The sequence below is a fragment of the Citrobacter sp. LUTT5 genome (genome assembly GCF_009905315.1).
Lineage (GTDB): Bacteria > Pseudomonadota > Gammaproteobacteria > Enterobacterales > Enterobacteriaceae > Citrobacter > Citrobacter freundii.
This window is the reverse complement of sequence record NZ_CP047606.1, coordinates 3,958,392-4,419,764: the sequence shown is the minus strand read 5'-3', so window position 1 is coordinate 4,419,764 and position 461,373 is coordinate 3,958,392. Positions and strand designations below refer to the sequence as shown.

The 461,373-nt window shown below is 51.8% G+C and carries 391 protein-coding genes, 7 tRNA genes, 3 rRNA genes, 7 pseudogenes, 1 riboswitch and 1 other annotated feature (2 of these 410 running past the window's edge); of the genes and pseudogenes, 239 read left to right on the top strand and 169 right to left on the bottom strand.

All coding sequences use genetic code 11. The features are described 5' to 3' along the window. Both treB and treR read right to left on the bottom strand, forming a co-directional pair. A protein-coding gene (treB, locus tag GUC46_RS21095) for a PTS trehalose transporter subunit IIBC (RefSeq protein ID WP_049002378.1) crosses the window boundary here: on the bottom strand, window positions 1-142 show its start. 1,277 nt of this gene lie to the left of the window's left edge; the window shows 142 of its 1,419 coding nt (coding positions 1-142); it begins with the start codon at window positions 140-142; its stop codon lies off the left edge, out of view. A gap of 156 nt (window positions 143-298) precedes the next feature. Beyond that, a complete protein-coding gene (gene treR / locus GUC46_RS21090; RefSeq protein ID WP_003844911.1) occupies window positions 299-1,246 on the bottom strand; it encodes a trehalose operon repressor TreR in 948 nt (315 codons plus the stop codon). Between the two features lie 11 nt (window positions 1,247-1,257). Here treR and mgtL point away from each other — a divergent pair, with 11 nt between their 5' ends. The 5 genes from mgtL to GUC46_RS21070 all read left to right on the top strand — a co-directional run bounded on the left by mgtL (window position 1,258) and on the right by GUC46_RS21070 (window position 7,589). After that, window positions 1,258-1,491, top strand: coding sequence for a mgtA regulatory leader peptide MgtL (mgtL, locus tag GUC46_RS24330; RefSeq protein WP_099975506.1), 234 nt, complete (start codon window positions 1,258-1,260; stop codon window positions 1,489-1,491). A 144-nt stretch (window positions 1,492-1,635) separates the two neighbouring features. After that, window positions 1,636-4,344 carry a magnesium-translocating P-type ATPase gene (mgtA, locus tag GUC46_RS21085; protein WP_048219843.1) on the top strand — a complete coding sequence of 903 codons (2,709 nt, stop codon included), beginning with the start codon at window positions 1,636-1,638 and terminating at the stop codon, window positions 4,342-4,344. A 378-nt stretch (window positions 4,345-4,722) separates the two neighbouring features. Then, window positions 4,723-5,700, top strand: coding sequence for a TRAP transporter substrate-binding protein (locus GUC46_RS21080; protein ID WP_003839604.1), 978 nt, complete (start codon window positions 4,723-4,725; stop codon window positions 5,698-5,700). Window positions 5,701-5,762: 62 nt separating this feature from the next. Beyond that, window positions 5,763-6,272, top strand: a complete 510-nt coding sequence (locus tag GUC46_RS21075) for a TRAP transporter small permease (RefSeq protein ID WP_048216913.1) — start codon at window positions 5,763-5,765, stop codon at window positions 6,270-6,272. 30 nt (window positions 6,273-6,302) lie between these two features. Further along, window positions 6,303-7,589, top strand: a complete 1,287-nt coding sequence (locus GUC46_RS21070; RefSeq protein WP_003839607.1) for a TRAP transporter large permease — start codon at window positions 6,303-6,305, stop codon at window positions 7,587-7,589. Between the two features lie 91 nt (window positions 7,590-7,680). Here GUC46_RS21070 and ridA read toward each other — a convergent pair whose 3' ends face one another. The 4 genes from ridA to pyrL form a co-directional block, all read right to left on the bottom strand. Next, window positions 7,681-8,067 carry a 2-iminobutanoate/2-iminopropanoate deaminase gene (gene ridA, locus GUC46_RS21065; RefSeq protein WP_000047544.1) on the bottom strand — a complete coding sequence of 129 codons (387 nt, stop codon included), beginning with the start codon at window positions 8,065-8,067 and terminating at the stop codon, window positions 7,681-7,683. A gap of 199 nt (window positions 8,068-8,266) precedes the next feature. Beyond that, the gene (pyrI, locus tag GUC46_RS21060; protein WP_003025816.1) at window positions 8,267-8,728 is read right to left on the bottom strand and encodes an aspartate carbamoyltransferase regulatory subunit; all 462 of its coding nucleotides are present in this window, start codon (window positions 8,726-8,728) and stop codon (window positions 8,267-8,269) included. A gap of 13 nt (window positions 8,729-8,741) precedes the next feature. After that, a complete protein-coding gene (gene pyrB, locus GUC46_RS21055) occupies window positions 8,742-9,677 on the bottom strand; it encodes an aspartate carbamoyltransferase (protein WP_003025818.1) in 936 nt (311 codons plus the stop codon). A 36-nt stretch (window positions 9,678-9,713) separates the two neighbouring features. Further along, on the bottom strand, window positions 9,714-9,815 hold the full coding sequence (pyrL, locus tag GUC46_RS21045) for a pyr operon leader peptide (RefSeq protein ID WP_088902789.1): 102 nt from the start codon (window positions 9,813-9,815) through the stop codon (window positions 9,714-9,716). Here pyrL and GUC46_RS21040 point away from each other — a divergent pair. Continuing rightward, the gene (locus GUC46_RS21040) at window positions 9,795-9,917 is read left to right on the top strand and encodes a hypothetical protein (protein ID WP_088902788.1); all 123 of its coding nucleotides are present in this window, start codon (window positions 9,795-9,797) and stop codon (window positions 9,915-9,917) included. The genes pyrL and GUC46_RS21040 overlap by 21 nt on opposite strands. Here GUC46_RS21040 and GUC46_RS21035 read toward each other — a convergent pair. The 5 genes from GUC46_RS21035 to arcA (GUC46_RS21015) form a co-directional block, all read right to left on the bottom strand. Next, complete coding sequence (locus GUC46_RS21035; protein WP_003839609.1) at window positions 9,914-10,393, bottom strand: arginine repressor; 480 nt, start codon at window positions 10,391-10,393, stop codon at window positions 9,914-9,916. The genes GUC46_RS21040 and GUC46_RS21035 overlap by 4 nt on opposite strands. A 144-nt stretch (window positions 10,394-10,537) precedes the next feature. Further along, window positions 10,538-11,941: a YfcC family protein gene (locus tag GUC46_RS21030; RefSeq protein ID WP_003839611.1), complete on the bottom strand. Its 1,404-nt coding sequence runs from the start codon at window positions 11,939-11,941 to the stop codon at window positions 10,538-10,540. A 55-nt stretch (window positions 11,942-11,996) separates the two neighbouring features. After that, window positions 11,997-13,001 (bottom strand): ornithine carbamoyltransferase, encoded by a 1,005-nt coding sequence (gene argF / locus GUC46_RS21025; RefSeq protein WP_003025826.1) that lies wholly within the window; start codon window positions 12,999-13,001, stop codon window positions 11,997-11,999. A 57-nt stretch (window positions 13,002-13,058) separates the two neighbouring features. After that, a complete protein-coding gene (gene arcC, locus GUC46_RS21020; RefSeq protein WP_130715206.1) occupies window positions 13,059-13,991 on the bottom strand; it encodes a carbamate kinase in 933 nt (310 codons plus the stop codon). A gap of 9 nt (window positions 13,992-14,000) precedes the next feature. Beyond that, window positions 14,001-15,221 carry an arginine deiminase gene (arcA, locus tag GUC46_RS21015; RefSeq protein WP_003025834.1) on the bottom strand — a complete coding sequence of 407 codons (1,221 nt, stop codon included), beginning with the start codon at window positions 15,219-15,221 and terminating at the stop codon, window positions 14,001-14,003. 673 nt (window positions 15,222-15,894) lie between these two features. Here arcA (GUC46_RS21015) and GUC46_RS21010 point away from each other — a divergent pair. Then, complete coding sequence (locus GUC46_RS21010; protein WP_130715205.1) at window positions 15,895-16,347, top strand: YhcH/YjgK/YiaL family protein; 453 nt, start codon at window positions 15,895-15,897, stop codon at window positions 16,345-16,347. 106 nt (window positions 16,348-16,453) lie between these two features. Here the strand turns inward: GUC46_RS21010 and argF (GUC46_RS21005) are convergent, their stop codons facing one another. Next, a complete protein-coding gene (gene argF / locus GUC46_RS21005; RefSeq protein ID WP_003844898.1) occupies window positions 16,454-17,458 on the bottom strand; it encodes an ornithine carbamoyltransferase in 1,005 nt (334 codons plus the stop codon). Next, window positions 17,428-17,523: a hypothetical protein gene (locus tag GUC46_RS24325; protein ID WP_371303384.1), complete on the bottom strand. Its 96-nt coding sequence runs from the start codon at window positions 17,521-17,523 to the stop codon at window positions 17,428-17,430. The genes argF (GUC46_RS21005) and GUC46_RS24325 overlap by 31 nt, the downstream gene beginning before the upstream one ends. A gap of 98 nt (window positions 17,524-17,621) precedes the next feature. On the opposite strand from GUC46_RS24325, the gene rraB reads away from it, so the two are divergent. From rraB to GUC46_RS20990, 3 genes are all read left to right on the top strand, one after another. Then, window positions 17,622-18,047 carry a ribonuclease E inhibitor RraB gene (gene rraB / locus GUC46_RS21000; protein WP_003025845.1) on the top strand — a complete coding sequence of 142 codons (426 nt, stop codon included), beginning with the start codon at window positions 17,622-17,624 and terminating at the stop codon, window positions 18,045-18,047. 51 nt (window positions 18,048-18,098) lie between these two features. Further along, complete coding sequence (gene miaE / locus GUC46_RS20995; protein WP_003839623.1) at window positions 18,099-18,857, top strand: tRNA isopentenyl-2-thiomethyl-A-37 hydroxylase MiaE; 759 nt, start codon at window positions 18,099-18,101, stop codon at window positions 18,855-18,857. Between the two features lie 163 nt (window positions 18,858-19,020). Continuing rightward, the gene (locus GUC46_RS20990) at window positions 19,021-19,851 is read left to right on the top strand and encodes a hypothetical protein (RefSeq protein WP_003839625.1); all 831 of its coding nucleotides are present in this window, start codon (window positions 19,021-19,023) and stop codon (window positions 19,849-19,851) included. Between the two features lie 26 nt (window positions 19,852-19,877). Here the strand turns inward: GUC46_RS20990 and GUC46_RS20985 are convergent, their stop codons facing one another. Next, window positions 19,878-20,375 (bottom strand): GNAT family N-acetyltransferase, encoded by a 498-nt coding sequence (locus GUC46_RS20985; RefSeq protein ID WP_046670837.1) that lies wholly within the window; start codon window positions 20,373-20,375, stop codon window positions 19,878-19,880. Window positions 20,376-20,562: 187 nt separating this feature from the next. Here GUC46_RS20985 and GUC46_RS20980 point away from each other — a divergent pair, with 187 nt between their 5' ends. Then, window positions 20,563-21,762, top strand: coding sequence for a YjgN family protein (locus GUC46_RS20980; protein WP_130715204.1), 1,200 nt, complete (start codon window positions 20,563-20,565; stop codon window positions 21,760-21,762). Between the two features lie 57 nt (window positions 21,763-21,819). Here GUC46_RS20980 and GUC46_RS20975 read toward each other — a convergent pair whose 3' ends face one another. The 3 genes from GUC46_RS20975 to pepA all read right to left on the bottom strand — a co-directional run bounded on the left by GUC46_RS20975 (window position 21,820) and on the right by pepA (window position 26,748). Then, entirely contained in the window at window positions 21,820-24,675 is a 2,856-nt protein-coding gene (locus GUC46_RS20975) for a valine--tRNA ligase (protein ID WP_049003492.1), read from the bottom strand. After that, window positions 24,675-25,118 (bottom strand): DNA polymerase III subunit chi, encoded by a 444-nt coding sequence (gene holC / locus GUC46_RS20970; RefSeq protein WP_003025862.1) that lies wholly within the window; start codon window positions 25,116-25,118, stop codon window positions 24,675-24,677. The genes GUC46_RS20975 and holC overlap by 1 nt, the downstream gene beginning before the upstream one ends. A gap of 118 nt (window positions 25,119-25,236) precedes the next feature. After that, window positions 25,237-26,748 (bottom strand): leucyl aminopeptidase, encoded by a 1,512-nt coding sequence (gene pepA, locus GUC46_RS20965; protein ID WP_003025870.1) that lies wholly within the window; start codon window positions 26,746-26,748, stop codon window positions 25,237-25,239. Between the two features lie 153 nt (window positions 26,749-26,901). Here pepA and GUC46_RS24160 point away from each other — a divergent pair, with 153 nt between their 5' ends. The 3 genes from GUC46_RS24160 to lptG all read left to right on the top strand — a co-directional run bounded on the left by GUC46_RS24160 (window position 26,902) and on the right by lptG (window position 29,197). Then, window positions 26,902-26,952: a hypothetical protein gene (locus GUC46_RS24160; protein WP_212723231.1), complete on the top strand. Its 51-nt coding sequence runs from the start codon at window positions 26,902-26,904 to the stop codon at window positions 26,950-26,952. 62 nt (window positions 26,953-27,014) lie between these two features. Beyond that, complete coding sequence (gene lptF / locus GUC46_RS20960) at window positions 27,015-28,115, top strand: LPS export ABC transporter permease LptF (protein ID WP_003839630.1); 1,101 nt, start codon at window positions 27,015-27,017, stop codon at window positions 28,113-28,115. Next, a complete protein-coding gene (gene lptG / locus GUC46_RS20955; RefSeq protein WP_003025875.1) occupies window positions 28,115-29,197 on the top strand; it encodes an LPS export ABC transporter permease LptG in 1,083 nt (360 codons plus the stop codon). Before lptF ends, lptG begins: the two co-directional genes overlap by 1 nt. A gap of 101 nt (window positions 29,198-29,298) precedes the next feature. On the opposite strand, the gene GUC46_RS20950 is transcribed toward lptG, so the two are convergent. Further along, entirely contained in the window at window positions 29,299-30,801 is a 1,503-nt protein-coding gene (locus GUC46_RS20950) for a helicase HerA-like C-terminal domain-containing protein (protein WP_003025876.1), read from the bottom strand. Window positions 30,802-30,948: 147 nt separating this feature from the next. Beyond that, window positions 30,949-31,968, bottom strand: a complete 1,020-nt coding sequence (locus tag GUC46_RS20945) for an NAD(P)-dependent alcohol dehydrogenase (RefSeq protein WP_032937718.1) — start codon at window positions 31,966-31,968, stop codon at window positions 30,949-30,951. A gap of 230 nt (window positions 31,969-32,198) precedes the next feature. On the opposite strand from GUC46_RS20945, the gene GUC46_RS20940 reads away from it, so the two are divergent. The 3 genes from GUC46_RS20940 to GUC46_RS20930 all read left to right on the top strand — a co-directional run bounded on the left by GUC46_RS20940 (window position 32,199) and on the right by GUC46_RS20930 (window position 34,673). After that, window positions 32,199-32,283, top strand: a tRNA-Leu gene (locus GUC46_RS20940). 534 nt (window positions 32,284-32,817) lie between these two features. After that, window positions 32,818-34,026 carry a DNA cytosine methyltransferase gene (locus GUC46_RS20935; protein ID WP_000843538.1) on the top strand — a complete coding sequence of 403 codons (1,209 nt, stop codon included), beginning with the start codon at window positions 32,818-32,820 and terminating at the stop codon, window positions 34,024-34,026. Then, complete coding sequence (locus GUC46_RS20930; RefSeq protein WP_046275802.1) at window positions 34,023-34,673, top strand: Eco29kI family restriction endonuclease; 651 nt, start codon at window positions 34,023-34,025, stop codon at window positions 34,671-34,673. Before GUC46_RS20935 ends, GUC46_RS20930 begins: the two co-directional genes overlap by 4 nt. A 121-nt stretch (window positions 34,674-34,794) precedes the next feature. Here the strand turns inward: GUC46_RS20930 and GUC46_RS20925 are convergent, their stop codons facing one another. Next, window positions 34,795-35,370 carry a recombinase family protein gene (locus tag GUC46_RS20925; protein ID WP_049007155.1) on the bottom strand — a complete coding sequence of 192 codons (576 nt, stop codon included), beginning with the start codon at window positions 35,368-35,370 and terminating at the stop codon, window positions 34,795-34,797. Between the two features lie 280 nt (window positions 35,371-35,650). Next, a complete protein-coding gene (locus GUC46_RS20920; protein WP_160180702.1) occupies window positions 35,651-36,001 on the bottom strand; it encodes a hypothetical protein in 351 nt (116 codons plus the stop codon). Window positions 36,002-36,194: 193 nt separating this feature from the next. Here GUC46_RS20920 and GUC46_RS24155 point away from each other — a divergent pair, with 193 nt between their 5' ends. Both GUC46_RS24155 and GUC46_RS20915 read left to right on the top strand, forming a co-directional pair. Next, window positions 36,195-36,377, top strand: a complete 183-nt coding sequence (locus GUC46_RS24155; RefSeq protein ID WP_236654171.1) for a hypothetical protein — start codon at window positions 36,195-36,197, stop codon at window positions 36,375-36,377. Between the two features lie 1,384 nt (window positions 36,378-37,761). Next, window positions 37,762-38,679, top strand: coding sequence for a helix-turn-helix domain-containing protein (locus GUC46_RS20915; protein WP_160180700.1), 918 nt, complete (start codon window positions 37,762-37,764; stop codon window positions 38,677-38,679). 282 nt (window positions 38,680-38,961) lie between these two features. On the opposite strand, the gene kwaB is transcribed toward GUC46_RS20915, so the two are convergent. From kwaB to GUC46_RS20895, 4 genes are all read right to left on the bottom strand, one after another. After that, window positions 38,962-39,921, bottom strand: coding sequence for an anti-phage protein KwaB (gene kwaB, locus GUC46_RS20910; protein ID WP_001395241.1), 960 nt, complete (start codon window positions 39,919-39,921; stop codon window positions 38,962-38,964). Next, a complete protein-coding gene (kwaA, locus tag GUC46_RS24150) occupies window positions 39,908-40,507 on the bottom strand; it encodes an anti-phage protein KwaA (protein WP_003845542.1) in 600 nt (199 codons plus the stop codon). Before kwaA ends, kwaB begins: the two co-directional genes overlap by 14 nt. Before the next feature lie 282 nt (window positions 40,508-40,789). Then, complete coding sequence (locus GUC46_RS20900) at window positions 40,790-41,041, bottom strand: hypothetical protein (RefSeq protein WP_003845544.1); 252 nt, start codon at window positions 41,039-41,041, stop codon at window positions 40,790-40,792. A 231-nt stretch (window positions 41,042-41,272) separates the two neighbouring features. Beyond that, window positions 41,273-42,550 (bottom strand): site-specific integrase, encoded by a 1,278-nt coding sequence (locus GUC46_RS20895; RefSeq protein ID WP_160180697.1) that lies wholly within the window; start codon window positions 42,548-42,550, stop codon window positions 41,273-41,275. A 361-nt stretch (window positions 42,551-42,911) separates the two neighbouring features. On the opposite strand from GUC46_RS20895, the gene GUC46_RS20890 reads away from it, so the two are divergent. Beyond that, complete coding sequence (locus tag GUC46_RS20890) at window positions 42,912-44,186, top strand: integrase arm-type DNA-binding domain-containing protein (protein WP_160180695.1); 1,275 nt, start codon at window positions 42,912-42,914, stop codon at window positions 44,184-44,186. 88 nt (window positions 44,187-44,274) lie between these two features. On the opposite strand, the gene zorE is transcribed toward GUC46_RS20890, so the two are convergent. The 3 genes from zorE to zorA2 are packed head-to-tail and all read right to left on the bottom strand — an operon-like array spanning window position 44,275 to window position 47,736. Beyond that, complete coding sequence (gene zorE, locus GUC46_RS20885; protein ID WP_017694611.1) at window positions 44,275-45,366, bottom strand: type II Zorya anti-phage system protein ZorE; 1,092 nt, start codon at window positions 45,364-45,366, stop codon at window positions 44,275-44,277. A gap of 3 nt (window positions 45,367-45,369) precedes the next feature. Beyond that, complete coding sequence (zorB2, locus tag GUC46_RS20880) at window positions 45,370-46,077, bottom strand: type II Zorya anti-phage system protein ZorB2 (protein WP_023343022.1); 708 nt, start codon at window positions 46,075-46,077, stop codon at window positions 45,370-45,372. 6 nt (window positions 46,078-46,083) lie between these two features. After that, window positions 46,084-47,736 carry a type II Zorya anti-phage system protein ZorA2 gene (zorA2, locus tag GUC46_RS20875; protein ID WP_160180692.1) on the bottom strand — a complete coding sequence of 551 codons (1,653 nt, stop codon included), beginning with the start codon at window positions 47,734-47,736 and terminating at the stop codon, window positions 46,084-46,086. Window positions 47,737-47,949: 213 nt separating this feature from the next. Between zorA2 and GUC46_RS20870 the strand changes: the two genes are divergently transcribed. From GUC46_RS20870 to GUC46_RS24320, 10 genes are all read left to right on the top strand, one after another. After that, window positions 47,950-51,309 carry an STY4851/ECs_5259 family protein gene (locus tag GUC46_RS20870; RefSeq protein ID WP_129766163.1) on the top strand — a complete coding sequence of 1,120 codons (3,360 nt, stop codon included), beginning with the start codon at window positions 47,950-47,952 and terminating at the stop codon, window positions 51,307-51,309. Beyond that, entirely contained in the window at window positions 51,309-57,635 is a 6,327-nt protein-coding gene (locus tag GUC46_RS20865; protein ID WP_160180689.1) for a DEAD/DEAH box helicase, read from the top strand. The genes GUC46_RS20870 and GUC46_RS20865 overlap by 1 nt, the downstream gene beginning before the upstream one ends. A 223-nt stretch (window positions 57,636-57,858) precedes the next feature. Continuing rightward, window positions 57,859-60,717 (top strand): DEAD/DEAH box helicase, encoded by a 2,859-nt coding sequence (locus GUC46_RS20860; protein WP_133164444.1) that lies wholly within the window; start codon window positions 57,859-57,861, stop codon window positions 60,715-60,717. 2 nt (window positions 60,718-60,719) lie between these two features. Then, entirely contained in the window at window positions 60,720-65,654 is a 4,935-nt protein-coding gene (locus GUC46_RS20855) for a class I SAM-dependent DNA methyltransferase (RefSeq protein ID WP_160180687.1), read from the top strand. Further along, window positions 65,654-71,995 (top strand): DEAD/DEAH box helicase, encoded by a 6,342-nt coding sequence (locus GUC46_RS20850; protein WP_160180685.1) that lies wholly within the window; start codon window positions 65,654-65,656, stop codon window positions 71,993-71,995. The genes GUC46_RS20855 and GUC46_RS20850 overlap by 1 nt, the downstream gene beginning before the upstream one ends. Continuing rightward, window positions 71,992-74,115: an ATP-dependent helicase gene (locus GUC46_RS20845; RefSeq protein ID WP_160180683.1), complete on the top strand. Its 2,124-nt coding sequence runs from the start codon at window positions 71,992-71,994 to the stop codon at window positions 74,113-74,115. Before GUC46_RS20850 ends, GUC46_RS20845 begins: the two co-directional genes overlap by 4 nt. Window positions 74,116-74,295: 180 nt before the next feature. Next, window positions 74,296-75,678 carry a hypothetical protein gene (locus GUC46_RS20840; protein WP_049594257.1) on the top strand — a complete coding sequence of 461 codons (1,383 nt, stop codon included), beginning with the start codon at window positions 74,296-74,298 and terminating at the stop codon, window positions 75,676-75,678. Further along, the gene (locus GUC46_RS20835) at window positions 75,675-77,576 is read left to right on the top strand and encodes a hypothetical protein (protein ID WP_101968163.1); all 1,902 of its coding nucleotides are present in this window, start codon (window positions 75,675-75,677) and stop codon (window positions 77,574-77,576) included. Before GUC46_RS20840 ends, GUC46_RS20835 begins: the two co-directional genes overlap by 4 nt. Continuing rightward, on the top strand, window positions 77,566-80,220 hold the full coding sequence (locus GUC46_RS20830) for a DEAD/DEAH box helicase family protein (RefSeq protein ID WP_160180681.1): 2,655 nt from the start codon (window positions 77,566-77,568) through the stop codon (window positions 80,218-80,220). Before GUC46_RS20835 ends, GUC46_RS20830 begins: the two co-directional genes overlap by 11 nt. Before the next feature lie 598 nt (window positions 80,221-80,818). After that, on the top strand, window positions 80,819-81,046 hold the full coding sequence (locus GUC46_RS24320) for a hypothetical protein (RefSeq protein ID WP_048328395.1): 228 nt from the start codon (window positions 80,819-80,821) through the stop codon (window positions 81,044-81,046). Between the two features lie 209 nt (window positions 81,047-81,255). Here the strand turns inward: GUC46_RS24320 and GUC46_RS20820 are convergent. The 3 genes and pseudogenes from GUC46_RS20820 to GUC46_RS20810 all read right to left on the bottom strand — a co-directional run bounded on the left by GUC46_RS20820 (window position 81,256) and on the right by GUC46_RS20810 (window position 82,853). Further along, window positions 81,256-81,864: pseudogene (locus tag GUC46_RS20820) on the bottom strand (hypothetical protein). A gap of 95 nt (window positions 81,865-81,959) precedes the next feature. Next, window positions 81,960-82,166 carry an AlpA family transcriptional regulator gene (locus tag GUC46_RS20815; RefSeq protein ID WP_109232259.1) on the bottom strand — a complete coding sequence of 69 codons (207 nt, stop codon included), beginning with the start codon at window positions 82,164-82,166 and terminating at the stop codon, window positions 81,960-81,962. Window positions 82,167-82,274: 108 nt separating this feature from the next. Continuing rightward, a complete protein-coding gene (locus GUC46_RS20810) occupies window positions 82,275-82,853 on the bottom strand; it encodes an inovirus-type Gp2 protein (RefSeq protein ID WP_160180678.1) in 579 nt (192 codons plus the stop codon). Between the two features lie 416 nt (window positions 82,854-83,269). Here GUC46_RS20810 and GUC46_RS20805 point away from each other — a divergent pair, with 416 nt between their 5' ends. Both GUC46_RS20805 and GUC46_RS24140 read left to right on the top strand, forming a co-directional pair. Next, window positions 83,270-84,187, top strand: coding sequence for a hypothetical protein (locus GUC46_RS20805; protein WP_160180676.1), 918 nt, complete (start codon window positions 83,270-83,272; stop codon window positions 84,185-84,187). 443 nt (window positions 84,188-84,630) lie between these two features. Continuing rightward, complete coding sequence (locus tag GUC46_RS24140) at window positions 84,631-85,659, top strand: HNH endonuclease signature motif containing protein (RefSeq protein WP_236654159.1); 1,029 nt, start codon at window positions 84,631-84,633, stop codon at window positions 85,657-85,659. Between the two features lie 111 nt (window positions 85,660-85,770). Here GUC46_RS24140 and GUC46_RS20795 read toward each other — a convergent pair whose 3' ends face one another. Then, window positions 85,771-89,406 (bottom strand): ATP-binding protein, encoded by a 3,636-nt coding sequence (locus GUC46_RS20795; RefSeq protein ID WP_160180674.1) that lies wholly within the window; start codon window positions 89,404-89,406, stop codon window positions 85,771-85,773. 290 nt (window positions 89,407-89,696) lie between these two features. On the opposite strand from GUC46_RS20795, the gene GUC46_RS20790 reads away from it, so the two are divergent. The 10 genes from GUC46_RS20790 to GUC46_RS20745 all read left to right on the top strand — a co-directional run bounded on the left by GUC46_RS20790 (window position 89,697) and on the right by GUC46_RS20745 (window position 96,707). After that, the gene (locus GUC46_RS20790) at window positions 89,697-90,302 is read left to right on the top strand and encodes a hypothetical protein (protein WP_160180671.1); all 606 of its coding nucleotides are present in this window, start codon (window positions 89,697-89,699) and stop codon (window positions 90,300-90,302) included. 230 nt (window positions 90,303-90,532) lie between these two features. Then, a complete protein-coding gene (locus GUC46_RS20785; RefSeq protein ID WP_160180669.1) occupies window positions 90,533-91,408 on the top strand; it encodes a GTPase family protein in 876 nt (291 codons plus the stop codon). A gap of 308 nt (window positions 91,409-91,716) precedes the next feature. Continuing rightward, complete coding sequence (locus GUC46_RS20780; RefSeq protein WP_114262839.1) at window positions 91,717-92,181, top strand: hypothetical protein; 465 nt, start codon at window positions 91,717-91,719, stop codon at window positions 92,179-92,181. Window positions 92,182-92,282: 101 nt separating this feature from the next. Continuing rightward, window positions 92,283-92,756, top strand: a complete 474-nt coding sequence (locus GUC46_RS20775; RefSeq protein WP_201743313.1) for a hypothetical protein — start codon at window positions 92,283-92,285, stop codon at window positions 92,754-92,756. A gap of 120 nt (window positions 92,757-92,876) precedes the next feature. After that, window positions 92,877-93,698: a DUF932 domain-containing protein gene (locus GUC46_RS20770; RefSeq protein WP_160180667.1), complete on the top strand. Its 822-nt coding sequence runs from the start codon at window positions 92,877-92,879 to the stop codon at window positions 93,696-93,698. 30 nt (window positions 93,699-93,728) lie between these two features. Next, the gene (locus tag GUC46_RS20765) at window positions 93,729-94,172 is read left to right on the top strand and encodes an antirestriction protein (protein ID WP_047667661.1); all 444 of its coding nucleotides are present in this window, start codon (window positions 93,729-93,731) and stop codon (window positions 94,170-94,172) included. A 12-nt stretch (window positions 94,173-94,184) separates the two neighbouring features. Further along, window positions 94,185-94,727, top strand: a complete 543-nt coding sequence (gene radC / locus GUC46_RS20760; protein WP_096810296.1) for a DNA repair protein RadC — start codon at window positions 94,185-94,187, stop codon at window positions 94,725-94,727. Between the two features lie 10 nt (window positions 94,728-94,737). Then, window positions 94,738-95,079, top strand: a complete 342-nt coding sequence (locus GUC46_RS20755) for a type IV toxin-antitoxin system YeeU family antitoxin (RefSeq protein ID WP_096810298.1) — start codon at window positions 94,738-94,740, stop codon at window positions 95,077-95,079. Between the two features lie 20 nt (window positions 95,080-95,099). Further along, the gene (locus GUC46_RS20750; protein WP_032728834.1) at window positions 95,100-95,441 is read left to right on the top strand and encodes a TA system toxin CbtA family protein; all 342 of its coding nucleotides are present in this window, start codon (window positions 95,100-95,102) and stop codon (window positions 95,439-95,441) included. A gap of 258 nt (window positions 95,442-95,699) precedes the next feature. After that, window positions 95,700-96,707 (top strand): restriction endonuclease, encoded by a 1,008-nt coding sequence (locus GUC46_RS20745; RefSeq protein ID WP_049017154.1) that lies wholly within the window; start codon window positions 95,700-95,702, stop codon window positions 96,705-96,707. 180 nt (window positions 96,708-96,887) lie between these two features. Here GUC46_RS20745 and GUC46_RS20740 read toward each other — a convergent pair whose 3' ends face one another. Continuing rightward, window positions 96,888-97,760 (bottom strand): phosphorothioated DNA-binding restriction endonuclease, encoded by an 873-nt coding sequence (locus GUC46_RS20740; protein WP_121540721.1) that lies wholly within the window; start codon window positions 97,758-97,760, stop codon window positions 96,888-96,890. Between the two features lie 140 nt (window positions 97,761-97,900). Between GUC46_RS20740 and GUC46_RS20735 the strand changes: the two genes are divergently transcribed. Then, window positions 97,901-98,536 carry an HNH endonuclease gene (locus tag GUC46_RS20735; protein ID WP_121540722.1) on the top strand — a complete coding sequence of 212 codons (636 nt, stop codon included), beginning with the start codon at window positions 97,901-97,903 and terminating at the stop codon, window positions 98,534-98,536. A 52-nt stretch (window positions 98,537-98,588) separates the two neighbouring features. Here the strand turns inward: GUC46_RS20735 and symE are convergent, their stop codons facing one another. After that, on the bottom strand, window positions 98,589-98,951 hold the full coding sequence (gene symE, locus GUC46_RS20730) for an endoribonuclease SymE (RefSeq protein ID WP_044713046.1): 363 nt from the start codon (window positions 98,949-98,951) through the stop codon (window positions 98,589-98,591). Window positions 98,952-99,729: 778 nt separating this feature from the next. On the opposite strand from symE, the gene GUC46_RS20725 reads away from it, so the two are divergent. The 3 genes from GUC46_RS20725 to pdxY all read left to right on the top strand — a co-directional run bounded on the left by GUC46_RS20725 (window position 99,730) and on the right by pdxY (window position 103,425). Beyond that, window positions 99,730-101,100, top strand: a complete 1,371-nt coding sequence (locus GUC46_RS20725; RefSeq protein ID WP_003837154.1) for a tyrosine phenol-lyase — start codon at window positions 99,730-99,732, stop codon at window positions 101,098-101,100. A gap of 190 nt (window positions 101,101-101,290) precedes the next feature. After that, complete coding sequence (locus GUC46_RS20720) at window positions 101,291-102,556, top strand: aromatic amino acid transporter (RefSeq protein ID WP_003837156.1); 1,266 nt, start codon at window positions 101,291-101,293, stop codon at window positions 102,554-102,556. 11 nt (window positions 102,557-102,567) lie between these two features. Further along, a complete protein-coding gene (pdxY, locus tag GUC46_RS20715) occupies window positions 102,568-103,425 on the top strand; it encodes a pyridoxal kinase PdxY (protein ID WP_130715200.1) in 858 nt (285 codons plus the stop codon). Between the two features lie 239 nt (window positions 103,426-103,664). On the opposite strand, the gene GUC46_RS20710 is transcribed toward pdxY, so the two are convergent. Both GUC46_RS20710 and GUC46_RS20705 read right to left on the bottom strand, forming a co-directional pair. Beyond that, a complete protein-coding gene (locus GUC46_RS20710) occupies window positions 103,665-103,916 on the bottom strand; it encodes a hypothetical protein (RefSeq protein WP_130715199.1) in 252 nt (83 codons plus the stop codon). Window positions 103,917-103,920: 4 nt separating this feature from the next. Beyond that, window positions 103,921-105,474 (bottom strand): L-lactate permease, encoded by a 1,554-nt coding sequence (locus tag GUC46_RS20705; RefSeq protein ID WP_003837161.1) that lies wholly within the window; start codon window positions 105,472-105,474, stop codon window positions 103,921-103,923. A 581-nt stretch (window positions 105,475-106,055) separates the two neighbouring features. On the opposite strand from GUC46_RS20705, the gene GUC46_RS20700 reads away from it, so the two are divergent. From GUC46_RS20700 to GUC46_RS20690, 3 genes are read left to right on the top strand one after another with little or no spacing between them, the layout of a single operon-like run. Further along, window positions 106,056-106,775, top strand: a complete 720-nt coding sequence (locus tag GUC46_RS20700) for a (Fe-S)-binding protein (protein WP_003845579.1) — start codon at window positions 106,056-106,058, stop codon at window positions 106,773-106,775. 10 nt (window positions 106,776-106,785) lie between these two features. Then, window positions 106,786-108,213, top strand: a complete 1,428-nt coding sequence (locus tag GUC46_RS20695; RefSeq protein ID WP_003033254.1) for a LutB/LldF family L-lactate oxidation iron-sulfur protein — start codon at window positions 106,786-106,788, stop codon at window positions 108,211-108,213. After that, complete coding sequence (locus tag GUC46_RS20690) at window positions 108,206-108,901, top strand: lactate utilization protein C (RefSeq protein ID WP_061549692.1); 696 nt, start codon at window positions 108,206-108,208, stop codon at window positions 108,899-108,901. Before GUC46_RS20695 ends, GUC46_RS20690 begins: the two co-directional genes overlap by 8 nt. Before the next feature lie 49 nt (window positions 108,902-108,950). Here GUC46_RS20690 and gntP read toward each other — a convergent pair whose 3' ends face one another. Continuing rightward, the gene (gntP, locus tag GUC46_RS20685) at window positions 108,951-110,294 is read right to left on the bottom strand and encodes a gluconate permease GntP (RefSeq protein ID WP_003033260.1); all 1,344 of its coding nucleotides are present in this window, start codon (window positions 110,292-110,294) and stop codon (window positions 108,951-108,953) included. 259 nt (window positions 110,295-110,553) lie between these two features. Between gntP and uxuA the strand changes: the two genes are divergently transcribed. The 5 genes from uxuA (at window position 110,554) to GUC46_RS20660 (ending at window position 116,237) form a co-directional block, all read left to right on the top strand. Next, window positions 110,554-111,738: a mannonate dehydratase gene (uxuA, locus tag GUC46_RS20680; RefSeq protein ID WP_003837169.1), complete on the top strand. Its 1,185-nt coding sequence runs from the start codon at window positions 110,554-110,556 to the stop codon at window positions 111,736-111,738. 78 nt (window positions 111,739-111,816) lie between these two features. After that, a complete protein-coding gene (locus GUC46_RS20675) occupies window positions 111,817-113,292 on the top strand; it encodes a fructuronate reductase (RefSeq protein WP_086529567.1) in 1,476 nt (491 codons plus the stop codon). 221 nt (window positions 113,293-113,513) lie between these two features. Further along, window positions 113,514-114,287: a Uxu operon transcriptional regulator gene (gene uxuR, locus GUC46_RS20670; RefSeq protein ID WP_003033268.1), complete on the top strand. Its 774-nt coding sequence runs from the start codon at window positions 113,514-113,516 to the stop codon at window positions 114,285-114,287. A 648-nt stretch (window positions 114,288-114,935) separates the two neighbouring features. Next, a complete protein-coding gene (locus tag GUC46_RS20665) occupies window positions 114,936-115,139 on the top strand; it encodes a hypothetical protein (protein ID WP_008322159.1) in 204 nt (67 codons plus the stop codon). 120 nt (window positions 115,140-115,259) lie between these two features. Then, window positions 115,260-116,237, top strand: a complete 978-nt coding sequence (locus GUC46_RS20660) for a porin (protein ID WP_044713037.1) — start codon at window positions 115,260-115,262, stop codon at window positions 116,235-116,237. 47 nt (window positions 116,238-116,284) lie between these two features. Here GUC46_RS20660 and GUC46_RS20655 read toward each other — a convergent pair whose 3' ends face one another. From GUC46_RS20655 to GUC46_RS20635, 5 genes are all read right to left on the bottom strand, one after another. After that, on the bottom strand, window positions 116,285-116,503 hold the full coding sequence (locus GUC46_RS20655) for a hypothetical protein (protein ID WP_226796417.1): 219 nt from the start codon (window positions 116,501-116,503) through the stop codon (window positions 116,285-116,287). A 190-nt stretch (window positions 116,504-116,693) separates the two neighbouring features. Continuing rightward, window positions 116,694-117,881: an MFS transporter gene (locus tag GUC46_RS20650; protein ID WP_160180665.1), complete on the bottom strand. Its 1,188-nt coding sequence runs from the start codon at window positions 117,879-117,881 to the stop codon at window positions 116,694-116,696. Between the two features lie 97 nt (window positions 117,882-117,978). Beyond that, window positions 117,979-118,443 (bottom strand): GNAT family N-acetyltransferase, encoded by a 465-nt coding sequence (locus tag GUC46_RS20645; RefSeq protein ID WP_121540724.1) that lies wholly within the window; start codon window positions 118,441-118,443, stop codon window positions 117,979-117,981. A gap of 13 nt (window positions 118,444-118,456) precedes the next feature. Further along, window positions 118,457-119,737 (bottom strand): DUF445 domain-containing protein, encoded by a 1,281-nt coding sequence (locus GUC46_RS20640; protein WP_121540725.1) that lies wholly within the window; start codon window positions 119,735-119,737, stop codon window positions 118,457-118,459. A gap of 75 nt (window positions 119,738-119,812) precedes the next feature. Next, window positions 119,813-120,739, bottom strand: coding sequence for a LysR family transcriptional regulator (locus GUC46_RS20635; RefSeq protein WP_048233971.1), 927 nt, complete (start codon window positions 120,737-120,739; stop codon window positions 119,813-119,815). 219 nt (window positions 120,740-120,958) lie between these two features. On the opposite strand from GUC46_RS20635, the gene GUC46_RS20630 reads away from it, so the two are divergent. Together GUC46_RS20630 and metC are read left to right on the top strand one after the other, a co-directional pair. Further along, window positions 120,959-122,191 (top strand): dicarboxylate/amino acid:cation symporter, encoded by a 1,233-nt coding sequence (locus GUC46_RS20630; RefSeq protein ID WP_003019196.1) that lies wholly within the window; start codon window positions 120,959-120,961, stop codon window positions 122,189-122,191. Window positions 122,192-122,221: 30 nt separating this feature from the next. Further along, a complete protein-coding gene (metC, locus tag GUC46_RS20625) occupies window positions 122,222-123,412 on the top strand; it encodes a cystathionine beta-lyase (RefSeq protein WP_003019195.1) in 1,191 nt (396 codons plus the stop codon). 80 nt (window positions 123,413-123,492) lie between these two features. Here metC and mdtM read toward each other — a convergent pair whose 3' ends face one another. The 3 genes from mdtM to GUC46_RS20610 all read right to left on the bottom strand — a co-directional run bounded on the left by mdtM (window position 123,493) and on the right by GUC46_RS20610 (window position 126,573). Beyond that, complete coding sequence (gene mdtM / locus GUC46_RS20620) at window positions 123,493-124,734, bottom strand: multidrug efflux MFS transporter MdtM (RefSeq protein ID WP_121540727.1); 1,242 nt, start codon at window positions 124,732-124,734, stop codon at window positions 123,493-123,495. A gap of 324 nt (window positions 124,735-125,058) precedes the next feature. Continuing rightward, window positions 125,059-125,709, bottom strand: a complete 651-nt coding sequence (locus GUC46_RS20615) for a LysE family translocator (RefSeq protein WP_121540728.1) — start codon at window positions 125,707-125,709, stop codon at window positions 125,059-125,061. Window positions 125,710-125,757: 48 nt separating this feature from the next. After that, a complete protein-coding gene (locus GUC46_RS20610; protein WP_121540729.1) occupies window positions 125,758-126,573 on the bottom strand; it encodes an AraC family transcriptional regulator in 816 nt (271 codons plus the stop codon). Window positions 126,574-126,758: 185 nt separating this feature from the next. On the opposite strand from GUC46_RS20610, the pseudogene GUC46_RS20605 reads away from it, so the two are divergent. Then, window positions 126,759-127,160, top strand: a pseudogene (locus GUC46_RS20605) (ISNCY family transposase); the annotation flags it as partial. Between the two features lie 51 nt (window positions 127,161-127,211). On the opposite strand, the gene GUC46_RS20600 reads toward GUC46_RS20605, so the two are convergent. Continuing rightward, a complete protein-coding gene (locus GUC46_RS20600; protein WP_003019183.1) occupies window positions 127,212-128,624 on the bottom strand; it encodes a PLP-dependent aminotransferase family protein in 1,413 nt (470 codons plus the stop codon). Window positions 128,625-128,801: 177 nt separating this feature from the next. On the opposite strand from GUC46_RS20600, the gene GUC46_RS20595 reads away from it, so the two are divergent. The 4 genes from GUC46_RS20595 (at window position 128,802) to GUC46_RS20580 (ending at window position 131,705) form a co-directional block, all read left to right on the top strand. After that, the gene (locus tag GUC46_RS20595) at window positions 128,802-128,966 is read left to right on the top strand and encodes a DUF1127 domain-containing protein (protein ID WP_003019180.1); all 165 of its coding nucleotides are present in this window, start codon (window positions 128,802-128,804) and stop codon (window positions 128,964-128,966) included. A gap of 146 nt (window positions 128,967-129,112) precedes the next feature. Then, complete coding sequence (locus GUC46_RS20590; RefSeq protein ID WP_003019178.1) at window positions 129,113-129,577, top strand: MarR family winged helix-turn-helix transcriptional regulator; 465 nt, start codon at window positions 129,113-129,115, stop codon at window positions 129,575-129,577. 6 nt (window positions 129,578-129,583) lie between these two features. Next, window positions 129,584-130,651, top strand: a complete 1,068-nt coding sequence (locus GUC46_RS20585; protein WP_003837201.1) for an HlyD family secretion protein — start codon at window positions 129,584-129,586, stop codon at window positions 130,649-130,651. After that, window positions 130,641-131,705, top strand: coding sequence for a DUF2955 domain-containing protein (locus tag GUC46_RS20580; RefSeq protein WP_016149498.1), 1,065 nt, complete (start codon window positions 130,641-130,643; stop codon window positions 131,703-131,705). The genes GUC46_RS20585 and GUC46_RS20580 overlap by 11 nt, the downstream gene beginning before the upstream one ends. 50 nt (window positions 131,706-131,755) lie before the next feature. On the opposite strand, the gene yjiA is transcribed toward GUC46_RS20580, so the two are convergent. The 4 genes from yjiA to GUC46_RS20560 all read right to left on the bottom strand — a co-directional run bounded on the left by yjiA (window position 131,756) and on the right by GUC46_RS20560 (window position 135,971). Next, entirely contained in the window at window positions 131,756-132,712 is a 957-nt protein-coding gene (gene yjiA, locus GUC46_RS20575) for a GTPase (RefSeq protein WP_003837219.1), read from the bottom strand. Window positions 132,713-132,724: 12 nt separating this feature from the next. Continuing rightward, a complete protein-coding gene (locus GUC46_RS20570; protein ID WP_003830038.1) occupies window positions 132,725-132,919 on the bottom strand; it encodes a YbdD/YjiX family protein in 195 nt (64 codons plus the stop codon). Window positions 132,920-133,029: 110 nt separating this feature from the next. Beyond that, window positions 133,030-135,180, bottom strand: a complete 2,151-nt coding sequence (gene btsT, locus GUC46_RS20565) for a pyruvate/proton symporter BtsT (protein WP_003845609.1) — start codon at window positions 135,178-135,180, stop codon at window positions 133,030-133,032. 242 nt (window positions 135,181-135,422) lie between these two features. Further along, the gene (locus GUC46_RS20560; RefSeq protein ID WP_160180663.1) at window positions 135,423-135,971 is read right to left on the bottom strand and encodes a hypothetical protein; all 549 of its coding nucleotides are present in this window, start codon (window positions 135,969-135,971) and stop codon (window positions 135,423-135,425) included. A gap of 248 nt (window positions 135,972-136,219) precedes the next feature. Between GUC46_RS20560 and tsr the strand changes: the two genes are divergently transcribed. After that, entirely contained in the window at window positions 136,220-137,881 is a 1,662-nt protein-coding gene (tsr, locus tag GUC46_RS20555; RefSeq protein ID WP_003837223.1) for a methyl-accepting chemotaxis protein, read from the top strand. A gap of 180 nt (window positions 137,882-138,061) precedes the next feature. Here tsr and GUC46_RS20550 read toward each other — a convergent pair whose 3' ends face one another. From GUC46_RS20550 to GUC46_RS20540, 3 genes are all read right to left on the bottom strand, one after another. Continuing rightward, window positions 138,062-138,577, bottom strand: coding sequence for a GNAT family N-acetyltransferase (locus GUC46_RS20550; RefSeq protein WP_060855432.1), 516 nt, complete (start codon window positions 138,575-138,577; stop codon window positions 138,062-138,064). A gap of 52 nt (window positions 138,578-138,629) precedes the next feature. Then, entirely contained in the window at window positions 138,630-139,991 is a 1,362-nt protein-coding gene (locus GUC46_RS20545; protein ID WP_003019150.1) for an MFS transporter, read from the bottom strand. A gap of 213 nt (window positions 139,992-140,204) precedes the next feature. Further along, on the bottom strand, window positions 140,205-141,119 hold the full coding sequence (locus GUC46_RS20540; RefSeq protein WP_003019148.1) for a GntR family transcriptional regulator: 915 nt from the start codon (window positions 141,117-141,119) through the stop codon (window positions 140,205-140,207). Between the two features lie 136 nt (window positions 141,120-141,255). Between GUC46_RS20540 and GUC46_RS20535 the strand changes: the two genes are divergently transcribed. Together GUC46_RS20535 and GUC46_RS20530 are read left to right on the top strand one after the other, a co-directional pair. Then, window positions 141,256-142,278 (top strand): zinc-binding alcohol dehydrogenase family protein, encoded by a 1,023-nt coding sequence (locus tag GUC46_RS20535; protein ID WP_032942306.1) that lies wholly within the window; start codon window positions 141,256-141,258, stop codon window positions 142,276-142,278. Window positions 142,279-142,291: 13 nt separating this feature from the next. Continuing rightward, on the top strand, window positions 142,292-143,737 hold the full coding sequence (locus GUC46_RS20530; protein ID WP_130715193.1) for a tagaturonate reductase: 1,446 nt from the start codon (window positions 142,292-142,294) through the stop codon (window positions 143,735-143,737). A gap of 43 nt (window positions 143,738-143,780) precedes the next feature. Here GUC46_RS20530 and opgB read toward each other — a convergent pair whose 3' ends face one another. From opgB to GUC46_RS20500, 6 genes are all read right to left on the bottom strand, one after another. Further along, window positions 143,781-146,072 carry a phosphatidylglycerol--membrane-oligosaccharide glycerophosphotransferase gene (opgB, locus tag GUC46_RS20525; RefSeq protein ID WP_071684831.1) on the bottom strand — a complete coding sequence of 764 codons (2,292 nt, stop codon included), beginning with the start codon at window positions 146,070-146,072 and terminating at the stop codon, window positions 143,781-143,783. Between the two features lie 231 nt (window positions 146,073-146,303). Continuing rightward, window positions 146,304-146,795, bottom strand: coding sequence for a DUF2501 domain-containing protein (locus tag GUC46_RS20520; RefSeq protein WP_003830016.1), 492 nt, complete (start codon window positions 146,793-146,795; stop codon window positions 146,304-146,306). A 70-nt stretch (window positions 146,796-146,865) separates the two neighbouring features. Further along, a complete protein-coding gene (gene dnaC, locus GUC46_RS20515; protein WP_003019133.1) occupies window positions 146,866-147,603 on the bottom strand; it encodes a DNA replication protein DnaC in 738 nt (245 codons plus the stop codon). A 2-nt stretch (window positions 147,604-147,605) separates the two neighbouring features. Beyond that, entirely contained in the window at window positions 147,606-148,145 is a 540-nt protein-coding gene (dnaT, locus tag GUC46_RS20510) for a primosomal protein DnaT (RefSeq protein ID WP_003019130.1), read from the bottom strand. Between the two features lie 123 nt (window positions 148,146-148,268). Continuing rightward, window positions 148,269-148,742, bottom strand: coding sequence for a threonine/serine exporter (locus tag GUC46_RS20505; RefSeq protein ID WP_003019127.1), 474 nt, complete (start codon window positions 148,740-148,742; stop codon window positions 148,269-148,271). Further along, complete coding sequence (locus GUC46_RS20500; RefSeq protein WP_003019122.1) at window positions 148,733-149,509, bottom strand: threonine/serine exporter ThrE family protein; 777 nt, start codon at window positions 149,507-149,509, stop codon at window positions 148,733-148,735. The genes GUC46_RS20505 and GUC46_RS20500 overlap by 10 nt, the downstream gene beginning before the upstream one ends. Window positions 149,510-149,971: 462 nt before the next feature. Here GUC46_RS20500 and GUC46_RS20495 point away from each other — a divergent pair, with 462 nt between their 5' ends. Then, on the top strand, window positions 149,972-150,697 hold the full coding sequence (locus GUC46_RS20495; RefSeq protein WP_003837239.1) for a response regulator transcription factor: 726 nt from the start codon (window positions 149,972-149,974) through the stop codon (window positions 150,695-150,697). Beyond that, entirely contained in the window at window positions 150,658-151,335 is a 678-nt protein-coding gene (gene bglJ, locus GUC46_RS20490) for a DNA-binding transcriptional activator BglJ (protein WP_044713015.1), read from the top strand. Before GUC46_RS20495 ends, bglJ begins: the two co-directional genes overlap by 40 nt. A 57-nt stretch (window positions 151,336-151,392) precedes the next feature. On the opposite strand, the gene GUC46_RS20485 is transcribed toward bglJ, so the two are convergent. Then, the gene (locus tag GUC46_RS20485; protein ID WP_003019114.1) at window positions 151,393-151,851 is read right to left on the bottom strand and encodes a YbaK/EbsC family protein; all 459 of its coding nucleotides are present in this window, start codon (window positions 151,849-151,851) and stop codon (window positions 151,393-151,395) included. Between the two features lie 366 nt (window positions 151,852-152,217). Between GUC46_RS20485 and GUC46_RS20480 the strand changes: the two genes are divergently transcribed. After that, window positions 152,218-153,561, top strand: a complete 1,344-nt coding sequence (locus GUC46_RS20480) for a PTS sugar transporter subunit IIC (protein WP_003845615.1) — start codon at window positions 152,218-152,220, stop codon at window positions 153,559-153,561. A 29-nt stretch (window positions 153,562-153,590) separates the two neighbouring features. On the opposite strand, the gene fhuF is transcribed toward GUC46_RS20480, so the two are convergent. Both fhuF and GUC46_RS20470 read right to left on the bottom strand, forming a co-directional pair. Continuing rightward, the gene (gene fhuF / locus GUC46_RS20475; protein ID WP_003837247.1) at window positions 153,591-154,379 is read right to left on the bottom strand and encodes a siderophore-iron reductase FhuF; all 789 of its coding nucleotides are present in this window, start codon (window positions 154,377-154,379) and stop codon (window positions 153,591-153,593) included. A gap of 108 nt (window positions 154,380-154,487) precedes the next feature. Further along, window positions 154,488-155,564: a diguanylate cyclase gene (locus GUC46_RS20470; RefSeq protein WP_044713011.1), complete on the bottom strand. Its 1,077-nt coding sequence runs from the start codon at window positions 155,562-155,564 to the stop codon at window positions 154,488-154,490. Window positions 155,565-155,819: 255 nt separating this feature from the next. Between GUC46_RS20470 and GUC46_RS20465 the strand changes: the two genes are divergently transcribed. Further along, window positions 155,820-156,056 carry a DUF1435 domain-containing protein gene (locus GUC46_RS20465; RefSeq protein ID WP_003845617.1) on the top strand — a complete coding sequence of 79 codons (237 nt, stop codon included), beginning with the start codon at window positions 155,820-155,822 and terminating at the stop codon, window positions 156,054-156,056. 40 nt (window positions 156,057-156,096) lie between these two features. On the opposite strand, the gene GUC46_RS20460 is transcribed toward GUC46_RS20465, so the two are convergent. The 4 genes from GUC46_RS20460 to rsmC form a co-directional block, all read right to left on the bottom strand. After that, window positions 156,097-156,182, bottom strand: a tRNA-Leu gene (locus tag GUC46_RS20460). A 32-nt stretch (window positions 156,183-156,214) separates the two neighbouring features. Further along, a tRNA-Leu gene (locus tag GUC46_RS20455) sits at window positions 156,215-156,300 on the bottom strand. 28 nt (window positions 156,301-156,328) lie between these two features. Further along, window positions 156,329-156,415: transfer RNA gene (locus GUC46_RS20450), tRNA-Leu, on the bottom strand. Between the two features lie 223 nt (window positions 156,416-156,638). Beyond that, window positions 156,639-157,670, bottom strand: a complete 1,032-nt coding sequence (gene rsmC, locus GUC46_RS20445; RefSeq protein WP_160180661.1) for a 16S rRNA (guanine(1207)-N(2))-methyltransferase RsmC — start codon at window positions 157,668-157,670, stop codon at window positions 156,639-156,641. A 103-nt stretch (window positions 157,671-157,773) separates the two neighbouring features. Here rsmC and holD point away from each other — a divergent pair, with 103 nt between their 5' ends. The 8 genes and pseudogenes from holD to GUC46_RS20405 all read left to right on the top strand — a co-directional run bounded on the left by holD (window position 157,774) and on the right by GUC46_RS20405 (window position 164,161). Continuing rightward, window positions 157,774-158,187 (top strand): DNA polymerase III subunit psi, encoded by a 414-nt coding sequence (gene holD, locus GUC46_RS20440; protein WP_003837254.1) that lies wholly within the window; start codon window positions 157,774-157,776, stop codon window positions 158,185-158,187. Beyond that, the gene (rimI, locus tag GUC46_RS20435; RefSeq protein WP_160180659.1) at window positions 158,156-158,602 is read left to right on the top strand and encodes a ribosomal protein S18-alanine N-acetyltransferase; all 447 of its coding nucleotides are present in this window, start codon (window positions 158,156-158,158) and stop codon (window positions 158,600-158,602) included. Before holD ends, rimI begins: the two co-directional genes overlap by 32 nt. Before the next feature lie 14 nt (window positions 158,603-158,616). Further along, the gene (yjjG, locus tag GUC46_RS20430; RefSeq protein WP_003019088.1) at window positions 158,617-159,297 is read left to right on the top strand and encodes a pyrimidine 5'-nucleotidase; all 681 of its coding nucleotides are present in this window, start codon (window positions 158,617-158,619) and stop codon (window positions 159,295-159,297) included. A gap of 92 nt (window positions 159,298-159,389) precedes the next feature. After that, on the top strand, window positions 159,390-160,979 hold the full coding sequence (prfC, locus tag GUC46_RS20425; protein WP_003019086.1) for a peptide chain release factor 3: 1,590 nt from the start codon (window positions 159,390-159,392) through the stop codon (window positions 160,977-160,979). 308 nt (window positions 160,980-161,287) lie between these two features. Beyond that, complete coding sequence (gene osmY, locus GUC46_RS20420) at window positions 161,288-161,905, top strand: molecular chaperone OsmY (protein WP_003845622.1); 618 nt, start codon at window positions 161,288-161,290, stop codon at window positions 161,903-161,905. 127 nt (window positions 161,906-162,032) lie between these two features. Further along, a complete protein-coding gene (locus GUC46_RS20415) occupies window positions 162,033-162,194 on the top strand; it encodes a DUF1328 domain-containing protein (protein WP_003019081.1) in 162 nt (53 codons plus the stop codon). A 121-nt stretch (window positions 162,195-162,315) separates the two neighbouring features. Further along, a pseudogene (locus GUC46_RS20410) lies at window positions 162,316-163,388 on the top strand (patatin family protein). Further along, a complete protein-coding gene (locus GUC46_RS20405) occupies window positions 163,385-164,161 on the top strand; it encodes a metal-dependent hydrolase (protein WP_003019050.1) in 777 nt (258 codons plus the stop codon). The pseudogene GUC46_RS20410 and the gene GUC46_RS20405 overlap by 4 nt, the downstream one beginning before the upstream one ends. 36 nt (window positions 164,162-164,197) lie before the next feature. Here GUC46_RS20405 and GUC46_RS20400 read toward each other — a convergent pair whose 3' ends face one another. Next, window positions 164,198-165,061, bottom strand: a complete 864-nt coding sequence (locus GUC46_RS20400) for a YjjW family glycine radical enzyme activase (protein WP_003837280.1) — start codon at window positions 165,059-165,061, stop codon at window positions 164,198-164,200. Further along, window positions 165,033-166,583 (bottom strand): YjjI family glycine radical enzyme, encoded by a 1,551-nt coding sequence (locus GUC46_RS20395; RefSeq protein ID WP_160180656.1) that lies wholly within the window; start codon window positions 166,581-166,583, stop codon window positions 165,033-165,035. The genes GUC46_RS20400 and GUC46_RS20395 overlap by 29 nt, the downstream gene beginning before the upstream one ends. Window positions 166,584-166,844: 261 nt before the next feature. Between GUC46_RS20395 and deoC the strand changes: the two genes are divergently transcribed. The 4 genes from deoC (at window position 166,845) to deoD (ending at window position 171,156) form a co-directional block, all read left to right on the top strand. Then, complete coding sequence (gene deoC, locus GUC46_RS20390; protein WP_003019042.1) at window positions 166,845-167,624, top strand: deoxyribose-phosphate aldolase; 780 nt, start codon at window positions 166,845-166,847, stop codon at window positions 167,622-167,624. Window positions 167,625-167,736: 112 nt separating this feature from the next. Continuing rightward, window positions 167,737-169,059 (top strand): thymidine phosphorylase, encoded by a 1,323-nt coding sequence (deoA, locus tag GUC46_RS20385; RefSeq protein WP_003845626.1) that lies wholly within the window; start codon window positions 167,737-167,739, stop codon window positions 169,057-169,059. A gap of 51 nt (window positions 169,060-169,110) precedes the next feature. Beyond that, on the top strand, window positions 169,111-170,334 hold the full coding sequence (gene deoB / locus GUC46_RS20380) for a phosphopentomutase (protein ID WP_003019037.1): 1,224 nt from the start codon (window positions 169,111-169,113) through the stop codon (window positions 170,332-170,334). Between the two features lie 102 nt (window positions 170,335-170,436). Continuing rightward, window positions 170,437-171,156 (top strand): purine-nucleoside phosphorylase, encoded by a 720-nt coding sequence (deoD, locus tag GUC46_RS20375; RefSeq protein ID WP_000224864.1) that lies wholly within the window; start codon window positions 170,437-170,439, stop codon window positions 171,154-171,156. 150 nt (window positions 171,157-171,306) lie between these two features. Here the strand turns inward: deoD and lplA are convergent, their stop codons facing one another. Both lplA and GUC46_RS20365 read right to left on the bottom strand, forming a co-directional pair. Next, window positions 171,307-172,323, bottom strand: a complete 1,017-nt coding sequence (gene lplA / locus GUC46_RS20370) for a lipoate--protein ligase LplA (protein ID WP_044699053.1) — start codon at window positions 172,321-172,323, stop codon at window positions 171,307-171,309. 37 nt (window positions 172,324-172,360) lie between these two features. Further along, entirely contained in the window at window positions 172,361-173,002 is a 642-nt protein-coding gene (locus GUC46_RS20365) for a YtjB family periplasmic protein (protein ID WP_003837287.1), read from the bottom strand. Window positions 173,003-173,117: 115 nt separating this feature from the next. On the opposite strand from GUC46_RS20365, the gene serB reads away from it, so the two are divergent. From serB to nadR, 3 genes are all read left to right on the top strand, one after another. Continuing rightward, window positions 173,118-174,086, top strand: coding sequence for a phosphoserine phosphatase (serB, locus tag GUC46_RS20360; protein WP_003019027.1), 969 nt, complete (start codon window positions 173,118-173,120; stop codon window positions 174,084-174,086). A gap of 11 nt (window positions 174,087-174,097) precedes the next feature. Next, window positions 174,098-175,480 carry a DNA repair protein RadA gene (gene radA, locus GUC46_RS20355; RefSeq protein ID WP_130715191.1) on the top strand — a complete coding sequence of 461 codons (1,383 nt, stop codon included), beginning with the start codon at window positions 174,098-174,100 and terminating at the stop codon, window positions 175,478-175,480. A gap of 88 nt (window positions 175,481-175,568) precedes the next feature. Continuing rightward, window positions 175,569-176,798: a multifunctional transcriptional regulator/nicotinamide-nucleotide adenylyltransferase/ribosylnicotinamide kinase NadR gene (gene nadR / locus GUC46_RS20350; RefSeq protein ID WP_003019021.1), complete on the top strand. Its 1,230-nt coding sequence runs from the start codon at window positions 175,569-175,571 to the stop codon at window positions 176,796-176,798. A gap of 99 nt (window positions 176,799-176,897) precedes the next feature. Here nadR and ettA read toward each other — a convergent pair whose 3' ends face one another. Beyond that, window positions 176,898-178,565 (bottom strand): energy-dependent translational throttle protein EttA, encoded by a 1,668-nt coding sequence (gene ettA, locus GUC46_RS20345; RefSeq protein WP_003845630.1) that lies wholly within the window; start codon window positions 178,563-178,565, stop codon window positions 176,898-176,900. Between the two features lie 331 nt (window positions 178,566-178,896). Here ettA and sltY point away from each other — a divergent pair, with 331 nt between their 5' ends. Both sltY and trpR read left to right on the top strand, forming a co-directional pair. After that, window positions 178,897-180,834 carry a murein transglycosylase gene (gene sltY, locus GUC46_RS20340; protein ID WP_003845632.1) on the top strand — a complete coding sequence of 646 codons (1,938 nt, stop codon included), beginning with the start codon at window positions 178,897-178,899 and terminating at the stop codon, window positions 180,832-180,834. Between the two features lie 89 nt (window positions 180,835-180,923). Next, on the top strand, window positions 180,924-181,250 hold the full coding sequence (trpR, locus tag GUC46_RS20335; protein ID WP_003837292.1) for a trp operon repressor: 327 nt from the start codon (window positions 180,924-180,926) through the stop codon (window positions 181,248-181,250). A 55-nt stretch (window positions 181,251-181,305) separates the two neighbouring features. Here the strand turns inward: trpR and yjjX are convergent, their stop codons facing one another. Continuing rightward, window positions 181,306-181,821 carry an inosine/xanthosine triphosphatase gene (gene yjjX, locus GUC46_RS20330; protein ID WP_016149519.1) on the bottom strand — a complete coding sequence of 172 codons (516 nt, stop codon included), beginning with the start codon at window positions 181,819-181,821 and terminating at the stop codon, window positions 181,306-181,308. A gap of 71 nt (window positions 181,822-181,892) precedes the next feature. Between yjjX and gpmB the strand changes: the two genes are divergently transcribed. Then, the gene (gene gpmB, locus GUC46_RS20325) at window positions 181,893-182,540 is read left to right on the top strand and encodes a 2,3-diphosphoglycerate-dependent phosphoglycerate mutase GpmB (protein WP_061549252.1); all 648 of its coding nucleotides are present in this window, start codon (window positions 181,893-181,895) and stop codon (window positions 182,538-182,540) included. Here the strand turns inward: gpmB and robA are convergent. Then, complete coding sequence (robA, locus tag GUC46_RS20320) at window positions 182,537-183,406, bottom strand: MDR efflux pump AcrAB transcriptional activator RobA (RefSeq protein WP_003837295.1); 870 nt, start codon at window positions 183,404-183,406, stop codon at window positions 182,537-182,539. The two genes, gpmB and robA, sit on opposite strands and share 4 nt — an antisense overlap. Window positions 183,407-183,617: 211 nt before the next feature. Between robA and creA the strand changes: the two genes are divergently transcribed. From creA to creD, 4 genes are read left to right on the top strand one after another with little or no spacing between them, the layout of a single operon-like run. Then, window positions 183,618-184,091, top strand: a complete 474-nt coding sequence (gene creA / locus GUC46_RS20315; RefSeq protein ID WP_003018998.1) for a protein CreA — start codon at window positions 183,618-183,620, stop codon at window positions 184,089-184,091. 12 nt (window positions 184,092-184,103) lie between these two features. After that, on the top strand, window positions 184,104-184,793 hold the full coding sequence (gene creB, locus GUC46_RS20310; RefSeq protein ID WP_044713001.1) for a two-component system response regulator CreB: 690 nt from the start codon (window positions 184,104-184,106) through the stop codon (window positions 184,791-184,793). Then, the gene (creC, locus tag GUC46_RS20305; RefSeq protein WP_130715190.1) at window positions 184,793-186,217 is read left to right on the top strand and encodes a two-component system sensor histidine kinase CreC; all 1,425 of its coding nucleotides are present in this window, start codon (window positions 184,793-184,795) and stop codon (window positions 186,215-186,217) included. The genes creB and creC overlap by 1 nt, the downstream gene beginning before the upstream one ends. A 57-nt stretch (window positions 186,218-186,274) precedes the next feature. After that, a complete protein-coding gene (gene creD / locus GUC46_RS20300) occupies window positions 186,275-187,636 on the top strand; it encodes a cell envelope integrity protein CreD (protein WP_032937489.1) in 1,362 nt (453 codons plus the stop codon). 60 nt (window positions 187,637-187,696) lie between these two features. Here creD and arcA (GUC46_RS20295) read toward each other — a convergent pair whose 3' ends face one another. Next, a complete protein-coding gene (gene arcA / locus GUC46_RS20295; protein ID WP_001194359.1) occupies window positions 187,697-188,413 on the bottom strand; it encodes a two-component system response regulator ArcA in 717 nt (238 codons plus the stop codon). A gap of 95 nt (window positions 188,414-188,508) precedes the next feature. Here arcA (GUC46_RS20295) and yjjY point away from each other — a divergent pair, with 95 nt between their 5' ends. From yjjY to thrC, 6 genes are all read left to right on the top strand, one after another. Then, window positions 188,509-188,649 carry a protein YjjY gene (gene yjjY, locus GUC46_RS20290; protein ID WP_042998021.1) on the top strand — a complete coding sequence of 47 codons (141 nt, stop codon included), beginning with the start codon at window positions 188,509-188,511 and terminating at the stop codon, window positions 188,647-188,649. Window positions 188,650-189,047: 398 nt separating this feature from the next. Next, window positions 189,048-189,734 carry a tRNA/rRNA methyltransferase gene (locus GUC46_RS20285; RefSeq protein ID WP_003018988.1) on the top strand — a complete coding sequence of 229 codons (687 nt, stop codon included), beginning with the start codon at window positions 189,048-189,050 and terminating at the stop codon, window positions 189,732-189,734. Between the two features lie 206 nt (window positions 189,735-189,940). Further along, window positions 189,941-190,067: a sequence feature (Thr leader region), on the top strand. After that, on the top strand, window positions 189,946-190,011 hold the full coding sequence (gene thrL / locus GUC46_RS20280; protein WP_032337689.1) for a thr operon leader peptide: 66 nt from the start codon (window positions 189,946-189,948) through the stop codon (window positions 190,009-190,011). Its footprint overlaps the feature before it by 66 nt. A 23-nt stretch (window positions 190,068-190,090) precedes the next feature. After that, a complete protein-coding gene (gene thrA / locus GUC46_RS20275) occupies window positions 190,091-192,553 on the top strand; it encodes a bifunctional aspartate kinase/homoserine dehydrogenase I (protein ID WP_130715188.1) in 2,463 nt (820 codons plus the stop codon). A 1-nt stretch (window position 192,554) separates the two neighbouring features. Further along, window positions 192,555-193,484: a homoserine kinase gene (thrB, locus tag GUC46_RS20270; protein WP_003018982.1), complete on the top strand. Its 930-nt coding sequence runs from the start codon at window positions 192,555-192,557 to the stop codon at window positions 193,482-193,484. A gap of 3 nt (window positions 193,485-193,487) precedes the next feature. Further along, window positions 193,488-194,774 carry a threonine synthase gene (gene thrC, locus GUC46_RS20265; protein ID WP_003018980.1) on the top strand — a complete coding sequence of 429 codons (1,287 nt, stop codon included), beginning with the start codon at window positions 193,488-193,490 and terminating at the stop codon, window positions 194,772-194,774. Window positions 194,775-194,858: 84 nt separating this feature from the next. Here the strand turns inward: thrC and yaaA are convergent, their stop codons facing one another. Further along, window positions 194,859-195,632, bottom strand: a complete 774-nt coding sequence (yaaA, locus tag GUC46_RS20260) for a peroxide stress protein YaaA (protein WP_003018978.1) — start codon at window positions 195,630-195,632, stop codon at window positions 194,859-194,861. A gap of 77 nt (window positions 195,633-195,709) precedes the next feature. Continuing rightward, window positions 195,710-197,140, bottom strand: a complete 1,431-nt coding sequence (locus GUC46_RS20255) for a sodium:alanine symporter family protein (protein WP_160180654.1) — start codon at window positions 197,138-197,140, stop codon at window positions 195,710-195,712. Between the two features lie 274 nt (window positions 197,141-197,414). On the opposite strand from GUC46_RS20255, the gene tal reads away from it, so the two are divergent. From tal to GUC46_RS20240, 3 genes are all read left to right on the top strand, one after another. Continuing rightward, window positions 197,415-198,368, top strand: coding sequence for a transaldolase (gene tal, locus GUC46_RS20250; protein WP_003018974.1), 954 nt, complete (start codon window positions 197,415-197,417; stop codon window positions 198,366-198,368). 110 nt (window positions 198,369-198,478) lie between these two features. Then, window positions 198,479-199,066, top strand: a complete 588-nt coding sequence (mog, locus tag GUC46_RS20245; RefSeq protein WP_160180652.1) for a molybdopterin adenylyltransferase — start codon at window positions 198,479-198,481, stop codon at window positions 199,064-199,066. A 124-nt stretch (window positions 199,067-199,190) separates the two neighbouring features. Then, a complete protein-coding gene (locus tag GUC46_RS20240) occupies window positions 199,191-200,498 on the top strand; it encodes an MFS transporter (RefSeq protein ID WP_003018971.1) in 1,308 nt (435 codons plus the stop codon). Between the two features lie 34 nt (window positions 200,499-200,532). Here the strand turns inward: GUC46_RS20240 and satP are convergent, their stop codons facing one another. From satP to GUC46_RS20225, 3 genes are all read right to left on the bottom strand, one after another. Then, window positions 200,533-201,099, bottom strand: a complete 567-nt coding sequence (gene satP / locus GUC46_RS20235; RefSeq protein WP_003018969.1) for an acetate uptake transporter — start codon at window positions 201,097-201,099, stop codon at window positions 200,533-200,535. 148 nt (window positions 201,100-201,247) lie between these two features. Then, entirely contained in the window at window positions 201,248-201,961 is a 714-nt protein-coding gene (msyB, locus tag GUC46_RS20230; RefSeq protein WP_003837316.1) for an acidic protein MsyB, read from the bottom strand. Between the two features lie 33 nt (window positions 201,962-201,994). Continuing rightward, window positions 201,995-202,399: a DUF2541 family protein gene (locus tag GUC46_RS20225; RefSeq protein WP_003018965.1), complete on the bottom strand. Its 405-nt coding sequence runs from the start codon at window positions 202,397-202,399 to the stop codon at window positions 201,995-201,997. Between the two features lie 383 nt (window positions 202,400-202,782). On the opposite strand from GUC46_RS20225, the gene dnaK reads away from it, so the two are divergent. The 4 genes from dnaK (at window position 202,783) to nhaR (ending at window position 208,235) form a co-directional block, all read left to right on the top strand. After that, on the top strand, window positions 202,783-204,705 hold the full coding sequence (dnaK, locus tag GUC46_RS20220) for a molecular chaperone DnaK (RefSeq protein WP_003018959.1): 1,923 nt from the start codon (window positions 202,783-202,785) through the stop codon (window positions 204,703-204,705). Between the two features lie 85 nt (window positions 204,706-204,790). Beyond that, a complete protein-coding gene (gene dnaJ / locus GUC46_RS20215; RefSeq protein ID WP_003837322.1) occupies window positions 204,791-205,924 on the top strand; it encodes a molecular chaperone DnaJ in 1,134 nt (377 codons plus the stop codon). A 206-nt stretch (window positions 205,925-206,130) separates the two neighbouring features. Next, window positions 206,131-207,297 (top strand): Na+/H+ antiporter NhaA, encoded by a 1,167-nt coding sequence (gene nhaA / locus GUC46_RS20210; RefSeq protein ID WP_003018952.1) that lies wholly within the window; start codon window positions 206,131-206,133, stop codon window positions 207,295-207,297. A gap of 38 nt (window positions 207,298-207,335) precedes the next feature. Beyond that, window positions 207,336-208,235 (top strand): transcriptional activator NhaR, encoded by a 900-nt coding sequence (nhaR, locus tag GUC46_RS20205; protein ID WP_003837333.1) that lies wholly within the window; start codon window positions 207,336-207,338, stop codon window positions 208,233-208,235. A gap of 49 nt (window positions 208,236-208,284) precedes the next feature. On the opposite strand, the gene GUC46_RS20200 is transcribed toward nhaR, so the two are convergent. From GUC46_RS20200 to rpsT, 3 genes are all read right to left on the bottom strand, one after another. Beyond that, window positions 208,285-210,324, bottom strand: a complete 2,040-nt coding sequence (locus GUC46_RS20200; RefSeq protein WP_103798170.1) for a TIM-barrel domain-containing protein — start codon at window positions 210,322-210,324, stop codon at window positions 208,285-208,287. Between the two features lie 40 nt (window positions 210,325-210,364). Continuing rightward, complete coding sequence (locus GUC46_RS20195; protein ID WP_088903374.1) at window positions 210,365-211,738, bottom strand: MFS transporter; 1,374 nt, start codon at window positions 211,736-211,738, stop codon at window positions 210,365-210,367. A 463-nt stretch (window positions 211,739-212,201) separates the two neighbouring features. After that, window positions 212,202-212,465: a 30S ribosomal protein S20 gene (gene rpsT, locus GUC46_RS20190; protein ID WP_003018940.1), complete on the bottom strand. Its 264-nt coding sequence runs from the start codon at window positions 212,463-212,465 to the stop codon at window positions 212,202-212,204. Between the two features lie 117 nt (window positions 212,466-212,582). On the opposite strand from rpsT, the pseudogene GUC46_RS24135 reads away from it, so the two are divergent. The 11 genes and pseudogenes from GUC46_RS24135 (at window position 212,583) to caiF (ending at window position 226,096) form a co-directional block, all read left to right on the top strand. Continuing rightward, window positions 212,583-212,786, top strand: a pseudogene (locus tag GUC46_RS24135) (DUF2575 domain-containing protein). A gap of 7 nt (window positions 212,787-212,793) precedes the next feature. Further along, window positions 212,794-213,732 carry a bifunctional riboflavin kinase/FAD synthetase gene (gene ribF, locus GUC46_RS20180; protein ID WP_003845657.1) on the top strand — a complete coding sequence of 313 codons (939 nt, stop codon included), beginning with the start codon at window positions 212,794-212,796 and terminating at the stop codon, window positions 213,730-213,732. A gap of 37 nt (window positions 213,733-213,769) precedes the next feature. Further along, a complete protein-coding gene (gene ileS / locus GUC46_RS20175) occupies window positions 213,770-216,586 on the top strand; it encodes an isoleucine--tRNA ligase (protein WP_016149528.1) in 2,817 nt (938 codons plus the stop codon). Continuing rightward, window positions 216,586-217,083, top strand: a complete 498-nt coding sequence (lspA, locus tag GUC46_RS20170; RefSeq protein ID WP_003018932.1) for a signal peptidase II — start codon at window positions 216,586-216,588, stop codon at window positions 217,081-217,083. Before ileS ends, lspA begins: the two co-directional genes overlap by 1 nt. A gap of 117 nt (window positions 217,084-217,200) precedes the next feature. Then, window positions 217,201-217,650, top strand: a complete 450-nt coding sequence (fkpB, locus tag GUC46_RS20165) for an FKBP-type peptidyl-prolyl cis-trans isomerase (protein ID WP_003018929.1) — start codon at window positions 217,201-217,203, stop codon at window positions 217,648-217,650. 1 nt (window position 217,651) lies between these two features. Then, the gene (ispH, locus tag GUC46_RS20160) at window positions 217,652-218,602 is read left to right on the top strand and encodes a 4-hydroxy-3-methylbut-2-enyl diphosphate reductase (RefSeq protein WP_088902758.1); all 951 of its coding nucleotides are present in this window, start codon (window positions 217,652-217,654) and stop codon (window positions 218,600-218,602) included. Between the two features lie 66 nt (window positions 218,603-218,668). Then, on the top strand, window positions 218,669-219,583 hold the full coding sequence (gene rihC, locus GUC46_RS20155) for a ribonucleoside hydrolase RihC (RefSeq protein ID WP_046670915.1): 915 nt from the start codon (window positions 218,669-218,671) through the stop codon (window positions 219,581-219,583). Window positions 219,584-219,756: 173 nt separating this feature from the next. After that, window positions 219,757-220,578, top strand: coding sequence for a 4-hydroxy-tetrahydrodipicolinate reductase (gene dapB / locus GUC46_RS20150; RefSeq protein WP_003018920.1), 822 nt, complete (start codon window positions 219,757-219,759; stop codon window positions 220,576-220,578). Window positions 220,579-221,033: 455 nt separating this feature from the next. Next, entirely contained in the window at window positions 221,034-222,182 is a 1,149-nt protein-coding gene (gene carA, locus GUC46_RS20145) for a glutamine-hydrolyzing carbamoyl-phosphate synthase small subunit (protein WP_003018918.1), read from the top strand. A gap of 17 nt (window positions 222,183-222,199) precedes the next feature. Next, window positions 222,200-225,427: a carbamoyl-phosphate synthase large subunit gene (carB, locus tag GUC46_RS20140; protein ID WP_003845679.1), complete on the top strand. Its 3,228-nt coding sequence runs from the start codon at window positions 222,200-222,202 to the stop codon at window positions 225,425-225,427. A 273-nt stretch (window positions 225,428-225,700) separates the two neighbouring features. Beyond that, window positions 225,701-226,096, top strand: a complete 396-nt coding sequence (gene caiF / locus GUC46_RS20135) for a carnitine metabolism transcriptional regulator CaiF (RefSeq protein WP_003018912.1) — start codon at window positions 225,701-225,703, stop codon at window positions 226,094-226,096. A 75-nt stretch (window positions 226,097-226,171) separates the two neighbouring features. Here the strand turns inward: caiF and caiE are convergent, their stop codons facing one another. The 6 genes from caiE to caiT form a co-directional block, all read right to left on the bottom strand. Beyond that, window positions 226,172-226,768, bottom strand: coding sequence for a carnitine operon protein CaiE (gene caiE / locus GUC46_RS20130; RefSeq protein ID WP_003845681.1), 597 nt, complete (start codon window positions 226,766-226,768; stop codon window positions 226,172-226,174). Between the two features lie 6 nt (window positions 226,769-226,774). After that, window positions 226,775-227,560 (bottom strand): crotonobetainyl-CoA hydratase, encoded by a 786-nt coding sequence (gene caiD, locus GUC46_RS20125; RefSeq protein ID WP_003845683.1) that lies wholly within the window; start codon window positions 227,558-227,560, stop codon window positions 226,775-226,777. Between the two features lie 54 nt (window positions 227,561-227,614). Then, window positions 227,615-229,168, bottom strand: a complete 1,554-nt coding sequence (caiC, locus tag GUC46_RS20120; RefSeq protein ID WP_003845685.1) for a crotonobetaine/carnitine-CoA ligase — start codon at window positions 229,166-229,168, stop codon at window positions 227,615-227,617. A 61-nt stretch (window positions 229,169-229,229) separates the two neighbouring features. Then, on the bottom strand, window positions 229,230-230,447 hold the full coding sequence (caiB, locus tag GUC46_RS20115) for an L-carnitine CoA-transferase (RefSeq protein ID WP_003837364.1): 1,218 nt from the start codon (window positions 230,445-230,447) through the stop codon (window positions 229,230-229,232). A 105-nt stretch (window positions 230,448-230,552) separates the two neighbouring features. Further along, the gene (gene caiA / locus GUC46_RS20110) at window positions 230,553-231,695 is read right to left on the bottom strand and encodes a crotonobetainyl-CoA dehydrogenase (protein ID WP_003018898.1); all 1,143 of its coding nucleotides are present in this window, start codon (window positions 231,693-231,695) and stop codon (window positions 230,553-230,555) included. Between the two features lie 34 nt (window positions 231,696-231,729). Further along, window positions 231,730-233,247 carry an L-carnitine/gamma-butyrobetaine antiporter gene (gene caiT / locus GUC46_RS20105; protein ID WP_003018896.1) on the bottom strand — a complete coding sequence of 506 codons (1,518 nt, stop codon included), beginning with the start codon at window positions 233,245-233,247 and terminating at the stop codon, window positions 231,730-231,732. A 480-nt stretch (window positions 233,248-233,727) separates the two neighbouring features. Here caiT and GUC46_RS20100 point away from each other — a divergent pair, with 480 nt between their 5' ends. From GUC46_RS20100 to folA, 9 genes are all read left to right on the top strand, one after another. Then, window positions 233,728-234,498, top strand: a complete 771-nt coding sequence (locus GUC46_RS20100; RefSeq protein WP_130715184.1) for an electron transfer flavoprotein FixA — start codon at window positions 233,728-233,730, stop codon at window positions 234,496-234,498. 15 nt (window positions 234,499-234,513) lie between these two features. Continuing rightward, the gene (locus GUC46_RS20095; protein WP_044712960.1) at window positions 234,514-235,455 is read left to right on the top strand and encodes an electron transfer flavoprotein subunit alpha/FixB family protein; all 942 of its coding nucleotides are present in this window, start codon (window positions 234,514-234,516) and stop codon (window positions 235,453-235,455) included. A 48-nt stretch (window positions 235,456-235,503) separates the two neighbouring features. Further along, a complete protein-coding gene (locus GUC46_RS20090; RefSeq protein ID WP_160180650.1) occupies window positions 235,504-236,790 on the top strand; it encodes an FAD-dependent oxidoreductase in 1,287 nt (428 codons plus the stop codon). Then, window positions 236,787-237,074 (top strand): ferredoxin-like protein FixX, encoded by a 288-nt coding sequence (gene fixX, locus GUC46_RS20085; RefSeq protein WP_000203736.1) that lies wholly within the window; start codon window positions 236,787-236,789, stop codon window positions 237,072-237,074. The genes GUC46_RS20090 and fixX overlap by 4 nt, the downstream gene beginning before the upstream one ends. Before the next feature lie 147 nt (window positions 237,075-237,221). Beyond that, on the top strand, window positions 237,222-238,565 hold the full coding sequence (locus GUC46_RS20080; protein WP_003845694.1) for an MFS transporter: 1,344 nt from the start codon (window positions 237,222-237,224) through the stop codon (window positions 238,563-238,565). Window positions 238,566-238,656: 91 nt separating this feature from the next. Next, window positions 238,657-238,890 carry a YgdI/YgdR family lipoprotein gene (locus GUC46_RS20075; RefSeq protein ID WP_003837373.1) on the top strand — a complete coding sequence of 78 codons (234 nt, stop codon included), beginning with the start codon at window positions 238,657-238,659 and terminating at the stop codon, window positions 238,888-238,890. 103 nt (window positions 238,891-238,993) lie between these two features. After that, on the top strand, window positions 238,994-239,524 hold the full coding sequence (gene kefF / locus GUC46_RS20070; RefSeq protein WP_003018878.1) for a glutathione-regulated potassium-efflux system oxidoreductase KefF: 531 nt from the start codon (window positions 238,994-238,996) through the stop codon (window positions 239,522-239,524). Further along, complete coding sequence (gene kefC, locus GUC46_RS20065; protein ID WP_160180648.1) at window positions 239,517-241,379, top strand: glutathione-regulated potassium-efflux system protein KefC; 1,863 nt, start codon at window positions 239,517-239,519, stop codon at window positions 241,377-241,379. The genes kefF and kefC overlap by 8 nt, the downstream gene beginning before the upstream one ends. 198 nt (window positions 241,380-241,577) lie before the next feature. Then, window positions 241,578-242,057, top strand: coding sequence for a type 3 dihydrofolate reductase (gene folA / locus GUC46_RS20060; protein WP_003018873.1), 480 nt, complete (start codon window positions 241,578-241,580; stop codon window positions 242,055-242,057). Between the two features lie 96 nt (window positions 242,058-242,153). On the opposite strand, the gene apaH is transcribed toward folA, so the two are convergent. The 6 genes from apaH to lptD are packed head-to-tail and all read right to left on the bottom strand — an operon-like array spanning window position 242,154 to window position 248,896. Next, window positions 242,154-243,002, bottom strand: coding sequence for a bis(5'-nucleosyl)-tetraphosphatase (symmetrical) ApaH (gene apaH, locus GUC46_RS20055; protein ID WP_003845697.1), 849 nt, complete (start codon window positions 243,000-243,002; stop codon window positions 242,154-242,156). 10 nt (window positions 243,003-243,012) lie between these two features. Beyond that, window positions 243,013-243,390, bottom strand: coding sequence for a Co2+/Mg2+ efflux protein ApaG (gene apaG, locus GUC46_RS20050; protein WP_003018867.1), 378 nt, complete (start codon window positions 243,388-243,390; stop codon window positions 243,013-243,015). 2 nt (window positions 243,391-243,392) lie between these two features. Beyond that, window positions 243,393-244,214, bottom strand: a complete 822-nt coding sequence (gene rsmA / locus GUC46_RS20045; RefSeq protein ID WP_003018865.1) for a 16S rRNA (adenine(1518)-N(6)/adenine(1519)-N(6))-dimethyltransferase RsmA — start codon at window positions 244,212-244,214, stop codon at window positions 243,393-243,395. Then, window positions 244,207-245,199, bottom strand: coding sequence for a 4-hydroxythreonine-4-phosphate dehydrogenase PdxA (gene pdxA, locus GUC46_RS20040; protein ID WP_003837378.1), 993 nt, complete (start codon window positions 245,197-245,199; stop codon window positions 244,207-244,209). The genes rsmA and pdxA overlap by 8 nt, the downstream gene beginning before the upstream one ends. After that, complete coding sequence (surA, locus tag GUC46_RS20035; RefSeq protein ID WP_032948500.1) at window positions 245,199-246,485, bottom strand: peptidylprolyl isomerase SurA; 1,287 nt, start codon at window positions 246,483-246,485, stop codon at window positions 245,199-245,201. The genes pdxA and surA overlap by 1 nt, the downstream gene beginning before the upstream one ends. A gap of 53 nt (window positions 246,486-246,538) precedes the next feature. Further along, a complete protein-coding gene (gene lptD, locus GUC46_RS20030) occupies window positions 246,539-248,896 on the bottom strand; it encodes an LPS assembly protein LptD (protein WP_016149536.1) in 2,358 nt (785 codons plus the stop codon). Window positions 248,897-249,151: 255 nt separating this feature from the next. On the opposite strand from lptD, the gene djlA reads away from it, so the two are divergent. Further along, entirely contained in the window at window positions 249,152-249,967 is an 816-nt protein-coding gene (djlA, locus tag GUC46_RS20025) for a co-chaperone DjlA (RefSeq protein ID WP_003837382.1), read from the top strand. A gap of 95 nt (window positions 249,968-250,062) precedes the next feature. Here djlA and rluA read toward each other — a convergent pair whose 3' ends face one another. The 3 genes from rluA to polB all read right to left on the bottom strand — a co-directional run bounded on the left by rluA (window position 250,063) and on the right by polB (window position 256,123). After that, window positions 250,063-250,722, bottom strand: a complete 660-nt coding sequence (gene rluA / locus GUC46_RS20020; RefSeq protein WP_003018849.1) for a bifunctional tRNA pseudouridine(32) synthase/23S rRNA pseudouridine(746) synthase RluA — start codon at window positions 250,720-250,722, stop codon at window positions 250,063-250,065. An 11-nt stretch (window positions 250,723-250,733) separates the two neighbouring features. Next, a complete protein-coding gene (rapA, locus tag GUC46_RS20015) occupies window positions 250,734-253,640 on the bottom strand; it encodes an RNA polymerase-associated protein RapA (protein ID WP_003837386.1) in 2,907 nt (968 codons plus the stop codon). Between the two features lie 131 nt (window positions 253,641-253,771). After that, window positions 253,772-256,123: a DNA polymerase II gene (gene polB, locus GUC46_RS20010; protein WP_060855462.1), complete on the bottom strand. Its 2,352-nt coding sequence runs from the start codon at window positions 256,121-256,123 to the stop codon at window positions 253,772-253,774. Window positions 256,124-256,719: 596 nt separating this feature from the next. On the opposite strand from polB, the gene GUC46_RS20005 reads away from it, so the two are divergent. Further along, complete coding sequence (locus tag GUC46_RS20005; RefSeq protein WP_130715183.1) at window positions 256,720-257,103, top strand: DUF4751 family protein; 384 nt, start codon at window positions 256,720-256,722, stop codon at window positions 257,101-257,103. A 40-nt stretch (window positions 257,104-257,143) separates the two neighbouring features. Here the strand turns inward: GUC46_RS20005 and araD are convergent, their stop codons facing one another. From araD to araB, 3 genes are all read right to left on the bottom strand, one after another. Beyond that, the gene (gene araD, locus GUC46_RS20000; RefSeq protein ID WP_049002749.1) at window positions 257,144-257,839 is read right to left on the bottom strand and encodes an L-ribulose-5-phosphate 4-epimerase; all 696 of its coding nucleotides are present in this window, start codon (window positions 257,837-257,839) and stop codon (window positions 257,144-257,146) included. Between the two features lie 97 nt (window positions 257,840-257,936). After that, the gene (gene araA, locus GUC46_RS19995) at window positions 257,937-259,439 is read right to left on the bottom strand and encodes an L-arabinose isomerase (RefSeq protein WP_003837393.1); all 1,503 of its coding nucleotides are present in this window, start codon (window positions 259,437-259,439) and stop codon (window positions 257,937-257,939) included. Window positions 259,440-259,449: 10 nt separating this feature from the next. Continuing rightward, complete coding sequence (araB, locus tag GUC46_RS19990) at window positions 259,450-261,159, bottom strand: ribulokinase (RefSeq protein ID WP_003837395.1); 1,710 nt, start codon at window positions 261,157-261,159, stop codon at window positions 259,450-259,452. 339 nt (window positions 261,160-261,498) lie between these two features. On the opposite strand from araB, the gene araC reads away from it, so the two are divergent. The 4 genes from araC (at window position 261,499) to GUC46_RS19970 (ending at window position 264,720) form a co-directional block, all read left to right on the top strand. Then, window positions 261,499-262,344, top strand: a complete 846-nt coding sequence (gene araC / locus GUC46_RS19985; RefSeq protein ID WP_003018834.1) for an arabinose operon transcriptional regulator AraC — start codon at window positions 261,499-261,501, stop codon at window positions 262,342-262,344. A gap of 167 nt (window positions 262,345-262,511) precedes the next feature. Next, on the top strand, window positions 262,512-263,030 hold the full coding sequence (locus GUC46_RS24130) for a hypothetical protein (protein WP_226807874.1): 519 nt from the start codon (window positions 262,512-262,514) through the stop codon (window positions 263,028-263,030). Window positions 263,031-263,364: 334 nt separating this feature from the next. After that, window positions 263,365-263,787, top strand: a complete 423-nt coding sequence (locus GUC46_RS19975) for a hypothetical protein (RefSeq protein ID WP_075204112.1) — start codon at window positions 263,365-263,367, stop codon at window positions 263,785-263,787. Between the two features lie 165 nt (window positions 263,788-263,952). Then, window positions 263,953-264,720 (top strand): DedA family protein, encoded by a 768-nt coding sequence (locus GUC46_RS19970; RefSeq protein WP_003837398.1) that lies wholly within the window; start codon window positions 263,953-263,955, stop codon window positions 264,718-264,720. A gap of 97 nt (window positions 264,721-264,817) precedes the next feature. Here GUC46_RS19970 and thiQ read toward each other — a convergent pair whose 3' ends face one another. The 4 genes from thiQ to sgrR form a co-directional block, all read right to left on the bottom strand. Continuing rightward, window positions 264,818-265,516 carry a thiamine ABC transporter ATP-binding protein ThiQ gene (gene thiQ, locus GUC46_RS19965; protein ID WP_032937527.1) on the bottom strand — a complete coding sequence of 233 codons (699 nt, stop codon included), beginning with the start codon at window positions 265,514-265,516 and terminating at the stop codon, window positions 264,818-264,820. Further along, window positions 265,500-267,110 (bottom strand): thiamine/thiamine pyrophosphate ABC transporter permease ThiP, encoded by a 1,611-nt coding sequence (gene thiP, locus GUC46_RS19960; RefSeq protein ID WP_160180645.1) that lies wholly within the window; start codon window positions 267,108-267,110, stop codon window positions 265,500-265,502. Before thiP ends, thiQ begins: the two co-directional genes overlap by 17 nt. Further along, a complete protein-coding gene (thiB, locus tag GUC46_RS19955; RefSeq protein WP_016149544.1) occupies window positions 267,086-268,069 on the bottom strand; it encodes a thiamine ABC transporter substrate binding subunit in 984 nt (327 codons plus the stop codon). Before thiB ends, thiP begins: the two co-directional genes overlap by 25 nt. 30 nt (window positions 268,070-268,099) lie before the next feature. Continuing rightward, window positions 268,100-268,223: riboswitch (TPP riboswitch) on the bottom strand. 33 nt (window positions 268,224-268,256) lie between these two features. Further along, on the bottom strand, window positions 268,257-269,912 hold the full coding sequence (gene sgrR / locus GUC46_RS19950) for an HTH-type transcriptional regulator SgrR (protein ID WP_057101879.1): 1,656 nt from the start codon (window positions 269,910-269,912) through the stop codon (window positions 268,257-268,259). A 99-nt stretch (window positions 269,913-270,011) separates the two neighbouring features. Here sgrR and sgrT point away from each other — a divergent pair, with 99 nt between their 5' ends. From sgrT to GUC46_RS19925, 5 genes are all read left to right on the top strand, one after another. Next, the gene (sgrT, locus tag GUC46_RS19945) at window positions 270,012-270,140 is read left to right on the top strand and encodes a glucose uptake inhibitor SgrT (protein ID WP_003018817.1); all 129 of its coding nucleotides are present in this window, start codon (window positions 270,012-270,014) and stop codon (window positions 270,138-270,140) included. A 373-nt stretch (window positions 270,141-270,513) separates the two neighbouring features. Beyond that, window positions 270,514-271,692, top strand: coding sequence for a sugar efflux transporter (locus GUC46_RS19940; protein ID WP_044712937.1), 1,179 nt, complete (start codon window positions 270,514-270,516; stop codon window positions 271,690-271,692). A 278-nt stretch (window positions 271,693-271,970) separates the two neighbouring features. Beyond that, window positions 271,971-272,735: a gluconate 5-dehydrogenase gene (gene idnO / locus GUC46_RS19935; protein ID WP_130715181.1), complete on the top strand. Its 765-nt coding sequence runs from the start codon at window positions 271,971-271,973 to the stop codon at window positions 272,733-272,735. A 58-nt stretch (window positions 272,736-272,793) separates the two neighbouring features. Then, window positions 272,794-274,077, top strand: a complete 1,284-nt coding sequence (locus GUC46_RS19930; protein ID WP_160180643.1) for an MFS transporter — start codon at window positions 272,794-272,796, stop codon at window positions 274,075-274,077. Window positions 274,078-274,159: 82 nt separating this feature from the next. Next, window positions 274,160-275,152, top strand: coding sequence for a substrate-binding domain-containing protein (locus tag GUC46_RS19925; RefSeq protein ID WP_044699207.1), 993 nt, complete (start codon window positions 274,160-274,162; stop codon window positions 275,150-275,152). Window positions 275,153-275,197: 45 nt separating this feature from the next. On the opposite strand, the gene leuD is transcribed toward GUC46_RS19925, so the two are convergent. From leuD to leuL, 5 genes are all read right to left on the bottom strand, one after another. Then, on the bottom strand, window positions 275,198-275,803 hold the full coding sequence (leuD, locus tag GUC46_RS19920; protein ID WP_003837416.1) for a 3-isopropylmalate dehydratase small subunit: 606 nt from the start codon (window positions 275,801-275,803) through the stop codon (window positions 275,198-275,200). A gap of 10 nt (window positions 275,804-275,813) precedes the next feature. After that, a complete protein-coding gene (gene leuC, locus GUC46_RS19915; protein ID WP_016149551.1) occupies window positions 275,814-277,214 on the bottom strand; it encodes a 3-isopropylmalate dehydratase large subunit in 1,401 nt (466 codons plus the stop codon). Between the two features lie 2 nt (window positions 277,215-277,216). Then, the gene (gene leuB, locus GUC46_RS19910) at window positions 277,217-278,308 is read right to left on the bottom strand and encodes a 3-isopropylmalate dehydrogenase (RefSeq protein ID WP_003837420.1); all 1,092 of its coding nucleotides are present in this window, start codon (window positions 278,306-278,308) and stop codon (window positions 277,217-277,219) included. Next, complete coding sequence (gene leuA, locus GUC46_RS19905; protein ID WP_003837421.1) at window positions 278,308-279,879, bottom strand: 2-isopropylmalate synthase; 1,572 nt, start codon at window positions 279,877-279,879, stop codon at window positions 278,308-278,310. Before leuA ends, leuB begins: the two co-directional genes overlap by 1 nt. 91 nt (window positions 279,880-279,970) lie before the next feature. Further along, window positions 279,971-280,057 (bottom strand): leu operon leader peptide, encoded by an 87-nt coding sequence (leuL, locus tag GUC46_RS19900; RefSeq protein WP_048998978.1) that lies wholly within the window; start codon window positions 280,055-280,057, stop codon window positions 279,971-279,973. 653 nt (window positions 280,058-280,710) lie between these two features. On the opposite strand from leuL, the gene leuO reads away from it, so the two are divergent. The 23 genes from leuO to mutT all read left to right on the top strand — a co-directional run bounded on the left by leuO (window position 280,711) and on the right by mutT (window position 307,838). After that, complete coding sequence (gene leuO, locus GUC46_RS19895) at window positions 280,711-281,658, top strand: transcriptional regulator LeuO (protein ID WP_003837423.1); 948 nt, start codon at window positions 280,711-280,713, stop codon at window positions 281,656-281,658. 318 nt (window positions 281,659-281,976) lie between these two features. Then, entirely contained in the window at window positions 281,977-283,701 is a 1,725-nt protein-coding gene (ilvI, locus tag GUC46_RS19890) for an acetolactate synthase 3 large subunit (protein WP_003845729.1), read from the top strand. A 2-nt stretch (window positions 283,702-283,703) separates the two neighbouring features. Beyond that, window positions 283,704-284,195, top strand: coding sequence for an acetolactate synthase small subunit (gene ilvN / locus GUC46_RS19885; protein WP_003829566.1), 492 nt, complete (start codon window positions 283,704-283,706; stop codon window positions 284,193-284,195). A 180-nt stretch (window positions 284,196-284,375) separates the two neighbouring features. Further along, window positions 284,376-285,380 carry a catabolite repressor/activator gene (gene cra, locus GUC46_RS19880; RefSeq protein ID WP_003018794.1) on the top strand — a complete coding sequence of 335 codons (1,005 nt, stop codon included), beginning with the start codon at window positions 284,376-284,378 and terminating at the stop codon, window positions 285,378-285,380. A gap of 613 nt (window positions 285,381-285,993) precedes the next feature. Next, the gene (gene mraZ, locus GUC46_RS19875; protein ID WP_003018792.1) at window positions 285,994-286,452 is read left to right on the top strand and encodes a division/cell wall cluster transcriptional repressor MraZ; all 459 of its coding nucleotides are present in this window, start codon (window positions 285,994-285,996) and stop codon (window positions 286,450-286,452) included. 1 nt (window position 286,453) lies between these two features. Continuing rightward, on the top strand, window positions 286,454-287,395 hold the full coding sequence (gene rsmH, locus GUC46_RS19870; RefSeq protein ID WP_003018789.1) for a 16S rRNA (cytosine(1402)-N(4))-methyltransferase RsmH: 942 nt from the start codon (window positions 286,454-286,456) through the stop codon (window positions 287,393-287,395). After that, window positions 287,392-287,757 carry a cell division protein FtsL gene (gene ftsL, locus GUC46_RS19865; RefSeq protein ID WP_000625651.1) on the top strand — a complete coding sequence of 122 codons (366 nt, stop codon included), beginning with the start codon at window positions 287,392-287,394 and terminating at the stop codon, window positions 287,755-287,757. The genes rsmH and ftsL overlap by 4 nt, the downstream gene beginning before the upstream one ends. Window positions 287,758-287,772: 15 nt before the next feature. Further along, window positions 287,773-289,539, top strand: coding sequence for a peptidoglycan glycosyltransferase FtsI (gene ftsI, locus GUC46_RS19860; protein ID WP_160180641.1), 1,767 nt, complete (start codon window positions 287,773-287,775; stop codon window positions 289,537-289,539). Then, window positions 289,526-291,013 (top strand): UDP-N-acetylmuramoyl-L-alanyl-D-glutamate--2,6-diaminopimelate ligase, encoded by a 1,488-nt coding sequence (murE, locus tag GUC46_RS19855; protein WP_003018780.1) that lies wholly within the window; start codon window positions 289,526-289,528, stop codon window positions 291,011-291,013. Before ftsI ends, murE begins: the two co-directional genes overlap by 14 nt. Next, on the top strand, window positions 291,010-292,368 hold the full coding sequence (gene murF, locus GUC46_RS19850) for a UDP-N-acetylmuramoyl-tripeptide--D-alanyl-D-alanine ligase (RefSeq protein WP_061549274.1): 1,359 nt from the start codon (window positions 291,010-291,012) through the stop codon (window positions 292,366-292,368). The genes murE and murF overlap by 4 nt, the downstream gene beginning before the upstream one ends. Further along, window positions 292,362-293,444 carry a phospho-N-acetylmuramoyl-pentapeptide-transferase gene (mraY, locus tag GUC46_RS19845; protein ID WP_003018774.1) on the top strand — a complete coding sequence of 361 codons (1,083 nt, stop codon included), beginning with the start codon at window positions 292,362-292,364 and terminating at the stop codon, window positions 293,442-293,444. The genes murF and mraY overlap by 7 nt, the downstream gene beginning before the upstream one ends. 2 nt (window positions 293,445-293,446) lie before the next feature. After that, complete coding sequence (gene murD, locus GUC46_RS19840) at window positions 293,447-294,763, top strand: UDP-N-acetylmuramoyl-L-alanine--D-glutamate ligase (RefSeq protein WP_016149555.1); 1,317 nt, start codon at window positions 293,447-293,449, stop codon at window positions 294,761-294,763. Next, window positions 294,763-296,007 (top strand): cell division protein FtsW, encoded by a 1,245-nt coding sequence (gene ftsW, locus GUC46_RS19835; RefSeq protein WP_003018770.1) that lies wholly within the window; start codon window positions 294,763-294,765, stop codon window positions 296,005-296,007. The genes murD and ftsW overlap by 1 nt, the downstream gene beginning before the upstream one ends. Continuing rightward, on the top strand, window positions 296,004-297,071 hold the full coding sequence (gene murG, locus GUC46_RS19830; protein WP_003018767.1) for an undecaprenyldiphospho-muramoylpentapeptide beta-N-acetylglucosaminyltransferase: 1,068 nt from the start codon (window positions 296,004-296,006) through the stop codon (window positions 297,069-297,071). The genes ftsW and murG overlap by 4 nt, the downstream gene beginning before the upstream one ends. A gap of 51 nt (window positions 297,072-297,122) precedes the next feature. Continuing rightward, a complete protein-coding gene (gene murC / locus GUC46_RS19825) occupies window positions 297,123-298,598 on the top strand; it encodes a UDP-N-acetylmuramate--L-alanine ligase (RefSeq protein ID WP_003018763.1) in 1,476 nt (491 codons plus the stop codon). Continuing rightward, window positions 298,591-299,511 carry a D-alanine--D-alanine ligase gene (locus GUC46_RS19820; RefSeq protein ID WP_003837439.1) on the top strand — a complete coding sequence of 307 codons (921 nt, stop codon included), beginning with the start codon at window positions 298,591-298,593 and terminating at the stop codon, window positions 299,509-299,511. Before murC ends, GUC46_RS19820 begins: the two co-directional genes overlap by 8 nt. 1 nt (window position 299,512) lies before the next feature. Beyond that, window positions 299,513-300,346, top strand: coding sequence for a cell division protein FtsQ (ftsQ, locus tag GUC46_RS19815; protein ID WP_003018758.1), 834 nt, complete (start codon window positions 299,513-299,515; stop codon window positions 300,344-300,346). After that, the gene (gene ftsA / locus GUC46_RS19810; protein WP_003018755.1) at window positions 300,343-301,605 is read left to right on the top strand and encodes a cell division protein FtsA; all 1,263 of its coding nucleotides are present in this window, start codon (window positions 300,343-300,345) and stop codon (window positions 301,603-301,605) included. Before ftsQ ends, ftsA begins: the two co-directional genes overlap by 4 nt. Before the next feature lie 62 nt (window positions 301,606-301,667). Beyond that, window positions 301,668-302,819, top strand: coding sequence for a cell division protein FtsZ (gene ftsZ, locus GUC46_RS19805; protein WP_003018753.1), 1,152 nt, complete (start codon window positions 301,668-301,670; stop codon window positions 302,817-302,819). Between the two features lie 100 nt (window positions 302,820-302,919). After that, window positions 302,920-303,837, top strand: a complete 918-nt coding sequence (gene lpxC, locus GUC46_RS19800) for a UDP-3-O-acyl-N-acetylglucosamine deacetylase (protein ID WP_003018750.1) — start codon at window positions 302,920-302,922, stop codon at window positions 303,835-303,837. Window positions 303,838-304,119: 282 nt separating this feature from the next. Beyond that, on the top strand, window positions 304,120-304,626 hold the full coding sequence (gene secM, locus GUC46_RS19795) for a secA translation cis-regulator SecM (RefSeq protein WP_003018748.1): 507 nt from the start codon (window positions 304,120-304,122) through the stop codon (window positions 304,624-304,626). 60 nt (window positions 304,627-304,686) lie between these two features. Further along, window positions 304,687-307,392 carry a preprotein translocase subunit SecA gene (gene secA, locus GUC46_RS19790; RefSeq protein WP_003018746.1) on the top strand — a complete coding sequence of 902 codons (2,706 nt, stop codon included), beginning with the start codon at window positions 304,687-304,689 and terminating at the stop codon, window positions 307,390-307,392. Between the two features lie 56 nt (window positions 307,393-307,448). Next, on the top strand, window positions 307,449-307,838 hold the full coding sequence (gene mutT / locus GUC46_RS19785) for an 8-oxo-dGTP diphosphatase MutT (protein WP_003837443.1): 390 nt from the start codon (window positions 307,449-307,451) through the stop codon (window positions 307,836-307,838). An 88-nt stretch (window positions 307,839-307,926) separates the two neighbouring features. Here mutT and yacG read toward each other — a convergent pair whose 3' ends face one another. Genes yacG through coaE form a run of 3 tightly spaced genes read right to left on the bottom strand, consistent with a single transcriptional unit; the run spans window position 307,927 to window position 309,494 of the window. Continuing rightward, entirely contained in the window at window positions 307,927-308,121 is a 195-nt protein-coding gene (gene yacG, locus GUC46_RS19780) for a DNA gyrase inhibitor YacG (protein ID WP_003018740.1), read from the bottom strand. Window positions 308,122-308,130: 9 nt separating this feature from the next. Beyond that, complete coding sequence (gene zapD / locus GUC46_RS19775; RefSeq protein WP_003837445.1) at window positions 308,131-308,874, bottom strand: cell division protein ZapD; 744 nt, start codon at window positions 308,872-308,874, stop codon at window positions 308,131-308,133. Beyond that, window positions 308,874-309,494 (bottom strand): dephospho-CoA kinase, encoded by a 621-nt coding sequence (gene coaE, locus GUC46_RS19770; protein WP_016149556.1) that lies wholly within the window; start codon window positions 309,492-309,494, stop codon window positions 308,874-308,876. The genes zapD and coaE overlap by 1 nt, the downstream gene beginning before the upstream one ends. A 225-nt stretch (window positions 309,495-309,719) precedes the next feature. On the opposite strand from coaE, the gene GUC46_RS19765 reads away from it, so the two are divergent. Continuing rightward, on the top strand, window positions 309,720-310,763 hold the full coding sequence (locus tag GUC46_RS19765; protein ID WP_130715176.1) for a GMP reductase: 1,044 nt from the start codon (window positions 309,720-309,722) through the stop codon (window positions 310,761-310,763). A 56-nt stretch (window positions 310,764-310,819) separates the two neighbouring features. On the opposite strand, the gene hofC is transcribed toward GUC46_RS19765, so the two are convergent. From hofC to nadC, 4 genes are all read right to left on the bottom strand, one after another. Further along, a complete protein-coding gene (hofC, locus tag GUC46_RS19760; RefSeq protein ID WP_088902743.1) occupies window positions 310,820-312,022 on the bottom strand; it encodes a protein transport protein HofC in 1,203 nt (400 codons plus the stop codon). Further along, the gene (gene gspE, locus GUC46_RS19755; RefSeq protein ID WP_130715175.1) at window positions 312,012-313,394 is read right to left on the bottom strand and encodes a type II secretion system protein GspE; all 1,383 of its coding nucleotides are present in this window, start codon (window positions 313,392-313,394) and stop codon (window positions 312,012-312,014) included. The genes hofC and gspE overlap by 11 nt, the downstream gene beginning before the upstream one ends. Window positions 313,395-313,403: 9 nt before the next feature. Then, window positions 313,404-313,841, bottom strand: a complete 438-nt coding sequence (gene ppdD, locus GUC46_RS19750) for a prepilin peptidase-dependent pilin (protein WP_003018724.1) — start codon at window positions 313,839-313,841, stop codon at window positions 313,404-313,406. A 243-nt stretch (window positions 313,842-314,084) separates the two neighbouring features. Continuing rightward, complete coding sequence (nadC, locus tag GUC46_RS19745) at window positions 314,085-314,978, bottom strand: carboxylating nicotinate-nucleotide diphosphorylase (RefSeq protein ID WP_032948531.1); 894 nt, start codon at window positions 314,976-314,978, stop codon at window positions 314,085-314,087. Window positions 314,979-315,065: 87 nt separating this feature from the next. Between nadC and ampD the strand changes: the two genes are divergently transcribed. Further along, entirely contained in the window at window positions 315,066-315,623 is a 558-nt protein-coding gene (gene ampD / locus GUC46_RS19740) for a 1,6-anhydro-N-acetylmuramyl-L-alanine amidase AmpD (protein ID WP_130715174.1), read from the top strand. 1 nt (window position 315,624) lies between these two features. Then, the gene (gene ampE, locus GUC46_RS19735) at window positions 315,625-316,479 is read left to right on the top strand and encodes a beta-lactamase regulator AmpE (RefSeq protein ID WP_160180639.1); all 855 of its coding nucleotides are present in this window, start codon (window positions 315,625-315,627) and stop codon (window positions 316,477-316,479) included. 92 nt (window positions 316,480-316,571) lie between these two features. On the opposite strand, the gene GUC46_RS19730 is transcribed toward ampE, so the two are convergent. From GUC46_RS19730 to aroP, 3 genes are all read right to left on the bottom strand, one after another. Next, the gene (locus GUC46_RS19730) at window positions 316,572-317,522 is read right to left on the bottom strand and encodes a family 43 glycosylhydrolase (protein ID WP_044698973.1); all 951 of its coding nucleotides are present in this window, start codon (window positions 317,520-317,522) and stop codon (window positions 316,572-316,574) included. Next, entirely contained in the window at window positions 317,522-318,928 is a 1,407-nt protein-coding gene (locus tag GUC46_RS19725) for a glycoside-pentoside-hexuronide (GPH):cation symporter (protein WP_003845756.1), read from the bottom strand. Before GUC46_RS19725 ends, GUC46_RS19730 begins: the two co-directional genes overlap by 1 nt. A 157-nt stretch (window positions 318,929-319,085) precedes the next feature. Beyond that, complete coding sequence (aroP, locus tag GUC46_RS19720; RefSeq protein ID WP_085951556.1) at window positions 319,086-320,459, bottom strand: aromatic amino acid transporter AroP; 1,374 nt, start codon at window positions 320,457-320,459, stop codon at window positions 319,086-319,088. A 564-nt stretch (window positions 320,460-321,023) separates the two neighbouring features. On the opposite strand from aroP, the gene pdhR reads away from it, so the two are divergent. From pdhR to traT, 5 genes are all read left to right on the top strand, one after another. Beyond that, window positions 321,024-321,788 (top strand): pyruvate dehydrogenase complex transcriptional repressor PdhR, encoded by a 765-nt coding sequence (pdhR, locus tag GUC46_RS19715; protein ID WP_003018699.1) that lies wholly within the window; start codon window positions 321,024-321,026, stop codon window positions 321,786-321,788. Window positions 321,789-321,951: 163 nt separating this feature from the next. Next, entirely contained in the window at window positions 321,952-324,615 is a 2,664-nt protein-coding gene (aceE, locus tag GUC46_RS19710; protein WP_003845758.1) for a pyruvate dehydrogenase (acetyl-transferring), homodimeric type, read from the top strand. Window positions 324,616-324,629: 14 nt separating this feature from the next. Next, entirely contained in the window at window positions 324,630-326,519 is a 1,890-nt protein-coding gene (aceF, locus tag GUC46_RS19705; protein ID WP_130715171.1) for a pyruvate dehydrogenase complex dihydrolipoyllysine-residue acetyltransferase, read from the top strand. A gap of 175 nt (window positions 326,520-326,694) precedes the next feature. Continuing rightward, on the top strand, window positions 326,695-328,119 hold the full coding sequence (gene lpdA, locus GUC46_RS19700) for a dihydrolipoyl dehydrogenase (protein WP_003018686.1): 1,425 nt from the start codon (window positions 326,695-326,697) through the stop codon (window positions 328,117-328,119). Window positions 328,120-328,313: 194 nt separating this feature from the next. Next, window positions 328,314-329,045, top strand: a complete 732-nt coding sequence (gene traT, locus GUC46_RS19695) for a complement resistance protein TraT (protein WP_003837465.1) — start codon at window positions 328,314-328,316, stop codon at window positions 329,043-329,045. Window positions 329,046-329,108: 63 nt separating this feature from the next. Here traT and GUC46_RS19690 read toward each other — a convergent pair whose 3' ends face one another. Both GUC46_RS19690 and GUC46_RS19685 read right to left on the bottom strand, forming a co-directional pair. Then, on the bottom strand, window positions 329,109-329,903 hold the full coding sequence (locus GUC46_RS19690; protein WP_003018680.1) for a DUF2950 family protein: 795 nt from the start codon (window positions 329,901-329,903) through the stop codon (window positions 329,109-329,111). Between the two features lie 10 nt (window positions 329,904-329,913). After that, complete coding sequence (locus tag GUC46_RS19685) at window positions 329,914-331,506, bottom strand: DUF3300 domain-containing protein (protein ID WP_088902738.1); 1,593 nt, start codon at window positions 331,504-331,506, stop codon at window positions 329,914-329,916. A gap of 448 nt (window positions 331,507-331,954) precedes the next feature. Between GUC46_RS19685 and acnB the strand changes: the two genes are divergently transcribed. From acnB to GUC46_RS19655, 6 genes are all read left to right on the top strand, one after another. After that, on the top strand, window positions 331,955-334,552 hold the full coding sequence (acnB, locus tag GUC46_RS19680; RefSeq protein ID WP_016149564.1) for a bifunctional aconitate hydratase 2/2-methylisocitrate dehydratase: 2,598 nt from the start codon (window positions 331,955-331,957) through the stop codon (window positions 334,550-334,552). 174 nt (window positions 334,553-334,726) lie between these two features. Continuing rightward, entirely contained in the window at window positions 334,727-335,089 is a 363-nt protein-coding gene (gene yacL / locus GUC46_RS19675; protein WP_020996227.1) for a protein YacL, read from the top strand. Between the two features lie 181 nt (window positions 335,090-335,270). Further along, window positions 335,271-336,224, top strand: coding sequence for a 2-keto-3-deoxygluconate permease 1 (locus GUC46_RS19670; RefSeq protein WP_130715170.1), 954 nt, complete (start codon window positions 335,271-335,273; stop codon window positions 336,222-336,224). Next, the gene (locus GUC46_RS19665) at window positions 336,221-337,492 is read left to right on the top strand and encodes a D-threonate kinase (protein ID WP_130715169.1); all 1,272 of its coding nucleotides are present in this window, start codon (window positions 336,221-336,223) and stop codon (window positions 337,490-337,492) included. The genes GUC46_RS19670 and GUC46_RS19665 overlap by 4 nt, the downstream gene beginning before the upstream one ends. Beyond that, on the top strand, window positions 337,482-338,465 hold the full coding sequence (locus GUC46_RS19660) for a D-threonate 4-phosphate dehydrogenase (protein WP_080975632.1): 984 nt from the start codon (window positions 337,482-337,484) through the stop codon (window positions 338,463-338,465). The genes GUC46_RS19665 and GUC46_RS19660 overlap by 11 nt, the downstream gene beginning before the upstream one ends. A 9-nt stretch (window positions 338,466-338,474) precedes the next feature. Continuing rightward, window positions 338,475-339,242, top strand: coding sequence for a DeoR/GlpR family DNA-binding transcription regulator (locus GUC46_RS19655; RefSeq protein ID WP_008786221.1), 768 nt, complete (start codon window positions 338,475-338,477; stop codon window positions 339,240-339,242). A 30-nt stretch (window positions 339,243-339,272) separates the two neighbouring features. Here GUC46_RS19655 and GUC46_RS19650 read toward each other — a convergent pair whose 3' ends face one another. Continuing rightward, window positions 339,273-339,620, bottom strand: coding sequence for a YacC family pilotin-like protein (locus tag GUC46_RS19650; protein WP_003018667.1), 348 nt, complete (start codon window positions 339,618-339,620; stop codon window positions 339,273-339,275). A gap of 153 nt (window positions 339,621-339,773) precedes the next feature. On the opposite strand from GUC46_RS19650, the gene cueO reads away from it, so the two are divergent. The 3 genes from cueO to hpt all read left to right on the top strand — a co-directional run bounded on the left by cueO (window position 339,774) and on the right by hpt (window position 344,039). Beyond that, the gene (gene cueO, locus GUC46_RS19645; RefSeq protein ID WP_130715168.1) at window positions 339,774-341,411 is read left to right on the top strand and encodes a multicopper oxidase CueO; all 1,638 of its coding nucleotides are present in this window, start codon (window positions 339,774-339,776) and stop codon (window positions 341,409-341,411) included. Between the two features lie 184 nt (window positions 341,412-341,595). Then, window positions 341,596-343,251 (top strand): methyl-accepting chemotaxis protein, encoded by a 1,656-nt coding sequence (locus GUC46_RS19640; RefSeq protein WP_003837476.1) that lies wholly within the window; start codon window positions 341,596-341,598, stop codon window positions 343,249-343,251. Between the two features lie 251 nt (window positions 343,252-343,502). Continuing rightward, window positions 343,503-344,039: a hypoxanthine phosphoribosyltransferase gene (gene hpt / locus GUC46_RS19635; RefSeq protein ID WP_003018658.1), complete on the top strand. Its 537-nt coding sequence runs from the start codon at window positions 343,503-343,505 to the stop codon at window positions 344,037-344,039. Window positions 344,040-344,132: 93 nt separating this feature from the next. On the opposite strand, the gene can is transcribed toward hpt, so the two are convergent. Then, window positions 344,133-344,795 carry a carbonate dehydratase gene (gene can / locus GUC46_RS19630; RefSeq protein ID WP_003018654.1) on the bottom strand — a complete coding sequence of 221 codons (663 nt, stop codon included), beginning with the start codon at window positions 344,793-344,795 and terminating at the stop codon, window positions 344,133-344,135. A gap of 108 nt (window positions 344,796-344,903) precedes the next feature. Here can and GUC46_RS19625 point away from each other — a divergent pair, with 108 nt between their 5' ends. The 4 genes from GUC46_RS19625 to GUC46_RS19610 all read left to right on the top strand — a co-directional run bounded on the left by GUC46_RS19625 (window position 344,904) and on the right by GUC46_RS19610 (window position 348,432). After that, window positions 344,904-345,830, top strand: coding sequence for an ABC transporter ATP-binding protein (locus GUC46_RS19625; protein ID WP_003837480.1), 927 nt, complete (start codon window positions 344,904-344,906; stop codon window positions 345,828-345,830). Next, window positions 345,827-346,597: an ABC transporter permease gene (locus GUC46_RS19620; protein WP_044698968.1), complete on the top strand. Its 771-nt coding sequence runs from the start codon at window positions 345,827-345,829 to the stop codon at window positions 346,595-346,597. Before GUC46_RS19625 ends, GUC46_RS19620 begins: the two co-directional genes overlap by 4 nt. Before the next feature lie 103 nt (window positions 346,598-346,700). Further along, window positions 346,701-347,141: a PTS sugar transporter subunit IIA gene (locus GUC46_RS19615; protein WP_003837482.1), complete on the top strand. Its 441-nt coding sequence runs from the start codon at window positions 346,701-346,703 to the stop codon at window positions 347,139-347,141. Between the two features lie 61 nt (window positions 347,142-347,202). Beyond that, a complete protein-coding gene (locus tag GUC46_RS19610) occupies window positions 347,203-348,432 on the top strand; it encodes a polysaccharide deacetylase family protein (protein WP_003837485.1) in 1,230 nt (409 codons plus the stop codon). A gap of 362 nt (window positions 348,433-348,794) precedes the next feature. On the opposite strand, the gene GUC46_RS19605 is transcribed toward GUC46_RS19610, so the two are convergent. The 22 genes and pseudogenes from GUC46_RS19605 to thpR all read right to left on the bottom strand — a co-directional run bounded on the left by GUC46_RS19605 (window position 348,795) and on the right by thpR (window position 369,913). Beyond that, the gene (locus tag GUC46_RS19605; protein ID WP_160180636.1) at window positions 348,795-349,385 is read right to left on the bottom strand and encodes a fimbrial-like protein; all 591 of its coding nucleotides are present in this window, start codon (window positions 349,383-349,385) and stop codon (window positions 348,795-348,797) included. Window positions 349,386-349,398: 13 nt separating this feature from the next. Beyond that, window positions 349,399-349,962: a fimbrial protein gene (locus tag GUC46_RS19600; protein WP_044712912.1), complete on the bottom strand. Its 564-nt coding sequence runs from the start codon at window positions 349,960-349,962 to the stop codon at window positions 349,399-349,401. A 26-nt stretch (window positions 349,963-349,988) separates the two neighbouring features. Next, window positions 349,989-350,561 (bottom strand): fimbrial protein, encoded by a 573-nt coding sequence (locus GUC46_RS19595; protein WP_044712909.1) that lies wholly within the window; start codon window positions 350,559-350,561, stop codon window positions 349,989-349,991. A gap of 28 nt (window positions 350,562-350,589) precedes the next feature. After that, a complete protein-coding gene (locus GUC46_RS19590; RefSeq protein WP_048233897.1) occupies window positions 350,590-353,187 on the bottom strand; it encodes an outer membrane usher protein in 2,598 nt (865 codons plus the stop codon). Between the two features lie 76 nt (window positions 353,188-353,263). Continuing rightward, entirely contained in the window at window positions 353,264-354,007 is a 744-nt protein-coding gene (locus tag GUC46_RS19585) for a fimbrial chaperone (RefSeq protein ID WP_071698619.1), read from the bottom strand. 80 nt (window positions 354,008-354,087) lie between these two features. Next, a complete protein-coding gene (locus GUC46_RS19580) occupies window positions 354,088-354,693 on the bottom strand; it encodes a fimbrial protein (RefSeq protein ID WP_044712908.1) in 606 nt (201 codons plus the stop codon). A gap of 283 nt (window positions 354,694-354,976) precedes the next feature. Next, complete coding sequence (gene panD / locus GUC46_RS19575; protein WP_003018640.1) at window positions 354,977-355,357, bottom strand: aspartate 1-decarboxylase; 381 nt, start codon at window positions 355,355-355,357, stop codon at window positions 354,977-354,979. Window positions 355,358-355,452: 95 nt separating this feature from the next. Next, a complete protein-coding gene (panC, locus tag GUC46_RS19570; protein WP_003018638.1) occupies window positions 355,453-356,307 on the bottom strand; it encodes a pantoate--beta-alanine ligase in 855 nt (284 codons plus the stop codon). A 121-nt stretch (window positions 356,308-356,428) separates the two neighbouring features. Continuing rightward, on the bottom strand, window positions 356,429-357,220 hold the full coding sequence (gene panB, locus GUC46_RS19565; RefSeq protein ID WP_044712906.1) for a 3-methyl-2-oxobutanoate hydroxymethyltransferase: 792 nt from the start codon (window positions 357,218-357,220) through the stop codon (window positions 356,429-356,431). Between the two features lie 116 nt (window positions 357,221-357,336). After that, the gene (locus GUC46_RS19560; protein ID WP_160180634.1) at window positions 357,337-358,617 is read right to left on the bottom strand and encodes a fimbrial protein; all 1,281 of its coding nucleotides are present in this window, start codon (window positions 358,615-358,617) and stop codon (window positions 357,337-357,339) included. Window positions 358,618-358,633: 16 nt separating this feature from the next. Beyond that, window positions 358,634-359,209, bottom strand: a complete 576-nt coding sequence (locus GUC46_RS19555; RefSeq protein WP_057102225.1) for a fimbrial-like protein — start codon at window positions 359,207-359,209, stop codon at window positions 358,634-358,636. Window positions 359,210-359,215: 6 nt separating this feature from the next. Then, window positions 359,216-359,806, bottom strand: a complete 591-nt coding sequence (locus GUC46_RS19550; protein ID WP_226807876.1) for a fimbrial protein — start codon at window positions 359,804-359,806, stop codon at window positions 359,216-359,218. A 16-nt stretch (window positions 359,807-359,822) separates the two neighbouring features. Beyond that, window positions 359,823-360,395 carry a fimbrial protein gene (locus tag GUC46_RS19545; RefSeq protein ID WP_044712900.1) on the bottom strand — a complete coding sequence of 191 codons (573 nt, stop codon included), beginning with the start codon at window positions 360,393-360,395 and terminating at the stop codon, window positions 359,823-359,825. A 16-nt stretch (window positions 360,396-360,411) separates the two neighbouring features. Next, window positions 360,412-363,014, bottom strand: a pseudogene (locus tag GUC46_RS19540) (outer membrane usher protein). 29 nt (window positions 363,015-363,043) lie between these two features. Continuing rightward, window positions 363,044-363,787 (bottom strand): fimbrial chaperone, encoded by a 744-nt coding sequence (locus tag GUC46_RS19535; RefSeq protein ID WP_044712899.1) that lies wholly within the window; start codon window positions 363,785-363,787, stop codon window positions 363,044-363,046. 75 nt (window positions 363,788-363,862) lie between these two features. Next, on the bottom strand, window positions 363,863-364,441 hold the full coding sequence (locus GUC46_RS19530; RefSeq protein ID WP_160180632.1) for a fimbrial protein: 579 nt from the start codon (window positions 364,439-364,441) through the stop codon (window positions 363,863-363,865). A 676-nt stretch (window positions 364,442-365,117) separates the two neighbouring features. Beyond that, window positions 365,118-365,597: a 2-amino-4-hydroxy-6-hydroxymethyldihydropteridine diphosphokinase gene (folK, locus tag GUC46_RS19525; RefSeq protein ID WP_160180630.1), complete on the bottom strand. Its 480-nt coding sequence runs from the start codon at window positions 365,595-365,597 to the stop codon at window positions 365,118-365,120. After that, complete coding sequence (gene pcnB, locus GUC46_RS19520) at window positions 365,594-366,991, bottom strand: polynucleotide adenylyltransferase PcnB (protein WP_203237415.1); 1,398 nt, start codon at window positions 366,989-366,991, stop codon at window positions 365,594-365,596. The genes folK and pcnB overlap by 4 nt, the downstream gene beginning before the upstream one ends. Window positions 366,992-367,062: 71 nt before the next feature. Continuing rightward, a complete protein-coding gene (gene gluQRS / locus GUC46_RS19515; protein ID WP_003837490.1) occupies window positions 367,063-367,959 on the bottom strand; it encodes a tRNA glutamyl-Q(34) synthetase GluQRS in 897 nt (298 codons plus the stop codon). A 70-nt stretch (window positions 367,960-368,029) separates the two neighbouring features. Further along, entirely contained in the window at window positions 368,030-368,485 is a 456-nt protein-coding gene (gene dksA, locus GUC46_RS19510; protein ID WP_003018625.1) for an RNA polymerase-binding protein DksA, read from the bottom strand. A 177-nt stretch (window positions 368,486-368,662) separates the two neighbouring features. After that, a complete protein-coding gene (gene sfsA / locus GUC46_RS19505) occupies window positions 368,663-369,367 on the bottom strand; it encodes a DNA/RNA nuclease SfsA (RefSeq protein WP_121539734.1) in 705 nt (234 codons plus the stop codon). Window positions 369,368-369,382: 15 nt separating this feature from the next. Further along, complete coding sequence (gene thpR, locus GUC46_RS19500; RefSeq protein WP_160180628.1) at window positions 369,383-369,913, bottom strand: RNA 2',3'-cyclic phosphodiesterase; 531 nt, start codon at window positions 369,911-369,913, stop codon at window positions 369,383-369,385. Between the two features lie 73 nt (window positions 369,914-369,986). Between thpR and hrpB the strand changes: the two genes are divergently transcribed. The 10 genes from hrpB to fhuB all read left to right on the top strand — a co-directional run bounded on the left by hrpB (window position 369,987) and on the right by fhuB (window position 386,729). Continuing rightward, on the top strand, window positions 369,987-372,416 hold the full coding sequence (hrpB, locus tag GUC46_RS19495) for an ATP-dependent helicase HrpB (protein ID WP_176691757.1): 2,430 nt from the start codon (window positions 369,987-369,989) through the stop codon (window positions 372,414-372,416). Window positions 372,417-372,593: 177 nt separating this feature from the next. Next, window positions 372,594-375,131, top strand: a complete 2,538-nt coding sequence (gene mrcB / locus GUC46_RS19490) for a bifunctional glycosyl transferase/transpeptidase (protein WP_003837501.1) — start codon at window positions 372,594-372,596, stop codon at window positions 375,129-375,131. A gap of 565 nt (window positions 375,132-375,696) precedes the next feature. Beyond that, a complete protein-coding gene (locus tag GUC46_RS19485) occupies window positions 375,697-376,239 on the top strand; it encodes a fimbrial protein (protein WP_003837506.1) in 543 nt (180 codons plus the stop codon). A gap of 50 nt (window positions 376,240-376,289) precedes the next feature. Next, window positions 376,290-377,003 (top strand): molecular chaperone, encoded by a 714-nt coding sequence (locus tag GUC46_RS19480; RefSeq protein WP_175420699.1) that lies wholly within the window; start codon window positions 376,290-376,292, stop codon window positions 377,001-377,003. Window positions 377,004-377,035: 32 nt separating this feature from the next. Next, the gene (locus GUC46_RS19475; RefSeq protein WP_160180625.1) at window positions 377,036-379,519 is read left to right on the top strand and encodes a fimbria/pilus outer membrane usher protein; all 2,484 of its coding nucleotides are present in this window, start codon (window positions 377,036-377,038) and stop codon (window positions 379,517-379,519) included. 35 nt (window positions 379,520-379,554) lie between these two features. Next, complete coding sequence (locus GUC46_RS19470) at window positions 379,555-380,556, top strand: fimbrial protein (RefSeq protein WP_226796418.1); 1,002 nt, start codon at window positions 379,555-379,557, stop codon at window positions 380,554-380,556. A gap of 210 nt (window positions 380,557-380,766) precedes the next feature. Further along, a complete protein-coding gene (gene fhuA / locus GUC46_RS19465) occupies window positions 380,767-383,016 on the top strand; it encodes a ferrichrome porin FhuA (RefSeq protein WP_044714923.1) in 2,250 nt (749 codons plus the stop codon). A 46-nt stretch (window positions 383,017-383,062) separates the two neighbouring features. Further along, window positions 383,063-383,860: a Fe3+-hydroxamate ABC transporter ATP-binding protein FhuC gene (fhuC, locus tag GUC46_RS19460; protein ID WP_003845793.1), complete on the top strand. Its 798-nt coding sequence runs from the start codon at window positions 383,063-383,065 to the stop codon at window positions 383,858-383,860. Next, window positions 383,860-384,750, top strand: coding sequence for a Fe(3+)-hydroxamate ABC transporter substrate-binding protein FhuD (gene fhuD, locus GUC46_RS19455; RefSeq protein WP_130715160.1), 891 nt, complete (start codon window positions 383,860-383,862; stop codon window positions 384,748-384,750). The genes fhuC and fhuD overlap by 1 nt, the downstream gene beginning before the upstream one ends. Continuing rightward, window positions 384,747-386,729 (top strand): Fe(3+)-hydroxamate ABC transporter permease FhuB, encoded by a 1,983-nt coding sequence (gene fhuB, locus GUC46_RS19450; protein ID WP_130715159.1) that lies wholly within the window; start codon window positions 384,747-384,749, stop codon window positions 386,727-386,729. Before fhuD ends, fhuB begins: the two co-directional genes overlap by 4 nt. Window positions 386,730-386,843: 114 nt before the next feature. Here fhuB and hemL read toward each other — a convergent pair whose 3' ends face one another. Then, the gene (gene hemL / locus GUC46_RS19445; protein ID WP_003837523.1) at window positions 386,844-388,124 is read right to left on the bottom strand and encodes a glutamate-1-semialdehyde 2,1-aminomutase; all 1,281 of its coding nucleotides are present in this window, start codon (window positions 388,122-388,124) and stop codon (window positions 386,844-386,846) included. 168 nt (window positions 388,125-388,292) lie between these two features. Between hemL and clcA the strand changes: the two genes are divergently transcribed. The 3 genes and pseudogenes from clcA to erpA all read left to right on the top strand — a co-directional run bounded on the left by clcA (window position 388,293) and on the right by erpA (window position 390,140). Further along, a complete protein-coding gene (gene clcA / locus GUC46_RS19440; protein WP_088902719.1) occupies window positions 388,293-389,714 on the top strand; it encodes a H(+)/Cl(-) exchange transporter ClcA in 1,422 nt (473 codons plus the stop codon). 23 nt (window positions 389,715-389,737) lie between these two features. After that, a pseudogene (gene yadW, locus GUC46_RS23970) lies at window positions 389,738-389,803 on the top strand (small protein YadW). Further along, window positions 389,796-390,140 (top strand): iron-sulfur cluster insertion protein ErpA, encoded by a 345-nt coding sequence (erpA, locus tag GUC46_RS19435; RefSeq protein WP_003018581.1) that lies wholly within the window; start codon window positions 389,796-389,798, stop codon window positions 390,138-390,140. Before yadW ends, erpA begins: the two are co-directional and overlap by 8 nt. 119 nt (window positions 390,141-390,259) lie before the next feature. On the opposite strand, the gene GUC46_RS19430 is transcribed toward erpA, so the two are convergent. Genes GUC46_RS19430 through mtnN form a run of 3 tightly spaced genes read right to left on the bottom strand, consistent with a single transcriptional unit; the run spans window position 390,260 to window position 392,412 of the window. Next, complete coding sequence (locus GUC46_RS19430; protein ID WP_003018578.1) at window positions 390,260-390,883, bottom strand: TRIC cation channel family protein; 624 nt, start codon at window positions 390,881-390,883, stop codon at window positions 390,260-390,262. 37 nt (window positions 390,884-390,920) lie between these two features. Continuing rightward, window positions 390,921-391,721: a vitamin B12 ABC transporter substrate-binding protein BtuF gene (btuF, locus tag GUC46_RS19425; protein ID WP_032948552.1), complete on the bottom strand. Its 801-nt coding sequence runs from the start codon at window positions 391,719-391,721 to the stop codon at window positions 390,921-390,923. Beyond that, complete coding sequence (gene mtnN / locus GUC46_RS19420; protein ID WP_003018572.1) at window positions 391,714-392,412, bottom strand: 5'-methylthioadenosine/S-adenosylhomocysteine nucleosidase; 699 nt, start codon at window positions 392,410-392,412, stop codon at window positions 391,714-391,716. Before mtnN ends, btuF begins: the two co-directional genes overlap by 8 nt. Window positions 392,413-392,495: 83 nt before the next feature. Here mtnN and dgt point away from each other — a divergent pair, with 83 nt between their 5' ends. From dgt to cdaR, 3 genes are all read left to right on the top strand, one after another. Then, window positions 392,496-394,013 carry a dGTPase gene (gene dgt / locus GUC46_RS19415; protein ID WP_003845805.1) on the top strand — a complete coding sequence of 506 codons (1,518 nt, stop codon included), beginning with the start codon at window positions 392,496-392,498 and terminating at the stop codon, window positions 394,011-394,013. Window positions 394,014-394,142: 129 nt separating this feature from the next. Further along, window positions 394,143-395,576: a serine endoprotease DegP gene (gene degP, locus GUC46_RS19410; protein WP_003018567.1), complete on the top strand. Its 1,434-nt coding sequence runs from the start codon at window positions 394,143-394,145 to the stop codon at window positions 395,574-395,576. 147 nt (window positions 395,577-395,723) lie between these two features. Continuing rightward, window positions 395,724-396,881 carry a DNA-binding transcriptional regulator CdaR gene (gene cdaR, locus GUC46_RS19405; RefSeq protein WP_103849121.1) on the top strand — a complete coding sequence of 386 codons (1,158 nt, stop codon included), beginning with the start codon at window positions 395,724-395,726 and terminating at the stop codon, window positions 396,879-396,881. An 87-nt stretch (window positions 396,882-396,968) separates the two neighbouring features. Here cdaR and GUC46_RS19400 read toward each other — a convergent pair whose 3' ends face one another. The 4 genes from GUC46_RS19400 to map form a co-directional block, all read right to left on the bottom strand. Continuing rightward, a complete protein-coding gene (locus GUC46_RS19400) occupies window positions 396,969-397,355 on the bottom strand; it encodes a DUF3461 family protein (RefSeq protein WP_003018562.1) in 387 nt (128 codons plus the stop codon). Between the two features lie 109 nt (window positions 397,356-397,464). Next, window positions 397,465-398,289, bottom strand: a complete 825-nt coding sequence (gene dapD, locus GUC46_RS19395; protein WP_003837532.1) for a 2,3,4,5-tetrahydropyridine-2,6-dicarboxylate N-succinyltransferase — start codon at window positions 398,287-398,289, stop codon at window positions 397,465-397,467. A gap of 31 nt (window positions 398,290-398,320) precedes the next feature. After that, window positions 398,321-400,993, bottom strand: a complete 2,673-nt coding sequence (glnD, locus tag GUC46_RS19390; RefSeq protein ID WP_003837534.1) for a bifunctional uridylyltransferase/uridylyl-removing protein GlnD — start codon at window positions 400,991-400,993, stop codon at window positions 398,321-398,323. A gap of 113 nt (window positions 400,994-401,106) precedes the next feature. Next, the gene (gene map, locus GUC46_RS19385; protein ID WP_130715157.1) at window positions 401,107-401,901 is read right to left on the bottom strand and encodes a type I methionyl aminopeptidase; all 795 of its coding nucleotides are present in this window, start codon (window positions 401,899-401,901) and stop codon (window positions 401,107-401,109) included. Window positions 401,902-402,225: 324 nt separating this feature from the next. Here map and rpsB point away from each other — a divergent pair, with 324 nt between their 5' ends. The 20 genes from rpsB (at window position 402,226) to tilS (ending at window position 425,703) form a co-directional block, all read left to right on the top strand. Beyond that, a complete protein-coding gene (gene rpsB, locus GUC46_RS19380) occupies window positions 402,226-402,951 on the top strand; it encodes a 30S ribosomal protein S2 (protein WP_003018553.1) in 726 nt (241 codons plus the stop codon). Between the two features lie 136 nt (window positions 402,952-403,087). Continuing rightward, the gene (gene tsf, locus GUC46_RS19375) at window positions 403,088-403,939 is read left to right on the top strand and encodes a translation elongation factor Ts (RefSeq protein ID WP_003018551.1); all 852 of its coding nucleotides are present in this window, start codon (window positions 403,088-403,090) and stop codon (window positions 403,937-403,939) included. Window positions 403,940-404,084: 145 nt separating this feature from the next. Continuing rightward, on the top strand, window positions 404,085-404,810 hold the full coding sequence (gene pyrH / locus GUC46_RS19370) for a UMP kinase (protein WP_003018549.1): 726 nt from the start codon (window positions 404,085-404,087) through the stop codon (window positions 404,808-404,810). Between the two features lie 139 nt (window positions 404,811-404,949). Next, entirely contained in the window at window positions 404,950-405,507 is a 558-nt protein-coding gene (gene frr / locus GUC46_RS19365) for a ribosome recycling factor (protein WP_003018547.1), read from the top strand. Between the two features lie 110 nt (window positions 405,508-405,617). Continuing rightward, window positions 405,618-406,814 carry a 1-deoxy-D-xylulose-5-phosphate reductoisomerase gene (ispC, locus tag GUC46_RS19360; protein WP_130715155.1) on the top strand — a complete coding sequence of 399 codons (1,197 nt, stop codon included), beginning with the start codon at window positions 405,618-405,620 and terminating at the stop codon, window positions 406,812-406,814. A gap of 187 nt (window positions 406,815-407,001) precedes the next feature. Next, window positions 407,002-407,760, top strand: a complete 759-nt coding sequence (gene ispU, locus GUC46_RS19355; RefSeq protein ID WP_003018543.1) for a (2E,6E)-farnesyl-diphosphate-specific ditrans,polycis-undecaprenyl-diphosphate synthase — start codon at window positions 407,002-407,004, stop codon at window positions 407,758-407,760. Window positions 407,761-407,772: 12 nt separating this feature from the next. Continuing rightward, on the top strand, window positions 407,773-408,630 hold the full coding sequence (gene cdsA, locus GUC46_RS19350) for a phosphatidate cytidylyltransferase (protein ID WP_003018541.1): 858 nt from the start codon (window positions 407,773-407,775) through the stop codon (window positions 408,628-408,630). Between the two features lie 11 nt (window positions 408,631-408,641). Continuing rightward, window positions 408,642-409,994 (top strand): sigma E protease regulator RseP, encoded by a 1,353-nt coding sequence (gene rseP / locus GUC46_RS19345; protein ID WP_003837540.1) that lies wholly within the window; start codon window positions 408,642-408,644, stop codon window positions 409,992-409,994. A gap of 29 nt (window positions 409,995-410,023) precedes the next feature. Continuing rightward, window positions 410,024-412,447, top strand: coding sequence for an outer membrane protein assembly factor BamA (gene bamA / locus GUC46_RS19340; protein ID WP_003018536.1), 2,424 nt, complete (start codon window positions 410,024-410,026; stop codon window positions 412,445-412,447). A 122-nt stretch (window positions 412,448-412,569) separates the two neighbouring features. After that, window positions 412,570-413,055: a molecular chaperone Skp gene (gene skp / locus GUC46_RS19335; protein ID WP_003018533.1), complete on the top strand. Its 486-nt coding sequence runs from the start codon at window positions 412,570-412,572 to the stop codon at window positions 413,053-413,055. Between the two features lie 3 nt (window positions 413,056-413,058). Next, the gene (gene lpxD / locus GUC46_RS19330) at window positions 413,059-414,084 is read left to right on the top strand and encodes a UDP-3-O-(3-hydroxymyristoyl)glucosamine N-acyltransferase (protein ID WP_003018531.1); all 1,026 of its coding nucleotides are present in this window, start codon (window positions 413,059-413,061) and stop codon (window positions 414,082-414,084) included. Window positions 414,085-414,187: 103 nt separating this feature from the next. Continuing rightward, entirely contained in the window at window positions 414,188-414,643 is a 456-nt protein-coding gene (gene fabZ / locus GUC46_RS19325) for a 3-hydroxyacyl-ACP dehydratase FabZ (protein WP_003018528.1), read from the top strand. A gap of 3 nt (window positions 414,644-414,646) precedes the next feature. Further along, window positions 414,647-415,435: an acyl-ACP--UDP-N-acetylglucosamine O-acyltransferase gene (gene lpxA / locus GUC46_RS19320; RefSeq protein WP_003018525.1), complete on the top strand. Its 789-nt coding sequence runs from the start codon at window positions 414,647-414,649 to the stop codon at window positions 415,433-415,435. After that, on the top strand, window positions 415,435-416,583 hold the full coding sequence (gene lpxB / locus GUC46_RS19315; RefSeq protein WP_130715154.1) for a lipid-A-disaccharide synthase: 1,149 nt from the start codon (window positions 415,435-415,437) through the stop codon (window positions 416,581-416,583). Before lpxA ends, lpxB begins: the two co-directional genes overlap by 1 nt. Then, window positions 416,580-417,176, top strand: coding sequence for a ribonuclease HII (rnhB, locus tag GUC46_RS19310; protein ID WP_003845817.1), 597 nt, complete (start codon window positions 416,580-416,582; stop codon window positions 417,174-417,176). The genes lpxB and rnhB overlap by 4 nt, the downstream gene beginning before the upstream one ends. 24 nt (window positions 417,177-417,200) lie before the next feature. After that, window positions 417,201-420,683: a DNA polymerase III subunit alpha gene (gene dnaE, locus GUC46_RS19305; RefSeq protein ID WP_160180623.1), complete on the top strand. Its 3,483-nt coding sequence runs from the start codon at window positions 417,201-417,203 to the stop codon at window positions 420,681-420,683. A gap of 12 nt (window positions 420,684-420,695) precedes the next feature. After that, window positions 420,696-421,655, top strand: a complete 960-nt coding sequence (accA, locus tag GUC46_RS19300) for an acetyl-CoA carboxylase carboxyl transferase subunit alpha (protein ID WP_003018513.1) — start codon at window positions 420,696-420,698, stop codon at window positions 421,653-421,655. Window positions 421,656-421,754: 99 nt separating this feature from the next. Beyond that, entirely contained in the window at window positions 421,755-423,893 is a 2,139-nt protein-coding gene (gene ldcC, locus GUC46_RS19295) for a lysine decarboxylase LdcC (protein ID WP_003018509.1), read from the top strand. 66 nt (window positions 423,894-423,959) lie between these two features. Further along, complete coding sequence (locus tag GUC46_RS19290; RefSeq protein ID WP_130715153.1) at window positions 423,960-424,349, top strand: VOC family protein; 390 nt, start codon at window positions 423,960-423,962, stop codon at window positions 424,347-424,349. Between the two features lie 61 nt (window positions 424,350-424,410). Then, on the top strand, window positions 424,411-425,703 hold the full coding sequence (gene tilS, locus GUC46_RS19285) for a tRNA lysidine(34) synthetase TilS (RefSeq protein ID WP_130715152.1): 1,293 nt from the start codon (window positions 424,411-424,413) through the stop codon (window positions 425,701-425,703). Window positions 425,704-425,766: 63 nt separating this feature from the next. Here tilS and rof read toward each other — a convergent pair whose 3' ends face one another. Together rof and GUC46_RS19275 are read right to left on the bottom strand one after the other, a co-directional pair. Continuing rightward, window positions 425,767-426,027, bottom strand: a complete 261-nt coding sequence (gene rof / locus GUC46_RS19280; protein WP_003018503.1) for a Rho-binding antiterminator — start codon at window positions 426,025-426,027, stop codon at window positions 425,767-425,769. Next, window positions 426,014-426,214 carry a YaeP family protein gene (locus GUC46_RS19275; RefSeq protein ID WP_003018499.1) on the bottom strand — a complete coding sequence of 67 codons (201 nt, stop codon included), beginning with the start codon at window positions 426,212-426,214 and terminating at the stop codon, window positions 426,014-426,016. Before GUC46_RS19275 ends, rof begins: the two co-directional genes overlap by 14 nt. A 188-nt stretch (window positions 426,215-426,402) precedes the next feature. Between GUC46_RS19275 and GUC46_RS19270 the strand changes: the two genes are divergently transcribed. The 3 genes from GUC46_RS19270 to nlpE are packed head-to-tail and all read left to right on the top strand — an operon-like array spanning window position 426,403 to window position 428,096. Further along, a complete protein-coding gene (locus tag GUC46_RS19270; protein WP_003018497.1) occupies window positions 426,403-426,948 on the top strand; it encodes a YaeQ family protein in 546 nt (181 codons plus the stop codon). Then, a complete protein-coding gene (gene arfB / locus GUC46_RS19265; protein ID WP_003018489.1) occupies window positions 426,945-427,367 on the top strand; it encodes an alternative ribosome rescue aminoacyl-tRNA hydrolase ArfB in 423 nt (140 codons plus the stop codon). The genes GUC46_RS19270 and arfB overlap by 4 nt, the downstream gene beginning before the upstream one ends. 30 nt (window positions 427,368-427,397) lie before the next feature. Further along, window positions 427,398-428,096, top strand: coding sequence for an envelope stress response activation lipoprotein NlpE (gene nlpE / locus GUC46_RS19260; protein ID WP_085951559.1), 699 nt, complete (start codon window positions 427,398-427,400; stop codon window positions 428,094-428,096). A 44-nt stretch (window positions 428,097-428,140) separates the two neighbouring features. Here the strand turns inward: nlpE and proS are convergent, their stop codons facing one another. The 6 genes from proS to metN all read right to left on the bottom strand — a co-directional run bounded on the left by proS (window position 428,141) and on the right by metN (window position 433,735). Beyond that, a complete protein-coding gene (proS, locus tag GUC46_RS19255; RefSeq protein ID WP_016149584.1) occupies window positions 428,141-429,859 on the bottom strand; it encodes a proline--tRNA ligase in 1,719 nt (572 codons plus the stop codon). Between the two features lie 113 nt (window positions 429,860-429,972). Beyond that, window positions 429,973-430,680 carry a tRNA (N6-threonylcarbamoyladenosine(37)-N6)-methyltransferase TrmO gene (tsaA, locus tag GUC46_RS19250; RefSeq protein WP_139935115.1) on the bottom strand — a complete coding sequence of 236 codons (708 nt, stop codon included), beginning with the start codon at window positions 430,678-430,680 and terminating at the stop codon, window positions 429,973-429,975. Then, window positions 430,677-431,081, bottom strand: coding sequence for an Rcs stress response system protein RcsF (rcsF, locus tag GUC46_RS19245; protein WP_003018477.1), 405 nt, complete (start codon window positions 431,079-431,081; stop codon window positions 430,677-430,679). Before rcsF ends, tsaA begins: the two co-directional genes overlap by 4 nt. Before the next feature lie 116 nt (window positions 431,082-431,197). Continuing rightward, window positions 431,198-432,013, bottom strand: coding sequence for a methionine ABC transporter substrate-binding lipoprotein MetQ (gene metQ, locus GUC46_RS19240; protein ID WP_003018474.1), 816 nt, complete (start codon window positions 432,011-432,013; stop codon window positions 431,198-431,200). A gap of 44 nt (window positions 432,014-432,057) precedes the next feature. After that, window positions 432,058-432,711, bottom strand: a complete 654-nt coding sequence (locus GUC46_RS19235) for a methionine ABC transporter permease MetI (RefSeq protein ID WP_003018471.1) — start codon at window positions 432,709-432,711, stop codon at window positions 432,058-432,060. After that, window positions 432,704-433,735: a methionine ABC transporter ATP-binding protein MetN gene (gene metN, locus GUC46_RS19230; RefSeq protein WP_003018468.1), complete on the bottom strand. Its 1,032-nt coding sequence runs from the start codon at window positions 433,733-433,735 to the stop codon at window positions 432,704-432,706. The genes GUC46_RS19235 and metN overlap by 8 nt, the downstream gene beginning before the upstream one ends. Window positions 433,736-433,924: 189 nt before the next feature. Here metN and gmhB point away from each other — a divergent pair, with 189 nt between their 5' ends. The 7 genes from gmhB to dkgB all read left to right on the top strand — a co-directional run bounded on the left by gmhB (window position 433,925) and on the right by dkgB (window position 440,994). Then, on the top strand, window positions 433,925-434,491 hold the full coding sequence (gmhB, locus tag GUC46_RS19225) for a D-glycero-beta-D-manno-heptose 1,7-bisphosphate 7-phosphatase (RefSeq protein WP_003829138.1): 567 nt from the start codon (window positions 433,925-433,927) through the stop codon (window positions 434,489-434,491). A 366-nt stretch (window positions 434,492-434,857) separates the two neighbouring features. Further along, window positions 434,858-436,399, top strand: a 16S ribosomal RNA gene (locus GUC46_RS19220). Window positions 436,400-436,484: 85 nt separating this feature from the next. Then, window positions 436,485-436,560, top strand: a tRNA-Glu gene (locus GUC46_RS19215). A gap of 221 nt (window positions 436,561-436,781) precedes the next feature. Beyond that, window positions 436,782-439,688, top strand: a 23S ribosomal RNA gene (locus GUC46_RS19210). 90 nt (window positions 439,689-439,778) lie between these two features. After that, window positions 439,779-439,894: ribosomal RNA gene (gene rrf / locus GUC46_RS19205) — 5S ribosomal RNA — on the top strand. The 16S, 23S and 5S rRNA genes sit together here with 2 tRNA genes alongside, the layout of an rRNA operon. 55 nt (window positions 439,895-439,949) lie before the next feature. Continuing rightward, window positions 439,950-440,026, top strand: a tRNA-Asp gene (locus GUC46_RS19200). Between the two features lie 164 nt (window positions 440,027-440,190). Beyond that, the gene (gene dkgB / locus GUC46_RS19195) at window positions 440,191-440,994 is read left to right on the top strand and encodes a 2,5-didehydrogluconate reductase DkgB (RefSeq protein ID WP_130714972.1); all 804 of its coding nucleotides are present in this window, start codon (window positions 440,191-440,193) and stop codon (window positions 440,992-440,994) included. A gap of 21 nt (window positions 440,995-441,015) precedes the next feature. Here dkgB and yafC read toward each other — a convergent pair whose 3' ends face one another. Further along, window positions 441,016-441,930: a DNA-binding transcriptional regulator YafC gene (gene yafC, locus GUC46_RS19190; protein ID WP_003843865.1), complete on the bottom strand. Its 915-nt coding sequence runs from the start codon at window positions 441,928-441,930 to the stop codon at window positions 441,016-441,018. 104 nt (window positions 441,931-442,034) lie between these two features. Between yafC and GUC46_RS19185 the strand changes: the two genes are divergently transcribed. The 3 genes from GUC46_RS19185 (at window position 442,035) to GUC46_RS19175 (ending at window position 444,989) form a co-directional block, all read left to right on the top strand. Beyond that, window positions 442,035-443,210 (top strand): MFS transporter, encoded by a 1,176-nt coding sequence (locus tag GUC46_RS19185; protein WP_160180620.1) that lies wholly within the window; start codon window positions 442,035-442,037, stop codon window positions 443,208-443,210. Between the two features lie 131 nt (window positions 443,211-443,341). Then, window positions 443,342-444,142, top strand: a complete 801-nt coding sequence (locus GUC46_RS19180; protein WP_003031427.1) for an endonuclease/exonuclease/phosphatase family protein — start codon at window positions 443,342-443,344, stop codon at window positions 444,140-444,142. A 76-nt stretch (window positions 444,143-444,218) separates the two neighbouring features. Next, complete coding sequence (locus GUC46_RS19175; RefSeq protein ID WP_057101154.1) at window positions 444,219-444,989, top strand: class I SAM-dependent methyltransferase; 771 nt, start codon at window positions 444,219-444,221, stop codon at window positions 444,987-444,989. A gap of 49 nt (window positions 444,990-445,038) precedes the next feature. Here GUC46_RS19175 and mltD read toward each other — a convergent pair whose 3' ends face one another. Both mltD and gloB read right to left on the bottom strand, forming a co-directional pair. After that, window positions 445,039-446,397, bottom strand: a complete 1,359-nt coding sequence (gene mltD, locus GUC46_RS19170) for a murein transglycosylase D (RefSeq protein ID WP_003031421.1) — start codon at window positions 446,395-446,397, stop codon at window positions 445,039-445,041. A gap of 71 nt (window positions 446,398-446,468) precedes the next feature. Continuing rightward, complete coding sequence (gene gloB, locus GUC46_RS19165; RefSeq protein WP_130714971.1) at window positions 446,469-447,224, bottom strand: hydroxyacylglutathione hydrolase; 756 nt, start codon at window positions 447,222-447,224, stop codon at window positions 446,469-446,471. 33 nt (window positions 447,225-447,257) lie between these two features. On the opposite strand from gloB, the gene GUC46_RS19160 reads away from it, so the two are divergent. Next, entirely contained in the window at window positions 447,258-447,980 is a 723-nt protein-coding gene (locus tag GUC46_RS19160; RefSeq protein ID WP_003031413.1) for a class I SAM-dependent methyltransferase, read from the top strand. Here GUC46_RS19160 and rnhA read toward each other — a convergent pair. Next, window positions 447,977-448,555, bottom strand: a pseudogene (rnhA, locus tag GUC46_RS19155) (ribonuclease HI). The gene GUC46_RS19160 and the pseudogene rnhA sit on opposite strands and share 4 nt — an antisense overlap. Here rnhA and dnaQ point away from each other — a divergent pair. Both dnaQ and GUC46_RS19145 read left to right on the top strand, forming a co-directional pair. After that, window positions 448,509-449,237, top strand: coding sequence for a DNA polymerase III subunit epsilon (dnaQ, locus tag GUC46_RS19150; protein WP_003031410.1), 729 nt, complete (start codon window positions 448,509-448,511; stop codon window positions 449,235-449,237). The pseudogene rnhA and the gene dnaQ overlap by 47 nt on opposite strands. A gap of 134 nt (window positions 449,238-449,371) precedes the next feature. Continuing rightward, window positions 449,372-449,448, top strand: a tRNA-Asp gene (locus GUC46_RS19145). A 156-nt stretch (window positions 449,449-449,604) separates the two neighbouring features. Here GUC46_RS19145 and GUC46_RS19140 read toward each other — a convergent pair. Together GUC46_RS19140 and GUC46_RS19135 are read right to left on the bottom strand one after the other, a co-directional pair. After that, window positions 449,605-450,123, bottom strand: a complete 519-nt coding sequence (locus GUC46_RS19140; protein WP_003838893.1) for a hypothetical protein — start codon at window positions 450,121-450,123, stop codon at window positions 449,605-449,607. Window position 450,124: 1 nt separating this feature from the next. Further along, window positions 450,125-450,808: a winged helix-turn-helix domain-containing protein gene (locus tag GUC46_RS19135; protein WP_226807758.1), complete on the bottom strand. Its 684-nt coding sequence runs from the start codon at window positions 450,806-450,808 to the stop codon at window positions 450,125-450,127. 750 nt (window positions 450,809-451,558) lie between these two features. Here GUC46_RS19135 and GUC46_RS19130 point away from each other — a divergent pair. From GUC46_RS19130 to GUC46_RS19090, 9 genes are all read left to right on the top strand, one after another. Next, a complete protein-coding gene (locus GUC46_RS19130; protein WP_044714304.1) occupies window positions 451,559-452,107 on the top strand; it encodes a fimbrial protein in 549 nt (182 codons plus the stop codon). 69 nt (window positions 452,108-452,176) lie between these two features. Continuing rightward, entirely contained in the window at window positions 452,177-452,725 is a 549-nt protein-coding gene (locus tag GUC46_RS19125) for a fimbrial protein (protein ID WP_003838886.1), read from the top strand. A gap of 41 nt (window positions 452,726-452,766) precedes the next feature. Then, window positions 452,767-455,238 carry a fimbria/pilus outer membrane usher protein gene (locus tag GUC46_RS19120; RefSeq protein ID WP_088902712.1) on the top strand — a complete coding sequence of 824 codons (2,472 nt, stop codon included), beginning with the start codon at window positions 452,767-452,769 and terminating at the stop codon, window positions 455,236-455,238. A gap of 26 nt (window positions 455,239-455,264) precedes the next feature. Beyond that, window positions 455,265-456,041: a molecular chaperone gene (locus GUC46_RS19115; RefSeq protein ID WP_048216819.1), complete on the top strand. Its 777-nt coding sequence runs from the start codon at window positions 455,265-455,267 to the stop codon at window positions 456,039-456,041. A 12-nt stretch (window positions 456,042-456,053) separates the two neighbouring features. Then, complete coding sequence (locus GUC46_RS19110; RefSeq protein ID WP_032948581.1) at window positions 456,054-456,659, top strand: fimbrial protein; 606 nt, start codon at window positions 456,054-456,056, stop codon at window positions 456,657-456,659. Further along, window positions 456,656-457,720 (top strand): fimbrial protein, encoded by a 1,065-nt coding sequence (locus GUC46_RS19105; protein ID WP_160180618.1) that lies wholly within the window; start codon window positions 456,656-456,658, stop codon window positions 457,718-457,720. The genes GUC46_RS19110 and GUC46_RS19105 overlap by 4 nt, the downstream gene beginning before the upstream one ends. A gap of 9 nt (window positions 457,721-457,729) precedes the next feature. Continuing rightward, complete coding sequence (locus GUC46_RS19100) at window positions 457,730-458,272, top strand: fimbrial protein (RefSeq protein ID WP_032948583.1); 543 nt, start codon at window positions 457,730-457,732, stop codon at window positions 458,270-458,272. A 1-nt stretch (window position 458,273) separates the two neighbouring features. Further along, on the top strand, window positions 458,274-459,941 hold the full coding sequence (locus GUC46_RS19095) for an O-antigen ligase (RefSeq protein WP_032948584.1): 1,668 nt from the start codon (window positions 458,274-458,276) through the stop codon (window positions 459,939-459,941). A gap of 1 nt (window position 459,942) precedes the next feature. Beyond that, on the top strand, window positions 459,943-460,662 hold the full coding sequence (locus GUC46_RS19090; RefSeq protein WP_003838873.1) for an EAL domain-containing protein: 720 nt from the start codon (window positions 459,943-459,945) through the stop codon (window positions 460,660-460,662). Between the two features lie 15 nt (window positions 460,663-460,677). Here GUC46_RS19090 and GUC46_RS19085 read toward each other — a convergent pair whose 3' ends face one another. Together GUC46_RS19085 and GUC46_RS19080 are read right to left on the bottom strand one after the other, a co-directional pair. Further along, entirely contained in the window at window positions 460,678-461,088 is a 411-nt protein-coding gene (locus GUC46_RS19085; protein ID WP_049016135.1) for a Spy/CpxP family protein refolding chaperone, read from the bottom strand. A gap of 179 nt (window positions 461,089-461,267) precedes the next feature. Further along, window positions 461,268-461,373 carry the final stretch of an amidohydrolase gene (locus GUC46_RS19080; RefSeq protein ID WP_160180616.1) on the bottom strand. It continues 662 nt past the right edge of the window, so the window shows 106 of its 768 coding nt (coding positions 663-768); its start codon lies off the right edge, out of view; the stop codon is at window positions 461,268-461,270.

The window sequence follows — 461,373 nt, the reverse complement described above, 5'->3', positions numbered from 1 at the left end:
CGATATCTTTCGGCCTGGCGTTCGCAGGCTGATTCAGCACAAAACGCAGGCGAGTAATGCAGTGACTTACCGTGGCGATATTGTCGCGCCCGCCTACCAGCTCAATCAGCCGGTCGATGTCTGCTTGTTTTATTTTGCTCATGATGACGTGTGTTCCCCGTAGGCCGGATAAGACGCGTTAGGTCGCCATCCGGCAACTCTCGCGTTGTTGGCGCCAGAGTATATCGTCGATGAATATTAAAAAATGGGAACGTTCCCGAAACGCAGCGAAGATCACAAATTAACGCTCAGAAAGCGGTCAGGAGAGGGTGGAAGGAATAACGATTTGTCGTGGTTCGCTGCGGCCGTTGATCTGCTCGATCAGCTGCGAGGCCGCTTGTCGCCCGGCTTCGGCGTATCCTGGGTCGACGGTGATAATTTCCGGATGGAGGAATTTCATCAGCGGCGTGCTGCCCACGCTCGCCAATTGCAGGTTCTCTATTCGCTGCTCCTGTAGATATTTACTGACCCCAAGGGCGAGGGTGTCTGTCGCGCAGACTAATGCGGTGGTTTCCGGGGTGATGACACTGGCGGCCTGCTCATAGCCCTGCTTCATGGCCAGACCCGGCAGCGCGGCAACCGGATGCAGTTTGTGTTTCTTACAGAATGCCAGATAAGCTTCATGGCGGCGCTTACCGGTGGTCACGTCGCTATGAGGAACGCCAAGAAAGCTAATATGGCGATGCTCGCGTTCGTATAAACGCTGCATCAGGGTGCGAATGGCACCCTCATCGTCATAGCAGACGGAGGCAATGCCTTTGGCATCTCTTGCCAGCAGCACCAGCGAATCCTGCCAGGTGGTGAGCATGGATTCGGTAATGCCGGTAAAACCAAACAGCACCACGCCGTCAATGTTGCGGCGTCGGAGCATGCCGAGATGTTCTTCAACCAGTTCGGGTGAGAACTGACTTTCCATCATGATCGGGTCGTAACCCTGCTCATAAAAGGCGGGCAGCATGGTCTGCACGGCGAGATTTTCCGAAAGCGAGTCCAGACGCGTGACGATAATCGCCACTACCTTGTCGCTTTGCCCACGCATGGCGCGTGCGGAGCGAGAAGGGGAAAAACCGTGCTGATTCATCACCGCTTCAACGCGCTCGCGGGTGCGTTCACTCACGCCGCTTTCATTGTTGAGCACACGGGAAACGGTTGATTTTCCCACACCGCTTAAGCGGGCGATGTCTTTAATGGTCAGCCGATTTTGCATCCTGTTTTCCCATGTTGCGTGTGAAGTTATGCCAAATAGAGAATAACTTTACTCAAGCGCAGTGCAATGGGCAAAGTCTGGTATACATTTGGTTTAGTTTCCGTGCTGTATCATACCGCCATAATTGCCACAAACCTTATGGTTTTCTGCGTATAATCCGCAGCGCAAATCTTTCACTTACCGGAGGCTATATGGATCCCGATCCCACCCCTCTCCCGAGACGGAGAAACAACCCTTTCCGGTAAGCCTGTCTTTCACTGTCTTACCGGATGCGTAAGACAGTGACGTTCTGACGTCCCTGTTACGATTTTTAGATTGCCATCAGGCAAGGATTTGCCACGCCTGAAGGATTTACTGCGCCTGTTAAGACTGGCGCAGGGGGACTGCCTATGTTCAAAAATATTACTCGCCAGCTATTTGCCCGGCTAAACCGCCATCTACCGCATCGTCTGGTGCATCGCGATCCGCTACCCAATGCGCAGACCGTTGCCAGCACGCCGATCCCACCCTCGCTGAGCGAACATTGCCTGAAAATGGCGCTGATGGACGAAGCAGCGCTGTGGAAAACGTTCGGCGCGCACCCAGAAGGGTTGAACGCCGCAGAAGTCGAGAACGCTCGCGAAATCCATGGCGAAAACCAGTTGCCGGCGCAGAAGCCGTCGCCCTGGTGGGTGCATCTGTGGGTCTGCTACCGCAACCCGTTTAATATTCTGCTGACCATCCTTGGTGCGATTTCTTATGCCACTGAGGATCTGTTCGCTGCCGGCGTCATCGCGCTGATGGTCGCCATCTCGACGCTGCTGAATTTTGTGCAGGAGGCACGTTCCACCAAAGCGGCGGATGCGTTGAAAGCGATGGTCAGCAACACCGCCACGGTGCTGCGCGTTATCAACGAGAAAGGGGAGAACGGTTGGGTTGAACTGCCGATCGATCAGTTGGTTCCTGGCGATATTATCAAACTGGCGGCAGGGGATATGATCCCGGCCGATCTGCGCGTGGTACAGGCTCGTGACCTGTTCGTGGCTCAGGCTTCGCTGACCGGTGAATCGCTGCCGGTAGAAAAAGTTGCAACCAGCCGCGACCCGCAGCAAAGCAACCCGCTGGAATGCGATACCCTGTGCTTTATGGGCACCAATGTGGTGAGCGGCACGGCACAGGCCATCGTGATTGCGACCGGGGCCAATACCTGGTTCGGGCAACTGGCGGGCCGCGTCAGCGAGCAGGAAAGCGAGCAGAATGCCTTCCAGAAAGGGATCAGTCGCGTCAGCATGCTGCTGATCCGCTTTATGCTGGTGATGGCGCCGATTGTGCTGATCATCAACGGTTATACCAAAGGTGACTGGTGGGAAGCGGCGCTGTTTGCGCTGTCTGTGGCGGTGGGACTGACTCCAGAAATGCTGCCGATGATCGTCACCTCGACGCTGGCGCGTGGGGCGGTGAAGCTGTCAAAACAAAAGGTTATCGTTAAACACCTCGACGCTATCCAGAACTTTGGCGCGATGGATATTCTGTGCACCGATAAAACCGGCACTCTGACACAAGATAAAATAGTGCTGGAGAATCATACTGATATATCTGGAAAGCCCAGCGAACACGTCCTGCATTCTGCGTGGCTGAACAGCCACTACCAGACCGGGCTGAAGAATCTGCTGGATACGGCAGTGCTGGAAGGCGTGGACGAAGAATCCGCCCGCCGGCTCTCTACCCGCTGGCAAAAAATCGATGAGATCCCGTTTGATTTCGAACGTCGCCGTATGTCGGTGGTGGTGGCAGAAGAAACCGATGTGCACCAGTTGGTCTGTAAAGGGGCACTACAGGAGATCCTCAGCGTGTGTACCCAGGTGCGCCACAATGGTGAGATTGTTCCGTTAGATGACAACATGCTGCGTCGGGTGAAACGCGTCACGGACACGCTGAACCGCCAGGGGCTGCGCGTGGTGGCGGTGGCGACGAAATACCTGCCAGCGCGTGAGGGGGATTACCAGCGTATTGATGAATCCGATCTGATCCTCGAAGGCTATATCGCGTTCCTCGATCCGCCGAAAGAGACCACCGCACCGGCGCTTAAAGCGCTGAAAGCCAGCGGTATTACGGTGAAAATTCTGACGGGCGATAGCGAGCTGGTGGCGGCAAAAGTGTGCCATGAAGTGGGGCTGGATGCGGGCGATGTGGTTATCGGTAGCAGCATTGAGGGGTTAAGTGACGACGAGCTGGCCCAACTTGCCCAGCGCACCACGCTGTTTGCCCGCCTGACACCAATGCACAAGGAGCGTATTGTCACGCTGCTCAAGCGCGAAGGTCATGTGGTCGGCTTTATGGGGGATGGCATTAACGACGCCCCGGCGCTGCGCGCGGCGGACATTGGTATCTCCGTTGACGGCGCGGTTGATATTGCCCGTGAAGCGGCTGATATCATCCTGCTGGAAAAGAGCCTGATGGTGCTGGAAGAAGGGGTAATCGAAGGACGCCGTACCTTCTCTAACATGCTGAAGTACATCAAAATGACGGCCAGTTCTAACTTCGGTAATGTGTTTAGCGTGCTGGTGGCGAGCGCCTTCTTGCCGTTCCTGCCGATGTTGCCGCTGCACTTACTGATTCAGAACCTGCTGTACGATGTATCCCAGGTGGCGATTCCGTTTGATAACGTCGACGAAGAGCAGATCAAAAAGCCGCAGCGCTGGAATCCCGCCGAGTTGGGCCGCTTTATGATCTTCTTTGGACCGATCAGCTCGATCTTTGACATTCTGACTTTCTGCCTGATGTGGTTCGTCTTCCATGCCAATACACCTGAACATCAGACATTGTTCCAGTCTGGCTGGTTTGTGGTGGGTCTGCTGTCGCAAACGCTGATTGTGCATATGATCCGTACCCGTCGCGTGCCGTTTATCCAAAGCCGCGCCGCATGGCCGCTGATGCTGATGACGCTGGTGGTAATGGTGGTGGGCATTGCATTACCGTTCTCGCCGCTGGCCAGCTATCTGCAATTGCAGGCGCTGCCGCTGAGCTACTTCCCGTGGCTGATTGCAATTCTGGCGGGTTACATGACATTAACCCAGCTTGTGAAAGGTTTTTATAGCCGCCGCTACGGCTGGCAGTAATCCTCAACTTCTCTTCTGCAGGATGGTGTTAATACCATCCTGCATTTCACTTTTTCATTCGAAAGATATTCTCCCGAAATATTGGTGTTTTATTTTTATTGAAATACTAACGCGGGTTGTTAGTATCAAATCGCCTTTCTTGCGTTGTTTTTTTATCAATAAAACGATCTGCATTGCAAAAATGAAACAGCGTGCTAAAAAATTTAACTGTCTGCGATTTTTTGTGAACGTAGTCATCGAAATAAATTGTTACACCAGTTAGTCTGCGCAGGTAACGTCGTTAAGAAAGTTTCTCGCTGCCCGTTTTTAATTCCGGCAGTCATTTGCTCTGCAAGCTATTCCTGTTAATGGATATTATGAACTTCTGGAGAAGGACAAATGAAACTGACAAAAAACCTGTTAAGTCTGTGTATTGGCGCGTCTGTATTACTGGCGAGTCATGCAACGCTGGCACAAACCTTTCGCGCCGCAGATGTGCATCCGGCTGATTACCCGAACGTTGTTGCCGTGAAACATATGGGGGAAAAACTTAGCGCCGCCACCGAAGGTCGTCTGGAGATTAAAACCTTTCCCGGTGGTGTGTTAGGCGACGAAAAACAGATGATTGAGCAGGCACAATTAGGCGCTATCGATATTATTCGTGTCTCAATGACGCCAGTCGCCGCTATTCTCCCTGAAATTAACGTGTTTACCCTGCCATATATTTTCCGTGATGAAGACCATCTGCATAAGGTTCTCGACGGCATGATTGGTCAGGAGATTGGCGACCGCCTGACGGCCAACGCCAAATCGCGGCTGGTGTTCCTCGGCTGGATGGATGCCGGAACGCGCAACCTGATCACCAAAAATCCGGTGGTGAAACCGGAAGATTTACACGGTATGAAAATCCGTGTTCAAGGGAGTCCGATAGCGCTGGATACCCTGAAGGCGATGGGCGCTAACTCCGTTGTCATGGGCGTTAGTGAAGTATTTAGCGGCATGCAGACCGGCGTTATTGATGGCACGGAAAATAACCCGCCAACGTTTGTTGCGCATAACTATTTGCCGGTCGTGAAAAACTATACCTGGAGCAAACACTTTATTATTCCTGAGCTTTTTCTGTTCTCGAAAGCCAAATGGGATAAGTTAAAAAAAGAAGACCAGGACCTCATTATTAAACTCGCCAAAGAAGCACAGGTAGAGCAACGAAAACTTTGGCAGGATTATAATGCAAAATCGCTGGAGACCATGAAAGCCAACGGCGTTCAGTTCCACGATATTGATACGGACTATTTCTATAAAGCCACGCAGTCAGTGCGGGATAATTACGGTAAAGACCACCAGGATTTGATCAAACGAATTCAGGATGTGAAGTAATTCATCAGGTGGAGGATATCAACCCTCCGCCTGAATCTTTTGATTAATTCGAGGTGATGATTATGGGTGAATGCTATTCATCGGTAATGGATTTTCTTTATCGGGTGTCAATGTGGATTGCCGGTATCGCATTATTAGTCATGGTCGCCATTATCCCCATTGGTATATTCGCGCGTTATGTTCTGAATAACGCCCTGTCATGGCCTGAACCCGTCGCTATTCTGTGTATGGTGACATTCACCTTTATTGGCGCGGCGGTGAGCTATCGTGCAGGCTCGCATATCGCGGTAAGTATGGTGATTGACCGTCTGGGTGATGCTTCCCGCCGTTATTGCTCTGTAATCGCTGACGTTATGTTAGTGGCGATAAGCCTTTTTATCCTCTGGTACGGAACCAATCTCTGTCTTGAGCTGTGGGAACAGCCCGTGGCCGAATTCCCGCTTTTAAGTGCCGGGCAAAACTACCTTCCATTGCCGATTGGCTCTGCCATAACGCTGCTGTTTATCGCAGAAAAGATTTTCCGTGGTCCGCAGTACCAACGTCCCGTTGTCATGTTGGGATCGACCAGCTAGTTACCGCCCCCATTTCAGAAAGGAAAGCAGATGGATGCATTTATTCTCGTCTTTACGCTCGGCATTATGCTGGCAATTGGGGTACCGGTAGCGTATGCGGTTGGCATTAGCGCCATCATTGGCGCCTGGTACATTGATATTCCGCTGGAAGCGGTGATGATCCAACTGACCAGCGGGGTGAATAAGTTCTCCCTGCTGGCGATCCCGTTCTTTATTCTGGCCGGGGCTATTATGGCCGAAGGGGGAATTGCGCGGCGACTGGTGAACTTTGCCTATATTTTTGTTGGCTTTATTCGCGGCGGACTGTCGCTGGTAAACATTGTGGCATCAACCTTTTTTGGCGCTATTTCTGGATCGTCTGTAGCGGATACCGCATCCATTGGTTCGGTAATGATCCCGGAAATGGATAAAAAAGGTTATCCGCGCGACTTTGCCGCGGCGGTAACGGCCAGTGGTTCGGTGCAGGCGATTCTTACGCCGCCCAGCCATAACTCGGTTATTTACTCGCTGGCTACAGGCGGAACGGTGTCGATTGCCGCACTGTTCATCGCCGGGATCCTGCCGGGCCTGCTGTTAAGTTTCAGTCTGATGGTAATGTGCGTGGCTTTTGCGCACAAGCGCGGTTATCCAAAAGGGGAACGCGTACCGTTTCGCCAGGCGCTGAAGATTTTCGTCGATACGCTGTGGGGCCTGATGACGGTTGTGATCATCATGGGCGGCATCCTGTCAGGTATCTTTACCGCGACGGAATCTGCGGCGATTGCCTGCCTTTGGGCCTTCTTTGTCACCATGTTTATCTATCGTGACTATAAATGGTCTGAGCTGCCAAAGCTGATGTTCCGCACGGTGAAAACGGTCACGATCGTCATGATCCTGATAGGCTTTGCCGCCGCGTTTGGGGCCGTCATGACTTATATGCAGTTGCCGATGCGTATCACTGAAGCCTTCACCAGCATCTCGGACAACAAATACGTCATTCTGATGTGCATTAACATCATGCTGCTGCTGATCGGTACGCTGATGGATATGGCGCCGTTGATCCTGATTTTGACGCCGGTTCTGCTGCCAGTGACCAACGCGCTCGGCATTGATCCGGTCCATTTTGGCATGATCATGCTGGTGAACTTAGGGATCGGCCTTATTACGCCACCGGTAGGGTCGGTGCTGTTTGTGGCCAGTGCGGTGAGTAAGCAGAAAATAGAACAGGTGGTAAAGGCGATGCTGCCATTCTACCTCGTGCTATTCCTGGTGCTGATGCTCGTGACATACATTCCGGCGATTTCACTGTTCCTGCCGAAATTGTTTGGCGTGATGTGATAAATGCCCGGTGGCGCTCACGCTTACCGGGCCTACAAACTACGCTTGCGTAGGCCGGATAAGGCGAAGCCGCCATCCGGCACAAGGAGACTTAGCGACGAACGGCGATCGCTTCAATCTCGATTTTCACGTCTTTCGGCAGACGGGCAACTTCTACGCAAGAACGTGCCGGGAAGGTCGCGTTGTGCTCGGTGAAGAATGCTTCGTAGGTCGCGTTTACGGTGGCGAAATCGTTCAGGTCTTTAACGAAAACGGTCGTTTTTACGATGTCGCCCACTTTCAGGCCTGCTGCTTCAACGATAGCTTTTACGTTTTCCAGCGACTGACGTGCCTGAGCGGACACGTCTTCCGCTACGGCACCGGTTTTCGGATCGACCGGGATCTGACCGGAAGTGATTACCATGCTACCCAGGTCAACGCCCTGAACGTATGGGCCGATTGCTGCTGGTGCATTTTCCGTCGCGATAGTCTTGCTCATGATTTCTCCTGAATTTACAGCGGTAGTAGAATGTTCCCGCCCATTATACACGTCATCCTTCACACTGCCTCTTCGTTGGCTACGTCCTCTTACCCTGGTCACATAGTTTACTATGCTCCCATGATAATCGGACTTGCCGCCTCAATGCATTGCGAATGCTTATGTGTAACGGGAGCCGGGATCTCATAACCAACCCCAATTAGTTGGCCAGCACCACATAATGCGAAAACTCTTTTTCACAGTATTTGCATTTGAGTGCGATGTCATCGGCACGTTTTTTCACTGCAAAACTGGAAGAAACCGGCTCAGCATGACTGATGCAGTTGCTGTTCGGGCAAACCAGCACGTTATCGATACGCTCAGGCAGGCTCGGACGTGATTTACCCACCACGTCGTAATCGTCAATGCGGTTTACCGTTGCCTGCGGGGCGTACAGGGAGAGCTGGTTTACCTGCTCGTCGGTCAGGAACGTGTTTTCGATTTTAATCAGATCCTTACGGCCCATCTCGCCAGACGGCAGGTTCAGACCGATGGTGATACGTTGGTCGGTTTCCGTCAGTTTGAACAGCGTCAGCAGCTTAAAACCAACCTGTGCGGGAATGTGGTCAATCACGGTGCCACGTTTGATGGCTTCAACCTGCAGTTTGTTATCGTGTGTCATCTCTTTTTCTCCCTTACAGTGCCAGTTCGCTATTCAGTACCAATGCCAGTAACGCCTGGCGGGCGAAGATGCCGTTGCCAGCCTGCTGGAAATACCAGGCGTGCGGCGTCTTATCGACGTCGGTGGTGATTTCATCGATGCGCGGCAGCGGATGTAGCACCTTCATGTTTGCTCTGGCGCCGTTCAAATCGCTGGCGCGCAGGACAAACTGTGCTTTCACGTTGGCGTATTCGGACGGGTCCAGACGCTCTTTTTGTACGCGGGTCATGTAGAGGATATCGACCTCCGCCATCACCTCTTCGATAGTGCCGTGCAGGCTCCAGGCGATACCTTTTTCGTTCAACATATCCAGAATGTATTGCGGCATGGCCAGTGCGTCCGGGGCGATGAAGTAGAAACGGTTACCTTCGAACTTCGCCAGCGCCTGGGTCAGGGAGTGGACGGTACGGCCATATTTCAGGTCACCTACCATGGCGATGTGCAGATTGTCCAGGCGACCCTGCGTTTCCTGAATGGTAAACAGGTCCAGCAGCGTTTGGGTGGGATGTTGGTTGGAGCCGTCGCCTGCGTTCAGTACCGGAACGTTACCGGAGAACTCTGTAGCCAGACGTGCGGCGCCTTCCTGCGGATGACGCATGACGATGGCGTCGACATAGGTGCTGATGACGGAAATGGTATCGGCCAGGGTTTCGCCTTTTTTGCCCAGCGACGTGTTGCTGCTGTCAGAAAAACCCACCACGCTGGCGCCCAGACGGTGCATGGAGGTTTCAAAGGATAAACGGGTGCGGGTTGACGCTTCAAAGAAGCAGCTGGCGATAACCTTATGCTTTAACAGCTCCGGCTGTGGGTTAGCTTTTAATTTCGCCGCCGTCGCGAGGACCAGATTGAGGTCATCGCGGCTGAGGTCGTTTATGGAAATGATGTGTTTTTGATAGAGCGGGTTAGCCATGTTTATCTCCTGACGCCTGGGCAAAAAAAAAGCCCCTCAATTGAGGGGCTCGGAATGGGTGATCAACGGAAAGAAAAACGGCAGGCCAGCGTCCTTTTTCAGACGCGGTAAGACAAAATGTCGTACATACTGAACCATACATCCTCCCGGCAAATTGTCCGCGATTATACTCAGCTCCGTTATGGGATCAAGCGGAAAATGCACAATTTATTCACCGCAAACGGTTCTTATGAATTTTAATTCATTTTAAATAGATAGTTAATCTGCTTGTGCACCAGCCCTGTTCGCTGCACAACTCGCGGCGCAACCCAGACAATACTGCTGCCAGCGATGACACCCAGAATCTCTGGTAACGCGTGGTAATCGAGGATTCTGGCAACGGCACGGCCATAACCTGCCGCCGTGTGGATGAGGATAAATTCGCTATTGTGCTCAACGCTGACCACCATTTCAGCAATCGATCGGGCAGCATCAGGAGCGGGTCGCGATTGCGGATTTACAGAATAAATTTTTTGCCCTTTTGTATTTCTTATTTTTATAGCCCCGAGCAGTTTCAGCAGACGGGATACCGTTGACTGGCTAATTCCGGTAAAACCATGGTGTTGGAGATCGCGGCGAAGCGCTTCCTGAGAAAGGTAGCTTTTTTCGCTAATCAGGCGCTGACAAATCGCCAATTGTTTCTGCTCTTTGGTCGAGTAATCATCGAATTCCTTCATAAATACACCCTAAGTTTATCATTTGTATCAATGTGATGGCGAAATTCACCACATTTGCAGTATCAATAACGGCTCAAACGGGCGGTTGCGCAGAAAAACGAGAATGCGCTCAAAAAAGCCGTCGGGATCCGACGGCTAAAAGGGCTACAACATCGCGCCGATACTCAGGACGGCCATGTTCAGTAACGTCAAAATGAGCAGGAGCGGGGCGACCCATTTCAGGTAGCGCACGTAAGGAACACGGGCGATGGCTAACCCACCCATCACGACGGCAGAGGTGGGTGTAATCAGATTCACAATGCCGGAAGCGGATTGATACGCGGTGACGACCAGATCCCTCTGTACATGCGCGAAGTCGGCCAGCGGGGCCATAATGGGCATCGTGAGCACCGCCAGGCCAGACGAGGAAGGGACCAGGAAGGAGAGCAATACTTCCAGCCAGTAGGTTACATTGATGAAAATGGTGGTGGACAGACCGGAGACTAAATTTTCGGCGCTGTGCAAAATAGTGTGGGTGATCATGCCGTTGTCCATCACCACGACGATACCGCGTGCAATGCCGATAATCAGCGCCACGCCAAGCAGGTCCCGCGCACCGTCAATGAAGGTACTGGTGAAGGCTTCTTCACTCATGCGGGCAATCACGCCGACGATAATGGCAGAACCCAGAAAGACTGCGGATATTTCTGCCATCCACCATCCGAGTACCGCGACGCCATAAATCATTACCGCAAAGGCGGCGGCGAATATCAGCAGGATCCACTTACGCGTGGCTGTGAATTCAAGATTGGTATTGCCGCGATTGCCGAGAAAATGCGCACGGTTTTCCTCCATTTTATCCGCCACAATCGACAACTCCGGGTGATTGCGGACTTTGCGCGCATAACGCATGACCCACACCACACAGATAACATAGCCGACGACCAGCAGCAGAATGCGCATCAGCATTCCCTGGGTGAAGGGGATCCCGGCGGCGTTAGCCGCGATAACCGTTGCGAAAGGGTTGATTGTCGAGCCGAGTGTACCAATGCCTGCGCCGAGCAGAACGGTGGCGGCGGCAACCAACGGATCAAAGCGTGCGGCCATCATGACCGGAACCAGCAATGTGTAGAATGGGAGTGATTCCTCCGCCATCCCGTAAATCGTACCTCCGGCGGCGAAAAGCCCCATTAGAATGGGGATCATCCACTCCTCTTTACCGTTCAACCTGACCGTCACGCGCTCGATACCTGCGTCGATGGCGCCTGTTTTGTTTACTACGCCGAGAAACCCACCAATAATCAGGACAAACAACGCCACATCAATTGCGCCTGCGGTATAGGTTTCGTGGTTGTAAAGACCGTCAATCGGGGCCAGCAGTACAGCGGTAAAACCTTGCGGGTGCGCCTCTGTGGGGGCATAAGTACCGGCAACTGGCACTTCTTTGCCCAGAGTAGCATTCATCGCCATCTGGTATTTCCCTGCCGGGACTATCCAGGTCATAACCGCGACGAGTGCAATGAGAATAAACAGGATGGTATATGCGCTGGGAAATTTGAATTTGCCCATGATGTTCTCCGGATAGCTTGGGCATATGCCGTCAGGCGACATACGCCCGCTGGGGTTAGTCGCCGAGGGTCGCTACCATTACCGCTTTAATGGTATGCATCCGGTTCTCTGCTTCGTCGAAGACGATGGAATGAGCTGACTCAAAAACCTCTTCCGTGACTTCAAGCCCTTTCAGGCCGTAGGCCATTTCGATTTCACGTCCAACCTTTGTGTGCTCGTTATGGAAGGCGGGCAGACAGTGCATAAATTTCACATTGGGGTTACCGGTTGCGTTGATGACCCGCTGGTTAATTTGATAGGGCGTCATCAGGCTAACGCGTTCTGCCCAGGCTTCTTTGGGTTCGCCCATAGAGACCCAGACATCGGTGTAGAGGAAATCGACGTCGTATACGCCTTCCTCAACATCCTCTGTGAGCGTAATGCGTGCGCCAGTCACGCTGGCAATTTCACGGCATTCGGCAACCAGCGCCTCGTCAGGCCAGAAGGATTTAGGTGCGACCAGACGGATATCCATCCCCATTTTCGCTGCGCCAACCATCAGGGAATTACCCATGTTATTGCGGGCGTCACCGAGATAAGCGAAACTCAGTTCCGGCAAGGTTTTACCCGGGGCGTGTTCCAGCATGGTCATCAGATCCGCGAGGATCTGGGTGGGGTGAAATTCATTTGTCAGTCCATTCCAAACAGGAACTCCGGCAAATTGCCCCAGTTCCTCCACAATGTCCTGGCCGTATCCGCGATATTCAATGCCGTCGTACATGCGGCCTAGCACGCGGGCAGTATCTTTCATTGATTCTTTATGGCCGATCTGCGATCCACTTGGGCCGAGATAGGTCACCTGTGCGCCTTGATCGAAAGCGCCGACTTCAAAGGCACAGCGGGTACGGGTTGAGGTTTTTTCGAAGATCAGCGCGATATTTTTACCGACCAGCGTCTGTCTTTCGCGCCCGGCCTTTTTTGCCGTTTTTAACTCGATAGCCAGATCGATCAGGTACTGGATTTCCGTCGGGGTGTAGTCCAGCAGTTTGAGAAAATTGCGATTTTTCAGGTTAACAGTCATGAAAATGTCCTTATGTAGGCCGGATAAGGCGAAGCCGTCATCCGGCAAAAAAAAGTCCTACGCGTTAGCGTCGGTGGTTTCGAGACGAATTAGCGTGCCTTTGTCGCCGGCGAGAATGGCCGAGCCGTCGGCCAGTGAACCGATGCCAGCAATCCCACGACAGTGAGAGACGAATTCCGCGCAGGCGGTGACTTTGGGGCCCATTGAACCGGCGTCGAATTGCATTTCACCGAGCAGTTCCGGGGTGACCTGGGCCAGCGGGCGCTGGGTAGGTTTGCCCCAGTCGAGGTACACGGCATCAGCATCGGTGAGGATCAACAACGCATCGGCATGGAGTTGGCGGGCGAGCAGGGCGGCGGAGAGATCCTTGTCGATCACTGCTTCAATGCCGTGGAAGCCATCGGCTTTTTCCACCACCGGTACGCCGCCACCGCCGTTGCAAATCACCAGATGATCGCGGGCGATCAATGTGCGAATAGCATCACTTTCAACGATACGTTTGGGTTGTGGAGAGGGCACAACGCGACGGAACGCTTTACCATCGGCTTTGAAAATCCAGCCTTTTTCCGCGTGTAGCGTTTTAGCCTGATCGTTGTCGTAAATCGGTCCGATATATTTGGTCGGATTACTGAAGGCTGGATCGTGGGCATCGACTTCAACCTGAGTCAGCAGGACGCTGATTTCACGTTGCGGCAGCTGGTTTTTCAGAGCTTGTTGCAGCATATAGCCAATCATTCCCTGACTTTCCGCACCGAGAATGTCGAGCGGATAAGGGGTGACGCGGTCATAAGCGCTGTTCTGTAACGCCAAAAGTCCAACCTGTGGGCCATTGCCGTGCACCAGAATCACGCGCCATTGCTGTGTGAGCTGAGCGATAGTCTTTGCCGCCAGCTCAATGTTCTTGCGCTGGATGTCAGCTTCCAGCGGGTCGCCGCGTTTGAGCAGCGCATTGCCGCCCAACGCCACAACCAGAGTAGGTTTGTTTTCCATGACTTTTCCTTAAATACCGTCGCGTTCCAGTGGGCAGCTCATGCAGCGTGCGCCGCCGCGTCCACGTCCAAGTTCGTCGCCAGGAATGGGTAAAACGGTGATGCCCGCTTTGTCGTATTTCTCGTTGGTCCAGATGTTGCGCTCGTAGCCCACGACCACACCGGGGCGTAGCGTCAGGACGTTGTTGGCGTCATTCCACTGTTCGCGTTCAGCTTCGAAGGCGTCGCCCCCGGTGGTTATCAGCGTGATTTGGTCGAGGCCCAGCGCTTTTTCGAGGGCATGTACCAGAGTACTTTCCTGGGTGCGTTTCAAGCCGCCGCGCCCGTCTGGCGTCAGGGTCCAGCACTGGACATCCGGGCGTACCACTTCCGGGTAGACGGAGAAGGTATCGATATCAATGTGGGTCATGACGGTATCGAGGTGCATACAAGAGCGATGTTTCGGCAGTTCAACCGCGATGACGCGTTCAGCCTGGCGATGCTTAAACAGCGACTGGGCAAGGAATTCAATGCCCTGCGGCGTGGTGCGTTCCGACATACCGATGAGTACCGCGCCGCGACCAATGACCAGCACATCTCCACCTTCTAATGTGGCGTGGTCGTAATTAATATTTTCATCGCCGAAATATTTAATAAATTCACCATCAGCAAATTGAGGGTGCCAACGGTAGATCGCCCGCAGGTTATTGGTTTCTCTTTGCCGCGCGGTTTTTGCCATTGGGTTAATTGACACACCGTTATATATCCAGCATGAGGTGTCGCGGGTAAATAAGTGGTTTGGTAATGGCTTCATAATAAAGTCATTAATATCGTGAGTATCGACCACCATATTTTTGATTGAGGCAGGAATTTCTCCGTAGGTTAGCCCACCGCTTAAATGCCGGGCCAGTTCCCGGTGCTGCATATCTGCAAGCCAGGCACGAATATCCGTGGCGAAAGCGGGGCCAAGGCGATAATCAGAGATTTGTGTCTCCAGCAACCAGTCTTTGGCATCTTGGACATCTAAGGTTTGTGTCAATAAATCAGTGAGTAACAGAACCTCAATCCCTTGCTGACGTAACGTGTTGGCGAAAATGTCATGCTCTTCTCCTGCACGTTCTACCGAAAGAACATCATCAAAAAGCAGTTCCTGGCAATTTGATGGCGTCAGCCTTTTTAAGCTGAGATTAGGGCGATGTAGCATTACGCTACGTAATTGACCGATTTCAGACCCGACATAATGCTTTTCCATCATTATTCCTTTAATACGATTTTAAAAAATAAAGAGGATGTGCCTGCAAATAATATTTATTGCAGTCATGACTTTTCAGCTGATTTCGGAATCTATATTTAGATATTATTTGATGAGGAAACGTGATTTATTTCACAGTCAGGTCGACATTTGACTTTTGATGTTTAATTTATGATATGGCTCGGAGAATTAATAAAATAAAAATATGAATAATTGAATTACTACGCGGGAATATGTCTTGTTATTTATCGGTGTTAATTTTATGTACACTTTTAGTGTGCTGCAATATAAGTAATGCATTGATTTATTTGTTCTTTTTTCTGCGTTGTGAATTGTTATGCGAATATATGATTTTATTATTTGCGCGGTAAAGTTTATTTCAAAATAAATATGACGATGAAGAAGGATAGCGAAGGAGAGGTGAACTGTGATCGATAGCTGGTTTTTCTAATAAAACTTTTAATAACAGTATGTTACTGATCAGGTTGAAAAAGGGTAGCCGAAAGTTATGCAAAGTTTATGCATAACCTGTTGCTGAGAGTTAGCAATTATTTAACACCATCAGCGATAAACATGCGTTGACGCAAAATATCGGCAAATAGCAGTAGTATGGCAGGCCGTTTTTTCGTATAACAACTAAAATGAAACGATGTTTTAATTAAGGGGGTTTGAGATGATTGTTGGCAATATTCACAACCTGGATGTCTGGCTGCCGGAAGAGCTGCGTCAGGCAATTGAACACATTAAAGCGCATGTGACGGATGCGACGGAAAAAGGTAAGCACGACATTGACGGCGATCGCCTGTTTTATCTGATTGCCGAAGATATGACGGAGCCGTTTGCACAGCGCCGCGCCGAATATCACGCTCGCTATCTGGATATTCAGATCCTGCTCAAAGGCCAGGAAGGAATGACCTTCAGCACGCAGCCTGCGGGCGCGCCGGAAACTGACTGGCTGGCGGATAAAGATATCGCCTTCCTGCCGGAAGGGGTACAGGAGAAAACGGTGGTGCTGAACGAAGGTGATTTCGTGGTGTTCTATCCGGGTGAAGTGCATAAACCGCTGTGCGCGGTCGGTGCTCCTGCGCTGGTACGCAAAGCCGTGGTGAAAATGCAAGTGGCATAAGCGTATTTGCCGGGGGCGGCTTCGCCTTGCCCGGCCTACGAGAGCGCGGTTGTAGGCCGGATAAGATGCTTAGCATCGCCATCCGGCATTCTTTTCATCCATGCCCTCACTTCGCCAGCGTCGCCACCATCACCGCTTTGATGGTGTGCATCCGGTTTTCCGCCTGATCAAATACGATGCTGGCGGGTGATTCAAAGACCTCATCGGTCACTTCCATACCGCCGTGCAGACCATATTCCTGTGCCATTTGTTTGCCAAGCGTGGTTTGATCGTCATGAAACGCGGGCAGGCAGTGCAGGAATTTCACCTGTGGATTGCCGGTCAACGCCATCATCGTGCTATTAACCTGGTACTTACGCAGCAGCGCAATACGTTCGGCCCACTTCTCTTTTGCTTCGCCCATTGATACCCAGACGTCGGTATAGATAAAGTCCGCACCTTTCACGCCCGCGGCGACATCTTCGGTCAGCGTAATATTGCCGCCGTTTTTCTGCGCCAGCGCTTTGCACTCTGCAACCAGACTTTCCTCTGGCCAGCAGGCCTGCGGTGCGACCAGGCGCAGATCCAGCCCGGTTAACGCAGCGGCTTCCAGCATGGAATTGCCCATATTGTTGCGGGCATCACCGGTGTAGACCAGCGTCATCTCATTAAACGCTTTACCCGGCAGGTGTTCCTGCATAGTTAACAGATCCGCCAGCAGCTGGGTGGGATGAAACTCGTTGGTTAATCCGTTCCACACCGGAACTCCGGCATATTCCGCCAGCGTCTCGACAATCTCCTGGCCGTGTCCCCGATACTGAATACCGTCGTACATGCGGCCGAGCACGCGGGCGGTGTCTTTGATCGACTCTTTATGGCCAATCTGGCTGCCGCTTGGCCCGAGATACGTCACGCGAGCGCCCTGGTCGTATGCGGCAACTTCGAAAGAGCAACGGGTGCGGGTTGAGTCTTTTTCGAAGATGAGCGCGATGTTTTTACCGGTGAGCTTTGCGACTTCAGTGCCGTTTTTCTTATCTGCCTTTAGCTGCGCGGCGAGCTGGAGCAGTGACGTGAGTTCAGCAGAGGTGAAATCAAGCAGTTTCAAAAAATGTTTATGATAAAACGCAGACATGGTTCCCTCACATGGCTTAGGCCATTTATTGAATTAAAATTCAATTTATATGGGTGCTTATTCATTTGCAACCTTGTTTAACAAATCTTTCCAGGAAAGGTGGAGGCAATGACAGCGGTATGTGACAATAAGAGTATCGGCAGGACATTATGAGGAACGAGCCATGGCAAACCCGGAACTACTGGAAGAACAGCGTGAAGAAACGCGCTTGATTATTGAAGAGTTACTCGAAGATGGCAGCGATCCAGACGCGCTGTACACCATTGAGCATCACCTTTCCGCGGATGACTTCGAAACCCTGGAAAAAGCGGCAGTAGAAGCCTTCAAGCTGGGTTATGAAGTGACCGAGCCGGAAGAGCTGGAAGTGGAAGAAGGCGACACGGTTATTTGCTGTGACATTTTGAGCGAATGTGCACTGAATGCGGAGTTGATCGATGCTCAGGTTGAGCAACTGATGAACCTGGCTGAAAAATATGATGTGGAATACGACGGTTGGGGCACCTATTTTGAAGACCCGAACGGCGAAGAAGGTGAAGACGGCGACGATGAAGATCTCGTCGACGAAGATGATGACGGCGTGCGTCACTAAGTCATCTACTGACCTGCGGTAGCCCAGGCTGCCGCAGGCCAAGGACAATGTATGGATTATCTGCAAATACTCTCCCCGATTCACAATTTCCTGCACTGTAAAACGCCCCAGGCCTGGCTTGATAAAGCGCGAGACCCGGCTAATCTGCCTCTGTTATTGACCGACCACCTCGTCTGTGAGCTGAAAGCGGCGCAAACGGCGATGCTGCTGGTGCGTAAGTATGTCGCAGATAAACAGGGATCTCAGGCGCTGCTGGACTGGCTGAAACCCTATGAAGCGTTTGCTTTCAGAGAAGGGGATGAGCCGGATTTTATCGCGCTGAATAAACAGATAAGCAAAAGCGTGATGCCGCAAACCGACGACCCGTGGGGACGCAAGCTTATCGACAGCATGGTTTTGCTGATCAAAGAAGAACTGCATCATTTCTGGCAGGTGCGTGAGGCGATGATGAGTCGCAACATTCCCTATATTAAGATTACCGCCAGCCGTTACGCCAAAGGCATGCTCAAAGAGGTACGCACCCACGAGCCGCTGACGTTAATCGATAAACTGATTTGCGGGGCTTACATTGAGGCGCGTTCCTGTGAACGGTTCGCCGCGCTCGCACCGTATCTGGATGACGATTTGCAGGCGTTTTATCTGTCGCTGCTGCGATCCGAGGCGCGGCACTATCAGGATTACCTGGCGCTGGCGCAGCAGGTTTCAACCGATGATATCAGTAGCCGGGTGCAGTTTTTTGGCGAAGTAGAAGCCGCGTTGATCACCTCTCCTGACGATGAATTCCGCTTTCACAGCGGTGTGCCAGCTTAGTTCCTTTCTTTGACGCGCGTGCCCATCGCCGCGCGGTTTAATCCTTCCTGTTTCTGTTAGCAAAATCTGGTGGCTGGAAATAGCTCGCTGCTGCCGTAATAATCAAAACATCGAAGGGGAAATATATCCCTGTAACAGAGACGATTTGACATAAGGATGGTTAATGAACTGGGCACACGTTTTGTTGGCAGGTTATATCGGGGCGGTGATTGCTATCGTCGTCGGCATGTTTCGCAAAAAAGGCTGGCTGGGCAAGGTCTCCGGCGCGGTGGTCTTTGTGGTGGCGATTATCGCGTGGAATCTGTTTGATGTGCACTACCTGATCCCACGCGAAAGCCCGGATTATGGTCTGACGGATGCGCAGAAATTTGAAAACGCGATGCTGTCCATGCCCGTTTATCAGGTGCTTAAGGAGCAGGAGCCAGCGCTGTGGCAGAACATCCTCACCCAGGCAACGCAGCTGAAAGAGGCGGGGAAAAGCGAGCAACAGATTATCGACGCTATTCAGCCGCAGATCCTACAGGTACAGATGGCGCGTTTGCAGCAGGCGCCTGATGCCAACGTGATCGAGTATATGAAGATTAATCTCGAGCAGATTGCCGCGGTGGCAAAAGTGGGCAATGACGAATGTTTTCGCTTTTTGTTCCCGGCAGTGAAAGGCGGGATTAACCCGGTGCGTATTATTCCGCGCGAGCTCATGAACCGTCGTATGGCCAGCGACATGAGTATGATGCACGCGGCCTATGGCCCGAACAAACATACGGTTACGGCGGAAGAAAAACAGTTGGCGCTTCAGGATCTGCAATCCATCAGTCCGGGGCTGGTACAACGCTTTGGACCGGATATCCAAATCATGGCCGATCCGAGTAAAGGCGTGGGCAAAGAGAAAGTCGCCTGTGAAATGGTGCAAGATTTATGGTCACAGGTGCTGAAGCTGCCAACCGCTCGCGCGGCTGGCGTTATTCGACTGATGCTCTCAGCCGAGATGCAGTAACGCGGTTAAAGCCTCTCGGCGTAAGGTCAGAGGGGCTTTAACATTCGCACTTCACAATCTACGTGCCCGGTACAGCCCAGCGCTTCGCTGATATGCTCAAAGCCTAAATGCTCATACAGGCGAATTGCCTCAGTCAGAAAAGCCGTGGTCTCAAGATAGCACTGCTTAAAACCTTGCTCACGGGCATGTTCAAGCGCCATCAGCGCCAGTTTTTTCGCCAGCCCCTGACCGCGCGCGCTCGACAGGAAGTACATCTTTTGCAGCTCGCAAATGTCTGGTTCACTACATCCTAACGGTGCAACACCGCCGCCGCCCACGACTTCACCGTTTTGCTCAACCACCCAGTAGGCCGCGCCCGGCTGGCTGTAAACCTGGAACAATTCGTCCAGATTAGGGTCGGCAACGGTGTAGCCTTTATCGGCGGTCAGGCCGTATTCGGCGGAAACCTGGCGGATCACGGCAGCGATAGCTGGATTATCTTCAGCCGTCAGAGGACGTAACGTGAGTGATTCGACAACATTCATTTTACTACCCGATTAAACAATGCTAATAAATTTATCTAATAGCACTCTCTGAATTGCGATGCAAGTAACTTATAAATCGAGAGGGTGTATGTTCGCCTGACTAGTAATAAGATAATATATTTGAGCAGGTAATTGTGATGCCTGCAAATAATTATCATTGGAAAGGTTAATTAAATCAGGGAAAATTATGGATGGAAATTTTAAGGGTGAAAGCCAGTCTTCTCAGGCGTTTAAGTTTACCGGAGACGGCGGTCGCTATTTTCTTATTTGTCTTGTGAATTCATTATTGGTATTTATTACTTTGGGTATTTACCTGCCCTGGGCGCTGATGAAATGTCGCCGTTATATTTATTCTAACATGAAATTAGATGGGCAGTCTTTCACCTACGGCGTGACGGGCGGATCGGTTTTTTTAAGCTGGTTAATGCTGATGGTGATTTATATTGTTGGCATGGTGTTGATTAGTTACAATTATATTTTTGCCGGATCTCTAATCCTGCTTCTGCTGGTTTTATCAATCCCTGTGTTGATCGTTAAGAACCTGCACTATCAGGGGATGATGACCACCCTGAACGGTATCCGTTTCAGTTTCAAATGCGGGGCAATGCGGGCCTGGTGGAATATGCTGGGGCTACCCATAGCCATGCTGCTGGGGTGGAGCGCGGTGATATTTGCGCTTGTGCAGATTTGCCCGATGGAAACGGCGGGGGAGATGATTTTCTCTGTAATAGTGATTGGACTGATCGGGCTGGTGGGATTGGGGGTCGCTAGCGGTATATCTTACAGCCGACTGATGACCATTGTTGGCCAGGGCGGTCGTTTCGGCATTCATCGCTTTGACGTACAAATCAATGTTCGTCACTGTATTAAATCGGCGATTCTGGCAATGATGGCGCTGATTCCTTTCCTGGTGGTGGTCGGTTTTATTCTGAGTGCACTGCTTCTGTCTATGGCGGAACTGGATACTACTGCCATGACAGAGGATGAGCTCGAAATGATGATATTTCTCGAATATCAGCGCCAGATTATTATCAGTGAAATCATTTATTACATAGGTATTGCGGTATCCATGAGCTATTTGACCGTGGCGTTCCGCAATCATTTCCTTAATAATCTGAAATTAGCTGACGGCAATATTCGCTTTCGTTCAACGTTGACGTTTCATGGCATGGTTTACCGCTTAGGTAGCCTGTATGTGATTTCAGCCATTACCGGTGGACTGGCATATCCTTTGCTGAGAATGTGGGTCATTGCGTGGCTGGCGGAAAATACCTTTGTCGTCGGTAATCTTGATGAACTAGAGCTAACCAATAGCGATGACGTCGTTGAAAACGGCGTGGTGGCGCGCCTTTCTCGTGGCATGATGCCGACGCTGGACTTCATGTAAAAACAACAGGGCCGGAGCAAGCTCCGGCCTTTAATGCAGCGATAACCTCAACAACAATTACAGCGCGGCGATGACCGCCTGCTGTTCAATCAGCTTCGCTTTGGCTTCTGCGTAACCGTCCAGCTTCTCACGCTCTTTGGCGATGACCGCTTCAGGGGCGCGGGCAACGAAACCTTCGTTGGACAGTTTGCCTTCGATACGGGCAATCTCACCTTCGATTTTCGCCACTTCTTTCGCCAGACGCGCCAGCTCATCTTCTTTGTTGATGAGACCCGCCATCGGGATCAGCAGCTCGGCACCGTCGATGATTTTGGTCACGGAGACCGGACCTTTGTCATCGGCTGGCAGCACGGTGATGCTTTCCAGACGCGCCAGGTTCAGCAGGAAGCTCTTGTTGTCGTTGACCCGACGCATCGCATCCGCGCTGCAACCACGCAGCAGCAGCTCCAGCGGTTTGCCCGGGGCGATGTTCATTTCCGCACGAATATTACGTACGGCAACGATCGCCTGCTTCAGCCATTCGGTATCGGCCAACGCCGCTTCGTCTACCTGAGCCGCGTTATATTCCGGGAACGGCTGCAGCATGATGGTGTCGGCGGTAATGCCGCAGATAACCTTCACGCGCTGCCAGATGGTTTCGGTAATGAACGGGATGATCGGATGCGCCAGGCGCAGCAGACCTTCCAGCACGGTCACCAGCGTATTGCGGGTGCCGCGCAGTTCAGCATCAGTTCCTCCGGTCATTACCGGCTTGGTCAGCTCCAGATACCAGTCGCAGAACTGGTTCCAGGTGAACTCGTACAGAATGCCCGCGGCGATATCGAAGCGGAAGTTATCCAGCGCTTCGCGGTACGCTTTGATGGTCTGGTTGAATTCAGCGAGGATCCAGCGGTCTGCCAGAGACAGGGTCATTTCGCCGCCGTTGAAACCGCAATCCTGATCTTCGGTGTTCATCAGCACGAAGCGGCTGGCGTTCCACAGCTTGTTACAGAAGTTACGGTAACCTTCCAGACGCTTCATATCCCAGTTGATGTCGCGGCCAGTAGAGGCCAGCGCCGCCAGGGTGAAACGCAGGGCGTCGGTGCCGTGCGGCTCGATGCCGTTCGGGAACTGCTTCTCGGTACGTTTGGCGATCTTCTCGGCCAGCTGCGGCTGCATCATGTTGCCGGTACGTTTTTCCAGCAGCTCCGGCAGTGAGATACCGTCGACCATATCCAGCGGGTCAATTACGTTGCCCTTGGATTTGGACATCTTCTGGCCTTCGTCGTCGCGAATCAGACCGGTCATGTAGACGGTATGGAACGGAACCTGCGGCTTGCCGTTTTCATCTTTGATGAAGTGCATGGTCATCATGATCATGCGGGCAATCCAGAAGAAGATGATGTCGAAGCCGGAGACCATCACGCTGGTTGGGTGGAACTGACGCAGCGCGTCGGTGTTTTCCGGCCAGCCCAGGGTAGAGAAGGTCCACAGCGCGGAGGAGAACCAGGTGTCGAGAACGTCTTCGTCCTGACGCAGCGCAACGTCGGCGCCGAGGTTGTTTTCCTGACGCACTTCGTCTTCGGTACGGCCAACATATACGTTGCCGTCGTTGTCATACCATGCCGGGATACGGTGACCCCACCACAGCTGACGGGAAATACACCAGTCCTGAATATCGCGCATCCAGGAGAAGTACATGTTTTCGTACTGCTTCGGTACGAACTGAATGTCGCCGTTTTCAACCGCTTCAACCGCCGGTTTTGCCAGCACGTCGGCACGGACGTACCACTGGTCGGTCAGCATCGGTTCGATAACCACGCCGCCACGGTCGCCGTAAGGAACGGTCAGATCGTGAGGTTTGATCTCTTCCAGCAGGCCCATCGCATCAATGGCAGCGACGATCGCTTTACGCGCGGCAAAGCGTTCCAGCTTCTGGAACTCAGCCGGGATTGCGTTGGAGTAAACGTCGGACTCTTCACCTTTGGTGTCGTACACTTCCGCGGTTTCACGGATGTCACCGTCAAAGGTCAGAATGTTGATCATCGGCAGGCCGTGACGTTTCCCGACTTCGTAGTCGTTAAAGTCGTGTGCCGGGGTGATCTTCACGCAGCCGGTACCTTTTTCCATATCGGCGTGTTCATCACCGACGATCGGAATACGGCGGTCAACCAGCGGCAGAATAACGAATTTGCCGATCAGATCTTTATAGCGCGGATCTTCCGGATTCACGGCCACGCCGGTGTCGCCCAGAATGGTTTCCGGACGGGTGGTCGCCACGACCAGGTAATCTTTACCGTCTGCGGTTTTCGCGCCGTCGGCCAGCGGATAGCGGATATGCCACATGGAGCCTTTAGACTCGCGGTTTTCCACTTCCAGGTCAGAAATAGCGGTGCGCAGTTTCGGGTCCCAGTTTACCAGGCGCTTACCACGGTAAATCAGGTCTTCTTTGTACAGGCGAACAAAGACTTCTTTCACGGCATTGGAAAGACCTTCGTCCATAGTGAAACGCTCGCGCTCCCAGTCAACGGAGTTGCCGAGACGGCGCATCTGGCGGGTAATGGTGCCGCCGGATTCCGCTTTCCACTGCCAAATTTTATCGATAAACGCTTCGCGACCGTAGTCATGACGGGTTTTACCTTCTTCAGCGGCAATCTTACGCTCAACCACCATCTGGGTAGCGATACCCGCGTGGTCGGTACCAGCCTGCCACAGGGTGTTTTTACCCTGCATGCGCTGGTAGCGAATCATGGTATCCATGATGGTTTGCTGGAAAGCATGACCCATATGCAAACTGCCGGTGACGTTCGGCGGCGGGATCATGATGCAGAAGGACTCTTTGCTTTCATCGCCGTTAGGTTTGAAATAGCCCTGCTTTTCCCAGTGCTCGTAAAGCGGCTGTTCGATATCTTGTGGGTTGTATGTCTTTTCCATTATTTCCAGGTTGCCGTATTCAGGTTAAAACCAGCCACGCGGTAAGCTTTGTAGCGATCGCGTGCCGATTGTTTCAAAGAATCTTCGTAAGGAACGAAGTCTATCACTTCTGTGAAAGCGGTGGCAAAATCTGCAAAGCCAACGCGCAAACTGATGAGCAGGTCGCGCGGGCTGCTATTGCGTTTCTCCGGCCAGGCAATCTCTACCGGCGCGCCGCCTCTGGGGCCTTCGCCCGCCAGATTATGCGGAACAAAGCTTTCTGCCGGTCTTGCCCACAGGGCTTCATCCAGTCGAAGAGCCTGCTTTTCGTTTTCACAGGCGATAAGCACGCGCTTGCCAGCCCGCCAACGTTCTGCGGCAATTTCACACACCAGTTGCTCGACGGCGCTTAAACCATCTTGTTGTGTGTCGTTGTCCAGAAGATAGAACGTCGCATTCTTCATATATGGGGCTTCTTGTGGTGGATTTAAATGCAAAGCCGGGTGGCGCTACGCTTACCCGGCCTACGGTTGAGTGACGTTGTAGGCCGGGTAAGGCGAAGCCGCCACCCGGCGTTTTACATCACTCTTCGCCGTTAAAACCCGCGCGATTGAGCAGGAACTGCGACAGTAACGCGACCGGACGACCGGTTGCACCTTTGGCTTTACCGGAGCGCCATGCGGTACCAGCGATATCCAGGTGCGCCCAGTTGTACTTACGGGTAAAGCGTGACAGGAAGCAGCCCGCGGTAATGGCGCCGCCAGGGCGTCCGCCGATGTTCGCCATATCCGCAAAGTTAGACTCTAACTGCTCCTGGTATTCATCACCCAGCGGCAAACGCCACGCGCGATCGCCAGCCTGCTCGGACGCACCGATCAGCTCATGCGCCAGCGGGTTGTGGTTCGACATCAGGCCGGTGATGTGATGGCCCAGAGCAATCACGCACGCGCCGGTCAGGGTCGCAACGTCAATCACCGCCTCCGGCTCAAAGCGCTCGACGTAGGTTAACACGTCGCACAGCACCAGACGTCCTTCGGCGTCGGTATTGAGCACTTCAACGGTCTGACCAGACATGGTGGTCAGCACGTCGCCTGGGCGATACGCGCGGCCACCCGGCATATTTTCGCAGCCCGCCAGTACGCCGACGACGTTGATGGGCAGTTGAAGCTCGGCCACCATGCGCATTACGCCGTACACAGCCGCCGCGCCGCACATGTCGTACTTCATCTCATCCATGCCTTCGGCTGGTTTGATGGAGATACCGCCGGAGTCGAAGGTTAACCCTTTACCGACCAGTACAATCGGACGCGCGTCTTCGGACGGGTTGCCTTTGTACTCGATGACTGACATCAGCGACTCGTTCTGCGAACCGTGACCGACGGCGAGATAAGAGTGCATACCCAGCTCTTTCATCTGCTGCTCGCCGATCACGCGGGTCACAACATTTTTGCTGTAGCTGTCTGCCAGCTGACGCGCCTGAGAGGCCAGATAAGCTGCGTTACAGATGTTCGGCGGCATGTTGCCGAGATCTTTCGCCGCTTTAATGCCAGCGGCGATTGCCAGACCGTGTTGGATCGCACGCTCACCGCTGGTCAGCTCGCGGCGGGTCGGCACGTTGAAGACCATTTTACGCAGCGGGCGACGCGGCTCGCTTTTGTTGGTCTTCAACTGGTCAAAGCTGTACAGCGTTTCCTGTGCCGTCTCAACGGCCTGGCGCACTTTCCAGTAGTTATTACGCCCTTTGACGTGAAGCTCAGTCAGAAAGCACACGGCTTCCATTGAGCCAGTATCATTCAGCGTATTGATGGTTTTCTGAATGACCTGCTTGTACTGGCGCTCATCAAGTTCGCGCTCTTTGCCACAACCAATAAGGAGAATTCGCTCAGACAGAACGTTAGGAACATGGTGCAGCAACAGGGTTTGACCCGGTTTGCCTTCCAGTTCGCCACGACGCAGCAGTGCGCTGATGTACCCGTCGCTGATCTTGTCGAGCTGCTCTGCAATCGGAGAGAGGCGGCGTGGTTCAAAGACACCCACGACGATGCACGCACTCCGCTGTTTCTCCGGGCTACCGCTTTTTACACTGAACTCCATGCACTACGCTCCTGAATCTTAAAGACAACGGCGGTGGCTACGGATAGAATTGCAAGCTTTCGTAACTCATACCCGCTGTTGCGGTGACTTCGTGTTAATCTTAACGTTATTACGGCATTGGCACGTCAGAACAATTTCTGAGAGGTGGATCCGTTGAGTATAATGATCTTAGCGACGATTTCGACGACTCAAGAGAATAAATGACGTTTAAGCCATGAAACAAGCTAAATTCCGGCAAAAGACGGGTTTTTACGGGCGTATTTAAAGTGATAATCATAAGATATCTGGTTCGGGAAACGCTCAAAAGCCAACTTGCGATCCTATTCATCCTGCTTTTGATCTTCTTTTGTCAAAAGTTGGTCAGGATCCTTGGTGCGGCTGTTGACGGTGATATCCCGGCAAATCTGGTGCTCTCGCTGCTGGGGCTGGGCGTGCCAGAAATGGCGCAACTTATCTTGCCCTTAAGCCTGTTCCTCGGGCTGCTGATGACGCTGGGCAAACTGTATACCGAAAGTGAAATTACGGTCATGCATGCCTGCGGGCTGAGCAAGGCTGTGCTTGTTAAAGCGGCGATGGTGCTGGCGTTGTTTACCAGTATTATTGCGGCGGTCAACGTGATGTGGGCCGGACCGTGGTCCTCCAGACATCAGGACGAAGTCCTGGCGGAGGCGAAAGCGAACCCCGGTATGGCGGCGCTTGCTCAGGGGCAATTCCAGCAGGCGACCAACGGCAGTTCGGTGCTGTTTATCGAAAGCGTTGACGGCAGCAACTTCAAAGACGTGTTCCTCGCGCAAATCCGCCCGAAAGGCAACGCTCGTCCTTCGGTCGTCGTAGCCGATTCCGGACATCTTACCCAATTGCGCGATGGCTCTCAGGTTGTGACGCTAAACCAGGGGACGCGCTTTGAAGGTACCGCGCTGCTGCGCGATTTCCGCATTACCGACTTCCAGGATTATCAGGCGATTATCGGCCATCAGGCCGTGGCGCTGGATCCAAACGATACCGAACAGATGACCATGCGTACGCTGCTGGCGACCGACACCGATCGTGCCCGCGCGGAGCTGACCTGGCGTATCACGTTAGTATTCACCGTATTTATGATGGCGCTGATGGTTGTACCGCTGAGCGTGGTGAACCCGCGTCAGGGTCGCGTGCTGTCGATGCTGCCGGCAATGTTGCTCTATTTGCTGTTCTTCCTGGTTCAGACATCGCTGAAGTCGAACGGTGGCAAAGGTAAGCTGGATCCGGTGTTCTGGATGTGGGTGGTTAACCTGGCTTATCTGGCGCTGGCGATTGTGCTTAACCTCTGGGATACGGTGCCGATGCGCCGCTTGCGTGCCCGTTTTATGCGTAAAGGAGCGGTATAATGCAGCCTTTTGGTGTACTTGACCGCTATATCGGTAAAACCATTTTCACCACCATCATGATGACGCTGTTCATGCTGGTGTCGCTCTCCGGGATCATCAAGTTCGTTGACCAGCTGAAAAAAGCCGGGCAGGGGAGCTACGATGCGATGGGCGCCGGGCTGTATACCCTGCTCAGTGCGCCGAAAGATATCCAGATCTTCTTCCCGATGGCGGCGCTGCTGGGGGCATTGCTGGGGCTGGGCATGCTGGCCCAGCGTAGTGAACTGGTGGTGATGCAGGCTTCTGGCTTTACCCGTATGCAGGTGGCGTTGTCGGTGATGAAAACCGCGATTCCGCTGGTGCTGCTGACGATGGCCATTGGCGAATGGGTCGCACCGCAGGGTGAACAGATGGCGCGTAACTACCGTGCGCAGCAGATGTACGGCGGCTCGCTGCTCTCTACCCAGCAGGGTTTGTGGGCGAAAGACGGTGACAGCTTTGTCTACATCGAGCGGGTGAAAGGCGAGGCCGAGTTGGGCGGGATTAGCATCTACTCGTTTAACGACAAGCGCCGTCTGCAGTCTGTACGCTATGCTGCAAGCGCGACGTTTGACCCGGAGCAGAAGGTCTGGCGTTTGTCGCAGGTGGATGAATCCAACCTGACCGATCCGAAACAAATCACCGGTTCGCAAACGGTGAGCGGCACCTGGAAAACCAACCTGACGCCCGACAAGCTCGGCGTCGTGGCGTTGGATCCTGACGCGCTGTCGATTAGCGGTCTGCATAACTACGTGAAGTACCTGAAGTCGAGCGGCCAGGATGCCGGACGCTACCAGCTCAATATGTGGAGCAAAGTCTTCCAGCCGCTATCAGTGGCGGTCATGATGCTGATGGCGTTGTCGTTTATCTTTGGTCCGCTGCGTAGCGTCCCGATGGGTGTGCGTGTGGTGACGGGGATTAGCTTCGGTTTTGTGTTCTATGTGCTGGACCAAATCTTTGGCCCGCTGACGCTGGTGTACGGCATTCCGCCGATTATCGGTGCGCTGCTGCCAAGCGCCAGCTTCTTCCTGATAAGCCTGTGGCTGATGCTGCGTAAATCGTAATCACAGTAATCGTAGGCCTGATGGCGTTGCGCTTTTCAGGCCTACTCCGGACCCGTAGGCCGGATAAGGCGTTAAGCCGCCATCCGGCAACGTAATACGGGCTAGCGTTTTCTCCCGCCCATCAAACTCCCCAACATGCCGCGGATTATCTGATTAGTAACCTGTCGCGCCGCGCTTTTCGCCACGCTCTGTACCACGCCATCGCGCTTGCCGCCGCGCGGCCCTGTGCTGCCAAATAAAATATCCTTCAATCCACCGAGAATACCGCCGTCCACCTCGACCGCTTTACCGTTGGCGGGAGGCGTATTTTGCTGCTCGGTACTGGCCTGCACGCCCTGCTGTAAACGTTCATAGGCGGACTCTCGGTCGATATCTTCTTCATATTTGCCGTACAGCGAAGAGTGATTAATCAGCCCGTTGCGCTCGTCGTCCGTCACCGGTCCCATCCGTGAGCACGGCGCAATCACCATCGCCCGTTCAACCACCGACGGGCTGCCTTTGGCGTCCAGAAACGACACCAGCGCCTCGCCGGTTCCCAGCTCCTGAATGGCTTTTTCGGTATCAAATGCCGGGTTGGCGCGCATGGTTTGCGCCGCGGTTTTCACCGCTTTCTGATCTTTCGGCGTGAACGCGCGCAGGGCGTGCTGCACGCGGTTCCCCAACTGACCAAGCACGTTGTCCGGAATATCCGACGGGTTTTGCGAGACGAACCACACGCCGACCCCTTTCGAGCGGATCAGACGGATCACCTGTTCGATTTTATCCAGCAACACCTGCGGGGCATCGTTGAACAGCAGATGCGCTTCATCAAAGAAGAACACCAGTTTTGGTTTCTCCAGATCGCCCGCTTCCGGCAACTGTTCGTACAGTTCGGAGAGCATCCACAGCAGGCTGGCGGCGTACAGTTTGGGCATCTGGTAGAGCTTCTCGGCGCTGAGGATATTAATCATCCCTTTGCCGCTGGCGTCGGTACGCATCCAGTCTTTGATGTCCAGCATCGGTTCGCCAAAGAAGTGTGCCGCTCCCTGCTGCTCCAGCGACAGCAGTCCGCGCTGGATAGCCCCGACCGAAGCGCTGCTGATATTGCCGTACTGATTCTGGAAGGATTTAGCGTTATCGCCGATGTACTGAGTGATGGCCCGCAGGTCTTTGAAATCGAGCAGCAGCAGGCCCTGGTCATCGGCAATGCGGAAGATAATATCCAGCACGCCGGACTGAACGTCGTTGAGATTCAACAGACGAGCCAGCAGCAGCGGCCCGAGGTCAGATACCGTGGCTCGCACCGGGTGACCTTTTTCGCCGAAGATATCCCACACCGTGACCGGATTACCATGCGGTTGCCAGTCGGTAATGCCGATGTTTTTCAGGCGGGCGAGCAGCTTTTCAGAGGCTTGTCCTTCCTCGGCCACGCCGGTTAAATCACCTTTCACATCGGCCATAAATACCGGTACGCCAATCTCGGACAACGATTCGGCCAGCTTTTGTAGTGTGACGGTTTTACCGGTCCCGGTCGCGCCGGTAATCAGCCCGTGACGGTTGGCCATGCCTGGCAGTAAAAACAGTTCGGTGTCCGGCGTGCGGGCAATTAGCAGGGGTGCGCTCATTGAGATTTCCTCCATTTATCCTGCCTGGAGTATAGGCAACCGTGACGCACTCTTCACCGCTAAATTGCGGAGATTGTGAGGAGAATTTTACCTGCCTGGAATAGCGGGGAGAATAGCCGGGAAGCTTACGCCTCCCGGCAAAGACGATCAGAAGTCGGCTTTCAGCACCACGCGGTAGCGGGCCTTGCCGTCACGCACATGCTGGATTGCTTCGTTAATTTGCGACATCGGGTACAGCTCGGTGGTAGGCGACACCTTGCTGCGCCCGGCAAACTTCATCAGCTTGCGCAGCTCGAATGGCGTCCCGGTCGCCGAACCGGAGATGCTGCGATCCCCGGCAATTAAGGTAAACGCCGGAACTGGCAGCGGCTTCAGCACTGCACCGACGGTATGGAAGTTACCGCCGTAGGCCAGCGCTTCAAAATAGGGCTGCCAGTCGAGATCGACGTTAACCGTGTTAATGATGAGATCGAACTGACCCGCCAGCGCTTTTAGCGCATCTGGATCGCGGCTGTTGACCACTTTATCCGCCCCCATCGCCAGCACTTCCTGCTCTTTCGCCGGATTGGAACTGAATGCGGTCACTTCGCAGCCCATCGCGTGTAACAGCTTAATGGCGATATGTCCCAGGCCACCGATGCCGATCACCCCGACGCGGCTGGTGGCGGTGATATGGTGCATCAGCAGCGGTTTGAACACCGTAATGCCGCCGCACAATAATGGGCCAGCGGCCGCCAGATCGATACTCTCCGGCAGCGGGATCACCCACTGCCAGTCGGCCCGCAGCTTCTCGGCAAAGCCGCCGCGATTAAGAATAGTGGGAACGGAACCTTCCAGGCAGTTGATTTGATTACCGCTGATACAGGCGTCGCAGTGCCCGCAGCTGCGGGCCGTCCAGCCAATACCGACGCGCTGACCAACCTTCAGCCCCTTATCCTGCGCCGCGCTGCCGAGAGCTGCCACGCGACCAATCACCTCATGCCCGGCAACCAGCGGATACTGAGAGAACCCCCATTCGTTGTCGATCATCGACAAATCAGAATGGCAGATACCGCAGTAATCGACCTGGACTTCGACATCTTCCGGCTTGAGCTCGCCCGCATCATATTCATAGAGTTCGAGTTCGCTGCCTGCTTCTTTGGCGGCGTAGCTTTTTATCATCGACATCGTGTTTCCCTCAGTGTGGTGTTGAACTGGAAGTGTAGAGCATGGGGAAACGGGACGCTTCGCAGAAGGGGGGATTAGGGTGGTTGTTGCGGGGAATAAACTGTGATGAGGGTTACAGGTGGGAAAGGTAATGCTGAAATTTTCAACACTTAGCGAGCCAGACACACGCTGGCGCTTGCATGGTGGCGCACGACAGGTATAATCCACAACGTTTTCCGCATCCCTTCCGTGCCGGAGTGGCGAAATCGGTAGACGCAGTTGATTCAAAATCAACCGTAGAAATACGTGCCGGTTCGAGTCCGGCCTTCGGCACCATCTACATTTTTTCCTTGAAAAACAAGCGATTAAGTAAATTATTTTACCTTTTTTGCCTGTCTAATCTTCACTGATTCTTTCCCGTATAAAAGCCACTGTGATTGTTAATGGCTTTGGTATGTTAGCACGCAGTGGCAAGTAGTTACCAGGCTCAACCTTGTACTGCATACGCCAGTATGCCCCCCTTTGAAGCCGGAAGACGCGCCGCCGTCTCTAAACCTATGCCAAGCACTTTTAACCGTTCCACACTTAGTTCGGCGTTCCGTTCAAGCCTGTCGTGGTAAATCACCACGAATAAACAAGCAAATTCGCGGTATGGTATTCGTTACGAGAGCGGTTAACTGACAAGACTCCTGTGATACGCCTAAGGCGCTTAAATTGATGCGTCCAACGTGGCACAAAAGGTGGTCTATCGTTTAATTTTGCTCCATACATCAACTGGCATTGCCAGCTGTATGGGGCTTGGTCTGCTGGTTCCGATGAACGGATTAAATTGCTAAGATGCAGACCATAAGCCATAAGGCGGAGATAAGTATGAAATCTGTAGAACTATTTGCCGGTGCTGGTGGCTTGGCTATGGGTTGCGAAATTGCTGGTTTTGAGCATCTTGCAGTCGTTGAATGGGATAAATGGGCCTGTGATACCGTTAGAGAGAACAAAAAGAATGGCTTTCCGCTGTTGTCTGATTGGGATCTTTTTGAGGGCGATGTAAGAGAATTTGATTGGTCGAAAATCCCTAAAGGGATTGACCTTCTTGCGGGAGGGCCACCTTGCCAGCCATTTTCAATCGGTGGTAAGCACAAGGCTAATTCTGATTCGCGGGACATGTTTCCAGCGACAGCAGAAGCGATCAGGCAAATTCGCCCCAAGGCTTTCATCGTCGAGAATGTGAAAGGCTTAACACGGGCAACCTTTGCGAGCTATTTCCAGTACATCCAGTTACAGCTTGAGTTTCCAGAAGTAGCCCCGCGAAATGGCGAAGACTGGAGCGAGCATTTAAAACGCTTGCAGGAAGAAAAAACCAGTGGAAAGAACAAAGGGAGAGGGCTGACGTATAACGTTCTGGCTACGTTAGTCAATGCAGCAGACTACGGCATCCCACAAAAACGTGAGCGTGTCTTCATTGTTGGCTTCCGCGATGATCTTGAAATTGAGTGGTCGTTCCCTAAACCGACACACAGTTATGATGCACTCGTTTATGATCAGTGGGTTACTGGTGATTACTGGAAACGACACGGTTTAGAAATGCCAACTGTTCCAAGCCAGATGGTTAACCGTATCGCAAAATTGCGTAAAAATCCTCCCGATACACTTCCGTGGAAAACAGTTCGAGATGCAATTGCGGATTTGCCAGATCCTGAAACAAAGGCGGCAAAGATGATCCGGAATCATGCGTTCCAGGCGGGGGCACGAACTTATCCCGGTCATACCGGAAGCCCCTTAGATCTGCCAGCTAAAACGCTCAAAGCAGGTGCTCATGGCGTTCCTGGGGGCGAGAACATGCTTGTTCGTGATGATGGCTCAGTACGCTATTTTACTGTGCGAGAAAGTGCCAGAATTCAAACATTTCCCGATAGTTATCGTTTTCACGGGAGTTGGACTGAAACTATGAGGCAGTTAGGTAACGCTGTGCCGGTTCATTTGGCGTATTGCGTTGCCAGCAGTGTAGCGGAAAAGCTGCTGACCTCTGAAATTGGGAACATCCTTAAGCAGGGTGGCAATTATAAAAGGGCTTCTGCATGACAGGAAAGGTCATACCATTTAATCCACTTGATAAACAAAATTTAGGTGCCAGCGTTGCGGAAGCCTTATTGAGCAAAGATGCTCATCCTCTGGAGGAGTTAACCTCATTTCAAGGAGCAGGGATTTACGCAATTTATTACACTGGCGATCATCCTGCTTATGGGCAACTGGCAGAACTGAATCGTGACGGGCAATTTCGATTGCCTATCTACGTGGGTAAGGCCGTCCCAGCAGGGGCGAGAATGGGGCTTACCAACCCTGATAAGGTTGGTAACGTTCTGTTTAGGCGCTTGAAAGAACATGCAGAAAGTGTTCGCGCAGCGGAAAATCTTTCGATTGAAGATTTTTATTGTCGATTTTTGGTTGTTGATGACATCTGGATCCCATTGGGAGAATCGCTGGTTATCTCTCGCTTTAAACCGATTTGGAACTCGTCTATTGATGGTTTCGGTAATCATGACCCAGGTAAGCATCGCTACACTGGTTTACGTCCTCGCTGGGACTTTATGCACCCGGGGAGAGGATGGGCTCAAAATTTACGTGAGCGTGATGAAACTGTGGATGAACTCATTCGTGATTCTATACAGTATCTTCAGAATTTACCGCCTTGCTTGGCTCAGAAATTTATCGAAGCTGAAGGCGATTAATCAGCAAATGATCATCGGGGGCATCTGCCTCCGAATGTGATTAAGCCTTGGTTGACAAAGTGGTTGCTTAAAACATTAAGCGTTAATTTTCTGGCCCTCTACCTTCTGACGTGCATAATTCTCAAATATCAGGGAGTTGCAAGAACGACTTAAGTCGGTAGAAGGTTGCTTTGCTGATCTCTAACCTATCCTGGATCGCTGCTGGTGGTAATCCTCGTGCTAATAACTCACGTACTTGTTCAACGGTTGCTTTGATCGGTCTGCCGCAATGCTTACCTTCCGACTGAGCTCGTTTGATTCCTGCGGCTCTACGCTCTGCGATTAGGTCTTTTTCCAGGCTGGCAAGTCCTGCCATCATAGTTAGCATGGCTTTACCCACTGGTGTTGAAAGATCAAACCCCTCTCGCAAGCTGACAACCTTCACACCCTTCATTTGCAACATTTCAACAGTAGATAGTACATCGATAGTGTTACGTCCCAGGCGGTCTATAGCAATCACGATCAGCGTATCGCCTTCTCGCACATAATTGAGTAGTTCACCAAACCCTGGACGCTCTCCTGCCTTGATTGCACCACTCACCGCTTCATCGCTGAACCAGCGAGTAACGCTATAACCAGCATCAGTTATCTGCTGCTTCTGGTTTTCAACGTTCTGGTCGCTGGTGGAAACTCGCACGTATCCGATCACAGTAGTCATGATGTTCTCTCAGTCTCAAAAGGTGGTATCAAAATAATAACTGTATCAAAATAAAAGATCAATCTTTTGAGACAAGGCGGAACCGCATTCTGTGGTTGCGTCGATGTGGTCTTAAAAGGAGATGGTTATGAGACTGGATAATCCAGGGATAAGAATTTCAATTTAAAGCGGAGGATTGTGGAGGGCGTAAAATCTAAATGGGCGGTTGGCTCGTGTAGCCGTTGAGCTTAGATGGTTGCATCTTATAAAACGGAGTAGGCGTGATTGCTCACGCCTTCGTTTACATCTCAGAACACAGGCTCAGCGTGTAGAGTGCCGTTTGACCATCGTTGTTAGTTGGGCGCATAACGAAAACAGGATCACTACCATTGTCGATGTAAGTGACAGCTATTCCACCGTCTGGGGTGGCGTACATCTTCGCAATACTTTTCTCTCCAATGAAACCCAGTCTCCAGGTTTTACCACCCATGCTCACCTTCATGCTTTTGTCCTGCACATCAAGGCGAGTCTCGACAGAAGATTTTTGGCTACCAGAATCGATCTGCCCTTCCTGGATGGCCTTGCAGGTGAATGTGGTTGCACTTGAAGCGAAGGGGAGAATGATCAGCGCCGTGAGAATCAATCTTTTCATGATCTTCCTTTTGGTTGCGAGTTAAGAGTTCGTCGGGAGCCATTATAAAATTGTTAATTGGTAAAAACGATTATTTTCTATTGTATCGATCGATAAAATTGATCAACATTGAAACTATAATCTTTATGTGCAGTTGTTAGGAATCGATAGATTTTGATAACGAAATCAACGGGAGGACGTTGTGAGAAGAGCAATGTTGGTGATAAGTGGGCTGTTATTTTCACAGTTGGCAGCAGCAGGACAGATCACAATGACCGATCCCCAGCAGGAAAAGACGGAGAGCGGAAAGACGCTTTGCACGTACGAGAACAGCCAGTATGTTTTCACCTACGTCACGAAAGGGCAGTGCCCGTATGCAAAGACTTTCGAAACTTAGGATTCAGAGTAGAGGCTGAATAAAATAGGAAGTGTTGTTTAACTTCATGAAAAGACAGGTGTGCTTAGCAAGCCTCCAACAGATCGATTGTTAATTCTGCTGATACCGGCACGGCGCAAGGCTTTATGCAAGGTTATCGGTAGTTTCAATTGTTACTATCTTGGTAGGTTTGGTAACTTTACTCCGTATCAACGGTGCTTCTTTATAAGCCAATTAATACCGGGTTAGATGTCAGTTTAATGGGAATTATCTCAGGATTATTGCATGGGTGATTCGGAGTGAGCAGGGCGACGTTCTACCGTAGGGTCAAGAGTTTATCGGTAATCGACGCGAAGCGCCGGAACCATACTATTATGCGCTGGCCTTGGTGCCAGGCTCACGCCGCGCATGAAAGATAGCCATACAGGAGAGATCAATTTTGACAAGTTACCTTCATCAAAGGTGCTTCTCCTGTGCAGATGCTTGTTATGCTCGCTACGCTCCCAAACAGAAACCCATTAAACCCAACTAACTTAAGGTTAGTTAATTGGTTTTCTATCTCTTGGGCTACTACCGCCCAAACTTTGCTTAATGCCATCCAGCGACTACGCCGCCATTAACAACACTCCACAATGATCCTATGGCATTCCTGCTTAATGTCATCCACTGATCTTGATTAACCACCAACCAAACAACCACCCTAAATCCTTAGGCTGTCTGTTTATCTGGTGCAAGGTAGCTATGACATTACCATACGTGCAAACATCCCAATCCAATCATCACTGATTGTCTCGTGCTGATGCACTTCAGTGCAGAGGGAGAATCTCTCTACTATTATAGCGGATTTTGTAGGTATCTGTATTTAAAGGAAAAAATAGGGTGAAAATCGCCATTTTTCACTTTTTTTCTCAAGAAATGGCGAGATGGTGTTCGTGAATGGAAGGAAGGGCTGTCTTCTCTGTCGCCAAATTATACCACAGATTGTGATTGACAGCAACTATCTATTTCTGATATAAAGAGCACTAATCGCAAAGCAAGAATGCAACGCGTTGAAAGTGAACAAAAATATTTCACGAAATCACCGTTTGGGTATTGACAAACGTTAGTGAAATAGTGTACTATGGTAAGTATGAAGGGGAGAAAACCTTCTGAACTTTTCAGCCCTGGGCGGGGTAACTGCTTGGGGTTTTTTGCATCCAAAATCCGAAGGAGGCCAGTATTGAAGTATTTCAGCAGTGACCAGGTTTTTAATGATCTGGTCAGCGGCGAAGTGAAACGCCACGTTATTTACGCATCAATGCAAGCAGCAAAATCGAGAGGGTATACAGACCGAATGGAAATTTTTCAATCTGCACTTATCCGTTATGACCAATACCGAAAGGAGAACACCAACTAAGGAGGAACATTGATTCAAGCATACGAAGACGGTTATTTTTTCAGAGATACCCCGCAACACGATCACCCGCTTTCAGCATTTTCCAGACCTACCCAACAACTCGTTTCTTTAGATAATGTTCTATACGTTGTCGAAGTTGAAAGTGGTGAAATTCTTCACTACGACTCGAGGGAGTATTTGCTTGATGGTGGCATTGTTCAGGATCTGCATTTGAGCTACTCGACAGCAGACACAGCCAGATCAAAACAGGCACACCGTGAATACTCCAATACGCTGGGCGACCTCCCAGAAAAGGCAGCCTATAACGGGATCAAGGAGTTTGCAGACGTATTAAGCAAGCCCGATTTCACGAAAGTATTTGCATTATGTAACGAAGTTGACAGGCGAAACTTAGCATTTATAACACGTGCGGATCTGTGCACAATACTGAACACCACGCCGGATCATCTCAACCGTGTTTTATCGGGTCTTGAGCGTAAAAAGTACATCAAGGTTGATAAAGCTGAACACCAGAAAGGCGTATTAAAGGTATGGGTTAATCCTTCGTTTGTCTGGAAAGGTGATTTAGCTAACCGCTACTTATCTGGACATTTGCAGGGCTTCCCAATCCTGGAACGTAAACGCCCAGTAAAACGCTCTGAGGTGCTCGACACGCTCACGGCGGCAGCAATGGCTGCTTATGATGTCTGGCATGTTGAACACGGACATAAGGCCAATCAGCCTTATTCTAATGAATGGTATGCAGAGATCACGATGTACGACAGCGCCTACGGAGAAGGTGTACGCCTTGCAGCAGAAAATCAGACTTTGAGCAGGTTATTGAACCCGGCAACGTCAGAGGTTGACTTCATTTGTGAGTTATTCACTCCTGCACAATACCAAGCTTATCTGCAAATGTTTGCAAAACTAACAAGAAGAATACACTGATCCAATGTTTGATAATAAAGGTATCTGTACGATACTTCTTTGAACTAACTTGATAAATTTTCAAACATACCGCTCTTTTGGGGATTATGTATTACCGTTATCAAGAATGATAAGTATTTATACGGCATAAAATTATTTCTAAAAAAGGATGAAGCATGATTATTGCTCTTTACTGGTATTTGTTCTTTAGTTTTGCTCTGTATTTTATCTCCAAATGAACTTCTAATTGATAATTAGCCCTGTTCTTGAAATAGATCAGGGCTTGAATTTCTGAAAATAACATCAGTTTGCTTTTAGTTCATCTTTAGCTAATGAGTCATAGAGTATTTTAGTGAGAGGTGATTCTAAATAGTCATCGCTGAGCAATTTAATAAAATGTTTTTGAGATCTTTTTGTCTTAACTATCAGTTTCGTACCATCATCGCTAACTATCATGACAGTTGAGAGGAATGAGTGTTGTTTTACATACTCAATGATAACAGGAACATCAATTATACCTAATACTGGAGAGTGCTTAGAAATTTTAGCCAGCTTTCTTGAGAAAGACATTTCAGATGAGCTTTTTTCAAGATGAGAAAGGTCTTCAATAAGATTTGATTCTTTTAATGCTTTTAAAGCAATAACCGATTGAGCTTGAATGACCTCATGGAATTTCATAGTCCTTTCAAGCGTGGTTAGATTTTTTATAATGAAGTTATCATCTAAAAGTATTAAGTCATAGTTGAAATCTAATCTGAAAACTTGCTCAGGAAGTTCTTTAAGGAAACCATCCGGATCTGGTACTAAATTGAAAACTTTACGGCTTTGCTCAAAAACTGTTATTGGGGTTTTGTTTTTGTAGAGCGATAAGCACTTATTATTACCACGTATCTGAATGATTATCCCTTTGATGTTCTTGAATTTATCTTCATAATTATAGAAATCCTGTGAGTTAGGTGGGATTTCTATAGCAGATGTTATAAAATCAAATTCTAAAGGTTTCTGCTCATAGTCGAATAAAAATAAAGCATTCTTGCGATCATCAAAGTTTGAGAGTTGAGGGATAGTTAGATCTTCGTTCTCAATAATGTCTTGCGTAAGACTTAATTTAAAACCCTCAATGATTTTAGGAAATGCTTTGTTATCTATTTTTGAAAGTTTTAAGGAGTAGTCCTCTTCATTTTTTACAATGAAGATTACTCTAATTCCTGAGTAGTTTTCGAAAATACTGTTTATTTCTACCTTCAAATCATCTGGATTCATCTTTTTTCCTTGCTATGAAAACGTAGTCATCAAAAAAACTGTAGAATACTTGATCGCCAACAGTCAGCACATCCATAGAGATTGCAATGACGTTTTTTACTTCACTGCTTCCTGAATAAGAAATGTTAACTCTATACAGCTTATAACCGAAAAGGGCCAAAGTAGGGTTCGCATAATACTTATCCGTTTTAATGAAAATTAAACCAATAACAACTATTAAGAGAAAGTAAGCGAGATTTTTCTGGGGGTCATCAAAACTGAATCCCATAAAAGGTACTATGTATGTGGCTAAAAAAGTCAAACTTTCATAACTCTCACTTTGACAAGCAGTGATTGTTACACAATCGGCGTTGTTGACCTTAGTCAATCCTTTAAATCTTCTATAGAAATAAAATGCTATCCCTATAAAAATTACACAAATTATTGAGATTATGTTGCTGGAAGCTAATTGATAAAATCCTATAAAATGGCAGGAGGAGCCATAACAAAATGGGATTTTTGCGCTCAAAATGATAATAAAAACAAACAGCAACATCAAAGACAGTATGTATAGTCCCATCTTGTTGAATGTGCTTTTTCGTTTCATGTTATCCCCCAGTGATGAAATCATAATCAAAACTTGATTATGTGAACATCAAAAGTATACCTTAAAGTACTGGTTTTTTGTACAGTAACCGGCGAATTCATGCGTGCTATCGGACTCACAAGAGGACACATAGTAGATTTTCTGATCCAAGTTGCCTTCATGTACTTTTAATTCACGTAGAGCAGCCAATCAAGTATCAGCAATCACATGATTTTATTGCTATTTTTTATGGTTTTTGTAAAACACCAGAAGATTGAAAAGGGCCACTGAGGCCCCTTGGTGTTATTTACGGTTTTTGTTGGATTGAGCCAGCACGGAAGCAGCAAGCTGCTTGGTTAAAGTACTGGAACGTGGATTATCCAGCGCCGCAGATGCTTTATGTTCCATTGCACCACTTGTCTGATTTGAGGAACCTTTTTGAGAGAGAGCTGAACCAGCAAGGCTCTTCTGAATTGCAGATGCGTTGGGGTTGTTTAGGGTTTGTGCTGCGACTGATGCTACTTTACTTGATGTTTGCTTTGAATTGTTAGCCATTCTCAACACCTATTCAAGAAGTGAATTATTGAACATCTTGTATTTAAATCAAGAATGAATACAAGATGTAGTGTTAATGATAATCCTCACCGCTTCGCTGTGCAACGATGAAAAATCTCTTTACTGGATAAAACTACAGTTTTAAAAATGTGCGGTATTTCTGCTTTCAAATTGGCTTAATGTGCATACATTTAGATGATACCACTGCGTTTTCTGATCGTTATTCGTTCACTATTTATCAGTTTTCTCACATTGGGGCTCCTTCTCTATCTCTGGGTAACGTAATAGCTCGATGTATGGCTGTAGTTCAATCGGAGATGCTGCATTCTTGCTGTACGTCTTGAAACTTTCTGTAGAGCCGCGCTCATGACCCAAGAGAAGTGCGATCCGGTCTTCTGGGACTGGTTTTAACTTACCTCGTCCAACCCCCCCACGATCCAGAATCTGCGCCACTGCATGGCGTAGACTGTGAAAAACTTTCAACTCTGATCCTTCTTCCCCTAATGCCTTACGTTTAGCCCTCGTAAAACGCTGTGAATGCCACGTAGAGCGCTTTCCATCTGCACGGTCAGTCATCGACGCACGATAGAATAAAAAGCCGTTATGGGGCTTCCCACGCAGCGACAAAACCAACGGAGTGATCAGGCTATGCACCGGAATAATACGGGCTGCTGATTTGGTCTTCCCCTCCGTCACTTCGAAACATAACACCCCTTCAATCTCTCGGATGTTGGCTGCACGTAATGAACAAATTTCATTCAGGCGCATACCGCTATACATCCCGATCAGCGTTACATTTTGCATCTCTTCATCATTCGCCATCACAGCGAACACCTTCGCCAATTCTCCAGGCTCAAATATTTTATAACTCACCTTGCTACTTTTGGCCTCCAGCGCATGACCGCGCCAGATGTTTTCTTGCGGTGCATCGTGGTAGCGATTACGGGCCAGATCCCAGATTTGAGCCAGTGCGCTGACATAGTTTTGTATGGTCTGTGGTGCTTTCTCCGTCTTGAGCTGATCAAGCCAGCCTGTAACGGTGGTTCGGTTAACGTCACGAAGCTGAACATCACGCTTTTTCAGATGTTCTAAGAGCACTTCAACAGCCTTGTTTGTCTTCGATAGCGTAGTGAGTTTGCGCTTCTCGCTGAACTGCAATAGATAAAGATCACGCATTTTCAGGAGGGATGGCACTCCTTGGGATTGGGTATTGCTCATGACATGCTGGACAGGTGTTTCATGAACTCGGGCGCTAACTCTGCGTAGCTCTGCAATTGCCTGCTCAATCTTACTCCCTTCTCTTGGTTTGACCTGTTCCCGTAAACGTATCCATTCAACAGCGATAGCATCTCTGAACAATCGCGCCTGACGTATGTCACTTGTGCCAGTGCTCTTGACGAAGTAGCGCTTGTTGCCAAAAAGCGAGCGCATGTAAGCTGGAACGGTAATCCTTACCAGATAGTTTCCGCATGGATCTAAAACTAAGTAACGATCTCTCTTGAAACTCATGTTCACCCCGGCTATTTTGTAAGGGCTTTTACATGGGGAAGTTTCCTGTGTAGATTGTTGGAGTGGCGAATTCTTAGCAGTTGATTCAATAGCTTAGAACAGCTTGCTGGAGAAGCGAACACCGTAGAAATACGTGCCGGTTCGAGTCCGGCCTTCGGCACCATCGGAACATCAATAGACGTCAACGGACGTCTTTTTTTGTGCCTGAAATCCAGTATCCGCAAGGCTTTCCTCGCTTTTTCACTCAACCTAAGTCAACCTGATTCAATCTACATCAACTTACTGATGCGGGTACAACTGCGGGTATATCCCGGTTCGATAATGTTTGTACCCACACAGAACCCTTGAAAGGATACTCATCATGGCTCTGAGTGATGTGAAGGTTCGTTCGACAAAGCCTGAAGCAAAAGCTTATAAACTTGCTGATGGTGAAGGCATGGTTTTGCTTGTTCACCCGAATGGTTCCAAATACTGGCGGCTTCGTTATCGTTTTGGCGGTAAGGAGAAGATGTTGGCGCTGGGGAAATACCCTGAAGTGTCGTTGGCGGATGCCCGGGCACGCCGGGATGAAGCCCGTAAGCTGTTAGCTAATGGCGTCGATCCCAGTGAGAACAAGAAAGCCGTTAAGGTAGAGCAGGAGCAAGAGGCGATAACGTTTGAAGTGGTTGCCAGAGACTGGCATGCCAGCAATCAAAAGTGGTCGGCATCGCATAGCGCTCGTGTATTGAAAAGCCTCGAAGATAATCTCTTTGCTGCCATCGGTAAGCGGAACATTGCAGAGCTTAAGACTCGGGATCTTCTTGTACCCATTAAAGCCGTCGAGTCATCCGGGCGGCTCGAAGTTGCCGCCCGTTTACAGCAGCGTACTACCGCGATTATGCGCTTTGCTGTGCAGAGTGGTTTAATCGACTACAACCCCGCGCAAGAGATTGCTGGTGCGGTTGCTACGGCGAAAAGAAAGCACCGTGCGGCTCTGGATCTTGAACGTATTCCCGAATTACTTCACCGCATTGATCACTACTCTGGCAGACCGTTAACCCGACTTGCTGTCGAACTTACCTTGTTAGTCTTTATCCGCTCGAGCGAGCTGCGATTTGCCCGTTGGTCAGAAGTAGATTTTGAAACGGCCATGTGGACGATCCCCGGTGAGCGTGAACCGTTGGACGGTGTTAAACATTCTCAGCGTGGCTCAAAGATGAAGACGCCGCATCTTGTTCCCTTGTCGCGACAAGCTCTCGCAATTTTGGAAAAGATCAAAAGCATGAGTGGACACCGTGAGCTGATCTTCGTTGGCGATCACGATCCGCGTAAGCCGATGAGTGAAAACACGGTGAATAAGGCGCTGAGAGTGATGGGTTATGACACGAAAACGGAAGTATGCGGACATGGTTTCAGGACGATGGCGTGTAGTTCACTTATTGAATCAGGATTGTGGTCGAGGGATGCTGTGGAGCGGCAGATGAGCCATCAGGAACGCAACTCTGTTCGGGCGGCTTATATACATAAGGCGGAGCATCTGGGGGAGAGGAGGCTAATGTTGCAGTGGTGGGCTGATTTTCTGGATGCGAATCGGGAGAAGCAGACTTCACCATTTGATTATTCTAAGATTTACAAACAGTCTTTTGACGATAGATAAATATGAATTATTAAGAGAACCCAAGTCAAAATTTACAGAGATTAGTATTAATAATCAACTGCTGTTTGTTCAGACTTGGGTTGTATAATTAGAAAATAACCCCAGATTGTATTTCTTTAACGAGTTCTCCCACGGAGAATACTTTCCAACCATCGACTTTTACCGGTGTTAAATTTACTGCAATTTTTGAAACCGGCCAGGCAGCTTCTACGGTAGCAATAATTTCATGCTCCGCGTTTTGTAAGTCTAATCCCGGAACTGGTGGCGGGTATCCTTTGTGTTGCATAATGTTTATATCACCATGAATCGAAGGATCTGTCAGATCGTAAATATCCTTCCAGGATTCAGCCTTCAAAAGCCCTTGTTGGGAACGTAAGCGTTGAATGATTGCCATGTCAGCCTGAGTGACAAATATTCCTTCGTGCAAAGGTTGCTTTCGATGGCAATCTTTACACAAGACGAGTAGATTTTCAGCTGAGTTATCATATTTAATACCATTTTTGTGGTGAACATCGCATAGACTTTTCATGGACATTAAATTCACACCACAATCACTACATTTGTAGTTAGCTTGTTCTCGAGTAGTTCTGGATATATCCTTCCAATTTTCTACATAGCCGCTATTTGATTTATCATAGATTCCTTTAGGCATATGGCGAAAGCAGGTACTATAATCTGAAAAAAATTCATTCAAAGAAAATGATTTAAATATTACTCTTTTCTGTTGTTTATCTATACTTCCTTTGTAATTAAGGCGTTCTAGGCAGTTCATACAAACTTTAAGAGCGACATCTTGGCTCCGACCGAGCCCATCATCAATTTCAAATAAGCCATCAACACGATTTGTTGCATGATACCGTTCAAATCGATTTTTTTGGCGCATGTCATCTAATGTTCTACACCAGGCAATATGAAATCGCTTCCCTTTCTCTCCATCTTCAATAGCCGCATCATAACGTCCGGTATGGTCTCTAATATACAAAAGAACCTGTCTCCCTTGGTAGGAAATAAGACCACTGCCGGGATCAAGATCTTCAATTCTAACTTCTTTACCTGCAGAAAGTTCGATATCAATTGGATCAAAAACTACAGGCGTTTCGTCAAGGAAAAAATCAACGCCTTCCGGCAACATTTTTCTTCCTAACTGAATAAGTTCAGAAATGTCGATAGATAATTTCATCTCTTACTCCTGAATTATTTTTCTAATCTGCAACTCGGCATTTGTTACAACTTTAAATGTTACTCGGCGAGAGCGATTGGGATCTTCTTTACCAGATTTATCAAGAATAGGGTGTGCGGAAGAATATCCAACGGCAGCAAATTTACTTTTTACCCACTTCTGGTGTGCTGCGCTTTCTTTTAAACCATAGACATACTGCAGTACTGCTCGTGTTCGCCCTTGCGAGAGTTCCATGTTATTAAAATAGGCCATGTCAGAATTGGACGCTCCAGTCCAGTCAGTACTTGTATGTCCCTCAATACGTACTTCAGTAATATGTTCCTGGTAGTTATCAAGAACTTTAAGGTAGCGAGGGAAGAAATTATCAAGGATCTGTTTAAATTTTGGCTTAAGCTCTGTGCTACCTAAACCAAATAAGACATCGGGTGATTTAAAACGGACCTCAAGAGTTTGTTTGTCAATTTCAGCATCCCAAGCTGGCAAATCCTTTGTAAACTCAGTTTCTAGTGCATTATAGAGTTGAAGTTGAGCATTTTCATAGGCGACAGCCACTTCTTTAATTTTTTCTTTTTCAATACGCACATAGTGCATGTAGGCGATAGAAATAAACATAAATACCATCATCAGACCTGCCATTAAATCTGACATTGAAACCCAATGTTCATTATCTTGATCTTTTTTAGGGGCCTGCTTGCCAAGGATTTTATCCATTAGCAATTATCCTCGTTTTTGATTAGCAGAAATTAATGTTTGCAGTTGTCCCATGACAGCTTGATACTCTTTGAGTAGTCGCTCGTAGTTACCGACAAAACCTTTGCTGATTGAGAGCAGAGCATTCCCTAGTGATTGCATCTCACGATTCATTTCGCGCTCTGTTGCTTGCTCAAAAGCATGTAACTGCTCGTTAATTGAACTACCAAATTTCTCAATTGACTCTTTCACCTGAGATGTCAGTCCCGCGCTTGCTTTATCAAACGAAGATTGCATTGAACCAAACATGTTATCGGCATTGCTGGTTAATTGTTGATTAAATTTCTCACCTGTCTTACTGAACATATCAATAACATTAGTAGTGTTTTGTTCCATATTTCGATGCAATTCTCTTGAGTGTGTTTCCAGAGATTTCAGGAACTCATCACCACTTTGTTTCATCTCCGTAATAGTGTCTCCTAGCGTGCTGGTAAGAGTTTCAGAGGAATTGCTGACATCATGCGCCATTGATGCAAAAGCTTGCTGTGTCTGAGTCACTGACTGTCTGAAACCTTCAGTGCCTTCATCAAGGGCAACTCGCATCGAATCAGCATTGATAAGTATCTGCTGACTGGTTTGTTCAAGAGACGCGCTGACATTCGCGGCACCTAATTTTAAGAGTTCACCCACTTCAGACATTTTTGTTTGAATTTCAGGTAAAACATCAGTTGCCTTATCGCGTATGGCGACAAAGGTTTCCAGATGACGGGAGAGTTCACCAATTTGGTGCTGATTCACTTGCAGCACGTCACGAAGCTCAGCCATCGCAAGAGGAATCTCTTTGCATTCTTCCCAGATCCCTGCGACAGCTTTTCTGGTTTCGACTAAAGATTCAACACTTTGTTGGTATTGCTCACCCATCTGCTCAACTTGGTTTTTATAGTTTTCCTGCCAGTCGACAAGTTTTTTTACAGAAGTATCAAGTGCTTTGAAATTCTCACCGAATTGTTCAGTTAAATTATTGTTGAAATCAATAATAACTTGCCTAAGGGCATCGATAATTTGTTCGGTTGCTCCTTTTGCCATCAGGTCTGCAAATTGCTGTAATTGTTCCCAGAGCTTATTACTGAAATTAGAATGGTTAGATATTTGTGCCCGGGAGGCATCACTGATTTCATTACGCAGTAGTTTTATTTGGGCAACAATGGAACCCTCTTCGCTACCACTCATGCCAGAGATTAACTTCACTAAATGTTTATTTTGTTCTTTTAATTCTTGATGGATATGCTCAGGAGTAACCGACGCTGGAGTATTCGCCTCCAATAGGCGACGTTTATTGGCAAAAAAGAAAGCATCTAATCCATTAAACAAAATTGCGAAAAACATTCCAACAATACTGGTAATGAATGCTGTCTTAAGACCTCCTAATAATACAGGGATGCTGGTATCAATGCTTTCAGTATTAAAATTAAGCAATCCAATAATGATACCGATAAAAGTACCCAGTATGCCTAATGCTCCCATTAATGTTGGAGCATACTCTCGGAATTTGTTATGAATATTTTTATGATCACACCACCAAGCAGCACAAAATACAAAGATAACAGCCCAAATAAAAATGTTTGTGACGAGTGTGGAATCAATTGATTGAAACAAATGTTCAAAAAGCTGAGCTAACATTGTTATTCCTGTAATAATCACAGTTAGTAATGCTGGTGTAAAAATTGTATGTACACCTGGTAAAATATGTGGCCTTTAAACCAGTGAATCTTCGTTGATTGTATCAACTTTCGCCAAGATATACATGATTTCTATCATATTTTGTTGGTCTCAGGCGTTGAGCTTTCCTGCAATCATAGTAATCTGTTACTAATTGTATCAATCGAAGGCAGGTTGCTTGTGAAAACTCCAGTTAACCCACTTTTGCGATGGCTCAATGCGTTTTTTAGCAGTCGTTCATTACCCGGAGCTGATGGGAGGGCGCTGTATGCTTACCGTTGTCATGATGCAGAGTATGAAAGTTTGGCTGCTCTTCTTCGTGCCCATGTTCCACGTAACTACCCCAAAACCATATTCATTTCTTACAGTGATGTTTTGTTCAGCATATACGCCGCTGAGTTTATCCGCCGTAACCATACTGCAGGACATCCAAGATGGGACGTTATTTTAGAATCGATTGGCTGGAAGGTACCTTACGCACATCGGCAAAAGCTGGTAAATGATGGGATTCGTTACTGGAAAAGAAAGGTGAGAAGTCTGGGTCAAGCATCGGGTTATCTGCATACTCTGGCTTGCGAAGGCGGTTTGCCCATCCGGATGATTGAAAATGAAAGTGGCTATTTAATAACCTATTTCAAACGAGTTTATCAGGCACTACGTGGGCAATCGTCAAGGCGTCCTGCGGAAATAATCGCACAAGAACTGGGCGACACTATTCCTGCGACAATGCAAAATGAACTCGTCTATGAAATAGCTGGTGAATTTTGCGAGACACTTCATACGTTACTCAATGAGCATCCCACTCATGGTCAGGACCCCGTTTCCTCACTACGCAAACAATATCCTGACTGGCATCTTCAACTTCCGTTGGTACTCCCGGAAGAGAATGCCTCAGAGATTGTAAGACGATTACTTTCTCAATCTTCAGAGCCCCGTATATCAAGCAATGTGCTGGTTGAAAGGATATGGGTTGATGTTGATGACAGTTGGTATTGCGATGCCCGGTTTCGATTTCCGGCCACAATGCGTACTGAACAGTTAATATCCCTGTTTGAAAGCAATATTCAGCCGGAACAGACACGACTCATCATTTCTGCAAAATGGAGAAATGGTGGGGCCCGGTTGGCAATGCTAAGCCGTTATGAACAGCAAGATTGGCGAGTAGAGTTATTACCCTTCGCTATGCAAAAACTCTCTGGGGCAGATGCGATGACCGAAATATCGTTGTCGCTCCATGAAGGGCCGATTCTGCTAGGTCACGTAATTCCCAAAGGGGGTTATGAGCTTACCGAAGATTTACCATGGGTTTTTGAAGCGATGAATGAGAGCGAGTCGCAGTTAAAACTTGTCGGCATGGGCTCTGTTAGTTCCAGGCAAAACTCTCTTTTTATTTCGCTACCGACAAATAGTCATTTGGATATTAGTGGAGAAGGTGAGTTTGATATCCCGAGGTTGCTGAAAAATAGTGAACGTAGCTTAACTAAAATAAGCGGAGTATTCAGCGTTGTTTTACATGATGGCGCAGTTTGTACGATTCGCACGCAGCAACTTTATGATTCTGCGATTGAGTATTATATAAAACCGACAGAGATCGATCTGGTAAAATCTGATTATCCTGTCCATCGTGCCTGGCCAAAGATCGGCTGGAAAAAGGATATGCAGCATGGCATTGTCCCAGAGAACGAACTTTTTTGGCGATCCATTCGTTCAGGTAACAACTCCTGGTTTTCTGTCGCATCAGTAATGCCGAAAGGGCAGATAGAAGTCAGGCGAATAGTCAATGGTGAGGTTTTATTTAGCGGTAAAGTTGTGATTTTGCCAGCAGATTTCGATATTCAAATTATTCCCGAGACTGCTCAGCAAGGAGTTATTGTACTCTCTGGTATAACGGATGCAAGGGTTGATAAATATTCAAACAATGAAAAAGTAACACTTAAATCAGATTATTTGCAAAACGAGTGTGTTATTGATTGTAATTCATCACAGATGCTAGAGAGCACCATCAATTTACGAGTATCCTGGAAAGATGGTTCTAATCTTAAATTGTTATTACCTAAGCCCGTTAGCGGTGGACGGTTTGTAAGTAATGATGGTTCTGTTCATTTTGACGGTGTTGCATCTATAGCACATTTGCATGGCGTGGACGCTGAGCTGTTAACAATATCTTGTGCCGGGAAAGGATATCTTAATATCGAGTTGTTGGATGAAAACCCGATGTCTGAAAAATTTCATTATTTACATGCGGATATTCCATTGTTATCTGGCCGTAATGAAAAATTGCAACAGATTTCACTTTATGAGAATTATAATCTGCTGAACGCCATGCTTGTATGTGCATGGAAAAATGATAGTACATTACGTGTTGATTTTTACTCTGACAGATTTGGTAAGGACAAAACAACACTCAATATTAAACGCTACGATGGCCGTTTTATTGAGGGTGATGAAAGATTGCTGGTTGATATAAAAGATTCTATTGTTTTTCCTTACCATAAAATAGACGACATGGTTGTTGAAGCCATTTCTCTTAATACTCCTGACTTATGCACAGTCCTGCTGAAAAAAGATGAGTCTGGTTATGATTTCTCGACGTTGAATAATCAAGGTGGCCCATGGTTAATTGTGGGTAAAATTGATGGTGCAATTCGTATTGCACCAGTGATTAAATGGATGCTACCTACATTACAGACAGATGATTTATTTCTAAATGCTATATGCAACGCATCGCCAGAACAACGCAAGGAATATTGTAATGCGCTATTTTTGGAAATGAAAAATAATCCTTTGCAAAACTCTTGTTATTTGTTGGTTGAGTACATTAAAAAATATAAGTTGAATAATAGCTTGCCTTTGCTGGAACTGGATTTATTTAGAGAAATTTCGAGTAATTATTGCGTGGTTGTTCAGTTGTTAATATCATCATGTCTTTCTGGGGATAGTGATGCTATTTATGATATACAGGAGGAATTACCCTTCTCATGGGGATGGATTCCTGTTTCAATATGGAAAGATGTCTTTGAACAGTGTTGGTATTCTCTGGAAAAACAGATTAATGATAAGGCATTTGCATTAAATATACTACAGCCATTTATTGCATTTATAAATCATCAAGCGCATATCGATCGTCGATTAGTTCCCATCGCTAATATGTTGCTTACACATAGTGAGATATTACCTGCAGGTTGCACTGTATTGCCATCTGTAAGCCGCGAGCAGTTTAATGATGCCAAACAGATGTTATTAAGAAACCCAGATAGTTTTGGACGTGTCAGCATTTTTTCTAAAGAGCTTTGGGATAGTGCTATTACTCCAGACCTTAAATCTGTTTTTAATAAATTTTGGATCGAAAACACATATCACACTCGTTTTGAAAAACGTTTTAATTTGATGTTAGTCGCGGCGCTGCTTTCCCAAAGAAACAATAAACTTATGCATCAGCTAACTGCACTTTTTGAATTTCACTATCAGCAAGCCCCGCAGCAATTGGGGGTTATCTATCAGTATTATTTTGAACAAGCAGGAGTATGTCATTGATGAACGTTCAGCAACTGCATTATGCGCCACTTCTAAATCAGCTTCATCAGCGTGCGGTGAGGTCGGTGGTAAGTCAGCTGGCATTGCGGAGCAAGTCGTTGAGTCAATATCTGGAATCTCAATATTTCCAGCCTCCAGGTCTGGGGGGGTCACTGCTTGCAGATCCGGTATTCGAAAGTACGTTTGGCTGGATGCCTGCGGATGAAACAATGGAGGATTTGCGTGACAAACTGATCTCCAGCCCGCTGGTTGATGCTTTGAGCAATGCGCCAGTGCCGTTTCGTCATCAGCTAACTGCGTGGCGAACGATTCTTGAAGACAAGCAGTCCCTATTAGTGAGCAGTGGTACAGGGTCAGGAAAAACAGAATGTTTTATGGTGCCGGTGCTGGAAGATCTTATTCGTCAGCAAAATTTGACCCGGCAGTCACTAACAGGGACGCAGGCTATTTTCTTGTATCCGTTGAATGCGCTAATAAATAGTCAGCAAGAGCGGCTTCGCGAGTGGACTCGCGGGTTTAAAGGGAAGATACGCTTTGCGCTATATAATGGCGAAACCCGGCATACCAAATATGAAGTTCAGGAAGACCAGCTCAAAGTACCTGAACAGGCATTGAGTCGGGAAGCCATTTATGAAGCCCCACCGTCCATCATGGTGACGAATACCACGATGCTGGAATATATGCTGATTCGTCGCAAAGATGCCCCTGTCATTGAAAAGTCCCAGGGAATGCTGAAGTATATCGTCCTTGATGAGGCTCACAGTTATATTGGCTCTCAGGCAGCTGAATTAGCGCTGCTTTTACGTCGCGTCATGCAGGCCTTCAATGTTGGACCTGGTACAGATAAACCTGTGCAAATCATTGCTACCTCGGCCACTATTGGTGAAGATTCTCCTGAAGGTAATAAAGAACTTGCTAAATTTGTTGCCGATCTCGCGGGGGTCACAGAACGTGATGTAAAAGTAGTTCGCGGCTATCGACAAATACCGCCGATATCGGAGTCTCTTATTCGTCATGAATATCCCACATCTTTAGCATCTCTTAACTCACTAAGTTCTCAGGAACTTTACCAACAGCTGTGCCATTACCGTGTGGCCCAGCAATTGCGTCAGGCGTTAACTCGCCCCGGACGCCTGGCGGTACGTTTGAGTGAATTGCTCAATGTTGCCAGAAGAACCTGGCCAGACATTAATCACCGTGAGCTGCTGCAGCTTCTCGATCTGATGGCGAAATCGCGAGAGGGTGAATCTAAATTTTCACTAGCTTTTACGCCATTACGTATGCATGGGTTTATCCGAACACTCGCGGGCCTATGGGCATGTTCAAATAAACAATGCGCACATAAAGCGAGTGAATTAGGTGAGAGTGACTGGCCATTTGGTCAGGTATGGTTTGAACAACGCCAATATTGTGACTGTGGTGCGCCTGTATTTGAAATCTTACGTTGCTCCGGGTGTGGTTCAGCTTATTTGTCTGCCAAGGAGGAAGTGCGCGGTGATGGAACGAGCTGGTTGGTGGCGCAACCTGCTGCTGCCGAAGAGGATGAGTTTGCTCTTGATCTCGATGTTTATTCTGAAGATGAAGATAACAACGAATTAGAAAATAACTCCCAATTTGATCGTCTTATAGCGAGCGATGGTGAAAAATATATCATTTCACTGGAGGAAGCGACGGCGGGTAAAATCGACCGCGAGGCGCAAAAGCACTATGAGATAAATCTGCTAAGACCTGAATCTCGAGGTGAGGGACGCAATAATTCCTTTGCTTGTGTTTGTTGTGGTGACACCCAACGGAAAAATAATCCTTTGTTCCGTCCGCTTCGACTCGGTGCACCCTTTTTTTTAAATGAAATTATTCCTACTCTGCTTGAATTTTCGCCTTTACCGCAAACAAGAGAAGAGCAGTTAGGACCGTTTAATGGTCGACGTTTGCTCACCTTTACGGATTCACGTCAGGGAACCGCCCGTATCTCTGCCCGATTACAGCAGGACGCAGATAAAGCTACGTTACGAACCCTTTGTTATCAGGAACTGGCAAATATTAATGAGCCATCAGTAAAGCTCAGTCCGGCACATTGTGCATTGTTAGAGAGTTTTATTACCCAGTTTTCTATCCCTCCGTTAAAAAATTCCATCGACGCACTGAGAAAAGCGATGGTTTCGAATGAGAAGCTTAGCCCAGCAGACGTTCAGGCGCTTAGAATTATCGAGCCGATGGTTAGTTCCTTAAGTCAGGAACATGCTGAAGCAATGCAAATACTCCTCGTCAATTCAGGCAATCAGCAGAAGAAAACCATGTCGTGGCAAACTCTGTCTGAACAACTTGTTGGCAGTGTGGACCTTGCGGACAGAATGAGAGGCAGTTTTAAAGACTTGTCTGGACTTGAGCTTACTAAACAACAGTTTGCTGATTTTTGTTTATACAGTGAGTTTGGTCGCCGCCCTAAAAATGCCTGGACCCTCGAAAGTCTGGGGCTGGTGGCCATTCACTATCCATTTATTGATAAAGTCACAACCTGCCCGCAGGACTGGAAGACATTATTACCCGACCCCGATAAGCAATTACCGGAATGGCGTAATTTATTGAAGATTACCCTTGATTTCTTTATACGTGAAAACAGTGCCGTTTTTTACGAAAACGAGGAGTACCCTCGCTGGATGGGAGCACGTTTCCCGGTAAAAATGCTGCAGGGGCCAGATAAAAAATACAAAGGGCAGAAACGTGATCAACTTTGGCCACAAATACGCGATCGTCATTATAACCGGGTCATTAAGCTATTAATTGCTGTCTTTCCGGCAATACAGCCTGAGCAGGCTCACTGGAAAGCGCTGGTTAATTACTTAATGAATGAGGTCTGGGAAGCTATTCGACCATGCCTGCGTCAGTTTGAATCGGGTTATCAATTGGACATTAAACAACAAGCTGAATTTTACAGTCCAAAGCAAGTCTGGCGTTGCCCCTATACTCGCCGTGCGTTAGATGTCACTTTATTGGGTTATTCTCCGTATTTACCAGGTAGCAAAGAGATAGCACCTGAAAAAGCTGTATTGATTGAAATGCCTGAGCTTCCTGCGCGTCACTGGCGTTTATCTGGTGGTGGAGAAATGGCGCGAGAAGAGCGCCTGCACTGGCTGGAATGTAATGAACGCATTCAACATGCTCGGGAGGAGGGGGTATGGTCTACTCGCAGTGATCGATTGGCCCTGAAAGATAGCTGGTATCGTCTGGAGGAACACTCAGCGCAGCGAACACCAGAGAAGAACCAGTTTAATGAAAAACAATTTAAAGCAGGGAAAGTCAATGTGTTGAACTGTTCCACGACCATGGAAATGGGCGTGGATATTGGTGGTATGAGTTTGGTCGCGATGAATAACGTTCCTCCGGCTCCGGCGAATTATTTGCAGCGTGCTGGCCGTGCTGGCCGTCGCGGTGAAAGCGCATCTGCCGCCATTACGTTATGTAAAAACACCGCGCATGGAATGGAGGTATTCAAAGACCCTCTCTGGGCGTTCAACACCGTTGCGAGTGCCCCACGGGTTCGTTTTGGTAGCAGTAGTATTGTTCAGCGGCATGTTAACGCATTGGTTTTAGGTGCGTTTTTACGAGCTGAAGTTCCTGATGCGACAAAACTGAGTTGTAAATGGTTCTTTGAAGGTGATGAGAGCCAGTGTCTTCGTTTTCTCCATTGGTTAAATCATCAGGCCGATCAGCTGGCGGATAAACTTAAACGCCTTACCCAGGGAACTGTACTGATGTCATTGACGCCGCCACAGCTCTTGACTCGTACGCAAACGATGATGCAGCTGGTTGATACTCGTTGGAGAAGCCAACTTGCCATACTGTTGGAAAACATCGAAGCGTTGAAAACAGATAACAGCGCGTGGGAAGAAACGCCAGCAGGCAAAGCAATCACTTATCAGCTTCGTGATTATCGCGGTGCTTATCTGTTTTCTAAACTCATCAGTGAAGCGTTCCTGCCGGGTCATGGTTTCCCGGTTGGCGTGGTCAATTTCAATTATCTGACCGCGGATGAACTGGAAAGACGTCGCGCAATAAAAGCCACTCAGGCTGACCCTAATGAAGGGGGAGAAAACTTTTCTCGCCGCATTGAAAAACTGCCCAGCCGTGACCTGCCCACAGCATTACGTGAATATGCTCCTGGTGCTGATGTGGTATTGGGCGGAAAAGTATATCGTTCCTCGGGTATTATGCTTGGTAAAGTACTTGCCAGCGGGCAGGAGCTGTCTGGCGATCATCATATTCCGTGGTTCTGGCATTGCCGTAAATGCGGCGCGGGAGCGACCAGCGCCACCCGGCCTGTCGAATGTTGCCACTGCAAGGCAGATATACAGCAGCTTGATGTGAAGCGGTATTTACAGCCTGTCGGTTTCGCGACAGACATTCGTTATCAGGCACATAATGATGTATCCATGCCTGCGCAACTTCCCTGGAAAGATCCTCGTGTTCTTGTACCTTCTTCGGTATGGGTCTCCTTACCCGATGCTGGACTCGGACGTTACCGTTTTAGTCATAGCGGGGAATTGTTCCACTTTAGTGAGGGTGAATTTGGTCATGGCTACGCAATTTGTCTTTCCTGTGGCCGGGCAGAATCTCAAACCCAGCCCCAGCGTACTCCGGAGAATCTAAAGAACCCGGAGAAGGAAAATACACACTACCTGTTGAGAGGCGGTAGTAATGATCGGCAGGGGAACAATAAATTGTGCCACGGTCATGTTCATAAAGATCTGTGGTTGGGATATAGCAGCCGTACAGATATGGTTGAGCTGCAACTCAGTGATGATAGTGGCTTACTGATCAGGGATGATGTTGCCGCGCGTTCCCTTGCGGTTGCTTTGCGTGAAGGATTAGCGCATAAATTGGGTATCGAAAATACTGAGCTGGGCGTGACGACACAGCAAGCGCGCGATATCGATGGCTTCACTGGATATTCTATCTTTATTTACGATAATAATGCTGGTGGTGCGGGTTATGCAGTGCAATTGATCGATAATTGGTCGGATGTCTTTAATTACGCCAGAAAATTGCTCGATTGCAGCTGTGATAAATTCTGTCACCACTGCTTGCTCAGCTACGACAGTCAGCATTATGTCGGCAAATTAGATCGTCACCAGGCATTAACCCTGCTCACTAATCTTCGTCTACAGCGGCTTAATCTCGCGCCAGAATATCAGTACTTCGGAGAAAGTAGTCGGGTTGAAACCAACCCACTCAGTTTGCGTATTGCGCAATGCCTGAACAGCGAGGTTTATGATTCTTGCTCGTTGGTTCTTGCTGGGTCGCAGGAACAGTGGAGTTTTGCGCAATGGCCATTATTTAAAGAGTTACTCCAGTTTGCTTCCTCTGGGGGCAATGTTGAGTTGCTGATTGCCACGCAGCTGGAAAACTTAGCTGATAGCACCAGACATCAGCTTTCCGCGCTAGCGGCGATACCGGGTGAATGCTTGCAAGTGAAATCTATAGACACTGCGCAACTTGTGCAAGGGAATGGGCGCTTACTGGCACAGGTCACTCGTGAGGGGCAAACCCAACAGTGGGCCGCTGCCGACAGTGCCACCGTTTCGCCCGGTGAATTATGGGGACAAAGCTCGGCATCGCCGGTAGTGACGATTAAAGGGGCGTCCAGAAAAACATTCTCGGGTCAGACTTTGAGTGCAGAAGACTTACTGCCAGCATTGCCCGCCGGGGCGGTACGCATCAATCTCAGCCAACAACTTGACGGTCAGGTGGAAGGTTTTGGTTCGCGTTTCTGGGCACTGATAGCTCAGCAGCATGCTGGCTGGAAGAAGGTTTTTACTAATGGACGCGAAATTACTCACGTCCATTATAGTGATCGTTATCTCAATAGCCCATTTACTGTACGTTTGTTAGGTGAAATTTTGACGGAATTGGTTGAACAGGGGCTGGCAGAACGTGCCGAACTCACTGTTTCAGTTAAAAAGTTAGAGTACAGTTCTCGCCAACACGATTCACTCTATAACGCATGGCTTGATGAGCAGGATCGCCAGCAAGTTATGACCACGTTGCTGGAAGAGGGCTACCTTGGGCCAGCCTGGTCAGGGAAAATCTCATGGTTAGCAGGAGATAATCAGAACACCGATCACGGACGTGAACTGACCGTGACCTTCAGCGATGGCAGTGAACATTATGTGTTGCTCGATATGGGACTGAGTTACTGGCGTTGTACAGGTGACACATTCTTCGATTTTTCAGGACGAATACCGAATCAGGTCGAGCGCCTGGCAACATGCCGGGCATCGGTTATAGCCCCGGATAATGGATTGAAGAGTTATATCATCGCAGGCTAAACGAATTCTCCCCCACCGACTCAGTGTGGGGGAGTTGACCCAGCTCACTTTTTAACTATCGTTGTTTGAAATTTATGCGTGATTTCTGCGCATTACATTCCATTTTATCCCCCTGACGCTGCCCTTCATGTTATCTTTAAGGCCCTCTTTTTTATCGCAGTGTGCCGCACCACATCGCTCGGGATAGTGTTACCGCCACTGCCTCATACAGACAGAAAAACCGATGAATAAGCAAAATTATGCACCTGGGATGCGGGTGGTTATTCGTGATGCAGAGTGGCGCATTCGCCGGGCGGATGACAGCGGAGATGGTGGTCACCTGCTGACCTGTGATGGAATTTCGGAGCTGGTACGCGGTAAAGAAGGGCTATTTCTGACAAAGCTGGAGCAAAAAGTCGAGATTCTCGATCCAGCAAAAACAAATCTGGTGGAAGATGAGTCAGCCAATTACCAGGCGGCTCAGTTGTACATAGAGGGCCAGCTACGCCAACGCGTCCCGACTGACAGCAAAGTCCATTTTGGGCATCAGGCTGCGATGGACTCCATGCCCTTTCAGCTCGATCCCACGCGCATGGCACTGGCGCAACCGCGCCAGCGGATATTAATTGCTGATGCGGTAGGGCTGGGTAAAACGCTGGAAGCTGGTATCCTGGTTTCAGAGCTGATTCGCCGTGGACGTGGCAAACGCATTCTAGTGCTGGCGGTTAAATCCATGCTCACGCAATTCCAGAAAGAGTTCTGGAGCCGTTTTGCTATTCCGTTGACGCGACTTGACTCCGCTGGTTTACAAAAGGTGCGTAACCGCATCCCAACCAACCACAACCCGTTCCACTATTTCGATAAGACCATTATCTCCATCGATACTCTGAAACAAGACATCGAATATCGCCACCACCTGGAAAACGCCTGGTGGGATATTATTGTTATCGATGAAGCACATAACGTCGCTCAACGTGGGACCAGTTCCTTACGCAGCAAACTGGCAAAATTGCTCTCCGGGCGTAGCGATACGCTGATTATGCTCTCGGCCACGCCGCATGACGGTAAGGCTGAAAGTTTTGCTAGCCTGATGAACATGCTCGACCCGACGGCCATTGCTAATCCTAAAGAGTATGAATACGCCGATTTTGCCGACAAAAATCTGGTTGTGCGTCGCTTTAAAAAAGACGTAAAAGATCAGATGGCTGGCGAGTTTCCGGAGCGCAATATCGTCAAATTGATGCGCCCGGCAACCGGAGCTGAAGAAGAAGCCTACCGCCGATTGGTTGAGAGTCAGTTCCGTGACGATGATGATGAAGACTCGCGGTCAAATAAAGGCCGCCTGTTCAAAATTACGCTCGAAAAAGCGTTGTTCTCCAGTCCAATGGCATGTGCCAGCGTGGTGGCTAACCGCCTGAAGCGGCTGGAGAACCGCAAAGAAATAAACAGTCAGAGCCAGATTAACGAATTAGAGTCATTGCTGCTGGCACTCAATAATATTGATGCCAGTCAGTTCAGCAAGTATCAGTTATTGCTGGAGACCATCCGTAACGATCTCCGCTGGAAAACGAATAACACGGAAGATCGTTTGGTGATCTTTACCGAGAGTATCAAAACGCTTGAGTTCCTTGAGCAGCAACTGCGTTCCGATCTCAAGCTGAAAGACGATCAAATTGCCACGTTGCGAGGCGATCAGGGCGATACAGTTCTGATGGAAACCGTCGAAGCGTTTGGCAAATCCCAGTCTCCGCTGCGCCTGCTCATCTGCTCGGATGTCGCGTCTGAAGGTATCAACCTGCACCACCTCAGCCATAAAATGATTCACTTCGATATTCCGTGGTCGCTGATGGTATTCCAGCAGCGTAACGGACGTATTGACCGCTACGGGCAAAAACACCAGCCACAGATCCGTTACTTGCTGACTGAAGCCAGTGAACCGCAGATCAACGGTGATATGCGCGTGCTGGAAGTGCTGATCAATAAAGACGAACAGGCGCAGAAGAATATCGGCGACAGTTCCGAATTTACCGGCAAATTTACCCAGGAAGAGGAAGAAGAGCAGGTTGCTGAATTCATGATGCAGGACGATGGCGCCAGCCTGTTCGACGACCTGTTGAATAGCAATGTCACTGAAAATTCTGAACACGACCTGTTTGGCGAAATCTGCAGCGCAGTGTCCAGCGATGCCTCAACCGTGACCGAAAGTGACATTAGCCTGTTCGATAATGAGCAGGCATACTGCGAAAAAGCGCTGGGCTATCTGAAGGCCTGCGGCCAGACCGTGCAATACGATACCTTGCCTGATAACACCTTATCGCTGGTCGCACCGGAGGAGTTACGCCGTCGCTTTAACCAGTTACCGCCGGAAATTGCGCCGGAAAACTGGCAGCTTTATCTAAGCCAGGACAAAACTGTTATTACGGAAGCCATTTCGCGTGCGCGTGGTGAGCAACATGCCTGGCCCGATGTGCAGTATCTCTGGCAAATTAACCCGGTCGTGCAGTGGTTAGACGACAAAATTCAGTCCGCCTTTGGTCGCCACCAGGCTCCGGTGATGCGCCTGCCACACCTGTTTGAGCCTGATGAAGATCATTTCATCCTTTCCGGGCTGTTCCCGAACCGTAAGTCGCACCCGATGGTGAACCCGTGGCTGGTGGTCAGCTTTAACCGCGAAACGTTAAGCGGTAGCCTGCCTTTTGCTGAGTTCCTGAAACGACATCCGCAACTGAGTAGCAAGCTGACTAACAGTGGCGGCAAAGATCGCAACCATCAACGCCAGCAGGATCTGCTGGAGGCGGCAATCGCCCATGCGCGGGATGTGTTTGTTCACGATCGAAATGCTTTTGAAGAGCGTATCAATCAGCAGCTCAATGAGCATCTACAGAAGCTGGATGTTCTGCGTGGGCGTCAGCTGAGTCAACTGGAGCTGGATTTTGCCGATAATAAACAGCAGCTTTCAGTGAAACAGAGCCGCAAAGAACAACGTCAGCGAGAAATCGAACACAATTTTGACAGTTATATCCAATGGATTGAGGACACCATGACCACCGAAAAAGAGCCCTACATCCAGGTTATTGCTGTAATCACCGGAGCGGAGGGCTAATTATGGCGCTGGTCGGTATTAATAACGAAAACGAATTTTACTCCAACCACTATCTGGGCGAAGTCTTTACCAGCGACATCCGTGATGTTCTGGAGCCTTGGATTGAGCAGGAAAATGCCGCTCGCGAGGCTGAACGCGCTGCCCGTGAACAGGGCAAAGAGGTTGAGGCAGGCTACCGCGCGCCGTGGAACCAGCTTAACAGCCTGGCGACAGAGTTTTTCCGCAAACTCACTGATCATGAAAAACAGCGCCAGATCCCGCAGCGTCTTGCCGATCAACGCACTCGCTGGCAGCCGCTATTAAAGGCATTGGGTTATGAACTCAATCCGCATATTCAGATGCTGGATGACGATACGCCTTTGCCGGTACTGGCTCGTTACAACAGCACCGACGGCAGTCCGTGGCTGTGGATTGTCGAAGCACATGACCAGGAAGAAGGAACGCTGGATCCGCTGGCGCTGTCGCTGCTGACCGCGCAGTTCCCGGCAGATACCGATAAACATAAGCGCGACAGTCTGCGTAAAAAAGCGAACGGCGAATACCGCAGCTGGCAGGATCTGCTCTCCACGGTGGTCTTCACGCAAAATGAACCGCCGCGTTTTGTGCTGCTGCTCGGTAACCGCCAGCTGTTATTGCTGGATCGTACTAAGTGGGCGCAAAACCGCCTGCTGCGCTTTGATTTTGAAGAAATTTTAAGCCGTCGTGAAACGGATACGTTGAAAGCGACGTCGGTGTTGCTACACAAAGATTCGCTGTTGCCAGGCAGCGGTGCACCGTACCTCGATTCGCTGGATGACAATTCGCACAAACATGCGTTTGGCGTGTCGGAAGATCTGAAATATGCCCTGCGTGAGAGCATTGAGCTGTTGGGTAATGAAGCGATGCGTTATCTCATCGACAACGAGCTGGCTTATTATACCGGGAAACGTGCTATTAACCCGGATGAGTTGAGCCGCGAATGCCTGCGGTATATGTATCGTCTGTTGTTCCTGTTCTATATCGAAGCGCGCCCGGTACTGGGCTATGCGCCGATGACCGCCAAAACCTATCTGCAGGGCTACAGCCTGGAAACGCTGCGCGATCTGGAGATGATCCCGCTGACCAGCGAAGAAGATCGCAATGGGCGCTACTTCCACGATAGCCTGAATATGCTGTTCAAACTGGTGCGTGACGGCTACAGCGGCGGCGTGAAAATGCAGAGCGACCTGGAGAGCGGCGACCTGATCACTATTCACAGCCATCAGTTCAGCGTGCCGCGTCTGGAAAGCCATCTTTTTGAAGCGAATAACACCCGTATTCTTAACCGTGTGGTGTTCCGCAACGAAACCCTGCAACAAATTATTCAGGCGATGTCGTTAAGCCGCCCGGGTAAAGGACGTTTTAATCGCCGGGGGCGTATCTCCTATCGCCAGCTGGGTATCAACCAGTTAGGTGCAGTGTATGAAGCGCTGCTCTCTTACCGAGGATTCTTTGCCAGTGATGACCTCTACGAGGTGAAAAAAGCCGGAGAAGAGTTTAACGAACTGGAAACGGGCTACTTCGTCAGCAAAGACGAGATCGGCAAATACCACGACGACGAGAAGGTCTACGAAAAAGACGGCAGCCTGCGTATTCATCGTAAAGGCAGCTTTATCTATCGCATGGCCGGGCGCGACCGCGAAAAATCCGCCTCTTATTACACCCCGGAAGTGTTGACCCGCTCGTTAGTCAAATATGCCCTGAAAGAGCTGTTTAAAGAGCAGATTGATCCGATTACCGATCTGCACGCCAAAGCCGATGCAATCTTAAACCTCACCGTGTGCGAACCGGCGATGGGCAGCGCAGCGTTCCTTAACGAAGCCATCAACCAGCTGGCGGAAGCTTACCTGTTCCACAAACAGCAGGCGGAAGGTCGCCGCATTCCTCAGGATCGCTACACCCAGGAGCTGCAACGGGTGAAAATGTACATTGCCGATAACAACGTATTCGGCGTGGACTTAAACCCGGTGGCGGTGGAACTGGCGGAAGTGTCGCTGTGGCTGAACGCCATCAGCGGCGATGCATTTGTACCGTGGTTTGGCTACCAGCTGCACTGCGGCAACTCGCTGGTTGGCGCACGCCGTCAGGTGTTCAACAAGAGCGAGCTGACTTACAAAAAAGCGAAAGATCCGAGCTGGCTTAACAGCGAACCGGCCGAGCTGGCGATGAATATTCCACGCGAAGAGAAGCAGATTTTCCACTTCCTGCTGCCGGACAGCGGCATGGCCAACTACAGCGACAAAACCGTTAAGCAGCGCTATCCGGATGATTTCAAAGCGTTGGATAGCTGGCGCAAAGAGTTTACTAAAAGCTTTGCTCCACATGAGATTGTTGATGTGCAGCGCATCAGCGGCAAAGTGGAAGCACTCTGGAACACGTTCCGTCAGCAGCTGAAAGCCGAGCGTCAGAAAACCGCCGACAATTACCCGGTATGGCCTGCGGAAAATACGGCTCAAGTTCGCTCTTCTTTAAGCAGCAAAGATGAAACCTTCAGTGGCCGCCTCGAAGATAACAGTACCTATCAGAAACTGCGCTGGGTGATGGACTACTGGTGCGCGCTGTGGTTCTGGCCGATCGACAAAGCGGATGAACTGCCGGATCGCGGTATGTGGCTGATGGAGATGGAGACTCTGCTCGACGGTATTGTCGTCACGGAAAGAGTGATAGAAAGTACAGAACAGGCCACCGGCGATCTGTTTGCCGACGAGGGCATGGTGCGTGAAGAGTCTTCGCTGTTTTCCGGTGCAGGTCGCCTGAAAACCGATGTGCTGTTCCGCCATTTGCCGCGTCTGGCGATTGTTGATGCGCTGAAAAAGCAGCACCGTTTCTTCCATTGGGATCTGGAATTCTGCGATCTGTACGCCGAGCGTGGTGGTTTTGACCTGATGCTTGGAAACCCGCCGTGGCTGAAGGTGGAATGGCAGGAAGCGGGTGTGCTGGGCGACTACGAGCCGGAGTTTGTTCTAGGCCGATTAAGTGCCTCAAAGTTGGCGACATTACGTCATGAAATCTTCAATCGAATTTCGCTGCTCGAAAATGCCTGGCGCAACGAGTATGAGGGTTGCGAAGGGATGCAAAACTTCCTGAATGCGCAGCAGAACTACCCGGTGCTACGCGGTGTGCAGACTAATCTGTATAAATGCTTCCTGCCGCAGGCATGGCGCTTAGGGGCGCAGAAAGGCGTGGCAGGGTTCCTGCATCCGGAGGGGATTTATGACGATCCGAAAGGCGGGCAGTTGCGTGCGTCGGTGTATCCGAGGTTGAGGACACATTTTCAATTTCATAACGAATTGAGTCTTTTTGCTGAAGTGCATCATGCAACGATGTTCAGCATTAACGTATATGGACCGCAGAATACAACACCGTCCTTTATTAATATGTCAAATGTTTACGCAGTAAGCGCTATTGATGCCTCTTTTGAACACAACAATGCAGGCCCTGTTCCTGGTATCAAAGATGAGCAGGAAATTGAAGGCAAAATCAAAGTTTCCTGGAATACGTCGGGCCACCGTTCACGTCTAATTCATATTGGTTTGAAGGAGCTCTCTTTATTTGCTCGTCTGTATGACAGCGAAGGAACGCCAGCCTGGCAGGCACGTCTGCCAGCTTTGCACGCAGAACAACTTGTTGCTGTGCTGGAAAAGTTTGCTAATCAGCCGAAGAGATTAGGTGATTTGCAGGGGCAGTATCTGTCTCTGGAAATGTGGCACGAAACAAACCAGCAGAAAGACGGCACTATTGAACGTAAGACACAGTTCCCTGAGGAAGCATCACAATGGGTATTGTCTGGCCCGCACTTCTTTGTTGGGACGCCGTTCTACAAGACACCACGCCAAAACTGTACGTTAAACAGCGATTATGACTGCATGGACTTGCTAACATTGCCCGACGATTACCTGCCGCGCACTAACTATATTCCGGCATGTGATGCACAGGAGTATGCAAAGCGCACTCCACGGGTTTCGTGGAAAGAACAGGATGAAGACGAGCCGAGGAAGGTGACGGATTATTATCGTTTTGTGAATCGCGAAATGATTGGTTCCTCATCTGAAAGAACACTGATTACTACAATCGTGCCTCCGGGCGTAAGCCATATTCACACCTGTTTAAGTACTGTTTTTAGTAACCAAAAAGAACTCTTGGATTTCTTTTGTCAGACTATATCGCTACCGCTAGACTTTAGAGTTAAAAGTACAGGTTCCGGGCATGCTAATATTTCAATGCTTAATCAGCTGCCATTATTAACTAAAGCTGTCTACCGTAAAGCATTGCATACCCGAGCCCTATGTTTAGTATCTTTGGTAAATGATTATGCAGCTCTCTGGGAATCCTGTTATAACTCAGACTTCAACACCCAGCGCTGGAGCCGCAATCTCCCACAACTTCCCCAGGATTTCTTCGCTGATCTGACCCCAGAGTGGCAGCGTAACTGCGCCTTACGTTCCGACTACAGTCGCCGTCAGGCGCTGGTGGAAATCGACGTGCTGGTGGCACAGGCACTGGGTTTAACCCTCGAAGAACTGCTTACTATCTACCGCGTTCAGTTCCCGGTCATGCGTCAGTATGAAGCCGATACCTGGTATGATCAAAACGGCCGCATTGTCTTTACCCCAAGCAAAGGCCTGGTGGGTGTTGGTCTGCCGCGTACCGCGCGTAAAGCGGACCTGAAAAACGGTTTTGTCTTTGATGTCGACAGCCCTGAATGGACCAGCGGCGACTGCACCGATCAAGCCATCGGCTGGGATGATGTCAAGCATCTGCAAACCGGTACCGTTAGCGTCACTTTTGATGACTATACCCGAAGCGACGAAGGCGAGCGCCGTACTGTCACTTGGCAGGCTCCGTTTATCAAACCCGACCGCGAAGATGATTACAAAGTGGCCTGGGCATTTTTTGCACAAGATAAGGAGAGCGCCTGATGCTGCCTTCTGTTGTCAGTCGGCAGGTTGCCGACAGCGTTGCTTCCTTTTTACGGGCAGCCTTCCCGCTTAACAGCCCGCTGTTTAATGGTGAAGAAAACAATAACGTCTCGATGCTGGAGCAATTTCTGGCCCAGCCGGAAACGCTGCTGAAAGGTCCGTATCTTTCCGCTCAGCTGCCGTTTCGTAAAAGTGACTTATCGCTGAATTTCTTTCCCAACCTGACGCTGCCGTTCCCACCACATGCGCATCAGGCGCAGGCGTTCCAGCGCCTGGGTATCGAGGTGCCTCAGCCGACGCTGGTGGCGACCGGGACGGGTTCCGGTAAAACGGAATGTTTTATGTTCCCGCTGCTTAACCATTGTGCTGGGGCATCAGAGGCCGGTGTTAAAGCGATCATCATTTACCCGATGAACGCCCTGGCAACCGATCAGGCCAGCCGTTTCGCTAAAACCATCGCCAGCGATCCGCAACTGCATGGCAAAGTGACCGTCGGCCTGTTTGTCGGCGACAGTGAAATCGAGCCCAGCAAAAAGATGTCTGCGGATAAAGTCATCACCTGCAAACATACCCTGCGTGAGAATCCGCCGGATATCCTGCTAACCAACTATAAGATGCTGGATTACCTGCTGATGCGCCCCGGCGATCAGAAACTCTGGCGTTATAACCAGCCAGGGTCACTGCGTTATCTGGTGGTGGATGAACTGCATACGTTTGATGGTGCGCAGGGATCGGATCTGGCCTGTCTGGTGCGCCGCTTAAAGCATCATATTGGTGTCGATGACAAGCGTTTTGCCTGCGTGGGGACGTCGGCTACCGTAGGTGACGAACTGGGGCAACTACTCGATTACGCGAAAACGATCTTTGATCAGCCATTTAGTGATGACGCGGTTATTCGTGAAGATCGCTACACGGCGGCGGAATATCTGCAAGGTTATACTATCGAGTACAGTCAGTATCCGGGCCAGGATGTCAGCGCTGCGCTGGATCCGCAAACGTACGCCAGCCCGGTAGACTATCTGAACGGACAAATTCCGCTGTGGTTCCCGGATAGTTCACTGCAATTACCTGCCGATCTGAACAGCGATCGCGGACGTGAAAAGCGTATTGAGTTGGGCGCATTGTTACGTCACCACAGCATCCTGCACGTACTGCTGGAGGATTTGCAGGGCGGTATTTTGTCGGAACAGCAGTGCCTGGAAAATCTCCAGGTGATGCTGGCGGAAAGCGCCGGGCATGCGACCCGCGTGCTGCAAAGCATTCTGGCACTGATTGCCCAGGCACGCCTGGAGGTTCCAGAAAAACAGGAAGATCGGGAAAAGCGCCTACAGGCGAATAAAGCACGTCCCGTTCTGCCTTTTGTGCAACTACGTTCTCAGCTGTGGTTGCGCGAGATGCGCCGCCTGGTTGCCAGCGTGTCAAAAACACCTGAGCTTGTTTTTGCTGATGATGTCGCGGTGGAAGATCGCGAACATTATCTTCCTGTTATTCACTGTCGTGACTGCCATGCTACCGGGTGGGCGAGCCTGCGCCATGGTCAGAGCGTTCAACTCGAAACTGATCTGGACGGTATTTATCGTCAGTTCTTCGAAAAAGGCCGTTCTATTGTACTGGCCTTCCCGGATAACAACGATAAACCTGTCAGCGGTGTTCACCAGAAGCTGTGCCCTTCCTGTTTAAAGCTCAATAAGCAATCTAACGTGCAGTGCGGGCATTGTGGCCATACTGGTCTGCTACAAGTACTTATCCCGGATATGCTCAAAGAGCGTAAGGATGAACTGGAATTTGCCAACGAATGTCCGTACTGCAACAGCAAACAAGGTATTTCGATTCTAGGGTCACAGGCAGCCAGCCTGTCAGCGGTGATGATCCATCAGCTTTATGGCAGCCAGTTCAACGAACATAAAAAGCTGATTACGTTTTCTGACTCGGTACAGGATGCCGCACACCGCGCCAGCTTCTTTACCGCCCGAACCTGGCCGCTGATGGTACGTGGACAAATCGCCAGCGTGTTGGGTGAAAAAGAAACGTTACCGTTGGATGCCTTTGCGGCACGCGTCTGCCAGCAGACGCGTGAGCGTTCACCGGATGATGCTCATTTTGCTGCGAGCTTCATCGCGCCCAACATGCAGTGGATGAACGATTACCAGACACTGAAGAACGAAGGCCAGCTGGCAGAGAGTTCCGATTTACCGGAGCTGGTTTCTCTTCGTCTCGACTGGGAGGTATACAGCGAATTTACCCTACGCGCACGAATTGGCCGTACGCTGGAGGCCACCGGTTACGCAGCGGCAGGAATTGATATTACGCGTTTCAATTCAGCGATAACGGCGCTTCACCAACAGCTTGCCGAAGAGCTGGGTGATGAAATGGTTGGGGTCAGCGTTGAGCAGGTGGCACACCTGGTGATTGGCGTTCTTTGGCATCAGCGGCAGGCGGGAGCTGTTTTGCATCCGGCGTTCGAAAGTTATCGGCGTGAGGGTAAGACCTTTATGATGACGCAGAAGGAGCGAACTTCACGCTATATGCCGTCTATTGGTCCGAAAACGCGTAAACCGGCCTATGCCTCGTTTGAAAAAATAAATGGCTTCCATCGACTGATTGGTGCGAAATCCAACCCCAGCTGGTATCAGCATTGGATCAACCGAACGCTCAGCAACGGCAATAATCTGTTTATCAGCAGCCTGGCCGAGACGGTTTTACGACGTCTGTTTGCGACACTGAAAATGGCCGGGTTGGTAAAAGACTTTGACACAAAAGGCAAAGAAGCTTGGGGGCTAGTACCTTCAGCGCTGGTAGTGAGCCGAGATGTTGTTCAGCTAAACTGCTCTTGCTGTCGTGAGGTTGTTCGGGCACCGGCCGATCAGGGGTGGCACTGGCGAAACGCGCCATGTCTTTCTCTGCGCTGTGAAGGCCGCTATCAGGAAACTGAAAATACAGTGACCTGGCACTGGGATAATATGGACATCGCTCGTGTTCAGGGGGCAGAGCATACCGGATTACTGAGCCGTGAAGATCGTGAGGCTACGGAACAATCGTTCTACCGCGGTAATCAGCCATGGAATATCAACCTGCTTTCGGCAACACCGACGCTGGAGATGGGTATCGATGTGGGTGACCTTTCTACGGTATTACTCTGTTCTGTTCCACCCGCGCAGGCTAATTACTTACAGCGTATTGGTCGTGCCGGGCGTAAAGACGGCAATGCGCTTAACATTACGGTGGCTGAGGGGAACCCGCACGATCAGTTCTTCTTTGAAGAGCCTCTGGAGATGATGCAAGGGCAGGTACAGGCCCCTGGTGTGTTCCTGAACGCAACGGCTATCCTGGAGCGTCAGCTGGCCGCATTCTGCATGGACAACTGGGTGAAAACTGGCGTCCCGGCATCTGCTATCAGCAAAAATGTGAAGCAGATGCTGGACGAGCTGGAGTTTGGACACAAATCTGGGTTCCCTTATAACTTCCTGCGTTATGTTGAACAACATCATGCGGATATTGCTCAGCAGTTCTCGTCCATCTTCCCGGATCTTACGGAAGACACTCGTCTACAGTTACTGTCATATTTGCAAGGGGCATCAGGGCAGCGTTCTCTGGTTCAACGTATCGAACAAGCATTAATACTGCTGGTGGAAGATCGCAAATCGTTGCGTTCCCGGATTGATAAACTCAAGCGCAGTATCGACAAGCTGGAGAGCGATCCGCACGATCAAAACTTTGACAGCGATATGCGCGAGTTGACTTCGGAACGTCAGGCGCTGATGGCGCTGGTGAACCAGATCAACAACAAGCAAACGCTTAATTTCCTCACCGATGAAGGATTACTTCCCAACTACGCCTTCCCGGAGGCCGGTATTACGCTGCGTTCTGTGCTGTGGCGGCGTAAAGACGGTGGGGAGACGCGTGAGTATCAGAACACGACCTACGAATACGAACGTCCGGCATCAACGGCGCTGGCTGAACTGGCCCCGTTGAATAACTTCTATGCGGGCGGGCATAAAGTTGAAATCGAACAGATTGATCTTAAATTGTCTGAGCCTGAAAACTGGCGTATTTGCAGCCACTGTAACTACAGCGAGAATATCGATCAGACCGGCGATCAGCATAAATACTGCCCTAAATGCGGCACACCAGGTTGGGCTGATGCCGGACAAAAAACGACGTTACTGAAGCTTCGCCAGGTTTATGCCCGCTCAAGCGCCCGTGACAGCCAGATCAGTGATGAGAGCGATAGCCGAGAACCGGCATTCTTTCAGCGACAGCTGCTGGTCAGCTTCGAAAAAGAGGATGTATCGGCCGCTTATGCCATTGATGAAGGCGAAATTCCGTTTGGCTTTGAGTTTTTGAGCAAAGTGACTCTGCGAGATATCAACTTTGGCAAAATGGCGGATGACGCCAATGAGCTGATGATCGCAGGAGAGGCAAAGAAACGCACCGGGTTTAAAGTTTGCCTCGGCTGCGGCATGGTGCAGCGCCCTCGCGACCATGAACCACGCCATGACCTGAGCTGTAAATATCGCGCTGAACCCGAAAAAGCGAAGTTTGAAGATTATCTCTACCTTTATCGCCAACTGGAATCTGAGGCATTGCGTATCCTGCTGCCAGTGACCAGCTACAGCAACGATCGCGTGGTGGAAGCCTCCCTGGGTGCAGCCATTCAGCTTGGGCTTAAACATTACTTCAAAGGTAACGTGGATCATCTGAAAGGCGTGGTGTATCGCGAGCCGGAAAATGAGGGCGAATCCTGGCGTCAGTATCTGGTGATTTACGACACCGTACCAGGGGGGACTGGCTCACTCAAAGAATTGATGCGTACACCTGACAACCTTCTGAAATTACTTGAGCTGGCCTACAAGGCGCTAGTGGAATGCAGCTGCAACCATGATACGCATAAAGACGGCTGCTATCGCTGTGTTTACGCTTACCGTGACCGCGGGCGTATGAAGTATGTATCAAGAGATCAGGCGCGTCTCTTACTGGCGAAAATCCTGAAGGCCAGTGCTTCTATACGCGTTATTGATTCCATCAAAAACATTTCGCTTGATGCCATGATGGGGAGTGAACTGGAAAAACGGTTCATTCACTGCCTGCAGGATAACAAAAATCTTCTCGTGAGCCGGAGTTATGCCCATCAGAATGCAGGCTGGATTATTAATACCCGTACAGAACCGGCGATGAGCTGGCATCTCAAAGCACAGATTGATTTAGGGGTTAAAGAAGGGGTTGGCATCCTTAGCCGACCAGATTATGTGCTCTACCCTCTGATGCAGTCAGAAAAGATAAAACCGGTAGCAATTTTCCTGGATGGTTTTGCTTTTCATAAAGATAGCGTGTCGGATGATGTCCAAAAACGGCAGGCGATTAAAGACAGCGGTAATTTTTGGGTATGGACACTGACCTGGGCTGACCTTCAAGAACAAGGCATTAAACATGTACAGAATGTTATGGGGCTTGGCCATAATCCGGATATGAAACAGCCTAAGTTTTATAACCTGTTCCATGATACAAACTTTGCTACGCTTGAAGGTTCATTCCGGGAGAGAAACAGTTTTGCACTGCTACTCGATTATCTCTCTGATCCCGGTAATAAAACTATGCTATGGCAGAAAATGGCCGCTGCCTTTGCCTGGGTGTGGCTGGATCCTAAAAAGTCGCAGGATACTGGAGCCAAACAAAAGTACGCCTATGAAATGCAGGAGAACGCTCCCGCTTATCGGTTGAATGCACTTTTGCCTGATGAACCTTTTGTATTTGGTGGTTTACTGGATAGCTGTAGTTCATCACAACAGTTCATTGAGCTGGCAGCTGTTGTACCGCAACAAGCCATTAAATCAACGACAAGCATTGAACAAATGCGAAATTGGTTGAGGCTGCATATTTGCTTTGACGATCGTTATTCCCAGGATGATGGCTATGAAGCCGGATTTAACGGTTTCTGGTGGATGGTGAATTTACTGCAGTTCCTGCCAGATATGACATTTACCAGCCGTAAAGCGGTTCATTTACCGCAGGAGGCTGAAACGGTAAAAATGCAGACTTCGGTTGTAGTGGATATTCAGCCTGACGAGAGCTGGGCAGAAATACTTGAGTTTGGCTTATTGGGCGCAGAAGAAATCGCTTTGCTTCAGTCGTTATCACTACCGGCACCGACGGTTGGATATGAATTGCAGGATGACGATGGCGAAATTATTGCAGAAGCCGATCTCGCCTGGCCATTACAAAAGCAAGCCTTGATTATTGATAATCAGGAGTTTACTGCTTTATTCGCAAGTAAGGGTTGGCACGTTGCATTCGGGCCAATTGACGAAAATACATTGCAGCATCTGTCCGGAGGTGACAAATGACGATTCCAACGCCAAAGGTGGCACTTTCTGATGGTTTTCTGGGGGCTTTTGCGCGGATTCCTAAAGCGCAGCAAAAAAAGGTCCAGGAATTCATCTCTAAGTTCCGCCAGGATCCGACGAGTAATGGGCTGAACTACGAAAAGATCCACGATGCACGCAGCAATAATGTGCATTCCGTGCGTATAGACCAAACCTACCGGGGGATCGTCCTGAAACCTGAGCAGGGTGCTCTGTATATGCTGATGTGGGTGGATAAGCACGACGAAGCCTACGACTGGGCGCGGCGACACGAATGTGCGATTCACCCGGTAACCGGTGCGATTCAGGTGATTGATACCAGCTATATCAAACCTACCCCCGAGCCGACTGTTGTTGATAAACCCAAACTCTTTGCTGCGTATACGGCAGAGCAGATCCTCGCGCTGGGTGTTCCTCCTGTGTTTATTGAGCAGGTGATGGCTCTTGTGGATACCACAGGGCTGAATCAGCTGGAAAGCGTGATGCCTGCAGAAGCCTGGGAGCCCCTACACTGGCTGGCAGAAGGTCTGGATTACCAGGAAGTGCTGGAGGAGTTTAACGATCACCGTGATGAGCCTGTTGATACCAACGACTTTATTGAGGCAATTGAGAGAAGTAAACGTCGTTTCCATGTCGTTGAAAATGAACAGGAGCTACTGCAAATGCTCAATGCGCCACTGGAAAAATGGCGTGTATTCCTGCACCCGAGCCAGCGAAAACTGGTGGAGTCTCCGGCAAATGGTCCGGTGCGAGTGTTAGGTGGTGCAGGCACGGGTAAAACAGTTGTTGCGATGCATCGTGCACGTTGGTTATCCCAACGCCTGGCCGATAAACCCGGTAAAAAAGTTCTGTTCACAACCTTCACCCGTAACCTGGCGGCGGATATTCGCGCCAACCTCCAGCGTTTGTGTAGCCGTGAGGAGATGGCGCGTATTGAAGTTGTTAACATTGATGCCTGGATGAGCGAGCAGCTTAAACGCCATGGATATGATTTCCGCGTGGTCTATGACAGCGATGAAGGGCGACGTAAATGCTGGAACTATGCCTTGCAGCAAGTTCCTGCTGAATTGGGATTACCGGATAACTTTTATTCTGAAGAGTGGCAACGTGTTGTTCAGCCGAATGCGGTTTACAGCCGTGAAGAATATCTGAAGGTGAGTCGTATTGGTCGTGGCACGGCGTTATCCCGTATTCAACGTGCGAAAATCTGGCCTGTGTTCGAAGAGTTCCGGGCACAAATGGCGCGAGCCAAACTGCGAGAGATGGGTGATGCCATGCATGAGGCTATCATTCTGTTTAAAGAAAAACAGGTGCAATTGCCTTATAGCAGTATCGTAGTCGATGAAGCTCAGGATATAGGCGCACCGGCCTTTACCCTTATTCGTAGCCTGGTTCCAGAGTCTCCTAACGATCTCTTTATCGTGGGTGATGGACATCAGCGTATTTACCGCAATAAAGTCGTTCTGGGTCAGTGTGGGATTAACGTTCGTGGGCGCCGTAGTAAAAAACTGAAAATTAACTACCGGACTACAGAAGAGACGCGACAGTTTGCTGTCGGGTTGTTAACCGGCGTTAAGGTTGACAACCTGGATGGTGAAACTGATTCCTGCAACGATTATTTATCATTGCTTCATGGTGAAAAACCCATGATCACTTATGCTTCAGATTTTAAAGAAGAGGCTGCGACGATTATCAAGCAAATTCAGGCGCTGTTAGCCAATGATGTCCGTTCCCAGGATATCTGCATTACTTCCCGCACGAGGCATACGAATGAGCGCTATGTGTCAGCTCTGAATGAAGCGGGAATTGAAACTTTTAATTTAGGGAATGATAGTGGCGACAGTGATCAACGGGCCGGTGTTCGCATTGCAACAATGCACCGCATTAAAGGGCTAGAGTTCCAGTATGTGTTCCTTGCGGGTATCAACGATGGCGTTGTACCGGAAGTAAAAGCCATAGCATCTGACGATCCTGTTGAACAACGTGATGCATTATTTAATGAACGTGCGCTGCTCCATGTGGCTGCAACCCGCGCGGTAAAAGGACTGTTTGTTTCATCTTACGGTAAACCTAGTTTCTTACTGGAGCCTGAAAGCGAGTAATCTAGCCAGATAACCAGAAGCTACAGCTTCTGGTTATCTGCATTTTAGCACTCATCAATATCGGCCACTGATTTGCTGATTTGGTAAGTGCCAGGAAAGAAAGTGGAACATGGAAGGGCTTTCGCAGTGCACTGATTGCGTGTTGTTAGCCCTGTGGGCATAAGCGACTGACGCAACGAAATGTACATCGAGAAATTTCTGACTGAATACGATGACTCGCTAACGGGTGAGTTGAATGTGGATCCGCTTGGGCAATTAGTCATCTGGTCGTCCTGGGGGCAGGACATCTTTCATAGCCGTATTACTTCTATCGCAAATGATGTACGGCAATATACGCTGAATCTGCTGCATCACAGCGTATTGCGCCAGATACTGGTCGATGAAAAGCTGCAAACTTCAGGCGTGATGAAAGGTCTGTATCCCAAAAAGCAATTACATGAGTTTAGAGTTGCCTGTCTGATCCATTTGGAAAATATTTATATCTACTCCATGCTGGCGGCTGAAAAAAGAGGTGTCACTCTCACTGGTGTGCAGGGTATTAATAAAGCCAGATCTAAATGGAACGCTGCAAATAAAAATCCTCAGATACTTTTTGGTCATGAGAAAAGTAGTGAGTTACTGACTAATCAGATCGCTCTTGGTACCAATGGGCGCTATAAATCGCCAATGATGAAAATGCATTTTTTCTCTACTGATTATCGCTATGATCTGCCGGAAAGCAAGCCAGTGTGGCAGGCAGCAGAGGCATTTATTCGGAATGTACCAGAGCTGAAAAAATTACATGCAGCGGCATTGACTTACATGCAATTGAAAATGCAGGCCTCACATAAGCGCGACCTCAACCCATTTTTCGAAGATATTCCTGTCGGCCTAAAAAAGGCGTATGTAAAGGCATTCCGCGACCCGAAAATGGTCGGGGATTATTCGCGAATATTCTGGCTACAAAGAACGGGGTTAGATAAATATGCAGCGGGTGCTATTTATCGGGTACTCAAGCAGGAACGTTTGGACGAGTTAGAGCTTACAGATGCTGAAGTTTTCAAACGTGCCATGCATCAGGCGAAAAGTATGCCTGAAATGAATGAAAGTGACCTCAGGGCGTTACAACATATCAGTCAGGCGGAGCCATTTTTATCCCTGATCGACCTGATGTTTTCAGGCTTACGCCGACAGAGTAGTCAGACTTTGGCAGAATTTCGTCAATTCTGGCAGTCGCGCGGTCTTACGGAACTTGATCTGCCACAAAAGGCGGCTCAGCTTCTGGAAAATGATGTGCTCCTTTCCTCGCTTTCCGGTACGCCCGCCAGACGTTTTCAGCAACTATTAGCACTGGCCTGTATGCCGTCGCTGGAAGATCAGGTTCGAGGCTTGCTGGATTATCATCACGAGATAATGGAGTCAAGGGGGCAGTTCCCGTGGCTCCTGCTTGAAGGTGATGATATTTTGCTGCAGGTACCACCATGTTCGCTACGCGAAGATCGTCAGAATAGCGACTGGGTAAACCGTTATTATCTACCACAGTTCAGACATTTGCTGAACGGTTTATGGGGGCATTCTGCATGAAGCTGTTAGATGTCTTCAAAAAGCAAATTGCTGATATGGGTATGTTGAAACGTGTCTGGCTCACCACCTTTAATCTGGATATCTCTTTTGTTGAAACGTGGGTACTTCCTGCTGTGTTGGGTATGGACCCGCCCGTTAGTCGTATGGATTACGAAGGTCTGCAGCGTGCGCTGAATGAGAGTGGTATTGATTTCCGCATCTACTGCGATCCGCGCATGATTGCGAAAGAAAAGCCGAAACGTACCTCCATTGCGGTATATCCGGTGTCGGTGCGTAAGCTGGCTCAAAGCGAAGAGTCTTATCTGGATAAAGAGCGCGGGCTGTTTCACCCAAAAGTATTTTATCTCGAAGATCACTACAGAAAGATTATTGTGGGTGCGGGCAGTGCCAACCTTACGCTTAGTGGGTGGGGGCGAAATCAAGAAACTGTGGATTTTCGTTGTGTTGCAAGTAATGCCCAATACCAGCAGGTAAAACGATTTTTTACCACAATTGATAACAGTCTGAATGATGAAGAATTTTTCCCAACCCGTCGCAAGTTTCTCGGTGATGATCCTGATTGGTCATTTATTCACAGTCTGGCTGGTTGCACACTGCTAGATGCATTAAAAAACGGCGGTGAGATTCATACACTCAGTGTTTGGTCGCCTTATCTTGCTGAGGATTTAGCAGGGTTTATCGACAATATTGGGCATGAAGTGCTCGTAGAACTGGTTCCGGATTTGGTTGAGGGACGTTATATCCGCACTCGATGGAGTGACAGTATTCAGGCAATGATTACAAATAAAAAGCTTACCGTGTATCGCTCTCCAGTGCCCAAGGACGATAGGGCATTGATGACCCACGCCAAGCTCTGGCTGGCGAAAAGCAATACCGGTACGCAACTTGCCGTGGGGTCCTGGAATTTCACCAACCCGGGTTGCAGCAGCTTACCTGAGGCAAACTGGAATGTAGAAGCGGGAATTGTGCATCCGGTCTCTCGTAACATCACGATTTGCGGCAAAGAATGGGATGATGTTAATGAAGAGAATTTCGCCAGTGAAGCATTGTTGGAGGAAGAGGCGCTGGAGCCTGATGAACTTCAACCTTTCGATCTGAGCGTTATTTTTGACTGGACTCGATGTGAGTATCAGATTTCCGGGCAATGGTTCGGTGGTAAGCCTGCGTCAGGTTATCAACTGATATTGCCCGGTATCAACGGGGCAAATGAATTGGTATGGAAAGCTACCGGTATAGGTCTGAAATCGCCCCGGCAATTGACGGTATTAAAAAGCAATGCCGTATTGGATAACCCTTTTTATACCCTTCGTAGAACTGGAATAACCGACTGGCAGGGCATGATCGTTGAAAGCGGTATTGAACACCGGCGTGCGTTGAGCTTTAAGTCGCTAGATGACTTACTTAACAGCTATCTGAATTCAGTGGATCCCGCATTGAGTGATCGCCTTATGCTGCGCTGTGCTGGAGCGCAGGATGAAGAGCAAAGTGAGGGGATGGCGCAAGCCATGAATTTAGATGCCACTAGCTATTTCCGCCTCTTTCAGGCTATCCAACAACGGCGCAACTGGCTAGCAGACGCGGACGATGGCACTCAGCTGTATCGTCGTTTGTTCAGTGAACCAGGTTGCTTACAGGAATTGGCTGAAATAGCCAGGGAGCGTATAAATCAACCGACTCAGCTAGTATTTAACTGGTTTCTGGCCCAAGAAGTTAACACTCTGGCCGCTCTGGCAAGAAAGCGTGTTAAAAGCATACGTCACAAACAAGGGGCTGAAGCCATATCTGTGGCTGTGCACTTGTGGGAGTCTCTACAGGTTGCAATTCCCCCCCTAACTAGCGATGCCACTAGCCTACGTTATCTCGCAGCTATCAGGGAAGACTGTAGTTATGGCGAATAAGTTAAAACAGATCATTACCCCGGTTGAGGTTTCAGCCGTGATGAATTTCGATGCGACTGATACGCACTGGCAGTATCAATCCGGTGCTTCCAGCATGGCGGCGAAGCAGGCAGAGGGGGTGGCTGGGTTGTGGAATTTGCTGAATAAACAACGACTGGCACTCCTTGCTGATGAAGTCGGCATGGGGAAAACTTATCAGGCGATGGGAGTAATGTTGTTGTTATGGCAGGCAAAACCTGATGCACGCATTCTGGTTATGGCACCTAACAGGACGCTCTGTGATAACTGGGAGAGAGAATTTAGCATTTTCACAGAGATACACTATCGGGCTGAACATAATGCCTTTACCACTTTAGAGGGTAAGACAAAATATGCCCCACAAATTTATGGCAGACTGGCGGAGCTGGCGGCCGCTGTGGAGAAAAAATCTCACCATTTTTACCTTACTACTATCCATTCACTAAGCGGTCTGGTCCCTCCAGATGAAAAAAAAGATGCTTTAAATGCTGCCGCGTCTTATGGCGTGTTATATCGTCAGCAGATTAAGCAAGCTCTTGGAAAAGGAGGGTTTGACTTAATTATAATCGATGAGGCTCATTACTTTCGTAACCGAAGCGGATCACAGCGTGCCGCCGCCGCTCAGGCCTTCTTTGGTGATGCGCAGGACCGGCTGGGGAGCAATATACTGTTGTTGACGGCAACTCCAAATCACTCAGCATCGCGAAATGTTTATGACATATTTAGCTACTTCAGTGACATGCCAAAACGTTATGCAGAGGATGATGTCCGTGCGCTGATGAATGATTTTGCCATCCGCCGACTGCGCAAAATGCAGGGCAGAGAGAGCAGCCACAGCAAATATGAATATCGTCATGAGCGCGCTAGCATTTCCAGTTTTACTAATAAGATGGATGCTGAGTTGTTTTTTGCTCTATATCAGAAACAACTCGTGGTTCAACTGGACAAAGAGAAAAAGGCAGGTGGCGGCAGGCGCATGCTATATGGCTATCTTGAAGGGTTTGAATCAACGGGCAGTACCGCAAGTGAGCGGGATAATAGTAGTGATGAAGAGGGGCAAATCCATAATGACTTCAACCACGCGCCGGATTCTGCTCTGCTCAATAGCTTGACCCGGCAGTTTCACGATATCTATAACCGCTTTCCAGATCATCCCAAATACGACACTCTGGTAGAGGCCTGCTTTACCAGTGATCCGTTCAAGCAGTCTCAGCCGCTACATTGTAGTAAGCATTTGGTTTTTGTTCGTCGAATACCATCTGTACGCGAAATTACTCAGCGCATCAACGCACGTTATGATGAAATAATGGCTGAGCGATTGATGAATGTCTGGCAGCTACCTGCAAAGGCGCTGGCAGAATGGCGAGAGTCGGGTTGGTCCCGAGATATTTTTGTTAAGCTTTTATCGGAAAAATCCAATGAAAAGTCCGATTTTGATGAGCATATGCTGGAGGACGGGGAGACAGATGAGCCTGAAACGGATAACGAGCTAAAGCTTTCAAGTAAAATTGCCGAGCTATTTGTTATGAAGAAAACGGGCCTGCGCAGTACCGACTGCGCCAACGTTAGTTTGCGTTTCCGTCGCCCTGAAAGCCTCTTTTCATTATTTCTTGAGCCTGCATTGGATGGTACGACCGGGACCTATCATTATCATTACCGCAAAGAGTCTGGTGAACGTCAACGTGACAGCTATGGTGATGCCGCGAGAGATGCCCGGCTGCAGCAGTCGACAACAGCTCAGAAAATCAAATATATCACTGCTTTGCCCACAGCCTGGGGATTGATGTTTCATGAGCTGCCGCGGCCAGCAAAAGAGCAATTGATTAAGTGGCGTGACCAGCCTAACGGTATGGCAATTATTGAGAACTTTGCCAACTATCTTCGCACGGGTTACCTGTTTGCCAGCCCTGTGATCATTGAGCTCTATTGCTGGTTTACAGAGTTCAACCGTCGACCTCAAACAGGTGAGGTCCAGCAGCGATATCAGCATTTTGTAGAATGGGTCACCCCAAAATTGAATGGATCACTGATGCTACGTTATTTTGTGGCTGCCATTGAAACTTTCGAAACGCTATGTGTGAAAATTGTTGGCCAGAAACTAGATAATACTCAATATACTTGGCGCGAGTTCACTAGCTTGAGTAGTCCAAGTTGGTATGCCAGCGGGCAGTCAAAAAATCGCGAACGTTTAATTCGTGGATTTAATTCACCTTTCTTCCCTAATGTGCTGGTAGCAACCTCTGTGTTGCAGGAAGGCGTGAATCTTCATCTTCAATGCAATCAAGTTCATCATTATGGCATCGCCTGGACTCCTGGTGATAACGAGCAGAGGAATGGACGGGTTGATCGCCTCTTTGGTCGAATCAATACAATGCTTCAAGTCCAGGGGGCGGCTGAGATGATTATCAATTATCCCTACCTTGCAGGTACCTTCGACCAGGATCAGTTGGCATCATTTATACGCCATAAACACAGTGTTGAAGAGAAGTTAGATAGTTGCGAGCTGGAGGATTTTGACAGCGAAATTGATATTCAGGAGGATCCTCAAGGTTGGCAAAAATGGCTACGGCATCCTTGTAAGGATAAAGATAAAGAAGATCCTTACCCAGCCAAGTTTGATCAGTAGTGTTTATCATTTATGCGGTAATAATATATCAGGTGGTTACGAGCAGTTTTTTGCAGGAAACTATTTTAAATAGAAACTGGGGTCACAACACCACAGGTCAGGCAGTATTTTTTTCCATCGCAATCATTTTTACATAAAACGCAGTGCCAGAAAAAACAGTGGTGCAGACACTAGTTCTGCCAGCATAAATCTCAGTTTTCTTTGTCGGTAATCATCCTGACCCTGAGGGGGCCAGAGCGTTATCGTCGAAAGCAATCAAGGAGTTGGCAAACATAGTATTGGTTCCTGCCAGACAATTCGCAGGTCTAACCGTCCCAGCAAGACTGACAGACACCGTGCGGTTGGATGGTTTAAAGGTGTTATGAGGGTGGGAGTAGTGTGGTTCTCACACGATGAGATGCTGGCGTAAAAAATTGCCTTACTTAGAAGACATTCTTACGTGGCCGTCTGCTTGAAGGTCGTTCGGGGACCTCATTGCAAACGAACAGTAACAGCCCATATTTCTGCTGGGTTTTGGTCATATACACCAGTACAAACCGGCTTGCTGTGCCTAGGGATAGGTATTCTGAGTTTTACTACCATCCAGCCAGAACACGACATGAGCATGGTAGTGGTGGTCTTCTGTCCATTCGATAACCCAGAAGAAACCGACCACCGCTTCGAGTTGCATCATACGGTTCATCAGCTTTCGGATATCTCATTCGAGTTGCCGGTGATCCCGCAGGAAAAACTTAGCGGTATGATCCTGGTAAAACAGATCTGTTCGGAGTGCCAGCAGGCAGGAATAGCGCTCTATCAGTTTGTCGATATGGTTGTTCAGAAGTGACTGTCGAAACCAGTCTGGCTCCCATCGTTGTTTGTTTTGCATAGGATGAATTTCTTTAGTGCTGGCGAGGGCCAGTCAATGGAATGCACCTGGCCTTCAGGAAGAGCCATGGCTGGGGGAACCGCATGGATTAAGAGGATTGTTGTAAAAAGGGAGTGCCTATTAATTATATTAATTAACCTAAATTAATTTTCACTCCCCAATAACCCTCAAATCCCTTGCATGACTATGGATGAAGCCTGATTCAGTGGCTCCGCTGTCGTCCGCCATGCAAAGCAGACATACTCGTCCATCAGACTGGTCAGCGCAGGGTTTTCAGCCTGCCGGTCATTGATCCAGATATCCATCTCCTTGTCTTTTTTGAACCTGAGGTTGTCGGTCCAGTCATCAAGGCAATTACCCAGCATCAAATCGTACCAGCACAGCCAGGCCAGTTTCAGACGCAGCTCGCTGGCGGAACAGACTGATGAGCTTATTTGCCAGAGGGCGTTGTTTTAAACGTACTCAGACAGCAAAACCCCCTCCAGTATTGGATGGTGAGCCAGCAGATGCTCCTAGGTAAATAAACTGACACTCAGGTCATCATTAACAGTCAGTGGGGCTGCTGCTCTGCCATAAATAATCCGGTGCAGGCACTGGGGGACAATAGCAATAACCTCTTCCTCTCCCGGAAACTTAAGGCTGCCAACCGTCAGGGTATGATGGTAGTAGATATTCTGGTGACACATACCCGATCTGACCGTCAGCTTCGTAAAATCAGTCAACCAGACCTGATAATATTTATAAAGTTCTTCGTAACGTGGTTTGTAATCTTTCATTGTTCATATTCCTTCTGGCTTTAATGACAGACAGCAGAAAACCTCCGAACGAGTCGGATAGTTATTTTCTTGCCGGGGGTTAGGTCAGAGTGGTGTTATTTACGGGACTGGTTAATGCGTTCCTGAAGCCAGTTTTCTACTTCGCTCTTTAACCAGCGAGAACTGCGCCCCAGTTTGACTGGTTTGGGGAATTCACCATCTTTAATCAGCTTATAGAACCATTTATCCGTAAGTCCCGTTAGCTTCGTGAGGAACCGCATATCCACCAGTTGGTCATCAAGCAAAGAAATTTGTTCTGTCATAATTGCTGTCTTCCATTGTGGGATTATTCTGAGCTGGTGGTTGATTGCTCGTTACTACCAGCCCTTCCACATCAATGGATTGATACGTAAAAAAGTGCAGAACGTAAGTTACAACGTGCGAGGACGCCCCAGTCCACTGGGGGGCGGTACCTCACTGGCTCCGAAGTGATAGTGACCGTGCTTTTGCCCTTCTTTGGCGAGATAGCTGATAATGTAGCGCAGGTTATCAATGGCTTCGGTATCATCGTAGTTCACCGGTCTATCAATACTGACTTCATAAGAGGGTTTGTATTCGCAGCGGTTGTAATAGCCTTCTCGTCGCGTTATTTCCCGCCATATTGTTCCTACTCTCTCAGCTATTGGGTAGGTAGCCTGGTTAAGGTGCCTGTCGAGATAGAACACGATATGGGCATGGCAGCCGTGGTCTACAGAATTCTCTAGTACCCAGAAATACCCTGCCAGATTTGTGTGCTGCAGGGTGCGTTCAACCAGCATGCGCACCTCTCGTTCGGTTTCGTTCCATGAATAATGTCTATAGCGTTCTGTACCTTTCTGATAGAACAGGTCGAGTCTGAGTGCCTGTATTCGTGAGTATCGGTTCAGTAGCTGATTCAGGTGGTTATTGAGTAGAGACAGTAGAAACCAGTTCATCGTGTATCTGGAATTAAAAGGGTAAGGAGTGTGCATTGATTTATCCTTTGTCAGATGGAGTACAAAGGATTGGGATGAGATGTAATTTTTAAGAGAAGCAGGGGTACGGCAGATACAGGGAGCCGTGTATCCAGGGGAATACTGGCAGGGTTGCTTGTTGGGGGAAGGAGCTGTGAACAGAGTGGTATAGAAACAGGGAGTGCCCCTTAATTATACTAAAAACCCAAATGTTCATATCTGCTGTTGAGCGATTCTAATGAGGTGAACAGAGGGAATTCATAGAGTAAAAACCACAGGAATAAAGCAGTAAAATGTCAGAGTATTATCACAATAAAATCAGCAGGATATCAGTTAAAAATCAGTCATTCTTCAGGTCTGTGACCCGACTCCACCAACCAAAAAGGTGCTAATACTAATCTGTTTTTGGGAGTCAGAAGCAGAGGGAAGAGACGATGTTGCATTACGATATGATCCGCTACGAGATAATGTACATAAAAACGCTGGATAGCTTTTTCAATACAGATCACTCGTTACTGTGCAGTACTTATGATACGCCGGATGATTTTAGACGCTTGATCTCTCAGATACTTGAACGACATTTTCTTGGCGATCAGGGCAGAATCAAAGCTGCGCGGAAAACACTTAAAGAATGGGCCGACCTGCAACTGATTGATAAAGATTATTTTGATTGTTTCAAAGGTACACCAAGAGCATCGTGGTTTGCTCACCATTATATTTTTGAATACCCAGTAAAATCTGCAGGGTTGACACTTGGTGGATTGGGGAATGACGTCGGTTGTTCAGGTGGTTTTAATTCTCTTTTAATGGACGATAATATCTTCACAAATCTTGATTTCTCTAAATTTAATTTCGACCTGGATGATATTGATTGGGACCTGATAACAAATCCACTGGCTACTGCTTCGAAAAAACCGAAACGTGTTTTCTCCCGATTTTATCTGAACGCGGGAGCAAGTACCGATCTGTACAACCCCACTCCGGTAACTGAGCGTGAACTGATCAGCGGTGTGATGAGGTACATTGATGAAGCTCCATGCTCACTTGGAGATAAGATCTCTTATTTCAGAAAACTGCATGAGCGTTGGCTTGAGCAATATGATTTTTTTCTGACAGATTTTGACTGGATGTCACGAGATGATGAAACTCAGTTAGTATATCTCTGGGACTATCTCAAAGGAAAAGGACGAATAGCGGGCTATCTTCGCCCTTATAATACGTCTATGCGTTATGACATGATTATTGCGGCTATAGATGTGTGGAACGTCCAACCTGAAGAGAAGTTGGAGTTTATTGAGAAGATGAAACATGCCTGGCAAGCATCAAAATCTTATCGACGATCTGCTAAATAGCGTTGTGACCCCAATGGTTTTTTCGTCTGATTTCTCAATGTAGTGATGAATCTGAGTAGACCCTGGGTCTTCTATCTATCTCCCTCTTTGTCCCGTTACGTACAGAGCACATACTTGTGAACGATTACCATGGCGAGGTTGAACGATTGCCAGGTTATTGGCGCGTCTATCTCTGGTACCAAGCGAACAACCTGCTGGATCTGAAGGTCAGCAATGAGCGAGTAGCGGAAGCTCGCAATTGTTATTACCGCGTAGGATGCATTACTAACGTTGCTATGTGTTAACGAACGGGGAGCGGGTCAAGCTAATCGTAAATGTAGGTCGAACCGATTTCAAATGCAGGTCACTACATTTATGCTTACGGCAATTGTTGACAGAAATAAGTTGGCAAGGTCGATCTCGAAGGGGTGGACTGGAAAAAAAGCTGGTTGAGGTGGATTAAAATGGCTATGGAAGTTCACGGGTTTATTATTTCGTCTCCGTTCGTGTTCGTCTGCGATGGTAAGGTTTATCGCAGCCAATCGGGGAAAAACTGGACGGTCATATTTAGCCGTTACGGTACGCAAGCCTGGGGGAATGATACCTATGCTTCCCAGCGCGTTGACCGTGCTTGCCCGCCAAATCGTAACGAAGAAGTTCGTTTGGCTTTCCGTGGCGCAGTTATGCGCCACTTCAAGCTGAACTACACCCAAATTGAGGCATTCTTCCAGCGTCAGATCTACGAGGACAAGCAAATCCTGGTCGAAGGAAATTCGGTTAAACGCCATGTGGGTGGCCGCAGCAGCTACAGCACAGGCAGTAGCTGCACGACGTTATCTGCTCCCGCGCCCGCTCCAGTCAAAAAGGAATCCCCCCATCCAGCGCTTAAACATGGTTGTCCAGCAAGTCGTTTGGAAGAATTCCTAGCCTGGGAAAAAGCGCACCTTGGGATTTTGAATCGTGTCAAAATGCCCCAGCGCGTTGCCATGTTCCTGGGAACCTGGGAAGAACCGAATGCGGTCAAACCTGAACCCGTGGTGGCCGAAGAACCCCAGGCTGAAGAACCTCGAGCCGAACGGTCGCTGGCTGAAGAACGCGAACATAAAGAAGATGTACCCTTCTATGGCCGTCGCCGTCGTGATCAGGGGAAATTCCGTGAAGATGTGATGCTTAACTGCGGTGGCCGTTGCGTCTACACGAATGCCATTGCGGTACGCTGCGAAGCCGCACACCTTAAAGCCCACGCTCGCAAAGGTGGCGCGAGCTTTAAAAACGGTCTGCTGCTGCGCGCTGATATCCACAAGCTCTTTGACGCGGGACTATGTGCCATCGATCCGCACACGCTTAAACTCTGGTTCGCGCCAGAGCTGGTAAAAAAAGACGCAGATCTCGCGGCCATTGATGGGATAACGATGCGCAAAACGCTGCTCCCTATCAACAAAGATAACATCGAAGACCGCTGGGATGCCTTCGTTAAGATCTTGCTGGCATGATTAACTGGTCATAAATGTCCGCTCCTGGCACATAGCGGTCGGCTCGTTACAGAGCTAAATAAAAGATTAGTTGCGATGTGCCCTTAACAATGAGTGCCGCCTCGGAGATTGTCAGGCTGATTGCGCCAATTGTCGCTGCAGGACCTGTAGGCTCGTTCCCGCCCCTGCCCATGCAGCAGCCGAGCCGACCACATACAGGTTTTGCTTGGCGCGTGAGACGGCTACATTGATAATGTTTGGCGGGCTTGCCGCCCACTGACGGGCTCTTTGCTGACTCGCTTTCGGAGCACCCAGCAGCAGGATGACCGTTTCCGCCTCTCGGCCCTGGAACGTGTGGATCGTGCCTACACGATCACGGCTCCACTCATTCCACTTTACTCCCAGCGCTTGCAGCAGATCGGTCTCACTGTCGAGACGCCGACGCATGTTCTGCTCTACGATCTTGAATGGTGTGATGATAAAGACGTCCGGATTTGTAATGCCCGATGCGGCCAGCTCTTTAAGCATTCGTACAACCGCATCACCCTCCTCGGGGCACCACTTCGTCTCAGCATTGCCATTGACGTCGAACCAGCGAGATCGCCCCAAAGCCGAGCCGATAGATCCTAGTCTTTTAGGCCCGACAGCATGGACCATCTGCCCGGCATAGGCGATGGAGTTAGAAACATCGAACATTGGGTTCTGGCAACGCCTGTGAACGAGGAGTGGCAGCCCGACTTCTCGATCACCTACATCCATGACGAAGGTGGATTTGAAGCGCGATGCCTGATCAGCAAGGGTCTGCGTAGATGCTGCGGGCGCAGACCATTCGCTCTGATCAATGTCGAAGAATTTGCAGATTTCGACGTTCAGCTTTTCAGGAAGTGAAACTACAGGTGGGATTTGCAACGGGTCACCTACCACGATGGAGCGCTTTGCCCGCATGATAGCTCCAACTGCTGCCTGAGGAACGGCCTGGCCCGCTTCATCTACCAGAAGCCAGCCAATGCTCTCTGGTGGCAGATCCCCGAACATCGTCCGAACAGAGGCGAATGTCGTGGACACGGTCGGCACCACCATGAAAAGGCTTGACCAAAGGTCGGGGAGAAGTTCACGGTGAGCGGAAGACTGGAAGGCACCAGCCACCATGCCCGACATCAATAGCCCAAGGTTGTGTTGCAAGCGGCTGGCCGAAGCATCGATGAACGTTTTATGCACAGTCAGGGCAGCGGCGAATAGATCCTCCCGCAGGCGATGAACCTCATCGGGAAGCCATGGCGCAGTCAGGTGGATAGCCTCGTGCTCGCGCTCGAAGAATCTCTCATCAACGACCCTGTCTCCCATGCGGTTTCGTGCCTCTGCCTCGGTTGCTTTCAATTTCGAGACAGCCTGACACTTGCTGGAAATTTCCTGGTCGAGTTGCTGTAACTGGGACTCAGTATTGCTCCACTCAGCCCTTGCAAGCTCCAGGGCACCGTCTGTCTCCAGCGCCCGTAAGACTGATTGCTGCAAGGTCGCCGAGAGCATCTGCAGTGTCGATCTCCACGACTTCCAGGCCGCAGTCGCGAACAAACGGGAGAAGAAACCTGGACGGCCAGCAAGATGGCTGTCGAGCATGATCTTATCCTGCTCGATCTGCGATTTTGCCTTCTCATGCTCCCGTTGGCAGGATTCAGCAATCTGGTGTGCCTCTTCTACGGCTTCATCCAGACTCGGTCGACGCTCTTCAGCCCTTTGAAGTTCGGTGATCGCTCCCTTGAGCGCCTGGATATCCCGTCGCATCTCTTCGATGCTGGCGATTTCGGCGTCTACCGTTGCCTTGAGTTTAAGAAATGCGGTTCGCGCTTTCAGCCAGGCCGCAGCAGCATCCGCTTCGTTGGTGCTGGGCCGCTCATTGACAACCACGCTGGGCATTACGCGATCGATGATTTCGCCTGTTCGTTCGTCCTTGATCTCACGCATGACATTTATGCCGCGAGCTGCTTTCAGGTAGGTAAGGAAACCACCGTCTTCATTCCACCAGAAACCTTGCTGGAACGCGCCTCGGTTGCTGCTCTTGCCGAGAGCAGCGGCGATCAGCCCCCAGGTTTCGACTGGGTCGGAGGGGATGTCCCCCTCGGCCTCGGCCTCGGCTTCGAAATAGCCGACGCGTTTGGGGTTCGCAATCAGGTCGCTGATGGACCGAAAATAGGCGATTTGTTCATGACGACCATTGGCTTCCTTGAGAGGAAGCTCTTTACTAACGTTCTCGACCGCTTTGTTATTGGAGGACGCTACAACGATCTCATGGCCCTTTAAGGATGCATGTAACTTGTAGAAGTGCAGGAATGCATTGGAGCCGAATGCCAGCTTCTCGCCTGTTGTGGAAAAGGCATCCTGCGGTTTATTGAAGCCGCACATCGCCGTGGCCCGATCAAGAATGCACCCGACGACAATATCTCGCAGAAGAGTGGTCTTTCCGGTTCCCGGAGGCCCATTGACGCCGATGATACCTGGAGCATCATTCAGCTCAGCACGCGCCGCATTCACGGCAGCCTGTTGAAGCAGTACCAGTGGATGGCCGCCTTTCGAAGGCCAACGAGCCTGCGGCATGAGCGAGGGTGCGACGAATGGCTCAACTGCGGAAATGGGCGATAGCACGTCGATTTTCTGTTCAGGCCTGCCAATTCCCATGTAGCGGCGCAAACCGGCTCCGGCTTTGCCCGTCTCGAGCAATTTGGTTGCTTCACCGAGATCTTCAAGATAGAAGGAATTCAGTAACGAAGGTTCAGGCGGCGCCTTGGCCTTGAAATGATGAAACACCTTAATCGCGAATGTGGGTGGCTCAACCAAATGTTCGGGTACACCGAACTGAGACACAAGCCATCTATAAGCGTTAAGAACGACATCCAAATCGATCGGTATGGGTTCTCCATCCTCGTTGTGGCGGCGAACCATTCGATCCAGATGCTCGATAATGCGCGGCTCAACATTCGGCCAATTCCCTAAGCTCCCAAGCTTCAGGTCGAGAGCCGGCTTGAGTGCCCAGGCAAAACTGGAAACGGCAACGCCTTTGTCCTCAAGCACATAACCTTCTTTGTCGATCAGGATCGAGCCGATGGCCGCCTTCTTACCGTCCGGGCGTGAACGCTCCTCATCCTCGCCAAAAACCTTGACCAGCTCGTCCGTCGCCTTGTCGAGAGCGATGGAGCCGAGGACGACCTCGAAATAAAGCTTATGGCTGGGCTTGCTGCGGGCATTTGGTCCCCATGGTACACCTCGCTCCAATAGGGCAACCCTAGAGCGGTCGCCGGTTGCCATATCCTCTGGGCGTTTATAACCTTGAGGCGACAGTGCTTCGAGGGCTGTCCATGCTGCCAGTATTGCTCGCGCATCATTCGACTTACCTGTCGGAGAGAAAGATGGGAGTGGACCTAGGTCGATCTGGTCTTCGCCGAATTGCTGTTGCATGACAGGAACTGGATTAGCCTTGGGTTGCTGTTGCACTACCGCTGCAGGCACATCACGGGGCGGAACTTGGGAGGATTGTGTGGACGACGAGCCAGGATGACGCGCTGATGGACTGGAATCCGACATTGAGATCACGCAGTGACCACTAAGTACAGTTCGGGCTTGCTCGATTTTAGTCCTCAACGTTCGGGCCTTGGCAGTATTGCGGAAGGTCAGTTCGTTCAACAGCCGTTCAAGTTCACTAGCATTGTTCCGTGACCGCTCGAAAATTTCCTCCAGATCGAAGATTGATTTTTGCGCATACTGCCTTGTAGTCATTTTTTCTGCAACTCCAGACCCCATCAGTTGAGAGATTTTATGCTAATTAGCATGATTTCTAAAACGGTAAACTTCCGCTCCTTGCACGGAGCAGACCTAAAGCAAGTCCGTTAGGCCCGCTGTGAGCGAAGAGCGGACCCAACTCAATATAATTTGTTAAAATTTTCGAGTTGATCACTAGTATCTTTCATGAAACCCAACTTACTGATATTCTGGTAAAAAAGAATTCTTAACTTGTGTGAGTGTAGATAATAGCAGGAATTAAAGCTTAATAACTTAGGAAGCTTGATATGTCTGGTAGCCACAATGATAGTAACATTAGTGCACACTCTGGAAATGCGCAGAACAAAGCTGAAGTTGTTAAAGCATCTTTAGACATAGGTAGTGCGCTATTGGTCGCAATAATCGCAGCTTTAGGGGGAATGGCCGGCTCATATCTCACGGGTTCAAAGTTAGTTGAAAGCACAAGAGTCCCAGCACTCATCAATGCCAGAACGATTTGTACTACTGCTGTTAACGAAGATGAATACAAATTTCGTGAAAAAGCCTCTGATTTTTTGGCTGCGGTAGCTGCATTTGATGCTGATAAATCTCTTTTATATAAAGCTAATCATAATCAACTTTACCAACCAGCGAAATCAGCCATAACTAAAGCAATGTCGATAAGCTCTTATTCTTCTGAACGTCTATCAGTACTGGCAGTAAATATTGCATCATCTATAAAACAACTTGCAATTTCTGATATGGATTATGTTATTTCAGATAGTGGCGCTTATAAAAAACTATCTTCCTCAATGGAGGAATGGCCAGAGGCATATAATGAATATATGAAAACCTTCGATGTCAAACGTGCTTCTTGCAACTCCGATGCTATAAACTATAAATCAGAAAAATAAGGAATGAAATGACTTCAAGACAGTTGGCCAACTTCTAAAGAATCAGCATTACAGAATGCTGATATCATCTGCTTCAGGCATGAAGCAGACATAGTTCAATCCTATATTGCACAAGGTCCTTTACGTGTTAATCAAAATTCCAAATAATTTCAGACAGATATTATCTCAGTGAATCCCCGCCTTCCTGACTGGAACGCGGGGTTTTTAATTCTTCACGCTGAGACTACTGTATGAATAAACCTGATGGCCTTCAGGCCTTTGAACAACCGCTCGCGTCGCTTCCGTACACGCTTCGCCAGCTTATTCTTGAACGTATCCAGAACCTGACTCACTACGAGCCGGTGATTGGCATCATGGGCAAAAGTGGTACAGGTAAATCCTCTCTTTGCAACGAACTTTTCCGGGGCGAGGTGTCCCCAGTGAGTGACGTGAACGCCTGTACTCGCGACGTACTGCGCTTCCGGTTGCGCAGCGGTCGTCACAGTCTGGTGATTGTCGATTTACCGGGTGTAGGTGAAAACGGGAGACGGGATCATGAGTACCGTGCCCTGTACCGTCGAATGCTGCCGGAGCTGGATCTGGTGCTGTGGGTCATTAAGGCCGATGATCGGGCACTGACTGTGGACGAGCAGTTCTGGCACGGCGTGGTGCGACCTTACAGGCAAAAGGTACTGTTTGTGGTTAACCAGGCCGATAAAATCGAACCCTGTCATGAATGGGATAGCGCGATCGGCACGCCCTCGCCACAACAACAGGTAAATCTCAAAGCGAAGCAGGCTGCAATTATGGCAATGTTTAAACCGCATCATCCGGTCTGTGTGGTGTCCGCCAGCACTGGATGGGGCATTGAGGATATGGTGGCAAACATGATGTGTTGTCTGCCTGACTGCGCCACCAGCCCGGTGGTGACACAACTGCAAAGGAGACTCTGCACAGAGCCGGTAAAGTCGCAGGCCCGCGACAGTTTCGGTGACGCTGTGGGACGGGTTTTAGATACGGCTGAGTCATCGTCGTTCCTGCCTGCATCGCTGAAAACGGTGATTCGTACCGTGCGTGATGTGGTGGTGTCCGTCGCCCGTGCCGTCTGGGACTGGATTTTCTTCTGAAACCAGACTTTATACTCCTCCCGGTCATCCGTGGGCATAAGCCTCATTCACAGACCCACTTCTTTTAATCAGAACACCCGTTGCTCCCGCTTCGTGGCACTGGATACCTGAGTCGCTGTTCTGTCACACATTTTCCCCGAAAGGGATGACAAGTCTCGCTCTTATTAATAGAATGTAACGATCGATATCTATTTTATCGATCGTTATTATCGATCGATAAATAAATGCATCTGCTCCACCTGCTGCGCGCCAGGTACGCCGTTGCGGGCGCTGACTCCGGATTTTCTGAAATGGCTAAGGAATGAAAAATGAAAATGAGGTTTGCAGTTTTTGCGCTGGTCTTCAGCGTCAGTCTCAGCACCGCGGCCCGGGAACGGGCCGATATTCCGGCGAACACTATCTGGTCGTTTAAGGACCCTGGTGGTCGGGTTTTATGGGATGTCTGTGGCGGAAAACAAAGCTCCTGCACCATTGTGTTGGCGGCAACGAACAGGGTGGCCATCGTTAATCGTAAATCTACTAACGGCTGCGCCCTGGGGGATTTTTACGTGGTGGGCAAACCCGAAAAAGTCTGGAACCAGTACGACACGGGGACCTGCAGCAGCAATGCTTACTTCAGTCAGGGGACCATGAACAACGGGCAGTACCGGACTATCGATGTCCGTCTCAACGGGGAACTGGTAAAACGATTCCCGGTGGAATATTGGTCGCTGGTGAAATCCTTTTCGGGTAGCAACCGGCCAAAATGGAAGGACAAAACGACAGACAGATAAGAGCGTTGATGAAGTTAAATAAGGTCACCCGGGGTCCCGGAGCGCTTCAGTGCGCCCTGACGGATGCCCATCCCTCTGATGTTAATGAAAGGAAATCACTTATGCGTTTATCTCATGCCTCCCTGGCGGTCGTTATGCTGGCCTCAGCCTCCGTTGCACAGGCCATCCCCAATATGTGGAGCAGCGGCTTCGCTCAGGGTGTGACCGAATACATCATCACCAGTCCGGAGAAAGTGGTCTTTAATCTTAACTGCACTACCAGCCCCGACGAGCAGAATGTGCTGCAGCACAGCGTATACCTGACTCTGCCCGATGGTACCTTGCTGAATTCTCACGATGACGGAACCGACATCACCGTGGTGATGGATGACAGCCAGTATCCGTTACCGTCATTCCTCGGCTGGCGAAACGGTGACAATGCCTGGGTGTCATTTATTGACGCCCTGAGCCAGGCTGGGAATTTTGATGTTTACGTCAACGATAAAAAAGTAGGCACTTTCAGTCCGGGTCTGAAGAATACGCAAAAAGAGCTGTCTGACCTCAGTGAGTGTCGGACCACACACTACAGCGATTAATTATTTACATTTCAGACCTCTCCAGCCCGCTACGCACCAACACCAGATAGCAACAGGCCATGCTCCTTCGGGAACATGGCCTTTTTTGTTTTTATTTGATTATCAGATAAGGAGTTAACCATGCGATTAGCCAGCCGCTTTGGCCGTATTAACCAGATACGCCGTGACCGGCCTCTGACCCACGAAGAGCTGATGAGTCATGTCCCGAGCGTGTTCGGGAGTGACAAGCATGAATCTCGTTCAGACCGTTATACCTACATCCCGACCATCACCATCCTCGAAAGCCTGCAGCGTGAAGGCTTTGAGCCGTTCTTTGCCTGCCAGACAAAGGTTCGTGACCTGAGTAAGCGGGAGCACACCAAACACATGCTGCGCCTGCGTCGTGCCGGGCAACTGACCGGGCATCAGGTGCCGGAAATTATTCTACTTAATAGCCATGACGGGTCATCAAGCTACCAGATGCTGCCAGGGCTGTTTCGCGGCGTCTGTACCAACGGTCTGGTCTGCGGCCAGTCATTCGGAGAAGTGCGGGTACCGCATAAAGGTAATGTCGTCGAGAAGGTGATTGAAGGGGCTTACGAGGTGCTCGGGGTCTTTGACCGGGTGGAGGAGAAGCGCGATGCAATGCAGTCACTGGCACTGCCAGAACCAGCCCGTAACGCCTTGGCGAATACCGCGCTGAAGTATCGCTTTGGTGAAGACCACCAGCCGGTCACGGTATCGCAGTTGCTGACTCCGCGTCGTCGGGAGGACTACAGCGATGACCTGTGGACCGTTTACCAGCGCGTGCAGGAGAACCTGATGAAAGGTGGTCTGTCAGGGCGAACCGCTCAGGGGAAAAGCAGCCGCACCCGTGCCGTTACTGGCATCGCTGGCGATGTGAAACTCAATCGCGCCCTGTGGGTTATGGCAGAAAACATGCTCGATTTTTTCGGGCGTTAAACAACCGTTCCGGCATAAGGAGATAGTTTAATGAATACACAAAATCATCAGTTCGCGGAGCATACCGCAATTACTGCCTCAGTGGTCCCGGACGAGTTACGCATCGGCTTCTGGCCGCAGCACTTTGGCTCCATCCCACAATGGATAACCCTTGAACCTCGCATTTTCGCCTGGATGGATCGGCTGTGTGCCGATTACCACGGTGGTATCTGGAACTTTTCGACGCTCAGCAACGGCGGTGCTTTTATGGCTCCCGAGTCAGAGCACGATGAGAAGTGGACATTGTTCAACAGCATGAACGGCAATGGCGCAGAGCTTACCAGTGAAGCTGCAGGGATGGTCGCCTGCCTGATGGCTTACAGCCACCACGCCTGCCGCACCGAGTGTGACGCTATGACTGGACACTATTATCGCTTACGCGACTACGCGCTAAACCATCCGGAATGCAGCGCCATTATGCATCTTATAGACTAAGGAATGCCTGACATGAATACTGTATTATCCCCGGAGTCATCGCAGCCTGAACTCTTTCCACTGGCGATTATGGCCCAGCATGGTTGTTTGCTCTCCGCGACCTCCGGATTAACCCCCTATGCCCAACGCACCATTCGTCGTGCCATCAACCTGCTGGATAAATATCTGCGCCAGCCCGGTATATCCTTTACCTCTAGTACTGCTGCCCGTGACTGGCTTCGGTTACATCTGGCAGGACAAGAACGGGAAGTGTTTATGGTGCTCTATCTCGATAACCAGCACCGTTTACTGGAGAGTGAATCGCTATTTGCCGGTTCGATTAACCATGTCCAGGTCCATCCTCGAGAGGTAGTGAAGTCAGCGCTTCGCTTCAATGCTGCAACTGTCGTGCTGGCGCATAACCATCCATCCGGTGATCCGGAGCCCAGCCAATGCGATCGCAACATTACGGGTAGGCTTAAAGAAGCCCTGGCACTAGTTGATGTGAACATACTCGATCATCTGGTTGTCGGTTCAGATGGCATTGCGTCGTTTGCAGAGCGAGGCTGGATATGAGGGTACTTCAATGAAATCTACTGGCTCAGAGAACGATTCATTTCTCCAGTGGGGGCTGAATCGTAATGTGACGCCTTGCTTTGGCGCTCGTCTGGTACAGGAGGGAAACCAACTGCACTATCTGGCTGACCGGGTCAGCATTACCGGTGAATTCAGTAACGCAGAATCTTTGAAGTTGGATGAAGTATTCCCACGTTTTATCAGCCAGATGGAATCGATGTTGACCACTAGTGAAATGAATCCTCGCTATGCCCACTGCGTCACCCTGTACCACAACGGTTTCACCTGCGAAGCCGATACACTTGGCAGTTGCGGCTATGTATACATCGCCGTTTACCCCACTCAACGTTAACTAACTCCACAAGAGCAAATATGAAAACTCTACCTGCAACAACTCCGCAGGCGGCGACGCTATGTCTATCGCCCGTGGCAGTGTGGCAAATGCTGCTTGCACGCCTGCTGGAACAACATTATGGCCTGACACTCAACGACACACCATTCAGTGATGAAACGGTAATTCAGGAACATATCGATGCCGGTATAACTTTGGCCGATGCCGTTAACTTTTTGGTAGAAAAGTACGAACTGGTTCGTATCGATCGCAGGGGATTCAACTGGCAGGAACAGTCCCCATATCTGCGGGCAGTCGATATTCTGCGGGCGCGGCAGGCAACTGGTTTATTGAAAAGAAATCGTATTAGCGCGGCACAGTGAACATTGGGAATAACCTTTCTGATTCACACTGCAGCTTTCCTTACTTATTTACTCATTCCAGAAAGCACCTGCCGATACTGGCCGGTGCTTTTGCTTATATGGACGAAATATCATGCAAATTGAAGCTGTAATTTTAACTGGGCACATTATCGCAAGCACAATCCGGGAATGCTGGGCCGTCGTTATTGATGGTTTTGACGCATACTGCGAACAAGCTTATGATCCAGCTTAATTTCTTTTCCTCATGAAGGGACGGCTATGGGCAACAGAATGTGGATGATCCGTGGTGACGGCGGCAAGCTCTATGACGATTTTCGCGATAAGCAAATTGTAGGCATCGGTTGGTCTCAGCTGGCTCCATTAGTCAAACCCGGCCTGTCCCGAGCTCAGTTACTCGCCTTATACCAGGAGGCAGATCCATTAACAAAGCTGGGAACTGCGCGTTCTGGTGCATCGCAGGTCTGGCGTTTTGTGAACGAAATCCAAAAGGGTGATTGGGTTATTACCTATTCGCCAGCCAACCGTACTTATCTGCTAGGTAAAGTTACATCTGATTTCCAGTACCACCCTGAATGGGTGGAAGAGGGGATGGGAATCGCTCGACAGGTAAAATGGAATACTGAAGAAATCGATCGCGATCGATTGTCTGTTGCTACCAAAAACACATTGGGCTCTACGCTGACGGTTTTCCAGCTTCCAGAATATGCTCTAGAAGAGCTTTTGCAGGATAAGAAACCCACTGTAGATGTGATTACACAGAATCCAATTGCGATGGATGAAGATGAGGTCGTTTCTGATCCGCTCCGCGATATGGAAATGCTCGCGTTTGAAGGTATCAAAGATCGCATCAACTCTCTTGACTGGGACGAGATGCAAAATCTGGTTGCCGGAGTTTTACGCAGTATGGGTTATAAAACGCAGGTGTCACCTGCGGGAGCCGATCGGGGTAAAGATATCATTGCTTCACCTGATGGATTCGGTTTTGAAAATCCACGTATTATCGTTGAGGTAAAACATCGCAGGGAGCAAATGGGAAGTCAACAGATCCGCAGCTTTATCGGAGGTCGCCATAAAGACGATCGCGGGCTTTATGTCAGTACCGGTGGTTTTACAAAAGATGCTCGATATGAAGCCGACCGTTCGACGATACCACTAACGCTCTGGACGCTTGATGATCTCGTCCGTGCGCTTATTGAGAACTACGAACAAGTTGATATCGAGACTAAACTTTTGGTGCCTCTGAAGAAAACGTTCCTGCCAGCCTGAGTCTTGCTTCGACAGCCATAACAGTGTTCTACTGCTATGGCTTTATACCCACTCGAAATGTCTATTTTTTATACGGATTACAACGTGTGGGTACAAGTGCGGGTATAACTATTTAACCCTGTTTCTAAAAAACATTGATATCAGTCTATTAGGTGTGAAATTCGAGTCCGGCCTTCGCACTCACCCTCTAAACACCTCCTTCCTGTGCCACTCTACAAACCCTTCTTTTGGATAATTCTCGCGTATCATCGGTAGAGCAATCTCCTTCCCGTCGAAATCCCAGAACAGTCTGCCCACCATGCCGCTGCCATTTACTGCGGGCGACACTTGAACTCGCATACTTTCATCCAGGCCAATCGAACCTTTATCAAAGGCTTTATGGTGAATTGCACACAGCGCCAGGCCGTTTGAAATCTCGCACGGGCCGCCGTGCTGTTTCCATTTGATATGGGCGGCTTCCAGGGCGACCGAGGTGCTGTCGTGGCGCATATTGAAGCCACAAATAGCGCATTCATAGTTATAGGCACGCAGAACCTGCTGGCGGAACAATGGGTCCCGCTGTTTGCGGATTTGCAGGATATCAAATCCCAGTTCATCCGCGATCTCTTCCTGGATGCTTTCGGTGAAGTGCGCCTCGAGGATGTGCTGGGCCAGGGCGTTGATGAGGCTTTTGTTCTTTTTCAGCAGGGCAAAATGTTGTTCATCAAAACCTCCGGCGACGTTGTGCGTTACCAGTTCCCCGGCAGGGGGCTGTTTGCTGCTACCGGATGTTGAACAATGCTCGGCGTTTTGTAGCTCCCAGAACCCATCTCCCTGTAAGCGCCAGAAAGGCATATCCGGGCGGTATTGCGCGCGCTGTGGTCCAAATCGCTCCAGCAGGCTTTGCAACGGGTCGCGAACTTCCGAACCGTAGTCAAACAGGCGACCGTGACCCTGCTGATAACCCGCCAGCACATGAAGCAGCAGCAGAGGCTTATGTGGCGCACGTTGCTCGCCTTTACGCCAGATGGTGATGTCGGCAATTGCCTGTTGCAGGGTTTTACTGGAAGTCATTGATTTCATTATCAGGTAAATAATTGCGATGATGCTCGCAAAATATCACCTGATCAAGAGGAGTGAGGCCGATACACTATCGATGTCACTTTATCGCATGCCGTTATTTCAGAAAGTCTTTGGTTAAAGGAATCTGCCCCATGAATGAACTACCTGACACGCTGCCGCGCGAGTACATCATCAAGGCCATTCACGCCTATGACTCGGGCTTCTCGCATCGTTTCAAAGAGGCACGGCTTTACGAGCTGGAATTTCAGGGGCGTCGCTATCCGTCAAAAGCCATTGCCGGAATTGCGGCGACGCTTTTGACGGGCAAAGCGTTTACCCCTCAGGATTTCTCCGGCGGTATCAGTTCGAAATGCGTCAGATTATTGACTGAGCAAGGTTTTCATATTGTTCAGGATAAAAAGCGCGCTGCGGCGGTGAGCGACACGATCTTTCCTGAAGAACTCGAAGCGCAAACTAAATATATAGAAGGGGCAGCGACTCAGGTGACCGTGAATCGCTATGAGCGCGACCGCAACGCCCGACAGGCAGCGCTTCGCCATCACGGTTGTCAGTGCAAAGTCTGTGGCATCGATATGTCAAAGGTCTACGGTAAGATTGCCGAAGGGTTTATCCATGTTCATCACCTGGTACCCCTATCGGTAATAAAAGAAGACTACTGCCTTGATCCCATCAATGACCTGATCCCCGTATGTCCAAACTGTCATGCTATGCTGCACCGGCGCATACCGCCGTATACCCCAGAAGAACTGAAAAATATGCTGTGCTAAACGCTCAATAGAGGCGCCCGCAGGCGCCTCTATTACAATGACAATCACACACTCACCCCTTCAACGCTTTCCCCGCAATTACCCCGATAAACTCCAGCACCTGTTTTTGCTTACGCGCGGAGATTTTTTCCACGGCGCGCAGGGATTTCATCAGTTCTGACTCTTCGGGTTCGGCAGTGCGGGCGGTGAGTACGATGCAGCCTTCCATTACACGCACATCAACGTCGGTGCCGGTGTCGAATCCGGCGGCTTTCAGCCACAGGCCCTTCATCACAATGGACGGAAATCGGACGTACTTCACCGGAATACGGCTGTAATCAGGATAACGGCTCGCATAACCCACCTTCAGGCGACGGTTATCTGCGGCGTGGACTTCTGGATCAAATGAAACTGCAATACAATGCGTATCAGTCATGGTGACTATTCTCTATTAATAGTTACTGCGATCAGCGATGCATTGGTGCGCCAACACCTTTGCATCGCGCTAAAAAAACACCTGTAAATTACCCCAGTAATCTGGGGAAAGTCCAGATGTAAATAAGATGAAATAAGCGCGAATAGCACGCTTTCGGAATAAATAGAAAACGCCTTCACCCCAATAAATCCGGTATTATTCACCGTATAAATCCATTCTCATCCAATCCGCCAAATACCTGCCATTTCCAGAAAATAATGCTCCTCTGCATCTGGCCAAAAATGCGATCTAACTCACTGAAGCAAATAGTAAACTCTGAAACAACACCGTTTTGTACACTTTGCTTTACACTTTTGGTGATGTGAATCACAAATATCACTCCGTGAAGTGATCCGACTCTCACAAAATGAGGTGTACTCATTCACCAATACATTATGCGCCCAGCCTGGAAAGTTATGTTTTCAGTATTTCCACTCTCCGCAGACACACTACGACGAATGGCAAATCGAAACGCAAAAAAAAACTTGTTGAATATTAACGGGTAAAAAAATGACGTGTGATTTGCATCACTCACATTTACAGCTTTTTAAATTATTGCCAGTGATTAATGTTGATCGGGCTATTTCCATAATCAATCAAATCTTGCATAGTGCCTCCACATTATTTCTCCCCCTGACTCAGGAGGCGAATAGTTATATTTCATCAGGATTTGTTGATGAACCAGGTATGATTTACTTCACATTAATACGTACATGACCACTGTTACTGGAGAAACAAAATGAATTATCCGGCAGAACCCTTCCGTATTAAAAGCGTTGAAACTGTATCTATGATCCCGCGTGATGAGCGCCTCAAGAAAATGCAGGAAGCGGGTTACAATACTTTCCTGTTAAATTCGAAAGATATTTATATTGACCTGCTGACAGACAGTGGCACTAACGCAATGAGCGACAAGCAGTGGGCCGGAATGATGATGGGTGATGAAGCGTACGCGGGCAGCGAAAACTTCTATCATCTGGAAAGAACCGTGCAGGAACTGTTTGGCTTTAAACATATTGTTCCGACTCACCAGGGGCGTGGCGCAGAAAACCTGTTATCGCAGCTGGCTATTAAACCTGGGCAATATGTTGCCGGGAATATGTATTTCACTACCACCCGTTATCACCAGGAAAAAAATGGTGCGGTGTTTGTCGATATCGTTCGTGACGAAGCGCACGATGCCGGTCTGAATATTGCGTTTAAAGGTGATATCGATCTTAAAAAATTACAAAAGCTGATTGATGAAAAAGGCGCAGAGAATATTGCGTATATCTGCCTGGCGGTGACGGTTAACCTCGCGGGTGGGCAGCCGGTCTCTATGGCTAACATGCGTGCGGTGCGTGAACTGACAGAAGCGCATGGCATTAAAGTGTTCTACGACGCTACCCGCTGCGTAGAAAACGCCTACTTTATCAAAGAGCAAGAGCAGGGCTTTGAGAACAAGAGCATCGCCGAGATCGTGCATGAGATGTTCAGCTACGCCGACGGTTGTACCATGAGTGGTAAAAAAGACTGTCTGGTGAACATCGGCGGCTTCCTGTGCATGAACGATGACGAAATGTTCTCTTCTGCCAAAGAGTTAGTCGTGGTCTACGAAGGGATGCCATCTTACGGCGGCCTGGCCGGACGTGATATGGAAGCGATGGCGATTGGTCTGCGCGAAGCCATGCAGTATGAGTACATTGAGCACCGCGTGAAGCAGGTTCGCTACCTGGGCGATAAGCTGAAAGCCGCTGGCGTACCGATTGTTGAACCGGTAGGCGGTCACGCGGTATTCCTCGATGCGCGTCGCTTCTGCGAGCATCTGACGCAAGATGAGTTCCCGGCACAAAGTCTGGCCGCCAGCATCTATGTGGAAACCGGCGTGCGCAGTATGGAGCGCGGAATTATCTCTGCGGGCCGTAATAACGTGACCGGTGAACACCACAGACCGAAACTGGAAACCGTGCGTCTGACTATTCCACGTCGTGTTTATACCTACGCACATATGGATGTTGTCGCAGACGGCATCATTAAACTTTACCAGCACAAAGAAGATATTCGCGGGCTGAAGTTTATTTACGAGCCGAAGCAATTGCGTTTCTTTACTGCACGCTTTGATTACATCTAAAAAATAGTTATGGCCCCATCACGTGATGGGGCTTTTTTGTATTCCTTTTCCATGAACAGGAAGCCTTTGCGGTGCCCGTTACCGTGACATAACTAAAAAAAAGTAAACCCTGACTCCGACATTTTTATTATCCGCATGATGTACAAATGACAGCTGTAATTATAACGAATAGTCTACAGGAACATTTATCATGGATATTAATGCCATTGAGCGACAGAGTAGTACCCCCGGACTGATTAGCGGAACCATGTTGGTTATCGCGACCGTAGTGGGTGGCGGGATGTTCTCCCTGCCGATTGCGATGGCCGGCGTATGGTTCCCCGGTGCGTCTGTTATTCTTCTGTTTATCGCCATCATGATGTTATTAACCGGTCTGATGCTGGTCGAAGTTAACCTGCATTATGGCGCCGGTGCCAGTTTTAATACTTTTACTCAGGATTTATTAGGCCGGAAGTGGAATATCGTGGTTGGTATCGCTTTCGGCTTTGTGCTGTATATTCTGACCTATGCCTATATCTCCGGTTCGTCGGCGGTGATGGCGCAAACCGTGTTCAAATACAGCGGCGTGCGCTTTCCGGCGAATATCTCGGTGGTGATCGTCAGTATGCTGGTAGGGGCGATTGCCTGGTATAGTTCCTTACTGGTCGGACGCATCACTACCGTGCTGATTATCGGTAAGTTTGTGGCGTTCTTTGCCACGTTCTCCGGGCTGATTGGCCATATCGAAGTGGCAAAACTCATCGACAGCGTGGCGGTGGCGTTGCCCAATTCGCAGTATCTGCCGTACATCCTGATGACGCTGCCGTTCTGTATTATCTCGTTTGGTTTTCACGGTAACGTGCCGAGCCTGGTCAAACTGTATGGCACAAGCGGAGTCTCGAATATTACGCGTTCGATTATCATCGGTACGCTGTTTGCTCTGCTGCTGTATATTTTCTGGCTGGGCGTGACGATGGGTAACATCAGCCGTTCCTCATTCCCGCCGATTATCGCCAAAGGCGGCAATATCGATGTGTTTGTCGAGGCCATCAGCGGGCTGTTCACCAGCCGGTATATGGATCTGATCCTCACCTTTTTCGGCAACTTCGCGGTAGCCAGTTCCCTGCTGGCGGCGACGCTTGGCCTGTTCGATTACATCGCCGACCTGTTTCACTTCCCGGACGACGGCATGGGCCGCCTGAAAACCGCGCTGGTGACCTACTTCCCGCCAGCCGCCGTGTGCTTCTTCTTCCCGAACGGTTTTGTGCACGCGATTGGTTACGCCGGTCTGGCCTTTACCATCTGGAGCGTGATCCTGCCGCCGTTCCTGGTGAAAGCCGCGCGGAAACGTTTCCCAACCGCCAGCTATACCGCGCCCTGTAATAACACCGTGCTTAACCTGGTGATTGTCTGCGGAGCGGTTGTCTATCTGACGGTTGTTCTGGACGTATTTGGTCTGCTGCCAACGTTTCGTTAGACGGAGTCAAAATGAAAAACGTGTTGTCTGTTCAGTCGTCGGTTGTTTATGGCTATGCCGGAAATAAAGCCGCTGTGTTGCCGATGCAGCTCTCGGGGATCGATGTCTGGCCGTTTTACACCGTACAGTTTTCCAACCACACCCAATATGGGATGTGGCAGGGCATGGCGATTCCGCACGGCGAGCTGAGCGCGATCATCAGCGGGCTGGATGACCTGCAAAAGCTGGCGCAATGCGATGCCGTATTGTCCGGGTATCTTGGAGATAAACGCCATTGTGAAGAGGTGAAGCACGCGGTCATCACCATTCGTCAGCGTAATCCGCAGGCGCTCTATTTTTGCGATCCGGTAATGGGCGACCCGCAAAAAGGCTGCATTGTCGCGCAGGGCGTGGAGTCATTTTTTGTCGATGACGCCATTCAGCTGGCCGACATGATGGGACCGAATCTCTATGAGCTGGGCGTGCTGACGGGCAGACAACTGCGTAGTTTTGACGAGGTGGTGGAAGCGGCGCGGCAGCTGGTGTCGTGGGGCGTAAAGAAGGTGCTGGTGAAGCATCTCGGCGACTGTTCGCGGGACAAACAGGCGTTTGAAATGCTGCTGGTGACGCCGGAACAGACGTTACACATTGCCCGGCCGCTGTATACCTTTGCCAAAATGCCGGTGGGCGTTGGGGATCTGATTTGCAGCGTGATGCTGGCCTCACTGCTCAATGGTTATGAGGACAAGCTGGCGCTGGAGCGGACCACCAGTGTTGTTGACGCGGTAATGCGGCTGACGAAAGAGCATGATTCGTATGAACTGCGGCTGATAGACGCGCGCCACCAGATTATGGACCCACAGGTTCGCTATCAGGCAACGGTGATCTGAAGCCGCAAGGGGGCTCTGTGTTTCTGACATTGCTGAGGTTTCAGCATCCGCTGGTCTACCGTTTTGCATGGCTTCGTATTTGGGTTGTGATGTTAAGAGCGTGCGGACTGCGTAAGAGAAAGGGGTGAACATTTTACGCTGCTGCCGGATGCGGCTAGCGCCTTATCCGGCCTACAAATGAGCGTGAAACGCAGGCCTACAAATGAATGCGAAACGTAGGCCTGATAAGCGAAGCGCCATCAGGCATAAGTGCCCAGTATTACACGCGGAAGTAGCGTGGTGTAATCAACGCGGAAAAGGCGTCGAACTTCTTCACCATCTTTTTCCAGAACAACATAACAACAATCCTCGATTTGAAACATCGGCGCTATTTTAGTCAGCGCCGACAAATCGTAAAGTCTGTCGCCTCGTTCCGTTCCCGGGGAGGTGTAAACCTTTTTGGTCACCGCGTCGTCAAATACGGTTGCCGCAAATTTGACGGGGGTTGACAATGGCTTACGCCATAAACCAGTAATAAAAGAGGCCAACCTTTAAGCCGAGGATCACGATATAGGCGCAGCAGTATTTCATGGTGCCAGACATGATCTGGTTGGCCTGACCGTCCATTTTTGTGGCGGATACCGCGATGGCGATGCTTTGCGGCGAAATCATTTTCCCGCCCGTTGCGCCAGAGGTGTTGGCCGCCGCCAGCCAGTTGGGATCGATATGCAGTTTGCTGGCGGCAATGGTTTGCAGTTTTCCGAACAAAATGTTCGAGTTGGTATCGCTGCCGGTAACGAACGTGCCCAGCGCGCCAATCACCGGGGCGAGGAAGACGTACGAGCTGCCGGTCAGATCGACAATCGACTGCGCCAGCGTGGAGATAATCCCGCTGAGATCCATCACCGTGGCCAGCGCGACGATCGCCATAATTGCGACGATAGAGTTTTTAAGCTGGAAAATCGTTTTGATAAATACTTCCAGCATCCCGCGTGCGGACGCTCCCTGAATAAAACCACCGATAATGGTCGCAAAGATGATCAGCATCCCTGGCGTGGTCACCCATTCAACTTTCAACGCCATCGTTTTGCCGTCAGCCAACGTGAAATGTAGCACCGAGGCCAGTTGTGAGGCTGCGCCTTTTATCGTCGGGAAAAGCGGCGAACACATCAGGATAAACACAAAAATAAACAGATAAATAGAGCCAACTCGGAACAACACTTTTGCCGAGCGCGGCGTGGTTTCGCGGGTATGGCTGACTTCAATTCGCCACTCGGGATCGGTTTTCCCTTTGCGCAGACGGCTAACCATCGCCACGGCAAACAGGCTGACCAGGCTACCGGCAAAGGCGGGTAATTCAGCACCGAGATGAATAGCGACAAAATACTGCGGAACCAGCGTGGTAATACCGCAAATCAACGTGATCAGAAATACGCCGCGAATGGCTTTCAGGCCGCCGCCAATAATGCAGACAATCACAAACGGCAGCAGGATATTAAACAGCGCGAGCTGCAGAATAATGGTTCCGCCTAAGGTATAAACCGGCAGGTTAACCTGTTCCGCCAGAATAGAAACCGGGATCCCGACCGCGCCGAATGCAGTGGGAACGGTATTTGCCACCAGAGAGGCAATCGCCGCCTTCAGCGGATTGAAACCCAGTGCGATAAGAATGCCGATCGGAATGGCGACCGCTGTACCATAACCCGCCGCGGCTTCAAGAAATCCACCAAAGCACCATGAAATCAGCAGCACCTGAATACGCTTATCTTCGCTTATACTGGCGAGAATATCGCGCAGAATATCCAGCGCTTTGGTCGCCTGCATGACGTTATAACTGAAGATAGCGCCGAGGATCACGATCACAATCGGCCATAATCCCTTCAGCGCGCCATAGCCTATCGCGGCTTTCAGATTTTGTACGGGCATTTCCCAGAATATTGCCGATAGTGCAGCGGTGAATACCAAAGAGATCAGTACTGAATAATGGATGGGCATTTTCAATTTCAATATTAAAAATACCATCAGTAGTAACGGAGAGAGTGCCAGGGCAAACATAAAATATTCGTTCATTGCTATTCCCAATTGGTTCATTAAACCTGATTTATATTTATGGTGGGGAGGCTACATTGCTGTTCTAATAAAGTATGCAAACTGAATCGCTTCAGTGAATAAAGTAATTATGATTTGTAGTTTTGTAACTATTGTAATCTTTTAATTAAAATCCAATGCCGGATAAATATACTTAAGTGCCGATTGAATACCTATAAGTAGTTATTTAATAAACTTTTTAATAATGGTAGTGACAACAGTGGTAATCACCTGAAACTGTTTTCTAAGGTGTTAATAACGCTGTGGTTTCCAATATAAAAATGTGAGCGAGGCCGAAATAAATAAACCAGGGTATTGCATGTGCGAGTCGATTAGGGGATTATTTGGTTTTGTCATACAAATGAAAATACAGACATTTGCGATTGTCCTGATATAAGAAGAGGAGAGTCGTCATCAAAGGAAAACGATCAGAGCATCACCATGAACCCAGGTATTGGTAAAACCAGCAAACAGAAAAACTGGGCATGAAATACGAATGAACATTTGTTTGATATCGCGATATCAAGCGCAATAAACAGAAATGAAGCAATGGAGTAGTTATTGTGAATGTAAATTTCTTTGTTACCTGTATTGGTGACGCACTGAAATCACGGATGGCACGAGACTCCGTATTGCTGCTGGAAAAACTGGGTTGTCGCGTTAATTTCCCCGAGAAGCAAGGGTGTTGCGGTCAGCCAGCCATCAACAGCGGTTACATCAAAGAGGCGATCCCCGGGATGAAAAACCTGATCGCCGCCCTGGAAGACAACGACGATCCGATTATCTCCCCGGCAGGCTCCTGCACCTACGCGGTAAAAAGCTACCCGACGTATCTGGCGGATGAGCCTGAATGGGCGCTGCGCGCCGAGAAGGTTGCCGGACGTATGCAGGATCTCACCTCTTTTATCGTCAACAAACTGGGCGTGGTGGACGTGGGTGCCAGCCTGCAGGGCCGCGCTGTGTATCACCCTTCCTGTAGCCTGACCCGCAAACTGGGGGTGAAGGAAGAGCCGCTCACGCTGCTGAAAAACGTGCGCGGACTGGAGCTGTTGACGTTTGCCGATCAGGACACCTGCTGCGGCTTTGGCGGGACGTTCTCGGTCAAGATGGCCGAGATATCCGGTGAGATGGTGAAAGAGAAAGTCTTACATCTGATGGATGCGAAGCCGGAGTTTTTGATCGGCGCTGACGTCAGCTGCCTGTTGAACATTGGCGGCCGACTGCAACGCGAAGGCCAGCCGGTCAAAGTGATGCATATTGCTGAAGTGCTGATGAGCCGCTGAGGGGAAAGAGATGTCGATAAAAACCAGCGATGTAGAATTCAAACTGCGCATTCGTCAGCAGATCGAAGATCCGATCATGCGCAAAGCCGTGGCCAACGCGCAGGAGCGTATTGGTGCGAATCGGCAGAAAATGGTTGATGAGCTAGGCCACTGGGAAGACTGGCGCGATCGTGCCAGCCAGATCCGCGATCACGTTCTGAGCAACCTCGACGCTTACCTGTATCAACTCTCCGAGAAAGTGACGGAAAACGGCGGCCACGTCTATTTCGCCAAAACCAAAGAAGACGCCACCCGCTATATTCTGCAGGTTGCGCAGAGTAAAAATGCGAAGAAGGTGGTGAAGTCCAAGTCGATGGTGACCGAAGAGATCGGTGTCAACCATGTGCTGCAGGATGCGGGAATTCAGGTGATCGAAACCGATCTCGGAGAATATATCCTGCAGTTGGATCAGGATCCGCCTTCGCACGTCGTGGTCCCGGCTATTCATAAAGATCGCTACCAGATCCGCCGCGTGCTGAACGAACGTCTGGGCTACGACGGTCCGGAAACCCCGGAAGCCATGACCTTGTTCATTCGCCAGAAGATCCGCGAGGATTTCCTCAGTGCCGAAATCGGTATTACCGGCTGTAACTTTGCCGTGGCGGAAACCGGCTCTGTTTGCCTGGTGACCAACGAAGGCAACGCGCGCATGTGTACCACGCTGCCGAAAACGCACATTGCCGTGATGGGCATGGAGCGTATCGCGCCGACCTTTGCCGAGGTGGATGTGCTGATCACCATGCTGGCGCGCAGCGCCGTGGGCGCACGTCTGACGGGCTACAACACCTGGCTGACCGGCCCACGCGAGGCGGATAACGTCGACGGCCCGGAAGAGTTCCATCTGGTGATTGTCGATAACGGCCGCTCACAGGTGCTGGGCTCAGAGTTTCGCGATGTGCTGCGCTGCATCCGCTGCGGGGCTTGTATGAACACCTGCCCGGCGTACCGCCACATTGGCGGACACGGTTATGGTTCTATCTATCCCGGCCCTATCGGCGCGGTGATCTCTCCGCTGCTCGGCGGCTATAAAGATTTTAAAGATCTGCCATACGCCTGTTCATTATGCACGGCCTGTGACAGCGTTTGTCCGGTTAAGATTCCGCTGTCAAAACTGATCCTGCGTCATCGCCGGGTGATGGCCGAGGAGGGTATAACGCCGAAAGCCGAGCGACGGGCGATCAAAATGTTCGCCTACGCCAATAGCCATCCGGGGCTGTGGAAAGTCGGGATGATGGCGGGCGCACATGCGGCGAGCTGGTTTATCAATGGTGGCAAAACGCCGCTCAAGGTTGGCGCGATTGGTGACTGGATGGAGGCGCGCGATCTGCCTGATGCCGACGGCGAGAGCTTCCGTAGCTGGTTTAAGAAACATCAGGCGCAGGAGAAAAAGAATGGATAACCGTACCGCGTTTTTAAATACCATCGCCCAGGCGCTGGGTCGCCCGCTGCGCTTCGAACCGCAAGCGGATGTCGCGCCGGTTAACAACTATGCTAACGAGCGCCTGACCGAACTTAGCCCGCAGCAGCGCTGCGATGCGTTTGTCCAGTTTGCCAGTGAAGTGATGCTGGCTCGCTGTGAGCTGACTCGCGAAGATCAGGCCGCAGACGCGGTGCTCCGTCTGTGCGAAGAATTGGGTCAGCAGCCGGTGGTGCTGAGCGGCGACAGCCGGCTGGCGGCACTGGGCATTACCGAACGCTTGCAACAGGAATGCAACGCCGTGGTCTGGGATCCGGCGCGTGGCAGCGAAAATATTACCCAGGCTGAAAAGGCGAAAGTGGGCGTGGTGTATGCTGAGTATGGCCTGACCGAGTCCGGCGGCGTGGTGCTGTTTTCCGCGCCGGAGCGCGGGCGTTCCCTGAGCCTGTTGCCGGAATCCTCAATTTTCGTGCTGCGTAAAAGCACTATCCTGCCGCGCGTGGCGCAACTGGCAGAAAAACTGCATCAGAAGGCGCAGGCCGGTGAGCGTATGCCATCGTGCATTAACATCATTAGTGGGCCCAGCTCGACGGCGGATATTGAGCTTATCAAGGTGGTTGGGGTGCATGGCCCGGTGAAGGCGGTGTATCTGATTATTGAGGATTGTTGAGGCAGTATGGATAACCGCTCTGGCGCTGCGGGCCAGAGCGGTATCGACGTTATGCAATCATGCTGATGATCAATACGATAATCAGGCCAACCACGGAGTTCACCAGCTCCAGCAGACCCCAGGTTTTCAGCGTATCCTTCACCGACAGGTCAAAGTAGCCTTTGAACAGCCAGAACGAGGCATCGTTGATATGGGTCAGGGTGTTGGAGCCCGCCGCCGTTGCCAGTACCAGTAACGCCGGATCGACGCCTACCAGTTGACCGGTTGCCGGGTCGAGAATGGCGGCGCTAATAATCCCTGCAGCCGTCATGGCTGAGACTACGCCCTGACCCGTTGCCAGACGAATCAGCACGGTTATCAACCACGCCATGATGTACGGAGAGATATTGCCGTGTGACATCAGCATGCCGATGGTATCGCCAATGCCGGTATCAATAATGGTCTGCTTCAGTACACCGCCCGCGCCGATGATCAGGATCACCATGGCGATGCTTTTCACGGCGTTTTCAAAGGCATTCATCACCCACTGCATGTCGTGACCACGCGCGGTACCAAACAGCACGAAGGCGACAACCATAGCGATAAACATTGCAATCGGTGAAGAGCCTAAGAAGTTGACCACTTCCCACGCCTGCGTCCCTTTCACCAGCCAGATGTTGGCGATGGTGGTGGAGATCATGATGATTGCCGGGATCAGCGGCACCAGGATAGAAACACCGAAGGATGGCAGGTTATTCTGGTCAACCGGTACGTCGGCCTTCATGAATGACGGCGTTGGGCGATCGAGGTTGCCGAGGAATTTCGGCAGGATAAGCCCGGCGCAGATCACGCTCGGAATGGTCACCAGAATACCGTAGATGTAAACCATGCCCATGTCCGCACCGTAGGCGTTAACCAGCGCCACCGGACCCGGCTGCGGTGGGAACAGCGAGTGGGCGGTGGTGGCGGCGGCAACGGCAGGAATCGCCAGCTTGAGGAACGGGATCTTCGCTTCTGCAGCAATGACGATCACCAGCGGCGCTAGCATAATAAATGCCACTTCATAGAACATCGCCAGGCCGAAGATCAGACCAATAATGATCACCGACAGCTGCACATAGCGCAGGCCGAGGCGCGCCAGCAGCGTATGGGCAATCTGATGCGCCGCCCCGGAATCAACCATCAGCTTACCGATGACCGCCCCGAATACCACGATAATCGCCAGTTCACCCAGCGTGCTGCCAAAGCCGGATTTCATGGTGTGCAGCAGCTCCATTAAATCCATACCCGCCAGCATACCGACCGAGAGCGCCGCCAGCAGCAGGGCGACCATCGAGTTTATTTTGAATCTTAGATTGAGCACCAGCATCAGACCGATGCCGAATACGACCCACAGAATATTGAGAACGTGCATATAACGTCTACCTTTATTGGTTGAACTATTATGATTTTGGTTGAGATGTTACATATATTGGTTAACCATTGATGCGATGAATGTCACATTGCGTTACATGTTTACATTATTACTGAGCAACAGGGCCGTAAAATGGCGATCTCAATAGAATAAATCGTGATTTGGTTAACCAATTTTAAGCTTCAGGTTGACATGTCATACCAAAAGGAGGAATTTATGTGCCATATCGTCGAGTCCATAACGTAACGAGGAATAAAACATGGAACAGACATGGCGCTGGTATGGTCCTAACGATCCGGTCACCTTAGCGGATGTACGTCAGGCGGGTGCCACAGGCGTTGTCACCGCCTTACACCATATCCCGAACGGGGAAGTGTGGACGGTTGATGAGATCCTAAAACGCAAAGCCATTATTGAGCAGGCGGGCCTGGTCTGGTCGGTCGTCGAAAGCGTGCCGATCCACGAAGACATTAAAACCCGTTCCGGCAACTATCTGCAGTGGATCGCCAACTACCAGCAAAGCCTGCGTAACCTGGCTCAGTGCGGTATTCGTACCGTGTGCTACAACTTCATGCCGGTTCTCGACTGGACCCGTACCGACCTGGAATACGTTCTGCCGGACGGCTCCAAAGCGCTGCGTTTTGACCAGATTGAGTTTGCCGCCTTTGAGCTGCATATCCTCCAGCGCCCGGGCGCGGAAGCGGACTACACCGCCGAAGAGATTGCTCAGGCAAATGAACGCTTCGCCACCATGAGCGATGAAGACAAAGCGCGTCTGACCCGCAACATCATCGCCGGTCTGCCGGGTGCGGAAGAGGGCTACACGCTTGACCAGTTTCGCCAGCATCTTGCGCGCTATAAAGATATCGACAAAGCCGCGCTGCGTGAGAATTTCGCCGTCTTCCTGAAGGCGATTATTCCGGTGGCGGAAGAAGCTGGCGTACGCATGGCGGTACACCCGGACGATCCGCCGCGCCCGATCCTTGGCCTGCCGCGCATTGTTTCCACGGTGGAAGACATGCAGTGGATGGTCGATACGGTCAACAGCATGGCGAACGGTTTCACCATGTGCACCGGCTCCTATGGCGTGCGGGCGGACAACGATCTGGTCGACATGATCAAACAGTTTGGCCCACGCATTTACTTCACCCATCTGCGCTCCACGCTGCGTGAAGATAACCCGAAAACCTTCCATGAGGCGGCGCATCTTAATGGCGATGTCGACATGTACGAGGTGGTGAAAGCGATCGTTGAAGAAGAACAACGCCGTAAAGCCGAGGGTAAAGAGGATCTGATCCCGATGCGTCCGGACCATGGCCACCAGATGCTGGACGATCTGAAAAAGAAAACCAACCCAGGCTACTCCGCGATTGGTCGACTGAAAGGGCTGGCGGAAGTGCGCGGCGTTGAGATGGCTATCCAGCGCGCTTTCTTTAGCCGCTAAAGCGAGTTGCCGGTCACCTGTCTGGCCGGCTTTTTCTTTTCTCACCCGTTGGCCTTTCAACGGGTTCTGGAGTTCACGATGACAACGACAATTGCCAATAGCGACCTGCCGGTTGCGCGCCCTGCATGGGACAGCGCGCGCCTGCAATCCCGCATTGTTCACCTGGGATGTGGCGCTTTTCACCGCGCGCATCAGGCGCTGTACACCCATCATTTGCTGGAAACCACTGACAGCGACTGGGGGATCTGTGAAGTTAACCTGATGCCGGGTAACGACTGCGTACTGATTGAAAATCTGCGCAAGCAGCAACTGCTGTATACCGTGGCGGAAAAAGGCGCGGACAACACCGTGCTGAAAGTGATCGGATCAATGAAAGAAGCGCTGCACCCGGATCTTGACGGATGTGACGGTATTTTACAGGCGATGGCGCGCCCGCAGACGGCAATTGTTTCGCTGACGGTCACCGAAAAAGGCTATTGCACCGATGCGGCCAGCGGTCAGTTAGATCTCAATAACCCGCTGATTAAACACGATCTGGCGAATCCGACCGCGCCGAAATCGGCGATTGGTTACATCGTACAAGCGCTGTACCTGCGCCGTGAGCAGGGGCTGGCGGCTTTTACCGTGATGTCCTGCGATAACGTGCGTGAAAATGGGCATGTGGCGAAAGTCGCAGTTCTGGGGCTGGCGCAGGCGCGCGATCCGCAGCTGGCGCAGTGGATTGAAGCTAATGCGACTTTCCCGTGCACTATGGTCGACCGCATTGTTCCGGCGGCGACGCCGGAAACGTTGCAGGAGATTGCCGACCAGTTGGGCGTTTACGATCCGTGTGCTATCGCCTGTGAGCCGTTCCGTCAGTGGGTAATTGAAGACAATTTTGTCAACGGTCGTCCTGACTGGGACAAGGTTGGCGCACAGTTCGTGGCCGACGTGGTGCCGTTTGAAATGATGAAACTGCGCATGCTCAACGGCAGCCACTCTTTCCTTGCGTATCTGGGCTATCTCGGCGGCTATGAAACCATCGCCGATACCATGACCAATCCGGCGTACCGCAAAGCAGCGTTTGCGCTGATGATGCAGGAGCAGGCGCCGACGCTCTCGATGCCGGAAGGCACCGATCTCAACGCCTACGCGACACTGCTGATCGAGCGTTTCAGCAACCCGTCTCTGCGCCACCGTACCTGGCAGATTGCGATGGACGGCAGCCAGAAACTGCCGCAGCGCCTGCTGGATCCGGTGCGTCTGCACCTACAAAACGCCAGCGGCTGGCGTCACCTGGCGCTGGGCGTGGCGGGCTGGATGCGCTACACCCACGGTGTGGATGAGCAAGGGCAGGCCATTGATGTTGTCGACCCTATGCTGGCTGAATTCCAGCACATTAACCAACAGTACCAGGGCGCCGAGCGCGTGACGGCGCTGCTGGGGCTGTCTGGCATTTTTGGTCATGACCTGGCGGAAAACGCCGGCTTTGTGGAGACCATTATCGCGACGTATCAACAGCTATGTGAACACGGCGCACGTGAGTGCGTTGCGGCATTAAGCGCTGACGCATAACCTCCGAACTATGACGGGTCAATCAAAATATTGGTTTGGTTGACCCGTTTTCTGTTTTTGCCCTCCCGCTAATGCTATAGTTCAGGCGAAAAAACGTTATTTGTAGGCCTGATAAGCCGCGTCAGCGTCGCCATCAGGCAATGGCGCAGATGCCGGATGGCAGCGCTCGCGCCTTATCCGGCCTACGGATCTGAATTGACGCATCTGACGGACATAACACGATGAAATCGAACACTTCTCAGCAAAGACCCTACCAGGAAGTGGGTGCCATGATCCGCGATCTGATTGTCCAGACGCCGTACCAGCCCGGTGAACGCTTGCCGCCAGAGCGTGAAATTGCCGAGATGCTCAATGTCACTCGCACGGTGGTTCGCGAAGCGTTAATCATGCTGGAAATTAAAGGCCTGGTGGACGTGCGCCGCGGAGCCGGGATCTACGTGCTCGACAATGCGGATGCGCAGACTATCGACAGTACGGATGCAAATCATTGCAATGATGCGGGCCCGTTTGAACTGTTGCAGGCGCGACAGCTGCTGGAAAGCAACATTGCCGAATTTGCCGCGCTGCAGGCTACCCGCGAAGATATCGTCAAAATGCGCCAGGCGTTGCAACTGGAAGAGCGGGAGCTGGCTTCCAGCGAGCCGAACGGTTCTGAAAGCGGCGACATGCAGTTCCATCTCGCCATAGCTGAAGCCACGCATAACAGCATGCTGGTGGAGCTGTTTCGCCAGTCATGGCAGTGGCGTGAGAACAACCCGATGTGGATCCAGCTCCATAGCCACCTCGACGATACCCACTACCGGAAAGAGTGGATGGGCGACCATAAACAGATCCTGGCTGCATTAATCAAAAAAGATGCCCGCGCGGCCAAGCTGGCTATGTGGCAGCATCTGGAAAACGTCAAACAGCGTCTGCTGGAGTTTTCAAATGTCGATGACATTGATTTTGATGGTTATCTGTTTGATTCCTGGCCGCTGGATAAAGTTAACGCCTGATTTCCCTTTCTCTCATACGCGGGCTATTGCGGCCCGCACCGCGTTTTCCGCATCCTCATTCATTGCCCGGCAGGGGCGCTTTTCACGTTCTGAAAGTCACGTAAAAAATTGTTTCCATCGCCTCGGATGAACATTTTTTCGTCCCCTTTGTGCGGTGCAAATTGATTTAAATCAATTAAAAACAACTTATTTTCGCATGCGAAAAAATGTGTCATTTACCTTATTTTTACCTTTCCATGCTTATTTTTAGACAAAACGGGTCTGGGTCAAGTGAGAATCAACGCGATCTCTGCAGTAATCAGGATAAGGTTTACCGGCATAACTACACATAAAAACAAGCGGTTCGCGTAAATGTAGACATTAATAACGATGCGTAACTTATTGGTCATAATGATGTTTTGATTGGTGATATGGTTGATGTAAATGTTTCATGCTTTTTTAATCAAATGAATAAAAGCCAATATACGTAAAGTTAGCATTACACATTATTCCATAATCAAGTTATCTTTCATTTGAAATATCGTTCCATTCTTCATCTGTTTATTAACACTTTCATTACTATTATGACGGTATTTTACCGTTGACATGCTTTTACACTAACTGCATATTTCATCGCCATAAGCGTGTTATTACGTTCAGGAGTTGAAAATGCCATCTCGAGACTATCCCGATATTCGAAAACCCAGAGGGACCCGATCAAAAGATATGGTTCTTTTAAGTGCCCGTGTCGATACCTCTTTGTGGGAATATGTGCGAACGCTGGCATTTGAAACCCGTAAAAGTAAACAAGATATTATTGCTGAAGCATTAATGTTGCATCGCTCAGTTAATGAGAGTGAAAGTCTCGAGTAATTATCGCTGTCCGGTTTTGATTGAAAATCCAAAAATGAATTATGTCTTGCCACTTCATTATTACCTTCATTGGTATTTTTTTGGTGTGTTATTGGTATTGCCCCTTAATCCATAGCTGTAATGGCATTAGGGGTAACCTCCGTTCATGCAGCGGAAATTTATAATAAAGATGGCAACAAGCTGGATCTCTACGGCAAAGTAAAAGCAGCCCATTCCTGGACTGATGGTACTAATGCTGATGAAACCTACGCACGTCTGGGTTTTCGCGGTGAGACGCAAATCAACGATCAACTGACCGGTTACGGGCAATTTGAAAGTCAGTTTGATGCCGCTAAAGCAGAAGGTTCTCAGAATGGCGTTAATACACGTCTGGCGTTTGCTGGCCTGGATTATGGTCATGACGTCAGTTTTGACTATGGTCGCAACTATGGTATCGCTTACGATGTGGGAGCTTATACTGATACTCTCTCAGAGTTCGGCGGTGACTCCTTTGAAAATACTGACCGCTTCCTTACTACACGCACTTCTGGCGTTGCAACACTTCGCACCAAAAATCTGTTCGGTGCCGTTGATGGTCTGAACGTCGGGGCGCAATATCAGGGCCAGGATGACACCAATTCTGATCCGTCGAAACAGCATGGCAATGGCTACGGCTTCTCCCTGGGTTATGACAACATTGCGGATTCTGGCATATCTGCAATTGCGGCCTATACCAACAGTTCTGTGACTGCTCAGCAGAAACAAAAAGGTTGGAATGGCGAAAACGCAGAGTTCTGGGGCGCGGGTCTGAAATATGATGCTAATGCTATCTATGTAGCGACTATGTACGGAGAGTCCCACAACCTGATTCAGGATGCGGACAAAGCTGAGCACTTTGAAGCGATGGCTGCGTATGTGTTTGATTTTGGTCTGCGTCCGAACGTGGCTTACGTCCACGCGCGTGATAACAACAATAATGACCTGACCGAATACGTCGCGCTGGGTACAGACTACTACTTCAACAAAAACATCGTGGCTGATGTAGGTTACAAAATTAACCTGCTCGATGGTAAAGACAGCGATAACCAGGTTGCTGCGGGTCTGACCTATCAGTTCTAACTTTTTGTTCTGGTATGAAAAAGGCGTCCTGGTTCAGACGCCTTTTTTTATATCTGCCGGCGTTTAAACCGGCTGACTCTCTTCCTGCTGTACACCGCTAAACAGCCATTGCCAGATGCCCATTGCCATAAAAATGTTGTTGATAACAGGAAGATAATAAACAATCCCAGTGCGCCAAACAGGCCAAAGTCTTTATAATCCTTTAGCGTGCCAATTAAACCCGCTAAAATAATCAACCCCAGTAATATTCTTTTGAACCACGACATGTATTTTCCCGAAGATAGTGTTGATGTTGAATTAATATGTCCATTTTTACGCATTTTAAATTGAGTTTATAAATGAACGGACGGGAATTATAAATTGTCTGGTGGGTAATTACCGATTATTTGCGGTTTATTAAATGTTGACATTTAATTGCGGACTAATCCGAATATACCTTCTTTAGAAGGTTGCCGGTTATACCCTTTTTGGCGAGGCGAAACGCTGTTTGTATAATTGCGTGAGGCTGATAAGTGCCGCAATAAACAACGCGACGGCGCCGCACACCGTGGCGTTAACGATCGCCAGTGCGCCGCTTCCCAGCAGGCTGGTTAATAGCGGACCAAGTATTTGCCCAATGCCGTAAGTCAGAGTGACCAGGCCCAGCAGATTAATATTGCGCGGTATGCTAAGTTGTCGCGCAAGCGGCATCACCAGTGAAGTGGTTCCCATAAACGTTGCGCCAAAACCCATGCTGCTTATCACCAGCAGCGGCAAAGAGCCGCTGGCGAGCGTCATGAGCACGCAGGCGCTTTGAATCAACAAATTCGCCGTCAGGCATTGCAATACTCCCCAGCGTCGGGCGGCCCACAGCCAGGCGAAACACCCCGGAATTATCGATATGCCGACCAGCGACCAGAGATGGGCTGTCAACAGCGGCGAGCCGGCGCTTTTCGCCATTAGCGGCAGGTAGGTGGCGACAATGATGTAGCCAAATCCGGCCAGCCCGTACAGCAGCGCCAACAGCCACCAGGACATAGGCTGATGCTCTGTTTTTACCGGGGCCGCGGCGGGGAGCACGTGGTCGCGAGATGGCAGGAGTATAACCAGTAGCACAAAGAACAGAGCCGAGGCTGCCGCCGCGCCCAGCCAGAGCGTGTGCGAGGACAGCGCAAAATGCAGACCGCTAATGACATATTCATTGCCCAGCAAAATGCCTGCGCCAACGCCGGAGAACAACGCCGCGATCACGAAGGGATGCCGGGTATGATGCAGAACGATCATCGAGCCAAAGATCATCATACCGGCACTGGCGACGCCCGCCAGAAAGCGGATCAGCATCACCAGCGCGGGCTGTGTAAAGCTGGCCATCGCCAGAATCAGCCCTGCGGTAGCGAGCGCGGACGTTAGCAACATCGGACGTAAGCGTGAGGGGAGATGAAAGAGCCCAAAGGAGAAGAGCAGGCTTCCCGCCAGATACCCGGCGTAGTTGGCGCTGGCAATCCACGAGAGTTGGTCAAACGTAAATTGACCTTCCGACAGCAGCACCGGCAGCATTGGCGTATACAGAAAGCGTCCAATCCCCATGCCCAGCGTTAAGACCAGCATGCCAAAGAGCGCGACACTGATGGCATGGCGATTTGAATCTGGGCTTCCCTGGGACATACGGACTCTCATTTCGCGCTGTTAGCTGATGATTGTTATATTACATGCGTAAATGATAATGAAAAGTAAAAATAAAACCGCGTAACGCTGAATGCCATCAAAGGTTACGGCTGTAGACCCGCGAGACTTCCCCCCACGGATGATAGCCCGGCCCGTTAAAGTAAAACCCTGCTTTCTCGTATAAACTTTCCAGGTCAGTACACAGATGGAGCTGCGTAAAACCCAACTGTCTGGCCTGCTGTGCAATATGTTCGATCAGGCGAAACGCCAGACCGTGACCACGATAGCGAGGATCGATATAGAGCGCGCATAGCCACGGCCACAATTCGCCGCGACTAATAAAATCATTGGTGATCAATCCAGCGCAGCCAACAATGCTGTCACCATCCTGCAGCCAGTACCACTGTGGTAGCGGATTCTTTGCGCCAATACAACGGCGCAATGCATCCTCGTATACCGCCATGGAGTCTTCTGAGGCCCATTGCTGCTGAAAGTAAGCGGTGATCTCGTGCAGCTTTTCTGGCGTCTCGCGCAGGGAAAAAATGCGGATGCTCATCGTCATTGAATCTTTCTCCTTAAAAATTCGCCAGCGTCAGCAGGGACGGAATTTGCGACAACAGATATAACACCAGCCCGATTGAACCGCCAACCAACGTGCCGTTGACGCGAATAAACTGCAAATCTTTACCGATGTTTAACTCAATTTGCTGCGACATATCGCGTGCATCCCAACTTTTCACCGTGTCGCTAATATGGCGCGTCAGGAAGGTGGCGAACTCTGGCGCTACCTTATGCGCGGCCTGCTCCAGATGCCCATTTAGTGAGGCACGCAGGGCGCTGTCGGCTACCAGCGTTTCGCCGAACCACTGCCCGGCGCTGGCGATGCGCTGCTTCACGCGGGAATCATCTGCGTTAATGTCGGTTTTCACCCACTGACGCAGGTCTGCCCACAGCTCGCCAAGATAACGGTTGAAGGCTTCATCTTCCTTCAGATAGCTTTTCATGCTTTCGGCCCGCGCGGCCATTTCCGGATCGTGTTTGAGCTTATCGATGAGCTTAAATGTAGCGCGATCGAAGGCATGGCGGATCTGATGCGCGCGATCGTGGCTGATGTCATCCAGCAAGGAGTTAACGGCATCAGACACCAGCTCGGCGCTGTGCTCGCCCAGCCATTCGGTTGGCAGGATCTTCGCTTTCAGCGGATGTTCGGTTTCCAGCCAGCGCACTACTTGTCTGGCGATAAACGCTCGTGAGCTGTCGCGCTGTAGCAGGGCGATCAGTTGGGCGATCAGCGTATCGAGCAGCACCTGATGGCGATTGTTTTTGGTCATGCTTTCCAGCATCAGTGCGCTGGTTCCGGAGAGATCGACCTTGTCGATGGCCTTGTGCACCGCCCGCTTGATCAGCCGCTGAATGCGCGAGTCGTCGGTCAGTTCGAGAAAACCGCTCATGATCTGCAACAGATGCTGGCCGATGCGCTGGGCGTTTTCCGGCTGGCTGAACCAGTTGCCGATCAACAGCGCCGGTTCATGGCGGCGGATCAGGGCTATCAGCGACTGGGTATCGAGGAATTTCTCTTGTACAAACTGACCAAGATTTTCGCCGATCCGATCCTTATTGCGCGGGATAATAGCCGTGTGTTGCGAGATAAACGGGATCGGCACCCGGCGAAAAAGCGCCACCACGGCAAACCAGTCCGCCAGCGCGCCCACCATCGCCGCTTCGGCAATCGCTTTGATCCCGAGTACCCAGAAGTTAGGCGGCAAAAACAGCGTGATGACGAAGGTCGCGGCAGCGATCAGCAGCAGAGAGAGCGCCAGTCGCTTGGCACGTTTGAGTTCAGCAATTTTATTCATAGGCTTAAGGATAGAGCCAGACGGGGGGATCGCGCAAAAAATGTGGCGCGTCTCCCATTTTCAGGCGGGAAGCGTTTATCCTGGGATCCAGTTATCCCACGCCGGTAAGGGACCAAGTTCTGCGACCAGAAAATCGATAAACGATCGCACCTTCGGATTGCTGTACTTGCTGGGAAAGTACAGCGCATACAGGGCATGAGTTTCACAGGTGATGGTGCCGTCGAGCATCAGCGGCGTGATCTCCTCTTTTTGAATATGATCGCCAATCAAATAAGTGGGCAAATATGCCACCCCCTGATCTTCTAACACCGACTTCAACAGCACCAGACTGCTGTTGGCCTGGATCGGCATATGTAGTTTCAACTGATGCAGTCGATCCTGTTCATCTGCCACCTTCAGTACCGGCGTGAGGCCCGGGTAAACCAGGCAATCATGATCTACCAGATCGCTGCGACGCTGGGGCATGCCTTTTTTGGCGAGGTAGCCGGGTGAGGCACAGTACGCCCAGCGAACGGGCACCAGCTTGCGCATCGCATAGTTTTGCGGCGGCGCGGTGGAAATTCGCAGGGCAATGTCGAAATCCGTTTCGTTCAGATTGACGAAGTTATCGTTGAGATCGATATACAGATTCACATCCGGGAACTGGGAGCGGTATTTATCCACCAGGTTCACCAGCCGGGAATAACCAAACGCAATTGAGCAGGTTATACGTAATTCACCCTGCGGGTTATGGTAATAACCGGAAGTAGTGTTCAGCGTTTCATCGAATTCTTTCAACAGCTTGTTAGCGCGATTAAAGAGATATTGCCCGGCGTCGGTCAGGGTAATACTGCGGGTGGTGCGTTTAATTAATGTCGTGCCTAACGTATCTTCCATCGCTGCCAGGCTTTTGCTGACCGCAGACGGCGAGACGTTGAGCTGCGCCGCGGCTTCTGACAATCCTCCGCAGTCGACGATTTTAGTAAAAAACTCCAGATGCTTGAGTGAAATCGGCGTACTCATAGTTTCCTTTAATTCACAAGTGATTTGCAAAAACGGTACGAATAGGCCGTTACATTCGCCTTTTAAACATGCAACTATTGAATCACAGGAAACAACTTGCTGGCAAAATGAAAAAATAACAACTTAGGTGAGTTACGTCACAAAATAAAAGGAGGCGAAACGGAAACTCATCACATTGTGAATTTAATCTCATTAATTATTATTCTAAAGGTACCGATTATGTGGTCACGACTCGAACCCTACAGATCGTCGATTATTTTATTAGTTGCTCTGGTGATTGGCGGCTTATTAGGTATTTATGCCCCATCGTTTGCAAGTAAACTCCAGCCAATAGGTCAGATATTCTTAAACCTGTTATTTATGATTATTGTGCCGCTGGTGGGGATCAGCGTCATGTCTTCGATCGCCAGTATGACCGACCTGAAAAGGCTGGGGCGTATTATGGCGATTATCTTTATTGTTTCGATCGCGATGGCCTTTATTCCGGCGGCCGGGATCGTCGCGCTGGCGCTCTGGTATAACCCGGCGCAGGGCGTCACTATCGATCTCTCGCAGTCGGTGCAGGCGGGCAGCGGCAAGATGGATTTTGTCAGCATGATCACCACCAGCGACTTTATTGGGCTGTTCTCTAAGTCCAATATTCTGGCACTGATCGTGATGGCGATCATCGCCGGTGTGGCGATTGGCCAGTCGGATCAGGCCGGTAAACGTATTGCGTCGCTGCTGGAAGACGCCAATACCGTGATCATGAAGATCGTTTCGATCATTATGAAGGTCGCGCCGATTGGTCTGGGCTGCTACTTCGCCGCCACCATGGCCAGTCAGGACTCTGCACTACTGTTAACCTTTGCCCGCGCCATTGGCCTGTTTATGGTTGCCACGCTGGTCTATTTTGTTTTTGGCTCGATTCTCTATTCGTATATTGGCGGCGGTATTCCGGCGGTCAAAGCATTCTGGCGTAACGCGATTGAACCGTCTGCAACTGCGCTGGGGACCTGCTCTTCGCTGGGGACGCTCCCGGTGACGCTGCGTGCCGGTAAGGCGATGGGGATTAACCCGGAAATCGTTGATGTTTCCATTCCGCTGCTGGTTAACCTGAACAAAGGCGGTGTGGCGATGATTGCCGCGCTGAAAATCGTCTTTATCTATTCCGTGCTGGGCATGGAATTCACCACCGAAACCTTCTTCCTGACGATGCTGATTGCGGTGCTCTCCGCCATTATCGTTGGTGGCGTGCCGGGCGGGGCGTTCCTCGGTGAAATCTTTATCGTCACCACGCTGGGCCTGCCGATGGAAGCAATCCCGATGCTGGTGGTGCTGGGCACCATTACCGATGCGCCGGCCACACTGATTAACGTTATCCATGATTTGAATGCGGCGCAGATTGTTGAACGGTTCGCTGGAAAAAAGCAGACCAACACTGAAATAAACTCTACTGCTGCGGTGGTATAGGTTTCACACGGATTAAGAACAGGAGATGTTATGAAAGACGCAATGAAGCTTGAGACGCAACTGGTTGTTGCTGGTCGTGACAAACGCTACACCCAGGGAGCGGTGAATCCGGTTATCCAACGTGCCTCTTCACTGGTATTTGATACCGTGAAGGACAAGAAATTTGCCACCGCCAATCGCGCAAACGGTGAGCTGTTTTACGGTCGTCGCGGAACCTATACCCACTTTGCCTTCCAGAAGGCAATGAGCGAACTGGAAGGCGGCGTTGGCTGCGCGCTGTATCCATGTGGTGCTGCGGCGGTGACCAATGCGATTCTGGCGTTTGTTCAGGGTGGCGATCATATCCTGATGACCGGTGCGGCCTACGAGCCAACCCAGGATTTTTGCAATAAGATCCTGAGTAAATTCAATGTGGAAACAACGTATTACGATCCGCTGATTGGTGCAGGTATCGTCGATCTTCTGCGTCCGGAAACGAAGGTTGTATTCCTTGAGTCACCAAGTTCTATCACCATGGAAGTCCAGGACGTGCCGGGGATGGTGAAGGCTATCCGCGCGGTGAATCCGGAGATTGTCATTATGATCGACAACACCTGGGCGGCGGGTGTGCTGTTCAAAGCGCTGGATTATGGCGTGGATATTTCCATTCAGGCGGGAACGAAGTACACCATCGGTCATTCGGACGGCATGCTGGGCACGGCGGTGTCTAACGCTCGTTGTTGGGATCGTCTGCGCGAGAACTCCTATCTGATGGGGCAAACGCTGGATGCCGATACCGCCTACAACGGCAGCCGCGGATTGCGTACCCTGGCGGTACGCCTTAAGCAGCATCAGGAGAGCAGTATCCATATTGCTCGCTGGCTGTCGGCAAGACCGGAAGTGGCGCGGGTGAACCATCCGGCGTTACCGGAATGTCCGGGCCATGAGTATTTTCAGCGTGATTTTACCGGAAGCTCAGGCCTGTTCTCATTTGTGCTGAAAAAGAGACTGACCGACGAACAGATGGCGAATTTCCTCGATAATTTCTCGCTGTTCCATATGGCCTATTCGTGGGGTGGATTTGAGTCGCTCATTCTGGCGAACCAGCCGGAAGAGCTGAACAGCATCCGCCCGGCTGGAGAGGTGGATTTCAGCGGCACGCTGGTCAGGGTGCATATTGGCCTGGAGGATATTGGCGACCTGATTGCCGATCTCGAAGCGGGATTTGCACGCATTGCGTAAGGTGATGTGAGCGTAGCCGGATGCGGCGCAAGCGCCTTATCCGGCCTACATAGTTGTCGTAGGCCGGATAAGCGGGCAGGTTAGTTTTCAGTGGCTAACGTCGTTGCCTCATGCTGGCGTACCCGTTTGAGTAAGCCTGCCAGCGTGAACACGACAGCGATCCCCGCCGCAACCGCCAGCAGATGAAACGAAATCCTGCCACCGTTAAACCATAGCCAGCGTCCAATTTCGACAGAAACCGCCATCACCGTCAGGATCACCATATTCAGCGATGCCGAGACCGTTCCTTTAGGTAAGTTGTTGGAAAACAACGTAAAGCGGAACAGCGTCGGGAAGATCATCCCAATACCAAACGCATACAGGCTGGTTCCCAGCACCGACCACAGCCAGACGTGCGGCCACAGTAAATTGCCGACAATCAGCACTGCCAGCCCGCTCAGCTGTATAGGTGCGGCCCGCCAGATAAAGCGTGGTCGGGTCGGATCTTTCACGAAACGAACCACCACCATATTGGCGACGATCACTGCGCCAAACACCGGGGCCTGTGCCCAGGCAAACTGCGATGTAGTCATGCCGCCCGCATCAATCAGTATCACCGGTGAGACCGCCACCCAGCTCATCATCGGGATATAGCTTAGCGATAGCGTGGCTGCGCCAAACAGGAATACCCGGTTGCGGAAAACGTCGCGGAAATCACGCAGTACGCCGCGTGCACTGAACGATACCGCGCCGCGCTGGACGGTTTCCGGCATGGCTAGCATTAACCCAATCAGGGCGATAAGCCCCATGACGGCAATGATGGCAAACAGGATCTTCCAGTGTACAAAGTGCATTAGCGCCGCTCCGGAGAGCGGGCCGATAACCGGTGCAACCAACACAATGGAAGTGATTATCGCCATTAACTTAATGGCCTTCGTTTGCCCAAACGCCTCCTGCACCGTGACATAGCCAACGGTCGCGATAAAGCAAATGCTGGTGCCCTGCACAAATCGGGCGATCAGAAATTGCGTCATTGAAGTAGTAAACAGCGTGGCAGCGCAGGCGAGGGTAAAGATTAACGCCCCCGCAATCAGCACGGGTCGACGGCCAATCCGGTCGGAAAGCGGCCCCAGCAGCCATTGCAGCGCCATGCCGCCTGCCAGATAGAGGCTCACCGCAGCGGGCGCCAGGCTGACGTCGGCGTTGAAATCGCGTACGACATTAATGATGCCGGGCTGAATCAAGTCCGTCGACAGATAGGCGGCGAAATCATACAAAATCAACGCAATAGGAAAAAATAGCGTCGTAGCGCGTTGGGAGAAAAACGCGAGAATCCGTTGCATAAAACAGCTCCTTGTCGGAGAAAACCCTCAACGGGAATAGCGAAATTCAATACCGTCTTTGAGACGTCAGGCCGATGACAGAATAAAAGCAGACTGCAAATGTACTGAATTTCATGTAATCAAAAACACTGCCTGCGTGAAGCGCAAACAGGAGAAACGCTCACTAACACGGGGTCAGAAAACGTAACGATTACAGGTAACAATCAGCACATCGCACCTCAGGAAGAGTAAGTTGAACGGGTAATAACCATCCGCAGTGTAATGCGGATTGGATATTAATTAAACGAGTTTATCCTGTTTATGTGTAGAAAATCGCACCGCAAATCAGACTACGATGCTCTGCAAAAACCGCAGCGCGATAGCACAGCCGAAGATAATCAATACACCGCCAGCGATACGCTCTACCCACAAGATCCCTATGGTTAACCGCCGCTGGATCTGCGGTAAACCGATGAACATCACGATCAGCAGATCCCAGCACAGCACCACGCTGGTCATCCAGATCCCGCTCATGGTTTGTTGTAGCAGCGTCACCGACGGGCCGAGCAGGGTAGTCATTAGCGCCAGATAGAACAGTGCATTTTTTGGGTTAAGCAGTGACGAACCCAATCCCAGCAGCAGCTGTTTACCAAATCCGGGACAGGTAGACCGGGCATCTGTTCCGGTCAGAGTTTGCGGGCGACTGCGTATCAGCAGGCTGCCTATCCACAATAAATAGAGCGCGCCCAGCAGCTCAATAATGGTAAACAGCAGGGGAAGCTGGCGCAGGATCCCCCAACCGATAATTGCCAGCAGGATATACAGCCCGTTGCCGACGGCGATACCCACGCACAGCCCGGTGCTGCCGCGCATCCGGTATCGTACGGCATAACCGACCAGTAAAAAGAAGTCCGGACCGGGGCTGAGTAGTGCGACAAAATGTGCCAGCGCCAGCGCGGGAAAAGCAGACGGAAAAAGTACAGAAAGCAGCGACATAGCGACCTCAGACAATGAATCTGAGATCACCGTACGCCTGACGCAGCGCTAATTATTGTCTGTTATTGATCGCCCCAACGCGTACTGGCGCGGTGTGGCGGCGGTGTAGCGAACAAAGGTGCGATGGAAATGGCTCTGGTCGGCAAACCCGCTCTGATAGCCGACATCGGCAATTTCGTCCCCGGCCCGCAGCCGCTGGCGGGCATAGTCAATCCGTATGATGTTCAGATAACTTCCTGGCGTCAGCCCGGTGTCCTGCTTAAAAGCGCGGATCAGCGTCTCTTTACGCATGTGACACTCATGTGCCAACTCATCGAGTGAGGGCGGAGCCTGCAGGTTGGTCTGCAACCGTTCGCGCAGATACTGGCTGGTGGCGCTTAGGTTGTCTTGTGTGACCGACTGCAACGGCAGCGAACGCAGCAATGCTTGTGCGGCATCCGTTACCCGCGTCGTTTGCCGTTGCTGCATAAGTGCCACGAGGTTTACATAGTGCTGGAACAATTGCCGATCGCGGATAACGGGATCGCGCGTGCAAAGCCGCTGATTGTTGTTCTGCGCAGGCAGATGGGCAAGGCACCACCGGGCATCAAGATAAAGCATGTGATAGCTGCGAAACTGTCCGTTAACAGGATTACAGCTGTGAGGTGCCAGCGGTGGGATCACAATCAGATCGCCCACCTGCAGATGGTATTCCTTGCCATCGCACAGGCAGCACGTTTCCCCCTCGAGAATTGCTCCAATCGAGAGCTGAGAGTGGTGATGCCGCTTATAGGCCTGCTGGCTTTGCCAGGTGCTGCGCAGTTCCAGCCACGGGAGCTGTTCATCACGCCAGAACGATTGTGGAATATCCCGGGTGTGCGTCACATCGCCTCCTCCCTGAAAGTAATGATTCGTTATAGCACAGGCCGAGTGGTGAAAAAGTGGGAATGTGCATTGAGGCCGTGATTCTGCGTGACGGGTTCCAGACAAATGTAGACGTTACATAGGGACGTTTTTATCCCGGAAATCGTCTCGCAAACAGAGAAAGTTGCAGGTGAGGGTGTAGCTTCCTTATGGGGCTTGTTGAGCAAATTGTTTCCCTGCTACTTACTGGAGTGACTAATGACAGCCAGATAAAGACGCTGTTTAATTATATTTTGCAAACTGGCGATGCACCTCGCTTCAGTGAGTTTATTCGTGGGGTTGCTGAACGTTCACCGCAGCATAAGGAGCATTTAATGACGATCGCAGACAGATTGCATGAGGCTGGATTTCAAAAAGGGTGACTTGAGGGTCTGCAAGAGGGCCAGCAAAAAGGTAAGCAGGAAGGTAAACAAGAAGGTTTAATTGAGGGGCGACGTACTGAGGCGGTGCGCATTGCCCGCACCATGCTGGCCGACGGTACTGATCTCAGCACGGTGCAAAAAATTACCCGACTTTCCGTTGAAGATATTCAGGGCGTAAGCCATTAGAAATGACTTAATCCGTGCTATCGCCAGCCCGGTAGCACCGGGCGGTCTGATTTACTCTATCGCCACCTTTACCGCCTCGCCGAGCTTCTGCATCACTTCCCGATGCTTCTCGTTTGGCGGCAACGCGCAGTTGATGCGTACGCAGTTGCGATACTTTCCTGATGCGGAGAACAGCGAACCCGGTGCAACCTGGATTTTGAGGCGACAGAGCTGCTTAGCGACACAGACCATATCGACCTGGTGCGGCAGCTCAACCCACAGCATAAAGCCGCCTTTTGGTCGGGTGACGCAGATCCCGCAGGGGAAGTATTCCCGTACCCAACAGGTGTAGATCTCCATATTGCGCTGGTAGATCTGACGCATACGGCGAACATGCCGATGATAATGCCCCTCACGCACGAAAGCGGCGGCCGCCAGCTGCGTAGCAGGAACGTTAGTGCCGATGACGGCATATTTCATATGCAGAAATTTATCGTGATAACGACCGGGAATAACCCAACCGACGCGCAACCCCGGCGCCACGGATTTGGTAAATGAACTGCACAGTAGCACCCGACCATCGCTGTCCCAGGAGTGTATTGTGCGCGGACGGGGATATTCCGTGGCAAGCTCTCCGTACACATCATCTTCAAAAATAACAATATCGTGCTGCTGGGCGAGGGCGAGCACCGCCCGTTTACGCGCATCCGGCATAATAAATCCGAGGGGATTATTGCAGTTAGGAACCAGAATCACCCCTTTAATCGGCCACTGATCCAGCGCCAGTTCCAGCGCTTCAATGCTGATCCCTGTATCCGGATCGGTTGGGATCTCTATAACTTTGATCCCTAATCCGCGTAGCAGCTGCATCGTGCCGTAATAGGCGGGCGATTCTACGGCGACGATATCTCCTGGCTGGCAGACTGCCAGCAGCGCCAGTGACATCCCGCTCTGACTCCCGCTGGTGATCACAATATCATCCGCATTGATGACCGAACCTCCGTCCAGCATGAGCCGGGCAATTTGTTGACGCAATTCGCGACAGCCTGGTAATTCATCGTAGCCCAGAACCGCCTTGAGATTATGCTGCGCCACGCGACTTAGCTCGCGCCAGAGCGGCTTCAGGCTGGGTTGATTGATATCGGGCACGCCACTGCTAAAAGGGATTATCGATTTGTCTGCATGACCTGCAAGCATGTCCAGCACCTGATCCCACTGGGTTATCTCGACTGGACGTTGGACCGGGCGCGACATCAGCGGCACCGGCGGCTGTGCTTTTTGTGGTGCGACAAAATAACCGGAACGCGGCTGCGGCGTGATCAGCCGTAATTGTTCCAGCGTCTGATACGCCTGCTGGACGGTGCTGATGCTGACCCCGTGCTCCTGGCTCAGACTGCGTACCGAAGGCAGTTTTTCGCCATGGCGATACAAACCTTGCTCAATGCGTTCGGCCAGCAGATTGGCCAGATGTTGGTAACGCGTCATGCTGTATCCCTCATGGGTACCATACAGATTAACAAACCGGTACAGATTGGCGTGAAAAAAGCGATGCAGAACTCTTTTTAACCAATCTGTATGTTAAATAAAAGTACTTTGTGAGTCTGTATTGTTTTGGGCCAAATCCGTGAAGATAAAGCCTCTGGCAAGGCGGGGAGGCAAGGTATGGAATTTCACGAGAATAAAGCAAAACAGCCGTTTATTGGGTTTGTACTGATCTGGCGGGCATACAAGGCGTGGCGACTGCGAGCGCAAACGCGGCGCCTATTGCAACAGATGAGCGACGAGCGGCTGCGGGACGTCGGGCTGCGACGCGATCAGGTGGAGTGATTTTCTTTCATCGGCAGAGGCTGGGGGTTATCGCCCGGCCTCTTTTGTATTCATAGTATTTATCAATTCATGCTTCTGAATGATGTGTTTCTTGATACTTACCATGATAAGTATTATTTTCTTCTCAGCGATGAGGGGAAGGATACATGACTGAAGATGAACTGTTTGCCCGCCGTCCGATGGGGATGCGCATGGCAATGGTGGTGCGCCAGTGGCGGGCCATTATTGATGCAGCCATTACCGACACTGGCCTGACGCAGTCAAGCTGGACGGTATTGATGCAGCTGTATCAACTGGGAGACAACGTCTCGGTCAGTGAACTGGCGGAGGTGCAGGGTATTGAACTGCCGCCGCTGATGCGCACTCTCTCACAGCTGGAAAAGCACGGCTATCTGTTGCGTTCCACATCGCCTTATGACAAACGCATTCGCCTGCTCACGCTGACCGAGCAAGGCCGCGCAAGGCTGGAAGAACTAAACCGGGTGATTGAGAACTACCAACATCGCGTCACGTGTACCATCCCCGAAGCGGAGCTTGCCGCCTTCAGCTCGACCTTAAATCAACTCGCCTGCAATTTGCGGACAATCCGCGAAGAAGACAATCAACACTAAAAAACTATGATGACCCCAGAACAAAAATTTGCCCGTTGGGTAAGGGTGAGTATTGCCGCTTTCCTGGTTATATTCGCCTGGTTTATCGTTGCCGATATCTGGATCCCGCTGACGCCGGACTCCACGGTGATGCGCGTGGTAACGCCTGTTTCCTCACGCGTATCCGGCTACGTCTCGCAGGTGCATGTACATAACAATAGCCAGGTGAAAAAGGGCGACTTGCTGTACGAACTGGATCCGACGCCATTTATCAATAAGGTCGAGGCTGCGCAAATCGCCCTTGAGCAGGCAAAGCTGAGCAACCAACAGCTGGATGCGCAGATCGCCTCTGTGCGTGCCAACCTGCGCACCGCGCAATTCAACGCCCGGAACGACAAGACCACCTTTGACCGCTATCAGCGCCTGAGCGCCATGCAGAACGTGTCGCAAGCCGATCTCGACAAGGTGCGCACCGCCTGGCAAACCAGCGAGCAGTCGGTGTCGGCGCTCAATGCCAGTATTCAGAACCTGCTGATCCAACGCGGCGAGCGCGATGAAAACCGCAACGTGACGCTGCAAAAATACCGTAACGCGCTGGAAGAGGCGCAACTGAACCTCGGCTGGAGCAAAGTATATGCACAGACCGACGGCACGGTGAGCAACCTCCAGCTTAGCCCCGGACTTTACGCCACTGCCGCCACGCCGCTACTGGCGCTGGTCAGCCACCAGACCGATATCGTGGCCGACTTTCGCGAGAAAAGCCTGCGCCACACCCGGGTGGATACCGATGCCGCCGTAGTGTTCGACGCCATGCCGGGCAAGGTTTTCTCTGCCCGCGTCACCAGCAGCGATGCCGGTATTCTGGCGGGTCAGGAGCAGGTTAATGGCCAGTTGTCGCAACCGGAACAGTCTACCCGCTGGGTGCGCGACGCCCAGCGTATGCGTATTCACGTCGCGCTGAACGAACCGCTCGACACGCCGTTGCCGACCGGGGCGCGCGCCACGGTACAGCTGTATAACAGCGAAGGGATGTTCGCTCGCACTTTTGCCGGGGCGCAGATCCACCTTGTTAGCTGGCTGCATTATGTCTATTAACACCCTGGCTCACGTCTTTACGCCGCACGGAAATATTGTCTACACCGCCAATGATTTTCGCCAGACCCTGCGGATTTCCGTCGCCGGGACAATCGCGCTGAGTATCTCGACCTTCTACAACGTGCAGTACGGCGTATTTTTTGTGGTTTATCCGCTGATGCTGCTGTCGCTGGTACCGGTGTTCAACCGCCATGTGGCCAAACAGTTTGTGTTCAGCGCGGCGGTGAATTGCGTCGAAATGGTGCTGATTGTCGGCTATCTCTCACAATGGCCGCTGATTATGACGCTGGTGGTATTTGGCCTGTACGTGGTGCGTTTTCGTTTGATGAGCAAAGGACCGCTGTTTCTGTTCGGCTCAATGGGCGTGGTGTGCCAGAGCACGATGCTCAATTTTATGAGCTATCCCACCACCAACTGGCATACGCTGATGTTCTCCAATATGGAAGCCTGCGTCATGGCGGTGGCGCTGAGCGCGTTGCTGCATTATCTGATCCCGGACGTGGAACCCCGCCAGCCGCCGCCGCGCATTGAGAAAGATGACGCCCGGGTTCGCCACGAGTCGCTGCTTTCTGGTTCGGTGGCGACAATGATTTTTGTGGTCTTTCAGATTTGCGACTTGAGCGATTCGCTGTCGGCGCTGATGGCGGGCATTTTGATCCTGTTTCCGATGCATTATCGCGGCGCGGTGTTGAGCTCTCTCTGGCGCGTGGTCGGCGTGGTTCTGGCTTGTCTGTACATTCTGCTGGTGCAACTGCTGGTGTATGATTTCAGCAACCATATGCTGTTGATGATGCCGCTGATTGGCCTTGGACTGGCGTTCAGCGCCCGCCTGCACGTGATGGAAAAAGTCGGTGCGGGCGTGGGTTTTGCCAGTATCACCACCATCGGCATTATGTTCGGCCAGAACCTGCATCCGGATCAGGACCTGGTGTTCAGCGATCTCTATCGCATCACTTCCGTTACCGTCGCGCTGCTGGCCACGTTAACGATGGTATTTCTGGTGCACCGCGTTTTGAACTGCTTTGCGGCGACACGATTTGTGATCACCGAGTGAGTGGCTGCAATGCCGGATGGCGGCTGCGCCTTATCCGGCCTACGAAAAATCTACTTCTTCAACCCCGCAAACGCGGCTCTGATCTCGTCTTCCGGCAGATTAATACCGATAAACACCAGTTGGCTGTACGGTTGTTCGTCGCCCCACGGGCGGTCCCAGTCGGCGCTGTACAGGCGCTGGACGCCCTGGAACAGTAGGCGATTTGGCTCGCCTTCAATCCACAGCATACCTTTGTAGCGCAGCAGCTTCTCAGCGGATTCCAGCAGCAGATTTTCCATCACTCGGGACACGTCGCTGATGTTCACCGGGTAATCCAGCTCGACGACGATCGAGGAGATATCGTTTTGCTTGTCGGCGATAAAGTGGAAGCGCGGTTTGGCGCTGACCACGTTTTCTTCCAGCATGAAACCGTTGGTGTCGAACAGCAGAGAGAGGTCGATATCGCCATGCGTGACGGTATACACCGGGGCGCGGGCGTTGATGCGCGCCAGGCGCTCACGCAGTTTTTCGCTTTCACCTGCTACGTCGGTTTTGGTCAGCAGGATGCGGTCGGCGTAGCCCACCTGAGACTGGGCAATGGTGAACTGGTTCATCTGCTCGTCGGCATGCACCGCGTCAACCAGCGCAATCACGCCGTCCAGCAGGTAGCGTTCGCAAATTACTTCATGGGAGAAAAAGGTCTGAATAATCGGGCCGGGATCGGCCATGCCGGTGCATTCGATCACCAGACGGTCGAAATTGATGGTGCCTTTGTCGAGGTTGTCGAGCAGATCGAGCAACGCGTCTTCCAGTTCGCTCGAACGGGTGCAGCAGATGCAGCCGTTGGTCAGGGTTTTGATCTGTGTTGCGCGATCGCCAATCAGCTGATCGTCCACCGAGACTTCGCCGAATTCGTTTTCGATAACGGCAATCTTGTAACCGTGCTGCTCGTTAAGAATATGGCGCAGCAGGGTAGTTTTACCCGCGCCAAGAAAACCGGTGAGTAGGGTAACTGCAATCGGGGTCATTCACTTCTCCTTCTAACAGCAACTGCTTCCGCCGCTACCGTAGCGGGCTTCCTGGCGCTCGCGGAAGAATTCTTCGTAGGTCATGTAAGGCTTATCGGGATGGTTGGTCTTCATGTGCTCGACGTAGTTGTCGTAGTCCGGAATGCCAATCAGCATCTTTGCCGCCTGACCGAGATATTTTTTTGCCTGACCTAAAGTACCAAACATTCTGCCGTCCTGTTAATGAATAAAGCCGGATGGCGGCTTGCGCCTTATCCGGCCTACATACTGCACATTTTGTAGGCCGGATGAGCGCAGCGCCATCCGGCAATTACGGCTTAATGATGTGAAGAGGTTTTCACGCCGCCTTCCGGCACAGGTACATACGGTGTCTCTTTATCAGAGCGACCGTTGATGGTACGGGCTTTCTGCCAGGTACGGAACCCGTAGAAAATGATGCTGTACACCACCACCAGGAACAGAATACTCAGGCCTGCGTTGGTGTAGTTGTTGATGACGATATGGTTCATATTGGCAATCTGCTGTGCGGTCAGTTCGCCGCCGTTAGCAATCTTCTCTTTGTACTGATTCGCCATGAAGAAGAAGCCTTCCATCTGCGGGTTGGTGCTGAACAGTTTCAGACCCAGCGCCCAGGTTGTGCAGATAAGCAGCCATACTGCCGGAACCACGGTAACCCAGATGTATTTGGTGCGTTGCATTTTAACCAGCACCACGGTGCCGAGAACCAGCGCCACGGCAGCCAGCATCTGGTTAGAGATACCGAACAGCGGCCACAGGCTCTTAACGCCGCCCAGCGGGTCAACAACACCTTGATACAGCAGGTAACCCCACAGGCCTACGCAGCCCGCAGTACCAATGATACCCGCAACCAGAGAGTCGGTTTTCTTCAGGAACGGAACGAAGTTACCCAGTAAATCTTGCAGCATAAAGCGGCCAGAACGGGTACCGGCGTCCAGTGCGGTCAGGATGAACAGCGCTTCGAACAGGATACCGAAGTGGTACCAGAAGCCCATGTCAGCCATCGGCAGCACTTTGTGGAACACGTGGGCGATACCTACGGCCAGCGTCGGTGCGCCACCTGCGCGGTTCAGAACAGACGGCTCGCCGATGTCTTTCGCGGTTTGCAGGATCTGCTCAGGCGAAATCACAAAGCCCCAGGAGCTGACGGTTGCCGCTGCGTGTGCGGTAACGTCTTTCAACTGCGCCATAATCAGCGGGGCGTTCTCACCGCTCATTTCATGCAGGTTCGGCATGGTGATGCCAAGGCCCGCAGGCGGGGTGTTCATTGCGAAGTACAGACCCGGTTCGATGATGGACGCAGCAACCAGCGCCATAATCGCCACGAAGGATTCCATCAGCATCGCGCCGTAACCAATGAAACGCGCGTCGGTTTCACAGGCCAGCAGCTTCGGTGTAGTACCGGAAGCGATCAGCGCGTGGAAGCCAGATACCGCACCACACGCGATGGTGATGAACAGGAACGGGAACAGAGCGCCTTTCCACAGCGGGCCAGTACCATCAACGTACTGGGTCATCGCCGGCATTTTCAGTTCCGGGTTGAGGATAACAATCCCCACCGCCAGACCGACGATAACGCCGATTTTCAGGAAGGTAGCCAGATAGTCGCGCGGGGCAAGGATCAGCCATACCGGCAGCAGCGCAGAGATAAACGCGTAACCGATCAGGGTGAAGGTAATGGTGGTGTCTTTAAAGGTCAGCGCCGGGCCCCAGTACGGGTCGTGCGCAATCACGCCGCCGAAGTAGATGGAGGCAACCAGCAACACAATACCAATCACCGACACTTCGCCCACGCGTCCTGGGCGCAGGAATCGCATGTAGATCCCCATGAACAGCGCGATAGGTACGGTTGAGCAGACGGTGAACACACCCCACGGGCTTTCAGCCAGTGCTTTCACCACGATCAACGCCAGTACCGCGAGGATGATGATCATGATTAAGAAGCAGCCGAACAGCGCAATGGTTCCCGGCACCGGGCCCATCTCTTCTTTGATCATCTCACCCAGAGATGCGCCGTTACGGCGAGAAGAGATAAACAGCACCATGAAGTCCTGTACCGCACCGGCCAACACTACGCCCGCCAGCAGCCACAGCGTACCAGGCAGGTAGCCCATCTGCGCGGCCAGTACCGGCCCAACCAGCGGACCTGCACCTGCGATAGCAGCAAAGTGGTGACCAAACAACACGTTACGGTTGGTTGGAACGTAGTTCAGACCATCATTATTGATGACCGCCGGCGTGGCGCGCGTCGGGTCAAGTTTCATCACCTTTTGGGCGATGTACAAACTGTAGTAACGATAAGCCACCAGATAAACAGAAACTGAGGCGACCACGATCCACAGGGCACTGATGTGCTCACCCCGACGTAATGCCACTACCGAGAGGCAGAATGCACCGATGATTCCGAGAATCACCCAGGGTATGTGCTTGAATATCTTTTTCGTATCCATAGTAAAACCTGGTATCTAATTAATAATTGGCCGAAGCCGCGTGGGTTTGATCTTGTGTTTGAGGAGGTTATTTGACTGCTATGTTGGGGGGATCTTGCCAGAGAATTACGCGCGTAAAGTAAGGTAAATAAGTGAGCGGTTGTATGTCAGCTTAAGCGGTCCCAAGTGTCAGCGAGCGGTTTTAATATGGGGGGTAGACCGGTAATTATGTGATTAAAATCACATAATTACCGGTATGAGGTTCACGCGACTGGAGTGGACGCCTGTATTTGAGTGGCTATAAGGTAGAGGTAGTAGGCGAAAATGGCGATAACCGCGGTATAAAAGGTACATCGTTCAGTTTTGCCAACCGCGTTTTTACTCATGTGGCTCAGGAAGTCAAATAGGGCCCATATCACGATCAACATCGCAGAAAAATATAGGCCGACTCCCGCCATGCGAAATTCGCTATAGGGAAGCATTGCCAGCGTAAGCCCGAAAAGTGTACCAAACGTGGCTGCGGTAATGGATTTTCCCAATTCATTGAATTTAAATAAAAATCTTTCATAGATAAAAGCAGATTTTTCTTTTTTTGAATCGAATACACCACATAGCCTGAGTAAAATTACAGTAAATAACGCATCTATAATGAGCAGAAACATGATGCTTTTAGGTGCGATGCTCTCCATTAAGATGCCTGAAATCTCCGGGATAAGGAGCTTTGGCACTATGGGGGTCATTAATCCTAAAATGCCTCCCAGCAGTAAGAAGGGAGCAGCATTAGATAATAAATCGAAAAATTTCTTTTTCACAAAGGGACTTCCTTGTTTTAGAGGCGGGTGACAGGACTTCCATTGGTAATCGAAGTGCGTATAAATGAAAAGCCCTCTGAAAAGGTGGGGAAGCCACTACGGCAACTTTTGCGTGGTATGTGCCGAGTGTGTTTGCTGCTTTTTTCAGCGAGAGATATTGCCAGAACACCGGCTTTTCGAACGATATCCATAAAGTTTTCCCTTTCCAGGCCGAAAATTCTGACATCTGTCTAGCGGAAAGAGAAAACATGTTAAAACGTATGAAGATTGTTACCAGCTTACTGCTGGTATTGGCGCTGTTTGGCCTTTTACAGCTCGCCTCGGGCGGCTTGTTTTTTAACTCACTTAAGAATGACAAAGAGAACTTTACTGTTCTGCAAACCATTCGCCAGCAACAGTCCGCGCTGAACGCCACCTGGGTTGAGCTGCTGCAAACGCGTAATACCCTGAACCGGGCGGGCATTCGCTACATGATGGATCAGAGCAATATCGGCAGCGGCGCGACCGTTGCCGAACTGATGCAGGTAGCCAGCACGGCGCTGAAGCTGACGGAAAAAAACTGGGCGATTTACGAGTCGCTCCCGCGCGATCCGCGCCAAAGCGAAGCCGCTTTCCAGGAGATCAATCGCACCTATGACATCTATCACGGTGCGCTGGCGGAGCTGATCCAGTTACTGGGTGACGGGAAGATCAACGCGTTCTTTGATCAACCGACGCAGAGCTATCAGGATGGCTTTGAGAAGCAGTATATGAGTTACATGCAGCAGAACGATCGCCTGTATGACATCGCGGTGGAAGATAACAACAGTTCTTACAGCCAGGCGATGTGGGTGCTGATCTGCGTGCTGATTACCGTACTGGCGGCGATTATTGCGGTGTGGTTTGGTATTAAACTGACCCTTATCTCCCCAATGAACCGTCTGATTGACAGCATTCGTCATATCGCCAGCGGCGATCTGGTGAAGCGCATTGAAGTGGAAGGTTCCAACGAGATTGGGCAACTGGCGGAAAGCCTGCGTCACATGCAGGGTGAGCTGATGAATACCGTGGGTGACGTGCGTAACGGCGCCAACGCGATTTACAGCGGGGCCAGCGAGATTGCGATGGGCAATAACGATCTCTCCTCCCGTACCGAACAGCAGGCGGCCTCTCTGGAAGAAACCGCAGCCAGCATGGAACAGCTGACGGCAACCGTGAAGCAGAACGCCGAAAACGCGCGTCAGGCCAGCCATCTGGCGCTGAGTGCGTCGGAAACCGCGCAGAAAGGCGGCAAAGTGGTGGACAACGTGGTGCAAACCATGCGTGATATCGCTTCCAGTTCGCAGAAGATCGCCGACATTATTAGCGTCATCGACGGCATTGCCTTCCAGACCAATATTCTGGCACTCAACGCCGCGGTAGAAGCCGCACGTGCGGGCGAGCAGGGCCGTGGATTTGCGGTGGTTGCGGGTGAAGTACGTAACCTGGCCCAGCGTAGTGCGCAGGCCGCGCGCGAGATTAAGAGCCTGATTGAAGACTCGGTCAGCCGTGTGGATGTTGGTTCAACGCTGGTTGAAAGCGCCGGTGAAACCATGGATGAGATCGTCAATGCGGTGACCCGCGTGACCGATATCATGGGTGAAATCGCCTCTGCTTCTGATGAACAGAGCCGCGGTATTGATCAGGTTGGTCTGGCCGTTGCCGAGATGGATCGTGTGACGCAGCAGAACGCCTCGCTTGTGGAAGAATCCGCCGCTGCCGCTGCCGCGCTGGAAGAGCAGGCCAGCCGCCTGACTCAAGCCGTTGCCGTGTTCCGTATTCAGCATGACCAACAGCGCGCGCGTGACGTTGCGGCCGCTAAACCGGTTTCAACGGTCCAGCCGCGTAAAGCCGCGGTAGCGGATGCCGGGGATAACTGGGAAACGTTCTAAGACTGTGATGCCGGATGGCGCTATCGCTTATCCGACCTACGGGAATGTTACGTGATGCCGGATGGCGCTATCGCTTATCCGGCCTACGGGAAAGTTATGTGGTTGCTGGATGGTGCTATCGCTTATCTGGCCTACGGGAATGTTACGTAGGCCCGATAAGGCGTAGCCGCCATCGGGCAATTAGCGCAACATCAGGCGCATGGCGCAGCGCGATTCATATGCCAGTCCATGCGCCGCTTCCTCTTCTCTTTTCTGGCGCAACTTTGCAGGCAGCGTCTCTTCAGCCAACATTTCAAATCCCAGACGCGCGTACCATGGCGCATTCCACGGCACATCGCGGAAGGTGGTCAGCGTGAGCGACGTGTAACCTTTCTCGCGCGCCTGTTCGGCAACATAGCAAATTAATCGGCGGCCAATTCCTTTTCCCTGCCACTCCTGATGCAGCGACAGTTCTGCAATAAACAGCGATGAATCCAGCGTTTCGGCGACTAAAAAGCCGACCGGATGCTCATCGGCCTGCGCCAGCCAGCTCAAGCCAGTGGCGGCAAATGCCTGATGCTGAGCAGACGATATAATCTGGTCATCAGCAATCCACGCCAGTTCTGGGATCTGTAAAAAACGTTGCCCCGCAGATCGTTCGATGGCGGGAAGAGCGGCTGCGTCTGCCAGAGTAGTAGCGCGTAAGGTGATGTTCATACGAGGAGCATAACATGCCCGATAAGCACGGTGTTATCGGGCATCTGGAGGATTAATCTTTACGTGGATCGCTAATGGGCTGGCGAACCAGGAAGATGTAGGCAAGGGCCCCCACCATGGTGACGCAGCCGCAGATGATCAGCGCCAGGCGGAAAGAGTTGGTGGTATCAACAATAAATCCGGTGACGATCGGCGCAAACGACGCGCAGATAAAGCTGGCAAAGTTCTGGATACTGCCCACGGAAGCGGTCATGCGTGAGGCGACGGCGACGTGGATCAGGCCCCAGCACGAGGTACCGGCGAAGTGGATACAGAACAGCGCCATACCGATCAGTAACACGGCGGCCATCGACGTTGTGGCCTGCGGCACAACGAAGGTGAAGGCTGCAGAGCAGAACATCCCGGCGATTATACAAATCTTACGGCTCTTAATCGGCGCCATACCGCCCTTCACCAGCCAGTCGGTGACAAAACCGTTAATCAACATGCCGGCTGCGCCAAACAGGAACGGGATCGCCGCCATTAATCCGGTGCTTTTTAAATCCAGGTTGTAGGAGGTTTGCAGGTAGCCCGGCAGCCAGGCCAGGTATAACCATGCGGTATAGTTGATGCCGCTAAAGCCCAGCATCATGCCCCACATAGTGCGGTTGCGAAACAGACTGCGCCATTCGGCAAAGCTCAGCGGATCGCGGCGGGCATTGACGCTACCAGCGTTCAGGTACGCTTGTTCCGTGGCGCTCAGCTCAATTTGCTCGCGGTTGCGATACAGCATGTACCAGCCGATGGCGAGGAAAATACCCAGCACGCCAATGGTGATGAACATCCAGCGCCAGCCCATTACCAGCATCATGGCAGCCAGAATCGGCGGGCTAATGGCAACCCCGATGGTGGAGGCGGCGTTGAATAATCCCATCGGGCGGCCGCGCTCTTTGATGTTAAACCAGTCGTTGATGACCTTTACACCGCACGGGTTCATTGGCGCTTCACCAATCCCCATCCCGATACGTACCAGCACAAACTGAGTGAAGGTATGCACCATGCCGGACATCGCCTGAAACAGCGACCAGAAGAACATCCCCAGCCCCAGCATAATGCGCGGACCTTTGCGATCCAGCAGCGGGCCGCAGGGCAATTGCGCAATACCATAAGCGAGAGAAAATACCGACAGCAGCACGCCGATTTGCGTGGCGCTCAGCCCCAGTTCTTCACGAATCGTTAAGTTGGCGACCGACAGAGAACTGCGGTCGAGGTAATTAATAACCGCAGCAAAAAATAATAAAATCATTGCCGTGGTTTGAATGCGTTTTATTCGGCTACTGCGTTGCACCATGCCCTCAGGCGGAACATTAATATCCGCAGATGATGACGTACCAAACGAAGAACTCGGGTCGAGGGTAATATTATTTTTTTCCACGCCGGACTCCTGAACCTCAATAATTTATTTTTCACACAGCAGGACTGTGCAGTATTGAAAAAATACCGGTGATAAATCAATTTGCTCATCACCGCTCACAAAAGTTTTTAATGCAGTCGACTTAGCGTGAGCATAGGCAAGAGGTATTTTTCAGGCGTTTTTATTTTTATAAAATCGTGCTCCCGGTAATGATTTGCTGTTTTTTATCGGTACTTAATGGGCGGCGCTATGACTCTGGTTGATGGAACGAATCATTGATTGTTTGGCTGAATTCAAATGGTTACAGAGCGCCAGGGTGGCATCCAGGTCGCTGCGGCAGATCAGCGCGCTGAGGATGGTCATATGCTCATCGATGGCAATGATGTTGCGTTGTTTGAGGTCGCTCTCATCCCACTGATAGTGGAAGTGGAAAATCACGGAGATGATTTCAAGTGATTGATTGAAAAATATATTATCGGCAGCAGAGAGCAGCAAGGCATGAAACTCACGGTCTAACTGCGAGAACATACGAAAGCTGCTGCCGATGCTGTCGCGCAGGATCCGGTGGCGTTCCAGCAGCGTTTTCGCTTGCAGCCAGCGTGGGTCATCATCCGGCAGATTGAGAAAATGCTGCAGGGAATGGGTTTCCAGCATTTCTCTGAGTTCAAACAGCTGCTCCGCATAGGCCTGATCGAACTGCTTCATGCTCCACTGACCGCGTTTTTCGTTTTTGATCAGGTTGTAACGTTCGAATTTTAAAAGATATTCCCGTACGACTACCGGACTGACGCCCGCGGCTCTGGCAAGCTGCAGTTCGGAGAAGCTCTCGCCTGCACGCAGCTGGCGCTGGTTGATCATGGTGAAAAAAGCCTGCTCAAAAATCCGGTTTTGCTCGGTCATGGAGGCGGTGGTGCAGGCAAAACCGTCGTCATGGTCGGGTTTACGCACGATAACATAGTGGCTGCCTACCTGGGTCAGCACGCCGCACTCGCCTAAGTGGCTCAGCATATGACGCACGGTGGTGCGGCTGATGTTGTACATCTCCGCTAGTGCGCTTTGCGACGGGAGAGGGGAAGGGATATGACCACGCGCCATATCATCGATAATCTGGTTAATCACATTGTGGCGTAAGTTCTGCGAACGGCTCATGGCTTCTCCTTTTTATCTATTAAAACCCGATTTAAAACATTTTTATGCGCTGGGATTCACAGATTGTGTTTCTGCTTTCTCCGTCTTTTTTATTTTCGTTGATATCTGAGGCAACAAAAAACAGGAGAGCAGAATCATGTCTACGATGAATACGTTGATTTGCCAGGAACCTAAAAAATTAGTCTGGAAAGAACGCGAAATACCTATTCCGGGTGAGGGCGAAGCATTAATAAAAATTAAATCGGTAGGAATTTGTGGTACCGATATTCATGCCTGGGGCGGCAATCAGCCTTTTTTCAGCTACCCACGTGTATTAGGTCATGAAATATGTGGGGAAATTGTCGGGCTGGGAAAAAATATACAGAATCTGAAAAATGGTCAGCAGGTGGCGGTTATTCCTTACGTGGCCTGCCAGCAGTGTCCGGCATGCCTGAGCGGACGTACCAACTGCTGCGAGAAGATTTCGGTGATTGGCGTACATCAGGATGGTGGTTTCAGTGAATATCTGTCCGTTCCGGTGACCAACTTACTGGACGCGCAGGGGATTGACCCGCAGGCGGCGGCGCTGATTGAGCCTTACGCCATCAGCGCGCATGCGGTACGTCGGGCGGCGGTGGCGCCAGGTGAGCAGGTGCTGGTGGTCGGTGCTGGTCCGATTGGTCTGGGCGCAGCGGCGATTGCCAAAGCCGATGGCGCACAGGTGGTGGTCGCCGATACCAGTCCCGCGCGTCGGGAGCACGTGTCTTCCCGGTTGGGACTTCCGGTTATCGACCCATCCGCTGAAGATTTTGATGCGCAGCTGCGCGCTCAGTTTGGCGGTTCGCTGGCGCAAAAGGTCATTGATGCCACGGGAAATCAGCATGCGATGAACAACACGGTGAATTTGATTCGCCATGGCGGCAGCATTGTTTTTGTTGGGCTGTTCAAAGGTGATTTGCAGTTCTCTGACCCCGAGTTCCACAAGAAAGAGACCACCATGATGGGCAGTCGCAACGCCACGCCGGAAGATTTCGCCAAAGTGGGCCGTCTGATGTCGGAAGGCAAACTGACCGCCGACATGATGCTCACGCACCGTTACGCGTTTGCCACACTGGCAGAAATCTACGAGCGGGATGTCATTAACAACCGTGAGCTGATTAAAGGCGTGATCACGTTCTGAGAGGGTAATTGCGATGAACACATTGAATCGACGTGATTTTCCGGGAGCCAGCTACCCAACGCGCGTGATCCAGTTTGGTGAAGGAAACTTCCTGCGGGCGTTTATCGACTGGCAACTGGATATCCTCAACGAGCACACCACTCTGAATGCTGGCGTGACCATCGTTCGCCCTATCAATACTGATTTTCCGCCGTCGCTGAATACTCAGGACGGGTTGTATACCACGCTGATACGCGGGCTAAACGAGCAGGGTGAGGCGGTGAGCGAGGCGCGGCTTATCCGTTTGGTGAATAACGAAATCAACCCGTACCAGGATTTCGCGGCGTATCTGGCGCTGGCGCACAATGCGGATATCCGTTTTGTGTTTTCAAATACTACCGAAGCCGGAATTAGCTATCACGCGGCAGACTGTGTGGATGATGCGCCGCCGGTGAGCTTTCCGGCCAAACTGACGCGCCTGCTGATGGAGCGCTTTAACCACTTTGATGGCGCGGTGGATAAGGGCTGGGTAATTATCCCGTGCGAGCTTATCGACTATAACGGTGAGGCGCTCAAAACCCTGGTACTGCGGTATGCGCAGGAGTGGCATCTTCCTCCGGCATTTGCCGACTGGGTGGAGACGGCAAACACGTTCTGTTCCACGCTGGTTGACCGTATTGTCACCGGCTACCCGCGCGAAGAAGCCGCAGCGCTGGAGGCTACACTTGGCTATCACGATGCGTTTCTCGATACCGCGGAGCATTTTTACCTGTTTGTGATCCAGGGGCCGCAGTGGCTGGCAGAGGAGCTGAAGCTGGCGCAGTGTCCGCTGAATATCCGTGTAGTGAGCGATATCAAACCGTACAAAGAGCGCAAAGTCGCTATTCTCAATGGCGCGCATACGGCGCTGGTGCCGGTGGCGTGGCTGTGCGGGTTGGAGACCGTTGGCGAGGCGATGCAGGATGCTGATATCCGCCGCTTTGTCGAGCGGGCGATTAGTGAGGAGATTATTCCGGTGTTGGATCTCCCGGCGGACGAACTGCGAGAATTTGCCGACGCGGTGAGCGGGCGTTTTCAGAACCCCTACATTCGCCACCAGTTGCTTTCCATTGCGCTTAACGGGATGACTAAATTCCGCACCCGAATTTTGCCGCAACTGTTGGCGGGTGAGCAAAATGGGCGCTGGCCAGTGCGGTTAACGTTTGCCCTCGCTGCGCTGCTGGCGTTTTATCGCGCAGAGCGTAACGGGGAACGCTATCCGATACAGGATGATGAGCAGTGGGTAAGACTCTATGCCAGCCTGTGGCCGCGAGTTGGCAATGATTTAACGCTGCGTGAACTGGTGGATGCAGTGCTTGGCGATGCGGAGCACTGGGGAGAGGATTTGACGTTGTTACCTGGGCTTGCCGGGCAGGTGACGGCCAACCTGGAGATGATTCTGGTGCAGGGTATGCGCCAGGCGGTGAACGGTCTGGAATAAGGTTGCCATGCAGCGCCCGGTGTGGTGTTGGGCGCTGTTTTTTTTATCCCTGAGCAGCCACTATTTTGATTTCAACCATCCCGATCCCCAGCTTACGCGGCGAGTGGCCGAGAATATTGCCCTCGTTGGTGGCAACCGGATCGGGCGGGACAATCACCAGCGTATCGGCGTCCGACGGATTATCAAAATGCAAGGTGGTGGTGCTGACATCATGGCCTAACACCAGCGTCTGTTCCTCGTTGCCAACGCGCACGGGAATAGGGCGATTAGCGTTGTCGCCGAAGGCTTTCGCGGTAATGACCAGATCGAATTTCTTCGGCAACGGGGCTTTGTACTCGATGGTTACTTCTTCGCTGAGCTGCGCATTGGACCAGCGTCCCCAGGATTCGGGGCGTGAAATACCGCTAAATTGTTTCACCTCTTCCGGCGCGCCCGCCACGTTGAAAACGAAGCTATCTGCTTTGTAGCGAATGTCGTTATCGACAATTTTCAGCGTATCGACGTTACCTTTGTAGCGCTCCATGTCGATCACCGTATCTTTAAATACGGTTTTACTTTTCCATTTGGCTTTGTCGACGTGCTGCACAATTTGCTGCCCGCCTAACTGACCCTGTGAAACGCACCAGTCGGTAGAAAGCGCCAGCTCCGGCGCCCACAGTTGCGCCATTTTGTAGCAGCGATCGACCCAGACAAAGTTATCGCGCGGGGCGAAATCCGCCAGCTGGAAGCGCAGCGGGGCCGAGTATTCGCTTTCCGGCAGCGGCTCGACGCGTTTGTCCGATACACGCAGCAGCAACGGCAGGCGGAAATGGCTGCCGGAGAAGGAGATCATATTTTTGTCCTGGTCGACGGTGAACTCTTTCATCTCTTTCGGGAAATTCCACAGACGAATGATATCGGGCTTCCACGCCAGCATTTTTTCTTTAATGTTCAGGAATACTTCCGACACGGATTCGCTCGACAAGCTGCTACGGCCAAGACCGATAAAGTTATCGCCGCCGAGAATATCCAGTACCGTTGCGCCGTTATCCATCGTATTACGTTTTACCGCCAGCGTGTCCTGTTGCAGTTGGTCGCCGCGCAGCACGAAGAACAGGTTGTTACGATCCTGCTTGTTCAGATACTTCCATGCGGTGTTGTTCATCGCCAGATGATCGGAAGAAACCACGATAACGGTATCTTTAAACCACGGCGATGCTTTGATTTTATTGATAAATTCGGCAATGTTTTCCTGGCTGCAGCTGACCGCGCTGAACGACTGGTTGGCCTTCCCGTCGATGTCATAACGTTTACGGTTGCAGCTACGTGAGATAAATCCATCCGGATGATGGGTGTCCACGGTCAGGGTAAACAGTGAAAAACGCTGGCCCGAGCGCGAAAGCTCTTCGAATTTTTTCCATGCTTCGTCCAGCACGGTATCGTCGTAGAAGCCCCAGTCGTTACGATAGGCCGGGTCTGCCACCACGCTTTTTAACTCTTCCGCACCGTACAGATGGTCAAAGCCGTGAGATTTCAGGAACACGTCTTTGCCGGCAAAGCGCAGGTTGGCACCCTGAACAAAGTAGTTCTGATAGCCGGAGTTTTTCAGGATGTCGCCCAGACAGATATTGTTAGGGAAGAAACTTGAGACCGACGCCGAGGCGTTGCCTTCAAATGGCGCAAACAGCGGAATACCGCACTGGGAGGCGACCATGCCAGCGATGGTGTAATCGGTACCCGGCAGTTGCATGGTATTGCTGAAATCCAGACCTTCATTTTTTAACGCGCCGAGTTCCGGGGTCAGATCCGGGAACGCGTCGTTATTAAAATAGGTGCGCTCGAGGCTCTCACCGTAGATATACACCAGGTTCAGCTTCGGGTTGGGAATGGTTTTCGACGGCTCTTTATAATACGTCGTGAAATCCGGATCGCCATCGCGCGACTGCGACTTCACCAGTTCGGTTATCTGGTGAAACGCCGGGCTGGCGTCAACGGAGGCCAGCGCCAGCAGCAGGGCCAGCAGACTGTAACCCACATGATGCGGGTGATGGCGACGGCGGCGCAGGATCCAACCGAGCGCGACAAAAACCGTCGTCAGCGCCAGCGCGATGCCGACCCCCGGCAAAATATATTTTCCAATCCCCGCGCCGGTCAGACTGTTGGTCAGCGTGTAGAGTACCGCGTCATTGATCCCGTCGCCGGTGAAATAGTCACTGGCGTACAGCGTGATATTCAGAACAATAAAAATCCCCAGCACCGATAACGTGGCGGCAAACCACCAGGTGTTGCGACCCGCTTTCCAGGCGTAAATCAGCACTGAAGCGAGAAACAGAGTGATGGAGATTAATTCTGACAACGGTCGATCCTCAGTAAACCGGGCACATGCCTGGCAGGCTAATCATTAGGGGGAAAGCACAATGTAATAGCGTTGTTACATTGCTGCAATTGTAGTGACATTAAATTACGTTGTTATTCAGAATTGGTTTAGATATGCGCGTTTTTGTGGGGAATTACTATTTATTTGAAATGTGAATGCATTGGCGGAAATAAATAGATGCCGCGCAGGTTATACGCGGCGTGTCGTGCGTCAGGAAATGAAGTTCATGCCCTGTTTTAACACCAGATCGCAGGCCTTGGTTTTAACCTGTTTCGCCAGCGAGCTGTTGCCAATCGTGTTCAGGTCCAGCTGTTGACCATCTTTGGCGTTGAGCAGACCCTGAATCCCGTCCATATAGTTGGTGTCTTGCTTCTGCTCAGGAGCACTGAGCCCCAGTTTATCCAGCACCTGGTTTTTGACGTTTTGCGTGTCGGTGACCGAGGCCAGCTTCTGTTTCGCGCAATATTCCAGGATCCCGGCGGCGTTATTCATGCTGCTGGAGGTCAACGACTGATTACTGCCATTCAGCAGGCTGGTCAGGGAAGAGAGCGACGAGCTGCTTTGCGAGCCGGAGCTTTGTTTGCTCAGCTCACTGGCCGCGCTGGAGAGCGAGTCCTGCCAGGAGGCAGCGAAAACGCTGGTGGAGATGAGCGTGCTGGCGGCAAGCGCACAGCACAGCAGACGTTTGGTAGTTTTCATCATTATATGCAACTCGTGTTATGCCTTTTCAGCGCAGTATAGCGCTGGCAGTCTTAGGAGTGGTCCTAATACGTTAATACTCTTTACCGGTGACCCGACTACGGTAGCTTTCCCAGTTAAAAATGACCCACAGGCTGTTGCCAAGGCGCATACGATCCATCACGCGCTCGCCCAGCAGCTTGTTCATTTCATCCATATTGCTGTTAGTTAACATGCCGGTCGGACGTTTTGAGGATGAACGGCGATCGACAATCTGATTAATAATCACTTTTTCATAGCGGGATTCGGTCTGCATGCCGATCTCGTCGATCACCAGCAGATCCACATTGCTCAGATCGTTGAGCAGCTGTTCTTCGCTGGTTTCACGATTGCTGAACGTTTCTTTCATCGCCGACATGATATCGGCCACGGTAATGATCAGTACCGACTTGCCGCGCAATAGCAGTTCGTTGCAGATGGCGGCGGCCAGATGGTTTTTGCCGGTGCCGGGTTTGCCGGAGAAGATAAAGCTGGCGATGTTGCCGTCAAACTCTTCAACGTATTGGCGGGCTTTGCTCAGGGCGTTCATCTGACCTTCGCACTCTACCCGATAGTTTTCGAACGAACAGTTCTGATGCAGCGGACGGATACCGGAACGGTTGAATGTGCGCTGCATTTTCATGGCCCGGTTTTCGCGGGCCAGCGCTGCGGCACGAATTTCACCTTGCTCTTTTTGCCATGCCAGCAGCTCCTCGCCCGTTTTAAAGGCGGGCTCGACATTAGGTGGCATCATTTTTTGCAGACGTTTCATCAGGTCGCCAACGTTTTTCATCGTTATCCTCTAAAACCCGGTGGAATGTGGCTGTCAGGTTCACTGACGCTGTTCACATCGCGCTTTGGCATTCCGCCATTGCTGGCCCGTCCAATCTGAATGCTGCGCGCCAGTTTTTGCTGCCACTGAATATGGTGAAAGACTTTGCCTTCAGCCTGCCAGTAGGCAACAAATGAGGCCAGTTCTTCAGCAGTAACCGGCTCTCGCAACGCTACGCCCCATAAAGCGGCCTGACGCTGAAAGTCGGCATCAGGCTGCCAGGCAGCGTACATCGCAAATTTCCCCATTGGCACGGCAACGGGAGCGGTTTGCGGCTCTTCATAAAATTGATCATCCAATGTCACATCGCTTCCCGGGCGTGACAGTTTCTCCTCAAGCGCCAACAGCTCAGCCAGTCTCGCAGGCGTCACCGCGTAAAACGCTGGTGCATTGTTAGCGAATACGGCTACGGCGCCACCCGCAGACTTGGCCAGCACAGCGTGGTGATCGTGTAATAAGGCGTCAATGCTCGTGACGTCTGGCGTCAAAATTTTGCAGGGCATAATGTTTCTCAATACTGAACAACAACCGAGAAGGGGACTGCTTTTATAGTAACACAGAGAAGAAGGAGAGCAGCAGGTGAGGGGAGATTCCCCTCTCTGCACAGTATTAAAGAAAGTGCACCGTTAAACGCGTGGACGTTTGCGATACAGCCATAATCCTGGCACGGACAGACCGATGGAGAGCGCACCGACAATCGATGAGGCTTTCAGGAAGTTGGTCAGCAGGGTAATCATCAGCACTTCGCTGTAACCGAAATGGCCGATTTTTACTGCTGAGATCATGGCGGTGTAGGCGGAGATCCCGGGAAACATGGGGATCACTGCCGCGACGGTGAAGACTTTCGGATGCGCCAGATACCAGCGCGACCACTGGATCCCAATGCAGCCGACCAGCAGCGACGCCATAAATGTTGACCATTCAATATTAAACCCTGCGGTCATCATTACCATTCGTGAGCCGTGACCGAGTGCGCCGAGTAATGCGCACCATGGGAGCGCCCGATGGGGGACATTGAATACCATGGCAAAGCCAAGCGCCGGGATCGCCGACAGGATCATATCCTGCATCAGCGCCAGTATGAAATCGATCACGCCCATCCGCGCAGCCCCCATAAGGTCATCGACACGATCACGCCAATACAGGTCGCCAACGTAAGCAGACTGGCAATAGCCCAGCGAGCGAGTCCGGTATTAATGTGTCCCTTAAACATATCCGCGACGGAGTTGATCAACGGAAAGCCCGGAACCAGCAGTAGCACGCTGGCGGCCATAGCGATAGTCGGAGTATTGCTAAAGGTCGGCAACGTCAGCAGCAAACCTGAAATGGTGGTCGCCACAAAGGCGGTGATGCAAAAATTGATTTGCGGATGCAAATGCCGGGATGCCAGTATCTGGCGGATATACATCGCCACCATGCTGGCGAAAAAGGTGATCACCGCACCATCCCATCCGCCGTTATTGAGTTTACAAAAACAGGCGCAGGATAAACCGACCATCAGGGCGACCAGCCATCTTGGATAGCGCAGTGGTTTAATCTGGCTAAAGCGTTTCTCTACGCCTTTAACATCCAGCAGTTTATGTTCCGCCAAAATGACAATGTGCTGCACTTCCGTCACGACGTGCATATTAATGCCGCGATCCTGATTTTTTCGCGTTGATGTCAGGCATTGCCCGTCTTTAATGGTGGTCAGGACGATAGCGTTAGAGGAGATAGCGCTTTCTACACTATCCATGCCAAGCGCCAGCCCGAGGCGGGTGGATAGCTCGTCAACCAGCGCGCTTTCTGCCCCATGCTGAAGTAAAAAAAGACCGCATTGAATACATAACCGTGTAACCGTTCGCTGTGACGACTGCTCTGTTTGCATGGTTCGCTCTGACTGAAAAGGATCTCTTTGAGTGACGAATGTTTACTTTTATCATGAAGCATGAGCCCGCTGGCTCTGGCTAAGATCAATCTTTGTGTCGAAAAAAGACACCGACGATACGGTTATGGCATATTAACACTCCCCACTCGCCGAGGTATGAGAGGGCGCATGACTGTAATGTAGCGTTATTTACCCGGATGGCAAATACATAAGCCATGCTAACGATCTATTGTAGTTATTTTAATTTTACAAATAACGTATTTATGCGTAATCATGTAATAATAGCTTGACAGTTTGGCTTTATCTGGATTGTAGTGCCAATACTTTTATTTTAATAAACGCCAAGGATAAGCAATTCACCCCGTTTATTGTTCGGAGTATTTTCCCGTGAATTAATGGCTATTAATTTATTCGGGAGAACTGAATTAAGTACGATTACGGACTGGTGAGTGTGGAGGGGATATGTTGCAAGGACGCTGCAAAAACGCAATTATTATTAGTAAATCGCCGATTATACAGACCGGGCTTAAAGGTATAATACAGGCGCAGTTTGCCGATTACGAACTTACATACTGTTGTTCTGTTGAAGAACTAACATTATTACAACTACGGTACGCTGATTTGGTGATTGCTGATTTAACTGGAGACTGCAATTATCCTCGTTCAGTCTGCGAACAATATTATTCTTTATTATCTCAATACCGTGATATTCACTGGGTCTTTCTCGTCTCTCGTATTTTCTATCCTTTGGCTATTGAGCTACTGATGTGTCCTGTCAGTTCGCTGCTCTCTGATGCAGAGCCGATAGAAAGTTTAGTGAGCGTCATTCACGCAGGAAATGCGCGAGCAGAAAGAATAAGTAAGACACTACTTTCTCCACCTGCCATGCCGCAATTGTTAGATCATAGCGCGCGCTCAATAGTCCTCACTCTCTCTGAAAGGAAAGTGCTGCGCCTCCTTGGGAAAGGCTGGGGAATTAATCAGATTGCGATGTTGCTGAAGAAAAGCAATAAAACAATCAGTGCCCAAAAGAATAGCGCTATGCGTCGCTTGTCGATAAATAGCAATGCAGAAATGTATGCCTGGATAAATAGTTCTCAAGGATCGCGAGAACTTAATTTACCTTCAGTTTATGGAGAAACCACGGAATGGAAAGCAGAATCATCAAAAGAAACGTTGCACTGGTAGAAAAGTGTACAATGAGCAGTGTAGGTATTAATAGTTTATTTAATACCATGCCAGATGACCAATATAAACTTCATCTCTTTTCTAGCCAGCCCACTTTTAGTCAGGCAATGTTAAAGATGTCGTTTTCGGCAGTTATTTTTTCTCTCTCTGCAATCAGAAGCGATCGCAGAGCTGGGTTGGCCTATTTAACGGAACTGGCGATAAATTTTCCACGGATTCGCCGTGTGGTGATTGCCGATGATGACGCTGAAGCGCGTTTAATTGGCTCCTTGTCCCCCTTGCCGCTGGATGGCGTTGTGAGTAAAGCTTCTTCGTTAACGGTGCTACAGGACGCTTTATTAACGGCGTTAAGCTGCCCAAGCCGAGGAACCGAAAGCACGAAAAACCATTGGTATATTAATCAAAGCCGCATGCTCAGTCCGACAGAACGAGAAATACTGCGCTTTATGTCAAATGGCTATTCGATGCCGCAGATTGCCGCTCAGCTTGAACGGAACATTAAAACCATTCGGGCACACAAATTTAATGTGATGTCCAAACTGGGAGTAAGCTCAGATGCCGGGTTACTGGATGCTGCCGATATCCTGCTGTACCTGCGTGCTGGCGAGCCAGCGCCTTTTATGCAGGCGGCTTCGTGACAGGCAACGTTGACGTGCTTTGTGCCGGGTTTGGTCGCCGATTTAGCGTGTGAAGCATTACTGACACACGTCAACCCAGGTGGCAGAAGTCAGTTCAGCCATCCTCTCAGGCGTGATGCGAACCGCGCTGTGGATGGCACCTGCGGCAGGCAACACTTCAGCGTAGTGCTTCAGAGAAACATCACAGTACACTGAAATCGGTGTTTCTAATCCGAAGGGGCAAACGCCGCCAACGGGATGCCCCGTCGCGCTCACGACCTCATCGCTACTCAACATACGGGCTTTGGCACCGAACGTACTCTTTAGCTTTTTATTATCCAGTCGGGCATCACCTTTTGCCACGACCAAGATGATGTCGTTCTTCACCTTTAGCGAAAGTGTTTTCGCTATCTGGCCAGGTTCAACGTTATGGGCTTTTGCTGCCAGATCAACGGTTGCTGTGCTCTGATCTAATTCGATAATCTCAATATCTGGTGCATGTTGCGCCAGGAATTGACGTACTGATTGCAAACTCATTCTTCTCTCCCTTTCGCTTACAGATAACCCTGCACAGCAGAAAACATGCAGGATGTAATTTGTCATAGGGGCAACCGCACTGTAAATATTTTATTGTAACAATATAGCAACATTAGCAGTTTTTCGATCGTCTTCACAATCAAAGAAACCGGTTACAGTAACCGGTTGCAGAATGCTGAAATGACGATTAATACTGAAGTTGTCACTTCCTCTGTATCACATAATAAGAGCCATCTATGAAACTTAACTCGAATAGCGGTAGTGCTGGTGTTCCCCCCGGCACGGTTGCGAAAAGTGGTAATGGGATTTACGTGGTGGTGTTGATGCCAACACGGTTGCAAGGTTTTGCACAACGGGAGAACGGCTATGTCTACTAACCATGCTGTGTTTAACGTGATTTTCCGCTTTGTTGAAAACTATGTTAGCCCTGTTGCCGGGCGCATCTCTTCACAACGTCATGTCATGGCTATTCGTGACGGTTTTATTTCGGCGATGCCTTTTATGATTGTAGGCTCTTTTCTGCTGGTTTTTGCCTATCCGCCGTTTTCTCCCGATACCACCTGGGGATTCGCCCGTGCGTGGCTGGATTTGGCAAAACAGTTTGAAGGCCAAATCCTCACACCGTTTGATATGACGATGGGGATCATGTCGGTCTACATATGTGCGGCTATTGCTTATAACCTGGGCAAGCACTATGTGAAGTCGTATCAGTTAGATCCGTTTATGTGTGCGATGCTATCAATCATGGCTTTTTTGCTGATTGCCGCGCCAAAAACCAAAGGCACGATGCCGGTTGATAGTCTGGGAGGAACGGGGATTTTCACCGCCATCCTGGTAGCCATTTACTGCGTTGAAATGATGCGCTTCCTGAAGGCGCACAACATTGGCATCCGTTTACCCGATCAGGTGCCGCCGATGATCAAAAACTCTTTCGATCTGCTGATCCCGGTGCTGGTGGTGGTGCTAACGCTGTACCCGCTAAGCCTGGTGATACAGTCGCAGTTTGACATGCTGATCCCGCAGGCCATTATGGCCATTTTCAAACCACTGGTGTCGGCTGCAGATTCTCTCCCGGCGATCCTGCTGGCGGTATTGATCGGCCATCTGCTGTGGTTTGCCGGTATTCACGGCGCGGCTATTGTGTCGGGAATGCTGCAAATGTTCTGGCTCACCAATCTCGGGATGAACCAGTCGGCGCTGGCGCAGGGTGCGCCGTTGCCGCATATCTTTATGGAAGCGTTCTGGACGTTCTTCATTGTGGTTGGTGGTTCCGGCGCGACGATGGGGTTGGTGATTTGCTATCTGCGGAGTCGTTCAGCTCATCTACGCTCGATTGGGCGTCTGAGCGTGGTCCCCAGCATTTTTAATATTAACGAACCGGTGATATTTGGTACGCCGATTGTCATGAACCCGGTGTTTTTTATCCCCTTCCTGCTGGCTCCGATGGTGAATGCGGTACTGGCGTGGGCGGCGATGAAACTGGATTTAATTGGGCGGGTAATTTCAGTGGTTCCATGGACGGCCCCGGCACCGGTTGGCGCCGCATGGGCGTTAGGTTGGGATTATCGTGCGGCTATCCTGGTGGTGCTGTTGGCGCTGGTATCGGCCGTTATCTACTTCCCGTTCTTTAAGGTCTACGAAAAGCAGTTATTAGCGCAGGAAAAAGAAGAAGCGCAGCGTATGGAAGAGGAAAACCAGCAGGTTGCATAAATATCTGGCGAGGGGCTACGGCTCCTCGCTTACTTCAGCGTGCAGTCTCCGCATTGCTGAACGTCAGGCAGGCGATAGCGTTGGCAGCAGGTTCTGCGCACTAACAGCCCTTCACGCGGAACAACGGTACGCCATAGAGGATTATCCTGACCGCAGGAAAGTTGTTTCTCAAAAAAGCAGGTCTGGCGCAGCGTGGTCAGCAGTTCTTCACCTAACAACGGCTTCATTTCCGTTAAATACCAGTGAATTAAGTATCCGGTGTTGCTCCAGATAAGCTTTGCGTTGATCTCACCCGTTGCTTCCAGCGCCTGCACAACCGGCGTTAGCGCTGAGAGAATCAGCGTTTCCATGCGTTGTTGAGGAGACAGGGCTGTAGCCAGATGATCCTGATGGACATCGATCCAGAAGCAGGCTGCTCGGCCCGTTTCGTGGAATTCTACGTGCATGTGTTCAGGAGAGACGTCTATAGCCTCTTTTTGCGTCAGCAGGGCCACCATTAACGGAGGCATCATCAGGCCGATATACCATTGCGCCCAAAGAGATATCAGGGGCTTATTTTCGCGGGGCAGCGTGGGCTGGTTGCGATAGATATGGTCTGAATAAACAGCGAGCAATGAACTTAGCGTCGTCGGTTGCGTCCATTCATGCAGCGTCATTGCACCTGGCACAGGCGTTTCGTCAAGACGAATGAAGTCCAGCAAGTGCTCGCGAGTTTTGGCTATCGTTGCGCGTACGGCAGCAGCCAGCGAGGGCATCTCTGAGGGGAGATGGCTACGCCAGATGACATCTTCAACGATCGGTGCAGAACGATAAGCCATGTCGATATAAGGATGTTAATCTTAATGATAATGATTGCTAATCCTATAATTGGTGTTAAGCGATAGCAAGATCTTTGTCGCCATCTCGGGTGGCACCGCACAGAAAGCTCAGATAGAAGGGCAGTTTACCCGTAGCTCATCGCTGACCAGAGTATTGTTACGCCCAAGATTCTTCGCCTCGTAAAGGGCTTTATCCGCTTTGGCAATAGCAGCATCAATATCCTGTTCGACCAGAGGTGCAATGCCGATACTGACGGTTACGTTGGTTGCCACGCTCTCATTAAACATGTGAGGGATTTTAAGGTCGTACACTTTCTGGCGGATACGTTCGGCGGCAGCCTGGGCCTGCTGTGGATCGACTGCGGTCAGCAAAACCATAAACTCTTCACCGCCAAAACGCGCCACCACATCCCTGGAGCGGACGGAGTCTCGGATGGCGGCAGAAACACGGATCAACGCCTGGTCGCCCATCATATGTCCGTAATGATCGTTATAGGATTTGAAATGGTCGATATCCAGCAGAAGAACGAAGTGTCTCGAATTACTTAGGGCCAACAGCGTATCGAGCCGGTGTTGCAGCCCCCGGCGATTATACAAACCGGTTAGCGGGTCGAGCATGCTGAGCCCGTTCAGGGTTTCTCGTTCTTCCAGCAGTTTGTACATCAGCTGCTGAGCGAACCCATCGTAGCGCTTTTGTATCACATGCTGGATGGCGATACCTGCCATAGGCAGCGCCATAAAATAGAAAATCCGCAAACCATGCTCGCTGCCGTTAAGCCATAAACAAACGGCGACGGAGGGGAGTGAGTGGAGCGTAAACGCGATGATATTATTGGCAAAAGCGATAGAGCCAATAAACAGTACGCTGAGAAGCGCTATTAACAGGAAATAATAATCATTCTGACCTAAAGCATTATATTTCAATAATATGTGTAACGCCCATAACAAGCCAAAAACGATTGAAATAAAAGGGAGATTAATTCTTTTATCTGCGTATTTCCCATGCCATACCAGCAGCAGTGTACTCATCACCAGTATCAGCAACGCCGATACTGATAAGGCTTTGACCGCAAACAGTGGGAAAAAAAGCGTAAACAGCGCGGAGACTGCGTTGAGCAGCAGAAACAGTCGTAAAGAGAGTTGGTATTTTTTGGTGCGCAGAGTTCGCCAGGATTGTACTGTCATAGGTAAATATTGTTAGTTATCTGCAATGTACGAAGGTGTGTTGGTAAATAAAACAAATAACGAACGGGGTATCATTCGCAGAGGTTTTTATTGTTTTTAGTTGAAGAGCTAACCGGTGAGCAATTTATCACCTTGGGTTATTCATGTCATCAATCGTTAAGTAAAACTCATATAATTGATAGTGCTTCACGGCTGACAAATGAGAAATTTTATCATATGATATTGGTTATCATTATCAGTGTCATAGGTGGAATCATGTTGCAACGTACGCTGGGCAGTGGATGGGGTGTTCTGCTGCCGGGAATGCTGATTGCCGGGATGGCATATAGCGACCTGTCGGTCTACGTATGGAAGGTGATGATTGTATTAGGATTACTACTGACTTCGCTCATGTTGTACCACAAGCGTTTACGGCACTTTGTTTTGTTACCTTCATGCGCGGCGCTGATTGGTGGCATTGTTCTGGTAATAATGAACTGGAATCAGGGATGAACAAAACTAGAGAAGGAAATCGAGAGGGAAATAAGATAATTGGTGCGAGGGGGGGGACTCGAACCCCCACATCCTAAGGACACTAACACCTGAAGCTAGCGCGTCTACCAATTCCGCCACCTTCGCACAGTCATCTTATTTGTTTGATATCGCCTCGTTGGTGCGAGGGGGGGGACTCGAACCCCCACATCCTAAGGACACTAACACCTGAAGCTAGCGCGTCTACCAATTCCGCCACCTTCGCCCAGTGCGAGCAATATCAACGTGGATTATGGTGCGAGGGGGGGGACTTGAACCCCCACGTCCGAAAGGACACTAACACCTGAAGCTAGCGCGTCTACCAATTCCGCCACCTTCGCATACCATCGACACTCAAAAAAAGTATCGTTACCACGGAGGCGAATTCTAGAGATTTTATGCAGGGCGTCAACTGTTAATTATCGAACTTAACGTGATTGCCGAAAAAAAAGGCGTTTCTTCGGCTTTGGCGTTTTATGCAGGCCGGATAAGCGATAGCGCCATCCGGCGTTGCTCGGTGTCACGCCAGATGGCGGCGTAAACGCCTTATCTGGCCTACAGCGGTTAGGCTTTTTTCGCCTGGCGCGTCATGATGGTGCGATAGACCTTGAAGCGCCCGGTCTGCGCGATAACTTCGTGGAAGCCAAACACTTCATCCAGAACCTTCGGATAAGGCAGGAAGGCGTTTGCCACGATACGCAGTTCACCGCCACTGTTCAGATGACGCACGGCGCCGCGAATCAGCGTTTGCGCGGCATCAAGGCTGGTCTGCATTCCGTCGTGGAACGGTGGATTGGAGATGATCATATCAAATCGGCCCGTTACGTCAGAAAAGACGTTACTGGCGATGACGTCACCTTCAATGCCATTGGCTACAAGCGTTGCGCGGCTTGCTTCAACGGCGGCGGCGCTAACATCGCACAGGGTTAAGCGCACTTTTGGCGAGTGGCTGGCTAAGGCGACGGAGAGAACGCCTGCGCCACAGCCGACATCCAGCACTTTGCCTTTGGTGTGCGGCGTCAGCGTGGAGAGCAGCAGTTGGCTGCCAACGTCCAGGCCGTCACGGCTGAAGACGCCCGGCAGCGTTTTGATGGTCAGATTTTCTGTCTGGTATTCATCCCAGTATTTTTCTGCATCAAAGACCGGCTGTTTTTCCAGACGACCGTGGTACAGGCCACAGCGACGTGCGCTGTCGACTTTGTTTAACGGTGCGTATTCGGCCAGCATCTGCTCTGCGCTACGTACGCCGCTGCGATTCTCACCGACAACAAAAATATCGGTGCCAACCGGTAACAGCGACAGAATGTTCATCAACTGGAACTGGGCTTCCGGCTTATTCTTCGGCCAGTAGTAGATCAGCGTATCGCTATCGGCAACGTCATCGGCCTGCGCGATGAGGCTGAAGCGGACGTTGTCGCCCATCTGGCGGTTAAGCACCTGCCAGTGGTGAAGTTGCTGAGTGTGCGCTCGGCTGGCGGCGCTTTCAAAATGGGCAGGCAGGTCATCCTGCAAATCACCGGCAAACAGAATACGGCTTTGTTCGAAATCATCACTGTGGCGCAGCAAGACTTCACTTGCCGGGGTAAAAGCAGACATGGAATGCTCCTTAAATTGTACAGCGGGGGATTATAGTTGTTTGATGGCACGGATTCGACAAATTTGCTATATTTGCGCCCCTGATAGACAGGAGTGTTTCGCTATGACATCCCGACGAGACTGGCAGTTACAGCAACTGGGCATTACGCAGTGGTCGTTGCGTCGTCCTGGCGCACTGCAGGGCGAGATCGCGATTTCCATTCCTGCGCATGTCCGTTTGGTGATGGTTGCTGCACAGTTACCCGCGCTAACCGAACCATTGATGAGCGATATTTTACGCGCATTAACCGTCAGCCCGGATCAGGTTTTACAACTGACGCCTGACCGTGTCGCCATGCTGCCGCAAGGCAGTCGCTGTAATAGCTGGCGGCTGGGAACCGAAGAGCCGCTGCTGCTGGAGGGCGCTCAGGTCGAGAGTCCTGCGTTTAATGAATTACGGGAAAACCCAGCGGCACGCGCCGCGTTATGGCAACAAATCTGCGCATATGAACACGATTTCTTCCCTCGAACCGACTGATTTACCCGCAGCATTTCATATTGAAAAACGCGCCCACGCTTTTCCGTGGAGTGAAAAAACATTTGCCAGCAACCAGGGCGATCGCTATCTCAATTTTCAGTTGAGGGTTGATGACGTGATGGCGGCTTTTGCGATTACGCAGGTCGTGCTGGATGAAGCTACGCTGTTCAATATTGCCGTCGATCCTGACTTTCAGCGCCGTGGGCTGGGGCGTGAGCTGTTGGAGCATTTGATCGATGAGCTGGAAAAGCGTGGCATTTTGACGCTGTGGCTTGAAGTGCGCGCCTCGAATGCGGCCGCTATCGCGCTGTACGAAAGCTTAGGCTTTAACGAGGCGACGATCCGTCGCAATTACTATCCAATGGCCGATGGTCACGAAGACGCCATCATCATGGCGTTGCCAATCAGCATGTAAGACAAGGTGTAATGATGAAGAAGTGGGACTGGATTTTCTTTGATGCCGACGAAACGCTGTTTACATTTGACTCGTTTACCGGCTTACAGCGGATGTTTCTCGACTATAGCATTACCTTTACCGCTGAAGATTTTCAGGACTACCAGGCCGTGAATAAACCGCTGTGGGTGGATTACCAAAACGGCGCGATTACCTCATTACAACTGCAGCATGCCCGTTTTCAGAGCTGGGCCGAACGCCTGAAGGTTGAACCGGGCCAGCTTAATGATGCATTCATCAATGCGATGGCGGAGATCTGCTCGCCGTTGCCGGGGGCGGTTTCTCTGCTCAATGCGATTCGTGATAAAGCGAAAATCGGCATCATTACTAACGGCTTTACCGCGTTGCAGCAAATCCGCCTTGAGCGGACGGGGCTGCGCGATTATTTCGATCTGCTGGTGATTTCTGAGCAGGTTGGGGTGGCAAAACCTGATTCCCGTATTTTTGACCATGCGCTGGAGCAGGCGGGCAATCCTGACCGTTCTCGCGTGCTAATGGTGGGTGACACCGCAGAGTCCGATATTCTTGGCGGCATTAACGCCGGGCTATCCACCTGCTGGCTAAATACGCACCACCGCGAGCAGCCAGCGGGCATTCAGCCGACCTGGACCGTAGCGTCATTAAGCGAACTGGAGCAGCTCCTGTGTAAACACTGATTGCCTCCCCCCCGTTGATGGGTAAAATAGCCGCAATTTTTCGTATTCAACTTGCCCGGCCCGTTGCCGTGCTTACCTAAGAAGATTTGACTATGACGTTGTCTCCTTATTTGCAAGAGGTGGCCAAACGCCGCACTTTTGCCATTATTTCTCACCCGGATGCCGGTAAAACGACAATTACTGAAAAGGTATTGTTATTCGGACAGGCCATTCAGACCGCCGGTACGGTAAAAGGCCGTGGCTCCAGCCAGCATGCAAAATCTGACTGGATGGAAATGGAAAAGCAACGTGGTATCTCCATTACCACTTCTGTGATGCAGTTTCCGTATCATGACTGCCTGGTGAACCTGCTGGACACCCCGGGGCACGAAGACTTCTCCGAAGATACCTATCGTACTCTGACGGCGGTGGACTGTTGCCTGATGGTTATCGATGCTGCAAAAGGCGTTGAAGATCGTACCCGTAAGCTGATGGAAGTTACCCGTCTGCGCGATACGCCGATCCTGACCTTTATGAACAAACTCGACCGTGACATCCGCGATCCGATGGAGCTGCTGGATGAAGTTGAGAACGAACTGAAAATCGGCTGTGCGCCGATCACCTGGCCGATTGGCTGCGGTAAGTTGTTCAAAGGTGTCTATCACCTTTATAAAGATGAAACTTACCTGTATCAGACCGGTAAAGGCCACACCATTCAGGAAGTGCGTGTTGTTAAAGGTCTTAACAACCCGGAACTTGATACTGCCGTGGGTGAAGACCTGGCGCAGCAGCTGCGTGACGAGCTGGAGCTGGTGCAGGGCGCGTCCAACGAGTTCGACCATGAGTTGTTCCTTGCGGGCGAAATCACCCCGGTCTTCTTCGGTACCGCGTTGGGTAACTTCGGCGTTGACCATATGCTGGATGGCTTAGTGGAGTGGGCGCCTGCGCCGATGCCGCGTAAAACCGACACCCGCGTCGTCGAAGCCTCAGAAGAGAAGTTCACCGGTTTCGTGTTTAAAATTCAGGCCAACATGGACCCGAAACACCGTGACCGTGTGGCGTTCATGCGTGTGGTATCCGGCAAGTATGAGAAAGGCATGAAAATGCGCCAGGTGCGCATTGGTAAAGACGTGGTGATCTCCGACGCACTCACCTTTATGGCCGGTGACCGTTCTCATGTGGAAGAAGCGTATCCGGGCGATATTCTCGGCCTGCATAACCACGGCACTATCCAGATCGGCGATACCTTTACCCAGGGCGAAATGATGAAGTTCACCGGTATTCCGAACTTCGCGCCGGAGCTGTTCCGTCGTATTCGCCTGAAGGATCCATTGAAGCAGAAACAGCTGCTGAAAGGGCTGGTTCAGCTTTCAGAAGAGGGTGCAGTGCAGGTATTCCGTCCGATCGCCAACAACGATCTGATCGTCGGTGCGGTGGGTGTGCTGCAGTTTGACGTGGTGGTTTCACGTCTGAAGAGCGAGTACAACGTTGAAGCGATTTATGAATCCGTCAATGTGGCGACTGCACGCTGGGTAGAATGTTCTGACGTGAAGAAATTCGAAGAATTTAAGCGTAAGAACGAAATTCAGCTGGCGCTGGATGGCGGCGATAACCTCACCTATATCGCGCCAACCATGGTTAACCTGAATCTCACCCAGGAACGTTATCCGGACGTTCAGTTCCGTAAAACACGCGAACACTAATCGACCTTCCAGGGCACGGTATCCGCCGTGCCCTGCAACTTTCCCTGTCTTTTAAATCCCTTGCGGAATGTTCTTAAAACTTCGCGTTTTTCTTTTGTTTGCCTGTTTTTTAGTCAACTCGGGCAGCGATCACGAAATCCTGAACTATATTTAACAATGTGATGACATAAATATCGGCGTTAAATGCTTTTTAGGCTGCCTGTTGCAGCTTCTATTGCTGATATTTATTCCACTTACAAAATTAGTTGCTGGTTCAGGCCGTGTAACGGCAGAGCCTGGCTTTTAGCAAAACATACAGGAATACATCGATGACAATGACAGGACTTAAGATTTCTAAAACGCTGCTGGCCGTGATGCTGACCTCCGCTGTTGCAACGGGTTCTGCTTATGCAGAAAACGCCACGACGGATAAAGCGCAATCCGGCGTCGAAAGTGCGGGGCAGAAAGTCGATAGCTCTATGAACAAAGTCGGTAATTTCATGGATGACAGCACCATCACCGCGAAAGTAAAAGCCGCGCTGGTGGACCACGATAGCATTAAGAGCACCGATATTTCCGTCAAGACCGATCAGAAAGTAGTAACGCTAAGCGGCTTTGTTGAAAGCCAGGCGCAGGCTGAAGAAGCGGTGAAAGTGGCGAAAGGCGTTGAGGGTGTGACCTCCGTTAGCGACAAACTGCACGTGCGTGATAGTAAAGAAACCTCCGTTAAAGGCTATGCGGGCGATACGGCAATCACCAGTGAAGTAAAAGCCAAGCTGCTGGCCGATGATATTGTCCCTTCACGCAAGGTGAAAGTTGAGACCACCGATGGTGTGGTACAGCTTTCAGGAACCGTTGAATCTCAGGCTCAAAGCGATCGCGCTGAGAGCATCGCCAAAGCGATTGATGGCGTGAAAAGCGTCAAAAACGATCTCAAAACTCACTAATTAGACTTAATTCGCCCTCCTGACGTTTGTCGGGAGGCGTATTGTGCACCACACTGAAAATATCGCCGATGGGTAGCCTGAGCGCTCATATCAAGCGGTGAAATTAACTATGGTAAAGGAGAAGCATATGTTTCGATGGGGCATCATATTTCTGGTTATCGCGTTAATTGCCGCTGCACTGGGTTTTGGTGGACTGGCGGGTACCGCTGCAGGCGCAGCGAAAATTGTTTTTGTGGTGGGTATCATTCTGTTTCTGGTCAGCCTGTTTACCGGGCGTAAACGACCCTAGTACGTAAACCGTAAAGATAACTTGCTACTGAGCCAGTCCAGCGGACTGGCTTTTACGGTTTTAGCTGCAGGCAATTTGCGTTACTTTGTTGTCCTATTACAAAAACAACAGGAAGGCAGAGGTGGGGCAGAGAATACCCGTCACGCTCGGTAATATCGCGCCGTTATCGTTACGTCCGTTTCAACCAGGCAGTATGGCGCTGGTGTGCGAGGGCGGGGGACAAAGAGGCATCTTCACCGCAGGCGTACTGGATGAATTCATGCGCGCGCAGTTCAATCCCTTTGATCTCTTCTACGGGACGTCCGCTGGTGCGCAAAACCTTTCAGCTTATCTCTGTAACCAGCCCGGTTACGGTCGTAAAGTCATCATGCGTTACACTACCCGACGTGAGTTTTTTGACCCGGTGCGCTTTGTGCGCGGGGGAAACTTAATCGATCTCGACTGGCTGGTGGATTCGACCTCGTCCCAAATGCCGCTGGCGATGGACAACGCTGAGCGCTTGTTTGCCGCGGGGAAAGCGTTTTATATGTGCGCCTGTCGGGGTGATGACTACACGCCGGGCTATTTTTCGCCGAACCGGCAAAACTGGCTCGATCTTATTCGTGCCTCCAGCGCGATTCCCGGGTTCTACCGCACAGGGGTTGCGCTGGACGGCGTGAATTACCTGGATGGGGCGTCAGCGACGCCATTCCCGTGCAGGAAGCGGCGAAGCAGGGGGCGAAAACGCTGGTGGTTATCCGCACAGTGCCTTCGCAAATGTACTACACCCCGCAGTGGTTCAAGCGTATGGAACGCTGGCTGGGCGAAAGCAGCCTGCAACCACTGTTGAATCTGGTGCAGCACCATGAAGCCACCTATCGCGCGATTCAGAGCTTTATTGAGAAACCGCCGGGCAAGCTGCGTATCTTTGAGATCTACCCGCCCAAACCGCTCCACAGCATGGCGTTGGGAAGCCGTATTCCGGCCTTGCGGGAAGATTACAAAACCGGACGCCTGTGCGGTCGTTACTTCCTCGCTACCGTCGGCAAACTGCTGGGGAAAAACGTGCCGCTGCCTCGTCAGACGCCGAAGATTGTGGTGCCGGGACCGGTGGTGGTTCCTCCCGCGCCGGTGGCCAACGATGCCCACGCGCCGGTGGTGGCCAATGCGCCTCAGGCCAACGATACAACGTTTAATAATGAGGATTTGGCGTGAGTTATCGTTTTATCGATACGCACTGTCACTTTGATTTCCCGCCGTTTACCGGCGATGAACCTGCCAGCATTCAGCGCGCGGCGGAAGTTGGTGTACAGAGCATTATCGTTCCGGCCACCCAGGCGGCGAATTTTTCCCGTGTACTGGCGTTAGCGGAAAATTATCCTCCATTATTTGCCGCGCTTGGTTTACATCCCATTGTTATTGAACAACATAGTGATGACTGCCTGGACCAGTTGCAACAGGTGCTGGATAAGCGCCCACAAAAGCTGGTGGCGGTAGGTGAGATTGGATTGGATCTGTATCGCGACGATCCGCAATTCGACAAGCAAGAGCGGGTGCTGGAAGCGCAACTTAAGCTGGCGAAGCGGTACGAACTGCCGGTGATCCTGCATTCGCGACGCACGCATGACAAGCTGGCGATGTACCTTAAACGCCATGCTTTGCCACGAACAGGCGTGGTGCATGGGTTTTCCGGGAGCGTGCAGCAGGCCGAACGCTTTGTGCAACTGGGATACAAAATTGGCGTGGGCGGCACCATTACCTATCCGCGCGCCAGTAAAACCCGCGAGGTAATGGCGCAGCTGCCGCTCGAGTCGCTGTTGCTGGAAACCGACGCGCCGGATATGCCGCTCAACGGCTTTCAGGGGCAGCCTAATCGCCCGGAGCAGGTGGTCAGAGTTTTTGACGTCTTATGCGAACTGCGCCCGGAACCTGCGGACGTGATTGCTGACGCGCTGTATCGTAATACCACGGCGTTGTTTGATTTTTGAATTCCGGATGCGGCGCTATTGCATCGCATCCGGCCATCACAGGTACAGCGCCGGGAAAATCAAATTATCCACCCCGCGTTCGCGCAATCTTTGCGCCAGGTGTTCCACATCCTCCGGCGTGGCGCTCGGCCAGTCCTTCGCTTCGCCATACACCCCGTGCGCATGAAAGGCATTCAGCCGTACCGGCACGTCACCTGAACCTCTGATAAACGCTGCCAGCGCATCAATATGCTGTAGATAATCCACCTGACCAGGGATAACCAGCAGGCGCAGTTCCGCAAGTTTCCCTTGCCCGGACAGAAAGGTAATGCTTTGTTTAATCAGCGTGTTATCGCGACCGGTCAACTGACGATGACACGTGCTGTCCCAGGCTTTTAAATCCAGCATTACGCCGTCGCACACCGGCAGCAGCTTCTGCCAGCCGGTTTCGCTCAGCATGCCATTGCTGTCGACCATACAGGTCAGGTGTTGCAGTTGCGGATCGGTTTTGATCGCACGAAACAGCGCCACAATAAACGGTAGCTGGGTTGTCGCTTCGCCGCCGCTGACCGTAATTCCCTCAATAAACAGTGCTGCCTTGCGAATATGCTGCAGCACCTCATCAACGCTCATGGTCTGCGCCATCGGCGTGGCCTGCTGGGGGCACATATGAAGGCAGGTGTCACACTGCTGACATAAATCAGACTGCCACCACACTTTCCCCGCGCTCAGGCTCAGCGCCTCATGCGGGCAATGCAGCACACACTCCCCGCAGTCGTTGCAGCGTCCCATCGTCCACGGATTGTGGCAGTTTTTACAGCGCAGATTACATCCCTGCAGAAACAGAGCCAGGCGACTGCCCGGCCCGTCGACGCAGGAGAAAGGGATAATCTTACTTACCGAAGCGCATCTGCTGTTCATGGCTAATCACGCGAGGTTGTCGTTCCAGAATGCGCGTATTACGCGCGGCTTCTTCGCCAAGCCAGGTGGTGTTGGTGCGAGAACCTTCGGCGCGATATTTTTCCAGATCCGACAGACGCACCATGTAACCCGTAACGCGAACCAGATCGTTGCCGCTCACGTTGGCGGTAAACTCACGCATCCCGGCTTTAAATGCGCCGAGGCACAGCTGCGCCAGCGCCTGAGGATTGCGCTTGATGGTTTCATCCAGCGTGAGAATGTCGCTGATTCCCGCGTGATAAAACGCGTGATGCGGTGCGACGGTTTGCAGATGAGTGATCGGGTCTGGTTCATCGCCGTAAGGCAGGCGTGCACCCGGTGTGGTGCCGATGTCAGAACTGATCCCCGACTGTGCATGCAGCATCGCGCGCTGCTTCCAGCCATATTTCACCGGGGTGCTTTCGACAAACTCCGCCAATTGGGCGCTGATGCGATAGCCAAGCTGATTGGCGAACTCATCTTTTCCGTAGCGCGCATTTTGTCCCGCCTTATCGCACAGTAGATTCACCGCCTCCGCCAGGCCATACATGCCGAACATAGGCACAAAACGTTCGGGATCAATCAACCCTTCCTGCACGAGGAAGCTATTCTCAAAGAAATGTGATTTTTCATAGAGGAATTCACATCGTGAATCAATGATGGCGATTTGCTGTTGGCAATAGTGCGGTAGAGTGCGCGTAAAGAAGTCATCGACAGAGGCGCTGCGCTCTGCGATGGCTTTCAGATTAAGCCTGACCAGCGTGCTACCACCCCCGGCGAGCGGCAAAGAGTTGTAACAGCTGACGACGCCATACTGATCTTTTGTGAAAATTTTATCATTTTCAGGGCCATTGGAAATATGTGGCTTACTGCACTCGCAGATATTTTTCGCCACGCTGAGCAGCAGATCGTCAGGTGTGATTTGCGGGTCATAAATGAATGTCAGATTAGGTGAAACCTGCTTTAACTCTGCATCTGCGCGTAAAATTGCACGGGTAACTGGAGTATCGGCGGGGCCGATATTGGCATGCATAAACGCGTCTGGCAGGGTTCTGTCGAGATAACGCCAGAAACGTTTTATTCGAATATCGATCTCTTCTTGTGTTAGAATTCTAACATACGGTTGCAGCAGCGCATCGAGCTGGCCGAGATAAACCGGCATCGACGTCACTGACGGAACGTGGTGGTACAGGATGGTGAGTAAGGATAACGCATCATCAAGATCGCTGGCGCCTTCCAGCTCCAGCCACGATGAACCATTGGCCAAAAAACGCGCGTAATCGGGTAAAACGTAGCGCGGTTTGAACGGGGCATGACCTTCGTACATATCGCAGATTACCCCATCATCCAGCGCCTGACGTGCCTGTGCAGGTAGTTGCGGATAAGGCAGCGCGTTTTCAGCTTCCAGCGCCAGAAAGTGGCGTTTCTGCTCAGGGCTGAGCACCGGGCTGGTCACGATTTGTTGGCAACGCTGTTGCAGCGCGAGTTCGCTTGAAGTGGGCATCGTTGATTCCTTTTTGTCCCGAAGGTGTAACGCCATTGTAGAAAGCAACGCCGCCACAACCTTTGATCCGGATGCGCCTGATGCCACGGCATCCCTTTAGAAAAGGTAATTTATTTGAAGTAGATCTCATTAGAGTAATGCAAATCTGTATGTGGTTTTCATTAACTGTGATGTATATCGAAGTGTAATAGCGAGCGGATGTTAGAATACTAACAAACTCGCAAGGTGAAATTTTATACGGCGATGCCGTTGGAGAATGTTATGACCGATTTAACAGCAAGCAGCCTGCGTGCACTGAAACTGATGGACCTGACCACTCTGAATGACGACGACACCAATGAAAAAGTGATCGCGCTGTGTCATCAGGCGAAGACCCCGGTTGGCAACACTGCCGCAATCTGTATCTATCCGCGTTTCATCCCTATTGCGCGTAAGACTCTGAAAGAGCAGGGTACGCCGGACATCCGCATTGCAACCGTCACCAACTTCCCGCACGGCAACGACGACATCGAGATTGCGCTGGCGGAAACTCGCGCGGCGATCGCCTACGGTGCCGATGAAGTTGACGTGGTGTTCCCGTACCGTGCGCTGATCGCCGGTAACGAGCAGATTGGTTTTGATCTGGTTAAAGCTTGCAAAGACGCGTGTGCGGCGGCAAACGTGCTGCTGAAAGTGATCATCGAAACCGGTGAGCTGAAAGAAGAAGCACTGATTCGCAAAGCATCTGAAATCTCCATCAAAGCCGGTGCTGATTTCATCAAAACGTCTACCGGTAAAGTGCCGGTCAATGCGACGCCGGAAAGCGCACGCATCATGATGGAAGTGATCCGCGACATGGGTGTTTCTAAAACTGTAGGTTTCAAACCGGCTGGCGGCGTGCGTACTGCAGAAGATGCACAGCAGTTCCTGGCGATTGCCGATGAACTGTTTGGCGCTGACTGGGCTGATTCTCGTCACTACCGTTTTGGCGCATCCAGCCTGCTGGCTAGCTTGCTGAAAGCGCTGGGTCACGGCGACGGCAAGAGCGCAAGCAGCTACTAAGCCCGTAGGCCGGATAAGGCGCAGCCGCCATCCGGCATTAAGACGACTGCCGGGTGGCGCGTTGCTTACCCGGCTTACAACGGCCTTCTACTCTTTTCCCCTGGGGGTTACCGTGTTTCTCGCACAAGAAATTATTCGTAAAAAACGTGATGGTCATGCGCTGAGTGATGAAGAAATTCGTTTTTTTATCAATGGCATTCGCGACAATACCATCTCTGAAGGGCAAATCGCCGCCCTGGCGATGACCATTTTTTTCCACGATATGACAATGCCTGAGCGTGTTTCGCTGACCATGGCAATGCGTGATTCAGGAACCGTGCTGGACTGGAAAAGCCTGCAGTTGAACGGCCCGATTGTGGATAAACACTCTACCGGCGGCGTAGGTGACGTAACGTCACTGATGTTAGGCCCGATGGTTGCTGCGTGCGGCGGCTATATTCCGATGATCTCCGGGCGTGGCCTGGGGCATACCGGCGGTACGCTCGATAAACTGGAAGCGATTCCTGGATTTGACATCTTCCCGGACGACGCGCGTTTCCGTGAAATTATTAAAGACGTGGGTGTGGCGATTATTGGGCAAACCAGCTCGCTCGCACCGGCGGATAAACGTTTTTATGCCACCCGCGATATTACCGCGACGGTGGATTCCATCCCGCTGATTACCGGTTCCATTCTGGCGAAAAAACTGGCGGAAGGGCTGGATGCGCTGGTGATGGATGTGAAAGTGGGCAGCGGTGCTTTTATGCCGACCTACGAGCTTTCTGAAGCCCTTGCTGAAGCGATTGTCGGCGTGGCAAACGGTGCGGGTGTACGTACCACCGCGCTGTTAACTGATATGAACCAGGTGTTGGCCTCCAGCGCAGGTAACGCGGTCGAAGTCCGCGAAGCGGTGCAGTTCCTGACCGGTGAATACCGCAATCCACGTCTGTTAGACGTCACCATGGCGCTGTGCGTGGAAATGCTGATCTCCGGCAACCTGGCGAAAGATGACGCCGAAGCCCGTGCGAAATTGCAGACGGTGCTGGATAACGGCAAAGCAGCAGAGATTTTTGGTCGCATGGTGGCGGCGCAAAAAGGCCCGACCGATTTCGTCGAAAATTATGCGAAGTACCTGCCGACGGCAATGCTCAGCAAAGCGGTATATGCTGATACCGAAGGCTTTGTCAGCGCGATGGATACCCGTGCGCTGGGAATGGCGGTTGTTTCCATGGGTGGCGGTCGTCGTCAGGCATCGGACACCATTGATTACAGCGTTGGCTTTAGCGATATGGCGCGTCTGGGCGACAGCGTAGACGGACAGCGCCCACTGGCGGTGATCCACGCCAAAGACGAAGCCAGCTGGCAGGAAGCGGCGAAAGCGGTCAAAGCGGCAATTAGCCTTGACGATAAAGCGCCAGAAATTACACCGACAGTCTATCGTCGTATTACCGAATAACTGTATACTGATCTGATCGCTTTTTTGCGGCGCAGATGTATGGAGAACAAGATGAAACGTGCATTTATTATGGTGCTGGACTCCTTTGGTATTGGTGCGACTGAAGATGCGGATCGCTTTGGCGACGTAGGTTCAGACACTATGGGACATATTGCAGAAGCCTGTGCGAAAGGTGAAGCTGACAATGGTCGCAAAGGTCCACTGAATCTGCCTAACCTGACCCGTCTGGGCCTGGTGAAAGCTCACGAAGGTTCTACTGGTAAAATTGCTGCTGGCATGGACGGCAACGCGGAAGTGATTGGTGCCTACGCATGGGCGCATGAACTTTCTTCCGGGAAAGACACGCCGTCTGGCCACTGGGAAATCGCGGGTGTTCCGGTTCTGTTTGACTGGGGATATTTCTCCGATCACGAAAACAGCTTCCCGCAAGAACTGCTGGATAAACTGGTAAAACGTGCCAACCTGCCGGGCTACCTCGGCAACTGCCACTCTTCCGGTACCGTGATCCTGGATCAACTGGGTGAAGAGCATATGAAAACCGGCAAGCCGATTTTCTATACCTCCGCTGACTCCGTGTTCCAGATTGCCTGCCACGAAGAGACTTTTGGCCTGGATAAGCTCTATGAGCTGTGCGAAATCGCCCGTGAAGAGCTGACCGAAGGTGGTTACAACATCGGTCGTGTTATCGCCCGTCCGTTTATCGGTGATAAAGCCGGTAACTTCCAGCGTACCGGTAACCGTCACGATCTGGCCGTTGAGCCGCCAGCACCGACCGTGTTGCAGAAACTGGTCGACGAGAAAGACGGTCACGTGGTTTCCGTCGGTAAAATCGCGGATATCTACGCTAACTGTGGCATCACCAAAAAAGTGAAAGCCACCGGTCTGGACGCACTGTTTGACGCCACTATCAAAGAGATGAAAGAAGCGGGTGATAAGACCATTGTCTTCACTAACTTCGTCGATTTCGACTCTTCCTGGGGACATCGTCGCGATATCGCCGGTTATGCTGCGGGTCTGGAACTGTTTGACCGCCGTCTGCCTGAGCTGATGGAGCTGGTGGGTGAAGATGACATTCTGATCCTGACCGCTGACCACGGCTGCGACCCGAGCTGGACCGGCACTGACCACACTCGTGAACACATTCCGGTACTGGTTTACGGCCCGAAAGTGAAACCCGGTTCTTTAGGTCACCGTGAAACCTTCGCGGATATCGGTCAGACGCTGGCGAGCTACTTTGGTACGTCGCCGATGGACTACGGTAAAAACATGCTCTGATGCAATTGCCCGGTGGCGCTTCGCTTATCGGGCCTACGGTTTTGTAGGCCGGGTAAGGCGCAGCCGCCACCCGGCAAAACAACAATATAAAAGGAACTGAAGATGGCAACTCCACATATTAATGCAGAAATGGGTGATTTCGCTGACGTCGTATTGATGCCTGGCGACCCGCTGCGTGCAAAGCATATTGCTGAAACTTTCCTCGAAGATGTTCGTGAAGTGAACAACGTTCGCGGTATGTTAGGCTTCACCGGTACTTACAAGGGCCGTAAGATTTCCGTAATGGGCCACGGTATGGGTATCCCGTCCTGCTCCATCTACACCAAAGAGCTAATCACCGACTTCGGCGTGAAGAAAATCATTCGCGTAGGCTCCTGCGGCGCTGTGCGTATGGACGTTAAACTGCGTGACGTGGTTATCGGTATGGGTGCTTGCACCGACTCCAAAGTTAACCGTATCCGTTTTAAAGATCATGACTTTGCAGCTATCGCTGACTTCGACATGGTGCGTAACGCAGTTGATGCGGCAAAAGCGCTGGGTGTAGACGCTCGCGTTGGCAACCTGTTCTCCGCTGACCTGTTCTACTCTCCGGACGGTGAAATGTTCGACGTGATGGAAAAATACGGCGTGCTGGGCGTGGAAATGGAAGCGGCGGGTATCTACGGCGTGGCGGCGGAATTCGGTGCGAAAGCGCTGACCATCTGCACCGTATCCGACCATATCCGTACCCACGAGCAGACCACTGCCGCTGAGCGTCAGACGACCTTCAACGACATGATCAAAATCGCGCTGGAATCCGTTCTGCTGGGCGATAAAGAGTAAGTTTTGTTGTGGCCCGGAGGCGCTGCGCTTACCGGGCCTACGGGAATGCCGCTATTAATGCCTGATGGCGCTTCGCTTATCAGGCCTACGGGAGCGGTCTTGTAGGCCGGATAAGGCGCAGCCGCCATCCGGCAATTCGCCACTAATCGCTTAGCGCACGGCCTTTGCTACCCAAGCAGCCAGCTCACGCAACTCGCTTTCCTGATCTGGATACTCCGCAAGCAGCGCTTCACAAGTCTGCTGTAAAATATCGGCGCGATACTGGCAGCCCTGTAGTCGTTCTGCCAGTACTTCCAGCGGCGCAGGATTGAGGCTATCGGTGTAGACTTGGGTGCGGGTAATCACGCCTTTTTCGACGTCAAAATGAAGCTCTACGCCGCCCCAGGTGAAACGTTCGTCCAGTAAATGTGAAAAAGCAGGCGCCTGGCCAAAATTCCACTCCCAACTGCTCTGGCGGGCAAATGTTTCGGCGAAGTTCGGCAGATCCGGCGCTTTGTTTGGGGAGATGATCTCGGCTTCTACGCGTTCGCCGTAGTGGGCGAAAAAGGCTTCCGTGATGGCCTGACAGACCTGTTGATGAGTGATGCCCGGTAACAGCTCGGTCAAATTCGCTACGCGCGAGCGAACCGAAGTGATGCCTTTGGCGGCAAGTTTCTTTTTATCGGGATTGAGATAGTTTGCCAGGCGGCTGAGATCGGCATTCAACAGCAGCGTGCCGTGGTGGAATCCGCGATCTTTCGTTTCCCTATAAGCAGAGCCGGAAACTTTGCGATCGCCGTCCGGCGTTTTCACCACCAAATCGTTACGCCCGGAGGCATCAGCTTCTACGCCCAGCGAATTCAGCGCATTGAGGACGATCGCGGTGGAGATGGTTTTGTCGTATTCCGGTTTACCAGCCATAAAGGTAAAGCAGGTATTGCCTAAGTCATGGAACACCGCGCCGCCACCGCTGCTGCGCCTGGCGAGCCGCACGTTGTCTTCTTCCATGCGGCGTGTATTACACTCTTTCCATGGATTTTGCGCCCGGCCAATTACCACCGTATCGGCGTTACGCCACAAGAACAGAACGCGCTGCGTGGCGGGCATCTGGCGAAAAATGCACTCTTCGACCGCGAGGTTAAACCACGGATCGTAAGAGTCTGAGATAAGCAGGCGTAGTGTTGTCATGGTTGATTTCCCTTCTGTTTTACAGTTTTTACAGCTTTTACTCTATCTTCTCGTTGTCTTCTTCCTGCACCGGTTTGTTGGCAGTGAGAAGGAAAGGAGATTGCTGCCAGCGGGTACGCTTACCTTGCAATAAGGTGCGGGTCAGCACTACACCGATTGCCAGTGACAGTAGCAGCATCAGGCGTAAGATGTTGGTGGTGTTATCCACCTGCTTGGCTTCAGTGGCAAGAGTGTGGGTATCCAGCGTCAGTCGCAGATAGCCCAGCGGACCATTTTTTCCCTGAATGGGTTCGACGATCTGCTGGTTAAAATAGCCCCCGGCTTTTTTGCCGTCGAGCGCCAGACGATCACGAACATTGACGCTCTCACCGGTGCGCGTAATCAGGTCTCCCTGTTCGTCGTACACGCCTGCGTCCAGAATACGGCTACTCTCCGTCAACTGCGTGAGCACCGCCTTAATACGCTTTTCATCCGGCGTTTCAGTACGCATCAGCGGGGCGACGTTCAGCGAGACCTGACGGGCTAGCGTGCGGGCCAGCTCTTCGAGCTGCGGATTACGCTGCTGCTGGTGGCTTTGACTAAACCAGGAAGCCCCCTGCATCAGCGCGACGAGCAGCGCAAGGCAGGACAATACAATCACTGCACGATGAAGTCGGAATTTCAGTTTTGTGCGAGCCATATTCCACCTGCTGAAAATTTGAGACTTAATGTTGCCAGAAGCGCTGGTTACAGGGTAGCCTCATGCGTTATTTTCCCCTGATGATTCCGACCCGAACGATTTTACAGGAGCTTTAATGCCTAACATTACCTGGTGCGATCTACCTGAAGATGTCTCTCTGTGGCCAGGTCTGCCCCTCTCTTTAAGCGGTGATGAAGTGATGCCGCTGGATTACCACGCGGGCCGCAGTGGCTGGCTGCTGTACGGTCGTGGGCTGGATAAACAACGGTTAACGCAATACCAGAGTAAACTGGGCGCGGCGATGGTGATCGTGGCGGCGTGGTGCGTTGAGGATTATCAGGTAATTCGTCTGGCGGGCTCGTTAACGCCGCGTGCGGCAAAACTGGCGCATGACGCCAAACTGGATGTTGCGCCGCTGGGTAAAATTCCGCATCTGCGCACGCCGGGTTTGCTGGTGATGGACATGGATTCAACGGCTATCCAGATCGAATGCATTGATGAAATTGCTAAACTGGCCGGAACCGGCGAGATGGTTGCCGAAGTCACCGAACGCGCAATGCGCGGCGAGCTGGACTTTACCGCCAGCCTGCGCAGCCGCGTGGCGACGCTGAAGGGCGCTGATGCCAATATTCTGCACCAGGTGCGCGAAACATTGCCACTGATGCCAGGCCTGACTCAGTTGGTGTTAAAACTGGAAACGCTTGGCTGGAAAGTGGCTATCGCTTCCGGCGGGTTTACTTTCTTTGCCGATTATCTGCGTAACAAGCTGCGCCTGACGGCAGCTGTGGCGAATGAGCTGGAGATCATGGACGGTAAATTTACTGGCAACGTGATCGGCGATATCGTCGATGCGCAGTACAAAGCCAGTACTCTGACCCGCCTGGCGCAAGAATATGAGATCCCGATGGCGCAGACGGTGGCGATCGGCGACGGTGCCAACGATCTGCCGATGATCAAAACGGCCGGGCTGGGCATTGCGTATCATGCGAAACCCAAAGTGAATGAAAAGACGGAGATTACTATCCGTCACGCTGACCTGATGGGCGTGTTCTGCATTCTCTCTGGCAGTATGAATCAGAAATAATGAGGTAAAACGTGGCAAAAGCTCCTAAACGCGCCTTTGTTTGTAATGAATGCGGGGCCGATTACCCGCGCTGGCAGGGGCAATGCAGCGCCTGTCAGGCCTGGAATACCATTACCGAGGTGCGCCTTGCCGCATCGCCAACGGTGGCGCGCAACGAGCGACTCAGCGGCTACGCCGGAAATGCGGGCGTTGCAAAAGTGCAGAAGCTCTCTGACATCAGCCTTGAGGAACTGCCGCGTTTTTCTACCGGATTTAAAGAGTTTGACCGCGTGCTCGGCGGTGGTGTGGTGCCCGGCAGCGCCATACTGATTGGCGGTAACCCTGGCGCGGGCAAATCAACGCTGCTGTTGCAAACGCTGTGCAGGCTCGCCGAGCAGATGAAAACCCTGTACGTCACCGGCGAAGAGTCGCTGCAACAGGTGGCGATGCGCGCGCATCGGCTTGGCCTGCCGACGGCGAACCTGAACATGCTGTCGGAAACCAGTATCGAACAAATTTGCCTGATTGCTGAAGAAGAACAGCCGAAGCTGATGGTGATCGACTCCATTCAGGTGATGCACATGGCGGATATTCAGTCTTCGCCGGGCAGCGTGGCGCAGGTGCGTGAAACCGCTGCTTACCTGACGCGCTTTGCTAAAACGCGCGGCGTGGCGATTGTGATGGTCGGCCACGTCACCAAAGATGGCTCGCTGGCCGGGCCGAAGGTACTGGAGCACTGTATTGACTGCTCGGTGTTGCTCGACGGCGACGCCGATTCCCGCTTCCGTACACTGCGTAGCCATAAAAACCGCTTTGGCGCGGTGAATGAGCTGGGCGTCTTTGCCATGACGGAACAGGGTCTGCGCGAAGTTAGCAACCCTTCTGCTATTTTCTTAAGCCGTGGCGATGAAGTTACCTCCGGCAGTTCGGTGATGGTAGTCTGGGAAGGCACGCGCCCGCTGCTGGTCGAGATTCAGGCGCTGGTCGATCACTCAATGATGGCGAACCCGCGTCGCGTGGCGGTCGGTCTGGAACAGAACCGTCTGGCGATTCTACTGGCGGTGCTGCATCGTCACGGTGGCTTGCAGATGGCGGATCAGGACGTGTTCGTTAACGTAGTCGGCGGCGTAAAAGTCACCGAAACCAGCGCCGACCTGGCGTTGCTGCTGGCAATGGTCTCCAGCCTGCGCGACAGGCCACTGCCACAGGACTTAGTGGTCTTTGGCGAAGTGGGGTTGGCGGGAGAAATCCGTCCGGTACCCAGCGGGCAGGAGCGTATTTCGGAAGCGGCGAAACACGGTTTTCGCCGGGCGATTGTTCCTGCCGCTAACGTACCGAAAAAAGTACCGGAAGGGATGCAGGTCTTTGGCGTTAAGAAGCTTGCGGATGCGTTAAGCGTGTTTGAAGACCTATAATCAAATACCCGTATGTACTGAATTTGTAGGCCTGATAAGCGATGCGTCATCAGGCAGTGTTACGCGATTTTTCCAGCAGGAGGCTCTTGTGTCATTTGATTATCTGAAAACCGCCATTAAGAAAAAGGGTTGTACCCTGCAACAGGTGGCAGATGCCAGTGGCATGACCAAGGGATATCTAAGCCAGCTTCTGAATGCCAAAATTAAAAGCCCCAGCGCGCAAAAGCTGGAGGCGTTGCACCGTTTTCTCGGACTGGAGTTTCCGCGCCAGCAGAAAAATATCGGTGTGGTATTTGGTAAGTTTTATCCGCTGCATACCGGCCATATCTACCTTATCCAGCGCGCCTGTAGTCAGGTTGATGAACTGCATATCATCATGGGCTATGACGACACGCGCGATCGCAGTCTGTTTGAAGACAGTGCCATGTCGCAACAGCCTACGGTGCCCGATCGTCTACGCTGGCTGCTGCAAACCTTTAAGTATCAGAAAAATATCCGTATTCATGCCTTCAACGAAGAGGGCATGGAGCCGTATCCACACGGTTGGGACGTGTGGAGCAACGGGATCAAAACGTTTATGCAGGAGAAAGGGATCCAGCCAAACTGGATTTACACCTCTGAAGAATCAGATGCCCCGCAGTATCTCGAACATCTGGGGATCGAAACCGTGCTGGTGGATCCCAAGCGGACGTTTATGAGCATCAGCGGCGGGCAAATCCGTGAAAACCCGTTTCGCTACTGGGAGTATATTCCGACCGAAGTGAAGCCATTTTTCGTGCGCACCGTGGCGATCCTCGGCGGGGAGTCGAGCGGTAAATCGACGCTGGTGAATAAGCTCGCCAACATCTTTAACACCACCAGTGCGTGGGAATATGGGCGTGATTACGTCTTCTCCCATTTGGGCGGCGATGAGATGGCGTTACAGTATTCTGATTACGATAAAATCGCACTGGGACAAGCGCAATACATTGATTTTGCTGTTAAGTACGCCAATAAAGTGGCGTTCATCGACACCGATTTCGTGACTACTCAGGCTTTCTGCAAAAAGTATGAAGGGCGTGAACACCCGTTTGTGCAAGCGCTGATTGACGAGTATCGCTTCGACCTGGTTATCCTGCTGGAAAACAACACCCCGTGGGTAGCGGATGGCTTGCGCAGCCTTGGAAGTTCGGTTGACAGAAAAGCGTTTCAGACGCTGCTGGTCGAGATGTTGCAGGAAAACAATATCAATTTTGTGCACGTTCAGGAGCCTGACTACGACGGCCGCTTCCTGCGCTGCGTGGAGCTGGTGAAAGAGTTGATGGGCGAGCAGAGGTAGGTTTTAATGCCGGATGCGCTGCGCTTATCCGGCCTACAAGTCGCACTAACCTCGTAGGCCGGATGTGGCATGAGGCCGCCATCCGGCGCTTAACGCTAATTACTTAGAAATACGCTTGTACTTAATACGCTTCGGCTCCAGCGCATCGGCGCCCAGCGTGCGTTTCTTGTACTCTTCGTATTCGGTAAAGTTACCTTCGAAGAACTCAACCTTACCCTCATCCTGGTAATCCAGAATGTGGGTCGCGATACGGTCAAGGAACCAACGGTCGTGCGAGATAACCATCGCGCAACCCGGGAACTCCAGCAGGGCGTTTTCCAGCGCGCGCAGGGTTTCGATATCCAGGTCGTTGGTTGGTTCATCGAGCAGCAGCATGTTGCCGCCAACCTGCAGCAGCTTCGCCAGGTGCAGACGACCACGCTCACCGCCGGACAGCTCGCCGACGCGTTTACCCTGATCCACACCTTTGAAGTTGAAGCGGCCCACATAGGCACGGCTTGGCATTTCGGTGTTGCCGATCTTCATGATATCCAGCCCGCCGGAAACTTCTTCCCACACGGTTTTGCTGTTATCCATTGCGTCACGGAACTGGTCAACGGAGGCCAGCTTGACGGTTTCGCCCAGCGTGATGGTGCCGCTGTCAGGCTGTTCCTGACCGGACATCATACGGAACAGGGTTGATTTACCCGCGCCGTTCGGACCGATGATGCCGACGATAGCGCCTTTCGGTACAGAGAAGCTCAGATCGTCGATCAGCACGCGATCGCCGTAAGATTTACGCAGATTAGTGACTTCAACGACTTTATCGCCCAGACGTGGTCCAGGTGGGATAAACAGTTCGTTGGTTTCGTTACGTTTCTGGTATTCAGTGTTGTTCAGTTCTTCAAAGCGTGCCAGACGGGCTTTGCCCTTAGACTGACGGCCTTTCGCGCCCTGACGCACCCACTCCAGCTCTTTCTCGATAGATTTACGACGAGCGGCTTCCTGAGAGGCTTCCTGGGCCAGACGCTGATCTTTCTGCTCCAGCCAGGAAGAGTAGTTACCTTCCCATGGAATACCTTCACCACGGTCCAGCTCCAGGATCCAGCCGGCAACGTTGTCGAGGAAGTAACGGTCGTGGGTAATCGCCACCACGGTGCCTTCGAAGTCGTGCAGGAAGCGTTCCAGCCACGCGACGGATTCGGCGTCCAGGTGGTTAGTCGGTTCGTCGAGCAGCAGCATGTCTGGTTTTTCCAGCAGCAGGCGGCACAGCGCGACGCGGCGGCGTTCACCACCGGAAAGATTTTCAATTTTGGCATCCCAGTCCGGCAGACGCAGAGCGTCAGCGGCACGCTCAAGCTGCACGTTCAGGTTATGACCGTCGTGCGCCTGAATGATCTCTTCAAACTTGCCCTGTTGCGCGGCCAGCTTATCGAAGTCGGCGTCCGGTTCGGCGTACTTGGCGTACACTTCATCCAGACCTTTCAGGGCGTTAACCACTTCGGCAACCGCTTCTTCCACGGATTCACGAACGGTATGTTCCGGGTTCAGTTTTGGTTCCTGCGGCAGGTAACCGATTTTAATGCCTGGCTGCGGGCGAGCTTCACCTTCAATTTCGGTATCAATGCCAGCCATGATGCGCAGCAGGGTAGATTTACCCGCGCCGTTCAGACCGAGAACACCGATTTTGGCGCCAGGGAAGAAGCTCAGTGAGATGTTTTTAAGAATATGACGTTTCGGCGGAACGACCTTGCCGACACGATGCATGGTATAAACGAATTGGGCCACGTTGGACTCGCCTCTATGTTTATCCCGTCATACTTCAAGCCGCAGATGCGTTGGCTGTGTCGTTCACCCCAGTCACGTACTTTTGTACGCTCAGGGGATTCACTTCCTCGCCGCCTTGCTGCAACTTGAATTATTTAGGGCTAATTATTGGTAAATAGTTATCAAAGGCGAAGTGTAGCCTTTTTCATTGTCCAATCCCAGCCAGCAGATCCCACTCGCAACAAAAGTAAAAAAGTGTCCGTGACGTGGCGCATTCTGCAATGTCTGGTTAGCATGAATGAATTAAGCGGCATGATGCTGCACAGACGTAACATGAGAAGAGGAAGAGCTTGTGGACAAAGCCAAACAATTTACCTGGCGCCTGCTGGCTGCCAGCGTATGTCTGCTGACGGTCAGTCAAGTAGCGCGAGCGGATTCCCTGGATGAGCAGCGCAATCGCTATGCGCAAATTAAGCAGGCTTGGGATAACCGACAGATGGATGTCGTAGAGCAGATGATGCCTGGCCTGAAGAACTATCCTCTGTATCCTTATCTGGAATATCGCCAGATCACTGACGATCTGATGAATCAGCCCACCATTACCGTCACCAATTTTGTGCGCGCCAACCCGACGCTGCCCCCGGCGCGTACTCTGCAATCTCGTTTCGTGAATGAACTGGCGCGCCGCGAAGACTGGCGTGGGCTGCTGGCGTTCAGTCCGGAAAAACCGGGCACCACCGAAGCGCAATGTAACTATTACTTCGCGAAATGGAGTACCGGGCAAACTGAAGAAGCCTGGCAGGGGGCGAAAGAACTATGGCTGAGCGGAAAAAGTCAGCCGAACGCCTGTGACAAATTATTCGGCGTATGGCGTGCCTCAGGCACTCAGGATCCGCTGGCGTATCTGGAACGTATTCGTCTGGCGATGAAAGCCGGGAATACCGGACTGGTCACGGCGTTGGCCGGACAGATGCCCGCGCAATACCAAACCATTGCTTCAGCGATCATCGCGCTGGCCAACGATCCGAATTCGGTAATGACCTTTGCTCGCACCACCGGCGCAACGGATTTCACCCGACAGATGGCGGCGGTCGCCTTTGCCAGCGTGGCGCGTCAGGATGTGGAGAATGCCCGCCTGATGATCCCTTCCCTGGTGCAGGCGCAACAGTTGAATGACGAGCAAACCCAGGAGCTGCGTGACATTGTCGCCTGGCGTCTGATGGGCAATGACGTTACCGACGAGCAGGCCAAATGGCGTGATGATGCGATTATGCGCTCCAACTCCACCTCGCTTGTGGAGCGCCGGGTGCGCATGGCGCTGGGAACCGGCGATCGTCGTGGCCTGAATACCTGGCTGGCGCGTCTGCCAATGGAAGCCAAAGAAAAAGATGAGTGGCGCTACTGGCAAGCGGATCTGCTGCTGGAGCGCGGACGCGATGCGGAAGCCAAAGAGATCCTGCACCAACTCATGCAGCAGCGCGGTTTCTATCCGATGGTGGCGGCGCAGCGCCTGGGCGAAGAGTACGAGCTGAAAGTGGATAAAGCACCAGCGAACGTTGATTCTGCGCTGACTCAGGGCCCGGAAATGGCACGCGTACGCGAGCTAATGTACTGGAACATGGATAATACTGCGCGCAGTGAATGGGCTAATCTGGTCTCCAGCCGTACCAAGTCCGAGCAGGCTCAGTTGGCGCGTTACGCGTTCAACAATCACTGGTGGGATCTAAGCGTTCAGGCGACGATCGCCGGAAAGCTGTGGGATCATCTGGAAGAGCGCTTCCCATTGGCCTATAAAGATCTTTTTACCCGTTACACCAGCGGCAAGGATATTCAGCCAAGCTATGCGATGGCGATAGCGCGTCAGGAAAGCGCCTGGAACCCGAAAGTGAAATCACCGGTTGGCGCAAGCGGGCTGATGCAGATTATGCCGGGTACGGCGACGCATACGGTGAAAATGTTCTCGATTCCAGGTTACAGCAGTCCGAGCCAGCTATTGGATCCTGATACCAACATCAACATCGGAACCAGCTATTTGCAGTACGTGTATCAGCAATTTGGCAATAACCGCATCTTTGCGTCAGCAGCCTATAACGCCGGTCCGGGACGCGTTCGCACCTGGCTTGGCAATAGCGCTGGCCGCATTGATGCCGTCGCGTTTGTCGAGAGCATTCCATTCTCAGAGACGCGTGGTTATGTGAAGAACGTGCTGGCTTACGATGCGTACTATCGCTATTTCCTCGGTGATAAACCGGAGTTGATGAGCGACGCAGAATGGCAACGTCGTTACTGATCGTGTCGATTGTGTTATGCTATCGTACTCGTTAAAGAGTACAAAAGGGGGAGGCAAGCACGCTTCCCCCGCAACGATGGCGATATCTTATGACTCAGCAATCACCCTATTCAGCAGAGATGGCAGAACAACGTCACCAGGAGTGGTTACGTTTTGTCGATCTGCTTAAACACGCCTACGAACAAGATTTACACCTGCCACTGCTCAATTTGATGTTAACGCCGGATGAGCGTGAAGCGTTGGGCACGCGTGTGCGTATCATTGAAGAGCTGCTGCGCGGTGAGATGAGCCAGCGTGAGCTTAAAAACGAGCTCGGGGCGGGGATTGCTACTATTACGCGAGGGTCGAACAGCCTCAAATCCGCGCCGGTGGATCTGCGTCAGTGGCTGGAACAGGTGTTGCTCGGGAAAAATTGATTCGCCGGATGTGGCTTTGCCTTATCCGGCCTACGATTGAACATCCGGCACAATGCTATAAATACACCGCGTTATGAAACGGGCTGAGCGCCAGAATCACCGCCTGATGGTACACGCTCGAGCGCGTCAGCTTACCCGCGGTAAAGACGCCGATTGCGCCCTCTTTACGGCCAATCTCATCAATACCTGTATAGTCCGACATCACCGGGCCGAGTGCTTCACCTTTGCGGACTCTGTCGAGAATGACAGTAGGCAATGGCAGCGTGGCTGAACGGGCTTCACCGCGCCGGTGGCCGTTATCAATCACCACCCAACTGAAGGTGGCATCGTCGTCAATTCCTGCTTCAATGGCGACCCAGAAATCAGCCTGCGGGTGCTGGCGGCGAGCGTTATCAACGCGATTTCGTGCGCCAGTGCGCGTTTCCTGGTTTCCGAAAGGTTGTTCCGGCACGCCACTCTCGACGGCGACGGGTTCTATATGGCAGGATCCTTCCCCGAAGATCTCTTCAAATGCCCGCAGAATTGCCTGAATTTTGGCAGGATTGGTGGTCGCAGAGATAACCTTGTGCATAATTAAGCTCAGTTTGAAAATTCATCGCAGAGTCTACTCAAAGTATGACGAGTATATAACGGAAAAAAAGCATGTTACAGGTATACCTTGTTCGCCATGGCGAAACGCAGTGGAACGCCGAGCGACGTATTCAAGGCCAGTCAGACAGCCCACTAACCGCTAAAGGTGAACAGCAAGCCATGCAGGTGGGTGAACGCGCTCGCTCGTTTGGTATTACGCATGTCATCAGTAGCGATCTTGGTCGTACACGACGCACCGCAGAAATCATCGCCCAGGCCTGTGGCTGTGATATCACCTATGACTCCCGTCTGCGCGAGCTAAATATGGGTGTGCTGGAAAAACGTCACATCGATACGCTGACGCCGGAGGAAGAGGGCTGGCGTCGCCAGTTGGTGAACGGTACGGTGGATGGTCGTATCCCGGAAGGGGAATCGATGCAGGAATTGAGCGATCGCATCAACGCAGCGCTGGCATCCTGTCTGGAATTGCCGCCGGGAAGTCGCCCGCTGCTGGTCAGTCACGGTATCGCGCTGGGTTGCCTGGTGAGTACAATTCTTGGATTACCGGCATGGGCTGAACGTCGCTTGCGTCTGCGCAACTGTTCTATTTCTCGCGTTGATTACCAGGAAAGCTTATGGCTGGCGCCGGGATGGGTCGTTGAAACGGCAGGGGACATCTCACATCTGGACGCCCCTGCGTTGGATGAACTACAGCGCTAGCGGCGAATCGGAATCAGGAATTCGCAGCGCAGGTTGATCGGGCGATCTCCCGCTTTGGCATCTTCTGCCGGGTAATATCGCTCGATATCCTGTCCTTTACGGCGCGTCAGGTTCAGCATTGGCATGCATGTGCCGTAAACCGTCAGGATAAACTCTTGCACGCCGGTTCCCAGCCCTTCGTAGGTAAACATCACGTACTCGCCACCCTGTAACAGGATAGGCTGCGCCGACGGCACATAGCCATTGGCCTGTTCCGGCGTCAGTGCAGTGGTGTAAAACACTTCCTGCTCGTCATCTTTTTCAATGCTCGGACGCGTTTCGTTAAGTCCGTACAGCACCGGTGGGATCGCAGGAGCCTGACTGAGGAAGTCGCGCCAGAACTGAATACGCATTTCATGACGGAAATCTGAAATCTGTTCCAGCGAGCAGGAATAGCTTTGCGTGGTGCCGAGTAGTTGCGTATCTTCCAGGGTGACAAACTCGTGCGCAGGCATCGCAAATTCACCCAGGCGCATTGGCGGGCGAATACCAAACGCACTCCATTCCGGGGAGCGACGATACAGCGCAGGCGTTTGGGAAAACTGTTTCTTGAACGCGCGAGTAAAGGTTTGTTGAGAGTCGAAGCGATATTGCAGCGCAATATCCAAAATTGGGCGCGCAGTCAGGCGCAGCGCCACTGCAGATTTCGATAAACGACGGGCGCGGATATAGGCGCCAATAGCATGGCCCGTCACGTCCTTAAACATTCTCTGCAGGTGCCACTTGGAATAGCCCGCTTTTGCCGCCACATTGTCAAGCGACAAAGGCTGATCCAGATGACCTTCCAGCCAGATTAATAGGTCGCGAATAATGCCAGCCTGATCCATAAAATATCCTCATCCTTTCAACAACGAGTACCTGACGTCAGGTATGAGGATAATAGCATTTTTTGCTGTTTTAGCATTCAGTGTTTTTTTTGCTCATAAATGCTTTTTTCGGACATACGAAAGCGTGATTATTGTAATCCTGTGATCTGTATACGTTTTATCTTAGAATGTCGAATAATTGCACAGAGTAACTTTTAAAAATGGTAACAATATGAAATATAAGAGCTTAGTCATTTCCTCAATTCTGCTGATGTTGGCGCAGGTTGCCCATGCGGAGCAGATTGGATCTGTCGATACGGTGTTCAAAATGTTCGGCCCGGATCATAAAATTGTGGTCGAAGCGTTTGACGATCCGGATGTTACCAACGTGACCTGCTACGTGAGTCGGGCGAAGACTGGCGGCATCAAAGGTGGTCTGGGGCTGGCGGAAGATACCTCCGATGCCGCCATTTCCTGCCAGCAGGTTGGGCCGGTAGAACTGAGCGACAGAATCAAGAACGGTAAAGCTCAGGGCGAAGTGGTATTTAAAAAACGTACCTCGCTGGTGTTTAAATCTTTACAGGTCGTGCGTTTTTACGATGCGAAACGTAATGCGCTGGCCTATCTGGCTTATTCAGATAAAGTCGTCGATGGATCGCCCAAAAATGCCATTAGCGCGGTACCCATCATGCCGTGGCGGCAATAACAAGGAAGCACAATGCAACAGCCGTTGATTTGGTTGGTTGAGGATGAGCAGGGAATCGCTGATACGCTTATCTACATGCTGCAGCAAGAGGGGTTTAGCGTAGAGGCGTTTGAGCGCGGATTTCCCGTGCTGGAGAAGTCTCGCCAGCAATGCCCTGATGCCATCATTCTGGATGTCGGGCTACCGGATATAAGCGGTTTTGAACTGTGCCGACGTTTACTTGAACGCCACCCGGCGTTGCCGATCCTGTTTCTGACCGCACGCAGCGATGAAGTGGATCGCCTGTTGGGGCTGGAAATTGGCGCGGATGACTATGTTGCCAAGCCTTTCTCGCCGCGTGAAGTGTGCGCTCGTGTGCGTACGCTGCTGCGGCGGGTGCAAAAATTCTCCACGCCTTCATTGACAACGCGCTGTGGGGATTTTGAACTTAATGAGCTGGCCGCGCAGATTACCTGGTTCGGCATGCCGTTGAACCTGACGCGTTATGAATTCCTGCTGCTGAAAACACTGCTGATGTCGCCGGGACGTATTTACTCCCGCCAACAACTGATGGATTTAGTCTGGGCCGATGCGCAGGATACCTTTGACAGAACGGTCGATACCCACATCAAAACGCTGCGCGCCAAGCTGCGGGCCATCAACCCCGAGCTTTCCCCCATCAATACGCATCGCGGTATGGGATACAGCCTGAGGAGCGTCTGATGCGCATTGGCATGCGTTTGCTGCTCGGCTATTTTCTGATTGTTGCCGTCGCTGCCTGGTTCGTTCTGTCGATCTTTGTGCAGGAAATTAAGCCAGGCGTCCGTCGAGCGACTGAAGGCTCATTGATTGATACCGCCACGCTGCTGGCTGCGCTGGCGCGTGATGACTTACTCTCTGACACCCCCGCCACCGGCAAGCTGGCGCAGGCCTTTTCGCAACTGCATAACCGCCCATTCCGCGCCAATATCAGCGGCATTAACAAAGTACGTAATGAATACCATGTCTACATGACGGACGCGCAGGGCAAGGTGGTGTTTGATTCAGCTAACCAGGCCGTCGGTCAGGACTACTCCCGCTGGAACGACGTGTGGTTAACGTTACGTGGGCAGTATGGCGCTCGTAGTACGCCGCAAAACCCGGATGATCCGGAAAGCTCGGTGATGTACGTTGCCGCGCCGATTGTAGACGGTGGTCGTATTATCGGTGTGCTCAGTGTCGGCAAACCAAATGCAGCGATGGCGCCGGTGATTAAACGCAGTGAACGGCGAATGCTGTGGGCCAGCGCCGTATTGCTGGGTATTGCCCTGGTGATTGGCTTCGGGATGGTATGGTGGATAAACCGCTCCATTGCCCGGCTGGCGCGTTATGCCGATTCCGTTACTGAGAATCGCCCCGTCCCACTGCCTGATTTAGGCAGTAGCGAGTTACGCAAACTGGCGCAGGCGCTGGAAAGTATGCGTCTGAAGCTCGAAGGCAAGAACTACATTGAGCAGTATGTCTACGCGTTAACGCATGAGCTGAAAAGCCCGCTGGCGGCCATTCGTGGCGCGGCAGAGATACTGCGCGAAGGTCCGCCGCCAAACGTGGTAGCGCGCTTTACCGATAATATTCTGACGCAAAATGCGCGCATGCAGGCGCTGGTTGAAACCTTGTTACGTCAGGCGCGACTGGAGAATCGGCAGGACATTACGTTGACGCCAGTGGCGGTAGATGCGCTGTTTGCTCAGCTTAAAGAGGCGCGTAGCGTGCAGCTGGCGGCAAAAAACATCACGCTGACCATTCTGCCTTCATCGCTTAGCGTCGCAGCCGATCCCGCGTTACTGGAGCAGGCATTGGGGAATTTACTCGACAACGCTATCGACTTTACGCCACAGGACGGGACGATTGTGCTGAGTGCACATCAGCACGAGGATCGGGTCACGTTGCAGGTTACCGACAGCGGTAGCGGGATCCCTGACTTTGCGTTGCCGCGTATTTTTGAGCGCTTCTACTCGCTGCCCCGCGAGAATGGACACAAGAGCAGCGGTTTGGGGCTGGCGTTTGTCAGTGAAGTTGCACGACTGCATGAAGGCGCGGTGACATTATCTAACCGACCAGAGGGCGGTGCACAAGCTTCGTTTACGCTTCACCGTCACTTCACATAACTTCAAATTCTCCGCACATAGCTGTTCTACCTTGCTGATATTGCAAAGGAGAACGCTATGTTGAAATCACCCCTGTTCTGGAAAATCGTCACTCTGGGTGGCGCCATGCTGCTGCTGTTAATTCCCCTGACAATGGTCAGGCAGATAATCGTAGAGCGATCGGATTATCGCAATGACGTTGAAGATGCAATCCGCCAGAGCACCAGCGGACCGCAAAAGATGGTCGGCCCGTTGATAGCCATTCCGGTGACAGAGCTTTATACCTCGCTGGAGGATGGCAAAGAGATCCAGCGTAAGCGAAGCTATATCCATTTCTGGCTGCCGGAGTCGTTGGTGGTTGAGGGGAGTCAGAACGTTGAAGCGCGTAAAATCGGTATTTATGAGGGCCAGGTCTGGCACAACGATATCTCGGTGAAGGCCGAGTTTAACGCTGAACGTTTGCGTGATTTAAACCATCCCAACGTCAGCGTCGGCAAACCATTTATCGTGGTTGGCGTGGGGGATGCGCGCGGGATTGGTGTGGTGCAAGCGCCGCAGGTCAATGGAACGTCGCTGGCGGTTGAGCCGGGGACGGGGTTGGATGGACGTGCGCAGGGGATCCACATTCCGTTACCCGACGCGAGCTGGGCGGAGCAAAACCTGAGCATGACGCTGTCGCTGAATTTGAGCGGAACAGGAGATTTCTCCGTTGTTCCGGTTGGCCGTAACAGTGAAATGACCTTAACCAGCAATTGGTCGCATCCCAACTTTCTTGGGGATTTTCTTCCGGCTAAGCGCGAAATCAGTAAGTCTGGATTCAATGCCCAGTGGCAAAGCAGTTGGTTTGCCAATAACCTCGGCGAACGCTTTGATGGCGAAAAGATTGGCTGGGAGGGAATGCCTGCATTTAGCGTCGCTGTCGCCACGCCTGCGGATCAATACCAACTGACGGACAGGGCGACAAAATATGCCATTTTGCTGATTGTGCTGACCTTTATGTCTTTCTTTGTTCTTGAAAGCATGACCAGCCTTCGACTGCACCCGATGCAGTACCTGCTGGTGGGATTATCGCTGGTGATGTTTTATCTGTTGCTGCTGGCGTTGTCAGAACATATTGGTTTTACCGCCGCGTGGATTACGGCGAGTCTGGTGGGGGCGTTGATGAACGGTGTGTATCTGCAGGCGATATTACAGGGTTGGCTTAAGAGTATTTTGTTCACCGTAGCGCTGCTGGGGCTGGATGGTGTGATGTGGGTGTTGCTCCGTTCACAGGACAGCTCTTTACTGCTGGGAACCGGCGTGCTGTTGGTCGCGTTGTGTGGCGTGATGTTCCTGACGCGTCATCTTGACTGGCACTCGCTGGCACAGCCAAAACCAAAGCCGACAGAAATTCCGGAGTCTCAGCCTGCGCAGAGTGACGAGTTTCGCTTATGGAAATAGGGCTGTGGTGAAATGAAAAACGGCGCATATTGCGCCGTTTTTTTACCTGTGAGGATCGAATTAATCCTGCAGGTCGCCGCAGAAACGGTAGCCTTCACCGTGAATGGTGGCGATAATTTCTGGCGTATCCGGCGTTGATTCGAAATGTTTACGAATGCGGCGGATAGTCACGTCAACGGTACGGTCATGCGGCTTCAGTTCGCGACCGGTCATTTTTTTCAGCAGTTCTGCGCGAGACTGGATTTTGCCCGGATTCTCACAGAAGTGAAGCATGGCGCGGAATTCGCTGCGTGGCAGTTTATACTGCTCGCCATCAGGACCAATCAGAGAGCGGCTGTTGATGTCCAGCTCCCAGCCATTGAACTTGTAGCTCTCGACGCTACGGCGTTCTTCGCTGACGGTACCCAGGTTCATGGTACGCGACAGCAGGTTACGAGCACGGATAGTCAGTTCGCGCGGGTTAAACGGCTTGGTGATGTAATCGTCTGCGCCGATTTCGAGGCCGAGAATTTTATCGACTTCGTTATCACGGCCCGTCAGGAACATCAGCGCAACGTTAGCTTGTTCGCGGAGTTCGCGCGCTAACAGGAGGCCATTTTTCCCAGGCAGATTGATATCCATAATCACAAGGTTGATGTCATATTCAGAGAGAATCTGATGCATTTCCGCGCCATCTGTCGCTTCGAATACATCATAGCCTTCTGCTTCGAAAATGCTTTTCAACGTGTTGCGTGTTACTAACTCGTCTTCAACGATAAGAATGTGCGGGGTCTGCATGTTTGCTACCTAAATTGCCAACTAAATCGAAACAGGAAGTACAAAAGTCCCTGACCTGCCTGATGCATGCCGTAAATTAACATGATCGGCGTAACATGACTAAAGTACGTAATTGCGTTCTTGATGCACTTTCCATCAACGTCAACAACATCATTAGCTTGGTCGTGGGTAGTTTCCCTCTGGACCCGACAGTGTCAAAAACGGCTGTCATCCTAACCATTTTAACAGCAACATAACAGGCTAAGACATGCCGGACACCCAATAAAACTACGCTTCGTTGACATATATCAAGTTCAATTGTAGCACGTTAACAGTTTGATGAAATCAACGTATCCAAATGTTTGCTTTCATCACAATATTGCAATATTACAACTAGTTGCACGCGCTAATTAATAAATGTAATGAATCCAACCAATGCGATCCATTTTAAATTAAATTATCATGGATAAACAGAAGGATATGCAACTTTTGTTAACATAAAGGGCAATAGTTCAGTCTGGAAATAGTTTAGCATTTTTTACCGGATGCGAAATGCTTTTTCAGTGATTTCTGTTAAAAATATGTAAATTCGCGCTGCGTAATATGTTGATGCACGTCACATTATTACCTGCACACAGGCCAAAAGAGTATCGAAATGCGTTTAACAATTATTCTGGTTGCCCCCGCCAGAGCGGAAAATATTGGTGCGGCAGCCCGTGCGATGAAGACCATGGGATTCACTCAGTTGCGGATCGTTGACAGCGAGGCCCACCTGGAACCTGCCACGCGATGGGTTGCGCATGGGTCGGGTGATATTATTGATAATATTAACGTTTTTCCAACGTTAGCCGAGGCGCTTCACGACGTGGATTTTACCGTCGCGACCACGGCGCGCAGCCGCGCGAAGTTTCATTATTACGCTACGCCGGTCGAACTGGTTCCCCTGTTGCAGGAAAAATCAACGTGGATGGATCACGCCGCGCTGGTTTTTGGTCGTGAAGATTCGGGGCTGACCAACGAAGAATTGGCTCTGGCGGATGTCCTCACCGGGGTACCGATGGTGGCTGACTATCCATCACTCAATTTGGGGCAGGCGGTGATGGTGTATTGCTATCAATTAGCAGGTTTAATACAACAACCGGCCAGAAACATTGAGATGACGGATGAGCATCAGCTACAGGCATTGCGCGAACGTGTTTTGCGTTTATTAGCCACGCTGAACGTTTCTGACGACATTAAGTTGACGGACTGGCTGCAACAGCGAATGGGTCTGTTAGAGCAGCGAGACACGGCAATGTTGCACCGTTTTTTACATGATATAGAAAAAAATCTAACAAAATAAAGTTTTGATCAATGTTTGTTGTGCAGTGTTTTGCTCTGGTTTCAAGTGGGCGAGACATGCTGTATTGGTTGAAAGTAAAAGGGCAAGCAGTCGCTCATGAACAAGTTTCGGAATGTGATCAATTTAAAAATTTATTGACTTAGGTCAGCAGATACTTTAACCCTAAAAGAATACAAGACAGACAGATAATAATTACAGAGCACACAACATCATGAAACGCATCAGCATCACTATTACCACAACCATCACCATTACCACAGGTAACGGTGCGGGCTGACGCGTACAGGAAACACAAGAAAAAGCCCGCACCTAAACAGTGCGGGCTTTTTTTTCGACCAAAGGCAATGAGGTAAACCATGCGAGTGTTGAAGTTCGGCGGTACATCAGTGGCAAATGCAGAGCGCTTTCTGCGGGTTGCCGATATTCTGGAAAGCAATGCCAGACAGGGGCAGGTCGCGACCGTGCTCTCTGCCCCCGCAAAAATTACCAACCATCTGGTGGCGATGATTGAGAAGACCATCGGTGGTCAGGATGCTTTAGCCAATATCAGCGACGCCGAACGTATTTTCTCTGAGCTATTGGTGGGTTTGGCCGCCGCGCAGCCGGGTTTTCCGTTGGCCCCGCTCAAAGCCTTTGTTGAACAAGAGTTTGCCCAGATTAAACACGTCCTGCATGGCATCAGCCTGTTGGGACAGTGCCCGGACAGCATCAATGCCGCGCTTATCTGCCGTGGCGAAAAAATGTCGATCGCCATCATGGCAGGCCTGCTGGAAGCGCGCGGGCACAACGTGACGGTCATCGATCCGGTGGAGAAATTGCTGGCAGTCGGCCATTACCTCGAATCTACCGTTGATATCGCCGAATCTACGCGCCGCATTGCCGCCAGCCGTATTCCTGCGGACCACATGATTTTGATGGCCGGATTTACCGCCGGGAATGAGAAAGGTGAGTTAGTGGTGCTGGGGCGTAATGGCTCCGACTACTCTGCCGCCGTACTGGCCGCCTGTTTGCGCGCGGATTGTTGTGAGATCTGGACCGATGTTGACGGCGTATATACTTGCGATCCGCGTCAGGTACCCGACGCCCGACTGCTGAAGTCGATGTCTTATCAGGAAGCGATGGAGCTTTCTTACTTCGGCGCCAAAGTGCTGCACCCGCGCACCATTACCCCTATTGCCCAGTTCCAGATCCCTTGCCTGATTAAAAATACCGGCAATCCACAAGCGCCTGGCACGTTGATTGGCGCCAGCAGTGATGACGACGATTTGCCGGTAAAAGGTATTTCTAATCTCAATAACATGGCGATGTTTAGCGTTTCCGGCCCAGGAATGAAAGGCATGGTGGGTATGGCGGCACGCGTTTTTGCCGCAATGTCGCGTGCGGGCATTTCGGTAGTGCTGATCACCCAATCCTCTTCCGAATACAGCATCAGCTTCTGCGTCCCGCAGGGCGACTGCGCGCGTGCGCAACGCGCCATGCAGGATGAATTCTACCTCGAACTGAAAGAAGGCCTGCTGGAGCCGCTGGCGGTGACTGAGCGTCTGGCTATCATCTCTGTTGTTGGCGATGGTATGCGTACTCTGCGTGGCATTTCGGCGAAATTCTTTGCCGCATTGGCTCGCGCGAACATCAATATCGTGGCGATCGCCCAGGGTTCGTCTGAGCGTTCTATTTCAGTGGTGGTGAACAACGACGACGCGACCACCGGCGTTCGCGTGACCCATCAAATGCTGTTCAACACCGACCAGGTGATTGAAGTGTTTGTGATTGGCGTAGGCGGGGTGGGCGGTGCGCTACTGGAGCAGCTTAAACGTCAGCAAACCTGGCTCAAAAAGAAGCATATCGATCTGCGCGTGTGCGGCGTGGCGAATTCGAAGGCTCTGCTGACCAACGTCCATGGTTTGAATCTGGAAAACTGGCAGGCGGAGCTGGAAAGCGCGAAAGAGCCATTCAACCTTGGGCGCTTAATTCGCCTGGTGAAAGAATATCATCTGCTTAATCCGGTGATTGTCGACTGTACGTCAAGCCAGGCGGTGGCGGATCAGTATGCTGATTTCCTGCGCGAAGGCTTCCATGTGGTTACGCCGAACAAAAAGGCCAACACCTCGTCGATGGATTACTACCATCAGCTGCGTTTTGCCGCCGCGAAGTCCCGGCGTAAATTCCTCTACGACACCAACGTGGGCGCAGGCTTGCCGGTAATTGAAAACCTGCAAAACCTGCTCAGCGCAGGTGATGAATTGCAGCGTTTCTCCGGTATTCTTTCCGGCTCGCTGTCGTTTATTTTCGGCAAGCTGGATGAAGGCATGAGCTTCTCGCAAGCCACCACCATGGCGCGTGAGATGGGCTATACCGAGCCCGATCCGCGTGACGATCTTTCCGGCATGGATGTGGCACGTAAGCTGCTGATCCTCGCCCGTGAGACAGGTCGTGAGCTGGAGCTTTCAGACGTGGTCATTGAGCCAGTTCTGCCAAAAGAGTTTGATGATTCCGGTGATGTATCCGCGTTTATGGCGAAATTGCCACAGCTGGATGACGTCTTTGCCGCGCGCGTGGCGAAAGCCCGTGATGAGGGAAAAATATTGCGTTATGTTGGCAATATCGAAGAGGACGGCGTTTGTCGCGTGAAAATTGATGCAGTAGACGGCAACGATCCGCTGTTTAAAGTGAAAAACGGTGAGAACGCGCTGGCATTCTATAGCCACTACTATCAGCCGTTACCATTGGTTCTGCGCGGATATGGCGCGGGTAACGACGTGACGGCAGCGGGCGTCTTTGCCGACCTGCTACGCACCCTTTCATGGAAGTTAGGAGTCTGACATGGTGAGAGTTTATGCCCCGGCTTCTAGTGCCAATATGAGCGTCGGGTTTGATGTGCTTGGTGCGGCAGTAACTCCGGTGGACGGTTCGCTGTTGGGCGATGTGGTGTCCGTTGAGGCGGCTGATCAGTTCAGCCTGAACAACCTTGGGCGCTTTGCCAACAAGCTGCCGTCAGAGCCGCGCGAAAATATTGTCTATCAGTGTTGGGAGCGATTCTGCCAGGAGCTGGGTAAAACGGTTCCGGTGGCGATGACGCTGGAAAAAAATATGCCGATTGGCTCCGGGTTAGGCTCCAGCGCCTGTTCCGTCGTGGCGGCGTTAGTCGCTATGAACGAACACTGCGGTAAGCCGCTCAACGATACGCGCCTGTTGGCGATAATGGGCGAGCTGGAAGGGCGTATCTCCGGCAGTATTCATTACGATAATGTTGCCCCGTGCTTTTTGGGCGGCATGCAGTTAATGATCGAAGAAAACGGCATTATCAGCCAGCAGGTGCCAGGCTTTGATGAGTGGCTATGGGTACTGGCGTATCCGGGGATTAAAGTGTCGACGGCAGAAGCGCGGGCGATTCTACCTGCGCAGTATCGCCGTCAGGACTGTATCGCCCACGGGCGACATCTGGCTGGATTTATCCATGCCTGCTATTCCCGTCAGCCTGGGCTTGCCGCGAAGCTGATGAAGGACGTCATTGCTGAGCCGTATCGTACCCGCTTGCTACCAGGCTTTAGTCAGGCGCGTCAGGCGGTAACAGAAATTGGCGCGCTGGCCAGCGGGATCTCCGGGTCAGGGCCGACGCTGTTCGCCTTGTGCGATAAGCCGGATACGGCGCAGCGCGTAGCAGATTGGCTGAGTAAAAATTACCTGCAAAATCAGGAAGGCTTTGTTCATATTTGCCGGCTGGACACGGCGGGCGCACGGGTACTGGGATAATCAATGAAACTGTATAATCTGAAAGATCATAACGAGCAGGTCAGCTTTGCGCAGGCCGTCACGCAAGGGCTTGGCAAGAATCAGGGATTGTTTTTTCCGCACGATCTACCGGAATTCAATCTGACAGAAGTGGATGAGATGCTGAACCAGGACTTCGTTAGCCGCAGCGCGAAGATCCTGTCCGCATTTATTGGTGATGAGATCCCTCAGGAAATTCTGGAAAAACGCGTGCGTGCTGCATTTGCTTTTCCGGCACCGGTTGCTCAGGTTGCCGCAGATGTCGGCTGTCTGGAACTGTTCCACGGCCCTACGCTTGCATTTAAAGACTTTGGCGGGCGCTTTATGGCGCAAATGCTGACGCACATCAGCGGCGACAAGCCGGTAACCATTCTGACGGCGACCTCAGGTGATACTGGCGCGGCGGTTGCACATGCCTTTTATGGCCTGAAAAATGTGCGCGTGGTGATCCTCTACCCGAACGGCAAGATCAGCCCATTACAGGAAAAACTGTTCTGTACGCTGGGCGGTAACATTGAAACTGTAGCGATTGATGGCGATTTTGATGCCTGCCAGGCGCTGGTGAAACAGGCGTTTGATGACGAAGAGCTGAAGGTGGCTCTGGGACTGAACTCGGCTAATTCAATTAACATCAGCCGTCTGCTGGCGCAAATCTGTTACTACTTTGAGGCTGTGGCTCAGCTACCGCAAGAGGCGCGGAATCAGCTGGTGATTTCTGTTCCCAGCGGTAACTTTGGCGATCTGACCGCCGGGCTGCTGGCGAAATCACTGGGCTTGCCGGTGAAGCGTTTTATCGCCGCGACTAACGTTAACGATACGGTTCCGCGTTTCCTTGCTGAAGGTGAGTGGGCGCCGAAAGCGACTCAGGCGACGTTATCGAATGCGATGGATGTCAGCCAGCCGAACAACTGGCCGCGCGTGGAAGAACTGTTCCGCCGTAAAATCTGGCGTCTGAATGAGCTGGGTTATGCCGCCGTTGATGATGCCACGACTCAGGACACCATGCGTGAGTTACATGAGATAGGCTACACCTCAGAACCGCATGCGGCGGTGGCTTACCGTGCGCTGCGTGACCAACTGAACCCTGGCGAGTACGGCCTGTTCCTTGGTACTGCGCATCCGGCGAAGTTTAAAGAAAGCGTTGAAGAGATTCTTGATCTGACGTTGGCGTTGCCAAAAGAGCTGGCGGAACGCGCGGACTTGCCGCTGCTTTCTCATCACCTGCCTGCTGATTTTGCGCAACTGCGTAAGCTGATGATGACCCGCAGTTAACGGTGGTGCCCGCTGGCGCTTTGCTTAGCGGGCCTACAAAACCTGTAGGCCGGATAAGGCGTTAGCCGTCATCCGGCATGTAAATTATTGCTCGTGGCGTTTAAACACCAGTTCGCCGTTTCCTGACGCTTCTTCATCAAAGAAATAGCCTTCGCTGTTAAATGCGGTCAGCTGTTCCGGCTGCGTTAAGCGGTTCTCAATGATGTAGCGGCTCATCAGGCCGCGCGCTTTCTTGGCATAAAAGCTGATGACTTTGAACTTGCCGTTTTTCTCGTCGAGGAAAACTGGTTTAATCAGCTCGGCATTGAGCTTTTTCGGCTTCACGGATTTAAAATACTCATCCGAAGCGAGATTAATCACCACGCTGTCGCCTTGTGCTTCAAGTGCTTCATTAAGTTTATCGGTGATGATATCTCCCCAGAACTGGTAGAGATCTTTACCCTTCGCATTGGCCAAACGAATGCCCATCTCCAGACGATAAGGCTGCATCAAATCCAGTGGACGTAGAACGCCGTACAGTCCGGACAACATCCGTAAATGCTGCTGAGCGAAGTCGAAATCCGCCTCGCTGAAGGTTTCAGCCTGCAGCCCGGTATACACGTCGCCCTTAAATGCCAGAATGGCCTGGCGCGCATTGTCCGGCGTGAAGTCAGGCTGCCAGTCATGGAAACGCGTGGCATTCAAATCCGCCAGTTTGTCGCTAATTCCCATCAGCTTGCCAATCTGCGGCGCAGAGAGCTGGCGCGCCACATGGATAAGCTGCTGAGAGTGATCCAGCAGTTCGGGTAGCGTATGGCGTGTTGTTGCCAGCGGACTTTGGTAGTCGAGCGTTTTTGCAGGTGAAATCAGAATCAGCATATCCAGTCCTTGCAGGAAATTTACTGCGACTTTAGCAAAAAAAACGACAGATTTGATCGATGGTTGTGATTGCCGCGCTATCCGCGCGGCGTTTCATCCCAGCTTTCGGGGGCAAGCTGTTGTCTGATATCAGGATAACGGTGCGGATCGAATTCCGGGCGCACCCCGAGTTTACGCTGGCGCAGATAGTCGCTGGCGATGGTATGGACAACCGGAGAAAGCAGCAGAATCGCTGTCAGGTTAGTAATGGCCATACAAGCCATAATGATATCGGCCAACTGCCAGACCAGCGGGAAGCTGACAAACGTTCCGCCGATAATGGTGCTAATGGTAGCGATTCGCAATAGCCAGATGACGCGCATATTGTCCAGTTTCAGAAAGACGAGATTGTTCTCAGCATAGATGTAGTTGGCGACGATCGAGCTAAAGGCAAAGAGAATCACAATAAAAGCCACGAATCCGGCTCCCCATTCTCCCGTCAGCGTTACCATTGCTTTTTGAAGTAACTGGATGCCTTCCATTGGCACATAGCTGGTGCCATTGCCTGCCAACAGAATAATCATCGCGCTAGCCGTACAGACCACGAGAGTGTCGCCTAATACCCCAATCATTTGCACAATGCCTTGTGCCGCAGGATGCGGTGGCCAGGAGGCGGCCGATGCGGCTGCATTCGGCGTAGATCCCATTCCGGCTTCGTTAGAAAACATGCCGCGCTGAAAACCGTTGGCAATAGCCTGGCTTAGCGTATATCCGGCCGCACCCGCTGCTGCTTCCTGCCAGCCAAAGGCGCTTTTTATAATGGTGACGATAATGTCGGGAAGCTGCCCGATATGCCACAGACAGATGATGATGCTACTTCCAACCCACAGCAGTGCCATCATCGGAACGAACCATTGCATCAGGCGTGCGACGCCTTTAATACCGCCGACGATGACCAGTAATGACACTATTGCCAGTGCGATACCGGAGAAGAGGGGAGGGATGTCAAAAGCAAAGGTCAACGCACGAGAGACCGAGTTCGCCTGAACGCTGTTAAAAATCAGTCCATAGGCAATCAGTAAAAAGATGGCAAAAAGGACGCCCATCCAGCGCATGCCCAGACCACGTGCCATATACCACGCAGGACCACCGCGGAACTGTCCTTTGCTATCGGGTTCTTTATACAGTTGGGCAAGTGAGCACTCGGCGAATGACGTTGCCATACCAATGACCGCTGAGACCCACATCCAGAAAATGGCTCCAGGGCCGCCAGCGGCGATCGCCAACGCTACGCCGGCCAGGTTCCCGCTACCGATACGCGCGGCAAGGCTGGTGCACAGAGCCTGAAAGGAAGTTAAACCGCCCGGCTGCGGGCTAATGCTGTTTTTAAGACTTGTGCCAAACTGGCGAATGTAGCGGAACTGCACGAACCCTGTACGCCAGGTGAACCAACATCCTGCGCCAAGCAGGAGGTAGATCATCACCGATCCCCAGAGTATTTCATTAATAAATGAGAAAAAATCAGGCATTAACATCCCTCTTGTTGATGCCGGTAAGCGCGAAGATTTCCGTGTAAGCGCTACCAATAATCGACCAGTATATACCTTGTCATGAGAGTGATTGCGGGAGTTTATCATAACAATCGTTATATCCCGCAATTGCGCATCACAGGCTTTGAGATGCGTAATCAGGGCTGAGCAGCGGGTCGGACAATCCAGGCGGTTGCGCTGAGAGTGCGTCGTGCTATCATCAGGGAAGATCGGTTACATCCCCCTAACAAGCTGTTTAAAGAGAATCGCTATCATGACGGACAAATTGACCTCCCTTCGTCAGTTCACCACAGTAGTGGCCGACACCGGAGACATCGCGGCAATGAAGCTGTATCAGCCTCAGGATGCCACAACTAACCCTTCTCTCATTCTTAACGCAGCGCAGATCCCAGAATACCGCAAGCTGATTGATGACGCTGTAGCCTGGGCTAAGCAGCAGAGCAACGACCGCGCACAGCAGATCGTCGACGCGACCGACAAACTGGCAGTAAATATCGGTCTGGAGATCCTGAAACTGGTCCCGGGTCGTATCTCTACTGAAGTTGACGCTCGTCTGTCTTACGACACCGACGCGTCCATCGCGAAAGCAAAACGTCTGATCAAGATGTACAACGACGCTGGCATCAGCAACGATCGCATTCTGATTAAACTGGCTTCAACCTGGCAGGGCATCCGTGCCGCTGAGCAGCTGGAAAAAGAAGGCATTAACTGTAACCTGACTCTGCTGTTCTCCTTCGCGCAGGCACGTGCATGTGCAGAAGCTGGCGTATACCTGATTTCTCCGTTCGTTGGTCGTATTCTTGACTGGTACAAAGCCAACACCGACAAGAAAGAGTATGCACCGGCAGAAGATCCGGGTGTGGTTTCCGTAACGGAAATCTACGAGTACTACAAACAGCACGGTTACGAAACCGTGGTGATGGGTGCGAGCTTCCGTAACATCGGCGAAATCATTGAGCTGGCAGGCTGCGATCGTCTGACGATTGCTCCGGCACTGCTGAAAGAGCTGGCGGAAAGCGAAGGCGCTATCGAACGTAAACTGTCCTTCTCCGGCGAAGTGAAAGCGCGTCCTGCACGCATCACCGAAGCTGAGTTCCTGTGGCAGCACAACCAGGATCCGATGGCTGTAGATAAACTGGCGGACGGTATCCGTAAGTTTGCTGTAGACCAGGGTAAACTGGAAAAAATGATCGGCGATCTGCTGTAATCATTAACGCGTGGCCCTGATATGGGTCACGCTACCTCTTCTGAAACCTGTCTGTCCTTCCTTTCGCAGTGTATCATTCTGTTTAACGAGACTGTTTAAACGGAATAATCATGAATACTTTACGCATTGGCCTGGTTTCCATTTCTGACCGTGCTTCCAGCGGCGTTTACCAGGATAAAGGTATCCCGGCCCTTGAAGAGTGGCTGGCATCTGCCCTTACCACCCCTTTTGAGCTGCAAACGCGACTGATCCCGGATGAACAGGCGATCATCGAACAGACCTTATGCGAGCTGGTTGATGAAATGAGCTGTCATCTGGTGCTGACAACCGGCGGAACGGGTCCGGCACGTCGCGACGTGACCCCCGATGCTACGCTTGCCGTGGCTGACCGCCAGATGCCAGGCTTTGGCGAACAGATGCGCCAGATAAGTCTGCACTTTGTGCCAACGGCTATTCTCTCCCGCCAGGTCGGTGTTATTCGCAAACAGGCGTTGATCCTGAATCTGCCTGGGCAGCCGAAATCGATCAAAGAAACGCTGGAAGGTGTGAAAGATGCCGACGGTAAGGTTATCGTACCGGGTATTTTTGCAAGTGTACCGTATTGTATACAGTTGCTGGATGGGCTGTATGTGGAAACCGCACCGGCTGTTGTAGCATCTTTTCGTCCTAAAAGCGCAATTCGCGATACAAACGCCTGAAAGTAGCCCGATCGTGACATAAGTGCCAATCACAGTGGAGTATTGAATTGTTTACGATATAGTAATTTTTGCTTTACATATATCGACAGATAGATTCAATAACTCCACTGACTGATGGTTTGCTATGTCACAACACACTCGACCGCTGAATCGCCAGGATTATAAAACTCTTACGCTTGCTGCCCTCGGCGGCGCGCTTGAGTTTTATGATTTCATTATCTTCGTCTTCTTTGCCGCTGTTGTTGGTGAACTCTTCTTTCCGGCAGACATTCCTGAGTGGCTACGTCAGGTGCAAACCTTCGGCATTTTTGCCGCCGGATATCTGGCGCGTCCGCTGGGTGGCATCATCATGGCGCACTTTGGCGATCTGGTCGGGCGTAAGAAAATGTTCACCCTGAGCATTTTGCTGATGGCGATACCGACGCTGGCGATTGGTCTTTTGCCTACCTACGCCTCAATGGGGATCCTCGCACCGCTGTTGTTACTGCTGATGCGCATTTTGCAAGGCGCTGCCATCGGTGGAGAAGTGCCGGGCGCGTGGGTGTTCGTGGCGGAGCATGTACCGGAGCGCCGCATCGGCATTGCCTGTGGCACGCTGACCGCCGGGCTGACGGTGGGGATTCTGTTGGGATCGGTGGTTGCGACGCTGGTGAATACCAACCTGACGCAACAGGCGGTGCATGACTACGGCTGGCGTATCCCGTTCCTGTTGGGGGGCGTTTTTGGGCTGGTGGCGATGTACCTGCGTCGCTGGTTGCAGGAAACGCCCATCTTCCTAGAAATGCAGCAGCGTAAAGCACTTGCGCAAGAGCTACCGGTGAAGTCGGTGGTGAGTAAGCATAAAAAAGCGGTGGTTATTTCAATGCTGCTGACCTGGTTGTTATCGGCCGGGATTGTGGTGGTGATCCTGATGTCACCAGTCTGGTTGCAGAAGCAGTATGGCTTTGCACCCGCGCTAACGCTACAGGCCAACAGTGTCGCTACCATTATGCTGTGCGTCGGCTGTCTGCTGGCCGGATTTATTGTCGACCGGGTCGGCGCCAGCAAAACCTTTATTGTCGGCAGCCTGCTGCTGGCCTGTTCGAGCTGGTTTTTCTATCACCTGACCGGCAGCCATCCTCAGCACTTGTTCCTGTTATACGGGCTGGTGGGATTATGCGTTGGCGTGGTCGGCGCAGTGCCTTATGTAATGGTGCGGGCGTTTCCGGCGGAAGTCCGTTTTACCGGTATTTCCTTTTCCTATAACGTCTCATATGCCATTTTTGGTGGTCTGACGCCAATCGCCGTGACGATGTTAATGGGCGTGTCGCCAATGGCTCCGGCCTGGTATGTGCTGGCGTTATCGCTGGTGGGGTTAGGTCTGGGGATTTGGCTGCGACAGGATATTTATCATCGCGATACGAGCGTACAGGGAGAGTTACAGCGTTTGTAAGGAATATCCCCCCTTCAGGGGGGATATTGTCAGATTAGTGCGCTTCACCAATCGGCAGGATGGTACGGCCAAACTGTTCGTTCAGCACTTCACCCATCGCCAGGTAAATGGCGCTTGCACCACACACTAAGCCAACCCAACCCGCTACGTGAATGATTGCTTCGTTACCTGCAATGTTGCCAACGGCCAGCAGGGCGAACAGCACTGTCAGGCTCAGGAACACGAACTGCAGCATGCGCGCGGCTTTCAGCGTACCGAAGAACATGAACAGAGTGAACACGCCCCACAGACCCAGGTAAGCGCCCAGGAACTGACCATTGGTTGCATCCGCGAGGCCCATTTTCGGCATCAGCAGAATCGCAACCAGCGTCAGCCAGAACGAACCGTAGGAGGTAAAGGCGGTTAAACCGAAGGTGTTGCCTTTTTTATATTCCAGAAGACCGGCAAAAATTTGCGCGATACCGCCGTAGAAAATGCCCATCGCCAGAATAATAACGTCTAAAGCGAAGAAACCCGCGTTATGCAGGTTAAGCAGAATGGTGGTCATGCCAAAGCCCATCAGGCCCAGCGGTGCCGGATTAGCCAACTTAGTGTTGCCCATAATTCCTCAAAATCATCATTGATTGAATGGTGAAATAGTTTCCCCAAATAACGATCACTGTCTTCGGGGCGCGGCATAATAATCAGGGGAGAGGGCACTGTCTATGATCTAACGAAGGGAAAACGAATTATTTTCCCTGTGATGGGCATCACGCTTGTGCGTGGTTGAACATTCTGCGCAGGCAGGCAATGTGGAGTACAGCCGGGATCGTCACCCGATAAGCGCTGCCGCTCACCGCTTTAACCCCGTTTAAAGCCGCACCTACCGGGCCGCCAAGTCCGGCTCCGCGCAGTAATCCGTGCCCGATTACGCTGACGGCGGCGTGGGTTCGCAGAATTTTGGTTAACTGGCCGGAGAGCAGGTGAGAGACGCCTTTTGCCAGGTGACGATCCTTCAATAATAACGGTAGCAGTTCTTCCAGTTCAGAAACTTTTGCATCGACAGCCTGCAGAAATTCCTGCTTTTGTCCGGCATCCATTTTTTGCCAGGCGTTGCGTAAAAAGTGCTCCAGCAGAGACTGTTCAATTTCGAACGTGGACATCTCTTTATCAGCTTTAATCTTCAGACGCTTCGAAACGTCCAGCAAAATCGCCCGATACAGTTTTCCATGTCCACGGAGTTTATTGGCAATGCTGTCGCCCCCATAATGCTGCAGTTCGCCAGCAATCAGTTGCCAGTTGCGGCGGTGCTGTTCCGGATGTCCTTCCATCGATTTAAATAAATCGTTGTGGTTGAGAACGCTCGACAGACGGGCTTTCCCCTTTTCATTATGTGTAAGCAGGCGGGTAATATTGGCGAGCTGCTCCTCACTGCAATGCTGAAGAAAATCGAGATCGTCGTCATTCAAATAGGTGACATTCATGTTTCTATGGCTTTTGAATAAAAGTATGGGGAATTAGTCGTCGCCGATGATTTTCAGCGTCGCCATATCAGAAGAGTTCACCGTATGGCCGGAGAAGGTAATTTTTTTCACGCAGCGCTTATTGTCGTTGTCGCTATTGATGTTGATCCAATTGGTCGTTTGCCCTTCTTTGATGGAGGAAGGCACGTTCAGACTCTGGCTGGACATGCGGGCAGCTTTGAAATAAACCGATGCACCACTGAGCTGTAAATCACCATGATCGGCCGTAAGTTGAATGCGTTTCACCACGCGGCAAACGGGAAGTTTCAGCGTCAGATCGTTGGTTTCATTACGGGGCATGGCGATCACGCCGAGGACTTTATGATCGTTAGCGTGTGCGGCGCTGCTCAGCAGCAGGCCCATAAGCAGGCTGGCGGAAAGGGTTAATACGGATTTCATGGAATTTCTCTTTGACGGCTGTAAAAGTGTGTCGTTTCAGACCATCTTACCGCTGTCAGAATCATGATTCATGCTTGTAATCTTTTCTTTTTATTACAATTTTTATGTGAATGGCTGTGCTGAATTTATCTGTTTTGTGAATTAATTTTGATTTGAGACTATTCATTTTTTAATCTTTTAGCCTTTTTTCTGCGATTTTATTGCCACAAGGCTAAAAAAAATTTTCATGCCCCCCTTGATGACGTGGGTTACGACCCCATCTTGTAAGCAACCGCAGTGGTGAGTCTGAAAAAAAACGATTCAGGGTAGTTGAAACCGCACGTTTCGCCCTTATTACAGATTCACAACCACATGATGACCGAATTTTTAGTGGAGACGTTTAGATGGGTAAAATTATTGGTATCGACCTGGGTACTACCAACTCTTGTGTAGCGATTATGGATGGCACTACTGCACGTGTGCTGGAGAACGCCGAGGGCGATCGCACCACGCCTTCTATCATTGCTTATACCCAGGATGGTGAAACTCTGGTTGGTCAGCCGGCTAAACGTCAGGCAGTGACAAACCCGCAAAACACCCTGTTTGCGATTAAACGCCTGATTGGCCGCCGCTTCCAGGACGAAGAAGTACAGCGTGATGAAGCCATCATGCCGTACAAAATCATCGGTGCTGACAACGGTGATGCATGGATTGACGTAAAAGGTCAGAAACTGGCACCGCCGCAGATTTCTGCTGAAGTGCTGAAAAAAATGAAGAAAACGGCTGAAGATTACCTGGGTGAGCCGGTAACTGAAGCAGTTATCACCGTACCTGCATACTTTAACGATGCTCAGCGTCAGGCAACTAAAGACGCCGGTCGTATCGCAGGTCTGGAAGTAAAACGTATCATCAACGAACCAACCGCAGCTGCGCTGGCTTACGGTCTGGATAAAGAAGTCGGCAACCGTACTATCGCGGTATATGACCTCGGTGGTGGTACTTTCGATATCTCTATTATCGAAATCGACGAAGTTGACGGCGAAAAAACCTTCGAAGTTCTGGCAACCAACGGTGATACCCACCTGGGTGGTGAAGACTTCGACAGCCGTATGATCAACTACCTGGTTGACGAGTTTAAGAAAGATCAGGGTATCGACCTGCGTAATGACCCGCTGGCGATGCAGCGTCTGAAAGAAGCCGCTGAGAAAGCGAAGATCGAGCTGTCTTCCGCTCAGCAGACCGACGTGAACCTGCCGTACATCACTGCAGACGCGACCGGTCCGAAACACATGAACATCAAAGTGACCCGTGCGAAACTGGAAAGCCTGGTTGAAGACCTGGTTAACCGTTCTATCGAGCCGCTGAAAGTTGCTCTGCAGGATGCTGGCCTGTCCGTATCTGATATCAACGACGTTATCCTCGTTGGTGGTCAGACGCGTATGCCGATGGTGCAGAAGAAAGTCGCTGAGTTCTTCGGTAAAGAACCGCGTAAAGACGTTAACCCGGACGAAGCCGTAGCAATCGGTGCTGCTGTTCAGGGTGGTGTATTGACCGGTGATGTTAAAGACGTGCTGCTGCTGGACGTTACCCCGCTGTCTCTGGGGATCGAAACCATGGGTGGCGTAATGACTCCGCTGATCGCGAAAAACACCACTATCCCGACCAAGCACAGCCAGGTGTTCTCTACCGCTGAAGACAACCAGTCTGCGGTAACCATCCATGTGCTGCAGGGTGAACGTAAACGTGCTGCTGATAACAAAGATCTGGGTCAGTTTAACCTGGATGGTATCAGCCCGGCTCCGCGCGGTATGCCGCAGATCGAAGTTACTTTTGACATCGATGCCGACGGTATCCTGCACGTTTCCGCGAAAGACAAAAACAGCGGTAAAGAGCAGAAGATCACCATCAAGGCTTCTTCTGGTCTGAACGAAGAAGAAATTCAGAAAATGGTTCGCGAAGCAGAAGCGAACGCAGAATCTGACCGTAAGTTTGAAGAGCTGGTTCAGACCCGTAACCAGGGTGACCATCTGCTGCACAGCACTCGCAAGCAGGTTGAAGAAGCAGGCGACAAACTGCCGGCTGACGACAAAACTGCCATCGAGTCTGCACTGACCGCGCTGGAAACTTCTCTGAAAGGTGAAGACAAAGCGGATATCGAAGCGAAAATGCAGGCGCTGGCACAGGTTTCCCAGAAACTGATGGAAATCGCTCAGCAGCAGCACGCACAGCAACAGGCTGGTGCAGCAGGCGCTGATGCTTCTGCAAATAACGCTAAAGATGACGACGTTGTCGACGCCGAGTTTGAAGAAGTGAAAGACAAAAAATAATCGCCCTTTGAACGGGTAATTACTGGCACGGGCGAAGAGGTTTCCTCTCCGCCCGTGCACGCATGTTAGGGGCAGATAAAAAGAGATGGCTAAGCAAGACTATTACGAGATTTTAGGCGTTTCCAAATCAGCGGAAGAGCGTGAAATCAAAAAGGCCTACAAGCGCCTGGCCATGAAATATCATCCGGACCGCAACCAGGGTGATAAAGAGGCCGAAGCCAAGTTTAAAGAGATCAAAGAAGCGTACGAGATCCTGACCGATGCGCAAAAACGTGCGGCCTACGATCAGTACGGTCATGCTGCGTTTGAGCAAGGCGGTATGGGCGGCGGCGGCGGTTTTGGCGGCGGGGCTGACTTCAGCGATATCTTTGGTGACGTGTTTGGCGATATCTTTGGCGGCGGTCGTGGTCGTCAGCGCGCCTCACGTGGTGCTGATTTACGTTACAACATGGATCTCACTCTGGAAGAAGCCGTGCGTGGCGTCACCAAAGAGATCCGTATTCCGACTCTGGAAGAGTGTGACGTCTGCCACGGTAGCGGCGCAAAGGCGGGCACTCAGCCGCAAACCTGTCCAACCTGTCACGGTTCCGGTCAGGTGCAGATGCGTCAGGGCTTTTTTGCCGTACAGCAGACCTGTCCACACTGTCAGGGCCGCGGTACGCTGATCAAAGATCCGTGCAACAAATGCCACGGGCATGGTCGCGTTGAGAAGAGCAAAACGCTGTCTGTTAAAATCCCGGCTGGGGTTGATACCGGCGACCGTATCCGTTTGTCTGGTGAAGGCGAAGCCGGTGAGCATGGCGCGCCAGCAGGTGATTTGTACGTTCAGGTGCAAGTAAAACAACACCCAATTTTCGAACGTGAAGGCAATAACCTCTACTGCGAAGTGCCGATTAACTTTGCGATGGCTGCTCTGGGCGGCGAGATTGAAGTCCCGACGCTGGACGGTCGCGTGAAGCTAAAAATTCCGGGCGAAACGCAAACTGGCAAACTTTTCCGCATGCGTGGAAAGGGCGTCAAGTCTGTACGCGGTGGCGCTCAGGGAGACCTGCTGTGCCGCGTGGTAGTGGAAACCCCGGTTGGCCTGAATGACAAGCAGAAGCAACTGCTGAAAGATTTGCAGGACAGCTTTGGCGGCCCGACGGGTGAACAAAACAGTCCGCGCTCCAAAAGTTTCTTCGACGGTGTGAAGAAGTTCTTTGACGATCTGACTCGCTAATTCGCCGTTTTATCTCGAATAAAAAGCCTGGGACTGAAAAGCCTCAGGCTTTTTTATTTCTGTTTTCCGCTCGGAAAATCTTTATCGACTTTATTTGGATACATCGTAAAAACCGATCTATCAATCACAAATAATCTAATTTTAACGAGCTTTTTGAGGGTGTAAGATAGTATTTACGAAGTATTCACCCAATAGAGAGAATAAAAGTGAAACATCTGCATCGTTTTTTTAGTAGTGACGCCTCGGGGGGCATCATTCTGATCATCGCTGCCGTGGTCGCTATGCTGATGGCAAACATCGGGGTAACCAGTGGATGGTACCACGCCTTTTTGGAAACGCCCGTTCAACTGCGGGTTGGCGCGCTTGAGATCAACAAAAATATGCTGCTGTGGATCAACGACGCGTTGATGGCGGTGTTCTTCCTGTTGATTGGTCTGGAGGTGAAGCGTGAGTTGATGCAAGGCTCGCTGGCCAGCCTGCGTCAGGCAGCGTTTCCGATCATTGCCGCTATCGGGGGCATGATTGTCCCGGCGCTGCTGTACCTGGCATTCAACTATGCCGATCCCATCACCCGTGAAGGGTGGGCGATCCCGGCGGCAACGGACATCGCTTTTGCGTTAGGTGTGCTGGCGTTGTTGGGCAGCCGCGTTCCGCTGGCGTTGAAAATATTCCTGATGGCGCTGGCGATTATTGATGACCTCGGCGCTATCGTAATCATCGCACTGTTCTACACCAGCGATCTCTCGCTGCTGTCGCTGGGCGTTGCCGCGTGTGCCATTCTCGTCCTGGCGGCCTTGAATCTGTGCGGAGTGAGACGTACCGGGATTTATATTCTGGTTGGCGTGGTGCTGTGGACTGCCGTACTGAAGTCGGGCGTGCATGCAACTTTGGCGGGTGTGATCGTCGGCTTCTTTATTCCGTTGAAGGAAAAACACGGGCGTTCACCGGCGAAGCGACTGGAGCATGTTCTGCATCCATGGGTGGCATACCTGATCCTGCCACTGTTTGCCTTCGCCAACGCGGGCGTTTCACTGCAGGGCGTTACTATTGATGGACTGACCTCGGTGTTACCGCTGGGGATCATTGCCGGCCTGTTGATCGGCAAACCACTGGGTATCAGCCTGTTTTGCTGGCTGGCGTTACGCCTTAAGGTGGCGCAATTGCCGGAGGGAACGAACTTCCAGCAAATTATGGCGGTCGGCATTCTGTGCGGCATTGGCTTTACGATGTCGATTTTTATCGCCAGCCTGGCGTTTGGGAACGTCGATCCTGAGCTGATTAACTGGGCGAAACTGGGGATCCTGATCGGTTCCTTGCTGTCGGCGGTAATAGGTTACTGCTGGTTACGCACCCGGTTGAACGCGTCAGCCTGACGGGATAACCCTTTTGTGACAATTTTCAGGGAGTGAGTATGTCTCATATAAACTACAACCACCTGTACTACTTTTGGCATGTCTATAAAGAAGGTTCGGTGGTTGGCGCTGCAGAAGCGCTTTATCTGACGCCGCAGACCATTACCGGGCAGATTAAAGCGCTTGAGGAACGTTTGCAGGGAAAGCTGTTCAAGCGCAAGGGGCGTGGACTGGAGCCTAGTGAGTTAGGCGAATTGGTTTTTCGTTATGCGGATAAGATGTTCACCTTAAGCCAGGAAATGCTGGATATCGTGAACTACCGCAAAGAGTCTAATTTACTGTTTGATGTCGGCGTGGCGGATGCGCTATCGAAGCAGCTGGTCAGCAGCGTGCTGGATGCCGCTGTGGTTGAAGATGAACAAATCCATCTGCGTTGTTTTGAGTCAACACATGAGATGCTGTTGGATCAACTCAGTCAGCATAAGCTGGATATGATTATCTCCGACTGCCCGATCGACTCTACGCAGCAGGAAGGGCTGTTCTCAGTGCGGATAGGCGAATGCAGCGTGAGTTTTTGGTGCACCAAACCGTTGCCTGAAAAACCCTTCCCGGCCTGCCTTGAGGAGCGTCGATTACTGATCCCTGGACGTCGTTCAATGCTCGGTCGTAAGCTGCTGAATTGGATCAACTCACAAGGATTGAATGTCGAAATCCTCGGCGAGTTTGATGACGCTGCGCTGATGAAAGCGTTTGGCGCAACGCATAATGCCATTTTCGTTGCACCTACGCTGTATTCACACAATTTCTATGCCGATGATTCTATTGTTGAAATTGGACGCGTAGAGAATGTGATGGAGGAGTATCACGCCATATTTGCTGAAAGGATGATCCAGCATCCGGCGGTGCAGCGTATTTGCAATACGGACTACTCAGCACTGTTCAAGTCGCCACAGGTCTAAACGCCTTCATGTTGCCGGCTGCGGTGTACTAACCGCAGCCGGACTGTGACTACAGTTTCAACATATTACGATACTGCCCGCCTTCGCGGATAAATACCGGAATTCTGTTCAGGGGAGCGTCATAGCGCAGCGTTTGTCCTCCCTGATAGCTCTCGCCGGTTGCAAGATCCGTCCATGTTTCACCTTCCGGTAGCCAAACGTCACGCTCGCGCATACCTTCAAGCATGACGGGCGCAACCAGCAGGTCGGGGCCAAAACAGTACTGGTCGGTAATCTCCCAACTCCTTGTCTGTTCTGGGAATTCAAAAAACAGGGTGCGCATAACCGGGGCATTGCGTTCGTGTGTTTCCGCCATCACCGCTTTGATGTACGGCCTTAACTTTTCTCGCAACGTCAGACAGCCGGTCAACACTTCGCACACCTCTTCACCATAGCTCCACACTTCGTTTGCCGCCCCGGTCGGACACTGGGCAATACCGTCACGGTAAGGATGTTCTGGTAAAATCTGCGGATCGCGGTTGCCGTGCAGGCGCATCACTGGGCTAAACACGCCCCACTGGAACCAGCGAATCAGCAACTCATGAAAGTGTGGGTCGTGAATATTGCCGCCATGAAAGCCGCCAATATCTGTTGTCCACCACGGGATACCTGCAATACCCATGTTCATCCCGGCGGCAAACTGATTGCGCAGAGAACGAAACGATGAGTGGATATCACCTGACCAGACCAGCGCGCCGTATTTCTGACTTCCGGCCCAGGCGCAGCGTAGCAGGTTGATAACCTGGTCTTCGCCATCGGCTTTCATGCCGTCAAAAAAGGTTTTGGCGTACATTCGCGGGTAGATATTGCCCACTTCCAGCACCGGTCCGGCGTGGTAGCGATAATTATCGTAGTCGTAAACGCTGAACTCCGGCTCGGCTTCGTCTAGCCAGAAGAGCTTCACGCCTTTATCGTAATAGTTGCGTTTTGCTTTACCCCAGACGTAGTCGCGAGCGTCGGGATGGGTGGCATCAAAGAAAGTGGTATTGCCGAGGAAATCCATATTAATCGGCAATCCGCGCTCTGTTTGCACCAGCCAGCCGTTTTCGCGCATCTCCCGATAGCTCTCGGTTCGGCTATCCACAGTTGGCCAGACGGAGACCATTAGCTCAATACCCAGCGATTTTAGCTCGGCGATCATGGCATCGGGATCGGGCCAGTCCCGCGAGTCGAACATCCAGTCCCCCTGATTTGGCCAGTGGAAGAAATCGATCACGATTACCGAGATGGGGAGATTGCGCCGTTTGTACTCGCGGGCGACGGCGAGCAACTCCTCCTGAGTGCGATAACGTAACTTGCACTGCCAGAAGCCCATGGCGTAATCCGGCATCATCGGCGGCGTGCCCGTGGCGAGCGCATACGCCCGGCTAATTTCTGCCGGGGTATCGCCAGCGGTGATCCAGTAGTCCAGCTGCTCGCTGATTTGAGCTTCCCACTCGGTCACGTTGTGGGCGAATGTCACGCGGCCGACCGCCGGATTGTTCCATAAAAATCCGTAGCCCAGGCTTGAGAGCATAAAGGGCACCGAGGCCTGAGAGTTGCGCTGGGCCAGTTCGAGCACGCATCCTTTGAGATCCAGATTGGCCTGCTGATATTGGCCCATGCCGTAAATTTTTTCCCCTTCGGTGGCTTCGAAGCGGGCTTTAAGTGAATATTTCCCACCCTGAATAGGGCGGAATTCGCGTCCCTCAAGGTTGAGTGCGCTGACGTACTGGCCGTGAGAAGATTCATCCTCGCCAATTTCGCCCCGCAGGCGCCAGAACTCCTGCAACAAGGGTTTGTGTGGATGACGGTAAAAGGTAACTTGTCCTTTTTGATTGACGATAGCGATAATTTTGCCGTTGGTCATTGTCGCCTGGTGGTGCTCATAATCGATGTGGCAGTGGCTTTCTGCGACTGGCTCAGTCAATGCCCAGTCTTCATTTCTCATTACCGGCAGATGACGACCACTGCGTACGCGCAGGCTGTTCTCGCCCCAGGGTTCAATCCACAAATAGCGATCGTTTTGCTGCCAGACCAGACGACGCGGGTCATGTTGCACAAATGGCATGGTGGTGCCTCCCATATTTTGAGGGTAAAGATTAAGAAAGTTATTGGGTGATGGTTTCCAGATCGTGGCGAATCGTCTCTTCCATTGCTTCGTACTTACGGAAGAAAAGTAGCGGGATCGCCGCGAGTGCGAAGAGTAGGGCGGGCGCCCAGATAAAGGCCCAGGTAATGCCTTCCAGGCCCGCAGCGCTTTGGGCATGGTTCGGGACATAGCCAAAACTGTTCATGATCCAGGCGGCGAAAGCGGTACCCAGACCACTGCCCATCTTGATGCAGAAAGTACTGCCGAAGGCGATAAGAATGCCCGTGGCCTTGATGCCCGTTTTCCAGGCACCGAAGTCGACGGCAAAGCCCAACATGGCAAACGGCATTGAGCAGGCGATTCCGCTACCGATATTGCCGAGCACCCAGGCCGCGATGAGGAAAGGTATGTTGTCCGCCGCCAGCCACATCAAGACGCCGCCGAACGTGGCGACCAGCAAGCCTCCTACCCATATCCAGGTTTTAGCCAGGAATTTGCTAAAGAAAGGGATGGCGATGATGAACAGGATCTGAATCGTCGCCAGACTGTTAATCAGCGGAACCAGGTCTTTGCGATCGAGGTTGTAGGTCAGATAATAAACAATGGTTGTGGACCGCTGTTGCAGGGCAATCCAGAAGATCAGATTGGCCAGCACCATCAGGATCCATGGCCAGTTACCTTTCATTGCCGTGAAACTTTTTTTCATCGGCAGTTTGGGTTCTTGCTGTATTTTATCCGCATCCATTTCGCGGATATTTTTAAAGGCGAAAAGCGTTAGCGAACAGGATATCGCAGCAAACAGAATCGCCGTGTAAATAAATCCGGCATGATCATTTCCGTTACCTAAAAATGCAACCAGGGGTAATGCTGTGGCATTCATTAATAAAACCCCGATTTGTCCCCCGGTCATTCTCCAGGAATTTAATATCAGCCGTTCCTTAGGGGACAGAGTCATTAGAGGTAATATTGCGCTGAGCGGTGTATTGAGTCCGGTAAATAAAATGCTGGCAATCATGTAGGATATTGCTGCATATATGGCTTTTCCTGTCATGCTGATATCTGGAGACCAAAATGACAGCGCGCTGAATACACCAAAAGGCAGCGGCAGCCATAAGAACCAGGGACGACATTTACCGTAACGTGAACGTGTTTTATCGATAATGATACCCCAGATTGGGGCATCTATACCATCTACGATACGCGCCAACAGCAGGATGACACCTGCTACGGCGAGACTAATACCCGCAACGTCAGTGTAGAAATATAAGATGTAGGTTGAGCCGAAACAGTACAGTAGATTACCTGCCACATCCAAAGAGCCGTAGCTAATACGCTGTAGTAAAGATAATGATGCTGACCCGCAAGACTGGGTATCCTCAATAACAGAACTCATAATAATAACTCCGATATTGGTGCGATACGCCCAGAAAAACAACTTTTACTTTCCAAGCAAGTTTTAAATATTATTTTTTATGTCGTTACTGAATTTAACCTCAGATTAAAATGAGTGAGTAAGGTGTACATGGAAAGTAGTTGACCCTACCGCAGCAATCAATTATCAAATCTTACATCAGGATTGCGTTTATTCGTTTTTGAATGAGAGATGTTTCTATTTGCTAAGGTGGTCACAGTTTTTTTAATAATGAAATAAAAAAAGGAAAACAGTGAAAGAAAATAACTTTCAAGTATTACGCGACGCGACTAACTAAGGGAGGGATAGCTGAAAAAACAGGCTGGTCAGGAAGAGTGTGGGCGAGCGAGAACAACATCCGTGGCTGAAGAGAAAAACGCCAGATAGCAGGCATAAAAAAACCCGCTTGCGCGGGTTTTTTCACAAAGCGTCGACAAGCAGGCGATTAAGCCAGTTTGTTGATCTGTGCAGTCAGGTTTGCTTTATGACGTGCAGCTTTGTTTTTGTGGATCAGACCTTTAGCAGCCTGACGGTCCACGATTGGTTGCATTTCGTTAAATGCTTTCAGTGCAGTAGCTTTGTCGCCAGCTTCGATAGCTGCGTATACTTTCTTGATGAAAGTACGCATCATAGAGCGACGGCTAGCGTTGTGCTTGCGGGCCTTTTCAGACTGAACGGCGCGCTTCTTAGCTGATTTGATATTAGCCAAGGTCCAACTCCCAAATGTGTTCTATATGGACAATTCAAAGGCCGAGGAATATGCCCTTTTAGCCTTCTTTTGTCAATGGATTTGTGCAAATAAGCGCCGTTTAAATTCCAGCACTCGTTGCGTAGTGATGGCGCAGGATTCTACCAGCTTGCGTGGCGTGAATACAGCTTTTCGACGAGAAAAATTGCATTGGTGTGCCCGTGAAGGGCGTCAATTTGTTTCATAACAATGAAAACCATCCTCTTTCTGTTTCGTAGAAACAATCGCCGGTTAACCTTGACCGCGGTACAGGGTATACTTTCACGATTTTCACTGTTTTGAGCCAGACATGAAGCTGATACGAGGCATACATAATCTCAGCCAGGCCCCGCATGGGTGTGTGCTGACTATTGGTAATTTCGACGGTGTGCACCGTGGCCACCGTGCGTTGCTGCAAGGCTTACGGGAAGAAGGGCGCAAACGCAATTTACCGGTGGTGGTAATGATTTTCGAGCCACAACCGCTGGAACTGTTTGCGACGGACAAGTCACCTGCGCGCCTTACCCGCCTGCGGGAAAAACTGCGTTATCTGGCCGAATGCGGTGTGGACTATGTGCTGTGTGTGCGTTTTGACAGGCGTTTCGCCGCATTAACGGCGCAGACCTTCATCAGCGACCTGCTGGTGAAGCGCCTTGGTGTACAATTTCTTGCCGTTGGCGATGATTTCCGCTTTGGCGCTAGCCGTGCGGGCGATTTCTTGTTATTACAGGAAGCGGGCGCTGAGTATGGTTTTGATATCACCAGCACCCAAACCTTCTGTGAAGGCGGTGTGCGTATCAGCAGCACCGCAGTACGTCAGGCGCTGGCCGAAGATAACCTGCAACAGGCCGAAAGCCTGCTTGGGCATCCTTTTACTATCTCAGGACGCGTCGTTCACGGTGATGAGTTAGGGCGTACCATCGGTTTTCCGACGGCAAACTTACCGCTTCGTCGTCAGGTTTCTCCGGTGAAAGGTGTTTATGCGGTTGAAGTGATGGGACTGGGTGACAAACCGTTGCCCGGCGTCGCCAACATCGGCACCCGCCCGACGGTAGCAGGCGTACGCCAGCAGTTGGAAGTGCATCTATTGGACGTTGTAATGGACCTGTATGGTCGCCATATAGATGTAGTACTGCGTAAAAAAATACGCAGCGAACAGCGATTTGCCTCGCTGGATGAACTAAAAGCGCAGATTGCGCGTGATGAGTTGACTGCCCGTGAATTTTTTGGGCTAACAAAACCGGCTTAATGCCTATACGAGTTTTAAATACGGAACCGAGAATCTGATGAGTGACTATAAATCAACCCTGAATTTGCCGGAAACAGGGTTCCCGATGCGCGGCGATCTCGCCAAGCGCGAACCGGGAATGCTGGCGCGTTGGACTGATGATGACCTGTACGGCATCATTCGTGCGGCCAAAAAAGGCAAAAAAACCTTCATTCTGCATGATGGCCCTCCTTATGCGAATGGCAGCATTCATATTGGTCACTCGGTTAACAAGATTCTGAAAGACATTATCGTGAAGTCCAAAGGACTCACGGGCTATGACTCGCCGTACGTTCCGGGCTGGGACTGCCACGGTCTGCCGATCGAGCTGAAAGTAGAGCAGGAATACGGCAAGCCGGGCGAGAAGTTCACCGCTGCTGAGTTCCGCGCCAAGTGCCGTGAATACGCTGCTACGCAGGTTGACGGTCAGCGTAAAGACTTTATCCGTCTTGGCGTACTGGGCGACTGGTCGCATCCGTACCTGACCATGGACTTCAAAACCGAAGCCAATATCATTCGCGCGCTGGGTAAAATCATTGGCAACGGCCATCTGCATAAAGGTGCGAAGCCGGTGCACTGGTGCGTTGACTGCCGTTCCGCGCTGGCGGAAGCGGAAGTTGAGTATTATGACAAAACCTCCCCGTCCATCGACGTGGCGTTCCACGCTGCCGATCAGGATGCGGTGAAAGCGAAGTTTGGCGTTTCTGACGTCAACGGCCCGATCTCACTGGTTATCTGGACTACCACCCCGTGGACGTTACCGGCGAACCGCGCAATCTCTCTGGCACCTGATTTTGACTATGCGCTGGTGCAGATTGACGGCCAGGCTGTGATTCTGGCGAAAGATCTGGTTGAAAGCGTCATGCAGCGTATTGGCGCGGCTGAATACACCATTCTCGGCACAGTGAAAGGCGCTGAGCTGGAACTGCTGCGCTTTACCCATCCGTTTATGGGCTTTGACGTGCCGGCTATCCTTGGCGATCACGTTACGCTGGACGCGGGTACCGGTGCGGTCCATACCGCTGGCGGTCACGGTCCGGATGACTACGTCATCAGCCAGAAATACGGTCTGGAAATCGCTAACCCGGTTGGCCCGGACGGCGCATACCTGGCGGGTACCTATCCGGATCTGGACGGTGTGAACGTCTTTAAAGCCAACGACAAAATCGTTGCGCTGCTGAGCGAAAAAGGCGCGCTGCTGCACGTTGAGAAGATGCAGCACAGCTACCCATGCTGCTGGCGTCACAAGTCACCGATCATCTTCCGTGCGACCCCGCAGTGGTTCGTCAGCATGGATCAGAAAGGCCTGCGCGCGCAGTCGCTGAAAGAGATCAAAGGCGTACAGTGGATCCCGGACTGGGGCCAGGCGCGTATTGAATCGATGGTTGCCAACCGTCCTGACTGGTGTATCTCCCGTCAGCGTACGTGGGGTGTGCCGATGTCTCTGTTTGTTCACAAAGACACCGAAGAGCTGCATCCGCGCGCTATCGAACTGATGGAAGAAGTGGCTAAACGCGTTGAAGTTGACGGCATCCAGGCGTGGTGGGATCTCGATCCGAAAGATATCCTCGGCGACGAAGCTGACCAGTATGTCAAAGTCCCGGATACGCTGGACGTGTGGTTCGACTCCGGTTCAACCCACTCATCCGTCGTGGATGTGCGTCCTGAGTTTGCGGGCCATGCGGCAGATATGTATCTGGAAGGTTCTGACCAGCACCGTGGCTGGTTCATGTCTTCCCTGATGATCTCCACCGCCATGAAAGGCAAAGCACCTTATCGCCAGGTACTGACCCACGGTTTCACCGTTGATGGTCAGGGCCGTAAGATGTCCAAATCTATCGGTAACACCGTTTCTCCGCAGGACGTGATGAACAAACTCGGCGCGGATATTCTGCGTCTGTGGGTTGCTTCTACCGACTATACTGGCGAAATGGCCGTTTCTGACGAAATCCTGAAACGTGCTGCCGACAGCTATCGTCGTATCCGTAACACCGCGCGCTTCCTGCTGGCGAACCTGAACGGGTTCGATCCGGTTAAAGACATGGTGAAACCGGAAGAGATGGTGGTGCTGGATCGTTGGGCGGTAGGTTGTGCGCAAGCGGCGCAGGACGAAATCCTGAAAGCCTATGAAGCCTATGACTTCCACGAAGTGGTACAGCGCCTGATGCGCTTCTGCTCCGTAGAAATGGGTTCGTTCTACCTCGACATCATCAAAGACCGTCAGTACACCGCGAAAGCGGACAGCGTGGCGCGTCGTAGCTGCCAGACTGCGCTGTTCCATATTGCAGAAGCGCTGGTTCGTTGGATGGCGCCGATCATGTCCTTCACCGCCGATGAAATCTGGGGCTACCTGCCGGGCGATCGTGAGAAGTACGTCTTTACCGGTGAATGGTACGAAGGTCTGTTTGGCTTAGGTGAAACCGAAGCGATGAACGATGCCTACTGGGACGAGCTGCTGAAAGTGCGCGGCGAAGTGAACAAGGTTATCGAGCAGGCGCGTGCGGATAAGAAAGTCGGCGGTTCTCTGGAAGCGGCAGTGACCCTGTACGCTGAACCTGAGCTGGCGGCGAAACTGACCGCGCTGGGTGAAGAGTTGCGTTTTGTACTGCTGACCTCTGGTGCGACGGTTGCGGATTATGCGGCTGCTCCTGCTGATGCTCAGCAGAGCGAACTGCTCAAAGGTCTGAAAATCGTACTGAGCAAAGCTGAAGGTGAGAAATGCCCGCGCTGCTGGCATTACACTACCGACGTCGGCCAGGTGGCGGAACATGCAGATATCTGCGGACGCTGTGTCAGCAACATCGCCGGTGATGGCGAACAACGTAAGTTTGCCTGATGAGTAAGCCTCTTTGTTCAACAGGACTACGCTGGCTGTGGCTGGTGGTAGTCGTGCTGATTATCGATTTAGGCAGCAAGTACCTGATCCTCCAGAACTTTGCTCTGGGGGATACGGTGTCGCTGTTTCCGTCGCTTAATCTGCACTACGCGCGTAACTATGGTGCGGCGTTTAGCTTCTTAGCTGACAGCGGCGGCTGGCAACGTTGGTTCTTTGCCGGTATCGCTATCGGTATTTGCGTCATCCTGATGGTGATGATGTATCGCTCGAAGGCGACGCAGAAGCTGAACAACATCGCGTATGCGTTAATCATTGGCGGTGCGCTGGGCAACTTGTTTGACCGCCTGTGGCACGGCTTCGTGGTTGATATGATTGACTTTTACGTCGGCGACTGGCATTTCGCGACCTTCAATCTGGCCGATACAGCTATCTGTATCGGGGCGGCATTGATTGTTCTCGAAGGCTTCCTGCCGTCGAAAGAGAAAAAAGCCGCATAAAAAAATGCCGGATGGCGCTATGCTAATCCGGCCTACAATTTACTGCGATCCTTGTAGGCCCGGTAAGCGTAGCGCCACCGGGCAGACAGGCGGCAGCAATTTTAAAGAGCAACCTGCATGTCTAAATCAGTACAGAGTAACAGTGCGGTGCTGGTGCACTTCACCCTTAAGCTCGACGATGGCTCCACCGCAGAGTCAACCCGCAATAACGGCAAGCCTGCGCTGTTTCGCCTGGGCGACGGTTCTCTGTCTGAAGGACTGGAGCAACACCTGCTGGGGCTAAAAGAAGGCGATAAAACCACCTTTGCTCTGGAGCCGGATGCCGCCTTTGGCGTATCAAGTCCGGACTTAATTCAGTATTTCTCGCGTCGGGAATTTATGGACGCGGGCGAGCCAGAAATTGGCGCTATCATGCTCTTTACCGCAATGGACGGCAGTGAGATGCCTGGCGTGATCCGTGAAATCAACGGTGACTCGATCACGGTTGATTTCAACCATCCGCTGGCTGGGCATACCGTTCATTTTGATATTGAAGTGCTGGAAGTCGAACCGGCACTGGAGGCGTAAAATGCAGATCCTGTTGGCCAACCCGCGCGGTTTTTGCGCTGGCGTAGACCGCGCTATCAGCATTGTCGAAAACGCGTTGGCTATTTACGGCGCACCGATTTATGTCCGTCATGAAGTGGTACATAACCGTTATGTGGTGGATAGCCTGCGCGAGCGCGGCGCTATTTTTATCGAGCAAATCAGCGAAGTGCCGGATGGCGCGATCCTGATTTTCTCCGCTCATGGCGTGTCTCAGGCGGTGCGTAACGAAGCCAAAGGCCGCGACCTCACGGTTTTTGATGCAACCTGTCCGCTAGTCACGAAAGTGCATATGGAAGTTGCCCGCGCCAGCCGTCGTGGCGAAGAATCCATTCTGATTGGTCACGCCGGACACCCGGAAGTCGAAGGCACGATGGGCCAGTACAGCAACCCGCAAGGCGGAATGTATCTGGTTGAATCACCAGATGATGTGCTGAAACTGAATGTGAAAAATGAAGGCAAATTATCCTTCATGACGCAGACCACGCTCTCCGTTGACGATACTTCTGACGTTATTGATGCTTTGCGTCAACGCTTCCCGAAAATTGTCGGACCGCGTAAAGACGATATCTGTTATGCCACCACCAACCGTCAGGAAGCGGTTCGCGCGCTGGCGGAACTGGCTGATGTTGTGCTGGTGGTCGGCTCGAAGAACTCCTCTAACTCCAACCGTCTGGCTGAACTGGCACAGCGAATGGGGAAAGCGGCGTATTTGATTGACGATGCGACCGACATCCAGGAAGCGTGGGTGAAAGAGGCGAAGTGCGTAGGCGTGACGGCCGGAGCCTCGGCGCCGGATATCCTGGTGCAAAACGTGATTGCTCGCCTGCAGGAGCTTGGCGGTGAGGAAGCTATTCCGCTGGAAGGCCGCGAAGAGAACATCGTTTTCGAAGTGCCGAAAGAGCTGCGTGTGGATGTTCGTGAAGTAGAGTAAGTCTTTCCGGTTACGATTATGAGAAGATGCCAGACTTAACGTCTGGCATTTTTTTATGGAGAAACCATGCGCTTACCGATCATTCTTGATACCGATCCCGGCATTGATGATGCCGCCGCCATTGCCGCCGCGCTGTTTGCCCCTGAGCTGGATCTGCAACTGATGACCACGGTAGCAGGCAATGTGTCGGTGGAAAAAACCACCCGTAATGCGTTGCAACTGCTGCACTTCTGGAATGCGGATGTTCCACTGGCGCAGGGAGCATCGATGCCGCTGGTGCGGCCGCTGCGTGATGCCGCTTCCGTGCACGGCGAGTCCGGTATGGAAGGGTATGAATTTGTCGAACACGACCGCCAGGCGATGGCAAAACCCGCCTTCCAGGCGATTCGCGATGCGCTGATGCATGCCCCGCAGCCCGTGACGCTGGTGGCAATTGGCCCGCTGACCAACATTGCGCTGCTGCTGACCCATTATCCTGAATGCGTATTCAACATTCACCGTCTGGTGATTATGGGCGGCTCTGCCGGGCGCGGGAACTTCACACCCAACGCCGAGTTTAATATTGCTATCGATCCCGAGGCTGCCGCAAAAGTCTTCCAGAGCGGGCTGGATATTGTGATGTGTGGGCTGGATGTTACTAACCAGGCCATGCTCGCCCCGGACTATCTGGCGACGCTCCCCCAGCTTAACCAGACGGGAAAAATGCTGCACGCGCTGTTTAGCCATTACCGTAGCGGCAGTATGAATACGGGGCTGCGAATGCACGATCTGTGTGCCATTGCCTGGCTGGTGCGCCCGGAACTGTTTACCCTGCAGTCGTGTTTCGTGGCGGTTGAAACCCAGGGCGAATATACCTCAGGTACGACGGTGGTGGATATCGAAGGACGTCTGGGGCATCCAGCAAATGCGCAGGTTGCGCTGGGTCTGAACGTTGAAGGTTTCCAGCAGTGGGTGGCAGAGGTGCTGACACTGGCCCCTTGATCTCCGCGCTTTATAACCCGATGACGCTGCTTTTTCCGTGGCGTCATGCCTTTTACTGATATCTCTGCCTGTTTATCATTAAATTCTAATTATCGACGTTTTCGGCTGGCGGTGCAGCGTTGCGCTGGTTAATCTGAAAACGATTTACGTAAAATTAACAAAAGAGAATAGCTATGCATGATGCACAAATCCGCGTTGCCATCGCGGGAGCCGGAGGACGCATGGGGCGTCAGTTGATTCAGGCCACTCTCGGCATGGAAGGCGTACAGCTGGGCGCGGCGCTGGAGCGCGAAGGTTCCTCCTTATTAGGAAGCGATGCCGGAGAGTTAGCGGGAGCCGGGAAAACGGGCGTTACCGTACAAAGTAGCCTTGAAGCGGTGAAAGATGATTTCGATGTTTTCATCGATTTTACCCGCCCGGAAGGCACGCTGACGCATCTGGCGTTTTGCCGCCAGCACGGTAAAGGGATGGTGATTGGCACCACCGGCTTTGATGACGCGGGTAAACAGGCTATTCGTGATGCCGCGCAGGAGATTGCTATCGTTTTCGCCGCGAACTTTAGCGTCGGCGTGAACGTTATGCTTAAGCTGCTGGAGAAAGCGGCGAAAGTGATGGGCGATTACACCGATATTGAGATTATTGAAGCCCACCACCGCCATAAAGTTGATGCGCCGTCAGGTACTGCGCTGGCGATGGGCGAGGCGATTGCCGGGGCGCTGGATAAAGATCTGAAAGACTGCGCAGTCTATTCGCGTGAAGGTTACACCGGCGAGCGCGTACCGGGCACGATCGGCTTTGCCACGGTGCGGGCGGGGGATATCGTTGGTGAGCATACCGCGATGTTTGCTGATATTGGCGAGCGTATTGAGATCACGCATAAAGCGTCCAGCCGCATGACTTTTGCGAACGGCGCGGTGAGATCGGCAATTTGGCTAAAATCAAAGTCAAATGGTCTTTTTGATATGAAAGATGTGCTTGATTTACGTAATTTATAGCTTTTACTACCCTTCGTGATGTGGTTATTGTAATCATAATTATTTGATTGCATGGGGCAATATTTTATTGCCCTTTAATTTTTATCTTTTGAATATATTTTTTCTTTTAAATGAGTTTTTGTATATGTTTTGTTGGGTTTTTATGTTACCTCAATGTAAATTTTGACCAAATGGTCCACTTTTTTCTCTCCCGCATTCTTTTTTTACACTCTTTGCCTACCGCAAGCGTTTTCCACCACAAGTTAGCTGATCTTTTTGCCTGTTAAATCGTGTGATTTATCCCAGTGGCGCAAAATAATAATAAAAATTACCCTTTTGGGTAGACTTTTACGTGGGCTATCTCTAGAATGCCGCCGTTTGCCAGAAATCCATAGGTAAGCAAATTTGCATTGATTCATGAGGTGTTAATGAATTAATATGCAAATAAAGTGAGTGAATATTCTCTGGAGGGTGTTTTGATTAAGTCAGCGCTATTGGTTCTGGAAGACGGAACCCAGTTTCACGGTCGGGCCATAGGGGCAACAGGTTCGGCGGTTGGGGAAGTCGTTTTCAATACTTCAATGACCGGTTATCAAGAAATCCTCACTGATCCTTCCTATTCCCGCCAAATCGTCACTCTTACTTATCCTCATATCGGTAATGTCGGCACCAATGAAGCCGATGCAGAATCTTCACAGGTACATGCGCAAGGCCTGGTCATCCGCGACCTGCCGCTGATTGCCAGCAACTTCCGCGATACCGAAGACCTCTCTTCTTACCTGAAGCGCCATAACATTGTGGCGATTGCTGATATCGATACTCGTAAGCTGACGCGTTTGCTGCGTGAAAAGGGCGCACAGAACGGCTGCATCATCGCGGGCGATAACCCGGATGCGGCGCTGGCACTGGAAAAGGCAAAAGCTTTCCCTGGCCTGAACGGTATGGATCTGGCGAAAGAAGTGACCACCGCGGAGCCTTATAGCTGGACGCAGGGTAGCTGGACGCTGGCGGGTGACCTGCCGGAAGCAAAATCTGCCGATGAACTGCCGTTCCACGTTGTGGCTTACGATTTCGGCGCTAAACGTAACATTCTGCGTATGTTAGCGGACCGCGGCTGCCGCCTGACGGTTGTACCGGCGAAAACCTCAGCAGAAGACGTTCTGAAGATGAATCCGGACGGTATCTTCCTGTCCAACGGCCCTGGCGACCCGGCGCCGTGCGACTACGCGATTACCGCGATTCAGAAATTCCTCGAAACCGATATTCCGGTATTTGGCATCTGCCTCGGCCATCAGCTGTTGGCGCTGGCGAGCGGTGCGAAGACCATTAAGATGAAGTTTGGCCACCACGGCGGCAACCATCCGGTAAAAGATATTGATAACAACACCGTGATGATCACCGCGCAGAACCACGGTTTTGCTGTAGATGAAGCCTCCATGCCTGCCAACCTGCGCGTGACCCACAAGTCACTGTTCGACGGCACTTTGCAGGGGATTCATCGTACCGACAAACCGGCATTCAGCTTCCAGGGGCACCCTGAAGCGAGTCCGGGGCCGCACGACGCTGCACCGCTGTTCGACCACTTTATCGAGTTAATTGAGCAATACCGTCAGTCCGCGAAATAATCAGGAGTAAAAGAGCCATGCCAAAACGTACAGACATAAAAAGTATCCTGATTCTGGGCGCGGGTCCGATTGTTATCGGTCAGGCGTGTGAGTTTGACTATTCCGGCGCACAGGCGTGTAAAGCCCTGCGTGAAGAGGGTTACCGCGTTATTCTGGTGAACTCCAACCCGGCAACCATCATGACCGACCCGGAAATGGCCGATGCCACCTACATCGAGCCGATTCACTGGGAAGTGGTACGCAAAATCATTGAGAAAGAGCGCCCGGATGCGGTGCTGCCAACCATGGGCGGTCAGACGGCGCTGAACTGTGCGCTGGAACTGGAGCGTCAGGGCGTGCTGGCTGAGTTCGGCGTGACCATGATTGGTGCCACGGCTGATGCGATTGATAAAGCAGAAGACCGTCGTCGCTTTGATATCGCGATGAAGAAAATTGGTCTCGACACCGCGCGCTCTGGTATCGCCCATACCATGGAAGAAGCACTGGCGGTTGCTGCTGACGTGGGCTTCCCGTGCATTATCCGCCCTAGCTTCACCATGGGCGGCACCGGCGGCGGTATCGCTTATAACCGTGAAGAGTTCGAAGAGATTTGCGAACGCGGTCTGGACCTTTCCCCAACCAACGAGCTGCTGATTGATGAATCGCTGATTGGCTGGAAAGAGTACGAGATGGAAGTGGTGCGTGATAAAAACGACAACTGCATCATCGTCTGCTCCATCGAAAACTTCGACGCGATGGGCATCCATACCGGTGACTCCATCACCGTAGCACCTGCCCAGACGCTGACCGACAAAGAATATCAAATCATGCGTAACGCCTCGATGGCGGTACTGCGTGAAATCGGCGTGGAAACCGGCGGTTCTAACGTCCAGTTTGCGGTAAACCCGAAAAACGGTCGCCTGATTGTCATCGAGATGAACCCGCGCGTATCCCGCTCCTCGGCGCTGGCGTCCAAAGCTACCGGCTTCCCGATTGCGAAAGTCGCCGCCAAGCTGGCCGTAGGTTACACCCTCGACGAACTGATGAACGACATCACCGGCGGCCGTACTCCGGCCTCGTTTGAGCCGTCCATCGACTACGTTGTGACGAAAATTCCACGCTTCAACTTCGAGAAATTCGTTGGTGCTAATGACCGTCTGACCACGCAGATGAAATCTGTTGGTGAAGTGATGGCGATTGGCCGCACCCAGCAGGAATCGCTGCAGAAAGCGCTGCGCGGTCTGGAAGTGGGCGCGACCGGCTTCGACCCGAAAGTCAGCCTGGACGACCCGGAAGCGCTGACCAAAATCCGTCGCGAACTGAAAGACGCTGGCGCTGAGCGTATCTGGTACATCGCCGATGCCTTCCGTGCTGGCCTGTCCGTCGATGGTGTGTTCAACCTGACCAACATCGACCGCTGGTTCCTGGTGCAGATTGAAGAGCTGGTGCGCCTGGAAGAAAAAGTCATTGACCTTGGCATCAACGGCCTCGACGCTGACTTCCTGCGCGTACTGAAGCGCAAAGGCTTCGCTGATGCGCGTCTGGCAAAACTGGCCGGCGTTCGCGAAGCGGAAATCCGCAAACTGCGTGACCAATATAACCTTCACCCGGTCTACAAGCGCGTGGATACCTGTGCGGCAGAATTCGCGACCGACACCGCTTATATGTACTCCACTTATGAAGATGAGTGTGAAGCGAATCCGTCCGTCGACCGCGATAAAATCATGGTGCTGGGTGGTGGTCCAAACCGTATCGGTCAGGGCATTGAGTTCGACTACTGCTGCGTACACGCCTCTCTGGCGCTGCGCGAAGACGGTTACGAGACCATCATGGTCAACTGTAACCCGGAAACCGTCTCTACTGATTACGACACTTCCGACCGCCTGTACTTCGAGCCGGTCACGCTGGAAGACGTACTGGAAATCGTGCGCATTGAGAAGCCGAAAGGCGTCATCGTACAGTACGGCGGCCAGACCCCGCTGAAGCTGGCGCGTGCGCTGGAAGCGGCAGGTGTACCGGTAATCGGCACCAGCCCGGATGCCATCGACCGCGCGGAAGACCGTGAGCGTTTCCAGCAGGCGGTTGACCGTCTGAAGCTGAAGCAACCGGCGAACGCTACCGTAACGGCTATCGAACAGGCTGTTGAGAAGGCGAAAGAGATTGGCTACCCGCTGGTGGTGCGTCCGTCGTATGTTCTCGGCGGCCGCGCGATGGAAATTGTCTACGACGAAGCCGACCTGCGTCGCTACTTCCAGACTGCGGTCAGCGTTTCTAACGATGCGCCGGTACTGCTGGACCGTTTCCTTGACGATGCGGTTGAAGTGGACGTGGACGCTATCTGCGACGGCGAAATGGTGCTGATTGGCGGCATCATGGAGCACATCGAACAAGCGGGCGTACACTCCGGTGACTCCGCATGTTCTCTGCCAGCGTACACCCTGAGCCAGGATATTCAGGATGTGATGCGTCAGCAGGTGCAGAAACTGGCCTTCGAACTGCAGGTTCGCGGTCTGATGAACGTTCAGTTTGCGGTGAAGAATAACGAAGTTTACCTGATTGAAGTGAACCCGCGTGCGGCGCGTACCGTTCCGTTCGTCTCCAAGGCAACTGGCGTACCGCTGGCGAAAGTTGCGGCGCGCGTGATGGCCGGGAAAACACTGGCACAGCAGGGCGTAACCAAAGAAGTTATCCCGCCGTACTACTCAGTAAAAGAAGTGGTGCTGCCGTTCAACAAATTCCCGGGCGTTGACCCGCTGTTAGGGCCAGAAATGCGCTCTACCGGGGAAGTGATGGGCGTGGGTCGTACCTTCGCGGAAGCGTTCGCCAAGGCACAGCTGGGCAGCAGCTCCACCATGAAAAAACAGGGGCGTGCGCTGCTCTCTGTTCGCGAAGGCGATAAAGAGCGCGTGGTTGACCTGGCGGCGAAACTGCTGAAGTTTGGTTTTGAGCTGGATGCAACGCACGGCACGGCGATTGTGCTGGGCGAAGCGGGTATCAATCCACGTCTGGTGAATAAGGTGCATGAAGGGCGTCCGCACATTCAGGACCGTATCAAGAATGGCGAGTACACTTACATCATAAACACCACCGAAGGTCGTCAGGCGATTGAAGACTCTAAGCTGATTCGCCGTAGCGCCCTGCAGTACAAAGTGCATTATGACACTACCCTGAACGGCGGTTTCGCGACGGCGATGGCGCTGAATGCCGATGCCACTGAGAAGGTGACCTCGGTGCAGGAAATGCACGCGCAGATCAAAAAGTCATAAACAAAGAGTCCGGTGATAATTGCGTTAACCGGACCTGCAATATAATCTTGAAAGGGTTTCTGTAAAGAAACCCTTTTTTTATCTCTCGTAAGGTCATTCCTGGCCAAATGCAGTTTCATAACCACATTTTCAATGTAATAAGCACGATATTGCTCACACTAATCAACATTCAAGTCGCATACTATCTTTTATATCCACAATTTTAATATGGCTTAGTTTTTATTAATTTGGACAGGCCGTAGCCAGATTTTTAATTTGTGAAATGGTGTGCTTATGTGTGAAAAATATGTTGAAAGACCGCTTTATTTGTTAATTGCTGACTGGATGATGGCTGAAGATCGTTGGATCACCGCAAAGGAAATTTCCCGCCATTTTGATATTGAACACTGCAAAGCAATTAATACGCTCTCTTATATTCTGTCGGAAGTGGGAGAAATTGTTTGTGAAGTTAAGATGATCCCTAATCAGATTGCAGGCCGGGGCTGCCAGTGCCAGCGTCTGGTAAAAGTCATCAGTATTGATTCTCACCTCTACAACCGATTGAGCCACAATTTGCAGGAAAAAAAGGTGAGTGTGGCGAAAACGCCGCGGCTGTCTGCCGTTCCCCCAACAGAGCTCAACCGTGAGCAGAAATGGCAGATGATGCTCTCCAAGAGTATGCGTCGCTAATTGTCAGTTGCCTGATGGCGGTATAAACGGTGGTTGACGCGTAGGCCGGATAAGCGTGAGCGAATCCGGCATCAATTACTGTGCTGATTTGGGTTTTACGTCCGTCGTGCCTTTCAGGCGCGGCCGGTGTTCTTCGACTTGCGTTAATGGCTGCGTTTCGCGTAAACCTGTCCGGCAGCGGACCGCAAGATCCTGATACTCTTTGGTGTTTAACCGTTTCCAGTGCAGCTCCTGGTCCGTGACTTCACGCAATACGCGAGCAGGTGAGCCCACCAGCATCTGCCTTGCCTCCCCCTGAAATCCGGCTTTGACAAAGCTCATGGCGGCGACAATGCTCTCTTCACCAATCACTGCGCCGTCCATAATGACGCTGTTCATGCCGATCAGCGCGTCCCTGCCCACCACGCAACCGTGCAGGATTGCGCCATGGCCGATATGCCCATTCTCATGCACGATGGTGTCAGTGTCGCAATAACCGTGCATGATGCAGCCATCCTGCAAGTTAGAACCTGCCTCCAGAATCAGGCGACCATAGTCACCGCGCAGTGAGGCATGCGGGCCGACGTAGACGCCAGCCCCCACGATCACATCACCAATCAACACAGCGCTGGGATGAACATACGCCTCTGGATGCACTACCGGAATCAGGCCTTCAAAGGCGTAATAGCTCATCTGTTATCAGCGTCCTTTCCACACCGGATCGCGTTTTTCCGCAAACGCCTGCGGTCCTTCGAGCGCATCTTCGGAGTGCAGCACTGACGGATAGTGCTTCAGCACGCCGCTGCGGATGTAGCGGTAGCCTTCTTCTACCGGCATTTCGCTGGTCGAACGGTAAATCTCTTTCAGCGCGGCGATCGCCAGCGGGGCGCTATTCACTAGCTGCTGCGCCAGTTCGCGCGCACTATCCATCAGTTCGCTCTGGCTGACAACGCGGTTGACGATACCCCAACGCAGCGCTTCTTCGGCACTCATTCGTCTGCCGGTCATCATCATTTCGTTGACGATAGCCGGTGGCAGTAGCTTCGGCAGACGCAGAACGCCTCCGCTGTCAGGTACGATCCCGAGCTTGGCTTCCGGTAGCGCGAAGCTGGCATTTTCCGCGCAGACGATAAAATCCGCCGCCAGCGCTAATTCAAAACCACCGCCAAACGCATAGCCGTTTACAGCAGCGATGACCGGTTTATTAAGGTCGAAAATTTCGGTTAAACCGGCAAAGCCGCCTGGGCCAAAATCGGCATCCGGCGCTTCACCTTCAGCCGCTGCTTTTAAGTCCCAGCCCGCAGAAAAGAATTTCTCACCGCCGCCGGTGATTATCGCTACGCGTAATTCCGGGTCATCACGAAAATTAAGAAACGCTTCACCCATGGCAAAGCTGGTTTTGGCATCAATGGCATTGGCTTTAGGCCGGTCGAGGGTAATTTCCAGAATCGGGCCGTTACGGGTCAGATGTAATGATTCACTCATAGTTCATCTCCAGATAAATAGATTTCCCGGCAGGAGGAATTCCTACCGGGAGGGTTATTTCAGATTTTTTTTGATTATTTTTCCTGAACAATTGCGCGGCAGGTCGGTTCTTATCTCCATAAACGAGGGAACCTTGAATTTCGCCATATTGTTTTCGCAGAAGCTGAAGAACTCGGCTTCGCTTAATGTTTCACCTTCATTAAGGACGATAAACGCTTTAATGGCTTCATCACGGATTGAATCTTTAATACCGACAACCACAATGTCCTGAATTTTCGGATGCGCAGAAATAATATTTTCCAGCTCGACGCAGGAGACATTTTCTCCGCCGCGTTTAATCATGTTGCAGCGTCTGTCGACGAAATAAAAATAGCCATCCGCATCCTGATAGCCCGAATCTCCGGTATGTAACCAGCCTTCAGGTTCCAGCGCTTTGGCGGTAGCCTCCGGCTGGGCATAGTACTCTTTGAAGATTGTTTTGCCCGGCACGCCTTTAATACAGATTTCGCCAATTTCTCCGGCGGGCAGGGGACGGTTGTGATCGTCACGGATTTCGGCTTCATAGCTAAATCCCACGCGGCCAATGGAGGGCCAGCGTCGTTTGTCACCGGGACGGTCGCCGATAATACCGACGATGGTTTCAGTCATACCGTAGGAGGTCAGCAGCCTGACGCCAAAGCGTTCGGTAAAGGCGTCTTTTTCCTGTGCGGATAAATTGAGATAGAACATTACCTCGCGCAGGTGATGCTGTCTGTCGGTTGGCGCGGCAGGTTGTACCATCAGCGTTCTGATCATCATCGGAATGCATTCGGTAACCGTCGCCTTATATCTATGCACCTGATTCCAGAACGCCCTGGCACTGTACTTCTCTAGCAGCACAAAGGTGCTGCCAGCGGAGAATGCGGGCATTGCGGCGGTACACTGACAGTCGATATGAAAAGCGGGCATCACCGTCATGTAGACGTCATCATCGCGCAGAGCGATTTGCCAGGAAGTGTAGTAGCCTGCAAAACGCAGGTTGTAGTGGGTAATCACCACCCCTTTAGGCCGTGAAGTGGTGCCTGAGGTAAACAGAATTTCCGCCGTATCGTCAGTGGATAACGCGGGCGTATAACACAGCGTAGTCGACTGGCGGGATTGCAGTTGGGTAAAGTGGCTCACGCCGTCGTCAACCGGAAGCTGTTCGCCAATCAGACAGATATGATTAAGCGGTGTGGTATTTTCCAGCCGTATCTGGCGGTACATAGGATAAAACTGGGCGCTGGTGACCAGCAGACTTACCTGGCTGTTTTGCAGGATCCAGGCACTTTCTTCGCCCAGTAAGCGGGCATTAATCGGTACCATAATGGCGCCAATTTTTGCCAGCCCAAACCAGCAAAAAATGAATTCCGGACAGTTATCCAGATGCAATGCGACCTTATCGCCCTTGCGGATCCCTAAGGAATGGAACAGGTTTGCCGTGCGGTTAATCTCTTCATTGAGCGAGGCATAGCTAAACTGCCGAACGACTCCTTCGCAGGATTCGAAAATTAACGCCGTTTTATCTCCGTACACCCCGGCCAGGTCGTCCCACATCTGACGTAAGTTTTGTCCGCCAACGATGTCCATATTGCTTTATCCACTGAAATCAGGCGTGAGCGCTAACCAATGAGCGGTCAGCGCGTCGCGTTTATTCCTCAACTCTGGCCAGGCCTTTGCCGACCAGCTCATTTATGTCTGCTTCGCTATAACCAATGTTTTTCAGAATGGCGGCAGTATCCATGCCATGTGACGGCATGCCACGCCAGATTTTCCCCGGGTTGTTTTTAAATTTCGGCATGATGTTTGGCCCTTTGCAGGTGCGGCCATCCATTGTTTGCCACTGAGTAATGGATTCACGAGCAACGTACTGCGGGTTGCCTTCCAGTTCCGGAATGGTCAGCACCTTCGCGCAGGCGATATTCAGCTCAGCAAAACGCGCCTGGACTTCGGCGATGGTGTGTGTTGCCAGCCACGCGTCCAGTTTCTCTTCCACGAGCGGGCCGTAAGGGCATTCCACGCGATGGATAAGCTGGGTGCCTTCCGGTACTTCCGGTGTGCCAAGAATGTGGGCGAGGCCAATATCTTTGAAGCACTCGTTGATTTGCGTGATGCCGACCAGCTCCATGACGATATAGCCATCGGCGCATTTATACAGGCCGCAGCCAGCGTAATACGGGTCTTTGCCTTTGGTCATGCGTGGGCAAATTTCGCCGCCGTTGAAGTAATCCATCATGAAATACTGACCCATGCGCAGCATCACCTCGTACATGGCGATATCGATGCTTTCACCTTTACCCGTTTCGCGGACTTTGTGCAGAGCCGCCAGCGCCGCTGTCGTTGCGGTCATCCCGGAGAAGTAATCGGCGGTGTACGGAAAGGCTGGCATTGGCTGATCCACGTCACCGTTTTGGATCAGATAGCCACTGAACGCCTGTGCGATGGTGTTATACGCCGGAAGATTGGTGTACTCCTCGGTACCAAACTGGCCGAAGCCGGAAAGGTGGGCGATAACCAGTTTCGGGTTATGTTCCCACAGCACTTCATCGGTAATACCGCGGCGGGCAAAGGCCGGGCCTTTACTGGCTTCAATGAAAATATCGGTGGTTTCCATCAGCTTCAGAAACGCTTCCCGGCCTTCATCTTTGAAAATATTCAGCGACAGGGCATGCAGATTACGGCGTGATAGCTGCGGATAGTTAGGTTGCACGCGGATGGTATCGGCCCATGCGACGTTTTCAATCCAGATAACCTCAGCACCCCATTCGGCGAACATCTGTCCGGCGAACGGACCGGCAATTTCGATCCCTGAAAAGACAACGCGTACCCCGGAAAGCGGGCCGAAGGATGGCATTGGTAAATGATTCATCATTTTTCTCCTGGCATTTTTTTGTAGGCCCGGTAAGCGCAGCGCCACCGGGCATATTGCCGGATGGTGGCGTAAACACCTTATCCGGCCTACGAAACGAACGAATCAACGGTATTGCTTCAATACCGCACGACCCAACGTCAGGATCTGCATTTCGTCAGAACCACCAGAAACACGGTCAACGCGCAGGTCACGCCAGAAGCGCGTGATGCGATGGTTACCCGCGATACCCACGCCACCCAGCACCTGCATGGCGGTGTCTACCACCTCAAATGCCGCGTTGGCACAGAAGTATTTGCACATGGCCGCGTCGCCCGAGGTAATAGTGCCGTTATCCGCTTTCCATGCGGCTTCCAGCAGCATGTTTTTCATGGAGTTCAGTTTGATCGCCATGTGCGCGAACTTCTCCTGAATCAGCTGGAAACGGCCGATCGTTTCGCCAAACTGTACGCGTTGGTTGGCATAACGCGCTGCGTCTTCAAAAGCGCACATTGCCGTACCGTAGTTGGTCAGTGCGACGAGGAAGCGTTCATGGTCAAACTCTTCTTTCACGCGGTTGAAGCCATTACCTTCCCGACCGAACATGTCTTTCTCGTCCAGTTCAACGTCATCAAAGGTGATTTCACAGCAGCTATCCATGCGCAGACCGAGTTTCTCCAGTTTGTTGACCTTGATACCCGCCTTGCTCATGTCAACAAACCACTCGGTATAAACAGGTTTATCCGGCGATGCACCATCTCTCGCCATCACTACGATGTACGGGGTATAGGCGCTACTGGTGATAAAGCACTTACTGCCATTAAGATAAACCTTACCATTTTTGCGTGTATAAGTGGTTTTCAGACTGCCAACATCCGATCCCGCTCCCGGTTCTGTGATCGCCGAGTTCCACATCTGCTTACCGGTCCCCTGGAACGCCATGATTTTATCAATTTGCTCTTGGGTACCTTCACGCAGAAAAGTGTTAAAACCGCCAGGTAATTGGTACAACACGTAAGTCGGTGCGCCAAGACGTCCGAGTTCCATCCAGACGGCGGCAACGGTGACAAAACCGGCTTCCAGCCCGCCGTGTTCTTCCGGGATCAACAGGCTATCGATGCCCATATCCGCCAGTGCTTTTACAAAACGCTCAGGGTAGACGCTGTCGCGATCGCACTCGGCAAAATAAGCTTCCCAGTTCTCACTGGCCATCAGTTCACGAATACCGGCGACAAACAGTTCCTGCTCGTCATTTAAGTTGAAATCCATCTTTCAGCCTCTTGATCAATTGGGTTAATAAGAATTACTTGTCTTTCCAGTGCACTTTGGCGTCTTTAATAAAGGACAGCGTCACCATGATGTTGACGAAGAACAACGGGCATCCTCCGGCGATAATCGCCGTCTGGATGGGCTTCAGCCCGCCCAGCGCCAGCAGAACGATGCCGATGACGCCGACCAGAACGGACCAACCGATACGCACCAACAACGGCGGTTCTTCACCATCACGGACTTCGCGACAGGTGGACATCGCCAGGGTGTAAGAGCAGGCGTTAATCAGCGTGACGGTGGCAATAAAGCAAAGGATGAAGAAGCCCCACATGGTGGCGGTGCTGAATGGCAAGGCGGCCCAGGTTTCGATAATGGCGCGCGCCACACCGTGTTGTTCAATCAGCTGCGGGATGTTGAGAATGTTTTTATCCATCAGCAGCAGCGTGTTGCTGCCAAGGACTGTCCACAGGATCCAGGTGGAAGCGGTCAGGCCCAGCACCATCCCAAAGCACAGTTCACGTACGGTACGGCCACGAGAAATACGCGCCAGGAAGATACTCATCTGGATGGCGTAAATGACCCACCACGCCCAGTAGAAAACAGTCCAGCCCTGCGGGAATCCGCCTTTGCCGATGGCATCGGTATAGAACAGCATGCGCGGCAGATACATCAGCAGCATGCCGACCGAGTCGGTGAAGTAGTTCATGATGAAGCTGGCGCCGCTGACGATAAACACCCAGCCCAGCATCAGGAAGCTCAGGTAGCTACGCACGTCGCTGGCGATTCTGACTCCTTTTTGCAGGCCACAGGCTACGCAAATGGCGTTCAGAATGATCCAGCAGGTAATGATGATGGCATCTAATTGCAGCGTATGCGGAATACCGAACAGCCATTGCATACACTCGGTTACCAGCGGCGTCGCCAGACCGAGGCTGGTACCCATCGCGAAGATCAGCGCCACCAGGTAGAAGTTATCAACGATGGTGCCGAACAGCCCTTTCGCATGCTTTTCGCCCACTAACGGTACCAGCGTGGAGCTGGGACGGATGACGTCCATCTTGCGCACAAAGAAGAAATAGGCGAAGGCCACGGAAAGGAAGCTGTAGGTTGCCCACGGCAACGGCCCCCAGTGGAACAGGCTGTACGCCAGACCGATCTCTTTCGCACCCGTGGAATTGGGCTCCAAAGCGAACGGCGGGGTAGAGATATAGTAGTAGATCTCGATGGAACCCCAGAACAGCACCGCGGCGGATGTACAGGAGGCGAACATCATAAAAATCCAGCTGGCGGTACTAAACTCGGGTTTTTCGTCGCCTAATTTCTTTTTGGCATACGGGCCAAAGACTAACCAGAACCAGCCGAAGAGCATGACGACCATATACCATTCGAATGCCCAACCCCAGACGTTGGTGACATAACTGAATACCGCATTAATAACGACGTTAGCGGCATCAAGATCTCTTACTGTTAGCCAACAAAGTATCCCAACAATTATTAATGGCGGAAAAAAAACCTTCGGTTCAATTCCCGACTTTCTCTTTTCATTTTTCATAATTGAATTCCAGTGTGAAAACGAAATTTATTTAGCGTGCCCGTATGTGATCGTTTGTTTATTTATTATTAATGATTTGTTGATGACTTTTTAACCTCTGGGGCGCCTCAGTGAGTAACTCATAATGGGTATTCATTCCCGGCTATTCTGTTATGTGCGTCACACTTTTTTATGCTGGTTATTTTGTCTGGAAATCTAGATAATTTCCTTATTAATCATAATCTTGATATTGGTTATTTAACTTTTTTAAGTGACTGGCGTTCAATATTGTTGAACCAGCAGACAATATTGAAAATTTTCATATTTGACGTGATTCTTTCAATATTGGTGAGGCATGTAACACTATTGAAAGTTACGAATTTCAATGTGTGACATTTTCAATATTGGTGATTAAGGTTTTATTTCCGAATTAAAGAGCGTGATATCTGTATTTAACACCGCCGATATAAATACGTTTCCTTCATGATTTCTGGAGATGCAATGAAGATAATTACTTGCTACAAATGCGTACCTGATGAGCAGGATATTGCGATTAATAATGCTGATGGAACACTCGATTTCAGCAAAGCAGATGGCAAAATCAGCCAATATGATCTGAATGCGATCGAAGCGGCTTGCCAGTTAAAACAGCAGGTGGGAGAGGCTCAGGTTGTGGCCATGAGCGTCGGAGGCAAAGCGCTGACCAATGCAAAAGGGCGCAAAGATGTGCTTTCCCGTGGCCCTGATGAACTGATTGTTGTCATTGACGAGCAATTTGAACAGGCGCTGCCGCAACAAACAGCCACTGCTCTGGCTGCCGCCGTGCAAAAATCCGGTTTTGATCTGCTTATTTGCGGCGACGGTTCTTCCGATCTTTATGCTCAGCAGGTTGGTCTGCTGGTGGGCGAAATGCTGGACGTGCCGGCGATAAACGGCGTGAGCAAAATCCTCTCTCTTACCGACAGCACTCTGACGGTAGAGCGTGAACTGGAAGATGAAGTTGAAACCCTGAGTATCCCGCTTCCGGCGGTTATCGCGGTCTCTACTGACATCAACACCCCTCAAATCCCTTCCATGAAAGCCATTCTTGGCGCGGCGAAAAAACCGGTTCAGGTTTGGTCGCCTGCGGATATCGGGCTGAACAGCGTACAGGCGTATTCCGCACAGCAGGTTGCTGCGCCGAAACAGCGCGAGCGTCAGCGCGTTGTCATTGAAGGTGACGGTGAAGAACAGATTGCCGTGTTTGTCGAGAATATTCGCAAAATCATTTAATTATCAGGGGATGTTATGAACAAATTTTCCAGTATCTGGGTATTCAGCGATACCCCTTCTCGTCTGCCGGAACTGATGAAAGGTGCGCAGGCTTTAGGCGAAAAAGTTAACACGTTTGTGCTCAGCGATGCGGACAGTGCAACGGCATGTCATTTAGGCGCGGATCATGTCTGGCTGCTCAGCGGCAAACCAGAAGACCGTATGGTTGAAGACTACGCCGATGCGATGGCCGAAATCATTCGTCAGCACAGCGAGGGCGGCGCGGTGCTGCTGCCGAATACACGTCGGGGCAAGCTGTTAGCGGCAAAGCTGGGCTTTCGCTTGTCGGCTGCAGTCTCAAATGACGCCAGCGCAGTCGCGGTGCAGGATGGAAAAGCGGCGGTCAAACATATGGTCTACGGCGGCCTGGCGATGGGAGCAGAAACAATCGCTTCACCGTTTGCCGTGATCACTCTCAGTAGCGGAACGTTTGACGTGCAGCAACCGGATACCGCTCGCAGCGGTGAGGTGCACACCGTCCAGTGGCAGGCTCCGGCCATTGTCGTGACCCGTACGGCAACTCAGGCGCGTCAGAGCAACAGCGTCGATCTCGACAAAGCCCGTCTGGTGGTCAGCGTGGGACGCGGTATTGGTAGCAAAGAAAATATCTCGCTGGCAGAAGCGCTGTGCCAGACGATTGGCGCTGAGTTGGCCTGTTCCCGTCCGGTGGCGGAAAACGAGAAGTGGATGGAGCATGAACGCTACGTCGGCATCTCCAACCTGATGCTTAAGCCTGAACTGTATCTGGCCGTGGGGATCTCAGGGCAGATCCAACATATGGTCGGCGCCAACGGCGCACAGACGATTTTCGCCATCAACAAAGACAAAAATGCGCCGATTTTCCAGTATGCAGATTATGGCATTGTTGGCGATGCGCTGAAGATCCTGCCTGCGCTGACGGCTGCCTTAGCGCGTTAAACCATTCGGGCAGGATGCGAAGGTATCCTGCCGCTGACAGGAGTACGTATGTCCGAAGATATCTTTGATGCCATCATCGTGGGTGCAGGTCTGGCTGGTTCGGTTGCGGCGCTGGTGCTGGCTCGGGAAGGTGCACAGGTGCTGGTTATCGAGCGCGGCAATTCTGCTGGCGCGAAGAATGTCACCGGTGGGCGCATGTATGCGCATAGCCTGGAGCGCATCATTCCCGGTTTTGCTGAGCAGGCCCCCATTGAACGCATAATCACCCACGAAAAGCTCGCCTTTATGACCGACAAAGGGGCGATGACCATCGACTATTGCAATGGTGAAGAGGCCGCATCGTCGCAGGTTTCTTATTCCGTCTTACGTAGCAAATTTGACGCCTGGCTGATGGAGCAGGCCGAGGAGGCGGGCGCCCAGCTTATCACCGGTATTCGTGTGGATAACGTTGTGCAGCGCGAGGGTAAAGTCGTGGGCGTGGAAGCCGACGGCGATATTCTGGAAGCCAAAGTGGTGATCCTCGCCGACGGGGTGAATTCTCTGCTGGCTGAAAAGCTGGGTATGGCAAAGCGCGTCGAGGTATCGCATGTTGCCGTCGGCGTAAAAGAGCTGATCGAACTGCCAAAATCGGTAATTGAAGATCGTTTCCAGTTACAGGGGAACGAAGGTGCAGCCTGCCTGTTTGCCGGTTCGCCAACTGATGGATTGATGGGCGGTGGCTTTCTCTATACGAATGAAACGACCCTTTCTCTGGGGCTGGTCTGCGGCCTTCATCACCTGAAAGACGCGAAAAAATCGGTCCCGCAAATGCTGGAAGATTTCAAACAGCATCCGGCGGTTGCCCCACTGATCGCCGGTGGCAAGCTGGTGGAATATGCCGCGCACGTGGTACCTGAAGCAGGTATGAATATGCAACCTGAACTGGTGGGGGACGGTGTGCTGATTGCCGGTGACGCTGCCGGAATGTGTATGAACCTCGGCTTTACCATTCGCGGTATGGATCTCGCCATTTCCGCAGGCGAAGCGGCGGCGAAAACGGTGCTTTCAGCGATGAAGCGCGACGACTTTAGCAAGCAGTCGCTGGGTGAATACCGTCAGCATCTGGACGATGGCCCGATGCGCGATATGCGTATGTACCAGAAGCTTCCTGCTTTTCTTGATAACCCGCGCATGTTTACCGCCTATCCCGAAATGGCGGTCAGTATCGCACGCGACCTGTTCACCGTAGATGGTTCCGCCCCAGTGCCAATGCGTAAAAAAATCCTGCGCCATGCGAAGAAAGTGGGCTTCATCAACCTGATGAAAGATGGCCTGAAAGGAGTGACCGTATTATGACATCTCCCGTCAATGTGGACGTCAAACTGGGCGTCAATAAGTTCAATGTCGATGAAGACAGCCCACATATCATTCTCAAAACCGATCCTGATAAACAGGCGCTGGAAGTGCTGATTAAGGCCTGTCCAGCGGGGCTGTATAAAAAACAGGACGACGGCAGCGTACGGTTTGATTACGCCGGGTGCCTGGAGTGCGGAACGTGCCGCATTCTCGGGCTCGATACAGCGCTGGAAAAGTGGGAATACCCGCGAGGGACATTTGGCGTGGAGTTTCGCTACGGTTAATAAGTACGAGGTTGTGCACCCGTGGGCCGGATAAGACGCGCTAGCGTCGCCATCCGGCAATCATGTGACGCCAGTGCCGGATGGGGGCGTAAACGCCTTATCCGGCCTATAGATGACGCTTTGCCCGTGTTGAAACAGGAAGTCGCTATGCAGCAGCCCAGGAACTTTGATGACATCAAATTTACCTCTATTCACCGCCGGATAATGCTGTGGGGAAGCGGTGGGCCATTTCTGGATGGTTATGTGCTGGTGATGATTGGCGTGGCGCTGGAACAGCTCACGCCAGCATTGAAACTGGACGCACAGTGGATTGGTCTGCTGGGCGCCGGCACGCTCGCCGGTCTGTTTGTGGGGACGTCGCTGTTTGGCTACATTTCCGATAAGGTCGGGCGGCGCAAAATGTTCATCATTGATATTATCGCCATTGGCGTGATATCGGCAGCAACCATGTTTGTTTCCTCGCCCGTTGAGCTGTTGGTGATGCGCGTGCTGATCGGCATTGTGATTGGTGCCGATTATCCGATTGCTACCTCGATGATTACCGAGTTCTCCAATACCCGCCAGCGCGCTTTCTCCATCGGTTTTATCGCCGCGATGTGGTATGTCGGCGCCACCTGTGCCGATCTGGTCGGTTACTGGCTTTATGATGTTGAGGGAGGATGGCGCTGGATGCTGGGCAGCGCGGTGATCCCCTGTATTTTGATCCTGATTGGGCGCTTCGATCTTCCTGAATCGCCGCGCTGGCTGCTGCGTAAAGGTCGGGTGAAAGAGTGTGAAGCGATGATGATCAAACTGTTCGGCGAACCGGTGGTGTTCGACGAAGAGGCGCCGCAGGAGACGCGTTTCCTTCAGTTGTTTAATCGCCGACACTTCCCGTTTGTCCTGTTTGTTGCCGCTATCTGGACCTGTCAGGTGATCCCGATGTTCGCCATTTATACCTTTGGTCCGCAGATTGTTGGACTGTTGGGGCTTGGTGCCGGGAAAAGCGCAGCGTTGGGCAATGTGGTGATAAGCCTGTGCTTTATGCTGGGATGCATTCCGCCCATGTTCTGGCTCAATAGCGCGGGTCGCCGACCGCTGTTGATTGGCAGTTTTATTATGATGACGCTGGCGCTGGCCGTGCTGGGGTTAATTCCTGATATGGGGGCGTGGCTGGTAGTGCTGGCGTTTGCCGTGTACGCGTTTTTCTCGGGGGGACCGGGAAACCTGCAGTGGCTATACCCAAACGAGCTGTTCCCTACCGACATTCGCGCGTCTGCCGTCGGGGTGATTATGTCCTTAAGCCGCATCGGTACTATTGTTTCAACCTGGGCGCTGCCGGTATTCATCACCAAATACGGTATCAGCAATGTCATGCTGATGGGCGCAGGAATTTCGCTGATTGGCCTGCTTGTGTCCATCGCTTTCGCCCCGGAAACGCGAGGTCTGACGCTGGCGCAAACCAGTCAAATGACGATTCGCAGTAAGCCCGTGACCAGGGCGGGCTATTAGGAGTGTTCTGTATTTTCCCTGCAACTCAGTCAGTTAGCCTACAGTTAACTGGGTATATCACTGAAAACAACTGAAAAGCAGGGAGAACACCATGCAAAAACATATCCTGATCACCTCAATTTTTACCGCAGCAGCACTGTTTACCGTGGTCGGTTGTTCCTCAAACCAGGCGGTTAAAACCACCGATGGCAAAACAATCGTCACTGACGGCAAACCGCAGGTTGATGATGATACTGGTCTGGTGTCGTACAAAAATGCCCAGACGGGTAAGACGGAACAGATTAACCGCGATCAGGTTAAGGATATGAGCGAACTGGACAACTAGTTCAGTTTTCTCCATTCAGCCACTCAATAATATTGACTGTTAGCCTGTGGATTAAGTGACTAAACTCACTGTTATTACAATAATGCAGTGACACAGGCTAATCATGATTCTCATCATTTATGCGCATCCTTATCCGCAGCATTCGCATGCGAATAAGCGGATGCTTGAACAGGCAAGGACGCTGGAGGGCGTGGAGATACGCTCGCTCTACCAGCTCTACCCCGACTTCAATATCGATATTGCCGCTGAACAGGATGCGCTGGCGCGCGCTGATTTGATCATATGGCAGCATCCGATGCAGTGGTACAGCACACCTCCATTACTCAAGCTGTGGATGGATAAAGTCCTTTCGCACGGCTGGGCGTATGGCCATGGCGGTACTGCGCTGCACGGTAAACAACTGCTGTGGGCGGTGACGACCGGCGGCGGTGAAAACCACTTCGATATTGGCTCCCATCCCGGATTTGATGTGCTTTCTCAGCCTTTACAGGCAACAGCGCTCTATTGCGGCCTCAAATGGCTGCCGCCGTTTGCGATGCACTGTACGTTTATCTGTGATGATGAAACGCTGCAAGCGCAGGCGCGTCACTACAAACAGCGTCTGATGGAATGGCAGGAGGCACACCATGGATAGCCATACGCTGATACAGGCGCTGATTTATCTCGGATCGGCGGCGCTGATTGTACCCATCGCCGTACGGCTGGGATTAGGGTCGGTACTGGGGTATCTCATCGCCGGATGCATTATCGGACCCTGGGGGCTGAGGCTGGTGACGGACGCCGAATCCATCCTGCATTTTGCGGAGATCGGTGTGGTACTGATGCTGTTTGTCATCGGTCTGGAGCTGGATCCGCAACGTTTGTGGAAATTGCGGGCATCGGTGTTCGGCGGCGGTGCGCTCCAGATGGTGGTTTGCGGCGGCTTAATTGGTTTGTTCTGTATGTTCCTTGGCCTGCGCTGGCAGGTAGCGGAACTGATCGGCATGACGCTGGCGCTTTCCTCAACGGCTATCGCTATGCAGGCAATGAATGAACGCAACTTGATGGTTTCGCAAATGGGCCGCAGCGCGTTTGCCGTGCTGCTGTTCCAGGATATCGCCGCTATTCCATTGGTGGCGATGATCCCGTTACTGGCGGCGAGCGGCGCATCGACTACGCTTGGGGCGTTTGCATTGTCAGCCCTGAAGGTAGCGGGCGCACTGGTATTGGTGGTGGTATTGGGGCGTTATGTCACACGTCCGGCCTTGCGTTTTGTTGCGCGTTCGGGCCTGCGGGAAGTATTCAGTGCCGTTGCGCTGTTCCTCGTGTTTGGCTTCGGTCTGCTCCTGGAAGAGGTTGGTCTGTCGATGGCGATGGGGGCCTTCCTGGCCGGGGTGCTGCTGGCGAGCTCTGAGTATCGCCACGCGCTGGAAAGCGACATTGAGCCATTTAAAGGATTGCTGCTGGGACTGTTTTTCATTGGCGTGGGGATGTCTATCGACTTTGGTACGCTGATTGATAATCCCTTGCGCATTATCATTTTGCTGGTCGGTTTCCTGGTTATCAAAACCGTCATGCTGTGGTTGATAGCGAAACCGTTGCAGGTGCCGAACAAGCAGCGTCGCTGGTTTGCCGTATTGTTAGGGCAGGGCAGTGAGTTTGCCTTTGTGGTGTTTGGCGCGGCGCAAATGGCAAATGTGCTCGATCCTGACTGGGCGAAATCGCTGACGCTGGCGGTGGCGTTGTCGATGGCGGCTACGCCGATTTTGCTGGTGATTTTGACGCGTCTGGAAAAATCGGCGACTTCGGAAGAGCGGGAAGCCGATGAAATCGATGAGGAGCAACTGCGGGTGATCATCGCTGGATTTGGGCGATTTGGCCAGATAACCGGTCGTCTGTTGTTGTCGAGTGGGGTCAAAATGGTGGTTCTTGATCATGACCCGGACCATATCGAAACGCTGCGTAAATTCGGGATGAAGGTTTTCTATGGCGATGCGACCCGGATGGATCTGCTGGAGTCTGCCGGGGCGGCGAAAGCTGAAGTCATTATTAATGCCATTGACGATCCGCAAACCAGCCTGCAGTTAACCGAAATGGTGAAAGAGCATTTCCCGCATCTGCAAATTATTGCTCGTGCGCGCGATGTGGATCATTACATCCGCCTGCGCCAGGCGGGTGTGGATATGCCGGAACGCGAAACCTTTGAAGGTGCACTGAAGACCGGACGTCTGGCGTTGGAGGGTCTCGGGCTTGGGCGCTATGAGGCACGTGAGCGGGCGGACGTATTCCGCCGATTCAATACCATGATGGTAGAGGAGATGGTGAAAGGGGAAAATGACGCGACTTCCCGCGCGGCCGTTTATAAACGCACCAGCGCAATGCTGAGTGAAATTATTGCGGAAGATCGTCAGCACTTATCGTTAATTCAACGCCATGGCTGGCAAGGCACGGATGAAGGTAAGCATACGGGCGACGTCGCCGATGAGCCGGAAGTGAAACCGTCAGCATAGGGTAAAAAATGTGATGTTCTGCAAACTTTACTGCTAATTGGCTGTTTTTGAACTACTGTAATGCTGGCGTACCACCTTAAATAGGTCGGTTCGCCAGCAGAACGGAAAATTTTCCTGTTCATCCTCTTTCCGCCAGTCGACGAAAGATTGCGCTTTCCGTATAGTGGCGACAATTTTTTTGTATCCGGGAAATATTCAATGATCAGTCTGATTGCGGCGTTAGCGGTAGATCGCGTCATCGGTATGGAGAACGCCATGCCGTGGAACCTCCCTGCCGATCTCGCCTGGTTTAAACGTAATACCTTAAACAAGCCGGTTGTCATGGGACGCCACACCTGGGAATCCATCGGGCGACCGTTACCTGGGCGTAAAAATATCGTCATCAGCAGCAAGCCTGGCACTGACGATCGTGTGCAGTGGGTGAAGTCTGTTGATGAAGCCATTGCGGCCTGCGGTGATGAACCAGAGATTATGGTGATTGGCGGTGGGCGCGTGTATGAGCAGTTCCTGCCAAAAGCGCAGAAGCTGTATCTGACGCACATTGATGCTGAAGTCGAAGGGGATACGCATTTCCCGGACTACGAACCGGATGACTGGGAGTCGGTGTTCAGTGAATTCCACGATGCCGACGCGCAAAACTCTCACAGCTACTGCTTCGAGATTCTGGAGCGTCGTTAATCCTGTAAGTGCCGGATGGCGGCGAAACGTCTTATCCGGCCTACTCTTGTGCCAGATGTAGGCCTGATAAGCGTAGCGCCATCAGGCATAAATCTCTCAGGCGTTGACCGCTTCGCCAGGATCCAGATTCAGATGGCGATTTGATGGCTGCACAAAGTACTGTTTGTCTTCCCAGCGCAGACAGGTGAGATCGCCTCCCCAGCAACACCCCGTATCCAGCGCGTAAATACCTTCTGGTGTGCCTTTGCCTTCCAGCGATGCCCAGTGCCCGAATGCAATGCTGTACGCTTCACTGACAGGTCCAGGAATGGCAAACCATGGCTTCAGCGGGGCAGGCGCGTCTTCTGGTGACTCTTTGCTGTACATATCCAGTTGACCGTTCGGGAAGCAGTAACGCATGCGGGTAAAGGCGTTGGTAATAAAACGCAGGCGTGCCAGCCCGGTCAGTTCCGGGGTCCAGTTATTGGGCATGTCGCCGTACATCGCATCAAGGAAGAAGGGATATGAGTCGCTAGACAACACGGCTTCAACATCGCGAGCACAGTCTTTTGCCGTCTGCAGGTCCCACTGTGGGGTGATACCGGCATGTGCCATCACCAGCTTCTTCTCTTCGTCTACCTGCAACAGCGGTTGACGGCGGAGCCAGTTAAGTAATTCGTCGGCATCCGGTGCTTCGAGCAGCGATGTGACCCTGTCTTTAGGTTTATTACGACTGATACCAGCAAATACGGCCAGCAGGTGTAAATCGTGATTACCCAATACTAACCGCACGCTGTCGCCCAGTGATTTCACGTAGCGCAAAACGTCCAGCGAGCCCGGCCCACGAGCGACCAGATCGCCGGTGAGCCATAGGGTATCTTTTTTGGAATTAAATTCTACCTGATGCAGCAAGGCTACCAGTTCATCGTAACAACCGTGAACGTCGCCAATAAGGTATGTCGCCATAGTTATTGTTTTAATGAATGAGTGTTGGAACGGCGAGTCGGAATACGGGAATGTCGATGGTAAAGGCGATGCCTTGTTCATCGATCATTTCGTAGTGACCCTGCATGGTGCCCAGCGGCGTTTCAATCACCGCACCGCTGGTGTACTGGTACTCTTCGCCGGGTTCGATATGGGGCTGGACGCCAACCACGCCTTCACCCTGGACTTCTGTTTCGCGGCCATGACCATTAGTGATTAACCAATAACGCCCCAACAGCTGCACAGGCGCTCGCCCCAAATTGCGGATAGTTACGGTGTAAGCAAAAACGTAACGTTCATCATCAGGTGAGGATTGCGCCTCAATGTAGACGCTTTGTACCTGAATGCACACTCGGGGCGAATTGATCATGTTTAACTCTCCTTCGATGGCGCGTTTTCTGACAGATAGTTAGCCATCCGGCAGTATTGCGCGACAGAGATATTTTCCGCTCGCATCGCCGGATCAACGCCCAGCTCTGTCAGTACTTCAACGCTAAATAGGTTGCCGAGACTGTTACGTACCGTTTTACGGCGCTGATTAAACGCTTCGGTGGTAATACGGCTCAGCACACGAACATCTTTAACCGGGTACGGCATCGTCGCATGAGGGACCAGACGCACAACAGCTGAATCAACTTTAGGCGCTGGCGTAAATGCGGAAGGCGGTACTTCAAGTACCGGGATCACATTGCAGTAATACTGCGCCATGACGCTTAATCGACCATACGCTTTACTGTTTGGCCCTGCAACCAGACGATTGACCACCTCTTTTTGCAACATGAAATGCATGTCGGCAATGGCATCAGTATAGGAAAAAAGATGGAACATGAGTGGCGTGGAGATGTTGTACGGCAGGTTGCCGAATACACGCAGCGGCTGTCCCATCGTTTGTGCCAGTTCGCCGAAGTTCATGGTCATGGCATCTTGCTGATAAATCGTCAGCTTAGGCCCTAAAAACGGGTGTGTCTGTAAGCGTGCTGCCAGATCGCGGTCCAGTTCAATGACCGTGAGCTTGTCCAGACGTTCGCCTACTGGTTCGGTCAATGCCGCCAGGCCTGGGCCGATTTCGACCATAGCCTGACCTTTCTGCGGGTTGATAGCAGAGACAATACTTTCGATCACAAACTGATCGTTGAGGAAGTTCTGCCCGAAACGTTTACGGGCTAAATGGCCCTGATGGACTCGATTATTCATTGGTATTAACAATCATTTTGATGGCGAGATTAAGCGCCGTAATAAAACTGCCGACATCTGCTTGTCCATGGCCCGCGAGTTCAAGTGCGGTGCCGTGATCGACGGATGTGCGAATAAAGGGCAGGCCCAGCGTGATATTCACACCGCGACCAAATCCCTGGTATTTTAGCACGGGGAGACCCTGATCGTGGTACATTGCCAGCACGGCATCCGCGTGGTCGAGATATTTGGGCTGAAAAAGCGTATCTGCGGGCAGCGGGCCGTTTAATTTCATCCCCTGCGCACGCAGTTCATCGAGTACCGGAATGAGGGTGTCTATCTCTTCCGTTCCCATATGACCGCCTTCACCAGCATGCGGGTTAAGACCGCACACCAGAATATGTGGATCGGCAATGCCGAACTTAGTGCGTAAATCATGATGCAAAATGCCGATCACTTCCTGGAGCAGGGCGGGCGTGATGGCGTCGGCAACGGCTCTGAGCGGCAAATGCGTGGTTGCCAGGGCAACGCGCAGCTCTTCGGTCGCCAGCATCATAACAACTTTCTTTGCCTGTGAGCGCTCTTCAAAAAACTCGGTATGCCCGGTAAACGGAACGCCTGCGTCATTGATTACGCCCTTGTGAACCGGACCGGTGATCAACGCCGCAAACTCACCTTGCAGACAACCATCGCAGGCGCGAGCCAGCGTATCCACTACATATTGCCCGTTTTCTACCGCCAACTGACCCGCGACAGCAGGTGCCCGCAGCGCAACCGGTAACAGCGTCAATGTGCCTGCTGATTGCGGTCTGGCTGGGGTATCTGGAGAGTAGGGGAGGAGTGAAAGCGGTAAACCGAGCATCGCTGCCCGGTCACTGAGAAGTCCTGCATCCGCACAGACAACGAGTTCTACAGGCCAATCGCGCTGGGCGAGCTGAACCACCAGGTCCGGGCCAATCCCGGCGGGTTCGCCGGGAGTGATAACAACGCGTTGAGTACGAGCCATTAGTTGCTCAGAACTTTAACGTAAGCGCTGGCGCGCTGTTCCTGCATCCAGGTTGCTGCTTCTTCCGAGAATTTACGGTTCATCAGCATACGGTAAGCTCTGTCTTTCTGCGCCGCGTCAGTTTTATCAACGTTACGCGTGTCCAGCAGTTCGATCAGATGCCAACCGAAAGAGGAGTGCACCGGGGCGCTCATCTGGCCTTTATGAAGTTTGGTCAGCGCATCGCGGAAAGCTGGGTCGAAAATATCCGCTGCAGCCCAACCCAGATCGCCGCCCTGGTTGGCAGAGCCTGGATCCTGAGAAAACTCTTTAGCGGCTGCTGCGAAGGTAGTTTTACCGCTCTTAATATCTGCCGCGATTTGTTCCAGCTTCAGACGCGCCTGCTGATCGGTCATGATCGGCGACGGCTTAAGCAGAATATGGCGGGCGTGAACTTCAGTCACGGAGATGCTCTGGCTTTGGCCACGCATATCATTGACTTTCAGGATGTGGAAGCCGACACCTGAACGAATTGGGCCGATGATATCGCCTTTTTTCGCAGTGCTTAACGCCTGGGCGAAGATACCCGGCAGCTCCTGAATACGTCCCCAACCCATCTGGCCGCCTTTCAGCGCCTGCTGGTCAGCGGAATAAGTAATAGCCAGTTTGCCGAAATCACTACCGTTACGCGCTTCATCAACAACAGAGCGCGCCTGGCTTTCAGCCGCGTTAACCTGCTCGGAAGTTGGGTTTTCCGGTAATGGGATCAGAATGTGGCTCAGGTTCAGTTCGGTGCTGGCATCGTTTTGGTTGCCTACCTGTTGCGCCAGGGCATCCACTTCCTGAGGCAGGATAGTAACGCGACGGCGAACTTCGTTGTTACGCACTTCAGAGATGGTCATCTCTTTGCGGATCTGGCTACGATAGGTCGAATAGCTTAAACCATCCTGTGCCAGACGACTGCGCATCTGATCCAGCGTCATGTTGTTCTGCTTGGCGATGTTGGCAATAGCCTGGTCCAACTGCTCGTCAGAGATTTTAACACCCATCTTCTGACCCATTTGCAGGAGGATTTGATCCATGATCAAACGTTCCAGGATCTGATGACGCAGCGTGGCGTCGTCCGGTAACTGCTGACCAGCCTGACCCGCATTAAGTTTTACTGACTGCATTAAGCCATCGACGTCGCTTTCGAGAACGACGCCGTTATTGACGACGGCTGCGACTTTATCGACTACCTGTGGGGCAGCGAAACTGGTATTCGCGATCATGGCGATACCGAGAAGCAGCGTTTTCCAGTTCTTCATACTTTTTCCATTTCAATTAACCGCGATGCGGATTACGTTGTAAATCAATCAGATCATAAAGAGCTTTGATACGGCAAAATGTTTGAACGCAACATTTGGTTGGTGCCGAGACCGTAGTTGGAGCTCAGGCCGCGCAGTTCGATATTAAAGCCGATCGTGTTGTCATAAATCGCGTGTTTCTGGGTGTTATCCCAGCCGTTCAGCTTACGTTCGTAACCGAAGCGAATAGCGTAACAGCAGGAGTTGTACTGCAGCCCCAGCATTGAATCTGCTTCTTTGTTCACGTTGGTATCGAAGTAGTAAGCGCCAACAATCGACCAACGGTCGGCGATTGGGAAGCTTGCCACTGCGCCCACCTGTGAGATCCCGTTTTTATACTGCTCTGCCGTAGAGTAGTAAGACGGCAGAGTAGCCTGGATATACTCCGAGCTGGCATAACGGTAGTTCAACTGCAGCATACGGTTTTCGTCGCGACGGTATTCGATACTGCTGCTACTGGTTGCAACGCTGTCCAGACGGGTATCGTACTGGATCCCACTGCGTAAACCCCAGCGATCGGAGATGCGCCAGTAGGTATCGCCCGCCCATACCAGTGAGCCCGTTTTGTCGTCATTCTCCCATTTAATGTTGTCATCGCCGGTGCGAGACTCGGTGAAATAGTAGATTTGACCCACGGATATATTAAAACGTTCAACGGCTGCGTCATCATAAACGCGAGATGTGACCCCAGTCGTGACCTGGTTGGCGGAGGCAATGCGGTCCAGACCGCCATAGGTACGGTCACGGAACAGGCCGCTATAGTCAGATTGCAGCAGGGACGAGTCATAGTTATAGATATGACTTTGGTCGCGATACGGTACGTACAGGTACTGCGCGCGCGGCTCAAGCGTCTGGGTATAACCCGGCGCCAGCATTTGCATGTCACGCTCGAACACCATCTTGCCGTCAACTTTAAACTGCGGCATGACGCGGTTAGCTGAATCATCGAGCTTGGTGTTCTGCGGGTTGCTGTTGTACCAATCCAGATTAGTCTGCTGATAGTGCGTTGCCAGCAGTTTTGCTTCAGTATTGATACTTCCCCAGTTGTTCGACAATGGCAGATTGATGGTCGGTTCAAGGTGAACGCGCGTCGCTTCCGGCATGTTGTCGTTGGTGTTAACGAAGTGCACCGCCTGACCATAAATACGGGTATCAAACGGACCAACGTCATTCTGGTAGTAGTTGACATCTAACTGCGGCTGCGCAGAGTAGCTGTTACTGTTTTGCGCGTCGAAGACCTGGAACTGCTTGGTCGAAACTGTGGCATCAAAGTTCTGTACCGCGTAGCCGACGCTGAATTTTTGCGTGGCGTAGCCGTCGGTACTGGAACCGTATTTGTTATCGAAATCATTAAAGTAGCTGGTGTCGCTGACCTTGGTATAGTCAACGTTGAAACGCCACACCTGGTCCATCACCCCAGAGTGTTGCCAGTAAAACAGCCAGCGACGTGAATTGTCATCCTTCGGATGTTCGTCCTCATACACTTTATCGGAGTTCAGATAGTCGAACTCCATCAGGCCCGCACCTGCTTGCGTCAGGTAGCGGAATTCGTTCTCCCACATGATCCCGCCACGACGGTGCATATAATGTGGCGTGATGGTGGCGTCCATGTTGGGCGCAATGTTCCAGTAATATGGCAGGTAGAACTCAAAATAGTTATTAGTGGAATATTTTGCGTTCGGGATCAGGAAACCGGAACGGCGCTTATCGCCGACGGGTAACTGTAAATAAGGACTATAAAAGACCGGAACCGGACCCAGTTTAAAACGGGCGTTCCAGATCTCTGCGACCTGTTCTTCACGGTCGTGGATCACTTCGCTACCGACAACGCTCCAGGTATCGGAACCTGGCAGACAGGAGGTAAAGCTACCGTTTTCCAGAATGGTATAACGGTTTTCGCCACGCTGTTTCATCAGATCGGCTTTCCCGCGTCCCTGACGGCCCACCATCTGGTAATCACCTTCCCAGATGTTGGTATCTTTGGTATTCAGATTCGACCAGCCCTTCGGCCCCTTCAGAATAACCTGATTGTCATCATAATGGACATTGCCCAGCGCATCGACGGTACGTATTGGCTCCGGCTGGCCTTCAGCCTGCTTCTGATGAAGCTGTACTTCGTCGGCCTGCAGGCGGCTGTTACCCTGTGCGATGTCCACGTTGCCGGTAAATACCGCGTCATCGGGATAATTCCCTTTAGCGTTGTCGGCATTGATGGTGACGGGTAATTCATTAGTCTCGCCCTGTACCAGAGGACGGTCATAGCTCGGCACGCCCAGCATACACTGTGAGGCGAGATCGGCTGCCAGGCCCTGATGGCTATAGAGGGCACTGGCAATCATGGTGGCCAGAAGAGTGGGAATACGTTTTTTCATACGTTGTATTTATTGTTCCATCATCAGTAGCGTCGCGCGTGACAAACGGTCACAGCCTAACTTATCTCATCTTCACTGCGCTAGTGTTAATCCTGCCCATTTAGGCATCCGTGGTGTTAGGCACGGCATTGAATGACAGGTATGATAATGCAAATTATAGGCGATGTCCCACAATTGACCGCAGCCGTAAATCGGTAAAAGCACCTTATATTGTGGGACATAGCCTGGCTGAGAGCATAAAGATTTGGGGAGTCTATGCAGTATTGGGGAAAGATAATTGGTGTAGCCGTGGCCTTAATGATGGGTGGCGGCTTCTGGGGTGTCGTTCTGGGGCTGTTAGTTGGCCACATGTTCGACAAAGCCCGCATGCGCAAAATGGCGTGGTTTGCCAACCAACGTGAACGCCAGGCGCTGTTTTTTGCCACCACTTTTGAGGTGATGGGACATCTGACCAAATCCAAAGGTCGCGTCACGGAAGCCGATATTCATATCGCCAGCCAGTTGATGGATCGGATGAATTTGCACGGTGATTCGCGAACGGCTGCACAACACGCCTTCCGGGTAGGAAAATCGGATAATTATCCATTACGTGAAAAGATGCGTCAGTTTCGCAGCGTCTGTTTCGGTCGATTCGATCTGATCCGCATGTTTCTGGAAATTCAAATCCAGGCGGCATTTGCCGATGGGTCGTTACATCCTAACGAACGTGAAGTGCTGTATGTGATTGCTGAAGAGTTGGGGATCTCACGTACCCAATTTGATCAGTTCCTGCGCATGATGCAGGGCGGCGCACAGTTTGGCGGCGGATATCAGCAGCAGTCTGGCGGCGGTAGCTGGCAGCAGGCGCAACGCGGCCCGACGCTGGAAGACGCCTGTAATGTGCTGGGTGTTAAAACGACCGATGATGCGACTACCATAAAGCGCGCTTACCGTAAGCTGATGAGCGAGCACCATCCGGACAAACTGGTCGCGAAAGGTCTGCCGCCAGAGATGATGGAAATGGCGAAGCAAAAAGCGCAGGAAATCCAGAAGGCTTACGAGTTAATCAAAGAACAAAAAGGCTTTAAATAATAATTATGCCGGATGCGGCTAGCGCTTTATCCGGCCTACGGTAATGAATGTAGGCCGGGCAAGCGAAGCGCCCCCGGCATAAATTGGCTCAGAATTTAAAAATCCGCCGGGACTTTAAACGTCATACTGTTGCCGTATTCGGGATGCGTGATGGTTAGCATCTCGGCGTGCAGCAGCAGGCGGGGTGCCAACGCCAGCGCTTCAGGCGGAGCATAGAAGCGATCGCCGAGGATTGGATGCCCTAACGCCAGCATATGCACACGCAGCTGGTGGGAGCGTCCGGTAATCGGTTTAAGCACGACCCGGGCGGTGTTATCCGCCGCGAATTCCACCACCTCATACTCTGTCTGCGCTGATTTCCCGGTCTCATAACACACTTTTTGTTTTGGCCTGTTCGGCCAGTCGCAAATCAGCGGTAAATCAACCAGACCCTCGGCCGGAGCGGGATGCCCCCAGACGCGTGCCACATACTGTTTTTTCGGTTCGCGCTCGCGAAACTGGCGTTTTAGCTCGCGCTCTGCCGCTTTGGTTAGCGCGACTACAATCACGCCGCTGGTGGCCATATCCAGACGATGGACGGATTCAGCCTGCGGATAATCGCGCTGGATACGCGTCATCACGCTGTCTTTGTGCTCATCCAGACGACCCGGCACAGACAATAAACCGCTCGGCTTGTTGACCACCATAATGTGCTCATCCTGATACAGGATGACCAACCAGGGTTCCTGCGGCGGATTGTAGTTTTCCATCCCCATGTATGGCTCCGTTACTGATGCGTCACGACGATCAGGCGCAGGGCATCCAGACGCCAGCCCGCCTGATCCAGGCTTTCCATCACCTGCTGACGGTTGCTTTCAATTGCGCTGAGTTCGTCATCACGGATGTTCGGGTTAACGGCACGCAGCGCTTCCAGACGGGAGAGTTCCGCAGTCAGTTTTTCGTCCGCTTCTTTACGCGCCGCGTCGATCAGCGCGCGGGCTGATTTTTCCACCTGTGCTTCACCGAGTTGCAGAATAGCATGTACGTCCTGCTGCACGGCGTTGACCAGTTTACTGCCGGTGTGGCGGTTAACGGCGCTGAGCTGACGGTTAAAGGTTTCGAACTCAACCTGTGCAGCGAGGTTATTGCCGTTTTTATCCAGCAGCATACGTACCGGCGTTGGCGGCAGGAAGCGGTTCAGCTGCAGCTGTTTCGGCGCTTGCGCTTCAACCACATACACCAGCTCAACCAACAGCGTTCCGACCGGTAATGCTTTGTTTTTCAACAACGAAATGGTGCTGCTGCCGGTGTCGCCAGAGAGGATAAGATCCAGACCATTACGAATTAACGGATGCTCCCAGGTAATAAACTGAGCGTCTTCACGCGACAGAGCGACATCACGCTCAAACGTAATGGTGCAGCCATCTTCCGGCAATCCAGGGAAATCTGGCACCAGCATATGATCGGACGGTGTCAGCACGATCAAATTGTCACCACGGTCATCCTGATTAATACCAACGATATCAAACAGGTTCATGGCGAAGGCGATCAGGCTGGTATCATCGTCCTGTTCTTCAATACTCTCAGCCAGTGCCAGCGCTTTTTCACCGCCGTTAGAATGGATCTCCAGCAGACGATCGCGACCTTGCTCCAGCTGAGCTTTCAGCGCGTCATGTTGTTCGCGACAGGTTTTGATCAGATCGTCAAAGCCATCGGTATTTTCTGGTTCAGCCAGGTAGCCGATCAGATTGTTATAGACCGTGTCGTAGATGGTACGGCCGGTCGGGCAGGTGTGTTCGAACGCATCCAGACCTTCGTGGTACCAGCGCACCAGGACAGATTGCGCGGTTTTTTCCAGGTACGGGACGTGGATCTGAATATCATGTGCCTGACCAATACGGTCCAGACGGCCAATACGCTGTTCCAGCAGGTCCGGGTTGAACGGCAGGTCAAACATCACCAGATTGCTGGCGAACTGGAAGTTACGCCCTTCGGAGCCGATTTCAGAACACAGCATTACCTGAGCGCCGCTATCTTCTTCGCTAAACCAGGCTGCGGCGCGGTCACGCTCAATGATCGACATCCCTTCATGGAACACGGCAGCGCGGATACCTTCTCGCTCGCGCAGGACCTGCTCCAGTTGAAGCGCGGTGGTGGCTTTTGCACAGATAACTAATACTTTTTGCGAGCGGTGGCTGGTCAGATAGCCCATTAGCCATTCCACGCGCGGGTCAAAGTTCCACCAGGTGCCGGTATCGCCTTCGAATTCCTGATAAATCTGTTCCGGGTAGAGCATATCGCGCGCCCGGTCTTCCGCGCTTTTACGCGCACCCATAATGCCGGAGACTTTAATCGCCGTCTGGTATTGGGTCGGCAGCGGCAGCTTGATGGTGTGCAGCTCGCGTTTTGGGAAGCCTTTCACACCATTACGGGTGTTACGGAACAGCACGCGGCTGGTGCCATGGCGGTCCATCAGCATCGAAACCAGCTCCTGACGCGCGCTCTGGGCATCTTCGCTGTCGCTGTTTGCCGCCTGCAATAGCGGTTCAATGTCCTGCTCGCCAATCATGTCGCCTAACATGTTCAGCTCACTATTACTCAGCTTGTTGCCTGCCAGTAACATAGCGACGGCGTCGGCGACCGGACGATAATTTTTTTGCTCTTCAACAAACTGGGCGAAATCGTGGAAACGGCTGGGGTCCAGCAGGCGCAGACGAGCAAAGTGACTTTCCATGCCCAGTTGCTCCGGTGTAGCGGTTAGCAGCAGGATGCCCGGCACACGTTCTGCCAGTTGTTCAATGGCCATATATTCGCGGCTGGGCGCGTCTTCGCTCCACACCAGGTGATGCGCTTCATCGACGATCAGCAGATCCCATTCGGCGTCACACAGATGCTCCAGGCGCTGTTTACTGCGACGGGCAAAGTCCAGCGAGCAGATGACCAGTTGTTCGGTTTCAAACGGGTTGTAGGCGTCGTGCTGCGCTTCTGCATAACGCTCATCATCAAACAGTGCAAAACGCAGGTTGAAGCGACGCAGCATTTCGACCAGCCACTGGTGCTGTAATGTCTCCGGCACGATGATCAGCACGCGCTCTGCGGCGCCTGACAGCAGCTGTTGATGCAGGATCATACCGGCTTCAATGGTTTTACCTAAACCCACTTCGTCTGCCAGTAAAACGCGAGGGGCATGACGACGGCCAACATCATGGGCAATGTTCAGCTGGTGAGGAATCAGGCTGGTACGTTGACCACGCAAACCACTCCACGGCATACGGTATTGTTCGCTCTGAAATTTACGCGCGCGATAGCGCAGAGCAAAGCGATCCATGCGGTCAATCTGGCCGGCAAACAGGCGATCTTGTGGTTTGCTGAATACCAGTTTGCTGTCGAGTAGTACTTCACGCAGCATGACACCGGTTTCTTCGGTATCCAGGCGGGTTCCGATATAGGCAAGCAGGCCGTTTTCTTCTTTTACTTCATCGACATGCAGTTGCCAGCCTTCATGGCTTGTTATCGTATCGCCTGGATTGAACATCACGCGGGTCACGGGGGAATCACTGCGCGCATACAGACGGTTTTCGCCCGTCGATGAGAAAAGTAATGTGACGGTTCGCGCATCCATGGCGACAACGGTACCAAGTCCCAATTCGCTTTCTGTATCGCTGATCCAGCGTTGACCAAGTGTAAAAGGCATATATGTTCGGCTCTATATCTTTAGTTGCAGGCAATACTCACCCTCTGCCAGAGTAAAGTGGCAGCAAGTGTATTGGGGTCCAGGAATGGAAAGGGCGCTATGGTACTGGATGGCGACGGTTTCGTCACGCGTCAAAATAACCCCAGTTGCCCTGTGAGTAGTGTAGCAAAATTATCGTCAATAAAGGGAAGAATTCCCTCGGCAACGGGTTGGATCTGGCGTGTCAGATAATGCTCGTAATCGAGCACAGATAGCTGATAATCAACAGGTTCTGGGCCATTGACCGTCCAGACATATTTTATGGTTCCGCGATTTTGATACTGCGGTGGACGCCCCAGCTTTACATTCTGCTCATCGGCGAGGCGCGCGGCACGCACGTGTGGTGGAACATTTCGCTGGTATTCGCTTAACGGGCGGCGCAGGCGCTTGCGGTACACCAGTTGTTCATCCATTTCACCGGCCATCAGACGGTCAATAGTCTCGCGAACAAACTCCTGATAAGGTTCGTTACGAAAAATTCGCAGGTATAGCTCCTGCTGAAACTGTTGGGCCAGCGGCGTCCAGTCGGTTCGTACCGTTTCAAGTCCCTTAAACACCATACGTTGCTCAGCGCCGTCCTGAATCATCCCTGCATAGCGTTTTTTACTGCCGGTATCTGCACCGCGAATGGTCGGCATCAGAAAGCGACAAAAATGGGTTTCAAATTCCAGCTCCAGCGCACTGGTCAGGTTTTGTTGCTTCAGCGACTGCGCCCACCAGTCGTTGACATAGCTCACCAGCTCACGGCCAATCCGGGCGGCATCGTCTTCTGAGTGCGCCTTTTTCAGCCAGACAAAGGTCGAGTCGGTATCGCCATAGATAACGTCGTAGCCCTGAGCTTCAATCAGTGCTTTGGTCTGGCGCATGATCGCATGACCGCGCATGGTAATGGACGAGGCCAGTCTCGGGTCGAAAAAGCGACAGGCGGTGGTTCCCAGCACGCCGTAAAATGCGTTCATGATGATTTTCAGCGCCTGCGAGAGCGGCTTATTGCCGCGGCGTTTTGCTTCATCGCGACCATGCCAGATCCGGGTCACGATTTCCGGCAGGCAGTGCTTTTCACGTGAGAACCAGGCGTCAAGGAACCCTTCGGTGCTGTGCTCCGGATCCGGCTGCGCCATTCCTTCGATAAGCCCCACCGGATCGATTAAAAAAGTACGAATTATTGAGGGGTACAGGCTTTTGTAATCCAGCACCAGTACCGAGTCGTATAAGCCGGGGCGCGAGTCCATCACGTAGCCACCGGGGCTGGCGTGCGCGGGGACTTCACCCAGGTTCGGTGCCACATAACCCGCCCGGTGCATTCGTGGCAGGTAGAGATGTCCGAAGGCGGCAACTGAACCACCGTGCCGGTCGACCGGCAGACCGTTGACCGTCGATCGTTCCAGCAGAAATGGCATGATCTCGGTTTTATGAAAAATACGCGTGACCAACTCACAGTCTTTGAGATTGTAGGTGGCGAGCGCGGGCTTATCCTGGGCAAACCGGCGATCGATTTCGTCCATCCTGTCCCAGGGATTATCAATTGACTTCCCTTCGCCCAGTAGCTCCTGCGACACCGTCTCCAGCGAAAATGACGAGAAATTCCAGAATGCGGATTTGAGCGCCTCAATGCCGTCGATAATCAGGCGACCTTTAGCCTGCGCGAAGAACACGCCGTTTTTGAAGCCATGCTCGCGCCACTCCAGCTCGCTATTGTCACGACCAAAACGCAGGGGAATGCGGTAACGTTCGGCGTGCTTTTGCAGGACGCGTAAATCGAATTGCACGACGTTCCAGCCGATTATCACATCAGGATCGTGACGGGCAATCCAGTCATTGAGCTTTTCCAACAACTGCGGGCGGCTTGCAACGTACTCAAGTTCAAAATCCAGCGCAGAGGCGTCACCGTTTGCCGGGCCGAGCATATAGACAATACGCTGCCCACAGCCCTCAAGACCGATGCAGTAGAGTTCGCCGTGGCGCGTGGTTTCGATATCCAGCGATACCCATTTTAGCGGTGGTCGATAGTCAGGGTTCGGCTTCAGGCGGGCATTAACCAGCATTTCGTCATGTCTGTCGCCTTCGACCCAAACAGGGGAGGTGATAAAGCGCTCCATCAGATACCGCTCCGGCGGCCGTACGTCAGCTTCGTAGACGGTGACTGCGTTTTCGCGCAGCAGTTTTTCCAGCCGCATAAGCTGGCGATGTGAGCGGCAATACAGGCCGGAAACGGGCTGGCGGTGGAAGTCTTGCAACTGAAGAGGCGTCAGGCGATAGCCGTTTTCAGTACGTAATAATGACGTGACGCGAGGAACCTGACTGGTGGGAATAAACGCGACTGACTCCTGAGGCGCAAGCGTGACCTGCAGCGGCCCATCGTCTGTAGCCAGCCAGAATGAGACCTCAGTTCCCTGCGGAGTGTCCCGCCAGTGTCGGGTTAGAATAAAGCCTGCCTGCGCCACGCTGTGTATCCGTCAAAAAGCCAGACACTATTATAGCCTGGTTTACATGATTGTACTGTTATTTTGTACAGTTATTCGGCGTAAGACGCGGTACCCGCTGGAGTAAAAAGCGTCTCTGAGTAAAAAATGTGTTGTGTCAGCCTGGGTTATCTTCGTATTTAATATATGAATATCGTGCCTAAGACGAGTTGCAGTGAACTATTTTATTGGTGTGGCTGTTGTTTTAAATGGCGATTGTCCATCTGGGTTATGTATTGAATTGATATTATAAAGTCCATTATCGGATGTTTGCTGTTTTTCGGATTTGTGCTTATTTATTTTTGCTACATCTTTCTCGGATTCAGGAAAAGTTACTTTTTTTATTTGTGTTTATTAATGGTTGATGTAAAGATTTTATTCGAAGTATCCGGATATGAGTTTGAAATATAATATATATTTAATCGTATTTATTGCCGAATAGAAACGGATTTTCAGTTCGAATTCGTCGGGAATCTCTCTGTAGAATTTGGTTTTTATCTCGGGATATAATTTATTTTCAGCTTACTGTTCGGGTGCTTCTTAATACATATCCGGGAAAGTGATGAGATGGAGTTTTTATGAATGTTTATACTCAGGCAATTTTGCCTGGATACCAGCACTATCTATTTGTTAATACTCAGCTATCAAACCCATTAATTAAAACTGTGAGCAAATATATTGAGTACAAAACATGGACCGGACAAATTTGGCGGACTGAAATAATTGAAAGTGGAAACGTTTTTTTTCACTGGCAGGGGCATGACAGAAGAAATGGTCATCGTGATACGGTAATTAATTATTTGTTGTGTGGGCAGAAATGGCAGTCAACGATAACAGATTATATTTTCTTCCATTCACTGGAAGGAGAGGAAACTCATGGGAATTATGACAATGTGATTGAGTATGTTTCTTCTAATAACTGTGTTTATCAAAGTGCTTTTGCTGAATATATAGCCGAGTAGAAATAAAGCGCGCGACGATCAAAACGCGCTTATATAAAGGTTACTGCCCGTAGTAGGCTTTAGCACCGTGTTTACGCAGGTAATGCTTATCTAGCAGGGTTTGTTGCATATCTGGCAATTGCGGCGCGAGCTGGCGACAGAAGATCCCCATGTAGGCGACTTCTTCCAGCACGATGGCGTTATGCACTGCATCTTCGGCATTTTTTCCCCAGGCAAACGGACCGTGAGAGTGCACTAGCACGCCAGGCATCTGCGAGGCGTCAATACCTTGTTTCTCAAAGGTTTCAACGATCACATTGCCGGTTTCCCATTCATATTCGCCGTTGATTTCTTCGTCGGTCATTTTCCGTGTGCAGGGAATCGAACCGTAGAAATAGTCCGCATGGGTGGTACCCGTGGCCGGAATCGACTGACCCGCCTGCGCCCAGATTGTCGCGTGACGCGAGTGGGTATGAACAATACCGCCAATGGTCGGGAATGCCTGATACAGCAGTCGGTGCGTTGGGGTGTCGGAAGAGGGCTTCTTCTGGCCTTCGACTACTTCACCCGTGGCGATACTGACTACCACCATATCGTCTGCGGTCATTACGCTGTAATCGACCCCGGAAGGTTTAATCACAAACACGTCGCGCTCGCGATCGACGGCGCTGACGTTCCCCCAGGTCAGGGTGACCAGATTGTGCTTAGGCAACGCCAGATTGGCTTCCAGTACCTGACGTTTAAGATCTTCTAGCATGTTAACTCCTGAATGCCGGATGGCGCTTCGCTTATCCGGCCTACGGTGATTTGTAGGCCCGGTAAATGAAATGCCACCGGGCAATCCGTTTCGACAATTAACGTTTGAACCCGTAATACACTTCGTTCCAGCGCAGCGCGTCCTTAAAGGCCGGCAGGCGGGTATCGTTATCGATCACAGCGATCTCGATATCGTGCATTTCAGCGAACTGGCGCATATCGTTCAGATCCAGCGCGTGGCTGAACACGGTGTGGTGCGCGCCACCGGCCAGGATCCATGCTTCAGATGCGGTTGGCAGATCCGGTTGAGCTTTCCACAGCGCGTTAGCTACAGGCAGTTTCGGCAGGGAGTGCGGTGTTTGTACCGTGTCGATGCAGTTAACCAGCAGGCGAAAACGATCGCCGAGATCGATCAGGCTGGCAACCACGGCCGGGCCGGCTTTGGTGTTGAAGATCAGACGGGCGGGATCGTCTTTACCACCAATGCCGAGGTGCTGTACGTCGAGGATCGGTTTCTCTTCCACCGCGATGGACGGGCAAACTTCCAGCATGTGCGAACCGAGTACCAGATCGTTGCCTTTCTCGAAGTGGTAGGTGTAATCCTCCATAAATGAGGTGCCGCCCTGCAGACCGGTTGACATCACCTTCATGATGCGAAGCAGAGCGGCGGTTTTCCAGTCGCCTTCACCCGCAAAGCCATAGCCTTGCTGCATCAGACGCTGTACGGCCAGACCCGGAAGCTGTTTCAGGCCGTGTAAATCTTCAAATGTGGTGGTGAAGGCGTGGAATCCACCCTGTTCCAGGAAGCGCTTCATCCCCAGTTCAATACGGGCAGCTTCCAGGACGTTCTGACGTTTTTCACCGTGGACTTGCGTCGCCGCCGTCATGGTGTAAGTGCTTTCATACTCATCGATTAGCGCGTTGATTTCGCCGTCGCTAATTGCGTTCACGACCTGCACCAGATCGCCCACGGCCCAGGTGTTTACCGAGAAACCGAACTTGATCTGCGCAGCGACTTTATCGCCATCTGTGACCGCAACTTCGCGCATGTTGTCGCCAAAACGGCAGACTTTCAGATGGCGAGTGTCCTGTTTGGACACGGCCTGGCGCATCCAGGAGCCGATGCGTTCGTGTGCCTGTTTGTCCTGCCAGTGACCGGTGACCACGGCGTGCTGCTGACGCATACGTGCGCCGATAAAGCCGAACTCACGACCGCCGTGCGCGGTTTGGTTCAGGTTCATAAAGTCCATATCAATGCTGTCCCACGGCAGGGCGGCGTTGAACTGGGTGTGGAACTGAAGTAGCGGTTTATTAAGGATAGTCAGGCCGTTGATCCACATTTTGGCCGGGGAGAAGGTATGCAGCCAGACCACAATCCCTGCACAGCGATCGTCGTAGTTAGCGTCACGACAGATAGCGGTAATCTCGTCAGGGGAAGTTCCCAGCGGCTTTAATACCAGCTTACAGGGCAGTTTGGCTTCAGTATTCAGTGCGTTAACGACGTGCTCCGCATGTTGGGTTACCTGACGCAGGGTTTCAGGGCCATACAGATGCTGGCTACCAATCACAAACCACACTTCATAGTTATCAAAAATCGTCATTGTCGTGTCCTTAATGTGTCAGGGTTGCCAGGTCTACCGGGGCTTGTTGCGCCGGAGCGGCAGTCGGAAGGTATTGTTGTTCAGCGCTTACCGCCCACTGCTGATAGCGGCGGTAGAGTTGTTCAAAACGTTGAGCCTGCTCTGGGCGAGGTTGCAGCGTGTTTTCCACGGCGCTTGCCATTTGCTGCTGAGCGGCTGGGATATCCGCGTGTACTTTCGCGGCAACGGCAGCGAAGATAGCCGCACCGAGTGCGCAGCACTGGTCTGAAGCGACAATCTGTAGCGGGCGGTTCAGCACGTCACAGCAGGCCTGCATGATGACCGGGTTCTTGCGCGCGATACCGCCAAGCGCCATTACGTTGTTAACCGCAATGCCTTGTTCGGTGAAGCATTCCATAATGGCGCGTGCGCCAAAGGCCGTGGCGGCAATCAGCCCACCGAACAGCGCTGGCGCGTCAGTTGCCAGGTTCAGATCGGTAATTACCCCTTTCAAGCGCTGGTTGGCATTGGGCGTACGGCGACCGTTGAACCAGTCGAGCACCACCGGGAGATGCTCCAGTGATGGATTTTTCGCCCATGCTTCAGTGAGTGCAGGCAGCAGCTGTTTTTGACTGGCTTTAATCTGGGACTGCAGTTCCGGATGCTGTGCGGCAAGCTGTTCCAGAGGCCAGCTCAGCACGCGGCTAAACCAGGCATAGATATCACCGAATGCAGACTGGCCAGCTTCGAGGCCAATAAAACTAGGTACCACGCTGCCATCAACCTGGCCGCAAATGCCTTTCACCGCGCGTTCGCCAACGCTGTGTTTGTCGGCAATCAGAATGTCGCAGGTCGACGTGCCGATGACTTTCACCAGCGTGTTAGGCTGTGCGCCTGCGCCAACCGCGCCCATATGGCAGTCAAAAGCACCGCCTGCAATCACCACGCTTTCCGGTAGCCCCAGGCGCTGTGCCCACTCAGCGCACAGGGTGCCAACCGGCAGATCCGCGGTGAAGGTATCGGTAAACATTGGGTATTGCAGATGGCGGTTGAGGATGGGGTCGAGTTCGTCAAAGAAACTGGCTGGCGGCAGACCACCCCAGCTTTCATGCCACAGGGATTTATGTCCGGCGCTGCAGCGACCGCGACGAATATCCTGTGGGCGTACGGTGTTGGAGAGCAGGGCCGGAACCCAATCGCATAGCTCAATCCACGAGACCGCAGCTTCGGCTACCGCATGGTCCTGACGAGTTACATGCAGGATTTTGGCCCAGAACCATTCGCTGGAATAAATGCCGCCGATATAGCGGGAGTAATCGATCTTGCCCGGTGTGTGGCACAGGCGGGTGATTTCTTCAGCTTCTTCTACTGAGGTGTGATCTTTCCACAGGACAAACATTGCATTCGGGTTTTCCGCGAACTCCGGACGCAGTGCCAGTACGTTACCGTCTGCATCGATGGGCGCCGGGGTTGAGCCGGTACTGTCAACGCCGATCCCGACCACTTCCGCGCGCTGTTCAGCGCTCAGTTCGGCCAATACGGTTTTCAGCGCCGCTTCCATGGATTCAATGTAGTCGCGCGGATGATGGCGAAACTGGTTGTTTGGGCCATCGCAATACTGCCCTTCCTGCCAACGTGGATACCACTCAACGCTGGTGGCGATCTCTTCGCCGGTGGCACATTCCACCGCCAAAGCGCGTACTGAATCACTACCAAAATCGAGGCCAATTGCAATCGCCATCGTCTTACTCCATCCAAAAATACGGGTATGGATAAACAGTAGTGAGTAGCGATAAAAACCGTCAGGCAGGATCCGCTAATCTTATGGATTAAAATGCTGTGGCATCACAAAGTGTGACGCTGTGCAAATAATCAATGTGGACATTTCTGCCGTAGTTATAGACACTTTTGTTAGCCGATTTTGACGTTGGCGTAGTACATGTTTTTTACAAAGAGCTTTTCACAAGCGGGATTGGTGGTCCATTACCGCAAATACAGCGGCCCGCAGGGGCGACAGCGATGATGTCTGGCGTAATATGGACAAATTGTTTCTTGGCAGGACATAGGGAGTATTGAAATTATGGCTGAAACGCAAAACGATCCCCTGTTGCCAGGTTATTCGTTTAACGCGCATTTGGTGGCCGGATTAACCCCCATTGAGGCGAACGGATACCTGGATTTTTTTATCGACAGGCCGCTGGGTATGAAGGGTTATATCCTCAATCTCACCATCCGTGGCGAAGGGGTTATCAATAATCAGGGCAAGCAGTTTGTCTGCCGGCCTGGCGATATTCTGTTGTTTCCACCAGGAGAAATTCACCACTACGGACGCCACCCTGACGCCAGCGAGTGGTATCACCAGTGGGTTTACTTTCGCCCGCGCGCCTACTGGCAGGAGTGGCTGACCTGGCCAGCCATTTTTGCCCAGACCGGTTTTTTTCGCCCGGATGAAGCGCATCAGCCGCATTTTAACGAGCTGTTTGGGCAGATAATTAACGCCGGGCAGGGAGAAGGTCGTTATTCTGAACTGCTGGCGATTAATTTACTGGAACAGTTGTTGCTCCGACGTATGGAAGCCATCAATGAATCGCTACACCCGCCCATGGACAACCGCGTCCGCGATGCCTGCCAGTACATCAGCGATCACCTGGCGGACAGCAATTTTGATATCGCCAGCGTCGCGCAGCACGTCTGCCTGTCGCCTTCCCGTTTGTCGCATCTGTTCCGTCAGCAGTTAGGTATCAGCGTATTAAGCTGGCGCGAGGACCAGCGCATCAGCCAGGCGAAGCTATTACTGAGTACCACACGTATGCCCATTGCCACCGTAGGTCGCAATGTTGGCTTTGACGACCAGCTCTATTTCTCTCGTGTTTTCAAAAAATGTACCGGCGCCAGTCCGAGCGAGTTTCGCGCTGGATGTGAATAAATTTATTATGTAGCGCTGGGAGTATTCAACTTCTTTCAGCGCCTTAAAATTTGGCATCTAAAATAAGTTGTAATTTTGTGATGAATAGATATCTATAAAAAATAAGAAATTAGCATTTGTTTGATAAAATTATTCTTGCTATAAACCACCTGTCAAGGAGGTTTTAAATGAGTAAGCGATTTGATATTACTGATGGGACTTTTGCAACCACTAAAAAAAATGGTTTAATTTATACAGAAGAGCTGGGATGGATTGATTTAGGTCATGCTCAGGGTGATGATGCCAGATTCTTAAAGAAAAAGCTTGAGCAAGAACAGTGGGCAAAATATTATAATGAGTTCAATGATTGGTACTTCCCGGTAAACTATTATCAAGAAATGGGAAAAGGGAAAAATTTATTTGGGGTAAACTTTACTTTTCATACTGGTGTACATACTCAAGTTATGGTTCGTGCTTGTCTTTCTCCAGTGCTTAAGGCACGAGTGGCTTTGACTATTATGTATGGGACGGCAAAACGATTCGAAGCATGGCAGAACTCTATCCTTTTCAACTGGTACACGGATAGTGGATTTAGTGTGGAGGATTTGGTTTCTGATTTAGTCGGCTTTTATCGTGTTTTTGGTACGGGACCAGACCCATTGTGGCGAGCAAAACCTGTATCCTATGAAACGGCCATACAGATATGAGATGCTCATGATCCAATCGGTACTTTTAAAAATAGAGATTTTTTTCCGTATTTATTTTCGACAAAACCACCATTCAGATATGGTGAGCCTATCAAAAAAAATCTCCCAGAGTGGTTGAGTTATATAAAACCATTAGATAATTCATTTTCAGGTTTATTGTACAATCAGTTTAATAATAATCCTGTTGGCGACTTTTTTAAGGAAAAAATAGATTGAATCATGAGCTTTATGGTACGTTTTCAATTTCTGATACACTGGGTTATGCTGACTCGCCTTTTGATAGACCATCTTTTTTTCTGCTTCATCCTCATTCTCCACTTAAGTGAGTAGAGAGATGAGAAAATATGCTCTATTTATTTCTTCATTATTTCTGCTATCCCCTTTGGCGTTCTATGGTTGGTTTGTTTTGACATCGGGAGAACATCATTATAAGCGAGATGATATTTTCTCATACTGGCTATATACGCCTGATACGCTAAAAAGCATACCATTAATATCAGAAGATATTGATTATAACTATGATTATGATTTAGATGAACAGCGAACACTAGTCATAATAACATGGCATCATGTTAAGGATGTTGCTGAAAAAAAAACAGTCTTACGTGATTTTCTACAACAACTCGGTTCTTCAATAAAATATGATTGCTTATGGATTTATCACGATCCTAATGATTTCTCCAGTAATTATCACCGTTATTGCGTCTACCAAAAATCAGATATCCTCGAACTGGAGTTCGTTGAGAGGGTGAAGTGACGCAAAGTGTGTTCCTGAGCATCCCAATTACGCTGGATGTGAATAAAAAGTGAATGATGTATCCTGAAAGTTGTCATAACTCGCAATCTATTCAGACAATTGATGGCTTGACGAAGTTGAGAGGGGTTATCAAAATCCCTGCTTCGTAAATTTGACGGACACATTATGCAAGCATTGCTGGAACACTTTATTCTCCAGTCCGCCCTGTACTCTCTGATCGCCGTACTTCTGGTGGCTTTTTTGGAGTCGCTGGCGCTGGTTGGCCTGATTCTACCCGGGACCGTGATGATGGCGGGGCTGGGGGCGCTGATTGGCAGCGGCGAACTGAACTTCTGGCATGCCTGGCTTGCGGGCATTATAGGTTGCTTATTGGGGGACTGGATCTCTTTTTGGCTGGGCTGGCGCTTTAAAAAGCCATTGCACCGTTGGTCGTTCATGAAAAAGAACAAGGCGTTGCTGGATAAAACCGAGCACGCCCTGCATCAGCACAGCATGTTTACTATTCTGGTGGGGCGTTTTGTCGGACCGACGCGTCCGCTGGTGCCGATGGTAGCAGGCATGCTGGATCTGCCTGTCGCTAAATTTATCGTCCCGAATATTATCGGCTGCGTGCTGTGGCCACCGTTCTACTTCCTGCCGGGGATCCTGGCGGGAGCGGCAATTGATATTCCTTCTGATATGCAGAGCGGGGATTTCAAATGGTTGCTGCTGGCGACGGCGGTGTTGCTCTGGGTTGGCGGCTGGTTTTGCTGGCGGCTATGGCGCAGTGGCAAAGCGGCTGTCGATCGCTTAACGGCGTATTTCCCCCGCAGCCGTTTGCTGTATCTGGCGCCGTTGACGCTCGGGATCGGTGTGGTTGCGTTGGTGGCGTTACTGCGCCATCCGCTGATGCCGGTGTATATCGATATTCTGCGTAAAGTCGTGGGTTACTGACGAATCTTTTGCCGGATGGCGGCTTCGCCTTATCCGGCCTACAGGTCGCACATTATGTAGGCCGGATAAGGCGTTCACGCCGTCATCCGGCAACGCATTATGCTTTAATGCCCAATAGCGCCGAGGCGCTAGCGTTGCCGCTTAACAGATCGTCCGTATCGCCCTGCCAGGCGATGCGCCCGTCGGCGACCACAATCGAGCGGGGCGCAATTCGCGCCGCATCTTCTACGCTGTGGGAAACCATCAGTAACGTCAGTTGCTTCTCGCGACAGACTTCGGCCACCAGCGTTAGCATCTCCTGGCGCAGCGCGGGATCAAGTGCAGAGAACGGTTCATCAAGCAGTAAAATAGGTTGTTCCCGCACCAGACAACGCGCCAGCGCCACGCGCTGCCGCTGTCCGCCGGAAAGCTCACCGGGGAGGCGTTCCAGCAGAGAGTCGATCCCCATTTGCTGGGCGATGTGGAGTATTTTCTCCCGCTGCGATGCGTTAAGCTTCAATCCAGGATTCAGGCCCAGGCCGATATTTTGCTGTACGCTCAGATGGCTGAACAGGTTGTTTTCCTGAAACAGCATAGAAACAGGACGGCGCGAGGGTGGTGTCGTGGTGTGATCTTCACCGTCAATCACCATGTTACCGCTGGCAGGCGTGAGAAAGCCGGCAATCAGATTCAGCAGCGTACTTTTCCCGGCGCCGCTGGGCCCGAGTATCGCTATCTGCTCACCGCGCGCGACCGACAGCGTAAAGCGCATGGGCAGATGGTGATAAAGCCATGTGATATCAATCAGTTTTAACATTTCGACCCGGCAATTTCTCAATAACGGTAAACAGCGTAAAGCACAGGATCAGCAGTAATAACGCCGTAACTGCGCCATCCTGACTGCGATAAGAGCCAATCTGCTGATATAAATAAAACGGCAGGGTGCGGAAATCCTCATTACCAAATAACGCCACTACGCCAAAATCGCCAATCGACAGCACGCAGGCAAACGCCATCGCCTGTGCCAGCGGGCGCTTCAGGGCGCGCAGTTCAACCACTTTCAGGCGCGACCATCCCTCAATGCCCAACGATTGGCACAACATACTATAGCGCGCAGTGACGTCACGCATTGGGTTTTCCAGCACCTTCAATGCATAAGGGATCGCCATCAGCGCATTGGTAAAAATGACAATGCCGTCGGCAGATTCGGGAAGCCCAATAGTGTTATTGAGCAGCAGAAAGAAGCCGGTTGCCAGCACGATACCCGGCATGGCGAGGATCATCATGCCGCTCAGTTCCAGCATCTGACCTGCCAGCACCTGCAGTCGTGCACGAAGTTCACGACTGCTCCATAACAGCATCATGGTGAGTATGACGCATAACGCTCCTGCTGCTAATGCGATGCGCAGCGAGGTTCCCAGCGCCTGCCACAGCACTGGCTGCATCAGTACATCCAGAACATGGCGGTTTAAGCCATCGACAATCACCGCCAGCAGCGGCGGCAGCAACAGCAACAGGGCCAGAATAATCAGGATTGCGTCAGTCAGTCGGCTGTGCAGGCGATCGTCAGGATCGCGCCAGCCTTGTACCAGGGTAGCACCGGGAGCAATCGCGCGGCTCAGACGTTGACTGAGAAGCACAAGCGCCAAACAACAAACCATCTGGATCAACGCCAGCATGGCTGCGCGGGCAGGATCGTAATCAAAATTCAGCGCCTGATAGATAGCCAGCTCGATGGTCGTGGCCTGTGGCCCGCCGCCCAGCGACAGAACGGTGGCGAAGCTGGCGAAGCACAGCATAAAGATGAGTGCTGCGACGGGCAGGATCTGACGACGCAGCCACGGCCATTCAACAAAACGGAAGAAATGCCAGCCACGCATACCCAACTGAGCGGCTAACTGCCGCTGTTCGCCGGGAATACTCTCCAGCGATTGTAACAGCAGGCGGCTGGCCATCGGCAGATTGAAAAAGACGTGCGCCAGCAGAATGCCCTGCAAACCGTAAGGCGAAAAGGTCCATTCCAGCCCGAAGACATGCCAGAGTGAGGCCAGCCATCCCTGGCGACCGTAGACGCTAAGAATACCGAAGACCGCGACCAGCACCGGCAGGATTAATGTCATGGCGCACAGGCGCAGCAGCGCCAGACGTCCTGGAAAACGGCGGCGATAGAGCGCTCTGGCAAGGAAAATCGCCGGGACAACCGACAGCACAGCGGATAGAAAAGCCTGCCAGAAAGAAAAGCGCACCACGTGCCACAGGTAGTCATCTTGCCACAGCGAGGACCACTCTCCCTGCGGGGCGTTAAACCACAGTGCCAGAAACGCGGCCAGGGCAACGGCCACCATCAGCGTGGCGGCGGTAAGCCCTGGAACCAGCCAGCCGGGGATTAACGGCTGACGGCGCGTTGCCATTCGCTAATCCATGCCTGACGTTGAGTCGCAACCTGCTGTGGCGTAAATTCCAGCGCGGTGGTCGGTTTATTCAGGTGCTCGAATCCTGACGGCAGGGCGACTTGCGTCACGGGATACATCCAGTTGCCGGTCGGAATCGCATTCTGGAATGCCGGAGACACCATGAACTTCAGGAATTTCTCGGCCAGTTCCGGCTGCTTGCTGGCCGCGGTGCGGGCGGCGACTTCCACCTGCAAATAGTGGCCTTCGCTAAAATTAGCGGCGGCGTAGTTGTCTTTTTTCTCGGCGATGATGTGATAGGCCGGAGAGGTGGTGTAGCTGAGCACCAGATCGCTTTCACCTTTCAGGAACAGGCCGTAGGCTTCGCTCCAGCCCTTGGTGACGGTGACGGTTTTGGCTGCCAGTTTCTGCCACGCCTCTGGCGCTTTATCACCATAGACTTTCTGCATCCATAGCAGCAGACCCAGACCTGGCGTGCTGGTGCGTGGATCCTGATAAATGACGCGCCATTTTTGGTCGCTCTCTACCAGTTCTTTCAGGCTTTTGGGCGGATTCTTCAGCTTGTTCTTATCATAAACGAAGGCGAAATAACCGTAGTCAAACGGCACGAAGGTATCGTTTTTCCAGCCGCCGGGTACGTTAACGGTGTCGTTTGCTACACCACTTTTGGCAAAGAGTTTGGTTTGTGTGGCGGCTTCCAGAAGGTTGTTATCCAGACCCAGCACGACGTCGGCTTTGCTGTTTTTTCCTTCCATGCGCAGGCGGTTAAGCAGCGAGACGCCATCTTCCAGCGCGACCAGTTTCAGCTCGCAATTGCAGTCAGCTTCAAAGGCTTTTTTGATTGTTGGGCCCGGGCCCCAGTCAGCTGCGAACGAGTCGTAGGTATAGACGGTCAGTACAGGTTTGGCGAAGACAGGCGCTGCGCACAGCAGTAAAAGCGGAAGACATTTTTTAAACACTTTGCACCTCAAGAGTTGGGTGGCAAAGGACTTGAGATAAGCCTCAAATCCCTTCGCCGGCATTATCCGGATCAGGTTCGACGGGTATCTCTCAGCCCATACGCAGATCGAATGATTTTGTGTATGTTTTTATTTAGCACCCCGTTGAGAACGGCGTTAGTGTAATGATTTTGTTGCTTAGCAGCAATTAAGGATCCGGCGGAGCAAACCACGCCGATTTAAAATCAAACCAGCCGAGGGTATTCATGCGCAGCCCGCGCATACTGCGCTGTCCCTGAATGATCAGCCAGTGGTGGATTAATGGCACAATGGCCTTTGTGGCGAGCAGCTGTTGGCACCATGCAGCCAGGCTCATTTCGCCCGTTCGCCAGCGAGCCGCATCGTTTTCCCAGTCCCGCGAGATACAGTTTTGCAGCAACGGGACTTCGCACAAATGGGCGAACAGTGAGAAGTCGAGCGGTAGGGTAAAGTTGGCGCTGTTGAGCCAGATATCGCTGACGATTTCACCTGCATGCCATTGATCGTAGTCGATCTCCTGAATATTCAACTGCACCTGATGCTGCGCGAGCAATGTCTTCATTATCTGCGCGATAATCCGGTGTTCGATGTGATCGCGATAGTAAGTGATAGTCAGCGTTTCCAGCCCGGCGGGTTTTTCACCATGACCGGGTTTTGCGTGATGCCAGCGGGGGAGTAAACCATACGCGGGAAACCACAGTCGCTGGTACTGTTCGTCGGCGTGGCAGATTAAATTCGTTGGCGAGAGAATGCGGCTTACCCATTCGCGGACCTCCTGGTTAGCTCCACGGTGGCTACGCGCATCAAACAGCAGGTAGTAGCAACCTTCTTCGAGGCGGCTTTCGATCGCCTTTTCATCCTCTGTGGGACCTTTTAGCGTCAACCCGCCGCCAGGCTCTTCTCCGATGTCGGGTAATACCCAAACGTTAACTTCGTCGATCAGGGCCCGGTAGCCAAAGTAATCATCAAATGCATGAATTTTCAGTTGGTTATTGGTGTTTCGTATTACCGCATACGGACCGGTACCAATCGGGTGACTGGAGAAGTTGTTTAGCGTTTCCCATTCTCGCGGCAGGATCATGGCGGGGACCTGCCCCAAAAGCCAGGGAAGCCAGCGGTCTGGCTGGGCCAGATGGATATCCAGCGTCCAGGCAGTGGGAGAGACGATCTGCGTGATGTGTGAGTACAGCGGCAGGCTGTTAATGCGCATCAGTGAGGCGATAACATCTGCCATTTCCAGCTCGCGGCCATGATGAAAATGGATCCCCGGACGCAGGAAGAATCGCCAGTGTAAAGGTGAAATTTGCTGCCAGTGATGGGCAATGTCCGCTTCCAGTTCCCCGTTTTCCTCATTTACCCGAATTAAGGCGCTGAAGATTTGCCGGGCGATATGGGTTTCGGAGCGGCGTAATGCCGTGCCGGGGAGCAGGTTGTGCATGGGGCGGTAATAGAGAACGCGCATGATATGCCGACCCTGGCGAAAGCTGCGACCCAGATGGGAGACCAGCATTTGCCGTACGGCCGTTTTGTCACCGACCAGTTGCACCAGTTGATCGATGCGATCCTGTTCCAGTAGGTCTTCCGCGCGCTGCTGCTGGAGCGCCAGCCCGGTATAGAGGAATGTCAGGCGCGAGCGTTTACCTCGTCCAACTTCAGCTTCCCACGTTAACCAGCCGCGATCCTGCATGGTATTAAGCAGCGTACGCATATGGCGGCGCGAGCAGCTCAGCAGATCCGCCAGCTCGTTGAGCGTCGTGTCTTGCGCTTTGCCGTCACAGCATTGCCACAGACGGATGAACTGTTGTTGCAAACGACCAGAAGACATAAAAGGGGAACTCCTGCGGAAAACTCAGCAATTTTATAATCCCTATATTAAGCCAATAATAGATTCCGATGAAGCGATGAGACAACGAAGGGGTCATCTATGCGTCAGTTCTGGTTGAAGTACTTTACCACGACGGAAAAATCGTCCTGGTTGGCTTGCCTGAGCGCACCGCAGCGCTTAAAGATGCTCGAAGAGCTGATGCAGTGGGAGATGACATCTGACTCCTGAATTGGAAATTGCAGACATCATGTGTGACTGAGTATTGGTGCAGGCTGTATCCTGCCATTATATCTGAGCATCGCTGGTGGCTATTTTTTCACATGGCAAGGCGCGAACAGTGAAATTTGGTGAACCAAATAAGGTGTGAGCAACACAGCTATGTGAAAAAATGGCCCCAGCCCTCCGGGACGCGTGTAAAAAACGCATACTCTGCGTTGTCAGGCTTGGGAATAGATTTCTATACCCAGCGCCCTCCGCCTGGATTATGCGTTTTTTACCCAGCGTCGATGCCAGATATAATGGCAGGATACAGCCTCGTTCACCCGCCAGCAGGTATTATCTGCTGGCTTTTTTCGTTTCAGCTGCGCTTAAAAGGAAAGATATGCTCTGGATTATGACCATGGGACGGCGCCTCAACGGCGTTTACGCGGCATTTATGCTGGTCGCTTTTATGATGGGCGTGGCGGGGGCATTGCAGGCACCCACCCTGAGTCTGTTCCTGAGCCGTGAAGTCGGGGCGCAGCCATTTTGGGTCGGGCTGTTTTACACCGTCAATGCGATTGTCGGGATCGTCGTCAGCCTTGGCCTCGCGAAACGATCCGACAGCCAGGGCGATCGGCGCAAGCTGATCATGTTTTGCTGCCTGATGGCGATTGGCAATGCGCTGCTGTTTGCCTTTAATCGCCACTATCTAACGCTGATCACCTGCGGTGTGCTGCTGGCCTCGCTGGCGAACACCGCCATGCCGCAGCTGTTTGCGCTGGCGCGAGAATATGCTGATAACTCCGCGCGTGAAGTGGTGATGTTTAGCTCGGTGATGCGTGCGCAGCTTTCGTTGGCCTGGGTGATAGGACCGCCACTGGCATTCATGCTGGCGCTGAATTACGGCTTTACGGCGATGTTTTCCATTGCCGCAGGGATTTTTGCCATTAGCCTGGTGCTGATTGCGCTGATACTGCCGTCTGTCGCGCGGGTGGAGCAGCCTGTAGACGTGCCGCAGGAACAGACCGGCGGTTGGCAGGACAAAAATGTGCGTATGTTGTTTATTGCCTCCACGCTGATGTGGACCTGCAACACCATGTACATCATTGATATGCCACTGTGGATAAGTCTTGAACTGGGCTTGCCGGACAAGCTGGCCGGGATCCTGATGGGGACGGCGGCTGGGCTGGAAATTCCGGCGATGATTCTGGCAGGCTATTACGTGAAGCGCTTTGGTAAACGGCGAATGATGATCGCGGCCGTAGCGGCAGGCGTGCTGTTTTATATTGGTTTGATCTTCTTTCACAGCCGTATGGCGCTGCTGGTGCTGCAACTGTTTAACGCGGTATTTATCGGTATTATCGCCGGGATAGGCATGCTGTGGTTTCAGGATCTGATGCCTGGACGTGCGGGGTCAGCGACCACATTATTTACCAACAGTATTTCAACGGGAGTCATTCTGGCAGGGGTGATTCAGGGGGCAGTTGCGCAAAGCTATGGTCACTATGCCGTCTATTGGGTGATTGCGGTGATTTCGGTGGTTACGCTGTGGATGACCGGGCGGGTGAAGGACGTTTAGTCCGGCGCAGTCCTGGCGTCGTAGTGCCCGGCCTGGCGATATTTTGCATTAGTTTTTGTCGTTTTTGTCGGCCGGATAAGGCGTTTACGCCGCCATCCGGCAACCTGTCCCTACGGCCTGAACGCGTTACGCTTATCAGGCCTATCCTTCTTTTTTTATCTTGCACGTAAATGTAACGTTGATCACATAACGATCATTTTCCTCTTCCTGGATCTTCTTTTTTCTACTGTTACGCGTATACAGTTACGCGTAACAGTTATCAAAAAAGGAGTTTTTTCATGAAAAACCTATTCGACCTGACCGGTAAACGCGCGCTGATTACCGGTTCCGCTCAGGGCATTGGTAACCTGCTGGCCAGCGGTCTGGCGGCGCACGGTGCTGAGATTGTTATTAACGACATTACCCAGCAGCGGGCGCAGGCGGCGGCGGACAAACTGGTGGCCGAAGGCTATCGCGCTGTTGGCTATGGATTTGATGTTACCAGCGGGGAAGAGGTGGTGTGCGCCATCGCGCAAATTGAAAAGGACGTTGGGGCCATTGATATTTTAATTAACAACGCCGGAATCCAGCGTCGTTATCCCTTCACCGAATTCCCGGAGGCTGAATGGGACAAAGTGATTGATGTAAACCAGAAATCGGTCTTTCTGGTATCACAGCAGGTTTCCCGCTACATGGTGCAACGCCGCCGCGGGAAGATTATTAATATCTGCTCAATGCAAAGTGAATTAGGTCGTAAAACCATTACCCCCTACGCGGCGTCAAAAGGCGCGGTCAAAATGTTAACCCGTGGCATGTGCGTGGAACTGGCGGAATACAATATTCAGGTCAACGGTATTGCTCCCGGCTATTTCGCTACCGACATGACCACCGCGCTGGTTAACGATGAAGCATTCTCCGCCTGGCTGTTCCAGCGCACGCCCGCTGCTCGCTGGGGTAACCCGGAAGAGTTGATCGGCGCGGCGGTTTATCTGGCTGCCCCAGCCTCTGACTTTGTGAATGGGCATCTTCTGTTTGTCGATGGCGGCATGCTGGCCGCGGTTTGATCGCTAACGAGGCCGCGGGAAGCAACCTCATCCTTTAATGATAATCCAAGGAGTGAGTATGAATATGCTCGCAAAACTGCCAGCGCGTCGCTGGTGGTATTTAATGCCGATTATTTTTATTACCTACAGCTTAGCTTATCTCGACCGCGCCAATTACGGCTTTGCCGCTGCCGCTGGTATCGAACACGATTTAGGGATCACCCAGGGCACGGCCTCGCTGATTGGCGCGCTCTTTTTCCTGGGATATTTCTTTTTCCAGGTGCCTGGCGCCATGTATGCCGTTAAACATAGCGTCCGTAAAATGATTTTTTACAGCCTGATCCTCTGGGGGCTTTGTGCCGCGGCGACCGGCTTTGTCAGCAATATCCCAACGCTGATGGCGATCCGCTTTATTCTCGGCATCGTCGAAGCGGCGGTGATGCCCGCGATGCTGATTTATATCAGCAACTGGTTTACCAAAACTGAACGCTCGCGCGCCAACACCTTTTTAATTCTCGGTAACCCGGTCACAGTGCTGTGGATGTCGATTGTCTCTGGCTACCTGATTGAAGCCTGGGGCTGGCGCGAAATGTTTATCATTGAAGGTATTCCTGCGGTGATCTGGGCTTTCTGCTGGGTGATTCTGGTGCGCGACAAACCGGCGGATGCGGGTTGGTTGAGCGAGCAGGAGAAGCAGGCGTTACAGCAGGCGATGGACCGCGAGCAGCGGGACATCAAACCGATGCGCAACTACGGTGAAGCGATGCGTTCACGCAGCGTCATTATGCTTTGCGCGGTGCATGCGCTGTGGAGCATCGGGGTGTATGGCTTCATGATGTGGATGCCGTCGATTCTGAAAAACGCGGCGCAGATGGATATTGTGGCGGTGGGCTGGCTGGCGGCAGTGCCGTATCTGGCGGCGATCTGCCTGATGCTGACGGTTTCCTGGCTGTCCGATAAATACCAGAACCGTAAGCTGTTTATCTGGCCGCTGCTGCTGATTGCTGCCATTGCGTTCTTTGCCTCGTGGATGCTGGGCAACCAGTCCTTCTGGCCCTCTTACGCGCTGCTGGTCGTGGCCGCCGCCTGTATGTATGCGCCTTACGGACCGTTCTTTGCGCTGATCCCCGAACTGCTGCCGCGCAACGTCTCCGGCGTGTCGATGGGAATGATCAACAGTTTTGGCGCGTTAGGGGCATTCCTCGGCGCGTGGCTGGTGGGTTACCTCAACGGCGTGACCGGCGGGCCGGGCGTCTCCTACACCTTCATGGCGATTGCTCTGCTGTCATCGGTGGTGCTGATGTACTGCGTTCGTGCGCAAAATGAAACCACGTCGCCGTCGGCTGAGGTGGTAACGCGTTAAGGTTGAGCGAGGAGTGCAGTCGCTAACCGGCTGTGATAAGGTTCTCTGCGAGCATAATGGGATGTTGGTCGTAGAGAACCTCATGAAAAACAATCGGATGACATTACAGGATATCGCTAATCTGGCCGGTCTGAATAAGATGACGGTCAGCCGTTATCTGCGTGACCCGAATCAGGTGTCGCAACGCAGCCGTGAATTGATTTCGAAAATCATGGAAGAGAACAACTACATTCCTAACCGCGCCCCGGAAATTCTGCTCAACGCACGTAGCAAAACTATTGGTGTGCTGATCCCCTCGTTTCGTAATCAGATCTTTGCCGACGTGCTGGCGGGAATTGAATCCGTCACCTCGGCTTGCCAGTACCAGACGCTGATCGCCAACTACGAATATGACGCCGAGCGTGAAGAACGCGAGGTGCTGAATCTGCTCTCTTACAACATCGACGGCTTGATCCTCACCGGAAAACTGCATACCGAGCGGATGATCCAGTACGTGCGCGCCAGCGGCGTACCGGTGGCGGAACTGATGGATATTAGCGGCCAGTATCTTGATATACAGGTCGGTTTCGATAACGAAAAAGCGGCCTTCGAGATGACCCAGGCGTTTATCGACAGTGGAAAACGTCACATTGCGTTCTTTGGATCAATGGACGACCCTCGCGATTTGAGTCGTTACCGCGGTACCGAGAATGCGCTGGCTGCGCAGGGGCTGGAGGCGTATCACCTGGCGCCAAAAACGATTTCGTCAGTAGCGCTGGGGCGCAAAATGTTCCAGCAGGCGATGGCGGAAAAGCCGGATATTGACGCTATTTTCTGTACCAACGATGACCTGGCGGTTGGCGTGCTGCTGGAGTGTCAGGCACAGCAGTACGATGTGCCGGGAAAAATGGCGATTGCCGGTTTCCACGGGCTGGAAATTGGCCGTGCGCGGCTGCAAAAAATCGCCAGCGTGATTACACCACGCTTTGAGATTGGCAAAACGGCGGCGGATATTTTGATTAAACGTCTTGGCGGGAAGGATGCGCCGGGCAGCGTTAATCTTGGCTACCAAATCTATTACGGCGATACGCTGTAGGCGAAGAGTAGAGGCTGGCCACCGTGCGGTGACCAGCGGGAGAGATTACTGCATAAATGCTGGCTGCTTGTCTTCGTACTCGGTGATGGCTGCTTCATGCTGCAGCGTCAGCCCGATGCTGTCCAGACCGTTCAGCATGCAGTGGCGGCGGAAGTCGTCGATTTTAAAGCTGTAGGACTTATCGCCCGCTTTCACCACCTGCGCTTCCAGATCCACTTCAAATTTAATGCCCGGATTGGCTTTCACCAGGGTAAACATTTCATCTACCTGCGCGTCGCTCAGAGTCACCGGCAGCAGTTGGTTATTGAAACTGTTGCCGTAGAAGATGTCGGCAAAGCTTGGGGCAATCACCACTTTAAAGCCGTAATCGGTCAACGCCCACGGCGCATGTTCGCGTGACGAACCGCAGCCGAAGTTTTCGCGCGCCAGCAGAATTGATGCCCCTTTATATTCCGGGAAGTTCAAAACGAACTCAGGATTTGGCTGTTGCCCTTTTTCGTCCAGAAAACGCCAGTCGTTAAACAGATGAGCGCCAAAACCGGTACGCGTAACCTTCTGCAAAAACTGTTTGGGAATGATTGCGTCGGTATCAACGTTGGCGGCATCCAGTGGGACAACCAGGCCGGTATGCTGGGTAAATTTCTCTGCCATGGTAGTTTCCTTATTTGATGCTGCGAATGTCGGCAAAATGACCGGTAACGGCGGCAGCGGCGGCCATGGCCGGGCTGACTAAATGCGTGCGACCACCGCGGCCCTGACGGCCTTCAAAATTACGGTTGCTGGTGGAGGCGCAGCGCTCGCCCGGATTCAGGCGATCATTGTTCATGGCCAGACACATGGAACAGCCTGGTAAACGCCATTCGAATCCTGCTTCGATAAAGATCTTGTCCAGACCTTCTGCTTCCGCCTGCGCTTTCACCGGACCAGAGCCCGGCACCACCAGTGCCTGTACGCCTGGCGCAACTTTACGTCCTTTGGCGATTTCCGCCGCGGCGCGTAAATCTTCAATACGCGAGTTGGTGCAGGAACCGATAAATACTTTATCAATAGCCACTTCCGTTAACGGAATACCTGGCTTCAGCCCCATATACGCCAGCGCTTTTTCAGCCGATGCGCGCTCAACGGGATCGGCAAAGGATGCCGGGTCGGGAATATTATCGTTCACCGAGATGACCTGACCCGGGTTTGTTCCCCAGGTGACCTGCGGCGCAATCTCTTCCGCTTGCAGGGTGATGACGCTGTCGAAAGTGGCGCCTTCATCCGTTTGCAGGGTTTTCCAGTAGGCGACCGCGTCGTCAAAGTCTTTGCCTTTCGGTGCATGCAGACGGCCTTCGACATAGTTGAAGGTGGTCTGGTCTGGCGCGACCAAGCCCGCTTTCGCGCCCAATTCGATCGCCATGTTGCACAGGGTCATGCGGCCTTCCATGCTCAGCGCGCGGATGGCTTCGCCACAAAACTCAACTACGTGTCCGGTACCGCCTGCACTACCGGTTTTACCGATAATCGCCAGCACAATATCTTTGGCGGTAATGCCAGGGGCTGCTTTACCGTTGACTTCAATCTTCATGGTTTTGGCGCGCCCCTGTTTCAGGGTCTGCGTCGCCAGAACGTGTTCAACTTCAGAGGTGCCAATACCAAACGCCAGCGCGCCGAACGCGCCGTGTGTAGCGGTGTGGGAATCGCCGCAGACGATGGTCATACCCGGCAACGTCACGCCTTGTTCTGGCCCCATCACGTGAACGATACCCTGATACGGATGGTTCAGGTCATACAGCTCGACGCCAAATTCGTTACAGTTCTTAATCAGCTCTTGCATCTGGATGCGTGCCATCTCACCCGACGCGTTGATGTCTTTGGTCTGGGTAGAGACGTTGTGATCCATGGTGGCAAAGGTTTTACCCGGCTGGCGTACCTGACGGCCATGCGCGCGCAGGCCATCAAACGCTTGCGGAGAGGTCACTTCATGCACCAGATGTCTGTCGATGTACAACAGCGGGGTTTCGTTTTGCGCTTCAAAGACGACGTGCGCATCAAACAATTTTTCGTATAACGTTTTGGCCATGATTACACCCCTTCTGCGACGTAACGGGCAATGATGTCGCCCATTTCATCGGTACTGACTGCGGCAGCGCCACGGGCTAAGTCACCGGTGCGGATGCCTTCTTCTAATGCGCGGTTGATGGCGCTCTCAATTGCGGTTGCCGCATCATTGGCATCCAGGCTGTAGCGCAGCAGCAGCGCCAGCGACAGGATTTGGGCGATAGGGTTGGCAATGTTTTTCCCGGCGATGTCAGGAGCGGAGCCGCCAGCAGGCTCGTACAAACCGAAGCCCTGATCATTCAGGCTGGCGGACGGTAACATGCCCATTGAACCGGTGATCATGGCGCACTCGTCAGACAGAATGTCGCCAAACAGGTTAGAGCACAGCAACACGTCGAACTGGGAAGGATCTTTGATCAATTGCATCGTCGCGTTGTCGATGTACATATGCGCCAGTTCAACGTCTGGGTATTCATTAGCAATTTCATTGACGATTTCGCGCCACAGAATAGACGTTTGCAGTACGTTAGCTTTATCAATCGACGTGACTTTACGGCGACGTTTACGGGCGGATTCAAATGCGATACGCGCAATACGTTCGATCTCGAAACGGTGATAAACCTCGGTATCAAAGGCTTTTTCATGTTGTCCGCTGCCTTCGCGGCCTTTTGGTTGACCGAAGTAAATTCCGCCAGTCAGTTCGCGTACGCACAGGATGTCGAAACCGTTCGCGGCAATATCTGCGCGCAGAGGGCAAAACGCTTCCAGACCCTGATAGAGCTTAGCTGGGCGCAGATTGCTGAATAATTTGAAGTGCTTACGCAATGGCAGCAGCGCGCCACGCTCTGGCTGCTGGTTTGGCGGCAGATTTTCCCATTTCGGGCCGCCAACGGAGCCAAACAGAATGGCGTCAGCTTGTTCACAGCCTTCAACCGTTGCAGGCGGCAGCGGCTGACCGTGGTTATCGATAGCGGCACCACCCACGTCGTAGTGGCTGGTGGTAATGCGCATGTTAAAGCGGTTGCGGATTGCGTCCAGTACCTTCAGGGCTTGCGCCATCACTTCCGGGCCAATACCGTCACCCGGCAAAACAGCAATATGATAATTCTTCGACATCACACGGTTTCCTTGTTGTTCTCGTTGTTCTGAGCTTTGCGTTGCAATTCTTTTTCGACTTCTTCGGCGCGCCAGATGTTGTTCAGCACATGAACCATTGCTTTAGCGGAAGATTCGACGATATCTGTCGCCAGACCGACGCCGTGGAAACGACGACCATTATAGTTGGCAACGATATCCACCTGACCCAGCGCATCTTTACCGTGCCCTTTGGCGGTCAGGCTGTATTTCACCAGTTCGACGTTGTACTCAGTTACACGGTTGATTGCCTGATAAATGGCATCGACCGGACCGTTACCGTTCGCCGCTTCGGCTTTGACTTCTTCACCACAGGCCAGCTTGACGGAGGCGGTGGCGATGTCGTTTGAGCCGGACTGCACGCTGAAGTAATCCAGACGGAAATGCTCCGGTTCTTCCTGCTGTTTATTGATGAAGGCCAGCGCTTCCAGGTCGTAATCAAATACCTGACCTTTTTTGTCCGCCAGTTTCAGGAATGCGTCGTACAGGTTGTCCAGGCTGTATTCATTTTCTTTATATCCCATCTCGTCCATACGGTGTTTCACCGCGGCACGTCCGGAACGGGACGTCAGGTTCAGCTGTACCTGGTTCAGGCCGATGGATTCAGGCGTCATGATTTCGTAGTTTTCACGATTTTTCAGTACACCGTCCTGATGGATGCCGGAAGAGTGGGCAAAGGCGCCGCTACCGACAATCGCTTTGTTAGCCGGAATAGGCATGTTGCAGATTTGGCTGACTAATTGACTGGTGCGCCAGATCTCCTGGTGATTGATGCGGGTCTGTACATTCAGGATATCTTTACGCACTTTGATCGCCATGATCACTTCTTCCAGTGAGCAGTTACCGGCGCGTTCGCCGATACCGTTCATCGCGCCTTCCACCTGACGCGCTCCGGCGTGAACGGCTGCCAGTGCGTTGCCTACGCCCAAACCTAAATCATCATGGGTGTGTACGGAGATGATGGCTTTATCGATATTTGGTACGCGTTCATACAGGCCAGAAATGATTGCCCCAAATTCGAAAGGCATGGTGTAACCGACGGTATCGGGGATGTTAATGGTTTTGGCTCCCGCGTTAATGGCAGCTTCAACCACGCGAGCCAAATCGGCGATAGGGGTACGGCCTGCATCTTCGCAGGAGAACTCCACGTCATCGGTATAATTACGCGCACGCTTAACCATGTAGACCGCGCGCTCAATGACCTCATCCAGCGTACTGCGTAATTTCGTCGCGATGTGCATCGGCGAGGTGGCGATAAACGTATGAATACGGAAAGCCTCAGCGACTTTCAGAGATTCTGCGGCAACGTCGATATCTTTTTCTACGCAGCGAGCTAAGGCACAAACGCGGCTGTTTTTAACCTGACGAGCGATAGTCTGAACTGACTCAAAGTCGCCCGGTGAAGAAACGGGGAAACCCACTTCCATCACGTCAACGCCCATACGCTCAAGGGCCAGCGCAATCTGCAGTTTTTCTTTCACACTCAGGCTTGCCTGTAACGCCTGTTCACCATCGCGTAAGGTGGTATCGAAAATAATGACTTGCTGGCTCATGGTTTAGGTCCTTGGTTTCTTAGGGCGCCTTGCTTCGAGCATAAAAAAACCCGCGCAACGGCGCGGGTTTTTTGTCTTAACTGGAGCTGACTTAATGCTGAATGTCGTCCACCAGTCTACCGCGCAACGAAGATGCGTTTAGTAGTAGTAGACCGTTGAAACGAGCAATGTAAGTCATCAATTAAGCTCCAGGCGAATGCGATATGCTTTTAGTGGTACTGGATATGAAGACTGATGTCAACCCTCACTCCAGCAAATGCCTCGTTAGAGGGGGGAAGTTTCTGCAAAACTTAAGCGAATTGTGCTGAATTTTTCGGGGTACATAAAATTAATCAGTTGATGGTTGTACATAATTTTCATGGTTTGACATATTTGAGCATAGTTATTTGCATTTATTGTAACGGCGAACTGAAGGAAAAGTCGCTCTTGGAATTTCATATCTTAATGATTTATCTGTTTTTATAGTAATTATGAATGGCTATGGGTGGTGTAACACCACAAAATTGATAAATTAATGTTAACTTTTAATGTATTAATAATATAAACATTTAATTAAAACTTAAATACACATTCACTATACGTATGATTGTATATTCGCCATGCTTATGGTTATATTGTTTTTGAAATTTAAACATATGAATCACCGTGCAGTGACACCAGCCACACTGCGATCGCATTGGTCTTTGTTCATTTAGGTTTGTGCCTTTATGTTTTCCTAATTTTAATGTTTTTTCTTTTTCTCATCTTATATGTATGGTAAATCATATTAACGGAGATTATTTCTTCACTCCGTCTGGGAAAAGGGAGTTTAGAGTGACAGTGGAGTTAAATATGCCAGAAGTAAAAATAACAGATAAAACAAATATTATAGATATTGGGAAACCACAGCTTCGCATGGTTGATCTTAATTTATTAACCGTCTTTGACGCGGTGATGCAAGAACAAAACATCACCCGTGCTGCGCATACTTTGGGGATGTCGCAACCTGCTGTCAGTAATGCGGTCGCGCGTCTGAAAATTATGTTTAATGATGAGCTTTTTGTTCGTTATGGACGCGGTATCCAGCCGACAGCAAGAGCCTTCCAGCTATTTGGTTCTGTTCGCCAGGCATTGCAATTAGTGCAGAATGAACTGCCTGGATCGGGTTTTGAGCCAGCCAGCAGCGAGCGCGTATTCAATCTTTGCGTATGCAGCCCATTGGATAATATTCTGACCTCGTTGATTTATAATAGGGTTGAGCAAGTTGCACCAAACATTCATGTCGTATTTAAATCTTCACTCAATCAAAATACAGAGCATCAATTACGTTACCAGGAAACTGAATTCGTTATTAGCTATGAAGAGTTCCGACGTCCTGAATTTACCAGTATTCCGTTATTCAATGACGAAATGGTGTTAGTGGCAAGTAAAAAGCATCCGCGCATTAGTGGTCCTTTACTGGAAAGCAATGTCTATAATGAACAGCATGCGGTGGTGTCACTTGATCGCTTCGCATCATTCAGCCAACCGTGGTATGACACACCGGATAAACAATCCTCCGTGGCTTATCAGGGCATGGCATTAATTAGCGTTCTTAATATTGTGTCGCAAACGCATTTGGTCTCTATTGCGCCACGTTGGTTAGCAGAAGAATTTGCCGATTCTTTAGAACTACAGATCTTGCCTTTACCGTTAAAATTGAACAGCCGCACATGCTATCTTTCATGGCATGAAGCCGCAGGCCGGGATAAAGGACATCAATGGATGGAAGAGTTGTTAGTCTCCGTTTGTAAGCAGTAGCATTTAGCAGAGTAAACCGGACGGCGCATCCTGTTTATTCTGCTTTTAACTTTATAACTGAAATTTTATGCTGAACTCTATTTTTTACGTCTGTCCAAAAGTGTCAAAAAATAGAGTAATTGCTGTAAGTTCCCATTTTTAAGCGATTATTTATCATACTGATTGCTTATGCTGGTTTAATTCTCCGTTTATTCGCGTCTTTCCTCCTTTTTATTCTTATTTACTCCAGTGCCACCCCTTCGGAGTCAATTGCCATGCGTCATCGTCAGCGGTTAATGTGTTGTTAAACCGCAATTCATTATAAGAGTGAGGCAAGCCATGGAGATGTTGTCTGGAGCCGAGATGGTCGTCCGATCGCTCATCGATCAGGGTGTGAAGCAGGTATTCGGTTATCCCGGGGGGGCCGTCCTCGATATTTATGATGCCCTGCATACGGTCGGCGGTATTGATCATGTGCTGGTCCGCCATGAACAAGCGGCGGTACATATGGCTGATGGCCTTGCGCGTGCCACGGGAGAAGTGGGGGTCGTATTGGTCACCTCCGGGCCGGGGGCGACCAACGCGATTACCGGGATCGCAACAGCTTACATGGATTCCATTCCGCTGGTGATCCTCTCCGGACAGGTTGCAACGTCGCTGATTGGCTACGATGCCTTCCAGGAGTGCGACATGGTAGGTATATCCCGCCCGGTGGTGAAACATAGCTTCCTGGTCAAACAAACGGAAGATATCCCGCAGGTGCTGAAAAAAGCCTTCTGGCTGGCAGCAAGCGGTCGTCCGGGGCCAGTGGTGGTGGATTTGCCGAAGGATATTCTGAATCCGGCGAAGAAACTGCCTTATAGCTGGCCGGACTCGGTGAGTATGCGCTCGTATAATCCGACGACGACGGGACATAAAGGACAGATAAAACGGGCGTTGCAGACGCTGGTCGCGGCGAAGAAACCGGTTGTCTATGTGGGCGGTGGCGCGGTCAATGCCGCTTGCCATGAGCAGTTAGCTCAGATTGCTGAAGCGCTGAATCTGCCGGTTGTCTCCTCGCTCATGGGGTTGGGCGCGTTTCCGGCCACGCATCGTCAGGCGCTGGGCATGTTGGGCATGCACGGTACTTACGAAGCCAATATGACCATGCATCATTCCGATGTGATCTTTGCTGTCGGCGTTCGCTTTGACGATCGAACGACGAATAACCTGGCAAAATATTGTCCGAATGCGACCGTGCTGCATATCGATATCGATCCGACCTCTATTTCCAAAACCGTTACTGCGGATATTCCGATTGTGGGGGATGCCCGCCTGGTGCTGGATCAGATGCTCGAACTACTGGAGCAGGAGAAATCTCAGCAGCCGCTGGATGATAATCGTGACTGGTGGCAACAGATTGAGCACTGGCGCGCCCGTCAGTGTCTGAAATACGACACGCAAAGCGAAAGTATTAAGCCGCAGGCGGTGATTGAAACCATCTGGCGTCTGACGAAAGGGGAGGCGTATGTGACTTCTGACGTTGGCCAGCACCAGATGTTTGCCGCACTTTACTATCCGTTCGATAAACCGCGTCGCTGGATTAACTCAGGCGGCCTCGGCACTATGGGATTCGGTTTACCTGCGGCGTTAGGGGTGAAAATGGCTTTGCCGGATGAAACGGTAGTGTGCGTCACCGGGGATGGCAGCATTCAGATGAATATCCAGGAGCTGTCGACGGCGCTGCAATATGAACTGCCGGTGCTGGTACTCAACCTTAACAACCGTTATCTCGGCATGGTCAAACAGTGGCAGGACATGATCTACTCCGGGCGTCACTCACAGTCTTACATGCAGTCGCTGCCCGATTTCGTGCGCCTTGCTGAGGCTTATGGACATATCGGTATCCAGATTAATCGGCCTGAAGAACTTGAGAGCAAGTTGGGCGAAGCGCTGGAACATGTGCGTAACCATCGTCTGGTGTTTGTCGATGTCACCGTCGACGGTAGTGAACATGTCTACCCGATGCAGATTCGTGGGGGTGGGATGGATGAAATGTGGTTAAGCAAAACGGAGAGGACCTGATTATGCGCCGGATATTATCAGTATTGCTTGAAAACGAGTCAGGTGCATTATCGCGTGTTATTGGCCTCTTCGCCCAGCGTGGTTACAACATTGAAAGCCTGACCGTCGCGCCGACCGACGATCCGACCTTATCGCGGATGACGATTCAGACGGTAGGGGATGAGAAAGTCCTTGAGCAGATCGAAAAGCAGCTCCACAAACTGGTGGATGTTCTGCGCGTTAGCGAGCTGGGGCAGGGCGCTCACGTTGAACGAGAAATCATGCTGGTGAAAATCCAGGCCAGCGGTTATGGCCGGGAAGAAGTGAAACGCAACACGGAGATTTTCCGCGGGCAAATAATCGATGTCACGCCGTCTATCTACACCGTACAACTGGCGGGCACCAGCGATAAGCTGGATGCGTTTCTGGCAACGCTGCGTGAAGTCGCTAAAATTGTGGAAGTTGCTCGCTCCGGCGTGGTGGGGCTTTCCCGTGGCGATAAAATCATGCGTTAATCATGATCGGGTTCTTAATTCGCAAGCCCAACGACTCAGGTTGGGCTTTTTTTTGCGAAATCAGCGGTAACCAGAGACAAAAGCGGTTGCCGGAGTCATTATTCTGCGCTTAGATGTTAATAAATTTAACCCATGCCATCACAAAGGTTATGGTTTGTACATTTTACGCAAGGGGCAATTGTGAAACTGGATGAAATCGCTCGGTTGGCCGGCGTTTCGCGAACGACTGCAAGCTACGTTATTAATGGCAAAGCAAAGCAATATCGCGTAAGCGACAAAACGGTTGAAAAAGTCATGGCGGTGGTGCGCGAGCATAATTACCACCCGAATGCCGTGGCGGCCGGGCTGCGTGCTGGACGCACACGTTCTATCGGGCTGGTGATCCCGGATCTTGAGAACACGAGCTATACCCGGATCGCAAACTATCTGGAGCGCCAGGCGCGTCAACGTGGGTATCAGCTGTTGATTGCCTGCTCTGAAGATCAGCCAGATAACGAAATGCGCTGTATTGAGCATCTTTTACAGCGCCAGGTCGATGCCATTATTGTGTCGACTTCCTTGCCGCCTGAACATCCGTTCTACCAACGCTGGGCAAACAGTTCATTCCCGATTGTGGCGCTGGATCGTGCACTGGATCGCGAACATTTTACCAGCGTTGTGGGTGCAGATCAGGATGATGCGGAAATGCTGGCGGAAGAGTTACGCAAATTCCCTGCTGAAACCGTCCTCTATCTGGGCGCGCTTCCTGAATTATCCGTCAGTTTCCTGCGTGAACAGGGTTTTCGTACCGCGTGGAAGGACGATCCGCGTGAAGTCCATTTCCTGTACGCCAACAGCTATGAGCGGGAAGCTGCAGCGCAGCTGTTTGATAAATGGCTGGAAACGCACCCAATGCCTCAGGCGTTGTTTACCACGTCGTTTGCCCTGTTGCAGGGGGTGATGGATGTGACCCTGCGTCGTGATGGGCAGTTGCCGTCTGATTTAGCGATTGCGACTTTTGGTGATCATGAACTGCTCGACTTCCTGCAGTGCCCTGTACTGGCGGTGGCACAGCGCCATCGTGATGTCGCGGAACGCGTGCTGGAGATTGTACTGGCAAGTCTGGACGAACCGCGTAAACCAAAACCAGGTTTAACGCGTATACGGCGTAATCTGTACCGTCGCGGTATTCTCAGCCGTAACTAAGTTTCCTCAATTGATGACGTCGGCGGGATAAGCCTCTGACGTCTTCAGTTTTTCTATTCTCAGAAATAACCGCATTATATTTAAGAATATTCTTTAGAATTATCTGAAATGTATTCTTGAAATACCCCGAATTAAAAATGCAACTATCCATTTTTGGGTTATTGATACGTAACGACGCGTTACGGTTGTATTATTTTGTTACATGCATGTGTGGATTTGCCGAATTAACAAACACTTTGCTCCCGTATTGCGGCCATCTGGTGCTTACCTTGGTCCTGCGCGGCGTACAGACCGATTAACTGGTACTGTTAACTCGCTGCATATTGTCCTAAAATGCCGCTCGCGTCGCAAACTGACACTTTATATTTTCTTCTGATGATATTCAGTTGTTTTAAACAATGATGAGTTGTTGGATTTTTTTCTTACAAATATTCATGACGTTAATTTGCTTCGTTTGCTGTACGGATTTTGTTCAACGCAGATATTAGCCGTAAACAATGGGTTTTTTGCTCCGCTAAGCGCCGCGACTTGCTTGACAAGGTTTTCCTCCGCTCCGTAAACTCCTTTAAGTGGGAATTTGTGGGATAAAGTGGTAATCGGGGGTGAGACTGGCATGTTCCGGGGAGCAACGTTAGTTAATCTCGACAGTAAAGGGCGCTTATCCGTGCCTACCCGTTATCGGGATCAACTGCTTGAGAGCGCTACCGGTCAAATGGTTTGCACCATTGACATCCATCACCCGTGCCTGCTGCTGTACCCCCTGCCTGAATGGGAAATAATCGAGCAGAAGCTATCGCGTCTGTCGAGCATGAATCCAGTTGAGCGTCGCGTACAGCGCTTATTGTTGGGTCATGCCAGCGAATGTCAGATGGATAACGCTGGTCGATTACTGATAGCGCCTATTCTGCGGCAACACGCAGGGCTAACGAAAGAAGTGATGCTGGTTGGGCAGTTCAATAAGTTTGAGCTGTGGGATGAAACGACCTGGTATCAACAGGTCAAGGAAGATATCGACGCTGAGCAGTCTGTTACTGGCGCTTTGTCGGAACGATTGCAGGATTTGTCTCTATAAAATGACGGAAAATTATAAACATACAACGGTGTTGCTGGATGAAGCCGTAAACGGCCTGAATATTCGTCCAGACGGCATCTACATTGACGGGACATTTGGTCGCGGTGGTCACTCACGTCTGATCCTCTCCCAGCTTGGCGAAGAGGGGCGTTTACTGGCAATCGATCGCGATCCGCAGGCTATTGCCGTTGCTAAAACGATTACCGATCCTCGCTTCTCCATCGTACATGGACCTTTCTCTGCGCTGGCTGACTATGTCGCTGAGCGTGGACTGACCGGTAAGATCGACGGGATTCTTCTCGATCTGGGCGTTTCTTCACCGCAGCTCGATGACGCAGAGCGCGGTTTCTCGTTTATGCGTGACGGTCCGTTAGATATGCGTATGGACCCAACACGCGGTCAGTCAGCGGCCGAATGGCTGCAAACCGCTGATGAAGCAGACATTGCCTGGGTGATTAAAACCTTTGGCGAAGAGCGCTTCGGCAAACGCATTGCCCGAGCCATCGTGGAGCGTAACCGCATCGAACCGATGACCCGCACCAAAGAACTGGCGGAAGTTATTGCGGCGGCAATGCCGGTGAAGGACAAATTCAAACATCCCGCGACCCGTACCTTCCAGGCGGTGCGCATTTGGGTGAACAGTGAACTGGAGGAGATAGAGCAGGCGCTAAAAAGCTCGCTCAGCGTGCTGGCTCCAGGTGGTCGCCTTTCGATCATCAGTTTCCATTCGCTTGAAGACCGCATTGTGAAACGCTTTATGCGTGAACAAAGCCGTGGTCCTCAGGTACCGGCTGGAATACCGATGACCGAAGCGCAGATCAAAAAACTGGGCGGCCGTGAGTTAAGAGCACTAGGCAAGATGATGCCGGGTGAAGAGGAGGTCGCTGAGAATCCTCGTGCCCGTAGTTCAGTTCTGCGTATTGCAGAGAGGACGAACGCATGATCAGCAGAGTGACAGAAGCCCTCAGCAAAGTTAAAGGATCGATAGGAAGCAACGAGCGCCATGCCTTGCCTGGCGTGATCGGTGACGATCTTTTGCGGTTTGGGAAGCTGCCACTCTGCCTGTTCATTTGCATTATTTTGACGGCGGTTACCGTCGTGACAACAGCGCACCACACGCGGTTACTGACTGCGCAGCGTGAGCAACTGGTCCTGGAGCGAGATGCGCTGGATATCGAATGGCGTAACTTGATCCTTGAGGAGAACGCGCTCGGCGACCATAGCCGTGTTGAACGGATCGCAACGGAAAAGCTGCAAATGCAGCATGTCGATCCCTCACAAGAAAATATCGTAGTACAAAAATAAGGATAAACGCGACGCATGAAAGCAGCGGCAAAAACGCACAAACCAAAACGCCAGGAAGAACAAGCCAACTTTATCAGTTGGCGTTTTGCGTTACTGTGCGGCTGTATTTTGCTGGCACTGGGTTTTCTGCTGGGTCGCGTTGCCTGGCTGCAAATCATCGCGCCGGACATGCTGGTGCGTCAGGGTGATATGCGCTCTCTACGCGTCCAGGAAGTGTCTACATCGCGCGGAATGATTACCGACCGCTCTGGTCGTCCGCTGGCGGTGAGTGTTCCGGTTAAAGCTATATGGGCCGACCCGAAAGAAGTACATGATGCCGGCGGAGTGAGCGTTGGCGAACGCTGGAGAGCGCTGTCAACCGCGCTGAATCTCCCGCTCGATCAACTGGCTTCCCGCATTAACGCCAACCCGAAAGGGCGCTTTATCTATCTGGCGCGTCAGGTAAACCCTGACATGGCTGACTACATCAAAAAACTGAAGCTGCCAGGTATCCATCTGCGCGAAGAATCCCGCCGTTACTACCCTTCCGGGGAAGTGACTGCTCACCTCATCGGTTTTACGAACGTCGACAGCCAGGGCATTGAAGGCGTTGAGAAGAGCTTCGACAAGTGGCTCACCGGACAACCGGGCGAGCGTATTGTACGTAAAGACCGGTATGGCCGCGTCATTGAAGATATCTCTTCTACCGACAGCCAGGCGGCGCATAACCTCGCGTTGAGCATTGATGAGCGTTTACAGGCACTGGTCTACCGTGAACTGAATAACGCCGTGGCGTTCAACAAGGCGGAGTCAGGCAGTGCGGTACTGGTGGATGTGAACACCGGTGAAGTGCTGGCAATGGCCAACAGTCCGTCCTACAACCCGAACAATCTCACCGGTACGCCAAAAGACGCGATGCGTAACCGCACCATTACCGACGTGTTTGAACCGGGTTCTACCGTTAAACCGATGGTGGTGATGACCGCGCTGCAGCGCGGTGTGGTACGCGAAAATACGGTCCTCAACACTATCCCTTACCGAATTAATGGCCACGAAATCAAAGACGTGGCACGTTATAGCGAATTAACCCTCACCGGGGTTTTGCAGAAGTCGAGTAACGTCGGTGTTTCCAAGCTGGCGTTAGCGATGCCGTCCTCAGCGTTAGTAGATACTTACTCACGTTTTGGGCTGGGAAAAGCGACCAATTTGGGGTTGGTCGGAGAACGCAGTGGCTTATATCCTCAAAAACAACGGTGGTCTGACATAGAGAGGGCCACCTTCTCTTTCGGCTACGGGCTAATGGTAACGCCGTTACAGTTAGCGCGAGTCTATGCAACGATCGGCAGTTACGGCGTTTATCGTCCACTGTCGATTACTAAAGTTGACCCTCCAGTTCCGGGCGAGCGTATCTTCCCGGAAGCGACCGTGCGTACCGTGGTGCACATGATGGAAAGCGTGGCGCTGCCCGGCGGCGGCGGCGTGAAAGCGGCGATTAAAGGTTATCGTATCGCCATTAAAACCGGTACAGCGAAAAAAGTAGGGCCGGATGGCCGCTACATCAACAAATACATTGCTTATACCGCAGGTGTTGCGCCTGCGAGTCAGCCGCGCTTCGCGCTGGTTGTTGTTATCAACGATCCGCAGGCGGGTAAATACTACGGTGGCGCCGTTTCCGCGCCGGTCTTTGGTGCCATCATGGGCGGCGTACTGCGTACCATGAACATCGAGCCGGATGCGCAGACAACGGGCGATAAAAATGAATTTGTGAATAATCAAGGCGAGGCAACAGGTGGCAGATCGTAATTTGCGCGACCTTCTTGCTCCATGGGTGCCGGGTGCACCGGAGCGAGCACTGCGGGAGATGACGCTTGACAGCCGTGTGGCTGCATCGGGCGATCTCTTTGTCGCAGTATTAGGTCATCAGGCGGACGGGCGTCGGTATATCCCGCAGGCGATAGCGCAAGGTGTGGCTGCCATTATTGCAGAAGCGAAAGATGAAGCTACTGATGGTGAAATCCGTGAAATGCACGGCGTTCCGGTCATCTATCTTAGTCAGCTTAACGAACGTTTATCTGCACTGGCAGGCCGTTTTTACCACGAGCCTTCTGAGAAAATGCGTCTGGTCGGTGTGACCGGGACTAACGGTAAAACCACCACCACCCAACTGCTGGCACAGTGGAGCCAACTGCTTGGCGAAACCAGCGCGGTGATGGGAACAGTAGGCAATGGCCTGCTGGGCAAAGTGATCCCGACGGAAAATACCACCGGTTCAGCCGTTGATGTCCAGCATGTGCTGGCGGGGCTGGTTGCGCAGGGCGCAACGGTTGGCGCGATGGAAGTCTCTTCACACGGTCTGGTTCAGCATCGCGTGGCGGCGCTGAAGTTTGCCGCATCAGTATTTACTAACTTAAGCCGTGACCATCTCGACTACCACGGCGACATGGAACATTACGAAGCCGCGAAATGGCTGCTGTATTCCACGCACCATTGCGGTCAGGCCATCGTCAATGCGGATGATGAAGTCGGTCGTCGCTGGCTGGCGAAACTCCCGGATGCGGTTGCCGTTTCGATGGAAGACCACATCAACCCGAACTGTCACGGTCGTTGGTTAAAAGCGGTTGACGTGAAGTATCACGACAGCGGGGCAACGATTCGTTTTACCTCCTCATGGGGCGACGGTGAAATTGAAAGCCGCCTGATGGGGGCGTTTAACGTCAGCAATCTGCTGCTGGCGCTGGCAACGCTGCTGGCACTGGGCTATCCGTTAGCTGATTTACTGAAAACGGCGACACAATTGCAGCCGGTTTGCGGGCGTATGGAAGTGTTCAGTGCGCCGGGTAAAACCACCGTGGTTGTTGATTACGCCCATACGCCAGATGCGCTGGAAAAAGCGCTACAGGCGGCACGTTTGCACTGTACTGGCAAACTGTGGTGCGTCTTTGGCTGCGGCGGCGATCGCGATAAAGGCAAACGTCCGTTGATGGGCGCAATTGCCGAGCAGTTTGCAGATGTTGTCGTGGTGACTGATGACAACCCGCGTACCGAAGAGCCGCGCGCCATTATTAACGACATTCTGGCGGGGATGCTGGATGCCGGACAGGCGAAGGTGATGGAAGGTCGCGCAGAAGCGGTGACAAACGCCATTATGCAGGCGAAAGAAAATGATGTGGTGCTGGTGGCCGGTAAAGGTCATGAAGACTACCAGATCGTTGGTTCACAGCGCCTCGATTATTCTGACCGCGTCACGGCAGCGCGTCTGCTGGGGGTTATCGCATGATTAGCGTAACGCTCAGCCAACTGGCGGAGATCCTCCGTGGCGAATTGAAAGGGGCCGATCTGACCCTTGATGCCGTAACAACCGATACGCGTAAAGTGACGCCGGGCTGCCTGTTTGTGGCACTGAAAGGCGAACGCTTTGATGCCCATGATTTTGCAGACAAAGCGCAAGAGAGCGGGGCCGGTGCGCTGTTGGTCAGCCGTCCGTTGGACACCAACCTGCCGCAGTTGATTGTTAACGATACGCGTCTGGCGTTTGGTGAACTGGCTGCGTGGGTTCGCGCCCAGGTTCCGGCGCGCGTTGTCGCGCTGACCGGCTCATCCGGTAAAACGTCCGTCAAAGAGATGACGGCTGCCATTCTGAGCCAGTGTGGTAACACCCTATATACCGCGGGCAACCTGAATAACGACATCGGTGTACCGATGACGCTGCTGCGCTTAAACAACGATTACGACTATGCCGTGATTGAGCTCGGTGCCAACCATCAGGGCGAAATCGCCTGGACCGTCGGCCTGACGCGTCCGGAAGCGGCGCTGGTGAACAACCTGGCCGCCGCGCACCTGGAAGGCTTCGGCTCTCTGGCGGGCGTTGCGAAGGCAAAAGGTGAGATTTTTACCGGTCTGTCAGCGAACGGTATCGCCATTATGAATGCCGACAACAACGACTGGCTGAACTGGCAAAGCATCATCGGCGATCGCAAAGTCTGGCGTTTCTCCCCGAATGCAGCCAATAGCGACTTTTCGGCGACCAACGTTCATGTGACCTCGCATGGAACGGAATTTTCTCTGCAAACGCCGACCGGAAACATTGATGTCCTGCTGCCGTTACCGGGTCGCCATAATATCGCTAACGCCCTTGCGGCGGCGGCGCTCTCTATGGCGGTAGGCGCGACGCACGAGGCGATCAAAGCGGGTTTGAAGGATCTGCAAGCGGTACCGGGGCGTCTGTTCCCGATTCAACTCGCGGAAAATCAGCTGCTGCTGGACGACTCCTATAACGCGAACGTCGGTTCGATGACCGCAGCGGTGCAGGTGCTGTCTGAAATGCCGGGCTATCGCGTACTGGTCGTTGGCGATATGGCAGAGCTTGGCGCAGAAAGCGAAACATGCCATGTACAGGTGGGTGTTGCTGCGAAAGCCGCAGGCATCGACCGTGTACTGAGTACGGGAAAACTGAGTCAGGCAATTAGCGACGCCAGTGGCGTTGGCGAACATTTTGCGGATAAAAGTGCGCTGGCCGCGCATCTTAAAGCATTGATTGCAGAACATCAGGTCATGACGATTTTAGTGAAGGGTTCACGTAGTGCCGCCATGGAAGAGGTAGTACGCGCATTACAGGAGAATGGGACATGTTAGTTTGGCTGGCCGAACATTTGGTCAAATATTATTCCGGCTTTAACGTCTTTTCCTATCTGACGTTTCGCGCCATCGTCAGCCTGCTGACCGCGCTGTTCATCTCTTTGTGGATGGGCCCGCGTATGATTGCCCGCTTGCAAAAAATGTCATTTGGTCAGGTCGTGCGTAACGACGGCCCAGAATCACACTTTAGTAAACGTGGTACGCCAACCATGGGTGGGATCATGATCCTCACCGCGATAGTTATCTCCGTACTGCTGTGGGCATATCCGTCGAACCCGTACGTATGGTGCGTGCTGGTGGTATTGATTGGCTACGGCATTATCGGTTTTGTCGATGACTACCGCAAAGTGGTGCGCAAAGATACCAAGGGCCTGATTGCCCGCTGGAAGTACTTCTGGATGTCGGTGATTGCGCTGGGTGTAGCCTTTGCGCTGTACCTCGCCGGTAAAGACACCCCGGCTACCGAGCTGGTGGTGCCGTTCTTTAAAGACGTGATGCCGCAACTGGGTCTGTTCTATGTTCTGCTGGCGTACTTCGTGATTGTGGGGACCGGCAACGCGGTCAATCTTACCGATGGCCTGGATGGTCTGGCGATTATGCCGACCGTGTTCGTAGCAGCGGGTTTTGCGCTGGTGGCATGGGCTACCGGTAACATGAACTTTGCCAACTATCTGCACATTCCCTATTTACGCCATGCAGGCGAACTGGTGATCGTCTGTACGGCGATTGTCGGTGCGGGATTAGGTTTCCTGTGGTTTAACACCTATCCGGCGCAGGTCTTTATGGGTGACGTCGGTTCGCTGGCGCTGGGTGGCGCGCTGGGCATTATTGCCGTGCTGCTGCGTCAAGAGTTCCTGCTGGTAATCATGGGCGGCGTATTTGTTGTAGAAACACTGTCGGTCATTCTGCAGGTTGGCTCCTTTAAGCTGCGCGGACAGCGCATCTTCCGTATGGCGCCGATTCACCATCACTATGAACTGAAAGGCTGGCCGGAACCGCGCGTCATTGTGCGCTTCTGGATTATTTCGCTGATGCTGGTGCTGATTGGCCTGGCAACGCTGAAGGTACGTTAATCATGGCTGATTACCAGGGTAAAAAAGTCGTCATTATCGGTCTGGGGTTGACCGGACTGTCCTGCGTGGATTTCTTCCTGGCGCGTGGCGTGACGCCGCGCGTAATGGATACCCGTGCGACGCCGCCTGGTCTGGATAAATTACCGGAAGCGGTTGAGCGTCATGTTGGTAGCCTGAATGATGACTGGCTGCTGGCTGCCGATCTCATCGTCGCCAGCCCTGGTATTGCCCTGGCGCACCCTTCGTTGAGCGCTGCTGCTGATGCAGGGATTGAAATTGTTGGCGACATTGAGCTGTTCTGCCGCGAAGCGCAGGCGCCGATCGTCGCGATCACCGGTTCAAACGGTAAAAGTACCGTCACGACGCTGGTTGGCGAAATGGCGAAAGCTGCCGGCGTGAACGTGGGGGTTGGCGGAAATATCGGCTTACCCGCGTTGATGCTGCTGGATGACGAACGCGAGTTGTATGTTCTCGAGCTGTCGAGCTTCCAACTGGAAACAACCTCCAGTTTACAGGCCGTGGCGGCCACCATTTTGAACGTCACCGAAGATCATATGGACAGGTATCCGTTTGGCTTGCAGCAGTACCGTGCGGCCAAACTGCGTGTCTATGAGAATGCGAAAGTGTGTGTGGTCAATGCTGATGATGCGCTGACCATGCCGATTCGCGGGGCGGATGAGCGCTGCGTGAGCTTTGGCATCAATATGGGTGACTATCATCTCAATCGTCAGCAGGGTGAAACCTGGTTGCGGGTGAAGGGTGAAAAAGTCCTGAACGTGAAAGAGATGACGCTTACCGGCCAGCATAACTATACCAACGCCCTGGCGGCGCTGGCGCTGGCGGATGCTGCGGGTCTGCCGCGGGCGTCCAGCCTGAAAGCGCTGACTACCTTTACCGGTCTGGCGCATCGTTTCCAGTTGGTACTGAATCATAACGGTGTGCGTTGGATCAACGATTCAAAAGCCACCAACGTCGGCAGCACCGAAGCGGCACTGAATGGTCTGCACGTTGAGGGTACGCTGCACCTGCTGCTGGGCGGTGACGGGAAGTCCGCCGACTTTATGCCGCTGCAACGTTACCTGACTGGCGACAACATTCGTCTGTACTGCTTTGGTCGCGATGGCGCACAGCTTGCCGCTCTGCGTCCTGAGGTTGCGGAACACACTGAAACCATGGAGCAGGCAATGCGTCTGCTCGCACCGCGTGTGAAGTCGGGTGATATGGTGCTGCTGTCGCCAGCCTGTGCCAGCCTTGACCAGTTCAAGAACTTTGAGCAACGTGGTGACGTCTTTACCCGTTTGGCGAAGGAGTTGGGTTGATGCGCTTCTCTCTCCCTCGTCTGAAAATGCCGCGCGTACCGGGACTGGGTGTCCTGGCGTGGATCTTCGCGGCACTTAAAGGCTGGGTGATGGCTTCGCGTGATAAAGACGCGGACAGCCTGATCATGTATGACCGCATGCTGCTGTGGCTGACTTTTGGTCTGGCAGCGATCGGTTTTGTGATGGTGACATCGGCATCGATGCCCGTAGGGCAACGCCTGGCAGGCGATCCCTTCCTGTTCGCTAAACGTGACGCGCTGTATATTTTCCTCGCGTTCTGTCTGGCGATGGTGACGCTACGTCTGCCGATGGAGTTCTGGCAAAAGTACAGCACGACGATGCTGATCGCCTCGATCATCATGTTGTTGATCGTTCTGGTGGTGGGGAGCTCCGTTAACGGGGCATCGCGCTGGATCGCGCTGGGTCCACTGCGTATTCAGCCTGCGGAATTCACCAAGCTGTCGCTGTTCTGTTATCTCGCCAACTACCTGGTGCGTAAAGTCGATGAAGTGCGTAACAACCTGCGCGGCTTCTTAAAACCGATGGGTGTGATTCTGGTGCTGGCAATCTTGCTGCTGGCGCAGCCTGACCTTGGTACGGTAGTGGTGCTGTTTGTCACGACGCTGGCGATGCTGTTTCTCGCTGGGGCGAAACTGTGGCAGTTCATTGCCATTATCGGTATGGGGATTTCGGCGGTAGTGCTGCTGATCCTTGCCGAACCGTATCGTATTCGCCGCGTAACCTCCTTCTGGAACCCATGGGAAGATCCGTTTGGCAGCGGCTACCAGTTAACGCAATCGCTGATGGCTTTTGGTCGCGGTGAGATTTGGGGGCAGGGGTTAGGTAATTCGGTGCAAAAACTGGAGTATTTACCGGAAGCGCACACCGACTTCATCTTCGCCATCATTGGGGAAGAGCTGGGTTATATCGGTGTGGTATTGGCACTTTTAATGGTATTCTTCGTCGCTTTTCGCGCGATGTCGATTGGCCGCAAAGCGCTGGAAATTGACCACCGTTTTTCAGGCTTTTTAGCCTGCTCCATCGGGATTTGGTTTAGCTTCCAGGCGCTGGTAAACGTCGGTGCGGCAGCTGGTATGCTGCCAACCAAAGGTCTGACGTTACCGCTGATCAGTTATGGTGGTTCCAGTTTGTTGATTATGTCGACGGCCATCATGTTTTTGTTACGTATTGATTATGAAACGCGTCTGGAAAAAGCCCAGGCGTTTACACGAGGTGCACGATGAGTGGTCAACCGAAGCGGTTAATGGTGATGGCAGGCGGTACCGGCGGGCATGTGTTCCCGGGGCTGGCGGTCGCGCATCATTTAATGGCTCAGGGCTGGCAAGTTCGTTGGCTGGGCACCGCCGATCGTATGGAAGCGGACTTAGTGCCGAAGCATGGCATTGAAATTGACTTTATTCGCATCTCCGGTTTGCGTGGCAAAGGTGTCAACGCTCTGCTTGCCGCCCCCGTGCGTATTTTTAATGCCTGGCGTCAGGCGCGGGCCATCATGAAGCAGTTTAAGCCTGATGTGGTGCTGGGTATGGGCGGCTACGTGTCCGGCCCTGGCGGTCTGGCAGCCTGGTCATTAGGCATTCCGGTTGTACTGCATGAGCAGAATGGCATTGCGGGATTAACCAACAAGTGGCTGGCGAAAATTGCCACTACGGTGATGCAGGCTTTTCCTGGCGCTTTCCCGAATGCGGAAGTGGTGGGTAACCCGGTACGCACCGACGTTCTGGCGCTGCCGTCGCCCGAAGTACGTCTGGCAGGGCGTGAAGGCCCGGTTCGCGTGCTGGTCGTCGGGGGGTCTCAGGGTGCACGCGTATTGAACCAGACGATGCCGCAGGTTGCCGCAGAGCTTGGTGACGCGGTGACTATTTGGCATCAGAGCGGCAAAGGTGCGCAGCAAACCGTTGAACAGGCATATGCTGACGCTGGACAACCGCAGCACAAGGTCACTGAGTTTATTGATGATATGGCAGCCGCCTACGCGTGGGCGGATGTCGTAGTTTGTCGCTCAGGTGCGCTGACGGTAAGTGAAATTGCTGCCGCAGGTTTGCCTGCGCTGTTTGTGCCTTTCCAGCACAAAGATCGACAGCAGTACTGGAATGCGCTGCCGCTGGAGAAAGCGGGCGCCGCCAAAATTCTTGAGCAGCCGCAGTTTACTGTGGATGCCGTCGCTAACACCCTTTCCGGGTGGTCGCGAGAAACCTTATTAACCATGGCAGAACGTGCGCGCGCCGCATCCATACCGGATGCCACAGAGCGTGTTGCTAATGAAGTGAGCCGGGCTGCCCGGGCGTAATTGTGGTGATGCCTTTTGCATCGCATGAACTAAGAAGTTAATGGCTAAAGAATGAATACACAACAACTGGCAAAACTGCGTTCCATAGTGCCCGAAATGCGTCGCGTTCGGCACATTCACTTTGTCGGCATCGGTGGTGCTGGTATGGGCGGTATTGCCGAAGTTTTGGCCAACGAAGGTTATCAGATCAGCGGTTCTGACCTGGCGCCGAATCCGGTGACTCAGCAGTTGACGAATCTGGGCGCCACGATTTTCTTCAACCATCGCCCGGAAAACGTGCGTGATGCGAGCGTGGTGGTGGTATCCAGCGCCATTTCTGCGGATAACCCGGAAATTGTTGCGGCGCATGAAGCACGTATTCCGGTGATCCGTCGTGCTGAAATGTTGGCTGAATTAATGCGTTTTCGTCACGGTATCGCCATTGCCGGGACGCATGGTAAGACAACGACGACTGCAATGGTCTCCAGTATCTACGCGGAAGCGGGGCTGGATCCGACGTTTGTCAACGGCGGTCTGGTGAAGGCTGCAGGCGTCCATGCGCGTCTGGGTCATAGCCGTTATTTAATTGCGGAGGCGGATGAGAGCGATGCGTCGTTCCTACATTTGCAGCCGATGGTGGCGATTGTTACCAATATCGAAGCCGATCATATGGATACCTACCATGGCGACTTCGAAAATTTAAAGCAGACGTTTATTAATTTCCTGCATAACTTACCGTTTTATGGTCGTGCGGTGATGTGCGTTGACGATCCGGTGATCCGCGAGTTGTTGCCGCGCGTCGGTCGTCAAACCACAACCTATGGTTTCAGCGATGATGCTGATGTGCGCGTTGAAGATTACCAGCAGATTGGTCCACAAGGGCACTTCACGCTGCTGCGTCAGGGGATGGCCGATTTACGTGTGACATTGAACGCACCGGGCCGTCACAATGCGCTGAACGCGGCGGCGGCGGTGGCAGTTGCAACAGAAGAAGGCATTGAAGACGACGCAATTCTGCGCGCGCTGGAAAGTTTCCAGGGCACCGGACGCCGTTTTGACTTCCTCGGCGAATTTCCGCTTGAGCCGGTAAACGGTAAAGCCGGGACGGCGATGCTGGTTGATGATTATGGCCATCACCCAACGGAAGTGGATGCCACGATTAAAGCTGCACGCGCGGGCTGGCCGGACAAAAATCTGGTAATGCTGTTCCAGCCGCACCGCTTTACGCGTACACGCGATCTATATGACGACTTTGCCAACGTGCTGACTCAGGTCGATGCGCTGTTGATGCTGGATGTATACGCCGCGGGTGAAGCCGCGATTCCGGGGGCTGACAGCCGCTCGCTGTGCCGTACGATCCGTGGTCGCGGTAAGATCGACCCGATTCTGGTATCCGATCCGGCTCAGGTGGCAGACATGCTGGCGCCGGTATTAACCGGCAACGATCTGATTTTGGTGCAGGGCGCTGGAAATATCGGCAAAATCGCGCGTTCCTTAGCTGAAATCAAACTGAAGCCGCAAAACCCGGAGGAAGAACAACATGGCTGATAAAATCGCGGTCCTGTTAGGAGGAACCTCCGCAGAGCGTGAAGTTTCGCTGAATTCCGGCGCGGCCGTACTGGCAGGGTTACGTGAAGGTGGCGTCGATGCCCATCCGGTTGACCCTAAAGAGATTGATGTCACTCTTCTGAAATCTATGGGTTTTCAGAAGGTGTTTATTGCGCTGCACGGTCGTGGCGGGGAAGATGGCACGTTGCAGGGCATGCTGGAGCAAATTGGCCTGCCATATACCGGCAGCGGCGTCATGGCGTCCGCAATTTCGATGGACAAACTGCGCAGCAAGCTGCTGTGGCAGGGCGCAGGTTTACCCGTCGCGCCCTGGGTTGCATTGACCCGCTCTGAGTTCGAAAAAGGTCTTAGCAATGAATCGGTTACAAAAATTTCTGCGTTAGGTTTGCCGCTGATTGTGAAGCCAAGCCGTGAAGGCTCCAGCGTAGGGATGTCAAAAGTTGAAGAAGAAAATGCTTTGCAGGGTGCATTAGCATTGGCTTTTCAGCATGATGAAGAAGTACTGATCGAAAAATGGCTCAGTGGCCCGGAATTTACAGTTGCGATACTTGGTGAAGAAATTTTACCGTCAATACGTATCCAACCCGCGGGAACCTTCTATGATTATGAGGCGAAGTATCTCTCTGATGAGACACAATATTTCTGCCCTGCAGGTCTGGAGGCCGAACAAGAGGCCCGTTTGCAGGAATTAGTCCTGAAAGCATGGACCGCATTGGGCTGTAAAGGTTGGGGTCGCATTGACGTCATGCTGGACAGCGATGGCCAGTTTTATCTGCTGGAAGCGAATACCTCTCCGGGTATGACCAGCCACAGCCTGGTGCCGATGGCGGCACGTCAGGCTGGCCTGAGCTTCTCGCAGTTGGTGGTAAGAATTCTGGAGTTGGCGGACTGATATGTCGCAGGCTGCGCTGAACACGCGAAACGGTGATGAAGAAGAAGTAAACTCCTCACGCCGCAATAATGGAACGCGTCTTGCAGGAATACTGTTCCTGCTGACAGTGCTGTGCACCGTGTTTGTCAGCGGCTGGGTAGTGTTGGGGTGGATGGAAGATGCGCAGCGGTTGCCATTGTCAAAGCTGGTGTTAACCGGCGAACGGCATTACACGCGCAATGACGATATTCGTCAGTCCATTCTGGCTCTGGGCGCTCCGGGAACCTTTATGACTCAGGATGTGAACATCATTCAGAGTCAAATTGAACGTCTCCCCTGGATTAAACAGGCGAGCGTCAGAAAGCAATGGCCCGATGAATTGAAGATTCATCTGGTTGAATATGTGCCCATTGCGCGTTGGAATGACCAGCATATGGTGGATGCCGAAGGCAATACGTTCAGCGTCCCAACCGGTCGGGCCAATAAGCAGGTATTACCTATGTTGTACGGACCGGAAGGCAGCGCAAGTGAAGTGTTGCAAGGGTTCCGTGATATGGGGCAGGTGCTGGCTAAGGATAGATTCACCCTGAAGGAAGCGGCGATGACCGCTCGTCGTTCCTGGCAGTTGACGCTGAATAACGATATTAAGCTCAATCTGGGCAGGGGCGATACGATAAAACGTTTGGCTCGCTTTGTGGAACTCTACCCGGTTTTACAGCAGCAGGCGCAAACCGATGGCAAACGGATTAGCTACGTTGATTTGCGTTATGACTCAGGAGCGGCAGTAGGCTGGGTTCCCTTGCCTCCTGAGGAATCTAATCAGCAACAGAATCAGGCACAGGCAGAACAACAATGATCAAGGCGACGGACAGAAAACTGGTAGTTGGACTGGAGATTGGCACCGCGAAGGTAGCCGCTTTAGTAGGGGAAGTTCTGCCCGACGGTATGGTCAATATCATTGGCGTGGGCAGTTGCCCATCGCGAGGTATGGATAAAGGCGGGGTGAATGACCTTGAGTCAGTGGTGAAGTGCGTACAGCGCGCCATTGACCAGGCTGAACTGATGGCAGATTGCCAGATTTCCTCGGTGTATCTGGCACTTTCCGGTAAACATATTAGCTGTCAAAATGAAATTGGTATGGTGCCCATTTCCGAAGAGGAAGTGACGCAGGAAGATGTGGAAAACGTGGTACATACGGCAAAATCCGTACGCGTTCGCGATGAACATCGTGTTCTGCACGTTATTCCGCAGGAATACGCCATTGACTACCAGGAAGGCATTAAAAATCCGGTAGGTCTTTCCGGCGTACGTATGCAGGCAAAAGTCCACCTTATTACCTGCCACAACGACATGGCGAAGAACATTGTCAAAGCTGTTGAACGTTGTGGTCTGAAAGTTGACCAACTGATTTTTGCCGGGTTGGCAGCCAGTTATTCCGTGTTGACGGAAGATGAACGTGAGCTGGGTGTCTGCGTGGTGGATATTGGTGGTGGTACAATGGACATCGCCGTTTATACTGGCGGGGCGTTGCGCCACACTAAAGTTATCCCTTATGCAGGGAATGTAGTGACCAGTGATATCGCGTATGCCTTTGGTACGCCGCCGAGCGATGCTGAAGCCATTAAAGTGCGCCATGGCTGTGCGCTGGGGTCCATCGTGGGTAAAGACGAAAGCGTTGAAGTGCCAAGCGTAGGTGGTCGTCCACCGCGCAGCCTGCAACGTCAGACCCTGGCAGAAGTCATTGAGCCGCGTTATACCGAGCTGCTCAACCTGGTCAACGAAGAAATTTTGCAATTACAAGAACAGCTTCGCCAGCAGGGTGTGAAACATCATCTGGCGGCGGGGATTGTGTTAACCGGTGGTGCTGCGCAAATTGAAGGTCTTGCGGCCTGCGCACAGCGCGTGTTCCATACGCAAGTACGTATTGGCGCGCCGCTGAATATCACTGGTCTGACGGATTATGCTCAGGAGCCGTATTATTCAACGGCAGTGGGGCTGCTTCACTACGGAAAAGAATCCCATTTGAGTGGTGAGGCTGAAGTAGAAAAACGCGTAACGGCATCAGTTGGCTCGTGGATCAAACGACTCAATAGCTGGCTGCGAAAAGAGTTTTAATTTTTAAAGAGACCAACGCACATTAACGGTCTCAGGCGACAGGCACAACGGAGAGAGAAACTATGTTTGAACCTATGGAACTTACCAATGACGCGGTGATTAAAGTCATCGGCGTCGGCGGCGGTGGCGGTAATGCCGTTGAACACATGGTGCGCGAGCGCATCGAAGGTGTTGAATTCTTCGCAGTGAATACCGACGCTCAGGCGTTGCGTAAAACGGCGGTTGGACAGACCATTCAGATTGGTAGCGGCATCACCAAAGGTCTGGGCGCGGGTGCGAACCCGGAAGTCGGCCGTAATGCGGCAGACGAAGATCGTGAAGCTCTGCGTGCAGCGCTTGACGGGGCAGACATGGTGTTTATCGCAGCAGGCATGGGCGGCGGTACCGGTACCGGTGCAGCGCCAGTGGTTGCTGAAGTAGCAAAAGATTTAGGTATTCTGACCGTTGCTGTCGTGACTAAGCCTTTCAACTTTGAAGGCAAGAAGCGTATGGCATTCGCGGAGCAGGGTATCACCGAGCTGTCCAAACATGTGGACTCTCTAATTACTATTCCGAATGACAAACTGCTGAAAGTACTGGGTCGCGGTATCTCCCTGCTGGATGCGTTTGGCGCAGCTAACGACGTGCTGAAAGGCGCGGTTCAGGGTATCGCTGAACTGATTACTCGTCCGGGCCTGATGAACGTCGACTTTGCAGACGTGCGCACCGTGATGTCCGAAATGGGCTACGCGATGATGGGCTCCGGCGTGGCGAGCGGTGAAGACCGTGCAGAAGAAGCGGCTGAAATGGCTATCTCTTCTCCGCTGCTGGAAGACATCGATCTGTCCGGCGCACGCGGTGTGCTGGTCAACATTACTGCGGGCTTCGACCTGCGTCTGGATGAGTTCGAAACCGTGGGTAACACCATCCGTGCCTTTGCATCGGATAACGCGACCGTGGTAATCGGTACCTCTCTGGACCCGGATATGAACGACGAACTGCGTGTGACCGTTGTTGCGACTGGAATTGGTATGGACAAGCGTCCTGAAATCACTCTGGTAACCAACAAGCAGGTACAGCAGCCGGTAATGGATCGTTACCAGCAACACGGCATGGCGCCGTTGACGCAAGAACAGAAGCCGGTAGCGAAAGTGGTTAACGACAATACGCCGCAAACCACTAAAGAGCCGGATTATCTGGATATCCCTGCATTCCTGCGTAAGCAAGCTGATTAAGAATTAGCTGGAATTTGGGAATCTGCGCTCTTTGTGCTAAACTGGCCCGCCGAATGTATAGTACACTTCGGTTGGATAGTTAATTTGGCGAGATTATACGATGATCAAACAAAGGACACTTAAACGTATCGTTCAGGCGACTGGCGTCGGTTTACATACCGGCAAAAAAGTCACGCTGACGCTACGCCCTGCGCCGGCCAACACCGGGGTCATCTATCGTCGCACCGACTTGAATCCTCCGGTAGATTTCCCGGCCGATGCCAAATCTGTGCGTGATACCATGCTCTGTACGTGTCTGGTCAATGAGCATGATGTGCGGATTTCAACCGTAGAGCACCTGAATGCTGCTCTAGCGGGCTTAGGTATCGATAACATTGTTATTGAAGTTAACGCCCCGGAAATCCCGATCATGGATGGTAGTGCTGCTCCATTCGTATACCTGCTGCTCGATGCGGGTATTGAAGAACTGAACAGCGCTAAGAAATTTGTTCGCATCAAAGAGACCGTTCGTGTCGAAGATGGCGATAAGTGGGCTGAATTCAAACCGTTTAATGGTTTCTCGTTGGATTTTACCATCGACTTTAACCATCCAGCGATTGATGCCAGCACGCAGCGCTACGCGATGAACTTCTCTGCAGATGCGTTCATGCGTCAGATCAGCCGTGCGCGTACTTTCGGCTTCATGCGTGATATCGAATATCTGCAGTCCCGTGGCCTGGCCTTGGGCGGCAGCTTCGATTGTGCCATCGTTGTTGACGATTATCGCGTATTGAACGAAGACGGTCTGCGTTTTGAAGACGAATTCGTTCGTCACAAAATGCTCGACGCGATTGGTGACTTGTTCATGTGTGGTCACAACATTATTGGTGCATTCACCGCGTATAAATCCGGTCATGCATTGAATAACAAACTGTTGCAGGCGGTCCTGGCAAAACAGGAAGCCTGGGAATATGTGACCTTCCAGGACGATGCAGAACTGCCTCTGGCGTTCAAAGCACCTTCGACCGTACTGGCATAACGACATACGCTGTCGTATAAATTCGACTGGTAAATCTGGCACTCTCTCCGGCCAGGTGAGCCAGTCGTTTTTTTATGTACTCATTAGCGCAGCCTTTTCCAACGCAAATATTTCCCTGCCACTAGGTTAAAATAGTGTGCGATCGCTGCTTTCTTGAGCATATTTACCCATGGCCGGTTGTCATTACTGCTGTGGAGCGTACGCTTTAATGATAAGATTCGTGCGCAAAAAAATGTTTTGCATTCGTAACCCCAAACGCAGGGTATATCAGGTGGCAAAAACGTGAGTGGAATACTGACGCGTTGGCGACAGTTAGGCAGACGGTACTTCTGGCCGCATCTCCTGTTGGGGATGGTCGCGGCGAGTTTTGGCCTGCCCGCGCTCGGTAATGCTGCTGAACCCAATACCCCCGCGAAGGCGACCGCCAGCAATCACGATCAATCCGCTAAAGTTAACTTTAGCCAGCTTGCTTTGCTGGAAGCGACTAATCGCCGCCCAAATTTTACCGTCGATTACTGGCATCAACATGCCATTCGTACGGTTATCCGCCATCTTTCTTTTGCCATGGCGCCTCAGGCGTTGCCTGTTGCCGAAGAGCCGTTGCCAATCCAGGCACACCATCTTGCGTTACTGAATACGCTCAGCGCGATGCTGACGCAAGAAGGCACTCCGCCCGCGACAGTAAGTCGCGTGACATACGCCCACTTTACTTCTCAGGCCGCATTTAGCGTTCCGGTCTGGATCAGCCAGCTGCAGGGTATCCGCGCTGGTCCTCAACGCCTCAGCTAAAAAAGAACCTTCCAACTTATAATTTTTGACTCCGCATCGCGGGGCGTTTGAGATTTTATTATGCTAATCAAATTATTAACCAAAGTATTCGGTAGCCGTAACGAGCGTACGCTGCGTCGTATGCGTAAAGTGGTCAATGTCATCAACGCAATGGAACCGGAGATGGAAAAACTCTCCGATGATGAACTGAAAGCGAAGACCGCTGAATTCCGCGCCCGTCTGGAAAAAGGTGCCAGCGTTGAGAGCCTGATCCCGGAAGCGTTCGCAGTGGTGCGTGAAGCGAGTAAACGCGTGTTCGGTATGCGCCACTTCGACGTTCAGCTGCTGGGCGGTATGGTGCTTAACGATCGCTGCATCGCGGAAATGCGTACTGGTGAAGGTAAAACCCTGACCGCGACGCTGCCAGCCTACCTGAACGCATTAAGCGGGAAGGGCGTACACGTGGTTACCGTGAACGACTACCTGGCTCAGCGTGATGCCGAAAATAACCGCCCGCTGTTTGAATTCCTCGGCATGACCGTTGGTATCAACATGTCTGGCCTGCCAGCGCCAGCCAAGCGTGAAGCCTACAACGCCGATATTACTTACGGTACCAACAACGAATACGGCTTTGATTACCTGCGCGACAACATGGCGTTTAGTCCGGAAGAACGTGTTCAACGTAAACTGCACTATGCGCTGGTCGATGAAGTTGACTCCATCCTGATCGATGAAGCGCGTACGCCGCTGATCATTTCCGGCCCGGCTGAAGACAGCTCGGAAATGTATAAAAAAGTGAACAAAATCATCCCACACCTGATCCGTCAGGAGAAGGAAGATTCCGACACGTTCCAGGGGGAAGGCCACTTCTCTGTTGATGAGAAAGCGCGCCAGGTTAACCTGACCGAACGTGGTCTGGTACTGATTGAAGAGTTGTTGGTTAACGAAGGCATTATGGATGAGGGCGAGTCTCTGTACTCTCCAGGCAACATTATGCTGATGCACCACGTGACTGCCGCACTGCGTGCGCACGTGCTGTTTACCCGCGATGTTGACTACATCGTGAAAGACGGCGAAGTTATCATCGTTGATGAACACACCGGCCGTACAATGCAGGGGCGTCGCTGGTCTGATGGTCTGCACCAGGCTGTTGAAGCTAAAGAAGGCGTAGAGATCCAGAACGAGAACCAGACGCTGGCATCTATTACCTTCCAGAACTACTTCCGTTTGTACGAAAAACTGGCCGGTATGACCGGTACAGCAGATACCGAAGCCTTTGAATTTAGCTCCATCTACAAGCTGGATACCGTAGTTGTACCAACTAACCGTCCGATGATCCGTAAGGATTTACCGGATCTGGTGTACATGACCGAAGCGGAAAAAATTCAGGCGATCATTGAAGATATTAAAGAGCGTACCGCAAATGGCCAGCCGGTGCTGGTGGGTACTATCTCCATTGAAAAATCTGAAGTGGTCTCTAACGAGCTGACCAAGGCAGGCATCAAACATAACGTTCTGAACGCCAAGTTCCATGCCAGCGAAGCGGATATCGTCGCACAGGCGGGTTACCCGTCTGCCGTGACAATCGCTACTAACATGGCGGGTCGTGGTACCGATATCGTGCTGGGTGGTAGCTGGCAGGCGGAAGTTGCCGAGCTGGAAAACCCAACTCCGGAACAAATCGCGCAGATCAAAGCCGAGTGGCAGGTTCGCCATGACGCGGTATTAGCTGCTGGTGGTTTGCATATTATCGGTACTGAGCGTCACGAATCTCGCCGTATCGATAACCAGCTGCGTGGTCGTTCTGGTCGTCAGGGGGATGCGGGTTCTTCTCGTTTCTATTTGTCGATGGAAGATGCGCTGATGCGTATTTTTGCCTCTGACCGCGTGTCCGGCATGATGCGTAAACTGGGTATGAAGCCTGGTGAAGCCATTGAACACCCATGGGTGACCAAAGCAATTGCTAACGCGCAGCGTAAAGTGGAAAGCCGCAACTTCGATATTCGTAAGCAGTTGCTGGAATATGATGATGTTGCCAACGACCAGCGTCGTGCTATCTACACCCAGCGTAACGAACTGCTGGACGTAACTGACGTTAGCGAAACCATTAACAGCATTCGCGAAGACGTCTTCAAAGCGACTATTGATGCCTATATTCCGCCGCAGTCTCTGGAAGAAATGTGGGATATTCCGGGTCTGCAGGAACGTCTGAAAAACGACTTCGATCTGGATATGCCGATTTCAGAGTGGCTGGATAAAGAACCTGAGCTGCACGAAGAAACGCTGCGCGAACGTATTCTGGCAAACGCAGTAGAAGTTTATCAGCGCAAAGAAGAAGTTGTGGGCGCGGAGATGATGCGTCACTTCGAAAAAGGCGTGATGCTGCAAACGCTCGACTCTTTGTGGAAAGAGCACCTGGCTGCGATGGATTACCTGCGTCAGGGTATCCACCTGCGTGGTTATGCGCAAAAAGATCCGAAGCAGGAATACAAGCGTGAATCCTTCTCTATGTTTGCATCAATGCTGGAATCTCTGAAGTACGAAGTGATCAGCACTCTGAGCAAAGTTCAGGTGCGTATGCCTGAAGAAGTAGAAGCGATGGAGCAGCAGCGTCGCGAAGAAGCTGAGCGTTTAGCGCAGATGCAGCAGTTGAGCCATAAAGGTGATGATTCTGCTGCGGCAGAAGAGCTGGCGGCACAAACCGGCGATCGTAAAGTGGGTCGTAACGATCCGTGTCCTTGCGGTTCCGGCAAGAAATACAAACAGTGTCATGGCCGTCTGAGCTAAGAAAATAACTTATTGAAAAGGCGCAGACTTCTGCGCCTTTTTTATGGACGATGAAAATGAAAATATTGCAGATCGCCGTCGGGATTATTCGTAATCAGCACAATGAAATTTTTATCACCCAGCGTGCGGCTGATGCCCACATGGCCAATAAGCTGGAGTTCCCCGGCGGGAAAATTGAAGCGGGCGAAACGCCGGAGCAGGCGCTGATTCGCGAGCTACAGGAAGAAGTAGGGATCACGCCGACTCAAAGTTCATTGTTCGAAAAGTTGGAGTATCAGTTTCCGGACAGGCATATCACTCTGTGGTTCTGGCTGGTTGAAAGCTGGGAAGGCGAGCCGTGGGGAAAAGAGGGGCAACCGGCGCAGTGGATAGCGCAATATGCTCTGAATGCGGAAGATTTCCCGCCGGCGAATGCACCGGTCATTGAAAAGCTGATTACTGGATAATGGTGTTCGTAGGCCGGATAAGGTAACACCGCCATCCGGCAAATTATGGCGGGGGTGCTACGCTTGCCCGCCCTACGTATTAGCAGAATTACTTCTGCTCCTCACTCCAGTCGTCGCTTTCCGACAGATCGCCTGAGCTTGGGATGCGTTTCTCTTCTGCAGCCCACTCTCCCAGATCGATTAACTGGCAGCGCTTGCTGCAGAATGGGCGAAACGGACTGACTTCAGCCCATACTACAGGCTTGCCGCAGGTTGGGCAGTTGACGATGGTTTGTTCAGACATGTTGACTCCTTAACAGCACGCCAGTTCAAAATCGAGGCGCTCAGGCACCTGACCATTTTCGCTATCCAACGGCATAAAGCGGATGGCAAAACGGCTCTTATGACCAGAAATTTGCGGATAAAGCTGCGAATCAAGCGGCAGCTGCAAGCGCAGCAGATCTGCATCTTCGCCGTTGTCCTGATAAAAACCATTCAGGCTGGTTTGCTTACGAAACGGCGCTGAGTTGCGAATTAAATCCAGCACCAGCGACAGCGCTTGATTGAGCGGATTCAGGCTGGCAAGCCAGGTTTCAACCTGCGCGTCACGATACGATTGCGCCAGGTGTAACCAGATATGCAGAGTCGGCAGATCGAAACTGCAGCACCCGCCAGGAATACTTAAACGCTGACGTACGAGACCAATCAGACGATCTTCGCGCAGCGTCTGTCCAATACGCGGGGCAGAAATCAGAATGCTGCCTGCACTTTTTAACTGCTGGCGCAAAGAGTCGATTCTGCTTTGATCGACGCCGGGAACTTCGACCCAGGCCTGGAGTTTACGCTGCTGTCGCTCCAGTTCTTTGAGGAGTTCGGTACGGACTTCGCCGCGTTCAAATACATCCAGTAAATCTCCGATATTGCGGAAAAAATGCAGAGCGCCGGCATGGTCAGCAATGGGTAAATTAACGGAGAGCTGTTGGATTAAAAATTCAATGCGCAGCCATGTACGCATCTTCTCATTGAGAGGGTGTTCAAAAAGGACCTGGGTGTGCATTACGGTTTTTCCTGTGAGACAAACTGCGACGCGCATTGCAAATAGAGCGCGTGCAGGCGGGCGACATCCGAGGCGATGGCTTCCGGTGCGCCATTATTATCAATAACATCGTCTGCCACGGCCAGCCGCGCTTCACGCGTTGCCTGGGCAGCAAGAATTTGTTCAACATGCTCACGTGTGACGTCATCACGCTGCATGGTGCGTCTGAGCTGGGTTTCGGGCGTGACATCCACCACGAGTACGCGGTCGGCTTTTTTATACAGCGAATTTTCCACCAGCAAAGGGACAACCCATAACAGGTAAGGTGAGGTCGCTTGCTGAAACTGGCGCTGCGTTTCCTGCTGAATAAGCGGATGGAGCAGGGCATTCAGCCAGCTTTTCTCCTCTGGGGCGGAAAAAATGCGTTCGCGTAAAATGCGCCGCTGCAACGATCCGTCTGCGGCGATAACCTCGGAACCAAAATGTTCTTCGATCGCCTTAAGAGCAAGTGTGCCGGGTTCAACCACCTGGCGCGCAATAATATCTGCATCAATGATGTTTATTCCGAGGTCAGCGAACGCATTTGCAACGGTGCTTTTACCACTGCCAATGCCGCCGGTTAAGGCTACCGTATACCTCATAGATGCCGATCCTGGAGTTTAAGTTTGATTATCAAACAGTTAAAAGTTAAGCGTGCGAAGGCGAGGCTGTTGCAGGATTAACCTACTATTCGCCAGGTAAATTTATGGGATTGTAGCGTAAAAAAAGAGAATTTCGCAGTCTTGCGCGGCATTGATTAGTGCGTATGATAGCGTCACTGGAGTTGTGAGTTTCGATTTTTCGCCATTAACCCCAGGAATCCGCACATGCGTATCGAAGAAGATCTGAAGTTAGGTTTCAAAGACGTTCTTATCCGCCCAAAGCGTTCTACTCTTAAAAGCCGTTCCGATGTTGAGCTGGAACGTCAATTTACCTTTAAGCATTCAGGTCAGACCTGGTCCGGCGTACCTATTATTGCCGCGAACATGGACACTGTCGGGACGTTTGCCATGGCAACGGCGCTGGCATCCTTCGACATCCTGACCGCTGTGCACAAACACTATTCTGTTGAAGACTGGGCCGCCTTCATCGCAGAGAGCTCTGCCGATGTACTCAAACACGTAATGGTTTCAACTGGCACGTCTGACGCAGACTTCGAAAAAACCAAACAGATTTTGGCGCTCAACCCAGCGCTGAATTTTATCTGCATTGATGTGGCAAATGGCTACTCAGAGCATTTTGTTCAGTTTGTGTCGAAAGCGCGTGAAGCATGGCCGACAAAAACGATTTGTGCGGGCAATGTGGTCACCGGTGAAATGTGTGAAGAGCTGGTGCTCTCCGGTGCTGATATTGTCAAAGTAGGTATTGGCCCAGGTTCTGTATGCACCACGCGTGTAAAAACCGGCGTTGGCTATCCACAGCTTTCTGCGGTTATTGAATGTGCGGATGCAGCCCACGGTCTGGGCGGCATGATTGTCAGCGACGGCGGCTGCACAATGCCGGGTGACGTTGCAAAAGCGTTTGGCGGCGGCGCAGACTTCGTTATGCTCGGCGGTATGTTGGCCGGTCACGAAGAAAGCGGCGGCAAAATTGTTGAAGAAAACGGTAAGAAATTCATGCTGTTCTACGGTATGAGCTCAGAATCTGCTATGACCCGCCATGTTGGTGGTGTTGCTCAGTATCGTGCCGCTGAAGGTAAAACCGTTAAGCTGCCTCTGCGCGGCCCGGTTGATAATACCGCTCGCGATATTCTCGGCGGTTTGCGTTCTGCTTGCACCTATGTAGGCGCATCCCGTCTGAAAGAGCTGACCAAACGTACAACGTTTATTCGTGTACAGGAACAAGAGAACCGCGTATTCAATAGCCTGTAAAACAGGTCGTTCTGTGAAATGCCGGATGGCGTTACGTCGCCATCTGGCATTTGAATTTAACCCACTCCGCTCATCGCATCTCCCAAATGGAAAATCGGTAAATACATCGCGACAACCAGCGTACCGATGATAAGCCCCGTAATGACCAGCAACGCAGGCTCAAGTAATGCAGCCAAATTCTCAGCTTGAGCCAGGGTTTTCTCGCCATGGTGATGCGCGAGATTGCGCAGCATTGCATCCAGCGAGCCGGAAGCTTCACCTGTTCGGACCAGCTGTATGCACAATGGGCTGAATTCACCGCTATTTTTAAGCGCTAACCAGACCGGCTTTCCGGCGCTAATGTTGTGCTGAACCAGCGCTAAACGTTGCGACCAGAAAGGGTTAGCCAGCGTTTCGGTAACGCTCTCAAGACCCTGCAAAAAGGGAATGCCCGCATTTTGCGTTAACGCCAGAACGGTGAAGATCTGCGTGAGCTTTTGCCCTCTCACCATCGGCCCTATGACCGGGAGGCTGAGCAGCAATTTCTGGCGCAGAACGAGCCAGTACGGTTTCTGATTTATCAAATGATGTGCCACAACCGCTACCAGGCCAAGTGCTACCGCCAGCCATCCCCATTGGCTGCTATAGTGTGCGATGGTAATAATCCACTGAGTGAGGGCCGGTAGCGGGGTGTTGAATGTCTGGTAGATGGCGGCAAACTCAGGGAGTACAAACTGCAACATCGCAAATACGACCAACACCGCCATTGTGATGATGATAATCGGATAGCGCAGGGCTTTTTTAACTTTATCAGCAAGTTGCTGTTGTTTCTTTTGCTGGTAGGCGAGTTCAAAACAGCAGTCATCCAGCTTACCCGTAAGCTCTCCGGTGCGGATCATTGCCTGGTAAAGGGGCGGAAAAACGTGTTGCCATTGTGATAGCGAGGTGGAGAGGGTAATGCCCTGTTCCATATCGTAAGCCAGCGTACGCAGTAGCGCCTGCCATTGACTGCTGGGATGCTGTTCAGCAAGCAGAGCTAGCCCTGTTGAGAGCGTTAACCCTGCTTTTAGCAATGTCGCCAACTGGTGTATGGTTTCGGCACTTCTTGTACGGCTCCAGTGCGAGGTTTTGACACGCATACGTTTAATGCGTAGCGGCGTAATCTGTTGTTTCTCAAGAGCCAGCATTAATGACGGTCGGGTATCGGCCCATAGCATTCCTTCCTGCGATGTACCTTTGTTGTTAATGCCTTGCCAGCGCCAAAGCTGTTTAGTGGACATGAGGCATGCCCAGTACACGAATCAGCTCTTCAAATGTCGTTAATCCTTGCTCGACGGCCTGACAGCCATTCTCGAAAAGCGTTCTCCCTGATAGCTGAGCATCAGGTTCCACTCCGTCTACGGGGGCGCCACTGGCAATACTCTGACGTAATGCCGGAGTAACAGGGAGTACTTCAAACAATGCCGTACGGCCATAAAATCCGTGATAACAATGTTTGCAGCCAGGGGCCTGCCAATTCGGTAGTGGTGTAGGCCAGACAGCTTTCGGGAGTGTGATAGGCGTACTCTGACGTTGTCGGCAATGGGGGCACAACTTTCTGACCAATCGCTGTGCAATGACGAGCGTCAGCGCGGAGGCGATCATCCAGCGTGCGACCCCCATTTGTTGCAGACGCACCAGCGTTTCACTGGTGGAATTGGTATGCAGCGTAGAAAGAACCAGATGACCGGTTTGTGCGGCTTTAAGGGCTATTTCTGCTGTTTCTCCATCGCGGATTTCACCCACCATGATAATGTCGGGATCCTGACGCAACAGAGCACGTAAGACTCCCTGAAAAGTCAAACCGGCGCGTGGGTGAATTTGCGTCTGGTTGATGCCTGCGATCGGGATCTCTACCGGATCTTCCACGCTACAGAGATTAACATCTGGCGTGTTTCGGGTTTGCAGCGCACTGTACAGTGAGACCGTTTTACCGCTTCCGGTAGGCCCGGTAACCAGAATCAGCCCCTGAGGCTGCTGCAAGGCTTGCGAAAATGCGGCCAGCTGCGCGTCTTGCATTCCCAGTGCGGCGATCTCCAGTGACTGCTCGACTTGATGAAGTAGCCGCAACACGACTTTTTCGCCGTAGCGACAGGGCAGGGTGGCGATGCGAAACGAGATAGGTTCTCCTGAAATCTCAACGGTAAATTGCCCGTCTTGTGGAAGCCGATGCTCGGCAATATCCAGACTGCCTAATACTTTTAACCTCGCGGTGATGGCAATGCCCATCTCGGTCGTGATTTCCGGTAACGCGTGGAGTACTCCATCCACACGTAATCTGATCCGATAGTGATTTTCCGCTGGCTCAAAATGAATATCAGAAGCCCGTTTCTCCAGAGCGGAATGAAACGTCTGATTTAGCAAGTCTGCTGCGCTGGCGCTGCTTTTTGTGACTACTGCCGGGAGCATTTTCTGCGGTGTATGCGTGTGGCCTTCCATTTGCTGACGTGTCCAGCAGACAATGTCGATGCGCCGGGTGGTGGCAAAATGCAGTGCATCCAGCAGTTCGTGTGATGGGGCGTCTACGACGGCGATATGTACCACTTCATTGTCTGCATCCAGTAATATTCCCTGATAACGTTGGCATAGCGCTGTAAGCTGGGTGGTATTCATCTCTGTTCCTTAGTGGGTATCGAAGCGGAAAACATCTTCACAGGCCTGCTGCAATGCGCTGTCGTTCTGGATGATGCAGTTACGGTTCCAGCCGGTAATGCCGTTGGCATTGTCCCAAGCCGGCGTCATGGTGATGCTTAACCCGTTCAGGCTTTCCTGCCCACTAAGGCTGACAACGCCTTTTTCAATGCTCATGGCTGAGACGTAACGGGTAGTTGTTGGAGTGGGAATACCATTCGTTCCGGCATCGCAGGTATCTGTTCCTCCATGCTCCAGTGCACAGAGCTCAACCGCTGTGCGATAGGGGACAAAGGTTTGCAGCATGTCTGTCAGCGCGGCTTTGCGCAGATAGTTTTGATATGCCGGAATACCGATGGCGCTAAGAATGGCAATAATGCCAATCACCACCATGAGTTCGATAAGCGTAAAGCCTCGTTGCTTGTTCATTGTTCACTCCTTGAGTTTGCTGGCGCTACTTTGGCAAACCGACGGGAGGACGGCGAGAGACAAAAAACAGAATGGGAAGGCGGATTCCGAGGACTTTTACGAAATTACAGAATCAGACAATGTATTTGCTAAGAGGCTCGCAGAAACTGCCGGATGGCGGCGTAAATGCCGTATCCGGCTTACAGAATAAACCTGTGTAGGATGCCCGATAAGCGAAGCACCATCGGGCAATACAATCAGCAATTAGCGAAAACGCATGGAGAGATCGAGTGCGCGAACATGTTTGGTCAGCGCGCCAACAGATATGAAATCCACGCCGGTTTCGGCAAATTCGCGCAGCGTTTCATGGGTGACATTGCCCGAGACTTCCAGACGCGCCTGGCCGTTTGTGCGTTTTACCGCTTCGCGCATTTGGTCGGTTTCGAAGTTATCGAGCATGATGATGTCGGCTCCGGCTTTCAGCGCGTCGTCCAGCTCATTCAGGCTTTCTACTTCGACTTCAACCGGCACATCTGGGTGCAACCAGAATGCTTTTTCTACGGCCTGACGTACCGAGCCGGAAGCAATAATGTGGTTTTCTTTAATCAGGAAAGCGTCGGACAGCCCCAAACGATGATTCGCACCGCCGCCGCACAATACGGCGTATTTTAGCGCGGTACGCAGCCCTGGCAGGGTTTTACGCGTATCCAGCAGTTGGGTCTTGGTCCCCGCTAACAGGTCGACGTATTTACGCACCTCGCTTGCTACACCTGAAAGCGTCTGCACAAAATTAAGCGCGGTACGTTCACCGGTCAGTAACACGCGGGAAGGGCCGTCCAGTTCAAACAGTGGCTGATTAGCCTTAATGCTGTCGCCATCTTCGACATGCCAGGTGATGTTTACATCATCGCCAGCCAGTTGAATAAAGACCTCTTCCACCCAACGTTTCCCACAAAAAACGCCATCTTCGCGGGTAATTACGGTAGCGTGGGAGCGCATGTCTTCGGGTAAAAGCTGTGCGGTGATATCGTTATTGGCATCAACTTCTCCGCCTAAATCTTCACGCAGCGCCTGAGCGACAGCGGCAGGGATATCGAGATTTATGCGTTCCAACAGCGCGTCACGTCGGTAGTCAGGGTTATAGCGGCGAGGCGGCATGATAAAACTCCAAATTGCTAACGAATCATAAGGTGGAAACATGCTACCCTGAACCTGATATGAGCACCACCAATAAGGAGATTCTGCATGTTGTTAGACGAGGGCTGGCTGGCAGAGGCGCGACGCGTTCCCTCTCCGCATTACGATTGCCGCCCGGATGACGAAAACCCTTCTCTGCTGGTGGTGCATAATATCAGCCTGCCGCCCGGCGAGTTTGGCGGCCCGTGGATAGACGCGCTGTTTACCGGCACGATTGATCCCAACGCCCATCCTTATTTTGCCGGAATCGCCCATTTGCGCGTTTCGGCCCATTGTTTAATTCGCCGTGATGGTGAAATCGTGCAGTATGTCCCCTTTGATAAACGCGCCTGGCATGCCGGCGTCTCGAGCTATCAGGGCCGTGAACGCTGTAATGATTTCTCAATTGGTATTGAGCTGGAAGGGACGGATACGCTGGCCTATACCGACGCGCAGTACCAGCAACTAGCAGCCGTGACCAATGCCCTGATTACGCGTTATCCGGCTATTGCTAACAATATGACAGGACATTGCAATATTGCGCCCGAGCGTAAGACCGATCCCGGGCCCTCATTTGACTGGGCAAGGTTTCGCGCCCTGGTCACCCCTCGTCGCACAAGGAGATGACATGACGCTGTTTACAACATTACTGGTGTTGATTGTTGAACGCCTGTTTAAGCTGGGTGAGCACTGGCAGCTTGATCACCGGGTTGAAGCTTTTTTCCGCCGGATTAAGCATTTCTCGATGATGCGTACGGTAGGCATGACTCTTATTGCGATGGGAGTGACGTTTCTGCTACTGCGCGCACTTCATGGGCTATTGTTTAACGTTCCGTTGCTGGTGGCGTGGATCTTAATTGGCTTGCTGTGCATCGGCGCAGGCAAGGCACGCCTTCACTATCACGCTTACCTGAACGCGGCTGCTCGCGATGAAGCTCACGCTCGTGAGGCGATGGCCAGCGAGCTGACGCTTATCCATGGTGTTCCGCCGGACTGTGACGAGCGTGAGTTCCTGCGTGAACTGCAGAACGCGCTGTTATGGAACAACTTTCGCTTTTACCTGGCGCCGTTATTCTGGCTGATTGTCGGTGGCCCGTGGGGACCTGTGACGCTGGTTGGTTATGCCTTTTTACGTGCCTGGCAGTCCTGGCTGGCGCGTTACCAGACACCGCACCAGCGTCTGCAATCGGGTATTGATGCGATCCTGCATGTGCTGGACTGGATCCCGGTGCGTCTGGCGGGCGTGGTCTATGCGCTGCTGGGACACGGCGAGAAGGCGTTGCCAGCCTGGTTTGCGTCGCTTGCTGATCTGCATACTTCGCAATATCAGGTGCTTACGCGTCTGGCGCAGTTCTCGCTGGCGCGCGAACCTCATACCGATAAAGTCGAAACGCCAAAAGCGGCTGTTTCGATGGCGAAGAAGACCTCATTTGTGGTGGTGGTGATTATTGCGTTGCTGACCATTTATGGGGCATTAGTATAGCGTTGTGCCGGATGGCGCTAACGCTTATCCGGCCTACAATGGAAAAACGTGTAGGCCCGGTAAGCGTTAGCGCCACCGGGCAGTGCAACGGTTTAGTTCGTATCAGCAGGCGGGATGCCAAAATCTGGCATGCCGTTTTCGTCCCAACGCACGAGCTTCAGACGAGTGTGGCGGTTTGGGTCGTACAGCGGATCGCCCTCGATTTCGGTGTAATTTCTCGCGTGATACACCAGCACATCTTCACCTTCTGGCGTTTGCGTAAAGCTGTTGTGTCCCGGCCCAAACTGGCGGTTTTCATAGCTGGTGGTAAAGACCGGGCGCGGTGATTTGTGCCAGTTCTGCTGGTTGAGCGGATCTGCGTCTAAGTCAATCCACAATAATCCCATACAGTAGTTCTCATCGGTAGCGCTGGCGGAATAGCTGATAAACAACTTGTCGCCGTGAACCATGACGGCAGGACCTTCGTTGACCCAAAAACCCCGGCATTCCCAGTCATATTCAGGATGGCTTAGCATGACCGGCTCGCCTTTAATCGTCCATGGATTTTCCAGTTCTGCGAGATAGATATTGGAGTTTCCGTCGATATCGGGCGATTTCTGCGCCCATAGATACCACTGTTTTCCCTGATGGTTAAAGGTGGTGGCATCGAGCGCAAAGGTATCAAACTGCGTTTTAATCTGACCTTTCTCCGTCCACTTTCCGGTCAGCGGATCGGCGTCGGCACATTCGAGCGCAAACATGCGATGCTGGAACATCCCCAGCTTGTCGAGCGACTGTGTGTGGGTGGCGGCAAAATAGATGTACCACTTGCCTGCCAGATGATGGATTTCGGGCGCCCAGATGAGTTGGCTCATGGGGCCGCTTTCTGGCTTGCGCCAGATGATAACCGGGGCGGCAGTGCGCAACCCTTCCAGCGAGTCGGCCCGGCGTATCTCCAGCCGGTCATATTCAGGTACTGAAGCAATGAAATAGTAGTGGCTACCGTCACGTAAGATAAACGGATCGGCACGCTGTTCAATAAAGGGATTTGGCCACTGATTCATTAGGCTTTCCTTACGGTTTCAGTCGTTTTTATATCGTGGTATTCATTCAGTTCACGGTAGTTGGCGCGGCGCTTTTCTAAATCTGTCTGGATTTGCTGCATAAACTCGCGGTCAACTTTCAGCAGACGAACCACGCCTGCAGTAATCAGGTAGCCTGCGCCAGGTATGATGGTAAACAGCAGCATAATACCGTTAATGGCGGAGTCGCTTTGCGTTTTCGCCCCAGCGTCGTAGCCGTACCAGGAGAGCAGGAAGCCAACCATCGCTCCGGCAATCGCCAGGCCCAGTTTCAGGAAGAACAGGTTGCCGGAGAAGCTGATCCCGGTGATGCGTTTACCGGTTTTCCACTCGCCGTAGTCATCGACATCCGCCATCAGCGACCAGTGCAGCGGAGATGGGATCTGATGCAGGATGTTGAGCAGGAAGTAGAGCACCATAATCATCATGGTGGCTTTCGGATCGAAGAAGTAAAACGCGGCGGAGAAAATCGCCAGGATGATATTGGTCCAGAAGAACACTTTCAGTTTGCACCAGCGATCGGTTAACACCTTCGCCAACATGCTGCCGATCATCATGCCTACAACGCCAAGGCTGATAAACAACGTCGCAAATTGTGTACTCTGCTGCATAACCCAGGTCACGTAGTACATGGTGGCAGCCATGCGAATAAAACCCGGACAGACGTTGCACAAGGTTAATAGCAGGATTTTTACCCATTGATCGTTCTTCCATACGTCTTTCAGATCGGCTTTTAAATCGTCATTGGTCTGGACAGCAGGGCGTACACGTTCACGGACGGTTGCAAAGCAAAACAGGAACATACACATGCCGATGAAGGCCAGTACCGCCATCGCCATTTGATACCCTTTGGCTTTGTCTTCCCCGCCGAACCAGTCGGCCATGGGGAGCAGGGTAAGGGAGAGCAGCAGAGTTGCAATTCCTACCAATACAAAGCGATATGACTGGCAGGCGACGCGTTCTTGCGGATCGTTGGTGATGACGCTGCCGAGAGAGCAATAGGGGATATTGATCGCCGTATAGGTAATTGAGAGCAGGAAATAGGTAACAAAGGCATAGATAACTTTGCTGTTATATGTCCACTCAGGGGTGGTAAACATCAGTACGCTGAATAATGCGTACGGGAAAGCCATCCACAAAAGCCATGGACGAAATCGACCATATTTGCTGCGGGTGCGGTCGGCCATTGCGCCCATTATAGGGTCGGTAACGGCATCGATAACGCGTACTGAGAGCAGTAATACGCCGACCAGTGCAGGCGCGAGTCCAAAAATGTCTGTGTAAAAATAGTTAACAAACAACATGATGGCGCCAAAGATGATGTTGCATCCGGCGTCGCCCATTCCATAGCCAATCTTTTCTTTCACCGTGAGCTTACTGGTTTCCATCAACTGCACTCCATGAATGAGATATGGAGAGAATTATTGTCTGGTACCGGTGTTTTTGCGTTGCAGGATAACGCCGCTGATATGGACTAAACAGTCGTGAGTGGGAAAGTGTGAGGCAGGTAACAACCCCCACCTGGCGCAGGTGGGGGAGGAAAAATTAATGTGCTTTAACCGTGCCGGCCGTTTTCTGTTTGAACAGGTAACCAATGCCAAGAATAGCAATCCATACCGGGATTAAGTACACCGAGATCGCCATGCCCGGCGTCATCAGCATAATCACCAGTACTGCAGCCATGAAAATCAGGCACACCCAGTTACCCAGCGGATAGAGCAGCGCCGGGAAGCGGGTGGTAACACCCTGCTGCTGTTTGGCTTTGCGGAACTTCATGTGCGCAAGGCTAATCATTGCCCAGTTGATCACCAGTGCGGAAACTACCAGCGCCATCAACAGGCCAAAGGCAGATTCTGGCGCCAGGTAGTTGATCAGCACGCACAGAGCCGTCACCAGTGCGGAAACCAGAATGGTGTTCACCGGCACGCCGCGCTTGTCGACGTTCATCAGCGCTTTCGGCGCATTGCCCTGCTGTGCCAGACCGAACAGCATACGGCTGTTGCAGTACACACAGCTGTTATAGACAGAAAGGGCAGCAGTCAGCACCACGATGTTCAGGGCATTAGCAACAAACGTGTCGCCCAGCTCGTGGAAAATAAGGACAAACGGGCTGGTATCAGCCGTAACGCGCGTCCACGGCATCAGGGAAAGCAGAACCGCCAGCGAACCCACATAGAAAATCAGGATACGGTAGATAACCTGGTTGGTTGCTTTGGGAATGCTTTGCTCCGGGTTATCCGCTTCTGCTGCGGTGATCCCAACCAGCTCCAGTCCACCGAAAGAGAACATGATAATCGCCATCATCATCACCAGACCGGTGAAGCCATGCGGCAGGAAGCCCCCCTGGTTCCACAAGTTGCTGACGCTGGCCTGCGGCCCGCCGTTGCCGCTGAACAGCAGCCAGCCGCCGAAGATGATCATCGCGACGACAGCAATGACTTTAATAATGGCGAACCAGAACTCCATCTCACCAAACACTTTCACGTTGGTCAGGTTAATGGCGTTGATAATCACGAAGAAGGCTGCAGCAGAGGCCCAGGTTGGGATCTCCGGGTACCAGAACTGGATATATTTACCGACTGCAGTCAGCTCAGCCATGGCAACCAGCACGTACAGTACCCAGTAGTTCCAGCCAGAGGCGAAACCCGCGAAACTGCCCCAGTATTTATAAGCAAAGTGGCTAAAGGAGCCTGCTACCGGCTCTTCAACCACCATTTCACCTAACTGACGCATAATCAAAAAGGCGATAAAGCCGGCAATAGCGTAACCCAGAATAATACCCGGTCCTGCAGACTGGATAACGGATGCGCTACCGAGGAATAACCCGGTACCAATCGCGCCACCCAGCGCGATTAGCTGTATATGGCGGTTCTTAAGACCGCGCTTGAGCTGATCGCCATGCTGTTGACTTTCCATCATGAAACCTCGTGTGTGGTTTTACTCTTCATATTTCGAGTACTTATTTTTTGAACTACGCAGCAATGCGTGTGTAAGTTTGCAATTCCGTTTGTTGTATTAATTTGTTTACAGATGCTTTTTATAAAATGTTGCCTTAATACTTTTGTCTTGATCAGAATAATGATATGCGAGCGCGAATGCACCTGCTTTATGCGGGGAAGATGACGAGTTGAATAAAAAGAAACCATTTGTAAATGCGAGTTTATCTACCACAAAATTTCCATTTTGAATTTCTATTCATTAATAGTGATTTAAGTATCGATAAATAAGCAGGTGAATCGGTTCAGATGAGATAATTTTTCGTTTCAATTCCGTTAAAACTACCTCGAGGTGGGTAAATTTAACATTTGTGCATAGTTACATGTTTGAAACGTTATTTCTGTAATGTTGTTAAAATATGCCTCCTTTACTGATTTCAATCAAAACCTGTATGGACAGAAGGTGAATACTTTGTTACTTTAGCGTCAAGAACATGAAATTGGTAAGACCAATTGACTCCGGGCAAATGGCTTAAGACAGGAAATCATGGCCTATAGCAAAATCCGCCAACCAAAACTCTCCGATGTGATTGAGCAGCAGCTGGAGTTTTTAATTCTTGAGGGGACACTTCGCCCCGGAGAAAAACTCCCACCGGAACGCGAGCTGGCAAAACAGTTCGACGTCTCCCGCCCCTCCTTACGCGAGGCGATCCAACGCCTTGAAGCGAAGGGGTTACTGCTTCGTCGTCAGGGCGGTGGCACTTTTGTTCAGAGCAGCCTGTGGCAGAGCTTTAGCGACCCACTGGTAGAGCTGCTCTCCGACCATCCTGAATCCCAGTTTGACCTGCTTGAGACGCGCCATGCGCTGGAAGGTATTGCAGCTTATTACGCTGCACTGCGCAGCACGGATGAAGACAAAACGCGTATCCGTGAACTCCACCATGCGATCGAGCTTGCTCAACAGTCCGGCGATCTTGACGGTGAATCTGATGCAGTACTCCAGTATCAAATTGCTGTCACCGAAGCGGCACATAATGTGGTGCTGCTCCATTTGCTAAGGTGTATGGAGCCGATGCTGGCCCAGAACGTTCGGCAAAACTTCGAATTGCTGTATGCGCGTCGTGAAATGCTGCCATTGGTTAGCAGTCACCGTACCCGTATTTTTGAAGCAATTATTGCCGGGAAGCCGGAAGAGGCGCGTGAAGCGTCCCACCGTCACCTGGCGTTTATCGAAGAGATTCTGCTGGACAGAAGCCGTGAGGAAAGCCGTCGTGAACGCGCCTTACGCCGTCTGGAGCAACGAAAGAATTAGTGATTTTTCTGGCAGAACGTTAACCAGAAGATGTTGTAAATCAAGCGCCATATAAAGTGCGCGGCAACTAAACGCAGAACCTGTCTTATTACGCTCTCTGGCGAGAACGTAATGGGACAGGTTCCAGATAACTCAACGTATTAGATAGATAAGGAATACCCCCATGTCAGAACGTTTCCCAAATGACGTGGATCCGATCGAAACTCGCGACTGGCTACAGGCGATCGAATCGGTCATCCGTGAAGAAGGTGTTGAGCGTGCTCAGTATCTGATCGACCAACTGCTTTCAGAAGCCCGCAAAGGCGGCGTGAAAGTAGCGGCAGGTGCAGGGGCCAGCAATTATGTAAACACTATTGCCGTTGAAGATGAACCGGAATACCCGGGCAATCTGGAGCTGGAACGTCGTATTCGTTCTGCTATCCGTTGGAACGCCATCATGACCGTACTGCGCGCGTCTAAAAAGGACCTCGAGCTGGGTGGCCACATGGCATCCTTCCAGTCCTCCGCAACGGTATATGATGTTTGCTTCAACCACTTCTTCCGTGCACGCAACGAGCAAGATGGCGGCGATCTGGTGTACTTCCAGGGCCACATCTCTCCGGGCATCTACGCACGCGCATTCCTGGAAGGTCGTCTGACTGAAGAGCAGATGAACAACTTCCGTCAGGAAGTACATGGCAAAGGCCTGTCTTCCTACCCGCACCCGAAACTGATGCCAGAATTCTGGCAGTTCCCGACCGTATCTATGGGGCTGGGCCCAATCGGTGCTATCTACCAGGCTAAATTCCTGAAATATCTGGAACACCGTGGTCTGAAAGATACCTCTAAACAAACCGTTTACGCCTTCCTGGGCGACGGCGAGATGGATGAGCCAGAATCAAAAGGTGCGATCACCATCGCGACCCGTGAAAAACTGGACAACCTGGTCTTTGTGATCAACTGTAACCTGCAGCGTCTTGACGGCCCGGTAACCGGTAACGGCAAGATTGTTAACGAACTGGAAGGCATCTTCGCAGGCGCTGGCTGGAACGTTATCAAAGTCATGTGGGGCGGTCGTTGGGATGAGCTGCTGCGTAAAGACACCAGCGGTAAACTGATCCAGCTGATGAACGAAACCGTTGACGGCGACTACCAGACCTTCAAATCCAAAGATGGCGCATACGTACGTGAGCACTTCTTCGGTAAATACCCGGAAACCGCAGCACTGGTTGCTGACTGGACTGATGAGCAGATTTGGTCTCTGAACCGCGGTGGTCACGATCCGAAGAAAGTTTACGCTGCACTGAAAAAAGCGCAGGAAACCAAAGGCAGAGCAACTGTAATCCTGGCCCATACCATTAAAGGTTACGGCATGGGTGACACCGCTGAAGGTAAAAACATCGCTCACCAGGTTAAGAAAATGAACATGGACGGCGTGCGTTATATCCGCGACCGTTTCAACGTTCCTGTGACCGATGAGCAGGTTGAAAACCTGTCTTACATCACCTTCCCGGAAGGTTCTGAAGAGCACACTTATCTGCACGCTCAGCGTCAGAAACTGCATGGCTACCTGCCAGCTCGTCAGCCGAACTTCACTGAGAAGCTGGAACTGCCGGCTCTGGAAGACTTCGGTGCGCTGCTGGAAGAGCAGAACAAAGAAATCTCCACCACTATCGCTTTCGTTCGTGCCCTGAACGTGATGCTGAAGAACAAGTCGATCAAAGATCGTCTGGTTCCGATCATCGCTGATGAAGCACGTACTTTCGGTATGGAAGGTCTGTTCCGTCAGATCGGTATCTACAGCCCGAACGGTCAGCAGTACACCCCGCAGGACCGTGAGCAGGTTGCTTACTATAAAGAAGACGAGAAAGGTCAGATCCTGCAGGAAGGTATCAACGAACTGGGTGCTGGCGCATCCTGGCTGGCTGCTGCGACCTCTTACAGCACCAACGATCTGCCGATGATTCCGTTCTACATCTACTACTCCATGTTCGGGTTCCAGCGTATCGGTGACCTGTGCTGGCAGGCAGGCGACCAACAGGCTCGTGGCTTCCTGATTGGTGGTACTTCCGGTCGTACGACGCTGAACGGTGAAGGTCTGCAGCACGAAGATGGTCACAGCCATATTCAGTCTCTGACTATCCCGAACTGTATCTCTTACGATCCGTCTTACGCGTACGAAGTTGCGGTCATCATGCACGATGGTCTGGAGCGTATGTACGGTGAGAAACAAGAGAACGTTTACTACTACATCACCACGCTGAACGAAAACTACCACATGCCGGCAATGCCAGCAGGTGCCGAGGAAGGTATCCGTAAAGGTATCTACAAACTCGAAACCCTCGAAGGTAAGAAAGGTAAAGTTCAGCTGCTGGGCTCCGGTTCTATCCTGCGTCACGTCCGTGAAGCAGCACAGATCCTGGCGAACGACTACGGTGTAGGTTCTGACGTTTACAGCGTAACCTCCTTCACTGAACTGGCGCGTGATGGCCAGGATTGTGAGCGCTGGAACATGCTGCACCCGATGGAAACTCCGCGCGTTCCGTACATCGCTCAGGTGATGAACGACGCTCCGGCAGTAGCATCTACTGACTATATGAAACTGTTTGCCGAACAGGTTCGTACTTATGTACCGGCTGATGATTATCGCGTACTGGGTACCGACGGTTTCGGTCGCTCTGACAGCCGTGAAAACCTGCGTCACCACTTCGAAGTTGATGCTTCCTACGTGGTTGTAGCGGCCCTGGGCGAACTGGCTAAACGTGGCGAAATCGATAAGAAAGTGGTTGCAGACGCAATCACCAAATTCAACATCGATGCAGATAAAGTTAACCCGCGTCTGGCGTAAGAGGTAAAAGAATAATGGCTATCGAAATCAATGTACCGGACATCGGGGCTGATGAAGTTGAAATCACCGAGATCCTGGTCAAAGTGGGCGACAAAGTTGAAGCTGAACAGTCGCTGATCACCGTAGAAGGCGACAAAGCCTCTATGGAAGTTCCGTCTCCTCAGGCTGGTATCGTTAAAGAGATCAAAGTCTCTGTTGGCGATAAAACTGAGACCGGCAAACTGATCATGATTTTCGATTCCGCCGACGGTGCAGCAGCAGCTGCACCTGCTCCGGCAGAAGAGAAGAAAGAAGCGGCTCCGGCAGCAGCACCTGCTGCTGCGGCGGCGAAAGACGTACACGTACCGGACATCGGCGGCGACGAAGTTGAAGTTACCGAGATCATGGTTAAAGTGGGCGACACCGTTGCGGCTGAACAGTCTCTGATCACCGTTGAAGGTGACAAAGCGTCAATGGAAGTTCCGGCACCGTTCGCGGGTACCGTTAAAGAGATCAAAATCAACACCGGCGACAAAGTGTCTACCGGTTCCCTGATTATGGTCTTCGAAGTAGCGGGCGCAGCGCCTGCTGCTGCACCGGCTCAGGCGGCTGCTCCAGCAGCAGCGGCGGCTCCGGCTGCTTCCGGCTCGAAAGAAGTTAACGTACCGGATATCGGCGGTGACGAAGTCGAAGTCACTGAAGTGATGGTTAAAGTGGGCGATAAAATTGCCGCTGAGCAATCACTGATCACCGTTGAAGGCGATAAAGCGTCAATGGAAGTTCCGGCACCGTTCGCGGGCACCGTGAAAGAAATCAAAATCAGCACCGGCGACAAAGTTAAAACCGGTTCTCTGATTATGGTCTTCGAAGTCGAAGGCGCAGCACCTGCAGCCGCTCCAGCACAAGCAGCTGCTCCGGCTCCGGCCGCAGCACCAGCGCCTGCGCAAGCCGCAGCTCCGGCCGCGAAAGCGGAAGGCAAATCTGAGTTTGCTGAAAACGACGCTTACGTTCATGCAACACCGCTGATTCGTCGCCTGGCGCGCGAATTCGGTGTGAACCTGGCGAAAGTGAAAGGTTCTGGCCGTAAAGGTCGTATCCTGCGTGAAGACGTACAGGCTTACGTGAAAGACGCTATCAAGCGTGCTGAAGCGGCTCCGGCTGCAGCAGCAGGCGGCGGTATCCCGGGCATGCTGCCTTGGCCGAAAGTGGACTTCAGCAAGTTTGGTGAAATCGAAGAAGTGGAACTGGGCCGTATCCAGAAAATCTCTGGTGCTAACCTGAGCCGTAACTGGGTGATGATCCCGCACGTTACTCACTTCGATAAGACCGATATCACCGATCTGGAAGCGTTCCGTAAACAGCAGAACGCCGAAGCTGAAAAACGTAAACTGGACGTGAAATTTACCCCAGTAGTCTTCATCATGAAAGCCGTTGCCGCAGCTCTGGAACAGATGCCGCGCTTTAACAGCTCCCTGTCTGAAGACGGTCAGCGCCTGACCCTGAAGAAATACATCAACATCGGTGTAGCGGTTGATACTCCGAATGGTCTGGTTGTTCCGGTCTTCAAGGACGTGAACAAGAAGAGCATTACCGAGCTGTCCCGCGAGCTGACCACCATCTCCAAAAAAGCGCGCGATGGTAAGCTGACTGCCGGCGAAATGCAGGGCGGCTGCTTCACTATCTCCAGCATCGGCGGCCTGGGTACCACCCACTTCGCGCCGATTGTTAACGCGCCGGAAGTGGCTATCCTCGGTGTCTCCAAGTCCTCTATGGAGCCAGTGTGGAACGGTAAAGAGTTTATGCCGCGTCTGATGATGCCGATTTCGCTCTCCTTCGACCACCGTGTAATTGACGGTGCGGATGGTGCGCGCTTTATCACCATCATCAACAACATGCTGTCTGACATTCGCCGCCTGGTGATGTAAGCGAAAAAGCCGGCCCGACGGCCGGCTTTTTTCTGGTAATCTCATGAAGTCAGTGAGGTTATTGTGCGAAAGACAAATCGGTTGCCGTTTGTTGTTTCAAAATTGTTAACAATTTTGTAAAATACGGGCGGATAGAACGACCCGGTGGACGACGGGTATAAATTAAGAGGTCATGATGAGCACTGAAATCAAAACTCAGGTCGTGGTACTTGGGGCAGGCCCTGCAGGTTACTCTGCTGCCTTCCGTTGCGCAGATTTAGGTCTGGAGACCGTCATCGTAGAACGTTACAGCACCCTCGGTGGTGTTTGTCTGAACGTCGGCTGTATCCCTTCTAAAGCGCTGCTGCACGTAGCAAAAGTTATCGAAGAAGCCAAAGCGCTGGCTGAACACGGTATCGTTTTTGGCGAGCCGAAAACCGATATCGACAAGATTCGTACCTGGAAAGAAAAAGTTATCACTCAACTGACTGGCGGTCTGGCTGGTATGGCCAAAGGCCGTAAAGTGAAAGTGGTTAACGGTCTGGGTAAATTTACCGGGGCGAACACCCTGGAAGTTGAAGGCGAAAACGGCAAAACCGTAATCAACTTCGACAACGCGATCATCGCGGCGGGTTCCCGTCCGATCGAACTGCCGTTCATTCCGCACGAAGATCCGCGCGTGTGGGACTCCACTGACGCGCTGGAACTGAAAACTGTTCCTAAGCGCCTGCTGGTTATGGGCGGCGGTATTATCGGTCTGGAAATGGGTACCGTGTACCATGCACTGGGTTCAGAGATCGACGTGGTTGAAATGTTCGACCAGGTTATCCCAGCTGCCGACAAAGACGTGGTTAAAGTCTTCACCAAGCGCATCAGCAAGAAATTCAACCTGATGCTGGAAACCAAAGTGACCGCCGTTGAAGCGAAAGAAGACGGTATCTACGTTTCCATGGAAGGCAAAAAAGCCCCTGCCGAAGCTCAGCGTTACGATGCTGTGCTGGTAGCTATCGGTCGTGTACCGAACGGTAAAAACCTCGACGCGGGCAAAGCTGGCGTTGAAGTTGATGACCGTGGCTTCATCCGCGTTGACAAACAGTTGCGCACCAACGTGCCGCACATCTTTGCTATCGGCGATATCGTCGGTCAGCCGATGCTGGCGCACAAAGGTGTTCACGAAGGTCACGTTGCCGCTGAAGTTATCGCCGGTAAGAAACACTACTTCGATCCGAAAGTTATTCCATCCATCGCGTACACTGAACCAGAAGTTGCATGGGTTGGCCTGACTGAGAAAGAAGCGAAAGAAAAAGGCATCAGCTACGAAACCGCCACCTTCCCGTGGGCTGCTTCTGGCCGTGCTATCGCTTCTGACTGCGCAGACGGTATGACCAAACTGATTTTCGACAAAGAATCTCACCGTGTGATCGGTGGTGCGATTGTCGGTACCAACGGCGGCGAGCTGCTGGGTGAAATCGGTCTGGCGATCGAAATGGGCTGTGACGCTGAAGACATCGCGCTGACCATCCACGCTCACCCGACTCTGCACGAGTCCGTTGGTCTGGCAGCTGAAGTGTTCGAAGGTAGCATCACCGACCTGCCGAACCCGAAAGCGAAGAAAAAGTAATCTTCCCGCTTTTGTGAAAACGCCTCTTCGGAGGCGTTTTTTTTCCTGAAAGCTACCAGTTCTGGTAGTCATCTTATTGATATCTCCACTAAAAAAAATTGCGCAACTGCCGATACTTTTTTCGCCATTGTGTGGCTACTGGCCGCGCGGTTAAGAGGCTCTGGACTCTCTATTACACGAAAAAAGGAAAATACATGTCTTTAAAAAAAATCGCGGTTGTTGGCATGATTGTCGCGACAATGACACTGACCGGTTGTGGCGCGATGACCACCGCCGTTAAAAAACGTAACCTTGAAGTGAAAACGCAGATGAGTGAAACCATCTGGCTGGAGCCTTCCAGCGAGAAGACCGTCTACATTCAGGTAAAAAATACCTCTGACAAAGACATGAGTAACCTGCAAACCCTGCTGGCAAATGACCTGTCCGCGAAAGGTTATAAAGTGACCAGCTCACCAGACAGCGCTTATTACTGGGTACAGGCGAACGTATTGAAAGCGGACAAAATGGATCTGCGTGAAGCTCAGGGCTTCCTGAAAACGGGTTATGAAGGTGCCGCGATGGGCGCAGCGTTGGGTGCGGGGATTACCGCCTATAATAGCAACTCCTCTGGTGCGGCGCTGGGTGTTGGTATCGCGGCGGGGCTGATCGGCATGGCTGCGGATGCGATGGTGGAAGACGTAAACTACACCATGGTCACTGACCTGCAGATCTCTGAACGCAGCAAAGCGAAAGTGACAACGGATAACGTTGCGGCGTTGCGTCAAGGGACATCCGGTATCAAGTTGCAAACCAGCAGCGCGCAAGGCGATCGTGCAAAATATCAGACTCGCGTCGTGTCTAATGCTAACAAAGTGAATCTGAAGTTCGAAGAAGCGAAGCCGGTTCTGGAAGCTCAGTTGGCGAAATCTGTCGCTAACATCCTGTAATTTGCTGTGGGTTGCCGGGGGGCGACTACGCCTTACCCGGCCAACTTATCTTTCGAATTGGTATCAGGGCGCTACGGGCTGCCAGGTTTTATCCGGATGGAATGTGGTTAACGCCTGTGCTTTTTGCTGAGAATCAACGCCGAGATCGGCCTGATAGACTTTATCATCACCGTTAATCATAAAACTCATCACGCCGGTGTGATCATAGCTAACAGGCCAGGCCACCATGGCAAAACCGCTGGTTTTGTCGGGAAGGATACGAAAATGATAGCCGTGATAGCCCGTGCCAGGTTCCTGTGGACTAAAGGCCGGACCGAGCGGGCTTGGCGCTTCGCCGGGCGAAACAGGCCAGTACAGACCATCTTTTTTCCCTTCAGAACTGACAATCTTTTGCGCGTATTTCTGGTTCATCGCAAAATAGCTCTGCTGGGCGTCAACATAAGCGTGTAACGCCTCGATAGCCGCGAGTTCGTTACGTCCAATCTCACGGGTCAGGATCTCTTCGGCCGCTTCCTTGATATCAAATTGCCAGCCTGAAGCATTTTTGACGACCGGGATTGGCAGTTGCCAGTCGCTATCCCCGACCACCAGATGCGCGGTATTGCCGTCGACAACGGTATTATGGCGAACCTTCCAGTCGCGCAGGAAACGATCAACTGCATCAGGATCGACGCCTTCTGGCGGTAGAAAATCACGCCAGTTTTCCCCGAGCAGGTTGCTCATTGCACTTTCATTTTGCTCACTAATCGCGTTTGCCAGCGCATCGGTCGCCTGGTCTGGTGTGCTGAAGGATTGTTGTGCCATCGCGGCAGCCGAAACCATGAACAACACAATTCCACTGAGTAGTTTATTTTTCATGTCGGTTCCCTTAACGATGACGGAATTCACGGTGTTCAGCACGCCCGCCAGAAGGCTGGCGCGATGGCTGATTACGGGCGACCTGCCGGCTCTGTGCCCCCCGCTGTTGCTGCGCCTGCCAGTTGGCGGAGCGACTGTCGTTCCCGCTCAGCGCATTGGCGCGTGGCTGGCTGGTCCGTTGTTGAAGATTGCGCTGTTGCACATTGCGTTGCTGCGCCGGTTGCGTGACCCGTTTCTCCTGTCGCTGGGCGACTGCCTGACGATTCTCACGTTGCTGTGTGCTTGTCCGTTTCGCGGTTTGCGGTTTGGTATCGTAACCACGGTAGTTATTACGTTGGGAAATTTGCTTCAGCTGTTGGCTGGATGCCTGACGCTGGGCGTCTTTCGTGCCCGTACGCGCCGTCTGCGGGAATGTTTTTCCCGTTGATTTTTCCATTTGGCTCATCGCAGCCTGGCGTTGGCTATCACGGTTGACCGGTCTTTGCTGGGTTGAACTTAAACCTGTAGCCGTGTTAGTGGAGTGGAAGCGGTTATTGAGCTGGTTATTTGGGTATGGCACACCCTCACGATAGGCCGGGTTGTGCTGCCAGGTACGGTTGGCGTCAGTCAGTCGTTGCCCACTGATTTTATTAAAGTTATCAACGTTAATATTGATGTTGTTATCACCATTACGGTTATAGCCGCCATGGTTATCCCAGTCATCATTATGATGGTGATCGTCGTCGTCATCCCAGTCGATGTTGCTGAAGATGGCATAGGTTGTGGCAACACCGAGGCTGAAGCCTAAACCATTAACGAAGCTGTTACCAAACTGCTCACCGGGCGTTGGCGGCAGATAGGTTGGCGGATAGGCGGTGTTCGGCCAGGTACCGTAAACCGTATTCGGGTTATAGGTAGGAACGTACACCACCTGCGGATCGGCGGATTCAATTTTGATTACCGTTGGAGCCGGTGGGGCCGTCGATTGAACTGTTACTCCTTCTTGAGTTTGGGTACGAGGAGGAGGCACATTTTTCACACTCGTGGTGACTGTCTGCTGCGGTGTCGATTGCAACGCACCGGTCTGTTGCGCCAGTGCACGCAGGCGTTGAACGGAATCCATAACATCTTTTGGCTGCGCAAGGAAAGCATCGCCCAGACTTTGTACCCACGGCGGATTTTCACCCATCAGCGACATCAACTGAGGAAAGGCGACCAGCGATTTCACGCTGGGATCCCAGGGCTGGCTGGCAACGGCCTGAATGGCGGCATCGCCCTGCATTTTGGGATTGTCTTTTGACCACTGTGCGGCCTGGATGACGTTAGCCGGATAGGTTGAGGCCATCAAAATTTGCGACAGCAGCGAGTCTGGATAGAGTGCGATAGGTGCAACCCACTGATCGATTTGTGCTGCCGAGTAGGTTGGTGCCACGACGGGCGCTGTTTGGTCGGCCGGGGCAGGGGCCGCTATTGGCGCTGGAGCCGGTGTTGACGGTTGCTGTGCAACGGGGGCCGGAGCCGCAGGCTCCATAGCACGACTTTTAACGAACATCACGCCTGAGGCGGCAAACAGCCCGACACTGCACAAAAGGACAAGCAGATGTGGCTTAAGGGGCAACTTCATAAAATGACTCCAACGAGACAAGCGCTGTGCCGTGAGGCGTTCCTGTTGCCGCGAGTATTATTCACCCGTGTTAGACAGTTTTGACTTTTATTGGGGATTCACCCGGTAGGTCCGGAAAAAGAGTGTGAGGATTTATTACACAATTATATCTGATGGCTGAAAAGTCGCTGGAAAATCCAGCATCTCGCGCTTGAAAATCAACCGTTTCAGGGTGGTTTTAGGTAGCCTGAATTGCGTTCCTCCTTGCCGCTACACCATTCTTAACGATTCAGCCAATTTTTTATGTTGCTTTTTTGTAAACGGATTAACACTTAATGAAAATCCTGTTATTGTGCCTTATGCGGTACCGGGCATTTACCCTACTAACTACTGTCTCACAGGAGCGTGAAGAGAATCGCCCATCTACAAAAGCGCCGCATTATGACAATGAGAGCGAGGAGATATCGTCGTGCTAGAAGAATACCGTAAGCACGTAGCTGAGCGTGCTGCCCAGGGGATTGTGCCAAAACCTTTAGACGCAACCCAAATGGCCGCACTTGTCGAGCTGCTGAAGACCCCGCCTGTGGGCGAAGAAGAATTCCTGTTAGACCTGTTGATCAACCGTGTTCCTCCTGGCGTAGATGAAGCCGCTTATGTTAAAGCCGGTTTTCTCGCTGCCGTCGCGAAAGGCGACACCACCTCCCCGCTGGTTACCCCAGAAAAAGCCATTGAACTGCTGGGCACCATGCAGGGTGGTTACAACATTCATCCGCTGATCGACGCGCTGGATGACGCCAAATTGGCACCGATTGCCGCCAAAGCGCTCTCTTCAACGCTGCTGATGTTCGATAACTTCTACGATGTGGAAGAAAAAGCCAAAGCGGGCAACGAATATGCGAAGCAGGTAATGCAATCCTGGGCCGATGCCGAATGGTTCCTGAACCGTCCGGCTCTGGCTGAAAAAATCACCGTTACCGTCTTTAAAGTGACCGGTGAAACCAACACCGATGACCTCTCTCCGGCACCGGACGCATGGTCCCGCCCGGATATCCCGCTGCACGCGCTGGCGATGCTGAAAAACGCCCGTGAAGGTATCGAACCGGATCAGCCGGGCGTAGTTGGCCCGATCAAACAGATCGAAGAATTGCAGAAAAAAGGTTACCCGCTGGCTTATGTGGGTGATGTTGTCGGTACCGGTTCTTCGCGTAAATCCGCGACCAACTCCGTGCTGTGGTTCATGGGTGACGACATTCCTCATGTGCCGAACAAGCGCGGCGGCGGCCTGTGCCTCGGCGGCAAAATTGCACCTATATTCTTCAACACCATGGAAGATGCGGGCGCACTGCCGATTGAAGTGGACGTGTCGAACATGAACATGGGCGACGTGATTGACGTTTACCCGTTCAAAGGCGAAGTACGCAACCACGAAACAGGCGAACTGCTGGCCAGCTTTGAGCTGAAAACCGAAGTCCTGATCGACGAAGTACGTGCTGGTGGTCGTATTCCGCTGATCATCGGTCGTGGCCTGACCACCAAAGCGCGCGAAGCGCTGGGTCTGCCGCACTCAGACGTCTTCCGTCAGGCGAAAGACGTGGCGGAAAGCAGCCGTGGCTTCTCCCTGGCACAGAAAATGGTTGGCCGCGCCTGCGGCGTGAAAGGTATCCGTCCGGGCGCGTACTGCGAACCGAAGATGACCTCCGTGGGATCTCAGGATACCACCGGCCCAATGACCCGTGACGAACTTAAAGACCTGGCGTGCCTGGGCTTCTCAGCTGACCTGGTGATGCAGTCCTTCTGTCACACCGCTGCCTATCCGAAGCCGGTGGATGTCAATACGCACCATACGCTGCCAGACTTCATCATGAACCGTGGTGGTGTTTCCCTGCGTCCGGGCGACGGCGTTATCCACTCTTGGCTGAACCGTATGCTGCTGCCGGATACCGTAGGTACCGGTGGTGACTCCCATACCCGTTTCCCTATCGGGATCTCCTTCCCAGCAGGTTCTGGTCTGGTGGCGTTTGCTGCAGCGACCGGCGTGATGCCGCTGGATATGCCGGAATCGGTGCTGGTGCGCTTCAAAGGTAAAATGCAGCCGGGTATCACTCTGCGTGACCTGGTTCACGCCATTCCGCTGTACGCGATCAAACAGGGTCTGCTGACCGTTGAGAAGAAAGGTAAGAAGAACATCTTCTCTGGCCGCATCCTTGAAATCGAAGGTCTGCCGGATCTCAAAGTGGAGCAGGCGTTCGAACTGACCGATGCTTCCGCAGAGCGTTCTGCTGCGGGCTGTACCATCAAGCTGAACAAAGAGCCGATCATTGAGTATCTGAACTCTAACATCGTTCTGCTGAAGTGGATGATCGCGGAAGGCTACGGCGACCGTCGTACGCTGGAACGTCGTGTGCAGGGCATGGAAAAATGGCTGGCGGATCCGCAGTTGCTGGAAGCCGACGCTGACGCAGAATACGCGGCGGTGATCGACATTGACCTGGCTGACATCAAAGAACCAATCTTGTGTGCACCGAACGATCCGGACGACGCGCGTCTGCTGTCTGACGTACAGGGTGAGAAGATCGACGAAGTGTTCATCGGCTCCTGCATGACTAACATCGGCCACTTCCGTGCCGCAGGTAAGCTGCTGGATGCGCACAAAGGCCAACTGCCGACACGTCTGTGGGTGGCTCCGCCAACCCGTATGGATGCGGCACAGCTGACCGAAGAAGGTTATTACAGCGTGTTCGGTAAGAGCGGTGCGCGTATCGAAATTCCAGGCTGCTCTCTGTGCATGGGTAACCAGGCGCGTGTCGCCGACGGCGCAACGGTGGTCTCGACCTCTACTCGTAACTTCCCGAACCGTTTAGGTACCGGGGCAAACGTCTACCTGGCTTCTGCGGAGCTGGCGGCGGTTGCGGCGCTGATCGGCAAACTGCCGACGGCGGAAGAGTACCAGACCTATGTGGCGCAGGTGGATAAAACTGCCGTGGATACTTACCGTTATCTGAACTTCGACCAGCTGTCTCAGTATACGGAGAAAGCCGATGGTGTGATTTTCCAGACCGCGGTGTAATGCGCTAACGCGTTTTGTGTAAAAACACATCAATGCCCGGAGAAGTCTGCTTCTCCGGGCATTTTTATTTCTATTCCTTATACCCACTACGCTTTTTTTCTGCCGCGCTGCTGCGATAATTACAGCAAGGCGCGATGCGGTATTGGCGCATTGCCGGGAGTAGAGGAAGACATTATGGATTACGAATTTCTGCGCGATATTACCGGGGTGGTAAAAGTGCGTATGTCCATGGGCCACGAGGTGGTGGGGCACTGGTTTAATGAAGAAGTGAAAGAAAACCTGGCCTTACTTGATGAAGTGGAACAGGCGGCGCGTGCGGTTAAGGGCAGTGAGCGCTCCTGGCAGCGAGCAGGGCATGAATACACGCTCTGGCTGGATGGCGAAGAAGTGATGGTTCGCGCTAATCAGTTGGAGTTCTCTGGAGATGAGATGGAAGAGGGGATGAGCTATTACGACGAAGAAAGTTTTTCGCTTTGTGGTGTAGAGGACTTTCTTCAGGTTGTGGCGGCATACCGCGAATTTGTGCATCAATCCTGAGATATTTCAGATATCAATGAAGCCGGGTGAGACAACCCCGGCTTTTTTTTCGCCTGGAATGATTGTTTGATTTTTATTAGTCATTCTAAAACTGTGATCTGGCGCGTTTGTGATCTTATTTTGATTAAATATAATCGTTATGATTTTATTTAATCACAACATAACAACAGGCGGGAAGACCATGAACATCAAGAAGGCAATAGAACGCGTACCCGGCGGCATGATGGTTGTGCCGTTGGTTATCGGTGCCATTATCAACACTTTTGCCCCGCAGGCGTTGCAGATCGGTGGATTCACCACTGCTTTATTTAAAAATGGCGCGGCTCCCTTGATTGGCGCGTTCCTGCTCTGTATGGGCGCGGGAATTAGTGTAAAGGCCGCGCCGCAAGCTTTGCTACAAGGCGGCACGATTACGCTGACCAAGTTACTGGTCGCGATTGCGATTGGTCTCGGGGTTGAACACCTGTTTGGCGCGGAAGGCATCTTTGGCTTAAGTGGTGTCGCCATTATTGCGGCAATGAGTAACTCCAATGGTGGGCTTTACGCGGCGTTGGTTGGTGAGTTTGGCAATGAACGCGATGTCGGCGCGATCTCCATTTTGTCTCTGAATGACGGACCTTTCTTTACCATGATAGCGCTGGGCGCGGCGGGTATGGCAAATATTCCTATCATGGCGCTGGTGGCGGTTCTTGTTCCGCTGGTGGTTGGCATGATCCTTGGTAACCTCGACGCCAATATGCGTGACTTCCTGACGAAAGGCGGCCCACTGCTCATTCCTTTCTTTGCGTTTGCCCTTGGAGCCGGTATTAACCTGGAAATGCTGCTGCAAGGCGGTTTGGCGGGCATTCTGCTGGGCGTGCTGACCACCTTTGTGGGCGGCTTCTTTAACATTCGTGCCGATCGTCTGGTTGGCGGGAGTGGTATTGCTGGTGCTGCGGCATCCAGTACGGCGGGGAACGCCGTCGCGACGCCACTGGCCATAGCACAGGCCGATCCCTCGCTGGCAGAGGTTGCCGTTGCGGCAGCGCCGCTGATCGCTGCGTCAGTCATTACAACCGCCATCCTGACGCCAATTCTTACGTCGTGGGTCGCGAAAAAACAGGCGCGTCAGACCGTGCAGGAGAAGAAAGCATGAAAATGATCGTTATCGCCGATGACTTTACGGGCTCTAACGATACCGGCGTACAACTGGCGAAAAAAGGGGCGCGTACCGAAGTAATGCTGACCCCAGCGCAGAAACCGTCGCGCCGCGCCGATGTTCTGGTCATCAATACGGAAAGCCGGGCGATGCCAGCAATGCAGGCTGCTACGGCTGTACAACAGGCGTTAGCGCCATGGTGTGGGGACGTAACAACACCGCTGGTATACAAAAAAATTGACTCGACATTCCGTGGCAATGTGGGCGCTGAAGTCACTGCAGCCATGCGTACAGCCGGTCGGACGCTGGCCGTGATTGCGGCGGCGATTCCTGCTGCCGGGCGCACCACGCAGGATGGCTTGTGCCTGGTCCATGGTGTACCGCTGCTGGAAACGGAATTCGCCAGCGATCCAAAAACGCCTATTCACTCTTCGCGTATTGCTGAACTGGTCGCGCTGCAAAGCGATATCCCTGTACATGAGGTGTCGCTGGTGGATGTGCGTCGGGGAAGTTTGAGTGCGCTGCTGAGCGCTTTTGCAAAAGCCGGCGAATGTATGGTGGTGGTGGATGCTGTGGAGGAGCGAGATCTCGCGCTCATTGCACAGGCAGTTTGTGAGCAAAAAAAGATGCCGCTGCTCGTAGGGGCGGCAGGGCTGGCCAATGCATTACCGGCCGGAATGTTTATGCAAGAGAAGCAGGAATTACCGGTGTTGGTTGTGGCTGGCTCAATGAGTGAGGCAACGCGACGTCAGGTGGAAAAAGCAGTGTGTCAGGGCCGGGCAAAAGTTGTTGATATCGATGCCGCGCGGTTGGTTGCATCGTCATTTGCACCGGAAATGGACTCTGTTATTGAACAGGCTTGCGCGCAGTTGAGCCAGCAGCAACACACAATCCTGCGTACCAGTCGGTGTGCAGAAGACCGGGACATGATCGACACGCTGTGCTTCAACGTGGGGATGAGTCGCCAGCAGTTGGGAGAACTGCTGAGTCAGCGTCTTGGGGAGACAACGCTGCGCATTATTGAACAAGCACGTATCGGCGGTTTGTTCCTGACCGGAGGCGATATTGCCACGGCGGTCGCCAGTGCGTTGGGTGCTGAAGGGTATCGCATCCACAGTGAGGTTGCCTCCTGTATTCCGTGCGGAACGTTTGTGAATAGCGAGATTGACGACTTGCCGGTAATTACCAAAGCGGGTGGATTCGGTTCTGATACGACCCTTTGCGATGCGCTGTATTTTATTGAGGAGATGTACCGTGGTAACTAAAACAATTGCGATTACGATGGGAGATCCGGCGGGGATTGGTCCGGAAATTATTGTTAAAGCGCTACGCGAAGATGAACTTAATGGTGCACCGCTGGTGGTGGTCGGGTGCCTGAAAACGCTGCAGCGATTGCAGGCTCAGGGGCTGGCTGACGGAGTAACATTTCGCGCAATCGAACAGGTTGCTGATGCCCGATTTACGCCAGATACGATTCATGTGATTGATGAGCCGTTGGCAAAACCCGAAGAACTTGTTCCCGGAAAAGTACAGGCCCAGGCGGGCGATCTGGCCTATCGCTGTGTGAAACGGGCGACTGAACTGGCGATGAAGGGGGATGTGCATGCCATCGCGACCGCGCCGTTGAACAAAGAGGCGCTGCATCTCGGCGGACACAATTATCCGGGACATACCGAACTGCTGGCAACGCTGACCGAAAGCCGTGACTACGCGATGGTGCTGTACACCGATAAGCTGAAAGTTATCCATGTTTCGACGCATATCGCACTGCGCAAATTCCTTGATACGCTCAATGGGCAACGTGTCGAAACGGTGATTGGTATCGCGGATACCTTCCTGAAGCGCGTAGGCTTTGCACATCCGCGTATTGCCGTTGCGGGGGTGAATCCACATGCCGGAGAGAATGGCTTGTTTGGCGATGAGGAAATTCGTATTGTCGGACCCGCGATTGAGAATATGAAAGCGAAAGGGATGGATGTTTACGGTCCGTGCCCGCCGGATACCGTGTTTTTACAGGCTTATGAAGGTCAATATGACATGGTGGTGGCGATGTACCACGATCAGGGGCATATCCCGCTGAAATTGCTTGGTTTCTATGACGGTGTAAATATCACAGCAGGTTTGCCGTTTATTCGTACCTCTGCCGATCACGGTACGGCATTTGATATCGCCTGGACGGGAAAAGCAAAATCTGAGAGCATGGCCGTATCGATCAAACTGGCAATGCAACTGGCGTAATTTACTGTTATGAAAGGGCAACATCGTCTGGATAAGATTGTGGCGTATTTGAAAAATCATACGCTGGTTACCGTGGAACAGTTGGTTGACGCGGTTGACGCCTCTCCAGCAACGATCAGGCGCGATCTCATCAAACTGGATGAGCAGGGCGTGATCAGCCGCAGCCACGGCGGTGTTGCGTTACGGCGCTTTGAAGCGGCGCAGCCGACCACGAACGAAAAGCAACTGCGATCGCCTGCTGAGAAACGGGCGATTGCGCGTTTTGCCGCCTCAATGGTGCGTGCGGGCGATGCCGTGGTGCTTGATGCCGGTACCACAATGCTGGAGCTGGCAAAATGTCTGACGCATTTGCCGCTGCGAGTGATTACCGTTGATCTGCACATTGCCCTGTTTTTGTCAGAATTCCGTCAGATAGAGGTGACGATTGTCGGTGGGCGCATCGATGACAGCAGCCAGTCCTGTATTGGTGAGTTTGGCCGGAAAATGTTGCGTAGTGTCTATCCCGATATCGCTTTTATGAGTTGTAACACCTGGAGTATGGAAAAGGGTGTAACCACGCCAACGGAAGACAAAGCGGGATTAAAGCAGGAAATTATTGCGAATGCCCAACGGAAGGTATTACTGGCGGATAGCAGTAAGTATGGTGCACATTCGTTATTTAACGTCGCGCCGCTTAGTTGCTTTACCGATGTTGTTACCGATGTGAATCTACCGCCAAACGCGCAGACTGAATTAAAAGCGCAATCCGTTGCCCTGACGCTGGTACAGCCAGAGTAACGGCTCTCTCAATACTGATTGCGCCGGAGATTATTTAACGTAGGCCAACAGGCTCAGAGAATCACGCGCCAGTGCTTTGCATTTCTTTGCCGTGGGGATGCCGATACCGCTGAGATCGCGGTAGCTGTCTTCACCCAGCGCTTTCATATTGAAGGTGTCGTAATTACTCAGGTCCCACTGGTTTTGCTGGGCAAAAAAGACCAGTGCGCGGCGGATCTGCCCATTAGGCAAATTCTGGTATCCACAGTCATTTTTCAGAAAAACAAAAACTGCCGTTAAATCGGCCATATCTTCGGCTTCGGACTCGCTAAGCGCGTAGCTGTTTGCGCATACGGCCATCAGGCTGCCGAACAAAACTGTTCTGAAAAACGTCTTCATTGCTTCTACCACTGCATCACGGAATTTAAACGTTAGCATACTGCGAGCGAAGCGACGACCTTTATTATTAGCCGTTCACTTGACCTTCCCGTAAGGGGAAGGCTTATGCTTAAAAGATAGCCTGCTTAAGCTGCTGAATATAAGGAAGTGAGAATGCAACGTCGTGACTTTTTAAAGTACTCCGTGGCGCTGGGCGTCGCGTCAGCGTTACCTTTGTGGAGCCGGAGCGTATTTGCCGCCGACCGTCCCGCCTTACCCATTCCTGATCTGTTAACCGCCGATGCTTCGAATCGCATCCAGCTGATCGTGCAAGCCGGGCAGTCAAACTTTGCCGGTAAGACGGCCACGACCTGGGGATATAACGGCAATCTGCTCGGACCTGCGGTCAAGCTGAACAAAGGGCAATCGGTGAACGTGGATATCCATAACCAGCTTGCCGAAGAGACGACGTTGCACTGGCACGGGCTGGAAATCCCTGGTGAAGTCGACGGTGGGCCGCAAGGCATAATCCCGGCGGGCGGGAAACGTTCAGTGACCTTCACGCCGGATCAGCGCGCGGCAACCTGCTGGTTCCACCCTCATCAGCATGGAAAGACCGGTCATCAGGTAGCGATGGGGCTGGCCGGACTGGTGCTGATTGAAGACGAAGAGATTCGCAAGCTGATGCTGCCTAAGCAGTGGGGAATTGATGATGTGCCGGTAATTATTCAGGACAAACAGTTCTCTGCTGATGGGCAGGTTGATTATCAACTGGACATCATGACCGCCGCAGTCGGCTGGTTTGGCGATACGCTGCTGACCAACGGGGCGATTTATCCTCAGCATGCCGCACCGCGCGGCTGGCTGCGCCTGCGTCTGTTGAATGGTTGTAACGCGCGCTCGCTGAACATTGCGGCCAGCGACAATCGTCCTTTGTACGTCATTGCCAGCGACGGTGGACTGTTGGCGGAACCGGTAAAAGTGACCGAGCTTCCTATGCTGATGGGCGAGCGCTTTGAAGTACTGGTGGATGTCAGTGACGGCAAAGCTTTTGATCTGGTCACTCTGCCGGTCAGCCAGATGGGGATGGCAATTGCGCCATTTGATAAGCCGCACCCGGTGATGCGCGTTCAGCCGCTGCTGATTACCGCTTCCGGCACGCTGCCGGATACGCTGACATCCATGCCATCGCTGCCGTCACTGGAAGGTCTGACGGTGCGCAAGCTGCAGCTGTCGATGGATCCGATGCTCGATATGATGGGCATGCAAATGCTGATGAAGAGATTCGGCGGTCAGGCCATGGCGGGTATGGATCATGGAAAGGTGATGGGCCATATGAATAATGACAATATGGACCACGGCAATATGAATCATGGCAATATGAACCACGGTGAGATGGGGAATATGCAGCATGGCAACATGGGCAACATGGGCAACATGGGCAACATGAAGCATGGCGGATCGTTTGATTTCCATAATGCCAACCGGATTAATGGTCAGGCATTTGATATGAATAAACCGATGTTTGCCGCGGCAAAAGGGCAGCATGAACGCTGGGTGATTTCTGGTCAGGGCGACATGATGCTGCATCCGTTCCACATTCACGGCACGCAGTTCCGCATTCTGTCTGAGAATGGCAAAGCGCCTGCCGTACACCGTGCGGGATGGAAGGACACGGTACGGGTAGAAGGCGGCGTGAGCGAGGTATTGGTTAAGTTTGACCATGACGCGCCAAAAGAGCATGCCTATATGGCGCACTGCCATCTGTTAGAGCATGAAGATACCGGGATGATGCTCGGCTTCACCGTCTAAAAAAATCGCGCTGTTCTTATCCGGCCTACAGAAATCTCTCGTAAGTCGGATGAGACACAGTCTCTTTACAGCGTTTCATCGCACGACTCCCTCCTCCTGCTAATTCTGCTATTGCACATAAAGTAATCGCCTTTAGAGCCGATAATCATTGGGTACCCAATGTGAGTTCAATGGATGAAATACTATGATTAAAAATGTGCGCGTTATTACCGGCATTCTTCTGGTTCTCGCCATTTTCTGTTTGCTACAGGCCGTGACAGGAAGTTTTTTTTATTCTGCAGTAAACAATGATCGCCATAATTTCCAGAACTCAGGCACCCTGAATGCCCAACAGGAAAATCTGAGTGATAGCGTCAATACGCTGATTAAAACCCGGGTAACGGTAACCCGCGTAGCAATTCGTTTCTTAAAGAACCAACGCGATCCGGCCTCACTGGCGGCAATTGATACTTTGCTAAAAACGGCGAGTGAGTCGATGAAGAAGGCTGAGGGATACTTCGCGCATTATCAGTCATTGCCGCAGGTGTCGGGGCAGAATCCGCAAATTGCATCTGAAATGGAAAAACAGTATCGGCAGATGCACGACGTGATGGCGTTATCGATAGAGTATCTGCGCGCGAATAACTATCAGGCCTATGGCGATCTTGATGCTCAGAAGGCGCAAGATGAAATGGAAGCCAGCTATGACCAGTGGCGTAACGAAAATAACGCGTTGCTTCAGCATGCGGCGGCGGAGAATCAGCACAGCTTTACCCGCATGCAATGGACATTAGGGGCAATTGTCGTCGCTGTGCTCATCGTTCTGGGCATGATCTGGAGTGGGTTGCAGCATATGCTGCTTAAACCCCTGGCGCAGATTATGGAGCATATTCGCATTATTACCCGTGGTGATTTGACCCATCAACTCGACGTCCAGGGACGTAATGAAATGGGGCGTTTGGCGACGGGGTTAGATGAAATGCGACAGTCGCTGATTTCGACAGTCACGTCGGTGCGTAACAGCTCAGAAACGATTCATAGCGGTGCAGCGGAAATCTCGTCAGGTAACAACGATCTGTCTTCGCGTACCGAACAGCAGGCTGCTTCACTTGAAGAGACTGCCGCCAGCATGGAACAGCTTACTGCAACCGTGAAGCAAAATACGGACAATGCGAAACAGGCGACTCAACTGGCTAAGAATGCGTCTGATACTGCCGCGCGTGGTGGACGGGTTGTTGATACTGTCGTGCACACTATGAGTGAAATTGCCGGTAGTTCACAGCAAATTGCGCAGATCACCAGCGTCATCGACAGTATTGCTTTCCAGACCAATATCCTGGCGCTCAACGCGGCGGTTGAGGCAGCCAGAGCAGGAGAGCAGGGACGAGGATTTGCTGTTGTAGCGGGTGAAGTCCGTACTCTGGCAAGCCGTAGCGCTCAGGCAGCCAAAGAGATCAAAGCGTTGATTGATAACTCAACTCACAGCGTGGGGATGGGATCTCAGCAGGTGTCGGACGCGGGTAAAACGATGAAAGAGATTGTCGCTGCGGTCACCCGCGTGACGGACATCATGGGGGAAATCGCCTCAGCCTCAGAGGAACAGAGTCGGGGGATTGAGCAAGTGAGTCTCGCGGTCTCGCAGATGGACAGTGTTACACAACAAAACGCCGCGCTGGTAGAAGAGTCTGCCGCCGCCGCCGCTTCGTTGGAACAACAAGCTGAACAGTTACGCCTGGCCGTGGCAGCATTTCGCATCACTCGCGATACCTCCAACAGTGAGCATCGGAAACCGCCTAAGGATGCTCCACAAGCAACCTCTGCGGGGAGTACGACACAAGACCCGCATTGGGAAACGTTTTAGCCACATGCTGTCGTGCGAACCAGGTTTTGCTTAATAAGCATACAAAAAACGACGCAAACGGGTTCTCCTGTGAACTATCAGAGGAACCCGCTCTCTTTACTGGTATACTTCATCAACTGAATTGTTTGTATGCTGTCGCAAGTTTTGTGGTTAGAGCGGGTCGCCGTCTGTCAGTCGGTGTATCAACGTAAGCGCTTTCTTTCGATCTGCATGATGTGTCAACTGATAAAAATCAGTGAGTTATAGGGTTTATGAAACATACTGTTGAAGTGATGATCCCGGAAGCGGAGATCAAAGCGCGTATTGCTGAACTGGGGCGCCAGATTAACGAACGTTACAAAGACAGCGGCAGCGATATGGTGCTGGTTGGTCTGTTACGTGGCTCATTTATGTTTATGGCGGATCTGTGCCGTGAAGTGCATGTCTCCCACGAAGTCGATTTCATGACGGCATCCAGCTATGGCAGCGGAATGTCTACTACGCGTGATGTTAAGATCCTGAAAGACCTGGATGAAGACATTCGTGGCAAAGACGTGCTGATTGTCGAAGACATCATCGACTCCGGCAATACGCTGTCCAAAGTGCGTGAAATTCTGAGCCTGCGCGAGCCGAAATCCCTGGCTATCTGCACGCTGCTGGACAAACCTTCTCGTCGTGAAGTGAATGTTCCGGTCGAATTTATCGGATTCTCTATTCCAGATGAGTTTGTGGTCGGTTACGGCATTGACTATGCCCAGCGTTATCGCCATCTGCCGTATGTTGGCAAAGTGGTGCTGCTGGACGAGTAATTAGCGGGAGCGCCTGATGGCGCTTCGCTTATCAGACCTACGGCGTAGGTTTGTAGGCCGGGTAAGGCGTCTCCGCCTCCCGGCAATGTCACATTATTTATGGTTGCTGTGTTTCTGACTCAGGTTAGACAACCCCTGGCGATAGCGCTGCTCCAGCGTTTCGCGGCTGGTGGCGGTGACGTCGAGATCGCGTAATAGACCGTCATGAATACCGTAAGCCCAGCCGTGAATGGTAACTTTCTGACCGCGCTTCCAGGCTGAACGCATAATGGTTGAGTGGCCGAGGTTGTAGACCTGCTCCATGACATTCAGTTCGCATAGGGTGTCCATGCGACGTTCCTGCGGCATTTCGCCCAGCAGTGAGCTGTGTTTGAACCAGATATCGCGGATGTGCAGTAACCAGTTATCAATCAGCCCTTGTTCTTTATTTTCAATCGCCGCCTGGACGCCGCCGCATCCGTAGTGGCCGCATATAATAATATGTTCCACTTCCAGCACATCCACCGCATACTGAACGACTGAGAGACAGTTCAGGTCAGTGTGAATAACCAGATTGGCAACATTGCGGTGAACAAATAATTCGCCCGGTTCAAGACCGGTTAATCGTTCAGCGGGAACGCGGCTATCGGAACATCCAATCCATAGAAAACGCGGATTCTGTGCATGCGTCAGCGTTTCAAAAAATCCGGGATCCTCTTCTACCAGCATCTTTGACCATAGTGCATTGTTGCTGATGAGTGTATCTATGTCTTTCATGGAGTTGTACGACCCGAAGCCAGATAAATTCGATGGGCTAATATAGGGTAACTCCAGCATTAATTAAACTATATATAAAATGTCAGAACGTAAGGTAAGTAAAAAACCATGACCATTGCTCTGGAACTTCAACAACTTAAAAAAACCTATCCCGGTGGCGTTCAAGCGTTACGCGGGATAGATTTGCAAGTCGAAGCGGGTGATTTTTATGCGCTTTTGGGACCGAATGGCGCAGGAAAGTCCACCACCATTGGAATAATCAGCTCGCTAGTGAACAAAACCTCCGGGCGGGTGAGCGTCTTCGGATACGATCTCGAAAAAGATACGGTTAACGCGAAACGCCAGCTTGGTCTGGTACCGCAGGAGTTTAACTTTAACCCGTTTGAAACCGTGCAGCAGATCGTGGTTAACCAGGCGGGTTACTACGGCGTTGAGCATAAAGAGGCGGTCAAACGCAGCGAATTATATTTAAAACAGCTCGATTTATGGGAAAAACGTAACGAGCGTGCGCGCATGCTTTCCGGCGGGATGAAACGCCGCCTGATGATTGCTCGTGCTCTGATGCACGAACCAAAATTACTCATCCTGGATGAACCAACGGCGGGTGTTGATATTGAACTGCGTCGTTCAATGTGGGGCTTTTTAAAGGATTTAAACGACAAAGGCACCACCATTATTCTGACCACTCACTACCTCGAAGAAGCAGAAATGCTGTGTCGCAATATCGGCATTATTCAGCACGGCGAGTTGGTGGAAAACACCTCGATGAAGGGGCTGCTCTCCAAGCTGAAATCCGAGACCTTTATCCTCGATCTGGCGCCGAAAAGCCCGCTGCCGAAACTGGACGGTTATCAGTACCGGCTGGTCGACACTTCCACGCTGGAAGTGGAGGTGCTGCGTGAACAGGGGGTTAACAGCGTCTTCTCTCAGCTGAGCGCGCAGGGCATTCAGGTATTGAGTATGCGTAACAAAGCGAACCGACTGGAAGAACTGTTTGTTTCTCTGGTTCATGAAAAACAAGGAGATCGCGCATGATGCAGCTTTATTGGGTGGCGCTGAAAAGCATCTGGGCGAAAGAGATCCACCGCTTTATGCGTATCTGGGTTCAGACTCTGGTTCCCCCCGTCATCACCATGACGCTCTATTTTATTATCTTTGGTAACCTAATCGGCTCGCGTATCGGCGAAATGCATGGTTTTAGCTACATGCAGTTTATCGTGCCAGGGCTGATTATGATGGCGGTGATCACCAACTCGTACGCGAACGTGGCATCGTCATTCTTCAGCGCTAAGTTTCAACGCAATATTGAAGAGCTGCTGGTCGCCCCGGTACCAACGCACGTGATCATCGCTGGTTTCGTTGGCGGCGGCGTGGCACGTGGCTTGTGCGTAGGCGTTCTGGTAACGGCTATTTCACTGTTCTTCGTGCCTTTCCAGGTGCATTCCTGGGTCTTTGTGGCGCTTACGCTGATGTTAACGGCGGTACTGTTCTCGCTGGCCGGTTTGCTGAACGCTGTCTTTGCTAAAACCTTTGACGATATCAGCCTGATCCCAACCTTCGTACTGACACCACTGACCTATCTGGGTGGCGTGTTCTATTCGCTAACGCTGCTGCCACCGTTCTGGCAGGGGCTGTCGCATCTGAACCCGATTGTCTACATGATTAGCGGTTTCCGCTACGGCTTTCTGGGGATTCATGATGTTCCGCTGGTCACCACGTTTGGTGTGCTGGTGGTGTTTATCGCTGCGTTTTATTTGCTGTGCTGGTACCTGATTCAGCGCGGACGCGGCCTGCGCAGCTAATTCTTTCTTCCTCTCCTTGCCTGGGAGAGGAAGACTTTTGATGCTTGTCACCATTATGGATTTATCACACTGATAAACTACTTGCCTGCTAAGGAGGTAGGCAATGTTAGGTTGGGTAATTACCTGTCATGACGATAAGGCACAGGATATGCTGCATCGTCTGGAGAAAAAGTACGGCCCGTTGGCCCAATGTCAGGCGGTAAGTTTTTGGCGTGGACTCAGCTCGAATATGCTAAGCCGCATGATGTGCCATGCTCTGCATGCGACAGATTCAGGTGAGGGTGTGGTATTCCTGACGGATATGGCTGGGGCTGCGCCTTACCGTGTCGCGTCGTTAATGAGTCATAAACACCCCCAGTGTGAAGTGATTTCAGGTATCAGCTATCCATTGCTTGAGCGAATGATTTCGTCACGGGAATCGCTGAGCAGTTCTGCGTTTCGGGATTGCATCGTCGCACTTGGAGGCCCCGAAGTCTCCAGCCTCTGGCATCAACAACAAAAAAATCCCCCCTTCGTATTGAAGCATGATTTGTATGAGTATTAATCATTGGTATTGATGATGCTTTTGCTACAATAGCCGAGGTTACTCGCCTCGGTTATCTCATATGGTTATGCGCGTTCTGCTTGTTTTATTGCTCCTGTTTTCTGGCAGCGTCGCTGCGGCTTTGCCTGCTCGTTATATGCAAACCACCGAAGCCGCCGCCGTATGGGCGCAGATTGGCAATAAGATGGTGACGGTTGGGAATATTCGCGCCGGGCAGATCCTCGCTGTTGAGCCTATTGCGGCAGACTATTACGAATTTTCCTTTGGTTTTGGCACCGGGTTTATTGATAAGGGACACCTGGAGCCCGTTCAGGGGCGGCAGAAAGTCGATGATGGTCTGGGCGATCTCAATAAACCGCTCAGTAACCAAAGTCTGATAACCTGGAAAGATACATCGGTTTATAACGCTCCGGATGTCGGTAGCGCCCCGTTTGGCGTGCTGGCGGATAATCTGCGTTATCCGATTATCAGCAAGCTTAAAGACCGACTCAACCAGACCTGGTACCAGATTCGCATTGGTGGCCGACTGGCCTATGTTAGCGCGCTGGATGCGCAGGAAGACAACGGTATCCCGGTGTTAACCTACCATCATATTTTGCGCGATGAAGAGAATACCCGCTTTCGCCATACCTCCACCACAACCTCCGTTCGCGCTTTCAGCAACCAGATGGCCTGGCTTCAGGATCGCGGCTACACCACGCTGACGATGTATCAACTGGAAGGCTACGTGCAGAATAAAATGAATCTCCCGGCGCGAGCGGTGGTGCTGACTTTTGATGATGGTCTCAAGTCAGTGAGCCGTTATGCTTACCCCATTTTGAAGCAGCACGGCATGAAGGCCACGGCGTTTATCATCTCCTCACGCATCAAGCGCCACCCGCAGAAGTGGGATCCGAAATCGCTGCAGTTTATGAGTCTCTCTGAACTGAACGAGATCCGGGACGTGTTCGACTTCCAGTCGCATACCCATTTTTTGCATCGGGTTGATGCGAATCGCCGGCCGATCCTACTGAGTCGCAGCTATCATAATATTCTGTTCGATTTCGCCCGTTCGCGCCGGGCATTGTCCCAGTTTAATCCTCACGTTCTGTATCTTTCGTATCCGTTTGGGGGTTATAACGCCACGGCGGTAAAAGCAGCAGGCGACGCGGGATTCCACATGGCGGTCACCACGGTGAGAGGGAAGGTTAAGCCGGGAGATAATCAGTTCTTATTGAAAAGGCTTTATATTTTAAGGACGGATTCGCTGGAGACGATGTCGCGGCTGATAGTTAATCAACCGCAGGGGTAATGGCAGGTTGTTCAACGGGAAATGATGGAACAAGTTTATATCTAATACAATCATCGGAAACGACTAAACTGTTCCTGCTGGCCTGTTTAAAGCCACTGGCATTTTTAGTATAACCTACGACTCATTACTGCCGGGGCATTTAATGTCGTAAATTCAGCTGTGAATATATTACCGACTCACGGGAGTAGCAAATGCAATGCTCCGCCACTGTATTTAGATGAGGTATTGCTATAGCCGTTCTTGAAACTGCATTCAAGTGCAGAGCATATCGTTTCAAAATATAACACACAAGTGTTAACCATCAATCCTGTTTATATATGTCCTTCATGTTTTTTGAACATATTCTTCCTTTCCAGACATTTCTATTCATAGGTGACATTGACAGTGGCCTGACTGGTCACCAGACCCGCAGAAACAACCCCTGTGTTTTGATAGCGGGCACTAAATGAGTATTCACCTGGCCAGGTACTCTGAGCATCAAGCAATAAATTTGAACTGCCATCGGCATTGAGCACGTTGGTTTTTAAATCTTTGGAAAAAACGACAACCCCAACATTTTCAGCTGCGCCAGCTGTGGCATTGTTTTTAAATACCTGGTACTGGTTGTCGCTGAACCCTGACTTTGGCGTAAATGTAAACTTCAGTTGTTTGACACTATTATTATTTTCAGAACAACTGTTAACCACGATGCTAAATGGTGTACCGGGTTCATTATCAGTAGGGGTTAAACGATCGCTATTATCACTGTTGTAAAACCAACTGCGCTTGACGGTCGGCAAATAAATTTCGCCATCATTTTGTAGGCTAATTTCACAAGTCGAGTTGATAATATTGGCTGTCAGGTTTGCATTGATGCCTGAGCTTGCCTGGCTTACGCCAGGCAATAATCCGCCAGCCAGTCCGATGAGCAACACAAGACCGGGCTGGCACAGAGTAAACGGTGATTGTTGCATGATAAATCCTGTCTTACGGATAAGCGATAGTGAATGTGACCGGCGCGCTCGCAGCACCTGTACCGACATCTGCGATCGTGTTGCCTTTACCGATCACGATACGTGAATTCATCGGAAACTCGCCTACACCACCAGCGATGGTCACTTCCTGTGGGGCTGGTGGGGTTTTGCACTTAAGCATTACGCCTGAATCGACCTGACCAGACCACACTTCAAATCCCGTCGCTAAACCAGCGCCGTATGAATCACCGTCAAAACTCGTCCCTGAGCACTTTCCGCCAGTGGTTGACGCGGCGGCGACCGTGGCTTTTTCCACGCCAGAGCAATCGCTGAAGGTGATTTTTAGCGGTTCAACGCGGGTTTTATTGACCAGGTCTGACTTATAGACATCGCCAAACGCAATTTCAGAGGCCGGTGTCCCCGCTCCGTTCACCAGTTTTGCTGTACAGGTGCCGGATACGACTTTACTCTCAAACGTCATTTTAAGGCTGGAGGTTCCCGTAATGGCTGCATTTGCCATTCCTGCAAAGAAGAGCGCAGAAACGGAAAGTGCGATATAAGTCATATTAATTTTCATAGTAGAGCTCCGTCTTCTTGCTCAAATTATTCGTAAGTAAATTCAAAAGTGCCAGCAGCCGAGAAATCACCTATGGTCATTTTTCCAGCACTGGTTTCGCTAAGAGTGGCAATTAGCGGCACTTCTTTATTGGTAATTTCAGCAGCAGACCAAACAAGACGTTCGCTGTCAGTGGTTGAGTTAATTTTAAAGGGCGAATTCGGTGCTGACGCCCGAGCAATAGTCACAGCGGCCCAGTTGGCGCCACCATTAGCTACAGTTATTTGGTTTACCAGCCCTGTTAGCAGTGAAGCCGCTGGTGTACCTTTAACGGTGGTTTTCAGCGATCTCAGTGAGGAAGGGCACTCAACGATTTCAATTTTAAAATTCGCCGTTGCGGTGCCAGCCTTAACCGCATCCAGACGTACCTGGCCGTTGCTGTCACCGATTTTCAGCGTTTGTTCAGTATCGGAACCCGTACCACCGACCAGCTTCATGTTACAGGTGGTTTCCAACAAATTAGCCGTAAAGGTCACATTAAGGTCAGTGGCGTTTGCCGTCCCTAACGATGTCAGTGTTGTCAAAGCAATGACAGACATGCTGAAGAGGTTTTTTTTCATATAAACTCTCATTTATTTTCCCTAAAAATTACATTTGGCACACTTGGTTGCTCAGGACTGTTGTGAGCCCTGCCTTTGTGGTATTTCCTGAAATGTTATAGTGAACGGTACATTCACTATTGTTTTCATTTCCCCATACCACGCGAAGAACACCTTGATCTTCGATTCCGCGTACATAAGCCTGTCCGGCTTGTCCTACAGTACCGACGGATTCATTTTTCTCATTCATGACATCTGCGCCTAAAGGAATAAAACCTTTATCGCTACGTTGAAGTTCTAATACTAAAGAGCGTGACTCATCGGTCTCGAAATTAATGAGTACAACGGATCCGCTGCGAGGTACGGTAGTCTCTGTGGTATTTTTCACTTCTACGTCTTTTTCCAGTGAACTAATATCCAGAGAGACTCTATTTTCACGATAGGCAGACATATACGGTAAAATTCCGTAGCCTGAGTCGCCAATTTTACCGTTACCATATCCCACGCCTGCACCCGTAGCCCCGCTGGCTTTAACGAGTGCTATGGAGTCATTATCACCAATACTGCCTGGTGCAAACGCAATACCACCGGAATGCAATACCATGCCGCCACTATAGGTTGCGGAATATTGCTTACTATTATCGTCAGAAAATGAAGCTGATATGCCTAATGGGCCGTAGCTGCTATTCCAGGATGTAAATCCACTGAGTTGGTTTGTATCACCATAATTACCGCTATTAGACGCAGTGCTGATGGAATAACTGACCTCATTGTCTTTTGTACTGCCACTGGCAGAACTGTTAAAGCTGGTACCGCCTTTAAGATCGGAACGTAATCCCATATTAATATTAGAGAAGCCACCGCTATGAGTACTGTCTTTGGCGAAAACGCTTAACGGAATGCTCAGATTTACATAAATGCTGTCATCTTTTTTCCCGTCCTGATCGTAAGAGCGTTGAACAGAAATACTGTAGCTACCGTAAGTAAAACTATTGTTGTATCCGATGTTGTAGTCGGAATTTGACCCTACCCCGTTCCAGTAATCCTGCCATGTCCCATTGATAAACAGGGAACCGAGATCGTTTTCACCTGCTTTGAGCGGTTGGTTGATACTGAGCTGAATCTGGTTTTTGGTGCGCTGATAGTCGTCATACAGTGCATTATTTGATTCATAGCTACGGTTGGCGTATTTCTGCTGCTTAATACTGTCTTGCAGTTGTGCAGCGTCATTCAAACTTAGGTAATCCTCTGTAGAGAAACGATAAGCCGCTACGTTAAAGGAGGTGTTCGTTTGTTCAATCTGTTTACTGTACGTTAATCGATAACTTTTACCGGTGAGCGTATCCAGGCCCTCGATATCGGCATGCGATTGTGTGATATCAAATGCAAATGCACCCAGGGTGGTATTCATCGCCAGGCCCGCGATGCCTGCGTAGAAGTCCATATCGCTGTACTGCACGCCAGCATAGCCTGTGAAGGTATTGTTTATACCGTAGTAGAGCGTGCCGTAACCTATTTTGGGCCTTTCAGCGAGTGAGTCGTCATTTAATTCACCCACGCCAAAGTCCCAGCGTGCTGAGCCAGGGCGCAGCATCTGAGTGACGGAAGAGAATGGAACGGTAAACGTACGTTTACTTCCGTCAGATTCTTCGACCGTGACGATAAGATCGTTACCATAACCTGTTGTGCTCAGGTCATTAATTTCAAAAGGTCCCGGTGGTACAGATGTTTCGTAGATTTTATTGCCGCTCTGCACAACAGAGACTTTGGCGTTACTGTTCGCCGTACCACGGATAACCGGTGCATAACCGGTCGAGCCTGTTGGCAGCATACGGTCGTCATTGTATATACGTGCTCCGCGAAGGCTCAACGAATCGAAAGCTTCGCCACGCGTATAGGAGTCACCGATGACAAACTGTCCTGTAAGGGCGGTGATATCGCGTTGCAGATAAATATCCTGGCTGGAGTATTTACTGCCGTTATCCTTGTCCCATGCCAGGTTGCCACGTGAACGCAGACGCCATGCTCCCATATTGAGCCCGTAACGCAGGCCCATATAAGCACTTTCAGATGTCGTACCGTTGCCTTCGCTATGCCAGCCGTTGATGTCATAAGACACCAGCGCGGCTGGGATACCATCTTCCCACAGCGAAGGATCGACATAACCTTCAGGGCGCTTGAGGATATAGATTTGCGGAAAAATGAGATCTAAGATCTGTTTGCCACTGTCGTAATTCGTCGTTGCACCTGAAAAAGATGTTTTAATATCAATGCATGCTTCATTATCTTCGTTGTCCACAGAGTCATCGAGTTCACTGAGATCAATACCGCTTTGTGTTAACAACAGCTTCGTTATGCAAGGTGTCGCGCGTGGCGTTCCGTTATCTTTAAATGTTATATCCGTTGTTGATTTTAACTTATTGTTAAGACTGATCTTGGTACGATATGTCCCTGGAGCAACAGGGTTGCCACGTGCAAAACGGCTAACGTCAATATTTGTACCGCCATTCAGTAAAAACTGATCGTTAAACTCGACCGCTTCTTCACTTTCAGTCGTGTTTTCAACGGGTACTTTATTTTCTGCATATGCATGCAACGATAATGTCGCATTAATGGCAATGCAGAGTAGAGAGCGTCGAAACAACATGGCAGTTCCATTTAATCATAGCGGACAGAAGCTATCCGCGGAGTGAAGGCTATAATGTTTTATTAATTAATAAGAACTATTTCACTATGGCTTCATGTTTATCAACACCGCCGCTATCGTTAATCGTTTCAAACAGCACGTTCCCAGAGGTCGTTGACGATAATCCTTTGATGGTCATGGCTATATCGCTAAACGGCAGAATTGATTTATGTTCAACCTCAAAGGATTTTTGCGTGGTTTTCAGTTTTACAGCGGAGATAGCGACATTATACGGTGACGCATTATGTGCAATAAGTTGCACATTATTTCCCTCTGTCTTCTGAGTCCAGGTGACATTATCTGCGGCATCGAGAGGAGAACCTTTTAATCCTTCTGGACGGAAGAAGAATTTAATACGTGTACGGAATGCCAACTGAAGTAGGTTGAGGCTTTCACCGTCTTTTGCTTTTGATTTTGGCGGGATTTCTAATACGTTAAACCAAAAGAGTGATTCGCGATCCTGTGGCAGCGGTTTACCCATGTAGGTAATACGCACAGACTGCCCTTTTTTCGGATCGATGCGTGATACTGGTGGGGTGATCACAAAGGGTAATTTAAGTTCCTGAGGGTCAACGTCTTCACGACCGTCATCTAACCATGTTTGAACCAAAAGAGGTTTATTACCTCGGTTGTCGAGATCGACGATGACATCTTTAGAAGACTGAGGATAAACAATTCGTGTACCAGAAATAACAATATCAGCGCTTGCCTGAAAGGTGACCAGACATGGTATTAAAAATAATGCCGTTTTTAATCCTTTAAATACAGATTTATTATACATTTTCCACTTCCTGTTGGAATGATATTGATAATCCCCCAGTCAGGCTGGGGGATTCATTACTTTAATGAAATACGAAAGTATTATTCGTAAATCATAGTGAAGGCAACTTGTGCCTGCACGGTACCAGCAGATACTGGGCTATTTGTTGCATCCCATTTTTGACCCTGGGTATAAGCCACTTTGTAGTACAGGTTGCCTGTACCGGCGCCATCGATGGTTACTTTCTGAGTGTTGTTGGTTTGGTCAATTTTGATCTGATCGGTAGCAGAGTTACCATCGTTGCTCAGCACCAGGTTAACGTTCTGAGCAGCGCCTTCAGCATTTGATGGTGGAATCAGCAGACCGGAGTCAGAAGAAGTAGTACCTGCCCATGACTTGAACTGTGCAGATGCCTTTTTAATTGTATCTGGGTCACAGCCGGTCAGAGACAGGTTGAATTTCTTCTCACCCAGGGTGCTGGATGCGCCCAGCGCATTTGCAAAGTCTTTTACGAAAACGGTATCCAGAGTAACGTCGAAGTCGTTACCGCTCTGGTCGATTTTCTGATCCAGAGAAACCTGGCAGGTGTTATTGGAAACCATACCGTGGAAAGTAATAGTACCTGTATCAGGGGTTGCAGCAATTGCAGAACCTGCACTCAGAGCCATTGCTACCGCAGCAGCCATACTTATTTTTTTTAAAGACATTTTAATATCCATATTTTGAATACAATAATGTGCAAATATATCGTTAAATATATCTGCTTAGGTTGAAATGTTATTTCGAATGTGAGTTTATTATCGTTGTTTTGAAAACTAAATAGCTCGGGGGTGATTAAATCTACAGATGGTATTAAGAGTTTCTTAAATCAATTACATATGAAATATGGGGGTGTGATTATATAGGTAATTGATATTTGAGTTGGTAATATAATTTGTGAGGAGGAGCTCATTCACTATAATGATAGTTAAGTGAATGAGCTATATATATTCAGGCAACCTGTACCGGAATAGCTTTCGCGGTGCGCTTCATCTCGTTGTCGCCTTCAAAATAGGCCACTTTCGGACGCCAGGTGCGGGCTTCTTCGTCAGACATGGTGACGAAGCTGGCGATAATGACAATATCGCCAACATCAGCGCAATGCGCCGCTGCTCCGTTCACCGAGATTATTCTGGAGCCGCGTTCAGCCGCAATTGCATAGGTTGAGAAACGTTTACCGTTGGTTACGTTCCAGATATCAATAGCTTCGTTTTCCAGAATACCTGAGGCATCGAGGAAATCCTGGTCGATGGCGCAGGAGCCTTCGTAATGCAGGTCCGCCTGCGTGACTTTTACGCGGTGGAGCTTGCCTTGCAGCATGGTGCGAATCATAACTTCTATACCCTGTCGTTTACCTTGGCTAAGCAGACGAAACTGGCCTGCTTTGAGAAATTCTCAGGCAGTATTGCCCGATTTTTAACCCCTGTCTACTGGGCTAATGTAACGCTTTGATTATCGATCAGACGCGCCTGACCCAGCCAGGCGGCAGCCAGAATCACCGCGCGTTTGCTGGTTTCCGTCAGCTCCAGCAGCGTGTCGGCATCACGAATCTGAATATCGTCGGCGCGGAAGCCTTTTTCATTCAGCTCCTGCTCGGCAATAGCAATAATCTCCTGCAACTCACGATTACCCGCAATCAGTTTTTCTGCGATGCTATTCATCACTTTGTGCAGACCCGGCGCAATTTTACGCTGTTCTGCGGTCAGATAACCGTTACGTGAGCTAAGCGCCAGGCCGTCTTTGGCGCGAATAATCGGCACGCCAACGATCTCAATGTCATAACCCATATCCGCCACCATTTTGCGGATCAGCGCCAACTGTTGGAAATCTTTCTCGCCGAAGCAGGCGAGGTCAGGCTGGATAAGGTTGAACAGCTTGCTGACGATAGTGGAAACGCCACGGAAATGGCCCGGACGGCTGGCACCTTCCAGCATGGTGGAGAGACCGGGAACCTCAACAAAAGTCTGGCCTTCCAGACCCTGTGGATAGATTTCCTCAACGGCTGGTGCAAAAACATAATCGACTTTGCGCTTGTTCAGCTTTTCACAATCTTCCTGCAGTGTGCGCGGATAACGCACCAGATCGTCCGGTCGGTCAAACTGCATCGGGTTGACGAAAATGCTGGCGATTACCACATCAGCCCGGGCTTTTGCCTCATCGACCAGCTTCATATGGCCGTCGTGCAGATTTCCCATGGTGGGAACCAGTGCGATGCGTTTACCTTCCTGACGCAGACGACGAATATGCTGGCGCAGCAGCGGCAGGGTTTCAATAATTAACACAACAAGACTCCTTAAATACGATGCCTGATGGCGCTTCGCTTATCAGGCCTACGCGTGAAGATGTAGGCCGGATAAGGCGCGTAGCGTCACCATCCGGCGTAATGGCGTGCTGGCGGATAAATTAATGGAAGCTGTGTTCTTCGCCCGGGTAAACGCCGGACTCCACTTCAGTCATATACTGCCGCACTGCGGCGCGCATGTCGCCTGCTTCATTGAGGAAATTCTTCGCAAATTTCGGGATATGACCACCGGTAATGCCAAACGCATCGTGCATGACGAGAATTTGCCCGTCTGTGACGTTACCTGCGCCAATACCGATAACTGGAATAGACAGTGCTTCAGTGACGCGCTTCGCCAACTCAACCGGCACGCACTCCAGCACCAACAGCTGAGCGCCAGCGGCTTCTAAGGCCAGCGCGTCATCCAGCAGCACTTGTCCGGCATCGCCGCGGCCCTGAATTTTATAGCCGCCAAACACGTTCACCGACTGCGGGGTTAACCCCAGATGGCCGCAAACCGGTACGGCGCGTTCGGTGAGCATTTTCACCGTATCAACCAGCCACGCGCCGCCTTCAATTTTGACCATGTTGGCGCCCGCACGCATAACCACCGCGGCGTTTTCAAACGCCTGTTCCGGCGTGGCGTACGTCATAAATGGGAGATCGGAAAGCAGTAGACAGTTAGGAGCGCCACGGCGGACGGCACGGGTATGATAAGCGATATCTTCAACGGTCACAGGAAGCGTGGAATCATGTCCCTGAACGGTCATGCCCAGCGAGTCGCCGACCAGCATCACATTGATGCCTTCGTCGGCGAACAGTTTGGCAAAGCTGTAGTCGTAGGCGGTAATGGTGGCGAAGCGTTTCTTTTCCTGCTTGTATTTCTGCAGCAAGGCGATGGTGGTTGGTTTCATCATAACCCCTGTTGGTCATAGATTGTATGAATGCAATAGGCGCATTGTAGGGGAAGGGGGGCGGGAACGTTAGCCCTTTGTGGGGAAATCCCACAAAGGGGGGGGATGAACAATTATCAAGGGTAGTCGATGGTAAAGATACCGTTGGCCTTAAAGTTACCAGAGCCGATTTTCTGATTGCTGTCGCGCTTAAGCGTGGCGAGGAAATTCAGCGTATGGGTTTGTACCTTGCCGTTTTCGCTGGCCCCATAGATGTTGTCATCCCCGGAGGTGTTGCGCTGATCGTTATATACCGAGGTGGATTCATTCGGAATCATCAACGTTTGCGGGCTGTAGTTATTGGCTGCGCCGCGAATTTCCAGCCCCACGCCGGTGGCATGGTTGAGGTTGAGCATGTTGCCGAGCAGGGTGGTATCGGTTGCGACGGTGGTGGACGCGAGCGTGACGTTAATATTGCGCAGCCCCTTACAGCCTGCCAGCTTGATGGCAAACGGCACGGCGGTTGCACCATTGATGATATCGTTCGGGCTGTAGCTGCCTAAATTAACGGTGGTGCCGCTGACGCTGCTGCCGCTGGCGACCGGCTGGGTGGTACAGGTGGGTTCGGCGACGGTGACGGCGCTGATATCGAAGGTCACATTCTGGTAATAACCGGTAATTCCTGCGCCAGGGTTTTCATTCCAGATACGCACATGATAATTGCCCGTTTTGAGCAGACTGATTGTTGAACTGCTGGGGGTATAGGTTTGATCGGTATAAAATGTAATTGCCGCATAAAACCCTAATCCACCCCACGTGTAGTAATTTGTTGAGTTTGGGTTCTTATCCGGTCCATTAGGCCCACCACAGCCATCAGCGTCTGATAGTGTCAACGCGTTATGCATTACCCCACTTCGGATGGATAATGGGTTAGAGATAGCGTCAACTTTATGTGTATATGCACTGAAACTGCGTAGCGCCAGAGAGAAGTAGAGCCCGGTAATATTCGTCTTGAAAATTTCTACTCCGCCATAGCTTCCCGCAGAAACGAGACCCGATTCCAGAGATAACGGGTTGCCGGTGCCCTGTGCGGAAACGTTACAAAAAAGGCTATCGTCCTCAGTGCTGGAGCCGTGGTTGGCGTTCCAGTTTATCGTCACGTTAGCGGGGGCCAGTTCTGTGGTACGGCTAAAATAGACGGTGCGCCCGGTGGGGTAAATGAATTTCTTCGTACCATCCCTTGTTGGCCCTCCGTACATCCAGTTCTCTTGATGCTCGCCTAATACATAAGTTTGCGTCTGGGCGAAACACTCGGCAGAAATTAACATCAGAGCTGACAGTAGGGCGGGGGAAATAATGGAAAGCGTTGTCTGCCATCCTTTATGCTTACGATATTGCCCTGGTGTATTCCTTCTCATAATCATTATCCTTTTATTATTCGTAATACACCGACACCAGTACGCTGGACTTTACCGGGCCGCTAACGATGGACTGGCCGGACTGTATTTTCTGCATCCGGGCGTAAAACGAATAGCGGCTGTCAGCGTAGTTGGCGGCGGTAACGTCGAAGCTGCTACGTGGCGTACCGTCGGTGTTCATCACGTTGTATACGTTGTTGGCGTCGTTAACTGAGAAAATCACCACCCCGACGTTTTTCGCACCAGTGGTGTCATCATTGGCGAAAATTTGCGTCGAGCCTGTGGCGAAGCTGCCAGACAGCGGCGAAAAAAAGACGGTGAGCTTTGAGGGGGCTTTGCCGCTGACCGGCATACACTCTTTTACGTGCACGTAGAAGGTGCTGCCGCCCTGGTAAGGGTCTTCTGCCGTCACGCCGTTGGCAAAATAGTCGATGCCCTTGGTGCCGAGGCTGACCAGCCCGTTGTTGTCGACCGAGATCTGACAACTGGTGTTGACGACGTTGGCTTTGATTTCGACGTCGGTATCGGCCTGGCTCAGGGGCACCATAAGCCATAAGCCATAAGCCGCAGCGCTGCACAATAATTTACTCATCACAATTTACTCATAAGAAATAGTGAACAGGCCCTGAGTCGAGAATGAGCCAGTGTGTAAATCGGTGATCGTACTGCCCGAGGCCAGCACGATACGGGCACTGAGGGGCCAGACGATGGTGGTGGTATCGCTGGCTTCGACCAGATCGATAAGCTGTTGCGCCGGGCTGGCGCAACGCAGCTGTTTGCTGCCACTGGCTTCAGGGGGGGCGCCCGCCCAGATTTCCGCCGCAACACCTGCGGCGTCATCGCTGCCGTTGAGCGCGTTGCGAAACCCGTTACCACCGCCGGAGGCACCGTCGCAGCCGGTTTTGGCTGTCAGGGTGACGGTAGCCTGTTTTTTGGCAAGCCCGACGCAGTCACTGAACACCAGTGAAAAGGCGCGCGATTTACTCTTATTAACGATCTGCGGAATATAGACGTCACCCATATCCACAACCGCATTTGCCGTGCCGCTTTCGTCGTGCAGGGTGGCCAGGCAGGTTGAGGGCGTAATGGTGGTGGAAACCGTTAATTCCAGCGAGTTTACGCCCGCCAGGGCCGGGGAAATGTTGAGGAGCACCGCCAGTGCGGTACACAGCGGTAACAGATATCGCATCAGTCCAGCCTCTCTGCTATTCATAGGTAAACGTAAAGGTTGCTTTGGCCTGAAAGTCGCCGGGCGTTGGGGTCAGCGAGGTGCTGGCGCGGCGGAAAAAAGCGCTCAGATCCATTCCGTCAGCGATTTGACTTTGGCTCCAGGTAATATTTTGTGCGCCGTTGAGCTTAAAGCGGCTGTTTTCGTCGCCGCCCTTCGGTTTAAAGCCCAGACCAACATTTTCCGCATTATTGCTGTTCAGCGCGTTTTGCAACATATACTCGCTGCCAGTCAGCGTGGTGCCTTGTACTGTCATCGTCAGAGAGGTGATTTCGTTGTTACACTCTTTCGGCTGCAGTTTGAAGCTGCCCTCAGTACTGGCGGTAACGTTAAGCAGCTCCGCGATACCGATATTCGGAATGGTGAGTTGATACTGTGTACCGCTGCCGCTGAGTGTTGCATTGCTGAGGCTGGAGATGTTCATTACGCAGGTTGTCTCTTCAATTACTGCGGTGAAATCCAGACTTAAACCTTGAGTGGAAGCAAAGCCTGGCGGTGCCAGCAGCGCAATAACGAGCGTTGACGGGGTGACTACGCGGTGTGTTTTCATTCTTTATCCTCGTAATCTATTGCATTTTGCAGGGCACAGCGCTCAGGACGATGGTTTTCCCGAGCAGTTTTTCGTTGCCTGAGTCGACCTGATAGTGCAAACGACAGCGCTGCGTTTGGTTCTGCTGGATCCAGCGTACTTCGAGATCGCCACTTTCAACGATTCCGCGTACAAAAGCCTGGCTACCCTGACCTACTGTACCTAACAGGTTATTGTTCAGGTCGTAGACTTCTGCCGTGAACGGCACGGGCTGGCGATCGCTTCGTAACAGATTGATAATCGCAGATTTTCCCTGGTCAGTTTCGAACTTGCTGACGACTACCGCGCCGCGCCGCGGGATCACGGTGGCGCTAGTATTCTTCAATTCGACGTCGTTATTCAGATCATCAATGTCGAGCGAGACAATATTTTCCCGGTACGGTGTGAGTGAACTGCCGATGCCGTAGCCAAAGCGGTCAATGGTGCTGTTACCATAGTCAATGCGAGCCCCCTGCGCACCGGGCGCGTCGATCACGACCAGCGCATCGCTGTCGCCAAAGCTTTGATTACTGAAGGTTAAGCCGCCGCTATGCAGCACAAAGCCGCCGTCAGTGTTTAAGGAGTACTGGCGTGAGCTATCGTTGCTGGCTGACGCCGAGGCGGCGATATTGCCGTAGCTGGAGTCGTAGCTGATGAAGGAGCTGATGGTAGAGAGGTCTTTATCCTCTTTTTCCATGTTATATGCAGTACTGACGCTATAGCTCCAGCGGTTGTCTGCGCTGTAGCCGCTGGCACTGGTGTTGAACTGGTTGCCGCCGTTGAAATCGCTGTTGATGCTGCTATTCAGAGTGCGGAAGCCGCCGCTATCGCGATCGGTGCCCAGTAGTTTATCCAAGGGAATCGTTACGCTCAGGTAGACTGAATCGTCGCGTTTATTGTCTTCGTCGTAGGTGCGCTGCAGGTTTACGCTATAAGTAGCCCAGCCGATACTGTTGCTGTAGCCTGCGGAAAAACTGCTGCGTGAATCATTGGTTACCCAGTAGTCAGCCCAACTGCCAGTCAGATAGAGTGAGCCGTAGTTGATATTATCGCTTTTCAGGCTCTGGTTCAGGCTGATGGTGAACTGATTTTTCATGCGCGAAAAGTTATTCATGCTGCGAGCGTTATTGCTGGTGTTGTACTCGGCATCGTCAATAATGCTCAGCGCATCGCTTAGCCCCAGATAATCCTGGGTGGAATAGCGATAGGCCGCGATGTTCAATGAAGTATCCGTGGGCACGAAAAATTTGTTCCACGATACGCGGTAGCTCTGCCCACGGTAGGTTTTGTCGTCGGGGATCTCGGCCTGTGATTGGGTTACGTCAAAAGAGACGGCGCCGAGGAGGGTGTTCATGCCCACGCCCAGCAGTCCGGCTAAATAACCATTGTCAGTGGCCTGAATGCCGCTAAAACCGGTAAAGGTGCTATTAAAGCCGTAGTAAAACGTCCCCTGTGCGAGGCCGGGTTCATCATGCAGGCTATCGTCATTTACCTGGCCCACGCTAATATCCCAACTGCCGACGCCAGGATGCATCATCTGCACCAGCGACGAGAAGGCCTGGCTAAAGGTATGTTTCGAGCCGTCGGCCTCGGTGATGGTGACCTCTAAGTCGGCGCCATAACCAGACGGTGACAGATCGTCAATGGCAAACGGCCCCGGTGGAACTGTGGTCTCGTAAATTTTGTAGCCGTTTTGCGTAATGGTGACTTTGGCGTTGCTTTTGGCAACACCACGGATAGTTGGCGCGTAGCTGGCAAGCTGCGGCGGTAGCATCTGTGATTCGCTGTACAGACGAACGCCGCGCAAGTTGACGGTATCGAAACTCTCACCGCTGGTGCCGGACTCGCCAATCACCAGTTGAGAGCGCAGGGCGGCGATATCCCGCTGAACATAACGATTTTGAAATTCAGTTTCGCTGCTGCCGTCTTTCTGCCATGAGTAGTTGCCCTGCGCGCGAAAATGCCATGCACCAAGGTTGATGCCGCCGTTAAAGCCCGCATACACGCTATCTTCGGTACCGTAGTCATTTTCGTTTTTCCAGGCACTGAGATTGTATGACAGCATGGCTGCTGGAATACCATTGTCCCACAATGATGGGTCAACGAAATTGGCAAAACCTTTCTGTACCCACATTTGTGGGACGCCGATATCCAGACGTTGATCCCCTCCGTCATAATGCACTGTCGACAGCGGAATTGTCTTCGTCAGGTCGAGGCAGTTGTCGATGCTCTCTTCTCTTTTTTTCCACACGGCTTCTGCTGGGATCTCATCCGGTAGGCGAATGTGCAGTTGACTGAGCATTTTGGGGTAATACAGATCCTGGTAGCGCGTTTATCTCCAGTTTCAATAAACTCAACCTTCAGTGAGTTCACCAATTCGTTATTGACGTAGGCACTGGCATCATAGATACCCTGTGAAATGATGTTACCGTCAGAATAACGGCTAAGATCGACGCTGCTCGATCCCGGTCCCATCAAAAAGGAACTGTCAAATTCCAGTTTTTCGTTTTCAGCCCATGCATCGATGCTGCCAGAAAATGCAACAAACATAACAAACCGTGCAAGGAGCGTTACTTTTAATTTATTTGACGGCTGTTTCATTGACGTATCCAGAAATAAAATTACAGATATTAAATCTCCACCTTCCCATTAATAGGACCACCAAAGTCGCTGATTGCAATATAATCGATAGTGGCTTTTCCGGGACTGCCGTTTAATCCGGCTACACTAAGTTCAGATTCGCTTTTAGGGGCGATCATTGAATTTTTAATATTGTATTTCTTTCCGCCTACGATGGCGCTTATGCTGTTAAATGAGACGAAATATCCTGTGGGGTTAATGACATGCACGACGGCCTGACCATTTTTATTGCGTAATTGCCATTGCAGCTTTTTCGGTGCGTCAGAAGCTATATCAGTAAGACCTGAAGGACGATAAAACATTTTTATTCGGGTACGGAATGCCAGTTGTAAGATATTTTTATCTTTAGAGCCCGCCTCGTTGATTTTGGGTGGAACTTCCAGAACGTTAAACCAATAAATACTTTCGCGATCTTTTGGCAAAGAGATGCTATTGGTATATGTTAATTTCACCGTTTGCCCGCGACCAGGTTCGATACGTGCAACGGGAGGTGTGGCATTAAACGGAACATTGATCGTGCTGGGATCGGCATTTTGCTCACCGTCATCCAGCCAGGTTTGTACTAGCGCCGGGCTGGAGCCTTTATTTTCCAGACGAATAGTCACATCTTTTTGGGACTCTTTATAGACAATGCGCGTACCGGAAAGAACAATATCTGCCTGTGCCGGGAAAATAACCGCGAAACTCAATACGGCAGAGAATAATGAAAAGAGAGAGCGAGACGTCCTGGTCATCGTAGTTCCTTTATGGTCGTGAGTAAGAGGGAGTAATCTTTAGCCGAGAAGTTACTCCCTTAAATATTTAATTTATTACTCGTAAGTGATTGTATAAGCGGCGTTTGATTTCACGTAACCAGAAGTCACTGGCACTGCATTTGACTCTTTGACATAGGAAACGACGAAGTTAAATTTCGCGATGCCGGTTGTCATTGTTGCGGTCTGAATATCGCTAGGATCGTTGATTTTGACCTGGTCGTACGTCAGGTTTGCACCAGAGTTATCAACCTGGTGGATAGCCATGTTAACACCTGTTGCCGGACTGGTGATGGAGTCATCGTTGTTCAGCGTGCCGTTGTTATTGCTGAAAAAGGTAGATGCCATGCTCAGCTTTGCACTCTTGTTTGCTGAAGTAGCACCACAGTCGACGGTGATATAGAAAGGTTCCGGCTGCACACCAGGCGCTGTCGCTGAAACACCAGCTGTAATATCGGCAGAAACTGCGGTATTAAGTTGTATCTGACCATCCTGACTGCCACCGTTTACGTGTGGCGTACAAGTGTTATCACTAACCAGACCGGCAAAATTCAGCTGACCACCATCTAGTGCGGCAAATGCTGAAGACGATGCTGCAGACAGCACCAGGGATAAAGCAATTAACTTTAATTTCATGTTGAAATATCCTTGTTAAAAAATGTCATTACAGACAAATATATTTTATCCGTGTATTTAATTATGTAAATGTTCTACGGGTGAATGTTTTTTGTGAGACATATCTGTTTTGTGAATTTTATTTCGCGTCAAGTTATCAATGTCAAATTTATTGTTTATGTGGCGCTTTTAACTATATGTATTCATTGGATAATTGTGTATTAAGATATTCTTAAATATTATTTAGTTATTGTTTTTTTGTTTTGATGCAATTTAAATATACTTTTATTTTATTGGTTGCGTGTTGTCTATTATTTATGGTTTCGTTAGAATTTGTATATTGACAATTAAGGAAAACTAAATCGTTATTATTGTTGCCATTTTTTCTTTGTTTTTTTGAGAGGAATACATTTGGGAGATTGAATTATGTTTTTTGAATGTTGGGGGGGGCTGTGTTGATTGTCAGCTATAAGTTAAAGTATAGGCGTAGTTGATTGTACATATCCTGCCTTAACTGCTGACTGTTTGACACAGGAGGATATGAAGTTAAATTTTGTGATGCCGGTTGTCATTGCCGCTTTCTGTACATCGCTGGCGTCATTGATTTTTACCAGAGCGTAGGTCGGGCTTACATCTGGCTAATCGACCTGATGGTGTGCCTTTTTATGAACAGCGTATTTCAGCAGCGTGAATAGTGTTACCAGCGGGTAGGGCGAGCCGGAAGGCGTGTCAGGTACTCTGCCAACGACTTGCCATCATCAGGAAAATGCAGCTCTGGCGCAATTTCAAATAATGGCCACAACATAAAGCCACGATTTTTCATATCGTAGTGCGGCACGATTAAACGTTCCGTGTTAATCACCTCATCGCCGAACAACATAATATCCAGATCCAGCGTGCGCGGTCCCCAGCGTTCAGCTTTGCGCACCCGGCCCTGTTGCAGTTCAATTCGCTGGGTATGATCCAGCAACGCTTCGGGGGCGAGAGCGGTATCCAGAGCCACGGCGGCGTTCAGATAGTCGGGCTGATCCTGTGGACCCAACGGGGGGGTACGATAAAACGAAGAAACCGCAACGATACAGCTGTCAGGGATTTCGCCGATCGCTTGCACGGCAGCATTCACCTGCTCCAGGGGAGAAGCTAAATTACTGCCGATGGCGATATAAACGACGGTCACGCGCTACCTTCGCGACGCGGCGCACGCTTACGCGGGCGGCGATGGCGACGGCGTACGTCAGGCTCTTCATCCAGTTCGTTCAGCATGCCTTTTTGTTCCGGCGGCGCGGAAACCTGGAATTCACCCCACCATTTCGCCAGTCGTTGCAGTTCAGCGTTGTGTTCTACTTCGGCACGCAGTGCTAACAGGTCATAAGCTGCGCGGAACTTTGGATGTTCCATCAGCTTCCAGGCGCGTTTACCCTGACGACGGGACATACGTAATTGCAACTGCCAGATATCGCGGGTTAGCGAGGTCAGACGTTTCGGGATCGCCAGCGAGCGGCAGGCTTCGTCCAGCACGTCGTTCATTGCCAGCGCGAAAGCGTCGTAGTAGGCCAAACCGCTTTCTTGCGCAATTTTCTGCGCGGCTTCCAGTAACGGATACCAGAACATCGCGGCAAACAAGAACGCCGGGTTAACGCGCATATCATTGTTAATGCGGTTATCGGTATTCTTCAGCACCTGAGCGATAATGCGTTCCATCGGGCTGTCACCGTCTTCGGTGAAGTAGCGTGTAATGGTTGGGAACAGCGGCTGGAACAGGCTGTACTCACGCAGTTTTTTATAGGTTTCATACCCATAGCCCGCCTGTAACAGCTTAAGTGCTTCTTCAAACAGGCGTGCAGGAGGAATGTCGTTCAGCAGCGTTGCCAGACGCGGGATCGGCTCTGCGGTTTCCGGGCTGATACGCATGTCGAGCTTGGCGGCAAAGCGCACGGCGCGCAGCATACGCACGGGATCTTCGCGATAGCGCGTTTCCGGATTACCGATCAGGCGAATGATGCCCTCTTCGAGGTCCTGCATACCGCCGACGTAATCACGCACGGTGAAATCGGCCACGCTGTAATACAGGCTGTTTATCGTGAAATCGCGACGTTGGGCATCTTCTTCAATGGAGCCGAAGATGTTGTCGCGCAGCAACATACCGTTTTGCCCGCGTTGCGACGTGGTACGATCGGCTTCGCTGCCTTCATGATGGCCGCGGAACGTCGCCACTTCGATAATTTCTGGACCGAACATGACATGAGCCAGACGGAAACGGCGACCGACCAGGCGACAGTTACGAAACAGTTTACGCACCTGATCCGGCGTTGCGTTAGTAGTGACATCAAAATCTTTCGGCTTTTTGCCCAGCAAAAGATCGCGTACACCACCGCCAACCAGCCATGCCTCGTATCCGGCCTTATTGAGCCTGTACATTACCTTCAGGGCATTTTCACTGATATCTTTGCGGGAGATAGAGTGCTGCTCACGCGGAATTACCGTCATATGTGGACGGGCGACGGCGAGCTCAGCCTCGCGCTCCTCGCGGCTTAGCACCTTGCGGCAAAAATTAGCGACTCGGGTAAAAATAGTGCACCTCGGTAGTGTCAAACTTCAATCAGAACAAGTGTTGCTGTGTAAAAATAGCGGCTAATCATAGCTCAGCGTGGCGCATTTGAGAATGCCGGATTTAAGATCGCTGATTCTGGCACTGTTGTCAGACGCCAGTTCTCAACGGCAAACTCCAGGATCTGGTCCACACGCATCTCCTGCCACGGGATATCGGCACGCTGGCCGAGAAAGCGTAGCGCGGCAATAATCACCGGGCGCGGATCGCCTTGTGGTAGCGCAGGTGCATGATTTTGTTTTGAAAGTTTAGCGCCTTGTTCGTTGAGCGCCAGCGGAAGATGAATATAGTCAGGCGCTTGCCAGCCAAACTGCTGATACAAAGAGATTTGCCGCACCGTGGGTTCGATGAGATCGGCGCCGCGAACAATCTCAGTTACGCCCTGAAAGTGGTCATCAACTACGACGGCGAGGTTATAGGCAAACAGCCCGTCGCGGCGGTGGATGATAAAATCTTCACCAGCAAGTTGCGGGTCAGCCTGAATCACACCGCGTAGCCGGTCAGTAAACTGCATCACGGGATGGCGTTGTTTAATACGGACGGCCGCCTGTTCTGGCCCGAGGCGTAACTCACGGCAGTGACCGTCGTAAATACCGCCGACGCTTTGAATACGCGCTCGCGTACAGGTGCAGTAATAGCTCAGATCCTGCTGATGCAGCCAGGTAAGCGCCTCGCGGTAGGCTTCGTGGCGTTGGGATTGCCATAAAATATCGCCATCCCAGTGCAGGCCGTAATGTTCCAGCTGACGCAGGATCGTATCTGCGGCACCGGGAACTTCACGAGGGGGATCAATATCTTCAATGCGTACTCGCCAGATTCCGCGCCGGGCACGAGCCTGCAGGTAACTGCCGAGGGCGGCAATCAGTGAACCGAAGTGCAGTTCGCCGGAGGGGGAAGGGGCGAAGCGGCCAATATAGTGTGAATCGCTCATTTTACGGACTGACAAATAATAAGGCGGGAGAAACTCCCGCCTTTAGTAAACGTGGTAAAAATGACCGGAATTAACCTGCCATCTGTTTTTCGCGGATTTCTGCCAGCGTTTTGCAGTCGATACACAGATCGGCTGTCGGACGCGCTTCCAGACGGCGAATACCAATTTCTACGCCGCACGATTCGCAGTAGCCGAAATCTTCGTCTTCTACCTTCTTCAGCGTCTTCTCGATCTTTTTGATCAGTTTGCGCTCACGGTCACGGTTACGCAGCTCAAGGCTGAATTCTTCTTCCTGCGCGGCGCGGTCCACCGGATCAGGGAAGTTAGCCGCTTCGTCTTGCATATGAGATACGGTGCGATCAACTTCATCCCTAAGTTGATTACGCCATGCCTCAAGAATACGCCTGAAGTGCGACAGCTGGGCTTCGTTCATATACTCTTCGCCCGGTTTCTCCTGGTACGGCTCCACCCCAGCGATGGCGAGAATACTCAGGGACGATGTTTTACGGTTTTGCCCTTCTTGCATGTTGCTTCTCCTTAACACGCACTATCGATCCCCATGTTCGGGGGAAAAATCAGGTCGCTATAAATAGCAGATGCTTTTCCGGATAGCAATTATCTAAACGTAACACTTGACAACCCTGTGAGGAAAAGCGTATTTGCCCACGCGCCCAGAATACTAATTAACCAAATGTTTACACCATTACAAGGTAATGGGCAACGGCTCTTTAAGAGTCATGCCATGGGCAGAAAGTTCCGCTTTATAAACCAGAATTTCTACCCCCTTAAGCTGTGCTTCAACTAATAATTGCGCATATTTTGCATCGATATGCTGCGCGGGTGAAAACCGTGTAATAGCTGAATGTAGCACGGCGAAAAATATTACTGCCCGCTTGCCTTCAGCCGCTACGCTCATCAATTCCCGAAGATGCTTCTGACCTCGTTCAGTGATGGCATCGGGAAAATAACCCTGCTCTTTTTCCGCCAACGTGACTGATTTCACTTCAATATAGCAGTCAGGTCGGGAATCTGCCTGTAACAAAAAGTCGATACGGCTCCCTTCGGCGCCGTATTTTACTTCACTTTTCAAGACGCTGTAGCCTGAAACTTCTGAAATTAACGACTGCTGAATCGCCTCTTTCGTTAATCTATTGGCCCACAGCGTGTTAACACAAATAAATGCCCCGGATTGGGTTTGCGTTAATTCCCAGGTATGTGGATATTTCCGTTTAGTATTTTCTGATGTCGAATACCAGACGGTGTCACCCGGGGTGGCACATCCGGTCATCGCGCCAGTATTTGGGCAGTGTAACGTTAACGTTGAGCCATCCGGTGTGATCACATCCGCTAAAAAACGCTTGTAGCGCTGGATGAGCGTTGCAGGTTGTAAAGGTGGAGAAAATTGCATAAATAGTCCCTTTAATTATTCAGTCAGCGTCCAGCGTTGCAGCTGCGTATAACGCGTGCGTCCTCGTGCGAATGAAGAGGAGTAAAGTGCGAACTCCGTGACCGGAAATGACCAGCCAAAGCCCGGTGGGGGGATGGGAACCGCGTGTCCGGCATCGCGCAGCAGCGTGATATGTGGGTGAAACGGCTGCGGGCTTTGATAACACCCGCTGCGTGCGGCCTGCGCCCGCAGTATATTCGCCAGTTGTAACAGTCCGCGCGGTGGCTGACGCATCCCCAGCCACACGACCCGCGAACGCAGCCATTGCCCGGCATCATCCAGTTTGAGCGTAAAACCTGGCTGGCGAATGCGTCCGGCTAGTTGCGACAACGCCTGTTGCTTCTCTGCGGTGACATCACCTAAAAAGGCCAGCGTCAGATGCAGATTCTCGGCGGCGACGGGACGGCCTGCTTCAGGAGGGAACTGCGCGGCTCGCCAGTGGATTAACTGCTCCCGAACCCCGCCTGGCAATTCAATCGCAAAGAACAGCCTTTTTGGCTCAGACATTATGGATACTCGGTTATGAATTAACGCGATGCTACAATGCAGCGCGAAGAATGTTAACCCTCTGGAGCTATTTGTGACGTCGTTGCCCGTTGCCGCCGTAGTGCCTGAACTGCTTACCGCCCTTGATGCCTCGACGCAGGTGCTGCTAACCGCGCCGACCGGTGCCGGGAAATCGACCTGGCTGCCGTTGCGACTGCTTGAACATGGTGGCATCAAGGGGCGGATTATTTTGCTGGAGCCGCGCCGTCTGGCGGCACGCAACGTGGCGCAGCGATTGGCGGAGTTGCTGAACGAAAAGCCCGGTGAGACCGTGGGTTATCGCATGCGCGCGCAAAGCTGCGTGGGGTCGCAGACCCGGCTGGAAGTGGTGACGGAAGGCGTCCTGACGCGCATGATCCAACACGATCCCGAACTCACTGGCGTCGGGTTAGTGATCCTCGATGAATTTCACGAACGGAGCTTGCAGGCCGACCTGGCACTGGCGCTGTTGCTGGATGTACAGCAAGGTCTTCGTGACGATCTGAAACTATTGATCATGTCCGCAACGCTCGATAACGGGCGCTTGCAGCAGTTATTGCCCGATGCGCCCATGATTATCTCTGAAGGCCGTACATTCCCGGTCGAGCGACGGTATCAACCGCTGGCGGCACATCTGCGTTTTGACGAAGCGGTGGCGATAGCCACGGCGGAGCTACTGCGCCATGAAAGCGGGTCGCTGCTGCTGTTTTTACCGGGCGTTGGGGAAATCCTGCGCGTGCAGGAACAACTGGTAACGCGTGTGGGCGGCGATGTTGTGCTATGTCCGTTGTACGGCGCGTTGACGCTGGTTGAGCAGCGTCAGGCGATTTTGCCCGCGCCGCAAGGTAAGCGCAAAGTGGTGCTGGCGACCAATATTGCCGAAACCAGCTTAACGATTGAAGGCATCCGGCTGGTGGTGGACTGCGCCCAGGAGCGCGTGGCGCGTTATGACGCGCGTACCGGTTTAACGCGGTTGATTACCCAGCGCATTAGCCAGGCATCGATGACACAGCGAGCCGGGCGAGCCGGGCGTCTGGAGCCAGGTATCTGCCTACATTTGCTTGCCAAAGAGCAGGCGGAAAGAGCGGCGGCGCAGGGAGAGCCTGAGATATTACAGAGCGATCTGTCCGGACTACTGATGGAGCTGCTGCAATGGGGATGTACCGATCCTGAGCAACTGAACTGGCTGGATACGCCGCCCGCTATCAACCTGCAGGCGGCAAAACGGTTGTTGCAGATGCTGGGGGCGCTTGAGGGCGACAGGCTCAGTGCCCGTGGGCAGAAAATGGCGGCTTTGGGTAATGATCCCCGTTTAGCGGCTATGCTGGTTAGCACCAAAAATGACGATGAAGCGGCATCGGCCGCAAAACTGGCCGCAATTCTGGAAGAGCCGCCGCGCGGGGGCAGCACCGATTTAGCTGTGGCGTTTTCACGAAATCAGCCCGCCTGGCAGCAGCGCAGTCAACAATTATTGAAACGGCTTAACGTACGCAGCGGGCAGCCCGACATCGCGTTGCTCCCTTTGTTGCTGGCGCAAGCGTTCGCCGATCGGATCGCCCGTCGACGTGGACAAGAAGGGCGCTATCAACTGGCCAACGGCATGGGCGCGATGCTGGATGCCGATGACGCCCTGGGGCGCCATGAGTGGCTGATAGCGCCGCTGTTACTGCAGGGTAGCGCATCGCCAGATGCGCGTATTTTGTTAGCGTTGCCGCTGGGTATTGAAGCGTTGATGCAGACGTGTCCTGAACTGCTGCAACAGTCCGACACCATCGAATGGGATGAAGCCCAGGGAACGTTAAAAGCACTGCGTCGGTCGCGTATCGGCCAGTTGACGGTAAAAGTACAGCCGCTGGCCAAGCCCTCGGAAGAAGAGTTGCATCAGGCGATGCTGAATGGTATTCGCGATAAAGGGCTAAGTGTGCTCAACTGGACGCCGGAGGCCGAGCAGTTTCGGCTGCGTTTGCAATGTGCGGCAAACTGGTTACCGGAGTACGACTGGCCTGCGGTAGATGAGGATTCTCTGCTGAAGACGCTGGAGCTCTGGCTGCTGCCGCACATGAGCGGTGTGCACTCTTTACGCGCGTTAAAAGCACTCAATGTGGGTCAGGCATTGCGCGGTTTGCTGGACTGGTCAATGCTGCAACGTCTGGATAGTGAACTGCCAGCGCATTACACTGTGCCAACGGGAAGCCGGATTGCCATTCGCTATCATGAGGATAATCCTCCTGTATTGGCCGTTCGGATGCAGGAAATGTTTGGTGAAGGAAACACCCCGACTATCGCCCAGGGACGCGTGCCGCTGGTACTGGAGCTGTTGTCTCCGGCCCAAAGACCGCTACAGGTGACGAGCGATCTAAGCGCGTTCTGGCAGGGATCGTACCGCGAGGTGCAAAAAGAGATGAAAGGGCGTTATCCCAAACATGTCTGGCCGGACGATCCGGCGAATACCGCGCCAACGCGGCGCACCAAAAAGTATTCATAGCTGTATGCGTGGTTGCCTGATGGCGCTGCGCTTATCAGGGCGAACGTAGGCCGGATAAGGCGTTTTACGCCGCCATCCGGCATGAATACAGCTGAAAATTGAGAGATTTCTTCTTCTGTCGCAGGACGGAAGAACAGAGAATCGGGCCTTTGCGCCTGAATGTTGCGGAGAAAAAGCATGGCGGGGAATGACCGCGAGCCAATTGGACGTAAAGGGAAACCCTCACGTCCGGTGAAACAAAAGGTGAGCCGTCGTCAACTCAGAGATGAAGAGTATGACGACGATTATGATGATGATGACTATGAGGATGAAGAACCGATGCCGCGTAAGGGTAAAGGCAAAGGGCGTAAGCCTCGTGGTAAACGCGGCTGGTTCTGGCTGCTGGTAAAACTGTCGATTGTTTTTTTGGTGCTGATCGCCATTTACGGCGTCTATCTGGACCAAAAAATCCGTAGCCGTATCGACGGTAAAGTCTGGCAGCTTCCGGCGGCAGTATATGGCCGAATGGTTAACCTTGAGCCAGAAATGCCCATCGGCAAGAACGAGATGGTGAAGCTGCTAGAGGCCACGCAGTATCGTCAGGTCTCGAAGATGACGCGTCCGGGCGAATTCACCGTACAGGCGAAGAGCATTGAGATGATTCGTCGTCCGTTTGACTTCCCTGACAGTAAAGAAGGGCAGGTGCGCGCACGTCTGACCTTTGATGGCGATCATCTGGACACTATCGAGAATATGGATAACAACCGCCAGTTCGGTTTCTTCCGTCTCGATCCACGCCTGATTACCATGCTCTCTTCACCTAACGGCGAGCAGCGCCTGTTTGTCCCGCGCAGTGGATTTCCGGATCTGCTGGTAGATACGCTGCTGGCAACCGAAGACCGTCACTTCTATGAGCATGATGGCGTCAGCCTCTACTCGATTGGTCGTGCGGTGCTGGCCAACCTGACGGCCGGTCGCACGGTGCAGGGGGCGAGTACGCTGACTCAGCAACTGGTGAAGAACCTGTTCCTGTCCAGCGAACGTTCTTACTGGCGTAAGGCCAACGAAGCCTACATGGCGCTGCTGATGGATGCGCGTTACAGCAAAGATCGCATTCTTGAGCTGTACATGAACGAAGTCTATCTCGGTCAAAGCGGCGATAATGAAATTCGCGGCTTCCCGCTGGCGAGCCTCTATTATTTCGGTCGTCCGGTGGAAGAACTGAGTCTCGACCAGCAGGCGTTGCTGGTGGGGATGGTTAAAGGGGCGTCAATCTATAACCCATGGCGTAATCCGAAGCTGGCGCTGGAGCGTCGTAACCTCGTGCTGCGTTTGCTGCAACAGCAGCAGATCATCGATCAGGATCTGTATGACATGCTGAGCGCGCGTCCGTTAGGCGTACAGCCGCGTGGTGGAGTAATCTCGCCACAGCCAGCCTTTATGCAGATGGTGCGTCAGGAGCTTCAGGCGAAGCTGGGCGATAAAGTTAAAGATCTCTCCGGCGTGAAAATTTTCACCACCTTTGATTCCGTGGCGCAGGACGCTGCGGAAAAAGCGGCGGTGGAAGGCATTCCGGTGCTGAAGAAACAGCGTAAGCTGAGCGATCTGGAAACCGCGATTGTGGTGGTTGACCGATTCAGTGGCGAAGTTCGCGCCATGGTTGGCGGGGCAGAGCCGCAGTTCGCGGGCTATAACCGTGCGATGCAGGCGCGTCGTTCGATTGGTTCTCTGGCGAAGCCGGCGACCTATCTGACTGCGCTCAGCCAGCCGAAGCTTTACCGCCTGAATACCTGGATTGCCGATGCGCCGATTGCGCTACGTCAGCCGAACGGTCAGGTCTGGTCGCCACAGAACGATGATCGTCGCTATAGCGAAAGCGGAAAAGTGATGCTGGTGGATGCGTTAACCCGCTCCATGAACGTACCGACGGTAAATCTGGGGATGGCGCTGGGCTTGCCTGCCGTGACTGATACCTGGTTGAAGCTGGGCGCGCCGAAAGATCAGCTTAACCCGGTTCCGGCCATGCTGCTCGGGGCGTTGAACCTGACGCCAATCGAAGTAGCACAGGCGTTCCAGACTATCGCCAGCGGCGGGAACCGTGCGCCGTTGTCGGCGCTGCGTTCGGTGATTGCCGAAGATGGTACCGTGCTGTACCAGAGCTTCCCGCAGGCTGAGCGTGCCGTTCCGGCGCAGGCGGCGTATATGACGCTGTGGACCATGCAGCAGGTGGTTCAGCGTGGTACGGGTCGTCAGCTTGGCGCGAAATATCCTGGCTTGCATCTGGCAGGGAAAACCGGGACCACCAACAACAACGTGGATACCTGGTTTGCCGGGATCGACGGCAGCCAGGTGACCATCACATGGGTGGGCCGCGATAACAACCAGCCAACCAAGCTGTACGGTGCCAGCGGCGCGATGTCGATTTATCAGCGTTATCTGGCTAACCAGACGCCAACACCACTGGTGCTGACGCCACCGGAGGATGTGGTGGATATGGGCGTAGACTACGACGGTAACTTCGTTTGTAGCGGCGGGATGCGCACGCTTCCGGTATGGACCACCGATCCTGATTCGCTGTGTCAGCAGGGTGAAATGCTGCAGCAGTCGGGGAATCCGTTCGATCAATCTTCTCAACAGCCGCAGCAGCAGCCTCAACAGCAGCAACCGCCGCAGCAAGAGAAGAAAGACAGCGATGGCGTGGCTGGTTGGATAAAAGATATGTTTGGCGGTAACTGATTTTTTAGCTGTCCTCCCCCGCATCGGTGCCTGCTGATGTGGGGGAATTCTCCCTCTTGCTGTATTCGCATTTCGGTCTGTATAGCAAGCTCAGGATAGGGTTAACAGTGATGGTGTTTCCTGCCTATATTTTCCGTTTAATCATAAATTCAATATATTATTTTTTTGTATATATCATCGGTTGGTTGATTTTATTCTATTTTTTTCTGCGTTTTTTTATTATCTGCCCGTATGCATATGTGGGTAATATTGTTTTTATGAATATATTCATGCTGGCTAAAATCACCATTAAGAAAATATTATTTCCATAAATTGTTCTGCTAAAACAAGATGTTGTGTGTTGTTTCTTTAGTTTTGGTGAATGTGTTGATTAGCTTTTATTCATCATGGTACGTAGAATAGATGACACAAGGGAATGTTTTAAACTGAATGAGTTGATAAAGATATATTATATCTATGATGTTGTTGGATTTATATTCCAGCACTTCTCCAGCCATTGTCTATTTCCCCTCTGTGTTAACTTTTCTCTTCATTGATTTTTGTGAACATATGTAAGGAATACGTTATGTGCAAAAAAATTATCATCTCGTTGCTTGTCAGTAGTGCAATGGCAACTGTAGCAACATCTGCTTTTGCCGTTGATACCGGGACGGTAACGTTTAATGGGAAAATTCTTCCCGATAGTTGCGTGGTTGATGTAAATGGTACAGCGACAAACGGTACTGTGACGTTTAACAACCTTTCTCAAACTGCGTTTGGCGAAGATAAAAAAGTCGGCGACACGCAATCTTTTGCGATTACGCTGACAGAATGTGATGCTGCGGTTGCCAACCTCAATATCAAATTTGATGGGACGCGTATTGCCGGATACGACGATGAAGTCTTGCAGGCGACAGGGACTGCGCAGAACCTCGGGGTACGTATGCTTCCTGAAGGGAGCAGCAACTACGTGAAATTTGATGGCTCAGATCCTGAAGCGGCACTGAATAAGACTAACGGCGAGAGCGTGGTTTTTAATTATAAAGCTGAGGTTATCCAGGTTGGTAGCACTTTACCAACTACCGGTGATTATACCGCACAAGCGACCTATACTCTGCTTTATCGTTAATCATCATAAACCTGGCCCAGGCAGGGCCAGTATTTCAATGGAATGGAAAGATGAAACGACTTATCACAGCATTAATACTTATATTAACCTCGGGATTAAATTCGGTTCAAGCTGGCGTAGTAGTGGGTGGCACACGAATTATATATCCGGCTAACCAATCTGAAGTACAGATTGCTTTAAAAAATAAAGATAATGATAAACGTTATCTGGTGCAGAGTTGGGTCAGTAATATTGATGACAGCAAAGCGCCATTTATTATGACACCGCCAATTTACAAATTGGACGAAAACCGCCAGACGCTGCTACACGTGGTTTATACCGGAAATAAATCGGCGCTGCCTCAGGATCGTGAGTCATTATTTATGGCGAACATCAAATCTGTTGCAGCGATCCCAGAAGAATTGCATGACAAGAACACGTTACAATTTGCCATTAAAACTAAATTAAAACTGTTTTATCGCCCGGCCTCATTGACAGAAGACGAGGCAAAAATGGCCTGGCAATCGTTGCAATTTAGCCGCCATCAAAATCAACTGGTGGTGAAAAACCCCACACCCTTCTATGTCACCTTCGGACAGATCTCTGTGGCGGGAAAAGCGATTAAACCGGCTACAAACCAGTCCTCTCCGACGGCATTAACGATGATGGTTGCTCCATTTGGTGAGCAGCGTTTTCCGCTGCCATCGGCAGCAAAAGGCAACGTTGTCTGGACCGCAATTAATGATTTTGGCTCAGAAACCGAACAGCGTAAACAGTCGCTGTAAATCAGCTATCGATGAGTTATGGGGTGACATTTATGCCTTCACATCGTACTGCCCGGCTTTTTGCTCTCAATACGCTGACATTCGCTATATTGACTGCGAGTGGTTCCGTTTGTGCTGATGATTATTTTAATCTCAGTGTACTTGAAACGGGAACCCCACTTGAGAATACCGGGGCGCTTGAAGCTTTTTTACAGCATAATGGTTTATCCCCCGGGCGTTATTTAACGTCGATTGTTTGGGATCAGGATCGCATTGATAAACGAAATTTAAATTACCTCCTTTCAAAAGATAACAGCAAACTGATTCCGCAATTTACTAAAGCGGAGCTACGCGAACTGGGCGTTAAAGTTGATACGGTTCCGGCATTAAATAATGTTAACGAAGATACGTTGCTGGGTGATATTAGCGAATATATCGCGGATGGACGCTATGACTTCAATCCGGAAACACAGGTGCTGCAATTACGTATTCCGCAGATCTACCGCGACCGCAAAATTTCGGGCGAAAGCAATCCCACTTTCTGGGATGACGGCATTCCGGCTCTATGGACCAGTTACTATATTTCGGGATCGCACCAACAATCCGGAGGTCAAAATAATGCTTCGAACTGGGCAAGTTTGAATTCAGGGATGAATATCGGCCCCTGGCGTTTGCGTAACACCAGCAATTGGGGGAATGATAATGGTTGGCAATCTATTAATACGACGCTTGGACGCGATGTCAAAGCATTGCGTAGCCAGCTTCAGATAGGGCAAACCTACACTAACGGCGAACTGTTCGATAGCGTGCAGATGACGGGCGTTAAGCTGGAGACCGATACCAGTATGCAGCCCAGTGGATTACAGGGCTTTGCCCCGGTCGTTCGTGGGATTGCTAATAGCGATGCCAAAGTCACCATTAAGCAAAACGGTTACACCATCTACCAGACCAACGTCTCGCCTGGCCCGTTTGAAATTCGTGATTTAACGCAGGTGACGGCAGGAGCGGATCTGGAAGTCACCGTGACGGAGGCCGACGGTACAGAGCGCAGCTTTATTCAGGCCAGCTCCTCGGTGCCGATTATGCAACGTGAAGGCGCGCTGAAGTACAGCCTGGCGGCTGGGAAATATCGCGATGTTGATAACGGCGAGGAGCCGGAGTTCAGCCAGGCTACGGCAATTTATGGCTTACCTTTCGGAATTACCGCTTACGGCGGTCTGCAAGGCGCGTCGATGTATCGCGCCGGACTGTTCGGCATCGGAGCCGATTTACGCGATTTTGGTTCGCTGTCGATGGATCTGACGGCGGCGAGAACCGCGTTTGACGACGAACGCGCGGATGCGAATGGCCAGTCGTGGCGCGCGCAGTACGCAAAAGATTTTCCGTTAACCAATACCACGGTCACGCTTGCCAGCTATCGTTATTCCACCTCCGGGTTTTATACCTTTCAGGAGGCTCTCGATCAGCGTAATAACAACTACGACGATGACAGCATCTATAGCTATCGCGATAGCTATAACCGTCGCAGCCGCCTGCAACTTAATCTTTCTCAGTCGTTACAGAGCTGGGGATCGGTATACGCCAACGCTTATCAGCAAGATTACTGGGGAATGGAAGGCCATGAACGAAGCGTGAGTCTCGGTTACAGCAGCAGTTGGCAGGGCGTTAACTGGTCGCTGAATTACAGCATGACAAAAACGCCATCAACCACTAACGATCAGCAGTTTTCTATCTCAATGAATGTCCCTCTTTCGCGTTGGCTGGCTAATGCCTGGGGAACATATACTCTGACAAGTTCAAAAAATGGTAATAGTGCACATCAGGTTGGCGTCAGTGGAACGTTACTGGAAGATAACAATTTAAATTATAACCTTCAGCAAACCTACACCGATAACGATGTCGGTTATGGTGCCTATCTCTCTTCCCGGTATCGGACATCGGTTGGCGAGTTCAGCGCCAATTACAGTTATCAAAAAGACAGTAAACAGTGGGGCTATGGCGCCCAGGGTTCCGTTGTTGCGCATTCGCAGGGAATAACGCTTGGACAATCCATTCAGGATGCTTTTGCCATTGTGCACATTACCGATGGCGATAATGTAAAAATACAAAATTCCCGGGGGGTTTACACCGATTATTGGGGCAATGCCATTGTGCCAACTTTAACCAATTATCGCCGTAATACTATTACTGTGAATACTCAGGGACGTGATGATATTGATATTCAGGATGCTTCTCTGGATGTGGTTCCGACAAAAGGGGCCGTCCTGAAAGCTGACTTCACGGCGCGTTCAGGTAAGCGTGCATTACTTACCTTAAAACATGGTCAGAGCGTGGTTCCTTTTGGTGCTCTGTTAAGTATGGACGGTACGACATCGATCGTGGGTGACGACGGTGAAGTGTATGTCACTGGGCTAAAAGGAACACAGCGCATTGAGGTGCAATGGGGAAATACCGCACAGACGAAATGTACGGGCAGCGTAAGCGTACCTGAGAACATGGGTACGGGCATTCTCTCAGCTACGGTTAATTGCCAATAATGGAAGATGGCTTATGAATACGGAAATTGTCAGATATGAGTAAAAGGAACAAAAACATTTTCAGGGCTATGTTGATCATATTGATTTTAGCTGGATCGGCGGCACCTGTTTATGCCGCCACATGTACCGGAAATTATCCGGAAAATGGCGCAATGACCTTTCAGCTACCGGCAAGCATCACTGTGGAGCCTGACGTATCAGTTGGTACGGTTATTTATGAGGGAAGCATTGAGAGCGGCCAAATCGATATGGATTGCCAGGATACTGGCAACAAATACAAAGGTTACGCAGTGTTAACGGATGCCGATGCCCGCAATGGAGTGCTGGAAGGCGTTTATCAGACTAGCGTTCCAGGTATAGGTATCCGCATGGCTGAAGCGGAAGAACGAACACCTACCTTTACCTCTGAGGATATCGTCACACCCATGCATTTTTATAGCTATGGAGCAAGCGGATGGAACAGTATTCATACAAAGTACCATGCGTCAATGCAGTTGGTTGTGACGGGCGACGTCGAGGATGGTTATCTTGATACCTCCCGGCTGACAGCGCAAGAGAAGTGGGGTAATGATGTGATAGCTCAGATATTGGTATCTCCCACCAGCATTCATATCCAGACTAATACCTGTAACCTGGAGGATAAAAATATCTACGTGCCGCTGAAGACGATTAATGTCGATAACTTTGACAGTCAATTTTCAGAAGTACTCACCGATAACAGTTTCAAAATCGAGATTTCTGATTGTCGGGCAGGTACCCAAATCGATTATAAGTTCAACAGTGCTGGTTCGACAGGCGTTACGGATGGCAATATTTTGGCTATCGCCAGTGGAGACAGCTCTGCCAGCGGTGTCGGTATCCAGATTCTGGACACGAACAATAATGTGCTGAGTTTTGATCAAACCTATACCGCTGTGAGCAGCACCAGCGCTAACGAAGTGGCAGAAATTCCGCTGAAGGCACGCTATGCCAAAACCGGCAATGTCAAAGCCGGGAAAGTGGACGCCGTCGCGACTTTTGAGGTCTTTTACCGCTAACGCCTTGCGACCCGCTGCGGCGGGTTGTCAGCGCTCTAACATTCCAGCCTAATTTATTAACCCTTTCTTTTCATCTGGTTGTTTCTTAACCCCTCAGTTTTAGTAGGGGCGCGTATTGCTTGCTATCTCGCCAGAGTTTCGAATATTATGCTGCCGTTATAATAATAATTCTCGTTTACGTTATCATTCACTTTCATCAGAGAAATACCAATGGCGCGTCTTAAAACTGCTCAGCCAAGTTCATCACTGCGTAAAATCGCAGTAGTGGTAGCCACAGCGGTTAGCGGCATGTCTGTCTATGCACAGGCGGCGGTTGACCCGAAAGAAGAAACCATCACCGTAACTGCAGCTCCTGCTCCGCAGGAAAGCGCATGGGGGCCTGCGGCAACCATCGCCGCACGACAGTCTGCTACGGCGACCAAAACCGACACTCCAATTCAAAAAGTTCCTCAGTCTATTTCTGTGGTCACCGCCGAAGAGATGGCGTTGCATCAGCCAAAATCGGTCAAAGAGGCGCTTAGCTACACCCCGGGCGTTGCCGTGGGTACGCGTGGTGCGTCCAATACCTATGACTACTTGATTATTCGCGGATTTGCCGCCGACGGCCAAAGTCAGAATAACTATCTGAATGGCCTGAAGATGCAGGGCAACTTCTACAACGATGCGGTCATAGACCCTTATATGCTGGAGCGTGCCGAAGTGATGCGCGGTCCGGTTTCCGTTCTGTACGGAAAGAGCAACCCGGGTGGGTTGTTGAATATGGTCAGCAAACGCCCGACCACAGAGCCGTTAAAAGAAATTCAGTTCAAGATGGGCACTGACAGCCTGTTCCAGACAGGTTTTGATTTCAGCGATGCGCTGGATGATGACGGTGTATACTCTTACCGCTTAACTGGCCTGGCGCGTTCCGCGAATGCGCAGCAGCAGGGCGCAGAAGAACAACGCTATGCCATCGCGCCATCTTTCTCATGGCGTCCGGACGATAAGACAAACTTCACCTTCCTCTCCTACTTCCAGAACGAGCCGGAAACCGGTTATTACGGCTGGTTGCCGAAAGAAGGGACGGTGACTGAGTTGCCGAATGGCAAGCGTCTGCCTACCGATTTCAACGAAGGGGCGAACAACAATACCTATTCTCGTAACGAGAAGATGGTGGGCTACAGCTTCGATCACGAATTTAACGACACCTTTACCGTGCGTCAGAACCTGCGTTACGCGCAAAATAAAGTCTCGCAGAACAGCGTGTATGGCTACGGTATGTGCTCCGATCCGCTCTATACCAAGGATCCGGCTAACAGCCCTTGTGCCAGCGTTCCTCAGGCCGACTGGGATCATACGCTGACGCGTCAGTATGTTATCGATAATGAGAAATTGCAGAACTTCTCCGTCGATACTCAGCTGCAAAGCAAGTTCGCGACAGCCGACGTAGATCACACGCTGCTGACTGGCGTTGACTTTATGCGTATGCGTAATGATATCAACTCCTGGTTTGGCTATGCGGGTTCTGTTGCGCCGTCCGATATCTATAACCTCGACCGCAGCGACTTCGATTTTGGCTCACACCCAGGCCCTTCAGGTCCTTACAAAGTGCTGAACAAACAGAAGCAGACTGGCTTGTATGTTCAGGATCAGGCGCAATGGGATAAGGTGCTGGTTACTCTGGGCGGTCGTTACGACTGGGCTAAACAGGACTCTCTGAATCGTGTTTCTGGCGTAACGGATTCCCGCGATGATAAGCAATTCACCTGGCGCGGTGGGGTTAACTATCTGTTCGACAACGGCGTAACCCCGTATTTCAGCTACAGCGAGTCGTTTGAACCGGCTTCCCAGACCGGGGCAAGCGGTAATATCTTTGCGCCATCTAAAGGTAAGCAGTACGAAGCTGGCGTGAAGTACGTGCCGAACGATCGTCCGATCGTGATCACCGGTGCTGTCTATCAGTTGACTAAAACCAACAATCTGATGGCCGATCCGAACGGATCGTTCTGGTCAGTTGAAGGTGGTGAAATTCGTTCTCGCGGAGTGGAAATTGAAGCGAAAGCGGCGCTGTCTGCCAGCGTCAACGTAGTGGGTTCTTATACCTACACCGACGCGGAATACACCACCGACACCAACTACAAGGGCAATACGCCTGCGCAGGTGCCAAAACACATGGCATCATTGTGGGGCGATTACACCCTTTATGACGGCGCGCTTTCTGGGCTGACGTTGGGTACTGGCGTTCGTTATACTGGTTCCAGTTATGGCGATCCGGCAAACTCCTTTAAAGTGGGGAGCTATACGCTAGTGGATGCGTTAGTACGTTACGATCTGGCGCGCGTCGGCATGGCGGGCTCCAACGTGGCGCTGCATGTGAACAACCTGTTTGACCGTGAATACGTCGCCAGCTGCTTCAATACCTATGGCTGCTTCTGGGGCGCAGAACGTCAGGTCGTTGCAACCGCAACCTTCCGTTTCTAATTTCTATTGGGCACGCTTTGCGTGCCCGTTTTACAAGTTGGCTGCTATGCAGGAAAACAGATCCCATCCCGACACTACTTTTGCGTTGCGTAATGTCTCCTTTCGTGTGCCTGGCCGCACGCTTTTGCATCCTCTCTCATTAACTTTTCCTGTGGGTAAAGTGACCGGCCTTATCGGCCACAACGGTTCCGGAAAATCGACGTTATTGAAAATGCTGGGACGTCATCAGCCGCCGTCAGAAGGTGAAATCCTGCTCGACGAACAGCCGCTGGAGAACTGGAGCAGTAAAGCGTTTGCCCGCAAGGTCGCCTATCTGCCGCAGCAGTTGCCGCAGGCCGAAGGGATGACGGTGCGCGAACTGGTGGCGATTGGCCGCTATCCGTGGCACGGAGCGCTGGGACGTTTTGGCGTTGCCGACAGAGAGAAAGTAGAAGAGGCGATTTCGCTGGTTGGCTTAAAACCGCTGGCGCACCGTTTGGTTGATAGTCTGTCCGGCGGAGAACGCCAGCGCGCGTGGATTGCCATGCTGGTAGCGCAGGACAGCCGCTGTCTGCTGCTTGATGAACCGACTTCCGCGCTGGATATCGCTCATCAGGTTGACGTACTGGCACTGGTGCATCGCTTAAGTCAGCAGCGCGGGCTGACGGTGATTGCGGTGCTGCATGATATCAACATGGCGGCCCGCTACTGTGATTACTTAGTTGCGCTGCGCGGTGGTGAAATGATTGCACAAGGGACGCCTGCTGAACTGATGCGCAGTGAAACTCTGGAACAGATTTACGGTATCCCGATGGGCATTTTGCCGCATCCGGCCGGTGCCGCACCCGTGAGTTTTGTCTATTAATGATTGAATTACATCATATTACCCGTCGGCGGCTGCTTGCGGCGATGGCGCTGTCGCCGCTGCTGTGGCGGATGAATACGGCGCACGCTGCGGCGGTTGATACGCAGCGCATTGTGGCGCTGGAATGGCTACCGGTAGAGCTATTGCTGGCGCTGGGTATTACGCCGTATGGCATTGCCGATATCCCTAACTACAAGCTGTGGGTCAGTGAGCCCCCGTTGCCGGATTCTGTGATTGATGTCGGGCTACGTACGGAGCCCAATCTCGAACTGTTGACCGAAATGAAACCCTCGTTTTTGCTGTGGTCGGCAGGCTATGGTCCTTCCCCTGAAAAGCTGGCGCGGATTGCACCTGGCCGGGGATTTAACTTCAGTGACGGTAAAAAGCCGCTGGCCGTTGCGCGACAATCGCTGCAGGAAATGGCGCAATTGTTCAATCTGCAAGCCTCTGCTGAACGCCATCTGACCGAGTACGATCGTTTTATCGCCAGCCTGAAACCGCGCTTCATTCAACGCGGCGCACGCCCTGTACTTCTCACTTCCTTGCTTGATTCGCGACATATGCTGGTGTTTGGCCCAAACAGCCTGTTTCAGGACGTGCTGGATGATTATGGGATCCCCAACGCCTGGCAGGGCGAGACAAACTTTTGGGGCAGCACTGCCGTGAGTATTGACCGTCTGGCTGCTTATAAGGATGTCGATGTGCTGTGTTTTGATCACGGCAACGATAAAGAGATGGCTGCGCTGATGTCTACGCCGTTGTGGCAGGCGATGCCGTTTGTCCGCAACGGACGTTTTCAGCGTGTGCCTGCCGTCTGGTTCTATGGCGCCACGCTCTCGGCGATGCATTTTGCCCGCATTCTGGATAATGCGCTGGGAGGCAAAGCGTGAGTAAACGAATTGCGCTGTTCCCGACCCTTCTTCTGGCGGTTCTGTTTGTCGCTGCCTGTTGGCTGACCTGGGTTAACCTCTCTGTTGCGCTACCGCGCAGTCAGTGGCGACAGGCTATCTGGTCACCGGATATCAATGCTATTGAGCAGATGGTTTTCCACTACAGTCTACTGCCGAGGCTGGCGATTTCGCTGTTGGTCGGTGCCGGGCTGGGGCTGGTCGGTGTCTTGTTTCAGCAGGTGCTGCGTAACCCACTGGCAGAACCCACTACGTTAGGTGTCGCAACCGGGGCGCAGTTGGGCATTACGGTTACCACGCTGTGGGCTATTCCCGGTGCGCTGAGCACGCAATTTGCGGCGCTGGCGGGAGCATGTGTTGTTGGGGCACTGGTGTTTGGCGTTGCCTGGGGCAAACGTCTTTCTCCGGTGACGTTAATCCTTGCCGGGCTGGTGGTCAGCCTGTACTGCGGGGCAATTAACCAGTTGATGGTTATCTTCCATCACGATCAACTGCAAAGCATGTTTTTATGGAGCAGCGGTACGCTAACGCAGACCGACTGGAGCGGCGTACAGCGTCTGTGGCCGCAACTTCTGGGCGGTGTGATGCTGACGCTGTTGTTATTACGCCCAATGACGCTGATGGGACTGGATGACGGCGTGGCGCGTAACCTCGGTCTGGCGCTGTCGCTGGCACGTCTGGCGGCGTTATCGCTGGCCATTGTTATCAGCGCCTTACTGGTTAACGCGGTTGGGATTATCGGCTTTATTGGCCTGTTTGCACCGCTGTTGGCGAAAATGCTCGGCGCGCGTCGTCTGCTGGCGCGTCTGATGTTGGCCCCGCTGATTGGTGCGTTGATCCTCTGGCTCTCCGACCAAATCATTCTGTGGCTGACCCGCGTATGGATGGAAGTTTCCACTGGTTCGGTGACGGCGCTGATTGGCGCGCCATTGCTGCTGTGGCTGTTGCCGCGCCTTAGAAGTATGAGCGCGCCGGATATGAATGCCAGTAACCGCATCGCTGCTGAGCGCCAGAATGTACTGATGTTTGCCCTGGCGGGCGGGGCGATATTGCTGCTTACCGTTATTGTGGCGCTCGCGTTTGGCCGCGATGCGCACGGCTGGACATGGGCCAGCGGCGCGATGCTGGATGAGCTCATGCCCTGGCGCTGGCCGCGTGTTCTGGCAGCGCTGATTGCCGGGGTAATGTTAGCGGTAGCTGGCTGTATTATTCAGCGTCTGACCGGAAATCCAATGGCCAGTCCGGAAGTATTAGGAATTAGCTCCGGGGCGGCATTTGGCGTGGTGCTAATGTTATTTCTGGTCCCCGGCAATGCCTTTGGCTGGCTGCTGCCGGCCGGGAGCCTCGGTGCGGCAGCCACCTTGCTTATCATTATGATTGCCGCCGGGCGCGGGGGCTTTTCACCGCACCGCATGTTGCTGGCAGGGATGGCGCTCAGCACGGCGTTTACAATGCTGCTGATGATGCTGCAGGCCAGCGGCGATCCGCGTATGGCGGGGGTGCTAACCTGGATCTCCGGCTCAACCTATAACGCGAGTGGTGAACAGGTGCTGCGCACCGGGATTGTAATGGTCATCCTGCTGGCGATGACGCCGCTGTGCCGCCGTTGGCTGACAATTTTACCGCTCGGCGGCGATACGGCGCGGGCTGTCGGTATGGCTATTACGCCATCACGCGTGGGGTTACTGCTGCTGGCGGCAGGGCTGACGGCGACAGCCACCATGACCATTGGACCGTTGAGCTTTGTCGGGCTGATGGCGCCGCATATTGCCCGGATGATGGGTTTCCGTCGGGCGATGCCGCATATGCTGATTTCGGCGCTGGCGGGTGGCGTGTTGCTGGTCTTTGCTGACTGGTGCGGCAGGATGGTGTTGTTTCCATATCAGATCCCGGCGGGATTACTGTCGACGTTTATTGGCGCGCCGTACTTTATCTATTTGTTGAGAAAGCAGAGCCGCTGAGGCTGATTCTTTTCATGTAGGCCGGATAAGACGCTTTGCGTCGCCATCCGGCAATAAAAAAGCCGGGTGGCGGCTTCGCCTTACCCGGCCTACGTTGCTTCTGGACGTTCTTCTTTACAGTTTCGCAAACACCCGGCGCGCGGCGTCGATGGTGTTATTGATATCTTCTTCACTGTGCGCCACGGACATAAAGCCTGCTTCGAACGCGGACGGCGCCAGATAAATTCCTTCATCCAGCATCATGTGGAAGAAACGCTTGAAGCGTTCAACGTCGCATGCCATCACATCCTGATAGCAGGTTACGGTTTCTGCATCGGTGAAGAATATCCCGAACATCCCGCCTACATGATTAACTACCAGCGGAATATTCGCTTCTTCAGCAGCTTCCAGCAGACCTTCCGCCAGACGCGTCGTCAGTTCGTTCAGCGTTTCATGAATACCCGGCTGGGCGACTTCGGTCAGACAGGCATAACCTGCCGCCATCGCGATTGGGTTACCGGAAAGCGTCCCCGCCTGGTAAACCGGTCCAGTCGGCGCCAGTGCGTCCATCACATCGCGACGTCCACCGAATGCGCCAACGGGCATTCCGCCACCGATGATTTTGCCAAGACAAGTCAGATCCGGCACGACGCCGTAATAATCCTGTGCGCCGGCCAGCGCCACGCGGAAGCCGGTCATCACTTCATCGATGATCAACAGCGCGCCAAACTCATCGCATAGCGCACGCAGGCCCGGCAGGAATTCCGGCAGCGGTGGGATGCAGTTCATGTTGCCTGCGACCGGCTCAACAATGATGCAGGCGATCTCCTGCGGATATTGTTCAAATGCCGCACGTACTGAAGCGAGATCGTTATAGGTGCAGGTTAGGGTGTGTTTCGCGAAATCAGCCGGAACGCCCGGGGAGTTCGGCTGACCCAGCGTTAACGCGCCGGAACCCGCTTTGACCAGCAGACAGTCAGCATGACCGTGGTAGCAGCCTTCAAATTTGATGATCTTATCGCGACCGGTGAAACCGCGCGCCAGACGGATTGCGCTCATAGTCGCTTCCGTGCCGGAGTTCACCATGCGCACCATGTCCATGGTCGGCACGAGTTCAGTGACCAGCTCCGCCATTTTCACTTCCATTTCGGTCGGTGCGCCAAAGCTTAAACCGCGCTCCGCAGCTTCAATCACCGCATTACGGATTGCCGGGTGATTATGGCCCAGCACCATCGGTCCCCAGGAACCGACGTAGTCAACATAGGCTTTACCATCGACATCGTACAGATACGCGCCGTCGGCTTTTTCGATAAACAGCGGAGTACCACCCACGCCAGTAAAGGCGCGAACGGGGGAGTTAACGCCGCCTGGGATAAGTTCGCGTGCTGCGCTGTAGAGATTTTCAGACTTACTCATGGATGGGGTCCTGGTTCGTAGAAAAAGTAAATGCCCGCTATTCTAGTTATTCAGAGAAGGTTATGAAAGTTTTACGCATTTGAAACAATACGATTTGCAGGGGATTTTCGTGAAATGTGCGAGTAGAATGCCGATTCCGTATTTGTATTACCAATTAATGATCATCTGATGAAGACAGACACTCCCTCTTTTGAAGCACAACAAATTGTGCGTTTACGCCGCAGGGATCAAATCCGTCGACTCCTGGAACGAGACAAAACGCCGTTGGCGATCCTGTTGATGGCTGCCGTAGTGGGTACAGTGACAGGGCTTGTTGGCGTGGCATTTGAGAAAGCGGTGACCTGGGTGCAGAATCAGCGCATTGGCGCGCTGGCTCAGGTTGCGGACCATGCCATTCTGCTGTGGCCGCTGGCATTTATTCTCTCTGCGTTGCTGGCGATGGTTGGCTACTTTCTGGTGCGTAAATTTGCGCCGGAAGCCGGTGGTTCGGGGATCCCAGAGATTGAAGGCGCGCTGGAAGAGTTGCGGCCTGTGCGCTGGTGGCGCGTACTGCCGGTGAAATTTTTCGGCGGTATGGGCACGCTGGGTGCCGGTATGGTGCTCGGGCGAGAAGGACCGACCGTGCAGATCGGTGGTAACCTCGGGCGCATGGTGCTGGATATTTTCCGCATGCGTAGCGCAGAAGCGCGACATACCTTATTGGCTACCGGTGCGGCAGCGGGCCTTTCCGCGGCGTTTAACGCCCCTCTGGCGGGGATCCTGTTCATTATTGAAGAGATGCGCCCGCAGTTTCGCTATAACCTTGTCTCGATCAAAGCCGTGTTTACCGGCGTCATCATGTCGAGCATTGTGTTTCGTGTTTTCAACGGCGAGGCACCGCTTATTGAAGTTGGGAAGCTCTCCAATGCGCCGGTGAACACGCTGTGGTTGTATCTGGTCCTGGGGATTATTTTTGGCTGTGTCGGACCGTTGTTCAACACCATGGTGTTGCGGACTCAGGATATGTTCCAGCGTTTCCACGGAGGCGATCTCAAAAAATGGGTGCTGATGGGCGGTGCGATCGGCGGTCTGTGCGGGATCCTTGGCTTAATTACACCTGAAGCGGCTGGAGGCGGGTTTAACCTGATACCTATCGCTGCGGCCGGGAATTTCAGCGTTGGTTTACTGCTGTTTATCTTTATTGCCCGCGTCATTACCACGCTGCTGTGCTTCTCGTCCGGCGCGCCCGGCGGGATATTTGCCCCGATGCTGGCATTAGGCACGTTGCTTGGCACCGCGTTCGGTATGGCGGCAGCGGCCTCTTTTCCGCATTATCATCTGGAGGCCGGGACCTTCGCCATCGCCGGAATGGGGGCATTGTTGGCGGCCTCGGTGCGCGCGCCGTTAACGGGCATTATATTGGTACTGGAAATGACCGATAACTATCAGCTCATTTTGCCAATGATTATTACCTGTCTTGGCGCAACACTATTAGCCCAATTTATGGGCGGAAAGCCGCTATACTCGACTATCCTTGCCCGTACGCTGGCAAAACAGGAAGCGGAGCAGGCGGCTAAAAGCCAGGGTACAGCAGCTGGCGAGAATACTTGAACGAAATACCAGGGTATTAGATAATGGCCTTAACCATTGGGTTATAATTTGCCCAATTGCCAATGTCGTTTGGAGCAAAATATGAGTGATGACGTAGCGCTGCCACTGCAATTTACTGAAGCAGCAGCCAATAAAGTAAAAAGCCTGATCGCTGACGAAGATAACCCGAATCTGAAATTACGTGTGTATATCACCGGCGGTGGTTGCAGCGGTTTCCAGTACGGTTTCACCTTTGACGATCAGGTGAACGATGGTGATATGACCATTGAGAAACAAGGTGTTGGTCTGGTGGTTGACCCGATGAGCCTGCAATATCTGGTGGGCGGCGCGGTTGACTATACCGAAGGTCTGGAAGGTTCCCGCTTCGTTGTGACTAACCCGAATGCGAAAAGCACCTGCGGGTGTGGTTCTTCTTTCAGCATCTGATTGCTGTCTGTAATACCAGTGGTCTGATGGTGTAGGCCCGGTAAGCGTAGCGCCACCGGGCAATGTGCCGGATGGCGGCGTAAACGCCTTATCCGGCCTACATATTCTGCATCATCATGTCAACGTCCGTTATCATCCAGCGCAAACGTCGGTAATTTCAAATGCCAGCGAATGGCGGCAAGCCGAATCAGCAGGGTGACAATCATCCCCATCATACTGGCGTTTTCCAGTGAAACATCAAAGGTATAAAACGCCGTCGCATGCACGATCCCGCCGATAATACAGGCTGTGGCGTAGATCTCGGTGCGCAAAATCATCGGGACTTCACGTGCTAATACATCGCGAATGATCCCACCGCCGACGCCGGTAATTACCCCCATACAAATCGCCACCAAAGGGCCTGTTCCTGCGAGAAAGGCCTTGTTGACGCCAATACCCACGAACACCGCCAGGCCAACGGCATCCAGCACCGGAAGGATCCATTTCGGCAGACGTCTTGGCTGCCGTACCAACAGGATCGTCAGCATGCTGGTGATCATCGCCACGACCAGATCGGTTGGATCTTTAACCCAAAAAACCGGTCCATTATCCAGCGCCATATCGCGGATCGTACCACCACCGACGGCGGTAACCACGCCGAGGACCAGGACGCCAAACGGATCCATACGTAATTTCCCGGCCAGTAATACGCCAGAGATTGCAAATACCGCGGTGCCGACAATATCAAGCCAATAGACGAGCATTTTTAAATCCTCACAACAGACCTGGTGGGGGCAGGCGCTAATTTATCTGTGAAAGCGCATTACAGAGTTGTTTTGCGGCGAGGATAATACGCGGGCTCGCGCGTTCGAACCAGTCACTATTAAGTGTAATAACGGGTATTTTTAGCTGGTTTCCCCAGTATTGCTCAATTTTCAGAGTTTCGCCCGGACCGCCGGTTGCAACAATAGCCTGGGGGGCTCGTGCCAGGACCTGCTCACGGCTAACCTGCGGCCAGGGAACCCGGCTACCGGCAAAGATGTTTTCTCCGCCGCATACCTCAAGAACTTCGTGCTGAATAGAACCTTTTCCACTGGTAAACAGAGGATTGGCACCAAACTGGAGAAACACGCGTTTTTTCGGTTTGTTGGCATACTGAGATTTAAGTAAAGCATAGTCATCAAGCATGGTTTGCGCCGCCTGTTTAGCTTGTTCAGGCTTGGGGCTCCACGCAGCCAACTGGCGTAGCGCATCGGCAACCTGCTCAATGGTAACGGCGTCCACCCAGATGACCTTAATTCCCAGGGAGGTCAGTTGATTCACCTGCCGCTCAGCATTTCCCCCGCGCCAGGCGACGACTAAATCAGGTTTCAGCGCCACAATACGCTCAAGATTCATACCTTGCCATGTTGAGACCTCTTCAATATTTTTGGCTTCTGGCGGGTAGTTTGAGTAGCTGCTGACGCCAACTGGGGTAATGCCTGCGGCAAAAGCGAGTTCGGTATTGGCAGGAGAAAGCGTTACAACACGCGGTGCGGCGTAAAGGAACGCCGGGAGAGTGAAAAGCAGGGCGACCAGCGCCCTGGAGAATAATTTAGCCATGCGCCAGTTTCTGCACCAGCGTTTCAACCATCAGGCTCGACTGCTTCGCGGCAACCACCAGGAATTCGTCAAAGCTGAGATGGGACTGCTGATCGGCAACGTCAGAGATAGCGCGAACCACGACAAATGGCACCTTAAAGTTGTGGCAAACGTGCGCAATTGCGGTCGCTTCCATCTCAACGGCAATCGCCTGCGGGAAGTTATGCTTAATTTTAGCCAGCCCCACGGAACCATTAATGAATGCATCGCCGCTGACGATAAGTCCGCGAACAGCGTTCAGATTGAGTTCGGCGATGCAAGATTCTGCGGCTGCAATCAACGCAGGATCGGCTTTAAAACCAGCCGGGCAACCCGGTAGCTGACCAAATTCATAACCAAAGGCAGTGACGTCGGCGTCGTGATAGCGCGCTTCATCAGAAACTACGATATCGCCGACTTTCAGCGTAGAGGCCAGGCCGCCCGCGGAACCGGTATTAATGATGGCGTCCGGCTTGCAGCGTTCAAGCAGCAGCGTAGCGCCGAGCGCCGCAGCCACTTTACCGATACCTGATTTCAGAAGCGCAACCTCAGTACCGTTCAGTTGGCCGGTGTAAATTTCACAACCGCCGAGCGTGATGGTCTGACGGTTTTCGATTTTGTCACGCAGCAGCGTAACTTCTTCTTCCATTGCACCAATGATGCCGATTTTCATAGATTTACTCGCGATAAGCCAGATTTGAGGGCATAGTCTATCATGCGCTTAAGGGGTAGCGCATTTCTCAGGCGGGAGAGGATATGGTACAGATCGATTTCCGAAAAAAAATAAACTGGCATCGCCGTTACCGTTCGCCGCAGGGCGTGAAGACGGAGCATGAGATCCTGCGAATTTTTGAAAGCGATCGTGGACGTATTATCAATTCTCCGGCTATTCGCCGGCTGCAGCAAAAAACCCAGGTCTTTCCGCTGGAGCGTAACGCGGCGGTGCGTACACGTCTGACGCACTCGATGGAAGTGCAGCAGGTTGGGCGCTATATCGCGAAAGAGATCCTCAGTCGGCTGAAAGAGCTAAAGCTGCTGGAGCAGTATGGTCTGGATGAACTGACGGGACCGTTTGAGAGTATCGTCGAAATGTCGTGCCTGATGCATGACATTGGTAATCCTCCGTTTGGTCATTTTGGCGAAGCGGCGATTAATGACTGGTTTCGCCAGCGGTTGTATCCCGCCGACGCGGAAAGTCAGCCCCTGAGTGATGACCGCTGCCAGGTGACGGCATTACGTTTGCGTGAAGGTGAAGAGTCGCTGAATGATATTCGCCGCAAGGTGCGCCAGGACTTGTGTCATTTTGAAGGCAATGCGCAGGGTATTCGTCTGGTGCATACTTTGATGCGTATGAACCTTACCTGGGCGCAGGTTGGCGGTATTTTAAAATATACCCGTCCGGCATGGTGGCGCGGCAGTGCACCCGAGACGCACAACTATTTAATGAAGAAGCCTGGTTATTACCTTTCCGAGGAACCGTATATTGAGCGGTTACGTAAAGAATTATCATTAGCACCTTACAGTCGTTTTCCATTAACCTGGATTATGGAAGCTGCCGATGATATCTCATATTGCGTGGCCGACCTGGAAGATGCCGTTGAGAAAAGAATCTTTAGCGTCGAGCAACTTTACCATCATCTGCATGAAGCGTGGGGGCATCACGAAAAAGGCTCTCTGTTTAGTCAGGTTGTTGAAAACGCCTGGGAAAAATCACGTTCAAATACATTAAGCCGCAGCACCGAAGATCAGTTCTTTATGTATTTACGCGTCAATACGCTGAATAAACTGGTTCCGTATGCGGCCCAGCGGTTTATTGATAATTTGCCGCAGATTTATGAAGGCAGCTTTAATCATGCGCTGTTAGAAGATGCCAGTAGCTTCAGCCAGTTACTGGGCGTTTATAAGAATGTGGCGGTAAAACATGTGTTTAGCCATCCGGATGTTGAGCAACTGGAATTACAGGGTTATCGGGTGATCAGCGGGTTGCTGGAGATCTATCAACCGTTATTGAAAATGTCTCAGTCAGATTTTACTGAACTGGTCGACAATGAAAGAGTAAAACGTTTTCCTATCGAGTCCCGTTTATTTCAGAAGTTGTCTACCCGCCATCGTCTTGCGTATGTTGAGGCGGTTAGTAAAATATCGACGGAGTGCGCTGAGTATTCGGTTCTGGAATATTATTATCGCTGCCGGTTGATCCAGGATTATATCAGCGGGATGACAGATTTGTATGCCTGGGATGAATATCGTCGCTTGATGGCCGTAGAACAATAAATACTCATTTGTAAAGACGGCCAATAAAATTTTACTTTTTCCTTAAACTCAATTCTGGAACTTAGCGTTATAAAACGAATCTGACGTATACAGCAATTTTGCGTTACCTGTTAATCGAGAACGAAACACATGAAAAAAACCACATTAGCAATGAGTGCACTGGCTCTGAGTTTAGGTTTGGCGTTGTCCCCCCTGTCTGCAACTGCGGCTGAGACGTCGTCTTCAGCAATGACCGCCCAACAGATGCCAAGCCTGGCCCCGATGCTCGAAAAAGTGATGCCATCGGTGGTAAGTATTAACGTCGAGGGGAGCACGACGGTGAATACGCCGCGTATGCCGCGTAATTTCCAGCAGTTCTTTGGTGATAATTCACCGTTCTGCCAGGACGGATCTCCGTTCCAGAGTTCACCGTTCTGCCAGGGCGGCGCACCGGGCGCTGGTAACGGCGGCGGCCAGCAGCAGAAATTTATGGCGCTGGGTTCCGGCGTAATTATTGATGCTGCGAAAGGGTATGTCGTGACCAACAACCACGTGGTGGATAACGCTACGGTAATTAAGGTTCAGTTGAGCGATGGCCGTAAATTTGACGCGAAGATCGTGGGCAAAGATCCACGCTCCGATATCGCGCTGATCCAAATTCAGGATCCGAAAAACCTGACGGCGATTAAGCTGGCAGACTCCGACGCGCTGCGCGTGGGTGATTACACCGTAGCAATCGGTAACCCGTTTGGCCTCGGTGAGACCGTGACCTCCGGCATCGTTTCTGCTCTGGGCCGTAGCGGCTTGAATGCGGAGAACTATGAAAACTTTATTCAGACGGATGCTGCGATCAACCGGGGTAACTCCGGTGGCGCGCTGGTCAATCTGAACGGTGAGCTGATCGGCATTAACACCGCGATCCTCGCGCCGGACGGCGGTAACATCGGTATCGGTTTTGCAATCCCAAGCAACATGGTGAAAAACCTGACTTCGCAGATGGTTGAGTTTGGTCAGGTTAAACGTGGTGAGCTGGGTATTATGGGGACCGAACTGAGCTCTGAGCTGGCGAAAGCGATGAAAGTTGACGCTCAGCGTGGCGCATTCGTCAGCCAGGTAATGCCGAACTCTTCCGCAGCGAAAGCCGGTATTAAAGCCGGGGATGTGATTACCTCCCTGAACGGCAAACCTATCAGCAGCTTCGCCGCTCTGCGTGCGCAGGTGGGGACGATGCCGGTCGGCAGCAAAATCACCCTGGGTCTGCTGCGTGACGGTAAGCCGGTCACCGTGAACCTGGAATTGCAGCAGAGCAGCCAGACTCAGGTTGATTCCAGCTCTATCTTCAAAGGCATTGAAGGTGCCGATATGAGCAACAAAGGCCAGGATAAAGGTGTCGTGGTAAGCGACGTGAAACCGAATTCTCCGGCTGCACAGATCGGCCTGAAGAAAGGGGATGTGATTATCGGTGCGAATCAGCAGCCGGTGAAAAACATCGCCGAATTGCGCAAAATCCTCGACAGCAAACCCGCTGTGCTGGCGCTGAACATTCAGCGTGGCGACAGCTCCATCTATCTGTTGATGCAGTAATCTCCCTCAACCCCTTCCTGTACAGGAAGGGGTTCTTTTTGTGATACCTCCCACAACTCCATATTTCTCCCTTCCGCTTTGTGCATTTGCACAATGTCGCCGCTTATTATCTTCCCTATGCTTGAGCTCTGCTCACAGGAGGGGTTTATGGCTGGCTGGCATCTTGATACCAAAATGGCGCAGGATATCGTGGCGCGAACCATGCGCATCATTGATACCAATATCAACGTAATGGATGCCCGTGGGCGGATCATTGGCAGTGGCGATCGCGAACGCATTGGTGAATTGCACGAAGGTGCGCTGTTGGTACTTTCGCAGGGCCGGGTGGTGGACATTGACGATGCAGTGGCGAGGCATTTGCACGGCGTGCGTCAGGGTATAAACCTGCCGTTGCGTCTGGAAGGCGAAATCGTTGGCGTTATCGGGCTTACCGGTGAACCGGAACATCTACGTAAATACGGCGAGCTGGTGTGCATGACAGCCGAAATGATGCTGGAGCAGTCGCGCCTGATGCATCTGTTAGCGCAGGATAGCCGCCTGCGTGAAGAGCTGGTGATGAATCTGATTCAGGCGGAAGAGAATACCCCGGCGCTGATGGAGTGGGCGCAACGTTTAGGCATTGATTTGAACCAGCCGCGCGTGGTGGCAGTGGTAGAGGTTGATAGTGGCCAGCTTGGCGTTGACAGCGCGATGGCGGAGCTACAGCAATTGCAGAACGCGTTGACTACGCCTGAACGTAATAATCTGATTGCGATTGTTTCCCTGACCGAGATGGTGGTGCTGAAACCGGCGCTCAATCAGTTTGGTCGCTGGGACGCGGAAGATCACCGCAAGCGTGTTGAGCAGCTCATTGCTCGCATGAAAGAGAACGGACAGCTGCGTTTTCGCGTGTCGCTGGGCAACTATTTTACCGGGCCAGGCAGTATTGCCCGTTCGTATCGTACGGCGCGCACGACCATGATGGTCGGCAAGCAACGGATGCCGGAAAGCCGTTGCTATTTCTACCAGGATTTGATGCTGCCAGTTCTGCTGGACAGCCTGCGCGGCGGCTGGCAGGCCAACGAGCTGGCGCGTCCGTTGGTACGGCTGAAAGCAATGGATAACAACGGCTTACTGCGTCGAACATTAGCGGCGTGGTTTCGGCATAACGTTCAGCCGCTGGCGACCTCAAAAGCGTTATTTATCCACCGTAATACGCTGGAATATCGCCTGAACCGAATTTCAGAGCTGACCGGGCTGGATTTAGGGAATTTTGACGACCGACTGCTGCTGTATGTCGCGCTACAACTGGATGAGCAGCATTAATTCCTTGCCTGTTGGCGCTACGCTTATCAGGTAAAATGCCGGGTGGCGGCTTCGCCTTACCCGGCCTACGAACACATTCACTCGCGGTTATTTACGCGTTAGTTTTTCCAGATCGGCTTCAATTTCGCTGATCTTGTTGGTCACGACGCTTTCCAGATGACGTAAATCATCAAGGATCTTGCGTTTAAGATCGACTTCGCTGCGATCGCGCTGGCAGATCTGATCCAGTTCGTCGATCACATAGCGCAGGTTGGGACTGATCTCCTGCACTTCTTTGTAACCCTGGCCGACGCCATCGGCGACAACCGTTTTACGCTGACGGGGATATTTGAACTTCACGCTCTTGGCAAAAAACTCGCCTTTATCCTTCTGGAAATAGATTTTCAGGATATCGTTGTTGGCTTCTTGCCGCAGGCTGTAACGATCGATTTCTTCAGGATTAGTAATGCCCAGACTTTTCAGATTGTCATACATAGCGGTACCCTTAAGCTCACCATAACCATTGAATAATTAACGAAAAGCCTTGTTTATGCCACTCGCAGATGTAAAAAAAGCGGGCTAAGCCCGCTTTTTCAAATCACTGTTAGTCGATGGTGCGTAACAGTTCGTTGATTCCTACTTTGCCACGCGTTTTGGCATCGACTTTCTTCACAATCACCGCGCAGTACAGGCTGTATTTGCCATCTTTCGACGGCAGGTTGCCGGAGACAACCACAGAGCCCGCCGGAACGCGGCCATAATGCACTTCGCCGGTTTCACGATCGTAAATACGGGTGCTCTGACCAATGTACACGCCCATAGAGATAACAGAGCCTTCTTCGACGATCACGCCTTCAACCACTTCAGAACGTGCGCCGATGAAGCAGTTGTCTTCGATGATGGTCGGGTTAGCCTGTAACGGCTCCAGTACGCCACCGATGCCAACGCCGCCGGACAGGTGAACGTTTTTACCAATTTGCGCGCAGGAACCCACTGTCGCCCAGGTATCAACCATCGTACCTTCATCCACATAAGCGCCGATGTTCACGTAAGACGGCATCAGCACGGTGTTACGGGCGATAAACGCACCCTGGCGTACGGCCGCTGGCGGAACCACGCGGAAACCTTCTTTCTGGAAGCGTGCTTCGTCGTAGTTGGCGAATTTCATCGGCACTTTATCGAAGTAACGGCTTTCTGCACCCTCGATAACCTGATTATCGTTAATACGGAAAGAGAGCAGGACAGCCTTTTTCAGCCACTGATGCGTGACCCACTGACCCTCAATCTTTTCTGCGACGCGCAGTGCACCGGAATCCAGTAAAGCAATAACCTGATTCACCGCTTCGCGGGTTACGGTATCTACATTTGCCGGAGTAATGTCGGCACGGCGCTCGAAAGCGGACTCAATAACGTTCTGTAACTGCTGCATTGTTAAACTCTTTCCATAATAAATAAAAACATCACCCTTTATCGTTTGGATTGAGGGCCTCTGTCAACCGTTGATGCACTTCCTGCTGCAGCTCATTATTAAGGGCGCGCCGGTCGGCGGTGGCGATTATGAATAAATCTTCTACTCGCTCGCCAATGGTTGTAATTCGGGCGCCATGCAGCGAAATTCCCAGATCGGCAAAAATCTGCCCGACCCGCGCCAGCAGTCCAGGCTGGTCGAGAGCGATAAGCTCAAGGAATGATTTTCGGTCGGTGTGGGTCGGCAGGAAAGTAACCTCGGTATCGACGGTAAAGTGGCGTAATTTTGCCGGCTGACGACGTGGTTGCGGTGGCTGCCAGCTGCGCTGCGTGATCGCCTGTTCCAGTCCAAAACGGATCGCTTCGTGTCGGTCTGAAGACAGCGGGCTGCCGTCCGGTTCCAGCACGATGAACGTATCCATCGCCATCCCATCGCGGGTAGTGAAAATCTGCGCATCGTGGACGCTTAGATTGCGCCTGTCCAGTTCGGCGCAGACGGCGGCAAACAGGTAAGGGCGATCGGGGCTCCAGATAAAAATTTCCGTTCCGCCGCGCGTGGCCTGCGGGCTGAGCAGGATTAGCGGCTTACTGAGATCGTGCTGCAGCAGATGACGCGCATGCCAGGCCAGTTGATTTGGGCTGTGGCGCACGAAATAGTTGGCGCGACAGCGCGACCAGATGTGGTGCAGCGCTTCTTCATCAATGTTGTCCATACGCAGTAGCGCCAGCGCCTGAAGCTGATGATGGCGAACGCGTTCGCGCATATCCGGCGTGTTTTGCATCCCACGACGTAGTTGTTTTTCCGTCGCAAAGTACAGCTCGCGCAGCAGACTTTGCTTCCAGCTATTCCACAGCGTTTCGTTAGTAGCGCAAATATCCGCGACGGTCAGGCACACTAAAAAGCGCAGACGATGTTCCGTTTGTACTTCTTCAGCGAATTGCTTGATCACTTCCGGATCCTGAATATCACGGCGCTGAGCGGTCACCGACATCAGCAAATGCTGACGCACCAGCCAGACGATCAGCTGCGTTTCACGCGAGTTCAGACCGTGCAGCTCGGCGAATTTGAGCACGTCCTGGGCGCCGAGAACCGAGTGATCGCCGCCGCGACCTTTGGCGATATCGTGGAACAGCGCGGCAATCAGAATTAGCTCCGGCTGTCGCAAGCGCGGCCACAGATCCACGCACAGCGGATGGCGCGGACGGGTCTCTTCGTTAGCAAAACTCTCCAGCTTGAGCATCACACGGATAGTGTGCTCATCCACCGTATAGGCATGAAACAGGTCAAACTGCATTTGGCCGACAATGTGCGACCATTGCGGCATATAGGCCCACAAAACGCTGTGCCGATGCATCGGCAGCAGGCCGCGACTCACCGCGCCCGGATGGCGCAACATACTGAGAAACAGCGAACGCGCTTCCGGAATGTAGCAGAGTGGCTGGGTTAAATGACGGCGGGCATGACGCAAATGGCGCAGCGTGGTGGAGTAAATCCCGCTGATCGCGCTGTTACGTACCATGATGTAGAACATCCGCAATATCGCTTCGGGTTTTCGGATAAACAGGTCGTCGTTGCGCAGATCGATCAATGTGCCGCGCAGTTGAAAGTCGTCATCAATCGGGCGCGGTTTTTCATCGGCTGGCAGGGCGAGGATCGCTTCGTCGAACAGTTGCAACAGCATATGGTTCAGTTCGCTGACCCGTCGCGTGACCCGGAAATAGTCTTTCATCATCCGCTCGATCGGCTCGTTGCCTTCGCCGCCGTAGTTTAGCCGTTGCGCCACGCTGAGTTGGCGGTCAAACAGCAGGCGGTTGTCGTAACGACTAACGACCAGATGCAGGGCGAAGCGAATCCGCCACAGGATATGCAAACATTCATTCAGTTCGGCGCGTTCTGCCAGCGTCAAAAAGCCGAAGCCGACCATTTCGTCCAGCGAGGTGGCGCCAAAATGGCGACGGGCCACCCATTGCAGAGTATGGATATCGCGCAGGCCGCCGGGACTGCTTTTGATATCCGGCTCCAGGTTGTAGCTGGTGCCGTGATAACGCTGGTGGCGCTGATTTTGCTCTTCCACTTTGGCGGCGTAAAATTTATCGGACGGCCAGAAACCTTCGCTAAAAATATGCTTTTGCAGCTCAAGAAACAGCGCCACATCGCCGATAAGCAGGCGTGTTTCAATCAGGTTAGTGGCGACGGTTAAATCTGATAATCCTTCCAGCAGACACTCTTCCAGCGTACGCACGCTGTGCCCAACCTCCAGCCTCACGTCCCATAGCAGCGTTAACAGCTCACCGACTTTTTCTGCCTGCGAATCAGGTAGCTTTTTACGACTGAGGATCAGCAGGTCAATATCGGAGAGCGGATGCAGTTCGCCGCGCCCGTAGCCGCCAACGGCAACCAGCGCCAGGTCGGCAATTTGACCGAAACCGGCTTCAATCCACAGGCGCTGAAGCAACTGATCAATAAATTCGGTGCGGGCCTCAATGAGCTGTTCTGCGGAAATTCCACTGTCAAACGCTTCGCCTAACCAGCTCTGGAAGGTGTCGATATGCGCTTTAATACCGGTGCAGTTGAGGTCGTGTTGTGGCCATGTCCCTGGGTTTTGTGGCTGGCCAGGCAGGGTGGGGAGGGCAGTATTTGCGTGCTGTTCAGGAAGAGTATTCATTATGCGCCACCCATTAAAAAGCCGGATGATGGCGTGAACGCCTTACCCGGCCTACTAAGTAGTACAATTTGTAGGCCTGATAAGATGCGAATGCATCGCCATCAGGCAAAACATTATTCGCCGTGTTTGATGATCGCCGGGATGGTGTCATCCTTGCGTAACGTCAGAATCTCACAGCCGTTTTCCGTCACTACAATAGTATGCTCGTACTGTGCAGACAAGCTCCGGTCTTTGGTTTTCACCGTCCAGCCGTCTTTCATGGTGCGGATGCGGTAATCACCGGCATTCAGCATCGGTTCTACGGTGAACGTCATGCCCGGCTGCAGTACCACACCGCCGTCGTCTGCATCGTAGTGCAGAACCTGCGGCTCTTCATGGAATCCGCGACCGATACCGTGACCGCAGTATTCACGAACGACAGAGAAACCTTCACCTTCCGCGTATTTCTGAATTGCAGCGCCCAGCGTGCGCAGGCGAATGCCCGGTTTCACCATCCGCAGCGCCAGATACAGGCTTTCCTGCGTGACGCGGCACAGACGCTCGCCCAGAATAGTAGGTTTGCCGACGATAAACATTTTCGAGGTGTCGCCGTGGTACTCGTCTTTAATCACAGTCACATCGATGTTGACGATATCGCCGTCTTTCAGAAGTTTGGCGTCGTCCGGGATCCCGTGGCACACCACTTCATTAATAGAGATACACACGGACTTCGGATAGCCGTGGTAACCCAGGCAGGCGGAAATGGCCTGCTGCTCATTCACGATATAGTCATTACAGATGCGATCCAGCTCGCCGGTGCTGACGCCCGGTTTAACAAACGGTTCGATCATTTCCAGTACATCAGCGGCCAGGCGGCCAGCGACGCGCATTTTTTCGATTTCTTCAGGGGTCTTGATTGAGATAGCCATGAATTCTGTCCATCAGTGCCGATGATATCGGCAATAATTGTTTAAGTGCTGCCAATGGTATCAGTCCCGCATACGTGCTGCCAAATTGAGAATCATTAACAGCACACAGTGCCAACAATTATTGGTGTCTATGGCGTATTTGTGGTATAAAGCGCGCCGGACTTCCGATCCATTCGAAGACTACACACGATGGACGGGAGCGACAAATCTCACTTTGTGTAACAACACACACGTATCGGCACATATTCCGGGGTGCCCTTTGGGGTCGGTAATATGGGATGCGTGGAGGCTTAACCCCAACTTTTATATATAGAGGTTTTAATCATGGCAACTGTTTCCATGCGCGACATGCTCAAGGCTGGTGTTCACTTCGGTCACCAGACCCGTTACTGGAACCCGAAAATGAAGCCGTTCATCTTCGGTGCGCGTAACAAAGTTCACATCATCAACCTTGAGAAAACTGTACCGATGTTCAACGAAGCTCTGGCTGAACTGAACAAGATCTCTGCTCGTAAAGGTAAAATCCTTTTCGTTGGTACTAAACGCGCTGCAAGCGAAGCGGTGAAAGAAGCTGCTAACAGCTGCGACCAGTTCTTCGTGAACCATCGCTGGCTGGGCGGTATGCTGACTAACTGGAAAACCGTTCGTCAGTCCATCAAACGTCTGAAAGATCTGGAAACTCAGTCTCAGGACGGTACTTTCGAAAAGCTGACCAAGAAAGAAGCGCTGATGCGTACTCGTGAGCTTGAGAAACTGGAAAACAGCCTGGGCGGTATCAAAGACATGGGCGGTCTGCCGGACGCTCTGTTCGTAATCGATGCTGACCACGAGCACATTGCTATCAAAGAAGCAAACAACCTGGGTATCCCAGTATTTGCTATCGTTGATACCAACTCTGATCCGGACGGTGTTGACTTCGTTATCCCGGGTAACGACGACGCAATCCGTGCTGTGACCCTGTACCTGGGCGCTGTAGCTACTACCGTTCGTGAAGGCCGTTCTCAGGATCTGGCTTCCCAGGCGGAAGAAAGCTTCGTAGAAGCTGAATAATAAGGCACGCTCGTTAGAGCCCTTATAGACCAGGTAGTATCACGTTTGGTTAGGGGGCCTGTATATGGCCCCCTTTTTCACTTTTAAATCTGTGCGGTTTCATGCCGGGCAGATCAAATCTTCCGAGGATTTTAGAATGGCTGAAATTACCGCATCCCTGGTAAAAGAGCTGCGTGAGCGTACTGGCGCAGGCATGATGGATTGCAAAAAAGCACTGACTGAAGCTAATGGCGACATCGAGCTGGCAATCGAAAACATGCGTAAGTCCGGTGCAATCAAAGCGGCGAAAAAAGCAGGCAACGTTGCTGCTGACGGCGTAATCAAAACCAAAATCGACGGCAACATCGCTTTCATTCTGGAAGTTAACTGCCAGACTGACTTCGTTGCTAAAGATGCTGGTTTCCAGGCATTTGCTGACAAAGTACTGGACGCTGCCGTTGCTGGCAAAATCACTGACGTTGAAGTTCTGAAAGCACAGTTCGAAGAAGAACGTGTTGCTCTGGTTGCTAAAATCGGTGAGAACATCAACATCCGTCGCGTTGCTTCCCTGGAAGGCGAAGTTCTGGGTAACTACCAGCATGGTGCTCGTATCGGTGTTCTGGTTGCTGCAACTGGCGCTGACGAAGAACTGGTTAAACAGCTGGCAATGCACGTTGCTGCAAGCAAACCAGAATTCGTTAAGCCGGAAGACGTTTCCGCTGAAGTGGTAGAAAAAGAATACCAGGTTCAGCTGGACATCGCTATGCAGTCTGGCAAGCCGAAAGAAATCGCAGAGAAAATGGTTGAAGGCCGCATGAAGAAATTCACCGGCGAAGTTTCTCTGACCGGTCAGCCTTTCGTCATGGAACCGAGCAAATCTGTTGGTCAGCTGCTGAAAGAGCATAACGCTGACGTAACAGGCTTCATCCGCTTTGAAGTGGGTGAAGGCATCGAGAAAGTTGAGACTGACTTTGCAGCAGAAGTTGCTGCGATGTCCAAGCAGTCTTAATTTTGAAAGGAGCCGCCTGAGGGCGGCTTCTTTTTGTGTCTGGCTTGTAAATTCAGCGAACCGCTATAGTGGCCCTGCTGAAAAGCGACATACAATGTCGCTGGAATTAACTCATCTCATTCGTTGACAGTCTCAGGAAAGAAACATGGCTACCAATGCAAAACCCGTCTACAAACGTATTCTGCTTAAGTTAAGTGGCGAAGCTCTGCAAGGTTCAGAAGGCTTCGGTATTGATGCAAGCATCCTTGACCGCATGGCTCAGGAAATCAAAGAGCTGGTTGAGCTGGGTATTCAGGTTGGCGTAGTGATTGGTGGTGGTAACTTGTTCCGTGGCGCTGGTCTGGCGAAAGCAGGGATGAACCGCGTTGTGGGCGACCACATGGGCATGTTAGCCACCGTAATGAACGGTCTGGCGATGCGCGATGCGCTTCACCGCGCCTATGTGAACGCTCGCTTGATGTCCGCAATTCCTCTGAACGGCGTGTGTGATAACTACAGTTGGGCTGAAGCTATTAGCCTGCTGCGTAACAACCGCGTTGTTATTTTGTCTGCGGGTACCGGTAATCCGTTCTTCACCACCGATTCAGCAGCCTGCCTGCGTGGTATTGAAATTGAAGCGGATGTGGTACTGAAAGCCACCAAAGTCGATGGCGTATTTACTGCCGACCCGGCTAAAGATCCAACGGCGACCATGTACGAACAGTTGACCTACACTGAAGTACTGGATAAAGAGCTGAAAGTCATGGATCTGGCTGCGTTCACGCTGGCTCGTGACCACAAATTACCGATTCGTGTCTTTAACATGAACAAACCAGGTGCACTGCGCCGTGTTGTTATGGGTGAAAAAGAAGGCACGTTAATCACGGAATAATTCCCGTTGCGGCTAAATGCAGGTAATATTCCGCTTTAATGTCGCGGGATACGTCCCTCAAAATTAATCAAGACTATACTTGTCACATCTTGCGCGGCGGGTATGGTCTGACTGAAACAAGCTTTCAAGGATTCGTAACGTGATCAACGATATCAGAAAAGATGCTGAAGTACGCATGGACAAATGCGTCGAAGCGTTCAAAAACCAAATCAGCAAAATTCGCACGGGTCGTGCTTCTCCTAGCCTGCTGGATGGTATTGTCGTGGAATATTACGGCACACCGACTCCGCTGCGCCAGCTGGCAAGCGTAACGGTTGAAGATTCCCGTACCCTGAAAATCAACGTGTTTGACCGTTCTATGGGGCCAGCCGTTGAGAAAGCCATCATGGCTTCCGACCTCGGTCTGAATCCAAGCTCTGCGGGTTCCGACATCCGCGTTCCGCTGCCGCCGCTGACCGAAGAACGTCGTAAAGATCTGACCAAGATCGTGCGTGGCGAAGCTGAAGGCGCGCGTGTTGCGGTACGTAATGTACGCCGCGATGCAAACGACAAAGTGAAAGCGTTGTTGAAAGAAAAAGAGATCAGCGAAGATGACGATCGCCGTTCTCAGGACGACGTACAGAAACTGACTGACGCTGCAATCAAGAAAGTTGATGCGGCGCTGGCAGAGAAAGAAGCGGAACTGATGCAGTTCTGATTCGCCTGTACGCTAAAAACGCCGCTTAGAAGGCCTGAGAAGGCTGGATGGCGGCGTTTTGCTTTTTTCTGTCTATATACCTTAAAGGGTAAAATTCTTCTGGATGTCTCATGAAGCAATTAACCATCCTGGGATCAACCGGTTCCATTGGTTGCAGTACGCTGGATGTAGTACGCCATAACCCGGAAAAATTTCGTGTTGCTGCGTTGGTGGCGGGTAAAAATGTCGCCCGCATGGTAGAGCAATGCCTGGAGTTTTCTCCTCGCTATGCGGTAATGGACGATGAAAAAAGCGCTGCGTTGGTAAAAGCAGCTCTGCTGGAGCAGGGCAGTCGCACTGAGGTCATGAGCGGTCAGCAGGCTGCCTGTGATATGGCTGCGCTGGATGATGTTGATCAGGTCATGGCGGCAATTGTCGGCGCAGCGGGCTTGCTGCCAACGTTGGCGGCAATTCGTGCGAGCAAAAGTATTTTACTGGCGAACAAAGAGTCTCTGGTGACCTGCGGTCGTCTGTTTATGGACGACGTGAAACGCCACAAAGCGCAGCTTTTGCCGGTAGATAGCGAGCATAACGCGATTTTTCAGAGTTTACCGCAACCTATCCAACACAATCTGGGATACGCTGACCTTGAGCAAAACGGCGTTATGTCAGTTCTGCTTACCGGGTCTGGTGGCCCATTCCGTGAAACGCCATTGCGCGATCTGGTCTCTATGACCCCCGATCAGGCATGTCGTCATCCGAATTGGTCGATGGGACGAAAAATCTCTGTCGATTCCGCCACCATGATGAACAAAGGTCTGGAATACATTGAAGCGCGTTGGTTATTTAATGCCAGTGCAAGCCAGATGGAAGTGCTGATTCACCCGCAGTCGGTTATTCATTCGATGGTCCGTTATCAGGATGGTAGTGTTCTGGCGCAGTTGGGTGAACCGGACATGCGTACACCTATTGCCCATACCATGGCATGGCCAGAACGAGTGACGTCCGGTGTTAAGCCTGTCGATTTTTGCAAACTCAGTGCGCTGACGTTTTCAGCACCTGATTACCAGCGTTATCCGTGCCTGAAGCTGGCGATGGACGCGTTTGAGCAAGGGCAGGCGGCGACGACTGCACTTAATGCCGCGAATGAAATTACGGTTGCCGCGTTTCTGGCGCAGCAGATCCGATTTACCGATATTGCTGACCTGAATTTATCCGTGCTGGATAAGATGGATTTTCAGGAGCCGCAGAGCGTTGATGACGTGCTGAAGGTTGATGCCATCGCGCGGGACGTCGCCAGAAAAGAAGTGATGCGACTCTCAAGCTGATGATAATCCCTCTACGGAGAATCGTGCTATTTGTTAGCGTTGGGCTTCAGTGATATAGTCTGCGCCACCCGATCGCGGGTATTTGCTTTTTTTCGGTCGGGTAAGCCGTGGTTTGACACGGCTTTTTTGTGGATGGGCTTCAGTATTCCTGAGTACCGTAAATCCTTTCAGGGACTAATAACGCGTTATGTTGTCTGCAACTAAACCATTAAGCGAAAATTTGCCAGCACATGGTTGTCGCCATGTCGCAATTATCATGGATGGCAATGGCCGCTGGGCGAAAAAGCAAGGGAAGATTCGCGCCTTTGGGCATAAGGCCGGAGCAAAATCCGTCCGCCGGGCTGTCTCTTTTGCTGCCAATAACGGTATTGATGCGTTAACGCTGTATGCCTTTAGCAGTGAGAACTGGAACCGACCTGCGCAGGAAGTGAGCGCGTTAATGGAACTGTTTGTGTGGGCACTTGATAGTGAAGTGAAAAACCTGCACCGCCATAACGTACGTCTGCGTATTATCGGGGATATCAGTCGATTTAACTCTCGTTTGCAAGAACGGATTCGCAAATCAGAAGCGATTACTGCCCAGAATACCGGGTTGACGCTGAATATTGCAGCGAATTACGGTGGACGGTGGGATATAGTCCAGGGAGTCAGGCAACTGGCACAACAGGTGCAGGATGGTCTGCTGCGTCCAGAGCAAATCGATGAAGAGATGCTTGGGCAGCAAATTTGTATGCATGAACTGGCTCCTGTGGATTTAGTGATAAGGACTGGGGGAGAGCATCGAATTAGTAATTTTCTGTTGTGGCAAATTGCCTATGCCGAACTTTACTTTACGGATGTTCTCTGGCCCGATTTCGATGAACAAGACTTTGAAGGTGCGCTGCATGCCTTTGCTAATCGTGAGCGTCGTTTCGGCGGCACCGAGCCCGGTGATGAAAAAGCCTGATGGGGGTCGCTTTTGCTGAAGTATCGCCTGATTTCTGCTTTTGTTTTAATACCCGTTGTCATCGCGGCGCTGTTTTTGCTGCCGCCGGTGGGGTTCGCCATTGTCACGCTGGTCGTTTGTATGCTGGCCGCCTGGGAATGGGGACAGTTAAGCGGTTTTACCACGCGTACACAGCGAGTCTGGCTGGCGGTTTTGTGCGGGCTATTGCTGGCGCTAATGCTGTTCTTACTGCCGGAATACCATCGCAATATTCATCAGCCGCTGGTTGAAGTATCGCTGTGGGCGTCGCTGGGCTGGTGGGTCGTGGCGCTGTTGCTGGTATTGTTTTATCCCGGCTCTGCGTCGGTCTGGCGTAATTCCAAAACATTACGCATAATTTTCGGCGTGTTAACCATTGTTCCGTTCTTTTGGGGAATGCTGGCGCTACGTGCATGGCATTATGATGAGAATCATTATAGTGGCGCGCTATGGCTGCTGTATGTCATGATCCTCGTTTGGGGAGCGGACTCTGGTGCGTATATGTTTGGTAAGCTGTTTGGCAAACATAAGCTGGCACCGAAGGTTTCTCCTGGTAAAACCTGGCAGGGTTTTATTGGCGGACTCGCCACTGCGGCCGTGATCTCATGGGGTTATGGCATGTGGGCGAATCTTGAAGTTGCGCCTGTCACCTTGCTCATTTGCTCCATCGTTGCAGCCCTGGCCTCCGTGCTGGGTGACCTGACCGAGAGTATGTTTAAGCGTGAAGCAGGTATTAAGGATAGTGGTCACTTAATTCCAGGACACGGTGGTATTCTGGACCGTATTGATAGCCTGACGGCTGCGGTACCGGTCTTTGCCTGCCTGTTGTTACTGGTATTCAGGACGCTCTAACGGATGGTCTTATGCTGAGTATTCTCTGGAATCTGGCTGCATTCATTGTCGCACTTGGTGTGCTTATCACCGTGCATGAATTTGGTCATTTCTGGGTTGCGCGGCGCTGCGGAGTCCGCGTCGAACGCTTTTCCATTGGTTTTGGAAAAGCGCTTTGGCGGCGTACCGATAAATTAGGTACGGAATACGTTATCGCCCTGATTCCCCTCGGCGGTTACGTCAAAATGCTGGATGAGCGCGCTGAACCAGTCGCACCGGAGTTGCGCCATTACGCCTTCAACAATAAAACGGTTGGACAACGCGCAGCCATCATCGCCGCAGGTCCGATTGCAAACTTCCTTTTTGCTATTTTCGCTTACTGGCTGGTGTTTATCATCGGTGTCCCTGGCGTTCGTCCGGTTGTTGGTGAAATAACACCCAACTCGATTGCCGCGCAGGCGCAAATTCAGCCGGGTACGGAACTAAAAGCGGTTGATGGTATCGAAACCCCTGATTGGGATGCCGTGAGATTGCAACTGGTAGCCAAAATTGGCGATGAGCATACGACTCTCAGCGTAGCGCAGTTTGGCAGTAACCAGCGTCAGGACAAAACGCTGGATTTACGTCAGTGGGCATTTGAGCCAGACAAAGAGGATCCCGTCTCCAGTTTAGGGATTCGTCCGCGCGGTCCGCAGATTGAACCGGTGCTGTCAGAAGTGCAGGTTAACTCCGCTGCAAGTAAGGCAGGTTTGCAAGCAGGCGACAGGATCGTTAAAGTCAATGGTCAGCCGCTGACGCAATGGATGACGTTTGTGACGCTGGTGCGCGATAATCCGGATAAGCCGTTAGCGCTAGATATTGAAAGACAAGGAAGTTCCTTGTCTTTAACGTTAACCCCAGATTCAAAACAGGTTAACGGGAAGGCAGAAGGTTTTGCGGGCGTGGTGCCTAAAGTTATTCCTCTGCCTGATGAGTATAAGACTGTACGCCAGTATGGGCCATTCAGCGCCGTCCTCGAAGCCTCGGATAAAACGTGGCAGTTGATGAAGCTGACGGTCAGTATGCTGGGAAAATTGATTACCGGTGATGTAAAACTGAACAACCTCAGTGGGCCGATTTCTATCGCCCAAGGGGCTGGGATGTCAGCGGAATTCGGGGTTATTTATTACCTGATGTTCCTTGCGCTTATCAGCGTGAACTTAGGGATAATCAACCTGTTTCCGTTGCCCGTTCTAGACGGGGGGCATCTGCTGTTCCTGGCGATTGAAAAGCTGAAGGGCGGTCCGGTATCCGAGCGGGTTCAAGACTTTAGTTATCGCATTGGCTCTATCTTGCTGGTGTTGTTAATGGGGCTTGCACTTTTCAATGATTTCTCTCGGTTGTAAGAGAGTGTTAGGAAGAACGCATAATAACGATGGCGATGAAAAAGTTGCTCATAGCGTCGCTGCTGTTTAGCAGCGCCACCGTATACGGTGCTGAAGGGTTCGTAGTGAAGGACATTCATTTCGAAGGCCTACAGCGAGTCGCCGTTGGTGCGGCTCTCCTCAGTATGCCGGTGCGCACAGGCGACACGGTTAATGATGAAGACATCAGTAATACCATTCGTGCTCTGTTCGCCACCGGTAACTTTGAGGATGTCCGCGTCCTGCGCGATGGTGATACCCTTCTGGTTCAGGTAAAAGAGCGTCCGACGATTGCCAGCATCACTTTCTCCGGTAATAAATCGGTGAAAGATGACATGCTCAAGCAAAACCTCGAGGCGTCTGGTGTGCGTGTTGGCGAGTCTCTGGATCGCACCACGCTTGCCGATATCGAAAAAGGCCTGGAAGATTTCTACTATAGCGTCGGTAAGTACAGCGCCAGTGTGAAAGCGGTGGTGACGCCGTTGCCGCGTAACCGCGTTGACCTCAAACTGGTCTTCCAGGAAGGTGTTTCGGCGAAGATCCAACAGATCAATATCGTCGGCAACCATGCCTTCACGACTGACGAACTTATCTCTCACTTCCAATTGCGTGACGAAGTGCCGTGGTGGAACGTGGTGGGCGATCGCAAATACCAGAAACAGAAACTGGCGGGCGACCTTGAAACCCTGCGCAGTTACTATCTGGATCGCGGTTATGCCCGCTTCAATATCGATTCCACTCAGGTCAGCCTGACGCCGGATAAAAAAGGTATCTACATCACCGTTAACATCACAGAAGGCGAGCAGTACAAGCTTTCTGGTGTTCAGGTGAGCGGTAACCTGGCCGGGCACTCCGCCGAAATTGAGACCCTGACGAAGATCGAGCCAGGTGAACTCTATAACGGCACCAAAGTGACCAAAATGGAAGATGATATCAAGAAGCTCCTGGGTCGCTATGGCTATGCCTATCCGCGCGTACAGTCGCAGCCTGAAATCAACGACGCTGACAAAACCGTTAAATTACGCGTAAACGTGGATGCGGGTAACCGTTTCTATGTGCGTAAGATTCGTTTTGAAGGTAACGACACCTCTAAAGATTCCGTTCTGCGTCGCGAAATGCGTCAGATGGAAGGTGCATGGTTGGGCAGCGATCTGGTCGACCAGGGTAAAGAGCGTCTGAACCGTCTGGGTTACTTTGAAACAGTTGATACCGATACTCAGCGTGTTCCGGGCAGACCGGATCAGGTTGATGTAGTCTACAAGGTCAAAGAGCGTAACACCGGTAGCTTTAACTTCGGCGTCGGTTACGGTACCGAGAGCGGCGTGAGCTTCCAGGCTGGCGTTCAGCAAGATAACTGGTTAGGTACCGGTTATTCTGTTGGCATCAACGGCACCAAAAACGACTACCAGACCTATACTGAGTTGTCTGTGACTAACCCGTACTTCACCGTTGATGGTGTGAGCCTGGGTGGCCGTGTCTTCTATAACGACTTTGAAGCGAATGATGCGGATCTGTCCGACTATACCAACAAAAGTTATGGTACAGACGTAACGCTTGGCTTCCCGGTAAACGAATACAACACGTTGCGTGCCGGCCTGGGTTATGTACATAACAAACTGTCCAACATGCAGCCGCAGGTTGCGATGGATCGTTATCTTGAGTCAATGGGCGAGACCAATACCAACAGCTTTGCCGCTGATGACTTCACCTTTAACTACGGTTGGACGTACAACAAACTGGACCGTGGGTATTTCCCAACGGACGGTACACGCGTCAACCTGAACGGTAAAGTGACCATTCCGGGTTCTGATAACGAATACTACAAAGTGTCGATGGATACCGCGACCTATGTGCCGATCGATGACGATCACAAGTGGGTGGTTTTAGGACGTACGAAGGTAGGCTATGGCGACGGCATTGGCAGCAAAGAAATGCCGTTCTATGAGAACTTCTATGCAGGTGGTTCCAGCACCGTGCGTGGCTTCCAGTCGAATACTATCGGTCCAAAAGCAGTCTACAAAAACGGTGCTTACGCCAGTGGTTCTGATAATAGTGACTACGAAGAGTGTTCCAACGCGGACGGTAAGGACTGTAAATCGGATGACGCAGTGGGCGGTAACGCCATGGCTGTCGCCAGCCTGGAGTTTATTACCCCAACGCCGTTCATTAGCGACAAGTATGCCAACTCGGTTCGTACCTCGTTCTTCTGGGATATGGGTACTGTTTGGGATACTAACTGGCAGGATAGCGCTCAAACACGTGCTATAGGTGTGCCGGACTACAGTGATCCAAGTAATATCCGTATGTCAGCGGGTATCGCTTTACAATGGATGTCCCCATTGGGGCCGTTGGTTTTCTCCTACGCCCAGCCGTTCAAGAAGTACGATGGAGACAAAGCGGAACAGTTCCAGTTTAACATTGGTAAAACCTGGTAATTGTTCTTCGCAAAGGAATGTAGTGGTAGTGTAGCGATGACTTTAGGCGATCTTGCATGGGATCGCCTGGCCACGCAAAGAACTGCACCTTCGGGTGCAAATGGGATGGTAAGGAGTTAATTGTGAAAAAGTGGTTATTAGCTGCAGGTCTCGGTTTAGCGATGGCAACGTCCGCACAAGCGGCTGACAAAATTGCAATCGTCAACATGGGTAGCCTGTTCCAACAGGTTGCACAGAAGACAGGCGTTTCTGCTACGCTGGAAAACGAGTTCAAAGGCCGTGCCAGCGAACTGCAGCGTATGGAATCCGATCTGCAATCTAAGATGCAGCGTCTGCAATCAATGAAAGCAGGTAGCGATCGTACCAAGCTGGAAAAAGACGTTATGGCTCAGCGCCAGACTTTCTCTCAGAAAGCTCAGGCTTTTGAGCAGGATCGTGCGCGTCGCTCCAACGAAGAACGTGGCAAACTGGTTACTCGTATCCAGACTGCTGTGAAATCTGTTGCCAGCAGCCAGAGCATCGATCTGGTCGTTGACGCAAACACCGTTGCATACAACAGCAGCGATGTAAAAGACATCACCGCTGACGTACTGAAACAGGTTAAATAAGTAATGCCTTCAATTCGACTGGCTGATTTAGCAGAGCAGTTGGATGCAGAATTACACGGTGATGGCGATATCGTCATCACCGGCGTAGCGTCCATGCAATCTGCGCAAACTGGCAATATCACGTTCATGGTGAATCCTAAGTACCGTGAACACTTAGGCGTATGCCAGGCTTCTGCCGTAGTAATGACGCAGGACGATCTTCCTTTTGCTAAAAGTGCCGCGTTGGTAGTGAAGAATCCCTACCTGACCTATGCACGTATGGCGCAAATTTTAGATACCACGCCTCAGCCTGCACAGAACATTGCACCGAGTGCAGTGATCGATGCAACGGCGAAGCTGGGTAATAATGTCTCTGTGGGCGCAAATGCGGTCATTGAGTCTGGCGTAGAACTGGGTGATAACGTCGTTATCGGCGCAGGCTGCTTCGTCGGAAAAAATACTAAAATCGGTGCAGGTTCACGCTTGTGGGCGAATGTGACGATTTACCACGACATTCAGATCGGTGAGAATTGCCTGATCCAGTCAAGCACTGTCGTTGGATCTGATGGGTTTGGTTACGCGAACGATCGTGGTAACTGGGTAAAGATCCCGCAGCTTGGTCGCGTGATTATCGGCGATCGCGTCGAGATCGGCGCTTGTACCACCATTGACCGTGGTGCTCTGGACGATACTGTGATCGGCAATGGTGTTATCATTGATAACCAGTGCCAGATTGCGCATAACGTTGTGATTGGCGACAATACGGCAGTAGCCGGTGGCGTCATTATGGCGGGAAGCCTGAAGATTGGCCGTTACTGCATGATTGGCGGCGCCAGCGTGATCAATGGGCATATGGAAATATGCGACAAAGTCACGGTGACTGGCATGGGTATGGTGATGCGTCCTATCACCGAACCTGGCGTCTATTCCTCAGGCATTCCGCTACAACCCAATAAGGTATGGCGTAAAACAGCTGCACTGGTGATGAATATTGATGATATGAGCAAGCGCCTCAAAGCGATTGAGCGCAAGGTTAATCAACAAGACTAAAGCACCGTTTTTGCATGTCTGACTTTTCGGCCTGTCCCATTCATACGATTGCGACAGGCCGTGTTATTATTGCCTTTTAGTATATTTTGACAGGAAGAGTATTTTGACTACTAACACTCATACTCTGCATATTGAAGAGATTTTAGAACTTCTGCCGCACCGTTTTCCGTTTCTGCTGGTTGATCGCGTGCTGGATTTTGAAGAAGGTCGTTTTCTGCGCGCAGTGAAAAATGTATCCGTTAACGAGCCTTTCTTTCAGGGCCACTTCCCGGGTAAACCTATTTTCCCTGGCGTATTGATTCTGGAAGCGATGGCACAGGCTACCGGTATCCTTGCGTTTAAAAGCGTAGGAAAACTGGAACCAGGCGAACTGTATTATTTCGCGGGTATTGACGAAGCACGCTTTAAGCGTCCTGTCGTGCCTGGCGATCAGATGATCATGGAAGTGACTTTCGAGAAAACGCGCCGTGGCCTGACCCGTTTTAAAGGGGTTGCGCTGGTCGACGGTAAAGTTGTGTGCGAAGCAACGATGATGTGTGCCCGTAGCCGGGAGGCCTGATACGTGATTGATAAATCCGCCTTTATTCACCCGACCGCCATTGTAGAAGAGGGCGCCAGCATTGGTGCCAATGCTCACATTGGCCCATTTTGTATTGTTGGACCCCATGTTGAAATTGGTGAGGGTACCGTACTGAAGTCTCACGTTGTCGTGAATGGCCATACAAAAATTGGTCGCGATAACGAGATCTATCAGTTTGCCTCCATCGGTGAAGTTAACCAGGATCTTAAATATGCTGGCGAACCGACCCGTGTGGAAATTGGCGATCGCAACCGCATCCGCGAAAGCGTCACCATTCATCGTGGCACAGTGCAGGGCGGTGGAGTGACGAAGGTGGGCAGCGATAACTTACTGATGATTAATGCGCACGTCGCGCATGATTGTACGGTAGGAAACCGCTGTATTCTGGCGAATAACGCCACGCTTGCCGGGCATGTTTCGCTGGATGATTTTGTTATCATCGGCGGCATGACTGCGGTGCATCAGTTCTGCATCATCGGTGCTCATGTGATGGTTGGTGGCTGTTCTGGTGTAGCCCAGGACGTGCCTCCGTACGTTATCGCCCAGGGCAACCACGCGACGCCGTTTGGCGTCAATATCGAAGGTCTGAAGCGTCGTGGATTCACCCGCGAAGCGATTACCGCGATTCGTAACGCCTACAAAGCGTTGTACCGTAGTGGTAAAACGCTGGAAGAAGTGAAACCAGAAATCGCGGAACTGGCGAAACAGTACCCCGAAGTTCAGGCTTTCAGCGACTTCTTTGAGCGCTCAACGCGTGGCCTGATTCGTTAATGACTGAACAGCGTCCTTTAACGATTGCCCTCGTCGCCGGAGAAACCTCCGGCGATATTCTTGGTGCAGGGTTAATCCGTGCACTCAAGGCTCGCGTTCCCAATGCGCGTTTTGTTGGTGTGGCGGGTCCGCTGATGCAGGCCGAAGGCTGTGAAGCCTGGTACGAAATGGAAGAGCTGGCGGTCATGGGCATTGTTGAAGTGCTCGGACGTCTGCGCCGTTTACTGCATATTCGTGCCGACCTCACTCGCCGACTCACCGACTTAAAGCCGGATGTTTTCGTTGGCATTGATGCACCTGATTTCAACATTACCCTCGAAGGGAACTTGAAAAAACAGGGCATTAAAACCATTCATTATGTCAGTCCGTCCGTCTGGGCGTGGCGACAGAAACGCGTTTTCAAAATAGGCAGATCCACCAACATGGTGCTGGCCTTTCTGCCTTTCGAAAAAGCGTTTTATGACAAATTTAACGTCCCGTGCCGCTTTATAGGTCATACCATGGCGGATGCCATGCCGATGGACCCGGATAAAAACGCGGCACGTGATATTCTGGGCATTCCTCATGACGCTCACTGCCTGGCGCTACTGCCGGGAAGCCGTGGTGCAGAAGTGGAGATGCTCAGCGCCGATTTTCTGAAAACGGCGCAGCTATTACGCCAGCATTATCCGGATCTCGAAGTGGTGGTGCCGTTGGTGAATGCCAAACGTCGCGAGCAGTTTGAACGCATTAAAGCGGAAGTTGCACCGGAGCTTTCCGTACATCTGCTCAATGGTATGGGACGTGAAGCAATGGTGGCCAGCGACGCCGCACTGCTGGCTTCAGGTACCGCCGCGCTGGAATGTATGCTGGCAAAATGCCCGATGGTGGTTGGCTACCGTATGAAACCCTTCACCTTCTGGCTGGCGAAGCGTCTGGTGAAGACTGATTACGTTTCGCTACCTAACCTGTTGGCGGGAAGAGAACTGGTTAAAGAGCTGTTGCAGGAAGAGTGTGAACCGCAGGCGCTGTCGCAAGCGCTGTTGCCGTTGCTGGCGAATGGTAAAACCAGCCATGCGATGCACGACACATTCCGTGAACTGCACCAGCAGATCCGTTGCAATGCTGATGAGCAGGCAGCGGATGCGGTCCTGGAGTTAGCGCAATGATTGAATTTGTGTATCCGCATACGCATTTAGTGGCGGGTGTGGATGAAGTCGGACGCGGCCCTTTGGTCGGCGCGGTCGTCACTGCTGCCGTCATTCTGGATCCGGCTCGCCCTATTATCGGTCTTAACGACTCAAAAAAACTGTCAGAAAAACGTCGCCTGGCGCTGTTTGATGAAATTAAAGAAAAGGCGTTAAGCTGGAGCCTGGGTCGGGCGGAACCGCATGAAATCGACGAACTGAACATTTTGCATGCTACCATGCTGGCCATGCAGCGTGCGGTTGCGGGTCTGCATATTGTGCCCGAATACGTGCTGATTGACGGCAATCGTTGCCCGGCATTACCGGTACCGTCGATGGCGGTGGTCAAAGGTGATAGCCGCGTGGCGGAGATTAGCGCCGCATCGATTCTGGCAAAAGTGACCCGTGACGCTGAAATGGCGGCGCTGGATACGGTTTTTCCACAGTATGGTTTTGCACAGCACAAAGGTTATCCAACCGCATTTCATCTGGAAAAATTGGCACTGCATGGTGCGACTGAGCACCATCGCCGCAGCTTTGGCCCCGTCAAACGCGCACTGGGACTCTCGTCCTGATTCTTGTGTCGAAGGAATCTGAAGATGTCTGAACCACGTTTCGTCCACCTACGGGTGCACAGCGACTACTCCATGATCGATGGGCTGGCGAAAACCGGACCGCTGGTAAAAAAGGCGGCCGCGTTAGGCATGCCTGCGCTGGCGATCACCGATTTTACCAACCTGTGTGGTCTGGTGAAGTTTTACGGAGCGGGCCATGGCGCGGGTATCAAGCCGATAGTTGGCGCAGATTTTCATGTCCGCAGTGAGCTGTTGGGCGATGAACTCACGCAGCTTACCGTGCTGGCCGCAAATAATACCGGCTATCAGAACCTGACGTTGTTGATTTCGAAAGCCTATCAGCGCGGCTATGGCGCAGAAGGACCGGTTATCGACCGGGACTGGTTGGTCGAGTTAAAAGAAGGCTTGATTTTGCTCTCTGGCGGTCGCATGGGCGATGTCGGACGAAGTCTGCTGCGCGGCAATAACGCACTGGTTGACGAGTGCGTGGCGTTTTACGAAGAACATTTTCCCAATTGCTATTTCCTCGAACTGATTCGCACCGGCAGGCAAGATGAAGAAAATTATCTGCACGCAGCCGTAGCACTGGCCGAAACGCGTGGCCTACCGGTGGTGGCGACTAACGATGTCCGCTTCCTTGAAACCGGAGATTTCGATGCGCATGAAATCCGCGTAGCGATCCACGACGGCTTTACCCTTGATGACCCGAAACGCCCGCGTAACTATTCGCCGCAGCAGTACATGCGCAGCGAAGATGAGATGTGCGAGCTGTTCTCCGATATTCCGGAAGCACTGCAAAACACCGTCGAGATAGCTAAACGCTGCAACGTGACGGTGCGTCTGGGCGAATATTTCCTGCCGCAGTTCCCGACCGGCGATATGACCACCGAAGATTTCCTTGTGGCGAAATCACGCGAAGGGCTGGAAGAACGTCTCGAATTTTTGTTCCCTGACCCTGAAGTTCGTGCGCAGAAGCGCCCACCTTACGATGAACGTCTGGAAGTTGAACTTAAAGTTATCAACCAGATGGGATTCCCGGGCTACTTCCTGATCGTTATGGAATTTATCCAGTGGTCGAAAGATAACGGCGTACCGGTAGGCCCGGGACGTGGTTCCGGTGCTGGCTCACTTGTTGCCTATGCGCTGAAAATTACCGATCTCGACCCGCTGGAATTTGACCTGCTGTTCGAACGTTTCCTTAACCCGGAACGTGTCTCAATGCCCGACTTCGACGTTGACTTCTGTATGGAGAAACGCGACCAGGTCATCGAGCACGTGGCGGAAATGTACGGTCGTGATGCGGTTTCGCAGATTATTACCTTCGGTACGATGGCTGCAAAAGCGGTTATCCGCGACGTGGGCCGCGTACTGGGGCATCCGTACGGCTTCGTTGACCGTATTTCGAAGCTGGTGCCGCCCGATCCGGGCATGACGCTGGCAAAAGCCTTTGAAGCCGAACCCCAACTGCCGGAAATTTATGAGGCAGATGAAGAGGTTAAAGCGCTGATCGATATGGCGCGTAAGCTGGAAGGCGTCACGCGTAACGCCGGTAAGCACGCCGGTGGTGTGGTTATCGCACCGACCAAAATTACTGATTTTGCTCCGCTGTACTGCGATGAACAGGGGCTGCACCCGGTTACTCAGTTTGATAAGAACGATGTGGAATATGCCGGTCTTGTGAAGTTCGACTTCCTCGGCCTGCGTACGCTCACCATCATCAACTGGGCGCAGGAAATGATCAACGCGCGCCGTGAAAAGAACGGTGAGCCACCGCTGGATATTGCGGCTATCCCGCTGGATGACAAGAAAAGCTTCGATATGCTGCAACGCTCGGAGACCACGGCGGTCTTCCAGCTTGAATCCCGTGGCATGAAAGACCTGATCAAACGTCTGCAGCCTGACTGCTTCGAAGATATGATCGCACTGGTGGCTCTGTTCCGCCCTGGCCCGCTACAGTCGGGGATGGTAGATAACTTTATCGACCGTAAGCATGGTCGCGAAGAGATTTCCTATCCGGATGTACAATGGCAGCATGAGTGTCTGAAACCGGTACTGGAGCCCACCTACGGCATTATCCTGTATCAGGAACAGGTTATGCAGATTGCCCAGGAGTTGTCCGGGTATACCCTTGGCGGCGCGGATATGCTGCGTCGTGCGATGGGTAAGAAAAAGCCGGAAGAAATGGCCAAGCAGCGCGGCACCTTTGAAGAAGGGGCGAAAAAGCGCGGCGTAGACGGCGAACTGGCGATGAAAATCTTTGACCTGGTGGAGAAATTCGCCGGTTACGGATTTAACAAATCGCACTCCGCTGCCTATGCGCTGGTTTCTTACCAGACTCTGTGGTTGAAGGCGCATTATCCTGCCGAGTTTATGGCGGCGGTAATGACCGCCGATATGGATAACACCGAGAAAGTCGTCGGACTGGTGGATGAATGCTGGCGCATGGGGCTCAAAATCCTGCCGCCGGATATCAACTCCGGGCTTTACCATTTTCACGTGAATGATGATGGCGAGATTGTTTATGGCATCGGCGCGATAAAAGGCGTGGGTGAAGGGCCAATTGAAGCTATTATTGAGGCGCGTAACGAAGGCGGCTACTTCCGTGAGCTGTTTGATCTCTGCGCGCGCACGGATATCAAAAAACTTAACCGCCGGGTGCTGGAAAAGCTAATCATGTCCGGGGCGTTTGATCGCCTTGGCCCGCATCGTGCAGCGTTGATGAATTCGCTCAACGACGCACTAAAAGCCGCCGATCAGCATGCAAAAGCCGAAGCTATTGGTCAGGCCGATATGTTTGGCGTGCTGGCGGAAGAACCGGAGCAAATTGAACAATCCTATGCCAGCTGCCAACCGTGGCCGGAGCAGGTGGTATTAGACGGTGAGCGTGAAACGTTGGGGCTTTACCTGACGGGACACCCCATCAACCAGTATTTAAAAGAAATTGAGCGCTATGTCGGAGGCTACAGGCTGAAAGACATGCATCCGACAGAACGTGGTAAAGTCACCACGGCTGCGGGGCTCGTCATTGCTGCGCGGGTAATGGTCACCAAGCGCGGCAATCGTATCGGCATCTGTACACTGGATGACCGTTCCGGACGTCTGGAGGTTATGTTGTTTACCGATGCTCTGGATAAATACCAGCAATTGCTGGAAAAAGACCGCATACTTATCGTCAGCGGACAGGTCAGCTTTGATGACTTCAGTGGCGGGCTTAAAATGATGGCCCGTGAAGTCATGGATATTGACGAAGCCCGGGAAAAATATGCTCGCGGGCTTGCTATCTCGCTGACGGACAGGCAAATTGATGACCAGCTTTTAAACCGACTCCGTCAGTCTCTGGAACCCCACCGCTCGGGGACAATTCCAGTACATCTCTACTATCAGAGGGCGGATGCACGTGCGCGGTTGCGTTTTGGCGCGACGTGGCGTGTCTCTCCGAGCGATCGTTTGCTAAACGATCTCCGTGGCCTTATTGGTTCGGAGCAGGTGGAACTGGAGTTTGACTAATACAGGAATACTATGAGTCTGAATTTCCTTGATTTTGAACAGCCGATTGCAGAGCTGGAAGCAAAAATCGATTCTTTGACTGCGGTTAGCCGTCAGGATGAGAAACTGGATATTAACATCGATGAAGAAGTGCATCGTCTGCGTGAAAAAAGCGTAGAACTGACGCGTAAAATCTTCGCCGATCTTGGCGCATGGCAGGTAGCCCAACTGGCGCGCCATCCACAGCGTCCGTACACCCTGGATTATGTCCGCCTGGCGTTTGATGAATTTGATGAGCTGGCGGGCGATCGAGCCTATGCGGATGATAAAGCTATTGTCGGCGGTATCGCGCGTCTGGATGGCCGTCCGGTGATGATCATTGGTCATCAGAAAGGCCGTGAGACCAAAGAAAAGATTCGCCGTAATTTCGGCATGCCAGCGCCGGAAGGCTATCGCAAAGCGCTGCGCCTGATGGAAATGGCCGAGCGCTTCAACATGCCGATCATTACCTTCATCGACACCCCAGGGGCTTACCCGGGCGTGGGCGCGGAAGAACGTGGTCAGTCAGAAGCGATTGCGCGCAACCTGCGTGAAATGTCGCGTCTGAGCGTACCGGTAATCTGCACCGTTATCGGTGAAGGTGGTTCCGGCGGCGCGCTGGCGATCGGCGTAGGCGATAAAGTGAATATGCTGCAATACAGCACCTATTCCGTTATCTCCCCGGAAGGTTGTGCTTCCATTCTGTGGAAAAGCGCCGACAAAGCGCCACTGGCCGCAGAAGCAATGGGAATTATCGCGCCGCGTCTGAAAGAGCTGAAGCTGATTGACTCTATCATCCCGGAACCGCTGGGCGGCGCGCACCGCAACCCTGAAGTAATGGCTGCGTCCCTGAAGGCACAGCTGCTGGCCGATCTCGCCGATCTCGACGTGTTAAGCAAAGATGATCTGAAAAACCGTCGTTACCAGCGTCTGATGAGCTACGGTTACGCGTAAACTGCATTAATTCTGAAAAGGGCCACAATGCTGTGGCCCTTTTTTTTACCTGTGGTTTGGCCAGGCTATGATTAACTAAGGTTTTTCCAGGAGGAACGCATGAATATCATTGCCATCATGGGACCGCATGGCGTCTTTTATAAAGATGAGCCCATCAAGGAACTTGAACGTGCGCTGCAGCAGCAGGGGTTTCAGATTATCTGGCCGCAGAATAGCGTCGACCTGCTGAAGTTTATCGAACATAACCCGCGAATTTGCGGCGTCATTTTTGACTGGGATGAATACAGTCTGGAACTGTGCAGCGACATCAACCAGCTCAACGAGTATCTCCCGCTCTACGCCTTTATTAATACCCATTCGACGATGGATGTCAGTGCGCACGACCTGCGCATGGCGCTGTGGTTTTTTGAGTATGCGCTGGGTCAGTCTGAAGACATTGCCACCCGTATCCGCCAGTACACCAGCGAATACCTCGATAACATCACGCCTCCTTTTACCAAAGCGCTGTTTACCTATGTGAAGGAAGGGAAGTATACCTTCTGCACGCCTGGGCACATGGCGGGAACGGCGTACCAGAAAAGTCCGGTCGGCTGCCTGTTCTATGATTTCTTTGGCGGCAATACGCTGAAAGCCGACGTGTCCATTTCCGTAACCGAACTGGGCTCATTGCTTGATCATACCGGTCCGCACCTGGAAGCGGAGGAGTATATCGCGCGTACTTTTGGTGCCGAGCAGAGCTATATGGTGACCAACGGCACCTCGACATCGAACAAGATTGTCGGTATGTATGCTGCACCTGCAGGCAGTACGCTCCTGATTGACCGCAACTGCCATAAGTCACTGGCGCATTTGCTGATGATGAGTGATGTGGTGCCAATCTGGCTGAAGCCTACGCGTAACGCGCTGGGGATCCTCGGCGGTATACCCCGTCGGGAATTTACCCACGCAAGCATTGAACGCAAAGTTGAGGAAACCAATCAGGCGCAATGGCCGGTCCACGCGGTGATCACCAACTCCACCTATGATGGCCTGTTGTATAACACCAACTGGATCAAACAAACCCTGGATGTGCCCTCCATCCATTTTGATTCAGCCTGGGTGCCGTATACCCATTTTCATCCGATCTATCAGGGGAAAAGCGGGATGAGCGGCGAACGGGTACCGGGAAAGGTGATTTTTGAAACCCAGTCTACCCACAAGATGCTGGCGGCGTTGTCACAGGCTTCGCTGATCCACATTAAGGGCGACTATGATGAAGACACGTTCAACGAAGCCTTTATGATGCACACCTCTACGTCTCCGAGCTATCCGATAGTGGCGTCGATAGAAACGGCGGCGGCAATGCTGCGTGGCAATTCAGGCAAGCGGTTAATCAATCGTTCGGTGGAACGGGCGCTGCATTTCCGTAAAGAAGTGCAACGTCTGCGTGAAGAGTCGGATGGCTGGTTCTTTGATATCTGGCAGCCGGAAAAGGTAGATGAAGCAGAGTGCTGGCCGGTAGCGCCAGGTGAAGACTGGCACGGATTTGTTGATGCTGATGCCGACCACATGTTCCTTGACCCGGTGAAGGTCACGATTTTGACGCCGGGAATGGATGAACAGGGAAATATGAGCGAAGAGGGGATCCCCGCGGCGCTGGTGGCGAAATTCCTTGATGAACGCGGCGTCGTAGTCGAGAAGACGGGACCGTATAACCTGTTGTTCCTGTTCAGCATTGGTATTGATAAAACCCGGGCGATGGGGCTGCTACGTGGCCTGACGGAATTTAAGCGCTCGTACGATCTGAATTTACGTGTGAAAAATATGCTGCCGGATCTATATGCTGAAGATCCCGATTTCTATCGCAATATGCGTATTCAGGATCTGGCGCAAGGGATCCATCAGTTGATCCGCCAGCATGATCTCTCCGGGTTGATGCTGCGGGCATTTGATACCTTGCCGGAAATGAAAATGACGCCGCACCAGGCCTGGCAGCGGCAGATCAAAGGTGAGGTCGAAACGGTAGCACTTGATCAACTGGTGGGGCGCGTTTCTGCCAATATGATCCTGCCTTATCCCCCCGGTGTGCCGCTTTTGATGCCCGGGGAAATGATCACTGCCAAAAGCCGGGCTGTCCTCGATTTTCTTCTGATGCTGTGCTCGGTAGGGCAGCGCTACCCTGGATTTGAAACCGATATCCATGGCGCTAAACTGGGCGAGGATGGCCTGTATCGCGTGAGAGTCTTAAAAATGGCATAACGACTTGCCTGACCCCAAGACGTTCGAGTAACGTTCTGACAGAAAAATGAAAGAGGCGATGACGCTATGCTGGGATTAAAACAGGTTCACCATATTGCCATTATTGCGACAGACTACGCGGCGAGTAAGGCATTTTACTGCGATGTGCTTGGCTTTACACTGATGAGCGAAGCCTATCGGGAAGAGAGAGACTCGTGGAAAGGCGATCTAGCATTGAACGGCCAGTATGTGATTGAGCTTTTTTCTTTCCCGTTTCCACCTTGCCGTCCGAGCCGACCGGAAGCCTGTGGTTTGCGTCATCTGGCGTTCAGCGTAGATGACGTGGAAAAGGCGATAATTCATCTGGAAAGCCATGATGTGAAATGCGAGCTGGTACGAATCGATCCGTTTACCGGCAAACGTTTTACGTTTTTTAACGATCCGGACGGATTACCCCTCGAACTGTACGAGCTGTAAGGCTTGTCATTGTGGCGTTAGCCCGGTAACGTGCCTGGCAATGCCATTGTAAGTAACCATCATGACGACACTCACGCTGAACACTTCGCTGCTGAATTCTCAATCGATTCTGGTCGCCTTTAGCGGCGGGCTGGATTCCACCGTATTGCTGCATCAGTTGGTGCAGTGGCGAGCGCTGCATCCTGATGTTGCTTTACGCGCAATCCACATTCATCACGGATTAAGCCCACACGCAGACAGTTGGGTGCAGCACTGTGAGTCGGTATGCGCGCAGTGGCAGGTGTCGCTGGTGGTTGAGCGGGTACACCTTGAGGATGATGGTCTGGGCATCGAAGCCCAGGCGCGACGCGCGCGCTATCAGGCGTTTGCGCAGACCTTACTACCGGGCGAGGTGCTGATGACCGCACAGCATCTCGATGACCAGTGTGAAACCTTTCTGCTGGCGCTTAAACGCGGCAGTGGTCCTGCCGGACTTTCCGCCATGGGGGAAAGCTCTCCGTTTGCCGGAACCCAGCTGATTCGACCGCTGCTGGCGCAAACGCGAGAGGCGCTTGAAGCATGGGCACGGCAGCATGAATTATGCTGGATTGAAGATGAAAGCAATCAGGATGATACCTACGATCGCAATTTCCTCAGATTGCGCGTTACCCCATTGCTCCAACAGCGCTGGCCGCACTTCGCGCAAGCCGTTGCTCGCAGCGCTGCGCTGTGCGCTGAGCAGGAGAGTTTATTGGATGAACTGCTGGCCAGCGATTTAGCCGATTGCATCACATCCCGCGGAACACTGTTACTGACGCCATTAATGATGATGAGCGGCGTGCGTCGTGCCGCGCTGCTTCGTCGCTGGCTGGCGGGGTTAAATGCGCCGATGCCTTCCCGTGATGGGCTGGAACGTATCTGGCAGGAAGTGGCGCTGGCGCGGGAAGACGCGTCACCAAGTTTTCGCCTCGGGGAGTTCGAGGTCCGTCGTTATCAGTCACAGCTGTGGTGGGTGAAGTCAGTCGATGGGCAAAGCGAAACTATTATCCCGTGGTTAGAGTGGAAAACACCGTTGACGCTGCCTGCCGGATTGGGTTCGGTTCAGTTAATCTCTGCGGGTGATTTGCGCTTGCCGCAAGCGGATGAAGTCGTCAGTATCCGTTTTAAAGCGCCAGGGTTATTGCATATTGTCGGGCGTAACGGCGGACGGAAATTAAAAAAAATCTGGCAGGAGCAGGGGATCCCGCCCTGGCGACGAGATACCACACCGCTGCTGTTTTACGGCGAAACGTTGATTGCGGCTGCGGGTGTTTTCGTGACGCGTGAGGGGACGGCGGAAGGTGAAGAAGGCGTGAGGCTGGTATGGCATGCCTGATGGTGCTGCGCTTATCAGGCCTACGTTTCACATGGAAAGTAGGCCGGATAAGGCGAAATAAAGTTAAGATTCGCTGACCACCACGGTACCGATCTGCGGGTGGCTGAAGCTGGCAATTTTGTCGAGACGAAGCTCCCGGGTTTCACCTGCGACATCTGCGACCAGATACTCCACGTTTTTGCGTGAAACCAGGTCGTTCGCTTTCGCCTGCAAAACTTCGCCATCTTTTAGCGCCAGCGTCAGTAACAAATGGTGCTGGCAGGCGAGTTCAAGATTGTCGTAATCATCGCAGTTGATGGGTTGATACGTTTCATTCATTGACATAATCGCTCACCAGTAAGTTCGCGGCAGCATACGCCGCTTTTTCCCTGACCGACTCTGGAAGGGCGCTGTCTGCCGCCACTTCATTAAGCACCTTCAATACGCAACCCAGCGCATCCGGGATATACCCTAAGTCTCCGCTGGCGATTTCCGCGTACCGCTTGCGTATTAACTCACAATATTTTTCCACATGCCCTCCTGTCAGCACTCTGACTTAACCGTGGATGCAAGTCTAAGCCTACGAAGATAAACTCTGTTTAGCAAGGTGACTATACCATACTCATTCAAGCAATATCAGCGCCTTGATAGAGGAGCAGTTAGCAGCCTTTTGCCGCAGTTTTCGCTACAATGTGTGCCTGATTCGAAAGGAGTTCTCTCATGGCGCTTAAAGCGACAATTTATAAAGCCGTCGTCAACGTAGCGGATCTTGACCGCAACCAGTTCCTTGACGCGGCCTTGACGCTGGCGCGTCACCCCTCTGAAACCCAGGAGCGCATGATGTTGCGCCTGCTGGCCTGGATCAAATATGCCGATGAACGGCTGCAATTCACGCGTGGTCTGAGTGCGGAAGACGAGCCTGAAGCATGGCTGCGTAACGACCATCTGGGTATCGATCTCTGGATTGAGCTGGGTCTGCCGGATGAGCGCCGTATTAAAAAAGCCTGTACCCAGTCTGGAGAGGTTGCCCTGTTTGCTTACAACAGCCGTGCGGCTCAGATCTGGTGGCAGCAAAATCAGAACAAGTGCGCGCAGTTTAAAAATCTGACCGTGTGGTATCTGGATGATGAGCAACTGGCGCAACTGAGTGATTTCGCAGGTCGTACAATGGCGCTGCAGGCAACTATCCAGGACGGTGCTATCTGGCTGTCTGACTCTCAGAACAATCTGGAAATTCATCTGACCGCGTGGCAGCCGCGTTCATGATTGTTATCTCCCGAAACGTCTCTATCCCTGATAATGAGCTGGAAATCACGGCGATTCGGGCGCAGGGCGCGGGCGGTCAGCACGTTAACAAGACCTCGACGGCTATCCATTTGCGCTTTGACATTCGGGCCTCTGGCCTGCCAGAGTATTACAAGGAACGTTTGCTTGCCGCCAGCCATCATCTGATTAGCGGTGATGGCGTTATTATCATTAAGGCGCAGGAATACCGTAGCCAGGAACTTAATCGGGAAGCGGCAATCTCCCGGCTGGTAGCGGTGATAAAAGAATTAACCGCAGTGCAAAAAAGCCGACAGGCAACTCGCCCTACACGCGCCTCGAAAGAGCGCAGGTTGTCATCGAAGGCGCAAAAATCCACAGTGAAAGCACTGCGTGGGAGAGTTCGTCGAACGCAAGACTGACGAGCGGGAATAAAAATTTATAAGGAATTGATAGTGAAAACAGCAATATTGTCCGTAGTCGCTGCATGCACGCTTTTTTCCTTGATCGGCTGTAATAACCGTACTGAAGTTGAAGTACTACAGCCGACGCGGGCGGCAGAATTAAAACCGATGCAGCAAAGCTGGCGTGGCATCTTACCTTGCGCGGACTGTGAAGGGATTGAAACCTCTCTGTTTCTGGAAAAAGACGGTACATGGGTGATGAACGAACGTTATCAGGGCGTGCGGGATGAACCGTCTTCGTTTGCCTCTTATGGCACATGGGCGCGCACTGCCGACAAGCTGGTGCTGACCGACAGCAAAGGTGAAAAGTCGTACTACCGGGCTAAAGGCGAGGCGCTGGAAATGCTCGATCGTGAAGGTAACCCGATTGAGTCACAGTTTAACTACACGCTCCAGCCAGTTTCCGCCAGCTTACCGGTGACGCCAATGCCGATGCGAGGCATGTATTTCTATATGGCTGACGCGGCAATCTTTACCGACTGCGCAACGGGTAAACGGATGCCGGTGGCGAATAATGCTCAGCTTGAACGTGACTATTTAGCTGCGCGTGCAGAAAACGGACAGTCCGTATTGCTGACGCTTGAGGCGCATTTCACGCTGGAGTCAAACCCGGATACGGGTGAGAAAGTGAAAACGTTGATGGCGGATAAAGACGCGAAATTTATCCCCGGTAAAGCGTGTAATTAATCGATAGAAAAAAGGCCCTGATAATCAGGGCCTTTTTGTTGGTATTAGCCTTTAATGGCTTTGACCAGGAAGTCGACGATGTCGCCGGTTTTAATCAGCTCTTTCTCGCCGTTACGACGGTATTTGTATTCGATATCGTCGTTGTCGAGGTTACGGTCGCCCAGCACGATAGTGTGTGGAATACCGATCAGTTCCATATCGGCAAACATCACGCCCGGACGCTCTTTACGGTCGTCCATCAGCACTTCAATGCCCTGAGCGCGCAGCTCAGCGTACAGTTTTTCAGCCAGTTCCTGCACGCGGTAGGACTTGTGCATGTTCATCGGCAAAATCGCGACCTGGAACGGGGCAATGGCGTCTGGCCATACGATGCCGCGATCGTCATAGTTCTGTTCGATAGCAGCAGCAACCACGCGAGTGACCCCGATACCGTAGCAACCCATGGTCAGGATCTGGTTACGACCATCTTCGCCCTGTACGGCGGCTTTCATCGCTTCAGAGTACTTGGTACCCAACTGGAAGATGTGGCCGACTTCGATACCGCGTTTGATCATCAGCGTACCTTTGCCGTCCGGGCTCGGGTCGCCGGCGACCACGTTACGGATGTCTGCAACTTCCGGGGTGACTACGTCGCGATCCCAGTTGATACCGAAATAGTGTTTACCGTCGATGTTGGCACCGGCAGCGAAATCGCTCATTACTGCAACGGTACGGTCGATAACCACCGGAATCGGCATATTCACCGGACCGAGCGAGCCTGGACCTGCTTTTACCAACGCACGAATTTCTTCTTCGGTGGCAAAGGTCAGCGGGCTGGCAACCTGCGGCAGTTTTTCCGCTTTGACTTCGTTCAGCTCGTGATCGCCACGAACCAGCAGGGCGACCAGCGGGTAGCTGCTGCCTTCAACCGCTTTCACCAGCAGGGTTTTCACGGTTTTTTCGATAGGCAGGTTGAACTGCTCAACTAGTTCGGCGATGGTTTTGGCGTTCGGAGTATCAACCAGCGTCATTTCCTGAGTTGCTGCTGCGCGCGGCTCTTTCGGCGCAACGGCTTCGGCGAATTCGATGTTCGCCGCATAATCGGAGGAGTCGGAGAAGATCACATCGTCTTCGCCGCTCTGTGCCAGGACCTGGAATTCGTGAGAGGCGCTGCCGCCAATAGAACCGGTATCCGCTTGTACTGCACGGAAATCCAGCCCCATACGGCTGAAAATTTTGCTGTACGCAGCGTACATCGCATCGTAGGTTTCCTGCAGGGATTCCTGAGATGTGTGGAAAGAGTAGGCATCTTTCATCAGGAATTCGCGGGAACGCATCACGCCGAAGCGCGGACGGACTTCGTCACGGAATTTGGTCTGGATCTGATAGAAGTTCAGCGGCAGCTGTTTGTAAGAGCTCAGCTCGTTACGGATCAGGTCGGTGATCACTTCTTCATGCGTTGGGCCGAGGACGAACGAACGATCGCCACGGTCAGCAATACGCAGCAGTTCCGGGCCGTATTGTTCCCAACGGCCACTCTCTTCCCACAGTTCAGAAGGCTGAACGACCGGCATCAACACCTCGATCGCACCGGCGTTGTTCATCTCTTCACGCACGATATTTTCGACTTTTTTCAGGACGCGCACGCCGGTCGGCAGCCAGGTATATAACCCGGAGGCCAGCTTGCGGATCATCCCGGCGCGCAGCATCAGCTGGTGGCTGATGACTTCGGCGTCGGCAGGTGTCTCCTTCAGAGTGGAGAGCAGATATTGGCTAGTACGCATGTTGTTACGGTTCCAGTTGAACGATCGAACAGGCTCAAAACGAGCCTGGCACAAAACAAAAGTGGTTTAGTTTACCAGCGAGAAAGGGATGTCAAAAGAGTACGCGACGCAAATTAGCGGGCCTCCAGAGCAAAGACCTCAAATCCTGACGGTGTGACGCGCCAGCGGACGTTAAAGTCCAGCAGCCAGACGGCGTAGGTTTTGCCTTCTTCCTCATTTTTACGGTAGGCAGGACGCGGATCCTGCGCCAGCACTTCGGTAATAAACTGACGAAGACGCGGGTAACGTTGTTCGAGCTTCAGTAGCTGCTCAGCGAGATCTTCACTGAACGTCACCTCGACGCTGGCCTGAGGTGCGTCCTGGGCATAGCTGGCACGAGCATCAGGCAGCGATTCGGCAAACGGCAGATACGGCTTAATATCCACTACTGGCGTTCCGTCAACAAGGTCCAGTCCACCGAGTTCGAGGATTACGTGCTCTTTATGGCAGCGGGTGCCCCGCAGCTCAACCAACGACATGCCAACAGGGTTAGGACGAAACGTTGAACGTGTGGCAAAGACACCCATTCTGGCGTTGCCACCAAGACGGGGAGGGCGCACGGTCGGACGCCATCCACCTTCCATTGTCTGGTGAAAAACAAAAATCACCCACAAATGACTGAAGGCTTCCAGGCCGCGAATAGCATCGGCCTGGTTATAAGGTGCGAGCAAATGCAGTTCACCGCAGGCGCTTTTCACCAGACCTGGCTGGCGTGGAACGGCGAACTTTTCTTTATATGGTGAGCGGATAACGCCTATTTGCTCGAACTGAAAATGGCTCATTTCGCCGAAATGTTCAGTGCAGAACCGATGCAAACCGCCTGACGATAGCAACCCGGCGTTCCGCTGGTCACTTCGCAACTGTGTAGCAATACCGCATTAGCTTTCATTTTTGATGCGTTAATCTGCATGCGTTTGCGCGCGGTTGGAATGCTCGGAGGGGAATCCTGGTTGGATGCCTGGCAGGATTCACCGCTAACTTCGCCAAGATCGCGGAACGGCTTGCCTACTAAATCTTCAGCGTTAGTAATGATTCTTACCGGCGTCGCGCGCGGTGCTTTCGGTTTTTCCGGCTCCGCTTTCGGCGGGGTTGCGGTGCTTTGAACGGGTTCAACAGGGGATCTGCTTAACATAGAACAGCCGCTCAGCAAGAGTGCTACTAAACAGATCGGTAAAGCACGCATAATATTTCCTCAATGAATGATCTAAACGTCAGATATTGAATCAGGTGCTTGCATAAATGACAAGACGGGCAAGCGCCCGTCCTGATGATATTACATATTCTGTAAACAGCCTAAAATTACCAGCCCTTAACAGCACCGCCGTTGAAGACTTTGTTTGCTGCTTCGTACACTTCATCAGACTGGTATGCCTGAACGAATTTCTTCACGTTCTCAGCATCTTTGTTGTCTTCACGAGTCACGATCAGGTTTACGTACGGAGAATCTTTATCTTCAACAAAGATACCGTCTTTTGCCGGGGTCAGGCCGATCTGGCTGGCGTAGGTGGTGTTGATGACCGCCAGTGCGATTTGAGCATCGTCCAGAGAACGCGGCAGCTGCGGCGCTTCCAGTTCAACCAGCTTCAGGTTTTTCGGGTTTTCAATCACGTCCAGCGCGGTCGGCAGCAGGCCAACACCATCTTTCAGCTTGATTAAGCCCACTTTTTGCAGCAGCAGCAAGGAACGGCCAAGGTTAGTCGGGTCGTTTGGAATCGCGACCTGTGAACCGTCCTGCAGCTCATCCAGTGATTTGATTTTTTTGGAATAGCCCGCAATCGGGTAAACAAAAGTATTGCCTACAGCAACCAGCTTGTAACCGCGATCTTTGATCTGCTGATCCAGGTACGGTTTGTGCTGGAAGGCGTTAGCATCGATATCGCCTTTGCTCAGCGCTTCGTTAGGCAGAACGTAATCGTTAAACGTGACCAGCTCAACGTCCAGACCGTATTTTTCTTTAGCTACTTTCTGCGCGACTTCTGCAACCTGCTGCTCTGCGCCAACAATAACGCCCACTTTGATGTGATTAGGATCTTTTTCATCCTGACCGCAACCCACAAGTGCCAGAGAACCGATCAGGGCTCCAACTGCCGCAAAGGTTTTGAATTTGAACGCCATGCTTATTTCCTTTTCTTAATGAGTTTTTAGTGTTGTGTGCAACGTTATTTGTGCGTGACAGCCCGGACGATGCGATCGCCGGATAACTGAATTAAATAAACCAGAACGACGAGCAATACCAGTACTGTATTCATTACTGTAGCGTTGTAACCAATGTAACCGTACTGATAACCAATCTGTCCAAGACCACCGGCACCAACGGCGCCACCCATCGCGGAGTAACCAACCAGCGTGATAAGGGTGATGGTGGCCGCATTGACCAGTCCTGGCAGCGCTTCTGGCAGTAATACCTTACGTACAATTTGCAGGGGCGTGGCGCCCATCGCACGAGAGGCTTCTATTAGCCCGGTCGGGATTTCGAGCAGCGCGTTTTCCACCATACGGGCGATAAACGGCGCGGCGCCGACGGTCAGCGGGACGATAGCGGCCTGCAGTCCGATAGAGGTGCCTACGATCATGCGGGTGAACGGAATCATCCACACCAATAAGATGATGAACGGGATGGAACGGAAAATGTTCACCAGCGCAGAGAGCGTACGGTAGAGCTTCGCGTTCTCAATGATTTGCCCCGGACGCGTTACGTACAGCAACACGCCAACCGGCAGACCGATCACAAAACCAAAAAAACCGGACACAAAGGTCATTGCCAGCGTTTCCCATACGCCGCGAACCAGCAGCCACATCATCGGCTCAGACATAACCCAGTACCTCTACTTTTACATGGTGTTCCTGCAACCAGTTGATGGCTGCTTGTGTATCTTCCTGTGTGCCGTGCATTTCAGTCAGCATGATGCCGAATTTCACACCGCCGGCGTAATCCATCTGCGCGCTAATAATGTTGTTATTAACGTTAAAGCGACGGGCCGTCTCAGAAAGTAGCGGCGCATCGACCGAATGACCGGTGAATTCCATACGCAACATCGGCACACTGTCTGCTTCTGGCTCGGCTTTTAACCGTTCCAGGTAATCTTCCGGGATATCCAGGTGCAGCGTGGACTGAATAAATTTCTGTGCCAGCGGCGTTTTCGGGTGTGAGAACACTTCGCTGACGGTGTCTTGCTCAATCAGTTCACCATTACTGATGACTGCCACGCAGTCACAAATACGTTTTACAACGTCCATCTCGTGGGTAATCAGCAGAATGGTGAGTCCCAGACGACGGTTAATGTCTTTCAATAATTCAAGAATCGAGCGGGTCGTTGCCGGATCGAGTGCGCTGGTGGCTTCATCGCACAGCAACACTTTGGGATTGCTTGCCAGCGCACGGGCGATCGCCACACGCTGTTTTTGTCCACCGGAAAGATTGGCCGGGTAGCTATCGTGCTTGTCACCAAGACCAACCAAATCCAACAGTTCTGTTACACGGCGTTTGATCTCTTCTTTTGGCGTGTTATCCAGTTCCAGCGGCAGCGCGACGTTGCCAAACACGGTGCGGGAAGAGAGCAGGTTAAAGTGTTGGAAAATCATGCCGATTTGACGGCGAGCTTTGGTCAGCTCTGACTCAGAAAGCGTCGTGAGTTCCTGACCGCCGACCTGAACGCTGCCTTCGGTTGGGCGTTCAAGTAAGTTAACGCAGCGGATGAGCGTACTTTTACCGGCACCGGAGGCGCCAATAACGCCATAAATCTGCCCGGCAGGAACATGCAGGCTGACGTTATTTAACGCCTGAATGGTGCGAGTCCCCTGCTGGAACACTTTGGTGATATTCGAAAGTTTAATCATTGGTTATTTATTATCGTAATTAAGTTAGCCGTGGCATTTTCGTCTGTCAGGTACGGTCGAAGCCGTCAACAAGATGGATGTTAAGGCATCCAGACGTCTAAATCAATCAGGCTTTGCGCGATGAGCACTTTCTTGCCCGCTGAAACATGCGATACTAGAGCCACATGCCTTATTCAGGAGCTATAAAAGGTGGCAAAGTCTGTACCCGCAATTTTTCTCGACCGTGACGGTACCATTAATGTGGACCACGGTTATGTACATGAGATCGACGAGTTTGAGTTTATCGACGGCGTTATTGATGCCATGCGTGAACTTAAAAAGATGGGTTACGCGCTCATTATTGTGACGAACCAGTCTGGTATCGCGCGTGGTAAATTTACTGAGGCGCAGTTTGAAACGTTGACCGAATGGATGGACTGGTCGCTGGCCGATCGCGATGTTGAGCTGGATGGCATCTACTACTGCCCGCATCACCCACAGGGTACCGTGGAAGAGTATCGTCAGGTCTGCGACTGTCGTAAACCGCATCCTGGCATGTTTATCTCCGCCCGAGACTTCTTGCACATCGATATGGCCGCTTCTTATATGGTAGGCGACAAAATTGAAGATATGCAGGCGGCGGCAGCTGCGAATGTTGGCACGAAGGTATTGGTGCGCACAGGCAAACCCGTCACACCGGAAGCAGAAAATGCGGCAGATTTGGTCATAAATAGTCTGGCAGACCTGCCAATGGCGATAAAAAAGCAGCAAAAGTAAGCGTTGTGGGCAAAAGGTGAGCGGTTGAAATAAAAATGCATTTTTCCGCTTGTCTTCCTGAGTCGACTCCCTATAATGCGCCTCCATCGACACGGCGGATGTGAATCACTTCACACAAACAGCCGGCTCGGTTGAAGAGAAAAACCTGAAAATGAGGGTTGACTCTGAAAGAGGAAAGCGTAATATACGCCACCTCGCGACAGAGCGCTAAAGCGCGTCGCAACTGCTCTTTAACAATTTATCAGACAATCTGTGTGGGCACTCGAAGATACGGATTCTTAACGTCGCAAGACGAAAAATGAATACCAAGTCTCTGAGTGAACATACGTAATTCATTACGAAGTTTAATTCACGAGCATCAAACTTAAATTGAAGAGTTTGATCATGGCTCAGATTGAACGCTGGCGGCAGGCCTAACACATGCAAGTCGAACGGTAGCACAGAGGAGCTTGCTCCTTGGGTGACGAGTGGCGGACGGGTGAGTAATGTCTGGGAAACTGCCCGATGGAGGGGGATAACTACTGGAAACGGTAGCTAATACCGCATAACGTCGCAAGACCAAAGAGGGGGACCTTCGGGCCTCTTGCCATCGGATGTGCCCAGATGGGATTAGCTAGTAGGTGGGGTAACGGCTCACCTAGGCGACGATCCCTAGCTGGTCTGAGAGGATGACCAGCCACACTGGAACTGAGACACGGTCCAGACTCCTACGGGAGGCAGCAGTGGGGAATATTGCACAATGGGCGCAAGCCTGATGCAGCCATGCCGCGTGTATGAAGAAGGCCTTCGGGTTGTAAAGTACTTTCAGCGAGGAGGAAGGCGTTGTGGTTAATAACCGCAACGATTGACGTTACTCGCAGAAGAAGCACCGGCTAACTCCGTGCCAGCAGCCGCGGTAATACGGAGGGTGCAAGCGTTAATCGGAATTACTGGGCGTAAAGCGCACGCAGGCGGTCTGTCAAGTCGGATGTGAAATCCCCGGGCTCAACCTGGGAACTGCATCCGAAACTGGCAGGCTAGAGTCTTGTAGAGGGGGGTAGAATTCCAGGTGTAGCGGTGAAATGCGTAGAGATCTGGAGGAATACCGGTGGCGAAGGCGGCCCCCTGGACAAAGACTGACGCTCAGGTGCGAAAGCGTGGGGAGCAAACAGGATTAGATACCCTGGTAGTCCACGCCGTAAACGATGTCGACTTGGAGGTTGTGCCCTTGAGGCGTGGCTTCCGGAGCTAACGCGTTAAGTCGACCGCCTGGGGAGTACGGCCGCAAGGTTAAAACTCAAATGAATTGACGGGGGCCCGCACAAGCGGTGGAGCATGTGGTTTAATTCGATGCAACGCGAAGAACCTTACCTACTCTTGACATCCAGAGAACTTAGCAGAGATGCTTTGGTGCCTTCGGGAACTCTGAGACAGGTGCTGCATGGCTGTCGTCAGCTCGTGTTGTGAAATGTTGGGTTAAGTCCCGCAACGAGCGCAACCCTTATCCTTTGTTGCCAGCGATTCGGTCGGGAACTCAAAGGAGACTGCCAGTGATAAACTGGAGGAAGGTGGGGATGACGTCAAGTCATCATGGCCCTTACGAGTAGGGCTACACACGTGCTACAATGGCATATACAAAGAGAAGCGACCTCGCGAGAGCAAGCGGACCTCATAAAGTATGTCGTAGTCCGGATTGGAGTCTGCAACTCGACTCCATGAAGTCGGAATCGCTAGTAATCGTGGATCAGAATGCCACGGTGAATACGTTCCCGGGCCTTGTACACACCGCCCGTCACACCATGGGAGTGGGTTGCAAAAGAAGTAGGTAGCTTAACCTTCGGGAGGGCGCTTACCACTTTGTGATTCATGACTGGGGTGAAGTCGTAACAAGGTAACCGTAGGGGAACCTGCGGTTGGATCACCTCCTTACCTTAAAGAACCTGCCTTTGTAGTGCTCACACAGATTGTCTGATGAAAAGTAAATAGCAAGGCGTCTTGCGATTGAGACTTCAGTGTCCCCTTCGTCTAGAGGCCCAGGACACCGCCCTTTCACGGCGGTAACAGGGGTTCGAATCCCCTAGGGGACGCCACTTGCTGGTATGTGTGAGTGAAAGTCGCCGACCTTAATATCTCAAAACTTACCTTCGGGTGACGTTTGAGATATTTGCTCTTTAAAAATCTGGATCAAGCTGAAAATTGAAACGACACACTGTTTCATTTCTCCGTAATAAGAAATGAAAAGCGGTGTGTTCGAGTCTCTCAAATTTTTGCAAGTCGATGATGAATCGAAAGAAACATCTTCGGGTTGTGAGGTTAAGCGACTAAGCGTACACGGTGGATGCCCTGGCAGTCAGAGGCGATGAAGGACGTGCTAATCTGCGATAAGCGTCGGTAAGGTGATATGAACCGTTATAACCGGCGATTTCCGAATGGGGAAACCCAGTGTGATTCGTCACACTATCATTACGTGAATACATAGCGTAATGAAGCGAACCGGGGGAACTGAAACATCTAAGTACCCCGAGGAAAAGAAATCAACCGAGATTCCCCCAGTAGCGGCGAGCGAACGGGGAGCAGCCCAGAGTCTGAATCAGCTTGTGTGTTAGTGGAACGGTCTGGAAAGTCCGACGGTACAGGGTGATAGTCCCGTACACCAAAATGCACAGGTTGTGAACTCGAAGAGTAGGGCGGGACACGTGGTATCCTGTCTGAATATGGGGGGACCATCCTCCAAGGCTAAATACTCCTGACTGACCGATAGTGAACCAGTACCGTGAGGGAAAGGCGAAAAGAACCCCGGCGAGGGGAGTGAAAAAGAACCTGAAACCGTGTACGTACAAGCAGTGGGAGCCTCTTTATGGGGTGACTGCGTACCTTTTGTATAATGGGTCAGCGACTTATATTCTGTAGCAAGGTTAACCGTATAGGGGAGCCGAAGGGAAACCGAGTCTTAACTGGGCGTTAAGTTGCAGGGTATAGACCCGAAACCCGGTGATCTAGCCATGGGCAGGTTGAAGGTTGGGTAACACTAACTGGAGGACCGAACCGACTAATGTTGAAAAATTAGCGGATGACTTGTGGCTGGGGGTGAAAGGCCAATCAAACCGGGAGATAGCTGGTTCTCCCCGAAAGCTATTTAGGTAGCGCCTCGTGAATTCATCTTCGGGGGTAGAGCACTGTTTCGGCTAGGGGGTCATCCCGACTTACCAACCCGATGCAAACTGCGAATACCGAAGAATGTTATCACGGGAGACACACGGCGGGTGCTAACGTCCGTCGTGAAGAGGGAAACAACCCAGACCGCCAGCTAAGGTCCCAAAGTCATGGTTAAGTGGGAAACGATGTGGGAAGGCACAGACAGCCAGGATGTTGGCTTAGAAGCAGCCATCATTTAAAGAAAGCGTAATAGCTCACTGGTCGAGTCGGCCTGCGCGGAAGATGTAACGGGGCTAAACCATGCACCGAAGCTGCGGCAGCGACACTATGTGTTGTTGGGTAGGGGAGCGTTCTGTAAGCCGTTGAAGGTGTGCTGTGAGGCATGCTGGAGGTATCAGAAGTGCGAATGCTGACATAAGTAACGATAATGCGGGTGAAAAACCCGCACGCCGGAAGACCAAGGGTTCCTGTCCAACGTTAATCGGGGCAGGGTGAGTCGACCCCTAAGGCGAGGCCGAAAGGCGTAGTCGATGGGAAACAGGTTAATATTCCTGTACTTGGTGTTACTGCGAAGGGGGGACGGAGAAGGCTATGTTAGCCGGGCGACGGTTGTCCCGGTTTAAGCATGTAGGCGGAGGTTCCAGGTAAATCCGGTACCTTTTTAACGCTGAGGTGTGATGACGAGGCACTACGGTGCTGAAGTAACAAATGCCCTGCTTCCAGGAAAAGCCTCTAAGCATCAGGTAACACGAAATCGTACCCCAAACCGACACAGGTGGTCAGGTAGAGAATACCAAGGCGCTTGAGAGAACTCGGGTGAAGGAACTAGGCAAAATGGTGCCGTAACTTCGGGAGAAGGCACGCTGATATGTAGGTGAAGCGGTTTACCCGTGGAGCTGAAATCAGTCGAAGATACCAGCTGGCTGCAACTGTTTATTAAAAACACAGCACTGTGCAAACACGAAAGTGGACGTATACGGTGTGACGCCTGCCCGGTGCCGGAAGGTTAATTGATGGGGTTATCCGTAAGGAGAAGCTCTTGATCGAAGCCCCGGTAAACGGCGGCCGTAACTATAACGGTCCTAAGGTAGCGAAATTCCTTGTCGGGTAAGTTCCGACCTGCACGAATGGCGTAATGATGGCCAGGCTGTCTCCACCCGAGACTCAGTGAAATTGAACTCGCTGTGAAGATGCAGTGTACCCGCGGCAAGACGGAAAGACCCCGTGAACCTTTACTATAGCTTGACACTGAACACTGGTCCTTGATGTGTAGGATAGGTGGGAGGCTTTGAAGTGTGGACGCCAGTCTGCATGGAGCCATCCTTGAAATACCACCCTTTAATGGCTGGTGTTCTAACGTGGACCCGTGATCCGGGTTGCGGACAGTGTCTGGTGGGTAGTTTGACTGGGGCGGTCTCCTCCTAAAGAGTAACGGAGGAGCACGAAGGTTAGCTAATCCTGGTCGGACATCAGGAGGTTAGTGCAAAGGCATAAGCTAGCTTGACTGCGAGAGTGACGGCTCGAGCAGGTGCGAAAGCAGGTCTTAGTGATCCGGTGGTTCTGAATGGAAGGGCCATCGCTCAACGGATAAAAGGTACTCCGGGGATAACAGGCTGATACCGCCCAAGAGTTCATATCGACGGCGGTGTTTGGCACCTCGATGTCGGCTCATCACATCCTGGGGCTGAAGTAGGTCCCAAGGGTATGGCTGTTCGCCATTTAAAGTGGTACGCGAGCTGGGTTTAGAACGTCGTGAGACAGTTCGGTCCCTATCTGCCGTGGGCGCTGGAGAATTGAGGGGGGCTGCTCCTAGTACGAGAGGACCGGAGTGGACGCATCACTGGTGTTCGGGTTGTCATGCCAATGGCATTGCCCGGTAGCTAAATGCGGAAGAGATAAGTGCTGAAAGCATCTAAGCACGAAACTTGCCCCGAGATGAGTTCTCCCTGAGACTATAAGTCTCCTGAAGGAACGTTAAAGACGATGACGTTGATAGGTCGGGTGTGTAAGTGTAGCGATACATTGAGCTAACCGATACTAATGAACCGTGAGGCTTAACCTTACAACGCCGAAGATGTTTTGGCGAAGAGACGACATTCAGCTTGATACAGATAACATTAACCGGCGAAAAGCGGGTTAATAACAGAATTTGCCTGGCGGCTGTAGCGCGGTGGTCCCACCTGACCCCATGCCGAACTCAGAAGTGAAACGCCGTAGCGCCGATGGTAGTGTGGGGTCTCCCCATGCGAGAGTAGGGAACTGCCAGGCATCAAATTGCAGTAAACCGGGATGAAGAATCCGGGTAGTGACAAAGAAATTCGGTGGAGCGGTAGTTCAGTTGGTTAGAATACCTGCCTGTCACGCAGGGGGTCGCGGGTTCGAGTCCCGTCCGTTCCGCCACTTATTAAGAGCCCTGAGCATTAGCTCAGGGCTTTTTCTTTGCCTGCAGTTTAATTATTGCTACATCCGCAAAAATCCTCTGCATTTATCACTCTTTTTCTATAAAGAGCTGGAAGTCATAATCCTCTTAGTTGATGAACATAGTGATTAAAAAGAGGAATTCTATGACTATCCCTGCATTCGGTTTGGGTACTTTCCGCCTGAAAGACGACGTGGTTATCGCTTCTGTTAAAACGGCGCTTGAACTAGGCTACCGTGCTGTCGACACTGCGCAAATCTATGATAATGAAGCGGCTGTTGGTCAGGCGATTGCCGAAACCGGCGTACCGCGTAACGAACTGTACATCACCACCAAGATCTGGATTGAAAATCTCAGCAAAGAAAAACTGATCCCAAGTCTGAAAGAAAGCCTGAAGAAACTGCGTACAGATTATGTTGATTTGGTGCTGATCCACTGGCCATCTCCAGGAGATGCTGTATCTGTTGAGGAATTCATGCTGGCGCTGCTCGAAGCAAAACAGCAGGGACTGACTCGTGAAATTGGTATCTCAAACTTCACCATTGCGCTGATGGAAAAAGCCATTGCCGCAGTAGGCGCAGACAATATTGCGACCAACCAGATTGAGCTTTCTCCGTATCTTCAGAGCCGTAAGGTGGTTGACTGGGCGAAAGCACACGGTATCCACATCACCTCTTACATGACGCTGGCTTACGGTAACGCGCTGAAAGATGAAGTGATTGCGCACATTGCCGCTAAACATAACGCGACCCCGGCGCAGGTTATTCTGGCATGGGCAATGGGGGAAGGTTACTCCGTAATTCCTTCTTCTACCAAACGTGAAAACCTGGCAAGCAACGTGCTGGCGCTGGAACTGCATCTGGATGCCGAAGATAAAAAAATGATCGCGGCACTGGACTGCAACGATCGTCTGGTCAGCCCGGAAGGTCTGGCTCCTGCCTGGGATTAATTGCCCGATCCTGTGTATCCCTTACCCCTCTTTTACAGCTCCTTCGGGAGCTGTTCTTATATATTCACTTAAAAAGTCTATAAATGCACGAATACGTGTACTGACCGCACGATCGCTGTAGTAAACGGCGCTGAAAGGCATTTTTACCGGCAGACGTTTATCGGCCAGCAGTTCCACTAGCTCTCCCTGCGCGATCTCTTTATCTATCATATAATCTGAAAGACAGGCGATGCCGTTGCCGTTCAGGCAAAGCTGTTTTAGCGTTTCCCCACTGTTGGAAGAAATTCCACACTCGACCTCATGCAGCTGTCCGTCGCTACAGGCAATTGGCCAGGTATTGAGCGAAACCGGTTCGGAAAACCCCAGACACAGATGCTGTTTTAACTCCTCGACGGTCTCTGGTCTACCAAAACGGGCAATGTACTCCGGTGAGGCAATAATCTTGCGATAGCTGGTAAATAACGGACGCGCACGTAGACTCGAGTCAGTCAGTGTACCCGCTCGTATAGCAACATCCACTTTTCGTTCAATAAGATTGATGAATGTTTCCGAGGAGACGAGAGACAACGTCATCTCGGGATACCGCTCCCGGAACGGTTTGATTAGCGGCATCAGGAAATGCAACATCACCGGTGTTGCTGCGTCGATGCGCAGCAGGCCGCGCGGAGTATTACGCGACTCCATGATTTCCGTTTCTGCTGCAGCCATCTCTTGCAGTATCTGCTGCACCCGCCTGAAGTAGCGCTCTCCTTCCTCAGTGAGACTTAGCTGTCGGGTCGTTCGATTAAGCAAACTGACGCCCAGTTTCATCTCCAGCTTTTTTACTGCCCGACTGACCGCGGAATTGGCTTGTCCAAGCTGTTCTGCCGCCCGGCTAAAGCTGCCGCTTTCGACTACCGCTACAAAAATCGCAAGTTCTTCAGAGGTTGCTTTCATTTTTGCTCCTGACGCAAAATTATATTGAGATTTTGAATATTTTTGTCATTAAAACATCCAGGCATACTGCGTGTCATCTGATTACTGATGTTACGGAGTTATTTATGCCTCTCGCTTTATTTGCACTAACAATTAGTGCCTTCGCTATAGGCACTACTGAGTTTGTGATTGTTGGTCTGGTGCCGACCATCGCTCAACAACTGGCGATCTCGTTACCTTCCGCCGGGATGCTGGTTTCCATCTATGCGCTGGGTGTGGCGATTGGCGCACCGGTACTGACCGCTTTGACCGGACACCTGCCACGTAAACAGTTACTGGTTGCGCTGATGGTTCTGTTTACGGCGGGGAATTTGCTGGCATGGCAGGCTCCCGGGTATATGACACTCATTGTCGCTCGTTTGCTGACTGGGCTGGCACACGGCGTATTCTTCTCGATTGGTTCTACCATCGCGACAAGTCTGGTGCCAAAAGAGAAAGCGGCCTCCGCCATCGCTATTATGTTTGGTGGCTTAACGGTGGCGCTGGTAACCGGCGTGCCGCTGGGAACATTTATCGGTCAGCACTTTGGCTGGCGCGAGACTTTCCTTGCGGTATCAATGTTAGGCGTGATTGCACTGATCAGTAGCCAGTTGTTGATCCCCGCCAATATTCCCGGTCGTGCAGCCGCTAGCATTCGCGACCAGGTGAAGGTGCTGACTCATCCCCGTCTGTTGCTGATTTATGCCGTTACGGCACTGGGCTACGGCGGTGTATTCACGGCATTCACCTTCCTGGCACCGATGATGCAGGATCTGGCGGGATTCTCTCCGGCAGCAGTAAGCTGGATCTTACTGGGTTACGGTGTTTCAGTGGCTATCGGTAATATCTGGGGTGGTAAGCTGGCGGATAAGCATGGTGCTGTTCCTGCGCTGAAATTCATTTTCGCCGCGTTGTTTGTTCTGTTGATGGTTTTCCAACTGACGGCTTCTACGCAGTATGCCGCGCTGGCTACTATCCTGGTAATGGGGATCTTTGCCTTTGGTAACGTACCGGGGTTGCAGGTCTACGTGGTACAGAAAGCGGAACAATTTACGCCTAATGCTGTAGATGTGGCGTCAGGGTTGAACATTGCGGCGTTTAACATTGGCATTGCACTGGGTTCAGTGATTGGTGGACAAACGGTCGAGCATTATGGTCTGGCGCAGACGCCGTGGATTGGCGCACTTATTGTCCTGGTTGCTTTCCTGCTGATGGGACTCAGCGGTCGTCTTGATAAGCCCGCGCGCGTTGCTTTGGGGTAAATCATTGATGTAAGCGCCCACTTACAAAACAAACTGCAATTGTTCGTTGAAAGTGAGTGCTAAAATCCCTATAACAGAAGAACCAGTCCGGCTGCGGACTGGTTGACGTTACAGAGGTTTGAAAGTCTAAAGTGCGAAAAAACACCTATGCCATGCGTTATGTTGCCGGACAACCCGCCGAGCGGATTTTACCGCCGGGGTCGTTTGCGCATATTGGCCAGGCATTACCCGCAGGCGTTCCGTTAAGCAGTGAAGATCGCATTCGCGTGCTGGTATGGAATATTTTTAAACAGCAGCGCGCAGAATGGCAGTCGGTGCTGAAGAATTTTGGCAAAGATGCGCATCTGGTGTTATTGCAGGAAGCACAAACCACGCCAGAACTGGTGCAGTTTGCGACCGCTAACTATCTTGCTGCTGATCAGGTTCCGGCCTTTGTGCTGCCTCAGCATCCCTCTGGCGTCATGACGCTCTCTGCTGCTCATCCTGTTTACTGCTGTCCATTGCGCGAGCGTGAGCCTATTTTACGGCTGGCGAAATCGGCGCTGGTGACGGTGTACCCGTTGCCTGACACTCGGCTGTTAATGGTGGTGAATATCCACGCGGTTAACTTTAGCCTTGGCGTTGATGTCTATAGTAAGCAGTTACTTCCTATTGGCGATCAGATTGCTCATCACAGCGGTCCGGTGATCATGGCCGGCGATTTTAATGCCTGGAGCCGTCGACGGATGAATGCGCTGTACCGCTTTGCGCGTGAAATGTCGCTGCGCCAGGTTCGCTTTACTGACGATCAGCGCCGCCGTGCGTTTGGTCGCCCTCTCGATTTTGTGTTCTATCGCGGTCTGAACGTGAGTGAAGCCTCTGTGCTGGTCACCCGCGCATCCGATCACAACCCGCTACTCGTTGAATTCAGTCCCGGCAAACCTGAACAATAACGGTGTGTCAGGTCTGCCATAGGGCAGGCCTGTGATGGTTGCCCTTCATATTTCTCAACAACCGAAGGACAACACAATGACAACACGCTCTCACCATGACAACGTCGAAAAACAGTTTGGCTCTCAGGCTAATGCCTATTTAACCAGTACGGTGCACGCCTCTGGCCGTGACTTGCAACGTCTGGGGGAAAGGTTGTCGGCATTTCCACTGGCTCGCGTATTGGATATGGGATGCGGAGCAGGGCACGCCAGCTTTGTGGCCGCGCAACACGTAAAGCAGGTCGTGGCTTATGATTTATCGTCGCAGATGCTTGAAGTGGTTGCTAAGGCGGCAAAAGACCGAGGTCTGGATAATATCGCCACACGGCAGGGGTATGCTGAAAGCCTGCCATTTGAAGATAACGTATTTGATGTGGTGATTAGCCGCTATTCCGCGCATCACTGGCATGATGTCGGGCGCGCGCTGCGGGAAGTGAACCGCGTTCTGAAGCCTGGTGGTGTACTGATTGTGATGGATGTGATGTCGCCTGGCCACCCAGTACGTGATATCTGGTTGCAAACCGTGGAGGCGTTACGCGATACCTCACACGTACGCAACTATTCCAGCGGAGAGTGGTTGTCGTTAATCAATGACGCCAATCTGATTGCCGATACCTTGTTAACCGATCGTCTGGCGCTGGAATTCAGTTCGTGGGTGGCGCGGATGCGTACGCCTGCAGCGTTGAGCGACGCGATTCGTGCCTACCAACAAAGTGCTTCTGCACAAGTGAAAGACTACTTTGCGTTACAGGAAGATGGCTCGTTTACCAGCGACACGATAATGGTTGAGGCACATAAAGCGGGATAAATAAAAAAGGCACTGGGGGGAAACCAGTGCCTTCATTTCTACAATGCTATCAGGAGTCCGGCATGTCGTTGTTTTTCACAAACAACGTTAGCTGATCGCCTGGCTGTAGATTATTCGTATCGCTGTTCCAGCGCATCACATCCTTGATGTTAACCCCGTGGCGTTTGGCAATACTCGAGAGCGAGTCGCCTTTACGCACACGATAGGTGATGCTATCGCTGTTGTTCGCCAGTCGCTGTGCGCTGCTACCAGCGCCCACCGTCAGATTCTGGCCTACTTTCAGCGACGACCCGCGCAGATTATTCCACTGCTTAAGGTCATTGATGCTCACGCCAAGACGTGAAGCAACGCCAGAAAGCGTATCGCCAGAGCGAACTTTGTAGCTACGGCTGTTCAGCGGCGTGTTATCCGCGACCAGCGTTGACTGCACGGCTGCAATTTCGCCTGAAGCCAGAGACTCACGCAGCTTCTCAGCATGCTTCTTTGGCACCATCACATATTGCGGGCCGCTGGCACCCAACGTGGAACCTTTCACGCCTGCATTGAAGGTCTTCAGCTTGCTGACGGAAATACCCGCCATATCGGCAACCTGAGCCATCTCAACCGGGCTACTCAGGCGAACACGTGCCAACGCGCGGCTTTCGTCTGTTGTTGGCAGACGTACGCCATAGCGTTTGCTGTTTTTGAGTATATCGCTCAATGCCAGCATTTTGGGCACGTATAGCTTCGTTTCCTGAGGCAATGGCAACGACCAGAAGTCAGTGGGTTTACCACGAGCTTTGTTCGTTTTGATTGCCTTCATGACACGACCTTCACCGCTATTATAAGCAGCAACGGTCAGCAGCCAGTCGCCATCAAACATCTTGTTCAGACGCTGCATCATGTCCAGCGCGGCGGTGGTGGAAGCCACAACGTCGCGACGTGCATCATAACTGCGGGTCTGTTTTAAACCATAATTGCGCCCCGTGCTCGGAATGATCTGCCAAATACCTGCGGCATTGGCGCCAGACGTTGCGTGAGGATCAAAAGCGCTCTCCACTATGGGTAGTAGTACCAGTTCCATAGGCATGTTACGTTTCTTAACCTGCCCGGCTATCCAGTACATATACGGCTCTGCCCGTAAAGTTACATCGTGGAGATAGCTCTTATTGCGTAAATACTTCTGTTTCTGTTCGCGAATCCGGCTGTTTTCCGGAATTCCCATCTTTAGCTCGTCACCAATGAAAGCCCACAAATCTTGATCAGCAGCGATAGATGTTCCGTCGTCCATCCATCGCGCCTGACTTGTAAACTTTCCTGCTTCCCCTTGACCAGCTGCAGAAAGGCTCTGTGCGTGTTGTTGGACGTTACCAGTATTCTGGCACCCAACAAGCAGGACAGAGGCGAGTAATATCGCTTTTGCCTTCATGTGTGTGTCAATAGTTGCTTAAAAGACGACCGATCATAACGGCGAAGTTTTCAAAAGGCAACCCGGAATTGTCAGAACGTATCTTTCTTTGACCTTAACCAGGCAAAACGCTCCTCAGGTTGTTGCAATATTGTTTCTTTGTTAATTTCATTAATTAAATCAATATCTTCCGTTCTTAAAAAAAGATTATTTCGCCGCTCATTTTTCAGAATTACGGGTAGTGTCATTTGTTTTTTTACGCGTAACTCATTAACTTTACGATAATATTCATTTATGAACGAATCGTGCGGGAGAATGCTTAAGGCAAACCTCATGTTTGCTAATGTGTACTCATGTGCGCAACAAATTAATGTATCGTCAGGAAGGGCGTTGATTTTTTTAAGTGATTGATACATTTGGGTTGCGGTGCCTTCAAAAAGTCGACCGCAACCGCCAGAAAAGAGTGTGTCACCACAAAATAAGTAAGGATGGCTAAAGTAACAGATATGTCCTAAAGTGTGACCCGGAGTAGCAATTACCCTAAATTCATGCCCCAAAACGAGTGCAATATCGCCATCTTCGACTATGTGTGTCGTTCCCTTATCTTGCGTTTCAGCCGGTCCGTATACCACTATTTGTGGGAAATGCTGCAGAAGTTCTTTCACTCCGCCCACGTGATCCTGATGATGATGGGTTAGCAGAATGGCTTCAGGCACCCAGTTATGCTCTGCAATGGCTTTCAGAACAGGAGCCGCTTCACCCGGGTCCACAATCAGACAATGCTGGTCATTATTTGACAAGACCCAGATGTAATTGTCCTGAAATGCAGGAATACTGTTAAGATTCATATATTACCTCTCAATGCGTAACGGAAGGTTGTGATGAAACCGGCAAGGATCCCTCAAACTGTCGTAGCGCCCGTTAGCTGGGATGATCTGCCCTGGGGCGAACACTATCGTGAGGCGCTGGAGTATCAGCTTAACCCGTGGTTCGCAAAAATGTACGGTTTTCATCTGCTTAAGGTTGGTAATTTAAGCGCAGAAATCGATTCCGAAGCGTGCGCGGTTTCTCATCAGGTAAATGTTTCTTTGCAGGGTTCTCCCATGCAGGTGACGGCCGATCCTTTGCATCTTCCCTTTGCCGATAAGTCCGTGGATGTCTGTTTATTGGCCCATACGTTACCGTGGTGTTCCGATCCGCATCGCCTACTGCGTGAAGCCGATCGCGTGTTGATTGATGACGGTTGGTTGATTTTGAGCGGTTTTAACCCGGTAAGCCTGATGGGTTTGCGTAAACTGGTGCCCGTATTGCGTAAGACATCGCCCTATAACAGTCGGATGTTTACCCTCATGCGTCAATTGGACTGGCTATCATTACTTAATTTTGAAGTGCTGCACTATAGTCGTTTTCATGTTCTGCCCTGGAATAAGAAGGGCGGGAAAATGTTAAGCACCCATATCCCCGCGCTGGGCTGTTTACAGCTGGTGGTTGCGCGCAAGCGAACCATTCCGCTTACACTCAACCCGATGAAACAAAATAAAAGCAAAACGCCTATCCGTCATGCCGTTGGCGCGACCCGGCAATACCGTAAACCGGACGCTTAAGCCTCAGTCTGATACCCAATATCATCCTGAGTCGGGCTCATGGCCGCGGTGCGCGCAAGCTCATCGCAGCGTTCGTTTTCCGGATGGCCCGCATGGCCTTTAACCCATTCCCATTTGATTTGATGAGGGCCTAAAGCGGCATCGAGACGCTTCCACAGATCGACGTTCTTCACTGGTTTTTTATCTGCTGTTTTCCAGCCACGCTTCTTCCAGTTGTGGATCCACTGCGTAATGCCCTGGCGCACATACTGGCTGTCCGTGCTGAGTATCACTTCACACTGTTCTTTCAGGGCTTCCAGCGCAACGATTGCTGCCATCAGCTCCATGCGATTATTAGTTGTAAGGTTGTAGCCTTCGCTAAAGGTTTTTTCGCGCCCGCGATAGCGTAAAATCGCCCCATAACCACCCGGTCCGGGATTTCCCAGGCAAGAACCATCGGTGAAAATTTCTACCTGTTTAAGCATCTCTGGTAGACTTCCTGTTTTAGCAAATCGAAATCAAACGATAAGTCTGACATAAATGACCGTTATGAGCACTGGAATTACACGACAGATCGTCCTCGATACCGAAACCACCGGTATGAACCAGATTGGCGCCCACTATGAAGGCCACAAGATCATTGAGATCGGTGCGGTTGAAGTGGTGAACCGCCGCCTGACCGGCAATAACTTCCATGTTTACCTGAAGCCGGATCGGCTGGTGGACCCGGAAGCGTTCGGCGTACACGGAATCGCAGACGAATTCCTGCTTGATAAACCCACGTTTGCTGATGTAGCCGACGAATTTCTCGACTACATTCGTGGCGCGGAGCTGGTCATCCATAACGCATCGTTCGATATCGGTTTTATGGATTACGAATTCGCGAAGCTCAAGCGGGATATTCCGAAGACGAACGAATTCTGCAAAATAACCGATAGCCTGGCGCTGGCGAGGAAAATGTTTCCTGGCAAGCGAAACAGCCTTGATGCGTTGTGCTCGCGCTATGAGATAGACAACAGTAAACGAACCCTGCACGGCGCATTGCTTGATGCCCAGATTCTGGCCGACGTTTATCTGATGATGACCGGCGGGCAGACCACGATGGCGTTCTCAATGGAAGGCGACAGCCAGCAGAGGAATGACACGGGGATCCAGCGTATTGTGCGACAGTCCAGCAAACTACGTGTTGTTTTCGCCACTGATGAAGAGTTAGCGGCCCATGAGTCACGCCTTGACCTGGTGCAGAAGAAAGGCGGAAGTTGCCTCTGGCGGGCATAGTTTGTACATTTACCGTATGAAAATGGCCATTCGGGTGATTTTTGCAGCAAACGATTAAAAAACGTGAGAAAAAGCGTTGACGAGGTGCGAGGCAATCCGTAATATTCGCTTCGTTCCCAAGCGGAACACAACGCGGAGTGGTAGTTCAGTTGGTTAGAATACCTGCCTGTCACGCAGGGGGTCGCGGGTTCGAGTCCCGTCCATTCCGCCACTATTCAGAAAGTCTGAATCAGAAATGATTCAGACTTTCGTCGTTTTAACCCACCAAAAATAATAATCTCATTCTCACGTTCTATCGACCGCGCCCGTGCTTTCGGGTGGGCAACACATCAGGTCATCCTTAACCCGACGCATATCCAGAAGGCGATTAACTCGCGAAGTGATTCATCACGCAGGCGAAGCGGGGTGAAAAGTTATCGCCAATAAGAACCGTTTCCTCATTCAGGTGCTTTAGCATATACAGCTTGTCGGCACGTTCGTAAGCGTCAAAGAAAAGATAATCTATAGCATCCGTTGCTTCATCATCCGGGGATTTTTCGCGTCCGTCGGGGGTGAGCATAAAAACGCCGGCGGTATGGCCGAGTGGTCGGGCATAGCGAAAGAACAGTTTTCGGTTAACAGCAAACTCGCCATCATCACTTTTGAGTTTCCCTTGTACTGACAATGAGAGGTGTCCAGAGTTGTAGCTGGTGATCAGCATTATTCCGTGGAGTTCCTTTTTGGTGTTTTGGATGTCGAGTATCGACGTGAATTCAGAGGAACAGGAAAAACTGATTTCTTGTTTTTTCGCATTCCCGGCGATAATAAAAAAAGCGATAGTCGCCAGCCCAAAAATGGCAATCACGACTGACCATAGTAAAGGAGAGTGATCGCTTTCCTGCTTCATATCATTCCTCATGATGGCGATACTGGCTGATGCAATGGTAATAGCCGAGGTTTAGCCCACATTCAGCGGCAAACGACCACTCAACCAGATTATGGTTGCTCGCCCAGGTATTGAGATACAGATCTTTTGGATACGAACAGTTAGGGTTAATACCCACGGACTTGAAAATATCCAGCGCTTTTTTTTCGGTAATGGTGTCGGTGAGGGCGTTTCCTAATATATGCACTCGGCATTGCTCGTAGTCGATAGTCCGCAGGATCGCTGCGTCCGTCATAGCGATTTTATTGGGTATCCATGTTAACCACGCTGTCGCCAGCACGGCGATGCCGGTAATTAACGTTGTTATCATGACAGGCCACAGGTTTCGTTTCTTTTTCCTGGGCATCAATGCAACATTGGCTATTCTGGTGGGTGCTTGTGCTTCCTCCAGTTGCTGAATATTGATACTGGCGTCGCCCATCCGAAATCCTATTCGCGGAATGGTGACGATCAGTTCTGCAGGATGGCCCGTAGACGTTATTGCTTTGCGCAGAAATGAAATGTGCTGATTGAGATTAGCATCCGTCGCTCTGGCGCCATTATGCTGGAAAACATTCTGCAGAATTTCATCGCGCGAGGATATCTCTTTACCATTTTGCAACAGATAGAGCAGTAATTGTGTTGCCACATTATTCAATGTGGCCATTTCACCAGACGCCAGGTCTTTTAGGGTATTTTTATGTGGTCTGAAAACTAAGCCATCACCAATAATTACGGATTTGATTTTGTTTATTGGTATATGAGAAATCACTGATGTCTCCTTTAAAGCAGGATATCTCGCATTCGAGTGGGGGAAGCAATAGCATAACATAATTCATTTATAAAAAATGATTGTACTATAGAACTCTTTATTAATATTTATATAACAATCTTTTAATATATCTAATAGAATCCTCCTATGTCCTTCCTCTCTTTCACTATCTTATTGTCATTACTCGCTTTTGATACCTAATTTCATTTTTACAAAACTTTCATAAATACATTTTGCCTGTTCTTCTGGCTAAATAAAAAAATATTTGATAGATAAAAACTCTATAAAAACTATAAATAATAGCAATTAACACTGGGTGTGGTGTGTTTTTTGGCTGTTTTTTAGGTAAACGATCGCTCGACAGACAGTGTTACAACACGATTCCCTGAGTTTGATTAATACCGGATTTTTGCATTGTGTCATTTTTTCGTCGACTTAATATAAGTCCCGAAACAGCGTAAACACCTGTGGACGGTATTTCGGATGGAATACCAATGAAGTTCAAAATACGGGGTGGCTTGAGATGGATTGTTTGCAAGGATATGCACTACCGCCACCTGCAGATCAGGATTTCCCTTGCATTGATTGTCTGCGGAAATAGATCGTCGGAATAACCAAAAAAAAGATATAAGGTTAAGTAGTAATATGAAAATGAAAAACGTGGCTGTGGCCTGTGCGCTGATGGCGGGAATGACTTTTACTGCATCTTCTGCTTATGCTGCAAAAAATGTTGAACCGACTAACGGTAAAATTCACTTCACTGGTTCTCTGGTTAATTCCGCATGCGGTCTGGCCCCAGAATCCAGCCCGGTGCAGGTAAATTTTGGTGAAATCCCAACCTCTCAGTTAAAAGACAACCAACGTGCAGGCGTTAAGCATGCCAAAATCGTGCTGCAGGGCTGTGATACGACCGTCGCGAAAACGGCTACTGTGACCTATACCCCGGCAACAATTGATTCAGATAACAACGCGCTGGCCGCGTTCACCTCGGGTACTGCAAAGGGTGCGGGCATCGGTATGGTTGACAGCGGCAACCAGGACGTGGAATGGGGCAAAGCGGCCTCTCAGGTCAACATTACCGATGGCGAAACCGACATTGATTTCGTCGCTTACCTGCAGGCAAACAACGCATCTGCAGCGGTAACTCCGGGTGATTTCGAATCTACCGTTAATTTCCAGATCGACTACCAGTAACGATCTGCAGCAGGCGCAATTATGCGCCTGCCTAACCCTTCCTGCGAATAACTGAAAGGAAATGCGGTGATGCCTGGATGGCGTATTTTACTGCTTTTTATCTTTATATCGCCTGCATGGGTTTTGGCTGACACTCATCGTCTTGTCAGTACGCCCGGCAAAATGCGCATGCGGGGAAATATTATTGAAGCTGCCTGTTATGTCGATCCGCGCGACCGGTCGCTACTGGTTGAATTTGATGATCTCTCAGCCAGAGATATTTCCGGTAAACCTGAAAAAGTATCTGCGCATGATTTCAGCATTCATTTGCTGGGATGTTCCCTTGGGGATTCTCAACATCCGGGGAGTCTGTTTCAACGCGCCAATATTACCTTTTCCGGCGCACCCGATAGTGACAATCCTGATTATCTGAGCGTGCAATCGGAAACTGAAAATTTAGCGATAGAAATATATGACGGCAAAGGACAGCAAATTCATCTGGGTGAGCCATCACCGGACTATGCGCTTAACCCAGGGAAAAACACGCTCAATTTTACGGCTTATTTGATCTCCCGCGACGGAAGAATGACATCCGGCGAATTTACTGCGGTCACGCATTTTGTTGTGAATTATCTCTGAGCTGCACTGCAATTCGGGTATCTGAAGGTTTGCGAACGAAAATGATCACGCTGAAAACAGATAAAAAACGTCTGGCGCTTTTTATTGCTCTGGTCTGTGCCTCTTCATTTGTTGAAGCGGATGAGGCCATTGAATTTAATACCGACGTACTGGATGCCAGCGACAGGCACAATGTCGATTTGCAGCGTTTTTCCGAAGGCAACTTTGTGACTCCCGGAGAATATCTGCTGGATGTTCGTATTAACAGCCAGGAGATCCCTCAGCAGTCGATTCGTTATATCGTCGACCCTGCCAACCCGCATAAATCCATGGCCTGTCTGACGCCACAACAACTTGAATTACTGGCGCTCAAAGAAGAGGCGCTGACCTATATTCACCCGATCAGCGCGGCCTGCTATGACATTTCCCGCCTGCCGGGTGTGGTGCTGAATAATAGCGCCGGCGTACTGGACATTACCGTGCCTCAGGCATGGATGAAATATACCGATCCAGACTGGACGCCGCCGGAGCGTTGGGATAACGGTGTCGCAGGGCTAATTTTTGACTACAGCGTTTCAGGCCAGGCCACACATTACGAGCAGGGCGGCGATCGTTATCGCTCTCTGTCTGGCTATGGGCAGACTGGCTTTAACCTCGGCGCGTGGCGTTTTCGTGGCCAGTACCAAGCCAATTACGCTTCGGATGAGAACCGAGGGCGAATCGATTGGGATCAGATCTATGCCTATCGCCCGTTACCGATGCAGGCGGCAAAACTGACGCTCGGCGAAATCTACCTGAATTCTCAGGTTTTTGATTCGGTACGTTTCACCGGGGCGAACCTCGCCAGCGACGAACGCATGCTGCCGCCGAATTTGCAGGGCTACGCGCCCGAAGTACATGGCATCGCGCGCAGCAATGCGAAGGTCACTGTCAGTCAGCAGGGGCGTGTTATCTATCAAACCACCGTTCCTGCGGGGCCATTTAATATTCAGGATCTGCACGGCTCGGTACGCGGCACGCTGGATGTTCGCGTCGAAGAGCAGGATGGCAGTGTACAAACCTTTCAGGTCAATACGGCCGATATTCCTTACCTGACGCGCCCGGGCTATGTTCGATACAACGCCGCGGTCGGTAAGCCATCGCGTTATAACCACGACGTCCAGGGGCCTGCGTTTTATAGCGGTGATTTTTCCTGGGGGGTCAGCAATGCGTGGTCGCTGTATGGCGGCGCGTTGCTCACTGGCGATCGTTATAACGCCTGGTCGATGGGGATTGGGCGGGATTTGAGCTGGCTGGGTGCGCTGTCGGCTGACGCGACGCAATCCGTGAGTCGGGTGAAGCATCAGACTGAACAAAAAGGGATGTCCTTTAAGCTCAGCTATGCCAAAACCTTTGATGAGTACAACAGCGCCATCACCTTTGCTGGTTACCGCTTTTCACAGCGTAACTTCCGCACCTTCTCGCAGTTCCTTGACGAGCAGTATGAAAATAACAACAGCGCCGGCAACGAAAAAGAGATGTACACCATCACCGGTAACAAGACCTTTTTTGCTGACGACCCGCAATTAGCGACCACGCTGTACCTGACCTATACCCACCAGAATTACTGGGATCGTGGCTCTCAGGATCGTTACGGGTTGTCGATGGGACACAGCTTTTCGTTCGCAGGCATTCAGGGGATCAGCGCCAACCTTGCTGCTTACCGCTCTGAGTATCAGGGCAAACGGGACGACAGCCTTTCGCTGTCCATTTCTGTGCCATGGAGCGATGGCCGCTCCATGGATTATGAAGTGCAAAACAGCGGCAACCAGACCAGTCAGATGGTTTCGTATTCCGATAACCGCGACCGTAACAATCCATGGCGACTGCGCGCAGGGGTTTCCGGTGAAGGGCACACCGCGTTTGATGGTTACTACAAGCATCGCAGCATGATGGCTGAGCTTGAGTCTAACGTCAGCTGGCAGCAATCACGTTATTTCTCCGTTGGCGGCACGATGCGCGGCGGCTTTACCGCAACGCGTCACGGCGCGGCGCTGCATAACAGCCAGGCGTCAATGAATACCGCCAGGGTGATGGTTGATACCGACGGTGTGGCGAATGTACCGCTGAACGGTGAACAGGCGCACTCAAACCGCTTCGGTATTGCCGTCGTACCGGACGTCGTCAGCTATCACAGCTTTGATACCCGTATCGATGTAGACGCAATGGACGAGGATATTTCCGCGACCAAAGCCATCGTCACCAACACCCTGACGGAAGGCGCGATTGGTTATCAGCGCTTCGCCGTGGCGCAGGGGCAAAAAATGATGGCGCTGCTGCGCCTGAAGGATGGCTCTGTACCGCCGTTTGGTGCCGAAGTGTTTAACGCCAACGGTGTCAGCGTCGCCATGGTGATGGAAAACGGCATGGCCTGGATTGCGGGTGTGAATCCAGCTGAGCGTCTTTCTGTTGCCTGGGGCGGTCGTGCTCAGTGTCACTTACAGGTGCCGCAACAAATCAACCCGGAGGGTAACGTGCTGTTGCCTTGTGAATAATTTCAATAACCTGAATGAATTTTGTCATGAAAAATAAAGCTTTTTACTCCGTGCAGCGTTGGCTGAAACCCGTGGCCTGCGGTCTGCTTTTGATTGCAGAGATCAACGCCTCATGGGCGGGTATCGCACTTGACCGTACGCGCCTGATCATCACTGGTGATGCGCGCTCTGTCAGCGCGAACTTAACCAACACCAGTCCGAGCATTCCGTTTCTGGCTCAGTCGTGGGTGGAAGACGCCAATGGAACAAAAATTACTTCGCCGCTGATGGTTTTACCGCCGCTACAACGGATTAACGGCGGGCAAAAGGGCATTGCACGTGTGACGAAAACCAGCGGTATTAACGCTCTGCCACAGGATCGAGAAAGTCTGTTCTACCTGAACGTGCGCGAAATTCCGCCCAAGCCGGATAAGCCGAACGTTCTGCAGCTGGCGATGCAGTCGCGTATCAAACTGTTCTACCGTCCGACCGCCATCGTGCCGGAAACACCGGGCGCCGTGTGGCAAAACCAACTGGTCTTTCATAAGCAGGGCCTGCGCTGGAGTGTGGATAACCCAACGCCGTACTTCGTCACCTTGATCGGCTTAAGCCGCAAACCTGAAGCTCAGGGCGGCGACAGGCTGACTGACTTCCCTGGGGTTATGGTTTCACCAAAGTCATCTCGCGATTTCAGCGTGACCGACGGCAGCGTTAGCCAGTTCAGCATGATGTATGTGAACGATTTTGGCGGTCATCCCGAATTGAAATTCAGCTGCACAGGCAATGTGTGTAAAGCATTGCCAATGGAGCAACAGCCCCGGTAACAGGATTCGTAAATGAAAAAGATGCTTTGCGCTCTGCTGATGGCGGGCATGGCCTGCTCGGTTCAGGCCACAAGCGGTCGCCAGGATATGAGCAACGTGTCCGGTGAGTATGGCAATGTCCGCTTTCATGGTCGGGTATTCGTTTCGCCGTGCGTGCTGGATATGGCCTCCCGCGATCAGACTATCGATCTTGGTGATATTTCCGCCAGCCGATTTCGCCAGGGCGGCGATCGCAGCGATCCGGTATTGGTCACGCTGTATCTGAACGGTTGTTTAAAGGGCTCCGGTCATACCTTAAGGGATTTTCCCGGGCAGACCAGTGAGATGCCTGAGCTTGCTTACAGCACGGTGGAGCGTGGTGTTTCGATGACGATGATGGCTGAAGGCGCACCGGAAAACAGCGATTTGGGGCGCATTCGTGGCGATGTTCGCGGCGCGGGCATCCGGCTACTGACTGAACGTAAGCAGTTGATCCACCTGAATCAACCGCAACGCATGTGGATCCTCAAACCGGGCGATAACGCCATTCATTTTCTTGCCGCGCTGGAATCTTTTGGGCGAGAGGTGACCGCCGGAGAATTTAACGGTCTGGTCAGACTTAAGCTGGAGTATCTATGAGCGTATTGCGCAAAATGCTGCTGTGGGGGGTGCTGGCAGGCTGTCCTCTGGCCGGGCAGGCATTTACACAGGGAGAAGGTGAGCCGGAAGGTGGGTCGCCGCATCAGTACGATATTGAACTGAACTCGCTGGATCTCAGCAAAAACCACGTGGGCGGCAGAACGGAGCCGTTCCCCTGGAATCTTGGCAGTTGGTATGTAGTGGATTTTCACTGCGAACAGGCTGACATCTCCCGACAACCGATTTACTACACCACCACGACCACGATGCCGCCTTCCAATCAGGGAGCGAACCGTTTTCGTCTAAACGAGTATCTGGATGTGGAAGTACAGGTGTGGGTCGCCGGGCGTTATAACAACTACGTTCAGGCACCTTTTACCAATTTTTCAAATCGTTATAACGATCATAGCTGCAAAAAGCGCAAAGGTTACGAGCGGGCTACCAACATAGAAAGTGGTTCAAAAGGGAAAGTGACGTTTATTGTCACAAAACCCATTATTAATGGCATCAATATTACCTCCCAGTCGCTGGTGGAGGTTGCTGGGCGCTTAGGGGATGCTGGTCCTACGCCGACAACGCCAATTTCCCGCGTGGTGATTAAATCCGGGCTGATTACCGTACCGGACAAATGCACCTTCAACCGGGGAGACAAAATCAGCATTGAGTTTGGCGATTTGCCAGGATCCGCTGCCCGGCTCAACGGCACTAACTATAGTAAGCCAATCCCTATACATGTGGTGTGTGAGGGCGGCAGCTTCGATCAGGGCGCGCTGAATATCAATCTTGGCGTGCAAACGACCACGGCGTCAGGCACGGCGGGATTTAACGGTAATCTCCTCGGCACGTTAAGCGGCGGACAAAAACGCGACGATCTCGGCATTATGCTTAAAGACGAGAGTGGTGGCACCGTTGTGCCCAATCAATTTTACAACGTGAAGGGGTTTTACCAGAATCAGGGCGACTGGAATCTCACCGCCGCGCCGGTGGCAAAGCCGGGCGTGGGAAGTGTGAAGGAAGGTGAATTTGAAGCCTCTGCCACCGTTGTCGCGCAGTTTCAGTAGGGGGATGTCATGAGATTCTCGGCGTTATTCGCGACCGTTATGTTGCTGCTTGGCAGCATGGCACAGGCCGACACCAAACTGGTCGGCGGCGATATGTATTTTCACGGCACCATCAGAGCGCTGGCCTGCAGCCTTGCACCGGGTGGCGACAAAATCGAGGTCGATTTCAAGCAAATCGCGACGCAGGATCTCTATCTCTCGGGGCGCAGTAAGCCGGAAAAATTCAGCATCCAGTTACGCGACTGCAATCCTGAGGTTTTCCGTGGGATCTCGGTTACCTTCAGCGGTCGTGAGGATGCGGAGCTGGCCGATCATCTGGCGCTGGATAGCAGTGAACAAGGCGGCGCGTCAGGGATCGGGATTGGGATGAGCGAAGAGGACGGCACGGCAATCCGCCTTGATGAGAGCACATCAGTCAAAGAGATAACAGAAGGTTCGATGACGCTGAATTTTTTGGCGTGGGTCGCAGCGGAGCCATCGGCGATAAAAAATCAGTCTCTCGAATACGGTCCGTTCAGCGCCAGCGGGACCTGGACGTTGAACTACCAGTAGCATGATGAACGTACTGAATCGCATTGCGCCGCTGCCTGCGCAGAAATTATTGCTCGGTATTAGTCTGTTTTTCTGGTGTGGGGCCATGCATTTCTACTGGCCGAACAACGGCGGCAGCGGTCTGTCGTTGCCGCTTAATATTACGAGCTGGATCTACGCTGTTGTACTGGCTGCAAGCGCATTGATGCTGGCGCCTCGTCAACGCTGGCGCATCACTGTGCCAGCTGCGGGTTTTACGATCGGGGCGTTCATCCTGATGTTGCTTTGCCTGCTAACACCTGACGTCAGGCAGGCCGAGGCACTACTGGTGGCGGGGGCGTTACTGGGAGGTGTGAGCGTCTATCTGGTCACATTGCAAATTCCTCTCACGGCAAACACCCTGACGGCACTGCTGGCCCTGCTATGGGGGGCGTGCGTGATTGAATGTCTGGTGTTTGTCTATCAGTACTGGCATTTGCCGGGTGTTGATTACTGGGAGTTTGCCTGGCGACGTGGTACACGGCCTTACGGCATTTTTCAGCAGGTCAACCTGCTGGCCAGCTTTACGGCCTGTGGCGTGTTGCTGTCAGCCACGCTCTTTTTACGGCTGCGCGACGGGTATCGAATTGTCATCGGGGTTGGCCTGGTGATGATGGGATTTGTGCTGCATGAATCCCAGTCGCAAACCGGTTACCTGTCTCTGGTAGTCGGTGAAGTGCTGCTGCTGGCGGTTTTCCCGGCGCAACGGCGTACGTTGTTACTACTCCTGTTACCGTTGGCGTCAGGCATGGCGACGGGGTCGCTCGCTCGCCATTTTTTGTCCGTAGCAACGGTCGATCATTTCACCACTTCCCAGGTGCGCTGGACGGTACTCAAAGCGTCGTTGGCATTATTTGCCGAACGCCCGTGGACGGGGTGGGGTGTGGGCAGTTTTGCCGCCGTGTTTCTCGAACGTGCGGGACCGTTGGGGTTGAGCAGCATCTCGCATCCGCACAATGAACTGGTGTTATGGCTGGTGGAGGGCGGTCTGGTTGGGCTGGTGGGAGCGCTGTGTTTTATTGCGAGTGGTTTCTGGCTCTGGAGGCATGGAAATCGTTGGCGTCGCCCCTGTCTGGTGGCGGCGCTGCCGGTGGTGATTCATATGCTGACGGAATACCCCGTCAGGCAGTCAACGCCGCATTGGCTACTGCTGATCCTGTTGCTTCGATGTGCAGACAGCGACCGAGCTGGAATACGCCTGGCGCTTACCTCGACGTGGCTGATTCGCGCGCCAGGGGTTATCTCGCTACTGACAGTCGCGCCATTGCTGCTTCTCACGCTGCATACGCAACAGCAACTGACGCTGGCGGAGAGGCAGTCATCGCAGTGGCATCTTGCCGAATCGCTCCCTGTAGGAGGCTGGCTTCTTACCAGTCGCTATCGGTTTGATGTCCAGATGGGGTATCTGCAACGGTATCAGCGTACTCGGGACGCTCGTTGGCTGGAGGCGGTTCGCCGCTGGGCGCCTGACTATGTGCGCGTTCACCCAGACCCTAATGTCTCCTTCACGCAAATCTTGCTGGCGTTGCAACAGCGCGACCTTGTCGAGGCGCATCGTCTGGCGACGCGCTTTTGCCTGATATACCCGAATGATCGCCGTATCCCGTGGCTGCAGGATGCACGACGTCCTTTTAATAAAATACTGGAATGATATGAACAGATTCAGCGAACAGGCCCGTTATGTACCAGAACTTCCCCGCAACGCCGAACTGCTGCAGATCACTGGGATCCGTTTGCAGCGCATTCATTTTTTTGATGACGTATCGCTAGATGTCTGTGAAGTGTTAAGTCAGGTACGCACTCCGCTTCCACTGGATTTGTTTTTCAAGCACCTTTCAATTGCGGCAAAACAGCAGCTTTTTCTATGGCAAATGCAACGGGTGCTGGCTCTTTCTGGAAGCTATTCGTTGAATTTATCCGTCAGGATGCTGACCTGTCTGTCATGGGTCACGCGTCTCACAAAGCAGGTGCATCAGGGGCGGATTGTTATTGAGATTCAGGATCCGGGCTCCATGATGCGGCTGGAGAAGGCAGAGCAGCAGGCCGTATGCATCGCCGTAAAAACGCTGGTGCGTCACGGGTTTCGCGTGTGGCTGGATGATGTTTCACCTGAGCTATTTTTTGTCTGGCGGCTGTCGGGCATCCGTTTCGATGCCATCAAAATTGAAAGTGGAATGTTTCATCAGTTCAGAACATCGGAGTGGCAGTTGAGGGTTCTGGTCAATCAGTTTCGTGGGCTGGGTGAACGGGTTGTCATTGAGGGGGTAGAAACGCCACAGGATTATGCCATTTGCCGTATGAGCGGCGCAGATGCTGTACAGGGGTTTCTGTTTGAACAGGCGATTTTACCGAAAAGCCTGAATCATTGCTGATTCAGGCTCTGGCAATTACTCGCTTAGCGTCTGTGCGATGTCTTTTTGCACCTGCTGGCGCTGTTCTGGAGTCAGCACTTTGTTCAGGTCAAAATAGTATTTCACGCGATAATAACGCGCCTGCTGTTCGATGTTGCTGAATGCCGAAAGCTGTTTTTTGACGGCTGCTTCATCCCACTTCCCGGACTTGATGACGTCAATCAACGCGCCGTCTTTAACATCCTTCACCGAAATCTGGCTTACGTTGGTTTCAAGCTGCTGGTGCAGTTTTTTAATCTGCGCAATCTGGTCAGTGCTCAACTTAAGATGTTGTACTATCGGATCCTGGGCTGGAGCCGGAACATTAGATGTGGTTGCTGCAAGCGTGCTAAAAGAAGCGCCAGCCACGGTAACTGCCAGCAAAGTCATGCGTAAGAAGTTCTTCATGTCGAGATCCTGATAAGGGAATTATTAACATTGTCAGTCACTCGCTGGTTACGAGTGATTATCTTTTGCAGGATACGATGCCCACCGCATGTCGCCACGCGAATTTGTTTTGCGGTTGGTTACGGAGTGAAACAATCCCGCCACGGAAAAACGTTATGCAGCGGGAGTGAAGGCGATAGTTATAGCGTGAACGGGTCGGCATCCTGCCAGGCGGGAAATTTCTCGCGATATTCACGCAGCGCTGAGAGAGACAGTTCTGCGTCAATGCGTGTGGCCTGATGCGGC

Coding starts and splice junctions, on each gene's coding strand:
- mrcB (WP_003837501.1), top strand. CDS start 372,594: ATGGCGGGGAATGACCGCGAGCCAATTGGACGTAAAGGGAAACCCTCA.
- thpR (WP_160180628.1), bottom strand. CDS start 369,913: ATGTCTGAGCCAAAAAGGCTGTTCTTTGCGATTGAATTGCCAGGCGGG.
- GUC46_RS21070 (WP_003839607.1), top strand. CDS start 6,303: ATGGATGCATTTATTCTCGTCTTTACGCTCGGCATTATGCTGGCAATT.
- fhuD (WP_130715160.1), top strand. CDS start 383,860: ATGATTGAATTACATCATATTACCCGTCGGCGGCTGCTTGCGGCGATG.
- GUC46_RS20690 (WP_061549692.1), top strand. CDS start 108,206: ATGGATAACCGTACCGCGTTTTTAAATACCATCGCCCAGGCGCTGGGT.
- ribF (WP_003845657.1), top strand. CDS start 212,794: ATGAAGCTGATACGAGGCATACATAATCTCAGCCAGGCCCCGCATGGG.
- GUC46_RS20665 (WP_008322159.1), top strand. CDS start 114,936: ATGCCATCTCGAGACTATCCCGATATTCGAAAACCCAGAGGGACCCGA.
- murG (WP_003018767.1), top strand. CDS start 296,004: ATGAGTGGTCAACCGAAGCGGTTAATGGTGATGGCAGGCGGTACCGGC.
- pdxA (WP_003837378.1), bottom strand. CDS start 245,199: ATGGCTCGTACTCAACGCGTTGTTATCACTCCCGGCGAACCCGCCGGG.
- aceE (WP_003845758.1), top strand. CDS start 321,952: ATGTCAGAACGTTTCCCAAATGACGTGGATCCGATCGAAACTCGCGAC.
- GUC46_RS20365 (WP_003837287.1), bottom strand. CDS start 173,002: ATGGCTCGCACAAAACTGAAATTCCGACTTCATCGTGCAGTGATTGTA.
- GUC46_RS20830 (WP_160180681.1), top strand. CDS start 77,566: ATGGCGAATAAGTTAAAACAGATCATTACCCCGGTTGAGGTTTCAGCC.
- caiF (WP_003018912.1), top strand. CDS start 225,701: ATGTGTGAAAAATATGTTGAAAGACCGCTTTATTTGTTAATTGCTGAC.
- deoC (WP_003019042.1), top strand. CDS start 166,845: ATGACCGATTTAACAGCAAGCAGCCTGCGTGCACTGAAACTGATGGAC.
- deoB (WP_003019037.1), top strand. CDS start 169,111: ATGAAACGTGCATTTATTATGGTGCTGGACTCCTTTGGTATTGGTGCG.
- fhuC (WP_003845793.1), top strand. CDS start 383,063: ATGCAGGAAAACAGATCCCATCCCGACACTACTTTTGCGTTGCGTAAT.
- tsaA (WP_139935115.1), bottom strand. CDS start 430,680: ATGAGCCATTTTCAGTTCGAGCAAATAGGCGTTATCCGCTCACCATAT.
- secA (WP_003018746.1), top strand. CDS start 304,687: ATGCTAATCAAATTATTAACCAAAGTATTCGGTAGCCGTAACGAGCGT.
- yjjY (WP_042998021.1), top strand. CDS start 188,509: ATGACTAAAGTACGTAATTGCGTTCTTGATGCACTTTCCATCAACGTC.
- GUC46_RS20745 (WP_049017154.1), top strand. CDS start 95,700: ATGGGCAACAGAATGTGGATGATCCGTGGTGACGGCGGCAAGCTCTAT.
- glnD (WP_003837534.1), bottom strand. CDS start 400,993: ATGAATACTCTTCCTGAACAGCACGCAAATACTGCCCTCCCCACCCTG.
- caiD (WP_003845683.1), bottom strand. CDS start 227,560: ATGAGTGAATCATTACATCTGACCCGTAACGGCCCGATTCTGGAAATT.
- GUC46_RS19085 (WP_049016135.1), bottom strand. CDS start 461,088: ATGAAGAACTTCTTACGCATGACTTTGCTGGCAGTTACCGTGGCTGGC.
- prfC (WP_003019086.1), top strand. CDS start 159,390: ATGACGTTGTCTCCTTATTTGCAAGAGGTGGCCAAACGCCGCACTTTT.
- caiE (WP_003845681.1), bottom strand. CDS start 226,768: ATGAGCTATTACGCCTTTGAAGGCCTGATTCCGGTAGTGCATCCAGAG.
- map (WP_130715157.1), bottom strand. CDS start 401,901: ATGGCTATCTCAATCAAGACCCCTGAAGAAATCGAAAAAATGCGCGTC.
- GUC46_RS20985 (WP_046670837.1), bottom strand. CDS start 20,375: ATGAATGTTGTCGAATCACTCACGTTACGTCCTCTGACGGCTGAAGAT.
- araC (WP_003018834.1), top strand. CDS start 261,499: ATGGCTGAAACGCAAAACGATCCCCTGTTGCCAGGTTATTCGTTTAAC.
- GUC46_RS20600 (WP_003019183.1), bottom strand. CDS start 128,624: ATGACGCGTTACCAACATCTGGCCAATCTGCTGGCCGAACGCATTGAG.
- GUC46_RS20630 (WP_003019196.1), top strand. CDS start 120,959: ATGTGGTCACGACTCGAACCCTACAGATCGTCGATTATTTTATTAGTT.
- tilS (WP_130715152.1), top strand. CDS start 424,411: ATGACGACACTCACGCTGAACACTTCGCTGCTGAATTCTCAATCGATT.
- GUC46_RS20855 (WP_160180687.1), top strand. CDS start 60,720: ATGGCGCTGGTCGGTATTAATAACGAAAACGAATTTTACTCCAACCAC.
- thrB (WP_003018982.1), top strand. CDS start 192,555: ATGGTGAGAGTTTATGCCCCGGCTTCTAGTGCCAATATGAGCGTCGGG.
- GUC46_RS20790 (WP_160180671.1), top strand. CDS start 89,697: ATGTCTGGTAGCCACAATGATAGTAACATTAGTGCACACTCTGGAAAT.
- leuO (WP_003837423.1), top strand. CDS start 280,711: ATGCCAGAAGTAAAAATAACAGATAAAACAAATATTATAGATATTGGG.
- GUC46_RS19095 (WP_032948584.1), top strand. CDS start 458,274: ATGATGAACGTACTGAATCGCATTGCGCCGCTGCCTGCGCAGAAATTA.
- GUC46_RS19975 (WP_075204112.1), top strand. CDS start 263,365: ATGAGAAAATATGCTCTATTTATTTCTTCATTATTTCTGCTATCCCCT.
- tsr (WP_003837223.1), top strand. CDS start 136,220: ATGTTAAAACGTATGAAGATTGTTACCAGCTTACTGCTGGTATTGGCG.
- GUC46_RS19535 (WP_044712899.1), bottom strand. CDS start 363,787: ATGACCAGGACGTCTCGCTCTCTCTTTTCATTATTCTCTGCCGTATTG.
- tsf (WP_003018551.1), top strand. CDS start 403,088: ATGGCTGAAATTACCGCATCCCTGGTAAAAGAGCTGCGTGAGCGTACT.
- GUC46_RS19605 (WP_160180636.1), bottom strand. CDS start 349,385: ATGCAACAATCACCGTTTACTCTGTGCCAGCCCGGTCTTGTGTTGCTC.
- GUC46_RS19135 (WP_226807758.1), bottom strand. CDS start 450,808: ATGGCCACATTGAATAATGTGGCAACACAATTACTGCTCTATCTGTTG.
- GUC46_RS20705 (WP_003837161.1), bottom strand. CDS start 105,474: ATGAACGAATATTTTATGTTTGCCCTGGCACTCTCTCCGTTACTACTG.
- leuB (WP_003837420.1), bottom strand. CDS start 278,308: ATGTCGAAGAATTATCATATTGCTGTTTTGCCGGGTGACGGTATTGGC.
- GUC46_RS20415 (WP_003019081.1), top strand. CDS start 162,033: ATGTTTCGATGGGGCATCATATTTCTGGTTATCGCGTTAATTGCCGCT.
- ampD (WP_130715174.1), top strand. CDS start 315,066: ATGTTGTTAGACGAGGGCTGGCTGGCAGAGGCGCGACGCGTTCCCTCT.
- murD (WP_016149555.1), top strand. CDS start 293,447: ATGGCTGATTACCAGGGTAAAAAAGTCGTCATTATCGGTCTGGGGTTG.
- erpA (WP_003018581.1), top strand. CDS start 389,796: ATGAGTGATGACGTAGCGCTGCCACTGCAATTTACTGAAGCAGCAGCC.
- GUC46_RS20725 (WP_003837154.1), top strand. CDS start 99,730: ATGAATTATCCGGCAGAACCCTTCCGTATTAAAAGCGTTGAAACTGTA.
- metC (WP_003019195.1), top strand. CDS start 122,222: ATGAAAGACGCAATGAAGCTTGAGACGCAACTGGTTGTTGCTGGTCGT.
- idnO (WP_130715181.1), top strand. CDS start 271,971: ATGAAAAACCTATTCGACCTGACCGGTAAACGCGCGCTGATTACCGGT.
- treR (WP_003844911.1), bottom strand. CDS start 1,246: ATGCAAAATCGGCTGACCATTAAAGACATCGCCCGCTTAAGCGGTGTG.
- GUC46_RS20615 (WP_121540728.1), bottom strand. CDS start 125,709: ATGTCGCTGCTTTCTGTACTTTTTCCGTCTGCTTTTCCCGCGCTGGCG.
- GUC46_RS19765 (WP_130715176.1), top strand. CDS start 309,720: ATGCGTATCGAAGAAGATCTGAAGTTAGGTTTCAAAGACGTTCTTATC.
- GUC46_RS20075 (WP_003837373.1), top strand. CDS start 238,657: ATGCAAAAACATATCCTGATCACCTCAATTTTTACCGCAGCAGCACTG.
- GUC46_RS19730 (WP_044698973.1), bottom strand. CDS start 317,522: ATGAATCAGTGGCCAAATCCCTTTATTGAACAGCGTGCCGATCCGTTT.
- leuC (WP_016149551.1), bottom strand. CDS start 277,214: ATGGCCAAAACGTTATACGAAAAATTGTTTGATGCGCACGTCGTCTTT.
- GUC46_RS19550 (WP_226807876.1), bottom strand. CDS start 359,806: ATGCGATATCTGTTACCGCTGTGTACCGCACTGGCGGTGCTCCTCAAC.
- rihC (WP_046670915.1), top strand. CDS start 218,669: ATGCGCTTACCGATCATTCTTGATACCGATCCCGGCATTGATGATGCC.
- GUC46_RS20950 (WP_003025876.1), bottom strand. CDS start 30,801: ATGAGCGCACCCCTGCTAATTGCCCGCACGCCGGACACCGAACTGTTT.
- GUC46_RS19940 (WP_044712937.1), top strand. CDS start 270,514: ATGCTCTGGATTATGACCATGGGACGGCGCCTCAACGGCGTTTACGCG.
- GUC46_RS19930 (WP_160180643.1), top strand. CDS start 272,794: ATGAATATGCTCGCAAAACTGCCAGCGCGTCGCTGGTGGTATTTAATG.
- dgt (WP_003845805.1), top strand. CDS start 392,496: ATGGTACAGATCGATTTCCGAAAAAAAATAAACTGGCATCGCCGTTAC.
- arfB (WP_003018489.1), top strand. CDS start 426,945: ATGATTGTTATCTCCCGAAACGTCTCTATCCCTGATAATGAGCTGGAA.
- GUC46_RS20775 (WP_201743313.1), top strand. CDS start 92,283: ATGCGTTTATCTCATGCCTCCCTGGCGGTCGTTATGCTGGCCTCAGCC.
- panB (WP_044712906.1), bottom strand. CDS start 357,220: ATGAAACCAACCACCATCGCCTTGCTGCAGAAATACAAGCAGGAAAAG.
- mgtA (WP_048219843.1), top strand. CDS start 1,636: ATGTTCAAAAATATTACTCGCCAGCTATTTGCCCGGCTAAACCGCCAT.
- GUC46_RS19290 (WP_130715153.1), top strand. CDS start 423,960: ATGCTGGGATTAAAACAGGTTCACCATATTGCCATTATTGCGACAGAC.
- rsmA (WP_003018865.1), bottom strand. CDS start 244,214: ATGAATAATCGAGTCCATCAGGGCCATTTAGCCCGTAAACGTTTCGGG.
- thrC (WP_003018980.1), top strand. CDS start 193,488: ATGAAACTGTATAATCTGAAAGATCATAACGAGCAGGTCAGCTTTGCG.
- djlA (WP_003837382.1), top strand. CDS start 249,152: ATGCAGTATTGGGGAAAGATAATTGGTGTAGCCGTGGCCTTAATGATG.
- GUC46_RS19670 (WP_130715170.1), top strand. CDS start 335,271: ATGAACATCAAGAAGGCAATAGAACGCGTACCCGGCGGCATGATGGTT.
- trpR (WP_003837292.1), top strand. CDS start 180,924: ATGACTCAGCAATCACCCTATTCAGCAGAGATGGCAGAACAACGTCAC.
- ftsA (WP_003018755.1), top strand. CDS start 300,343: ATGATCAAGGCGACGGACAGAAAACTGGTAGTTGGACTGGAGATTGGC.
- dapB (WP_003018920.1), top strand. CDS start 219,757: ATGCATGATGCACAAATCCGCGTTGCCATCGCGGGAGCCGGAGGACGC.
- gntP (WP_003033260.1), bottom strand. CDS start 110,294: ATGCACGTTCTCAATATTCTGTGGGTCGTATTCGGCATCGGTCTGATG.
- GUC46_RS19235 (WP_003018471.1), bottom strand. CDS start 432,711: ATGTCTGAGCCGATGATGTGGCTGCTGGTTCGCGGCGTATGGGAAACG.
- panD (WP_003018640.1), bottom strand. CDS start 355,357: ATGATTCGCACCATGCTGCAAGGCAAGCTCCACCGCGTAAAAGTCACG.
- yaaA (WP_003018978.1), bottom strand. CDS start 195,632: ATGCTGATTCTGATTTCACCTGCAAAAACGCTCGACTACCAAAGTCCG.
- can (WP_003018654.1), bottom strand. CDS start 344,795: ATGAAAGACATAGATACACTCATCAGCAACAATGCACTATGGTCAAAG.
- GUC46_RS20480 (WP_003845615.1), top strand. CDS start 152,218: ATGTCTACTAACCATGCTGTGTTTAACGTGATTTTCCGCTTTGTTGAA.
- GUC46_RS20720 (WP_003837156.1), top strand. CDS start 101,291: ATGGATATTAATGCCATTGAGCGACAGAGTAGTACCCCCGGACTGATT.
- clcA (WP_088902719.1), top strand. CDS start 388,293: ATGAAGACAGACACTCCCTCTTTTGAAGCACAACAAATTGTGCGTTTA.
- arcC (WP_130715206.1), bottom strand. CDS start 13,991: ATGGAAAACAAACCTACTCTGGTTGTGGCGTTGGGCGGCAATGCGCTG.
- GUC46_RS20580 (WP_016149498.1), top strand. CDS start 130,641: ATGTCTATTAACACCCTGGCTCACGTCTTTACGCCGCACGGAAATATT.
- creC (WP_130715190.1), top strand. CDS start 184,793: ATGCGCATTGGCATGCGTTTGCTGCTCGGCTATTTTCTGATTGTTGCC.
- GUC46_RS20845 (WP_160180683.1), top strand. CDS start 71,992: ATGACGATTCCAACGCCAAAGGTGGCACTTTCTGATGGTTTTCTGGGG.
- mog (WP_160180652.1), top strand. CDS start 198,479: ATGAATACTTTACGCATTGGCCTGGTTTCCATTTCTGACCGTGCTTCC.
- holC (WP_003025862.1), bottom strand. CDS start 25,118: ATGAAGAATGCGACGTTCTATCTTCTGGACAACGACACACAACAAGAT.
- dksA (WP_003018625.1), bottom strand. CDS start 368,485: ATGCAAGAAGGGCAAAACCGTAAAACATCGTCCCTGAGTATTCTCGCC.
- nadC (WP_032948531.1), bottom strand. CDS start 314,978: ATGCCGCCTCGCCGCTATAACCCTGACTACCGACGTGACGCGCTGTTG.
- GUC46_RS20780 (WP_114262839.1), top strand. CDS start 91,717: ATGAAAATGAGGTTTGCAGTTTTTGCGCTGGTCTTCAGCGTCAGTCTC.
- GUC46_RS19105 (WP_160180618.1), top strand. CDS start 456,656: ATGAGCGTATTGCGCAAAATGCTGCTGTGGGGGGTGCTGGCAGGCTGT.
- araD (WP_049002749.1), bottom strand. CDS start 257,839: ATGCTAGAAGATCTTAAACGTCAGGTACTGGAAGCCAATCTGGCGTTG.
- ileS (WP_016149528.1), top strand. CDS start 213,770: ATGAGTGACTATAAATCAACCCTGAATTTGCCGGAAACAGGGTTCCCG.
- GUC46_RS20225 (WP_003018965.1), bottom strand. CDS start 202,399: ATGAAATCCGTATTAACCCTTTCCGCCAGCCTGCTTATGGGCCTGCTG.
- mtnN (WP_003018572.1), bottom strand. CDS start 392,412: ATGAAAATCGGCATCATTGGTGCAATGGAAGAAGAAGTTACGCTGCTG.
- mltD (WP_003031421.1), bottom strand. CDS start 446,397: ATGAAGGCAAAAGCGATATTACTCGCCTCTGTCCTGCTTGTTGGGTGC.
- pyrI (WP_003025816.1), bottom strand. CDS start 8,728: ATGACACACGATAACAAACTGCAGGTTGAAGCCATCAAACGTGGCACC.
- GUC46_RS21010 (WP_130715205.1), top strand. CDS start 15,895: ATGATTGTTGGCAATATTCACAACCTGGATGTCTGGCTGCCGGAAGAG.
- GUC46_RS20935 (WP_000843538.1), top strand. CDS start 32,818: ATGAAATCTGTAGAACTATTTGCCGGTGCTGGTGGCTTGGCTATGGGT.
- thiP (WP_160180645.1), bottom strand. CDS start 267,110: ATGGCAACGCGCCGTCAGCCGTTAATCCCCGGCTGGCTGGTTCCAGGG.
- degP (WP_003018567.1), top strand. CDS start 394,143: ATGAAAAAAACCACATTAGCAATGAGTGCACTGGCTCTGAGTTTAGGT.
- thrA (WP_130715188.1), top strand. CDS start 190,091: ATGCGAGTGTTGAAGTTCGGCGGTACATCAGTGGCAAATGCAGAGCGC.
- ilvI (WP_003845729.1), top strand. CDS start 281,977: ATGGAGATGTTGTCTGGAGCCGAGATGGTCGTCCGATCGCTCATCGAT.
- ftsW (WP_003018770.1), top strand. CDS start 294,763: ATGCGCTTCTCTCTCCCTCGTCTGAAAATGCCGCGCGTACCGGGACTG.
- leuA (WP_003837421.1), bottom strand. CDS start 279,879: ATGAGCCAGCAAGTCATTATTTTCGATACCACCTTACGCGATGGTGAA.
- accA (WP_003018513.1), top strand. CDS start 420,696: ATGAGTCTGAATTTCCTTGATTTTGAACAGCCGATTGCAGAGCTGGAA.
- rimI (WP_160180659.1), top strand. CDS start 158,156: ATGAACACGATTTCTTCCCTCGAACCGACTGATTTACCCGCAGCATTT.
- GUC46_RS19595 (WP_044712909.1), bottom strand. CDS start 350,561: ATGAAAAAAAACCTCTTCAGCATGTCTGTCATTGCTTTGACAACACTG.
- GUC46_RS20485 (WP_003019114.1), bottom strand. CDS start 151,851: ATGAGTTTGCAATCAGTACGTCAATTCCTGGCGCAACATGCACCAGAT.
- GUC46_RS19560 (WP_160180634.1), bottom strand. CDS start 358,617: ATGAGAAGGAATACACCAGGGCAATATCGTAAGCATAAAGGATGGCAG.
- GUC46_RS21035 (WP_003839609.1), bottom strand. CDS start 10,393: ATGAAGGAATTCGATGATTACTCGACCAAAGAGCAGAAACAATTGGCG.
- GUC46_RS19530 (WP_160180632.1), bottom strand. CDS start 364,441: ATGAAATTAAAGTTAATTGCTTTATCCCTGGTGCTGTCTGCAGCATCG.
- murF (WP_061549274.1), top strand. CDS start 291,010: ATGATTAGCGTAACGCTCAGCCAACTGGCGGAGATCCTCCGTGGCGAA.
- uxuA (WP_003837169.1), top strand. CDS start 110,554: ATGGAACAGACATGGCGCTGGTATGGTCCTAACGATCCGGTCACCTTA.
- araB (WP_003837395.1), bottom strand. CDS start 261,159: ATGGCGATTGCAATTGGCCTCGATTTTGGTAGTGATTCAGTACGCGCT.
- lptD (WP_016149536.1), bottom strand. CDS start 248,896: ATGAAAAAACGTATTCCCACTCTTCTGGCCACCATGATTGCCAGTGCC.
- GUC46_RS20675 (WP_086529567.1), top strand. CDS start 111,817: ATGACAACGACAATTGCCAATAGCGACCTGCCGGTTGCGCGCCCTGCA.
- kwaA (WP_003845542.1), bottom strand. CDS start 40,507: ATGAAACGAAAAAGCACATTCAACAAGATGGGACTATACATACTGTCT.
- ftsZ (WP_003018753.1), top strand. CDS start 301,668: ATGTTTGAACCTATGGAACTTACCAATGACGCGGTGATTAAAGTCATC.
- GUC46_RS19725 (WP_003845756.1), bottom strand. CDS start 318,928: ATGGAAACCAGTAAGCTCACGGTGAAAGAAAAGATTGGCTATGGAATG.
- GUC46_RS20990 (WP_003839625.1), top strand. CDS start 19,021: ATGAACTGGGCACACGTTTTGTTGGCAGGTTATATCGGGGCGGTGATT.
- rluA (WP_003018849.1), bottom strand. CDS start 250,722: ATGGGGATGGAAAACTACAATCCGCCGCAGGAACCCTGGTTGGTCATC.
- GUC46_RS24155 (WP_236654171.1), top strand. CDS start 36,195: ATGTTGGTGATAAGTGGGCTGTTATTTTCACAGTTGGCAGCAGCAGGA.
- mdtM (WP_121540727.1), bottom strand. CDS start 124,734: ATGCAACGGATTCTCGCGTTTTTCTCCCAACGCGCTACGACGCTATTT.
- sfsA (WP_121539734.1), bottom strand. CDS start 369,367: ATGCAATTTTCTCCACCTTTACAACCTGCAACGCTCATCCAGCGCTAC.
- GUC46_RS20980 (WP_130715204.1), top strand. CDS start 20,563: ATGGATGGAAATTTTAAGGGTGAAAGCCAGTCTTCTCAGGCGTTTAAG.
- ispH (WP_088902758.1), top strand. CDS start 217,652: ATGCAGATCCTGTTGGCCAACCCGCGCGGTTTTTGCGCTGGCGTAGAC.
- creD (WP_032937489.1), top strand. CDS start 186,275: ATGTTGAAATCACCCCTGTTCTGGAAAATCGTCACTCTGGGTGGCGCC.
- pepA (WP_003025870.1), bottom strand. CDS start 26,748: ATGGAGTTCAGTGTAAAAAGCGGTAGCCCGGAGAAACAGCGGAGTGCG.
- GUC46_RS20930 (WP_046275802.1), top strand. CDS start 34,023: ATGACAGGAAAGGTCATACCATTTAATCCACTTGATAAACAAAATTTA.
- osmY (WP_003845622.1), top strand. CDS start 161,288: ATGACAATGACAGGACTTAAGATTTCTAAAACGCTGCTGGCCGTGATG.
- GUC46_RS20195 (WP_088903374.1), bottom strand. CDS start 211,738: ATGAGTTCTGTTATTGAGGATACCCAGTCTTGCGGGTCAGCATCATTA.
- GUC46_RS20635 (WP_048233971.1), bottom strand. CDS start 120,739: ATGAGTACGCCGATTTCACTCAAGCATCTGGAGTTTTTTACTAAAATC.
- pyrL (WP_088902789.1), bottom strand. CDS start 9,815: ATGGTTCAGTATGTACGACATTTTGTCTTACCGCGTCTGAAAAAGGAC.
- GUC46_RS20240 (WP_003018971.1), top strand. CDS start 199,191: ATGTCACAACACACTCGACCGCTGAATCGCCAGGATTATAAAACTCTT.
- mraY (WP_003018774.1), top strand. CDS start 292,362: ATGTTAGTTTGGCTGGCCGAACATTTGGTCAAATATTATTCCGGCTTT.
- GUC46_RS19590 (WP_048233897.1), bottom strand. CDS start 353,187: ATGTTGTTTCGACGCTCTCTACTCTGCATTGCCATTAATGCGACATTA.
- fhuA (WP_044714923.1), top strand. CDS start 380,767: ATGGCGCGTCTTAAAACTGCTCAGCCAAGTTCATCACTGCGTAAAATC.
- rof (WP_003018503.1), bottom strand. CDS start 426,027: ATGTCAATGAATGAAACGTATCAACCCATCAACTGCGATGATTACGAC.
- hofC (WP_088902743.1), bottom strand. CDS start 312,022: ATGTCCACTAAACAGCTTTGGCGCTGGCAAGGCATTAACAACAAAGGT.
- folA (WP_003018873.1), top strand. CDS start 241,578: ATGATCAGTCTGATTGCGGCGTTAGCGGTAGATCGCGTCATCGGTATG.
- GUC46_RS19090 (WP_003838873.1), top strand. CDS start 459,943: ATGAACAGATTCAGCGAACAGGCCCGTTATGTACCAGAACTTCCCCGC.
- GUC46_RS19625 (WP_003837480.1), top strand. CDS start 344,904: ATGACCATTGCTCTGGAACTTCAACAACTTAAAAAAACCTATCCCGGT.
- GUC46_RS19125 (WP_003838886.1), top strand. CDS start 452,177: ATGCCTGGATGGCGTATTTTACTGCTTTTTATCTTTATATCGCCTGCA.
- lpdA (WP_003018686.1), top strand. CDS start 326,695: ATGAGCACTGAAATCAAAACTCAGGTCGTGGTACTTGGGGCAGGCCCT.
- ppdD (WP_003018724.1), bottom strand. CDS start 313,841: ATGAACAAGCAACGAGGCTTTACGCTTATCGAACTCATGGTGGTGATT.
- kefF (WP_003018878.1), top strand. CDS start 238,994: ATGATTCTCATCATTTATGCGCATCCTTATCCGCAGCATTCGCATGCG.
- GUC46_RS20585 (WP_003837201.1), top strand. CDS start 129,584: ATGATGACCCCAGAACAAAAATTTGCCCGTTGGGTAAGGGTGAGTATT.
- GUC46_RS20865 (WP_160180689.1), top strand. CDS start 51,309: ATGAACGTTCAGCAACTGCATTATGCGCCACTTCTAAATCAGCTTCAT.
- GUC46_RS19585 (WP_071698619.1), bottom strand. CDS start 354,007: ATGTATAATAAATCTGTATTTAAAGGATTAAAAACGGCATTATTTTTA.
- pdhR (WP_003018699.1), top strand. CDS start 321,024: ATGGCCTATAGCAAAATCCGCCAACCAAAACTCTCCGATGTGATTGAG.
- GUC46_RS20975 (WP_049003492.1), bottom strand. CDS start 24,675: ATGGAAAAGACATACAACCCACAAGATATCGAACAGCCGCTTTACGAG.
- gluQRS (WP_003837490.1), bottom strand. CDS start 367,959: ATGAGCGATTCACACTATATTGGCCGCTTCGCCCCTTCCCCCTCCGGC.
- uxuR (WP_003033268.1), top strand. CDS start 113,514: ATGAAATCGAACACTTCTCAGCAAAGACCCTACCAGGAAGTGGGTGCC.
- traT (WP_003837465.1), top strand. CDS start 328,314: ATGTCTTTAAAAAAAATCGCGGTTGTTGGCATGATTGTCGCGACAATG.
- GUC46_RS20895 (WP_160180697.1), bottom strand. CDS start 42,550: ATGAGTTTCAAGAGAGATCGTTACTTAGTTTTAGATCCATGCGGAAAC.
- aceF (WP_130715171.1), top strand. CDS start 324,630: ATGGCTATCGAAATCAATGTACCGGACATCGGGGCTGATGAAGTTGAA.
- caiT (WP_003018896.1), bottom strand. CDS start 233,247: ATGAAAAATGAAAAGAGAAAGTCGGGAATTGAACCGAAGGTTTTTTTT.
- symE (WP_044713046.1), bottom strand. CDS start 98,951: ATGACTGATACGCATTGTATTGCAGTTTCATTTGATCCAGAAGTCCAC.
- GUC46_RS21075 (WP_048216913.1), top strand. CDS start 5,763: ATGGGTGAATGCTATTCATCGGTAATGGATTTTCTTTATCGGGTGTCA.
- GUC46_RS20400 (WP_003837280.1), bottom strand. CDS start 165,061: ATGAACAGCAGATGCGCTTCGGTAAGTAAGATTATCCCTTTCTCCTGC.
- GUC46_RS19650 (WP_003018667.1), bottom strand. CDS start 339,620: ATGAAGACGTTTTTCAGAACAGTTTTGTTCGGCAGCCTGATGGCCGTA.
- apaG (WP_003018867.1), bottom strand. CDS start 243,390: ATGATCAATTCGCCCCGAGTGTGCATTCAGGTACAAAGCGTCTACATT.
- GUC46_RS20735 (WP_121540722.1), top strand. CDS start 97,901: ATGAATGAACTACCTGACACGCTGCCGCGCGAGTACATCATCAAGGCC.
- ispC (WP_130715155.1), top strand. CDS start 405,618: ATGAAGCAATTAACCATCCTGGGATCAACCGGTTCCATTGGTTGCAGT.
- GUC46_RS20785 (WP_160180669.1), top strand. CDS start 90,533: ATGAATAAACCTGATGGCCTTCAGGCCTTTGAACAACCGCTCGCGTCG.
- rseP (WP_003837540.1), top strand. CDS start 408,642: ATGCTGAGTATTCTCTGGAATCTGGCTGCATTCATTGTCGCACTTGGT.
- ilvN (WP_003829566.1), top strand. CDS start 283,704: ATGCGCCGGATATTATCAGTATTGCTTGAAAACGAGTCAGGTGCATTA.
- GUC46_RS19120 (WP_088902712.1), top strand. CDS start 452,767: ATGATCACGCTGAAAACAGATAAAAAACGTCTGGCGCTTTTTATTGCT.
- GUC46_RS20495 (WP_003837239.1), top strand. CDS start 149,972: ATGTTGCAAGGACGCTGCAAAAACGCAATTATTATTAGTAAATCGCCG.
- ispU (WP_003018543.1), top strand. CDS start 407,002: ATGTTGTCTGCAACTAAACCATTAAGCGAAAATTTGCCAGCACATGGT.
- ftsI (WP_160180641.1), top strand. CDS start 287,773: ATGAAAGCAGCGGCAAAAACGCACAAACCAAAACGCCAGGAAGAACAA.
- araA (WP_003837393.1), bottom strand. CDS start 259,439: ATGACGATTTTTGATAACTATGAAGTGTGGTTTGTGATTGGTAGCCAG.
- GUC46_RS19690 (WP_003018680.1), bottom strand. CDS start 329,903: ATGAAAAATAAACTACTCAGTGGAATTGTGTTGTTCATGGTTTCGGCT.
- hemL (WP_003837523.1), bottom strand. CDS start 388,124: ATGAGTAAGTCTGAAAATCTCTACAGCGCAGCACGCGAACTTATCCCA.
- hpt (WP_003018658.1), top strand. CDS start 343,503: ATGAAACATACTGTTGAAGTGATGATCCCGGAAGCGGAGATCAAAGCG.
- yacL (WP_020996227.1), top strand. CDS start 334,727: ATGGATTACGAATTTCTGCGCGATATTACCGGGGTGGTAAAAGTGCGT.
- msyB (WP_003837316.1), bottom strand. CDS start 201,961: ATGAATGTCACCTATTTGAATGACGACGATCTCGATTTTCTTCAGCAT.
- GUC46_RS24320 (WP_048328395.1), top strand. CDS start 80,819: ATGAGCATGGTAGTGGTGGTCTTCTGTCCATTCGATAACCCAGAAGAA.
- GUC46_RS19925 (WP_044699207.1), top strand. CDS start 274,160: ATGAAAAACAATCGGATGACATTACAGGATATCGCTAATCTGGCCGGT.
- caiC (WP_003845685.1), bottom strand. CDS start 229,168: ATGGACATCGTTGGCGGACAAAACTTACGTCAGATGTGGGACGACCTG.
- nhaR (WP_003837333.1), top strand. CDS start 207,336: ATGTCTCATATAAACTACAACCACCTGTACTACTTTTGGCATGTCTAT.
- GUC46_RS19185 (WP_160180620.1), top strand. CDS start 442,035: ATGCCTCTCGCTTTATTTGCACTAACAATTAGTGCCTTCGCTATAGGC.
- sgrR (WP_057101879.1), bottom strand. CDS start 269,912: ATGTCTTCTGGTCGTTTGCAACAACAGTTCATCCGTCTGTGGCAATGC.
- GUC46_RS21030 (WP_003839611.1), bottom strand. CDS start 11,941: ATGGGCAAATTCAAATTTCCCAGCGCATATACCATCCTGTTTATTCTC.
- GUC46_RS20645 (WP_121540724.1), bottom strand. CDS start 118,443: ATGACGATGAGCATCCGCATTTTTTCCCTGCGCGAGACGCCAGAAAAG.
- satP (WP_003018969.1), bottom strand. CDS start 201,099: ATGGGCAACACTAAGTTGGCTAATCCGGCACCGCTGGGCCTGATGGGC.
- GUC46_RS20465 (WP_003845617.1), top strand. CDS start 155,820: ATGTTGCAACGTACGCTGGGCAGTGGATGGGGTGTTCTGCTGCCGGGA.
- GUC46_RS20500 (WP_003019122.1), bottom strand. CDS start 149,509: ATGCAAACAGAGCAGTCGTCACAGCGAACGGTTACACGGTTATGTATT.
- GUC46_RS20535 (WP_032942306.1), top strand. CDS start 141,256: ATGTCTACGATGAATACGTTGATTTGCCAGGAACCTAAAAAATTAGTC.
- GUC46_RS20770 (WP_160180667.1), top strand. CDS start 92,877: ATGCGATTAGCCAGCCGCTTTGGCCGTATTAACCAGATACGCCGTGAC.
- GUC46_RS20530 (WP_130715193.1), top strand. CDS start 142,292: ATGAACACATTGAATCGACGTGATTTTCCGGGAGCCAGCTACCCAACG.
- GUC46_RS19665 (WP_130715169.1), top strand. CDS start 336,221: ATGAAAATGATCGTTATCGCCGATGACTTTACGGGCTCTAACGATACC.
- GUC46_RS19485 (WP_003837506.1), top strand. CDS start 375,697: ATGTGCAAAAAAATTATCATCTCGTTGCTTGTCAGTAGTGCAATGGCA.
- GUC46_RS19400 (WP_003018562.1), bottom strand. CDS start 397,355: ATGTATGACAATCTGAAAAGTCTGGGCATTACTAATCCTGAAGAAATC.
- zorE (WP_017694611.1), bottom strand. CDS start 45,366: ATGAAATTATCTATCGACATTTCTGAACTTATTCAGTTAGGAAGAAAA.
- GUC46_RS19175 (WP_057101154.1), top strand. CDS start 444,219: ATGACAACACGCTCTCACCATGACAACGTCGAAAAACAGTTTGGCTCT.
- leuD (WP_003837416.1), bottom strand. CDS start 275,803: ATGGCAGAGAAATTTACCCAGCATACCGGCCTGGTTGTCCCACTGGAT.
- GUC46_RS20080 (WP_003845694.1), top strand. CDS start 237,222: ATGCAGCAGCCCAGGAACTTTGATGACATCAAATTTACCTCTATTCAC.
- GUC46_RS20860 (WP_133164444.1), top strand. CDS start 57,859: ATGAATAAGCAAAATTATGCACCTGGGATGCGGGTGGTTATTCGTGAT.
- lplA (WP_044699053.1), bottom strand. CDS start 172,323: ATGACAACACTACGCCTGCTTATCTCAGACTCTTACGATCCGTGGTTT.
- GUC46_RS20570 (WP_003830038.1), bottom strand. CDS start 132,919: ATGTTTGGTACTTTAGGTCAGGCAAAAAAATATCTCGGTCAGGCGGCA.
- GUC46_RS20660 (WP_044713037.1), top strand. CDS start 115,260: ATGGCATTAGGGGTAACCTCCGTTCATGCAGCGGAAATTTATAATAAA.
- GUC46_RS20805 (WP_160180676.1), top strand. CDS start 83,270: ATGTTGCATTACGATATGATCCGCTACGAGATAATGTACATAAAAACG.
- rsmC (WP_160180661.1), bottom strand. CDS start 157,670: ATGTCTGCTTTTACCCCGGCAAGTGAAGTCTTGCTGCGCCACAGTGAT.
- yafC (WP_003843865.1), bottom strand. CDS start 441,930: ATGAAAGCAACCTCTGAAGAACTTGCGATTTTTGTAGCGGTAGTCGAA.
- ftsL (WP_000625651.1), top strand. CDS start 287,392: ATGATCAGCAGAGTGACAGAAGCCCTCAGCAAAGTTAAAGGATCGATA.
- ampE (WP_160180639.1), top strand. CDS start 315,625: ATGACGCTGTTTACAACATTACTGGTGTTGATTGTTGAACGCCTGTTT.
- GUC46_RS20470 (WP_044713011.1), bottom strand. CDS start 155,564: ATGACAGTACAATCCTGGCGAACTCTGCGCACCAAAAAATACCAACTC.
- rraB (WP_003025845.1), top strand. CDS start 17,622: ATGGCAAACCCGGAACTACTGGAAGAACAGCGTGAAGAAACGCGCTTG.
- GUC46_RS20650 (WP_160180665.1), bottom strand. CDS start 117,881: ATGTCCCAGGGAAGCCCAGATTCAAATCGCCATGCCATCAGTGTCGCG.
- GUC46_RS20795 (WP_160180674.1), bottom strand. CDS start 89,406: ATGACTACAAGGCAGTATGCGCAAAAATCAATCTTCGATCTGGAGGAA.
- mutT (WP_003837443.1), top strand. CDS start 307,449: ATGAAAATATTGCAGATCGCCGTCGGGATTATTCGTAATCAGCACAAT.
- kefC (WP_160180648.1), top strand. CDS start 239,517: ATGGATAGCCATACGCTGATACAGGCGCTGATTTATCTCGGATCGGCG.
- kwaB (WP_001395241.1), bottom strand. CDS start 39,921: ATGAATCCAGATGATTTGAAGGTAGAAATAAACAGTATTTTCGAAAAC.
- metQ (WP_003018474.1), bottom strand. CDS start 432,013: ATGGCGTTCAAATTCAAAACCTTTGCGGCAGTTGGAGCCCTGATCGGT.
- arcA (WP_001194359.1), bottom strand. CDS start 188,413: ATGCAGACCCCGCACATTCTTATCGTTGAAGACGAGTTAGTAACACGC.
- deoD (WP_000224864.1), top strand. CDS start 170,437: ATGGCAACTCCACATATTAATGCAGAAATGGGTGATTTCGCTGACGTC.
- cueO (WP_130715168.1), top strand. CDS start 339,774: ATGCAACGTCGTGACTTTTTAAAGTACTCCGTGGCGCTGGGCGTCGCG.
- GUC46_RS19480 (WP_175420699.1), top strand. CDS start 376,290: ATGAAACGACTTATCACAGCATTAATACTTATATTAACCTCGGGATTA.
- fhuF (WP_003837247.1), bottom strand. CDS start 154,379: ATGGCTTATCGTTCTGCACCGATCGTTGAAGATGTCATCTGGCGTAGC.
- GUC46_RS24325 (WP_371303384.1), bottom strand. CDS start 17,523: ATGAATAAGCACCCATATAAATTGAATTTTAATTCAATAAATGGCCTA.
- GUC46_RS20750 (WP_032728834.1), top strand. CDS start 95,100: ATGAAAACTCTACCTGCAACAACTCCGCAGGCGGCGACGCTATGTCTA.
- bamA (WP_003018536.1), top strand. CDS start 410,024: ATGGCGATGAAAAAGTTGCTCATAGCGTCGCTGCTGTTTAGCAGCGCC.
- fixX (WP_000203736.1), top strand. CDS start 236,787: ATGACATCTCCCGTCAATGTGGACGTCAAACTGGGCGTCAATAAGTTC.
- GUC46_RS21040 (WP_088902788.1), top strand. CDS start 9,795: ATGTCGTACATACTGAACCATACATCCTCCCGGCAAATTGTCCGCGAT.
- carB (WP_003845679.1), top strand. CDS start 222,200: ATGCCAAAACGTACAGACATAAAAAGTATCCTGATTCTGGGCGCGGGT.
- radC (WP_096810296.1), top strand. CDS start 94,185: ATGAATACTGTATTATCCCCGGAGTCATCGCAGCCTGAACTCTTTCCA.
- coaE (WP_016149556.1), bottom strand. CDS start 309,494: ATGAGGTATACGGTAGCCTTAACCGGCGGCATTGGCAGTGGTAAAAGC.
- GUC46_RS20810 (WP_160180678.1), bottom strand. CDS start 82,853: ATGCACACTCCTTACCCTTTTAATTCCAGATACACGATGAACTGGTTT.
- GUC46_RS19545 (WP_044712900.1), bottom strand. CDS start 360,395: ATGAAAACACACCGCGTAGTCACCCCGTCAACGCTCGTTATTGCGCTG.
- rnhB (WP_003845817.1), top strand. CDS start 416,580: ATGATTGAATTTGTGTATCCGCATACGCATTTAGTGGCGGGTGTGGAT.
- btuF (WP_032948552.1), bottom strand. CDS start 391,721: ATGGCTAAATTATTCTCCAGGGCGCTGGTCGCCCTGCTTTTCACTCTC.
- rapA (WP_003837386.1), bottom strand. CDS start 253,640: ATGCCTTTTACACTTGGTCAACGCTGGATCAGCGATACAGAAAGCGAA.
- GUC46_RS21080 (WP_003839604.1), top strand. CDS start 4,723: ATGAAACTGACAAAAAACCTGTTAAGTCTGTGTATTGGCGCGTCTGTA.
- pyrB (WP_003025818.1), bottom strand. CDS start 9,677: ATGGCTAACCCGCTCTATCAAAAACACATCATTTCCATAAACGACCTC.
- yjjG (WP_003019088.1), top strand. CDS start 158,617: ATGAAGAAGTGGGACTGGATTTTCTTTGATGCCGACGAAACGCTGTTT.
- pdxY (WP_130715200.1), top strand. CDS start 102,568: ATGAAAAACGTGTTGTCTGTTCAGTCGTCGGTTGTTTATGGCTATGCC.
- creB (WP_044713001.1), top strand. CDS start 184,104: ATGCAACAGCCGTTGATTTGGTTGGTTGAGGATGAGCAGGGAATCGCT.
- GUC46_RS20755 (WP_096810298.1), top strand. CDS start 94,738: ATGAAATCTACTGGCTCAGAGAACGATTCATTTCTCCAGTGGGGGCTG.
- yjiA (WP_003837219.1), bottom strand. CDS start 132,712: ATGACCCCGATTGCAGTTACCCTACTCACCGGTTTTCTTGGCGCGGGT.
- lpxC (WP_003018750.1), top strand. CDS start 302,920: ATGATCAAACAAAGGACACTTAAACGTATCGTTCAGGCGACTGGCGTC.
- dnaE (WP_160180623.1), top strand. CDS start 417,201: ATGTCTGAACCACGTTTCGTCCACCTACGGGTGCACAGCGACTACTCC.
- GUC46_RS20095 (WP_044712960.1), top strand. CDS start 234,514: ATGAACAAATTTTCCAGTATCTGGGTATTCAGCGATACCCCTTCTCGT.
- GUC46_RS20550 (WP_060855432.1), bottom strand. CDS start 138,577: ATGAACATCACCTTACGCGCTACTACTCTGGCAGACGCAGCCGCTCTT.
- GUC46_RS20920 (WP_160180702.1), bottom strand. CDS start 36,001: ATGAAAAGATTGATTCTCACGGCGCTGATCATTCTCCCCTTCGCTTCA.
- lspA (WP_003018932.1), top strand. CDS start 216,586: ATGAGTAAGCCTCTTTGTTCAACAGGACTACGCTGGCTGTGGCTGGTG.
- GUC46_RS19640 (WP_003837476.1), top strand. CDS start 341,596: ATGATTAAAAATGTGCGCGTTATTACCGGCATTCTTCTGGTTCTCGCC.
- GUC46_RS20520 (WP_003830016.1), bottom strand. CDS start 146,795: ATGATGAAAACTACCAAACGTCTGCTGTGCTGTGCGCTTGCCGCCAGC.
- serB (WP_003019027.1), top strand. CDS start 173,118: ATGCCTAACATTACCTGGTGCGATCTACCTGAAGATGTCTCTCTGTGG.
- GUC46_RS20655 (WP_226796417.1), bottom strand. CDS start 116,503: ATGTCGTGGTTCAAAAGAATATTACTGGGGTTGATTATTTTAGCGGGT.
- rsmH (WP_003018789.1), top strand. CDS start 286,454: ATGACGGAAAATTATAAACATACAACGGTGTTGCTGGATGAAGCCGTA.
- sgrT (WP_003018817.1), top strand. CDS start 270,012: ATGCGTCAGTTCTGGTTGAAGTACTTTACCACGACGGAAAAATCGTCC.
- GUC46_RS20090 (WP_160180650.1), top strand. CDS start 235,504: ATGTCCGAAGATATCTTTGATGCCATCATCGTGGGTGCAGGTCTGGCT.
- zorA2 (WP_160180692.1), bottom strand. CDS start 47,736: ATGTTAGCTCAGCTTTTTGAACATTTGTTTCAATCAATTGATTCCACA.
- GUC46_RS20695 (WP_003033254.1), top strand. CDS start 106,786: ATGTCGATAAAAACCAGCGATGTAGAATTCAAACTGCGCATTCGTCAG.
- GUC46_RS20595 (WP_003019180.1), top strand. CDS start 128,802: ATGGAATTTCACGAGAATAAAGCAAAACAGCCGTTTATTGGGTTTGTA.
- GUC46_RS20285 (WP_003018988.1), top strand. CDS start 189,048: ATGCGTTTAACAATTATTCTGGTTGCCCCCGCCAGAGCGGAAAATATT.
- dnaT (WP_003019130.1), bottom strand. CDS start 148,145: ATGCCCTGCAAAATTTTGACGCCAGACGTCACGAGCATTGACGCCTTA.
- GUC46_RS19655 (WP_008786221.1), top strand. CDS start 338,475: ATGAAAGGGCAACATCGTCTGGATAAGATTGTGGCGTATTTGAAAAAT.
- dapD (WP_003837532.1), bottom strand. CDS start 398,289: ATGCAGCAGTTACAGAACGTTATTGAGTCCGCTTTCGAGCGCCGTGCC.
- holD (WP_003837254.1), top strand. CDS start 157,774: ATGACATCCCGACGAGACTGGCAGTTACAGCAACTGGGCATTACGCAG.
- GUC46_RS19620 (WP_044698968.1), top strand. CDS start 345,827: ATGATGCAGCTTTATTGGGTGGCGCTGAAAAGCATCTGGGCGAAAGAG.
- gpmB (WP_061549252.1), top strand. CDS start 181,893: ATGTTACAGGTATACCTTGTTCGCCATGGCGAAACGCAGTGGAACGCC.
- dnaK (WP_003018959.1), top strand. CDS start 202,783: ATGGGTAAAATTATTGGTATCGACCTGGGTACTACCAACTCTTGTGTA.
- GUC46_RS20840 (WP_049594257.1), top strand. CDS start 74,296: ATGTACATCGAGAAATTTCTGACTGAATACGATGACTCGCTAACGGGT.
- GUC46_RS20005 (WP_130715183.1), top strand. CDS start 256,720: ATGAATGTTTATACTCAGGCAATTTTGCCTGGATACCAGCACTATCTA.
- surA (WP_032948500.1), bottom strand. CDS start 246,485: ATGAAGAACTGGAAAACGCTGCTTCTCGGTATCGCCATGATCGCGAAT.
- GUC46_RS20540 (WP_003019148.1), bottom strand. CDS start 141,119: ATGAGCCGTTCGCAGAACTTACGCCACAATGTGATTAACCAGATTATC.
- GUC46_RS20900 (WP_003845544.1), bottom strand. CDS start 41,041: ATGGCTAACAATTCAAAGCAAACATCAAGTAAAGTAGCATCAGTCGCA.
- GUC46_RS19270 (WP_003018497.1), top strand. CDS start 426,403: ATGGCGCTTAAAGCGACAATTTATAAAGCCGTCGTCAACGTAGCGGAT.
- GUC46_RS19685 (WP_088902738.1), bottom strand. CDS start 331,506: ATGAAGTTGCCCCTTAAGCCACATCTGCTTGTCCTTTTGTGCAGTGTC.
- mraZ (WP_003018792.1), top strand. CDS start 285,994: ATGTTCCGGGGAGCAACGTTAGTTAATCTCGACAGTAAAGGGCGCTTA.
- GUC46_RS19615 (WP_003837482.1), top strand. CDS start 346,701: ATGTTAGGTTGGGTAATTACCTGTCATGACGATAAGGCACAGGATATG.
- GUC46_RS20505 (WP_003019127.1), bottom strand. CDS start 148,742: ATGGGCGTGATCGATTTCATACTGGCGCTGATGCAGGATATGATCCTG.
- miaE (WP_003839623.1), top strand. CDS start 18,099: ATGGATTATCTGCAAATACTCTCCCCGATTCACAATTTCCTGCACTGT.
- yacG (WP_003018740.1), bottom strand. CDS start 308,121: ATGTCTGAACAAACCATCGTCAACTGCCCAACCTGCGGCAAGCCTGTA.
- gloB (WP_130714971.1), bottom strand. CDS start 447,224: ATGAATCTTAACAGTATTCCTGCATTTCAGGACAATTACATCTGGGTC.
- GUC46_RS19115 (WP_048216819.1), top strand. CDS start 455,265: ATGAAAAATAAAGCTTTTTACTCCGTGCAGCGTTGGCTGAAACCCGTG.
- GUC46_RS20590 (WP_003019178.1), top strand. CDS start 129,113: ATGACTGAAGATGAACTGTTTGCCCGCCGTCCGATGGGGATGCGCATG.
- dkgB (WP_130714972.1), top strand. CDS start 440,191: ATGACTATCCCTGCATTCGGTTTGGGTACTTTCCGCCTGAAAGACGAC.
- murC (WP_003018763.1), top strand. CDS start 297,123: ATGAATACACAACAACTGGCAAAACTGCGTTCCATAGTGCCCGAAATG.
- ftsQ (WP_003018758.1), top strand. CDS start 299,513: ATGTCGCAGGCTGCGCTGAACACGCGAAACGGTGATGAAGAAGAAGTA.
- GUC46_RS19110 (WP_032948581.1), top strand. CDS start 456,054: ATGAAAAAGATGCTTTGCGCTCTGCTGATGGCGGGCATGGCCTGCTCG.
- GUC46_RS19160 (WP_003031413.1), top strand. CDS start 447,258: ATGAAACCGGCAAGGATCCCTCAAACTGTCGTAGCGCCCGTTAGCTGG.
- dnaJ (WP_003837322.1), top strand. CDS start 204,791: ATGGCTAAGCAAGACTATTACGAGATTTTAGGCGTTTCCAAATCAGCG.
- dnaQ (WP_003031410.1), top strand. CDS start 448,509: ATGAGCACTGGAATTACACGACAGATCGTCCTCGATACCGAAACCACC.
- GUC46_RS20255 (WP_160180654.1), bottom strand. CDS start 197,140: ATGCCTGATTTTTTCTCATTTATTAATGAAATACTCTGGGGATCGGTG.
- argF (WP_003025826.1), bottom strand. CDS start 13,001: ATGACTGTTAACCTGAAAAATCGCAATTTTCTCAAACTGCTGGACTAC.
- mgtL (WP_099975506.1), top strand. CDS start 1,258: ATGTTGCGTGTGAAGTTATGCCAAATAGAGAATAACTTTACTCAAGCG.
- tal (WP_003018974.1), top strand. CDS start 197,415: ATGACGGACAAATTGACCTCCCTTCGTCAGTTCACCACAGTAGTGGCC.
- dnaC (WP_003019133.1), bottom strand. CDS start 147,603: ATGAAAAACGTTGGCGACCTGATGAAACGTCTGCAAAAAATGATGCCA.
- GUC46_RS20765 (WP_047667661.1), top strand. CDS start 93,729: ATGAATACACAAAATCATCAGTTCGCGGAGCATACCGCAATTACTGCC.
- creA (WP_003018998.1), top strand. CDS start 183,618: ATGAAATATAAGAGCTTAGTCATTTCCTCAATTCTGCTGATGTTGGCG.
- leuL (WP_048998978.1), bottom strand. CDS start 280,057: ATGACTTACATTGCTCGTTTCAACGGTCTACTACTACTAAACGCATCT.
- btsT (WP_003845609.1), bottom strand. CDS start 135,180: ATGGATACGAAAAAGATATTCAAGCACATACCCTGGGTGATTCTCGGA.
- GUC46_RS20100 (WP_130715184.1), top strand. CDS start 233,728: ATGAAGATAATTACTTGCTACAAATGCGTACCTGATGAGCAGGATATT.
- zorB2 (WP_023343022.1), bottom strand. CDS start 46,077: ATGGATAAAATCCTTGGCAAGCAGGCCCCTAAAAAAGATCAAGATAAT.
- ridA (WP_000047544.1), bottom strand. CDS start 8,067: ATGAGCAAGACTATCGCGACGGAAAATGCACCAGCAGCAATCGGCCCA.
- GUC46_RS19820 (WP_003837439.1), top strand. CDS start 298,591: ATGGCTGATAAAATCGCGGTCCTGTTAGGAGGAACCTCCGCAGAGCGT.
- ldcC (WP_003018509.1), top strand. CDS start 421,755: ATGAATATCATTGCCATCATGGGACCGCATGGCGTCTTTTATAAAGAT.
- GUC46_RS19610 (WP_003837485.1), top strand. CDS start 347,203: ATGGTTATGCGCGTTCTGCTTGTTTTATTGCTCCTGTTTTCTGGCAGC.
- GUC46_RS24140 (WP_236654159.1), top strand. CDS start 84,631: ATGGCTATGGAAGTTCACGGGTTTATTATTTCGTCTCCGTTCGTGTTC.
- GUC46_RS19130 (WP_044714304.1), top strand. CDS start 451,559: ATGAAAATGAAAAACGTGGCTGTGGCCTGTGCGCTGATGGCGGGAATG.
- lptG (WP_003025875.1), top strand. CDS start 28,115: ATGCAGCCTTTTGGTGTACTTGACCGCTATATCGGTAAAACCATTTTC.
- GUC46_RS19430 (WP_003018578.1), bottom strand. CDS start 390,883: ATGCTCGTCTATTGGCTTGATATTGTCGGCACCGCGGTATTTGCAATC.
- zapD (WP_003837445.1), bottom strand. CDS start 308,874: ATGCACACCCAGGTCCTTTTTGAACACCCTCTCAATGAGAAGATGCGT.
- fkpB (WP_003018929.1), top strand. CDS start 217,201: ATGTCTAAATCAGTACAGAGTAACAGTGCGGTGCTGGTGCACTTCACC.
- GUC46_RS19600 (WP_044712912.1), bottom strand. CDS start 349,962: ATGAAAATTAATATGACTTATATCGCACTTTCCGTTTCTGCGCTCTTC.
- rcsF (WP_003018477.1), bottom strand. CDS start 431,081: ATGCGTGCTTTACCGATCTGTTTAGTAGCACTCTTGCTGAGCGGCTGT.
- metN (WP_003018468.1), bottom strand. CDS start 433,735: ATGATTAAACTTTCGAATATCACCAAAGTGTTCCAGCAGGGGACTCGC.
- yjjX (WP_016149519.1), bottom strand. CDS start 181,821: ATGCACAAGGTTATCTCTGCGACCACCAATCCTGCCAAAATTCAGGCA.
- gspE (WP_130715175.1), bottom strand. CDS start 313,394: ATGAATACCACCCAGCTTACAGCGCTATGCCAACGTTATCAGGGAATA.
- apaH (WP_003845697.1), bottom strand. CDS start 243,002: ATGGCGACATACCTTATTGGCGACGTTCACGGTTGTTACGATGAACTG.
- argF (WP_003844898.1), bottom strand. CDS start 17,458: ATGTCTGCGTTTTATCATAAACATTTTTTGAAACTGCTTGATTTCACC.
- GUC46_RS19580 (WP_044712908.1), bottom strand. CDS start 354,693: ATGTCTTTAAAAAAAATAAGTATGGCTGCTGCGGTAGCAATGGCTCTG.
- GUC46_RS19970 (WP_003837398.1), top strand. CDS start 263,953: ATGCAAGCATTGCTGGAACACTTTATTCTCCAGTCCGCCCTGTACTCT.
- pyrH (WP_003018549.1), top strand. CDS start 404,085: ATGGCTACCAATGCAAAACCCGTCTACAAACGTATTCTGCTTAAGTTA.
- GUC46_RS19470 (WP_226796418.1), top strand. CDS start 379,555: ATGAGTAAAAGGAACAAAAACATTTTCAGGGCTATGTTGATCATATTG.
- caiA (WP_003018898.1), bottom strand. CDS start 231,695: ATGGATTTCAACTTAAATGACGAGCAGGAACTGTTTGTCGCCGGTATT.
- rpsB (WP_003018553.1), top strand. CDS start 402,226: ATGGCAACTGTTTCCATGCGCGACATGCTCAAGGCTGGTGTTCACTTC.
- robA (WP_003837295.1), bottom strand. CDS start 183,406: ATGGATCAGGCTGGCATTATTCGCGACCTATTAATCTGGCTGGAAGGT.
- cdaR (WP_103849121.1), top strand. CDS start 395,724: ATGGCTGGCTGGCATCTTGATACCAAAATGGCGCAGGATATCGTGGCG.
- GUC46_RS20740 (WP_121540721.1), bottom strand. CDS start 97,760: ATGACTTCCAGTAAAACCCTGCAACAGGCAATTGCCGACATCACCATC.
- GUC46_RS19475 (WP_160180625.1), top strand. CDS start 377,036: ATGCCTTCACATCGTACTGCCCGGCTTTTTGCTCTCAATACGCTGACA.
- lpxD (WP_003018531.1), top strand. CDS start 413,059: ATGCCTTCAATTCGACTGGCTGATTTAGCAGAGCAGTTGGATGCAGAA.
- thiQ (WP_032937527.1), bottom strand. CDS start 265,516: ATGTTAAAACTGATTGATATCACATGGCTTTATCACCATCTGCCCATG.
- GUC46_RS19555 (WP_057102225.1), bottom strand. CDS start 359,209: ATGAGTAAATTATTGTGCAGCGCTGCGGCTTATGGCTTATGGCTTATG.
- aroP (WP_085951556.1), bottom strand. CDS start 320,459: ATGATGGAAAGTCAACAGCATGGCGATCAGCTCAAGCGCGGTCTTAAG.
- GUC46_RS20925 (WP_049007155.1), bottom strand. CDS start 35,370: ATGACTACTGTGATCGGATACGTGCGAGTTTCCACCAGCGACCAGAAC.
- caiB (WP_003837364.1), bottom strand. CDS start 230,447: ATGAATCATTTACCAATGCCATCCTTCGGCCCGCTTTCCGGGGTACGC.
- GUC46_RS20835 (WP_101968163.1), top strand. CDS start 75,675: ATGAAGCTGTTAGATGTCTTCAAAAAGCAAATTGCTGATATGGGTATG.
- GUC46_RS20890 (WP_160180695.1), top strand. CDS start 42,912: ATGGCTCTGAGTGATGTGAAGGTTCGTTCGACAAAGCCTGAAGCAAAA.
- bglJ (WP_044713015.1), top strand. CDS start 150,658: ATGGAAAGCAGAATCATCAAAAGAAACGTTGCACTGGTAGAAAAGTGT.
- GUC46_RS20200 (WP_103798170.1), bottom strand. CDS start 210,324: ATGCCATTTGTGCAACATGACCCGCGTCGTCTGGTCTGGCAGCAAAAC.
- GUC46_RS19140 (WP_003838893.1), bottom strand. CDS start 450,123: ATGAAGCAGGAAAGCGATCACTCTCCTTTACTATGGTCAGTCGTGATT.
- proS (WP_016149584.1), bottom strand. CDS start 429,859: ATGCGTACTAGCCAATATCTGCTCTCCACTCTGAAGGAGACACCTGCC.
- GUC46_RS20850 (WP_160180685.1), top strand. CDS start 65,654: ATGCTGCCTTCTGTTGTCAGTCGGCAGGTTGCCGACAGCGTTGCTTCC.
- GUC46_RS24130 (WP_226807874.1), top strand. CDS start 262,512: ATGAGTAAGCGATTTGATATTACTGATGGGACTTTTGCAACCACTAAA.
- GUC46_RS20815 (WP_109232259.1), bottom strand. CDS start 82,166: ATGACAGAACAAATTTCTTTGCTTGATGACCAACTGGTGGATATGCGG.
- GUC46_RS20945 (WP_032937718.1), bottom strand. CDS start 31,968: ATGTCGATGATAAAAAGCTACGCCGCCAAAGAAGCAGGCAGCGAACTC.
- GUC46_RS20640 (WP_121540725.1), bottom strand. CDS start 119,737: ATGAATAAAATTGCTGAACTCAAACGTGCCAAGCGACTGGCGCTCTCT.
- lpxB (WP_130715154.1), top strand. CDS start 415,435: ATGACTGAACAGCGTCCTTTAACGATTGCCCTCGTCGCCGGAGAAACC.
- arcA (WP_003025834.1), bottom strand. CDS start 15,221: ATGGAAAAGCATTATGTCGGGTCTGAAATCGGTCAATTACGTAGCGTA.
- GUC46_RS19100 (WP_032948583.1), top strand. CDS start 457,730: ATGAGATTCTCGGCGTTATTCGCGACCGTTATGTTGCTGCTTGGCAGC.
- GUC46_RS20395 (WP_160180656.1), bottom strand. CDS start 166,583: ATGCCCACTTCAAGCGAACTCGCGCTGCAACAGCGTTGCCAACAAATC.